305 protein-coding genes, 4 pseudogenes and 4 riboswitches are annotated in these 338,553 nt (G+C 42.1%); of the genes and pseudogenes, 74 read left to right on the top strand and 235 right to left on the bottom strand.

Annotated elements, in window-relative coordinates:
* The first annotated feature begins 299 nt into the window (after positions 1 to 299).
* Positions 300 to 1,403, top strand: a complete 1,104-nt coding sequence (locus tag EV146_RS13190; RefSeq protein WP_132006867.1) for a GerAB/ArcD/ProY family transporter — start codon at positions 300 to 302, stop codon at positions 1,401 to 1,403.
* Between the two features lie 430 nt (positions 1,404 to 1,833).
* Here the strand turns inward: EV146_RS13190 and EV146_RS13185 are convergent, their stop codons facing one another.
* The 4 genes and pseudogenes from EV146_RS13185 to EV146_RS13170 all read right to left on the bottom strand — a co-directional run.
* A complete protein-coding gene (locus tag EV146_RS13185; protein ID WP_132006864.1) occupies positions 1,834 to 2,844 on the bottom strand; it encodes a phosphotransferase in 1,011 nt (336 codons plus the stop codon).
* Positions 2,845 to 3,085: 241 nt separating this feature from the next.
* Complete coding sequence (locus EV146_RS13180) at positions 3,086 to 3,655, bottom strand: GNAT family N-acetyltransferase (RefSeq protein WP_132006861.1); 570 nt, start codon at positions 3,653 to 3,655, stop codon at positions 3,086 to 3,088.
* Positions 3,656 to 3,907: 252 nt separating this feature from the next.
* A pseudogene (locus EV146_RS27890) lies at positions 3,908 to 4,216 on the bottom strand (class I SAM-dependent methyltransferase); the annotation flags it as partial.
* A 494-nt stretch (positions 4,217 to 4,710) separates the two neighbouring features.
* A pseudogene (locus EV146_RS13170) lies at positions 4,711 to 5,127 on the bottom strand (DUF4275 family protein); the annotation flags it as partial.
* A 355-nt stretch (positions 5,128 to 5,482) separates the two neighbouring features.
* On the opposite strand from EV146_RS13170, the gene cyoE reads away from it, so the two are divergent.
* Positions 5,483 to 6,418: a heme o synthase gene (gene cyoE, locus EV146_RS13165; protein WP_132006858.1), complete on the top strand. Its 936-nt coding sequence runs from the start codon at positions 5,483 to 5,485 to the stop codon at positions 6,416 to 6,418.
* 92 nt (positions 6,419 to 6,510) lie between these two features.
* Here the strand turns inward: cyoE and EV146_RS13160 are convergent, their stop codons facing one another.
* The gene (locus EV146_RS13160; RefSeq protein WP_132006855.1) at positions 6,511 to 6,900 is read right to left on the bottom strand and encodes a tautomerase family protein; all 390 of its coding nucleotides are present in this window, start codon (positions 6,898 to 6,900) and stop codon (positions 6,511 to 6,513) included.
* A gap of 223 nt (positions 6,901 to 7,123) precedes the next feature.
* On the opposite strand from EV146_RS13160, the gene EV146_RS13155 reads away from it, so the two are divergent.
* The 3 genes from EV146_RS13155 (at position 7,124) to EV146_RS27045 (ending at position 8,534) form a co-directional block, all read left to right on the top strand.
* On the top strand, positions 7,124 to 7,690 hold the full coding sequence (locus EV146_RS13155; RefSeq protein ID WP_199232682.1) for a VanZ family protein: 567 nt from the start codon (positions 7,124 to 7,126) through the stop codon (positions 7,688 to 7,690).
* A gap of 182 nt (positions 7,691 to 7,872) precedes the next feature.
* Positions 7,873 to 8,157: an MDR/zinc-dependent alcohol dehydrogenase-like family protein gene (locus EV146_RS27050; protein ID WP_158287099.1), complete on the top strand. Its 285-nt coding sequence runs from the start codon at positions 7,873 to 7,875 to the stop codon at positions 8,155 to 8,157.
* Between the two features lie 26 nt (positions 8,158 to 8,183).
* Positions 8,184 to 8,534: a zinc-binding dehydrogenase gene (locus EV146_RS27045; protein WP_158287098.1), complete on the top strand. Its 351-nt coding sequence runs from the start codon at positions 8,184 to 8,186 to the stop codon at positions 8,532 to 8,534.
* Positions 8,535 to 8,802: 268 nt separating this feature from the next.
* On the opposite strand, the gene EV146_RS13145 is transcribed toward EV146_RS27045, so the two are convergent.
* From EV146_RS13145 to EV146_RS13060, 18 genes are all read right to left on the bottom strand, one after another.
* A complete protein-coding gene (locus tag EV146_RS13145; RefSeq protein ID WP_132006849.1) occupies positions 8,803 to 9,552 on the bottom strand; it encodes a ZinT family metal-binding protein in 750 nt (249 codons plus the stop codon).
* Positions 9,553 to 9,841: 289 nt separating this feature from the next.
* The gene (locus tag EV146_RS13140) at positions 9,842 to 10,933 is read right to left on the bottom strand and encodes an NAD(P)-dependent alcohol dehydrogenase (RefSeq protein WP_132006942.1); all 1,092 of its coding nucleotides are present in this window, start codon (positions 10,931 to 10,933) and stop codon (positions 9,842 to 9,844) included.
* Positions 10,934 to 11,587: 654 nt separating this feature from the next.
* On the bottom strand, positions 11,588 to 11,767 hold the full coding sequence (locus tag EV146_RS13135; RefSeq protein WP_132006846.1) for a cellulase family glycosylhydrolase: 180 nt from the start codon (positions 11,765 to 11,767) through the stop codon (positions 11,588 to 11,590).
* Between the two features lie 45 nt (positions 11,768 to 11,812).
* On the bottom strand, positions 11,813 to 13,417 hold the full coding sequence (locus EV146_RS13130) for a glycoside hydrolase family 43 protein (RefSeq protein ID WP_132006843.1): 1,605 nt from the start codon (positions 13,415 to 13,417) through the stop codon (positions 11,813 to 11,815).
* Between the two features lie 21 nt (positions 13,418 to 13,438).
* Positions 13,439 to 13,831 carry an MFS transporter gene (locus EV146_RS13125; protein WP_219916303.1) on the bottom strand — a complete coding sequence of 131 codons (393 nt, stop codon included), beginning with the start codon at positions 13,829 to 13,831 and terminating at the stop codon, positions 13,439 to 13,441.
* Positions 13,832 to 14,747: 916 nt separating this feature from the next.
* Positions 14,748 to 17,363 (bottom strand): phosphoenolpyruvate synthase, encoded by a 2,616-nt coding sequence (gene ppsA / locus EV146_RS13120; protein ID WP_132006840.1) that lies wholly within the window; start codon positions 17,361 to 17,363, stop codon positions 14,748 to 14,750.
* 321 nt (positions 17,364 to 17,684) lie between these two features.
* Positions 17,685 to 18,281, bottom strand: coding sequence for a class I SAM-dependent DNA methyltransferase (locus EV146_RS13115; protein WP_132006837.1), 597 nt, complete (start codon positions 18,279 to 18,281; stop codon positions 17,685 to 17,687).
* A gap of 185 nt (positions 18,282 to 18,466) precedes the next feature.
* Entirely contained in the window at positions 18,467 to 18,886 is a 420-nt protein-coding gene (locus tag EV146_RS13110; protein WP_132006834.1) for a VOC family protein, read from the bottom strand.
* Between the two features lie 226 nt (positions 18,887 to 19,112).
* Positions 19,113 to 19,694, bottom strand: coding sequence for a DUF4256 domain-containing protein (locus tag EV146_RS13105; protein ID WP_132006831.1), 582 nt, complete (start codon positions 19,692 to 19,694; stop codon positions 19,113 to 19,115).
* Positions 19,695 to 19,808: 114 nt separating this feature from the next.
* Positions 19,809 to 20,915, bottom strand: coding sequence for a glycosyl hydrolase family 18 protein (locus tag EV146_RS13100; protein WP_132006828.1), 1,107 nt, complete (start codon positions 20,913 to 20,915; stop codon positions 19,809 to 19,811).
* A 192-nt stretch (positions 20,916 to 21,107) separates the two neighbouring features.
* On the bottom strand, positions 21,108 to 21,602 hold the full coding sequence (locus EV146_RS13095; protein WP_132006825.1) for a GNAT family N-acetyltransferase: 495 nt from the start codon (positions 21,600 to 21,602) through the stop codon (positions 21,108 to 21,110).
* A 144-nt stretch (positions 21,603 to 21,746) separates the two neighbouring features.
* On the bottom strand, positions 21,747 to 22,541 hold the full coding sequence (locus EV146_RS13090; protein WP_132006822.1) for a phosphotransferase: 795 nt from the start codon (positions 22,539 to 22,541) through the stop codon (positions 21,747 to 21,749).
* A 430-nt stretch (positions 22,542 to 22,971) separates the two neighbouring features.
* Positions 22,972 to 23,583: an FMN-binding negative transcriptional regulator gene (locus tag EV146_RS13085; protein ID WP_132006819.1), complete on the bottom strand. Its 612-nt coding sequence runs from the start codon at positions 23,581 to 23,583 to the stop codon at positions 22,972 to 22,974.
* Positions 23,584 to 23,605: 22 nt separating this feature from the next.
* Complete coding sequence (gene paiA / locus EV146_RS13080) at positions 23,606 to 24,124, bottom strand: spermidine/spermine N(1)-acetyltransferase (RefSeq protein ID WP_132006816.1); 519 nt, start codon at positions 24,122 to 24,124, stop codon at positions 23,606 to 23,608.
* Between the two features lie 26 nt (positions 24,125 to 24,150).
* Entirely contained in the window at positions 24,151 to 24,603 is a 453-nt protein-coding gene (locus tag EV146_RS13075; protein ID WP_132006813.1) for a MarR family winged helix-turn-helix transcriptional regulator, read from the bottom strand.
* Positions 24,604 to 24,915: 312 nt separating this feature from the next.
* The gene (locus EV146_RS13070) at positions 24,916 to 25,197 is read right to left on the bottom strand and encodes a hypothetical protein (RefSeq protein WP_132006810.1); all 282 of its coding nucleotides are present in this window, start codon (positions 25,195 to 25,197) and stop codon (positions 24,916 to 24,918) included.
* A 448-nt stretch (positions 25,198 to 25,645) separates the two neighbouring features.
* Complete coding sequence (locus EV146_RS13065; RefSeq protein WP_132006807.1) at positions 25,646 to 26,626, bottom strand: aldo/keto reductase; 981 nt, start codon at positions 26,624 to 26,626, stop codon at positions 25,646 to 25,648.
* A gap of 27 nt (positions 26,627 to 26,653) precedes the next feature.
* Positions 26,654 to 26,929, bottom strand: a complete 276-nt coding sequence (locus tag EV146_RS13060; RefSeq protein ID WP_132006804.1) for an HPr family phosphocarrier protein — start codon at positions 26,927 to 26,929, stop codon at positions 26,654 to 26,656.
* A 654-nt stretch (positions 26,930 to 27,583) separates the two neighbouring features.
* On the opposite strand from EV146_RS13060, the gene EV146_RS13055 reads away from it, so the two are divergent.
* Positions 27,584 to 29,191: a glycoside hydrolase gene (locus tag EV146_RS13055; protein ID WP_132006801.1), complete on the top strand. Its 1,608-nt coding sequence runs from the start codon at positions 27,584 to 27,586 to the stop codon at positions 29,189 to 29,191.
* 215 nt (positions 29,192 to 29,406) lie between these two features.
* Here EV146_RS13055 and EV146_RS13050 read toward each other — a convergent pair whose 3' ends face one another.
* From EV146_RS13050 to EV146_RS13035, 4 genes are all read right to left on the bottom strand, one after another.
* Positions 29,407 to 29,940, bottom strand: coding sequence for a GNAT family N-acetyltransferase (locus EV146_RS13050; RefSeq protein ID WP_241993906.1), 534 nt, complete (start codon positions 29,938 to 29,940; stop codon positions 29,407 to 29,409).
* Between the two features lie 189 nt (positions 29,941 to 30,129).
* Positions 30,130 to 30,357, bottom strand: a complete 228-nt coding sequence (locus EV146_RS13045) for a hypothetical protein (RefSeq protein ID WP_132006798.1) — start codon at positions 30,355 to 30,357, stop codon at positions 30,130 to 30,132.
* A gap of 188 nt (positions 30,358 to 30,545) precedes the next feature.
* Positions 30,546 to 30,752, bottom strand: coding sequence for a DUF5316 family protein (locus EV146_RS13040; protein WP_132006795.1), 207 nt, complete (start codon positions 30,750 to 30,752; stop codon positions 30,546 to 30,548).
* A 1,103-nt stretch (positions 30,753 to 31,855) separates the two neighbouring features.
* Complete coding sequence (locus EV146_RS13035; RefSeq protein ID WP_132006792.1) at positions 31,856 to 32,272, bottom strand: VOC family protein; 417 nt, start codon at positions 32,270 to 32,272, stop codon at positions 31,856 to 31,858.
* Positions 32,273 to 32,896: 624 nt separating this feature from the next.
* Between EV146_RS13035 and EV146_RS13030 the strand changes: the two genes are divergently transcribed.
* Positions 32,897 to 34,288: a branched-chain amino acid transporter BcaP gene (locus tag EV146_RS13030; protein WP_132006789.1), complete on the top strand. Its 1,392-nt coding sequence runs from the start codon at positions 32,897 to 32,899 to the stop codon at positions 34,286 to 34,288.
* 222 nt (positions 34,289 to 34,510) lie between these two features.
* Here EV146_RS13030 and EV146_RS13025 read toward each other — a convergent pair whose 3' ends face one another.
* From EV146_RS13025 to EV146_RS13015, 3 genes are all read right to left on the bottom strand, one after another.
* Entirely contained in the window at positions 34,511 to 35,902 is a 1,392-nt protein-coding gene (locus EV146_RS13025; RefSeq protein ID WP_132006786.1) for a sucrose-6-phosphate hydrolase, read from the bottom strand.
* A 43-nt stretch (positions 35,903 to 35,945) separates the two neighbouring features.
* Positions 35,946 to 37,340, bottom strand: coding sequence for a sucrose-specific PTS transporter subunit IIBC (locus EV146_RS13020; protein WP_132006783.1), 1,395 nt, complete (start codon positions 37,338 to 37,340; stop codon positions 35,946 to 35,948).
* 224 nt (positions 37,341 to 37,564) lie between these two features.
* Entirely contained in the window at positions 37,565 to 38,554 is a 990-nt protein-coding gene (locus EV146_RS13015; RefSeq protein WP_132006780.1) for a LacI family DNA-binding transcriptional regulator, read from the bottom strand.
* A 369-nt stretch (positions 38,555 to 38,923) separates the two neighbouring features.
* On the opposite strand from EV146_RS13015, the gene EV146_RS28170 reads away from it, so the two are divergent.
* Entirely contained in the window at positions 38,924 to 39,049 is a 126-nt protein-coding gene (locus EV146_RS28170) for a hypothetical protein (RefSeq protein WP_258235934.1), read from the top strand.
* 98 nt (positions 39,050 to 39,147) lie between these two features.
* Here EV146_RS28170 and EV146_RS13010 read toward each other — a convergent pair whose 3' ends face one another.
* From EV146_RS13010 to EV146_RS12960, 11 genes are all read right to left on the bottom strand, one after another.
* The gene (locus EV146_RS13010; protein WP_158287097.1) at positions 39,148 to 41,340 is read right to left on the bottom strand and encodes a putative bifunctional diguanylate cyclase/phosphodiesterase; all 2,193 of its coding nucleotides are present in this window, start codon (positions 41,338 to 41,340) and stop codon (positions 39,148 to 39,150) included.
* A gap of 217 nt (positions 41,341 to 41,557) precedes the next feature.
* Positions 41,558 to 41,641: riboswitch (cyclic di-GMP riboswitch) on the bottom strand.
* 246 nt (positions 41,642 to 41,887) lie between these two features.
* On the bottom strand, positions 41,888 to 42,502 hold the full coding sequence (locus EV146_RS13005; protein ID WP_132006774.1) for a hypothetical protein: 615 nt from the start codon (positions 42,500 to 42,502) through the stop codon (positions 41,888 to 41,890).
* 64 nt (positions 42,503 to 42,566) lie between these two features.
* Positions 42,567 to 45,362, bottom strand: a complete 2,796-nt coding sequence (locus EV146_RS13000) for a hypothetical protein (protein WP_132006771.1) — start codon at positions 45,360 to 45,362, stop codon at positions 42,567 to 42,569.
* Positions 45,363 to 46,122: 760 nt separating this feature from the next.
* Positions 46,123 to 46,971, bottom strand: a complete 849-nt coding sequence (locus EV146_RS28165; RefSeq protein ID WP_132006768.1) for an STAS domain-containing protein — start codon at positions 46,969 to 46,971, stop codon at positions 46,123 to 46,125.
* A gap of 354 nt (positions 46,972 to 47,325) precedes the next feature.
* Positions 47,326 to 48,099 (bottom strand): alpha/beta fold hydrolase, encoded by a 774-nt coding sequence (locus EV146_RS12990; RefSeq protein WP_132006765.1) that lies wholly within the window; start codon positions 48,097 to 48,099, stop codon positions 47,326 to 47,328.
* Positions 48,100 to 48,227: 128 nt separating this feature from the next.
* The gene (locus EV146_RS12985; protein WP_132006762.1) at positions 48,228 to 48,932 is read right to left on the bottom strand and encodes a 4'-phosphopantetheinyl transferase family protein; all 705 of its coding nucleotides are present in this window, start codon (positions 48,930 to 48,932) and stop codon (positions 48,228 to 48,230) included.
* Positions 48,933 to 49,043: 111 nt separating this feature from the next.
* Entirely contained in the window at positions 49,044 to 57,266 is an 8,223-nt protein-coding gene (locus EV146_RS12980) for a non-ribosomal peptide synthetase (protein ID WP_158287096.1), read from the bottom strand.
* Positions 57,267 to 57,357: 91 nt separating this feature from the next.
* Complete coding sequence (locus tag EV146_RS12975) at positions 57,358 to 67,497, bottom strand: non-ribosomal peptide synthetase (RefSeq protein WP_132006756.1); 10,140 nt, start codon at positions 67,495 to 67,497, stop codon at positions 57,358 to 57,360.
* Between the two features lie 25 nt (positions 67,498 to 67,522).
* Positions 67,523 to 68,248, bottom strand: a complete 726-nt coding sequence (locus EV146_RS12970) for a thioesterase II family protein (RefSeq protein WP_132006753.1) — start codon at positions 68,246 to 68,248, stop codon at positions 67,523 to 67,525.
* A 67-nt stretch (positions 68,249 to 68,315) separates the two neighbouring features.
* Entirely contained in the window at positions 68,316 to 69,122 is an 807-nt protein-coding gene (locus EV146_RS12965; protein WP_132006750.1) for an ABC transporter permease subunit, read from the bottom strand.
* Positions 69,119 to 70,009 carry an ABC transporter ATP-binding protein gene (locus tag EV146_RS12960; protein WP_132006747.1) on the bottom strand — a complete coding sequence of 297 codons (891 nt, stop codon included), beginning with the start codon at positions 70,007 to 70,009 and terminating at the stop codon, positions 69,119 to 69,121. The genes EV146_RS12965 and EV146_RS12960 overlap by 4 nt, the downstream gene beginning before the upstream one ends.
* Before the next feature lie 663 nt (positions 70,010 to 70,672).
* Between EV146_RS12960 and EV146_RS12955 the strand changes: the two genes are divergently transcribed.
* Positions 70,673 to 70,927, top strand: a complete 255-nt coding sequence (locus EV146_RS12955; protein ID WP_132006744.1) for an HPr family phosphocarrier protein — start codon at positions 70,673 to 70,675, stop codon at positions 70,925 to 70,927.
* A gap of 128 nt (positions 70,928 to 71,055) precedes the next feature.
* On the opposite strand, the gene EV146_RS12950 is transcribed toward EV146_RS12955, so the two are convergent.
* The 6 genes from EV146_RS12950 to EV146_RS12930 all read right to left on the bottom strand — a co-directional run bounded on the left by EV146_RS12950 (position 71,056) and on the right by EV146_RS12930 (position 77,298).
* On the bottom strand, positions 71,056 to 72,159 hold the full coding sequence (locus EV146_RS12950; RefSeq protein WP_132006741.1) for an AbrB family transcriptional regulator: 1,104 nt from the start codon (positions 72,157 to 72,159) through the stop codon (positions 71,056 to 71,058).
* Positions 72,160 to 72,312: 153 nt separating this feature from the next.
* Positions 72,313 to 72,471 (bottom strand): hypothetical protein, encoded by a 159-nt coding sequence (locus EV146_RS27575; protein WP_181215871.1) that lies wholly within the window; start codon positions 72,469 to 72,471, stop codon positions 72,313 to 72,315.
* Between the two features lie 157 nt (positions 72,472 to 72,628).
* Entirely contained in the window at positions 72,629 to 73,597 is a 969-nt protein-coding gene (locus EV146_RS12945; RefSeq protein ID WP_241993905.1) for a tripartite tricarboxylate transporter substrate binding protein, read from the bottom strand.
* 9 nt (positions 73,598 to 73,606) lie between these two features.
* The gene (locus EV146_RS12940) at positions 73,607 to 74,284 is read right to left on the bottom strand and encodes a response regulator (protein WP_132006738.1); all 678 of its coding nucleotides are present in this window, start codon (positions 74,282 to 74,284) and stop codon (positions 73,607 to 73,609) included.
* A gap of 18 nt (positions 74,285 to 74,302) precedes the next feature.
* On the bottom strand, positions 74,303 to 75,892 hold the full coding sequence (locus EV146_RS12935; protein WP_132006735.1) for an ATP-binding protein: 1,590 nt from the start codon (positions 75,890 to 75,892) through the stop codon (positions 74,303 to 74,305).
* A 95-nt stretch (positions 75,893 to 75,987) separates the two neighbouring features.
* Entirely contained in the window at positions 75,988 to 77,298 is a 1,311-nt protein-coding gene (locus tag EV146_RS12930; RefSeq protein WP_132006732.1) for a CitMHS family transporter, read from the bottom strand.
* A 520-nt stretch (positions 77,299 to 77,818) separates the two neighbouring features.
* On the opposite strand from EV146_RS12930, the gene brnQ reads away from it, so the two are divergent.
* From brnQ to EV146_RS12915, 3 genes are all read left to right on the top strand, one after another.
* Positions 77,819 to 79,177, top strand: coding sequence for a branched-chain amino acid transport system II carrier protein (gene brnQ, locus EV146_RS12925; protein WP_132006729.1), 1,359 nt, complete (start codon positions 77,819 to 77,821; stop codon positions 79,175 to 79,177).
* A gap of 281 nt (positions 79,178 to 79,458) precedes the next feature.
* On the top strand, positions 79,459 to 79,707 hold the full coding sequence (locus tag EV146_RS12920) for a hypothetical protein (protein WP_132006726.1): 249 nt from the start codon (positions 79,459 to 79,461) through the stop codon (positions 79,705 to 79,707).
* Between the two features lie 59 nt (positions 79,708 to 79,766).
* Positions 79,767 to 80,036, top strand: a complete 270-nt coding sequence (locus EV146_RS12915) for a DUF3986 family protein (RefSeq protein ID WP_132006723.1) — start codon at positions 79,767 to 79,769, stop codon at positions 80,034 to 80,036.
* A gap of 352 nt (positions 80,037 to 80,388) precedes the next feature.
* Here the strand turns inward: EV146_RS12915 and EV146_RS12910 are convergent, their stop codons facing one another.
* From EV146_RS12910 to EV146_RS12900, 5 genes are all read right to left on the bottom strand, one after another.
* A complete protein-coding gene (locus tag EV146_RS12910) occupies positions 80,389 to 81,042 on the bottom strand; it encodes a CBO0543 family protein (RefSeq protein ID WP_241993904.1) in 654 nt (217 codons plus the stop codon).
* Positions 81,043 to 81,173: 131 nt separating this feature from the next.
* Positions 81,174 to 81,881, bottom strand: a complete 708-nt coding sequence (locus tag EV146_RS12905; RefSeq protein WP_132006720.1) for an SAM-dependent methyltransferase — start codon at positions 81,879 to 81,881, stop codon at positions 81,174 to 81,176.
* A 430-nt stretch (positions 81,882 to 82,311) separates the two neighbouring features.
* Complete coding sequence (locus EV146_RS27040; RefSeq protein WP_158287095.1) at positions 82,312 to 82,452, bottom strand: hypothetical protein; 141 nt, start codon at positions 82,450 to 82,452, stop codon at positions 82,312 to 82,314.
* A 49-nt stretch (positions 82,453 to 82,501) separates the two neighbouring features.
* Positions 82,502 to 82,672, bottom strand: coding sequence for a hypothetical protein (locus EV146_RS27035; RefSeq protein ID WP_158287094.1), 171 nt, complete (start codon positions 82,670 to 82,672; stop codon positions 82,502 to 82,504).
* 294 nt (positions 82,673 to 82,966) lie between these two features.
* Complete coding sequence (locus EV146_RS12900; protein ID WP_132006717.1) at positions 82,967 to 84,235, bottom strand: FtsW/RodA/SpoVE family cell cycle protein; 1,269 nt, start codon at positions 84,233 to 84,235, stop codon at positions 82,967 to 82,969.
* A gap of 879 nt (positions 84,236 to 85,114) precedes the next feature.
* Between EV146_RS12900 and EV146_RS12895 the strand changes: the two genes are divergently transcribed.
* The gene (locus tag EV146_RS12895; RefSeq protein ID WP_132006714.1) at positions 85,115 to 85,936 is read left to right on the top strand and encodes an STAS domain-containing protein; all 822 of its coding nucleotides are present in this window, start codon (positions 85,115 to 85,117) and stop codon (positions 85,934 to 85,936) included.
* A 92-nt stretch (positions 85,937 to 86,028) separates the two neighbouring features.
* Here the strand turns inward: EV146_RS12895 and EV146_RS12890 are convergent, their stop codons facing one another.
* The 5 genes from EV146_RS12890 to EV146_RS12870 form a co-directional block, all read right to left on the bottom strand.
* Positions 86,029 to 87,543, bottom strand: coding sequence for a YndJ family protein (locus EV146_RS12890; protein WP_219916302.1), 1,515 nt, complete (start codon positions 87,541 to 87,543; stop codon positions 86,029 to 86,031).
* A 19-nt stretch (positions 87,544 to 87,562) separates the two neighbouring features.
* Complete coding sequence (locus EV146_RS12885; protein ID WP_132006708.1) at positions 87,563 to 88,174, bottom strand: DUF4166 domain-containing protein; 612 nt, start codon at positions 88,172 to 88,174, stop codon at positions 87,563 to 87,565.
* Positions 88,174 to 89,088 carry a DoxX-like family protein gene (locus tag EV146_RS12880; RefSeq protein WP_132006705.1) on the bottom strand — a complete coding sequence of 305 codons (915 nt, stop codon included), beginning with the start codon at positions 89,086 to 89,088 and terminating at the stop codon, positions 88,174 to 88,176. Before EV146_RS12880 ends, EV146_RS12885 begins: the two co-directional genes overlap by 1 nt.
* A gap of 277 nt (positions 89,089 to 89,365) precedes the next feature.
* A complete protein-coding gene (locus tag EV146_RS12875; RefSeq protein ID WP_132006930.1) occupies positions 89,366 to 89,812 on the bottom strand; it encodes an SRPBCC family protein in 447 nt (148 codons plus the stop codon).
* A 641-nt stretch (positions 89,813 to 90,453) separates the two neighbouring features.
* A complete protein-coding gene (locus EV146_RS12870) occupies positions 90,454 to 90,657 on the bottom strand; it encodes a hypothetical protein (RefSeq protein ID WP_132006702.1) in 204 nt (67 codons plus the stop codon).
* Between the two features lie 533 nt (positions 90,658 to 91,190).
* Between EV146_RS12870 and EV146_RS12865 the strand changes: the two genes are divergently transcribed.
* Entirely contained in the window at positions 91,191 to 92,651 is a 1,461-nt protein-coding gene (locus EV146_RS12865; RefSeq protein WP_132006699.1) for an alpha-amylase, read from the top strand.
* A 244-nt stretch (positions 92,652 to 92,895) separates the two neighbouring features.
* Here EV146_RS12865 and EV146_RS12860 read toward each other — a convergent pair whose 3' ends face one another.
* Positions 92,896 to 93,768 carry a DMT family transporter gene (locus tag EV146_RS12860; protein WP_132006696.1) on the bottom strand — a complete coding sequence of 291 codons (873 nt, stop codon included), beginning with the start codon at positions 93,766 to 93,768 and terminating at the stop codon, positions 92,896 to 92,898.
* A 134-nt stretch (positions 93,769 to 93,902) separates the two neighbouring features.
* Here EV146_RS12860 and EV146_RS12855 point away from each other — a divergent pair, with 134 nt between their 5' ends.
* Complete coding sequence (locus EV146_RS12855) at positions 93,903 to 95,276, top strand: aminotransferase-like domain-containing protein (RefSeq protein WP_132006693.1); 1,374 nt, start codon at positions 93,903 to 93,905, stop codon at positions 95,274 to 95,276.
* A gap of 393 nt (positions 95,277 to 95,669) precedes the next feature.
* On the opposite strand, the gene EV146_RS12850 is transcribed toward EV146_RS12855, so the two are convergent.
* On the bottom strand, positions 95,670 to 96,767 hold the full coding sequence (locus EV146_RS12850) for an SDR family oxidoreductase (protein WP_241993914.1): 1,098 nt from the start codon (positions 96,765 to 96,767) through the stop codon (positions 95,670 to 95,672).
* A gap of 448 nt (positions 96,768 to 97,215) precedes the next feature.
* Between EV146_RS12850 and EV146_RS12845 the strand changes: the two genes are divergently transcribed.
* Both EV146_RS12845 and EV146_RS12840 read left to right on the top strand, forming a co-directional pair.
* The gene (locus tag EV146_RS12845; RefSeq protein ID WP_132006690.1) at positions 97,216 to 98,055 is read left to right on the top strand and encodes a helix-turn-helix domain-containing protein; all 840 of its coding nucleotides are present in this window, start codon (positions 97,216 to 97,218) and stop codon (positions 98,053 to 98,055) included.
* 269 nt (positions 98,056 to 98,324) lie between these two features.
* Positions 98,325 to 100,469, top strand: a complete 2,145-nt coding sequence (locus tag EV146_RS12840; RefSeq protein WP_158287093.1) for a glycosyl hydrolase 53 family protein — start codon at positions 98,325 to 98,327, stop codon at positions 100,467 to 100,469.
* A gap of 128 nt (positions 100,470 to 100,597) precedes the next feature.
* Here the strand turns inward: EV146_RS12840 and EV146_RS12835 are convergent, their stop codons facing one another.
* The 6 genes from EV146_RS12835 to EV146_RS12810 form a co-directional block, all read right to left on the bottom strand.
* The gene (locus tag EV146_RS12835) at positions 100,598 to 103,255 is read right to left on the bottom strand and encodes a YhgE/Pip domain-containing protein (RefSeq protein WP_241993913.1); all 2,658 of its coding nucleotides are present in this window, start codon (positions 103,253 to 103,255) and stop codon (positions 100,598 to 100,600) included.
* A 2-nt stretch (positions 103,256 to 103,257) separates the two neighbouring features.
* Positions 103,258 to 103,764, bottom strand: a complete 507-nt coding sequence (locus tag EV146_RS12830; protein WP_132006681.1) for an RrF2 family transcriptional regulator — start codon at positions 103,762 to 103,764, stop codon at positions 103,258 to 103,260.
* A gap of 711 nt (positions 103,765 to 104,475) precedes the next feature.
* Positions 104,476 to 104,799 (bottom strand): DUF3784 domain-containing protein, encoded by a 324-nt coding sequence (locus EV146_RS12825; RefSeq protein WP_132006678.1) that lies wholly within the window; start codon positions 104,797 to 104,799, stop codon positions 104,476 to 104,478.
* A gap of 151 nt (positions 104,800 to 104,950) precedes the next feature.
* Positions 104,951 to 105,730 (bottom strand): hypothetical protein, encoded by a 780-nt coding sequence (locus tag EV146_RS12820; protein ID WP_132006675.1) that lies wholly within the window; start codon positions 105,728 to 105,730, stop codon positions 104,951 to 104,953.
* Positions 105,717 to 107,492 carry a coiled-coil domain-containing protein gene (locus EV146_RS12815; RefSeq protein ID WP_132006672.1) on the bottom strand — a complete coding sequence of 592 codons (1,776 nt, stop codon included), beginning with the start codon at positions 107,490 to 107,492 and terminating at the stop codon, positions 105,717 to 105,719. The genes EV146_RS12820 and EV146_RS12815 overlap by 14 nt, the downstream gene beginning before the upstream one ends.
* A 434-nt stretch (positions 107,493 to 107,926) precedes the next feature.
* Complete coding sequence (locus EV146_RS12810; protein ID WP_132006669.1) at positions 107,927 to 109,117, bottom strand: cytochrome P450 family protein; 1,191 nt, start codon at positions 109,115 to 109,117, stop codon at positions 107,927 to 107,929.
* Between the two features lie 194 nt (positions 109,118 to 109,311).
* Here EV146_RS12810 and EV146_RS12805 point away from each other — a divergent pair, with 194 nt between their 5' ends.
* Positions 109,312 to 110,577: a glycoside hydrolase family 18 protein gene (locus EV146_RS12805; protein WP_132006666.1), complete on the top strand. Its 1,266-nt coding sequence runs from the start codon at positions 109,312 to 109,314 to the stop codon at positions 110,575 to 110,577.
* A 191-nt stretch (positions 110,578 to 110,768) separates the two neighbouring features.
* Positions 110,769 to 111,674, top strand: coding sequence for a nuclease-related domain-containing protein (locus tag EV146_RS12800; RefSeq protein ID WP_132006663.1), 906 nt, complete (start codon positions 110,769 to 110,771; stop codon positions 111,672 to 111,674).
* Between the two features lie 847 nt (positions 111,675 to 112,521).
* On the opposite strand, the gene EV146_RS12795 is transcribed toward EV146_RS12800, so the two are convergent.
* Together EV146_RS12795 and EV146_RS12790 are read right to left on the bottom strand one after the other, a co-directional pair.
* Positions 112,522 to 113,448, bottom strand: coding sequence for a D-2-hydroxyacid dehydrogenase (locus EV146_RS12795; protein WP_132006660.1), 927 nt, complete (start codon positions 113,446 to 113,448; stop codon positions 112,522 to 112,524).
* 93 nt (positions 113,449 to 113,541) lie between these two features.
* The gene (locus EV146_RS12790; RefSeq protein ID WP_132006657.1) at positions 113,542 to 114,297 is read right to left on the bottom strand and encodes a GTP cyclohydrolase II; all 756 of its coding nucleotides are present in this window, start codon (positions 114,295 to 114,297) and stop codon (positions 113,542 to 113,544) included.
* Positions 114,298 to 114,583: 286 nt separating this feature from the next.
* Between EV146_RS12790 and EV146_RS12785 the strand changes: the two genes are divergently transcribed.
* Positions 114,584 to 115,114 carry a CueP family metal-binding protein gene (locus tag EV146_RS12785; RefSeq protein ID WP_181215870.1) on the top strand — a complete coding sequence of 177 codons (531 nt, stop codon included), beginning with the start codon at positions 114,584 to 114,586 and terminating at the stop codon, positions 115,112 to 115,114.
* A gap of 191 nt (positions 115,115 to 115,305) precedes the next feature.
* On the opposite strand, the gene EV146_RS12780 is transcribed toward EV146_RS12785, so the two are convergent.
* The 7 genes from EV146_RS12780 to EV146_RS12750 form a co-directional block, all read right to left on the bottom strand.
* Positions 115,306 to 116,994, bottom strand: coding sequence for an alpha-L-rhamnosidase-related protein (locus EV146_RS12780; RefSeq protein WP_199232681.1), 1,689 nt, complete (start codon positions 116,992 to 116,994; stop codon positions 115,306 to 115,308).
* Positions 116,995 to 117,231: 237 nt separating this feature from the next.
* The gene (locus EV146_RS12775; RefSeq protein WP_121612419.1) at positions 117,232 to 117,411 is read right to left on the bottom strand and encodes a hypothetical protein; all 180 of its coding nucleotides are present in this window, start codon (positions 117,409 to 117,411) and stop codon (positions 117,232 to 117,234) included.
* Positions 117,412 to 117,519: 108 nt separating this feature from the next.
* Complete coding sequence (locus EV146_RS12770; protein ID WP_132006651.1) at positions 117,520 to 117,813, bottom strand: antibiotic biosynthesis monooxygenase family protein; 294 nt, start codon at positions 117,811 to 117,813, stop codon at positions 117,520 to 117,522.
* Positions 117,814 to 117,971: 158 nt separating this feature from the next.
* Positions 117,972 to 119,300: an alpha-glucosidase/alpha-galactosidase gene (gene melA, locus EV146_RS12765; RefSeq protein WP_132006648.1), complete on the bottom strand. Its 1,329-nt coding sequence runs from the start codon at positions 119,298 to 119,300 to the stop codon at positions 117,972 to 117,974.
* 90 nt (positions 119,301 to 119,390) lie between these two features.
* Positions 119,391 to 120,212: a carbohydrate ABC transporter permease gene (locus EV146_RS12760; RefSeq protein ID WP_373566063.1), complete on the bottom strand. Its 822-nt coding sequence runs from the start codon at positions 120,210 to 120,212 to the stop codon at positions 119,391 to 119,393.
* Between the two features lie 8 nt (positions 120,213 to 120,220).
* Positions 120,221 to 121,123, bottom strand: coding sequence for a carbohydrate ABC transporter permease (locus EV146_RS12755; protein WP_241993912.1), 903 nt, complete (start codon positions 121,121 to 121,123; stop codon positions 120,221 to 120,223).
* Positions 121,124 to 121,217: 94 nt separating this feature from the next.
* Positions 121,218 to 122,489 (bottom strand): ABC transporter substrate-binding protein, encoded by a 1,272-nt coding sequence (locus EV146_RS12750; protein ID WP_132006639.1) that lies wholly within the window; start codon positions 122,487 to 122,489, stop codon positions 121,218 to 121,220.
* Between the two features lie 74 nt (positions 122,490 to 122,563).
* Between EV146_RS12750 and EV146_RS27570 the strand changes: the two genes are divergently transcribed.
* The gene (locus tag EV146_RS27570) at positions 122,564 to 122,728 is read left to right on the top strand and encodes a hypothetical protein (RefSeq protein ID WP_199232680.1); all 165 of its coding nucleotides are present in this window, start codon (positions 122,564 to 122,566) and stop codon (positions 122,726 to 122,728) included.
* 53 nt (positions 122,729 to 122,781) lie between these two features.
* Here EV146_RS27570 and EV146_RS12745 read toward each other — a convergent pair whose 3' ends face one another.
* The 3 genes from EV146_RS12745 to EV146_RS12735 form a co-directional block, all read right to left on the bottom strand.
* The gene (locus EV146_RS12745) at positions 122,782 to 123,804 is read right to left on the bottom strand and encodes a LacI family DNA-binding transcriptional regulator (protein WP_132006636.1); all 1,023 of its coding nucleotides are present in this window, start codon (positions 123,802 to 123,804) and stop codon (positions 122,782 to 122,784) included.
* Between the two features lie 445 nt (positions 123,805 to 124,249).
* On the bottom strand, positions 124,250 to 124,789 hold the full coding sequence (locus EV146_RS12740; RefSeq protein ID WP_132006633.1) for a cell wall hydrolase: 540 nt from the start codon (positions 124,787 to 124,789) through the stop codon (positions 124,250 to 124,252).
* Between the two features lie 164 nt (positions 124,790 to 124,953).
* A complete protein-coding gene (locus EV146_RS12735) occupies positions 124,954 to 125,826 on the bottom strand; it encodes an endonuclease/exonuclease/phosphatase family protein (protein WP_132006630.1) in 873 nt (290 codons plus the stop codon).
* A gap of 182 nt (positions 125,827 to 126,008) precedes the next feature.
* Between EV146_RS12735 and EV146_RS12730 the strand changes: the two genes are divergently transcribed.
* A complete protein-coding gene (locus EV146_RS12730) occupies positions 126,009 to 127,076 on the top strand; it encodes a sulfite oxidase (RefSeq protein WP_132006627.1) in 1,068 nt (355 codons plus the stop codon).
* Positions 127,077 to 127,113: 37 nt separating this feature from the next.
* Here EV146_RS12730 and EV146_RS12725 read toward each other — a convergent pair whose 3' ends face one another.
* The 3 genes from EV146_RS12725 to EV146_RS12715 form a co-directional block, all read right to left on the bottom strand.
* Positions 127,114 to 127,971 (bottom strand): hypothetical protein, encoded by an 858-nt coding sequence (locus EV146_RS12725; RefSeq protein ID WP_132006624.1) that lies wholly within the window; start codon positions 127,969 to 127,971, stop codon positions 127,114 to 127,116.
* Between the two features lie 33 nt (positions 127,972 to 128,004).
* Positions 128,005 to 128,709: a DUF421 domain-containing protein gene (locus EV146_RS12720; protein WP_132006621.1), complete on the bottom strand. Its 705-nt coding sequence runs from the start codon at positions 128,707 to 128,709 to the stop codon at positions 128,005 to 128,007.
* A 584-nt stretch (positions 128,710 to 129,293) separates the two neighbouring features.
* Positions 129,294 to 132,800: a bifunctional 2',3'-cyclic-nucleotide 2'-phosphodiesterase/3'-nucleotidase gene (locus tag EV146_RS12715; RefSeq protein ID WP_132006924.1), complete on the bottom strand. Its 3,507-nt coding sequence runs from the start codon at positions 132,798 to 132,800 to the stop codon at positions 129,294 to 129,296.
* A 1,384-nt stretch (positions 132,801 to 134,184) separates the two neighbouring features.
* Between EV146_RS12715 and EV146_RS12710 the strand changes: the two genes are divergently transcribed.
* Entirely contained in the window at positions 134,185 to 134,865 is a 681-nt protein-coding gene (locus EV146_RS12710) for a LuxR C-terminal-related transcriptional regulator (RefSeq protein ID WP_132006618.1), read from the top strand.
* Between the two features lie 84 nt (positions 134,866 to 134,949).
* Here the strand turns inward: EV146_RS12710 and EV146_RS12705 are convergent, their stop codons facing one another.
* From EV146_RS12705 to EV146_RS12675, 7 genes are all read right to left on the bottom strand, one after another.
* Positions 134,950 to 136,179, bottom strand: coding sequence for an ATP-binding protein (locus EV146_RS12705; protein WP_132006615.1), 1,230 nt, complete (start codon positions 136,177 to 136,179; stop codon positions 134,950 to 134,952).
* Positions 136,180 to 136,465: 286 nt separating this feature from the next.
* Entirely contained in the window at positions 136,466 to 137,302 is an 837-nt protein-coding gene (locus EV146_RS12700) for an amidohydrolase family protein (protein WP_132006612.1), read from the bottom strand.
* Positions 137,303 to 137,531: 229 nt separating this feature from the next.
* Entirely contained in the window at positions 137,532 to 138,428 is an 897-nt protein-coding gene (locus EV146_RS12695; RefSeq protein WP_132006609.1) for a fumarylacetoacetate hydrolase family protein, read from the bottom strand.
* An 18-nt stretch (positions 138,429 to 138,446) separates the two neighbouring features.
* Positions 138,447 to 139,220 carry an SDR family NAD(P)-dependent oxidoreductase gene (locus tag EV146_RS12690; RefSeq protein WP_132006606.1) on the bottom strand — a complete coding sequence of 258 codons (774 nt, stop codon included), beginning with the start codon at positions 139,218 to 139,220 and terminating at the stop codon, positions 138,447 to 138,449.
* Between the two features lie 23 nt (positions 139,221 to 139,243).
* Complete coding sequence (locus EV146_RS12685) at positions 139,244 to 140,038, bottom strand: SDR family NAD(P)-dependent oxidoreductase (RefSeq protein ID WP_132006603.1); 795 nt, start codon at positions 140,036 to 140,038, stop codon at positions 139,244 to 139,246.
* 20 nt (positions 140,039 to 140,058) lie between these two features.
* A complete protein-coding gene (locus tag EV146_RS12680; protein WP_132006600.1) occupies positions 140,059 to 141,219 on the bottom strand; it encodes a UxaA family hydrolase in 1,161 nt (386 codons plus the stop codon).
* A 5-nt stretch (positions 141,220 to 141,224) separates the two neighbouring features.
* Positions 141,225 to 141,557 carry a UxaA family hydrolase gene (locus tag EV146_RS12675; protein WP_241993902.1) on the bottom strand — a complete coding sequence of 111 codons (333 nt, stop codon included), beginning with the start codon at positions 141,555 to 141,557 and terminating at the stop codon, positions 141,225 to 141,227.
* A gap of 162 nt (positions 141,558 to 141,719) precedes the next feature.
* Between EV146_RS12675 and EV146_RS12670 the strand changes: the two genes are divergently transcribed.
* A complete protein-coding gene (locus EV146_RS12670) occupies positions 141,720 to 142,601 on the top strand; it encodes an AraC family transcriptional regulator (protein WP_132006597.1) in 882 nt (293 codons plus the stop codon).
* Between the two features lie 551 nt (positions 142,602 to 143,152).
* On the opposite strand, the gene EV146_RS12665 is transcribed toward EV146_RS12670, so the two are convergent.
* The 4 genes from EV146_RS12665 to EV146_RS12650 all read right to left on the bottom strand — a co-directional run bounded on the left by EV146_RS12665 (position 143,153) and on the right by EV146_RS12650 (position 147,638).
* On the bottom strand, positions 143,153 to 143,944 hold the full coding sequence (locus EV146_RS12665; protein WP_132006594.1) for a hypothetical protein: 792 nt from the start codon (positions 143,942 to 143,944) through the stop codon (positions 143,153 to 143,155).
* Positions 143,945 to 144,346: 402 nt separating this feature from the next.
* Entirely contained in the window at positions 144,347 to 145,204 is an 858-nt protein-coding gene (locus EV146_RS12660) for a chemotaxis protein (protein ID WP_132006591.1), read from the bottom strand.
* A 72-nt stretch (positions 145,205 to 145,276) separates the two neighbouring features.
* Positions 145,277 to 146,704 (bottom strand): dipeptidase, encoded by a 1,428-nt coding sequence (locus EV146_RS12655; RefSeq protein WP_132006588.1) that lies wholly within the window; start codon positions 146,702 to 146,704, stop codon positions 145,277 to 145,279.
* A gap of 325 nt (positions 146,705 to 147,029) precedes the next feature.
* Positions 147,030 to 147,638, bottom strand: a complete 609-nt coding sequence (locus EV146_RS12650) for an MEDS domain-containing protein (protein ID WP_132006585.1) — start codon at positions 147,636 to 147,638, stop codon at positions 147,030 to 147,032.
* Between the two features lie 111 nt (positions 147,639 to 147,749).
* Here EV146_RS12650 and EV146_RS12645 point away from each other — a divergent pair.
* Both EV146_RS12645 and EV146_RS12640 read left to right on the top strand, forming a co-directional pair.
* Positions 147,750 to 148,010: pseudogene (locus tag EV146_RS12645) on the top strand (IS1595 family transposase); the annotation flags it as partial.
* A gap of 55 nt (positions 148,011 to 148,065) precedes the next feature.
* The gene (locus EV146_RS12640; protein WP_132006582.1) at positions 148,066 to 148,503 is read left to right on the top strand and encodes a GNAT family N-acetyltransferase; all 438 of its coding nucleotides are present in this window, start codon (positions 148,066 to 148,068) and stop codon (positions 148,501 to 148,503) included.
* 168 nt (positions 148,504 to 148,671) lie between these two features.
* Here the strand turns inward: EV146_RS12640 and EV146_RS12635 are convergent, their stop codons facing one another.
* Entirely contained in the window at positions 148,672 to 149,814 is a 1,143-nt protein-coding gene (locus EV146_RS12635; RefSeq protein ID WP_132006579.1) for a S1C family serine protease, read from the bottom strand.
* A gap of 519 nt (positions 149,815 to 150,333) precedes the next feature.
* Here EV146_RS12635 and EV146_RS12630 point away from each other — a divergent pair.
* Positions 150,334 to 150,663 carry a four-helix bundle copper-binding protein gene (locus EV146_RS12630; RefSeq protein WP_121612390.1) on the top strand — a complete coding sequence of 110 codons (330 nt, stop codon included), beginning with the start codon at positions 150,334 to 150,336 and terminating at the stop codon, positions 150,661 to 150,663.
* A 47-nt stretch (positions 150,664 to 150,710) separates the two neighbouring features.
* Here EV146_RS12630 and EV146_RS12625 read toward each other — a convergent pair whose 3' ends face one another.
* On the bottom strand, positions 150,711 to 151,736 hold the full coding sequence (locus tag EV146_RS12625; RefSeq protein WP_132006576.1) for a TRM11 family SAM-dependent methyltransferase: 1,026 nt from the start codon (positions 151,734 to 151,736) through the stop codon (positions 150,711 to 150,713).
* 293 nt (positions 151,737 to 152,029) lie between these two features.
* On the opposite strand from EV146_RS12625, the gene EV146_RS12620 reads away from it, so the two are divergent.
* The gene (locus EV146_RS12620; protein ID WP_132006573.1) at positions 152,030 to 153,226 is read left to right on the top strand and encodes an alanyl-tRNA editing protein; all 1,197 of its coding nucleotides are present in this window, start codon (positions 152,030 to 152,032) and stop codon (positions 153,224 to 153,226) included.
* Positions 153,227 to 153,402: 176 nt separating this feature from the next.
* Here the strand turns inward: EV146_RS12620 and EV146_RS12615 are convergent, their stop codons facing one another.
* From EV146_RS12615 to EV146_RS12580, 8 genes are all read right to left on the bottom strand, one after another.
* Positions 153,403 to 153,738, bottom strand: a complete 336-nt coding sequence (locus EV146_RS12615) for an IDEAL domain-containing protein (RefSeq protein ID WP_132006570.1) — start codon at positions 153,736 to 153,738, stop codon at positions 153,403 to 153,405.
* 128 nt (positions 153,739 to 153,866) lie between these two features.
* Complete coding sequence (locus tag EV146_RS12610) at positions 153,867 to 154,277, bottom strand: RrF2 family transcriptional regulator (protein ID WP_121612386.1); 411 nt, start codon at positions 154,275 to 154,277, stop codon at positions 153,867 to 153,869.
* 107 nt (positions 154,278 to 154,384) lie between these two features.
* The gene (locus tag EV146_RS12605) at positions 154,385 to 154,519 is read right to left on the bottom strand and encodes a BA3454 family stress response protein (RefSeq protein WP_132006567.1); all 135 of its coding nucleotides are present in this window, start codon (positions 154,517 to 154,519) and stop codon (positions 154,385 to 154,387) included.
* A 37-nt stretch (positions 154,520 to 154,556) separates the two neighbouring features.
* The gene (gene spxA / locus EV146_RS12600; protein ID WP_121612384.1) at positions 154,557 to 154,955 is read right to left on the bottom strand and encodes a transcriptional regulator SpxA; all 399 of its coding nucleotides are present in this window, start codon (positions 154,953 to 154,955) and stop codon (positions 154,557 to 154,559) included.
* A gap of 212 nt (positions 154,956 to 155,167) precedes the next feature.
* A complete protein-coding gene (gene tatC / locus EV146_RS12595) occupies positions 155,168 to 155,908 on the bottom strand; it encodes a twin-arginine translocase subunit TatC (protein WP_132006564.1) in 741 nt (246 codons plus the stop codon).
* Between the two features lie 71 nt (positions 155,909 to 155,979).
* Entirely contained in the window at positions 155,980 to 156,168 is a 189-nt protein-coding gene (locus EV146_RS12590; protein WP_132006561.1) for a twin-arginine translocase TatA/TatE family subunit, read from the bottom strand.
* Between the two features lie 18 nt (positions 156,169 to 156,186).
* The gene (locus EV146_RS12585; RefSeq protein WP_132006558.1) at positions 156,187 to 156,711 is read right to left on the bottom strand and encodes a RidA family protein; all 525 of its coding nucleotides are present in this window, start codon (positions 156,709 to 156,711) and stop codon (positions 156,187 to 156,189) included.
* 26 nt (positions 156,712 to 156,737) lie between these two features.
* Positions 156,738 to 158,372 (bottom strand): flavin monoamine oxidase family protein, encoded by a 1,635-nt coding sequence (locus EV146_RS12580; RefSeq protein WP_373566061.1) that lies wholly within the window; start codon positions 158,370 to 158,372, stop codon positions 156,738 to 156,740.
* Between the two features lie 445 nt (positions 158,373 to 158,817).
* Here EV146_RS12580 and EV146_RS12575 point away from each other — a divergent pair, with 445 nt between their 5' ends.
* Positions 158,818 to 159,303 (top strand): hypothetical protein, encoded by a 486-nt coding sequence (locus EV146_RS12575; protein WP_132006555.1) that lies wholly within the window; start codon positions 158,818 to 158,820, stop codon positions 159,301 to 159,303.
* On the opposite strand, the gene EV146_RS12570 is transcribed toward EV146_RS12575, so the two are convergent.
* The 11 genes from EV146_RS12570 to EV146_RS12520 form a co-directional block, all read right to left on the bottom strand.
* Positions 159,296 to 159,901, bottom strand: coding sequence for a TetR/AcrR family transcriptional regulator (locus EV146_RS12570; RefSeq protein WP_158287090.1), 606 nt, complete (start codon positions 159,899 to 159,901; stop codon positions 159,296 to 159,298). The genes EV146_RS12575 and EV146_RS12570 overlap by 8 nt on opposite strands.
* A gap of 66 nt (positions 159,902 to 159,967) precedes the next feature.
* Positions 159,968 to 160,474, bottom strand: coding sequence for a hypothetical protein (locus EV146_RS12565; protein ID WP_132006548.1), 507 nt, complete (start codon positions 160,472 to 160,474; stop codon positions 159,968 to 159,970).
* 77 nt (positions 160,475 to 160,551) lie between these two features.
* Positions 160,552 to 161,058: a hypothetical protein gene (locus EV146_RS12560; protein WP_132006545.1), complete on the bottom strand. Its 507-nt coding sequence runs from the start codon at positions 161,056 to 161,058 to the stop codon at positions 160,552 to 160,554.
* Positions 161,059 to 161,410: 352 nt separating this feature from the next.
* Positions 161,411 to 161,578 (bottom strand): DUF1272 domain-containing protein, encoded by a 168-nt coding sequence (locus EV146_RS12555; RefSeq protein WP_309136093.1) that lies wholly within the window; start codon positions 161,576 to 161,578, stop codon positions 161,411 to 161,413.
* 621 nt (positions 161,579 to 162,199) lie between these two features.
* A complete protein-coding gene (locus tag EV146_RS12550; RefSeq protein WP_132006542.1) occupies positions 162,200 to 162,451 on the bottom strand; it encodes a DUF4030 domain-containing protein in 252 nt (83 codons plus the stop codon).
* Positions 162,452 to 163,859: 1,408 nt separating this feature from the next.
* Positions 163,860 to 165,323: a protein adenylyltransferase SelO gene (locus EV146_RS12545; RefSeq protein ID WP_132006539.1), complete on the bottom strand. Its 1,464-nt coding sequence runs from the start codon at positions 165,321 to 165,323 to the stop codon at positions 163,860 to 163,862.
* Positions 165,324 to 165,561: 238 nt separating this feature from the next.
* Positions 165,562 to 166,539: an alpha/beta hydrolase gene (locus tag EV146_RS12540; RefSeq protein ID WP_199232679.1), complete on the bottom strand. Its 978-nt coding sequence runs from the start codon at positions 166,537 to 166,539 to the stop codon at positions 165,562 to 165,564.
* Positions 166,540 to 166,782: 243 nt separating this feature from the next.
* Positions 166,783 to 167,442, bottom strand: a complete 660-nt coding sequence (locus EV146_RS12535; RefSeq protein WP_132006536.1) for a hypothetical protein — start codon at positions 167,440 to 167,442, stop codon at positions 166,783 to 166,785.
* A gap of 194 nt (positions 167,443 to 167,636) precedes the next feature.
* On the bottom strand, positions 167,637 to 168,587 hold the full coding sequence (locus EV146_RS12530; RefSeq protein WP_132006533.1) for a YhcN/YlaJ family sporulation lipoprotein: 951 nt from the start codon (positions 168,585 to 168,587) through the stop codon (positions 167,637 to 167,639).
* Positions 168,588 to 168,767: 180 nt separating this feature from the next.
* A complete protein-coding gene (locus EV146_RS12525) occupies positions 168,768 to 169,730 on the bottom strand; it encodes an aldolase catalytic domain-containing protein (RefSeq protein ID WP_132006530.1) in 963 nt (320 codons plus the stop codon).
* A gap of 225 nt (positions 169,731 to 169,955) precedes the next feature.
* The gene (locus EV146_RS12520) at positions 169,956 to 170,861 is read right to left on the bottom strand and encodes an alpha/beta hydrolase (RefSeq protein WP_132006527.1); all 906 of its coding nucleotides are present in this window, start codon (positions 170,859 to 170,861) and stop codon (positions 169,956 to 169,958) included.
* Between the two features lie 394 nt (positions 170,862 to 171,255).
* Here EV146_RS12520 and EV146_RS12515 point away from each other — a divergent pair, with 394 nt between their 5' ends.
* A complete protein-coding gene (locus tag EV146_RS12515) occupies positions 171,256 to 172,677 on the top strand; it encodes a YheC/YheD family endospore coat-associated protein (RefSeq protein ID WP_132006524.1) in 1,422 nt (473 codons plus the stop codon).
* Between the two features lie 480 nt (positions 172,678 to 173,157).
* Here EV146_RS12515 and EV146_RS12510 read toward each other — a convergent pair whose 3' ends face one another.
* The gene (locus EV146_RS12510; protein WP_121612368.1) at positions 173,158 to 173,352 is read right to left on the bottom strand and encodes a hypothetical protein; all 195 of its coding nucleotides are present in this window, start codon (positions 173,350 to 173,352) and stop codon (positions 173,158 to 173,160) included.
* A 201-nt stretch (positions 173,353 to 173,553) separates the two neighbouring features.
* Positions 173,554 to 175,260, bottom strand: coding sequence for a sensor domain-containing diguanylate cyclase (locus EV146_RS12505; protein ID WP_132006522.1), 1,707 nt, complete (start codon positions 175,258 to 175,260; stop codon positions 173,554 to 173,556).
* A gap of 525 nt (positions 175,261 to 175,785) precedes the next feature.
* Here EV146_RS12505 and EV146_RS12500 point away from each other — a divergent pair.
* A complete protein-coding gene (locus EV146_RS12500; protein WP_132006520.1) occupies positions 175,786 to 176,703 on the top strand; it encodes an HD domain-containing phosphohydrolase in 918 nt (305 codons plus the stop codon).
* Positions 176,704 to 177,842: 1,139 nt separating this feature from the next.
* Here the strand turns inward: EV146_RS12500 and EV146_RS12495 are convergent.
* From EV146_RS12495 to EV146_RS12470, 7 genes are all read right to left on the bottom strand, one after another.
* Positions 177,843 to 178,055, bottom strand: coding sequence for a hypothetical protein (locus EV146_RS12495; RefSeq protein ID WP_121612365.1), 213 nt, complete (start codon positions 178,053 to 178,055; stop codon positions 177,843 to 177,845).
* Positions 178,056 to 178,277: 222 nt separating this feature from the next.
* Positions 178,278 to 178,667 (bottom strand): SET domain-containing protein, encoded by a 390-nt coding sequence (locus EV146_RS12490; RefSeq protein WP_121612364.1) that lies wholly within the window; start codon positions 178,665 to 178,667, stop codon positions 178,278 to 178,280.
* 293 nt (positions 178,668 to 178,960) lie between these two features.
* Complete coding sequence (locus tag EV146_RS28385) at positions 178,961 to 179,137, bottom strand: family 4 glycosyl hydrolase (protein WP_373566060.1); 177 nt, start codon at positions 179,135 to 179,137, stop codon at positions 178,961 to 178,963.
* A gap of 82 nt (positions 179,138 to 179,219) precedes the next feature.
* Entirely contained in the window at positions 179,220 to 179,534 is a 315-nt protein-coding gene (locus EV146_RS12485; RefSeq protein WP_132006517.1) for a PTS lactose/cellobiose transporter subunit IIA, read from the bottom strand.
* A gap of 11 nt (positions 179,535 to 179,545) precedes the next feature.
* The gene (gene chbG, locus EV146_RS12480) at positions 179,546 to 180,307 is read right to left on the bottom strand and encodes a chitin disaccharide deacetylase (RefSeq protein WP_132006514.1); all 762 of its coding nucleotides are present in this window, start codon (positions 180,305 to 180,307) and stop codon (positions 179,546 to 179,548) included.
* Positions 180,308 to 180,328: 21 nt separating this feature from the next.
* Positions 180,329 to 181,648, bottom strand: coding sequence for a PTS cellobiose transporter subunit IIC (celB, locus tag EV146_RS12475; protein WP_132006511.1), 1,320 nt, complete (start codon positions 181,646 to 181,648; stop codon positions 180,329 to 180,331).
* 14 nt (positions 181,649 to 181,662) lie between these two features.
* Positions 181,663 to 181,968 carry a PTS sugar transporter subunit IIB gene (locus tag EV146_RS12470; RefSeq protein ID WP_132006508.1) on the bottom strand — a complete coding sequence of 102 codons (306 nt, stop codon included), beginning with the start codon at positions 181,966 to 181,968 and terminating at the stop codon, positions 181,663 to 181,665.
* A 328-nt stretch (positions 181,969 to 182,296) separates the two neighbouring features.
* Here EV146_RS12470 and EV146_RS12465 point away from each other — a divergent pair, with 328 nt between their 5' ends.
* Positions 182,297 to 183,028, top strand: coding sequence for a ZIP family metal transporter (locus EV146_RS12465; RefSeq protein WP_132006912.1), 732 nt, complete (start codon positions 182,297 to 182,299; stop codon positions 183,026 to 183,028).
* 203 nt (positions 183,029 to 183,231) lie between these two features.
* Here the strand turns inward: EV146_RS12465 and EV146_RS12460 are convergent, their stop codons facing one another.
* From EV146_RS12460 to EV146_RS12435, 6 genes are all read right to left on the bottom strand, one after another.
* Complete coding sequence (locus EV146_RS12460; RefSeq protein ID WP_181215867.1) at positions 183,232 to 184,182, bottom strand: sugar ABC transporter substrate-binding protein; 951 nt, start codon at positions 184,180 to 184,182, stop codon at positions 183,232 to 183,234.
* Between the two features lie 31 nt (positions 184,183 to 184,213).
* A complete protein-coding gene (locus tag EV146_RS12455) occupies positions 184,214 to 186,280 on the bottom strand; it encodes a PAS domain S-box protein (RefSeq protein WP_241993901.1) in 2,067 nt (688 codons plus the stop codon).
* On the bottom strand, positions 186,222 to 187,031 hold the full coding sequence (locus tag EV146_RS12450; protein ID WP_132006499.1) for a CheR family methyltransferase: 810 nt from the start codon (positions 187,029 to 187,031) through the stop codon (positions 186,222 to 186,224). Before EV146_RS12450 ends, EV146_RS12455 begins: the two co-directional genes overlap by 59 nt.
* 36 nt (positions 187,032 to 187,067) lie before the next feature.
* On the bottom strand, positions 187,068 to 189,794 hold the full coding sequence (locus EV146_RS12445) for a hybrid sensor histidine kinase/response regulator (RefSeq protein ID WP_132006496.1): 2,727 nt from the start codon (positions 189,792 to 189,794) through the stop codon (positions 187,068 to 187,070).
* A 485-nt stretch (positions 189,795 to 190,279) separates the two neighbouring features.
* Positions 190,280 to 194,245, bottom strand: coding sequence for a S8 family serine peptidase (locus EV146_RS12440; RefSeq protein ID WP_132006493.1), 3,966 nt, complete (start codon positions 194,243 to 194,245; stop codon positions 190,280 to 190,282).
* Positions 194,246 to 194,426: 181 nt separating this feature from the next.
* On the bottom strand, positions 194,427 to 194,915 hold the full coding sequence (locus EV146_RS12435; RefSeq protein ID WP_132006490.1) for a GNAT family N-acetyltransferase: 489 nt from the start codon (positions 194,913 to 194,915) through the stop codon (positions 194,427 to 194,429).
* Positions 194,916 to 195,192: 277 nt separating this feature from the next.
* Here EV146_RS12435 and EV146_RS12430 point away from each other — a divergent pair, with 277 nt between their 5' ends.
* From EV146_RS12430 to EV146_RS12415, 4 genes are all read left to right on the top strand, one after another.
* Positions 195,193 to 195,939, top strand: coding sequence for a DUF2087 domain-containing protein (locus tag EV146_RS12430; RefSeq protein WP_132006487.1), 747 nt, complete (start codon positions 195,193 to 195,195; stop codon positions 195,937 to 195,939).
* A 25-nt stretch (positions 195,940 to 195,964) separates the two neighbouring features.
* Entirely contained in the window at positions 195,965 to 196,312 is a 348-nt protein-coding gene (locus EV146_RS12425; protein ID WP_132006484.1) for a GIY-YIG nuclease family protein, read from the top strand.
* Positions 196,313 to 196,792: 480 nt separating this feature from the next.
* Positions 196,793 to 196,937, top strand: a riboswitch (cyclic di-AMP (ydaO/yuaA leader).
* 639 nt (positions 196,938 to 197,576) lie between these two features.
* Positions 197,577 to 197,993: a MarR family winged helix-turn-helix transcriptional regulator gene (locus tag EV146_RS12420; RefSeq protein WP_132006481.1), complete on the top strand. Its 417-nt coding sequence runs from the start codon at positions 197,577 to 197,579 to the stop codon at positions 197,991 to 197,993.
* A 9-nt stretch (positions 197,994 to 198,002) separates the two neighbouring features.
* A complete protein-coding gene (locus EV146_RS12415; RefSeq protein ID WP_132006478.1) occupies positions 198,003 to 199,229 on the top strand; it encodes an MFS transporter in 1,227 nt (408 codons plus the stop codon).
* A 97-nt stretch (positions 199,230 to 199,326) separates the two neighbouring features.
* Here EV146_RS12415 and EV146_RS12410 read toward each other — a convergent pair whose 3' ends face one another.
* The 6 genes from EV146_RS12410 to EV146_RS12385 all read right to left on the bottom strand — a co-directional run bounded on the left by EV146_RS12410 (position 199,327) and on the right by EV146_RS12385 (position 206,754).
* Positions 199,327 to 199,755: a DUF1801 domain-containing protein gene (locus EV146_RS12410; protein WP_132006475.1), complete on the bottom strand. Its 429-nt coding sequence runs from the start codon at positions 199,753 to 199,755 to the stop codon at positions 199,327 to 199,329.
* Between the two features lie 933 nt (positions 199,756 to 200,688).
* Positions 200,689 to 202,296: a phosphodiester glycosidase family protein gene (locus tag EV146_RS12405; protein WP_158287088.1), complete on the bottom strand. Its 1,608-nt coding sequence runs from the start codon at positions 202,294 to 202,296 to the stop codon at positions 200,689 to 200,691.
* 152 nt (positions 202,297 to 202,448) lie between these two features.
* A complete protein-coding gene (locus EV146_RS12400; protein WP_132006469.1) occupies positions 202,449 to 202,781 on the bottom strand; it encodes a DUF6279 family lipoprotein in 333 nt (110 codons plus the stop codon).
* Between the two features lie 247 nt (positions 202,782 to 203,028).
* The gene (locus tag EV146_RS12395) at positions 203,029 to 203,580 is read right to left on the bottom strand and encodes a hypothetical protein (RefSeq protein WP_241993900.1); all 552 of its coding nucleotides are present in this window, start codon (positions 203,578 to 203,580) and stop codon (positions 203,029 to 203,031) included.
* Positions 203,581 to 203,952: 372 nt separating this feature from the next.
* Complete coding sequence (locus tag EV146_RS12390; protein WP_241993899.1) at positions 203,953 to 205,011, bottom strand: sugar ABC transporter substrate-binding protein; 1,059 nt, start codon at positions 205,009 to 205,011, stop codon at positions 203,953 to 203,955.
* Between the two features lie 18 nt (positions 205,012 to 205,029).
* Positions 205,030 to 206,754 (bottom strand): methyl-accepting chemotaxis protein, encoded by a 1,725-nt coding sequence (locus EV146_RS12385; protein ID WP_132006466.1) that lies wholly within the window; start codon positions 206,752 to 206,754, stop codon positions 205,030 to 205,032.
* Positions 206,755 to 207,150: 396 nt separating this feature from the next.
* Between EV146_RS12385 and EV146_RS12380 the strand changes: the two genes are divergently transcribed.
* A complete protein-coding gene (locus EV146_RS12380) occupies positions 207,151 to 207,540 on the top strand; it encodes a DoxX family membrane protein (RefSeq protein ID WP_132006463.1) in 390 nt (129 codons plus the stop codon).
* Between the two features lie 257 nt (positions 207,541 to 207,797).
* Here EV146_RS12380 and EV146_RS12375 read toward each other — a convergent pair whose 3' ends face one another.
* Together EV146_RS12375 and EV146_RS12370 are read right to left on the bottom strand one after the other, a co-directional pair.
* Positions 207,798 to 208,526, bottom strand: a complete 729-nt coding sequence (locus EV146_RS12375) for a ZIP family metal transporter (protein WP_132006460.1) — start codon at positions 208,524 to 208,526, stop codon at positions 207,798 to 207,800.
* A gap of 261 nt (positions 208,527 to 208,787) precedes the next feature.
* Positions 208,788 to 209,849: an LLM class flavin-dependent oxidoreductase gene (locus EV146_RS12370; protein ID WP_132006457.1), complete on the bottom strand. Its 1,062-nt coding sequence runs from the start codon at positions 209,847 to 209,849 to the stop codon at positions 208,788 to 208,790.
* Positions 209,850 to 210,058: 209 nt separating this feature from the next.
* On the opposite strand from EV146_RS12370, the gene EV146_RS12365 reads away from it, so the two are divergent.
* Together EV146_RS12365 and dapA are read left to right on the top strand one after the other, a co-directional pair.
* Complete coding sequence (locus EV146_RS12365) at positions 210,059 to 211,039, top strand: glycerophosphodiester phosphodiesterase family protein (protein WP_132006454.1); 981 nt, start codon at positions 210,059 to 210,061, stop codon at positions 211,037 to 211,039.
* A 371-nt stretch (positions 211,040 to 211,410) separates the two neighbouring features.
* A riboswitch (Lysine riboswitch) is annotated at positions 211,411 to 211,591 on the top strand.
* A gap of 116 nt (positions 211,592 to 211,707) precedes the next feature.
* A complete protein-coding gene (gene dapA, locus EV146_RS12360; protein ID WP_132006451.1) occupies positions 211,708 to 212,586 on the top strand; it encodes a 4-hydroxy-tetrahydrodipicolinate synthase in 879 nt (292 codons plus the stop codon).
* A 363-nt stretch (positions 212,587 to 212,949) separates the two neighbouring features.
* Here the strand turns inward: dapA and EV146_RS12355 are convergent, their stop codons facing one another.
* From EV146_RS12355 to EV146_RS12295, 14 genes are all read right to left on the bottom strand, one after another.
* Positions 212,950 to 213,333 carry a hypothetical protein gene (locus tag EV146_RS12355; RefSeq protein WP_132006448.1) on the bottom strand — a complete coding sequence of 128 codons (384 nt, stop codon included), beginning with the start codon at positions 213,331 to 213,333 and terminating at the stop codon, positions 212,950 to 212,952.
* Between the two features lie 68 nt (positions 213,334 to 213,401).
* The gene (locus EV146_RS12350; RefSeq protein ID WP_132006445.1) at positions 213,402 to 213,650 is read right to left on the bottom strand and encodes a hypothetical protein; all 249 of its coding nucleotides are present in this window, start codon (positions 213,648 to 213,650) and stop codon (positions 213,402 to 213,404) included.
* Between the two features lie 77 nt (positions 213,651 to 213,727).
* A complete protein-coding gene (locus tag EV146_RS12345; protein ID WP_132006443.1) occupies positions 213,728 to 214,258 on the bottom strand; it encodes a DinB family protein in 531 nt (176 codons plus the stop codon).
* Positions 214,259 to 214,671: 413 nt separating this feature from the next.
* The gene (locus EV146_RS12340; protein ID WP_132006439.1) at positions 214,672 to 215,100 is read right to left on the bottom strand and encodes a hypothetical protein; all 429 of its coding nucleotides are present in this window, start codon (positions 215,098 to 215,100) and stop codon (positions 214,672 to 214,674) included.
* A gap of 195 nt (positions 215,101 to 215,295) precedes the next feature.
* On the bottom strand, positions 215,296 to 215,562 hold the full coding sequence (locus EV146_RS12335) for a hypothetical protein (RefSeq protein WP_132006436.1): 267 nt from the start codon (positions 215,560 to 215,562) through the stop codon (positions 215,296 to 215,298).
* A gap of 14 nt (positions 215,563 to 215,576) precedes the next feature.
* Positions 215,577 to 215,834 carry a SunI/YnzG family protein gene (locus tag EV146_RS12330; protein WP_132006433.1) on the bottom strand — a complete coding sequence of 86 codons (258 nt, stop codon included), beginning with the start codon at positions 215,832 to 215,834 and terminating at the stop codon, positions 215,577 to 215,579.
* A gap of 57 nt (positions 215,835 to 215,891) precedes the next feature.
* A complete protein-coding gene (locus tag EV146_RS12325) occupies positions 215,892 to 216,401 on the bottom strand; it encodes a hypothetical protein (RefSeq protein WP_132006431.1) in 510 nt (169 codons plus the stop codon).
* Positions 216,402 to 216,593: 192 nt separating this feature from the next.
* Positions 216,594 to 216,764 carry a Fe3+ hydroxamate ABC transporter substrate-binding protein gene (locus tag EV146_RS12320; protein WP_132006428.1) on the bottom strand — a complete coding sequence of 57 codons (171 nt, stop codon included), beginning with the start codon at positions 216,762 to 216,764 and terminating at the stop codon, positions 216,594 to 216,596.
* Between the two features lie 116 nt (positions 216,765 to 216,880).
* Positions 216,881 to 217,639, bottom strand: coding sequence for an HAAS domain-containing protein (locus tag EV146_RS12315; RefSeq protein ID WP_132006425.1), 759 nt, complete (start codon positions 217,637 to 217,639; stop codon positions 216,881 to 216,883).
* The gene (locus tag EV146_RS12310) at positions 217,636 to 217,968 is read right to left on the bottom strand and encodes a PadR family transcriptional regulator (RefSeq protein WP_121612328.1); all 333 of its coding nucleotides are present in this window, start codon (positions 217,966 to 217,968) and stop codon (positions 217,636 to 217,638) included. Before EV146_RS12310 ends, EV146_RS12315 begins: the two co-directional genes overlap by 4 nt.
* A gap of 300 nt (positions 217,969 to 218,268) precedes the next feature.
* Positions 218,269 to 218,517, bottom strand: a complete 249-nt coding sequence (locus tag EV146_RS12305) for a hypothetical protein (RefSeq protein WP_132006422.1) — start codon at positions 218,515 to 218,517, stop codon at positions 218,269 to 218,271.
* Positions 218,518 to 218,542: 25 nt separating this feature from the next.
* Complete coding sequence (locus tag EV146_RS27565; RefSeq protein ID WP_199232678.1) at positions 218,543 to 218,698, bottom strand: hypothetical protein; 156 nt, start codon at positions 218,696 to 218,698, stop codon at positions 218,543 to 218,545.
* A gap of 64 nt (positions 218,699 to 218,762) precedes the next feature.
* Complete coding sequence (locus tag EV146_RS12300) at positions 218,763 to 219,215, bottom strand: GNAT family N-acetyltransferase (RefSeq protein WP_199232677.1); 453 nt, start codon at positions 219,213 to 219,215, stop codon at positions 218,763 to 218,765.
* Positions 219,216 to 219,299: 84 nt separating this feature from the next.
* Positions 219,300 to 219,701 carry a hypothetical protein gene (locus EV146_RS12295; protein WP_132006415.1) on the bottom strand — a complete coding sequence of 134 codons (402 nt, stop codon included), beginning with the start codon at positions 219,699 to 219,701 and terminating at the stop codon, positions 219,300 to 219,302.
* Positions 219,702 to 220,164: 463 nt separating this feature from the next.
* Here EV146_RS12295 and EV146_RS28160 point away from each other — a divergent pair, with 463 nt between their 5' ends.
* Positions 220,165 to 220,293 carry a hypothetical protein gene (locus tag EV146_RS28160; RefSeq protein WP_258235921.1) on the top strand — a complete coding sequence of 43 codons (129 nt, stop codon included), beginning with the start codon at positions 220,165 to 220,167 and terminating at the stop codon, positions 220,291 to 220,293.
* A 53-nt stretch (positions 220,294 to 220,346) separates the two neighbouring features.
* Here the strand turns inward: EV146_RS28160 and EV146_RS12290 are convergent, their stop codons facing one another.
* From EV146_RS12290 to EV146_RS27870, 4 genes are all read right to left on the bottom strand, one after another.
* The gene (locus EV146_RS12290; RefSeq protein ID WP_132006412.1) at positions 220,347 to 221,702 is read right to left on the bottom strand and encodes a TrkH family potassium uptake protein; all 1,356 of its coding nucleotides are present in this window, start codon (positions 221,700 to 221,702) and stop codon (positions 220,347 to 220,349) included.
* 562 nt (positions 221,703 to 222,264) lie between these two features.
* The gene (locus EV146_RS12285; protein ID WP_132006409.1) at positions 222,265 to 222,624 is read right to left on the bottom strand and encodes a hypothetical protein; all 360 of its coding nucleotides are present in this window, start codon (positions 222,622 to 222,624) and stop codon (positions 222,265 to 222,267) included.
* A gap of 102 nt (positions 222,625 to 222,726) precedes the next feature.
* On the bottom strand, positions 222,727 to 223,257 hold the full coding sequence (locus tag EV146_RS12280; RefSeq protein ID WP_132006406.1) for a hypothetical protein: 531 nt from the start codon (positions 223,255 to 223,257) through the stop codon (positions 222,727 to 222,729).
* 291 nt (positions 223,258 to 223,548) lie between these two features.
* On the bottom strand, positions 223,549 to 223,605 hold the full coding sequence (locus EV146_RS27870; protein ID WP_241993911.1) for a hypothetical protein: 57 nt from the start codon (positions 223,603 to 223,605) through the stop codon (positions 223,549 to 223,551).
* A 230-nt stretch (positions 223,606 to 223,835) separates the two neighbouring features.
* Here EV146_RS27870 and EV146_RS12275 point away from each other — a divergent pair, with 230 nt between their 5' ends.
* Positions 223,836 to 224,864 (top strand): acyltransferase, encoded by a 1,029-nt coding sequence (locus tag EV146_RS12275; protein WP_158287086.1) that lies wholly within the window; start codon positions 223,836 to 223,838, stop codon positions 224,862 to 224,864.
* 33 nt (positions 224,865 to 224,897) lie between these two features.
* On the opposite strand, the gene EV146_RS12270 is transcribed toward EV146_RS12275, so the two are convergent.
* The 6 genes from EV146_RS12270 to EV146_RS12245 all read right to left on the bottom strand — a co-directional run bounded on the left by EV146_RS12270 (position 224,898) and on the right by EV146_RS12245 (position 229,320).
* Positions 224,898 to 225,089 carry a hypothetical protein gene (locus tag EV146_RS12270; RefSeq protein ID WP_121612322.1) on the bottom strand — a complete coding sequence of 64 codons (192 nt, stop codon included), beginning with the start codon at positions 225,087 to 225,089 and terminating at the stop codon, positions 224,898 to 224,900.
* Positions 225,090 to 225,177: 88 nt separating this feature from the next.
* A complete protein-coding gene (locus tag EV146_RS12265) occupies positions 225,178 to 225,393 on the bottom strand; it encodes a DUF2187 family protein (protein WP_121612321.1) in 216 nt (71 codons plus the stop codon).
* Positions 225,394 to 225,536: 143 nt separating this feature from the next.
* Positions 225,537 to 226,544 carry a FecCD family ABC transporter permease gene (locus EV146_RS12260; protein ID WP_132006400.1) on the bottom strand — a complete coding sequence of 336 codons (1,008 nt, stop codon included), beginning with the start codon at positions 226,542 to 226,544 and terminating at the stop codon, positions 225,537 to 225,539.
* Positions 226,541 to 227,548, bottom strand: coding sequence for a FecCD family ABC transporter permease (locus EV146_RS12255; RefSeq protein ID WP_132006398.1), 1,008 nt, complete (start codon positions 227,546 to 227,548; stop codon positions 226,541 to 226,543). Before EV146_RS12255 ends, EV146_RS12260 begins: the two co-directional genes overlap by 4 nt.
* Positions 227,549 to 227,609: 61 nt before the next feature.
* Positions 227,610 to 228,524: an iron-hydroxamate ABC transporter substrate-binding protein gene (locus EV146_RS12250; RefSeq protein WP_132006397.1), complete on the bottom strand. Its 915-nt coding sequence runs from the start codon at positions 228,522 to 228,524 to the stop codon at positions 227,610 to 227,612.
* Complete coding sequence (locus EV146_RS12245) at positions 228,478 to 229,320, bottom strand: ABC transporter ATP-binding protein (protein WP_132006395.1); 843 nt, start codon at positions 229,318 to 229,320, stop codon at positions 228,478 to 228,480. Before EV146_RS12245 ends, EV146_RS12250 begins: the two co-directional genes overlap by 47 nt.
* Before the next feature lie 160 nt (positions 229,321 to 229,480).
* Here EV146_RS12245 and EV146_RS12240 point away from each other — a divergent pair, with 160 nt between their 5' ends.
* Positions 229,481 to 230,530: an NAD(P)/FAD-dependent oxidoreductase gene (locus EV146_RS12240; protein ID WP_132006393.1), complete on the top strand. Its 1,050-nt coding sequence runs from the start codon at positions 229,481 to 229,483 to the stop codon at positions 230,528 to 230,530.
* A gap of 201 nt (positions 230,531 to 230,731) precedes the next feature.
* Here the strand turns inward: EV146_RS12240 and EV146_RS12235 are convergent, their stop codons facing one another.
* The gene (locus EV146_RS12235; RefSeq protein WP_132006391.1) at positions 230,732 to 232,177 is read right to left on the bottom strand and encodes a DEAD/DEAH box helicase; all 1,446 of its coding nucleotides are present in this window, start codon (positions 232,175 to 232,177) and stop codon (positions 230,732 to 230,734) included.
* Between the two features lie 234 nt (positions 232,178 to 232,411).
* Between EV146_RS12235 and EV146_RS12230 the strand changes: the two genes are divergently transcribed.
* On the top strand, positions 232,412 to 232,861 hold the full coding sequence (locus EV146_RS12230) for a S1 domain-containing RNA-binding protein (RefSeq protein WP_121612314.1): 450 nt from the start codon (positions 232,412 to 232,414) through the stop codon (positions 232,859 to 232,861).
* 72 nt (positions 232,862 to 232,933) lie between these two features.
* On the opposite strand, the gene ilvA is transcribed toward EV146_RS12230, so the two are convergent.
* The 3 genes from ilvA to EV146_RS12215 form a co-directional block, all read right to left on the bottom strand.
* Complete coding sequence (gene ilvA, locus EV146_RS12225) at positions 232,934 to 234,142, bottom strand: threonine ammonia-lyase (RefSeq protein ID WP_132006389.1); 1,209 nt, start codon at positions 234,140 to 234,142, stop codon at positions 232,934 to 232,936.
* Between the two features lie 240 nt (positions 234,143 to 234,382).
* Positions 234,383 to 235,867: a zf-HC2 domain-containing protein gene (locus EV146_RS12220; RefSeq protein ID WP_132006386.1), complete on the bottom strand. Its 1,485-nt coding sequence runs from the start codon at positions 235,865 to 235,867 to the stop codon at positions 234,383 to 234,385.
* On the bottom strand, positions 235,864 to 236,364 hold the full coding sequence (locus EV146_RS12215; protein ID WP_132006383.1) for an RNA polymerase sigma factor: 501 nt from the start codon (positions 236,362 to 236,364) through the stop codon (positions 235,864 to 235,866). Before EV146_RS12215 ends, EV146_RS12220 begins: the two co-directional genes overlap by 4 nt.
* Positions 236,365 to 236,591: 227 nt before the next feature.
* On the opposite strand from EV146_RS12215, the gene trhA reads away from it, so the two are divergent.
* Complete coding sequence (trhA, locus tag EV146_RS12210; protein WP_132006380.1) at positions 236,592 to 237,230, top strand: PAQR family membrane homeostasis protein TrhA; 639 nt, start codon at positions 236,592 to 236,594, stop codon at positions 237,228 to 237,230.
* A gap of 136 nt (positions 237,231 to 237,366) precedes the next feature.
* Here trhA and EV146_RS12205 read toward each other — a convergent pair whose 3' ends face one another.
* The 11 genes from EV146_RS12205 to EV146_RS12155 all read right to left on the bottom strand — a co-directional run bounded on the left by EV146_RS12205 (position 237,367) and on the right by EV146_RS12155 (position 248,684).
* Positions 237,367 to 237,741 (bottom strand): helix-turn-helix domain-containing protein, encoded by a 375-nt coding sequence (locus tag EV146_RS12205; RefSeq protein ID WP_132006377.1) that lies wholly within the window; start codon positions 237,739 to 237,741, stop codon positions 237,367 to 237,369.
* A gap of 17 nt (positions 237,742 to 237,758) precedes the next feature.
* Entirely contained in the window at positions 237,759 to 238,412 is a 654-nt protein-coding gene (locus tag EV146_RS12200) for a GAF domain-containing protein (RefSeq protein WP_132006374.1), read from the bottom strand.
* A 536-nt stretch (positions 238,413 to 238,948) separates the two neighbouring features.
* On the bottom strand, positions 238,949 to 239,143 hold the full coding sequence (locus EV146_RS12195) for a hypothetical protein (protein WP_121612307.1): 195 nt from the start codon (positions 239,141 to 239,143) through the stop codon (positions 238,949 to 238,951).
* 158 nt (positions 239,144 to 239,301) lie between these two features.
* Positions 239,302 to 240,333 carry a LacI family DNA-binding transcriptional regulator gene (locus EV146_RS12190; protein ID WP_132006371.1) on the bottom strand — a complete coding sequence of 344 codons (1,032 nt, stop codon included), beginning with the start codon at positions 240,331 to 240,333 and terminating at the stop codon, positions 239,302 to 239,304.
* A 124-nt stretch (positions 240,334 to 240,457) separates the two neighbouring features.
* On the bottom strand, positions 240,458 to 243,664 hold the full coding sequence (locus EV146_RS12185) for a glycoside hydrolase (protein WP_132006368.1): 3,207 nt from the start codon (positions 243,662 to 243,664) through the stop codon (positions 240,458 to 240,460).
* A gap of 1,268 nt (positions 243,665 to 244,932) precedes the next feature.
* Positions 244,933 to 245,355, bottom strand: a complete 423-nt coding sequence (gene fosB / locus EV146_RS12180; protein WP_132006365.1) for a metallothiol transferase FosB — start codon at positions 245,353 to 245,355, stop codon at positions 244,933 to 244,935.
* Positions 245,356 to 245,395: 40 nt separating this feature from the next.
* Positions 245,396 to 246,061 (bottom strand): HAD family hydrolase, encoded by a 666-nt coding sequence (locus EV146_RS12175; RefSeq protein ID WP_132006363.1) that lies wholly within the window; start codon positions 246,059 to 246,061, stop codon positions 245,396 to 245,398.
* Positions 246,062 to 246,105: 44 nt separating this feature from the next.
* Complete coding sequence (locus tag EV146_RS12170) at positions 246,106 to 246,912, bottom strand: CPBP family intramembrane glutamic endopeptidase (RefSeq protein WP_219916301.1); 807 nt, start codon at positions 246,910 to 246,912, stop codon at positions 246,106 to 246,108.
* 162 nt (positions 246,913 to 247,074) lie between these two features.
* Entirely contained in the window at positions 247,075 to 247,281 is a 207-nt protein-coding gene (locus EV146_RS12165) for a hypothetical protein (protein ID WP_132006360.1), read from the bottom strand.
* A 508-nt stretch (positions 247,282 to 247,789) separates the two neighbouring features.
* Entirely contained in the window at positions 247,790 to 248,086 is a 297-nt protein-coding gene (locus EV146_RS12160) for a DUF3817 domain-containing protein (RefSeq protein WP_121612301.1), read from the bottom strand.
* A gap of 322 nt (positions 248,087 to 248,408) precedes the next feature.
* Complete coding sequence (locus EV146_RS12155; RefSeq protein WP_132006357.1) at positions 248,409 to 248,684, bottom strand: DUF1450 domain-containing protein; 276 nt, start codon at positions 248,682 to 248,684, stop codon at positions 248,409 to 248,411.
* Between the two features lie 191 nt (positions 248,685 to 248,875).
* On the opposite strand from EV146_RS12155, the gene EV146_RS12150 reads away from it, so the two are divergent.
* Positions 248,876 to 249,661, top strand: coding sequence for an arylamine N-acetyltransferase family protein (locus EV146_RS12150; protein WP_132006354.1), 786 nt, complete (start codon positions 248,876 to 248,878; stop codon positions 249,659 to 249,661).
* 187 nt (positions 249,662 to 249,848) lie between these two features.
* Here the strand turns inward: EV146_RS12150 and EV146_RS12145 are convergent, their stop codons facing one another.
* The 4 genes from EV146_RS12145 to EV146_RS12130 form a co-directional block, all read right to left on the bottom strand.
* Complete coding sequence (locus EV146_RS12145) at positions 249,849 to 250,187, bottom strand: hypothetical protein (RefSeq protein WP_121612298.1); 339 nt, start codon at positions 250,185 to 250,187, stop codon at positions 249,849 to 249,851.
* A 77-nt stretch (positions 250,188 to 250,264) separates the two neighbouring features.
* Complete coding sequence (locus EV146_RS12140; RefSeq protein WP_132006351.1) at positions 250,265 to 250,585, bottom strand: hypothetical protein; 321 nt, start codon at positions 250,583 to 250,585, stop codon at positions 250,265 to 250,267.
* Between the two features lie 282 nt (positions 250,586 to 250,867).
* On the bottom strand, positions 250,868 to 252,310 hold the full coding sequence (locus tag EV146_RS12135) for a DHA2 family efflux MFS transporter permease subunit (protein WP_241993910.1): 1,443 nt from the start codon (positions 252,308 to 252,310) through the stop codon (positions 250,868 to 250,870).
* Between the two features lie 51 nt (positions 252,311 to 252,361).
* Positions 252,362 to 252,925 (bottom strand): TetR/AcrR family transcriptional regulator, encoded by a 564-nt coding sequence (locus tag EV146_RS12130; RefSeq protein ID WP_132006345.1) that lies wholly within the window; start codon positions 252,923 to 252,925, stop codon positions 252,362 to 252,364.
* Between the two features lie 282 nt (positions 252,926 to 253,207).
* Here EV146_RS12130 and EV146_RS12125 point away from each other — a divergent pair, with 282 nt between their 5' ends.
* Positions 253,208 to 253,426 carry a hypothetical protein gene (locus EV146_RS12125; RefSeq protein ID WP_132006342.1) on the top strand — a complete coding sequence of 73 codons (219 nt, stop codon included), beginning with the start codon at positions 253,208 to 253,210 and terminating at the stop codon, positions 253,424 to 253,426.
* 429 nt (positions 253,427 to 253,855) lie between these two features.
* Here EV146_RS12125 and EV146_RS12120 read toward each other — a convergent pair whose 3' ends face one another.
* Positions 253,856 to 254,503, bottom strand: coding sequence for a pentapeptide repeat-containing protein (locus tag EV146_RS12120; RefSeq protein WP_132006339.1), 648 nt, complete (start codon positions 254,501 to 254,503; stop codon positions 253,856 to 253,858).
* A gap of 215 nt (positions 254,504 to 254,718) precedes the next feature.
* On the opposite strand from EV146_RS12120, the gene EV146_RS12115 reads away from it, so the two are divergent.
* Complete coding sequence (locus tag EV146_RS12115; RefSeq protein WP_132006336.1) at positions 254,719 to 255,117, top strand: GNAT family N-acetyltransferase; 399 nt, start codon at positions 254,719 to 254,721, stop codon at positions 255,115 to 255,117.
* Positions 255,118 to 255,310: 193 nt separating this feature from the next.
* Here EV146_RS12115 and EV146_RS12110 read toward each other — a convergent pair whose 3' ends face one another.
* A complete protein-coding gene (locus EV146_RS12110; RefSeq protein WP_132006333.1) occupies positions 255,311 to 257,848 on the bottom strand; it encodes an EAL domain-containing protein in 2,538 nt (845 codons plus the stop codon).
* 258 nt (positions 257,849 to 258,106) lie between these two features.
* On the opposite strand from EV146_RS12110, the gene EV146_RS12105 reads away from it, so the two are divergent.
* Positions 258,107 to 258,652 (top strand): DUF4865 family protein, encoded by a 546-nt coding sequence (locus EV146_RS12105; RefSeq protein ID WP_132006330.1) that lies wholly within the window; start codon positions 258,107 to 258,109, stop codon positions 258,650 to 258,652.
* Between the two features lie 117 nt (positions 258,653 to 258,769).
* Here EV146_RS12105 and EV146_RS12100 read toward each other — a convergent pair whose 3' ends face one another.
* The 5 genes from EV146_RS12100 to EV146_RS27025 form a co-directional block, all read right to left on the bottom strand.
* Complete coding sequence (locus EV146_RS12100) at positions 258,770 to 259,510, bottom strand: sulfite exporter TauE/SafE family protein (protein WP_132006327.1); 741 nt, start codon at positions 259,508 to 259,510, stop codon at positions 258,770 to 258,772.
* Positions 259,510 to 259,809: a hypothetical protein gene (locus tag EV146_RS12095; protein WP_132006324.1), complete on the bottom strand. Its 300-nt coding sequence runs from the start codon at positions 259,807 to 259,809 to the stop codon at positions 259,510 to 259,512. Before EV146_RS12095 ends, EV146_RS12100 begins: the two co-directional genes overlap by 1 nt.
* Before the next feature lie 275 nt (positions 259,810 to 260,084).
* Positions 260,085 to 261,305 (bottom strand): MFS transporter, encoded by a 1,221-nt coding sequence (locus EV146_RS12090; protein ID WP_241993909.1) that lies wholly within the window; start codon positions 261,303 to 261,305, stop codon positions 260,085 to 260,087.
* 524 nt (positions 261,306 to 261,829) lie between these two features.
* Positions 261,830 to 262,480, bottom strand: coding sequence for a YdeI/OmpD-associated family protein (locus EV146_RS12085; RefSeq protein WP_132006318.1), 651 nt, complete (start codon positions 262,478 to 262,480; stop codon positions 261,830 to 261,832).
* A 321-nt stretch (positions 262,481 to 262,801) separates the two neighbouring features.
* Positions 262,802 to 263,053, bottom strand: a complete 252-nt coding sequence (locus tag EV146_RS27025; protein WP_158287085.1) for an RNA-binding protein — start codon at positions 263,051 to 263,053, stop codon at positions 262,802 to 262,804.
* Between the two features lie 508 nt (positions 263,054 to 263,561).
* On the opposite strand from EV146_RS27025, the gene EV146_RS12080 reads away from it, so the two are divergent.
* Complete coding sequence (locus EV146_RS12080) at positions 263,562 to 264,131, top strand: hypothetical protein (protein WP_132006315.1); 570 nt, start codon at positions 263,562 to 263,564, stop codon at positions 264,129 to 264,131.
* 896 nt (positions 264,132 to 265,027) lie between these two features.
* Here the strand turns inward: EV146_RS12080 and EV146_RS12075 are convergent.
* Positions 265,028 to 265,864: an aldo/keto reductase gene (locus EV146_RS12075; RefSeq protein WP_121612282.1), complete on the bottom strand. Its 837-nt coding sequence runs from the start codon at positions 265,862 to 265,864 to the stop codon at positions 265,028 to 265,030.
* A gap of 421 nt (positions 265,865 to 266,285) precedes the next feature.
* On the opposite strand from EV146_RS12075, the gene EV146_RS12070 reads away from it, so the two are divergent.
* Positions 266,286 to 267,050, top strand: a complete 765-nt coding sequence (locus tag EV146_RS12070) for an IclR family transcriptional regulator (protein WP_132006312.1) — start codon at positions 266,286 to 266,288, stop codon at positions 267,048 to 267,050.
* Positions 267,051 to 267,390: 340 nt separating this feature from the next.
* Here EV146_RS12070 and EV146_RS12065 read toward each other — a convergent pair whose 3' ends face one another.
* From EV146_RS12065 to EV146_RS27020, 5 genes are all read right to left on the bottom strand, one after another.
* A complete protein-coding gene (locus tag EV146_RS12065; RefSeq protein ID WP_132006309.1) occupies positions 267,391 to 268,347 on the bottom strand; it encodes a sugar kinase in 957 nt (318 codons plus the stop codon).
* Positions 268,348 to 268,380: 33 nt separating this feature from the next.
* Positions 268,381 to 269,373: a 2-keto-3-deoxygluconate transporter gene (gene kdgT / locus EV146_RS12060; protein WP_132006306.1), complete on the bottom strand. Its 993-nt coding sequence runs from the start codon at positions 269,371 to 269,373 to the stop codon at positions 268,381 to 268,383.
* Between the two features lie 1,031 nt (positions 269,374 to 270,404).
* Positions 270,405 to 271,388, bottom strand: a complete 984-nt coding sequence (locus tag EV146_RS12055; RefSeq protein ID WP_132006303.1) for a ketoacyl-ACP synthase III — start codon at positions 271,386 to 271,388, stop codon at positions 270,405 to 270,407.
* Positions 271,389 to 271,603: 215 nt separating this feature from the next.
* Positions 271,604 to 272,632 carry a DUF3231 family protein gene (locus tag EV146_RS12050; protein WP_132006300.1) on the bottom strand — a complete coding sequence of 343 codons (1,029 nt, stop codon included), beginning with the start codon at positions 272,630 to 272,632 and terminating at the stop codon, positions 271,604 to 271,606.
* 201 nt (positions 272,633 to 272,833) lie between these two features.
* Entirely contained in the window at positions 272,834 to 273,019 is a 186-nt protein-coding gene (locus EV146_RS27020; RefSeq protein ID WP_158287084.1) for a hypothetical protein, read from the bottom strand.
* Positions 273,020 to 273,103: 84 nt separating this feature from the next.
* On the opposite strand from EV146_RS27020, the gene EV146_RS12040 reads away from it, so the two are divergent.
* The 3 genes from EV146_RS12040 (at position 273,104) to EV146_RS12030 (ending at position 275,968) form a co-directional block, all read left to right on the top strand.
* Positions 273,104 to 273,304 carry an aspartyl-phosphate phosphatase Spo0E family protein gene (locus EV146_RS12040; protein WP_199232676.1) on the top strand — a complete coding sequence of 67 codons (201 nt, stop codon included), beginning with the start codon at positions 273,104 to 273,106 and terminating at the stop codon, positions 273,302 to 273,304.
* Between the two features lie 698 nt (positions 273,305 to 274,002).
* Positions 274,003 to 275,004 carry a permease gene (locus EV146_RS12035; protein ID WP_132006297.1) on the top strand — a complete coding sequence of 334 codons (1,002 nt, stop codon included), beginning with the start codon at positions 274,003 to 274,005 and terminating at the stop codon, positions 275,002 to 275,004.
* A gap of 10 nt (positions 275,005 to 275,014) precedes the next feature.
* Entirely contained in the window at positions 275,015 to 275,968 is a 954-nt protein-coding gene (locus EV146_RS12030) for a TIGR03943 family putative permease subunit (protein WP_132006294.1), read from the top strand.
* A gap of 38 nt (positions 275,969 to 276,006) precedes the next feature.
* Here the strand turns inward: EV146_RS12030 and EV146_RS12025 are convergent, their stop codons facing one another.
* Positions 276,007 to 276,474 (bottom strand): hypothetical protein, encoded by a 468-nt coding sequence (locus EV146_RS12025; protein WP_132006291.1) that lies wholly within the window; start codon positions 276,472 to 276,474, stop codon positions 276,007 to 276,009.
* Positions 276,475 to 276,644: 170 nt separating this feature from the next.
* Between EV146_RS12025 and EV146_RS12020 the strand changes: the two genes are divergently transcribed.
* Entirely contained in the window at positions 276,645 to 277,241 is a 597-nt protein-coding gene (locus tag EV146_RS12020; protein ID WP_132006288.1) for a DUF421 domain-containing protein, read from the top strand.
* Positions 277,242 to 277,557: 316 nt separating this feature from the next.
* On the opposite strand, the gene EV146_RS12015 is transcribed toward EV146_RS12020, so the two are convergent.
* Both EV146_RS12015 and EV146_RS12010 read right to left on the bottom strand, forming a co-directional pair.
* Positions 277,558 to 278,010: a GNAT family N-acetyltransferase gene (locus tag EV146_RS12015; RefSeq protein WP_132006285.1), complete on the bottom strand. Its 453-nt coding sequence runs from the start codon at positions 278,008 to 278,010 to the stop codon at positions 277,558 to 277,560.
* Between the two features lie 92 nt (positions 278,011 to 278,102).
* A complete protein-coding gene (locus EV146_RS12010; protein WP_373566059.1) occupies positions 278,103 to 278,939 on the bottom strand; it encodes a pentapeptide repeat-containing protein in 837 nt (278 codons plus the stop codon).
* Positions 278,940 to 279,223: 284 nt separating this feature from the next.
* On the opposite strand from EV146_RS12010, the gene guaC reads away from it, so the two are divergent.
* Positions 279,224 to 280,207: a GMP reductase gene (gene guaC, locus EV146_RS12005; protein WP_121612270.1), complete on the top strand. Its 984-nt coding sequence runs from the start codon at positions 279,224 to 279,226 to the stop codon at positions 280,205 to 280,207.
* A gap of 228 nt (positions 280,208 to 280,435) precedes the next feature.
* Entirely contained in the window at positions 280,436 to 280,666 is a 231-nt protein-coding gene (locus EV146_RS12000) for a hypothetical protein (RefSeq protein WP_132006282.1), read from the top strand.
* Between the two features lie 16 nt (positions 280,667 to 280,682).
* Here EV146_RS12000 and EV146_RS11995 read toward each other — a convergent pair whose 3' ends face one another.
* Together EV146_RS11995 and EV146_RS11990 are read right to left on the bottom strand one after the other, a co-directional pair.
* Complete coding sequence (locus tag EV146_RS11995; protein ID WP_132006897.1) at positions 280,683 to 281,258, bottom strand: GNAT family N-acetyltransferase; 576 nt, start codon at positions 281,256 to 281,258, stop codon at positions 280,683 to 280,685.
* 22 nt (positions 281,259 to 281,280) lie between these two features.
* Positions 281,281 to 282,633 (bottom strand): aminotransferase-like domain-containing protein, encoded by a 1,353-nt coding sequence (locus EV146_RS11990; RefSeq protein WP_132006279.1) that lies wholly within the window; start codon positions 282,631 to 282,633, stop codon positions 281,281 to 281,283.
* 175 nt (positions 282,634 to 282,808) lie between these two features.
* On the opposite strand from EV146_RS11990, the gene blaOXA reads away from it, so the two are divergent.
* Positions 282,809 to 283,603 (top strand): class D beta-lactamase, encoded by a 795-nt coding sequence (gene blaOXA / locus EV146_RS11985; RefSeq protein ID WP_132006276.1) that lies wholly within the window; start codon positions 282,809 to 282,811, stop codon positions 283,601 to 283,603.
* Between the two features lie 69 nt (positions 283,604 to 283,672).
* Here the strand turns inward: blaOXA and EV146_RS11980 are convergent, their stop codons facing one another.
* The 8 genes from EV146_RS11980 to EV146_RS11950 form a co-directional block, all read right to left on the bottom strand.
* Positions 283,673 to 283,870 (bottom strand): hypothetical protein, encoded by a 198-nt coding sequence (locus tag EV146_RS11980; RefSeq protein ID WP_132006273.1) that lies wholly within the window; start codon positions 283,868 to 283,870, stop codon positions 283,673 to 283,675.
* Between the two features lie 129 nt (positions 283,871 to 283,999).
* Positions 284,000 to 285,226 carry an MFS transporter gene (locus tag EV146_RS11975; protein WP_181215866.1) on the bottom strand — a complete coding sequence of 409 codons (1,227 nt, stop codon included), beginning with the start codon at positions 285,224 to 285,226 and terminating at the stop codon, positions 284,000 to 284,002.
* 64 nt (positions 285,227 to 285,290) lie between these two features.
* A complete protein-coding gene (locus EV146_RS11970; protein ID WP_132006267.1) occupies positions 285,291 to 286,244 on the bottom strand; it encodes an L-lactate dehydrogenase in 954 nt (317 codons plus the stop codon).
* Between the two features lie 355 nt (positions 286,245 to 286,599).
* On the bottom strand, positions 286,600 to 286,749 hold the full coding sequence (locus EV146_RS27015) for a hypothetical protein (protein WP_199232675.1): 150 nt from the start codon (positions 286,747 to 286,749) through the stop codon (positions 286,600 to 286,602).
* 504 nt (positions 286,750 to 287,253) lie between these two features.
* Positions 287,254 to 288,210: a 5-oxoprolinase subunit C family protein gene (locus tag EV146_RS11965; protein WP_132006265.1), complete on the bottom strand. Its 957-nt coding sequence runs from the start codon at positions 288,208 to 288,210 to the stop codon at positions 287,254 to 287,256.
* Positions 288,203 to 288,976, bottom strand: coding sequence for a LamB/YcsF family protein (locus tag EV146_RS11960; protein ID WP_132006263.1), 774 nt, complete (start codon positions 288,974 to 288,976; stop codon positions 288,203 to 288,205). Before EV146_RS11960 ends, EV146_RS11965 begins: the two co-directional genes overlap by 8 nt.
* 13 nt (positions 288,977 to 288,989) lie before the next feature.
* Positions 288,990 to 289,712 carry a 5-oxoprolinase subunit PxpB gene (gene pxpB, locus EV146_RS11955; protein ID WP_132006260.1) on the bottom strand — a complete coding sequence of 241 codons (723 nt, stop codon included), beginning with the start codon at positions 289,710 to 289,712 and terminating at the stop codon, positions 288,990 to 288,992.
* 20 nt (positions 289,713 to 289,732) lie between these two features.
* Positions 289,733 to 290,962 (bottom strand): NRAMP family divalent metal transporter, encoded by a 1,230-nt coding sequence (locus EV146_RS11950; protein WP_132006257.1) that lies wholly within the window; start codon positions 290,960 to 290,962, stop codon positions 289,733 to 289,735.
* A gap of 283 nt (positions 290,963 to 291,245) precedes the next feature.
* Between EV146_RS11950 and EV146_RS11945 the strand changes: the two genes are divergently transcribed.
* Together EV146_RS11945 and EV146_RS11940 are read left to right on the top strand one after the other, a co-directional pair.
* Complete coding sequence (locus EV146_RS11945) at positions 291,246 to 291,683, top strand: MarR family winged helix-turn-helix transcriptional regulator (protein ID WP_132006254.1); 438 nt, start codon at positions 291,246 to 291,248, stop codon at positions 291,681 to 291,683.
* 85 nt (positions 291,684 to 291,768) lie between these two features.
* Positions 291,769 to 292,395 (top strand): FMN-dependent NADH-azoreductase, encoded by a 627-nt coding sequence (locus EV146_RS11940; RefSeq protein ID WP_132006251.1) that lies wholly within the window; start codon positions 291,769 to 291,771, stop codon positions 292,393 to 292,395.
* 115 nt (positions 292,396 to 292,510) lie between these two features.
* On the opposite strand, the gene EV146_RS11935 is transcribed toward EV146_RS11940, so the two are convergent.
* The 7 genes from EV146_RS11935 to EV146_RS11905 all read right to left on the bottom strand — a co-directional run bounded on the left by EV146_RS11935 (position 292,511) and on the right by EV146_RS11905 (position 302,092).
* The gene (locus EV146_RS11935) at positions 292,511 to 294,706 is read right to left on the bottom strand and encodes a dihydroxy-acid dehydratase domain-containing protein (protein ID WP_132006248.1); all 2,196 of its coding nucleotides are present in this window, start codon (positions 294,704 to 294,706) and stop codon (positions 292,511 to 292,513) included.
* Between the two features lie 245 nt (positions 294,707 to 294,951).
* Positions 294,952 to 296,457, bottom strand: a complete 1,506-nt coding sequence (gene arfA / locus EV146_RS11930; protein WP_132006245.1) for an arabinosylfuranosidase ArfA — start codon at positions 296,455 to 296,457, stop codon at positions 294,952 to 294,954.
* A gap of 110 nt (positions 296,458 to 296,567) precedes the next feature.
* Positions 296,568 to 297,908 carry an ABC transporter substrate-binding protein gene (locus EV146_RS11925; RefSeq protein WP_132006242.1) on the bottom strand — a complete coding sequence of 447 codons (1,341 nt, stop codon included), beginning with the start codon at positions 297,906 to 297,908 and terminating at the stop codon, positions 296,568 to 296,570.
* Positions 297,909 to 298,023: 115 nt separating this feature from the next.
* Positions 298,024 to 298,659 (bottom strand): YesL family protein, encoded by a 636-nt coding sequence (locus EV146_RS11920; protein ID WP_132006239.1) that lies wholly within the window; start codon positions 298,657 to 298,659, stop codon positions 298,024 to 298,026.
* Positions 298,660 to 298,693: 34 nt separating this feature from the next.
* A complete protein-coding gene (locus EV146_RS11915; protein ID WP_132006236.1) occupies positions 298,694 to 299,533 on the bottom strand; it encodes a carbohydrate ABC transporter permease in 840 nt (279 codons plus the stop codon).
* Positions 299,534 to 300,481 (bottom strand): carbohydrate ABC transporter permease, encoded by a 948-nt coding sequence (locus EV146_RS11910; protein WP_132006233.1) that lies wholly within the window; start codon positions 300,479 to 300,481, stop codon positions 299,534 to 299,536.
* A 474-nt stretch (positions 300,482 to 300,955) separates the two neighbouring features.
* Positions 300,956 to 302,092 (bottom strand): GntR family transcriptional regulator, encoded by a 1,137-nt coding sequence (locus tag EV146_RS11905; protein ID WP_132006230.1) that lies wholly within the window; start codon positions 302,090 to 302,092, stop codon positions 300,956 to 300,958.
* Positions 302,093 to 302,565: 473 nt separating this feature from the next.
* Between EV146_RS11905 and EV146_RS11900 the strand changes: the two genes are divergently transcribed.
* A complete protein-coding gene (locus EV146_RS11900; RefSeq protein WP_121612252.1) occupies positions 302,566 to 302,751 on the top strand; it encodes a hypothetical protein in 186 nt (61 codons plus the stop codon).
* 266 nt (positions 302,752 to 303,017) lie between these two features.
* Here EV146_RS11900 and EV146_RS11895 read toward each other — a convergent pair whose 3' ends face one another.
* On the bottom strand, positions 303,018 to 304,511 hold the full coding sequence (locus EV146_RS11895) for an FAD-binding domain-containing protein (protein ID WP_158287081.1): 1,494 nt from the start codon (positions 304,509 to 304,511) through the stop codon (positions 303,018 to 303,020).
* A 128-nt stretch (positions 304,512 to 304,639) separates the two neighbouring features.
* Positions 304,640 to 304,753: riboswitch (SAM riboswitch) on the top strand.
* Between the two features lie 102 nt (positions 304,754 to 304,855).
* On the opposite strand from EV146_RS11895, the gene EV146_RS11890 reads away from it, so the two are divergent.
* The 4 genes from EV146_RS11890 to metH are packed head-to-tail and all read left to right on the top strand — an operon-like array spanning position 304,856 to position 312,444.
* Entirely contained in the window at positions 304,856 to 305,968 is a 1,113-nt protein-coding gene (locus EV146_RS11890) for a methionine biosynthesis PLP-dependent protein (protein WP_132006224.1), read from the top strand.
* Positions 305,965 to 307,152 (top strand): cystathionine beta-lyase, encoded by a 1,188-nt coding sequence (gene metC, locus EV146_RS11885; RefSeq protein ID WP_132006221.1) that lies wholly within the window; start codon positions 305,965 to 305,967, stop codon positions 307,150 to 307,152. Before EV146_RS11890 ends, metC begins: the two co-directional genes overlap by 4 nt.
* Positions 307,149 to 309,017 carry a bifunctional homocysteine S-methyltransferase/methylenetetrahydrofolate reductase gene (locus tag EV146_RS11880; protein WP_132006218.1) on the top strand — a complete coding sequence of 623 codons (1,869 nt, stop codon included), beginning with the start codon at positions 307,149 to 307,151 and terminating at the stop codon, positions 309,015 to 309,017. The genes metC and EV146_RS11880 overlap by 4 nt, the downstream gene beginning before the upstream one ends.
* Complete coding sequence (gene metH, locus EV146_RS11875) at positions 308,995 to 312,444, top strand: methionine synthase (protein WP_132006215.1); 3,450 nt, start codon at positions 308,995 to 308,997, stop codon at positions 312,442 to 312,444. Before EV146_RS11880 ends, metH begins: the two co-directional genes overlap by 23 nt.
* Before the next feature lie 466 nt (positions 312,445 to 312,910).
* Here the strand turns inward: metH and EV146_RS11870 are convergent, their stop codons facing one another.
* From EV146_RS11870 to EV146_RS11825, 10 genes are all read right to left on the bottom strand, one after another.
* Positions 312,911 to 314,125 (bottom strand): NupC/NupG family nucleoside CNT transporter, encoded by a 1,215-nt coding sequence (locus tag EV146_RS11870; protein WP_121612246.1) that lies wholly within the window; start codon positions 314,123 to 314,125, stop codon positions 312,911 to 312,913.
* 234 nt (positions 314,126 to 314,359) lie between these two features.
* Positions 314,360 to 315,313 (bottom strand): sugar-binding transcriptional regulator, encoded by a 954-nt coding sequence (locus EV146_RS11865; protein WP_132006212.1) that lies wholly within the window; start codon positions 315,311 to 315,313, stop codon positions 314,360 to 314,362.
* Positions 315,314 to 316,501: 1,188 nt separating this feature from the next.
* Positions 316,502 to 317,275, bottom strand: coding sequence for an SDR family oxidoreductase (locus tag EV146_RS11860; protein WP_132006210.1), 774 nt, complete (start codon positions 317,273 to 317,275; stop codon positions 316,502 to 316,504).
* 16 nt (positions 317,276 to 317,291) lie between these two features.
* Positions 317,292 to 318,497 (bottom strand): acyl-CoA dehydrogenase, encoded by a 1,206-nt coding sequence (locus EV146_RS11855; protein ID WP_132006207.1) that lies wholly within the window; start codon positions 318,495 to 318,497, stop codon positions 317,292 to 317,294.
* Positions 318,498 to 318,726: 229 nt separating this feature from the next.
* Positions 318,727 to 319,149: a MaoC/PaaZ C-terminal domain-containing protein gene (locus EV146_RS11850; RefSeq protein ID WP_132006204.1), complete on the bottom strand. Its 423-nt coding sequence runs from the start codon at positions 319,147 to 319,149 to the stop codon at positions 318,727 to 318,729.
* Entirely contained in the window at positions 319,146 to 319,595 is a 450-nt protein-coding gene (locus EV146_RS11845) for a MaoC family dehydratase N-terminal domain-containing protein (protein WP_132006201.1), read from the bottom strand. The genes EV146_RS11850 and EV146_RS11845 overlap by 4 nt, the downstream gene beginning before the upstream one ends.
* 23 nt (positions 319,596 to 319,618) lie before the next feature.
* Positions 319,619 to 320,383 carry a 3-oxoacyl-ACP reductase FabG gene (fabG, locus tag EV146_RS11840; RefSeq protein ID WP_132006198.1) on the bottom strand — a complete coding sequence of 255 codons (765 nt, stop codon included), beginning with the start codon at positions 320,381 to 320,383 and terminating at the stop codon, positions 319,619 to 319,621.
* Positions 320,384 to 321,041: 658 nt separating this feature from the next.
* The gene (locus EV146_RS11835; protein ID WP_121612239.1) at positions 321,042 to 321,479 is read right to left on the bottom strand and encodes a peptidylprolyl isomerase; all 438 of its coding nucleotides are present in this window, start codon (positions 321,477 to 321,479) and stop codon (positions 321,042 to 321,044) included.
* A 350-nt stretch (positions 321,480 to 321,829) separates the two neighbouring features.
* Positions 321,830 to 322,333, bottom strand: a complete 504-nt coding sequence (gene mug, locus EV146_RS11830) for a G/U mismatch-specific DNA glycosylase (protein WP_132006195.1) — start codon at positions 322,331 to 322,333, stop codon at positions 321,830 to 321,832.
* A 54-nt stretch (positions 322,334 to 322,387) separates the two neighbouring features.
* Positions 322,388 to 322,636: a hypothetical protein gene (locus tag EV146_RS11825; RefSeq protein ID WP_132006192.1), complete on the bottom strand. Its 249-nt coding sequence runs from the start codon at positions 322,634 to 322,636 to the stop codon at positions 322,388 to 322,390.
* Positions 322,637 to 322,756: 120 nt separating this feature from the next.
* On the opposite strand from EV146_RS11825, the gene EV146_RS27010 reads away from it, so the two are divergent.
* Complete coding sequence (locus EV146_RS27010) at positions 322,757 to 322,909, top strand: hypothetical protein (protein ID WP_158287080.1); 153 nt, start codon at positions 322,757 to 322,759, stop codon at positions 322,907 to 322,909.
* A 285-nt stretch (positions 322,910 to 323,194) separates the two neighbouring features.
* Here the strand turns inward: EV146_RS27010 and EV146_RS11820 are convergent, their stop codons facing one another.
* The 3 genes from EV146_RS11820 to EV146_RS11810 all read right to left on the bottom strand — a co-directional run bounded on the left by EV146_RS11820 (position 323,195) and on the right by EV146_RS11810 (position 324,682).
* Positions 323,195 to 323,422 carry a hypothetical protein gene (locus tag EV146_RS11820; protein ID WP_121612236.1) on the bottom strand — a complete coding sequence of 76 codons (228 nt, stop codon included), beginning with the start codon at positions 323,420 to 323,422 and terminating at the stop codon, positions 323,195 to 323,197.
* 397 nt (positions 323,423 to 323,819) lie between these two features.
* Complete coding sequence (locus tag EV146_RS11815; RefSeq protein ID WP_121612235.1) at positions 323,820 to 324,014, bottom strand: hypothetical protein; 195 nt, start codon at positions 324,012 to 324,014, stop codon at positions 323,820 to 323,822.
* A gap of 221 nt (positions 324,015 to 324,235) precedes the next feature.
* On the bottom strand, positions 324,236 to 324,682 hold the full coding sequence (locus EV146_RS11810) for a ferritin-like domain-containing protein (RefSeq protein ID WP_132006189.1): 447 nt from the start codon (positions 324,680 to 324,682) through the stop codon (positions 324,236 to 324,238).
* Positions 324,683 to 324,794: 112 nt separating this feature from the next.
* On the opposite strand from EV146_RS11810, the gene EV146_RS11805 reads away from it, so the two are divergent.
* The 3 genes from EV146_RS11805 to EV146_RS11795 all read left to right on the top strand — a co-directional run bounded on the left by EV146_RS11805 (position 324,795) and on the right by EV146_RS11795 (position 327,564).
* Positions 324,795 to 325,004 carry a hypothetical protein gene (locus tag EV146_RS11805; protein ID WP_121612233.1) on the top strand — a complete coding sequence of 70 codons (210 nt, stop codon included), beginning with the start codon at positions 324,795 to 324,797 and terminating at the stop codon, positions 325,002 to 325,004.
* Positions 325,004 to 325,255 (top strand): sigma-G-dependent sporulation-specific acid-soluble spore protein CsgA, encoded by a 252-nt coding sequence (locus tag EV146_RS11800; protein ID WP_121612232.1) that lies wholly within the window; start codon positions 325,004 to 325,006, stop codon positions 325,253 to 325,255. Before EV146_RS11805 ends, EV146_RS11800 begins: the two co-directional genes overlap by 1 nt.
* 146 nt (positions 325,256 to 325,401) lie before the next feature.
* Complete coding sequence (locus tag EV146_RS11795) at positions 325,402 to 327,564, top strand: MMPL family transporter (protein WP_132006186.1); 2,163 nt, start codon at positions 325,402 to 325,404, stop codon at positions 327,562 to 327,564.
* 94 nt (positions 327,565 to 327,658) lie between these two features.
* Here the strand turns inward: EV146_RS11795 and EV146_RS11790 are convergent.
* From EV146_RS11790 to EV146_RS11775, 4 genes and pseudogenes are all read right to left on the bottom strand, one after another.
* Positions 327,659 to 327,894, bottom strand: a pseudogene (locus tag EV146_RS11790) (transposase); the annotation flags it as partial.
* 112 nt (positions 327,895 to 328,006) lie between these two features.
* Positions 328,007 to 328,213, bottom strand: a complete 207-nt coding sequence (locus EV146_RS27005; protein WP_181215864.1) for a hypothetical protein — start codon at positions 328,211 to 328,213, stop codon at positions 328,007 to 328,009.
* 96 nt (positions 328,214 to 328,309) lie between these two features.
* Positions 328,310 to 329,170 carry a YihY/virulence factor BrkB family protein gene (locus EV146_RS11780; RefSeq protein WP_132006183.1) on the bottom strand — a complete coding sequence of 287 codons (861 nt, stop codon included), beginning with the start codon at positions 329,168 to 329,170 and terminating at the stop codon, positions 328,310 to 328,312.
* A gap of 344 nt (positions 329,171 to 329,514) precedes the next feature.
* On the bottom strand, positions 329,515 to 330,279 hold the full coding sequence (locus EV146_RS11775) for a TraR/DksA C4-type zinc finger protein (RefSeq protein WP_132006180.1): 765 nt from the start codon (positions 330,277 to 330,279) through the stop codon (positions 329,515 to 329,517).
* Positions 330,280 to 330,437: 158 nt separating this feature from the next.
* Between EV146_RS11775 and EV146_RS11770 the strand changes: the two genes are divergently transcribed.
* Positions 330,438 to 331,124 (top strand): hypothetical protein, encoded by a 687-nt coding sequence (locus tag EV146_RS11770; protein ID WP_132006177.1) that lies wholly within the window; start codon positions 330,438 to 330,440, stop codon positions 331,122 to 331,124.
* Between the two features lie 120 nt (positions 331,125 to 331,244).
* On the opposite strand, the gene EV146_RS11765 is transcribed toward EV146_RS11770, so the two are convergent.
* Both EV146_RS11765 and EV146_RS11760 read right to left on the bottom strand, forming a co-directional pair.
* The gene (locus EV146_RS11765; protein WP_132006174.1) at positions 331,245 to 332,126 is read right to left on the bottom strand and encodes a LysM peptidoglycan-binding and 3D domain-containing protein; all 882 of its coding nucleotides are present in this window, start codon (positions 332,124 to 332,126) and stop codon (positions 331,245 to 331,247) included.
* 325 nt (positions 332,127 to 332,451) lie between these two features.
* Positions 332,452 to 334,614: a PAS domain S-box protein gene (locus tag EV146_RS11760; protein ID WP_132006171.1), complete on the bottom strand. Its 2,163-nt coding sequence runs from the start codon at positions 334,612 to 334,614 to the stop codon at positions 332,452 to 332,454.
* Positions 334,615 to 334,877: 263 nt separating this feature from the next.
* On the opposite strand from EV146_RS11760, the gene yhfH reads away from it, so the two are divergent.
* The 4 genes from yhfH to EV146_RS27000 all read left to right on the top strand — a co-directional run bounded on the left by yhfH (position 334,878) and on the right by EV146_RS27000 (position 335,952).
* Positions 334,878 to 335,012, top strand: coding sequence for a protein YhfH (yhfH, locus tag EV146_RS11755; RefSeq protein WP_132006168.1), 135 nt, complete (start codon positions 334,878 to 334,880; stop codon positions 335,010 to 335,012).
* Positions 335,013 to 335,262: 250 nt separating this feature from the next.
* On the top strand, positions 335,263 to 335,448 hold the full coding sequence (locus EV146_RS11750; protein WP_132006165.1) for a hypothetical protein: 186 nt from the start codon (positions 335,263 to 335,265) through the stop codon (positions 335,446 to 335,448).
* A 26-nt stretch (positions 335,449 to 335,474) separates the two neighbouring features.
* Positions 335,475 to 335,732: a transcriptional regulator SplA domain-containing protein gene (locus tag EV146_RS11745; protein WP_181215873.1), complete on the top strand. Its 258-nt coding sequence runs from the start codon at positions 335,475 to 335,477 to the stop codon at positions 335,730 to 335,732.
* Positions 335,733 to 335,814: 82 nt separating this feature from the next.
* Positions 335,815 to 335,952 carry a hypothetical protein gene (locus tag EV146_RS27000; RefSeq protein WP_158287078.1) on the top strand — a complete coding sequence of 46 codons (138 nt, stop codon included), beginning with the start codon at positions 335,815 to 335,817 and terminating at the stop codon, positions 335,950 to 335,952.
* Between the two features lie 52 nt (positions 335,953 to 336,004).
* Here EV146_RS27000 and EV146_RS27555 read toward each other — a convergent pair whose 3' ends face one another.
* From EV146_RS27555 to EV146_RS11735, 3 genes are all read right to left on the bottom strand, one after another.
* A complete protein-coding gene (locus EV146_RS27555) occupies positions 336,005 to 336,169 on the bottom strand; it encodes a hypothetical protein (protein WP_162990240.1) in 165 nt (54 codons plus the stop codon).
* Positions 336,170 to 336,184: 15 nt separating this feature from the next.
* A complete protein-coding gene (locus tag EV146_RS11740; protein WP_121612223.1) occupies positions 336,185 to 336,697 on the bottom strand; it encodes a DUF3231 family protein in 513 nt (170 codons plus the stop codon).
* Between the two features lie 142 nt (positions 336,698 to 336,839).
* Complete coding sequence (locus EV146_RS11735) at positions 336,840 to 337,049, bottom strand: YozQ family protein (RefSeq protein ID WP_132006160.1); 210 nt, start codon at positions 337,047 to 337,049, stop codon at positions 336,840 to 336,842.
* Positions 337,050 to 337,379: 330 nt separating this feature from the next.
* On the opposite strand from EV146_RS11735, the gene EV146_RS11730 reads away from it, so the two are divergent.
* A complete protein-coding gene (locus EV146_RS11730; RefSeq protein ID WP_121612221.1) occupies positions 337,380 to 337,550 on the top strand; it encodes a XapX domain-containing protein in 171 nt (56 codons plus the stop codon).
* A gap of 49 nt (positions 337,551 to 337,599) precedes the next feature.
* Here the strand turns inward: EV146_RS11730 and EV146_RS11725 are convergent, their stop codons facing one another.
* Positions 337,600 to 338,445 carry a formate/nitrite transporter family protein gene (locus tag EV146_RS11725; protein ID WP_132006157.1) on the bottom strand — a complete coding sequence of 282 codons (846 nt, stop codon included), beginning with the start codon at positions 338,443 to 338,445 and terminating at the stop codon, positions 337,600 to 337,602.
* Positions 338,446 to 338,553: the final 108 nt, after the last annotated feature.

Genomic DNA, 338,553 nt, shown 5'->3' with positions numbered 1-338,553 from the left:
TCATTTCGCCACACGATTTGACACCCCGCATCATACCAAGAGGGCTCTTTTTATTTCAAGTCCCCGAAAATCCTTCTAACAGGAATGCTCCTTTTACCCAACGTTACGGAAAAAAGTGGAATATCATGTGGGGATTAGTAAAAGATAGGAATGTGGATTAAGAAATGACAATCCTTCCTTAACTAAATTTATAACCGAGTACTACTGATTGTCACCCAAATTACGCTGGTTTACCGTAACTACCGGCCAATTCGTCATCCAGAAGAATTATAGTCCCAACACAAGGGAGCACAGATTTCATGGAAAAGGCAAAAATCAGCTCATACCAGCTGTTTGTATTGATGTTTATATTTTTGCATGGCACTGCAATGCTTGTCCCTCTTGCCATTGAAGCAAAAAAAGATGCCTGGCTTTCCATTCTGTTTGGGATGGGTGGAGGCTTTATTTTATTTTGGATCCAATATAGATTATTTGTTTATTATCCAGATATGACTCCGGTGGAATATATACAGAAAATAGTGGGGCGATTTTTCGGCAGCCTTCTCTGCTTTTTCTATATTTTATATTTTATCTATCTAGCCGCGAGGGTAATGCGCGATTTTGGATCCATGCTTCTAACAACTTTCTATTTAGAAACCCCATTATTCATTGTGAACGCCTTACTGTTTATTGTAGTTATTTATGCTCTCCAGAAAGGGATTGAGGTGATTGCAAGAACGGGTGAGATGCTCTTTATCTTTTTGTATATCCTCGCCATAGCTGGTTTTGTTTTGATCTTTGTATCAGGTTTAATCGATATCAATAATTTAAAGCCGGTGCTTGAGGAAGGAATTAAGCCAATAATAAAGGTGGCTGCAACCCAAACACTGTATGTTCCTTTTGGTGAAGCTGCTGTCGTATTTTCCTCGATATTTCCATACTTAAAAAATAATTACAAAACGAAATCAATTGGATGGTTTACCATGTGCTTAAGTGGTATCAATTTAGCCATCATTATGGCTGTAAATGTGAGCGTCCAGGGCGTTAAAATGACTACAAGGTCCCAATATCCGCTTCTCACAACGATACAAACAATTCAGGTTGCCGAATTCTTGGAACGCCTGGATGTATTCTTTATGTTTGCGGCAGTACTAGGGGTATTTTTTAAAGTCAGTTTGTACTTGTATGTTGCAGTCTCAAATACGGCAGTACTTTTCAAGATTAAGAAGCCATCTCAACTCGTCTACCCCTTAGGCTTAATCGTCCTGTTCCTTTCAGTAATAATTGCGGCCAGCTATCCAGAGCATATAGAGGAAGGATTAGCGTTTATCACCTCATATGTTCATCCTGTCTTTCAGCTAGTTATCCCTGTTTTACTTTTAAGCATAGCTTTCCTAAAAAATCGAAAACAACAGAACTATTAGGCCATATAATCGTCAAGAGAATATGGCCGCACTTACTTTAATGATTGTATAACCTATGAGTCTGAATAAGTCCCTTTGTTTTAATGCTGCAAGAAGAAAGTTTCTCTCAGGATTCAAGATTAATACGTAAGCCAAATTTTTTTATTTATAAAGAAGCCTCGAAATTGTAATTGTTGCTTGTTCAAACACCCTTTCGTTTAGTTTAAGTACATTACTTCACAAAATCAAAACGAATTAAGCTCTTTGATATAAAAGTAGGTATTACCCATGATGAAGTAATACCTTGTTTCTTTTAATATAATATTTATTTTTTTCTTTATAAAAAAATGTACTTAGAGATCAACAAGGATTTTCTAGTAGTATAGAAAAAGAAGACCAATCTGGTACACTTATCTTCCGAAGGGACCAATAAATTTTCGAGAAAACTGAACTATTTTTCACAAAATTTGTTGAACTTGTCTTGGTGTAATAAAATCCATGAAACTCTTTGTGCAGCCTTGCGAATATACTTCTTGACTGTATCAATAGAGTCAACCCCGTCATAATAACGGCCGAGAAAATGGATAAACACATCTAAACTTCGAAGCTGTATTAGAAGAGAAAGGGCTTGCATTTCTCCTTCAGTCAGCTTAATCCTGCTGCCATACCCCTTAAGGAAGGCAGTAATCTTCTTCAAAATAATGGTATCATCCTCTTCATCATCTATAAAATCGGAAATAGAGACCGCAACTTCCATCACTCGTAAGTCATGTGTAACAAATTCAAAATCAAGAATGGCGGAAATCTTTCCATCCTCATCCGAAAGTATGTTGGAAGCATTTAAATCACCATGAACGAGCTGGTGTGGAAGCTTTGTTAAAAATGGAACTTTGGATTGAAATGAAACTAGTTGTTTATAGATCATTAATAATTCTCGTGTTAACTCCACAAAGTCCTCGGGTGGATTTAAGGAAAAGTCCTTAATCTGATCCAAAGAACATCTCGGGTGTGTGCTATCCATATCATAATACGGCTTATAGACTGGAAGTTGATTCACACGGACCTCGGCAAGTTCTGCAGAAAGTTGACCAGCCGCCTTACCAAATGAATCTATTTGATCTAAGTCCTCAAGGGCTGGATTCATTCCATCGATAAATCTAAATAATCCTGCAAGAAATCCGGATTGAGTTTTGACAATGGTTTGCCCATCTTTCGTTCTCATTGGTACAGGTATGGAAAAGGAAATGGGCCGATCTTGTAATGCTAGTAACACAGCATGTTCAAAATTTACCTTGTCTTCATCTTGATGGGTTTCATAAATTCTCAATACGTAATGCTCATTGTTTGCCAGAATAAATAGGGTTGTATTGTTTTCCCCACTTGGCCCGGGAACAATCTCCCACTTCTCGCCAGGGAAATACAAAGGTACTATTTCTTCAATACTTGATAAATAATTTTTCATCTTATACAATAATCCTTTTTACCAAAAAGTCTATCATGTAAAGGTAAAAGTAGGAAGTATTTATGAATAGATAAATAGAAAGAACTTTAAAAATGAAGGTTAATTACACAAAATGGATCTTAAACAAAAAATGCCAGTTTTATTATCAATAGGGTTGTGGAAGTAAAGAAGACTTTCCAATTAGAGCCCTCTTTACTATAAGTAGTAATCTTCACATCTAACGTTAAATTGACTGTTGGATCTAGCCATTTTTAACTTCATCAAAGTCTTGCTTTAACAAAGAATACATATATAAATCATCAAATTTACCACATGTAAATTCATAATTCCTCAATAACCCTTCTCTGATAAAACCCAACTTTTCCACCAGTCTTTGAGAGGAGGAATTAGGCGGCTCTATCAATGCTTCAATCCGTTGAAGATCCAAATGTTCAAATCCATAACTTATGATTGCTTGAACGGCTTCAAAGGCAATCCCTTTTCCCCAATGATCTTTACTTAATTCAAAGCCAATTTCAGTTCGGAAATGCTGTAAAACACTGTTATGAAAACCGCAGCTGCCAATAACGGCTCCTTGATCTTTTAAAGTAATTCCCCATCTGATCCCTGTTTTATTCTTTTGGATTGACTGATACCATGAAATTTCATCAAGGGCATCGTTTATCGATTGAAATGGATTCAGTCCATAATATTTCATTACCTCTTCATCTGATAGATATTTCAAAAGGCTGTTTGAGTCCTCTGTAGTAACTTCTCTTAATACTAATCTTTTCGTCTCAAGTCGAGGAAATGGTTCAGTATCAAGTATCATTCTAACCTCTCCTCCGTTTCATATTCCCTTTGCCCTGTTTGTTTCAGACAGAATTTGTGCCCTGGATAGATTGGCTTTTGAATTCTAGTCACATACACAATACAATGTCACCCGTTCTTTTTGACTGGCCTTTTCATATGTCTTAATATTGTGGCACCCGGGGCAGAAAGTACCTGCCCAACGAAAACGTATCCGAACCACAAGCTAAACAAAAGGAACTTTTTATGTAACGCAAAAAAACAAGCATCCCACTTACTTAATACTAGTAGATATAAACATGGAGGCATCTTGGTTCATAAAAATACGATTTCCATGGCAGAATGTCCTCACTTCACTTGAGTTAAATCCAGCTTGTGCTAATCTTTTTTTCAGTTCTTCATGCGAAAAACCATTATGTTTCGGATGATTTATTTTATCGTTTTTTCGAAATCAATTATAATGAGCTGGCCGCCATCAGGTAAGATGTTGAATAATTCTTGTAAAATTTGTTCAGTATCCTGAATATGAAGAAGCAAGTGACAGCAGGACGATGTCTGCCTTAAGTTCAGAAGATTTTCTTGTGTGCTAAAAATCCGGTTCAAGTTTTAACAATCTTTTGGCCATCCTTGGTTCTCACTGGTACTGGTATGGAAAAGGATAGGGACCGTTCTTACAACGCAAGCAATACATCATGCTCATAGCTCACCTTGTCTTCATCTTAATGATTTTCGTATATTCTCAGTACGTATTTCTTATTGCCGAATAAATAGAGTGGTATTGTTTTCTCCGCTCGGCCCCCGGACCAGCTTCAAGTTCTCACTTTGAAAAAAGGTATGATTTCTTCCATATAGGATAAGTGTGTTTTATCTTAGTCAAAAGTCCTTATTTTAACAGAAGTTTATCATTTGGTGGAACAAGAAGAAAGTGTTTTTACGGGAAATGGTATGAACAATGGAGCTTAAGTTCGCCTAAGATCCAATAATAAAGCAGACCTTTAAGTTCTTAAAAAAAGCCCCATGGATCATTGGCAGCCTGTCTTTCATCGTTAGCTCAGAAAGCAACCTTTTATTATTAAAGCTGAAATAAGGACCGCACAACCACGTTTCGTGTGTTTGTACGTATGTCCAATTAAACCCTTTATCTACAATATAAATATCTTCATCTTAAAGGTCATTTGCATCGAGCGTAGAGGCATGTTCTAGAAAAAGAACATAATTGGAATGTTGATAAAACACTTAACACTCATTCTTCAGTTGATTGTTGAATAAAGCTTGAGCTTTTTCTCCCTGAAAACAATCTTTCTTCTCATAACTAAACAAGTGCCATAAATAGCCACAAAAACCACTCGTATCAAATAGGGAAATTGAGTTCTTATCTTCTTCACTTAAATGCTTGGCAAAATGAATCTCCCATTGCTTTCGTAAATAAGCTCCCCATTTTGGAATTTCAGTGATCTTTATCATTTTGGTTTTAAGTTGATCGTATAGCTCCATCATTTTTTACCTTCCTAAAAAAATAGTAAGCTGCACCCATAAGGGAAATACGGAACACAGCTCTGCTCTTTATCAGAAAAAAACTGGTAACTGAGTCACTAATGTATTGCTGGTGTAACAGATACTTCGCTCAATTCCTGGAAAAGGCCATGCGCCTTATAGTATCCCTTTAGATAATGGAACGAGATAAAAGCTATTCATACTTAAGAAATCCCTTTTCTTTGTTTTAAAAGATACAGGTAATTACTGGTGGAACGTCATTTTTAAACTTTATCCTTAAATTGAATCAACCTTTCATGGTATGATTAAAGAGATGTAAATTTGCACAAGAATACTTTAAAAATAGGGGATATACATGGAAAATGGACAATTACTACCTGAAACAGTTTTAGAGTCAGCGACAGGAAGTTCTTCTAAACTTCTTAGCTTATTAATCGATATCAAATATCTATTAAAAGGTAAAGTGTTAGTAGCCAATGTGCTGCCCGTTTTTACAGCCTATTGGTTAGCACTTTATTTTAATGGGGAACCATTTATAGATCATTTAGGCCTTTTTCTGTTAACAATGGCCGGAAGTACACTAGTTATTTCCGGAGCGCTTATACTGAATAATTGGTATGAAGTGGATTTGGATAAAAAAATGGTCCGCACCCAAAAAAGACCCACAGTTACCGGGAACTTCACCTTGAAAACCGTTTTATGGTCAGGAATCATTACATCCATCATGGGACTGGTCATGATGCTGTTTACAACACTTGAAGCAGCCGTTTATTCATTTTTAGGCTGGTTTGTTTATGTAGTACTCTATACATTTTGGACAAAACGCAGATATACATTGAATACAGTTGTTGGCAGTGTTTCAGGGGCTTTAACACCATTAATTGGCTGGGCAGCAATCGCACCAGTCTATCATATCGTGCCGATCATTATGTTCTGTATATTATTCATTTGGCAAGTTCCGCACACGCTTGCCATCTCGATTAACAGGTTAGAAGATTATACTCGGGCCGGGGTGCCTATGCTGCCAGTCGTTTCCGGTGTTGAGGTTGCGATTCGCCAAAACTTGATTTACATTATTGCCTTGCTGCCTTTCCCATTCTTTTTGATTAGTTCTTTTGGGTGGTTTTTCTTTCTTTTTGCCACTTCTCTAACGATTGGCTGGATTTTGCTGGCAATGAAAGGATCGCAGGCAAAAGATGTGAAAAAATGGGCACAGACTAATCTGCGTTACTCGCTAATCTATTTAATTTTAATCTTAATTGTAATGGTTATTTTAACTTCACTATCCTGAAATAAAACTGGAGGGGAATCTTTCGTTGAGGAAGATTCCTCTTTTTTTTAAACAGTACAGATAAAAAATTAACAACCTACAATGGAATTACTTCATACATCCACTTTATAATGTAATGCTAATTCATCACCAGGTACCCCTCTTATCCCCCAGTTATGCATTGGTGTTTCAAAGATGGTGATTTCAATATCCTCAGAAGTTATACTCAGCTTATCTTGAATACGTTCGAATAGCAGCCTAATCAACTGTTTTTTAGCTCCTGCCGACCGCCCTTCGAACATGCTGACCTCAATGATGGTATAGGCATCGGTTCTTCCGCTCGCATAATAAAAATCTTCCTTCTCCATGGAAATAAAACGGTGAAATCTCTTATCCTCAGGAAATTCAAGTGCTTCCACCATACAAGAATGTATGACATCCGATAGTATTTCCTTAACTGGATTTAACCTGTCTTTTACCCCGTAAATCTTAATCTGCCCCATTCTCCTCTCACCTTTCTCATCTAAACTATACTGAGCTATCAATCATCACTATTCCATAAAAAATTGGAAATTCCTTCTTAAAATACTAAAAGTAAGCGCGATATGATTTACTCTTGGCTTATCTTTGTATCATCTTGTCGGAGCCAGATGGAGTTATTGTATAATTAATATAAATTGAATTTTTTATTTTTAAATCATATGAATCTCAAGGGAGCGGCTTTGATTGCTACAGCTAAACAACTATAAAAAGGTATATCTATTTATTCTTTTGGGCGTTTATATAGCCATGTTGATCTATTTTATGTTTTTCGGATTTGGCCGTCCTCAGCTCACAGAGATCCGAGAATATCGGTACTGGCTGATACCTGATTCAATTCCTTTGTGGCTGCCCAAACAATTTTCTATCGATATTATAAAACTATGGACTTTTGCTCTTGGCAATCTTCTGGCATTTATTCCGTTTGGTATACTAGTGCCGATGTTGTTTAAGAAACATATTCATACATACTTTAAGTTTTTTATCTTGTTTGTGTTTTTTATTTTATGCATGGAAATTTTACAAATGGTCACTTATTTAGGAAGTTTTGATATCAATGATATTATGGTAAATACAATGGGTGCCACAATCGGTTTCTTTTCATATCGAGCAAGTGAACGTATGAATACTTCAAGAAAGGCACTTGTTTCGATGGGATTGTCCATTTTTATATTCATTTTGCTGATGTTTTCCATAGCGTGGGCATATAACCATACCATTACGCCATACCTTAAACATACTTTCGGTATATGATTCATTCGTTTTTGTCATCGTGTGTGACCTCACACTCTGGTCAACCTAACTTTTGTGTAGTTCATTAGCTTTAGGAAAATAATTTAATTCTTATAAAATGAGAAGAAAAAGAACGAAGTCCAACATCGGAAAATCGTTCTTTTTTTGGGTTATGATAACCCCAGCCACGGAACTGTTGCATCTTGTGCAGAGCAGGCAGTTATGCAGAGTATGCAGTAGCAGATGAATCTTTCATTTCGAGAATACCCCCAACTGTCTCTTTTAATGAAGCCGGCGGGCTGCCTGCTGTCGCCTTGACAGCTTGGCATTCGTTGTTCCATTACGGAAATCTGCAGCCAGGCGAACGAATCCTCATCCATGCCGGGGCTGGCGGCGTAGGTCATGTAGCCATCCAAATGGCCAAACTTGCAGGCGCCTATATTATCACAACAGCAAGTTCCGAAACCATGATTTCGTCAAACAATTAGGTGCAGATGAAATTATTGATTATACGGTGGTTGATTTTTCAGAAGCTGTGAAAAATGTGGATCTTTTTTTTGATGCAGTTGAGGGAATGAATCAGGAGAACAATTTTAAAGTTTTGAAAGATGGTGGCAGGCTGGTTTCGATTGTAACGCCAAACATCTCGGATATAGCTAAAGAATATAAGGTAGATGCGCAATTTGTTATTGTTCGGCCCAGTCGCAGTCAGCTCGAACAAATAGCGGACTGGGTGCAGGATAAAAAGGTAAAGCTTCATATAAATCGTCTATTCCCTTTGACTGAAACGAGTATGATTCACGCCCATCATCTGATTGAAACAAAGCATACGAATGGGAAATTGGTTGTCCAAATCCGAACCTGAATCTTGGATACCCCTTATTGAGATGTGTGGATACTCCCTGCTTGGGTTCCCTCATCCATAAAAAAAGCCGACTATTTGAAAAGGACTCTTACTAAATCCACTAGTGCGCTCTCAAACTTCGAAGAAAGAGGCAATCCAATGGCCAGCCTCTTTCTTCTTTCTGGAGCAAGGAGGAATGAACCTCGACTTCATAGTTGTCTCCGGTGCGCTAGAATTGACGGGAAACTACTTTTGTATAAGTACCCTTGATCAGGGCACATTTCCTCAATTAATGAGACATCATCTCATGGGCAATTTCATGTCCGTCCATTTCAGCTGGGTAGTACGTTGGCCAATTGGTAACTTCCTTCAACAAAGCTTTACGGTCATCGCCCCAATACAGGTGATAATGACTAGCCTCTGTCGGATCGATACTATGGTCGCTAAATTGAATATACTGAGGAAGTCCTTCAGCTTCTTCTGCAAGTTTGAATATGTATCTTACTCCTCTGTTTCCAGCATCGTATGTTAGTATTTCGTACCCGTCATAAATATATTGACCAGAAAGTTCTTCTCCTTTCTTGAAGAAGGTTACAGTATCCTTTTCAATCTGGATACGGTCAACATCTGTCTCATACCCCTTGTTGTAATACTCCTTATACTGTTGAGCTGTCTTGTCGCCATTATGTTTTTCTTTATAAGCAAATACCTCGTCAAGCGTACCGTCTTGTAGATATGGGTATACAGATTGCCAATCTCCTTGCCAATCAGAAAGTGAGCGATCCTTTACCTGGCTGTCTTCAAAATATCCCTCATAAATTTTTTGAAATTCTTCATCTTTTGCATGATCAAGATCGTGTTCATGTGTATGACTTTCTGATGTTTGCTTTTGAGCTTCAGAAGAGCTTCCTTTAGATGTACTGCTTACGGAAGATTCCTCAGCTATATTTATTTCCTCGGATGTACTTTCCCCCTGGCACCCGACCAGTAATGAACTCATTGCTAGTACACTTAATCCTCTTGCATATGAAAACTTCATTTTTAACACTCCTTCTCTTAAATCGAAATGATTACGATTTTCATTATATAAAAAACCTTACGAATCGTCCAGTAGCAATTTTTTAGGATAGACAAAAAAAATTCTCCTATCCGGAGGACCCTGGTATTTTATTTAGAAAATTCTCATATAGCCACCTGCTGAAAAATGCGCATAATGCCCCGTAACTCTTTTCTCCTCCCTCCTGAATGATGTACCGTGAGTTTGCAGCGATAAAAAAAAGCATCCACTTCAAAAGTGAATGCTCCCCTTTGGTAATCATCAACTGAAATTAGCTGCTAATTTTCACTATGGGTTTAATGGCCGTTCCATTTTTTGAATCTTGGAATGCCTTATTGATCTCGTTGAACTCATAAAATTTAACTAATCTATCAAATGGGAACAGCCCTTGCTTATAATAATCCACCAGCTCCGGGATAAAAACCTGAGGTACCGCATCCCCTTCAATGACTCCGACCATTGTTTTCCCTTCGGCCATTATTTCTTCATGAACATGGATGCTCATTTCCGGTGTCACTCCCACAATGGCAAGTTTTCCAAGCGGGCGAAGCGCCTGAAGGCCCTGGCGGACTACCGGCGGCACACCTGTGGTTTCAATACCGTAATGGGCTCCCCCATTCGTTATCTTCTTGATTTGTTCCACCACATTTCCATCCCTCCCATTAATAACATGGGTAGCACCGAGTTCCCTGGCTAATTGTAGCCGGCTGTCATGGAGATCAGTTGCTATGATATGTTTACAGCCCGTTATTTTTGCCGCCATGACTGCGCTCAAACCTACTGCCCCCGCACCATATATCACGATGGATGTTCCAAACTCCGGCTTTAGATGGTTGAGCACTGTCCCGCTGCCTGTCTGGATACCGCAGCCTAAAGGTCCTAATAAGGCAAGATCAACATCCTTATCCACTTTCACCACGTTTCTTTCATTAGCGACTGCGTATGTACCAAAGGATGACTGACCGAAAAAGGTGGAAAGGTTGTTGCCTTCCTTCTGTAAACGATGTGTCTGATCATCCATCTTTCCGCCAAAATTTAGTTCGTTAAAATCCGTACAAACGGTCGGATGCCCTGTTAGACAGTTTTCACAGCGGCCACAGTAAGCAAATGATAAAACCACGTGATCCCCCGGTCTCACTGTTTTTACTCCCGTACCTGTTTTCTCAACTATTCCAGCCCCTTCATGCCCTAGCACAACAGGATACGGAGTCAGCCCGGCATCGCGCGCTACCGCGTCGGTATGGCATACACCGGAAGCAACGATTTTAACCAATACTTCGTTTGCCTTCGGTTCGGAAAGCTCCACCTCCTCAATTTTGAACTCTTCTTCCTGACTGTAAGTAATGGCTGCTTTGATTTTCACTTTTGTTCCACTCCTTTCATGATTGGTCAACAAAGCTTGATGGTAGCCCATGAAACACCTTGCCTCCAACCCTTTTATTGTTTTCAGTGGAGGGTTATTTATGTATATCTAAGATCTAGACCCCTGCCCTTTGGATGGTAACGAAATTAGAGAATTAAAAGAAAAAGCTGATTTCAAATGGGCGTTATTCTCTCCCTTTTGAAATCAGCCATTAAACTGAGTCATTTTTCAATAAATTGAATTTTTTCGTTCGCATGTTTTTTCACTATATTCAGCAAGCCTTCGTTAACCTTGCAGTTTTTAAAAGCGAACGACTGCATGACAAGGTCTATTTCCCTCTTCAGACAAATCTGGGTCAAGTGTGACTAACCCCATAACCCCATAACCCCAACATCATTATAGGTCCAAGTCGTCCAGTGTGCGCCGAATTCTTCGAAAAATGCTTATCTTATCATCCACTGCACTTAATCGATCGGGCACCTCATTTCTAGCCCTTTATAAACGGCTCCAAACTCCCCAACCCAAAGAGGAACATTGTATTTCTGTACAAATTTAGTTCCTTCTTGACTATAAAATACTTCCTCCTGGTCAGATTTGTCCCGATCGATTTTTACCGCTTTCTACCCGCGCTGTTTTGGCATCGGCCACTCCCGGTTATGGCCCAGGTCCAAAACCAGCTGCCGTATAGTTATGACTGCTGTAAACCAGACTTTTTGCAAAAGGAGCTTCTAATCCATCAAACAGCTTTGAATAGTTATCCCCTACTAGGAAAATGATGTGAACAGGATTGATATTCCGGATTGCTTTAACTACCCTTCTGTAGATCGTATTCATTCTTTCCCGGTCCCTAAATCAATAATTTCTTCCTTTCCATACTTACTAAAGTTCTTTATACGTAAAATAGTCAAAATCAGCCTGCTTGCTTGTTCCGCTGGTATCCTGGCAATGCATGCCAACAAATGCACCGGTAAAACCGTTTAACCGAACATATTCATCCGATAGTTTATAAGATTCGAATGTTAGCGGAATATCAGTCCATGTTTTGTTATCAAAAGAATAAGCAAATTGATAAGTATGTTCCCTGACGCTCACTTTTAAATGAACGTATTCCGCCGATTCGGGAATTTCGATTTCCGACCCGTGCAGCGGCTGTGAAAAAGTAAGGTTATCGCAGCTCATAATATCGATCACTCGGCCCTTTTCTTCATTCCAGGTAATTTGAACAGATGTCCAATTCTCGGTATTGTAATAGCAAACCAAGCCTGCAGCTTGCTGGAAAGTATCAGGCTGGAAGGCAACGGCCGTCCCGGCATCAAAGTTGAGTGACTGCCAACGACGCGCAACCAATGCTTGAGTAAAGCAAGACGTTAATGACTCTTTGCCATAAAGGCGCAAATTTCCTGGCTTTTCGGTCAAAGACATCATATCTTTCGTTAATGGAATGCGTAATGACTGAAAATGATGGTTCAAGACTGCTCTGTCAAAATGGTCAACCTCATCATAATCCTGTTCCCATTTCACTTCTTCCGTTTTAGGGGCTTCTACTTCAACAGATCCCTGTTTCCCGCCAACGACATATGGCCAGCCGTCGTCTTTCCATTCAAGTTTTTGAATGGCCGTCTCTCTTCCCAGTGGACAAAAACCGCGATAATCAAGAACAGGTTTGTCATCGTGTGACAAAGGTCTGCCGGTCAAATGTGCCAAATACCATTCATCTGTATGAGTATGAACGAAGGAGGCATGTCCGCATTTTTGCAATGGATTTCTGGGATCATGCCAGGAAGTGAGTAAAGGATGATCCGGATGCAATTCATAGGGTCCTTCGATCTTTTTCGATCTGGCCAGAGTAGCAGCGTGAGCATATCTTGTTCCGCCTTCTGCTGTCAGCAGATAGTAATAGCCGTTGATAAGGTATAAATGCGGTCCCTCCGTCAGCCTGATATCTGTTCCTTCAAAAATCACTTTTGGCTTTCCAATTAAACGTCTTTCCTCATGGGAGTATTCTTGTAAGACGATTCCTCCAAAGGAGTGTTTATACGTTCTTTGGTCCCAAAGCATATTAATGATATATTTTCTTCCGTCCACATCATGGAATAGAGAAGGATCAAAGCCGGAACTATTTAAATAGATTGGGTCACTCCACTCCCCGTCAATGGTGTCACAGGTAGTTAAGTAATTATGTGTATCCTTCCATGCTCCTGTATGCATCTTGACATCTGAATAAATAAGCCAGAATTTTCCGTCCGAGTGAGTTAAGGCAGGTGCCCACACTCCGCCTGAGTTGGGATTTCCTTTCATATCTATCAGGGATACCCGATTTAATGGACGCGATACAAGATGCCAGTTTACAAGATCCTTTGAATGGTGGATTTGAACCCCGGGAAACCATTCAAATGTTGAAACCGCGATATAATAATCTTCCCCGACCCGGCAGATGCTTGGATCCGGATTAAAACCTCTTAATACTGGATTTTGAATTTTCATTTGGTCTGCATCCTCTCGTTTTTAGTACAGCAAGAATCGATCACTGAATATGTAATGGATAATAAAATATAAGTCGTATAGGCATATACTTTCATAGGATCCGAAAACCCTTGAGTTGTAAAACAGAGAATCGCTACACCCGTAACCAAAAAGGCGCCGTATAAAAGATATGGGCAAAAATCTGCAGGATGTTGTGTTCGTTTTATCAGTCACCGCCCCAATAAACGGATCGGCAACGGCATCAATCAGTCGAACAATCAGACACATAGGTCCAGCCGCTGCAGCCGAAATTCCAAAAACTTTGGTATAGCAAAATAAAAGATAACTACTGACAGTTTGATAAATGAAGTAAGTGGCAGGATAAATCTTCTGTCGCCATATAGATAAAATGAAGTGGCAGCCACCTGATATCATTTGATGGATTAAACTGGAGACTAATCGTCATACTTGAGCTAGAGAGATTAGACTTTACCAGAGGTCTGAAATGAGCATATTGTTAGTTTGTCTGTCATCCAAACAAAGTGACTTTTAAGAATCCTTTCGTCCCTCCTTTCTCGATCAGAAAAAAGTTCTACTCTGCAGTCCTCCACCAATCTATCAAGCATTGCCTAATCCTTCACTTTTCCTCAGGAATAAATTTCAGGATTATCGTAAGCGAAACACAATTGAGCATCAAAAAAGATGAATGTACAACCATAATAGTTCGGGATGTATGCGCTGTCAAACCCTTTATTAAAAGAATCAGAGTAGAGAATCTTGCTTTTGTTATACTAAAAGGGCAATTCAGATCAATTTCTTCAGACTAAGATAGTAAAATTTATAAAATCTCATAAAAAAATAGGTTTATGGGCAGAAGTAAATAATTTATATGATAACGTCATGGGCCATTTTCTTATTTTTTCCCGAAAATTTGTTGATCACTTTCTATCTTTTTTTTATGGGTCACTAGTCGCATAAAAGATATAGACATTATGTTTAATCGCAATAAACAGTCTATGAAAGTTGTCTATTGCTTCGAAAAATGAAATCGGCGTTTAACGAATGTTTATAATCTATCTTAAGAAGGACTAATACAAATAACTGCGGCACATTTTAGCCATTTGGATCATTCATTTAAGTATAATTTTTCAAACATCGAATTATAGCCGATCCCCACAATTGGAAAATCGGCTGTATTAAGCCTATTCACTAGCGTTGGACCAATCTATCTCCTTTGTAAGAATGTGCCACCGATACACTTATCCAAACATCTTGTGCGGATGGAAAGAACCTAGGACATGGCTAAGGTAATCGCTGAACGGTGATCGTAATTTCACCTATCCGTATTAGTTTACAAGATTTCAATATACCCTTCAGTTCCATTCACGCGAATTCGCTGCCCATCTTTTATTAACTGGGTAGCATTTTCCACTCCAACAACTGCCGGCAAGCCGTATTCCCGTGCGATTACTGCTCCATGTGTCATCAGTCCGCCAACCTCTGTGACTAAGCCTTTTATGGATACAAACAATGGTGTCCAGCTAGGGTCCGTATAGGAAGTGACTAATATATCTCCAGTTTCTAAATCCGCTTCTTCCATGTTAAAGATCACACGTGCTCTCCCCTCGATCGTACCCGCAGAGACTGGTAAACCTGCCATCGCTTCAGGTGGGAGATTTTCTCGTTTATACTTCCCTGCAATAATTTCACCATCCGATGTGATAACCCGTGGAGGAGTCAGTTTTTCATATAATTTATACTCGTCTTTTCGTTTGCCGATGATCTGGTAATCCAGACGATTTGTGCGTACGACTTCTCGAAGTTCTTCAAATGTGAGATAGTAGATATCCCCTTTTTCATGAATAACATTGGCTTGAACCAGTTTTTCGGCTTCTTTCAGTAAAGCCTGCTTATAAACAAAGTAGCGATTGATCATGCCGTATTTTGGATATTCCCTATAGCCGCTGAAATTCCGGATGATGCTGATTAATCGTTTTGTCTCTTTGGCTTTTTGTTTACCATCAGGCAACTGCTTTAATCGACTTAATAACTCTTGTTCTTTTTTCAAAGCTTCCTGACGCCCTTGCTCAAATTTCAGGATGCTGGCATTAGGCTCAAAGTTTTTAATGTTGCTGAGAATTAAGGGCACAAGTGCAGTTGGTTTTTCGCTCCAGCGAGTTCTAGTTATATCGATTTCTCCGGCACACCGCATTCCGTATTTGCCGAGATAATCATTGATAGCGTCCTGGGTTTCCTGGCCACCTTCAAACTTGGTTAGTTCATCCAAAAAGTGATCATCTCTTACATGTTGTAAATAATCAATTACTTCTGGATAAGGACGAATCACATCAGCGACATCCAAAAGCGCCAGACCCATTTCCGAAGTAATATTGTTTGGGACAGATTGAGAAAGCGTATCTGCTGCGTTTTTTTCACCAAGCCACTTGTTCATGTTTTCATTGATCCATGATGAAGCATCCATAGCCGCCATAATCACACCCAGACTTTGTGGGTCAAATAAAATCTTCTTTAACTGCTGGATATCTTCTAGAATAAACTCAATCAAATCCGATCCTGATTTCGTTTGGATGTTTTGTTTTAACACTTCTATTGAGGTTTCATTACGCTTAATCAATTCAGTAACGATGGGGAGATCGTTTTCAATTTGGGCTTGAAGACCCGAAGGCGATATCCCTTGATTGCTTTTACTTGGCTCCGGTATTTTTTTATCAGCTGGTGACGATTTTATAAAATCTTCGCGCTCTACGATAGTTATGAGTGCGTCTTTTATGAGCGGATCAGATTTCCCCAAGGCTTCTATTATCATTGTTCTGCTGACAGGGGAAGCCAGATTCTGTGTGATATCAACAAACAACCTTCCACCCGCTTTACGCATGGGTGCAGGAGTTGTTAACAGGTAAAAAGACAATCCCAATGGTTTCATGGGGTCAGTCATCATTTGTTGATGACCGACAGATACATAGACGTGATTGTCTTGATCATTTGCTTCAGGGATTGGGAAAAGAGTAGTGATTGGACGACTCTGGACAATATAAAAAGTGTCATCAACCAAACACCATTCGATATCCTGCGGGCAGCCAAAGTGGGCTTCGATCTGCCTTCCAATGACTGCAAGTTGTAAAATTTGATGTTCAGTAAGTGTTTGAGCCTTTTGCTCACGAGGATCAATCTGCTGTGTTTCCGTTCCGCCTTCTGTTCGTCCATAGATAGCCAATTTTTTGGCTGCTATCCTCATATCGATGATTTTCCCATCCTGTACTTTATAATAATCCGCAGATACCAGACCAGAAACCAGTGCTTCTCCAAGTCCAAAACTGGCATCGATTGACAGGACCTTTCGGTTGGAGGTAACAGGGTCGGCCGTAAATAAAATCCCTGAAGCCTGTGGAAAAACCATCCTTTGAACAATGATGGAAATATAAACATGCCTCTGGTCAAATCCATTTTGCATGCGATAGATTACCGCGCGATCCGTAAATAGTGAAGCCCAGCATTTGCTGATATGCTCCAGGATTGCTTCTGTGCCGATGATATTTAAATAGGTGTCTTGCTGACCAGCAAAGGAGGCATGTGGCAAATCTTCGGCAGTAGCGCTAGAACGCACTGCATAAGCATGTTCTTCTCCCATCTGGGAGAGATAGTGAGTAACTGCTTTCACCACATCAGAGGGAATTTCTGCTTCCAGAATGCTTTGCCTAATCTTCTTGCTGATTTCACCAATTTGATCCCGATCCTCTACTTTTAGCATTGTTAGTTGATTCAACAAAGCTTGATACGTTTCGTTTTGTTCGAGGGCTTTTTGATATCCACCTGTAGTCATACAAAATCCTTCTGGTACTTGTATTCCTTCGATCTTAGATAATTCCCCTAAATTTAACCCTTTTCCGCCAACGAGCGAAAGCTGTGTTTTATTCATCTCCTGAAAACCGAGAACCAAAGAACTCATTCTGCATCTCTCCCAACCAGTAAGGTTCTTTTGATTTTAGCAACAGAAGATGAGAATAAAAAGTCTATATTTTCCATTTTACAAATGTTATAATTAAACTAGGAAGAGAACAAAACACTCTCGAGACCTGCCTTAAAAATAAGCCAATATCCGCGCTAACATCCCCTCGAAAGCAGCTTATATGCCTTTTACCCCACAGTTTGCATATGTCCATTTAATCTGTTTTTATGTTAAGTACCAGTGATCATAATCCTGTGCTTCTTTAGGGTAAATTCCAAAACCCTTGATATGTTTGAGTGAACAAAGTAACAAACCAAGAAATCACTTTATACTGCTGGATATAAACATTGAGGCATCTTGATTCATGAAAATACGATTCCCATGATAGAACGTCTTAATTTCAATTGATTTAAATCCCGCTTCGGATAATCTTTTCTTCAGCTCTTCATGAGAAAAACCGTTATGAACTTTGGGATGATTTATTTTATCGTTCTTGTCAAAATCAATAATAATTAGCTTGCCGCCATTATTTAAAATGTTGAACAATCTTTGTAAAATGTTTTTAGTATCCGGAATATGAAGAAGGACGAGCGACAGTAAAACAATGTCTGCCTTTAGTTCTGGAGTTTCTTGAGTGAAATCTGAATAAAGGACTTTTGAGTTGGCAATTCCTTTGTGAGAAATTTTAGCTTTCGCAACCTCCAGCATTTGTTCTGATGAATCTACCAGCAAAATAGAATCAACCAAATCCGATAGTTCTAAACTAATTAGACCAGTACCACTCCCATAGTCCAATAAAGATTTTGACTTACTATTTGCAAGTTCTGGTCTTACTTCCTTGACGATAACTTTAGCTAATTCCATTCTTTCTTCTGTATCATATCTTTTTGCCATCTGTTCAAAAACGTTATTTTCCATAGTCTACTCCCCTATTTATTAAAATGATGTAAGCTGCAATAAGGGTCATTATAGGAAAAATTAAAACCTTCAGGACAAATCTCCCCTTCAGCAACCTCTTATTAAGTAACCACCCAATTAGCGAACAAGAAAAAACGATCCTCCAGTATTGAAGCATCGCACCCGTTGATCTTAAAATTCACTTTCTATTGGGAAGTTACATATTTTTCTTTGAAGACTGGACTTAATTCACTCCACACGTCAAATTTATTTCCATCTAAATCATAGAAAATAAAATTCCTTCCTGGATGCCCTCTATCCTCAATTTCTCCAACTCTTATCTGCTTTTCCGTAAAATCTTTATGTATAGCTTCTAGAGCATTTAATCCATCTACTTCAAATGTTATCGAAAAACGCTCTTCACCGTATATATCATAGAAATTTAAGCTTTGATTTTCTTTTGATCTAACAAGAAAAATACTTTGATTGGCAAAATTTAAAATTGCTTTATCTTCGTCTTTATAGCTTAATTCTGCCCCCAACAGGTTTACATACCATTCAGAAGAAAGTTTTACATTTGAAACTGGGATATACGTAGTGCCTACTCTTAATAATGTTTGTTTCACTCAATCCACTCCTTTCAAGATCTATAATAAATCCATTCTCCTTTTATGCTCTTTTATCCTTTAAATTCCCTAATATTGCCTCTTATTTAACGAACTCCATTATTTCAATAACAAAAAGGGATCGCAGTAACGATCCCTTTTAATCAAAAGCACATGTTGATTAAAGAAATCAAAGCCTTCCCCAGGTGTGCCGTTCCCATATTTTACTCTTAGCTGCTGTGAAAATTTAGACCCTTAGCGAGCCACGGAACCCTCTGGCAGCATAGTAAGAGTCCGCACCATTGTGATAGACAAAGACGTGATCGTAGCGACAATCGCAAAAAAGAGCACCGCCGAGTTTTCTAATATCAGAGGGCGTCTGCACCCAGCTCGACGTTTTAATATCAAAGTTTTCTAGTTTCTGCAAAGCCCGGTATTGTTCCTCCGTTAACAGTTCAATCCCCATTGCATTTGCCATATCAATAGCGCTATTTTCTGGTTTATGTTTTTTCCTGGACTCCAGCGCTTCCCGGTCGTAACAAACACTTCTGCGGCCTTTAGGACTTTCCGCTGAACAATCACTAAAAAAGTATTCGTCCTTCTTTTCATCATAACCAACAACATCGGGTTCACCGCCAGTTATCTCCATTTCGTTGAGCGACCACAGTTTTTCAGGATTAGCATCCAGCTTCGCTTGGACTTCAGCCCATTCAAGGCCTTTATGGCGGTGCATATTTTCCTCAAAACGGGCATTCAAAGTTTTGAATAATCCTTCACGTTGTTCTAGTGACAACTCGTTTTTATCGCTGACTTTATGATTATGTGTCATGTTAGATACTCTCCTCCTTTTGTTTATACTTATCATGGTTTAAGTATATATAAATGTTTGTTCTAAAATAAATCATTTTCTGAAACTATTTGGGAGAACCACCATATTAGTGCATTACTTTTTTACTTGTATTTTTTCGGGTATAGTCTTCCAGTACATTGGGTCTTCCAAACCAAGCCGCCAAATCCCGATTCCCCGCAAGTCATATTTCTCTACAAGGTTTAGCTTAACCCCGAGACTGCGGCTATTCTCAAACCAAACCTCATGGCTGTTATGTTTCTCATCTATGTAACCGAAATGGGGTGTTTGCGAACGGGAGTCCCATTGAACTTTAGCTTTATATTTTGTTTTCTGTTCCATTACCTCTTCATAGGAGCTGTACTTGGCTTTGCCTTCTGTTGTATCCCAGTCCCATCCATACCCAGCAATACCGAGTAAAATTTTTGATGGTGGCACTTCTTGTTTCAAAGCATAGCGAATGGTTGCTTCTGTCCAATCGACGGATGCTGTTGACCCGGGTTTTGTTCTTGGGTTGTGTTCATCATATGTCATAATCATTAATCCATCTGAATATTGCCCAAGCTTTTCGTAATCAAACCACGGTGACCAGGGATTAGCACGGGAATCACCTGTGTTTGCCGGAACTGACACCGTAACGATTTTTCCCTCACGATGCAGGGCATCAGACAATTCTTTTATCAGCAGACTAAAGGAATCCCGATCAGCCAAATACAAATTTTCCATATCAATATTAATACCGTCATATTTAAACTGATTCATTTCATTGCGTAAGTTCTGAATAAAAACATTGCGATTTTTATCATTATCGAGTACATGGTTTGCTACCTGCTTGCCCTTCTCGACGGTTTCATAAAAGAGATTATGTACAACCATATATACCTTCAGATTCTTTTCATGAGCACTCTGGATAACCTTTTTCTTATGATCTGCTGTGACGGAATCTATCAGACTGCCTGGACGTTTATCATCAAGTTTATACCAAAAAGGCGCAATGATGCTTATACTGTTGAAATGCGAGTTAACTGTAGGCTGAGAACCTGGATACGTCCCTTCCTTTTCTGTGTAGAAACCTAATACCTCACGAGGAGTTTTAGCCTTATTGGGCTCCTCTTTTCTTTGTATATGATTACATGATGACAATAGTAATAATGCCACGCTTAAAACAATGATGGTGATTGACCAATAACCTTTTTTCGCCATAATACACCTTCTTCTCATTTGTCTATTTCTTAAGATGATGAGAAAAATGGAAACTTATTCAACTAATTCACTTTCCCCAAGGGGTCAGGGAAATCTCCACAAGTAATTTATAAATGAGAATGGCTCGCTCCCTTCTGAATGTTCCTGCCCTAAAGCTGTATAATAAAAAAGCCGCCGAATGGCAGCATGCTCTTAAACTCTTGTATCTGTTTCTAGAAGACAGACTTTTTTATAATGAACAAGAGTTGCCTTTTCATTTAGTTTATGTTGCCATTTCACTAATTTGTATCCCATTTTTTCATATAAGTAACAGTTACGTTTTTCCTGTAAGATCGTCCTCAATTCCCAAGTTGTTGCTTGAGGGAATAACTCCTCCATTAATCGAATCGCTTTCTGAGCTATACCCTTCCCTTGATATTCAGGTAAAATAAACATTGGACTGATCCAAAATTCTGTTTCTTCTCTCCAATATACACATATAGCTCCTACTGGAACATCTCCAAATAGTATTTTATAAAATCCTCCATCGGGATTATTGATCCTTGTCCGCACCTTATCAAGTTTCTCATTAGCAGGATTTGTATCGTAATCTTTATATTTATCCAATAACGGAATAAATGCCCTTACCTGAATATCAAAGATAGCCTCCGCATCTCTGTCAACTGCTTTTTCCAATCTGATTTCCATAGCATCTCCCAGTAGAAAATAGATTCTGTGATCAGGAATTATTTTCTTTACTACTCCGTCTAGTTGGATAAGAAAAATACCGGCTGGACCAGCTGCCGCTTCTTTAGGCTCTTACACCATTTAGATGAATAAACATTTTCACCTCTAAGTCCACTCTTTCCCATGTTCACGAATGAACTTAATATCTTTTTGATAATGTTCTAGATGTCCCTGATCGATCATCTTTTGAAAAACGCTGTCACCTTCACTTGCTTTTCTTTTCATGTATTTACATAGCCCTTCTAGTCGCAGCAATACCATCTCCAAATAATCTTCTTCTATTCCCTTACCGTAGGATTTTAAAAACAATTTAACTCTTTGTTTTATACGGTCCGCATCTTGTAATGAACGATAATAAACTGCCTCGCCTTTTTCAGTGTAATAAAGCCTGCTTAAAGGAACGCAAGTGTAAAGAGTATAGGCTATGTCCCAAAGTCTTGGGCCAGGAGCAGCAACATCAAAATCAATAATACCTGCTGGTCTTTCGTGATTAAAAATGATATTGTATATCGCAAAATCATTGTGGCATACAACCTCTATATTGTTTGGTGTATGATCCATCGGTTCCCATTCATCTGAGAACGGAAAATCACTTACAGCATCATGGTAAAGACGGAGCATTCTTGCTATTTCCATTAAAACATCATCGGACCACATGTATTCTTTTAAAGGATAATTACCAGCCTCTCCTTCAATAAAGGATAATACCTCTCTTCCTTTTTCATCAATGCCCAAAAACTTTGGTGCATAATTGAATCCTTTGTTTTCCAAATGTTTTAACAGCTTGTGAATAGTGGGACTTTCCGGCTTTATATCTCGCCGAACAGTATCTCCAGAACGATATACGTTGGAGACATTCCCTCCTGTTAGGGTTTCTTCGTTTTCTTCCTTATTTTTCATAAAAATCCCCCCCCCAAGTTTGGGACGCTATTATCTTGTCATAGAGATGAATGATCACTCATAAATAAAAGCAGATATTCTAAGGTATCTGCTTGGCAATGGAAATAGAGTTATCACACCATGTGTCCCTTGATTAATTGGAAAATTGACAAATAATCATTCCTTAAGAATAAGGAATGCAGCTGTCCCTATCCAATTAAATAGTGATTTCAAGGTATTCTGCATATGAAGTATATATTCCTCTTACGTTTCTTTTCTTTTTTATAATGCGTGTTTGATTACAAAATAAACACTATAGTTTTCTGACTATTTCTTATAAAAGGATAGCAGTTTCATCAGCCTCATAGCTTTATAAGGAAAACTCAGGCTCATTGTAACAGGATCTTTAGCTCCTGCACCCCTTCGCTTAACTCCACAGATTGAAATAATATTATTTTAAAAGATTCTTCCTCATAAGGGAGGCAATTTGTATATTATCTTGATTAGAAGTTTTCTCTAAATGCTCAATAATTAACTTTTGCCGTTCTACTGAGTGATTTTGACTAAGTTTAGCTTTTGCTTCCATTTTGGTGATTTTTATTCTGAATGCCACAATTCCTTTACTCATTCCCTCGATAAAACCTGGTTCTACAACATCTAAATTGTATGGACTACCTGGAAGCTCATATTTATCTACCAAATCATTTAAAGAATCTACTATTCGTTTTTCATCTTCTATGATCTCCAACTGCCCATATACATGGACGGATACATAATTCCAAGTAGGCACTGCTTTCATTGATTCGTACCATGAGGGGGAAATATAACAGTGGGGACCCTGGAAGACGACAAGAATTTGCTGATTTTCAGCATCCTTCCACTGTTCATTCGGACGTGCAAAATGACCATATAAAGCATTTTCATATTTATTTAACATTAGCGGAAGATGAGTTGCGCAGGGTGCTCCTTTATGCTGAGAAAATAGGGTTGCAAATCCGTATTTTTCAATAAACTCATAAATTACTTCTTCAACATTAATATTAAAATGTTTAGGTATGTACATCCAAATCCACCTTTCTTAAAAGTTATAGGAGTGTTTTGGTCATAATAAAATCCGTTTGTGCTTCATCGCCCATATGAAAAGAGTGGGCTCCAGTTTGAACAAACCCCATTTTCTTATAAAAAGCTATAGCATTTTCATTTCTTTCCCATACACCCAGCCAGATTTTCTTTTTATTTTGCTCCACAGCAATTTCAACCGCCTTATTTAGGAGATATTTGCCAAGCCCGAGTTTTTGGAATTTGCTCTTTATATAAATCCTTTCGATTTCAAGTGATTCTATACCCATCTCTTCAGACTGAGCATCATTGGTATTGACCTTTAAATATCCGGCAACTTCATTATTAAAATATACAAAAAGGAATTGAGTAGAAATATTGGATAATTCTTTTTCTAATTGTTTTAGGTTAAATGCTTTTTTCAGGTAGGCATCCATATTTTCTGGTGAGTTCTGATCTTTGAAAGTGTCATTAAATGTTTCATAACTAATTTCTTGAAGTGTAAGCAAATCTTCAATGGTGCACCGTTTTAATTTTATAGTCATATTTATGAGTCGCTCCCTTTTTAAAATCAATAATTTCTCTTGTTTCCCTTTTTAACAAATTCCCAGTCTACTTCAATATTTTTTCTAACTCTTTGAAGCAGATTAAATAGGGTTTCTATTTCTTTTTCGGAACATCCAGCTAATGCGACCATATTGGAATAATCATTTTCTCTTCTTATGAATGGATAGACATTTTTCCCTTTCTCTGTTGGAAATAGTTTTTTAATTTTTTGGTTATGGGGATCGTCTCTCTTTTCAATAAAGCCATTCATTTCAAGTTTTTTTATAGCACGAGCTGCTGTTGTTCGATCTACTTTTATCATTTCAGCTACCTTTTCCTGAATGATCCCTGGGTTTTCACATATTCGGACAAGGTACAAATACTGCCCTTTTGTAAGCTCATATTCTTTAAATTCGATGTTGCTAATAGAATCTAACGCCCTCGCAATCATTCCAATTTCACGCAGAATTTCCTTCATAAATCCAACTCCATCATATTGTATTTACAAATACTCTATTCATTATTATACTGGCACTTTGTTGCATTTACAACAAAAAACAGGTGAGGAATTCTGTTTTCCTATTCAATTCCTTCGCCTTAGCTAAACATGGGTATCTGTCTATCCTCAGCCGGATCTTTGGCTCTTGCATCCGTTACTTTACTTACATTCTTCATTAATTTAGCTTGAATACAGCAACGCTTCCGTTTATCCATATTAAAAAGGGTTCGCAACAGCGACCCTCCTAAAACCAGATGCGATCATTAAATTGAGCATCATTTCTCAAATTAGTTAACTAATATTATTTAGCCAGGTCGTAATCCGAATAAATTGTAATGGTTGAAACCAAGTAGTTAAAAAGAGAATAATGAAGAAAGAAATAGGAGAAATGAATTTCAAGATTCCTTCTTCCTGTTTCGCAATTGCAATAAAACTAAGTACAATTCCTGCACATAGAGAAACAAAGCCTAATAAGACAATAAATTCAGTATAACCCTCCATTATCCAATTGACCCCAAATAAAAGTAATCCTAAAACTATAAAACCAAATGAAAGTAAACTGAATAGTTTCATAATGGCACCTCCAAATAAATATTACCAGTTTTTAGTGAAGAGGAATGTTTTATTCATCCCCTTTAGTTGAACAAAGATATCGCGGCCAGGCGGCCGGGCAGCAAATTCAAAATGACATCTACTGGCCATCCTATAAAATAAGTACGATGGTTTTCTTACTTTTTATGACTATCCGTATAGTGCAATATGTTTAATCCTTCTTTCCGGGTTCCCTCCCCCATTTACATGTTTATACAGATATACTCAAGCTCATATCCCTTCCTGCTCTTGCTATCCTGCCCCGTTACAAGTGATCTCTTTATTGCAGAATTGCACCCTTTCCTTATTGTGTAAACTTTGGATGAACAAAAATGGCGATCTTCAGTGGAAGAATCGCCATTCGCATGTACACTTTAGGTGGAAGTTTCACTCTAGTTTTCTTTAGTTTTAATACTGGTTTAATTTATCATTAATTATGACCAACTATTGGGTGTGGTATATACGGCTCTTCCAGATAGGCAACGTCCTCATTTGTTAACTTAATCGTAAGAGCACCTACGGCATCTTCAAGGTGAAATATTTTAGTAGCTCCGATAATAGGAGATGATACTGTTTCTTTCTGCAGCAGCCATGCGAGTGCGATGTGGGTACGTGGCACACCGTATTTTTCTGAGATGGCTGCAACTCGTTCTACCACCAATCGATCTGCATCAGCTGTCGAATCATATTTAGATTTTTGAATTTGATCTGTTTGTGAACGATGCGTTGTTTCCGACCAATCACGCGTCAATCTCCCCGATGCAAGCGGGCTGTACGGTGTTACACCAACTCCTTCTTCCTTGCAGAGCGGCAGCATTTCCCGCTCCTCTTCGCGGTAAATAAGGTTTAAATGATTCTGCATGGAGACAAACTTCGTCCATCCATTTTTTTCAGCTACATGTAATGCCTTTTGGAACTGCCAGGCATACATGGCAGAAGCACCGATGTACCTTGCCTTCCCAGCCTTCACAATATCATGCAAGGCTTCCATTGTTTCTTCAATAGGAGTATGGTAATCCCAGCGGTGGATGATATAAAGGTCAACATAATCAGTCTCCAGCCTTTTAAGGCTTTTATCGATTTCACTCATAATTGCTTTTCGGGAAAGTCCGGATCCGTTTGGTCCCTTATGCATTTGCCCGTGTACTTTAGTTGCAATTACAACTTCATCACGATTGGCATAGTCCTTAAGAGCCCGGCCAAGGTATTCCTCACTTGTCCCAAGAGAGTACACATTCGCTGTATCAAAAAAGTTAATACCCAACTCGAGTGCTTTTTTTATAACCGGACGGGACTCCTCTTCATTAAGCACCCATTGGTGAATCCATTTGCCGGCGTCCCCAAAACCCATACATCCTAGACATAACCGAGATACATCCAAGCCTGTGTTGCCAAGTTTTACGTATTCCATGTTGCGTATCCTCCCAACTTTATTCATTCAATTGATTAATTTCATTTTACTAAAATGGTCTTCTATCGATTGTAAAGCTTGATGCTCGTCAATTCCTTCAACTCTTAAAATAAATTGAGCACCAGGTCTAATTCCCAAAGACATAATATCCATTATAGAATCGGGTGAGGAATTTAATTCAACAGATTTCCCCTCATATTCGACAACTAGTTTTGATAAATATTTATGGGCAATACTTACTAACATACTTGCAGGACGAGCAAATCCCGTACTGGAAATAATGCTATATTGTTTTTCAATCATTGTTCACCTACTCCTGTAGCATTCCTTGAACATAAATTAAATTTCATACATTGGACTATGTATATTATGCAATAATTCATCGTGCAATCGTTAACTCATTCCTATCAAGTTTTTGCCTAATCCTATCAGAGGCATTTACCTCATGTGCAAATTTAAGATAAAATTTGACTATCATTAATGGAGGAGTCTTATATATTTCTACTATATTCTACAGTATATAATTGTATTAGAATTTGAAAATGCCTTCTACCTTATGGTATTATCTATTTTGATAGCGGTTTCATTTTAGCCAATACACCCTCCCTATTATGATGTATATCTGACAGTATAGATTAGTCTATTAACAGAAGGCCTGCCTCTCTAAATCAACTACCTATATATACGGTCCGGAATACCTATTACTTCACATTTTTTACTTCTTAGCTATTAACCTTCCTTTTAGTTTTAGAAACTTTAAAAATGAAACGGGTTTCATTTTAGATTCATTTCTTGAAAAGATTAAATTCAATACCCATTCCGTATTTTCTGTATCCATAAAACCAGGTTAATTTTATTCCCTTATTTCTGCCAGGAGGTGGTGTAAACAAAAATTGCTTAACATACTTTTGGTCGTCCAGTTTCCAAGTTAAATGAAGTAGTTGAAAGGAGAAAATAATGAAAAAAAATAAGAAATTAAATTTTTCATTGGCTCTAACACTAAGTTTATGTTTATTGGGGTCAACCGTCAGTAATGCAAAAGAAAACAATCTAGCCGTTCCAAATAGCCATAACGCTCAAGATATTGATATAAATGTAGAAAAAAAGTATCAGGAAATTGATGGATTCGGCGCTTCTGGCGCCTGGGCCTTAGACCCAATTGGTTCCGAATGGTCTGAAAAAAACAAAAACAAAGTAGCTGATTTGCTATTCTCACAGGATAAAGGAATTGGCTTGTCGCTCTGGCGTTTTAATATTGGCGCAGGCAGTGAATTGACAGATAAAGATATTATTACAGACCGCTTTAGAAGAACAGAAAGTTTCAAAGCAGCAGAAAATGAGCCTTATGATTGGGAAAAACAAGCTGGTCAGCAATGGTTTCTGCAAGCAGCAAAAAAACGAGGTGTTGAAGAATTTATTGCATTTGTGAATAGTCCGCCTGTATGGATGACAAAGAATGGACATGGGCAGCCTGATCCTAGTGTAGGCAGCACAAATCTAAAAGAAGAAAATATTAATGACTATGCACTATTTTTAGCGGATGTATTAGAACATTTCGAACAAGAAAAATTGCCGTTTAACTATATAAGTCCGATTAATGAGCCAACATGGGATTGGAACTACGCGGGACAGGAAGGAAATCGTTACAATATTGAAGATATGAAGAAAGTAATAAGAGCTTTAAATAATGAACTAAAAAAACGAGATCTTGAAACTGAAATTGACTCACCAGAAGCTGTCGAATATACATCCTTACTTGATGACGATATCTACTCTGAATTTACAGGAAAAGACAGCCAGTATAGTAGTGGAAATGCTGGCGGAGCATATCCAGGAAAGTACCGGGAATATATTAAGGAATTCTTAGGGGATCCTGAAATCAGTGAAATGATTGGAAACAAAATAAGTGCACATGCCTATTGGTCTGATTATTTTTCAGGAGAGGATCGACTAATTCCATTAAGAAAGTCCGTACGAGAAAATATAAATCGATATAATCCTGATGCAAAAATCTGGATGTCAGAATACTGCATTTTGGGTGGACATGGGCATGGTCGGGACCTATCGATACAAACTGCACTTGATGTTGCCCGCCTCATACATTACGATATGGTAGAAACACAAGCCTCCGCGTGGCAATGGTGGCTATCGGTGTCACCTTATGATTACAAGGATGGTTTAATCTATACGGATTATTCAAACCCAGGGGATGAAGAAACAATCATTGAATCTAAGTTGCTATGGGCGCTAGGTAATTACAGCCGGTTTGTTAGACCAGGGGCACAAAGAGTTGACTTACAGGGAGCTAACGATAAGGATGGCCTAATGGGTTCAGCTTATTATCATGAGCAAGATGCCCAACTCTCTATTGTCCTTGTAAATTACAGTGATGAAACAAAGCCAGTAACTATTAATGTAGATGATCTGCCAGGAAATAAAGGAGCGATACAATTTAAACCATATGTGACTTCTGAAAACTATGACCTAGAACAACTAAACTTGTTCCCTGCAAATAAAACATTTAAAGTACCACCTAGGTCTGTCGTCACATTAGTAGCTCAATAATATATAAATAGTCAGATCAATAAAATATATAAGGTTAACCACAATTTTGCTGGTTGGCCTTTTTGTTTATAGGCTTACTACTGCCCTGGTTTAGTCTAAGAAGCTGTTCTTCAGTTGGTATTATTAGGGTTCTATTCTTTTAATATAAAACTCAATAGAGAATAAATAAAAAGACTCACTTGAAATAATAAGGGCCTTGGGCAATAGAGAATTTATCAAGGAATTTCACCAGACATTCTTATGACTTTACCATCCATTTCAGGCTTTAATTTTTCCATCCCCTTTTTCATATAGAAAGCTAATGCAATCGGATTAGTTGGAGAAACTCGCAGATGATACTCGTCAAGGTTATGGGCCTTAAAGAAGTTAAGAGCATAATTGTGGAGTTCAGAGCCTAATCCCATACCCCGTTTTTCAGGAATAAGGTAATATAAATTAATATATCCAATATCTTTTCCTTGATATTGTTTCACTGTCAGCTCTAGCTGACCAATTGGAATATCGTTTTTGAACACTAATACAAAGCCCTTTGGGTATTTTGCCGATTGTTGCTTTAACCAATTTAAATATTCTTGTTCCTCGCCAAAATCCTTATCAGACCCAAAGCTAACAACAAAAGAGTCTCTACGAAAAGGAATTACATACTTTTGATGTTGGTGTATTTCAATCGGTATGAAATCCATATTCTGTCCACCTTTTAATCGTGATAAATCCGCATTTCGCTCTAAAGCAAACCTTTTCTTCTTCAACAAACCTGTCCTTTAGCTTTATAAAAAAAATCCGGTTATACACAGCCCGGATCTTAAGCTCTTGCACCCATTAGTTTAAGTTCATACAATAAGTAAATCTAAAACTAGTAGATGATTTAATGTTAAATTCCATATTGTTTTAACTCCCTAATGATAATTTACAACAGGCTAAATTCCTGCTTTTTTTAATTAAACAACATCAACTGTTAATGTTAAAAAAACAACCGCAAACGAAACACTCCAGAACACAACTTTATTGATTTTTTTCTTTCCAGCTTCTCCGGTGATCTTCTCAATCAACACATAAATGGGATTTACAGCAAAAATATAAGCAATGCCAATCAATCCCCTATACAATAAGTCGAGAGGCAAACGGAATATCATTTGAACTAAAACCATTGTGAGTATTAATGCCATAAGTGAACTTAAATTCTCCTGAATCTTTTTCTCTTTCAGAAAGTCACTCCTCCTTGCCGAAAACTAAATTACCTTTATTATTCATAACTGGATTTAACTGACCTGCTCGTTAATTCAATGAGAAAAAAGATCGCTTAGTGCCCCTTTCTAAACTCAAGCCCTGTATATTGAAGAAGAATCGCTTTCATTTATAAAAGATAAATTAGCCCAGAGATGCCTAATGATATTGCTCCTGCAAGACCAGAGTAAATTGCAATTTTGGTTCTGAAATTTCTATGTTCGACTGTTTCAGAAGGAAAATTTCCTCTTTCCTGTTTCCCATTCGTCCAAGCTCCAATAAAAATCCCCGATATAACAATACCTAGTAGTCCAACAATAAGAAACAGCTGAATCATCTATGACCATCTCCTTCCATCCTTTTTAAATTACGTTTTTATAATCAGTTTTGTTTCATTACTTGGATAAGTTTCGTTTGTATAAGTAGCCCCAAAAGAAAAAGTACATATTTTTTATATCTACAAATCAAACTAAGAAAAAAAAGTGGTGAATTCAAATGGCTAATTCAAGAAATAACCGGCTTCTTATTGGAAGTACAATTTTATCCAGTACTCTTAGTATCACAATTATTGCTTTGACAATTTACCACCATTTTACAATTAAAGAAAAAATTGATGAACTAAAGAAGGCTTAGAAAACTAAGCCTTCTTAAACTAAACACCCCTTTAGTTTAAGAAAAAATCCGGCTAATTACGCTGGATCTAAAGCATTACTTGTAGTTGAACAAGTAAAAATTCATTACAAAAAAATTATTCTTGGTACTCAATTACCGTCGCTATTGTTGCTCTTAATTAGATAACCAATTGATGTTAAAAATACATATGAAGGGTAAAATTTTTTCTCCGGAATAAATTTTAATCCCAACTTCCCCTTTTACTTGTCTAGGTAGATTACGGCTTGTTATCCCACCCGATGACAAAGGGAAATAGATACTTACTACACATATGAATCCAACAAAATTGATGATTCCGTAAAACTTAACTTCAAATTTATAATAAAGACTTTCTCCTTTTATACTTTTAAATCCTTTAAATTCCTAATCGCTGCCTTCTTCTTCCCCTCCCTGACCTTTATTTTAATTAAAAAGAGTGCACTCCTTCTTAAGGAAAGCACCCGTTAATGCAATAAAAATATAGCTTTTAGTAGCAGGTTTACTTAAAACACATAAAGTTACGGTATAATTGGAAAACGGGACACAGCTCTGTTTTGTTGAGTTTTCAGATCATCTTTCCGTATCATTTTTCAAACCTGCCCATAAGCCTGAAGATTTTCCTCGCAATCTTCCACATATTATAATGTGAAGATCAAATTTGTTTATTGAGAATTCTCTCCAGCTAACAGCCCCAAAAAGGCCATATAAAAAGAATGGATTGATCGATCTCATTTTTATCCCATACCTAAATGGAATGGGCTTTCTCTTCGGGGAGTTTTGTAAAAGCGTTTAAATTTCTGTATAGATTTGGAAGGTAACACCGAATTTGTCAGTTACATCACCAAAACCTGGGCTAAAAGGGGTTTCTTCAAAAGGCATGTTGACTTGACCGTCTTGACACAAAGCTTCAAAAATTTGTTTTGATTTTTCCACGTTGGTCGTTGTAATGCAAATGGTTACCTGTTTGCCTTTGGATATAGGCGAACCACTTGAAGCGTCCGAAAACATGAGTTCCGTTTCACCAACTTGAAGCTTAGCGTATGCAATAAGATTCTTTAGATCGTCTGTGAATGTATTAGGCATTTCCGGCATATCTCCATAAGTGCTGATTGCGATGACTTCGGCACCTAATGCTTTTTCATAAAACTGAATTGCTTCCCTAGCATTCCCCTCCATATTTAAGTAAGGGCTAAGTTTTACTTTCATCAACGGTCAACTCCACATATTTATTATTTTTCATGTGCAAACTTATCAAATAAAAAAAGTCAAAGTCTTGCTCTCCCAAACCTGATGGCTTCCAAGCTTTTTCAGTGGCGGTATCCAGTCGATATCATTATAAAATAACTATCACCCTCCCAGAAACCGCTCCTTTTTTTGGAAAGCATCCTTCTATCTCTTTGTTTGTACCTCCTTGTTATATGCCTTGGTAATCCTAAAATGGTCAATTTTCCCCATTAAGAATCTCTCCCTTAATATTCCATAAATCAAGACGGAATCCTTTTAGATTTTTGTTAAATAAAAATATATCCGTTCCAAAACAATTTGTCCTTTCAAACCACACACGCTCCAACTCTTTGAGAATAAGCTCCTATAAGACAGATAGGTACTTTTGAATGGATTAATCACAAATTTCGATAGGTATTGAATACAAAAATACTGTTGCCCCTACCGTAAAAAATATTATTAAAATAGCTCCAATTTTTACTAAATATCAAAAAATTCGACAAAATTATTGGAAATTCGACAAAAACGGTTGACCCTTAAGTAATAAACATATAGAATTTTTACATATTTTCAAAAAAATAAGGGCTAAAAAAATGAGGGTTTACTGTGAAAAATAGTGTATTATTTAGAAAAAAAGATCTCGGGGAGTTACTGAAAAAACAGGGAGATGTACAGCTTCAGCAATCGTTAGGAGCATTTGATTTAATGCTGTTGGGGGTAGGTGCCATTGTAGGAACAGGTATATTCATTCTGCCTGGGACAGTAGCTGCGGTGCACGCTGGACCAGCTATCATTTTTTCCTTCATTATTGCGGCTATTGTCTGTGCATTGGCAGCTATGTGTTATTCAGAATTTTCTTCATCTGTACCCGTAACGGGCAGTGCATATACGTATGTATACATTGTATTCGGTGAATTAGTCGCTTGGTTAGTTGGATGGGCTTTATTGTTAGAATATGGCTTAGCTGTTGCAGCGGTTGCAACGGGTTGGTCGGCTTATTTAAGTGCTTTGTTAGAAGGTTTTAATATTACCATTCCAAAGGCCATCTCTGGTTCTTTTAATCCGGCAAATGGAACATATGTAAATATACCAGCTATCGCCATTATATTTGCCACTGCTTTTTTATTAACGCTTGGAATAAGAGAATCTACGAAGTTCAATATGATCATGGTATTTATTAAAGTTGGTGTTATTCTCTTATTTATTGGAGTAGGTATTTTTTATGTTGAGCCTGGTAATTGGCAACCATTTATGCCCTTTGGCATGAATGGCGTTTTAAGCGGCGCAGCCCTTGTTTTCTTTGCTTATCTAGGGTTCGATGCTGTTTCGTCAGCTGCTGAAGAGGTAAAGAACCCGCAACGTAATATGCCAATTGGCATTATTGGATCATTATTTATTTGTACAATCCTGTATGTAGCTGTTTCGCTTGTTTTGACTGGGATGGTTTCCTATACAAGGTTAAATGTAAGTGATCCTGTCAGCTTTGTTATGCAAATCGTTCATCAGGATTGGGTGGCTGGCGTTATTTCATTTGGTGCCGTTATTGGGATGATGACCGTTATCCTTGTTATGTCATATGGCGGAACTAGACTTCTTTACGCGTTTGGCCGTGATGGATTGCTGCCGAAAAGTATGTATGAGCTTAGTAAAAAATATAAAACACCGGTTAAAAACACATGGGTATTTGCAACACTTGTAGCATTTTGTGCAGGCTTCATTCCCTTATCTAAACTGGCAGAACTAGTAAACATGGGGACATTGCTTGCATTTACAATCGTTTCAATTGGTGTCATTTATTTAAGAAAAAATAAGAATATACCATCGAGTGGGTTTAAAGTACCATTCTTCCCAATCATCCCGATTTGTTCATTCTTATTATGTTTATTTTTAATTACTCAGCTTTCTGTCTATACATGGATTGCATGCGGTATATGGTTTGTATTGGGATTACTTTTCTATTTTGCTTATGGTAAAAAGCATAGCGTAATGAATAAATAATAATAATAATTGCAAGAAGTGAGCTTACAATTCTTATAAAGAGACAATGTAAGCTCACTTTTTTTGTCCAGAAAGTGGGAGCACCACCGTATCCTGTCAGCGTCTCAATAGGGAAATGTCCCAGCGCTTCCTTTCTAACCTATCCTCGGAAATATCTTGGCCTCCAAGCTTGCCTTTCCACGCTCAAGCATTGGCTGGTGCACCAGCAGGCTAATTGTAAAATCATTCACCAAGATTCCACTTAGTCCAATTAAATTTCGCTTCGCCATGAATGCTAATTGTAACGTCATCTGGTTTTGGAAAATATCGTGCTGTAAATACCTCTTCACCATCATTGACGAAAATCTCTAAGGAGGAATGGTCCATAAAAATTCGCAGCTTAGAGACCGAAGCTATTTTGCAGGATCTTGTTTCTAACCGACCAGTCCTTAAATTTCTTCTTTTTAAAGTAAGTTTGTCAGAATCAAAGCTTAAGTGTGCTTCATTTCGGAATGTGATTTCAAAAGGAGCGGATTTTACAAAGTCCACGAGCAGTTCCACGGAAATTCCTTCACAAATATGCCCTTCTACGAATTCTCGTTCTTTTCGCAGCTGTTTCAATTCTCCCACTGGTTTTTGGGAAATTTTTCCGTTTCGGAGCTCCAATTCTCTTGGGAGTGTCAAAGCATGCACCCAGCCGTTGGCGATGGTCGGCTGATATTCCTCCAGTTCATCCGTAATCCCCATCCAGCCGTAAAGGATGGTTCTCCCCGACTCGTCCAAAAAGGTTTGTGGTGCATAAAAGTCAAAGCCGCGGTCAAGTTCGGTAAACGGACCATGCTGAAACTTCACCCTCTCATAATCTAATGCCCCAATAAAATAACCAGACTGGAACAAATTATGATAGAGGTCCCCTTCCGGCATGAGCCCTTGCGGCGAGACCAGCAAAACATCTTTGCCATTTAAATGAATCAGATCTGGGCATTCCCACATATATCCAAAATCCTCCAACCCATTCATACCGGAGCCGGCAATGGTTCCCCCTTCCTCCCAATGAAACAAGTCTTTTGAGTGGAACAATACCGCAGCACCCTTTTCATCCAACGTCTGAGCACCTACAACCATATACCAGAGGTTTCCTTTTTTCCAAACCTTCGGATCGCGAAAATGAGCTGTGAAATGTTCCGGAAGCCTAAGGACTGGTCCTTTCTTTTCAAAATGGATTCCATCTTCGGAAACCGCAAGGCATTGATAGGTTTCCCGAGTTCCATTCTCTTGCTTCACGTTCCCTGTATAAAAGAGATGCAGTTTGCCCCCTGCTTCCACCGCACTCCCAGAATAACAGCCATTTTTTTCATACCATTCGCTTGGAGCTAAGGCAATCGGCTCCTCCCGCCAATGAACCATATCCTTGGACGTATAGTGCCCCCAAAACTTAGCGCCATGGGCAGTGTCAAATGGATTCCACTGAAAAAAAACGTGATAAACCCCTTTAAATTGGATTAATCCATTTGGGTCATTTAGCAATCCAACAGGCGGCATAATATGGTAGGTTAACCGGTAAGGATCATTCATTACCTTATTCTTATTTTTTTTCACCTCATTGTAAGCCTTTTGAATAAGGGTTTCTGTCATGTTCAGGACCTCCTTGAAAGGAGAAAAGCAAAGCCGACCTTGCCTATTTCTCCACTTCTTTATCTGAATAGCCGAACATCCAAGTCAGGATGAATGCTACGGCAATTGCAACAACGTTGACTAAAATATATTGTAAAATCTGTCCATTTAGATAAAGCAGAGTTCCAGGAATGACTGTAACGGCCATACCTGTTCCCTTTAATCCAAGAATGGAAGCTAAAAATCCACCTGCAGCACCACCGATCAAGGCCATAATAAAAGGTTTTCCGTAACGAAGGTTTACACCGAAAATGGCTGGCTCAGTAATTCCTAGAAAAGCAGAAAAGGAGGATGGCAAAGCTAGTGCTTTTAATTTCGCTGATTTAGTCTTTAATCCTACCGCCAGTGCTGCCCCGCCCTGTGCTGCTACTGCACATGTGACAATCGCGTTGTAAGGATTGTTTTTGAATTCTGCCAACAATTGAATTTCTAACATATTGAAGACATGGTGAACGCCCGTGATGACAATCAGCTGGTTCAAACCGCCAATCAATAAACCGGCCAGTCCAAATGGCCATGAAAGGACATTCGTCGCTACATCCAGGATTCCTTGTTCCACCGTATGGAAGATCGGTCCAATGACTAAAAGTGCAAGTGCACTCATTACGAGCAGCGTAACAAAAGGTGTAACAATTAGATCTAAGGCTTCTGGTACCCGTCTTCTGATCGTTCTTTCAAGTTTCGCCCCAATTATACCGGCAATAAAGGCGGGAATCACAGAACCTTGATAACCAACTACCGGAATAAAGTCAAAGAATCGAAGCGCTTCTGCATCGCCGCCTGCAACAGCATACGCGTTTGGCAAGGCAGGTGAAACAAGCATGAGTCCCAGAATTAACCCAATAATCGGAGTTCCGCCAAACACTCTAAACGTTGACCAGGCAACAAGGGCCGGGAGAAAGATGAATGCTGTATCTGTTAAAATCTGTGTAAATAACAGGAAATTTTGTGATATATCATCAGGCTTCATTCCAAATAAAGCCAATATTTGTTCTTGCATGACTAGACCGCGGACACCCATAAAAAGTCCTGTTGCCACTAGGACCGGGATTATTGGCACAAACACGTCTCCAAAGGTACGGATCGCTCTCTGGAATTTTGTTCCGCTTTTTACTGCTTCCTTTTTTTGATCGGAAGCGGACTTCGTATCCAGTCCTAAATTGGATACTTCTTCGTAAATTTTATTGACTGTACCAGTGCCAAAAATAATCTGGTATTGACCCGAATTATAGAATGCCCCTTTTACTTTGTTTATTTTTTCTACCTGCTCCTGATTAATTTTTTCTTTATCATTGACCATGAGTCTTAGCCTTGTTGCACAATGAGCTACTGATTGGATATTATCTTTGCCCCCAACAGCTTCAATCACTTCCTGTGCAATTTTCTGATTATCTGTCATTTTATTCACCCCTATTTATAATTTGTGAAATCGAAAACCAATAGAAACAAAGCTGATATTTACTGTTTTAGACATGGATTTAATGCAATTCCATGTCAATGTGGAATCGATTTCATAAAACTGAAAATTATTATTATTATTTTTACCTATGTGGAATCGATTCCATACGCGGTAAAAATAAAGTGTAATCGGAAAACACTCTCGTGGAATCGATTACACAGTCATTATATACTGGAACGTTCAATAAGTCTATGCTTTATCGTCCGGATTACTTCGTGGGAAATTCCACCATTTACTTGTTCCAATACTAACCTGGCTGCTTCACGCCCGGCTTCCTCAATAAAAAAATCAATTGTCGTTAGTGCAGGGGATATAAATCTAGACAGCTCTGAGGCACCCATTCCTGCTACAGCGATATCATCAGGTATTGACAGCCCTGTTTCTTTGATATACTGCATAGCCCCGATTGCAAGCCGGTCCGTTACAGCAAATACAGCAACTGGCGTTTTTTCTGAAAAATCCATGATTTGCTTCATGCATTGATAACCAGAATCTACATCAAAAGTACCTTTTTGAACCCATCCTTTCTCAATTGGCAAATTATTTTCTTTCATAGCATCCAGATAACCATTTTTCCGTAAATATCCAACGGAACGGTCCTTTTCGTCTACGCCAATAAAAGCAATATGTTTATACCCTTTTTTTATCATAAAATACACGAGATCCTTCGATGACTGATAATCATCAAAAAGGACATTGGGAAGTCCAGGCATATATTGCCCCACTATTACAAAAGGAATATTCAATTGACGGATTGCTTCTAGTAAAGGTTCGTTAATGATGGTTGCTGATAAAATAATTCCATCCACATGTCTGCTTTTCAGCAGCTTTAAATACTCTATCTCTTTTTCAAGTTCGAGATTTGTATTTGTTAACAGAATCTGATACCCCTCTTTTGCAAACACTTCATCCAAACCTTTTACAAGCCGGCTCGATGTTTCCGTACTAATCTTGGGAAGAATAACACCAATAACCTTTGTTTTTTTCGTCCTTAATGATTTAGCATGTTCACTAGGGATATATCCCGTCTCTTCAATTACCTTTAATACTCTTTTTTTTGCTTCATCACTAACATAACCGGAATTATTAATGACTCTTGAAACGGTTGTACGGGACACATTGGCCCTTTCCGCTATTTCTTTAATTGTTATCATGAGGTCCTCCTGGGAAGCAGTTTATCCTAAAGCCATTTTACACAATTATTTTAATAGAAGATATCCTGGTGGTTCGTTCTCTGCATTTCTTTTCCTTTCTTCAGCCTAATTAAATATTGTCAAAAAACTGAAGGTGTCCCCCTAAATGATGCACGCTTATCAAGATGTCTGTTTTCCACAAGAATGTTATAAGTGTAATCTACTGAGTAAAACATTACCATTAACCCATATAACGGCCAGGTGCATATTGCTAGCTGATCCGACAGATATCGCTGATGTCGAGTTCGGGCAAGCTACGAAAGCCAATCACAATTAAGCCGGGAAAGATCCCGTATGTTTGGTTGTCCACCAAGAGAAGATTTAAATCGAATGAGAGAGAAATATTCACCAGGCACAGATGCAGATATGGCTGTAGATAAGCTGCGCCTGAATGCAATATTAACGGGAAGCACTGGCAAAATGAGCATGTCAATATTTATTGCAAGCTGGGAGTAATAAAAAAAGGAAATGAAGTATGCCAGTTCATACACATTTCCTATAACTGTTACTCAATAACCTCAAAATTAAAACGCCTTCTTTCTCCAATTCTGCTGCTACCCCAAAGTTGCAAGTTCACTTTTAGACCGCTTATTCAGACTGTCCTCACTTTGCAGATATTGTTCAAACTCCTTTGGATGAACAGCCATTGAAAAGTAGTAGCCCTGGCCTATATAGCAATGGTTTTTAATCAGTTCATCCATCTGATATTCGTGCTCGATGCCCTCGGCGACAATATTGAGATTTAAATTGATTCCCAGGTCGATGATGGTTTTGACCATGGACTTTTGATTGTTCTTTCCTATTTCGTCTATAAAGGATTTGTCGATTTTAATAGTATCAATCGGCAGGTTCTGCAGGACGTTTAGAGATGAATATCCTGTTCCAAAATCATCAAGGGAAGTTTTGACCCCCATTTCCCTTAAACTGTACAGGATCGCTTTGCTTTTACCTATATTCTGCATAATGCTTTCCGTGATTTCAAGTTCGAGCAATTGAGGATCCAGACCTGTCTCATTCAAGGTGTCGCTGACCATTTTGATGAAGTCGCTGTGCTGGAATTGCTGAACGGATACATTCACTGATACACATAAGGACGGAAAACCCTGTTCTTGCCATGCCCTATTTTGTTTACAGGCTCTTTGCAGCACCCATTGCCCAATTGGAATGATTTGCCCGATTTCTTCAGCTATCGGAATAAATTCAGCCGGAGAGACCCGGCCCAGCTTTGGATGCTCCCATCGCAGCAGGGCCTCCATCCCGATTATTTGTCTGGTCTGCAAATGAATCTTGGGCTGATAATAAAGTGTAAATTGATCTCTTTTAATTCCATTCCTTAACCCACGCTCAATTTCCATTTTCCGAACCAAAGCCTTGTTCAATTCGGTATTGTAAAATCGGAAACTATTCTTTCCGCTTTCCTTTGCAAGATACATGGCCGCATCAGCGTATCTGAATAACTCCTCGCTATTTGCGCCATTATCAGGATAGATGCTGATCCCGATGCTGGGAGTAACGATCATCTCATTTTTTTCGATAAAAAAAGGCTTCTGAAATCTGTCTAAAATATTTTTAGCCACTATGGACGCCTTTTCTTCTGTTGCATCAGCAAGAAGAATCAGAAATTCATCCCCGCCCAACCGATAAATCTTGGTATCCTGCACCAAGCTGTATTTTAGCCGCTCCGCGGTTTTAACTAATAATTGGTCCCCGATATGGTGCCCCAGAGTATCGTTCACCACTTTGAACCGGTCCAGATCGATTAATAGCAAAGCCACTCTGCCACTTGCCGGAGCCAGTGCGATCAGGTCTTCCAGGTCCTCTTTGAACCTTGCCCGGTTACACAATCCTGTAAGAGGGTCATGGTAGGCTAAATACCTGTATTCCGCCATGAGCTTGCTGTTTTTATTCATGATCAGGATTTGCCTGCCAAGGATGATAAAAAGTATAAAGAGCAGGCCCAGGCTTAGGGTATTGAAGTTCCAATCATAGCTGTATATGACAAACACAAGGAGAATCATTGTACTTATGTAAGGAAAAAGAGTTTCACGATTTTCAAAAAGATTCTTCACCTTCCAGTTCTTGTCCCCATTACGTTCTTTATCAAGCAATCCTCCCAAGCCGATCATTAATATCGCAAGCAGCCACAATAGATCAATGAAGTTTCCTGCCTGATAGCTTCCTGTCATCGATAAGTAGACAAAAATCGAATCTGCACCCACTTGAAAGCCAAATCCCAATAAAATGAACAGCAGGGAGTCCTTTTTATCGCTGTACTGAACAAGGTAATAAAGAAGTGTAAGGACAAACAAAATTGATAGGCTGATCACTGGGTAAGCAACACTTGTTATGGTGACCAATAAAGAATCTGAAAGAATGAGTGCTGGCTTAATTAAATAATGCGTGCTGATGGCAGTAGCCGTAATCATAAATACCACTATATTAAACACGTAGTTCTTTTTTGCTGCAGCCTGGCTGATTTCTTTTGTTTTATAGATTAATGCCGCTAAAAAGAAAGTATAGCTCAGCAGCCACAACGAGTAGGATGTATTGGTAAACCCCATAACCTTATTAGCTGCTAAAAAATACATCCAGATCACGTTTGCAGTCAGATAACAAAGCACGCCACTGCCCAGCAACAGCCAAAAACCTCTATATTTACTTTTTGAGCCCCAAAAAGCTCTCGTTAACCAAATAAAGCTGACTGTGCCTCCTATTAATTGGAGGCCAACGGATCCTGTCGCTTTCATCCACGCATTATCTAAAAAAATAAAATTCCACATACAAAATGAGCTAACGATTAATAGAAGGAATATTACGGGAAAGCGTAAGTTTTTTAGCATAAATGTCCCTCGCCAGAAAAAATATTGATATACCCAGGCCATAATAGCTTAATAGGTCTTTCCTACTATTTTTCAGGTAATAAAAAAAGATTATTCCGCAGCAGAAATAACCTTAAGATTATCCCTTGGTAACCCAGCCGCCATAGGATCTACCCTTAGGCCTGCAGCTTTGCGTCCCCACCTTTCACTGGGTTTGCCGTTTCATGGTATATACTTGAATTTTCTTTTTATAGTACCATTTTACTATTTTACCAAAAGGGTATCAATCGTATATTTTGTGAACAACATGCTTTTTATATTGAAGTGGTTATAAAAATAGAGAATTACTGTTAACAAGTGGGCATAGAGCCACTTTAGATGGAGAAGTTCCGGTGTTCTTAGATTTAATATAAAACCCGAATAAATCACTGTTTGCTGGTTTCCTCTATTCAGGGCCATTCCTTAAATAACGTTCTTATCTGACCGCTTGAGACAATTCCTTCCCAATCTCATACCAGTCCCACAATGAAACCTCGGCACCTGTATAATATGGAAGGCTTTTTTCTTTTTGGATTTCTGATATCAAATCATCCAGGGTTTCCTGGATTCTCTCCTGGTCACCCAGCAGAATCCCCTCTGAAAACCCAACGGAAACTGGATTCCATTCTTTTACCTTCTTACCGAAATGGATTGCCTTCTCATAGTTCTGAAGAAAAAAGTGACAATAGCTTAGATGGCTGAACAAACTGGCATCCCTAGTACCGTTGTTCAACCTATCCTCCAGCTCTCCGGCAAGCTGTTCATATTGCACCCTGCTCCGTTCTCGTTCTCCTGCCAGGCGGTAATAATTCGCTTGAACCAATTTTAACCGGCTATGTTCGTTTGGATTGTTCTTCTCAAAAACAGCCAAAGGCCTTTCAATCTTGTCTGCAGCCTCTAAAAAATAGGCTGAGGCTTTTTCTCTTTCACTAAAATAGACCAAACACCTGGCATAGGCCTCAAAATCAGACCAGGACTTCAAGCCCATGGAATCAAGGAATTCGGCCTTTTGGCGAAGCTTGGTCTCATCTACCTGGATTTTTCCAGTCATCTGCGCTCACCTCATAAACACAGGAAAAGAAGGAGCCTCTCCTTCCTTTCCCGCTGTAGTTTTTTTAAATGCTGTGTATTAAGATAAAATCTATGGTGTCGCTATCCTTGAGGATGTTTTCAAGATAGTCATCCATCTCTTTCCCAGCTTCAATGACGGACTTTGCGTCTCGAATGCCTCCATATACGACGGAGCTTTTGTAGGATGCACCGTTATCAATGACATCTTTTAGAAGATCATAAGCCTCTTTCTCTTCTTTGCTTATCGTATTGTTCCTGATGGCGTCTTCAAATTTATCCATGTATCGTTCGCTGTTGGTAGTCAGCCATTCCCTTGATAAATAAAGACGGTACTGGCCGCCCACCCTGGAGGCAAGCCGGGCGCCTCGTTTTTTCCCATCGTTCAGCTGCCCGTTTTTAGAGTAAGAGCCTTTTGCTTCAATGATGAACAGTTCGCCGTCTGGTGTTTTCATGATCACATCTGGACCTGTACGGGCTTTTACCCTTGGATCTTTATCCCGTTGTGCATATAAAAGCTTGTATCCCAGCAGCTCATAATACCAGATGGCTGCTTCTGTACCAAATGCTTCCGCTCTTTTTCTGCCGTTCAGGCCTGTTCCCCAATGATCGCGAATTCTCTTGTCAATGAGAGCTTTTTGCGCGGTTTCAAGGGTTTCATCCGCAAATTTGGCTTTTGTCAGCTTCGCAATCCGTTTGAGATCATTTCCATTCTTTCCTAATTGTGCAATCATTTTATCAGAGGCACCCATATCCCTCAAATTTTTAGAAGCCCCGCCGGTGATCGCATCCAGTACAGCTGAGAGCAGTTTTGGCTGATCGGCAAAGTTTTTAAGAATCATTTCATAGGTTGCAGTGATCAGGTTTTTAGGTGCACGCTTAACAAAATTGACCACTTTTTCAACAGTCTTCGCAATATCCCCAACAGCTGGAACAAACCCAAACAGTGCAAACAGACCAGCTCCGACATCTGCCTGTGTGAATTCCGCTGCAGCTTCCACAATATCCCCATAGGCAAGGTATCCAGCCACCAGCTGCCCAATCAGGAATCCAACGGAGTCATAGGTCTCCTGATCCATCCAGCCCCAGTCGACAAGTGTTGAGGCAAATTCATTGACTGTAGCCCCAGCGAGCACATCCTGGATATAATCGGTCCATTCCTTGTCATAGATATCCGGATCGGTGTCATTATTGTATTCTTCTTCATCATCAAAGGAATCCCCATCGGCATTCCGTTCGAATGGATCAAACCCCATATCCATTTCGATTCCATCATCAAGCCCGTCAAAATCGGTATCATGGTAGTAGACCATCGTCCCGTAAGAGCGCTCCTCTTCGTCTGTCAATCCATCTCCGTCGGTATCTGCTTCTTCCGGATCATTAAGGATAGTGTAGGCTAAACCCTCCGGAGTTGCCTTTACGCCGCTGCCATTTTGAGCCTCACCCCTCTCAGGTGTGTAAATCAGAGTAAAGACAGAAAACTTGTTAGTTTCAGCAATGAGATAACCGTTTTCTTCTTTCTGATTTTCAAGCGGGGTGAATGTGTGCTTCTCTTTATCGTAAATAAACAATTTTACGTTGGCAATGTCGCTATTCGGGACATCACTTTTTTCAAGCGGAATTTTAACCTTTGCTTCCTCGATTTCCCTGTCCACGGAAATATCAATGAAATCTGAAACGGCCCCTGGTATATCCTGAAAGATAACCTGTTCGGAAACGTTGGCCATTCTGACAGCAGTAGCCAGGTCCCCTTCCCCGGTGATTTCAAGCAATGCTCCGGATTCTTTTTCAGTGAATGTCTGGGTGAAGCTTTCAAGACCATCATATAGCTTGTCGCGGTCGGTATCTCGATTGTGCGGATCGGTCCCGGCATGGAATTCTCCACCATCATCCAAACCGTCATGATCGGTATCCTTCAGGATAGGAGAAGACCCGAACTCTGTTGTTTCAAAGTGATCATCAAGACCATCCCCATCACTATCCTTTAACACTGGATTGGTGCCTGCTTGTTGTTCCTGCAGACTAGTCAGTTTGTCCCCGTCGGTATCCTCTTGCCCATCCGGTTTTCCGTCATTGTTTGTATCTTTTTTTAGTGGGGAAGTATATTGCTGCAGGACTTCAAAGCCATCAAGCAAGCCGTCCTGATCGGAATCTTTTTTACTAGGATCAGTCCCCAGCTCCTTCTCGATTTCATCCAGGAGATTGTCCCCATCTGAATCAAGAATTCGCTTTGCTTTTTCTTTTAATTCCTGAGCGCTTGTCCATGCTCTTTTGTAAAAATGAATCGATTGTTCTCTGTTGTTTTTGGCTTCAAAATCTGCCCCCTTCTCATAATCCTTATGAGCATTCTCCAGGAGTTTTTGCTCTTTTTTATCGAACATTTCCATGTTGCTGTCAAGCAGTTTTAGCAGATTTTGTATTACGGTTCTGTTGGCTGAAATCACTAGGTTGATGACTGAGTCTTTTTGCTCTGAAGAGGTTTGAGGGTCTTTTTCAAGGATGTTGATGGAATTCAAGCTGTGGTCAAAAAACTCTGAGGACTTGATACTATTGTTGGTTTCAAAATTGCCGTCAACGGCAGCCTGCATTTCAAAAAGAGCATATTCCGTCCGTTTATGATTTTGTGGTGTATCCTGAGGTTCCGGCAATGCGTCAAACTGTTCCATAGCCTCCTGCATAAGCTGTTTCGCACTTTGGTCACTCAGTTCTGCAATTTCTGACAAGGTTACGTTCGCCGGGCTGCTTCTCTCCTTCCTATTTCCAGAGGCGATTCCGGGAGAAAGTGTTGACACAACCAACATCAGCCCAAGCAATACGCACAGGACTCTTTTAAATTTCATCATAAAAAGTACTCCTTTCTTTTTCTTTATTTTGGAAATTTCAGATTACAGATATCATACTACTTAAATTTTTTTGTTTTTCACATAGGAAATATTGATTCTTTTTTGTTTGTTCATTTCGTGCTTTTTGACTTATTCAAAATTGAAATTTCTAATATAATCAGGAAAATAGTTTTATGTATCACTAGTCATTTCCGCTTATTGGAAAATGGCATTTTCGGCTTCTTGCCAGGTGCTCCTATGTTTTGTGGCCGGCTCAATTTGGTTTGGTTAACCGTTTAGACACCAGCTTCTCAATAAAACCAAATAGTCGATTCATAAATCGCAATAATCAATGCATATCTGAAAATAATTGATCCATAACCTGCAGGAATCAATTTATAAATTAAATTTCTCGACTTCAAAATTAAAAATGAGTCCAATTTCTGGCCATTTTTCCTGTCAGTTTCCGAACTTTCTACCCCTTCCACTTAATCTAGTAGTATTATCAGTTCAAATTTTATAAAAAACCGCCGGTCGTGGGCATAGATCTGAGCGTTTTAAAAGGACCGCCTCTTTTTGACAAAATTGAAGCCTTCATGCTTGTTTGAATCAATTTTATAGTAAACCCAAATAATACACCCAATTCCTTCTTGGGTATTTATTCCGATTCATCTTGATTCTTAAAGACAATCTAAAAAGAAAAGCGACTTAGATTTTTCTAAGCCGCTTTTCTTTTAACTTTTGTTTCATTTTTATTCGGTAAAGGTAATATTCCTGTGCCTTAATCACGGAAAAGATGCACATCAACTAACGCTTGTTTAAGATTTGCTCTTGTTATTTGCTTGCTGAAATCTATACCGAGACTTACAACAGTTTGTGCAATTTCTGGTCGAATTCCTGTCACAATCGTTTGCACACCAAGCAGTTTTAAAGCATCCATTACTTTAAAAATTTGGTTTGCCACCATGGTATCAACCATTACGACACCAGACAAATCAAGGATCAGGCTGGATAAGTTTAATTTGGCAGCTTCTTTTAATGTTTCTTCCATCAACAGTTTTGCTCTTTCTGTATCAATGTTTCCTATCAAAGGTAAGACGGCTATGCCATCAGTTAATGGAACTACTGGAACGGATAATTCTAAGAAAGCAGTTTTCGCGTTATTAAGAGTTTCTTTGTAGAAATGCACATAAGTCAGACTAAAACAGTAAACTGCATGGTCAAGCAGAGGGTCGATAACCCTGGCAGCAGCAAAAACAGTTTTAACTGACATATTATGTTTTATTACCACTTCTTCTATGGCTTCGCTGATATAGTTTCTATAATAGGCTGTATCTTTCAATGCCTCGTCTAGAGGGATACCTAGATTATGTGCAAATCTCCCTGTTTCCTTCCCCCACTTTTCTATATCATTATAGGCCATTTCTTTTTGTACACCTTTTATAAGTGCTTCACCAAAAAGTGCCACAAAATCGGCGCGAATATTTATAATTTCTTCTTCTTTCAACCGAGAAAGGAGTTGCCTTTGTATTTCAGTACCCTCAGATAATCTAATTTCCTGTACTTTTTGAGCGATTTCAAACTTTATACCTAAAATTGTTTCCCCAATAATCCTTAATTCATTGTCCATTAAATACATATCCTCCGAGGCAGTTTTCAATTTCGAATAATACTTACATATAGATTACTTAATTTTGATAGTATTGTACAAGATGACTTTTACCCCATTTACAAACCATTAAACCGTTAAAAATTTTAATTGTTAAAAGAATAAAACAGCTGCCTTGATACTTCTAAATTGCTGTTCTTTAGTTTCAATTTAAACTAACCATGTGACCTTAACAATTTACATAGTGATTTTCATAGTACTCGGTAGCATTAAACAATTTAACAGATGGCCGTCATGCATAAAAAAGCTTGGAAGGCAGGGTCTGCCAATAACAAACCCAGCTTACAAGCTGCCCTTTGTATGTATAAAATATGGTCATTCATTGATGATTTTTAATTCTCCAGGCAAAGGTCGATCAAGAATCCATGCTTCGACTGTTTGATTAAATAATTGAGGAAAGGCAAAAGGAAAGCCATGGCCAATGTGAGGAATAATTACTCCCTTTGTACAGGGATTACTTTCTAAGATTCTATATAATGATTCCTTCATAATCTGTTTTTCTTTCTCTCCGACAGTTGCTAATATTTTTCCCTTCGAGTGGCAAAATTTACTTGGTAAACTGTAAGAAAGGTTTTCGTGCAGCATTTTGACAATGCTTTTAGATTTCATCTTTTTCGTTTCTTTATAGTATTGTTCAAAATATCCTTCACCGATGTATAGCTCTTTTGCCTGCAGTTTGGAGAACCTTTTATTTTTTGGGAGCCATGATGTTAACTTTATCGTCGGCCCAATTAACAGCTTTGTTATCGGCATTGGCTTAACCAATGCACTGTTTATGATCGCTTTCTTAATTAGGTTTGGGGCTAAACTCAAGATTTCAATTACAATTTGAGCTCCTAAAGAAAAACCAACTAACGTGATCTTCCTCTCATTCACTTTTCCCTTTAGGAAGCTGATCAAATCTTCTGCATATCCGGAGATAGAAAATGGTTTCCCGTTTCCGTTGATCTTGATATTCGGCACAATGCAATGATAGTTTGAAAAATAGGCTACCTGTTTATCCCACATCCATCCACTTACACCACCGCCATGCAGGAAAACAATGACTGGCGCGCTTTTATCTCCATACTCTTCACAATCTATACTCAAAACAGTCACACCTTTGTGTCTTTTTTTGAAGAATACCATATTTTATTATATTTTACATTGGTATAAATATGTGTTTATGTATATGTTCAAATAGCAGATTGGTCCATCCACTAGTAAAAAGGTACCTGTCAGGAATTGCTGCTTTCCAGGCACTGTACGCAACTACGAAAATCTACACTAGTTATGTCTGCTAATTTAAATGGAAGAGATGAACATACCGCTCCAATATAGGAATCACTTATCTTCATTACCTGAAATTGATAGTTTTGCGGTTTATAATTAAATAATTCGCAAATATAGTCACCACTATCATTCTTGCTCATGGTAAAAGAGGATAAAGAAATCCCCATCCCCTTTCCAACTGCCTTTATGTATGCTTCCTTCAATGTCCAAAGCTCAAAAAAACATTCCAGTCTGGCGGGCCCGGTTAATCCTTTTAAAAGGTCATTTTCTTTCATGGAAAAGAATTCCCTTGCAATTTCCATATATTCAATGGGCCTTATTTCTTCTATATCTATGCCAATCTCAGCATGACTAATGGCACATAATACCCATTCACCAGAATGAGAGATATTATAATGAAAATCTCTTCCTAAAGATATATAGGGTTTTCCATAAGCATTTCGGTGAATTAAGATCTGCTCATTGTTCACAGCGAATTTCTTAACAATGATGCTTCTGATTAACAGTTCACTCATCAATGCCCGGCTTTTATCCTCGTTTTTGAACAAACGAAGAATCTTTTCCACTCTTTCCGCCGATACATAAGACAATAATTTTACCGTATTAAGATCTTGAAAGTCTGGCAATTTCATTTTATAAATTTCAATCATTGGCTCTCCCCATTAAATCATATGAAAAAAGAGACATAATTAAATGACAATGTTCCTGCATCCTATGCAGGCTTTGGAAATTGTATTTAATTATGTCTTTTGGGTCTATTATTATATTTTTACTTTTTGAGGCATGAATCCACTAATGTGTTCTGCGAGTCTTTGAACATGAGGCGCCCTCATCATGGTCACATGATTGCCAGGAACCTCAATATACTTTACCTTCTCAAGTGAATATTTCTCCCATTCTGTAAATCTTTCTTCAATCTCTTCTGGATGATCTGTTGTCTTCATGACAATGATTGGAACAGGCTGTTTCGTTTCGTCCAATTCCAGTACTCTTGACATCATGACATTATGAAGCTGCAGCTGAAGATATTTATCTAAGTAATCACCTGTTAAAAAGTCATTCACTTTCTCATCTTTCTTTGCCGCTTCAATGATCACCTTTTTTGCAGATTCATAGCTCAAACCATTCAGTTGTTCCTGGGGAATTCCTACCATATTGCCCATCCCCAGGGCCAGTAACAACATTTTTAATTCTTCTTCACTGACATCTTCATTATCAGCCCCTTCAATTAACTGGAGGGAAGGAGTGGTGTCTAAAATGATTAAGCCCTTTGGGGGACGTCCTTGTTTTATCAGTTCCTGGCAAAGTCCGAACGCTATATGGCCCCCTAAGGAATGCCCGCCTAAAAAGTCGACTCCAGGTCTATACGTTCCTTCAATGGATTTCATAAAAAACGCGACCAACTCTTCATAACTTAAATATTGTGGTTCTTCGTCCTCATACAAACCAGGGGCTTGCAGTCCGTATACCGGGCAATCCAGCTCCTTGGCAAGATGGATGTACCCCATGATTGTTCCGCCTGCTGGAGGTGCAAGAATCAAACCTGCTTCCTGGTTTGTACTGGAATTTAGCGGGATTAAATAATCTCCATGTTCTCTTTCCCCAGCAACTGTGGATTCCTCAGTGTTTTCAATCATTTCAGCTAATGCCCATGGAGTCTGGAACATAAATACCATTTTTGGATCAACAACATATCCCTTTTCTCTTAGCTTGGAGACTAATTTAATACTAAGCAGTGAATCTCCGCCTAACTCAAAGAAAGAATCATATACACTGACTTTTGCTGCACCCAGGACATCTTGGTATACTTCAACAATTTTTCTTTCCATTTCATTTCTTGGTGCCTCAAAGCCTTCATTTGCATCCTCCAAATACTGCGGCTCTGGCAATGCCTTATAATCGATTTTGCCGCTGTTAAGCAGCGGGAATTTGCTCATGACCGTTATGGCGGCAGGAATCATATAATCTGGCAGCAGCTGTTTCAGATGTTTTTTTACTGCTGCATTCGTCACTTGATCCCCAACAACGTATGCAACAAGACTTTTATGGCCATTTGAATCCTTTCTGACAAAAACGGCAGATTCCTTTACACCTTCGCAGGCCAGGATTGTGTTCATAATCTCATCGCATTCAATCCTGTAACCCCGAATCTTAACTTGATGGTCAGCCCGGCCCACATACTCAATAGATCCTTCTTTATTCCATTTCACGATATCTCCCGTACGGTACAGGGTGCTGCCTGGAGCAAGAGGATGAGTGATGAATTTTTCGGCTGTCTGGGAAACATCATTCATATACCCCCTGGCTACACCGTCACCGCCAGCATACAGTTCGCCAGGCACACCTATTGGGCAGATATTTTGATCTTTGTCAAATATGAAAACAAGCGTATTATTTATTGGCGTTCCAATTGGAATCGATTGCCCGTATTCCTTATCAATTTTAAAAGTGGTCGTAAACGTTGTATTCTCTGTTGGACCATACCCGTTAATCAAGGTTAATTCTGGACATTCCTTCCTGACAGCATTAACATGCTTTACGGATAAGGCATCTCCGCCGACGACCAGGGATTTTAGACTGCGGAACATAGATGGATCCTCTTGAGACAATTGATTAAATAACGGCGAGCTGAGCCACATGGTGGTAATTTCATTGCTTGTAATGGCCTGCTCGAGTTGCTCTGCATCTAAAATAATATGGTCATCAACGATAAACAAGGTTAGGCCATTCAATAAGGAACCCCAGATTTCAAATGTAGAAGCATCAAATGTTAATGCACCTGTTTGCAGGATTTTGTCATCTTCATCAAAGGCAATAAAATTTGTATTCTTCACTAGCCTCACAATATTTTTATGCTCGACCATCACCCCTTTTGGCTGCCCTGTTGAACCGGATGTAAAAAGGACATAGGCTAGATCACTCGTTCCATTTGCCTTTGGGGGATTTTCCTCTACAAGATTCCGCAACTCTTCATCCAGATGTAATTGTAGAACCTCAACAGGCAGCAAAGAACCATCATACTCTGATTTTGTCAGTATGACCTCTGCGTTAGAAGATTCTATCATGTAATGGATTCGTTCCCTTGGATATTTTGGATCGATAGGGAGATAGGCAAACCCTGCTTTTAATATCCCTATAATGCCAGCAATTGCCTCAATCGAACGATCAATGAAAATCCCTGCCACTTTGCTCTTCCCTGTATGGGATTCTCTTAATTTTTTCGCAATGGCATTTGCCCTTTGATTTAAATCAGCATACGAAATCTCCTGTCCATTACAGTTAATGGCAGGTTTTTGTGGATGGAGTATCACTTGCTCTTCAAATAGTTCCTGGACCGTTTTATCACTTGGATATGGAACGGATGTTTGATTAAAGTTCCTGGCAAAGTACTCTAATTCTTCCTTGTCCTGCATGACGATCTCATTGATTTTAATGGCAGGGGACTCGGTTATAGCACCAAGGATATTTTTAAAATAACCCATCCAACGGTTCATTGTCTCCCTTGTAAATAAATCGGTATTGTATTCAAAATAAATCGATAACGCATGATCACGCTCAAATACATGAAGTGTCAAGTCAAATTTGGATACTTTCTGCTCTTTAATCAATTCTTGAATCTGCAAGTCTCCTAATTTTAAATCAAGCGGTACGTTTAATAATCCCATCATAACCTGGAAAATAGGTGTCCTGCTCATATCCCGTTCAGGATTTACATCTTCCACTAATTTATCAAAAGGATAATCCTGATGTTCATATCCCTCAAGTGTTGTTTGCTTAACCCTTTCCAGCAAGCTTGTGAATGTTTCTTCCGATTTAAGGAACGTGCGGAATGGAAGTGTATTGACAAACATTCCCACCAGCTTTTCAGCTGCTTTGTGATTTCTTCCGGCAATCGGAGAGCCAACAATGATGTCTTTAGTTCCTGTTAATTTATACAAAAATACTTTATAGGCCGCTAGTAAGGTCATAAACAGAGAGGTCCCTTGTTTTTTACAAATTTTATTCAATTCTTTTGTAAGGTCTGCGTTTATCTTTAGTTGTTTTGTATCGCCATTATAGGTTCTCATTGCTGGTCTTGGATGGTCCAATGGCAATTCGATGACCGGAAGTTCGCCTTTAAGCTGATTCATCCAGTATTGACGATTCCCGCTATTGTTGTCTGCTTCTTTATTATGCCAGGAAATATAATCGGTTATTTTACAGTCGACCGGCTGCAGCTCAGGTGTTTTCCCTTGTAAATAGGCTTCATAAATATTGCTTAGCTCCTGGATAAGGACTCCCAGAGACCAGCCATCCGAAATGATATGATGCTGGGCAATTAATAGCAGATGCTGATACTCCTCCAGCTTAACAACTGTAGCCACCATGAGCGGCCCTTCCTCCAGGCTATACTTCCTTTCAGCTTCGCTTAGAGTAAGCTCTTCTACTGCCCTTTCCTTTGCTATTTGATCCAGCTCGGATAAATCTGCATAATAGCAGGTAATCACACCATCCTTGTTGATTTTTTGTACTGGAGTTTCATTTACCATTGTGAAAGTGGTACGCAATGACTCATGCCGGTCCACAAGTATCTGTAAACTCTTCTCAAGCAAATCACTTTTTAGATTTCCTTTGAGCTTCCATGTTCCGATAATATTATAATTGTGGCTTTCGGAATCCATGGTTGTCAGGAAATAAACCCTCTTCTGCGCATGTGATAGTTCATAATACTCTTGTTCCGGCAGCTTTGGAATCTCAATCAATTGCGTCTCATTTTCCCTATTGGAATCTATCACTCCTGCAATTTTAGCAACCGTAGGATATTGGAAGATAACTTGAACAGGCAGCTTTACCTGAAACTCACTTTGTATTCTTGAAAGAACTTGCGTCGCTTTAAGAGAATGGCCTCCCAGCTCAAAAAAGCTGTCATTTTTTTTCACCATATGAACCTTCAGGATTTCTTTAAAGATTTTCGCTACTATTGTCTCTGTTTCCGATAACTCTTCATCCTTTTCCATTAGAGAAGCGCTGTTGCCTGCTGCGGAATTAAGCCTGGTGTAATCAACGGATCCTGTTCCATACAAAGGCATGTCTGCCAGCTTGACCAATCTGATATCCTCTGCTGCACCCAGTGAAGTTAATTTCTCTTTGATCATCTCTGAGTTAAACTCCGCCTCAGCACTTGTATAATAAACGGTTGGCATTAATTCAAGATTACGGTCAAATTCCGATATGCTTCGGATATGCGGGTTGTTGCCATCCAGCCCCACAAATAAAGCAGTCCTCTTAAGACTTAGCCCAAGCAATAAGGAATTCAGGCCTTGTTTGGCTGAAATGGTCATGAATCCTTTACTGGCAGCAGCCTGATTTGCTGTGTTATTCTGACTCATTCCGATGTCATCCCACATGCTCCAGGAGAAACAGAATGTATTCGGATATCCATTTTGCGAACGGTAGGCACTAAAATGGTCTACAAAACTATTTGCTGCTGAATAAGCACTAAATGTTGATGCCCCAAAGAAGCCATTAACAGAGGAAAAGAGGATAAATGCTGCTTCAGGATCGTCTTTGATTGCTTCATGGATGGCTAATGTACCATGAACTTTTGCTTTGAACATATTTTCATAGGCAGCCGTGGTTTCTGTTTTGATCCAATGATGATCGGAGTTCTTCCAATGATCTTCCAGATTTCCTTCCCCAGCTAAATGGAACACACCGGATAATGGGATTCCCCACTTCATTTCGCCTTTTTCTATGGACGCTTTAATAAATTCAGGATCTGTTATGTCACCATGCGTATAAATGAACTCTGCCTGATTGGCCGCTAATTCCCGGCAGGCTTTTAAACGATCCGCGACAACCCCCTCAGCATGGGAACTAGCTTCATAGTCCTCATATGGCAGGACGGTTCTCCCAACGATGATAAATTTCAATCCAAATTTATGAGACAGTTCCTTGATTACCTCAACACCGATTCCGCCCAGACCACCAGTGATCAGATATAGTCCTTCACTCTGTAAAGCAGTATCCGTTTGCGTCTCATCTTGAATAGTTAAAGGTGATAATAGTGGAATATATCTTTTATGATTCCGGTAGATTACCTCCGGAGCCATGGTCTGGCTAGTCAGCTCATCAATCAAAGGAATCGTCATGCTGTGGTGATCAAAATCGATATGGCAACAATTTAGCCAGGAGTTCTCGAGGGCGGCACTTTTAATAAAGCCTGGTATCACGGCATCTGCGAAATTTAAAGATGTGTCCTTTTCCCAATTCTGACTATTTTTTGTCAGAACATACAGATTCATATTTTTAGAATGTAAATGACTTGATGCCTGAATGAGGTATAATAGTGTATAGATCCCTTTTTGGTAAAAAGCGTTTATCTCAGTGTTTGACAGAATACCCCCATCATATCCTGAATTGGCACTAACAAGAAGATCTGTTGGAAGATCGCCTTTCCTTATCTCTCCCATCAGCCATAAATAGTCCGTTTTTTCACTGCGGTCAATGACGTAGGTCTGTTCATCTATCTTTTTCTTGCTTTCTCCAGAAAGAACAGTGATAACCGTACCTCCCTGCGCAGCAATCTCTTTGGCTATTCCTCTTGTGGCTTCTTCTTCAAAGAATAAAAATGTGCGTGATGTTAAATCTAAAGCATTCTTTTCAGGCTTCCTGCAGCTCCATTTCTTCTCAAAAAACCAATTCGGAATCGTTCGTTCGTTTTTCTCAAATAAATCCACTTGCTTTAACGGTTCAAGAAACTTTCCTTCCATGAATTGGTTCACAAGCTTTGACCGCTGGATTTTGCCAATATTGGTTTTGGGGATATCCTCTTTTGTCACCGGCAAAATATAGTCCACGCTCAACCCTAGAGAATCACTGATTTTTTTCCTCACCTGTTTTATTTGGGCAAAAATCTCTGTTTGATTGCTTAATTCTGATGCATAAAATATGGCGATTTTGTCGGTGTCACTTTCATTCTCCCTGATCGCACAAGCCGCAGCATAGGATAAGGCTACTCCTTCAACTTCTTCTACAAGGCTCTCAATTTCAACATTGCTGTAATTTACTCCATTAATAATTAAAAGATCTTTGATTCGTCCTGTAATCGTCAGCGAACCATTATAAATAAATCCCTGGTCCCCCGTCTGGAACCAGCCGTCTTCCGTAAATGCTTTTTCATTTTCCGCCTGATTTTGATAATACCCAAGAGTAATCGTTTTCCCTTTGATCTGGATGCTGCCAATGACTCCTTCTCGAACCAGCTCATTATTACTGTCTACAATTCTTATATCGACACCAGGTATCGTTCTGCCCAGTTCAGTAAAAGTGAGTCCCTCAATGGCTTCGCTTACTTGACTGACTTTCCCGGTTAAAAAAGCAGTATCAAGCACTCGTATGCCAGTATGGGGCTCTGCCGTAAAAGTATTGGAGTAAACGACACCTGAGCATGTTTCTGACATGCCCCAAGTTGGGAACATGGAGCTGCCTGCCAATCCAAATTTATGAAGCTTCGTCAAGAACTTTTTACAGCTTTTGGCATTGATGGCTTCCCCAGCGTTAAGGATGAATCTCATAGTAGATAAATCCCATGTTCTGCCGTGTGACTGCTCCACCCGATCCACCACTAAGGAATAGGCAAAGTTCGGTGCCCACGTTAAGGTCGCTTTATAAGAATCGATTAAGTCCAGCCAGCGCAGAGGTTCCGTTAAGATATAGTTCGTGTCCACCTGTATTTGCGTACACCCTAAATAAACTTCTTTAATGTGGAACATAACGATTCCGCCAACATGTTCTAAGGGCATCCAGTTGACCGATATATCCTCTGATGTAAACCTGTTTAAAGCAGTGGTTCCCCTTTCACGCGCAATGATGGTTTGATGGCTTTGCATAACTCCTTTTGGCATGCCGGTGCTGCCTGATGTATATAAAATAATCGCGAGATCATCCGGGGAAGACGGATAAATTTCTTCGCTAGGGGCATAGCTTTTTACATCGCTGATGGACATAATCCTGTTTCTTTCCAATGTTGCTTGAAATAAGGTCTCAACCTCTGAAAGTCTTGGATTATTTGTAAGTATGAAAGGATTTCCCAGTGATTTCAGGATGTTTTTCAGTGTGTTTGCATCATTGGATGAATCAGCAAACGACTTCGGTACAGTGACAGGGACGGGAACAAAGCCTCCCAGTATGCAGCCCCAGAAAGCACTGACAAAATCACGGTTATCTTCCAGCTGAAACACGACTTTATCCTTCGGTCTTACTCCATGATCAACCAAACCTGAAAGGACTGATTTAGCCTCAGTTAATAGCTCCGGGTACGCCAGAAAACTTTTTGTTCCTTCTGTATCTATGAAAAAGACCCCATGATTTCTATGGTTTTGCGCTGCTCTTTCAATTACTTCAACAAGTGTTGTTGGTTCATCCCCACCCGCTGCCTGCTCACCTCCGCGGATGATAGCTAGTGGAGCAGAAGACTCTTCTAATTGAAGTTCCCCTTGATCAGTTTGTTCGTTCTTTACAGGCAAGGACTGTTTCTTTCCAGTTTTTTCCAGGAGCCCCAAATCACTCGTATGAATGTATTCAAGATCCTTGACAGCTTCTTCGTTTACAATTGCTGCATGCTCGATTCCCGGAATGGACCGGATTTCTTTTTCCCATATGTCTATCTCTTTTAGATCACTGATTTGATATTGTTTAAGCAGTTCCTTATCTACCTGGCCATCCTCTGTTACCGGGAGTGCTGGAAGCTGGATAAAACCTGTCGGAAGCATGTGTTCTTCGATATTGAGCTCTGAACAAAGATGACGGAAATCAAGCTTTTGTTCTGCCGTAATAAAGGCCGTTAGCTGCAAACTGCCGTAATCTGGCTGCTTCGCAACAATCGCACACTGTTTCACGGCAGGATGCTGATTTATTCCTTTTTCGATTTGAGTCAGATCTACTCTTCGGCCATTGATTCGAACCAGATTCGATACTCTGCCTCTGCCTTTTAAATAACTCATTCGTAACCTCCAAATATAAGAAATGAATGGTGACCCACAAGCTGGGAGCCAGGCTAAGCCGGCCATCGCTTGTGAGTCTTCATCCTTTTTTTTAAGTCAATTCGATGATTCTAATTGAACCGTCCTTTTCCCATAAGCCAAGGTCTCCCGTTTTATATAACTTCTTCCCTTGTGATTGTGAGAAAGGATCTTCTATGCAGTTTTCTTCCATCCACTCGGCCCAGCTGCCGCAATCTCTATAAATATCATCGCTGTAAAGATATATTTCACCAATAATTCCAACAGGCACAGGGCGGCATTGTTCATCCAGTATATAAATCTCTGTCTCTCTCTCTGGAAGATTAATGCCATGGTAGATCTCTGCTTGATCCTCATATAGAACTTCCACCTTGGCTGTTTTTGAAAAATCGTCCAGAATCATCGTTCTTTCGGCATCTGTCAGTATCGAAATGTCATGTATCGTTTGCTCATACTTAGCGATTAATTCCAGAAGAGTACTTTGAAAATAAAGGAATAATCTTTCAATAAAGTCCTGACTCCAGAGGCCCTGGTTATAATAGACTTCAAAAAGGATCGATTTATCCCTAGGTGCCGCCTCTAAAATAAGATTATAGTTGATATCAACAGTCCCTTGGATTCCACTCAAGACCACATTCCGGTCCGGATTCCTCATTTCTGGATCAACCGGGTAATTTTGATAGATTAACAGCGATTTGAACAGAGGCTGCCCAAACGGAATTTCACTCACTTCCTGAATATCAGGCAAAAGAGTATATTCATATTCCTTAATATCCAAGGTCGTTTCCTGCAGTGATGACAATAAGTCCTTGACCATTCTTTCAGGCTGCAATTCCACTCTTAACGGGAGGGAGTTGATAAAAATGCCAACCATTCTTTCGACATCTTCAATTGAGTGTGGCCGGCCAGAGACTGTACATCCATACACAATATCTTCCATGCCCGTATATCGCCCAAGAAGAATCCCCCAGGCAGCTTGAAGCAATGTATTTAATGTATGTTGTTCCTTTTTCGTAAATTCCGTAATAACAGAAGTTACTTCTTCAGGTATCGTAAAGGTTGTCTTAATAATATCCCGTCCGTTGCCAGACTCTTCTTCAGTTACTCCAGGCAATGGGGTTGCATCTTTGAAACCTTTTAAATAAGAACTCCAAAAGTCCTGCGCTTTTTCCTTATCCTGAGCCAAATACCATTCAATATAGTCTTTATATGCTGGAACCGCTGGCAGATGGAATTCTTGCTTTTTTGTCAATTGATCGTATATATCTAATAACTCGCTCAATAAAATAAAGACACTCCAGCCATCCAAAGCAATATGGTGGAAATTCCAAATCAATTGGCTCTTCTCCGATTGATCGGATACAATCATAATCCTTAGAGGCGCCTCTTGATTTAAATGGAAAGGTTTCTTTAAGAAGTCTTGTATGAGTATTTCTTTTTCCGCGTGTGCTTTGTAACTGGCAAATTCAACCAGACCTTCTGCATTTTGCTGTACAATCTGGATTGGAGACTGCACGCCTTCCCATGCATACGTAGTCCGAAGAATAGGATGCCTCTCAATCACATGCTTCCAAGCCCTATTCATCAGCTTCTGATCGATTTTTCCTTCTAATGTGACGAAAATTCTGCCGTTGTACGAAGATGTTTCATCATCAGCCAGTGCATGGTAAAGCATGCCTTGTTGCATAGGAGATAATGGGTATACATCTTCGGTCGTTTTTGGCAGCTGATCCAATAGCTCCTGTCCTAACCCGACAAGCGGAAAATCTGACGCAGTAAATCCTTTATTCACTGGATCTAGACAGTGATCCACAATTTCGATCAGCTCTTGTTCAAAGGCAGCAATGAATGTTTTTATTTTCGGGTTGTTTGTTAACTCCCGGTTCAGTGAAATGTCAGCTTCCAGTCGACCATCTATCACCATACTGTTTATCTCGACAGCATAGGCTCTTTTTGCTGCAGGGCTATGAAAATCACCAGTGGACGGATGGGCTAACAAAACCTTACCTTCTGAACTGTTAGAATCCATTTGACCCAGATAATTGAATAAAATTTGTGGAGCTTTATATGCACCACCTTCTAACTCATTTCGCTTACGCAAATAGTTAAGGATGCCAAAGCCGATGCCTTTCGCAGGAATGCTTCGTATCGTTTCTTTAACAAGCTTGATTTGGTCGCCAATTGAAGCATCAGCCGCCCCCTTTATGACCAGTGGAAATGCACTTGTAAACCAGCCAACAGTCCTTGTTAAATCTAACCCTTCAACAATGTTTTCTCTCCCATGCCCTTCAAGCATGAGTGATAATGACTGATTGCCAGTACTTATCTTTGCAGCACGGTACAGAGCCGCAAGAAGCAAATCATTCATCTCCGTATTGTAGGCAGAATTTGCTGTCCTCATTATTTTGTTGGTATACGTTTCACTCAATACAATCTTTATTGATTCTGCTTCACCTTCAGTTCCTGATTCGCCAGGAATTTCAGATAGAAAAGGGCTTTGTTCCTCAATGATTGAATTCCAATAAGTCAATTCTTCTTTTATTTCGTCTGACTCAGCATACTGATACTGTGCTTCAGCCCACTCCTTGTAGGATGTCGTCTTACTAGGAAGAACCGGTGTGTTCCCCTGTGCTAAATGATTCAATGACAGTTCCAGATCCTCTCCAATGATCCTCCATGATACTCCATCCATAACTAAATGGTGGGCAGCAAGAAATAGCTTTTGCGAACCATCATTGCATTGGAACAGCAATGGTTTTAGCAACAAACCTTCCTCTAGTTTTAGTGACCTTTGTGCATTAGATGAGATCTCCAAAATCATTGATTCCTGTTCCGAATCACTTAAGCCCGAACAATCTATGACATTTAATTGTATATCTTCCACAATTCCTGCATTGGTCTGTGTCCAGTGATCTTCATCTTGAGAGAAGGTCAGCCTAAGCGCATCATGATGATTGACTATGGCAATGAGGGCCTGTTTAAACACTTCCAATGTATAGCTCTGTTTAAAACAAATTAACGCAGGTAAGTTCCAATGATTGGTTTCCGAAAAATTCTGTTCAAAGAACCATTTTTGAATTGGTGTCAGCCGCACCTCACCTTTAACGGCACTTTGAGAAACAACGGGAACCGATTTTGTTTTTACGATTTTCTTTGATAGTTGGGCAATCGTTTTATTCACGTATACAAGCTTGGGTTCAAGCTGATACCCTTGTTTGCGCAACCGGGAGATCATCTGAATGACAGCGATAGAGTCACCGCCCAGCTTAAAGAAATCATCCGTTCTTCCAATCTGTTTTACTCCTAATAAATCCTGCCAGATTGAGGCCATCTCCGATTCCATTTCACCGACAGGTTCACTATAATCGTTACTGTCATTGATGAGGCTTAAATTTGGAATCGGCAAGCTCTTCCGGTCAATTTTTCCGCTGTTATTCGTTGGTAAAACGTCCATGACCATAAAATAATTGGGAATCATATATTCTGGCAAAAGATCGTTCAAGTATGTGACCCAATCAATATTTTCCTTCGTTCTTAAAACGATATAGGCTGCAAGGCGTTTTAGGCCCTTGCTATCACTTATTGCAGATACTACACAATCCTTGACCAGCTCATTTTGCTTAATGGCCGATTCAATCTCACCCAGTTCAATCCTTATTCCTCTTATTTTCACCTGATGGTCAATCCGGCCTAAATACTCTATTGTGCCGTTTTGACTCCATCTTGCTAAATCTCCTGTACGGTACATTTTTTCTCCGGGAGAATATGGATTATCAACAAACTTTTCGTTTGTCAGTTCCGTATTATTCAAATATCCTCGGGCGATTCCAGCTCCGCCAATGCATAACTCACCGACCACCCCGATAGGCTGCAGCTGATTGCTGGGATTAACAATATACGTTTTAATATTTTTCATTGGAGTGCCGATAGGGATTGTCGTTTGGATTTCGCTTCTTTTCAGCGAATGATGGGTTGCATAAATAGTCGATTCCGTCGGCCCATAGATATTTTCTAACTGCACACGTTCTGTTAACTGGAAAAACTGTTTTACTAATTCAACAGGCAATGCTTCCCCTGCAACAAAGACATATTTCAATTTATTTAATACAGTAATCTCCTGATCCTGGAGCGTATTAATAAAAGCACTCAGCATGGATGGCACAAAATTTATATGCGTAATGTTGTCAATGGCATTCAATATGGCCAGTGGTTCTTTTTCTGCTCCTTGTTCAAGTATCACCAGCCTGCCGCCTGAGTGAAACCAGCCAAATAATTCAGCAACTGATACATCAAAAGTGATTGGAGTCTTTAACAGATAAGCATCATTTTCCTCTAACGGATATTTTTCCTGAAGATCAATAATGATATTAAGGACGCTTGAATGTTCAACCATAACTCCTTTAGGATTTCCCGTAGAGCCTGAAGTATAAATAACATAGGCTAATTGGTTTGGATTTATGTTTATGGCTGGACTTTCCCCATCACCTGTATATATTTTACTGTCGTCAAGGTCGATGATGGAAACATCCGAAGCAATCTGCTGGCTGAACTTCCTTTGGGCCATCACTCTTTTGGCCTGGCTGTTTTCAAGCATATAGCTGATTCTTTCTATTGGAAAATTGGGGTCAATTGGCATATAGGCTCCGCCAGCTTTAAGTACAGCCAAAATTCCAATCACCATCTCAAAAGATCGTTCAGACATAATTCCGATGATTTCTTCTTGTTCAATCCCCTGATTCTGTAATAAGCGAGCCAAATTATTTGACTGCTCATTTACTTCCCGATACGTCATCTCCTTGCCCTTATAGACTAAAGCGCACTTTTCTGGGTATGTTGCAGCACAATTCTCAAAATGGTGAATGATGGTTTCTCGTCTGAGAAAATCACTTTCATGCTCTTCCGACGACCAGTTTGCAAGGCTGCCTCTTTCCTTTTCCGTTACAATTGGATATTCATCTACTCTGTTTTCTGAAGATTCAACCGCTCCTGTAAGGATGTTTTTATAATGCTCTAACAACCTTATTATTGTGGCTTCCTCGAATAAGTCTGTATTAAATTCCAATATGACTTTCAGTTCATTTTGGATTTCAAAGATTTGCATCGACAAATCGAACTTAGATGTCTCGTTGTAATAAATACTTACGTCCATCTCAAGCTCATCCGTTGAAACTGGTTTGATAGGCGCATTTTGTACCACAAACATGGTCTGGAACAGTGGGTGCCTGCCTGGATCCCTTTCAATCCCGGCTTCATCCAGCAATTGTTCGAACTGGACATCCTGGTTTGCCTGAGCTTCTAATACAGTTGTCTTTACCTGGCTCAGGAATTTGCGGAATGTTCCTTCGCAGTTGAATTTTAATGGCAAGGTATTGGTAAAGAATCCAATCAAGGGTTCTACCTCTACTCGATTTCGGTTGGCAAAAAGGGACCCTACGATCATTTCTTCCTGATTCGAATATCGTTTTAGAAGTGCAGCAAAACCCGCGAGCAGTACCATGTAGATGGTTGATTCTTCTTTATTCGCCAACTGCCTAATTTTTTGGGTTAAATTCTTGTCAAGCATCATAGTCTCTATTTTCCCGCTATAGGTCTGGATTGCAGGCCTTGGTTTATCTGTTGGTAAATCCAGTATTGGCAGCGAGCCTGATAATTGTTCTCTCCAGTAGGATAATTGTTTAAGATAATCCTCACTCTTAACCCATTCCGCTTGCCACAGTGAGTAGTCTGCATACTGAATTTCAAGGACGCCCGTAGCTTGATATGCATGACCATGTGAATGATAGAGCTTGGAGAATTCGTCTACAAAGACTCCAATTGACCAGCCATCTGAAACAATATGATGAATTGTAACAATCAGCTTCCATTCATCCTCATCGATTTTTAACAAATTAAAACGGCAAACTGGTCCTTCAACAAGGTCAAAAGGCTTCATGGACTCTTCTCTTATGAAAGAATCAATAACCTCATCATTAGGTTCTTTCCTTTCAATGAGAAAATCTTTTACCTGGAGAGCGATGGACGCTTCCTTATGAATGATCTGGCTCGGCTGTTCGTTAATCACATCAAATGTTGTTCGTAGTGTTTCATGTCGGTATACTATACTAGTAAGGGATTTTTCTATTCTTTCTCCATTAACAGCACCTTTTAGATCAATAATGACAGTGTTATTGTAAAAGGGATTATTCGGTTCCAATTCATACAAAAACCATTGGCGTTTTTGCGAAGAAGACATTGGAACGATTTCCCCATATTCCCTGGAGGGTATTTTTGTGCGAATATTTGTTCGTTCAAGCTGAATGCATTCATCGATCAGGTCTGATAAATCCGATAATTTCGGTTTATAAAATAAGTCCTCTAGCTCCAGTTTAATTCCAACCTCATTTTGAATGGCTGAAAGAAGCTGTGTTGCTTGCAGCGAGTTCCCACCCAGATCAAAAAAGCTGTCATGTATGGATATCTTTTTTGAATCCAATATTCTTTTCCAGCATTCGACAAGGACAAGGTCAAGTTGATTTCTCGGTGCACAATCCCTTATGTCTTCAGACTTATGAAGCTCCAATAAGGCTTTTTTATCGACCTCTCCGTAAGAATTTAAAGGAAGTTCGTCCTTTCTCTCCAGCTCGATAGGGAAATCCAATAGATCAAGCGAGGCCGCAGCAGTTTCCCTACAGGCTTTTAAGGTTTGTTCTAGCTGATCTTGTTCAAGGTCCATTTGAAGGTATACTTTCCATTTATAGTTTGGCTCGATATTCGATTGGCTTAGTTCTTGAATCTCTTTTTTAGCCCCGTTCAGGCCAACATAAAGAGTAGGCTCACCGAGTTTAAGACCCGCTAAAAAGGAGTAAAGGCCCTTCCGTTCCTCAATCGGAGTATAGCCTCTATGTTGCAGCACTTCCTTGATCATTAATCCTTTTCCCATCCCTAAGTCATCCCATAGGCTCCAGGAGAAGCAATAAGCGTTTAAATAAGGGAACTGATTCTGATATATGGCAAAAGTCTCATTAAATTGATTTGCCGAGCAATAAGCACCCACTGTCATCCCCGATGTGATCGTTCTTGCTGATGAAGTTGAGATAAAAACAGCTTCTTTCTTCTCCTTAAGAATCTGGTGCAATACCCATGTTCCATATACTTTGGCTTCGTACATTTCTTCCAGCAGCTCATGTGTTTGATCCAGTAAAAGACATTCCTGGATAATCCCCGCCAAATGGATGACTCCATCCAATTCCTTATCCAATGACCCCTCATAATCGGTTATCAGTTTACTTAAATGGTCATTATCTGTCAGGTCGGCAGTTTCGTAAAAAACCTGTCCTCCAAAGCTCTCCTGCTTTTTTAAGTCTTCAAAGATTTTTGTTTTTTGTGACTGTTCCTTGCCGTTTCCTGTACACAATGGTGTTCTTCCAATGATTAGAATATTCGCCTGGTACCTCTTGAGAAGATGTTCACACACAATTTTCCCGATACCGCCCAGTCCTCCGGTAACCAGATAAAATCCATGGGTCTTCAAAGGAGTGGTACGATTCCTTCCAGAAAGGAGATCAACTTTTTTTATCGCCGGAATCATACGCTGTTTGTTTCGATAGGCTAAAACACTGTGTTGGTCGCGAATGCTGGCTTCTTGTTTTAAATAGTTGTAAACATACTCTTTATCCTCTTCGTTTAAATCAATTTGTTTACAAGTAATATGGGGCAACTCATGAGGAATCGTTTTGATAAATCCCGTGATCGTTGACGTTTCAAATGAAATCTGTTCATTTTCATATACCGGCACGGCATTTTTTGTAACTACATAGAGGTCCATCTTGTCATGAACATGCTTGTTCAGCGCCTGTATTAAAAACAGCAGACTGTAGCTGGAATTGAATTGGGATTCTTTCAGCTCGTGAAGATTGCCTATTTCCTTATGACCCGTTTCTATATTCCATAAATGTATAATCTGATCAATTTTCTCACGGTCTTCTAGGACAGAATCAAGCAGTTTTTGGTAATCCTCTTGATGATGGGAGTTGATTTCATAATGCTGGGCATCAATTCTTCTAAATTGGTTTCCCTTTTTCACATATACCGCTTTGTGTTCCCTATTTTCTTCATGTTCTTCTTGCCATTCTGTAAATACGATGGTATTCGCAGTTAAAACCATTTTCTCCTTTCCTATTGGTGGAGAATCACATATGGTCCAGTCAGTTTTATAGATCCAATCAGGGAATGTATAATCGTTTTCCAACAGGAGATCGATTTCCCTGGTAATTGCTTGATATTCCTTTGCTTTATACCTTTGAATAAGGTCATTTCTTTGGATCTTCCCACTATTTGTTTTTGGAAATATTTCTTTCGAAAGTGGGATAATAATTTTGGGATTCAAACCAAACTTTCTGCTCAATGCTTGTTTTATCGTTTGAATAAGGGGCATTATATTCTTTGCGTGGTGGCGATCGGGCACAAAGAATATAGCTAACTGATCAACTCCTTGTTCATCTGGAATCGCACAGGCTGCAGCAAATGTAACTTCAATGCCTTCAATTTCCTCTACCACAGCTTCAATATCATAATTGTAGTAGTTGTTTCCGTTCATGATGATGACATCTTTGGCACGGCCAGTGACGGTTAATCTTCCAGCCATTAAAAACCCTAGATCACCTGTATCAAACCAGCCATCCTCTGTAAAAACTTCTTTATTTGCTTCCTCATTCTTGTAGTAGCCATTCATGACACTCGGACTTTTTACTTGTAATCTGCCAATGATCCCTTCATTAAGGATCTGGTTATCACGATCTGTAATTCTTAAACGTACTCCAGGAAGCGGTTCGCCAGATTCTGTAAATACAACTTGATTCACATCATCACCGGATACGCGCCTGACAACTCCACTTAAAGAACGCTTATCGATCATATTTAGTCCAGAGATTGAATCCCTGGAGAGGTTCTTTGACTCAACGATTCCAGATGAAGTCTCTGACATTCCATAGGCTGGGACAATCGCATTGCCCGGGAGATGAAATGGCTCCAACAGAGTGAGAAACTGTTGAGCAACCTTTGCCACAACCGCCTCTCCGCCATTTAATAGATAGTTCATTGAAGACAGATCCCATGATTTCTCTCCGGCTTCTGCTATCGCATCATTCAGCATGGAGAAGGCAAAGTTAGGCGCCCAGGTAATCGTAGCTCGGTACCGATCAATCCAATCCAGCCAGGTAAGGGGCTTTTGAATAATATGGTCTATATGACCAAGTATCTGATTGCAGCCTAAATAAACGTCTCTTACATGGAACATAACGATTCCACCGACATGATCCAGAGGCATCCAGTTCAAAGAAATATCTTCATGATTGAACCTATTTTTAACAGAAGTAGCGATCGTTCTCCAAATAATTGACTTATTACGGTGTTGAACACATTTCGGTATCCCTGTACTGCCGGAAGTCAATAGATTTAACACGAAGCTCTCATCTGTTGCTTCAAACCAGTCATGATTTGCAGGACTCTCGCTAAGCCGTTGAAAGGTTTCGATCCTGAGAGATGGCTCATTCCAAAGCTCTTCAAGCATGCCAAGCTTTTCTTCAAGGTCAAGCTCTGTTAAAATCAACGGTTTAGAGAGAAGCTTCCATGAATTATAAAGCTTATTGATGACTGCATTCATTTCCGTATAAATCGGTGCGACAGCCACCGGAGTCGGTAAAAACCCGCCCAAAATACAGGCCCAAAACGATGTTACGAACTTTTTATTATCCTTAAATTGAAAAACGACAGGGTCACCAGGTTTCAGTCCCAGTTTCTGAAGGCCGGCAAGTACCTTTTCAGCCTCCTGCAGAAGATCTTTATAACTTTGAAATCCTTCCGAGCCATCTGTATAAACGTAGGTGATTCCATGATCACCGTATTGTTTTGCAGCATTCCTCAGAATTTCCTGCAATGTAGCAGGCTGGCCGGGTTGAATAACTAGATCTCCCCCGTAGGAGACAGCAGGTTTCCTTACCTGATGCTGACAGACATCATTTATTGATTCAGGAATTGGTTCTCCTCCTTTAACTGAGATCTCTTCGTATGTACTAAAATTTTCTTCTGGAAGAATATCATCAACATGTAAAGGTGCCATTGTGATTTCATCTTCAACAAGAATCACCCCCGCTTTTTCTACGAAAGGCAATGTCTTGATTGTATCTTCCAATTCTTTTATCATCTGTTGATAATTCTCATCATTGTACTTTTTCATTTCCACACCTCTTTTACTTTTCGGTCTATACGAGGGATTTAACCTCGGCTTTTTCTAAAGTGGATTGAATTTGTTCTAATACAACGTCTAGTTGATTTTCAATAAAAAAGTGGCCCCCATCAACATTCACAATTTCACATGGATGATTTGTATATGATTTCCACTCATTCACATTGGCCTCTGTTGTATAATCCTCGGTGCCATTCAATATTGTAATCGGGCAGTGGAGTTTGACATGGTTGTGCTTGTATACATAATTTTCTACAAGATGGAAATCAGATCGGATGATCGGCAAAAATAAATTGACCAGTTCCTGGTTTTCCAGAAACTCTGCTGTAACACCGTTATATTTCTTTAACTCCTCCAGAAATTGATTGGCTGGAAGGTTACTGATCTTTATTTTTTTTGTTTCAAACAGGTTAATATGCGGGGCTTCCCTGCCTGAAAAAAACATATGGACCGGCAGGGCATTTTTATTTAGAGCTAATTTGACATACAATTCATAGGCAAGCAATGCCCCCATGCTGTGGCCAAAAATCGCATATGGCTGGCCTTCATGCATGTTTTTAAGAATAAAGTCATAAAGATCATCCACTGCTGCCTGAAAATCTTTATATAAAGGTTCTCCAAATCTGTCTCCGCGGCCCGAAAGTTCCAATGGCACAATGTCAATATTGCCCCCTAACCTCCCTTTCCATTTGGAGTAGACCGTTGCGGAACCACCTGCAAATGGAATACAGAACAGTTTCATCCTTTTCCCTCCTTCTTTTCTCTTGTTCGGAAAGTCATCTGCTCATGCTGGGTTCAAAAAATCAGCCCTATAAAGTTAGATCTCTTCTTTTAAATAAAGAGGCACTTAGAATAAAGAGGACAATTGCTACAATGCTGAGGATCATACTAGTACTCAATACGTTATAATCCCCTTGTGAAATTTTCTGCGGCTGGTAAAGAGAGAAAATGGTAAAATATTTTAACCAGTCAATCTCTTCAGACAATTTACTGGCCAAATCCAGAGAGTAAAAAAGGATAGTGATTCCAAAGCTCGCCCCCATTGCCAGTTTCTCCTCATTAAAGAGACAGGAGAATAAAAAGGAATACGCGCTGATAACCAGGAAAATTAGCATCACGATCAAATTCATTTGGGTAAAAATCGACATATCAAAACCATTTTTATCTGTAAACGAGAGAACACCCAAGTACCCGCCAAAATACGTGAAGAGATTGACAACGAACAAACCTGTTATCAGCACCATTGCCTGGGTGTTAATCACTTGTACACGCGAAACCGGCGAGGAAAGAAGATAAGCCATTGATCCCCGATCGACAAACCGGCTGACCAGCTGGATAGCAGTTAAGATGGCATACGCCATAAGAATATAAAGATAGAGTGAATTATAGAAATTCATGGCCATATAGTCATTCACATTACTTAAATTCCCCTGTATGCCAAAAGCAACTTGAACACTCTCAGGCAATCCCTTCAACACATCATTCAACTGTTGAGACTCTGCAAACATTGGGAAAGTCATAACGAGCAAATATAAATATAAAAAAACGCTGCATGAATAGGTAATAAGAAGTTTGCTATGACTTTTCATCATGGCTTTATATAATGCAAGATTCATAGGTGCTCCTCCTTGTCGTTATAATATTTCATGAAAATATCCTCAAGACGCTGTTTTGGTACATCAAACTTTTTAATCTTATACCTTGATAAATATTTAAATATTTCATTTACATCCCGATCAACAGAAATAGTCGCTTTATTCCCCTCATGATTGCTGATGGCAAGATCCGAATTCATGAGACTATGAACATCTTCCTGATTTTGAAACTCAACCTCATAGATATTCTTGGCCATCTCTTCCCTTAAAGTATGTACATCCTGAGTTTTTATCAGCTTTCCGTGTCGAATAATCGCAATGATATCTGCCGTGTCTTCTAATTCACTGAAAATATGGGATGAAATTAGGATGGTTTTGCCTTTTTTCTTTTCTTCGTGAAGCAAATCAACGAATTCCCGCTGCATAAGCGGATCAAGTCCAGAACTAGGCTCATCAAGGATGATCACTTCAGGATCATGCATAAATGCACTTATAATAGCAAGCTTTTGCTTCATTCCTTTTGACATTTTCCTTACTGGGGTTTTAATGTCCAAATCAAATCTTGCTATTAACTCATTTCGTTTTTCATTTGATTTAGTACCTCGCATACCGGACATTAAATTCAAAAAATCTACTGCACTCATTCCTTCAACGAAAGCAATTTCACCAGGAATATATCCCAGTTGCCCGTGAATTTTTTCTGATTCGCTCCAGCAGTCAAACCCGTTAATTTTTGCCTGGCCCTTCTGGGGTTTAACATATCCCAGCAAATGCCTGATGGTTGTCGATTTTCCTGCTCCATTTGGCCCAAGATACCCAAATATCTGTCCTTTTTCCACTTTAAAATCCACATCGAACAAGCCTTTTTTGTTTGAAAATTCCTTCGTGAGATTATTTACCTCAATCAACTTGCTTCCTCCTTTACCAATAATTTCATATGAAAATTTTTCCTCTATTTCCACACAATTAACACCTTAACATAAACATCCGCACGTGTTCGCTATTAAGATTTCGACAAAGCACCACCAATATTTCCATTTAATAAGCATTTAGTCGCGGATTCTCACTTAGAAGGGGACTATTATCCCGCAAATAAACTGATAAGATTTTCCTCCTTTTAGACAGGTACATTATATGTATATAATTCCCACCCGATTGAACCTCTAAATTCGATTAAAAAAGCGTATATAATAGGAAATATTACTTTATAATAAATCCGGATCAGGATTCAAATCTATATTTTGCTATAATTTTCCTATACGAATTCTTAATGTTCCACTCAAGACTAATGACCCTATAACAAAAGACACCCTCAAAAACTAGTAAAAAAGAATCATTTTTTTGAATACGTTTACAAATCTCCGGGTAAAAAACCCTATCTTACTATCTCTCGGAATCAAAATACTTTTCTTGAAACTTTATTATCCAACAATGTTCCTTGTCTCCATCGTTTGTCAGCAGGACGAACACACAAAATCGTCCATTTTGAATGAAAGATGCATTTTATGTGAAATAGTTTCATACATAAGAACATGGTTCAAAACCAAAAAACCGATACAAGGAGGACAAGGATGATTGAACGAACAATAAGGATCAATCGAAAAGCGGGATTATATGCAAAGCCGGTAAATCAGCTGGTTCAGACAGCTTCAAAATTTAATGCAGATATTTTCCTCACCCATAACGGCCGGAAAGTGAATGTGAAATCTGTTCTAGGCGTTTTATCACTGGCCATCCCCAAACAGGCAACCATCACACTCGAGGTTTCCGGCGAGGATGAATATGAAGCACTGGAAGAAGTCGTTAACACATTGGAGAGAGAATAGCCAGCAAACACAGGTACCGACGTTCTGTTAGCACATTATTAGACAAAAGCTAGCGCCCGCTAACCCGCCTCTATCCCTAAAAACAAGAAGGCAGGCCTCTATAAAAGAGCCTGCCTTTTAGTATTTATTCATGATTTTGTTACTGACCTAACCTCACCGCTCATTTCTTTGTTCTTCCCAAAAATCCATCGCAAGAAAATAGGAATAATAAACAATATGAAGAATACCCGAAACAATTGATAGGCTGCCACCATTGAAACATCTGCATGGACGGTATGAGCCGTCACCCCCATTTCTGGAAGTCCTCCAGGCGCAATGCATAAAAATGCGGTCGCCATGGAAATCGGATAGATACGCTGCAATGCATAGGCCAAGGCCAATGCACATCCCACGATTAATAATCCTGATATGAGAGAAATAGGCAGGAGACGACGCCAGTTCCCCAGCAGGTTGACTTTTATCCCCATCCCCAGATAAACTCCCAGGCACAGCTGAGCAATGATGGTCAGCAAAGGTGGAAGCTGCGGGGCTGGCATTCCGCTTAGGGTGAAAATCGCGGATGTCATAAGCGGGCCAATAATATAGGGTGTAGGACAGTTAAATCGGACCGCCAGCCTCGTTGCCAGAAGAACAGCCCCAATGACAAACAGATAGAAAAGGATATTTCCGGGCTCCGGGCCGGCTCCCTGCTCGAACGCAGAAACATTCTTCACATCCTCCCCGCTTAACGCATGAAAAGATAAAGCCGGCACAATAAAAATAACGGTCAGCATCCTGATGGTCTGCATGAAGGTAACAATCGTAGGTTCTGCTCCCTTGATCTCTTCGCTTAACACCACCATTTGCGACAACCCGCCCGGCGTGGTTCCCATCACGGCACTCTGGATTGATATGCCCGTCCATCTTGCCGCCAGGAGAGCAACTCCCAGTCCGCACGCAACCATCAGAATCGTGATGATTGCCATTGAAGGCAGCTGTCTGGCAATCTGCCTGGCGCTTTCACTTGTGAACGACAGGCCCATGCTGTACCCTAATAACACCTGTCCGCCGTTACGGAAGCTGACCGGCCAAAAAAGAGTTCGTCTTGAAGCCAGCTTCCAGATTAGAACAGCGCTTAAAGGTCCCAGCATCCACACTAACGGCCAGTGAAGTAGTGTAAAAATCAGTCCCCCGGCCAGTCCGGCTCCGATTGTTTCAATGAATTGCAGCTGTAATTGTTTTTTCTTTGGCATTAATTTTGCAATCGCCGTGGCAGAGTCCCCCTTCCCTTCCCTTCTCTGACCTCATCAATAAAGAGGCTGGCTCAGCTGGCCCATTCCCTCCATGATCATCTGGACGATCACAAAGAGGTTGCCTTGTCTAAGCCAGCCTCCTATTCTAACATTCTATGATACAGCACCTTCAAGGATCTTATCATTATAGTAGACAACGTGGGAGAGAATCTTGCGTCCCTTCATGGCCCGAATGCACTCTCTGGCCTCACTCTCAGTTTCAAATTCATACATGGTAACATTTTGGTCTGCAAAAACAGTAATAACCCACATTTTTTCTTCCCCCAATTAAGAATTAATAGCCTTGTCGTAACAGTCTAAATCTCATTCCGCCTCTATATTGCCTTTATCTTAAATCGCTGGGTAATAGGCGTAAAGATTACAGCAAATAGTTCTTTTTTATTCATTAAAACACTTTTGTTCATTTAGTTCATTGTCCGCTTGCACCTAAAAGTTCTTCATACATCTTGCTTTGTTCTTCAAGATATTTCTTGGTTTCCTTGCTGTTTTTATAAAAATCCTTCCACATATATTTTTTTAGTGTCTGCTTCCACTCTTTTGTGCTCACCATCTGTGCAAACGTCTCATCCCAAAACTGGATTTCTTCCTCCGTCATGCCTGCCGGTCCCATGACCCCTCGCCAGTGCTGAAAGACCAGGTCGATCCCTTCCTCTTTCCACGTCGGCACCTCCGGAATTTCACTTACCCGCTGATGGGATGAGACGACGAGCAGTCTGACTTGTTTTGAATCGTAATATTTTTTGGCTTCTGACAAAGACATGGCAGCGACGTCAACTTGATGGCTTAACAAAGCCTCAACAACCTGGTCACTGTCTTCATACACATAATAGTCTAGCTGTTCAGCCTCTATGCCGGCCTGCCTGCCCGCCAGGACAAATGAAAGCTGATCGTCATTCCCCAATCTTGGAGACACCCCAAACCTGTAATTATGGGGTGCTTCTCTAAGGTGATCCATCAGTGCCCTCGCACTGCTGATGTCCGAGTCCTTCGAAACCAGGACAACCTCCCATTCTGTCGCCAAGGTGGCAAGCGGCGTAAAATCCTTAACCGTCAACTGGCTGCGGCCTAATAATTGATTCGTGATCAGCAGGCTTGAATTGACCGCCAATACCTGGCCTTCTCTCTCCTGATTGATCGACTTCCAGCCAAGCTCTCCGCCTGCTCCGATTTTATTTACAATAGAGATATTTCCATTTACCAGCTCTTGGCTTGTCAGGATATCCTTTATTGCTCTAGCCGTCCGGTCCCAGCCTCCTCCAGCCGGGCTGGGAGCCACAATCTGTACATCTTCGCTCGCCACGTTAGGTTTCTCTTTCACCGAGCAGCCCATGAAAACAGATATCATTAGAAATAATAAAAACAAAAGTTTCCGTTTCATGCCGGCCCTTCAGTTCTTTACCAGGTAATATTTCCGTTCAGGTCGGCCGATTATGCCGTAATCATGCCTGGCCATGCAGAAATTCGTTGACACCAGATACTCAAGATACCTTCTGGCCGTTGTCCGTGAAGCGCCCATTCTCTCCCCCATTTCCTCGATGGAGATCCCGCCTTCCAGCTCCTTCATGATCTCGGTTACCTTTTGGAGCGTCAGCCGGTCCACACCGGTTGGAAGATCTTTTAGGCTTGCATTGTTGCTGGCCGTTCCAAAATATTGATCGATGACATCCTGATTAACCTCATCTATGCTGCTGAGCAATTTTTTCTTCTTTTTATAATCTTCAATCGTTGCAACAAATTTTTCCATCGTCACTGGTTTCAGCAGATAATTGAACACCGAATGCCGGATTGCCGCCTCGAGCATTTCTTTTTCCGCAGCGGCACTCACCATGATGACATCCACTTGAGGATGCTTTTCTTTGATTTTTGGCAAAAGGTGAATTCCAAGCTCATCCGGCATATAAATGTCCAGCAGCAGCAAGTCGACCTCATGCTGATCCAGCAGCATCATTGTCTCCTTCGCATTCAGCGCCTTTCCGGCAAGCTTTACTCCGGACACCTTCTGTAAAAATTGCTCCTGAACCTGGGCAATCCGAAAATCATCCTCTGCAATAACAACCTTAATCATTTTGTTTCGCTCCTTACGTTATTCCAATGCGCTTTTAGGCAGATAAACGGTGAATATCGCTCCCCCATGTTGATCGTTGCTGACTTCAATGGTTCCTCCCAGCGATTCAACTATGCATTTCACATTAAAAAGACCATACCCCCTGTTTTTCCCTTTAGAGGAATATCCCAGCGTAAATAAGGTTTCCATCCGTTCTTCCGGAATTCCCTTGCCGCTGTCGGTTACTTCGATAATAATGTCGCTCCCAAGGCCCATGATGGAAAAAGTCACTTTCTTCTCCGTTTGCTCCATGACGGCTTCAAAGGCATTGTCAATCAGGTTCCCGATGATGGTGATCACATCGGTTACCTCAATGTGGGCCGGCAATGGATCAACATAGCTTTCTGAATCGATATCCAGCTGAATTTTCTTTTCAGAGGCTTTTCCCAGCTTCCCCAACAGAATCGCCTGGACATTGGCATCATGAATTTGATTAAAGATGATTCTGTTCTGGTGCTGATGGATGGCGAATTCCTTCTGAATGAACTGAAAGGCCTCCTGGTATTTTTCCAATTGGATCAGCCCCGACAATAAATAAAGCTTGTTCGAATACTCATGCGTCTGTGCCCGAAGGCCTTCCGAATACTCCCGGACTTCAGAGATGGTATCCATCAGCATCTTTAATTCGGTTTTGTCCCGGAAGCTTGACACCGCCCCTTTGACACTCCCTTGGTGAAAAATGGGAATGACATTAAAGAGAAACGTTTTGCCGTTCAATGAGACTTCCAGATGGTGTTTGGTTTTTCCCGTTTTTAACACGTCTGTCACGTTGGAATGAGGCAGGATCTCATCGACCTGTTTCCCTGTTTCCTCGACATTCAGCATCATTCTCGCAGATGGATTAATGAGAGTGATCATACCTTGATCATCAAACGCTATAATCCCTTCTTTTATGGAAGACAAGATGGCGTTTCTCTCCAGATACAGGGAGGAAATTTCGTGCGGCTCAAGTCCCAGGGTATCGTTTCGAATACTCCTGGCTAACAGTGTTCCCCCCAGGAGACCCAGGATAAGAACACCCATCGAGACCAGGACAATTTTTTGAATTCTATTGAAAATATTTTTATAAATCTCTTTCTCTAAAAACTCCACGGAAACTGTTCCAATGACCTTGCTGTACGTTCCATAATCAGCTGTGATGGGTACTTTGGCCACAATGGCAGGTCCCTCTTCGCCCTGTGTTTCAAACGTGCTCGATCCTCCGAAAATGAGCGCATGGTCCTTGTGGTCATGGCTGTTTTCCCCTATTTTATCAGGATGAGTATGGGAATATAGAATTTCATCCCGGTTTTCAATCAGAATATCCCCTGCCCTGATCTGATCCTTCACTTGCTCAGCAATGGGCCTGAACATGCCCTCCAGATTATTTTCATCGATTGCCTGCCTCAGCTCAGGCATGAGGGAAATTGACCTTGCCGCCTGCAAGCCCAGCTGTTCCACTTGATTCCTGGCATCCACTGCCTGGATATAGGCAAAGATGCCTGCCAAGAGTGAAATAATCAGGAGGATCAAGGCAGAAATGAGCACGAGAATTTTTGTTTGTAAGGTGACCCTTTTTAAGTTTCGCATCCTTTTAACCCTTATCAATTTCTATACTAAGATAAGATTACACCATTCTATTACACTTAAAAAGAGTTAGAGAAAAACTTCTCTAACTCTTTTTTTTACAGCGAGATGACTCCGATGGCCAGAGCTACAACCAGCATGGCCAGAGTCGTTCCAACCGTCCATTTGATCGTAAACTTCTGGAAATCCCCGAAATCCACCTTTGACATCCCGACAAGCAGGTATGTGGATGCAACCAGCGGGCTAAGCAAATGTACAGGCTGCCCCAGAAGCGAAGCACGGGCGATTTCCACCGGATTGATTCCATAATTCGTTGCAGCTTCCGCAATGATCGGCAGCATTCCGAAATAATACGCATCGTTTGACATGAAGAACGTGAACGGCATACTTGTAATGGCCGTGATGATTGGAAGGAATGGCCCCAATGCATCAGGAATCAAGGCTACCAAAGAGTTGGCCATAGCATCCACCATTTTGGTTCCCGAAAGAATTCCTGTAAAAGCACCGGCCGCGAACACTAAAGAAACAACGGCAAGCACATTCCCTGCATGTTCCTTGATTCGTTCCTTTTGATCATCCAGATTCGGGTAATTGATCAGGATGGCAATCGCGAATGCAATCATGAACAACGCTGGCAGCGGCATAATCCCCATAATCAATGCCGCCAAGAGCAGAACGGTCAGAGTAAAGTTCACCCACAGGAGCTTCGGACGTTTTTCCTCCGAAACCTCAACTGCTGCAGCCTGCTGTCTAAAAGCAAGGCGGTCCTTTTGAGGAAGCTTGGCAATATCCAAAACCCCCAGCCGCTTTCGCTCTTTCTTTCCAAACATATAGGCAGCAAAAATGACCCAGGCTGCTCCGCCAATCATGACAGGAACAAGCGGAACAAATACTTCAGACATGTCCAGGCTTAACGCACTGACCGCCCTCGCCGTCGGCCCGCCCCATGGCGTCAGGTTGGTAACTCCAACTCCCATGATGGCAACCGCCGGCAGGATCAAGGGATTCATTCCCAATCGCTGATACAGCGGAAGCATCGCCGAGATTGTGATCATATAGGTGGTTGTCCCATCTCCGTCAAGAGAAACCACCAGGGCAAGGATCGCAGTCCCGACCACAATTTTTAATGGATCCCCTTTAACTGCTTTTAATATGGCTCCAACCACTGGATCGAATAACCCCGCATCGATCATGATTCCAAAATACAGGATGGCGAACATCAGCATTACTCCAGTAGGAGCTAACTGATTGATTCCTTCTATTAACATGGGCCCCAGCTCAGACCCAAAGCCTCCAATCACTGCAAAGGCAACTGGCACGACAATTAACGCAATGAGGGCGGAAAGCCTGCCCGTCATAATCAAAAACATAAATACCGCAACCATTAAATATCCCAACAATGCTAGCATAAAAAACCTCCTCTTAGTTGAACACGCTTACAATTTCTACAAATTGATTAGTTAGACAATTTGAAATATTAGTTATAAATATAAGCGACATTCAAATGAGATTAAATATTATGGTTGATTAATGCTTAAAAAACTAAATGAATGAATAATTCATTATGAATCTTTTGATAATTTTGTTCATTTTGTTCACGGGGAGAATTCTTTTGAGCATCCTTCTCCACTCGAAATGGAGGAATCCTATATGCATGCCTGGCGGACTTCTTGTTACCGTCATGGCAACCGGCTGTTCTTGCCGGACCCCGATCCCCGTATTATTTGGTTATGGTTAATACAACTAAAATGCCTCAGAATTGCAAGCCTCAATCCGCAGGCCATGGGCCCAGCTTTATTGACGGAGCGGTGGGCCCATTTTCCTTTTTTTAATACAAAAAAGTTATTGTCCCCCGCCAGATTCCTTGTTATGATTATTTTTATTGTTCAGAACTAAGCACTCAATTTCACATCTCAGAAGGAGCATGATATGCAAAATAAAATACCTTTTTCAACGTATGCAGTGATTGGAACCATGCTGTTCGGGCTCTATTTCGGTGCCGGGAACCTTATTTTCCCTATTCAGCTGGGTCAGCTCGCCGGCACGAATTTCTGGCCTGCTTTATTAGGATTTTTAGTAACGGCAATCGGACTTCCTTTTATTGGAATCCTGGCCATCGGTCTATCCGGCAGCAATGGCCTCCGTGATTTGGCAAGCCGCGTCCACCCTCTGTTTGGAGTGACGTTCGCCATGGCCTTATACTTGACGATTGGTCCGTTCTTCGCGATTCCGCGTACGGCAACGGTCCCCTTTGTGGTTGGGTTTGAACCATTCATTTCCCCGGACCATGCCGGCTTGTGGCTAGGATTATTCAGCTTCCTGTTTTTTGGGATTGTCTATTATTTCTCGCTGAATCCTGCAAAAATCATTGATTACATTGGCAAATATTTAACTCCGGCCTTTTTAGTGTTTTTATTCATCTTAATTATCGTTGCCATTGTCAAGCCGATGGGCAGCTTCGGTGAACCATCTGGAGATTATTCCTCTTTGGCCTTTATGACCGGTTTTAAAGAGGGCTATAACACCATGGATGCCCTTGCATCCCTCGCATTCGGGATTGTTGTCATCCATGCGATTAAGGGGCAAGGCATCACGGAAACAAAAGCGATTGCCAAGGCAACCTGGAAATCGGGCATTTTCGCAATGGGGCTGATGATGCTCATCTACGGTCTAATCACGTACATGGGGGCTTCAAGCGTCTCAGCCGTTGGGACATTTGATAACGGCGGCCTGATTTTTGCAGCGGTTGCCCAGCATTATTTTGGTTCTTTTGGAGCTATCCTGCTTGCCATCATTATCGTGCTGGCCTGTCTAAAAACCAGCATCGGGCTCATTTCATCCTGCAGTGAATTCTTCCATGATGTGTTTCCCAAAGTCGGCTATAAAACATTCGTGCTGGTTCTTTGCCTTGTATCCTTTACCATTGCAAACTTCGGCCTTAATAATATCATCCAATTTGCTGTTCCGGTCTTAATGTTTCTGTACCCGCTGGCCATTGTGCTCATTTTACTGGGACTAAGCTCTTCCTTATTCGGCAATAAGCAAAGTGTGTATGCAGTGTCCATGCTCCTGACCTTCTTCGTCAGCATCATTGATGGCTACAGCGCACTGTCCGGAAGCTTGCCAAGAGTAGCCCTCTCTCTGCTTGAATCGGTAAAAGAGTTCTACTTTAATTATTTGCCGCTCTACAGCATTGGGCTTGGCTGGATTTTACCGGCCCTGGCTGGTGCCCTCATCGGCTATTTCTGGCCGGGCCGTAAACTGGACATTAGACCAAAGACAGATTAAAACTATAGCAATAAAAAGACCCAATCCGTGATAGAGTCCCGGACTGCAGTCCATCTCGATGTAGATCGAGGACGGCTGCAGTTTTTTTATTTTGTGTATGTAAAAACTGGACCGTTGATTTCTCTTGCATTCCCTTTCCACAGCCTGGCCGGAGAACGTCTGGCCGATAGATGCACCTACCCTGTTGAAGCTTCTGAATAAAAGGCAATTTTTAATAAAAAGGAAACCATGGTCTCATGCAGAACGTATAGATATCGACAATCCTATTCTGAGGTGATTTGATGTACTTGAAAGCCAGGATTCCTCTATTTTTATTAACTTTAGGCAGCATGTCCGGACTTGCCCAATGGTTTCCGGAACTCTTCCTTGCCCATGCTGGTTACTCTATTCACAGTGCATTCTTTCTTGGAGTGATAGGCGCCATTGTAATGATTCTGGAAAAGACAAAGATTAATGAAAAGAAAATTCATTTTTCCTTGGGAATCAGTTTAATTTTATTAGGCTTTGTTCTTGATTATACATGGGTGTAATTGGTCCCTTTTTAGGAGATTAATCCGCACGGCGAGTATTAGTGAGGGAGGCATTACGTATGAGGTATGATAATCGCTACCATTTACATTTGGGGTATTATGATAATGGGGCTGATATTGAATGTGTTGCATATAAAAGGCTGTCCGAGCCTGTCTGGGACATCTACTTTGATTTCGATTTTTATGGCGTGGCGCCTGTTCCACAGGAAAACGAAATGACCTTAAAATACAGTGGGACAAGAATCCTAAGCATCGATGGAGAGGAACTGGATGAACAAGTTGGTATACAGGAATTTAAGGAGTGGCTGGCTGCCAACAACATCATTTAATTATTACTCGGAAAATGCATAGAGGCTGCTGAGCAGGAATAAATCATCCTTTGCCCGAAGTTAATCTTCTTATTTGGGAGTAGTGCAGCCGTATCTGAGAGTAAGCAAACCCTAATCCGGAGGTAATCTTCATATACGGTAGTAGTGTTGTCCTATTCGGGAGTTAATGTTTTTATCCGAGAGTAAGTTAACCCTATCCAGGAGTAACCATGTTTTTCGAGAGGAAACCACCCTTATACTCGTGTAAATCTTATAATACAATAATAAGACTTAAACTTATCCGTGTTAAATACATTATTCGGCAGTAGTCCGCTCCCATTCGGTGGTAAATCACATATAATGGAATGCCCGCTTATTTTGACGCTTTTTCCCCACGGCGCAAACTGAGTATATTTGATTTTTGCAGGAATACAAAAAGATCGGTCAGCCACTTGGCAATCAGGCCGACTGTTACATACCCGAGGAACAACAGGAAAAAGTTCTCTTTTTCCCCGAAATGGAACAATCCAAGACCGACCATCAGCGGCTTAAGAATATAGGCAAATCCCAGGCTCAGGCCAATCATCCATAGATAATAATTTTTACGGTTATTCAGGATGTACTGATAAAGAAGCATATAGGAAACTGGAACTAATGATGCATCAAGTGTCACGTTGGAGGGAAAATACGGCATAATTTTATACGGATAGATCCAGAGTCCGTTGCTTGTTCCAATCACATCCGTATAGGCAAAAAACACATGTACACTATACCCATAAAATCCGATATGAAAAGCTTTTTTACGGTCTATGAACAGTATAGTGATGATGAGAGGAAGGACGAACATGGCGAGAACGACCCAAAATTGCCACGTGAAAAAATGAGAATAATCCTGCCAGTACTCTGTCCATCTGTGGCTCTCCTTGATTTCTGCCTTCCTGATCGTTTCAATCATTTCTAGTTGGGCCTTATTCACACCTGACTCCTCCATCCTTTTGTCGTGTCTACCCCGTTTAAGTTTATTCATGAACATAGAGTGCGCGCTTCATTCTTCCCCTATTATTTCCTCAATACATAAAATTAATTGCAGAAAACGATAATAAAAATAGAATCGGTTTTATCATTAAAAAAGAGGCAACACTGACGTCGCCTCTTTGTTTATTTGCTTTTGGTTATTTTCAGCATGGAATTGGCATGATCCATAAATTGATAACCCACTATCACTTCGTCCACTTTGCATCCATTATCTTCCAATCTCCTTATTATATCACCCAACATCGCATATCTCTTTCCTTCCAAATCGACCAGAGGAAAAATCCGGATTTCCTCTTTGGTCACTCTTAAATATTCATTTAGTGTTTGGATATGGAACTGCTCATCTAAACGGTCTCCATACATAAACAAAAAGTGTGCGGATAAGAGAAGGTCGAATTCATTATCCCTAAATGGCAAAAACGGCAGCGTCGCAGCAATGTACCTTTCTCTCGATTTTTTCCAATCCTTTGCACAATCATTTAAGGCACTTAATCGATGATTTCGAAGGTCTTCTATATCGTTAAAATAATCCCATATATAATTTTCCTTGACTTGCCTCAGCTGTTCCATCGTGTGCTGAATGTCCTTCAGACCTTTGTTTTCCAGGTCTTCAATAGCATGATCATATGCAATGTCACAGGCAGTGACATTTAGTCCCATCTGGCTGCCAACCGCCGTAAAGGAGCAGGCACCTGCCGGGCAATCCAGTATTTTTTTTCCTTCAAGGTCTTCTTCAGTAAGAGAAAACATATCAACATACTCATCAAAAGTTCTTCCAATAAACACAATGCGCTCTAGATCTAATTTTGTACTCCGCTCAGCTCTGCTCAACTTTTGCACCTCCATGAAATTGGTCAATACAATTCTGTAAAAAAATTCCTCTATTCAAAGATTTATTGTACAATAAATCTAAAACTGATTGAGGTACCCAGCCAATGATAAAAAATGATAACTATACTCTCGTTTTCTCTATAATTTTATTTTTCACCCTCCTTCTGACAACGGCATTACCGGTTATGGTCAGAGCCGTCCTGATCATTGCTGTGATTGGCTTTTTATTTCCTTTGATAAGAAGGATACTGGCTAAAAACCTGCTAAGAAAAATGAGGGTAGCCTGTTATTCAGCACTGGCTTACACGATAGGATTATTTCTGTTTTTCTTTTTAATTCCTTCTTTTCAAGAGAAACCCTTTGTTTTAAATGAAGAATTTTTCCTTTTTTTGGCGGTTATTCTTCTTTTTAGTGCGGTTGGAAATTTTGTTTATGGCCTGCCGGTCTCCCTGCTTGCCGAATCAATCTCAATCAAATACTCTGCCTGTCGGGTGTGGGTATCCGGATTCATCCATATTGGTTTTGGAGTTGCTGCCTTCTTTGTAGCGCCAGCTTTTTGGATTCCAGCCATTATTTGTTCCCTTCTCTTTTTTACATTTGACGAGATTACCCGAAAGAAATCAGTTCTCATTGGCAGTTAAGCAGGTGAGTCCTACCAGTCTAGCAGGCACTGTCAAAGATCCCATTTCTTTTTTACGGTATCCACCTTTCTGAACTGGCATTATTATATAGCCTAAAAAATCAATCAACTCCGGCTTCGGATTCCCATTTTCGCTTACGTTACCACTCACCCTCTTTTCCTTCTGCTTCGAGCACGCATCTTCTCTTTGTGTTACCGCTCTCCCCTTTTCCTCCGGCTTCGGGCACGCATCCTCTCATTGCGTTACCGCTCTCCCCTTTTTCCTCCGGCTCCGGGCACGCATCCTCTCATTGCGCTACCGCTCTCCCCTTTTTCCTCCGGCTTCGGGCACGCATCCCCACTTCGCCGTTGTCATTTTTCCGTTTTATGTTAATTTTAAACCGTCTATCCAAACCCATATAAAAATGGCGTTAATTCTGGTGAATTAACGCCATTTATTAAACTTTCATATTTTCCTTGCATTTACCAAATTTTTTCTGCGATAGACGTTTAAAGCAATTCCGATCAGAAAAGAATTTAAGATTGTTGGGGTCATTCCGTAACTGATGAATGGCAAAGATATTGTGATGATTGGCAAAAACCCGAGTACCATGCCAATATTATAGAGAAACTGGATTGAAAATAAGGCACATACCCCGACCATGAGCTGTTTCCCGTAACGGTCTTTTATCTGTCCGGAAACGACCAGCATTCTAGCCAGGAGAGAAGATAGGACAGCGATCAGCAATCCTGCCAGAATCCATCCGTTATAGTAGGTGATATTGGCTAAAGCCAGGTCTGTGGTCATTTCCGGTAAAAAGATAGGCTGGTCATTGCCATACCAACCGCCTCCAGTGATGAGCTCCTTGATCTTTAAGTACATATATCCGGCATTTTCGGCGTAATCCTCCGGATGCAAAAAAGCCAGGATCCTGATCCGCTGATACTCCTTTGTTCCAAACCAGAAGAGGAGCATAAAAGCAGTGATGAGACCAAAGCCTGTGCCAATGGCTGAATAAATGATTTTGCGGCTTAAAGAAGAGCTGCAAAACAGAGCGAACACAAATACACTGTAAATCACCAGATCAGTCAAGCTTGGCAAAAGCATAAACAGATATACAGTAAATACATACACGCCAATAATCACAAGTAATTTAGGTTTTTCCCTGGACAGGTAGGATGCCCAAAACATCATCAATATGGGCAGTACAGTTGTTCCATTAATCGTGAAGCCCGCTATTTGAATATAACTTTCTCCATTTATCCTGCCAGTTGGCATATAGCTTAGTGCTAATAAAATGATTAAGCTGAAACCAAGAAAATGCCACTGAAGCTTTTCCGTTTTCCGATAATTCACATGCATCACACCAAACGCAACAACAGCTCCCAAAACAATAAAGATACTTTGCTTCAAGAGGAAATTCTCTGTATATTGCTCCTGTACATTCACTAATGGCAGCAGCCCCATTAAAATCGTTGTCATAAAAAGACCCAGCAGCACCCAGTCCATTCTGGGACGATAAAGTTTATTAAAGTGCTGACCCAGGTCTGACGGGCTTCCCATGTTCCTGACTGCCTGCTCCTCTGCTTCCTCCTCCGCCTTCCCCTTTGACACCATTTCAGCCTTGGATTGTTTCAGATGATAACTTAATTCTCTATGTACGAACTCCTTTGCTTCTTTCGATCGAATGTTAAGCAATACCTCATGTAAAAAACGTTCCTTGCGACCTTTCATTCTAGTCTCCCTTCCCCGCTAATCCTCTATCATGCATACTCAGATTCTGTTTTTTTAATATGTCCATCTTTGTTCAGCTAAAGTCTTGAGATTCCTAGGTTTATTTTATTTTAATCTGAACGCACGTCAATACAGCCCTTCATGCAATTTGTGGCCGCCGCATAAAATGCATCACTCTCACAACTCCCTTCTGCCTATTAGACGAGCTGCAGGGCAAACAGGTTTTTTTTCTGCCGGAATTTTTCAAATTAATTAGGGCAGATTTCTGGGTCCGAGTTTCCTATTCTTGCAGCCGGGTAAAGCTGTGATTCTTCCAGAATTGGAATGAAGAGGTTCATGAAAGCGGTTGCTCAATTTGTGGAAAATTAGTTTTTTAATGTAAGGGGTTCTTACTGAGGCGGGTCTGTTTACCTAAAAATAAATCCATGATAAGGCAGTACTATTGAGCTGCACGACTTCAGAAAACTTTGCAGCAACCTGATGTGCCATCATACAAGGCGGCTCATTGGACAATAATCTCACATGGCGAAAATGTTAGTACGGTATGAAGCCCTGGCTTTATGAGGTTCCTTGTCACGGAGTTTTATCCACTAAGAAAGACAGCCTATTTCAGTTCTGCTTAATCGTTAGTAACAACAGTGTTACCATCTTTTCAATAAAACCTCACTACAGGATCCACTCCCCTGTTTTTTATCAGTTTAATTCTATCATTTATAATAGTCTAAAACGAGGTGATCACCATTCTCATTCTTCAGAAGTGCCTCAATCCAGATATACCCATAGCCGTCATAATTGTAATGTAGGATGGGGTTCTTTATAATGGTGTTACAAAAAGAAAATGAAAAGGAATAAACTTTGTTACAAAGAGGAGTATTTAAAATGCAGCGAACAAATATCTTGAGGGATGAAATAAAGAAATATATTAATGAAAACGGAGAACAATTTAATCAACAATTGCTATCCGAAGCGAAGAACGTCTCGACAAAAATTAAAGATATCTTAGACAGAGGAAACATTGATTTATTAAAAAATGCCCGGACCTTGATTTTCTATACAGTTGACCAACAGGAGGAAGAGTTGATTGCTTTTGCCAAACAGGAAGGCATTGCCTGGGCAGAGCACTTTTTAACACTTGAGTTAAAATTAGAATGGGTCCAGGCAATCCGCAGAACGTTGTGGCAGTGTATCGATGATATCGATGAGGTGAAGGGCATTACCAAGGAACGTGAGGACTTTTATAAACTGGAAAAAATCATCAATGACAAGATCGACCAGTTCCTTAACAGCTTTTTCCTAAGCTACTCAAAATATAAAGACGAGATGTTCCTGAAGCAAAGAGAAATCGTGGAGCATTTGTCCGTTCCGATTATTCCGGTAAGTGATTCTGTCTCGGTTCTGCCCCTGATTGGCACCATTGACTCCTACAGAATGCGAATTATTGAAGAAAAAGTATTAACCGATATATCCGACAGCAAAATCAGGACCCTGGTCTTGGACCTTTCCGGTATACCAATGGTTGAAAAGGATGTCATCGACCAGTTCGAAAAAGTGTTAGCCGGGATTGCCATGATGGGCTGCAAAGCCATCCTTACAGGCCTTAGACCGGACCTGGTCAGAAAAATGGTGCATTCAGGAATCCGCTTTGAAAGAGACGCGGAAACACGGGGCACTCTCCAGGAAACGTTGAAAAACTACCTTTAATTAAGAATTAAGACCGCACCCGCGGTCTTTTTATTTTTACTTGAATCTGGCCATGAAGGTTAAATGGGCCTTATCGCTCCGAAAGTAAACTATCACGATCCTGTAAGCTTCTTTTTAACAATCGAATAATCAATTTGCAAAAAAGGAAGTCCAAAGATCTGCATTTTATGGTGAGCAGCAAGCGACCCGTTACCTGTCTCTTTTATCAAAAAGAGCTCGGATAAAGGCAGCTTGAAAAGAGTTTTGCCCGCGGCCAGGTAAATACCGGGGTCTCCTTTTCCATCGCTTGACAAAATAAGTTTCCCATCGGCTGCGTCCAGCTGCAAAATGCCAATCATGGTTGAAAAAGGAAGCGGCAGGGCGATATTCATATATGTCCTGCCCTCTGTTTGATGCTGAGAGTAAATGGCCGTAAATACCGTATTTTCCTTTACACGGCGAATCCATGCCCGCGGAAGGAATCTTGTATCAAGGGCTGGATCCACCCTGCTCAGTGTAAAAGTCATTTCTGTACTTCTGCTAGAGAGCGGCAAGTTCAATTGCTGCACCTGTCTGCTGATGATTTTATAGACCAATGCGATCGGCAAAAACCACGCTGCCCATTTTACAGATCCAAATACCCGATATTGATGAGTCTGCTCATAAAAGTGGACAATTGTTTTCGGTAATTCTTTCACATCAACAAATGCACCTAAATCATCCACCAGCCCGGGATGCGGTTTGCCTGTTCCTTTCAGCTTGCCTCGCACTTGGCTGACAGGAAACTTCCAGCTATCCTGCTTCGTTTCTGGAGGCTCAAGCATCCATCCAAGAACTCCCACTAAGCCGAACAGGATGCAGTTAAACAAGCCATGGAAAAGGAGCATAAAGTCAATGGTCATCACCCAATAGCCAAACATGTTGGCAGCGTACAGAAATGAAAATAAAATCGTGAACCCCAGTGTACTGTACGAGAGCCGGATGAGGATGGCCTGAACCCTTGAGGGAAAACGAGTTCGAAAAGATAGTATGATTAATCCATAAATCGCAATCACGTACAACACCACTGAAATCACTTCGAGCAACGGCCAAAATGTAAGGCCTATAGCTACAAGCATGGGACCTGCCAATATGATTAGCACAACAAGGGCATACCAGTTCGAATTCTGGATACGGCCAAAAAATCCTAAAGAGATGGGCAATAAAAAAGCAGAGTAATGAAAATGAATGGCAGTTAACCAGGTGATCATCGGACTAAATCCTGTGTCCATTCCTGTAATCCAGGCAAAGAACCACAGCCCCCCTGCAACTAGATACATCAGGCCAAAATCAATTGAAACCTCTGCCCAGTTCGTAAAACCCCGTGCCAAAAATCGCTTTAGCCCTTTAGCACCTACATACAGAGTAAACAGCAGATAGATACTGGCGAGCACCGCCTGCAGCCAGCCTGTGGAAACAAACTGAACAATAAAAACCGAAAGCATTGCAATTATAGTAAAATAGTTCAGTCTCTTCGTCGTCTTAAATAACAGCTGAAGCACAAGCGGAACAAAAAGTACCTGTGCAGCTGTCAGCATTAATAAATATGGCTGTCCCGTCGCCAGGCTGCTTCCGATGAATAGAAACAAACCTGCGAATGTGATAGGACTAAAGAGTTTGCTCCGTAAATTCTCCTTGATAAGACATCAACCTTCCTGCCAGTCTGTTTCGTATATCCACATGAATTGTATAGACTTCCCGGGTATCGTCATACCCTTCTTCCACAGTCACAACCCCTTCAAGCAACCGTGGAACAGTCGATTCAAACTTCCCGATAATAACCCGCTGGGAGCCAGACCGGATACGCATGCGCCCGTCCGAAGTCACCTCAAATTTTAAATCAGAATAAAATAAGCTTGGTTCTCCGAGATAGTCCTTTACGACTCCCCGCTCTGCATCCATCGTCATGAACGCGTTAAAATGCCGGGCTCTCCTTTTAAAATAAAAAGTCCGTTCCCAATAGATTTCTGTTTCACCGCTAGGAAGCATCCGGCTCGTATTTTTAATCGTAAACGGTACATCCACTCCTACTTCGGGGAAAAGAAACTTCCAACGGGTTGCGAATGCCAAAAAGGGTTTCAGCCAGAAACCACCATTTTCAATCCTTGTCATTGTTCCTGACCCCAAAAAGGGTTTTCCTTCCGGAAAGGTATAGCGCTGCTGAAGCTTAGGGTGCAGCCTCTGAAAGTCTTCACCTAAAAGTTCCCGATAAATTGACACTAAGATTCCCCCGTTCTCTTACGCTTGCAGCTTGATGCCGTTGGCAGGTCCTTCGCCAGTATAAAGCCAATAATAGATATCACCCAAAGACTTGCATTAAAGGTAACAGGGGTAAAGGGATGGGATGAAACCGAAGGATCAGCGATAAGAGCGCACATCGTTACTATTGGAAAAAGAATCATCTGGAGAGCAAGCAAATGTCTTTTTTCACGATAAAGAAGCCAAACTGCAGCAAATATAATTTCAAGTAACCCAACTAGCACAACCCCCTGTTCAGCGGCAGGCTTATCCATAAAGGCTAAACTGGACAGCATGGACACTTCTTCAGATTGCCTTGTCATCAGCTTCGGCACAAGGCCGTGATATAGCCAAATAAAGAAAAAGAGCATCGTAATCATTGCATTGATTACCAGGCGATTATATTGCGTGCGAGGCAATTCCCCCTTTTCAATCCAGCGTTTCAGAACATCAAAGCTGAGCGCCGTTGCCCAGCCCATAAGGGGGCGAAAAATCTGATCCAGCAGCAATCCCATCACACCAAAGCGCACTTTATAGTCATATTGGGTCAGAAAAGTCGTTCCGTTAGCGGCCGGTATGTATTGCCAGTATCCTTTGCCCTCGGCGATAGGAGATATTCTTTGCTGGGTGCCGAAGTGAAGGGAAGAAGTTTTTGAACCATCCTTCTTGTTATGGGTGCCAATGCTTTTCCCCCAGCCGGCGACTTTGATGCCTGGGGCCACCTTCGTTTCGTACAGAAAGGATTGTGGTTCTTCAGCAGATGCTTTGGGCAGATAGGTAATGGCGGAAAAACGCAAATCCCATTGTTCATGCAGCTCAGGTTTTTGGGTTTTCTGCCAAACGTCATCTATATCTGCCCGAATGGGGATTTCTACATAAATTGGTTTCTTTTTCATAAAACTCACCTCCATTAATAAAGTAACATAAGTATTCATCATCGTGTTTTAGAATCTAAATAAGCTGTAAAAAAACTAATGAGTGTCGTTGGCATGCCATCCTGCTATGGAAGAACACTCCCCGTCCAAGCTGAAAAATGGTGACTCCGTACGAGAGGATGACCAATGTTCCTTCTCTTCAGATGTTTTTGGCATATAAAAAGGATCTTCACCATCGAAGATCCTTTTTGCGCGATATTTAGCTAGCCTTCGAGGAGGCAGATTTGTTTTAAAAGAATCAATGAATTAATGAACCTCTCATGTCAGTAATTCCGTTTTCCAAATACGCCTTTAAACAAGATAACATAAATACCCAGCCTTCTTTTTGCCCCAGCATTTTGGTGACGACATCTGGATCATCTTCTCTAAAACCGGATTCATTGATTTCAATGATGGTATACGTATGATTTTCCGACTCTTTTAGTGATATGGAAACAACGGTTTCCTCATCATTTTCTGAACCCCAGGAAAACACGATTTTCTTATTTTCTACAACTTCCGAGACCTGAATAACTCCTTCGGCTTCGTATTCCTTATATCTCAATGTAATGGCCTTTCCTTGTTCCCATCTCTCGGAACTGGACGAAAACCAAAAATTACCGATCTTTTCCGGATCTACAATTGCTTCAAACACCTCATGAACTGGCTTATGGATTTTAAATTTTGTGGTGATTTTTGTGTTCAGATCAATCAACTCTTTCCTATTCTTTTTTTGTAAGCAATAGCACTATGTAACTAAAGCCTATATAAATGTGCCCGTTTTTCTATAAGATTTTTATTTAAAAGACAAGTGTTCTTTCCATTTTTCAATAATGATCCATTTTTATGATATACATTTTTTGAAAAAAAACAAAGATTCAACTTTAAAAAGAATCCAATTGGAAGTGTTTTACAATTCGCTGCCTAGGCTGGTGCATATTTTACGATAAAACTGATCCTTTTTAACCGATTCCGCTGTAATCTGGTTAAAATTCGTTTAATCATCATGCATAATTGCAAGATTCAGGTAAAAATGCAGGAATCCTGAAGGGATGCGAGTCATTAGCGGTCTGCTTTTACCACTTATACATCGATTTTTAAGATTTATGCATGTATTCTTGACGTTTATACATTGATTAATTTTGTTTATGCAACGATTCTTCTCTTTTATTGAAAAACCTGTGTCCAGCTAGTGACAGCAACAACAAAGAGACCAGCTTATCAGCTGATCCGCTGTGTACCTTGTGCTCATCTTATATGTTCATCCTGGGAACAGGCTACTCCTTATTATAAATCGTGAATATGTGAACCAGTCGAATCTAATTTCCACTTTCATTACCGCTGCTTTTAATTTGAAATAGGGATTCGTTCCATAGCCTGAATGACTTTGTCTTTAAAAAGAGGATAATCCTCTATTAATTCCGCAATTGTAATATCCCCTGTTCGCAGTTGTTTTGAAACGAGATTGACGATTTCTTCTTTAATTCCAGGCAAACTGCCTTCTAAAAACATGCACTGCAATTCATCTGCTACTAAGTATTCTTTTTTCAAATCATTTCCTCCTTATAAGGGGTTATGAAAGGACAGATAACAAGCGATATTGACCTCCGCTAAATGTCTATTTATTTATACTGTAAAAGAAGGTGTTTGGTGTATGTCTGTGCCGTGCACTCTCCTTTTTAAAACAGCCAAAACCTTCCAGGGATAAAGCTTAAGGTTATTTCCATGTTAGCTTATTGATACTATAACCTTAAGGGACATGTGGCAAAATGTTTCAAGTGGCGGTGATAGTTTCCCTCAATTATGCAGGACTGATAAAAGCAGAATGCAAGTACAGGTAGGTTTAAGGAAAGTTTGACCTCATGCACGGTCCCCCATGTCCTTCTGAATGCCCCTTCGCACATTATCTTCGTTCCAATTCTTACGGAGTCCAGCGTGTAAGTCCTCCTTTGTCAATATAAAAGCTTTGATTTCCCCTATCGATGGAAAATTTCTACTTTCTTGATTGTTTCGGTCAATAACTGGGTAAGTAAACCTATATTCGATTCATTGAATAAATTTGGCTGACGTAGGGAGACAAGGACATGGAAAGAAACAACACGATCATGCAATTTTTCGAGTGGCATTTGGAGCCGGATGGCTCGCATTGGAGTCGCCTAAAGGAAAAAGCACCGGAGCTCAGGGAAAAAGGGATTACTTCTGTATGGATTCCGCCTGTGACAAAAGCAATCACCGCCGAAGATACTGGCTATGCACCCTATGATTTATATGATTTAGGTGAATTTAAGCAAAAGGATACGGTCCGAACAAAGTACGGGACAAGACAGGAGCTTGAAGAAGCGATTTCTGCCTGTCACAATGTCGGAATCAAAGTCTATATAGATGTGGTGATGAACCATAAAGCAGGTGCCGATAAAACAGAAGTCTTCAAGGTCATTGAAGTGGATCAGGAAAACCGGACAGAGGAAATCTCTGAACCTTTTGATATCGAAGGCTGGACAAGTTTTACCTTCCCGGGGAGGAAAGGTAAATACTCCTCCTTCCAATGGAACTTCAAACATTTTAACGGAACCGATTATGATGAAAAGACAGGAAATTTCGGAGTTTTCAAGATTCTGGGAGACCACAAGGACTGGAATGACCACGTGGACGAGGAATTTGGCAATTATGACTACCTGATGTTCGCCAATATTGATTATGACCATCCCGATGTCAAAAAGGAAATGATCTCATGGGGAAAATGGCTTGCCGATACCCTCAATTGCGACGGGTACCGCCTGGACGCCATCAAGCATATTAATCACCATTTCATCTCTGAATTTGTTGAAGAGATGCTGAAACACCGGGGAGACGATTTTTATTTTGTCGGTGAATTCTGGAAGCACGAACTCATTCCGAACCAGATTTACCTCGATCATGTCAACTATAATATCGATTTATTTGATGTCCCATTGCATTATAGGCTGCACCAGGCCTCCAATGAAGGCAGAGATTTTGATTTGACCAATATTTTTGAGGGTACCCTCGTCAACTCCCACCCCGACCATGCGGTAACCTTTGTGGATAATCATGATTCCCAGCCTCATGAAGCACTAGAATCCTGGATTCAGGACTGGTTTAAACCAAGTGCCTATGCCCTGATTTTACTCAGGAAGGAAGGAAATCCATGCGTCTTCTACGGCGATTATTTTGGAATCGGTGGCCCGGTGCCTGTAGACGGCAAGAAAGAGATTCTCGATATTCTGCTCTCTGTCCGATATGAGAAGGCCTACGGAGAACAGATCGATTATTTCGATCATCCCAATACTATCGGCTGGGTCCGCCTTGGCGATAACGATCTTGAAAACTCTGGCTGTGCGGTCGTCATCTCGAATGGGGACGAAGGCGAGAAAAGAATGTACGTTGGGGAATCCAAGGCAGGGGAAGTCTGGAAAGACGTGACGAACTCCAGGGAAGAAGAAATCGTCATTGATGAAAAAGGATTTGCTACTTTCCCTGTTCACGGCGGGAGCGTTTCTGTCTGGACCAGTTCCCCTGACCAATAAACGGTCCCGAGGGTCATATCCTCCCCTCTTTTGTTTTAGCAATTAAAGCAAGGATTAATATATAATGCTGAAACAATATTATTCAATGATGTAATAGCATTCCCACACCATAGTGAATATTGTTAAACAGCACATAAAACAGGTGTATCAACGATGTTGTTGATCCACCTGTTCTTTTTCTGCTTTCCCCCTTTTTATTCCTGCATTTTCCCTATTGGTCAAAACTTTATTATTACTTAACTTTTTATCGTACAACAGGTGCATTTTTTCCAATTATTACGCATATCACAACGACAATCGCTAAAACAATCGTAAGCCATGTAATCGATTCTCCTAAGAACAATACAGAAAATCCAATCATTAAAAAGGGCTGTAAATATTGTATCTGTCCAACTCTTGCAATCCCTCCCAAAGACATCCCACCGTACCAAGCGACATATGCTAAAAATTGGCTTACAACAGCTAAATAGAGCAAACTGATCCAAGCTTCGACTGGCGCTTTTAACATATCAACTGATATGCTTAAGCCAACAGGAACAATAAAAAACGGGGCTCCAATTAATATAGCCCAAGCGATCACTTGCCAACTACCAAGCTCTTTTGATAGTTTTCCACCTTCTGCATAACTTAATCCAAGCGTTAAGACAGCTGCTATTAGTGCAACATCTCCATTTTGTAATTGACCTAAACCTAAAAACACGGCATAAAGAAGCACTGCGACCGAACCAATAATACTCGCAATCCAATAGCGCTTAGAGGGTCGCTCGTCTCCACGCCACATAGCAAAACCAGCTGTCGCGAGTGGCAGTAAAGCCAGTTCAATTGCTCCATGTGATACAGGCAGTGATTTCATTGCAAATGTTGTTAATAACGGAAAGGCAAATACAGCACCGGCGGCAACAATACCTAAGCTTTTCAATTGTTTTTTATTAGGTAATAATTCTTTTTTACTGATAAAAATGATACTAACGATTATTGCTGCAATAACTGTCCTACCTAACCCGACAATTGTTTCACCGAAATAAGGGACAGCAATACTTGTAGCTGGTAATGTAAGACTAAAACAAACTATGCCAATAAAGCCGAAAAGCATTCCTCTTTTTATATTGTTTTCCATTCAAAATCCCCCTTCACAAACATACAAATATTAAAAAGAATTAACTAGTTAAACATGATTTTATTTGATATCAACTCTTTTTAATACAATAATATTCCACATCTGTCATGGTACAGACGCTAAGGAGAATCTATATGACAACAAAATATAAAGGTATTTTGGAATGGGTGAAACAGCAAATAGAGGATGAGCAGTTAAAAACAGGTGATAAATTACCTTCTATTCGGCTGCTCGCTGAACAGTTTCAATGTAGTAAAAATACGGTTGTAAAGGCATTACTTGAATTGGAACAACAACATATAGTCTATGCCAAACCCAAAAGTGGCTATTACGTTGTTGATTATTACCAAACACCTAGTCCACTTGAAAATCATATTGATTTTTTATCTGCTGGTCCGGATAAACGTATCATGCCTTATGAGGACTTTCAGCATTGTATAAACCAGGCGATTGACCATTATAAAGAACAATTATTTACTTATAGTGAGCAACAGGGACTTTTTTCTTTACGAAAGGAGCTTGCGAAGTATTTACAAAGTTTACAAGTATTCACGAAACCTGAACGACTTGTTATTACTTCCGGCGCACAACAAGCGCTTCACATTCTATCCATCCTGCCGTTTCCAAATCGGAAAAAGAATGTATTAGTTGAGCAACCTACATACTTTGGTATGATCGATACCTTACAGTTAAATCAGATTACAACATTAGGAATTGAATTAACAATGGAGGGTATTGATTTTGAAAGGCTTGAAAACTTATTTCGAACCAATGATATAAAATTCTTTTACATCATTCCAAGATGCCATAATCCACTTGGGCATCATTATACAAATGAAGAAAAGAAAAAAATCGTTGCTCTTGCAGAAAAATACGATGTATACATTGTAGAGGATGATTTCTTAGCAGAGTTAGATACGGATTTAAAAGCAGACCCATTGTTTGCGTATGAACCTAACGGAAGAGTCATTTATGTAAAAAGTTTTTCGAAAGTATTTTTGCCAGGGCTGCGTATTGCTACTGTTGTACTCCCTGAAAAAATGATTCCCACCTTCGTAAAGTATAAATTTAGCACTGATTTCACTTCATCACCACTTTCACAAGGAGCATTGGAAATCTATTTGAAAAATGGTATGTTTCAATATCATTTAGAAAGCGTAAAAAAATTGTACATAAAAAAAATGAAAACATTATTAGAAGCCTGTTCATTGTATTTGCCGAACTATATACAATTTACAAAGCCAAAAAGTGGTTTTTATCTGACCATCTTTTTGCCTTCAGATATAGATGTCAATAAATTGATTTACCTACTGCATGAAAAACATATTTATATAGACAACGCTTCTAGAATGTACTTAGCTGAAAAAAAACAGAAAGCAATTCGACTAAGCATTTCACAAGTAAATGAAGATAAGATAAATCTCGGTATTCAACAATTAGCAACTTATATAATCGATATGTGTGAAAAAAAGGAATACAATCGATTCTCGTTTAAATCCTATCATTAAAGTCAATTAGCCATCTTTGTATCAATGTATCTAAATCTAAATAGTTTTTTACTGGGGGAATCGGAAAAATATTGTGTTTAAAAAACTAAATATGTCGTGATAAAAGGAGTGTATCCCCACTCCTTCTTCTTTTCTGTGTTCATTGTTAAACAACATGTTTTGATTGTTAAATTAAGCCTAAAACTTCACTATTTAATCTTTCAATTATAATTTTTCCCCTGCCTTCAGGCCCTGGGCAAAAATAAACGTCTGCCACCTTACAACACTGCGGCAGACGTTTATTTTAAATATAAAGATTAGTCATCATTATAGCCCGCAAACCGACAGAAAGAAATTTACCAATGCGGTTAAAAAGCCTTCAGAGGTTATGAACATTTCGGTACAGGACCAAAACTAAAAATCCATCCGCGGTTCCCTCTCTGCCCCACGGGTTACTATTTTATTGGAAGCTTTTCGTTTAGTTGCATTCCAAACGGCTGCGCCAATCCCTGCCAGCGCGGCCGCCGTCAGGATCGGACGTTTTGTTGCCTTCACGTACCAGCTATTAGTTCGGACCCACCCTTTATTAGTCCCTCTTTCATGCATTCCATAGCCAGGCTGATACAAGGCACTTTCTTCCCGAGGGTTCGACGGCCTGTCATCATGCTGGGTGCGGAACAGCGTCAATTCCATATATTTGTCCATTAGACGCGGCGCGAGCCTTCCCAGAACCGCCATCATTTTGGCCTGGGATCCTACATACATATCCCTTTTTGGGTGGGCAGCACAATAAAGAATGGCTTCAGCCACCGCTTCCGGTGCATACATCATGCCGATATGCGCCGGCTGCTTCTCCATATAGCTCATGGCATGCTCATTATATGGAGTATCGATTCGACCCGGGTGAATCAGTGTGACGGAGACAGGCGCTTTTTCCTTTTCCAGTTCCATCCTCAAGCTTTCTGTCCAGCCATGCAGAGCGAATTTCGCGGCAGCATAGGTCGATTGGACCACTGCCCCTCTGTCTCCATAAAAACTTCCAACATTAATAATGGCACCGGGTACTCCTCTTTTTTTATAATGATTCACGGCCAGTTTGGAAGCACATACAACACTCCAGAAGTTCGTTTCAAACATTTGCCTCATATCTTCCATTTTTACATCCGTTGCTTTGCCAAAGATCGAGACCCCGGCATTATTGACCCAAGTATCAAATCCGCCGAATTCCAGCTTTGCCGTGTCCGCAATCTTCTCTATGTCTTTTTGTTTACTAACATCTGCCACAACCATAACCGCCTGGCAGCCCTGTCCTCTCAGTTCATCGACCAATTGGCTGAGTGCTTCTTCATTTCGAGCCGCCGCTACTACTTTCGCGCCCTTCGAAGCCGCCATCCTGGCTGTCGCCAGGCCAATCCCGCTTGACGCACCTGTAATGACTATCACCTGCTGATCCAGTTTTTTTAAGGATATCTTGCTGAATGATTTGTCCTCCACCTGGTCTCTTTTCTCCATGACCACTTTTTGAGACCCCATAGACTGACCAAGATTTTGGTCTGCATCTGTCAGATTTTGATTCATTGCAATCCCTCCTTAATAAAATTCAATCATGATTTGCTCTTACCCGATGGGAGGCAGCTAAAAACCTGATGTGGTTTTCCAGTAAAAGGGAAACTAGCAGTAGGAACCAGGACGTCTTCCCAGCAGGAGAAGCCTTTCGGGGCAGCCAGTAAAATTTTATTTAAAAACCTAGTGTCCCTAAATGCGGGATTTCCACCAGGCGGGTTGTTGGGGCTGAAAATTTACAAACTTGAAGACTTCTACTGGTTAAAAAGGAATTCGTTTACACTTATCGAAAAAAGATAAGGTTGCGTCTTTATGTAAATTCATAAATAGCTTTTTACAGAAAAACAGGTAAATCGTTTAAGATGCCAATTGATAAATCAGGAAAGCTGGTGACTTAATGAATGATAAAAAAGTGAGGTACGTGTACATTTCAGTGGATGAGTCCCTGCCTTTGTTCGTTGAAAGCATTGGCTATAACCCATTCGAGCAGGATTTTAACAGGCCAGACGGTTATCCGTATTACCATTGGCTTCAAACCATCGAGGGGGAAGGGAAATTTTCATTCAATGGAGAGGAATACATTTTATCAAAGGGAAAAGGCATATTTTTAACGCCATACACCCCGCATACTTACGTTAAGACTAGTAAATTATGGTCTACGACTTACATTACGTTTGGAGGTGCTTCAGTTGTTTCCATTATCGATTCATTAAAATTAAACTGTTCCGCCCTTTATACGGGACTGGAGCATGGCCCATTTGCTGAAATCATTAAGGATATGTTTTTAAAAGCCGAACTAGATTTGGAATTTTCAAAGCTGGATTTATCCAGTTATTTATATAGATTCCTGATTAATCTTCGCAAATACGGAAGTTTCAATAAACAGCCTTCTATCTCACATTTGTATGAAAAAGTCCGTCAGACTGTTGAATGGCTGGAAGACGTTTATGCGGAAGACATTTCCCTTGATCAAATGGCACAGTATCTAAATGTGAGCTCCCAATATTTAAATCGATTATTCCAGGCAACCTTTGGCCTCAGTCCCTATACCTTTTTAATACAGCTAAGGATCAGGAAGGCAAAAGATATTTTAATTCAGAACCCGGATATACCATTAAAGAATGTTGCTCATCTTGTGGGATTTAATGATGTCAGTCATTTTGTCCACACTTTTAGAAAGAAGGAAGGTTTAACCCCTAAAGTCTACCGGGAACTGCACAGCAAAAGCCTGTCATAGCCCCCCCCTGAATCTTAGTTAAAACAGCATAATATTCCCCTTTGTCCAGGCATAACATAGGTTTCATATATTTATATTATTCAAATAAGATATTCATACACGATGGATTTAAAATCATTTAGTATAAACATATTCTTATATGAGTTTTCTGACACACATTTTGAAAGCGTTTTAAAATATTTAGAAAGCAGGTGATTTTTAAAAACCCGAACATCTTCCCACTGTCGGTCCCAAGATTATTCATTTCATTTTAAGGAGGCTAAATGTACGTGAAAAAAATTCCATGGCTAAAAAAATCGATTGGTTTATTGGCTGCCACTGTGCTTTCTGTTCCCCTGATCACTACACCAGCATCCGCTTATTACGGCAAGGCAGAGATTTCACCAGCCGTAACGAACTTAACGACCAAAAGCTGGGTAACATTCCAGGCTGGTAACGGAGATGCCGGACTTGCTTTTGACCAGGATGAAAGCACCTATTGGGATGCTCATTCCCTATCTGGTTCAGAAGAAAATTGGCTTCAAGTCGATTTGGGAGGAACCTATAAGGGATTGCGCATGGTCGAGGTCGTATTCCCTTCAAAAAATGGAAAATATAAGTATACACTGGAAGGCTCCCAGGACGGCGAAAATTGGTTTACCCTGTCCGACCATGCATCAGATCCGGTCCTTGGAGGCGAAGACGTTCTTATTCAGGACAAGCCAGCCGTTCGATTCATCAAAGCTACCTTGCTTGGAGTTTCGGATGGTGCCATTCCAGGCATTACCGAAATCAGAGCCAATAACTATGCATTAAAAGACCATTTTTCGGTCGGGGCAGATATATCCTGGGATACAGGGTTCCTAGACAGAATTCATACGACTCAGAACAATACAGACGCCCCCTCTTCGGATGGCCGGATGATCAGTACTATGCAAGAAACGAGCATGTCTGAGGTACGATTTCGGATATGGAATGATCCGCGCAACGAAGGGGATGGGCAGCCTGTTGGATTTTCGGATGGGAGCATGAATCCGGAAGATACTCTTAACAAATCTTTATATTCCAAGAGTCTTGGCATGAAAGTTGGACTGGACTTCCATTACTCGGACAGCTGGGCCGATCCTGGCAAACAAATCAAACCGCTGGCCTGGAAAGACTTAGAGTTTGAGGAATTAGTCAAGGCAATCCATGATTTTACCTACAAAGTGACAGACGATCATGTAAAAGCAGGAGCTGCCCCTGAATTTATACAGGTCGGCAATGAAATCATCAATGGAACATTGTGGGGAAATGAAAAAACAGCAACAGGCAGCTATCCCAACTATGCCAAAAATGATTCCTCCTATTTTGGCAAACCGGGCGGCGAATTGCTCTGGGAATACTGGAATTCAGAAGATCCGTCCGAGCAGGCCAAATATGATGCCGCTTGGGACCGATTCACTGCGATCATTGATGCCGGGCTTCGTGCTGTAAAAGAAGCATCCCCAAATTCTAAAACGAAGATTCATGTGATTGTTGATGCAAACCGGCTTGCCAAGACACAGGAATTTTGGCGGCAGCTGACAACACGCTTGAAAAATGACTATGATAACAATTTCGACATCATGTCCATATCTTATTATCCACAATGGCATGGAACAATGTCCGACCTGGGCAATTATTTGCATGCTTTTGCAAGCGAATTCCCAGAATATGAATTAGCGGTTTCAGAAACCTCCCATTTTGCCACCCCTAATTCAGGACCGGCAACAGGCTACCCATTCACCATCCAGGGACAGGCAGATTTTATGAAAGATGTTATTCGGACATGTAATGACACGATCAATAATTCTTGCAAGACGATGCTCGTTTGGGAACCGGTCATATGGCAATCGATGTTTACAAGAATTGGGACATCCCAGTACTGGCAGGCTAACGACTCCACACGTGTGTTCACTGCAGCATTCAGCGAGTTTATCCAGAAAAACAATGAATACCTGGCAACCACACTCTACAGCGAGCCCCGCCTACCAGAAAAAATTGAAGTATTGGACGTCAAAAATAACCGCCTGAAAGAGGCAGCTGTAACCTGGGATTCCATCCCTGAAACAGCCTATTCTAAACTAGGATCATTCACTGTCAATGGAACAAGCGAGTATGGAAAGGTAACGGCACATGTGGCGGTTACGATCGATGTAAGCGTTCTTGAGGATCTAACAAAAGGATTTATAGAGACAAAGGATCTTTCAGGCCCTCTTGTGCCTCAGCTGACCAATGCACTAAAACAGGCTAATCATCATGATGAAAAAGGTTCTGCCAAAGTGGCCAGCCATTTTATTAAAAAATATATAGCGAGTCTCCAAAAAAACGCCAATGAAAAACATTTATCATCGGAAGCCCAAAACACCCTCATTGAGCATGCAGAATTACTATTGGAGACATGGAATAGATAACAAGAGAGTATGGCCGGCAGTAAGCCGGCTTTTTTTCTTGCTGAATAATCCCCGTCCCCCAACCACTGTGAATAAAAAAAATAGCTGCCAAACATGGCAGCTAGACTGATATTTTTATATGGAAGAAATTAAGCGACAGCTTCTTCGCTGTTAACTAAAATATCTTTTCCCTTATCATTTTTCTTTTTAAATACAAACAATAGGACAATGTTAAATACTAGAATCAAACCAGCAAGGATGGCAATGCTCTCCCAGAAGATTGGCATTCCTTCCGCTGAAGACATCGCTTCGCGGAACCCAAAGATGACATACGTCATTGGCACATATGGGTTGATAGCTTCAAAGAATGGAGCGGTCAATTCCCTTGGGAACATAGCGCCGCTGCTTGCAAGCTGCAGGACAAGTCCAATCATGGCCACGAAACGGCCCGGATTGCCCAATGCTACATTTAACATCATAATCATGGACATATAGGTTAATGAAGCCATGATGGAAATGAAAACAAACAATCCAATATGGTCAACCTGCAGCTCTAATCCTTTAATCATGATGGCATCCATGATCAGCGCACCCATTATGGCCTGCACGGAGGCGAGGCTGAATTTGCTGAACCACCACTCCCTGCCGGATTTAGGCGGGATTGCCGCTATGCCTAGCGGGATAATTATGTTAAACGCCAGGGCCCCAATATAGAGGGCGATGGACAAAAAGTTTGGTGCGAGCGCATGCGCATAGTTTGGCACGTCCGATGTTTTTACGAGATTCAAATTAGTTGGATCGGCCATCATGCTGTAGTTGGAGTCATCAGCCTCCACTTCCTGCACTTCATTAGCTCCGTCCGAGAGCTTGCTCCCAAGCTCCTCTGTACCATCCGCGACCTTGTTTAATCCATCGCCAAGATTGTTTGAGCCTTCCGCAAGCTTTTCAGACCCGTCCTTGATCTGGTCTGCACCTGATGCCAGCTTGCTGGAGCCTTCCGATAACGCCGGAGCATTTTCAGCCAGCTGAGAAATACCGGAGGCGAGCTGGCTGCTGCCGTCAATAAGAGGCTTGGAGTTTCCTGCCAGCGCACTTGCTCCTGAGGCCAATTCATTTGCTCCGCTTGTTAATTCACCTGATTTTTCCGCCAGCTGTCCTGTTCCAGAGACTAGATCACCTACACCGGAATGAATGCTGTCAACACCTTTTGTGTATTCCGATGCCCCTTTGTCAAGCGCTTCGGATCCCTGGACCAACGACTTGGAGCCGTCTGACAACTGTCCAAGAGCTCCATCAAGGCTTTGAGCTCCATTTGCGGCCGAGTTGATTCCTTCCACTAATTCAGGAATACTGCTGTTCAGTCTGTTCGTACCTGCAACGAGATTCCCGCTGCCCTGTACTGCATCCTGTATTCCAGCATTCAAATTCTCGGCGCCAGGAATCAATTGATTTGTCAGGCCATTGGAGATTGCACTGTAGCCATTCAAGGCTTGTGTGGCTCCCGGTGTTACGGTCTTTGTTAATTCCGCCAGCTGTTGGGACAAGGCTGTTGCCTTTTCGGTGTCCCCTGCTGCCAGAGCTTGCTGAATCCCTTCGGAAAGCTTTTGAATCCCGGCTAATCCCTCGTTTAACTGACTGATTGTTCCCGTTTGCGGAAGACTGTCCTGCATCGCCACTAATCCATTTTTCAACGATGCATTTCCAGAAGCAATTGACTTCAATCCGCTATTCAAACTGTTCTGGCCCTCTGCCAATGCAGGGACGCCCTGTTGTTCATCTGTCAGCTTGGCAGATTCTTTTTTTAGTGTTTGAAGTCCTTCACTCAGCGGGGCACTTCCCTCTTCCTGAGCTTTCACAAGATTTGAGCTCAAGCTTTTCGAACCATCCACCAGACTCTGGGTTCCCTGTGTAAGGCCCGAACTCTTTTCATTGAGTTTGCTTGCCCCATCAGCCAGCTGTGCTGCACCTTCATTGACTTTATTGACACCGTTGGCATATTCTTCGGTGCCTTTATTTAAAGCCTGTGCACCTGACTCCAACTGGGTCGCTCCATCTGTATATTGGGCGATTCCATCCTCGAGTTTCACTGCCCCGTCATTGAGTTTATCTACACCTTCAAAATATTGGCCAAGGCCTACTTCAAGCTGCTGCGCGCCATCCTTGAAGGTTAGCGTGCTGGAAGCCAGCTTTTCAAGGTTTTTGGTAATTTCCTCATTGGCTTCTTTGACCTGGCCGACACCATCTTCAAGCTTTCCTGTGCCGTCCGCAGCCTCGGCAAAGCCTTCACCAAGCTCGCTGATGTTGTCAAACATCACTTCCACATAGTTTTCAGTAATCTTTTTGGAAATACTTTCGTTAATATTGCTGGCCGCATTTTTACCGATACTTTCGATGAAGTAATTCCGGCCAGGATTGATTTTATAGGTCAAATCCATCTTTTTTGGATTCTTGTCCAGAGCCGTGCCAGCATTGGCGGAGAAGTCCTTGGGAATAGTCACAACCATATAATAGTCATTATCGCTGAAACCCTGTTCCGCCTGTTTCTCAGTGACAAAGTGCCAGTCAAAATCCTTATTGTCCTTCAATTCCTCCACGAGGTCATCCCCAATGGACATCTTCTTGCCTTCTATTTCCGCGGGAACGTCCTTGTTCACGACTGCAACCGCCAGATGGCTGGTCCTCCCAAATGGATCCCAAAAGGAACTGAGGAAAATCCCACTGTATAAAATCGGGATAAACATCATGACAATGATGGTCCCCATTAATTTTTTATTTTTTAAAAGAGACTTCCAGTCGTATTTAAACATATTCACTTTTTCTCACCTGATTTCTGATTTAAGTAATCTCCTAAAGATGTCTTATTCCAGTCCAGCAATGGCAGTTCATTTGTCCCCAAACTCTCTTTCAGAAGGTCAGCTGCCGTTATATTCGAAAAATAGTCAATCAAAAGCCCATCCGCCTGCCTGAAAACCTGGCGCAAAAGACTTTCCCCCTTTTGGACATGGGGGCCATTTTCAAATGCTTTCCGTATAAGACCGGAATCAGGAAAAATGGCGATCGGCCCTTCCATTGCTTCGATCACCTCAAGCATATGGATGTCTTCCAGATCCTTGGCCAGCGAGATGCCCCCATTTGTGCCGGGTACAGAAGTTACAAGTTTCTTCACAACAAGCTTCCGCATAATTTTTTTCATGTAGGAAGGCGATACCTCAAGCCTTCTGCTAATTTCATCAGAAGCCAGCGGTGCATTACTTTCCTGCGTTGCCAACAGCACAATAATGCAAATGGCCTGCTCAACACCCTTTGTCAGCATCATAAATTGCCTCACCTCTTCTTTACCGAAACTTTATGGATTTTAATTATCCATAATGGACATTTAATATCCACTATTCATCTATTAAAGACCATTTTCATTAAAAAATCAAGCCTTATTAGATTTCCAAAAAGAGACATTTCGTATACGAGAAAGGCTTTTCTCCATCCAAATGCACTTCAACTGGATTTTATATTAATGAAGTAGATAATAATTTGTTGCACTTTTAGACATAAATCTTTTTTAAAAAATTACTTAACCGGAACCTTTAAGAAAAGCACTTCGAAAAATAAAATAGGCAATTTAAAAAATAAAATTGCCCCTTTGAATAAGAAAACTAGTAATTTAAATCATAAATCTCTTTTTTGAAAAATAAGTTCCTTCCTTTGAAAAGTAACTGAACCAGAGCCCTTCAAGAAGGCCACTTTGAAAAATAAATAAGACCATAGAATAATAAAATTAGCAATTTGGATTAAAAATCCCTTTTTTGAAAAATAAACTCTTCCCTTTGAAATATAACTGAACCAGGCACCTTCAATAAAGCCGAAGTCGGTGGGGTAACCTTTATGGGGCCAGCAGCCTAAGGTGGCACTTTGAAATTACCGCATTCCCTAATGACCAAGCAAAAATTAAAAAAGCCGATTCAAACTGAATCAGCCTTTTGAACACATATAAAACTATAAGCTCTGGAAGATAGGATCATTTTTAAACTTTTTATACCTGCTTTTTAAATCGGTTTCCCGTATTTGTGTAGACCAGCGCCAAAACGATAAAACTTAAGAATAGGAATAGTCCAATGAATAGCAAAACTTGATGATCCATCATCTCGCTGATCGCCAATAGTAGAAGGCTTAAGCAAATACCGTACATAATCTTCCCAATAAACTTGCACAAGGCAGCTTCATCAATTTCCGACTTTTTACCGGCGGGCATGGAATTGTAACCTGACAGCAAAAATGCCCCTTTTCCTTTAGATAGAACACTTGCGAAAATGAAGAATGGGATTAACACGATCAAACAAACGATTGCTCCTCCCATATTGAGGCCTCCTTTGGTTTGCTATATACAATAGAGTTTTTATTTTCTTCCAATTTTACCTCATCCAAGGTTTCACCCTCCGAAACGTGAGCAGCACTGAATATGCGAGATTACATAAAAACCCGCCCCATTCTGGACGGGTCCTTCTAATTCACCTCAAAAACAAAAATGCAACCAATGTCCCCACAGTCACAAACTGGCCAACCACCAGCCCAACCAGCCACTTTTTCAGCTGTTTTTCTCTTTTTGCACTTGCCTCTTCGCTCCGCTTCCACTTTTCATCCCACTTAGCCTGGGCATCCCTCTGGGTATGCTGGAACTGCTGGAAATACTGATACCATTGCTCGGTCTCAGCCTTGTGGCTCTCTTCCAGTACATAAATTTCCTGAAGGATCGTGCTGAGCCGTTCTCCGATTGCGTCATATTTCACATTCATTTTTGCGGCCTGCTCCTTGAAGCCGTCGGCAAAGATTTCTTTGATCTGTTCCTGCAGGAGCCTGACCTCTGCCAGTACCTTGTCCGTTTGCCCAACAGTGAATTCCTGGTCCTCCCTCAGGAGCTCCTTCAGGCCGGATAATAGATTTTCCGTTTTCAACAGATACTCTTGGTACTTCTCCTGCCAGGAGGACTGCTTCTGTTCCATGGCCGCCAGATTATCGCCAAATCGCTCCATGCTGGCCTCAAACAGCCGGGTTTGCGGATCGATGATTTCTTCCTTCAGCTGGCCCCTTACCTGTACCGGAAAGCTCTCCATGGATTTTTTCATTTTTTCAATCGACTGGGATACTTCCCCGTTCAGCTCCGCAATCGCCTGTTCCCGCTCTTTGATCAGCTGCTTAAGGTCATCGTAAAAGAGCTCATTATTAATCCTTTTCAAGGATTGGATGGCTTCCTGATACTTTTTATCGACAGTTGTATTAGAAGTAGTCATTTTTCATCATCCTTTCCGCCTGCTTTAACATTCTTTGGCTGTAGTTATGGCAGGCCCACCGTTCGATATCCGACGCATTTTCAGCCAGCATCATTTCCTGCAGGCTGGCGGCAGCCTTTGCAAACTCTTCTTTTAAAAGGTCATCGAGATTGTGAATGCTCTCCAGGCAATGATGATAAACGGATCTTGCCTCAGCCAGCTGCTCTTCTGCCTCAAGAATTTTATGTTTATATTGCTCCTGCTGTTCCTGTGTTTCGCGGCCCCTCTTTACAGCCTCTTCATATTTTTCTTCCTTTACTTTCAGCTGCTCCTGGAGCCGCTTTTCGCCCTTTTCCTTATAATCGTCTAGCTGGCGGGTATAGTAGCTGAAGATGGTTTCATTATTCCGCTCCAGGGTCTCACGGACGATGGAGGCATCTTCTTCAAAATTCCCCTGATTCAAATACTGATCCAGGCCTTTCCCGTGTTTCAGCGCAAGACGGCCAATCGGCGGATTTGTATCAAAAGCCCTTAGAGAGAACTCATCCTGAAGGATTTCTTTTAATAAAATAGAAACCCGGGCTGCCTGTTCCTCATAAAAATCCAGCATGGAGGTTTCCTGCTGTTTAAAGCTCTCTTTCAGCCTCGAAATCTTCCGTTCCTTGAAGGGTGCCAGTCCTTTTGCTTCATTTGATGATGCTACAAATTTCTCAATCTCTATTTCCTTTAAACTGGTTAGTTCGGCTTCGCAGAGCTCAACTTGGCCAAACAGCTGCGCTGCATCATCTTCCGACTGACGGCAGCTCTGTTCGCAGGCAATGAGGTTTTCCTGTAATTCCTGCAGTTTTTTCTCCAGTGTTTCCAATTGAAGGTCCTTAGTCCTGACAAAGCCACGCATTCGACTTTTAACCTCAAGCATCCGTGTTTCAGGTGATTTGGTGCCTGTAACTTCCTCCAATAATTCTAAAAATAAGGCATCCATCCAAACTGGTGCATTCGGGGAAACTGTAACGACATTCCTTCCAAAATCAAGCGGGAATATAGGGTGAACACTTTCCACGCCATTTCGCAGATAAAATTCCCTTAATTCCTCCAATGACGTAATTTCGCCCGAACCGACCGCTTTCTGGACCGGATCCGTCTGCAGCGACTGAGTCAATACAATATAATAATCTCCGGTATCTGGCAGCCAGTGTCCAGCTTCTGACAGCTGGCCGTCCAGTTCCGGTGCGCTTTCAGCCACGAGACACGTGGAGCAGAGAGGCATATATTCTGAAAGCAGTCTGGCATCGGGCTCGCCAGGAAAATTCATGATGGAAAGCTTCTCCCTTTTATCGGTTAAAAGTCTGGAGGATAAATACTTCCGGGAAAGTTCAACAATAATCGGTTGATCATAGGTGACCAGCCAAAACTCAATCTGCTTGCGAAGTGCCTGTAATTCCGTTTCCAGCTCCTTTACATTCTTGCAGGCTGCCCTGGTTTGATCTGGATAGACCAAATGAAAGCAATCGTCGGCAGACCATTTATAAATAAAGCTGAAGTTGAATTCGTTAGCAGTGAGCACCTGTGCCAGACAGTCGCTTTCCCTGTCACCTGTCCCAAGCAATCTCAGGATGAAAGATGTTTTATCAAAACGTTCTGGACCAAATACACCGATCAGAATCTGGTCCACCGTGTTTGTTTTACCATTAGGAGGAAGCAGGCTCATAACATATTGGTTTAGAGCGAATTCAATCCATCGATCCTTCTCTGTCTCAAGCCTTGTGAGCAGATCGGCTATCATGCTGCACCCTCATTTATGGACACCAGGCGATGAGAGGAAGTCTTCCCTTTCGCTTGGTCATCATATAGTAAAGATGTATTCCTAACATTTAGCATCCAATACACTCCTATGAAACTAGTTATTTCCATTTTACTATATTCTGCGCCAACCATTAAACAATATCCTCGCTATGTAAAAAAGTGCCAGAATAATCAGAAGTTTTGTCGTAAATAGGCACTGTGATCTACATACAATTATCGAACATTTTGTCCTAAGTAGTCACCGTGATCTACATACAATAATCAAACATTTTGTCCTAAGTAGCCGCCGTGATTTACATACAATTACCAAACATTTTGTCGTAAATAATCGCGGTTATGTACATACGATTGAGAGACTGCTTTAGTTTCAAAAAAAAGAAGCCAGGCCCCAAAGACCTGACATGATTCATTCCATTATTTTAGATAAAGGGGAATTTCCTTCACTCCCCTGACGATCATCCCTGGGCGCCATTCCAGCTCATCTTTGCCAACAGCGAGCTTCATTTCCGGGAATCTCTGCATCAGGCTGGTAATGGCGATTTCGCCCTCCAATCGTGCAAGCGGGGCTCCAAGACAAAGGTGGATCCCTTTCCCGAACGCAAGATGAGGGCTTTTCTCCCTGGAGATGTCAAAGAGGTCAGGATTCTCAAATACCTTAGGATCATGGTTGGCCGAATTCAGGGAAATGATGATCAGTTCCCCTCTTTTGATCATTTGTCCTCTGAATTCCATGTCTTCGTTCGCCCATCGGGAGGTGCTGAACTCTACCGGTCCATTAAATCGAAGTGTTTCCTCAATCGCCTGGTGAATCCGATCCGGCTGCTCCTTAAGCAGGTCAAACTGGTCTGGATGCTCCAGCAGGGCAAGAATGCTGTTCCCAATAAGGTTCACTGTCGTTTCATGACCAGCGATAATCAATAAGGTGACCACTCCATACAATTCACGCTCTGTAAGCTGGTCTCCTTCATCCTCAGCCAGGATTAGCTGGCTGATAAGGTCCTCACCCGGATTTTTCCGCACTTTCTCAAACCACTCGCTTAGATATTGAATAAACTCGTTTACGTGCTGAAACATCTCAGCCGCATGCTCACCGTTTGAGCCCTCGATTAACGAATTTGACCAGATTCGAAATTTGTCTCGGTCTTCTGTGGGAATCCCAAGAATCTCGCTAATAACAATGATGGGAAGCGGGAACGCGAAGTCATCAATGAGATTCATTCTTGTCCCCTTTGCTGCCTCGTCCAGGAGCTCGTCCGTAATTTCCTGGATCCGCCCCCGCATGCCTGAAATCATTTGAGGTGTAAACGCCTTTTGCACCAGCCCGCGAAGGCGCTTATGATCAGGCGGATCGGAGAAAAGCATATTATGCATGAAAACACTCCCTGAATCCATGTTGCCTCCAAATAACTTGGAGACATCCTTGATCACCCTCGGATCTTTCATGATTTCAACAGCATCTTCATAGCGGGTGATCAGCCAGCCCAGCTGGCCATCTGGAAACCTCATTTTATGGACTGGCTCGTCCTTCCGCATTTTTGCATAAGCGGGATACGGGTTCTTTGTGAATTCTTTGGAAAACAACTGAAATTGGGGTTCCACTGTCATGCTCCTTCCACTTACATTTATTTACACTCATTATAACAATTCTCTATAGCCAATGCAGTTTTGAGCTAAACCTGTGATTTGGAAATGTGCCCATCCCATCGACATATATCCCAACTGAGGAAAATAGGCTATATGGATGCAAATGAATTTAACTGGAGGTTTTTTGTAATTTTACGTGATTGGGGGCATCAAACATGTTCATTCATATAGTTGCACCTGGGGAGTCGCTGTTTTCCATCAGCAGAAGGTATGGCACCTCGATTGACCAGGTCCGTGCGGTCAATGGGCTGAAGGAAGGCACAATTGTACCAGGTTTGGCACTGCTTATTCCCCTTTACTCTTATCGGATTCAGCCTGGTGATACGTTAAGCGGTATTGCAAGGCGCTCGATGGTACCTCTGGAACGATTAAGGGCTGCCAACCCTACCGTTAACCCATCTTCCCTTCAGCCCGGAACCAGGGTGACGATCCCAAACATCGCTTCTGATTATATCGCAGGCACATTGACCTTTTATGTTGTCCGCAGCCCCGAGCAGGACCGGGACCTGATCAGTGATTTTGCACCCTACGCTTCTTCCATCTCCCTTTTTCATTACCGTATCGGACCTGATGGGGATATTGTAAACGAGCTCAATGATCTAACGGCAATTCAAGCTACCTGGAGCCATCGGGTCACCCCTCTTGCTACGATCACAAATCTAACCTCAGGAGGATTTAGCACTCACCTCGCTTCTCAGGTCCTGAATAACCCGACCGCGAGGAATAATCTAGTTAACAATATTTATAACTTGGCCACAGCTAGGGGGTATGGTGGAGTAAATATCGATTTCGAGAGGGTGGCGGCGGCAGACCGGGACCTTTATACAGGTTTTTTACGCCAGCTGAGAGAACGGTTCGAACCTGCCGGACTGGCAGTGACGGTTTCGGTACCTGCCAAAACAAGCGAGGATATTCCCTGGCTCAAAGGCTATGACCTTGGCGGAATTGGCTCTGTGGTCAACTATGTGTTCATCATGGCCTATGATTGGCATCACGCCGGCAGTGAACCCGGCCCGACTGCGCCAATAACCGAGGTCAGAAGAACAATCGAGTATGCCATTTCAAGGATTCCAACCAGGAAAATTATACTAGGCGTGCCTTTATACGGGTATGACTGGGTGGTTCCGTACACGGCCGGTACCGTCGCAAGCGCCATCTCGAACCAAAATGCCATTGATACCGCCATCCGCCATCAGTCCCCCATCCAATATTCAGAAGTCTACCAATCTCCGTATTTCCAGTACCGGGATGAACAAGGACGGACACACGAGGTATGGTTTGAAGATGTCCGGAGCATGAGCACCAAAATGATCCTCGCCAGGGAATACAACCTGCAGGCTATCGGCGCCTGGCAGCTAACACTGGGATTTGCTCCGGGACCTTGGCTGTTAACCAAGTTTTTTACGGTTAGGAAGGTGTAATATCGAATTGGAGGAGCTGGCAAGGGGCTGGCTTCTTTTTTATTGGGAGCGGGCATGTTTTTTCCTGCCATTATTCAGTATAAGGAGGGCATGGAGGTTAGTCGCTTTTACTAAAATAGACAAAAGTTTTCAATCGATAAAAATTTTTATCACATATAATTAGACTGAAATTACAAGAAAGGTTGTGCATAATGCCCTATAAAGCTCGTTCCGAATCCGTGGAACTGCAAATCCTAAAAATCCTGAATACTCGAAGCAGTCTGTCTGACAAGGACAAGCAACATTACTTAAACCTGAAAAAGGGGTATGAAGGTGAGGTACGATTTGATTCATTGACAGAAAAACTAACATGTGAATGCATTATTTTAAATGACTTGCTTCTTAAACTAAATAACACAGTTTTCCAAATCGACTCCCTTATTATTGTGTCTGAAACGCTTTATTTCTGTGAGGTGAAAAATTTTAAAGGCGATTATTTTTACGAATCTAGTCGATTGTACAAAAAACCTAAAACGGAGATTATCAATCCACTCAACCAGCTAAGCAGAAATGAAACACTGCTGCGCCAATTACTCCAGAACTCGGGTTATAATATCCCGATTTCTCCATTCGTGATATTTATTAACCCCGAGTTTACCTTATACCAAGCACCTCTCTACCAATCTTTCCTCCTCCCCACTCAGTTGAACCATTTCGTTAAACTTCTAAATTCGAACGTATCAACATTAGGTCAAAAACATAAGGCGCTGGCAGACAAATTACTCTCTCTTCATTTAAATGATTCTCCTTATCGTCTTTTGCCAACCTATCACTACAGTCAGCTGCAAAAGGGCATCATCTGTACCAATTGTGCCTCGTTTATAATTTCAATAGAAAGGCAGAAATGCGTTTGCCGTGACTGCGGGCACGAGGAAGTTGCTGCAGCTGCTGTTTTACGAAGTGTTGAGGAACTGAAGCTGCTTTTTCCTGAACTAAAAATCACTACCAATCTTGTTTATGAATGGTGCAAAGGACTGTTGTCAAAAAAAAGGATACGTTCTATATTAGAAACTAAATTTACAAAAGCCGGGGTTCATCAGTGGTCCTACTATGTATGACAACACGATTTTTACTCTTCAGCCTGAAGACCTTTCCCCTGGCTTTCCTGCCTCGATTCGGTCTTCATTCCCTTTATGAAGACCCTTCCCCTGGCTTTCCTGCCTCGATTTGGTCTTCATCCCCTGCATGAAGAACTTTCCCCTGGGTTCCCTGCCTCGATTTGGTCTTCATCCCCTGCATGAAGACCTTTCCCTTGGCTTTCCTGCCTCGATTCGGTCTTCATTCCCTCCATGAAGACCTTTCCACTGGCTTTCCTGCCTCGATTTGGTCTTCATCCCCTCCATGAAGACCTTTCCACTGGCTTGCCCGCATCGATTTGGTCTTCATCCCCCTCATGAAGACCTTCCCGCTTGCTTTCCTGCCTCGATTTGGTCTTCATCCCCCTCATGAAAACCTTTCCCCTGGCTTTCCTGCTTCGATTTGGTCTTCATCCCCTGTATGAAGACCCTTCCCCTGGCTTTCCTGCCTCGAGTTGGACTTCATTCCCTGCATGAAGTCCTTTCAACTGGCTTTCTTGCCTCGATTTGGTCTTCATCCCCTGCATGAAGTTCTTTCCCCTGGCTTGCCCGCATCGATTTGGTCTTCATCCCCTGCATGAAGAACTTTCCCCTGGGTTCCCTGCCTCGATTTGGTCTTCATTCCCTGTATGAAGACCCTTCCCCCATCCAGGAGAAATAGGAATAATAATCAGACCAGGCATGCTGGCGAAATCCTCAACAAAATCAAATATAAAGAAATAAAAAAAATTGTCCCCACAAATATCAGGGACAACTGCCTATAGTTCAATTCTTCTTTAAATAGACTAAATCTGGTATGTAAAATCTTACGAACCCGCTTCGATACTAGTCAATACCCCTTCCCAACATCCACGAGATTGGGCAGCAATTCATCATTCTCCACTTTCCGCAGAGTCTCCAGGAAACACTGAATGGCTTCATCCAGCTCGGTTACGGCGGAAATATGCGGAGTGATGGTCACATCCTCCCTTGTCCAGAGAGAGGAGTTTACCGGCAATGGTTCCTCAGCGAGTACATCAAGGATAGCAGACTGCACGTTTCCTTTATCAAGGCCCTTTATTAATGCCTTTTCATCCACCGTTGCCCCTCTGCCAACATTGATAAAGGATCCATTCATTTGGTTAAAAAAGGAAGAGTTAAACATCTTGTCAGTCTCCGGCGTTAACGGCAAGGTGCTGATTACCCAGTCCGCTCTTGAAAGAATGGATGAAGGTGCAGTATCGAAAACCTTTTTAAAATAGGGCTTCTGGCTGCCGCTCCTGGAAATCCCGTAAACGGTTGCCCCGAAAAAATCAAACGTTTTGGCCACTTCTTGCCCAATATCCCCCGTGCCATAAATGACAACCGTCTGATCCCTTATCATCTTTGGAGTCCTCTTCTCCCACTTCTTAAGCCTTTGCTTCTCATGAAATTCCTGATGATACTGAATGTCTCGAAGGACATAGCTCAAACAGTACTCGCTGATTCGCTGGCCAAATGAACAAACAGTCCGGGTTAGCAGTACCTGGTTCTCACTCCACCCTGACAGCTCCAGATAATTATTCACTCCCGCATTAAAGGAATGAACCCAGTTGATTTTTGAAAGATCGAAGTCGGGCGCAGGCTGAAAGCCAACATACACATCTGCCCAATCCAAATCTTCCCCGGTAATTTTTTCAACCGGCAAGAAGCGAAATTCATGACGAAGCTGGTCGGGCATCTTCTTTTTAAATTCTTCTTTAAAGTTCCCCGCCACTAAAATATGGTTTACATTCATATGGACACCCCGAATCTCTATGTAGATAGGTTCATTTTACCATCAGGAATTCGGGAACGGAGAGATTTTTTGAGTTATTAAATCATCTTGCATTCAGTCATTCAAGCAAGCCGGATCCCCTTTTAGGTGCCCGGAGCGGGTTATTTTCGTTTGTAAATACTTTTCGTTAAATTCGGACACATCCCCCCACAGTGGAGTTCTGCCGGAAACTTGCATCCCTGAATCTTTGAGAGCCGCAAGTTTTCTGGGATTATTCGTAACCAGGGTCACAGGTTTCGAACGAATCGTTTTTAAAACCTGTATAGCATCCTCATAATTCCTGGAGTCATCCACAAATCCCAAATGTTCATTTGCTTCTACCGTGTCAAAGCCGTTTTCCTGAAGGAGATAGGCCATCGCCTTGCTGAAAAGTCCAATCCCCCTGCCTTCGTGGTTGGCCAGGTAAAAGAGGGCTCCCGTTCCGTGTTCGACAATCATCCTCATGGACTGCTTTAATTGGAAGCCGCAATCACACCTTTTGCTCCCGAATATATCTCCTGTATGGCATATCGAGTGCATTCGAACCAGCGCATCCTCTCCATCTCTAAAATCACCATACACTAAAACACTCGATTGCTGGTATTCAGCAAGGTTGGAAGACGACAGCGTTTCAATAATCTTCTCAAAATCCTCTGTCTCCTCGTCGCAGTTCAGCCAGCAGTACCAGTGAAATACAACGGTCTCTCCATAAAGATTGACAGGAAGCTGGATGGGACCCACAAGATATATGGCGCCTCTCTCTGTCCTTATCAATACAATTTTACCTTTAAGAATCTTCATTACGTTGTGATCAAGTCGAGGTTGTTTCATCGTTCTAAGCTCCTTACCTTTGTATAAGGGATTTTTTTCACAGCATGTTTTCTTTATATCTTTTCCAGAATGAAAGCAGGCTATTAAATTTGTAAAATGATTCCGCAGCCAATTGTACGTGATCATGTAAAAAAGGATTAATAGTCAAAAAAACTTGTCACCAAAACGTCATCTTAAAAGATTTTAACTTCATAGACTCAGCAAATATTTATGCTAAGATAATGGATGTGAAGTATTTATTCTAGTAAAAAAAGATATTTGGCAATTGGCAAGGTGGTGAATACGAATGAAAGTAAAGATTTTCGCAGTCACGGTTTTGGCGGCCGGAATATTAGCGGCATGTGGCAGCAATAATGATTCGAATACTTCCCAAGAGAAAGAAACCATCGATATAAAAGAATTAGTCCAGGGGTATAGTTCAGGCAGCTTAAAAGCGGAATCCGCCTCGATCACTTCTGAACAATTGATGGTGAAGGATGCTGAAGGAAAAGAACAGCTATATAACTTATCCGGGGATGAATTCTTTGTTTCCATTGCGCCTTATGTCAATCAGACCCACCCTTGAACGAACCATAGCTTGACAGGTTGTCAAGGTGAATTAGTAAATGAAGAATTTAAAGTTTACATTGAAGATATGGATGGGAATGTCATTCTAGATAAAACCCTTCAGTCTCAGGATAACGGGTTTATCGATTTATGGCTGCCGCGCGATAAAAAATACCGAACAACCATTGAGTTTGGCGGCAAAGTATCGGAGGCTGAAATTTCCACCTTCAAAAGGGACAATACCTGCATTACAAACATGAAGCTTCTGTAAAATAGTCATGCTGGCAGGCTCCCGCTATCCAGTGGTAAGAGGAGTGCATGTCCAAGAAACGCACTCCTCTTTTTACCTTTTATTTCACAGTGTGTATCAAGTATTTTTTCTATTCTATTTCATTTATCATCACTTCTGTATTTCCTGAACATTAGGCTTCACAAGGTTTCTCACCAAACCACAGGAAAACCTTAATGCCTTTCAATCATAATCTCTACCGGTGCATTAATGGTTGTATGTACGGAGCCGTTTCCCTGCTTAACATGCTTTACGGAAATATTACCGTAAGGCGTTGGATATTGACCCTCCACCCACTCAAGGTCACCCAGCTGGGGATTGATCTTTACCTTTTTACAGCCCGCTTCCACAATCTCGATTCCCAGAACGTATCTTGACAGCCACGCGGTAGGCCCGGAAGCCCATCCATGGCATAAACTGTGGCGGTATCCCTCGTAACAGTAGTCGCCATATGTTCCGTGAACATCTACCATACCTGGAGGAGTCAGTTCATCGATGCGGGAAGCGTTCTCAAGCCACTGAATATTAAAGTCTTCCCAGAAAGTAGTGGCCCCGAGCTTCAGCATGCCTCCCCAATATTCCCGGATACACTCCAGACTGCCTTGTATATCACCGGCTTCCGCTCTTGCCTGAAGCATATAAAAACCATAAAAGGTTGATACACCCCGGGAACCATCAACAGCAAGGACTTTTTTGTTGGCATCTTCTTTATCCATTATATTTGCCAGTGCCAGCAAGGCCGCCGCCTGCTTGCTGTTGGCATGCCAGGGCCGCTGCTGGCGCAATTTTGCTTCGTATTGATGGCACCGACTTACAGCCTCTTTCTCGCCTAAATATTGACAGAGGTTTCCCCCTTTTTCAATTGCTAAGGTAAAAAGAGCATGTATGCCTGCCATGACTCCCTCCTGATTGTCACTTGAAGGCCAGTCAAGAAAAGGATTGGGTGCCGTATTCGTACCATCTTCCTGGATATACTCACCCAACTGATCCAGTAGGGAAATGAGATAACCTTTCTGTTGCTTTAAATAATCCAAATCCCCATTTTGCATATACCAGTCATGCTGGATAATAATCCACCAGGCGGAATAACTTGGGAAGGTATTCATCCATTCAGGAAGCTCCGTTCTGTCACGAACATAGTCCAGGCTGGCAGGCACAATTTCATGCTCCCCAAACACAGCCTGTATCGTAGAGGTTTCGGGATGCATATCCCCTATCCAAATCATCCGGTCCCGTTTGATGCCGTCCCACAGGTAATCCTGCATATTCAGGTAAACCGTATAAGCTCCGGTTTCCCATATTCGATTCAGCAAGGGGTCGCTGCTTTTAAAGCTCCCTTTATACTCCAGACCACGATGTAAAAACACCGCCCGAATCGATTTGATTTGCATCATGCAATCTTCTTCTAGCAGATCAATCCGCACAAACCGAAATCCGGTGCAGCCGATTTCGTTGGCCCCCAAAAAACTGATGTCGAGGACCTGATCCCGCATTGCATGATCATTTGTAGCATTTGTCTCTCCGCCGATATCGCTCATTGCTTCCATGGCAGATTCCCCAAAGCGAACACGAACCTTTGCTGTTTTTAACAGTTCATTCTTCCTGACGCAATTCCATATGGAGATTTGAACACCGCCATGCAATTCGATTCCAAAATCCAGCAGGATGCTTGCCGGCCGCCCTTGATTGTAAAAACAAACCGCTTCTTCGGGATTAATTAAAACTTGTCCATCCCTATTTTCAAGCAATAAATGGTCGCTTTCAATTTTTGAATCGATATTATCAGATTTCCACACAATTCTGGAAGGCATAATATATTCCCGGATTCGCGGATCCTTCACCCTAGTTATGTTTGCTAGCATGCTGACTGTAATCCTCCCTCTCATCTCTTTATCCGATTAACTGGTAACGACGCTAAAATGCCGCTCACCTCTATATTTCTGGAAACTCCATTTGTTTCCTCCTTTTCACATGCAAAAAGGACTTGTCTGGAATTCCAACTGCAGAAGCTTTATTTTACGAGTCTGAATTTCCATTGGTCGATCTGCAGAATCCAGCTCTGCAGCAAAATAAAAAACAGCAGTTAAGCACTGCCGTTTTTACCCTTTGAGATAGAGCAAAGCAATGAGAAATATAATAAACCCAATCATAAAGATTGGTCCAATGCCCGAGCTGTAGACGATGTAAACCCTGACGTGGATAAGGACATTCACAATCAGCATGATCAACAGGCAAATAAGCAATAGAATGATCACATTTACATTTCGATTTCTTCTCAAAGACTCAGCCCTTTCTAGAGCATCTGTGGTTCTTCGATCCGACTCCCATGAAAGTTATCGTCCTTCTATCCTATTTGCCTGCGCCTTGAATCATTCATGAAATGCGTCCTAAAGTGTAACCTTCTCAAAATGCTCCACAGTTGGAAACGGATCATAAAAGTGATGGAGAAGTTCTTTCCACTCCTGATATTGTGGTGATTGACGAAACCCGACCGTATGGTCCTCCAATGTTTCCCACTGCACCAGTAGCAGATATTTCCCTTCCGCTTCCATGCAGCGCTGCAGTTCATGAAATATGTACCCCTTCATTGACGAAATGATGGCGGATGCCCGACGGAATGTTTCTTCAAACTCCGTTTCTGTTCCCGTTTTAACCTGCAAGATTGCCGCCTCTAATATCATATTGTTCCCCCTTGATCATCTGAAGTGATCTATTATTTTAAAAACACTCTTTATAACGTTCGACATTTTCTGCTTTTATCCTGTTTGGTTTGGCATTAAAGGACAAAATAAAAAAAGCAGTGCTGCCCATTTTACTCTGAACAGCACCGCCCATATTCTTAATTCGTTACTGGTACAGCCTTTTCTCCAGTGAATTCTGGAAGCATGTCCCCGTGCGCTTCAATTAGATCATCACAAAGGGAGATGATGTCATCCATGGAGAGCTCTGCTGCCGTATGCGGATCAAGCATGGCCGCCTGGTAAATATATTCTCTTTTCTTCGTTATTGCTGCTTCAATGGTGAGAAGCTGAGTGTTGATGTTGGTGCGGTTTAAAGCAGCCAGCTGCTCCGGCAGGTCTCCCACGTAGGTAGGAGTGATGCCGCTTCGATCAGCAACACAAGGTACTTCGACACATGCCTTTTCTGGCAGGTTTGAAATCAGTCTGCCAGTATTAAGCACATTGCCGCCGAACTTGAACGGAACGTCTGTCTCGATGGCTTCAATGATCCGGGAACCATACTCTCTCGAACGTACATGAGTCAGCGATGTATCGTTTACCAGCTCGGTCCTCATGCTTTCCCAGCCTTTAATTTGATTTTCACAGCGTCGCGGATATTCATCGAGAGGAATATTGTACCTTTCAATCAGCTCCGGATATTTTGATTTAATAAAATATGGATGATATTCTGCATTATGCTCGGAGGATTCAGTTACATAATAGCCAAACTTATCCATGAGCTCAAAGCGGACCATATCATGATGCTTTTCTTTTTGCTTTTCCCTTGCCCTTTTCTTGATTTCCGGGTAGAGATCAACACCATCCTTTGAAACCTCCAGGAGCCATGCCATATGGTTGATTCCCGCGATTTTTTCTTTTACGCCTTCCTTGTCCATGCCCAAATGTTCAAACAAATCCTTCGTGCAAATCTGGACACTGTGGCAAAGTCCAATGGTTTTGATTTTCGTATAGCGGTTCATGACCCCAGTAAGGACGGCCATTGGATTGGTGTAATTCAGGAACAGGGCATCCGGGCATACTTCCTCCATATCTTTCGCAAAATCCAGCATGACAGGGATGGTTCTCAAATTGCGGAAAATCCCGCCGATGCCCACTGTGTCCGCAATTGTCTGCCGCAATCCATATTTCTTTGGAATTTCAAAATCGATGACGGTGCTCGGCTTGTAGCCACCCACCTGAATTGCATTGATGACATACTTTGCTCCTCTTAAAGCATCTTTCCTGTCCAGATAAGCGCGAACTTCAATGTCCTTGCCGAGGCTTTGCTTCAGGTTGTTCAGCATTTGCTCGGAATCCCTTAAACGCTGCTCGTCAATATCGAATAATGCAAATTCAAAGCCTTGAAGAGCTGGAACCAGCATGCAATCTCCCAGGACATTCTTCGCAAATACCGTACTTCCTGCACCTAAAAAAGTAATCTTTGACATGATAGACCTCCTAATAATTATGAAAATAATTTAAATAAAACAGAGTCTTACAGTTTAGTTCATATTCTGGATGATGAAGCGGCACCTTTTTTACCCTTTAACAGAGCCGGATGCCAGCCCTTTAACAAAATGCTTCTGCAGAAGCAGGAACAAAATGACCATTGGCAATGTTGCCATGATGGCAGCAGCTGCAACGAGATTCATCCGGTTTGCATTTTCACCGAAGAACCCAGCAAGAGCTACCGTAATCGTCTTTACTTCCTCCGCCTGCAGGAAGAAGATCGCGAATTGATAATCATTCCAGATATAGACACAGGAAATGATCAAAATTGAGGCGGTCACTGGTTTTAACAGCGGGAAGACCACTTTAAAGAAAATGCCCAGTGTGCTTGCTCCATCGATTTTGGCCGCTTCCTCAAGCTCTTTCGGAATCGTCGAACGGATGAATCCTGCGTACAGGAAGATGGCAAGCGGCATATACGCAGCAACATTGTTAAAAATCGCAATTTCATGGGTATTCATCATTCCGATATCAACGACAAGCTGATACAGCGGAACCAAAGCCGTCAATGGCGGGATGACCATGATGGCAACAAACAGCATGAAGATGAACTTGTTCAATTTTGTCTGCCTTCTGGCGAGCGGATAAGCGGCCATGGAGCCAAAAATGATCAACAGCAGAGCCGAAAAAACCGTAATAATGGAAGTATTATAGAAAGCGCTGGATAAGTTGGCCGTTTCCCAAGCTTCCGAAAAATTTTCAATAGCGGGCTTATCCGGGAAGACCCATTTCGAACTAAAGTCTCCCTTCGCTTTTAATGCGGTTGTCACCAAAATATAGAACGGGACCATATGAATGAGTCCAATGATCAGCGCAGCAGCGGAGAGAACGATTTTCTTCCTCTTATTCATGTAGTTCATTACGCTTCTACCTCCTTGCGCTTAAAGAATACCAGTGCCGCAAGACTGATGATCAGGATGATAAAAGCCATTAATATCCCCTGCGTAGCCGCATAACCCGCGTCCTGCCTGTTAAAGTACAAGTCATACATAAAAGTGGACATGGACTGGGAAGCATAGCCTGGTCCACCGCCTGTAAGGGCAATGATGACGTCGAATAATTTTAATCCTCCAATGATGTTAATGACCATATTGATTGTGATCGAAGGCATTAATAAGGGCAATGTGATCGTCCTGAACTGCTGGAACGCAGAGGCACCATCAATTTCGGCAGCTTCATAGAAATCCTTCGAAATACTTTGAAGACCCGCCAGGTAAATAATCATCGCAATCCCTACGAACTGGAACGTGTTTACAAATACAATCAGCCAAGTATTAATGGAAGGATCGCCAAGGGCATTAATTTTATCAATTCCAAGAAGGATCAAGATATCATTAAGCGCACCGCCCTGGAAGGCAAAGAAGAAATACCAGATATACCCCATGATCAACGGACTGATGATGACTGGGAGATACACGATTGTTCTTGCGAAGGACCTCATCCTGATACTCTGGTTCAGCAGAAGAGCGTACATAAGGCCGATTACATTCTGGAAAAGGGTACTGCCCAGGCCGTAGAGCAGCGTGTTTTTCACCACAAGCCAGGTGTCGGGGTCCGAGAACATGCGTTTATACTGGTTAAAGCCAATATAATCATAGGTTTGGGAAAAGCCGTTCCAGTTAGTAAAAGAAATCTTTATCCCGCTGATAAACGGGTACAGGATAAAAAAGGACACAACGGCCAGGGCCGGAAGATACATCCACCAAAGGGAGGATTCCTTCTTGGGCTTCTTCTGTTTCTTTGAAGACGATGACCGAACCATTGTCTCTTTCCTTGTTTCTACTCCTATCATAGTCGTCCAACTCCTAGCATAGGTTTACAGGAATCTGAGGGGGATCCCCCTCTTTCCTGTCCTTTTATTTCTTTTGGTCCAATAAACGCTTGTATTCTTCTTCCATTCTCTTGGACACATCCTTAGGAGATGCTGTGCCTGAGAGCAGCTCCTGACCAGAAGCACCCATTGGATCCCACATTCCGCTTGGAAGATAGACGCGGTCGAAGTACGGTTCTACCACAATATCTTTATATTTTTTATAATAATCAGAGTAATAGTTTGTCGATTCTGTATTTGTCAGGCCTGCCGGCAGCGAGGTTCCTTCCGCAATTTCCTTTACCATTTCCGGCTGTGACAAGAATTCAATAAATTTCTTGGCTTCTTCCTTCACTTTTGAATCCTTCCAGACGGCAAAAGTATGACGCTCACCGCCAATCCAGCTTGGCTCGTCTCCCTCATGAATGGCTGGCATCGGGATCACGCCAAGCTTCACTTCCGGATTCAGTTCTTCAACAGATGGGCCAAGCATTCCGCCGCCAACGATGAAACCAATTTTATTTTGTGCCATCAATTCCGTCATTTGATGGTTTTGCGCTGTGAGCACATCCTCATTCAGATATCCTTTTTCCTGCATTTCTTTCAGCTTTTCAGGAAGGAATGTATAATTGGACCAGTCGAACGTGCCATCCAGCAGCTCTTTCTGGAAGTTATGCTTTTCATCGGTAACCAACAGCGGCGTCGCAAACTGGTCGAAATATTGGCCAAAAGCCCCTTTATCCGCACCGGCAAACCAGAGAGGTGTTACTTCCCCTTTGCCTTTTTTCTTGATGGTTTCAAGCGCAGCCATAAATTCATCAAACGTGGCCGGCGGCTCGATGCCGTACTCCTCTAGCAAACTAGCATTATATGTAAGACCGTCCTTCGCCTGGTTTAAAGGGTATGCATAAAGCTTTCCTGATTCATCCTTCAGAATCTGGTCAAGGGCGGGGTCAAGATCTTTAGCCCAGCTCATGTCACTCAAATCCTCTGTGTACTCCCCATATCGATTAATAGCCCAGCCGTGGGTGTCAAACAGATCCGGCATGTCGTTCGCTGCCATTTTGACACGAAGCATTCCTTCATATTCATTGCCAGGATAGTTATCCTTGATATCGATATCCGGATTTTCCTGTTCGAATTTCTTAACTGCGTTCTTCATGGTGATCTGGTCGGTTTCGTTTGTTACGGTTGAATACATGGTAACAACCGTCTTGCCGCCTTCCCCTTCACTTGAACTCGCCTCTTTATTATTGCACCCTGTGGCAACGGTGGTAATTGCAGCAGCAAGCATAACTGTTTTGAGCATTTTTTTCATGGAAGAACCCCCTGTTATTTTTGTTAGGAACAAAAACTAAAAAAACTCATCGTAAGTCAACTAGCTTATTCTTGATGAAGTCAAGGGGCGCCTATATAATATATAGAAGCTCCCATTTAGCAGGTGAGCAGTGGTTTTTCGCCCCTCCCAAAATGATGGCCGTCATTTTTGGGAACCTGATGGCTGGTGGCACAGCCTTCAGGCAGCGGGTGATCAACCCTTTATTGAATACAAACTAATAACGTCACTGGCAATTCCTGAACAGAATCACCTCCTTAAATGGCATTTTCGTTTACGCTTTCCTGCAGCTTTCTCTGATGACTAGCTCGGTTGGAAGTGTCACCTTCAGCGGCAGCTTCCTTCCATTGAGTCGCTCCAGTAAAAGTTTTACCCCAATCCTGCCCATTTCATTTGTATGGACTCGGATCGTTGACAGCGGTGTACTTGCGTATCGTGCCATTTCAATATCATCAAAAGAGATGACGGCGACATCTTCCGGAACCTGAAGGCTTGCTTCCTGCAGCGCCCTCAGTGCTCCTATAGCCATCGGATCGCTTGCAACGAAGAATGCCTCAGGCAAGTCACCTGACAGAATAGCTTTTTTCATCAGTTCATAGCCATGAGCCATCGTAAATTCATCAATATAGACCCATTCCTCTTTATACATGCCTTTTTCCTTCATCACTCTCTCGAAAGTCGTATGGCGCTTGTCCTCATAGGTAATCGATTCATTTTTTAAATGAAGCCTTTCTCTTCCTCCGATATACCCAATCGTTTTGTAGCCCGCATCCAAAAAGTGCTTCAGGACTTTTTCTGTTGCTTTCTCAAAGTCAATAGCAACAGAATCATAAAGATCATCATCGGGTGAATGGTTGATGTAAACAACATTTTCGAGGTCACGTGCCCCTTTCAGTGCGGACTCCTTCAGCCTGCCAATAACAATCAAGCCATCCAATCCTTCCACATGCTGATCCGCGTCCGTCTCGCGCAGCCTGAACATCGTGGTTTTGATCCCATGGCTTGAGAGTTCAGCCTCGACTCCCTGCCGGATGGATAAAAAGTAGGGATCACTCAGCTCTTCTTCAACGTTTTGGCAAAGGACAATTCCCACACTTACCATTTCTTTTTTGGAAGCTTTCTTTTTTTGAAGGATTCTTCTTTCCAAAATCGTTTTATAGCCTAATTCTCTTGCGGCCTGCAGGATTCGTTCACGCGTTTCGTCCAGCACCGAAATGGTTTCATCATTATTAAGGACTCTGGAAACCGTAGAAGCAGAAACATGGGTCCTGTCTGCAATATCTTTGATCGTAACCATTATTAATGCCTTCTTTCTTTTCCCATTAACAGCGATAGAATTTTTGTCTGTTATTTACTAAATAATTTACTTGCTGTACATGTATAGTAACAAAATATGAAAAGGCTTACAAGTAAAAATTTGATTTTTACAAAAATAATGAATCTTTTGGACCATTTAAGCTTATTTACAGAAAAAGAGTAGTATTTGGCACAAAAATTGCTAGAAGGCCCATTAAAAACCTAAAACTCTCCCTTAACCTGGGTCCCTCCGTTAGTTAAAAACTGCTTTTTGCAGAGCCGATTAGCATTTAGAGGTCCATCCCCGATCTTCCGTCATGTTAAAGGACACCATTTACCGGTAAATATTTTACTGGTTAAAACATGTATCACGCCATATTCATCTGAAGTCCTTTGGTTTCATAAAAACAAAAAAGCGTGCAGCTTTTTCGTGCTGGACACGCTTTTTAGATAGCAAATGAATGGTTCCCAATTGTCTTAACAACATCCCGGGAGAAAATCCAATCACTTGTTGCTGTATCTGGATTATAAAAGTAAAGCAGTTCCTCGTTCGCCCCACGCTCTCCCTGTTCTTCCAAAGCTTCCTCAACGGCTTCTACAGCTTCCTTGCTGGCAGGCTTATTAATCGAGCCATTTTGAACAGGTTCAAAAGCATTTCTTTGGTATATCACTTCTTTTACTGAGTCCGGAAATTGTTCATGATCCACACGATTCAGTACAACAGCTGCAACTGCCACTTTCCCATTAAAGGGTTCCCCCTTGGCTTCAGCGTGAACAAGGCGCGCCAGCAGTTTCTTTTCCTCTTCTTTTATAAATCGCGAGTCTGTGACTGCAGATTTTTTCGTGTCAATCTCGTTTTGCTTGTATGTTAAAGGATCACTCGTCTGTTTTTCCTCTTCTTTTTTAGACGTCAACGGCGCGGCGAACACTTTATATGAACCAATGACCAATGTCATAACAATGACCAAGGCAAAAATTTTCTTCATTTTGTATACCTCCTGTTTGTTTTTGTGTATTAAAAACAGGTCCTATTCAAGGCTAACAGGTTTACAGGCAGAACTCATTAGTGAATAATTGGAGGCATTTCCAATGGATGAGTTTACATGGCAATAAAAAACCCTGCCACAAGGACAGGATTCCGGTAAAAACATTACTTATGGCCATTTAAAAAAGGGCTTTCGCGTTCCAAAACGATTTCCGCCACAATTGGCAGATGGTCCGAAGCCAGGCTCCGGATTACATGACTGTTTGTTATTTCAATATCCCCAGATGTAAAAAGATAATCGATACGCTTTGACGGATTTTTTGCAGGGTATGTAAATGCATCAGGGCTTGACGCAAAAACATCCCTATAGTTTTCATACATTGGTATCATTTCTTTACTTTCGGGCGTTGCATTAAGGTCCCCTGCAAAGATCTTAGCACCTTTTGAACTGCTTGCCAACTCAATCATTTCTTGGATCTGGATTTCTCGTTCAGCAGAGGTTAACGCGAGATGCGTATTATAAAAATGAAGATGGTTTCCCTTCACATTAATAATTGCCTCTAATACTCCTCGCTGCTCTGTGTTCCCGATCTTAGTCAGGGAATGATTTTCTGAATGCAGGATTGGATATTTGCTCAGGATAGCTGTTCCGTACTGCCTGCGCTCCTCACCTTCCTTTAAAGGATCCCGGTCCAGATTAGGAGCATATGTATAAAACATTCCCAGACGCTCGGCCAAAAGCTTAGCCTGATCTTGAAATTCACTACGTTCAGACCAATGGTTGTCCACCTCTTGAAGCCCAATAATATCTGCCTTTTCCTGCTCAATAATCTCTGCAATTCGTTCCAGGTCTAAAACACCGTCGACGCCTTCAGCGTGATGAATGTTATAGGACATGACATTGACCGTTACACTTTGTCCATGGCCGAAACTCGCCTCCTGTGCCGACACAGATGTTTCGATTCCCAGGAAAAGCAGTAGCAGCACAATCATGGTTCGAAATGTCCTTCCAATCATATTGTCATTCACCAGTTCCATGTTCATTGCCTCCTCTAAAAGAATTAGTTCTAAGAGAGGATACCAAATGAATGAAAACTCAGTATGATTTAATTGTTAAAAATAGGTTAAGTGCAAAAATCCTTCTATATTCCCTTCCAGAGATATTTTGAGCAACAGCAGCATAATTTGTAACTAGTTGTCTTCATATAGGAGGAATGCCGATGAATTCCCACCGTTCCTGGGTACAGCCGTTTCTGACCACAAAGAGTTTACTACCGGAAAATCAGGAATCACCCATAGAGTTTATCGAAAGTGATACAGTTGATAGCCGTTTATTTTACAGGCGAAATCATTTTTTATACCCAGTTTTTCCTTTTAACAGCTATTGGCTTCCAATTGGTGGCGCCGTAACCCGCTCAAAACTGTTTTCAATGGACGACCTCTTCCGCTTCCCCTCCAAAACAATTAAAATTGTCCTGGAATGTGCCGGAAACAAACGCCGTCTTTTTAACCCAAAAGTCTATGGTGAGCAATGGGACAAAGGAGCAATCAGCCAGGCCGTCTGGAAAGGTGTCCCTCTCCGCATACTCCTTGAAAGTGCAGGAATAAAAGAAGGGGCCAAAGAGGTGGTCGTCGAGGGGTATGATTATGGACCAAGGAGCGACCTGAATCAAGTCTACCCATATGCGAGAAGCCTGCCTCTGGAGAAGGCAATGGATTCTGATACAATAATAGCCTATGAATTCAATGGCAGGCCCATTCCCTTTCAGCATGGCTACCCCTTAAGACTTATTGCCCCGCAATGGTACGCTATGGCTTCTGTTAAATGGATCAAGCACATTACTGTCATGGACTCAGAATTTTCTGGACCTTTTCAGTCCATCGACTATGTTTACTATCCACATAAAGATAACGAAAAAGATGCAAGACCTGTCACCGAGATGAATGTGAATTCCACCATCCAAAACCCTAAGGATATGGATATTTTAAATGCCGGAACCCATATCATTAACGGAATCGCCTGGACTGGCAAAGGCCGCATTACCATGGTTGAGGTCAGTCTGGACAAGGGGCACACATGGAAACAGGCCGAAATACAAAGGCATGGCAGCACAGAATATAGCTGGGTTCGGTGGTCCTATAAATGGACGGCCGCCGAACGTGGTGAATACAAGATCATGTCGCGTGCTAGTGATTCCTTTAAACGGAAACAGCCAAGCCAGCCTTTCTGGAACCGGAAAGGCTACGGATACAATGCTGTTGATCATATTAAGGTGAAAATCGAATAGATCATGAGTCTGCTCATTGGTGCTAGCCGGGAACCTTTCATGAGTCAAGGTTTTCACTCATCGTATAAAAAGTTCGGATGCATTTGTTATCAGGACTCATGAATAATTCCAGCTGGTACTTTACACCATTCAAAGTGAAATATTCGACGGCCTCCTCATTTAACATGGCCCGGACAGTTCCTAAAGCCAGAAGGCCTTCTGCACTCATTCCAACAAAGAATCCGCACCTCTTTTTTGAGATATCAATGAAACGCCTTTTTTCATAATCAAAGGCCTTTAAATGGTAGCCCATCGTTAAGACATACGGAGCTGTTCTCTTTTGTATCTCAAGGTTTAGGCAATCCAGTTCAATCTGGTCCTGATGAAGCTTGTTCAGATCGGGATTGTCCTCAAGATAGTATTTATACCAAAAATGGTGTCCAACCAGCCTTTTTCGATTCTGTTCTCCAATGAACACATGTTCAAAGCCGGATAAGTCTTTTCCGCTGTCCCAGTTAAATTGCCGAAACCAGCGGTCATGCAAATAGGTATACCACTCCTGATCACCAATTTGGACACCTGACGTTTTCTCCATATATTCCTTCGCGACCCGGAGAGGAGGAGTTTCCATTGCCGTGAGTAAAAACTCCTGCACTTCCCTTGATTCACTCCTGTTGCTTCTCTCTTTTCTGGTTTGATCTAAGGCATAGTTATCAAACAGCTTTTCAACCAATTGATAGCTGCCTCTTTTGTGGTCTGGTATATGGACTTCCTTGAAAAGTGAATGCTCTGGGCCACAGCTTTCCAGATCTACCACAACAAAGCCCTCTGACAGGTTTCTATTTTCCTTGGCTGTAATTGGCCGGATGCCGTTGCCCATCATATCTGCATCCCAAATCCTTTGATAAATATCCATATCTGCTCCTCCTGAAGCGTACGTACCATTTCGTTATTTATATAAAAACACCTTTAATTTCTCTTTCCGGTCAAGAGTGGCTAACAGTACATTTTTAATTTCAGTCTGGTAATTCCGTTTTAGGAATGAAACGACCCATTCTTCATCCTTATGGGTTTTTTCCAATTCCTCAATATTCAATCTTCCTTCTTTTATAATCGTCCGCGGGAAATCGAAAGAATCTGCTTCCATCTTTAAAAATGCGGGCGTCACCGGTTCATACTTAGGATGTAAAAAAAATGAAATTTTCCCGTTTGCTTCCCAATTGGCCAGTGCAACCTTTTTTATATCCTCTACCTTTGCCTCCCGCAACTCTTCTAATAAAACATCAATTGAGATTCTGGCTTTATTTAAACTTTTATATAAAATTTCTCCGTCCTCAATGATCGTAATCGGTGCGGAATTCAGCAGCCTTCGGAACCACGGCCACCGCAAGAGCAAATATATGCCTCCCAGATACAGAGCCACCAGGACAACCGTCGTAATGACGGATCCTTTCAGCCCCAGATCTTCATCTGATAAAGGATGGGCGATAATATTCCCAATCACGAGCGCCATGACGAAATCCAGCAGCCTTAGCTGGGCGATGGCACGCTGCCCCAGTACTCTCGCAACAATTACCAAGAAAATAAAAGCCACCACAGCCCGAAGAACCCATTCCATAGCGGTCAAAGATTCCTGGCTTTGAAAAAAGTCCATCCTAGACACTTCCTTTAAACCCAATAAACTTCTACTTAGTTTGACTCGGAATACGGTTTATTAACCGGCAAACTGTCTTTCTTAGGAAAAACTGAACTTTAAGGACAAAAAAATATCCTTAATTGATATTCACATGGACTGGAGTATCAGGAAAAGCCCCTTTCAGTAATGAAAGAAGGCTAATTTATTACTCCACATCTTTATATTTATTTTACAGTCACCTTTGTTGCTTTACTCTTGTTGCCTGCAGGATTCAACTGCATAATATGTTAAAGAAATACCTTTTTCTTGCTTGGAAATTCTAAAATTCCTTATAGAATAAACTATTTTTTTAATTTTTTCCTTTTTTTATACAAATAAACAGTAGACGCCTTTTCAGCTTTCCCGCTGACACTTTGTGATTTATAAGTAACTTTTGTTTATGCTGGGCTATTTTAAAGCAATTTAATCTATATTGGTTACTTTAATCTACCTAGCAACACTCTGTCTTCTGCCTGGTCAGATGCCATCGCAACAAATGTACCATTCTTACTAACCTAAAAAAAGACTGCAAAGATTCTAACAATCCCTGCAGTCCTTTTAAATTAGTTAACCCTTGTAATTCTTCCTTCTGCCTTGTAGTCAATTGGAGAAGTCAAGGACTTAACATAGTCGACGGTTGCATCCAGGTCGATTGGACCCACTTCCATGTCAGTGGAAAGCTTGCCGATGCTTGTCGAGATATTGCCATACATATAGTTGTTGACAACCACTGTGTATTCTTTTGCTGGATCGACTGGCGTTCCATCAGGCAATGTGATATCAACGACTTGGCCTGTTTTAGCAGCATCATCATACTTGTATGTGTACTTGAAGCCTGCAATATGGTAATCAAGTCCGCGAGTGGTAATCTGTTCATCCAGGATGACCCGGATGTCCGCACCGCTGAGCTTCACTTTGTTCAATACATTTCCGAATGGCTGGATTGCGAACAAGTCACCGTAGGAAACTTCACCTGCTTCAAGCGGCGAGCGCACGCCTCCCCCGTTCATCATCGCGAAGTCAGCATCCATAGCAGCCACCATGCCATCTGCAATCAGGTTTCCTAGGCCGAGGTCTCCAAATTCTTTTGCGACGGTTGGGTAGCCTTTTTCAAGAGTGGTCAGAGACTGGCCGACTACCTGTGCCTTGATTGGCTCCGCTTTTTCTTCATACTTGTCCATGATTGCAACTACCTCCGGATCTGGAGTATAGTCATTTTGAAATACAGTCTTGATTTCAGCTGACTTTTTATAGATGTCCCCCGTTGTCGGATCAATTTCAACTTCTACATCGGAGTAAGCTGAACCATAGGAATACGCCTGGACAATCAGCTTGTTGTCTACCACGCGGTTTACCTTTACGTGGTTATGAGCAGCAAAAATAACATCTACTTCGTCGTTGACCTGCTCAGCAATTCTACTTGCATCAAAAGCATCCGTATAGCCTGTCTGAATAGCAGGATTATGGGCAAGAACAGCGATGGCTTCAACGCCTTGATCTTTTAGCTCAGCAGTATATTTGTTGATGGCTGCAGCTTCGTCCGTGATTTCAAGGGTTTCGTTCCCTTTTCTGACGATCTGTGTTGGAGTTTCCTGGGTTACTACCCCTATGACACCAATTTTTTGGCCGCCTGTCTCCAGTACGGTATATGGTTCGGTGATCAGCTTGCCGTCTCTTGTATCATAGGCATTTGCTGCTACAAGCGGAAAATCAATGCCATCATAGCCTTGTGTACCATTCAGATGGTCGCCGCCGTTGATCATGCGCTTCAGCTCGTCAATTCCTTCATCAAACTCATGGTTTCCTAATGTCCCAGCATCGAAACCAATTTCCTCCAGGATTTCGATCGTTGGCTCATCCTGGAACAGGGCAGAAATCAGCGGGCTTCCGCCAACCATGTCACCAGCGTGCAGCATAAGTGTGTTTGGATTTGTTGCTTCTTCCTGCTTCAATGCCGCTGCCGTATATTCGATATGTCCTGCGTTTTGGCCGCTTACTTTTGTAACAGTGTCAAGCTGTCCATGAAGGTCATTTACGCCCAAAAGCTGGACTTTGACGCCGCGGTTGAGGTCAAATTTGAAAATCCCAAACCCATTGCTATCAGTCTTGCCAGTATAAGAGAACGGGCTGCCTTCACCAATGTATTTTTCAGCCTTAGGCGAAGTAGTGAACGTTACGTTTACGTCACCGGAGATTGGGGCGATGGACCAGTTGTTATCTGCCGTTGGAGTGATTTCTTTTACTTCAGAAATATAGTCCATCAGCACTTGACGGTTTTCATCCGCAGAATCAACCACAAGCTCGCTTCCCTTTAATCCTGGGAAGTTTCCGCCTCCGCCAGCACGGTAATTGTTCGTGACAACAATGAATTCCTGGTCAGGATCCACCGATTCGCCGTTATACTCAAGGTTTACGACACGGCTGGAGTCAGGATTAATGAGAACACCCTTCGAATCATATCTCGCTGGCTTTGTCACATCGATCTGGTATTCCACCCCGTCAATGACATCAAAGTTGTATACAGGGAACGCTGGATCCAATAATGCTTGTTCAGTTGTTTTTGAAGGATCAATGGTATTGAATTTCCCAGCAGTCATCTCGATCCATTCTTTTACAACGGAACCCTTGATTTTCACTGCTTTCAGCGTGTTGTCATAAAGGTAAAGGTCACCGGCACTGCGGATCGTCAAGTCCCCTTTATTGATTTCAGTGTATTCTTCCACACCGTTACGGCCAGCTTTGAAAGGCGCCCCTACAGATAAAATTGGCAAGTCCTTCAGTTCAGGCTTGTTCAACGCGATATACTTTTCGACATACCATTTTTGGGCATTGGTCACGACCTGGATTGATGGGTCATCCTGCACTAGTGCAAAGTAGCTGTAGATATCGTCTGTTGTTGTTCCGATTGGTGTGTTCACATACTGGATGGTTGCGTCGTGATCAGCTGTTACTGCCTTTACAATGGCTTGATCCGGTTTCACGTTATCCACCGATTTTGTAGATGACTTGGAGCCCGCAACCGACCATTTGCCCTTTACTTTCTGTAATTGCAAGTCAATGATTCCCAGTGAACCGCCGCCATAGCCGGCTTGGACCGCCGCTACGCCATTGATGGTCCCTTTTTCGTTATCAACGCCAGGAAGCGGTTTTCCATCCGCGCCCTTGAATAAGGCATCCAGGCTTGTCTCATCCTTTGCGGGGAATACTTTATGTGTGTGCGAGAAGGTGATCGCATCAATTCCCTCAACTTTGCTAAGTGCATATATCGTATCTTCTGTGTTGGCTTCACTTCCGCTAAAACCGGAGTGAGCCATAGCAATAACGACATCTGCTCCGGCTTCCTTCATTTGAGGAATATATTTTTTCGCAGATTCAATAATATTTTTAGTGATAACCTTGCCATCCAGATGGGCCTTATCCCACTCATTGATTTGAGGAGGAACGAAACCAATGTAACCGACTTGAATGACATTCGTCTTTCCGTTTTCATCTTTGACTTTTTTATCAACAATTTTAAATGGAGTGAATTTATTAACGTCATTGTCCGGATTGCTGTCTTTGTCGTCTACATAGACGTTGGCATTGATGACAGGGAACTCTGCATCGTCATAGACTTCGTCAAGGAATTCGAGGCCATAGTTGAACTCATGGTTTCCGAGCGTTGCTACATCATAGTCCAGCATATTCATCGCTTTAATGGCCGGATGCTCTTCTCCCTCTTCCAGTGGATCGATTTTGGCTTTATATGTGCCAAGGGGTGTACCTTGAATCAAATCTCCATTGTCCACCAGCACGGAGTTGTCTACTTCTGCCCGGGCTTGTTTGATCAGCGTGGCTGTTTGAGCCAGCCCAACCTTAGGTGCTTCAGCATTCTTGTAATAATCATAGTTTAATAGATTTGTGTGAATGTCAGTCGTCTCCATGATACGAAGTTCAACCTTAGATTGAATCTTGTCTGTGGAAGGTTTTGCAGCAAGTACATTCGTTGGCACTAAAGGTGCTGCCAGCACACCAAGTGCAAGTGTACTAGATAAAATCATTTTACCCCTATTTTTGCTCCCCGATTTCATTCGTTCCATCCATCCCTCTATTTAATTTGAGCTTGCTAACTCGGCTCTAAACTTAAATATAGCAGAATTCTTTTAAACTAGTGTAAATATTTTTAATAATGGTAATAATGAACTATGTAAAAATTCTTAGAGGAATTTTATCAGCTTAATAATCCAATTTAGTAGGTCTAAATACACGTGAATTTTTAGAACTTTCGCACTGTAAACGGTTAAACATTTGAAGTGTAATTTTAATGTAAAATTATCATAAAATTATGATATGGATAATAAAGGAATTGGTTTATCGATAGATGCACCATATTAATTTACATAATATTTTTATGGTTATCTACTCTCTTTTATTCTTTGCTTCACCTACTTCCTTAAAAGAAAGCTTGGCAATTCTTTTGGAGAGCTTATCTAAAAACTGTTCCCCAACCTTCTAATAACAGTTTGAATCTATTAAGGATTCATCCTTCACTTTTTTCGTCAATTACCCCTGCTCTTTAGTAGCTTACAGTCATCTAACCAACTAAAATAGCCACAACAATTCAGTTGTCAGGGGAGCTTACATGGAAGTGGGGGCAGAGTTCTTATTATAGGACAAGCTGTTATATTCATAGTTTTGTGAGCTCGCTAGTGGGGCTTTTATCGGTTCTTCTGGGGAATCAGGATCAGTATCTTTCTTTGTGACCTCGAGTTTTTCCGGTAATCTGGAACAGTTTCTTTCTACGTGACCTCAGGTTTTGGTTTTCCCGGCGAATAGGCAACTAGAGCCTCTCTATATAAATTTGGTTTTCGGGTTTCTTGGAGAACAGGCAACTAAGGCCTCTCTACGTGACCTCCGCCATGGGGTTTAACTGAAAAAAGGCACATTGAGCCTTTCTATGTAACTTCAGCCTTGGGGTTCCCTGGGGAAATGGGGATATAGAGCCTTCCTACGTGACCTTACCCTTCGGTTTTTCTGAGGAACGGGGACATAGAGCCTTTCTACGTGACCTTACCCCTCTGTTTTCCTGAGGAACGGGGATATAGAGCCTTTCTACGTGACCTTACCCCTCTGTTTTCCTGAGGAACGGGGACATAGAGCCTTCCTACGTGACCTTGGCATTTGACATTCATGGCGGACGGGCATGTAGATCCTTGCATTTGCTTTTGCGTTACCTCCCTCCCCTTTTCCCACCAAGTCCGGGCACGCATTTTCTCTTGGCATGACCCCACCATCCTCTTTTCCACCAACCACAGGCAAGCATCCATCGTCTTGCATTTCCGTTACAGTTCCGTCCGCTTCTATATCCCCCAACCACCAAGATTTCCTTTTAAAAAACTAGCAAATATAGTTTTTGGAATATATAGAAAATTCTTTGTATTTTATGTATACTATCTCTAGAAAGGAGATGGAAGGATGCTAGAAGAGAAGATTCGTAAACTGGAAAACATAACGAACCAGGATGACCTTTTATACCAATCCATGGAATTATATATGGAGACATTTCCTGTGAAAAATTGTTACTTATTCCGTTATTCTTCCATCGGGTACCTTGCGGAGGGCATTGTTCTGCTAACACCGACTGAACTTATCCACATACGGGAGATCAGGGATGACATCCGCTCCTTGCCGATTATTTTTTCCTCGATTCAGGAGCGGAAGGCTAAATACTGTACCGGGATTGAATACTTCAAACAAGCCAGCAGCAAGTACACCTTCGCATCCACCGTTACCTCCATGCTGATTGTCCCGATTTCCTTCCACAGTGTTGTCATTGGATATTACCTCACCAATGAATTCACCCAAAAGGCTGCTTTCGATGATAAAATGCTTTCTTCGTTTACTGCATTCGGAAAGGTAGTAGGAAGTGTTCTCGAAAAGAACACGAGCCATACCCCTTCGCAAGAATTGAGTAAACGAGAGCTTGAGGTTATGAAACGGATTTCGTGGGGAGAAAGCACAAAGGAAATGGCGGACTCAATGAATATCAGTGAATTGACGGTTAAGCAGTATGTGAAGTCTGCTATTTCAAAGCTTGGCGTTCAAAACCGCCCGCATGCAGTAAGCGAGCTGTTTCGAAAAGGAATCATCTCCTAGAAAATGTAAGCGTTTCCTTTCAATTTTTACTTAACCATAAAAAAAGTGGGAAAGTCTTCCTCCCGCTTTTTTTTATGAAAAGAATTAAGTAGATTTGATATATTCTTGAGTCAATGCTGGAAGAATGATTTCAATTGTAGTGCCCTCATTGACTTTACTGGAGATTACTAACTCTCCATTATGGCTTTCAATGATTTTATAGGAGGTCATCAGACCTAGGCCTGTCCCCTTTTCTTTTGTGGTATAGAAAGGCTCTCCAAGGGTCGGGATTCGGTCCTCCGGGATCCCCATGCCCTGGTCGGTAACCTGAATGGAGATTTTTCCGTCTTCCTTTGCCATTGCCCTGATTTCAACAATGCCTCCCATTGGCATTGCTTCGATTGCATTTTTTAAAAGATTGAGGAGCACCTGCTTCAGCTGATTCTGTTCACAGCTGATCATGGGCAAATCCCTGTCAAATTCCACAAAGATTTGGACGTTGTTTAAAAGTGACTGGTTGTTGAATAAAGTCACTACATCCCTGATCAATTCTTTTACATCCTGTTCGGAATAAACTGCTGCACTGGGTTTGGCCAGGACCAGGAATTCGCCGACAATGGCATTGATCCTGTCCAGCTCGGACAATACAATGTCATAATATTCTTTTTGCTGGTTCTGGTCCTTGAATAGCTGAACAAATCCTTTTATGGATGTGAGAGGATTGCGGATCTCATGGGCAATACCCGCAGCCATCTGGCCCAAAAGTGCCAGCTTTTCAGATTTTTGCAGAAGCCGTTCCGTCTGGGCTTTCCGTTCAGAGACATCCTTTCCAATCGACAGCACGGCCTCTTCGCCGAAAAAAACAATCCGCTGCGAAGATACTTCTAAGAAAAACGTTGTCTGGTCAAGGCGTTTTACCTTGTGTTCCATATTATGAAGGGGCTTCTGTTCTTTCATTGCAAGGCGGATGCGCTCCCTCAGCCTTTCTTCATATTCGGCTGGAATAAAGTCAAAAATCGACAACCCTATAACCTCTTCCTTGCTCTTTGCCCCAGCTGCACTGACAGCCGCCTGATTCGCGTAAAGGATGACAGAGTTGCTATGGATTACGACAATCTCCAGCAAGGAATCAATCAATTGCTTATAACTTACTTCACTGGAATGCGCCTTCTTCCCATAAAAACGAGCCAGGTCATATTGCCACCCTACAAGCCAGGCGATGAGGGAAAAAATAAGAAAATCCGCAGTGAAAAAAGGCTCTCCGTACACCAGCTTTTGATAGGAAGTAAACAATACAGAAATCAGTACCAGAGTCAGTTGTCCCCATTTATTCATCGCAAAATTCCTCTTCAAAAGATTGACTTGTTACTATCATAGCATATGGAAGGAAAAAACTAGTAAAATAAGAAGATAAAATAAGAATGCCGTCCCATGACTTAATTCCCCCTGAATGGATTCTTAGATAAATAGATTTCTCCACGGAGTAATTTTTCACGCTCCACTTCATCGTTCTGTAAGCCGAAGTCTTCTTTCAGCAATGCTTGTATTGGCGATTTCTAGACAGCGTTTCACTTCATAATACGCTTCCAGTCCTTAAATGTCTGATTTAAATCAAAGAAAGTTATTTGGAGGAAATATGATAAAATCTAGCACAATTTTCTCCTAATATTTGATCCTTATACTCAGGCGCAAAGTTGTCGACATAATCGAGGACTATTCCCATGACTGTTTCATACCGGTTACTAACAGTACAAACAGGCCAATCTGAACCAATCATGATCCTATTTGGACCAAATGCTTGAAACACAATGTCCAAATAATCTTTGAAGTCCTCTGCTCTCCAATTCTTCCAACTTGCCTCGGTGACCATTCCTGATAATTTTACATATACATGATCGTGTGCCGCCAGCCTTTGAAGGTCTTCTTTCCAAGGCGAAAATTTCTTATTTTTAATATCAGGCTTCCCAATATGGTCTAAAACAAAGGGTTGTTCAGGGAACTTTTTGACAAGATCAATTGCGCAGGGTAAATGCCGAGGATATATCAGCAGATCATATGTAAGTCCGAAGTCGTGGAGTGCGCTTATTCCTCTTTGAAAATCTTCTCTTAGCATAAACCGGTCATCTGGTTCATCATGTACCACATGACGGATCCCTTTTAAATAGGGATTATCACCAAAAAGTTTTAATTGTTCAATAACGTTTGGAGAATTTAAATCAACCCACCCAACAATGCCTTTTATAAAGTCATATTCCTTAGCTAATTCTAAAAGCCACTGGGTTTCATCTACATGTTGCCGTGCTTGAACAACAACAGCGCCGTCAAAGTCTATTGATTTTAATACTATATTAAGATCTTCAGGTAAATAATCGCGCCGCAGCTCAGACATTTCCTCGCTAATCCAGCCATACTCCGACTTGTTGTAAACCCAAAAATGTTGATGTGCGTCAAGTTTCATAACAAACTTAAAACCCCTCTCCTTCGATAAGAATATAAAACAATAGAATATTAGAAAGCATAATACCTGGAACTTTAAGTTAAATTGCGAAAATGGAATTTTTAGAGAGAGAGTATTATCTTTAGAATAAAAAAATACCCTTCTTGGAACAAGTTTATTAAAAACTAAAACAGAGTACGAAAACTAAGATTCAACTTTCGTACTCCTATCCTTATATAGCAATATATAACTACTTTTCTTCAACAAACCTATTGGTTAATTTCCCTAGTTTTTCAATTTCAACAGTTACCTCATCACCAGGTTTTATATAAACTTGTTTTTCGGATGGGTATCCCAGGACGACCCCCTCAGGTGTCCCAGTCAATATAACGTCTCCTGGTGTAAGAGTCATATGTTGAGAGATATAGCTGACAATTTTATCTACGTAAAAAATCATATCTGAAGTGTTGGAATTTTGACGGACTTCTCCATTTACATATGTTTTTAAGTTAAGATTATTCGGATCCCCAACTTCATCTGCTGTTACAAGGTATGGGCCCATTGGACTGAAGTCATCACAGGTTTTCCCTAATAACCATTGCGGTGTTTTCATTTGCAAATCTCTGGCAGATAAGTCATTTACTGTGCAATAGCCAAACACATGGTCCAAAGCGTTTTCCTTTTCCACGTACTTTGCTTCCTTACCGATTACAACTCCTAATTCTACTTCATAGTCCAGCTTCTCGGTTACTTTCGGCACAGCAATTTCACAATTATGTCCTGTTAATGTATTGTTGAATTTATTGAATAATATAGGTACTTCAGGATAGGCGGCATTGGTTTCATCCGCATGCTTTCGATAATTCAATCCTACACAAATAATTTTGTTTGGTTGGGTTACACATGGTGCCCATTTTATTTCTTCTTCATTTTTAAAAAACGAAGAATCTGCCTCAATTGAAAGATTCCTAATATAGTCGTCGATGGCATTAACAGCATCTTCGCCGCCTGCAATTACATCCATGATAGTTGTTGGAATTCGATCACTGGGTCTTACGGCCAATGCTGCTTCAAGATCGACAATCCTGTTATCCATTTTCACACCCAGAGTCTGTTTGCCTTCTTTATTAAACGTTAGAAATTTCATTTTTATCCTCCTGGTTTTTTAAGCATTTTTGCCAAATACTACGCCGCCGTCAATGTAAAGAGGAGAACCCATCATAAACCTTGATTCATCTGAGGCCAGGAAAAGAGCTGCATTTGCCACGTCCTCCGGTCTTCCTAATTCTCCACTTAGTTGGCGGGTTTTGATGGTGGCGATTGCTTCCTCAGGGTTCTCATAAGACTCACTTAAGTACTTTTCTACAAACGGAGTAAATATGGTTCCCGGCAATAGTGCATTTACGCGAATATTATAAGCTGCATAATCGACTTGCATTGATTTCGTTAATGCCAATATAGCTCCTTTAGTTGTGGAGTAAGAAGCGCGCTTGGCCAGTCCCATTTCAGCAATACAGGAAGACATATTGATGATGGAGCCATTCTTTTGCTTCATCATATGAGGAAGGACATATTTGCTTGGAAGCATCACGCCATTGATATTGACATTCAGTGTTTTATTCCATGCATCCAAGTCCACTTCGTGAATCATGCCGACACCGCTGACGCCCGCATTATTAAATAAGACATCAATTCTCCCATATTTGTTGATAGCTTTATCCACCATTGCTTTTACTGAGTTAGCTTCTGTTACATCACCTTGAATAAAGAATGCTTCGCCATTTGATTTTCGAATTTCAGAAACCGTTTCATTGCCGCTTCCTTCATTAAGATCATTGACAATAATGGAAGCTCCTTCTTTTGCAAACAGGATAGCCGTACTTTTTCCAATACCTGAGCCAGCTCCCGTGATAAGGACCACTTTTTCTCTCAACCTCATTTTTGTCCCCCTTTCTATTTCGATTAATGTTCAAGGTGGTCTTCCGGCTGAGCGGCTTTGACCGTCAAACCACCATCCACCATCATTAAATGCCCATTGATTTGTTCCGCTTCGTTTGAGGCCAGGAACACCACTGCATCCCCTATTTGTCTAGCTGTTCCCAAACGTTTCATTGGATTTGCTTCGATTTCCTTACTTCGAATCTCAGGATTAGACAGAAAATCTGTGCACATATCTGTATCAACAGTGCTGGGCCCTACCGCATTAACATTAATGTTGTATTTTCCAAGCTCAATCGCCATCCCTTTTGTCAGCATGTGCCCCGCTGCTTTAGAGGATTGATAATGTGGAATAACCGGACTTGTGACCATAAGGCTGGCAGTGGATAAGATATTAATGATTTTTCCATAACGCTTGGGAATCATCTTTTTTGCCGCCAGCTGGGAGGTAAGGAAAATTGATTTTACATTGGTATTAAAGGTACGGTCCCACGTCTCTTCGGTTACTTGCATAAAAGGCTCAAAGGGAGCTATTCCTGCATTATTGACCAGGATCTCGACTTCTCCGAGCTGGTCCTCTACTGCCGCCATCATGCGCTCTACTTCCCGCTTACTTCCGACATCAGCCTGGATGACCATTGCCCTCCTGCCAAATGCCTCTACTTTCCTCTTTACTGCTTCTGCTTGTTCCCTAGAACGATCAGAGTTAAAGTTAATTGCAACATCTGCTCCCTCTTCTGCTAATCGCAAAACGATTGCTTCGCCAATTCCACGGTTTCCCCCGGTCACTAAAGCAACCTTATTCAATAATCGGTTCATAAGACAGCTCCTTATCTCATTTAAAGGCTGATGCCGATACGGCTGATACTGAATTCTTGATGCCCAAGTATCTCAGCTTTGGTTTCTTGACCAGAGGCAACAGTGACAATTTCATTGAAGACTCGTTCACCGGCTTGCTGGAGACTCTCTGTTCCTTTCAAAACAGGACTCGTGTCCACATCGATATTGTCAGCCATCCGCCTTGCCATTACTTCATTCCCAGAAATTTTAATAACAGGTACGATGGGATTCCCGGTCGGAGTTCCCCGGCCAGTCGTAAAGCATACAAGCTGGACTCCTCCAGCAGCCATCCCTGAAACACATTCGATGTCATTCCCAGGTGAATCCATAAAATAAAAACCTGCCCCTGGTATTTCGTTTGCATAGTCTACAACTCCCTGCAAAGGAGCTGTTCCTGCCTTACTTATGCACCCTAAGGACTTCTCCTCAATACTTGATAATCCACCCTCAATATTCCCGGGACTCGGGTTACCGCCTCGCATATCAACACCCATCCTTTCGATTTCCCGCTCAAATCGGGCGATGGAGTCATATAATTTTTTCTTCACATCATCACTCACCGCTTTTTCAGCCAGCAAATGTTCTGCTCCGATAATCTCAGTGGTTTCACCCATGACAATGCTCCCACCCTCGGCAATTATCAGGTCAGAGGTTCTTCCCAATGCTGGATTACTGCATAACCCAGAGGTTGCATCAGACCCTCCGCATTTCACCCCGACAATTAGCTCCGATAGAGGGACGCTCTCATATGGTATATTTTCAATTTGCTGTAATAGCTCCTTGGCCAGTTCAGTTCCTTTTTTGATGGTATTGACTGAGCCTCCTTCATCCTGAATATCAATCCAGATAACGGGTTTACCTGTCTCGGCAATTTCATCGCGAATTTGTTCGGCATTCATGACCTCACACCCTAAACTAACGACTAACACTGCACCAACATTTGGGTTTTTACCCATGCCGACCAGCACTTTATGAGTCCGTTCTTTATCCTCACCCACTTGACTGCATCCATGCTGATGAGGAATTGCAACAGAACCGGGCACCTGCTGCTGAATTCGATTAACTACCTGATTGGCACACACAACCGTTGGCAAAAGCAGCAAATGATTTCGTATACCTACTTTGCCATTTGGTCGACGATATCCTTTGAATGTTTTCATTTTCTTCACCCTTTTAAAAGATTATTAGCGTCCCCTCTGCCACGAAGACCTATAAGATTATGAACGTGAACATGTTCTCCAGCTTCGATCAAAGTTGTTGCAACCCCGATCGACTCTCCGTATTTTAGGATTGTTTCTCCTGCTTCAATCTTTCGGAGGGCAAGCTTATGCCCAAAACCAACATCTTCTTTCGATGTTAAAGTGCAAGTTTCATCTTCAATGTCAAACGTGATCGCTTCATCTTTTTTAACTGATTGGAGCAGCGTGATAACGCTATCATTTCGGTTCATGACAATACCCGAAACTCCTTCACCAAATGATCTTTCCTTTAACTCCATAATGATGATCTTCCTTTCCGTTCTATCAATATGAAACAGGTTAGCCTGTAGCTATTTTTTATTTTATCACCCGCCTTTTGGTATAAAAATGACTCAAAATGACATCTTTGTAACTTATTTTGATATGATAAAAATAAGTCTGAACAGAAAGGGGAACAAGAAATGGCGCCGATCCGCAAACAACTTGAACCCAAGAGGGCATTTCCTTTTCAAATCATCTATAAACAGAAAAAAGGCCTTCAGCACGAGCTTCCAGAACATACTCATGAATGGCTGGAAGTTATCATTATACATAAAGGCTCCGGTACGTTTTTCATCGATCAGACGTTTTATGATTTATATGAAGGGGATATCATCCTGATTCCAAGTAATATTATTCACCGTACGATTCCAGACAAAGATAAACTTCTTACCTCTACCGCAATTTTCTTCAGCTCGGCTTTATTAAATCATACTGGTTTTGGAAACAGCTTTTTATATTGGAGGATATTTGAGGAGGCTAAGAGACGAAAGAATTACAAGTACTCCTTCCATTCAGACCACTATAAGCAATTAACGCAGTATTTGACCATTCTCAAAAAAGAAGCCGAGATGGCAAATCCAGATCAGGAGAATGCGTTGCTAGTTTGGTTGCATGTCATTTTATTGCACCTGAATAGACACTGCCTGCCAATTGCTTCTGTTCCAACTGAACAATCGACTTTTGGGCCTGCGTGGATCAGAGAGGCGTTAATCTATATTGACCAGCATTTAGAAATTGATTTGGATTTACAATATCTATCAAAACGCGTTGCTGTTTCCCCGGCGCATTTTAGCCGTGTTTTTAAAAACCTGGTAGGTGTAAATGTAACAGAGTATATCACAGTAAAACGAGTCCTTTTGGCAAAAGAATTGTTATTGAATTTTGATGAAAAAATTTCCACTATCGCATTTCAGTGCGGATTTAAGGCCATGCCACATTTCTATCGGACGTTTAAAAAACATACATCAATGACTCCCTCGGAGTACCGAAAAAAAAATAGCTTAAAAGATACAAACTACTAACTTAGTTATCTATGTAAATTCATTCACTAGTATCGCTTCATCTTGCAATAGGGGGATTTCTATTGATGTTTGATTAGAATGCGAAGGACGGGATCTTGTTGTGATTGTTATTAATCTCCCCTCCCATTCCTTTTGGAATTCCTCCGCAAAAATCCTGCCTTTCTTTTATATGCATATACTTATTTTTCAATATCTATAACATCGACATTATTCTAGCAGGTATCAAAGGGGAAAACCCTAGATACAGCCCTAATGTTAAAATGCTGAAAAACACCATCCTAAGAAATGGATGGTGTTTATAATTGGTGCTCAGTTATTGTACACATAAAGATGGTGTTCATCATTGCAGTCAGGTACCCCATAACAAAGCTTGCGAAAGGACCAATTTCGACAGGAAGGATTCTGCTTGGTTAACCTATTGCGATAGAGACTTTCACAAAATATTTCCATAGACAGCTTTGGATGACGGCGGTATCTATGCCCATAGAGTCGTTGCACTGGAGTTTTTCCCGATAAAAATTGGAAGTTAACCTGGCGAGCTCTGGAGATTTTCAAAAGTGAAAGTGTTCTACACCTAATTGTTCAACTTCTTTCTCAGCTTCATCGATCAAAGATTGAGCCTTTTCCTTTGTTTCTTCATCCAAGCCCTCAAGCAGGTCCGAGCGCTTCCCTTTCTCAGGGAGCTCTACTCCCAGTTCGGCCAATTGAGTTTTGGCTTCCTCGGCGGTTATGGTTCCTTCCTTATTTTGGTCCAGGATGGCCAGGGCTTTCTTCTTGGTCGCATCATCCAGGCCGGACAGGAAATTGGATCGATGTCCCTTTTCCGGCAACTCTACTCCCAGCTCGGCCAATTGAGTTTTGGCTACCTCGGAGGTAATACTTCCTTCCTTCTTTTGGTCCAGGATGGCCTGGGCTTTTTCCTTCGTGGCATCATCCAGGCCGGACAGGAAACCCGCTCGTTTCCCCTTTTCCGGCAGCTCTATTCCCAGCTCGGCCAATTGGGTTTTGGCTTCCTCGGAGGAAATACTTCCTTGCTTCTTTTGGTCCAGGATCGCCTGAGCTTTTTCCTTCGTGGCATCATCTAAATTGGCAAACTTGTCAGACTTATCCTTTTTCTCTGGAACATCGATCCCAAGCTTAGTGAGATTTGTTTTAAGTTCCTCCATGATGGACTCGACTTTCGCCTTTGTTTCATCATCCAAACTGACTTTTCCATTCAGCGCATTCGCTGAATTACCGGAAGAACTTTCACTTGCTGCAAAAGCATTTACGCTCGCTCCGCCAATAATACCTGCCGTTAAAGCACCTGTCATAACATACCCAAATAATTTCCTCTTTTTCATTTTAAACTTCCTCCTTCAAATTGGCTGTTCGCTTATGTTCATTCATGGTAGGCTGTACCTCTATAACTGTAGCCAAAAGTCATGAACAAATTATGAACAGATGAAGAAGAAAAAGGGAATTTATACTTTTCTGTCCAGAAGGACTTTTAAGTTCCTGACGACACTTGCACTATAGGCATCCATAACGACCTTATTCTTCTGCCCTCTTGAATTACGGGCGTTATGAACCTGTTTATAAAGACGGTTTTACTCCGCTATCACTGCCACCACTCGTCTATCAGGACCTTTATAAATACCGCGCCTAACCCACAGTATTATGAACCACAAAATCAACCATCTCAATCCAACTAAAAAAAGCGCCCTGACTGGAACGCTCTTCTCTGTTTCCGCTTACAATTCACTTTATAACCTGACATTGTTCACATGTGACCAAAGGCGCACAATTCCATCAGCGATGGGCTTCAAGACATCCCGGTCCGTGAAATAGGCTGCATGCGACAAGGGGTTCCAGCTGTCCAGCACTCCACCGGCATTGATTTCACGGTCTTCCGTAACCGCTCTCCGGTATTCCGGGCTGACTTCTTTTAAAGGGTATCCCAGCAAGTCATCGCGGTCATAAAAATTGATCCACTCGCCTTTTAATCCAGGGTAGCGCTCTTCCATTTTGGATGATGGAATGTTGATCGGCCTGTCAAATTGATCGTATCGAAGGCTCCAGAAAGGCAATGTGGAACCCATTGTATAAAACAAGGACAGTGAATCCCCTTTTTCCAGTGGAGTCAAGTTTTCCAGGGGAAAGTTGACATTCTCGGGCTTTATCTGCAGATCGTAAAAATAATTGCTGGCAATCACGGCTCCCAGGCTGTGGGCAATTACGCAAAGCGGAGCTTCATGACCCGCTTGCTCCGATAATAATCTCAAGGATTCAGCGACTCTCCGGTGAACCTGGTGGTAATTATGCTTGGCCGTCTCGACCGGCTGGTAGGCAATGGCGTCTGCCAGGTAATGAATGATAAATCGCCTCAGCTCCTTAAAGCGAAGATTTTTATCCTCCACAAGCACTTTATAAAGATCGGCCTCTCCTTGTTCAAATACATCGGCCCAGTAGATTGGCACAATGGATACCATTTCGTTTGCGCTTTTCCCGGTTGATCTGCCTTTTTCCTCGATAACCTCGTTGAGCAGGTCCTTCATCTCATGTGCAAAGTTTTCCCTTTGATTCCCCATTCCATGGACAATGGCCACAGCGATTTTATTCATGGTATCATCTCCCTTAAAAAACCCCCAAAGCAGTCTAACAGGATCTTGTCCGGCTACTTCAGGGGTATAGCTTTATTGATTAATATAAAAGATTCTGGTTTCTTTCTCTACTTTTCCAGCTTTGGTGGCACCTTCAAAGGTAACGACATGGAACTTTTCTTTCAGCTGTTCTTTTACCTGGAAGGAGACACTGGAAGTCTTGGCATCAAACACCGGTTTATGTTCAATTCCATCAACGAACACCTTGAGGCTGCCTTCATCAAGCGGGGCGCCCTTTCCGCTGTCAATTTTTGCGGTCAGCAGCGGCGTGTTGCCCGGAACCGTTTCGCCCATTTTTAGCGAAGGTGTGATAGTCAGGCTGGTCCCTTTAGCTTCGGCAGGATGGCTGGCTGCTTTTTGAACCTCTTTCAGCAGACGCAGAGTATTTTTCCCAAGCAGCTTTTCGATATCCTGGCTTGAATAGCCGCGGCGGACCAATTCCTGTGTTACTTTGTACAGCTCCGAGGAATCCTGGATATCGGCCGGCAGCGGGCCTCCGTCAAAGTCTGATCCAAGTGCGACATGGTCAATTCCAATCGTTTTGACAACATGGTCGATATGGTCGACATAGTCTTTGATATAATTCAGCTTGTCTGGATAGCCGTAGGTCAAAAAGTCGGGATAAAACACGATTCCCACGACCCCGCCGTTCCTGGCCAGCGCTTTTAGCTGGTCATCAGTAAGGTTTCGTTGGTGGTTCCTTAGGGAGTAGGCTCCGGAATGAGTAGCCATGATTGGTGCTTTGGATACCTTGATCACATCCCAGAATGTATTTTCAGAAAGATGGGAAACATCGATGATCATCCCAAGCTTGTTCATTTCTCGGGCAACTTTCTCACCAAGTTCGGTGAGTCCACCTTGGGAAGCGGTCCGGTCAGCATCCCCGTAGACCCTGTTGGCCCCTTCGCCCAAGGAATTCGAATAATTCCAGGTAAACCCGAGAGCCCTGATGCCAAGGTCATAGTATTGGTGAAGGAGGCCGATGGCATTATGCTCTTCGAGTGAATAGGCTCCTTCAACAGTCGGGACGGCCGCTATTTTCCCGGCTTTCACTGTTTTTTCTATCTCTTTATAGGAGGTTGTAATGTTGAAAACATCCGAATTTCTATCTTCTGTCCAATAAAGAGCGTTGATCAACGCCAACGTCCTGCTGATGCTTCGAGGATTATTGCCATAATAGCCAGAGGTATAGGCCGCGAAAAACGGAACATTCAGCCCGCCAGATTGAAGCTTGGGAATGTCAATGTGAAAAGGTGTATTTTCTCTGATATCGGTACTTGGAAGCCAGGTGTCCGGATCGACCACCTTCATCATCGTGTCATTATGGCTGTCCACTACGGTCGAATTAAAATGAAGCTTAAGGGCATCCAACTCTTTTGCGGATGCAGTTTTCCCTAGCGGAGCTGCAGTCAATGACAGAGTTAAAAGAGAGACCGCGGCATAAGATAGAATCTTCTTCATACAAGACCTCCTTGTCCATATATTCGTTTACTCAGTCACAACCATTTTCCTGTTAAAAATAGTTTTAGAATATGCACAGGCCTATGTATTTCAAGCTTTGTAAAGATCTTTACACTACAAATTTTAAGTTCCAATAAATAGGAAGTCAATTTTGGCGGAATATTCTGTAAAAATCAGTAAATAAGTCCTCTGCATGAATGGGCATTTTTATCACCAGACGGCCAAAAGGTTTGCACCCATTTACCTACAAAACTGACGCCATTTCTTTTTCAGCCTAAACAACAAAGAAATAAGCCAGGCCAAATAGGGCCTGACTTAAAATCTTTTACTGAATACGTGGGTGATCTAATGGGAGGATGCCATCATCCTTCATATGGCATTGATGCGATTTCAGTAATGAATCCCTTAGAGGCTCCGTTATCCTGTCCCCATCGTAGGCACAAACGGAAACCAGGTTCATCGATTGGACAGAATGATTAGCTTCCACTTCAAATTCACTTATCTTCTGTGTGATCTCCTGCTCATTTCCCCATTCCACATGTGCCCAGGTACGAATGGAGAATTCTTTTTCATCATAAGGGTGCAGCATCCTGGAAAAGTTAGCAATGATGGAGGATGTATGGAAATCCCCATAGGACCAGTAAAAATCAAAGTTATTTACATGAACCAGTTGATTAAGCTGACTCTCAGTTAATTGGGCCTTCACCTTCTGAACAATGGCAGGATAGATCCGTTCGTTTTCAATTAAAAACACATAGTCTCCCTGCCTTATACCCGAAAGGATATAGGAAGCAGCATTTTCGATATACCTTTCCAAATGATTAAAACAGTAGAAAATATGCCCCCCAGTTGCCTGCAAAAGATCCCTGGTGGGCTGACTAAAGGTTATATCCAAATTTCGACCCCCGCGTGTTTGTCTTTGATTTCTATTCATCAGTAATTCAACACTAGCAAATGAAAACCTTTTTTTCTATGAAAAGACTTATTTTATTAAAGGCTCTGTTAATGTACATTGTTGATATTTGAAAGCCAACCAATTTCTTGCTCCGATGATGGAAAGTACGTTATAAAGGACTTATATCACATTCAAAATGTCAACAGGTTTCATCTTGGATGAAGAAGTGGATTGACCGTTTTAAAGTGTGGCTACAAAATATCTTGATAATTGCCTTGCTTAGTTCTTATTTGTAAATAGTCGCAGTAACGAAAATACAATCAACATATAAAAGAGCTTCTGCTTACTACATTTGTATTTAAAATGACAGAGACTTATGAAAGTATCCGTCTATCTATGTTCAGTGCTTAAAAAGGTCATTAACAGGCAATTGGCTTATAGATATTGGGAGAGGAGAACTCAATTTATGGAAATTAGAAAACCAAACGATTCGGAATATAAAAAGGTTTTATCACTTACACCACAAGCATTATTCGATGGCACATTAGGCGAGGCAAAATTGTCAGATGAAAAAGTCAAACAACTTATTGAACCATTATTGCAGAAAGGATGCTATTATTTGATAGCAACTGAAGGCAATAATCTAATGGGTTGGATTCTTATAGGAACAAGTAAAGACCTATTTAATGAAAAGATATATGGATTTATTTATGAATTGTTTGTGTTAGAGGAATTTAGGGGAAATGGAATTTCGAAACACTTGATGGAGACTGGTATCAAACATCTTAAACAAGATGGATATTCAGAGGTTCGTTTAAGTGTATATGCAGGAAATCAAGCGATTAAACTGTATGAAAAATTAGGATTCAAAAATAGAACCATTTCAATGAGTATGAACATTTAAAAAACATCTTTATTGAATATCTAATAGACTGATTTATTGAGAATTGGGGAACCAAAAGACGGTTCCCTACCATTTTATCGAAAAAATCAACATTAAATATTAACCTAGACTTTTTAAACAAAGTCAGCCTAAACAGCCAGCTTTTCTAACTTTAAACATGGAATCCATTTAATAGTTTTCATCCGTTAACTTTACAGCTGCTGTTTGTTCCTTTCCATCCCGGTAAAACGTTACATCCATTGTATCTCCTACCTTTTTATTTGTAAAAAGATAGCTTCTCAGCGTGCCGACATCCTTGACAGTTTTACCATCAAGCTCGGTGATCACATCATAGCTCTGCAGTCCTGCCTGTGCCGCAGGTGAAGTCGGCTCCACTTCCCGGATGACCACTCCATTTTCAACTTTCTCCGGAAGTTTGAGTGTACTCTGATGGTACTGGGATGGAATATCTGTCAGGGAAACCGAGATAATGCCCAGATAAGGCCTTTGAACCTCTCCATTCTTCTCCAGGCTCTCCATAATCGGCATTGCGACATCGACCGGGATGGCAAAGCCAATTCCTTCAACTGAATCCTGGGCGATTTTTGAAGAATTAATCCCAATGAGTTCCCCTCTGATATTAATCAGTGCCCCGCCGCTGTTCCCGGGATTGATGGATGCATCTGTCTGCAGAACCTCGGACTGGAGATCCTCGCTTCCATCCTGATCAATATCGATTGGCATAATTCTGTCAGACGAGCTGATCACTCCTGCTGTAACCGTGCCATTTAAGAATCCAAGCGGATTTCCGATGGCAATCGCTCTCTGCCCCTCCTTAAGATTTTCTGAATCACCAATACTGATGACTTTATCAATCTCTGAACTGTCAACCTTTAAAACAGCAAGATCGATGATCGGATCGGATCCCAGCAGTTCAGCCTTTAGATTCTGTTCATTGGTTAAAGTGACTTCAATCTGGTTGGCGCCTTCCACGACATGATGATTCGTGACAATAAAGGCCTCTCCATCTTCTTTTTTATAAATAACACCAGAACCTGACCCGGCAGGCTGCGGTTCCGCTCCTTCCCACATGTCTCCTCCTTGATAATTGACGACACTGACCACTGCATCCTTGCTCACTTCGACAGCTTTTGCAATGCTGAAGTTATTTGGAACTTCATCCGCTTTCACATTTTCTTCAATCAAATCCGAACTTTTAATAGCATTTCCTTTTTCTGCAGATTCATTGAAACCAGCCGGTGACAGAAAAAGCATAAGGACGATTCCTAAAACAAGTCCGGCCAATCCACTCGCGATTAAATTTTTCTTCAAGCAGTTCTCCTCCTATGCAAATTAAACCTACAGGTGTTATACCCGTCAAATGGCCGTTCAACCCGCTTATTGGATTTGGGCTAGTTTTATCAATAGACGGACTTAACTTATGAAGAAGAAGAAGAGCCTCCAGCATTTCGCTTACCAGCGATATTCCAAGCCAACCTTCACTATTCGCTTCTTTGTTCAAGTGGATATTCTATTAGAGTGTTCTAATAGATAAAAACAATGGATGCAGCAAAAATTCTTATCGGACAAGTTCCGACCCGCAAGACAGGAATATTGTCCTGGTACGCACACCTATTCTTTTAAAGTTTCCGGCCTCCTGCTGATGGCGGCTCCGTTGACGAAAGAAATGCATAAAACGTCAAAAGTGGAATACATCCGGCCACCGGAAGGACCGGCATCCCGGAAACCCTCTAATTAGGATTGCGACACTTCCCCTTTATCCATGTTTAGATGCATTATCCAAAGGTTAACTAACTAATGACAACAAAAAAACGTAGGAGGTTAAACAATATGTCACACGAACAATATCAATCAGCTATAGAAGCACTTCATGAATGCATGGTCAGCTGCAATCATTGCTATGATGCTTGCCTGCAGGAAGACAATGTTGGAATGATGGCAGAGTGCATTCGACTGGACAGGGAATGTGCAGATATTTGTGCTTATCTTGAACAGGCGATTGTAAGGGGAACGCCGTTTATTTCTGAACTGGCACAAGTATGTGCTACTATTTGTGAAGCATGCGGAAACGAGTGCCAGAGCCACGAACATGAACACTGTAAAAAGTGTGCGGATGCTTGCTTTAAATGCGCGGATGCCTGCAAAAATTTAGCTGCCTGACAGTTTTATAAAAACAGGGATGATTGCCTTAAGCATCATCCCTGTTTCTACTTACACACTAGAATTTCCCGTTTAAATTTCCCTTTGAAAACCTCGCCTCTGTCAACAACCGTAAATCCCGCTGCTATAATGATTTCATCCATTGGCTCAACCGTTATAATCACTGCCTTTTTGGCAAAGCCCCGGGCACTCTGGAGCATCTCACGCTTTTCTTCTGCCGAAATAACCGAACATAGATTGTAAGGCATATCGATAATGGCAACGTCATATCTTCCGTTAATCTCGCGAATATCCCTTAACAGCACTTCCCCTTCATGCCCAAAGTGAGCGATATTTTCACGCGCCCCTTTCATGACAAGCGGGTTATTGTCACTGCCAATGATATGGATTCCCATCGACAATGCTTCTACTAAAACGGTCCCGATTCCGCAGCACGGATCAATCACCTTCTGTTCGCCAAGGTGAGGAACCGCGATGTTTACCGCCGCCCTTGCCACGCGTGTGCTTAATGCTGTGGAATACTGATGGGGCTTCTGCTGATGCAGGAACCAAATGCTCCTGCTCTCCACACAGGGCCCAAAAAACCATTTTCCGTTCACCTGGATGATGCCCAACAAAATTTCAGGATCGTGAAGGTCAGGCTGTCCTGGAACCAGCTGCCCGATTTTGCGTTCAATGCCTCTCCTTTCCTTAAAATCAACCCTGTCACTCTTGGGGTCCCCATTATGATTGATGACCAACACTTTAAAAGTACCATCCATTTCCGGCAGTTCTCTTATTTTATTGATCAACGCCTCCAGGGTATCACCCGTGCACAGAACCTCGATTCTTTCTTTTATAAAAGGACTTCGGCTCGGTTCTATTTTTAATGGAGCTTCAATTGCATTTAATTCCGTATCAATCCCAAACATACACCGTCGCTCCAGCCTGCACAGGGAGAGTTCTTCCTCCGCGCAAGAATATGTATAAATGTAAGTGGTCGATTCTAATTGATGTACTGCCAAGTAACCAGCTCCTTTTCCATTTTCATCATATCCTATAGATGATGAAGACTCTACCAATTTAGGACTCATTAACGGCCAATTAATCTTTCTGGGAGCCACTTCTTTTATTTCACGCCCAGCTTTACAGGCTGCTTGACCCGTGAGGCTCTCCAACAGTATGTACTAAGCGAGCTTGGAGAGTAAAACTGTTGCTTGAATAACCGTGACCTATCCCGCATTTCCCCTCTCCTGACCTGGGAGAACATTTAAAGGCAGATCGGCCTGAACTTTAATCTTTGAAATCAGACGGCCAATCTGGAGGACCAGCACTGTAATTATGCTATAGTAAGATTACAAGCCAGTATAAAGAGGTGTGCTCAGTTATGACAACAGAAAAACTATATTACCAGGGACAATACATACGGGATTTTAAAACTAGTATCCTGAAACAGGGTAAGGACGAGAAAGGTACATATGCTGTTTTGGAACAGACGGCTTTTTATCCGACAGGCGGGGGCCAGCCCCATGATACGGGAACGCTCAATGGAGTACGAGTTATGAATGTCGAGGAGACTGACGGCGAAATCCGGCATTATCTTGAGAGCCCTCTTCAGGAACAAGAGGAGTATCGAGGAGAAATTGACTGGGATCGCCGCTTTGATCATATGCAGCAGCACGCCGGGCAGCATATTTTATCTGCGGCTTTTGAAGAGGCCTTTGGGTATAAAACGGTCAGCTTTCATTTAGGAAACAAAATTTGTACGATTGATCTCGAGGTTCCAAGGCTTACAGACGAAGAAACCATTCAAGCCGAAAAGCTTGCGAATACCATCATCCTTGAAAATCGGCCAATTGAGGCAAAATGGGTATCAGAGAGCGAGCTCTCCAATTACAATCTCAGGAAGAAGCTGTCGGTAACCGATCATATCCGCCTGGTCATCATTCCTGATTTTGATTACAACGGCTGCGGAGGGACCCACCCTTCTTCAACCGGCCAGGTGAGCTCGATCAAAATATTGGATTGGGAAAAGCAGAAGAAGATTATCCGTGTCCAGTTTGTTTGCGGAAGCAGGGTCATCAAACAGCTGCATGAAAAGCAGAAAGTCCTTCAGGGCCTGACGGCTATTTTAAATGCACCGCAGGACAAAATGGAAGAAGCTGCTAGCCGGGTGCTGCAGCAGGCAAGAGTGCTGGAAAAAACTGTGGAGGAATTGAAGGGCAGACTGATTGAGCATGAAGCAGGCAGCCTCCTTAACCAGGCAGAAACGATTGATGGCCGCCGGACCATCCAGGCCCACTTTGAAGACAGGCCAATAACAGAACTGCAGCAAATGGCAAGGACCATTGCAGCGACAGCCAGTGATACCCTTGTCTTGTTTATCAATGAAACACCCGAAAAACTGCAAATTATCTGTGCTAAAGGCACTGGCCTCGCTTTCAATATGAACCAGCTATTGAAGAAGGTTCTGCCGGCCATCAACGGAAAAGGTGGAGGAAATGACTCATTCGCTCAGGGCGGAGGAGACAAACTCATGTCTCCGCAGCAAGTCATGGAAGAGCTTCTTAATTCTCTGGAATAGGATAATGAAGGCGGCATTTTGAAATCAAAATGCCCCTTCCCTCTTTGATAACAAATCCTGCCGCCAAGCCTTTGATCTTCCACGAATAAATCATTCTAGCCTTTTGTCTACCATTATTAACTCCTCAATTAGAGCTTAAAAAAGCACAAAAAAAAGGACCCTTTAAAGTCCTTGATTTAGTAAATGGCTTCTTTCATAAGTTTTTTCATTGACTTTAACTGGGACGAGAGCTCGAGGAACCATTCCTCATCACCGGTTGACAATGCCAGGTCGATTAAGAATGAAATTTGCTCTTTGTTGGGAATCCTCGAATCTGGCAATTTTTTTACGCGCTTGGCTAACAGTTGTACCGTCCTGCCAATGCTTTCTTCATTATCGCTTGTAACCACATGGACACTGACCACCCCGTCAGTTTTGTTGATTGACTCGGTATACCCAATGATTAATTCGCCATCGCGGGACCTTCCCTTTACCCAGTCACCTTTTTTTAATAAGGAATCATTGTTTGCCATGATACATTTCACCTTCTTTAGTTATATAGATTCCATTCACGGATTTGCTTCCCTCTAAACTTCCTTTAACTGTAAAAATATTTATTACATTTATGCTGCAAAGAAGTTCTGCCTCCTCAAACATGTTGCTATTTTCGTTTGACAAGATCAACAACTTCTTTAATGGTATAATCCCTCAAGTATTCACCCAGGTGTTCTTCAGCACCCAAAAAAATGCCAAATAAGACTTTTTGCATGTTGGCTCCAACAATGCAATGTTCGTTCGAGTCAGGGCATTTGGGCTGCAGTGCGCCTTCTGAGGTGATTTTATAAATATCCCAGAGGCTTATTTCACTAAGATCCAAGGCAAAGATAAAACCCCCGCCGGTCCCCTCCTTGGACTTAATAAAACCATGCTTCTTTAACAAACTGAGCACTTTGCGAATACGCACTGGGTGGACACCGGCACTCTCTGAGATAACCTCGCTGGTAGCCATCCGGTCCGGCTGGAGTGCGAGCAGCGTCAAGCTGTGTATGGCTAGAGTAAAATCACTGTTCATTGCCGGCCTCCCAATTTTAGTACGTGGATATTAATATGACTTTGTACTGTAATATTAAACGTTACAGATATGATTGTCAAATGGCCAGGTTTTTATCTGCCTGGCAATCAAGCACCCCATTGCTTTAATACCTGTTCTTCCGCCAGGCGCTGGATGTGCTCCCTGTTCATTTCTTTGGAAACAATTACATTCGTTATATAATTTTTATTTTTGTAGTTTACAGTCACAAATACTTCTTTCATGCTTGTATTTCTCCCTTCAGATTCAACCAAACGACTCTTAGCCATTGACCACTTTCTGAGATTCCATTCTCATGAAACTGCGAAGCTTACGGGGAAGGAAACTGCGAATTTCTTCTTCGTTGTATCCGACCTGCAGCCTTTTTTCATCCTGGATTATTGGCCTGCGCAGCATTTGAGGATTATTGCTGATTAAACGATATAGTTCCTGAAGCGGAAGCGAATCAATGTTTATATTCAGCTCCCGGAAGGTTTTAGATTTCGTTGAAATAATTTCTTCCGTCCCGTCTTCAGTCAGGCGAAGAATGGATTTAATTTCTTCTACCGTAAGGGGGTCCGCCAGTATGTTTCTTTCAATATAATCAATTTGATGCTCCTCAAGCCAGGCCTTTGCTTTCCGGCAAGAAGTACAGCTTGGTGTTGTATATAGATTTACCATGTTTACCACTCTCCTAAACATTTTTTAATTCTAGAGAACAGAAAAACCTTGGATTTAGGTAGTTTGAATTCGAGATAGTTAGTTGTACAGCAGGAGCTGCGATTTCTAAACCTGTATTTTTATGTTCAGGAATGATTCCTTACTGTAATTTTATTTGATACAGTTCATTTTGGCAACTGTAAAAACCTGGTTTCATGAACTTTTTTTTAAGATCACCCCTCCGCCCGCATACCTTCTCCACCCATAAACTTCAGCTTCTTTCGATATACGATTTTTGACAGCATCATCCCAAGTTCGTAAAGAAGAATCAGAGGAGCAAGCACAAGAATGGCTGAGACTAAATCCGGAGGCGTCACCAGGGTAGAAACAACGGTGAGGACAAAATAGGAAACCTTACGGGTCTTTGCCAGCAGCTCCGGATTGATGATTCCGATCCGTGTCAGGAACATGACAAGTATGGGAAGTTCAAATAAAAACGCAATCGGTAGTGTAAGATTGAGCAAGAACCGGAAATACTTTTCCGCCGTAAACATTGTGTTCAGCTCGTCGCCCGCAAGAGAAGTAAGAAAAGCCAGGACATTGGGGAACAAAACATAATAACCAAACCCGATGCCTGTAAAAAAGAACAATATGATGGCAGGCAGATATAAAAAGAAAGCTTTCTTTTCATCCTTGCTGAGGGCCGGAGAGATGAATCTCCATACATGAAACAACGCAATTGGAAACACAGCGGTGATGGCAAAGAAGCCGGCTAGGACAAAATATACCCACAGAATCTCTGTTGGCCCGAGCACCGTCAATTTTATTGTGGAAGCATCCACGATCCAGTTATAGATCTGGTCAACATATGAAAAGGCAGCCCCAAACAGGACGATAAACGATCCAAGAACAATGATCAGGCGTTTCCTGAATTCAGAGGCATGTTCCATGATATTCATATTTTTTTCTTCCATTGTATCCTCTCCCCCATTAAGGATAAGGAGATGGGGACGGTGTCGTCCGCATCTCCTTGCTTTTCCATCCATTAATTTTTAACTTCTTTTGCCTTTTGTTCCTCTGAATCCCCTGAAACCAGGTCTCTCGTAGAATTTTTAAATTCGGTTAGCGTCCGGCCAAAAGCACGGCCGATTTCCGGCAGCTTGGACGGTCCAAAGATGACCAAAGCAATCACAAGGATTAATATTAACCCCGGAACTCCGATATTTTGCAGCAAAGAAATCCTCCCCTTTTCTTATTTATAGGCGACAAAAGCTTCAATTTCAATCAGCCAGTCCGGATTGACCAGACTTTCCACCCCGACAGTAGAGCGGGCTGTTTTTACAGGGTTTTCTTTAGTATTGAAGAACTTGCCATAGGCATTAAAGAATCCTGTATAGTCCGGCTTCCCTCCCTTTGCAGGATCGGACGCCACATACACTCGAAGGTAAACGACATCCTTCAGGGAAAGCCCTTTTGCTTCAAGCTGAGCTTCCAGGTTTTTAAAAATGCCTTCCGCCTGTTTCTCGGTATCGCCGTATTTTTCATATATGGTTTTTCCATTGCTGTTCAGTGTAGGAGGTACGGTGCCGCTGATCCAAAGCTGGTTGTATTGCTTGGGAATCGACACAGAGCTAGAGATTGATGAGGAAGGTGTCCCAAAGAACGCCACCTTGTCTGTTTTCAAGTCGGCTTTTTCCGAGCCCGCAAACGCATATGCTCCCGCCAGTAAGCTTGTCCCAAACACAACAGATGCGACAACCGATTTTGTTTTCTTCATTGAACCATCTCCTTAAACTTATTTAATTATCCTACTGTTACAGGTTTCCTGGTTTCTTTTAATGTCCGTTCATGAATCCTGCTTACAGCTATTCTCGCCGATTCAAATGCTCCAGCCATCCAGCCGGTCAGGTAGCTCAAATGTTCTCCCGCAAGATAAATTCTTCCCTGCGGCTCGTTCAGTGTGGGGTAATAGTTTTTACGGTCGGAGGAGGAATACGAAGCCCAGCCCCCTTCGTTATATTTAATTTTGTGCCAGGCAACAGAGAAGGAATGTTCAAGCTCGCTGGTATATTGTTTATGTATTTTCGTTCCTTGTGCCAATGCTCTTCTTTCCCGCTCCTTAAGCGGTAAATTTCCGTAATCAACCGCACTCTGGCCGAAGTTATAGTAGCCAATTACGACTCCTTTTGGTGACAGGTAGCCGTACGATGGGTACCAGATTTGGTTGATGTCCATATTGGTGGTTGTCATGCCGCCCATGATTCTGTCTTCGGTTTCCCAGAAGCGGGTTTTGAATTGGAAGCCAATCTTTCCTGTTGTCGCATAACCAATGCTTTTGATGGCATTTTTCATTTCAGGACTAAAATCAGCAGGGATTTTGCTCAGGACAGGCAGCGGAATGGTACAAATACAGTAATCCCCTGTTACTTGCTTCACAGGTCCATTCCCTTTTTTATAGACAATCCGTACGCCATCAGCACTCTGGCGGATTTCCCGAATTTCGGCACCAAACGTAATCTTCCCTGGAAGCCTCTCAGCCAGTGCCTTTGGAATCTGGTCCATGCCGCCCACAGGCTGGAACACCATCATTTGCTGATCAAATGAGTATTCGGAACTAAATTGGTTCATCATTCCGGATTCCAGGATATCCTTGAACGCATGAGGAGTCCCAACCGTTCCAGGCTTCAGGCCGGCACCAGGCAGATCATCCTCCAGGTAGCCGCGGTACCCTGTCCCTGTATATTTTTTGCTGGCATTCAATGCCCCGTCACTGGATAAAAAGGCCTTTAATCTCTCGATGTCCTGCGATGTCAACTCCTGGTCCAATGCCGACTGGTTCGCTACTTTGGTCAGCAATTCTGCGACATAGCCGCGGGTATCCGCTTTGATTTCGCGCTTCCGGATCTTTTTATTCGATAATGGGCCTGCATTTTCGTGGAAATAGTAGCCCGCCTCATTGATATTAGTAAACACCTCCAGCTCTACGCCCAGCTCCCGGCAATAATCGATGGTGACATGGTGCTGCGGGATTCGCGCAGGGCCGGCATTCATGTATTGCCCTTTGTCGAACCTCGCCACCTGCTTCACGCCGCCGAGTTCCGTTTCTGTGGTCCCGCCCCTGACGGTCCAGTTCCTTCCGCCAACACGGTCCCTGGCCTCAAAAATCTGGCAGTCATATCCTGCCTTGCTGAGTTCATAGGCTGAGGCTAGTCCAGCAATGCCGCCCCCTAAAATAATGACCTTCTTCCCAGTTTTATTGACCATAGCCAATTCGCTTTTCTTTGGAGCCTTAAACTCCGCGGCACTGGCAAACATGGAATTCCCCAGCAAGCCCAGCGAATCCATTGCCCCGTAAACGGCAACAGCACCGCCAACCTTCCCTACCTGATTTAAAAAGGCCCTCCTGCTAATGTTCTTTTCTTGATTGTTCGCCAACACCCATCGACTCCCTTCGTTTGTTTCCTACAAAACAAAGGTTATAATAGATTTTTAGATTTAAATACAAAGTTGGCATGAAATCTGACATAACATTTTGAAAGATTTGATTATTTAGTTATTTTTACCCATTAAAGACTTTCATTACTAGTCCTAAAGATGCAGACACCTTCCTATTTGCATACTAGAAACCTGCAGCTTGATTTATGTTTGAACGCGAATGTATGAAAATTGTTATATGGAAATATTCTCCTATCAGGTAATTGTAAATTCCCTGATAATCCCGTAAACTACTACCTTAAGTAAAAAGATATAGCAGACTATCTGTACATAGAAGCAAGCTGATGTTGAAGGAATGGAACTCGTTAGGAAAATGGGAATGATGGTTATGGGGCGGCAAGAAAGACCTATAGTGAAGATTTAAATATCATAAGGGAGGATATGAGGAATGCAGCCAAAAAGCAATACTTCGATTTTTACTCAGTCTCTGCAGCTGGCTCTTTGCGGCAATAAATTGTTAGCAGAATATTTTACACGGAAGCATAACGTCAATATCAAAGAGGAATGGATATCCACGGCCAAAATGGTAGATACATTATGTCATATGGAGGAAAAAGTCGGGGCTGCTACCGTCCACAAGGTTGGGGCACATATTGCGAGTATTGCACAAGGGCCGCATCAGCTTGGCCGGAATTCATTCCAGAAGTTCCTGGTGGAAGATTTAAACGAAGTCTATCGGCATAACCATCAGCTCATGCACGAAGGTTTTAAAATCAGTACAGATGGAACCAATTTTTATCTGAACCTGATGGATAATCCTTATCCACTGAGTTTCAATAAGGGATTAATCAGCGGATTTTCATTCAGGCACAACACACTTAACAATATTTATCAAGTGGATAAAGAGATTCTTAAAATCGAAAAAGTTATTTAGTAATAAAGAGTCCATTGGAAACAACTAGAAGGATATCTTCTAAACTCCTGGAAATGCTTTTTTTATCGTGCTGGATTTCTTCGCTCATGCAGAGATACCTGACTTCATAGAACAATAAAGCCGCCATATATCGTGCCGAATCCTTGGATGGTCTATACTGCTGGTACTCTTCCCTGCTCTCGCCAATCTGAAGAATATTTAATAAAACAATGGAGATTTCGTTAATGAAGACATCTTCGAGAGCCGCCTTGCTATTCACGGACGGACTTAACAGGATTTTGAGGAACTTAAATTTGCCGACACAGAAAAGGCTAATTTGATGAAAGATAGACTCCAAAATGATCAGACTATCCTGTTCTCGCAGGTCTCGGACCTTAAAAAGCAGCTCCTCTGTCAGCTCCTGGATGATCGTATGGTAAAATTCGATGATGATTGCTTCCTTTGAGACAAAATGATGGTAAAAAGCTCCCTTGGTAAGCCCCAGACTCGCAACGATCTGTTCAATTGAAACATTTTCATACCCTTTTTCAATGAAAAGTGAAAGCGAGGCTTCAAATATCTTCTTTTTCGTCAGTTCCTTTTGTGCTCTTCTTTTCAACCAGCTCATCCTTTACTTCTGTCATCCATTAAAAAAAGTATAACATAAAAGGTAGAACCCGTTCATTCATAAGGAATTGGAACGAAGACCCGCTTGCTCCTTTAAGTACCTGATATAAAGGTCACCGTGACATTTTGAAATGACCGTATCTTCCTCTATAAGCCCATACTTTGAAAGCTCTGTTTCAATTTTGCATAATAATAGAGTTGAGAAAAAAAGGGTCCGGTTTGGTTCGACTCTTTCCACAATTTGCAGCATCCATGAATCCAGAAAAACGGTAATCCCCACTTTTTTCAAATATTCAGGCAGTTTTTTGCTGAAATTTTTGCCAATCCGCCTTACTTTCTGACATTTATACTCTTTCCCCCACGTTTTTTTTAGCTTTTCCGAGATGGTCTGTATCTCCTGTGGTGAAAAACAAAGATGATCCAGGGAGGCTGCTATGGGAATACTCTGCTTCTTTAGCATTTCTAAAAATAAATCACGAAAATATTGAGAGCGGTTCGCAGCAAGTGTATCGATTAAGTCCAATTGCCAGATGGCCAGTTTGATTTTTATTCTTGATTTCTTCATGTAACCTCCAATGAACTCTATGAATATAAAACAATGACCCCGATCCAACGGGGCCATCTCTCTAAAAAGTTGTAAAATTAATTTACTTCTTTGCTCAAGTCCGGTTTCAAAAGCTCAACACTTTCAAACACGGTCCCAAGCTTTTCCTGCCCAGTTAAAAAGGTCTGGTCTGCTTCCTCGAAAGAAGGCTCTCCTTTTTTCAGCTCTTCCGCTTTTAATTCATAAGAGGTGCTGAAATCCTTAAGAGCCGCTTCGATATCTTCCTTTTGTTCTTTAAGATCGGCCGGAATTTCAACCTTTTTAAGCCCTTCGGCTACTGTGCTTGCAGACTGTGCTGCTGCTGTTTTCAGTTCGTCAGTCTTTTCCTCTGTATTAACATATGTATTTAAATCAACATCCTGCTCATTGATTTGGTTTGTAAGATCCATGTAAAACCTTACCAAAGCTTTCTTCGGATTCGTTTGTTCCGCAGTGGATGCCGCGGTATCCTGTTCCTTTTCAGAAGATTGATCTCCGCCGCTAGCACATGCTCCTAAAGCAAGTGATAATGCCAAAGCCGAAGAAACTGCCCATACTTTTTTCATTTTATGTCCTCCCTTATAACAATCCATGTTATCTAAAGTTTCTAGTTCTGTCCGTAATGCTCTTTTTCGACATATTTTAAATTTGCATACTATAGTATGCAAATTTTACCTTCTTTATTATAGTAACTTGATGAGACATTATCAACCTATATTTTTACTTTTCTAGTGTAATTTTCTGACTAGTATGTAACATGTGCAATGGGAGACGATAAGAAAATATCTATCTGCAGGCGAAGGTTTATTCCTGGCCACCTGCCGACGGGCAAAGACGTTCTGCTTAACGAAAGCTTAATCCACCCAGCCTTAAAAGGCCTAAAACTTACAATAAACAGTGTTAAACTTTTAAACCGCTTTACGGCTTCTTCGGACGCGGCCGCCGTACCAGTTCCCCGCCGCAGTTGGGGCAAACATGGTTCATTTCCTCTGTGCATGAAGCATAGAACATACATTCATATACACATATAAAAGCTGGAAACTGTTCCTCCAGCGAAGAGCTGGAGCGTTCACATTCCTTTCTCATCTCCAATTCCATCATGGATCGTTTCTGATTATTTTATTCCCCTTGATTCTTAGTGAATGACTCCTTATCCATCCAAGCTTTATGCATTCTATCCATTTAATGCAGTCATCAAAAGGACTGAGATTTTTGCTAACCCTGGCATAATTACTATTCTCTTTAGAAAAAGAAATCCAGCAGATTAAAATTTGTTCGGTTCTACCCTTTTTACATACTATAGTATGTGAAAAGGGTGAAGAAATCTTGCTAAATTATAAAGCGGGCGAAAGTTAAGTGCTTTCCCGCATGGTTGCTGATCAATTGAGCATTATAAAAAAGCTTGCTTTTCCCCTAAAATGGGACAGATTATCTTTAATATGGTCTCTAAGGATTTCGGAGTAATCGTACTTTTGGGTTGTAATAAAGGATAATCTTCCCGTTTTGCTACAAAAACAAAAATAATGCTAACGCCATATTGATACCCAACAGAATAAAAATAGCCAAATTAAGGCCGCTCATAGACCTTACCTTCAAGATCATCACTCCCAAAAGATTCTACATACAATAGACATGCTTACACAGGAAATAGTTTCATAAAATTTTAAAGTTAAAGAAAAAACTGAGTCCCCTTTGAAACAAGGAGACTCACAAAAGTCCGTTCAGCCTTTTACTTTTCTTGTCTTTGCTGAAAATGACGATGCTGTATGAGTCACCTTGGACAGCTTTTGCCAATTCCCCGGTTTTACGATACTTGTCCACCAGGGCTTGCAGCTCATCCGCAAATTGTTCTGCCCCAAAGTCCGAACTTTTAACAGAGGTATTTAAGGTGATTTCTGGGGGTTCCGGATAAACGATGTAGCTCACTCCCGTCACTCTTAATTCCTTTTTCCCCATCATTGATCATAAAGAGGAGGATCAACCCCGCGCCCGCCCCTCTAGCTGGCAGACTCACCTAAGTGACCTATTCCCCTCTAAAATAGATCCAACAGTCTCGTAAAACCTTTCTACGCGCCCCTCCCTCAAATCCTGAATCCAAACAGTCACGTAGAGTTCCTCTAAGTGACCTTTTCCCTCTAAAAATTCAATCCAACATGCTCTCAGTACATCCCTACGTGCCCTTCCCTTAATACTGATTTCAAAAAGGCACATAATGTTTTTTTCACCTTCTGGACACAGGTTTTTCATTAAAAGCAAAGAATCGATGCATAAACATAAATAATCGATTCATAAATGAGAATCATCGATCCATAACCGGAGGGAATCAATCGATAAACGGCAAAATGACCGTTTCCATCCGTATCCACAACTAAAGTTAAAGTGTCAGCTAAGTACTTTTTACAAATCTGGTACCATTTTTAGAGGAACCCGACTTAAATTGCAATTCTTCTTTTAAAAAGATACTGCCCTAACGTTGTTTTCACCTTCTTGACACTGGTTTTTCATTAAAAGCAAAGAATCGATGCATAAACTTAAATAATCGATTCATAAATGAGAAGCATCGATCCATAACCGGAAGGAATCAATCGATAAACGGCAAAATTACCATTTCCATCCGTATCCACAATTAAAGTTAAAGTGTCAGCCGCATACTTTTTACAAATCTGATACCATTTTTAGAGGAACCCGAATTAAATTGCAATTCTTCTTTTAAAAAGATACTGCCCTAAGGTTGTTTTCACCTTCTGGACACAGGTTTTTCATTAAAAGCAAAGAATCGATGCATAAACATAAATAATCGATTCATAAATGAGAATCATCTATCCATAACCGGAGGGAATCAATCGATAAACGGCAAAATGACCGTTTCCAACCGTATCCACAACTAAAGTTAAAGTGTCAGCTACGTACTTTTTACAAATCTGGTACCATTTTTAGAGGAACCCGACTTAAATTGCAATTCTTCTTTTAAAAAGATATTGCCTTAACGTTGTTTTCACCTTCTTGACACTGGTTTTTCAATAATCAGTGCCTAACCTTAGACGTTTTCTATCTTTTTCTTTCATCACTTTCAATTTAATGGCTTTGATCCTAACGGTCATTTCTAACTCCTATCCCCTCGGAAACTAAGTTTAACGGCTTTCCGGACTTGCCTGCTCTCTTAAACGAATCCCAAGGCCCCAAGACTCTCTCTATGTGACCTATCGCTTTAAACGAAAATCGTTTCCATCTCCTAAAATCTTTGAACTCTCCCAAATTGATGAAAGTAAAACATCAGTGCAAATTGAAAATCCCAGCTCTAACCAGCGAAACAAATAAAAGCTGCCTTTTATTTCAAGGCAGCTTTTTTTCCTAAAAAAAGATCTCCTTACGTCCCGCAATAAGTCCGGTACGGAAGCCCTGTCGGTGCAGGTCTACAGTATTCTTCATTTTCATTTTCATAGTCATATGGTTTTGAAAGGACTTTTAGCAGTCTTTCCATGACACTGTACTCCCCATTTTTGACTGCGGCATCCAACGCCTCTTCCACCCGATGGTTCCGCGGGATAACGACAGGATTGCTTCTTCGCATCAATTCGCTGGAGTCCTCTTTAGATTGCTGCTGTCGGCTCCGTCTCTCCTCCCAGCGCTCGTTCCACTTAATAAACTCCTCGGTCCCGAACAGTGCCGTTCCCTCGAGTTTCCCCATTGTTAACGAACGGAAGGTATTGGTGAAATCGGCCCGGTGCTTCTCCATCATCTCAAGCAGATCCTGAATGAGGGCTTCGTCCTGTTCCTCTTCATTGAACAATCCAAGCTTGGATCTCATCCCTGCCAGCCAGTGGCTGCGATAAATCTCCGGGTATTCGGAAATGGCATCCTGGGCCATTTTCACTGCCTCATCCTCATCTTCATGCAGCAGGGCCAGCAAAGATTCCGCAAACCGGGCAAGGTTCCACCCGCCAATCGGCGGCTGATTGCCATAGGCATAGCGGCCCTGGGTATCGATTGAGCTAAAAACAGTTGCAGGATTATAGGTATCCATAAACGCACATGGACCATAATCAATGGTTTCTCCGCTGATGGTCATGTTGTCGGTATTCATTACGCCATGAATAAAACCAACCATCTGCCATTTGGCAATCAGTTTTGCCTGCCGATTAATCATTCCCTTCAGCAAAGACAGATATCGGCCATCATCTCCTTCAATCTTGGGATAATGCCGTTTTATTGCATAGTCTGCAAGACTCTTCAGTTCTTCGGCTGTGCCCCAATTGGCTCCATACTGGAAGGTGCCGACACGCAAATGGCTGGCGGCCACACGAGTCAGGACTGCACCAGGCAGACGGGTTTCACGAATAATAGTATCACCAGTTGTGACCACAGCCAGACTTCGCGTAGTAGGAATCCCAAGTCCATGCATTGCTTCACTGATAATATATTCACGCAGCATCGGCCCCAGCGCGGCACGTCCGTCTCCGCCCCGGGAATAGGGTGTCCTGCCTGAACCTTTCAGCTGAATATCAACCCGTTCGCCTTCAGGGGTGATCTGCTCGCCAAGCAGCATGGCCCGGCCGTCCCCCAGCATGTTAAAATGTCCAAACTGATGGCCGGCATAAGCCTGTGCAAGCGGAGAGAAGCCTTCCATTGCCGTGTTGCCGGCAAATATGTCCACGCTATCCTCACTCCGAAGCGCCTGGGCATCCAGGCCCATTGTTTGTGCAAGCGCCTCATTAAGAGTGACCAGCTTTGGTGAGCTTACCGGGTTTGGGTCAAGCTTAGTAAAAAAAGTTTTCGGGAGCCGGGCATAGCTGTTGTCCAATTTCCAGCCTGTCTCGTTTGTATTCGTCATCGTATCCCCTTTCCGTCTTTTGTCCTGTTTCTTATATCCTTTTTTTTTAAAATAGCAATAGCATCAAAAGCAGTCTTTTTAATTTCTGCTTCTCCTGTTTTATTATACCCGTTCCCTACAGGGTTGACGCTCTTTACGCACTTTCATGCGAACAGGATGCAAGTCCGGATGCAATCATGTGTAAAAACGGAATAAGGTCCCCAGCTGTTCGCCGGGAACCTTATTCAACACTATTCCCCTACTCCATAAACCCGGAGGCTTCCATCCATTCCTCAGCTAGTTCTGTCCATAAAGAAATCGGCCCTTCAGCAAGACGGATTCCAAAGCCATGACCGCCTTTTCGGAAGATATGCATTTCCGCCTCTACATTAGCCTCGTTTAATGCTTGGTAAAACAATACGCTATTCTTGCTGGGTACCCCTGTATCGTCATTGGCATGGACAATAAAGGCAGGAGGTGTATCCTGATCTACATTCAATTCACTTGAGAAAAGCTTGGCCATTTCATCGCTTGGCTGAGCTCCCAGTAGATTCTTTCTTGATCCTGCATGTGTAATCTCTTCATCCATGGAGATGACCGGATAGTTGAGGATCATGAAATCAGGCCTTGCACTTTGTTGATCTGTTTTGCTCGTTGCTTTATAAACCTCTTCATCATATTTCGTACCAAGGGTGGAAGCTAAATGTCCACCTGCAGATAACCCTAAAACACCTAACGAGTCAGCATTTATTCCCCATTCAGAGGCATTTTCCCTGATCAATCTCATAGCACGCTGGGCATCCTGGAGAGGAGCCAAATGCCCCTGGTCATGCCCTTCCGCCGGAAGACGGTATTTTAACACAAAAGCCGTCACTCCTTTGGAATTTAGCCATTGTGCAATATCATAGCCTTCCTTGTCAAAGACTACCCGTTCATAGCCACCGCCTGGCATAATCAGTACGGCCGTTCCATTGGCCTTCCCTTTGGCTGGAAAAAACGGAATGATGCTCGGTTTTGAAATTCCAACGATTGCCCGGTCCAATACCTTGGGATCCTTGCTTCTTTCAATGATCTGCTGAGTGAGTTCAACGTTCTCCGACCCTGGAGCAGCTCCATCCCACAGCAGTATTTCTTTATCAGCAAAAGAGCTTTTTGAATCCTTGACAGCAGAAGCTCCAGTCGAAAAAAGACATGTACACAATACGATTAACATCATTGCTTTCAATTTACGAAACACACAGGCCCCTCCTTTAACAACGTTGTTATTTCCTTTTAACTAACCCCTTCACAATATGTATCGACTCCCTCCTTTTATTTCCTCTCATTTAATAGTAGATAATACACTGAATTAAGTCAATATTTAAAATATTCAATTATACACAAATTTAAATTAGAATCACAGCCGTTCTCTTTTTGAATCGTGCACTCAATTGTATTTATAATGCCTCTCTTTCATTTCCCCTTGTTGCAAATCTTTAGATCAGCGAACCTCTGACATATACCGGTTATATAAAGATTTACCTGCTTCGAGGCATTCTAAATATAATTCTCGGACGTCTGGGTCAGGGCACAATTTCAAATAGCCTTCAACCTCTATGATTTGAATGATTGGTTTCATCTCCAAATAATAAGAAGCGTTTTTACCATCTTTCATTAAGGCCCTTTTATACGTTTGTAAAATCGGGACATATAGCTGTCCAAGCAGCCTGTATTCACATTTTAATTTTTCTTGCCTGTAGAACGTATGAATTTCTCTCGCAAAAAACTTTCCTTCCTTAAAGTGCGCTGAGTTTGCAGGAGAATAATAAAAATCCTCATTTCGAAGTTTGCGCTTTGTAATAGGTAATCGATGCCAGCTTTCAACTTCTTTGTACCTGCTTCCTAAAGCGTTATACTTGTTTGAAACCATTTTGACTGGATGGAATGCTAAATATTCAAAGATGGCAGAATTCGTTTCATACTCTTCAACCGTTGTTAAGGAGCACCAGTAAATATAGTTATTGTCCAGCTTCCCGACAATGCAGACCTCCTTGTTGTGACTGATAAATAGCTCAAAAAAATGTTCCTTATTGTCTAAATTGTAATTGGGCACAAGGCTATTATCGGGTGTGATCCTGTTCAGGTTCTGCAAGTTATCCATGTTCCCCCTCCCTTTCTTCCTAACGTATAGCTGCATAGCCCTATTTTAAACAAAACCTTCTGATTAGGAAATATTCTAGATTTTAGATCTGCCGGCAGCCTCATTGTACCACTAGCTACTCTGACTTCAATTCTTTACGTCAAAAAACCATTAAGGCAAGACCCTTAATGGTTTTTCGGCTTACAGCTATCATTTTATCGGTTATTGTTATTATTTCTGCCAAAGAAATCATTCATATCGGCATTGAAATTATCAAACAGGCCATCGCGGTCCCTGTTTGTTCTGATGTCCTCAGCATATGTGCCCATGCGGTTATAAAGGTCTGTATCCAATGACACAAATACCTTATGAATTCTCTTGTCGGCCTTGCGCACCTGGTCTGCTATCCTTTGCTCGAAAGCGTTGGAAACTTCACTGTACTCGGTGTCTCCGTCAACATTATCTCCGCCATTATTCCCGTTAGCTCCATTGTTATTTCCATTGCCGGCACCAAAAATATTTGTGCCTCCATCGTTGTTATTGTTGCCATTGCCATTCTTGCGGTTCCCTTTTCCTGCATCGCCTTTTCCGTCAATCATGCCGTCGCTGCCGTTGTCACTTTGATTGACAGTCCCATTTTCCATAACGTTTCCATTGTTGCCATCAAAAGTATCATTGACTCTTGCATTGCCGTTACGGTCAGCGTTGTTATTGCCGGCTGCCATTCCTGTTCCTCTGCCGGCACCGGCTGCTCCATTAGTTCCTGTCCCAGTCCCATAAGTTCCGGCTCCTGCCCCGGTTCCAGTTGTCCCTGTTCCGCCGCCTGCTCCGGTTCCGTTGTTTCCATTATTGGTTCCATTGCCGTTATTATTGTTATTTTCACCAAGTTTAACGGTAACATAGGCATTATTATTAGAGATGATGACACGGGCGTCGGACACTTCTTCCATTTTCTCCACCTGGCGCTCAGCCCGGTCAGAAATTCTTAAAGTCCGGTTGTTTCGGTCATCATTCAAAATCCGCGGGCGATTCTGATTTTGCACCTGCTGCCCGTTATTGTTTTCTCCTGCGTTATTGTTTCCTCCTGCGTTATCATTTCCTCCACAGCCTGCAAGACCCAGAGTCAAGACTGCTGAGCTAAGCATAATCCATCCTTTTTTCATCATCTTTCACTCCTTAAGGTTTATTCAATCCTTATGATGGCTAAAATAAACAGAACTATTCGGCAGGCTGGCGAAAATAAACCAAGACAACAAAAAAGGACCAGCCTTCATAGCTGGTCATAAGAATTATCCTAATTCCTATAAGTAAAAAAGCACCCCAGGAACTGAGGCACTTTTACTCTCTTATTTTGATGCTGGAGTCATACTCACTTCTGGTGATGTTACCTGATCATAGAAGTCGACAAAACGATCACGATTATCGCTTTCACGGTAAGCCATGGCCACCCTTGGGTGTTCGTTGAGCACACCGGAAATCATGTAAGGAATGATATAGCCCCACTCCCATTTTTGGCGCATTTCCAGCATATGCTTTTCGATGATGCCAAGGACAGGCTTCATTTCATAGCTTGCTTTTTGGATATAGCTGACAAGAAGCTCTGTGTTGCAGTTTCCTGCCGCACGGCCCATGCCGTATACGGAAGAATCTAGGAATGTGACTCCATTACGCAAGGCGGTCAATGTATTGGCAAATGCCAGCTGCATATTGTTATGGGTATGAATCCCAAGCTGTTTATCCGGGATCATCTTTTTGAATTTCTTAACTTGATGTTCAATTTCCGCAGGATCCAGGCTTCCGAAAGAATCTACGATATAGACAACATCCACAGGGCTTGCCTTCACCATTTCAAACGCCTCGATCAGCTGATTGTCAGGCACGCTGGATAAAGCCATGATATTCAGGGACGTTTCATATCCTAAGTCGTGGAACATCTGGACAAGCTCAAGGCCTTTGTCCACTTCCCGGATATAGCATGCTACCCGGATCATATCCAGTACACTTTCCTCGCGCGGGAGGATGTCATTGGGATCTACACGGCCAATATCAACCAATGCAGACAGCTTTGTAAACTTCTTTTCAGGGAAAATCTCTTTTAGAAAGTGATCATCCAGAAACCTCCATGGATTCGGCTCGGTCGCATTAAGAAGCTTTGGGGAATTTTTATAGCCGATTTCCATGTATTCAACACCTGCATCACTTAAGCCGTTATACAAGTCCTGAACAAATTCGACGCTGAAATCCCAATTATTCACCAAGCCCCCGTCACGAATTGTGCAATCCAAAATTTTGCTGCTGCCAATTTCCATGTTCGTATTTCCCCCTATTAATACCGCTTTAGCAATATTATTTTAATCTTTCTTCCTTTTATGTACTAAAATTTCCTATAGTGTTTTATAACACGGTTCGCCAAAAGAAGTCAATCAATTTCCAAAATTTCGCTATATCGACGGATGAGTATAACTCGAATCAAAACGATACTCTTATTGCAGTCAAGTTTCTATAAAAGAGTAGTCCTACGCACTTCGTATTTTTTATTTAAACCGTTTCTTCAGCCACTTCGAAGCCAGCTCAAACCAAACCTGGCATTCCTCATTTATATGACTGTCATTCCCTGCAGTTACCTCATCACTCAGGGACAATCCATGGACTCCGTTCTCGAAGACATGCAGTTCATAAGGAACCTTATTCCTGGCCAGCGCGGCTGCATAATTCAAGGCATTTTCGGCATATACAAGGCCATCATCGGCAGTGTGCCAGATAAATGTGGCAGGTGTCTTGTCAGAAATATGGTTGCCAGGGCTCACCTCCTGAAGCTGGTCCTCGGATGGGTGAGGGGTTCCAAGTAGTGCTTTATTGGAAATTTCCCAGAACCCCTTTGCGAATTCGTTCGGATCCTCCTCCACTTTCTCTTTCATCAGCTGATAGTCCAGCAAAGGATAACCAAGAATCACTGCGTTGGGCTTAAACCATTCATTTTCTACTTTTAATTTATCCCGCAGCATCCCGCTGTGCCAATGGACGCCGAGACTCGCCGCTAAATGACCGCCTGCCGAAAAACCGCAGACAGCAATCCTGTCGGTATCTATTAGCCAGTTGGCAGCATTTTCCCGAACAATCAGCATGGCCTTGGCCAAATCCGCCAGCGGCTGCGGATAAGCTGACTTTTCATTTGGAGCCGGAAGGTTTTGGAAATCGAGGTTCATAGTATTAAAGTAGGTGGTATACCTCAGTACAAACGTATGATAACCCAGTGCCGCAAATCTCATGGCTATAGGCTCAGCTTCACGGTCAGAGGTTCCAAGGTACCCTCCCCCGGGGCATATCAGGACAGCAGGACGTTTTTGATCCTTCTGATATTCCTTGGAATTTGTCAGTATGTACGTATGCAAGGCGACATTCTCATCATCGTCCCAGAGATTGATTTTTTCAATTAGCATTTGATATCCTCCCTTTTTACTTTCTGAAAACGCTTTTGTACCTTAATTCTATTATAAATTGGAGCTTCGCAGTGTAATAGTTTTTTCTGTCATTTTTATCTGTTGCTATTGGTAAAATCACTTACTATTAGTTTAAAGGCCGGTTTCAGGCTGTCTTCTGGTGTGTTAACTTTCCATTAACCAAGGCCATACCGATTACCGTTCCTCTCTTCCCCATGGCCCAAATACCTGTAAATTCGGGCACGCTCTCGCCTTCTATCCCCTTCCCTGTCCCATAATCTCCGGATTCGCCTTTCTTTCCGATGGCAAAAGATAATTCCTGATGCGCCCGCTCAGGAATAGGCCTAGTTGAATATAGATATTTTACCTTGACTTTAAAAGGAGAAGTGGGTAAATGGAGGTTCTAAGATGGATTAAGATTGTTTCGTTTACAAGCAATGATCCACTTATTCGTATAGACCAGAGCCTGAGTACCGTTTTGTCAGAAAGGGCGATTTTACATTTTGGACTTAAACAGACAAATTGCCAAATAGAGTTTGTCGATGACCCGGATTATACCGATTTAAATGACAAAGACAGCCCAATCAGTCTATTTTTATCGACAAAGATTTTTCAGGATCTTTTATTGCCGCCAGGAGTTCAGTTCCAGCTGAGAATCTCAGAAGGGGAATTGTTCCTTGGGCCAACAATCGGGCTGTTGTTTAAAAATAGCAAGAAGGGATACACTCCTGCTTTTATGAAAAAGCATTACTCCACCAGTATGGGAATCTATCCTTCGATTGGAGGTGTAATCGTCGCCTATTCCATTGAGGATATTGACTGGAAAAAAGGATTCGTCAGGGGAATGATCTATCAACCTGAAAAAGATACATGGTATCGCGGAAAGACGGCCATACCGGCTGTTACCTACCGACGGCATCTGAATCAGCCTGCCTTCCATGATTTCCGGCAAAAGCTATATGAAAGGAATGGCCAGCTTTTTAATTCACACAGGCTGTCAAAATGGAGAACACACGACCTTTTGCTGAAGAACCCCGATTTTCTGAAATATTTGCCAGAAACCTTTGTAGTTAAAACAAGTGATCAAATTCAGAAAGTCCTGCAATTTTACGAGAAAATTATTGTTAAACCAATATTAAGTGCACAAGGTAAAGGGATCGTCATTGTAGAAACGATTGTGAACGATGATTATGCTAAAAAGAAATATTATGTCACGTTCTATCCAAAAAGCTACGGGGAGCCTGTCCGGAAAATAATGAATCAGAAAGAACTGGATCAATACCTAAGTAAGCTGATCCATTCCAATAAAATGCAATTTATTTGCCAAAATTACATCCCTTTGGCAAAAGTCGACGAATTGCCATTTGATGTACGTGTCATCATGCATAAAAATCTGGCAAATGAGTGGGAATGCAACGGGATTCTCTGCAGAATTGCACGTGAGGGAAAAGAAATTACTAATTATTCTGCCGGCGGCGATGTACTGTCCCTTGAGGAAACCCTTCAAAGGCTAAACGGCCAATTTGACTATCCATCCATCAAAAACAAAATTTTAACGGTTTGCAGGGAGTTCTGTTTATGGATGGAACAGCAAAATCGCTATCACTTAGTAGAATTCGGCATTGACTTGGCCATTGATCAGGATGGCGAGGTGTTTTTTATTGAAGCCAACTTTCGGCCTGGCTGCAAGGGGTTCATAAAGACTGATTTTGACCAGCATCTGCAAATAGCCTACCAGCCCTACTGTTATGCTGCAAACCTGCAAAAGTTCCATGCACCAGATCTTTTAGGTAAATCATTGGAAATTCATCAATAGCGGGAAGAAGGAATGATTCCCATTCCAAGCTGATTCATCGAGGGGGCAGCCAAAGTCTGGGGATTGTAAAAAAATGGCCCCGATATACTAATACCGGGACCACCTTTCTTCTTTAAAACTGTTTAAGCTTGAATACAGCTGTTCCTTTCTCATTATGAAACTTGCATTCTTGATCGATCCTTTAGTAATGACCTTTTTCCCCTTCCGCCTTTCAGTTCGGGCATCATCAAGCTTTTATAACGACCTTTTTTTCTCTTCCCTCTCATTAGGGTCGTTATGAAAGTGTTCATGATTCCCCTTTCTCACTCACTCCCTCCCCCTCTTTTTGGTCACTATAAAACTTTCACGATCCTCTTGTTTAACGAACATTCCCTGATTGAGGAACTGCAAACCCGATTTAACTGACAACTACTTTTCTACAAAATAAATAGCCTGTCATCACAAAATAGACAACAGGCAGAATTATGGTCGTTTTATATTTTAAGCAAACCATCTGATATATACGCCTACGGCAATTAGCGATAAAGATATGGCTACAGCATAGATCAATGTCAGGTTAGTCGTGTTTCGCTTAGCTGCTTTTCTGTACCCTTCATCACTTTTTCCTGCTAATAAAAGCGTAAATATGCCCGAACACACAATAATAATAACTACCAATGTGATTCCTAATTTCATTTTGCGCCTCTTTCCCCTTCTATCCAGACTTATTCTCACCAGCTTATTCGTAATGCACACCGGCCAGCTAACTCTTACATTCTTATTTTAACATCGATTTTCAATCTCGGCGGACAAAAAAGCACCCTGGATTAGCCCGAGGATGCCGATTTTATTTATCAGCCGAAACGAATTTGGTGCTTTCAGGCAAAAGCCCTTCCATTAGTATTTGCTGTATACCGCAATCTGGTTTCTTCCATTCCTTTTTGCCTCATATAGGGCTTTATCGGCTTCATTAATAAGGTTAGTTGGCTTATCCACTGTCGTTGCAATCGTCGTTGAAATTCCAATTGAGACGGTGAGGAAATCATGGATTTTTGACCCTTTATGAGGAATGGCAGCGTATCCGATGCTATTTTTCACCACTTGAGCGATTTCTGCCGCTTTTTCTGCTGTAGAGCCCGGAAGAAGCACAGTGAATTCCTCTCCCCCGTAGCGGGCGATCAAATCATGATCTCCCCAGGAAATGGTTTTAAGAATGCTGCCTACCTTCTGGAGGCAGGCGTCCCCCGCAAGGTGTCCATATAAATCATTAAAGGCTTTGAAGAAATCGATATCAAATAGTAAAAGAGATACCGGCTCCGAAACCTCTGTCAGTCTCTTCCATTCATTCTCCAGAGCCTCGTCAAAGCAGCGCCGGTTCGCAATCCCCGTCAGCCCGTCGATCATGGAAAGACTCTTGAACAGCTGGTTTGCTTCCTGGAGCTTTTGTTCAGAGATCTTCTTTGCGGTTACGTCACGAAAAATCCACAGGTAACCATCGAACCGGCCATCTTCTTCAATAGGAATGGCATCACGTTCAATAGTGCGGCCATCCTTCAACTGAAATTCATCGCCCCTGCAGTTCAAACGATTCTGCGTGATCTGCTTTTTCTGCTTTTCATAGGCTTCATAGTTTTCTATAAACTGTTTAGTTTCCTCGAGCACCTGGAGCTGGCCTGCCTCATGCAGCTTTTTCGAATAACCGCCAGCAAAGAAGATATCAATATACGCATCGTTGTACAATGTCATTTGACTGTTTTCATCTTCTACCAAAATCCCATATGGGAGGGAGGATATCAGTGTTTTAAATTTATTGTTCGCTTGCCTGAGGTCGGCTTCTGCCCTTTTCCTCGCAGTTATGTCCCTGCTGACGGAAACGACCTGGATTTCACCATTGGGGCCCTTAATGGGCGTACACTTCATTTCGAGGTCAAGATATTTGCCGTTTTTATGGGCACAGCGGTATTCTATCCCGAGAGTAGTCCAGTTCAAAATCATTTCATGAAAGAAATTAAACATCCGCTCCCAGTCATCCTGATGGATGTGTTTCATGGGATAGCTGCCAACATATTCAGGGAGTTCATAGCCCAATATAGTTGTATGTGAAGGAGAAGCGTAAAGGACCAATCCATCTTCGGCCATTACCGCTACCATATCCGTCATATTTTCGGAGATTAACCGATAGTTGTCATCATTCTCCCGAAATGCGGAAACGTGCAGCCTGCGTGATGAAAGGCTGCTGATTGTTCCGGAAAAGGAAATGATGGTATGGTTTTCGTCGAGATCCGACCTTAAAAACAGATGAACATATTCAGATTGCCCTTGTTTGGATACTAGCTCTACTTCCAGGAAAAAGCCATCCTTTTGCCGGTCTGCCAGCATTCCAAACTGCTCCTTAATGGTTTGCTGGTCTTTTTCATTCACGTATCTAAGAAAATGGGTTCCCACTGTCTCATCCAATGAATAATCCGTAATGTTGCTCCATTCGAGATTCATTGAAAGGAAATGCCCACCCTGATCAAGCTTGAACAGGACCGCATTCGTAACATTGATCAGTTCCTCGTACTTTTTATATTCTGATTCAGATAAAATTTCCCTGTAGTCCATTTTTTCACTCCATTTTATGATAGACAAAGAGCTGACACAATAAAGCGGCAGCCTCGGTACATTGGCAGCGGGTGTTTGAAATATAAATGTAAATAACGCTTACATATGATAGCTTTATAAAATCTTTTATTAAACTTTAATCCTATTATAAAGTCAAATGATTTAAATTGCAGTGTATAAAATATGAATTTATAAACAACTATTAGATAATAGTATTTTACTAAAAACAGCAACACCTTTTACCGGTAATATATACCACTGTCCCTATAACTTCATCCGAGAAAGCTTAAAGATATTTATTGAAGGGAATACTTCCTCTTGCCTGCCGCTAAACCTATATGCGAATCTCCAGGCCGTCGCTGAATTTATTCTCTGGCGGTAAAGAATGCAGCGGTACTCTCTAAAATAAAGGAATGGAATACTCTGATAAAATTTAATGGATGAACTTCCATCTTTGCAGAATTTTTGTCATAATGTTGTGTAAGCCCAATAACTGCAGATCATAGAAGACTTTTGGAGGATAAGATGATTTCAAAGGAATTTGGATTTTCATTAAGAAAAAAAGGACAGACCATTGAAACCGTGCGGCAGAAAGGACTTGATGTTGGCCTGCTTGCCAGCTACGGCGGAACTGAAGTCATCCACCATAAGCTTTATGAGGATCATAAATGGGCCATGGGACCCACAGATGAATGGAACTCACTTGAATTCATATATGTCTTATCTGGAAAAATGAAGTTTATTTATGGAAATGAGGAAATTCTTTTATCAGCAGGCGACCATTTTCATTGTGAGCCTGTAAAAGAAGATATTTTTCTACAGGCCATTAACGACAGTGAATTTATTTATGTATGCGGCCAGCCAATTTTCCATTATTACAGCCATAATATCCAGAGCATGAAGGATCTTGCTATCTCGGTTGAAGAAAAAGATGGGTACACATCAGACCACTGCCAGCGCATCATGGAGCTTAGCATGATGCTGGGAAAGAAACTTGGCCTAGCCAGTAAGGATTTATATACCCTGAACCTTGGTAGTTTCCTTCATGACGTGGGGAAAATTAGGGTTCCCGATCATGTGCTGAACAAGCCGGACAAGCTTACCCCTGAGGAATGGGAGCTCATGAAAAAACACACCATTTACGGTGTCGAAATCCTTGAAGACACCAATATCGGCTATCTTAAAGACGCCGCCAAAATAGTTGGTCAGCACCATGAACGCTATGACGGCAGCGGTTATCCATTCGGTCTAAAAGGTGATGAAATTTACATTGGAGCAAAGATTGTCGCTGTTGTGGATTCCTATGATGCCATGACAACGGACCGTGTGTACAGAAAAGGGATGGCGAAAGAGGATGCGTTGGAGGAACTACAGAAAGGGATTGGCTCCCTGTATGATCCTGATGTAGCCAAAGCGTTCCTCGAATTAGCAGATCAGCTTTAAGCTTTAATCGTTTACGGCCCGATATTCATTGCGCTATGTACAAATATAACAGATAATGTTAAAGGAGGTGATAACATGAAAAAGGTAATCATAGCCCTGACTCTTGCTGTTGCGCTTGTCGGAGCGGCTGCCAGCACTGCTCCAGCTCAGACAGCTGCTGAAGCTGTTCAACTGGCACCAAAGCCAATGTTCTAATTTTGTTAACCCCTAAGCCATAATAATGAAATTAGAGCTTCCTCCCTAATGCTGAGACTTTTGATACAAAGTAAAAACTCGATTTAACAACGAGGGGCTCTAGGTTTCTGGATCATTATGATGCTCTTAAATTACTGGTCAGTGGCTCACGATTTCACTGCACGCATGAACCGATAACAGAATTACATTTCATGAAAAGCATCCTATATGAATAGAATGCTTTTTATTTTACTCAGAAGGTTATCATGTAGTATTACACTCGAAATTTTTTCTCTCCAGCTTTTGGTCTACCCCTGCGCGTCATTCTCAAGGATTTCCTTTTTGAAAATAACCGACCGGGGAAAAGTCTTGAGCCATCAAAGAAAAAGACCCTTGGTCATTTAGACATCAATTCTCCATAAAATAAACAGCCCAACCTGACTCGTTTGCCCTATACTGTAATTAATTCATGTCCCTGCAGTGTAAATAAATTGAGGCGGAGGAACATTGTATGCTAATAGACCATAAAAAACAGCTGGATCATGTTGAATGCCTCTTGTTCCTAAAGGAAATTGGAAGATTAATAAATGATTATAAACTTTGTAAAAACAAAGCCGTCCAGGATGTAATCCTTTCAGAAATTAAGTTTTTATGCTCGTTCATACAGCAGGATAATTCATAACAGACTCCAGCCCAAACGGGTAACCATAGCTACGGCACTGTAAAAGGTGTTTGCACTTTTACTGATGCCATTTTTGTGAATGTAGGTCATTGCCTGAGCTTCTAAGATGACCTGTTAATCTTTATCTATCGTCATTTCGCTACTATGCAAGGTTCTTAAGCCTCCTGATATCACGCTTTTCAGGCGCAAAAACTCCTTTTTCACCTTTCCTCCGATCGTTCGGCTCAATCACAATAAAAGACTAAAAGATCCAACAAAAAAAGCCGCTGATTTGGCGACTTCCTTAAGATATATTTAATAGCTTTGCCAAAACCTGTGAACAAGTCTGAATATCCGCATACTGTTGAATTTCGCCGCTGTTCATATTTTTTAGAACAAATGCCTTTACTTTATCACAATAGGATAGAGAAATATCATTGATATTGTGAATGATTTCAACGTCCCGGTAATAGATCAAGTTCTCAAGGGTCTTGATAACTTCAGCCATGGTTTTCATTGCATCCAGGTCCCCCAAAATAACGCTTTCTTTTTAACCATTGTATCATACATCTGTTCGGCGCGTTCTCTTTCTGTTAAAATTTAATATCTGTAATATTAGTGAAAGAAACTTTGCCCCTATAATGGTTTGTGACAAATGGTTATAGAAAAAAGGCATTCTTATTTCGAATGCCTCCAATCGGACTAAGAGAGCGGAAATGGCCCCTTTTGCCCTTCCTGCTTATTCCGTTTTATCGTCCTTATTAAACCAGAGGGGATCGTTGTCATCTACATCGCCATTATAGTTGATCAGGATCTCTTCCCCGGCTTTTATATCCCGATAGGCATAAAAATCAAACGTATGATTCGGAAAGTTAATTTCATATGTGGCATTAGGTTTGTACGAATGGTTAAACAGCATGCCATAGCCCAAGAGAATAGCGGTGTGGTTTATTCCATACTCAAACGCATAATCAGCAAGAAGAGTTTTCTCAATGTGAACATGCTCGCTGTTCGGATAAGAAATAACCGGGGCTTCATGGATCAATTCACCTTTTGCTATATCTTGTGTGGCGAACACTCCTCTATTGAACTCACCGTCACTTAGTTCCGAAGTTTTAATTTCAATCATTATAATCACCTGCGCATTCTTTTCTTTCTTATCACCTGATTCTGTCAGTTATTGAGGATGAATGCAACCATTTTTTCAGATAATCTGCTGGAAAAGAAAAAAATGCTGTTGAGAAACCCTTAATGTTCGCCCTTTTCGGCCTCTGGCTTTTAAAAAAACTTTGGCAAATCTCTTTGTGCGCTGAAAGAATAGGCGGATTGATGGTAGGCGCCAGGAGAGCATTGGCATGTTCCCCCATAACTGGTGCTTCTGCGGCAACTCTTTTAAAGAATTTGGTTTGATGAAATCCCCCTTTACTGGCAATGGCAGTTCACCAACCTTGTCTGACTTGTTCCTTCTTTCGTAATGATACAACTTAGTTCGACTGCTAGCCTATACGGTATGCTGGCAGAGGCTCCGCAATTCATAGTATTGACAGGCTGAATATCCCCCTTCATTGGCTCATTGTCAATCGAAGTGATTAGCCGCACAGCAACCAGTTCCGGGGTAAAGCTTGAGCCTCCCCCAATGACAGCAGCTTTGAGTTTCCCCCCACCCTGTCACCCTACCTGCTCAACGATTATTTAATGTTTCATATAAATCTACAAATTCCGCAGCCAGTTCCTTTATTGTCAGTGCATTCATTAAGTGGTCCTGAGCGTGAACCATTAACAGTGACACCGGGCTGCTATCCCCACGCACCTCAGCCTGGATCAGCGAGCTTTGAAGCTTATGGGCTTCGTTCAGTTCGTCTGCCGCTTTCTGAAGCTTTTCCCTGGCTATATTAAAATCCCCCTGTTTTGCTGCAGCAACCGCTTCAAGCGCTGCGCTTCTGCCATTTCCGCCAAAAAGTATCAGTTGAAAGACAATTTGTTCTTGATCGCCCATGGAGTCCTCCCTTAAAAAGCATCATTTTGATCAAACACTTCTCTATATGTAACGAGCTGAATTTCTTTTTCCTCGATGGCTCTTGCGACGTCCGGGTCGGTCAATACAGCCAGTTCCCTAACACGCGGGAGAGCATAGGAGCTTCCTGTCAGCAATGGTTCATCAATGAAAGCAGGATGGCACATCAATTCTGCGGTTTTAAAGGAAGAGGCTTGATCTAGTAAATCCAGCAGGAAGCCTGTTGTTAATTCATTCCCGTAAAACTCATGGATAAAGCCTTCAACTGTTTGAATATGGACAGACCTGGAACATTTGGATTCCCCAGTCACTTTCCGGATCGGCAGCTGATAAAATTGAGCGATCTTTTCAACAAGGGAATAAAACCGCTCATGCCCATGTAGGTGATGATGGCTGTCGATATGTGTTGGATCTAAGCCGAATGAATGAAACCTTTCAATCTGGCTTTGGATCTCTTTTTCGACGTCTGCCAAATCAGCGAGCTGAACAAGTTTCTCGGCTTTATGAAAGGCGCCTCTTTCATCGACAAGGGAGGGAACGTCCGAATTTACCGGAGAGCCGCAATCCAGGACAAGGTGGATGCCTATGCCAAGTCCCGGGTTCTCTAAAGCCAGAGCTGCGGCGTGCGCAGCTCCAGGCATATTGACCATCATCGTGGCAGAAGTAACTACACCATTTTTAAAAGCTTCAATGATTCCTAGATTAACCCCTTTTGAGTAGCCAAAATCATCTGCGTTGATTACTAGTTTTGTCATACGAATCCTCCTGCAAATCCTTTATTTTGCCGTACCTTGTTCCTCCGCATATTTTTGTTTATCCCATATTTTAAAGAAAGGATAATAGATTGCAAACGCTGCCAAAAAGTTGACCAGCTGAAGAACCGCCCCAGATATTTTCCCGCCTGTTGCCAGGTAGCCTCCGATAATTGGCGGCATCGTCCAGGGTACCGCAATCCCCGCAGGTCTTGCGACTAGTCCAGTGGACATTGCAATATAAGTAATGATGACCGTTGCCAGCGGCGCAAGAACAAAAGGGACGATCATGAGCGGATTCATGACAACCGGCATTCCGAACGTAATAGGTTCATTAATATTAAATAGTCCAGGTCCTATTGCCAATCGGCCCAGCTGTTTCATTTGCTGGCTACGTGCCCGTAAAATCATGGCGACAACAAGGGCCAGTGTGGCGCCGGATCCGCCGATATAAACAAAGATATCAAAGAATTGCTGGGTAAAGATATTCGGCAGGTCCGAAGCCCCATCCTGGAAGGCAATCCGGTTTACATCCATGGAGGCAAGCCAGATTGGACCCATTACTCCGCCGACAATTGAAGCACCGTGAAGTCCGCAGGACCAGAGCAATTGGACCAGGAAAACAGCGACAAGGCTTCCAATCAGGCTTCCGCCGAGAACCCCAAGCGGCTTTCCCAGAATGATGCCGACAATATTGTGAAGGCTTTCAAAGTCAGTCTGTTCCACCAGCAGCCGAAACAGCCATATTACGGTAATAACCACAAACCCTGGAATCAGTGCAATAAATGATTTGCTTACAGCTGGCGGCACTCCATCAGGCATTTTGAAGACAATGTTCTTCTGAATGAAAAACCGATAAATCTCTGTTGATATCATCGCAATTAACATGGCGACAAACAATCCCTTGCTGCCCATAAGAGCAACCGGAATAGCTCCGCCGACCATAACGGCTTCCGATGCGCCTTCCGCCAAAAAGGAAACCTGGTATGGGGTTGCCAGCAGGAAGGCTGCAACCGAAATCGCCCCGGCAGACAAGGCATCTACTTCATATTTTTCTGCAAGCCGGTAAGCAATGCCAAAACCGGCAATGAGGGCCATAATATCAAAGGTTGCTCCTACAGGATACAATAATTTGGTCAGCCAGGCATCCCCAAAGGTTCGGGCCATGAAATCCTCATAGCCGGGAATAGGAAGAAATCCGAGTATCAAGAACAGTGACCCGACAATGATTAGAGGCATGGTCAATATAAGTCCATCGCGCAGCGCCTGCAAGTGGCGCTGCCCTGCAATCCGTCCGGCTACCGGCATAACCCTGTTTTCCAAGATGTTATTTAATTTGCTCATCCTTCATCGCTCCCTTATTTGGTGACCAGCTGCCTGGCAAATTTTAAAACCTCGGCTCCATTGCAGGTTCCATAATGTACGGTGTTGATGACATCGACAGGAATGCCCCTGGTCTCGCCCAGCTTTTTTAACTGCGGCAGCATATAGCGGACCTGCGGACCAACCAGCAAAACATCCGCCTTATCGATATGATTCCTAACAGCCTCACCAGGGACCGCCCAAATACTCATTTCCAGCCCTTCCTCAGCCGCACTTTTTTCCATTTTTGTCACCAGTAGACTTGTAGACATCCCGGCAGCACAGCATAATAAAATATTCAACCCATTTCCCCCTTCATCCTCTTTATTTATCTTGAAGTAGTTCATATGTATGTTGGAAGCGCTTACATATGTACACAATCTTTTTCCGTTGCTCAAAGGAAAAAATTGCACAAAAAAAGCTGTCCTTTTGGCAAGGCTGGTCCTTTTGCTTCCGTCATCTGGAAGGATTTTTTCAATCTATCGGGCTGCCTTCGGAACTGCTTGCCGATTCATCAATAAAACCCTCAGTATGACAGCATGACAGGAAATTAGAAGTGTATCGAATGAGTTCTTGGGGAATAAGGAATCTATCTGTTTGACAGAAAAATCATATGAGGAAGGTAAAATGATGCAGGGAGCTTTTTGGGGAATCATTGTGTCTGCAATGGCAACAGGGATCGGAGCTATTCCCGTCCTCTTCTTAAAACAGGTTTCAACCAGGATGAAAGATGTTCTGCTTGGCTATGCCTCAGGAATCATGATCGCCGCTACTACTTTCAGCCTGATCCCGGAAGCACTGGATTCTTCCAATCTATTCATCTTGTCACTTGGCTTGTTGCTGGGGACCTTTGTTTTAAATGTAATCGAATCCAGGACATCCGGCCTGGACCTGGAAAGCAGAAAATTCAATACTAAGATTGATAAAAAAACATTGATTATTATCATTGCCATTACCTTGCATAACCTTCCGGAAGGATTGTCGGTTGGTGTGAGCTACGGGTCAGGCCAGGAAAACCTAGGGGGCATTATTGCTTTGGCGATTGGTCTTCAAAACGCTCCAGAGGGCTTCCTTGTAGGGCTTTATCTTCTTAATCAGAAGATCCCAAAATTAAAGGCATTGCTTATTGCAACCTTGACTGGTGCAGTAGAAATAATCACCGCAGCAATCGGTTATTTCCTTGCTTCCTATGTGCATGGTCTGGTCCCTTATGGACTTAGCTTTGCAGCCGGCGCCATGCTTTTTGTTATTTATAAGGAGCTGATTCCTGACAGCCAGGAAGGCGAAGAAGAACAATTTCCGACGTACTCATTTGTACTGGGTTTAATTTCAATGCTGTTTTTAATTCAGCATTTTGGTTAATCAAAATGTTCGTTTGCCGGGAGAAACTCAGGCGTTTTTTGTTGCCTATTGTCATTGAACTGCACATTCGGACCATACTTGCGCCCACGTTCAATGGATCTGAAGCACATATCCATGATCCTGGGGACCGGAGAAATCGCAGGAATGCAGGTTCAAACAAGCCAGGATCCTATATGGATTGCCATACCAACAGCATTTGTCTCTTACTTTAACCGCTTATTCAGGAAATCAAGTCTTTGCCGGACATTTTCTTTAATGATAATATCCACGCCAGTATCCACGAATTCCTCCACAGTCTCTCCTTTTATCGCTTTTGCAGCCATCTCAACGCTAAGATAGCCCATATCAAAAGGGTTTTGAGCAACGGTGCCGGATATCTTCCCTTCCTCTATCAACTCCAGCATGTCGGTTATCCCATCTGCGCCAATAACCGGTATGGAGACTCCATTCTCCTCCAACGCCTCGATTGCCTGGATGGCGACAAGATCATGCGTGGCGATGACCCCTTTAATATCCGGATGTTTGGTTACTACCTTGGTCATTTCTTTTTTTACTGTTTTTTCATCATCATAGATACCCAGGGATTCAGCTGCTATGATAATTCCTGCATCTTCAAGAGAACTTCGCGCCCCACTGATCCGCTCTTTGAATACAGGGGTTTCCATCCCTCCGCCGATAAAAGCCACCTTGTTCCCGGGCTGGAGCTCCGATGCTAATAGAGACCCCGCCTTTTGTCCCAATTCTCTATTATCTGTTCCAATAAAGGCTGCTTTGCTGTCCCAGGCAACATTCTGATCCACAAGCACGACTGGTATTTCATTTTTCTCATGCAGCTGCTCCAATACAGGGACAATGGTAGAATCATACGGGGCAAGAATTAAAGCATCAGGATTGGATTCATACTCTTCCTCCAGGGACCTGCCCTGTTCATAATAGGACTCAGCCTTCGTGGCAACAATCTTCCCCTGAATGCCAAAGTCCTTGAATCCTTTTTCCGCACCCGCCTTTAAAATCTGCCAATATTGAGTATCCAGGTCTTTTAACACCATCGTGACTTTCGGCTTTTCATCTGCCCGGGATTGTGAAATAGAACCAATTATCATAAAAGAGATCATTGCAAAGAGAAGAAAAATTATTTTCCGGTTTTTTAGCATGTATACCCCTTCCTTCTTTGGCCGCCGCAAACTAGGATTGATCAAAGCTGTGCTCGAGATCGAACCGAATGGTAAAGGCGGTTCCCTCATTCCCGGTGGTGATCTCAATTTCCGCGTGGTGCCGTTTGGCTACACTGTAGCAAATAGCCAGTCCCAAACCTGTTCCATCCTCTTTTGTTGTAAAGAAGGGAGTCCCTAATTTTTGCAGGACTTCAGGCCGGATTCCATGCCCCTGGTCGATAATTTGCAGGAAAACAAACTGTTTGTCACTATAGGTCTTAATCCTGAGAACCCCATTTGAAGTCATCGCATCCAGTCCGTTCAGAGCGATATTCAGAACCAGCTGGCGGATTTCCTTCTGATCCAGGAAGATAGAGGGACAAGTTTCAAGCTCAAGCTGCAGACGCTTGTTTGAGCGGAGCGCTTCCGCCTGGATCAAGGGAGCTAATGCCTCGAGAATTGCATTCAAGCTTTGCTTTTTCTTCATAGAAACTTTATTTTTAGCCAAATTGAGAAACTCCGTTATGATCGAGTTTGCCCTGTTCAATTCCTCCAGCATAACATCGGTAATTTCAGGTGACAAATGCGCACTGTCATTTCTGGATAATTGTAAAAACCCTTGTACAGTTGTCATCGGATTCCTGATTTCATGGGCAATGCCCGCTGCCATTTCTCCTATCAAATTTAACTGGTCCAACCTGGACATCCCTTTTTCCAGCTGGACGGTTTCAGTGATATCTGTCAAGACGACAAGTGTGCATGGTTCCGGCTGGAAATCAATGGATTCGGTCGATAACAGCCCATGGCGATGGTCCCCATCTTTTGTCCGGAAGCTGACTCTCTGATTCCGGATTGTCTCATTAAAATCAATCCCGCCCTCTGTTGCCTCATTAATAAAATTCTTCCCGTCCATTCCCAGCTGTTTTAATTCTTGGCAGCTGTAGCCAGTAACGTTCATCCAGCTTGTGTTCACTTCAAGGAAGGTTAAGTCCCTTTGCGAAAAAATTCCCATCAGGCAAGGACTGGACTCAAAGATTTTGTGGAATCTTTCCTGCGAATCGGTGAGATCATCGCTGATCCGCCTTCGTTCCTCCACCTCATTTTGCAATTTTTCATTCATTCTGATCAACTCAAGGGTCCGTTTTTCCACCATCGCTTCCATATCCGAGAATTTCTGCTTCTTCATCTCCTCCATCTGCTTCCGGTGTGTTACATCACGGACGGTGCAAACGAAAATGTCCTGATCATCGACAGCAGCTTTACCGCAAAGAACATCTGCGTAGAATAGGGTACGATCCTTCCTCATGGCAGTGGATTCTATGACCTGGCCTATGTACTCTTCTTGTAGAAATGAGAATGTTTCGGCAGACTCAGTCACTTTGATGCCCTGAACTTCCTGAAAAAGCATCACAGCATGATTTCCGATCAATTCCTCTGCTTCATAGCCAAACATCGTTTTTATTGCTGGATTGGCCGATAGAATCGTACCTTCCCCGTCAAAGGTAAGAATGGTATCCACGATTGTTTCACCGATTACTCTGGCCAGCGCCTCACTCCGGCGCAAATTAAGCGCAGCCTTATCCAGCTTTTTATTCATTTCTCTGATTTCAAGCTTCCGTTCCTGCTCAGACTGAAATAAATGCGCTTCATGCTTTTGATGAATCCGGACAAACTGGTCAATTTTCTGTTTCAGGGTCTCTGAATGAAAAGGCTTGAAGATATAATCAATTGCTCCCGCTTCGTATCCCTGCTGGACATGCTCCATCTCCTGGCTGATCGCGGTGATAAAAATAATGGGAATATGCCTTGTCTTTTCCCTTGCCTTGATCAGCCTGGCCGTTTCAAATCCATTGAGACCAGGCATTTGGACATCAAGCAAAATAACAGCAAAGTCGTGTTTCAACATACATTTTAAAGCCTCTTTCCCCGAGGCTGCGCTAACCAGATGATAGTCGGGCGAAGTAAGAACGGCTTCTAATGCCAGCAGATTTTCTGGATGGTCATCCACCAATAAGATCTTAATTTTATTCGCAGGAGAATTATTTAATTTTTCGATAGAGTCTCTCTGAGGCATCAATTTCTCCGTAACAGTCTTCATAACTATTAAATTTTATCCCCTCTCTTTTACCCAGACCTAGAAAGCCTGAATGGCTTAGGCTGTTATATAGCAGCTTATGGACTTCGTTTTGAAGATTCCTATTAAAATAAATCAGGACATTCCGGCACAGGATGATGTCAAAATTGTTAAAGCTCTCGCCTTTTGCCAGATCCTGCTGAGAAAATTGAACTTTTTCGCTCAGAAATGGATGAAAAAAAACTTGATCCTTCACGGCCTTGTAGTATTCAGAAAATGCCCTTTTTCCGCCAGCTTCAAGATAGTTCTTTGTATAGTGCTGCATTTCTTCCAGCGGGAAGGAGCCCCGCTTCGCTTTTTCAAGCATTGCTGGATTTATATCCGTAGCAAAAATTTCCGCTTTATCGAAAACCCCTTCCTCGTACAGGAGAATCGACATGGAATAAACCTCCTCGCCGGAGGAACAGCCAGCATGCCAGATTCGGATTTTTGGTGAATCCTTCACCAATGGAACCACCTTTGTACGAATGGATTTAAAAAAGCCTGGATCACGGAACATTTCTGTGACATTAATTGATAAGTCAGCAAGCAAACTGTCCATCACTGCTGTATCCCTCAGGATTTTTTCCTGGAGAGCGGAAATACTCCCGAGCTTCTCTTTATAGACACAATGCCTGACTCTCCTTTGAATGAAAGTATAAGAATAGTTTCTAAAATCATAGCCATACAAACGGGCAGCAGCCTCAAGAAGCAAATCGATTTCAATTCTTTCCACCTCGTCCGGACTGTGAACCTGATGAGCTTTAATGTTCTAGCCCTCCTTCCTGTAGAGCCATACCTGCAGCAATGAAAACAGCTGATCCAGTTTAACCGGCTTACTTATATAATCTGTTGCTCCCGAGGCCAGGCATTCCTCACGGCTGCTTTTCATAGCTTTTGCTGTCAGGGCGATGATTGGCAATGTTGTAAACTCCGGAATCCTTCGGATGTGCCTCATCGCCTCTAAACCATCCATCTCGGGCATCATAATATCCATCAAGATCAAATTGGTATCCGGGTTTTCCCTCAGGACCTCCAGACCTTCCCGTCCATTTTCTGCGACAATGATGTTCATGTCATACTTCTCAAGGGCGATGGTCAAGGCATAAACATTTCGGATATCATCATCTACTATCAGGATTTTCTTATTTTTCAGAATCCAATTATCATAGAGGCTGGTTTGTTCCTCTTCGAGAATGACGGACTCTGTTTCTTCAAGACTGACAGACACCTCAGCAATCGCTTTAGGTCCTGTGAATTCCTCTATTTTTTGGCGGTACGGCAAGAATAAAGTAAAGATGCTTCCTTTTCCTGCTTCGCTTGAGACCTCAATAAACCCTTCGAGCAGCTGGGCGATTTCCCTGCTGATGGACAGCCCGAGCCCTGTCCCTCCGTAATTGCGGCTTGTGGTCCCATCCGCCTGTTTAAAGGCTTCAAAGATCATGTCCTGTTTGTCGTCCTGAATGCCAATCCCCGTATCGGTGACTGAGAAAGCGAGCATAGGGTTCCCTTGAGCTCCTTCCCCTTTTTCCTTCCAGACCTTTTCCACCCTTAGGGAAACACTGCCGCTGGCGGTGAATTTAAAGGCATTGGAGAGCAGATTGTTAAGGATTTGATGTAAACGCTGCTGATCGGTTAAAAAGGCCACGGCGGACAAGTTTCCATCCATTTCGACAGTGAAGGAAATCTCTTTTTGGCTTGCTACAGGAGAAAATTGCCGATAGATCGAGTCCAGTACATCGCCCAAATCCATCTCGCCATGGTTGATATCCATTTTTCCGGACTCCACTTTCGCCAGGTCTAAAACATCATTAATTAAATAAAGTAAATCTTGGCCCGATGAATGGATTGTACGGATATACTCCTGCTGTTTGACGGTAAAGTTGCCTGCTCCATTTTCAGAAAGAGTTTCTGCTAAAATCAGCAAACTATTAAGCGGCGTCCTTAATTCGTGCGACATATTGGCAAGAAATTCGGATTTATACTGTGAACTCTGCTCAAGCTGCTGAGCTTTCTCCTCAAGTGCTCCCCGGACCTTTTCAATTTCACGGTTCTTTTGTTCGGAAGCTTTGTATTGTTCCTCAAGCTTCTCATTCGTCGTCCTGAGCTCTTCTTGCTGAAGCTGAAGCTCCTCCGATTTTGTCTGCAGCTCTTCTGTTAATGCCTGTGATTCCCGGAGCAATCTTTCCGCCTTCATATGGGATGCAATACTGTTGATTTTAATGCCGATATGGTGATTGACTGTTTCAAGGAGCTTTACCTGCAAAGGCGTATAGAGCCGAAAGGATGCTAATTCCATTACAGCGAGAACTTCTTGTTCAAACAGCACAGGTAAAATGATGATATTTCTAGGAGAACCATTCCCGGTTCCTGAAACGATCTTTATGTAATCTTCCGGTACATCCTCGAGTAAAATGGGACGCTTTTCGCTCGCGCATTGCCCTACGAGGCCTTCTCCAAACTGGAACCGTGCAAAATCCTTTTCATTATTGTGGGAAGCATAGGTGGAAACCCTCTGTAAATAATGCTTTCCGTGTTCCTCTTCCTTCATATAAAAAGCTCCGCTCGCTCCACCAACCATCGGAACCAGCTTTGTGATAAGAAGGTCAGCCAGCATTTGAACATTTTCAACCTTTGGATAGATAGTAGCAATTTCTGCAACTTGAGTATTCAGCCAGCTTTGTTCTTCTGCCTGGTTCACCAATTGTTTCTCCAGCATGCTCTGCTCTTCCAGCGACTGTGCCATTTTATTGAATGCCACAGCAATCTCGCCCAGTTCTCCCTTGGAGGAAATTTTGATTCTCGGCAAGGAATGGAATCCGCTGGCCGTGGCGCTTTTCATGACAGCGGTAACCTTGTTGAGGTTATTGGTCTGGCTTCTAATGACCCACATGGTAAAACCAATGCCGATGAACAAAGCAATCCCAAGATAAATATAGATGATGGTTACAGCCCAATTATAGGAATCTTTAGACCTTAGAAGCTCATTTTTCATTTCTTGTTCCTGAAGTCCATAGAGGAGATCAGCAATTTGGATCATCCTTTGCCTAACCAGTTCGGAATCGGACCAATAGGTGGCAGGAAGATTCATGCCACCATCCAGTTTATCAATTGCCATCGCCTGCTGGCCCATGCTTAGATAAGATTGATAAAGGACTTTATACTTCGCAATCAGTTCTTGGGTTTTCTCCTGTGCATCCTTTTTTTCAAGTGATTCTATGGCAATCTGCAGGCTGATCTGGGTTTCTTCCCAGTCGTTGGAGTACTTTGTACGATCCTCTTCGCCTTTGCTGTATACGATTGAGCTTAACTGTGTTCCTATTGCGGAAGTCTCATACTTGAGCTCTGACGCAATTTTTATCCTGGCATTCAGCTCATTCACAACGGCATTCATATTTACAGTTGTCTGCTCCAGCATATTCATCAGAATCACAGCAATAACAAAAAATAATAGCAACAAGGAGCCAATGCTAGCATACAGCTTTGTTTTAAATTTCATATTGCCTCCTGTTAAAGAATGTTTCTATATGCAAATATTTGAATATACGAAATACAATATTTTACAATTTTGTCAGATTGACTTATATTTCTTCTATCATACTGTAATCTAGTATGTGGGTCTATAAAATATTTTGTGAATATTGTCAATTATTTATAGAAGCATCATGAGTGAAGTTCCTCTAATTTCATTTAAATAAAAGCCTACCTATATCAAAACGAATGGCTCAGTTAAGTACCTTTAACACTTCAACCGGTGGGTGTCACTATATTTAAAATTGGCTGGATTATACATTTACTTTGTAAAGTGGAAGGCGCGCAGCCTCCTGCGGGATCAGCGGCCAGCCACGCGGAAAGCGAAGCTCCTGGAACGGAAATCGGCTGCCCCTTGTGTACGCCAACAAAAAAAAAGACTGCAGACAATTTCGATTTTCACCGAATTGTCTGCAGTCAGGGCAATGAACTCTTTGGGGAACAATTGCTGTCTTATTTAACAGGACTGAAATGAGTTGATTCAAAGGCATCCACTCTTACGTAGGTGCCATTTGATGCTTTTCTCTTTTTGCCGGTCACAACAATTTTAAGAGTGTGTGATTTATTTGACAAAGATTGTGTATGATAGACTTTCTGCTTATTCAGGCTTTTAGAAGAATACAGATCACCAGTCTTCACTTTTTTTCCGTCCAGATAAATATCGGCAGATCCCATATCTTTATACTTGGATGCGTACACCGAAATGCCGGTTCCGGTAAATTTGTAGGTTACGCTGCTTTTGGCTTTTTTGGATTGAAGGACAGATCCCCCGGAGGCTTTGCTGTCTTTTTTGGCCGCCCACGTTCCGGCCCGCTTGACGGAAGAACTGTTGCTCTCAACCTTTTTCTTTCCCTGTACATTCATGGTCATTGTGTAGCCGCCGTTCCCCTTGCTTGCTGAAGAAACGAAGTAATAGGTACCGGTTTTAGCTGGCTTGAAGATGATCTTCTCACTGGAGCTTTTTGCTGAAGCAGAGGCAGCTGCCTTAGCACCTGCAATCGTTTTGGTTCCAGGCTGATATACCTTCAAGTTGAAATTGGTATTTTTCGGACCGGTTAACAAGATTTCATACACCTTGCCTTTTTCCAGCTTCTTCTTCCAGACATCCTGAGCGTCTCGATCCTTGCCAGCTTCAAGGCTGCCTTTTGCTGTGGCGCCTGCCCAGGCCTGGCTTCCCTTCACGTCATCATCGAATATGAAGGCAGCCGAGGTGGAGCGCGGAGTTTCCTCTGAACCATTTGTCACAACTGTAACACCATAGCTGTAGGTTTTCCCCGGAACAGCTTTACTGTCAGTAAAACTCAGAGTCTTTTTATCTGCTTTTTTCAGCAATGTATACTCCGACTGGCTCTTTTCCTTTCGGTATACATTGTAGGAATCGGCCCAATCAACACTTGACCAGGTAATAACCGGACTCTTTTTAACAGAATGATAGGCTGCTTTGACGGATGCCGGGTTGCTTTTAACAACAAATCGGTCGATATTGATGGTGGTGGCACTTTTCCGGCCTCCATTTTCTGAATCATTGCGGCCCGTCCAGACAATCCTTACCGTATGCTTTCCGTAGGAAGAGAACTCTTTTTTGTAAATGGACTGTTTTGCTTTTAATGACGGTGAGTACAGCGAAACAGTCTTGTCTTTAACGCCGTCGATATAAACATCTGCAATTCCCTGTGCGGCATTCTTGAAGCCTTGCCACTCAAAGCTGTAGCCGACAAAGCTGAATGTTGCTTCTCCAGCCGAATTCAGCACACTTGCCATTTTCCCTGAATGCTTGGCATTCGAATCGATATCCCATTCCCCTTTGTAGCCAATTAGCCGGGTTTCGTTTTCATAGCTTCCTTGGTAATTTCCAGCTTGAAGCTTATAGCTGCCCTTTCCTTTATAGGAATAGGCATTGATAAAATAGAAACCGGTCTTCGGGGCAGTGAAGGTGATTTTTTCTGCCGAGGTCCCCGGCTTTTCGGATTTGGCAACAAGGCCAACGGAGCCTTTTACATCTGCCGCCTCTTCGTCATAGACATAAAGATCAAAGTCGGTTCCATTAATCCCGCTCAGCGAAAGGCTGACCCCTTCCCCTTCATTCAGGGAAATGGCAAAAACATCATCCTTATCGTTTGATGAGTCAAGGGTTCCTGTCTGAGTCAAGTTCTTCATTGGAGCTCCCGGAATACTGTTGTCATTGAAGGTTGAAAGTCCGGTAGCTTTAATCATTTTCCCGCTCCCCATTGCGCCTTTCAAACTTTCAAGCTTCTTGCCCTGATCGCTTAAATACAGCTTCGAGTACACAGGCGACAGGCTATCATGCAAGCCTGCGAACAAGGCGGCTGCTGCTGTCGCATGCGGGGCGGCCATGGATGTTCCATTATAGTAATCATAGGCCTGGTCATAAGTTGAGACCTGTTTCAGAGATATTTTTGCATTTTCTCCATTAGGCTTGAACAGGTCTGCGGCCGGAAATAGACCGTCAAATCGGTTAAGCTTATAATCTTTTTTACTGTAAATGCTTCCGTCTGTCCCTGCTACATTTAAATGCGGGGCTAAGTCGGAAAATACATTCAGGTTTAGTAAGTCCTTAACAAATGCTGTACCTTCCAGGAAGGATACCGCATCCTGGCCAGAAAGAAGAAGATTTCCACCTCCTTTTACATACTCCTCTAAAAGCTTAACATCTTTGGCCGTTAAGGCTGTCCACTCATCGGAAAGTATTCCGAATCCATTGCCCGTGAACCAGATGACACCATCATAGTCGGCCAGCTTTTTGTTCCCAAGCTTGTTTTCCAGGGATCCGTTGGCATCAATTGTGACTGTTTCATAAGTATTTTCATATTTTTTCAATAGTTTCTCATACATAGGAAGAAGGTTTTTAAAATAACCTTCGATTTCCGTTCCTTTGAATTGAGAATCTAGTTCATGTTCATCGTCCTGGACAAGCAAGATTCTAGGTTTACTAGTATCCTGAGGCAGAATATAATTCAAGGCATTTGTAAAAGCTTCTTGCTGCTCTGTTTCATCTGTAAATCGATCAAACCCAATACCATCGACGACCGCCTTAAAACCATAGGTCTTGTTATCGACCTGGGCGGCTGCCCCGATATTTCCTTTCAGTTCCTTTTCCCATTCTTCCACAGGGAATTTAGGCACTGTGCTCAAAATATTGACTCCCGGAGCAGCGATATCAACGGAGTGTTTCCCATAATTTGAAAAAGGTGCAAGCTGCCCTAGATTGTCAACCGCCGCTACCGACAGGATATTGGAGCTTTCGAAGCTTGCCGGGTAGGAAGAATACTCCTCATCGATGTCCATCCCTTCATTTCCTGCTGCAGCCACGAACAGGCTGTCAGAATTGGCAATTGCCTGCTCCAGCAGAGGGTCGTATTCGCCACCGCCCCAGCTGTTATTCGTAATTTTAACGCCCATTTTCTTGGCATATTCAATAGCAGCAATAGCTCCCGCAGTAGTCCCGCCATCTGGACCTAAAAACTTGATTGGCATGATTTTCACGTTTGGCGCGGCTCCAGCAACCCCCTTATTCTCGTTTGTGCTGCCGCCTTCCAGGACTGCAGCGATGGTCCCCGCAACATGCGTACCATGGTCATCACCCTGAATTGGATCAAATACGGTATTATCTCCATTGTAGAAATCCCATCCGTGAACATCGTCAATGAAGCCGTTGCCGTCATTGTCGATTCCATCATTGGCTTTAGCCTCTGATTCCCCCGGGTTTGTCCAGATTTTTTCATATACCTCTTTTTTTGACCCCTTTAAATCAGGATGCTCAATATCTATCCCTGTATCAATGACGCCTACAACCACTTCCTTCAGATTTTTATATGATGTCCAAGCTTCGGGTGCATTGATATCTATATCCATATCCGGATTACCCTTTATTCCTTTAATCGGCTCCGTAGTTAAATCATTATTCAAGCCCCAGAGCTGGTTATAGTAGTTCGGGGCATCGCTGGCATAATATTTGTAGTTAGGTTGGACGGATTCAATTGCCGGATCCTTTTCAAGTTCCTTGATATATTCAGCCACTTTCTTTCCTTTTGGAACGGTAACGACTTCTGAATGGATAGATTCCAGCACCTCTTCCTTTTTCAGGGAGAATTGTTTGCTGACTCCAGACTTTGTACTTGCTGATGTCCCCTTTTCATATGTGATGATGAGTTCGCCTGGGACCGCCTCGGGCCTGTTTTCTTTGCCCGACCTTTCCTTAAACTTTTCAACTGCCGGATTCACTTTTCTGACTAAATCTGGTGCAAGGCTCTTTTTCGTCTGGATACTCGGCCTGATCTCGCTCTTTCGAAGCTTCTCCGCAGAAGCGGACTCTCCGTTTGCTCCTGCAGTGGCAGGAAGGATGCTGGAAAAACCGAGCAAGGATACTAGAGTAATAGAAAGCAGTTTGGATTTTCTCATTTGGCTCCCCTTTTGATCGTTTTTGAAAATACCACTCTAGTATATTCTATTTTCTTCCAAATGTGGATGCATATGTATGATTTCGGCCGAGTTTTTATCGACATAATTTTCATTCCGGACTTTCACATTCTACAAATTCAGCAGAATAAAAAATTGGCCCTGTAGAGAGCATGATAAACAGTTATTTCAGCTTTTTCACCATATTAAACCAGGTAACTCCGCCATGCAGAGAATTTGATATCCCAGCTGATAGATAGCCCTGTTTTTCGTAAAAGCTGATCAGGTTTTCTTTGCAGGTAAGGGTAATCGTTTCCCTCATCTTCAACTTTGCCGCTTTCTCGAGATGTGCCAGCAGGGCGGAAGCAATTCCGCGCTTTTGAAAATCCGGTGACACGGCCAAGCCTAAGATGCTTTGATGTCCGCCCGTCGGAGGGTTTGCGTCTATCTCTTTAAATAAATCGTCTGAAATGAAGGCCTCCCCGATAACGGGTCCATTAACAAATCCCATCAGTAACCCATTCTCTTCAGCCACATAAAAACTATCCGGAATTGTATGAATGCGCTTGTCAAGGGCTTCCTTCGTCGCTGCTTCAGCTTTCGAAAAACATTGAGTTTCCACAGCCAATATTTCCGGAAGATCTTCCGGTTTTACGTTTCTAAACTTAACCATGTGGTTATCCTCCCCCTGGTTGATTTGGAATCATGCATGAATGAAAAATTTTCCTTTTTAAGGATACCACAAGAGAGATATTAAATTAACAAACTCTATCCCATCTCAAAAAATGAATAAACAAATATAACCTTTGTTTGTAAATAAACTAATTAATTTATCGATTGTTTACTATAATATTGACACGGTCGTACCCTTGGTTTAAAATTCCTATCATAGTAAACTTTTTTTAAATACGTTTATAATATAACCAACTTAAGTGGGATGTGTTTACGAAATGGAGCGAACGGATTCGTTTTGGAGTGCTGATTTAGGGGATCTGAAAAATGGATATGTGGAACAAAACGAAGCTTTTAATTGCCTGCTTTGTGGAGAAGTCGTCGAAAAGGGAGTCATCTATCCTTATGAAAACAGGTTATATGAAGCTGAAAAGTATATACGGATCCATATTGAGAGTGTTCACGGCTCCGTTTTTGATTACCTGATTTCCATGGATAAAAAACTTACCGGTCTGACGGAACATCAAAACAGTCTCCTCCGGCTTTTTTACCAGGGAAAGAGTGATGCAGAAATTCAGAAAGAGATGGGAATCGGAAGTCAGTCGACCATTCGGCATCACCGCTTTGCCTTGAAAGAAAAGGAACGTCAGGCAAAAACATTTTTAGCCTTAATGGAATTGCTAAAAGAAAAGGACCAGCACGAACCAGCTTTTATTCCGGTGCATAAGACTGCAAGAATGGTCGATGACAGGTATAACATCACCAAAGAAGAGCAAGAAAAGATCCTAAACAAGTATTTTCCTTTAAAAGTTCTGGTGAAGTTTCCGCCAAAGGAAAAACAAAGACTTGTCATTCTTCGACATATAGCTGGACAGCTAACCCCAGAACAAGTGTATACCGAGAAAGAATTAAACGAAGCACTCAAGACTTTTTATGAAGATTACGCCCTGATCAGAAGATATTTAATCGATTATGGATTTTTGGACCGAAAGCATGATGGGAGCCAGTACTGGTTAAAAAAATAAATTCACGCGGAACGGAGATGAGAAAATGGATCGAAAGAGAGAATTGAAACAGATGTACAAAGAAACAGCTATACAAGCTGGTGTTTACCAAATAACAAACACGATTAACAATAAATTCTTCGTCGGAAGCACCAGTAATTTGAAAACATTAAATGGCTTAAAATTCAGCCTGGAAACTGGAGTGAGCACGAATAAACAGCTTCAGGAAGAATGGAGACACTATGGAAAGGACGCGTTTCACATTGAAGTCCTGGAAATCCTAAAAAAGAAAGACACCCCGTACTTCAATGAGAAGGAAGCATTAGCTGAACTCGAGGAAAAATGGGTAGATCAGCTAAAGCCCTTTGGAGAGAAAGGGTATAACCGACAATGATTTTATGACTTTCATGCGATAAATATCCTCATGCTTATGCCAGGAAAAAAGGAACAGCAACAATTGCAACAGTTTGTTGGAGCAAAAACATTGTATTCTGTTAAATAGGTTTTATTTGGGTCACCTAATCTACACTCCAAAATCAGCCATTTATTCTCCGGATGAATGGCTGTTTCCCTGCCTTCACCTCTACACGGTCATAACTATACATTTCCAAAAAAAGTTCATACTGCCCCACTACAAAAAAACCTTTCCAACCCCTTATTCGAAAATTAGGCAACAGATTAAAGGTGTTTCCTGTCTCACCAGCCTGCGCACAAAACCCCCATTCACTACTTTCGCGCCTCGCCCCGTAAGACAATGGCTTATCTTCTATTCCGCCCTCCCCCTCCTCTTTGACAGAATGTGTTTCACCGGGATTTGTCACAAAAAATACATTTACTTTTTCAAAATCCAGGAGTAATATTAGCTCAGTTTCAATTTTCTAAATCGCTGAAACCGTTTGGTGCGGGGGAACCACGAAGATGGATTGATGTTGAATCCTAGGGGTGAATCCTTTTAAAGGCAGGGCTACTCAAGGCCCGAATCCGACAGCTAACTCCGTAAGCGTTATATGAGAAGGAATGTGGAGCTTGTGACGCAAAAAATTTAATGTGTCTGTAGGTCTGTTCAACTATGGTTTGCAGGCATTTTTTTATTCCTCAAATATGGAAAACTACTAAACTTATGGCTGTGGTGGTCTCCACAGTGCCATACCATTAAAAAAAATGATTCCATTAAGTACGATGAAAATCGGGTTTGTCACAGTCCCTTTTTTTTTCTTGTTGTAAGAATGGACTGTTGACTTCCGTTCGAGGTGTTTCACTTCCGCTGGGCGGGCAGCAAGCCTCTTCGTCGCTCCTGCTTCTGCGGGGTCTCACCTGTCCCGCTATCCCGCAGGAGTATTCACACGTTCCATTCCAATCAAAAAGGGGTTCCAATACCAATGTGGCAGTGACACAAGCTTAAAAATAGTTAAAACGCTTGAGGTCTCATCTAAACTTCATCCCTTTCTTCCCGACTCCTCCAACACTGTAACAGTCACCCTTGTATGCATTAGCTCATTTACGGCTGGCCTTAAGTCTTTTGCGATTGCCTGCTTTCTAAAACGTTCCCTCCAACCAGAGTCCAATAACCTCTATCCTTAAAAATCCTTAATGAGGTTGACAAATAGATAAATTTGATAAATAATTAGTTAGGCTAACTAATTAACGGAGGGGTTCCTTTGATTTATCGTGAATTGTTTAAGGAATATCATGCAATGCATCGCCCGTATATGAACATGCTCAATGAGCTCCTGTCCAAGCACCAGCTGTTCAGTTCTCAGTGGGGAATTATGAGGACTTTAAAATTGGAAGGTCCTAAAAATATTGTTGAAATTGCCTCAATCTTTTATATCGAGAAGCCGAGTGCTTCCAATTTGGTTCGCAAGCTTGCTGAATTGGGCTATGTAGAAGCCGTTCAAGGCAAGGATAAGCGTGAGAAAATTATCCGGCTTACTCAGCAGGGAGAAACTGTTTTCACCGAGGTTAGTGAAACAATCGATGCTTTCCTGTCTTCCATTGTGGAAGGAATCTCAGAAGAGGATCAAAGGACCGTGATTTCAGCACTGGAAACGATACGCAAAAATTTATTAAAGTAAGGAGAACATATGGATACATTAAAAAAAGAACCCTTATGGACAAAGAATTTCATCATAGTATCACTAATCAACTTTCTGGTTATTTTAATATTTTATCAATTGATGGTGACCATCGCCGAGTACGCAGTGGAAGAATACCACACTGCAACAAGTACAGCGGGGCTTGTATCAAGTATCTTTATTATTGGTTCCCTCATCGGCCGTTTGATAACAGGCCGGGGAATTGTTTCCCTGGGCAGCAAGAAGACGTTTAAAATTGGCCTGGTTCTCTTCACCCTCACAACCCTGGCCTATTTTATTGCCAACAATCTAGCTGTTTTAATCGGATTGAGGCTCTTACATGGAATATCGTCAGGGGTCATCAGTACGGCGACAGGTACAGTTATTGCCCAGATCATTCCTGCCTCACGCCGGGGAGAAGGAATCGGGTATTTTAGCATGAGCGCTGTTTTGGCAACAGCCATAGGACCGTTCATTGGAATCCTCCTGCTGCAATCCTTTGATCAATTCTCGGCCATCTTTGTTTTCAACACGATATTAGTTGTTATCTGTATCGCAACCTCCTTCTTCCTGAACATGGATGCAGTGAACAACAAGGTTTCAACTGGACAGGCCCCTGAAGAAACAAAGGGATTTTCCGTTGCCAATTACATTGAACCAAAAGCGGTTCCGATTTCACTCATTGCCCTGCTGGCGGGATTTGCTTATTCAGGTATTATGTCATTCTTATCGTTTTATATGGCTGAAATCGATTTAGTTGAAGCGGGAAGTTTATTCTTCCTGGTCTATTCAATTGCCATTTTGCTGACTCGTCCTATTACTGGCCCGTTAATGGACCGGAAAGGGGCAAATATTGTGGTCTACCCTGCTCTCATCCTGTTTGCTGCCGGCATGGTGCTCTTCAGTGAAGCGTCCACCGGGGTGATGTTGCTCGCATCTGCCTGCATCATCGGAATCGGCTATGGCAACTTTAACTCCATTGCCCAGGCTCTGGCCATTAAAGGTGTAGAACCAAGACGAATGGGTCTAGCAACTTCCACCTACTATATTCTATATGACATTGGTTTAGGGGCCGGTCCGTTTTTACTTGGGGCATTAGTTCCCCTCATGGGTTATCGTTCCCTATTCTTCTCCATGGTGCCAGTAATCATTATTTCCCTGGTTTTATACTGGGCTTTGGTAGGACGCAAAGAAAGAAAAGAAGCTCTCCAGGCTGGCAAGCTTATGCAGGGCTAAAAAAAACACCTCCCATTATGCAGCTGGCATGGATGGGAGGTGCTTTTTCTTTTTATTGAAGTTTACATAATAAAATTATGGTTTTCGTATGTATGTATCAATCCAGGCTGTCAGGATACGTTTCTTGCAGGAATTTTACAGATTGCAGGATCAGTTCCTTTAAGACATCGACATTAATATCTGCCACTTTATTAATGTACACACAGGCTTTGCCTGTAGTATGCTTGCCAAAGTCCTTCAATAGCTCCTCACGGGCGGCATCACCCGTTGCAAAATACAGGCTGATTTTGGCTTTCCTGGGAGAGAAGCCCACCAGAGGGGCATCGCCTTCATGGCCGGAAGCGTATTTATAATGGTAGGAACCAAATCCAATAATGCTGGGGCCCCACATTTTAGCATCATAGCCCGTTGTTTCTGTAAAAATATCAAGTAATTGATAGGCATCCTCCCGTTTTTTAGGATTGTCCACCCCTTCAATAAACTCAATTACACTGTTGTCCGTTTCCTTCGTTTTTAATTCGTACACTACCTTCAGCCCCTTCCTTTATATAAAATGAACATCATGCAGTTTCACCATGCAATTGACCTTTTTCACCTATAAACTTTGGGCTTACATAAAAGCTCCTCGATTTCTTCCTATTGTATCATAAATATTTTTCCGGATTTACCCACCAGCCCTTGATAGAGTTCTCGCAGGGATACTTTTTTAGAAGAGTCCTACCTTCTTATTTTCATCATAAGAAAAATCGGGTATAATAAGGTGGTGTAAACATATAGTAAAAAAGGACCGCTGGTGCTGGTAACACCAACCGGTCACTGCAATAGACAGTTCCCTTTCAAGGGGGCCAGCTTTAGAATAGGTATAATTCACCCGATGCCGGTCAGCTCAAGGGTGGATTATTTTTTTTGGTTAAATGACAGGATTGCTACGATTAAGCTTGCAAACGTACATGCAAACATTAATGCTTCAGATACCGTCACAGCACCGCCCCCTTTCTTCGGGGATGAGCTGACCACCCTTGAGTTTCCCTACTATTGCCTCTCCATTATATCATATAAAGGGAACATTTGTTCTATATTAAATAGAAATATGTATAAAATCCTACATAAGGCCGATAACAGGCTTACGCTCAAGGTGCTTATCTACCAAATATGAGAAGAGAGGGTGCCTTTAAGCTCCCTCTCTCCCTTTTTTAGTTATCCACGTGCACTGAATTGTATGAATGCGCCTCTTCCTTTATAGGCATTGATCAACGCAATGGCCAGCCCAGCTCTCAATAAAACAAAGACACGCCTTACTCCAAGCTATCAGATTGAAGCCCCATGATCGGGTATCTATATGTTGACTGTTCTTCTTAATTGAAAATTCTCATATAAAAAAGACCCTTCTCATTAAGAGAAAGGCCAGCCGAAAATTGTTTGCTCCAGCTTGTTCCTAAATCTTGAAGCTGGATGCAGTCTATTCATTCATCAGCAAGATTCCATCCGCAATGGGCCGCTCTCCGCTCTGGTCGGATGGCCTGGTGACAAGCGCCTGGCCGATGGTCATGGATGTCGACCCGCCTCCATCAAGATTGATGGCTTCCACGGCGCCAAGGGACTTCATAATTCTGGCACTCTCTTCGAAGCTCGCGCCGACACTCCAACCCGGTGCGCGCCCATCAATTGTAACGAATAATAGATTTCCATTTTCTTTTATGCCCGCCAGTGTCCTTGGATTTCGCCGTTCACCGAACCGATAATAAAAGTCTGGTTTTTCCTCCCAATGAAACCCTTCTTCCACTGCATTGATGGAAATTTTGCCATTCTTCAATAGCCGGGGGCCGCCATTGATCATACTCATGGCAGTCTTCATATTCATTGGCTTGCCATTAGCCATAATTTTATTTTGGATATGGAGTTTCATCCCTTGCTTTGCATGGCTGAGAAGCCATTGCCCGGCTTCTCCTGTTCCGGCAAGCACAGAACCTTTGCCAGGTATCTTCCCGCCTGGATGATTCCTAGTTTCCACTACCTCGCCCTTCTGATTTAGCACGACTTCAAATCCGTCAACAGTCTCAGTACTTTCCCCAAAAGCGGGAGTATAGTGGATAAGCTCGCTTTCATCCTGACAAGTAAAATCATGCTTAGGTGCTTCGGTAGTACTGTCCCCTCCTGTTCCGCCGCAATTGCGGATCAACCCTGGTTTCCGATTGACTCCATCGATTTCACGAACAGCTCCATCAGTTGATTGAACAAACATGGAGGTAGATACCGAAGCGATGTCCGCTTTTTTGCCAGCAGAGGAGAGAATAAGACTTGAACGGCTATTGATGGCTTCGCTGACCAACTGCCCGTTTATGACGGTGATTCCTGCCGGGTCCCCGGGAGTTCCGTCGCGCTCATTCACAACGAAGTAACCTCCGTTGAGGCCAGCAAACGCCTCGTGCCTGCTGGTCATTGAAGTTAAGGTCTCTTTCCCCTGCACTTGATCCTGCGCCAAGGAAGGGATCACTTTCCCACGAAATTGATTACGATGAACTTCCAGTATATTCACGACCCATGGACCTGTGGTCATCTGGCCATCTTCTCCGGTATAAACAACACGAAGACCGCTGTATCCTTTTTCGGACAGCCTTTCCTGCAGGGCTTTTGCCTCCTTTTCTGCCGGAAAGGAACCCGTACGGACAGAAAAGCCTAAAGATCCCTTCGTTTGATCGTCCATCGCCCGTTTTGCACCCACCACTTTTGAATCTTCAAAACCATCGTTCTTTAATTTTCGTACTACATTCCTTGCTTCTTGCTCTGTGTCAACAAAGGCGGCTTCCACAGTGTATACATCTTTGGCTGAAGGCTCTCCGCGAGTGATCTTTGTAAAGGTCACTCCCGGGGCAATCCCTTCCGTTACTCTCTTCTCCTCCAGATTGGACGGTCCAAGCGGAAGACTGGCTTTTTTACTATGTACCTGTGAAGGCAAGTCCTTTTGAGTATGTGCCTCTGCAGGAAAACTCTGTACGCTGTAAATGAACAGACCTGCAGCAAGACTGACTGCTGCCAATGGCATCGTCTTTTTGATCAACCTATTCAATTTTCCATCTCCTTTCATAAAAGAATGACGCTGGGCTTTATTTTATAAAAGAAGTTTAAATATATGACTATTTTGTTATTAAGCGTTTGTAAAATTTAAAAAAGCATTCCTGGAAAAGGAATGGTGTTGGGATTCTGCTGGAATGGACACGGTCACTCTTTAATTCCTTTAATCTGCTCCCGAATCTTTTCAAGGTCTTCCAGAGTAAGTTCGCCAAGGGATTGTTTAATTTCCTTTTCAATATGTTTGCGATTCCGTTCCCGGTACTGATCCCACCAATTTCGCAGGCCGGGAGTATTGTCCAGCAGAAATTCAATATCAATTTCTTCCACTTCATCATCCGAAAGATAATTCAGGACAGCAGCCAGCATGGTATTCAAATTCTCGATCTCCTGGTTATACCCGCCAGCAGTTTCTTTTTCTGCATGTTCCTTAGCACTTTCCTTAGTACTTTCCTCTGCGGCTCCTGCAGGTTTTCGCGGCATATTTTCCCTCCTGTCCAGCGTTGACTTTTAATAGGTGTTCTTAGTATAGCCAGGAAGAATCCTCCTGATGAACCCTTTTTTACTGCTCCTCTACATAACTTTCAGGTTTCGCTCCTGTTCAGCACTTCCGTCGCCGTAGGACTCCCGCAGGATTTTCCCTGACCACTGCCTGCCTCTCACCCACATCATTCTGATTTTTATATAAAAAAAGCCCGGTTCCCCTTTGGACCCAGACTCTGAGCTACCGCTATTTTCCAGACAGCTCCTTATAGGCAATGACTTTTAATGCCAAAATTTCTTCCTCACTCAGGTTCTTTTTTACTTCCTTTAAGATTTCTTCATTCGTAGCAGACCCTTCCTGAACTTGAGTATGCATTTCCTGCAGCTTGGTGATGCCCACCTTTTTTATTAAAACCTTCGTCGCTTCTTCTTTTGTCGTAAAGGGAAGCTCTTTTTTGGAAGCTTGTCCATCCTTTTGGCTTTTATCGTTTAGCTCCGTCCCTGCCGGCTTTTCAGGGGTTTCATCCTGCACAGAAGCAGGCGGATTTTCTTCAGCGGAAGCGGCGTTTATGTTCCCGTCATTTGCAGAGGCATCAGCCTCAGCAAGCATTTTTTGCAGTTCTGGATCTTCTTCAAGGTTTCTCTTGAATTCTTCCAGCTCCCCGCTCTTCTCTATTTCCTTGGCAACCGTGGTAACGAGCTTGTCAGACGCCAGTTTTGTCCCAAAAAAATAGGCTCCATAGGCAATTCCAGATAGAGTGACGATCATAAGCAAAAGAACCAATTTCCTGATATTCACTATTTCACTCTCCTCTATACAAATATATTACTATAAGGACACAGATGGTTGAACATACGAAAGTAGCATTTTATGTAAATTGCTGAAGTGACCAAAGATTATTATTCCGTTAAACTCTCCGGAAGGGATAGAGTCACTCGGGTCCTTTTTTTGCTGTATGATTCCACCAACAGTATGACTCTCCATCAGAGTCAAGCCGTTTCTTTTAATCAAGAGTATTGATTAAAACTGGCTTGCCTTGTTTTCCTTATCGTTCCTCCTGGAACCCGCACGGCCATCAAACAAAACGGGAAGATCAGTTCCCTGACCTTCCCGACGGATAGTTTACACTAAGTTCCTGGATTCATTAGAAATTTTGTTCCAGTGGAGCTTTTACTCCCCTGTTATGTCTTTTTTATCAAGATATCCGTCCTTTACAACTGTATCCTGTATATTGTCCTTGGTGACAGCTATAGGCTCCAGCAGGATCGAAGGCACATCGGCCTTGCCGTTATGTACGGAGGTTTCGGTGGCTATATTCTCGTTTCTTCCGGCTTTAACGGCCACTTCTGCTGCGTTTTTGGCAAGTGTAACGATTGGTTTATAAACCGTCATGCTCTGGATCTCTTTGTACACTCTCCTGACCCCTTCAAGCTCGGCATCCTGTCCGGAAACGGGAACCGTCCCGGCCAGCCCTGAAGCAGACAATGCTTTGATCACTCCGCCGGCTGTTCCATCATTGGCCGCAACGACAGCAGTGATTTTGTTTCCTTCCTTCTTCAAAGCCTTTTTCATATTCCTCTCTGCAACTGCAGGGTCCCATTTTTCCGTGTATTGATCATAGACCAGCTCAATATCGCCTTTATCAATGAGCGGCTGAAGAACCTTCATCGCTCCTTTCCGGAAAAGGACGGCATTATTGTCTGTCTCGGCCCCGCCTATATAAGCAAACTTGCCTTTACTTTTCTTTTTCACAATCTCGGAGGCCTGGAGCTCCCCCACCTTTTCATTATCAAAAGAAACATAGTAATCGACATCCGCGTTTTTGATTAAACGGTCATACGATACTACCTTAACATCTGCCTTGTGGGCAAGCTCAACAATTTCCGCTGCTGCTTCGGCATCATAGGGTACGACAGCAAGCACGTCAACACCCTCGGCAATCAATAGCTCTGCCTGGCTGATCTGCACCTCGGTGCTTCCGTTGGCTGCAAGTGTCTTTACTTCTGCACCCAGTTCTTTTACCTGTGTTTCAAACAGTTCCTTATCTCTATACCATCTTTCATCCTGAAGAGTATCAAGGATGAAGCCAACATATACCTTTTCATCCTCGGTGATCAGCCTGGCTTTTGCAGAAGCTTTATGTTCTTCATTTTGAGAACTGGAGCAGCCCGCTGCTGATGCTAAAAGGATGACAGCCAATATACTGAAAAGAATTCTTCTGTACTTCAATTTTTTCCTCCTATTGGTCTAAAGCCTGAATTTATTGATCATGTCATTCATTTGATTCATCATTTTGCGAAGCTCTTCAGCGCTGTGTGAAATGGAATCAATGGAATGGTTCTGCTGAATGGCGGCGGCGGATACCTCCTGTGCCCCTGCAGCGGACTCTTCTGTAATTGCTGCAATGCTTCCAACAGATTCGTTGATTTCCTCGCTGGCCTGATTAAAATACTGCAGAACTTGTGAGATGTTTTTCACATTAACGTTCATATCATCAATGGTTTGCTTGAGAACCGTAAAGTTTTCGTCTGTTTTCCTGATTTGTTCCGTACCTTTGTTCACTTCTGCAAAGCCTTTGTTCAGCTCGTCTTTCATCACAGCGGACTCATGAAGGATGTTTCCGACAATTTGAGTGATATTGGCCACAGAACTCCCGACCTCTTCCGAAAGCTTGCGAACCTCATCGGCCACTACGGCAAATCCTCTTCCAGCCTCTCCTGCCCTCGCTGCTTCAATCGAAGCGTTCAGCGAAAGCAGATTCGTTTGATTCGAGATCGATTTGATCACATCTACAAGCTCTGTAATGGTAGAAATTCTTGAGGTCAGGCTTTCTATTTTTACAACAGACCCCCTGACAACATCATTAATCACGTTCATCTGGTTCAGTGATTGCGTCATTTGCCTGCTGCCTTCCTCTAGGACTCCCTGGACATCATCAGAGTAGCCAGCCAGCCTGGTGCTGTTTTCCCTCGCATCAATCAGCTGCCGGTGGAAAGCCTCTGTGCTTTCCGAAATCGAAGCAGCCTCATTGGCTTGATTGCTAGCTCCGGAAGCAAGTTCTTCTATCGTCAGAGAGATTTGCTCACTGCCAATCTTCACTTCACTTGATGCTCCGGCAAGTGCACTGCTGTGCCTGTCCACTTCTCCTGCAAGACGGGACACCTCATAAATCATTTCCCGGAGCCTCGCACCCATATGATTAATCGAGTGTGACAGCCGGCCAATTTCGTCCTGACCTTCGTAGGTCAGTTGCGTAAAATTCAGGTTCCCATTGGCTATCTCGTCACTCGTCGAAACAACGAGATTTAACTCTCTGTTAATTTTTCTGCTCACCAGCATCAGAAGCACAAACGACACAATTATGGACACAGCACCTGCAAAAATCAAGATCATGGAAGTCGAATCGATATTCTCTTTTGCTTCTTTCATCCCTGAGATATTGGATTCAATGGCCTCAGATTTAAGCTTGTTCGCCACCTGACTTGTATCGGCCCTTAATTGCTCCACAGACTGCTGAAGCTCCTTGAAATCATCGGTGCTGAGCTGCTTTACCTTTGGGACAACTGTACTGAAGAAGTACTGGTCCAATTCATGGTTGTTCTCGATCATTTGATTGAATAAAGCAATTTGCTCCTCATTTTTCAGATCACTCTTTACCATCTTAGCGACCTCGACAAAGCGTTTGCTGTCCTCAAGATAATCACTGAGCAGCTTTTCATCGGATAAAATCAAGTATTGGGGGATTTGGATATACTTCTCCTTGTAAATTGAATCAAGCTCCGTCACATTAGAAGCAATTGCATTTCTACTTTCTGAACTTTCCATTGTACCCTGTGTTTTTGTTAACATTAAATAAGTGAATAGCAGCGACCCTACAAACGTTAAAGCCACTAGCGAAAATATGAACAAATATTTTCTGCCAATCGTTAAATTACTCCAAACAAACTTTTTCACCATTTCCTCCTGAATCATAAAAATTTAAAACTCCCCATCTCATATATCGTCTTTTTTGAAAGATTGTTAAGGAAATAACAATTCACCTGTTTTTATTGTTTTGACCCCGAATAGCTTTTTTTGAGTACGGCCCTTATTTATCGAATTTCTGATTTATCATCCAAATTGGCTGTTTTATTTTTCAAACTAGGTCTTTTATTTTTCTAAGCATCTTCTCTACTTTTCATAGCCTAGCCCTTATTTTTCAAATTCCTGATTTACGATACAAATCGGCTATTTTATCTTTCACAATATCCTTCTTATTTTTCAAACTGGGCGTTTTATTTTTCTACGTACCTTCCACAATTTGATGAAAATAAAGGGATGAAGACTTTTACACGAGGCATCCGAATAGGCTCTACTGGAGGTGGATAAATGGAAAAAATCATCCGTTTTACAGCACGGTCTTTATTAGGCCTCATATTTTTAGTTGCAGGGATCAATGGATATTTCGTTATTTTCGGACTGAAACCTTTTATTGCTACAAGTGAGGCGGCCATGAGAATGTTTCCTTTTTCTTATCTGTTAATTGCAGAAAAGTCACTCGAGGTTGTGTGCGGTTTGCTGCTTATCATGAACATATTTATCCCGCTGGCATTAGCTGTGCTGGCCCCTATTGTAGTGAACATCTTTCTGCTTCATTTATTGGTTGACCAATCGCTCCTATTGCTGGCCATATTTCTGGCGGTTTGTTATGGCTATATGGTGTTTGTACATCGAAACAGCTTTCGAAGCCTGTTCGTAAAGGAAGGCCCTAATTCCTGACCAATTTGAATTCATACTATGGACTGAACTCTTACTTTTGAACTTTATTCCTGATTTCGACTACTTTATTCCTGATTAAGATTCTTTTATTCCTGATTGCGCTAGTTTTATTCCTAATAGAATCCATATTTTTCAAGTTATTCAATATCAATCTCAATGTATACTGTTCAAACTGCTCTTTTGCCCTTTTACCTCCTGAAAGCCATATTTTTTGCTAAAAAAAAACAGCATCGCTTCTCGGCGATGCTGCTCTTATTTCATCCGGACAAGTGGTCAAGCAGCAGGGAGATCAGAAGTCCGATCGCTGCAAACATGCCGGTCACTGGACCGCTGTCTTCATAGGCTTCCGGCATCATGGTGGATGAAACCATTGCGATGATTCCCCCGCCTGCAAAAGATGCGATTCCAGCCATAACGAAATCTGGCGCCTTCGCAAGAAAGAAGTATCCAGCCCAGGCACTTAAAGAAGAAATAACCAGAACTGATAACCACAGAGTAAAAATCTTGGGTTTTGAGTACCCGCCGTTCATTAAGCCGGAGGTGCTGGACAGCCCCTCAGGAAGATTGCTGAGAAAGATAGCGACAACCAACAGCCAGCTCACGGACTGCCTGCCGATGAGACTGGCTCCAAGCATCATGGATTCGGGTATTGCATCGATGACGGTACCAATGAAAATCGCCATTCCGGCTGTTTGCGAGCTTTTTCCAGACCTTTTCCTATGCTTGGCTCCCCTTTTCGAAATGATGCAGTCGAATATAGTGAACAATAAAGCACCGGCTAAAAATCCTGTGGCTGTTGCTGTGATTCCTCCTTTATGGACGGATTCCCCGAGCAATTCAAAAGACGCAGCCCCGATTAGTACTCCCGTTCCGCAAGCCATAATATCGCCGATGACCTTTTTGGGGATGTGTAAAAAGATGGCACCCAGGGCTCCCAATAGCACCGCTGAACCGGAGATTGCTCCCCAAAGGGCCGCATTCCACATCCTGGTTCCCTCCTTTGTAATACAAACATTCCAACTATCGTTTTGGAGTTTTTCTTCTAATTAGGTTTATCAAGTCTTTGCTACTGTCAGTATGGCCTTAGGACCATGATTCTATGAGAAACCTGCATAAAAGCTGGTATCAAGTCCTCCGGGAGTGCTTTTACAGCCTGCCTAACATAAACAACCAGAAGAACGTCCAGAAAAAGGAGATTACACAAATCAAAAACCGGGAAAAGAAACCTCCCCGGCTGTTCATTCTTCTTACAGCATTCCTTTGTTGGACTCTTCCCATTTCGTGACTTCTTCCCTTACCATCGGCGCCACTTCTGTCCCCAACAGCTCGATGGCTTTCATTACGTCGCCGTGCGGCATTGTTCCAACGGGGACATGCAGCATAAAGCGAGTGATGCCGACATTTTTTCGAAGATGAATAATTTTGTCTGCGACAGTCTTTGGATCCCCTACGTACAAAGCTCCTTCAAAGCTGCGCGCAAAATCAAAGCTGGAACGGTCATATAATCCCCATCCCCGCTCTCTTCCCAGTTTATTCATGGCTTGCTGGGTGGATGGAAAAAATTTATCTGCTGCACTTTGTGAATCTTCTGCAATGAATCCATGCGAATGGGATCCAACTGAAAGTTTCGATACATCATGACCCGCTTTGGCGGCAGCTCGTTTATAAAGTCTTACCAGTGGTTCAAACTGGGTTGGACGGCCCCCGATAATCGCTAGCACCAGCGGCAAGCCAAGCAGTCCAGCCCGAACGACTGATTCAGAATTTCCGCCGCTGCCAATCCAAACTGGCAACGGATCCTGGACGGGACGAGGATAGACACCCAGATTCTGGATGGCTGGACGGTGGCCCCCTCTCCAGGTAACCTTCTCTGTTTCCCGGATTTTGAGAAGCAGCTCCAGCTTCTCTTCAAAGAGCTCATCATAATCATCCAGATTGTAGCCAAACAGTGGAAAGGATTCGATAAAGGATCCCCTGCCCGCCATGATCTCTGCCCTGCCATTCGAAAGGGCGTCAAGCGTAGCAAAATCCTGAAATACCCGAACAGGATCGGCAGATGAAAGAACCGTTACTGCACTCGTCAAACGAATCCTTGATGTTTGCGGCGCAACTGCTGCCAGGATAACACCCGGCGAAGATGCGGCATAATCCTCCCGATGATGCTCTCCGACTCCAAAGACATCCAGTCCCACCTTATCTGCCAGGACAATTTCTTCCACCACCTCCCTGATCCGCTGCGCATGACTGATTACCTCGCCGGTAACAGGATCCGGCGTTGTTTCTACAAACGTACTTACCCCTATCTCCACAATATGCCCTCCAGATCCATAATTGCTATTTCCTCTATTAGCATTTCTAAATCCTATTTATTTTACCAAAATGATCCTTGAAAAAGCTAAACACCTGCCCTATTCCACTAACCAGAACTGAACTGATATGTCCATTTAAAAAGCGACGTTCAACAGTATGCAGAATTTATGTTAAACTATCAAATGCAGCATATTTTACAGGAGGCAATATGAAAAAGATTACTAGAAGAATGAAAGGTTTTTTGATCTTTTTGTTGATTTTGGCCGCTTTTATTTATGTGAATAATAGCTCCCTTTTAACGGATTCCAGTGATGAAAAGGACCCTGAACTGCTGGCGCACAGAGGACTTGCACAGACGTTTCCAATGGAAGGAATTGAAAATGATACTTGTACCGCAGAAATCATTTATAACCCGCAGCACCCATACCTGGAGAACACCATACCTTCCATGGAAGCAGCCTTTAAAGCTGGGGCAGACATTGTCGAGCTGGATGTTCAACTGACGAAGGACGAAAAATTTGCTGTTTTTCATGATTGGACACTTGAATGCAGGACGGACGGCAAAGGCGTTACCCAGGAACACACGATGGATGAACTGAAACAATTGGATATAGGCTATGGATATACAGCTGATGATGGTAAAACATATCCTTTTCGCGGAAAAGGGATTGGTTTAATGCCTACCCTTGCTGAAGTGTTAACCTACTTTCCAGATAAGTCTTTCTTGATTCATGTAAAAAGCAATGATCCTGAAGAGGGGCTCCAGCTGGCCAAGCTCTTAAATACGCTTCCGGATAATATCTTAAGTCAATTGGCCGTTTACGGGGGCGATGAACCGATTGCTTCCCTAAAAAAGGAGTCCCCCTCTATAAGAGCAATGTCAAAAGCTTCAATGAAAAGCTGCCTGATTCCGTATATGGCTGCCGGCTGGACGGGATACGTTCCAGAAGCCTGCCACAACACCCAATTGCATATCCCTGAAAAAATCGCCCCATGGCTGTGGGGTTTTCCTGGAAAGTTCGTCCATCGCATGGAGGATTCCGGAACACGCGTTGTCCTTGTTGCAGGTGATGGTGGATGGTCGGAAGGCTTTGACCAGAAGAAGGATGCGGGGCGTCTGCCTCAGAATTATCATGGTGCCATCTGGACCAACCGGATTGATCTTCTGGCACCTGTTATAAAACCTTAATTCCTAAAGCACTGCTTTGAAAAGAGCAGTGCTTTTATAACCGTAAAATATAATCCTATAAAAATGGAGGAACAGTAAAAACTATTCTGCAAGAATGACCGCTATTATTATCCGCGGTACAGATAAAACAATTGAGTCAATCCAACAAAAAACGGTCGTCATTCAAAATGCAGATCATTTTTTAGATATCAAGACTATGATTCTACCCTTTTATCACTACTAGAAAGACTGCAGGAAATAGTTCGAGTGTTACTGTTAAATGTAAGGCAGCATTTCCGGTTTACTCTCCTAAAGGAAAAATTCCTTGCTATTGTGTCCATTTCTTGTTATATTACAGACAATTACATAATTTCTTATTTCAATCATTTTGAAGTGAGGATAGAGGTGCGAAAACCATTAGTACGCTTTAGGAGGATAATGAGGTCCGGTGACTGCTGCGGAAAGGGGAATTTGCCGAAACTTCAGAAAAGCTCATTATTTCTGAAGTTGGTTCTGTCATTGAAAAAATGCAGAATTGTCATATAGGAAACTATATGGAGGGCTATCTTACGCACAGAAGCAAATGTTTCTACTGCAGCAGCGACCCTTCGTTGCTGCTTTTTGCGTTGCGTTAATGGAAAATAGACCCTTCTCAACGAGATGAAAATTTAATTAAAAGGGTGAGAAGAATGACAAACTTTGGCCAATTATTGACTGCAATGGTAACTCCATTTGATGAGCTGGGCGAAATTGATTTTCATGCAACGAAACATTTAATCAATCACCTGATTCAAACCGGCACCGAAGGACTGGTTGTAGCTGGTACAACGGGGGAGTCCCCTACATTGACATCAGAAGAGAAGCTGGATTTATTTAAATTTGTTGTGGAGGTTGTAGATGGAAGGGTTCCTGTCATTGCGGGAACGGGCTCCAATAATACAAGGGCATCCATCGCCCTTACAAAGGCAGCTGAAGCGACAGGAGTTGATGGCATCATGCTTGTAGCTCCTTACTATAATAAACCATCACAAGAAGGCTTATATCAGCATTTTAAAGCCATTGCCGACTCCACTTCCCTGCCCGTCATGCTGTACAATATCCCCGGCCGAAGCTCCGTGGGTATTTCCGCAGAGACAACCATCCGCCTCTCGGAAATTAAAAATATTACATCCATAAAAGAAGCGAGCGGAAATCTGGATGCCATGTCAGAAATTATTAGCCGGACACCGGACGACTTCACTTTATACAGTGGAGATGACGGATTGACCCTTCCTGTCCTTTCAATTGGCGGCACGGGGGTCATCTCGGTTGCTTCCCACGTGCTTGGAAGCGAGATGCTGGATATGATTAAACTGTTCAAGGCCGGGAATGTCCAGGAAGCGGCGGCTGCCCACCATGCTCTTCTGCCAAGAATGAGAGCCTTGTTTACAGCTCCAAGCCCGTCTCCAGTAAAAGCTGCTTTAAATCTCACTGGAGTTCCCGTCGGCGGAGTGCGCTTGCCGATGATACCGCTGACAGATGACCAGACAAGGGAATTGCAGGAAGCCCTTCAGCTTGCTTCCCTTTAAACCTGTAAAACCGCCCAGACTTACGGTGCTCTGGGCGGCTTTTTCCCATAGAAGCATGGCAGCGGCACACCTATCCTGGGCCGCTGTTTATTAATTAAAATAGCTGATTTTTATTTCTCTAAGCCCACTTCTCTCATCAGGATGCAATTTATAGCATCGGTAAAACTAAGTAACTGTTTCACCTTGCCAGCCTCCACCAAGCCTGTCGTAACCTGCAGGTTTCCGTTCTAGTTTTATAAGCCTCTTTATCACAATCTCTTAAAATCTAACAAAAATAATACTCTTTTACCAGTGCTTGATCAACCTGCCATCAGGCCCTTCCGATTAAAGCAGGAATCAAAGTCCATACTCGTCTCCTTAGGATTACGGGATATAAAGTTTCATATCCTCGGGTAAAACCAAAATATCAAATGGGTGCCAAAAATAAGTATCACCGTCATATTGTAAATCAAATTTGTAGGCAACTGGCTCACCTGTGTAGAAAAGCATTTCGTAATAGATTGGTTCGCCGTTTGCAGCGTCAGGCTGAAAGGCTAGATTTTCTTCGCTATTTTTCAGCAGCTGGAGGAACCCCTGAATTTCCTTGGAATTTGTCCATTCAGAAATGCGTTTCCCAAATTTGTATAGTTGAATTTTCGTTACTTTATTCAGGGGCATATCTTTATAATGCCATTTGAATTCGGAACCTTCAGGGGCAAAATAATAGATTTGATACCCATTGATCGAATGGGAAGAACTTACAGCCAATAAGTCAGGATGACCCTTAATGGAGTAAAGCCTGGTTCCCTTTTCGTGGAAAGCGGCATCACCATTTTTTATTCGGTAACTCGTTCTTGTGACATTGCGGCGACCATGAACTTGACTGTGCCAATTTCTTGCCCAATATAACCTTCATCAGCCAGCTCTCCTGTGTAAATCCCGTGATATTCCTTTCCTTCCCACTTAATAAAATCCACCCAGTCAATCTCTGTCTGACCATTAAAAGGAGAGTTGCAGCCCGCTAGCAACAGCAATATTCCAATCAACAGCACGCATTTCTGCAATAAACGCTTCCCTGTCAACATTAAGTTTCTCTCCTTCTTAATAGCCTTTTATTCTTTAAAAAAAATACTGGATGGTTATTGGCGATAAAAATCCTGGTTCAATGACGTTTTTTCAACACCCCTAAATATTTCTCCCATGGCCCGACGTCCTCTCTGTACCTCTCCGCCATAACCCGGACAATCTGGGAGATGTGCGTCAGATCATGAACAACCCAGGCAGACAGCAATTCCCTTAGTTTGACTTCACCGAACTCGGGGTGTAATCCTTCCAGTTGAAAATGGAGATCAGGCTTCACCAATTCCCTTATCCTTGCTGTATTTTGCTCTCTCAGCGATTTAAATAGATGCAGCTGTTCCTCCATGGAAAATTCTTGTTTTCCTTTTAGGTGTGAAAAGCGGTCAAATGGAGGAAAAACCGCATTCTTCCCCTCCTGTAAAATCATCTCAAGCCTTGGGATCCAGTTGGTTTTCTCTCCCTCAATCAAGTGACCCACTACCTCATGGACATTCCAGGTTCCTTCCCCTTCATTGACATAAAGCCACCCATCTGATGCCCCCAGTAAAAAAGATTCTAGTGTACATGGTGTGCGTTCCAATAGTTCAATCGCTTCCGATAATTTTAATTCCATACAGCATCTCCTTTCTAAAGGTTCCCCTAATAAAAAATCTACGTTTTAAAATGATCACACTACTGGTTTTTACAGTTTCATCCTAATTTTGTGGCCGTTTTAAAAAGAACTCGCTTTATACATTGTTGTGCATCGAGGATGGTTTTGTAATTGTATGAGCTATACTGAAAGGAATTCACTCTAATTTTCCGTTTAATGTCATTTTCTTCCCAATATAGGAATCTGGCGCAACGACAATTATCATCGAAAACCTCCTATGCTGATTGGAATGAAAAGTGAAATAAACCCCATTCGGGGTTTATTTCATCCTTATCTTTTTTACTCAGACATTGTCCTTCTATCTATAATATTTCACGACCGTGAACCTCTTTGCTAGAAATTCATCATCTCTGGAGTAATAGTTATAAGCAGCTTTAGTCGCAGTGCTTTTTTTCGTAATGTTTACCATTACTAGGAACTTGAGTGTCAGGTGTCGCCCACCCGCTTTGACAAATATTCCTTGGATTCACAACAGAATAGGTGTAAATCCACTGTGCTTCATTTTTAAAACTTACATCTAAATGATAAGGATTATATTGCCTTCCTTGCCGCCGGTTCATATCCCACTCTTCCCCCGGATATGTTTCTTTTAGGTAATCATTTAATGCTTCCTTTTTTACCGCCACCTGGTAATCAATCCAAAAAGGGCGCAACGCAAAAAAGCCCAGTATCGTGACAGTTAACGACAGCGTAATCAGCAGCCCGCTTTTCCGATAGACGTGAGGAATAGTAAAAGAAACAAACAAGAACAAAATGATAATCCCGCAACTAACTATAATTTCTATTACGGTAATTGGATGCAAAACTATTCTCCCCCATTATCCTTTAATGGCGTTAACCGCTACTAGAACGCCGGGCAGGACATTCCTGCCCTCACCCTTTGATCCTGAATCCATTTACCTGAAGCCGGTTCTTATTGGGTTCCTTCCTTGCAGGAAAAAGGCAGCTGTTATCAATCCAGTTTTACAAGACAGGATCTTGCTGTTCGATACGAAATTTTATGCAATCATATGAGAGAGATAAAAGTAAAACACATATAGGCCAATTGAACCCATGCAGGCTGATAACACTGCGATCGACAAATAAGGATGATAGTCTTTTTGTTTTCTATTCATAATTAAATATATAATGCTGTAGACAATACCGATGACGAAAGAGCCCAGCCAGAACGGGTTGATCAATGAAAAGGAACTAAAGCTGAACAGAAAATTGATGATGTAAAAAAGATTGGCCAGCAGCAATAATATCAACATTGCTTTTTTCAAAATGGGGTTCTCCTTTAAGAATTGATTACTTTTACGATTTTAGATTTATTGGAGGTAAATAACAGGTAGCTTTGTGACCTAGTTTTAATCAGGATTCGGTCGGTAGATGCATATGGATGCCCAATCCGGATGGCGTTTGTCTCTTTCCCGCCATAAGTGTCATCTTCTGCAACATCCGTTATTTCGTGAAGTGGAATTTTAATTTCTGCAAATTGCCATCTAATGATTAGTTCATTTTCTAATTTTTCAACATTTATTCCCGCAGTAAACATAGGAATCAGGCCTTTCCCTTTTTGTAAAAAACCATTGAGGTCCCAAACTTTCGCATGCTAGATCTTTTTTACAATTATGTACATTTGTTTTTGAAACTGCTTGTTGAGTTCGCGTACTTTCGCTTCATTGGTTTCTGTCTCAAGACTGGTACAAAGGTCATCCGCGATCTGTTTCCAGGAATCAAACTCTTTCCTTAACCCTGCATCCTTGATTTCCTTTTTGAAGTGTTCGGCATAATAAAGAGTTGACTTGGCAAGGGCAGCACTTGAATTTGCACTCTCCTGATCCCTCTGTTCTTCCCAGCTCTTTACTGTTTCTTGAACAAACATTTTCAGCGACTCATATTCGGCATCTTCCACTTTGCCACCTTGAGCTTGCAGCCTGTTCTGGGCGTCCTCCGTCTTTCCAGCTGAAGTTTCGTTTGCTATGAGACTCACTTCTTCATAGGCCTCGTTTTCATCGATCACTGCATCAATCTCCACTTTCCCTTCTTTCGTTTCAAGAAGAGCTCCGGCAGCAAAGACAATCGTTGCCACGGCCAAACAAACAATCAGTTTCAACCCCATGAGATGTCCCCCCTGTATCTGTAACATAAATGTAACATATAGGAGTCGAAATTTTAAGATAATTCTTACCCACAGGGCAAAAATCCTTCCTTAACTGACGATTGTAAATTGTTCCATTGGTACCGTTATTTCTCTTTTGCCTTCCCGGAATCCTTCGTCCCGGTTTAAACACAGATTATTTAAACAATACTTTTATGTCTGTTCCCTGTCACAATCCAGGCATGTAATCTGTCCCATATGAGTTAAAAATGCCTTGATTTCAGTCATTCCTCTCTTTTCAGGAAAACGCAGCTTGATGATGACTTCTTCGTTGCCCTGAATTTCTTTTCCGCACATCGAACATTTAGTTTCTAATTTAAACATCCCTAGACCTCCCGTCTTCTGTTGATTACTACGAATAAAGTGCTGAAAAGGTTTCCTTATTTTTCTAAAAACAATCAAAAAAAGGGCTCCAACGCCCTTTTCTGATTAACACCTTATTAGCTGCTTTTTTCTTTTTTCTTTTCCATCCTTAACACGGAAAGCAGGTAAATTCCAATGCACAAAGGCACAATGGTCACTGACAGCATAAGTTTTGTATTTTCCTGATAATCGGTAAAGCCAATAAGTACCTCGGGTAAAAAAAATACAATCGGAAGAATAATAGACACCCAGCTTTTGCTCCAAATCGCAATGAAGATAAACATCAGGAGGGAAATAAAAATTGCAGCTCCTTTTGCTGCTGGTCCGAAATGGATCGCTGGAGCCCCCAGCCAGTCATCCAAATAGATTACCCCAATAAATAAAGAAATGGGTGTTGCAGCAATTATGCCAAAAACAATAAATTGTTTCAGTTTAGGAATCTTGTTACTTGCCAGGTACTTATAAAAAAGAGCTGTGAGGAACAACGTCATTAGAAAGACCGCAGGATAGCCAATTAAATCAATCAGGGAGTATTGCAGCTGCCCCCGGATAGCATCCCCCATCAATATGTAGGAAAATGCCCCAAGCATAAGTATGGGCAGAAATTTTAGCCCACCTTTAAGATCAAAAGGCATTTCCCCTGCCAGCTGACCCATATACTCTTTGGGTGTCTTTCCTATGATGTCCGTAACGTCTTTGCCGTCCTTTTCGGCGTTTTCTAGATGATCACCCAGTTCACTGACAATCTCCTCTATCTCTCCCTCATACTTTCCGCTTGCCAGCAAATACACCCTCAGGTTCTCTAAGAATTCCCTGCTTTCACTTGAAACCTTCACCTTAAATCATCCCCCTTTAATAAATGATTGACACTCGTTGAAATCGCCTTCCATCGATCCTTGAAATTCTCCAGCTCTTCCTCCCCTTTTTCTGTGAGAGAGTAGTATTTTCGCTTGGGGCCACCTGAGGGAAGCTCTTTTTGGACAGCGGTCACAAGCCCCTCTTTTTTCATGCGGAGCAATAAAGGGTAAATGCTTCCTTCACTCACCATCGTAAACCCATAGGCATTCAATTTTTCCGTCATTTCATAGCCATAAGTTTCTCCTTTGGAGATAATCGACAACAGGCAGCCCTCTAAAATTCCTTTTAGCATTTGACTTGAAGACAACAATTTTTCCTCCTTTACAAGGAATCGCCTCTATCTTGTTTTACAAGATAGTTAATTAAACAATAAAGAAGCAGGGCATTCTTTATCCCAGCGGTAAACCTTATCTTAACTATATTGCAATACAAGGTAGAGAATTAAAAAAAAATCATACACTGGTTTGCCATGCGGCCAAGTAGAAAAAGAATCTGCTACGTGGAAACTACCTTGTATTACAAGTTAGTTATAACTTAACATACATTTTTGACTGTTTCAACCCATTTTATGGATATTTTCTGAAATGCATATTAAGCTACAATCTGGTCAGTCCTTCCTGATATTCGCAGCATAAAAATAAGCCGCGCTTCCCATCATCATGCCTCCGCTGATTCCCATGATCGTACCTGCTATTTCCCACTGCATGCTTAACAAGATTCCTGCCATAAAAAGAATTAATCCACTTATAAATAATATGAACCCAGTTTTCATCATATCCCCCTTGACCATATTCGTAAAAGTCATTCCAACGTAAAAGGCGGGCAAGGACACACAGACTTGCCAGTTCGTTTTCATGTTCACCCTTAAGCTTTTTATATGTTTAATTTTGAGAATGATATTTTATTATAGCAAATAATATTTTTTCTATTGTTTCTTCGCTTCTTTTTAAGAACTGATAGATTCCGCTTTCACCAGCCACTTTACCTGCTGATCTTGACGCGCCAACCATTCCTCCTCTTCCTTTTAATGGTAACATTTATGGTCGCTTTAAGAAACTCTAAGCTTTGTGAACTATATTCCTATTGTCGCAGAAATACATTTCAGCATTGCCTTAGCTTGAGTGCCATGGGCGTAAATCTCATTCCATTCACTGTCTGCTCCTGGTCACGTTCCACAAAACCGAGACGGCGATAAACTTCTACGGCAAAAGGAGAGGAATTAACGGTAATTTCGCGAATCTGCAGATTTCCCATACAGCGTTCGATCACTTGCTGCAATAATTTTCTAGCGGCCCCGCGCCTGTGGTACTCTTTTTTTACGAACAAGAGGCATATATGAGTAACATTTTTTGTTGCAATAATCCCGATTAGTTTCCCTTCTTCAATACAGCCCCAGAAGAGCATTTCTCCTTTATCAAACCTCTCCAGGACCGAATGGATAGAAGTAAACTTTTTAAATTCCTCAATTCCCTTCGCGGTATAATCGGGGGCATCAAATTCCAGAAACACCGTCCATGCCAGTTCGAGGGCAGCCCTGATATCATTTCTATGCAATTTTATTATATCCAGAATGAATCACCTTTCTAAACCTGTTTCATCTATGCAAACAGATAACTTACACGGTCACCGTTCAGCCTGTTAATCTTTTTGTCTGGTAAAATCCTGATGGTACACTGTTATGTTCTTTCTTTGCTTGTTGTTCATTATGGGAGGAAGCAAGGGTTCAACCTCTGCAATAAGCAGGTTTTTAAGTATATTCTCTTTAACAGGCCCGATTCCCTGGATTTTATTTAGAATAATTTTGAGTTCTTTGCTTTTAATGAGTTTCCTTACAATTCCGCTTCCGTTGTATTGTTTTTTCCCCATGGTAAATGTAAAAATAAAATTCATCTCCACATAATTTGACAGCTCCGGAAGGCCCAGTCCCTCATAAATGGGAGGAAAGATATGAGTAATAGGCTCTTCGATAAAAGAAAAAGAGGAAAGGTTCAAAAAGATCACCACATTCAAGTACGTTATCGTTCTTATCAGTATAGCCATATTACAGCTACTTCGTCGGTGCATTGAACAAAAAAAGAATACGCACCATCAGTCGGTACATAGCCTTTGTAAAAACAACACTTAACCGTTTCGACTAACTGTCTGCCCTTTTCTAGATATCGTTTTTCAGAAACTCTTAATGAATGCCCCCATATTCCTCCAGGGACCTTCCTTTTGTCACCGGAACTAACTATTTAATTAATGATCGGTCAAGGAGGTTAGGGGACCTCCATAAACGGGAATCATACTGCAGCATATTTGAAAATAGCCATCTGTGGATATAATATCCATCCCCCCCCTCAGAGGGCGGACTAAACCTTCGGAACACACTGGGGAAATTATATAAAAAAAGAGCTTGAGGCCATCGGGTAAATTAATTTCTAGATTTTAACAAAAATAGGTTTAGTTACATTGAAACAGGGAATAGATAATAAATTCGATCCCCCGAAAAGGAGGAGGCTAAATGGAACTGGTAAATAACGAACAAAAGATCATGGAGCTTGTTAAGATGGCAATGAACTCATCTGTCAGCAAGAAGGATTTTGAGCAATACATAAAATATAAACGTTTGGTGTTACTATCCAAAAAATAGGACACCTGCTCATAAAAATGCAATGGACCTCAAAGGTTCATTGCATTTCATGTTTATCCCAGCAGAATTTTCTCTTCCGCATAGCGGATTTTCGCTTTCTTTTTCGAATGAATGGCTAACGCAAAGGCCATCGTCAGTGGACCCAGCCTGCCGATAAACATCATAACCGTAATTAAAATCTTTCCAATTGGGCTCAAGTCCATGGTTAAGCCGGCACTCATCCCTACTGTTCCGAAAGCCGACACGGTTTCAAAAGCGATTTCGGACATTTCCGCTCCCTTTTCCGTTATCGTTAGTAAAAAGAAAATCACAAAGATAAAAATGACACCGGAAACCGCAATTGATAATGCCCTGGATACAAGGGAAGCAGGGACTCTGCGCTGAAAAATATTAATGTCTTCCCGGTTGGTAATGACAGCAGCCAGTGCTAAAAGCAATAAAGCAAAGGTGGTGACTTTTATTCCGCCTGCTGTAGACCCGGAGGCTGCCCCAATAAACATTAAGCCCATCATATAGACCTGGGAGCTTAACGTCATCTGCCCAATATCGATTGAGTTAAAACCTGCTGTCCGGGGAACAACTCCCTGGAAGTAAGCAGCCCACCATTTATCGGACAAGCCTAATCCTCCCAGCGTAGCGGGATTGTTATATTCCAAACCGAAAATGATGACTGTGCTAAAAACGTTAAGCACTAAGGTAAAGAATAAAGTCACCTTTGTATGGAGGGACAGCTTCCTAAAGTTCCTTTTCTCAAAAACATCGGCAACAACATAAAACCCGATTCCTCCAAGGATTAACAAGGCAGTGATCACTATATTTACAGTGGGATCCCCGACCCATTTACTAAGACTGTCGGCTTCCAACCCGAATCCGGCATTATTAAAAGCAGAAATCGAGTGAAAAATCCCGTAATAAATGGCCCGTCCCCAGCCCATTTCCTGTGACCAGCGAATCGAAAGCACAATGGCTCCAATGGCTTCAACAATCAAGGTAATAATAATCACGCGCTGAACCAGTTTAATAATGCCCTGAAGGGAAAATGTGTTTAAAGACTCCTGCAGCAACAGCCTTTGTTTTAAGCCAATCTTTTTCCCCAGAATAATAAACATCAGTATGCCGCTGGTAATAAATCCCCAGCCGCCGAGCTGGATGAGGATCAGCAAAATTATTTGACCAAACAAAGTAAAAGTGGTTCCCGTATCAACCACAGCCAGCCCCGTGACACAAACTGCCGAAGTCGCTTCAAACAAAGCATCGATCAGGCTGAGATGGTGCCTGTCTCTTGTAGCAGCCGGAATCATAAATAAGCAGGTTCCAATGAAAATCAGCCCCATAAAACCAAGAACAAGGATATGGGCGGGCTGAAGGGTAACGGACTTAAATCCCTTTACATTTCTTAGAAAAGACATCTCTTTATCTCCTAAATATTTATAATGGGCTGTAATTCTTTTTAATAATATTTCATTGTTCCTAAATATACAACTGCCAGCTGCATTCAGTGCCCCACCAATCAATTCTATTTGCAGTATTTCTAAAAATCTTTATTTAGGAGGATAAGTTTTTAAATCTGATCGCGATCTATTTGAATAGGCTCCGCCGTTTTAAAATTAAATAAAAGGATCTTATACTTCAAAAATCCAATTTAATATCCAATTTCTCCTTTTATATTTCAAAGTGGCCGTTTTATTTTCCAAGCACCTCGCTGCAGCACCGGGCACCCTGTTTATTTTCAATCCAAGCATCTTATTTTTCAAATCCCATGATTTATTCGCCAATTTCGCTCTTTTATTTTCCAAAGTGACTCTTTTATATTTCAACCAGGCCTTTTATTTTTCAAACACACTACCGCCTCATCCTTGGCCCTTTTTATTTTTCAATCCAAGCCCCTTATTATTCAAATTCCATATTTTATTTGCCAATTCCGCTCTTTTATTTTCCAAAGTAACTCTTTTATTTTTCAGCCTGGACCTTTTATTTTCCAAGCACTCTGCGGCCGCACCGGGTACCCTGTTTATTTTCCAAACCAAGCCCCTTATTTTTCACATTCCACGTTTTATTAGCCAATTTCACTTTTTTATTTTTCAAAGTGACTCTTTTATTTTTCAACCTTGCCCTTTTATTTTTCAAGCACCTGCAGCCGCATCCGGCACCCTGTTTATTTTTCAATCCAAGCCCCTTATTTTTCAAATTCCACGATTTATTATCCAATTGGGCTCTTTTATTTTTCAAAGTGACTCTTTTATTTTTCAGCCTGGACCTTTTATTTTTCAAACACACTACCGCCGCACCCAGCACCCTGCCTTGCTTCCTCTCTTTTAATGAAATCAACATTTCAACCCCTCCATTCTTGATACACTATATGTACCTTCTGAATTTTGAAAGGAGGATGAACAAATCTCTTTCCATAAAAAAAGAGCCCGGACTGGACTCGCTTCATTTAAACGAATTGGCTATATCAGCCAGCACCTCTGGGGGCACTTGTCTGGAACCCCTCTTATCGATGCTTAAAATATACTGCCATCCATCTCGTTCAAAAATGAATAAGTTAAAACTCCTAATCAGTTCTGTCACGTATACTCCCTTCCCGTCATTGAGTTTAAATGTCTTGGCAACATGTTCTTTATCCACTTTTAACCCATGTTCCTTCGGCTTAATATGAATCATGTAGTGAAGTTCGGGCCGTTTTTCATTGAGATATTCCACTTCAAAACCATTACTGGAACCCAGGTTGTTTGTACATCTTCCTAAGTAATGCGTAAATGAAATTGGCGGCAATTTATAAGGCAATTCAATTTTCTGCTGAAAATGGTCTTCACAGAGATTCAACGCTTCCTCCGCCGGCTTGTATCCAATCTCGAAAAACCCTTTTTCTACCGGCGGCGAGTCGTAGTAATCCGCGCTTACGCCTACAGTTCCAAAACAGGCTATATTAAATAAGAGAAGGAGCAAGAATTTTACCTTCATACAATCCTATCCTTTTCATTGTAGTAATGTAGGTTCCCCCATATATCACCTATTCATAACATGAACCTTCACTTTCCCGAATGAACTACCCACCGTTTTCAATTGAATTCATTGAAAAAAATGTTTATAATTTAACTAGATAGTCCATATAATAAAAAAGAGCCCTGGGTGCAACCAGGACTCTAATGTACAGCAAACTGCATAAAGAGCAGCGGCGTCAGTGGCAAAGTGACAAAGCTACCAAAAAGTAACCTGATCCAATTTACTCACATGGCCGGTGGTAAAGGGGGGTTACTTTTTTTGTGTAACCGTGATAATGGCAACGATCAGTGATGCGAAAGAAATCATGATCACTAATGTATCCGCTACTGAAATCACCAGCGTCACCCCCTTTCGTCAAGGGAATGGCCGCTGCCCACTATACCGTATTGCTGTACACCTTCATTATACCAATTTAACCAAAAAATAGAATATTTATTTCACCGCTTACATTTTTCTTTTAGGCCAATGCTCATAACGCGGTTCAGTTAGGAAATAATAACAGAACTGGACTTATGCACAGAGACAGAGGGCTGAAAATGGATAGAAACTATGCAATCGATTTTATAAAATTTTTTGCAATCGTAGCGGTCGTCATCATTCACACATTCCCAAGCAACCACCTTCTTGGGTTCTTTTTTCTCGATAACTTCTCCCGATTTGCTGTGCCCTTCTTTTTCACAGCCTCAGGCTATTTGTTCGGTCTGAAGACCATCCAGACCCCCGTCTCTTATCGTTATTTTCGGAAATACCTTTTTAAAATCCTTAAAATATATGTTTGCTGGCTGATTTTCTATATTCTTTACGATGTTATACGAGCATACTGCGAAGGTTCAACAGTAGCACAAACCGATTACTTTAAAGATTTAACCCTGCTGAATGTCCTGTATTATGGTCAGGGCACGAGCGGCTACCAATTATGGTTCGTCATTTCCCTGGCGTGGAGCATTTCTGTTGTTTACTTATTTTTCAGGCTGAAGAAAATAAGGCTGCTTCTGATCGTGAGTCTTTGCTTAAACCTTGCAGGTCTGTTTGGCCAATCCTACTCGATTTTCTACGAACTTCCGGTACATACCAGCAGGGATGCCCTATTCATTGGGTTATTTTATACGACAGCTGGGTTCTGGATTGCTTTGGGCTCCCCTTTTACTCAGCTGAAGGCATTAAATAAAAGGACATCCTTTTATTTATTCTGCCTCTTCTCGGGTCTTCAGGCTGCCGAGGGGTACCTATTGGAAAAAGGATTATCAGCGAGGCACGGAGAATATTTTCTTAGCACCATATTTCTCACGGTGTTTTTGTTCTTATTCGCACTTCAATTTAAGCAACTGGGGAAAGAATTATGGATCACTAAAATTGGAGGCAATGCACTGGGAATTTATGCGATTCATGTCTTATTTATAGACATAGTCGATATGCTTTTGGAGGCTGCCGGCCTTGGGCATATATCCCACAATCTCTTCTGGAACATGCTGGATGCCCTGCTGGTCTTTACTTTATCTTATGCCGCCTATCAATTCCTTCAACATGCCAAGAAGCGCCTGGGAGTCGCCGGAAGAGCAAAATAGGAGTGTTTCCCAGGCTGCAAACAGAAAAATGACCTACCCTTTGGGCAGGTCCAGTGCCTGATAGGCGGACTGATACTTTCCTCCAGCGGCAACCCTGGAATGATATAACGCCTTTAAAGCAAATCCTTTTTCAAGGTTATGCTCTTTCATCAAGTCTTTCAATTCTTTCTGTAATTCTTTGTTCTCTTTCACAAGCTTGTTCATTTGAGTTTGAAGGTACTTCACGCGACCTCACCTGCACACGTAATTTTTTTTGCCGGATTGCTCCGGGGCTTCCGCAAATGCCTGCCCCCTGGTTCAGGTATAATGATGTTTACTTCGCCAATTTATAATTTTTATGATTCACAACCGTTTTAATCGGTTCGTTCTTCTTTGGATTCCTTCCGATTTCCACAATGACGGAGTTTTCCCTGATGGCTACAACCTTTCCCTTTTTCCCTTTTTCTTCCCCTTTTTTAATTTCAATCATATCCCCGATGTCTGCCTTTTTTATACTTTCCGCCTTAGTTTCAGCTTGTTCTGCTGCCATCTTGAATCCCCCTCTTTTTTAAAAGATATCCGTGTTCCATTAGTATGACCCTTATCTGTCCCCGCTAACAATGGCAATTGTTGCACTGTACAACAAAAGCCGCATAAAAAAATGCTGCCGGCTGTGTTTCCCGGCAGCATGGGTTACTTGCGCATCAGCAAATAGATGAAATATGGAGCTCCAATCAATGCCGTCATGATTCCTGCCGCGATTCCCTCCGGTTCAAGAAGGTTCCGTCCGATTGTATCAGCGAAAAGCAAAAGCCATCCGCCTACAAGGATCGCGATGGGGAGAAAAAGCTGATACCTTGGCCCGATCAGTGCTTTTGCCAGATGAGGGGCCATCAGTCCGATAAAGGCAATTCCTCCCGTTACCGACACCGCTGCCGCAGCCAGTGCTACTGCAGTCAAGAGCAGGACAAGCCGTTCTTTTTCAAGAGACAGACCAACCCCTATTGCAACTGGATCATTCAAACTGAGCAGATTTAATTTATTTGCTTTGAAAAGTGTATACGGTATTAGAACAATCAGCCAGGGAAGAATAGCCCATACAAACGGCCAGTCAGCACCCCATACATTTCCTGCCAGCCATTTGGCGATAAAATCCACTTTTTGCTGCTCCGCTGATGAAATGAGAACAATCATCGCCCCTGAGAGCGCCATGGAAAACCCGATTCCGACCAGGATTAATCGTACGGGCTGGAACCCTATTCCCTTTTTATAAGAAAATAGATAAATCAAAATCGCTGTAATCAATGCGCCTAAAAAGGCCACAGCTGGCAGCAAATAGGCGAAAGAAGTCGCATCTAGCGGGAAAAACAAAAAGAATACGGCCACACCCACTCCCGCTCCGGAATTGATGCCGATAATCCCAGGGTCAGCCAGATCATTTCGGGTAAGCCCCTGCAAGATAGCTCCAGAAACGGCCAACGCCATCCCGGCAAGAAGGGTAATGACGATTCGGGGCATCCGGATGGAAAACAGGACGAATTCTTCCTTAAATGTACCTTGTCCCATGAGTGTGGGCAGGATCCGGTTATAGGAAACAGACGAGTAGCCCAATCCAAGGCTTGCTACAATCGTCATGACAATGAATACGACTAATCCAATGATGATGAATCTGTGTTTTTTTATGATGGATGGATGAATCATAGAACGCCCTTCCCCCCTTTATGGACAATGAACAGGAAGAATGGCAGGCCCAGCATCGAAACAATGGCATAAACAGGTGTTTCATACGGGGCATTAATGGTGCGGGCAAGTGTGTCAGCCAGCAGCATAAAAGAGGCACCGATAATGGCCGACATTGGAAGGACAAACCGATAATCCGTCCCGACCATCCTCCTCACAATGTGTGGAACCATTAAACCAATGAAAGCCATGTTGCCGACGAGCGCCACGGAAGCTCCGGCAAGAAGGACGATGACGATGAATAAACTGATTTTAACAATATTGGTTTTTTGACCCAAGCCGACCGCAACCTCCTCATTTAAACTGAGGATTGTCAGCTGCCTGGCGAGATAAAGCGCTACGGCCATTCCTGCCACGATGAATGGGACGATTACTTTCAGCTGGCTCCAGGACGCGCCGAGCAAACCGCCAGCCGTCCACATGGAAACATCCTTGGAAATATTAAAATAAAGGCCGATCCCCTCGGCTATTGCATACAAAAAGGCGGATACGGCAGCACCAGCCAGGACAATTCGCAACGGTGAAAAGCCGCCCTTTTTCATGGCCCCAATCCCAAACACCAGAATGACTCCAATTGCGGCACCGATAAAACAGGCGATAGTAATTGCCAAATAGCCGGCTGAAGGACTAAGAGCCAAAATTAAAGCCAGAGCCGCATTTGCTCCTGACGTCAAACCCAGAAGTCCCGGGTCGGCAAGGGGATTTCTAGTCAGACCCTGCATGATGGCACCAGAAACCGAAAGCGCCGCACCGACAAAGGTAGCCGCCACTTCACGGGGCAGGCGGATTTCCCGTATCATGGTGATTGTGTCCGTTTTGACATTTGAGGCTATAGCCAGCCAAACTTCTTTTATACTAGTATCCGCTGCACCAAGGATCATGGCAATCATAAAAGAGCCGAAAAGCCCGCACATACCAATGATGAACCAAAGCGACAGGGGTATGAAGCTGTTCTCTTTCAACATAAGCATCTCATCTTTCTACTATGTAGAAGAGGAATTCCTTTTACAGAATCCCCCTGCTATCCTATTTGTTTAAGAATGATTTCTTAAAGAACTCAAGCTGGTACTCCAGGCTAATTGGATCATTAAAGTAAAATTCTTTTGCATTTACCTCAAAGACCTGATTATTTTTCACAGCTGGGATATTCTTATAGGTTTCTGTTTCCTGGAAAGAAGTGTCTCCCTCGGCATTTTTGCTGAAGATCATGTAATCCCCCGCATAATCTGTCAGAACCTCCGGGGAAATCGCATAGTACCCTGGTTTAAGCGCTGTTTCTTTTACCTTTTCCGGCATGTTCAATTTCATTTCCTGATAGAGGATTTCTGTACCCCTCGCCCAGTATTCGCCGAATACATAAAGCTGTTTATCAAAATTCTCGATAACCGAAACTGTTGCATCCTCGCCAATCTTGGCTTTGATTTCTTCCCCGGCGGCCTTGGATTCCGCTTTAAAATCTTCAATCCACTTCCTGGCTTCCTCTTCTTTATTTAAAAGCTTGCCGATTTCTAAATGCTGATTCAAATAATCCAGCTTTCCATATGTGAACGTAACCGTAGGAGCAATCTCCTTTAATTTATCTGCATTTTTAATATTGGACAAGCCAATAATCAAATCTGGATTCAATTCAATGATTTTCTCGAGGTTTTCATCCGTAACTTCTTCCACGTCTTTTAATTGTTCAAAGCGCGGATTCATCTTGGACCAGGAATCAACCCCGACGATATCAACATCAAGTGCCATTACATTGCCGGCAAATGACGAAAGGACAACCACTCTTTCAGGGTTGGCAGGTACTTCAACGGGACCGTTCTCAGATTCGTAAGTGATGGTTTCAGGTTTGTCCGCCTCTTTTTTCTCTTCGTTTTTTTCGGTAGTCTGTCCTCCGCAGGCACTAAGAATAAGTACCAGTATAAGCAGGAATGGCAGTAATTTTTTCATGTTTTTCTTCTCCTCTAAGTAAGTTATATGTGATGCACATAGGTTTTTTTGTGCGTGGATCCTTTCCAATTTCTGCATCGATCTGGAAAACTTTCCTGAGCACGTCCCGGCTGATGACTTCTTCGCCTGTCCCGGTCTTCACGATTTTTCCATCTTTCATTGCGATAAGATGGTCAGCAAAGCGTGCAGCCTGGTTCAGGTCATGAAGCACCATGACGATGGTCCGGCCCTGCTCCTTATTTAGCTTTTGAAGAAGCTCCAGGATTTCAAGCTGATGGGCCATATCCAGGTAGGTCGTCGGCTCATCGAGAAAAATCATTTCCGTCTCCTGGGCCAGCGCAAGCGCAATCCAGACACGCTGCCTCTGTCCGCCGGATAAAGAATCAACCGGGCTGTATTTATATTCTTCAATTCCGGTGACCTCCATTGCCCAGTTGATAACGTCCTGGTCCTTCTTAGTGAGCCTTCCAAAGCCCTTTTGATAAGGAAAGCGTCCGTATGAGACGAGTTCTCCGACTGTAAGGCCAGCAGCACTCTCTGGGGTTTGCGGCAGAATGGCCAGCTTTTTAGCCAGGCTTTTTGTATCCTCCCTGGTAATGCTGACACCATCAAGGATGATCGAGCCTGATTGATGGGAGATAATGCGAGACATTGCTTTAAGGAGAGTCGATTTCCCACAGCCATTCGGCCCAATGATAATGGTTATTTTCTGATCAGGAATATCGATGGACAAATCCTTAACAATTGTTTTTTCTCCATATCCGACTTGTAAATGTTCTGTATAAAGACGAACCATTATCATACCTCCAATCTGTTTATTTTTCTCATCGATCATATTTTCATTGATAATGATTATCAGTATCGTTTACAATAAAACTATAAATCGATTAACGGCAGGAGTCAATGCTCTTTTAATGGAAAACTGAAAATTTTTAATATATGGGAGTGAATTGGAAATGACCCGAATGGAACTTTTTGATCTTACGATTGTGGGCGGCGGACCAGCAGGCCTATATTCAGCTTTTTATAGCGGCCTTCGGCAAATGAAAACAAAAATAATCGAAGCTCAGCCTGAATTGGGCGGAAAAATCCATGTTTACCCTGAAAAACTGATATGGGATGTAGGCGGCCTTGGCCCCGTCACAGGAGCAAATCTGATACAGCAGCTTCAAAAACAAGCATTAACTTTTAATCCCGAGGTCGTACTAAATGAAAAAATCGTGTCAATCTCCCGTACGGCTGAAGGATGGTTTGTACTAAAAGCTGCATCAGGAGCTTCCCATTACTCAAAGTCCATCATTACTGCAATTGGCAGCGGAATCTTAAAACCACAAAAACTGAAGCTTGAAGGTGCTGACAAGTTTGAAGTGTCCAATCTCCATTACACGGTCAATTCGCTGCAAAAATTTAAAGATAAAACAGTCCTTATTTCCGGCGGCGGAAACTCCGCTGTGGACTGGGCAAACCTGCTGGAGCCGGTCGCACGAAAACTTTATCTCGTTCACAGAAGAGATTCATTTACCGGCCATGAGTCACAGGTCTCCCAGCTGATGAACAGTTCGGTGGAATGCGTCCTCAATTGCTCCATTACAAAATTAATTGCCGGTAAAAATAAACAATCCATAGAGAGGGTTGAACTTACTCACCTGATTGACGGGACTTCCATGTGCATAGCTGTCGATGATGTGCTGATTAATCACGGATTTGACCAGGATGCTTCCCTGCTTCAAAACAGCGACCTGGAAGTCCAGCTCATTGATGACTTTTTCATAAAAGGAAGCTCAACAAGCGAAACTTCAGTCCCAGGTCTGTTTGCAGCAGGTGATATTCTGAAGTACGACGGAAAGCTGAATTTAATTGCCGGAGCCTTCCAGGACGCTGCGAATGCCGTCAACAAGGCCAAACAGTTCGTCGAGCCAGCCGCTGCTTCTGCTGCGATGGTTTCCTCCCATAATGATGCATTTAAACAGAAAAACAAGGACTTGATTATGCAAATGGTTAAATAGCCTGAGATATTAAACAACTGAGGCAGCAGCATTCATTTTTGCAGCTGCCTTTCAGCTATGAACATTACCAGTGCTTTCAAAATGCGTAAGGATTATGTTCTGATGCCGTCGGAGCGGCGAGGAGAGCCGTGATATACCCCCTCCTCTTCAAATTAAAAGAATACGGTTATGCCTCAGCATAACCGCAATCGCTTTGATTATTTATTTCTTGGCCCTGTTGACTTTCAATTTTTTTCCTTTTATCGTGGTATCCTCCAGCACCTGCAAAACAATCGCGCCTTTTCCATTAAGAATATCGACGTAGGACAGTTGATCGTGAATTGTGATAATGCCGATATCTTCAGCTGAGACGCCAGGTATGTTTGAGATCGTCCCGACAAAGTCTGCCGGTCGAAGCTTCTTTTTCTTTCCTCCGTTAAAATGCAGTTTCATAATATCCTTATTGATTCGTGCACTTTTATTGTTTCCGACGATCCGGCGTCCATTCCGTTTTTCCTCGAAGGCTGCCCTGGCATTGGCCACTTCCATGGTTCCTGGAGCTTCCATACGGGAAATGGGAAACCCAATATATTTTTCAATCGCCATTATGAATCTACCCTCAAAAGGGGTCGCAAATGTAATGGCCTTCCCTTTGTTTCCCGCTCTGCCTGTCCTTCCCGTCCGGTGGACATAGCTTTCTTTCTCCACCGGAACATCGTAGTTGATCACAAGGTTCACATTGTCGATATCAATTCCCCTTGCTGCCACATCGGTAGCTACAAGATAACGGAAATTCCCGTTTTTAAACCCATCCATTACCGCAAACCGGTCCTCCTGGTCCAGCCCTCCATGAAGCCGTTCACAGGAATATCCAGTTGATTCCAACTGAGCGTATACGGCATCTACATTCTCTTTGGTCCTGCAAAAAATGATGCAGCTGTCCGGGTTTTCAACCATCATCACGTTTTTAAGAAGTGAATCTTTTTCACTCTCATCCACTTCAATCAATGCGTGTTCAATCGTATCCGCTGTAATCCCGGTTGACTCGATCTCAATATGCACAGGCTTTTTCATATACCGATGACAAAGAGCTTCAACATCCTTTGGCAAGGTAGCCGAGAACACCATTGTTGCCCTGTTTTTGGGAAGCTCTTGGATGATGGCTTCTACCTCCTCGATAAAACCCATATTCAGCATTTCATCGGCTTCGTCAATAATCAGATATTGAATGTGATTTAAATCTAGTGTGCCTCTTTCAATATGGTCCATTACCCGTCCAGGTGTTCCCACAACGATATGAGTTTTCTGTTTCAGTTCTTCCCTCTGCTTAGAAAACGGTTCTCTTCCATATAAAGCCAAAGCCTTCAGGCGTTTAAATCTTCCAATATTGGTCATGTCTTCCCGAACCTGGACAGCAAGTTCCCGGGTTGGCTCCAGAATCAGTGCCTGTGGTTTGTTTTCTTCCCATTCCACCTTTTCACACACTGGTATGCCAAAGGAAGCCGTTTTCCCGCTGCCTGTCTGTGATTTTACGACGAGGTCGTGCTTGTCCATCGCAAGCGGAACAACTTCCCTTTGTACCTCTGTCGGTTCTTCGTATTTTAATAAAGCTAGTGCCCGTTTAATTTCATCGCTCAAAGAAAATTTTACAAAACTGTTATTGCTCATGTATGAACCTCGTTTTTTTATTTATCATAATCATATATAGGATTCTTCCAATGGATGATGATATGCATCAACCTATTATCGCACGTAAAAAATGAAAAGCTAGTTAAAAATAAATTCACCGGTTTAAAATTTTTTTTAAATGGGAACAACAAACAGGTTGATTAATTTTGTTTTATTTAATACATTTGTTATAATAAAGTGTTTTTAACAATATTGAGGAGGAACCATATTTCTATGGCAGTTGAAATAGGCAGCAAAGTGCAAGGAAAAGTAACGGGTATTACCAATTTTGGAGCATTTGTAGAATTACCGGGTGGAGTAACAGGCCTGGTGCATATCAGTGAGGTTGCGGACAGTTATGTAAAAGATGTAAATGACCATCTTAAGGTAGGCGACCAAGTTGAAGTAAAAGTGCTCAGCGAAAAGGATGGAAAAATTGCACTTTCCATCAAAAAAGCAATTGATCGTCCAGAGGGCCAGTCCCCCTCTTATTCCCAGCGTCCATCCAGGCCGGGAGGTAGAGATAACCGTTCAAAAGATTTCCGTTCAAAAGGCAGCTTCAAGCCAAAGGAATCTTTTGAGGATAAAATGGCTAAATTTTTAAAGTCAAGTGAAGAGAACCTGTCTTCACTGAAAAGAAATACTGAAACAAAGCGGGGCGGCAGAGGCGGTAGACGCGGATAACCTGACATTTTACTATTCCATTATAAATTAGAGGCAAGCCCGTCATACGGGCTTGCCTATTTTGCATATGTGTTACTGGACAATATCTGCTGTATACCCTTTTTTCTTGAATGCTTCAAAGATTTCTTCAATATGCTTTCTGTCCCTCGTCTCTACGGAAAGCGTCAGCTGTGCATAGCCAGGATAGATTCTGTCCCCCATGTGACTTAAGGAGATGTCCATGATGTTCCCGTGATGCTCTGTTACAATCTCAAGAACCTTCTCCAGGTTGCCGGGCTTGTCTTTCAGAATCGTGCGATATTGGACAAAGCGCCCTGCCTCGACCATTCCTCTTTCAATAATTCGGGAAATAAAACTTACATCCACATTTCCTCCGCTGATGACGGTGACCACTTTTTTATTTTTTATCGGAAGTTTTTGATAAAGCAGGGCAGAAAGCGAGCTGGCACCTGACCCTTCGACCAGCAACTTGTTCCGTTCAAGCAGCATGAGCATCGTCTGAGCAATTTCCATTTCATCCACACAAAATAAATCATCTACATACCGTTGAACCAGCTCGAACGTCAGGTTGCCGGGCCTTTTGACCGCAATGCCATCGGCCATGGTCGGGCTGGCCTCGACGGTAAGGGGCTTTTTTCCCTTCACCGATTGCGCCATACTCGTGCAAGCCATGGCCTCTACCCCATACACCTGGACCGACGGATTCCTTTCTTTTACGGCTGCCGCCAAACCGGCGATCAGTCCCCCTCCGCCCACAGGACACACAATCGCATCAACGTCAGGCAGCTGCTCCATTATCTCCAGCCCTACTGTTCCTTGCCCGGCAATGATCGCTTCATCATCAAAGGCATGCACGAAAGCCGCTCCGCTCCGGTCCTTCAGTTCCATTGCATGGGCCAGCGCCTCGTCGAAAACAGCTCCCTGCAGCACAACCTTTGCGCCATACCCCTTTGTCGCCTCAATTTTACTAAGAGGGGCGCCTGTTGGCATAACAATCGTACAAGGGATGCCGAGCATCTCGCTTGAATACGCTACCCCCTGCGCATGGTTTCCGGCCGACGCCGCAACTACCCCTTTCCCCAATTCCTCTTTCCGCAGGGAAATCATCTTGTTATAGGAGCCGCGCACCTTGAAAGACCCTGTCTTTTGCAGGTTTTCAAGCTTTAAATACACCTCATTGTCAGAAAAGCCGCTAAACGTTTTCGAATAGTCCAAAGGTGTTTGATGGACAATCCCCTTCATGTTCTCGCGCGCTTTGACGATATCGTTGTAGGAAACCATTGTTCCTCCTCCCTTGATCCAGAAAGTAGTATCTTATTTTCTGCGGAAAGACTCTAAGTCATACGGAATGCGAAGCAGAAAACCTTTTAAATGGGAAACTTAAGGTTCTGTGATTCAAATTGATGCTTGGGGTGGGAAAAGAAGAAAAATTTGTGACAGCTGCAACCCTAATTGACCTGTTTGTTTTTCTAATAAGTGATCAAAAAAGGACTGCCTGTTGTAAAAGCAGTCCATTACCCTTTATCTGTCATGTACATAGATCCTGTCTTCTTTCCCATTCTTTGCCGAATAAAATTTCCCATCCTGAAAATCCTCAATCGAAGGCACCATATAAACCAGTTCAAAAGTTCCTGTCAGTGCTGAATAAATGATCACCGTGTCCTTTACGTCCAATCCTTTTTTATTAAGAGACTCTTTGGAAACCCTTATTAAAGAATTGGTTTGATCCAATTCCTCAAAAGAAGGAACATGACGGTTGTGGACAAAGCTATTCAGTTCTCCCGTCCTGGCATCAATATGCAGGAAGAATCCACTCTCAAAAGGAGTATAAAGTTTATAACCGTCCACAACAGGAACGAGGTTATAGCTATACACCTTGAATCGAGTGTCGTCCGAGTTGACATTATAATTGAATCCTAATGGGACGAGCTCAAATCCATTTGCACTGCGACCATAAATTTTTTCGAAATACCCTTTCGCTTTTTCTTCAGCTTTTTCTTTACTCATGAGTGGCGCATCAGACAAAGTGCTATATTGGCTCTGTATTTCCCTTATTTGACCGCTCATTCCATAGATTGTTCCTTCGAATTTTCCCGAGACACTGAATCGGAATGTATAGGCATCGTCGTTTAAAGGACTCTCTTTTTTAAGATCAATGCTTTTCAGCTTTGGAATATTTAATGCTAGGGCAATCCGTCTTTTCAACGCTCTTTCACTGAGCGGTTTTAATTGGTCCGGGAGTTTATGAAAAGTGTTATAGCTGCTGATTAGCTCATTCATATGTTCATAAAATTGTTCAAGTTCTTTGACATCCACCAGTTCAAGGTAAGAACTATATCCATGATGCATTTTTCGATATTCCTTCGTTGCAGCTTCACTTAGATCTTTAAAATTCTCCTGAATGGCCTTATAGGCTGCCTCATCGGTTTCAGACCACATCCCCTGGTCATAGCGAAATTGCATCATTTCAATCATTGTGAGGAAGGACGCCGTATCCATGCTTAAATAATAATCTGTGTCCTCCAGCCTCCCTTTTTCAATGAAATTAAAATGTTCCTCCATGGCAAACCGGTCTTCTGAAAGCTGCAAAATCCCTTCTTCAATATTCCGCAGGTCACTGTGATCTTTATCTTTTATAACTCCCAAATGGTTAGGCAAATATCTTTGTGTGCCAAAATAATCACTTACGGCCCTGAAAAGATTCTCGCGTTCATTTTTATAATCAGTCATAATCATGGTTAAAATAATTCCAGTCAAAATAAGGGCTACCCATTTTAATCGATTCAGCTTCAGCCGAAGCAGGAGTTTCTCATCCATGGATTCTGGTGCTTTTGGTTTTTCAATTTCCTTTAAGGAATCATAGAAACCCTCCCCGGTTTCATAGCTGTTCCGGCATCCTTCACATTCCTGCAGATGTTCATCCACCGCTTTGTTCACGGTGGGGCTTAATTCTTCTTCCATATATAACGGATATAAATCTTTCACTACCTCATGGTCTAAGTTCATTCTCCCTCTCCCCCTTCCTGCAGATATAGCTTACGAAATTTTTTCCGTGCCCTGTACAGACCCACCTTGACCTGACCGATCGTTTGATTCGTAATCAATGAAATTTCTTCATAAGTTAATCCATTCCCATCTCGCAAAATAATATAGGTACGATCCTTTTCAGGAAGCCTTACCAATGTGTATTGAATGAATAATTGATCATCAATTTGTTTATAGGGATCGGGCTGGACCGCCAGCTCTTCATCCATTTTTTCAGTATGTACCTCCAGCAGTGATTGTTTTTTCTTCACAAAATTAAGGTAAGTATTGCGTGCAATTTTGAAAAGCCACGTTTTCATTGATGCGTCCCCCCGGAAACCGGCAAGAGATCGGAAAGCACGGAGAAAGGTGTCTTGTGTCAAATCCTCGGCAAGGTGCTCGTTCATCGTTAACCGATATAAATATAGATAGATAGCATTTCTGTAGGTCATGTAAATCTCGATTCTCGGGTCAGACATCCTATTTCTCCTCTCTGTCAATTATAGACAGACACCTCCCTTAAAAGTTACACATGAAATAAACAAAATTTTTTTCTATTTTCGTGATGGTCATTTTGTTTTTTTGCCCGAACGTAACAAGTTCTTTTTACTCCGCATGACATTCATCACTAGTAAACCATCGATATAAAGCATATAATAATGAGCATTCTCGTACTTTAAAGTTCAATTGAAAGGAAGGATGCAACTTGGCCAATACTCATGTTTTTACCAAAGAAGAAGAATGGTCCAACTCTATTACACATGGCTTTGGAGTCCTGCTTAGCATAGCGGCACTCGTTTCATTAATTGTCTTTTCTTCTCTCGACGGAACAGCCTGGCATATTGTCAGTTTTACGATTTTTGGGGTGACAATGATCCTTTTATATACCTCTTCCACTTTTGTCCATGCGCTCCGGCCGGGACGGGCAAAAGACTTCTTTGAAATCATGGATCACTCTTCCATCTATTTTTTTATCGCCGGGACCTATACACCTTTTATGCTGATCGCAGTGAAGGGCTGGATCGGATGGACCTTATTCGGTATTGTCTGGGGACTTGCCATCGCCGGGACTGTATTTAAATCTTTCTTTGTTAAAAAGTTCCTTTTCACCTCAACTATCTTGTACATCATTATGGGGTGGCTGATTGTATTCGCGTGGAACGACTTAGTTTCCAACTTGCACCCAACAGGCCTTTTGCTCCTGGAAATTGGCGGAATCATGTATACGGTTGGGGCGATTTTCTATATGTGGAGATTATTTAAGCACCATCACGCCGTTTGGCATCTATTTGTTTTGGGAGGCACGATTTGCCACTTTTTCTCCGTGCTTTACCTGCTGCCATAAAGATGAATAAAGTTTGCAGAGAAAAAAGGGACCTGGGCGTCTCTTTTTTCTTTAGCCTCCAATAAAGGAAACGCCAATAAAAAAAGAGTACCTCGGTACCCTCATAGTAAACATGAATCCGTTTGGCAGTCTGCCGTTAACCCATATCCTTATCCAATTTCTTATTTGATTTTTTCGCTGTTATGGCTTCTAATAAATCTTTAATTTGACTCAGTTCGTCCTCTTCAAGCGGAACGCCTTCCCAATGGAGATGTTTCTTCGAAAACAATTCCTTTGCATCAAGAGAGTCGAGATCTCCTGTACGCTTTGTTTCCGTTAAAGATAACAGATAATCCACGGATACCCGATAGTGGTCGGCAAACAGACTTAATTTATCCAATGAAGGCTGTCGAAACTCCGACTCATAACCGGCATACGTTGACTTCGCAATCCCAACAATTTTTGCAGCATTTTCCATGGTCAGCCCGTTTTCCAACCGCAGTTCTCTTAATCTTTTTCCAAAGCCAATCATTCCATCACCTTTTTTTATCAAAGTGCTTTAGTATTTTTAATTGTAGTAATAAGCAAATTTTTTATCTCCATTAACTTCCCTTCTATGAGTTTATTATATTCCGCAAAAGCATTCATTTCCTCTGTGGTGTAAGTTCTGATTTCTTTCGAAAACATGGTTGTATGGCCAATCGTATGACCATTGTGTTCAAGCGGTATTAAACATATGGACTTGTACCCACTCTTCAGAAGGTCTTTTTTATGGTTAAGTGAGGTAAGATCCTCACCTTTCTCTAAATCAGGGATGGCGATTGAACCTTTTACATAAACAGGGATCTCATCGCCCTGCACAATATCATCCTTGACGACCAATCCATTGGTATATTCATTATAGGCGGAAGCCACGCTGGGAGAAGCACCATTCCAAAGGGTTTTTTCCTTCTCTTCGTAAAGATAGATTCCACACGTTAAATCAGTAAAATTCCTTTCCATAATTGCCGTAAACTTATTCAGCATGAACTTTGTTTGGATCGCTAAAAATTCCTGCTCTCCAATCAAGTCCTGCTGATACAATTTTGTAAAGATCACAGACAGGTCTTTTTCATCCTTCAATAATGGATTAATCTGTTGGAGCAGCTTTTTAATATCTTTTGTTAGTCTAAAGTTTTGCAATGAATGTGTGATTTTTTCCATAGCATGCTATTCTCCAATACATTCGTGGTTGACCCTGATGGTGGAACAGGTATTGAGATAAACAACAAATATCACTTTTTTATAGCTTCATTTTACCATTCATTTAGAAAAGAGAACATCATTTACTTATGTTCTTAATCATTTTGAAAATAAGCCAGAAACTGGTGCAGGCCGCAGGAACAGAATGATCCCTGGAGTTGCCACTTCTCCATAAGAATAGGGAATGTTTCAGACTCAATTATTAGGTGCACAGATGAACAGTCGAAAAACAGTCTTCTTTTGCGCTCCAGTCCCAAGGGATGACCCTCCAGTCGATTGATGAAATTTACACTGCTCTCACGGCTTACTGCTTCGTCTGCATATGAAGCCATTCTATGGAGACTTGTTGCTTTGTCTGTCCGTATGAATCCCTATTATGGAGACTTATTCTCTCGACCTTCAAATCCCTTCTGCTGAGTCACTTATACTTTTTTACTCCGCCTGCCCCTTTGAAATTGCAGGCAGCCTTTGACCCGCACCTTTCCTGCCTGGACTCTTCAGCCCTCCAACAGGCTGATCACAGTAGAAGACTGGTTGCTTTCAATGACGCCTACTCGGTCCATGAGAAGTGATTTGCTGCTGTACGTACTAAGCTCCCATTTTAAATCGGAGTTTGGTTGGATAAACATTTCAACTTCATGGATATGGCCATAGACATGATAGTTATATTGGTTGCTAGCCAAACAATACATGATTCGTTTACTCCCTCGTAGTTCTCAATTCGAGAACTTTTTTTACCATTATATAATTTCTTTCCGGGAATGGGTAGAATATTGATAAGAATCATACAATTTTTTAAAAACCACTCATAAACATAAAAAATCCCTGCCACTTGTGTAGGCAGGGATTTTTACCGGATATAGAGTTTTGTTGAGTTCCTTATGGTTAAAAAGGGATCGATGACAATCTCTGTCCTTTCCTCCTCCTCAACTGTCTCAATGAGCAGGTCCATAGCTGCCTGGCCCATTTTTTTATAATTATGATTGATCGAAGTGAGGCTGGGAGTCAGTATACTTGCGACAAATGTATCATCATAGCCGGCGAGCGCGAATTGACGGGGATCGATGTCTTGAAGACCGCATTCTTTTAACGCCCCTGATGCAACCATATCGTTGATACATATAATCGCTGTTGGGAGATCCTCGTTCCGCAGCAGCTTCTCCATAGCCTCTTGGCCGCTTTCCACAGAAAAACCGCTGTAAATATGCCAGTCCGGGTTATAGTGGAAACCATGTTCATTGAGAAACTGCATGAACCCCTGCACTTTTTGGTCAGTTGCAGTGATTCCTTGCGTACCTCCAAGCAGACCAAAATTCCTATGTCCAAGCTCAGCCAGATGATCAAGCATTATTTTCAAGCCTTTTTTCTCATCAGACCTTACCTTATAGCAGTCGACTCCCTCCATATACCCATTGATCATCAGAACAGGTATTTTATTCATTACCTCGAGAACTTCTTCAGCCTCTTCCCTGACAGTAGCCGTTTTGTTAATCCTTCCGCCCATCATGATAATTCCTTCTACCTGCCGCTCATAAAGGACTTTTAAATAGAGTGACTCCATTTCCGGATCATTCATAGAATTACACAGGAAAATGGTATATCCCTTTTTTTGGGCCTCTTTTTCTATTTCAATGAAGACGCTTGAGAAGAAAGGATTAGTGATGTCCGGAAGAATCATGCCAATCATCTTAGTTTCTTTTCTGCTCAGGCTTCTGGCGATGCTGTTTGGCTTAAAATTATATTCCTGTATTTTAGCCAGCACCTTCTCTTTCGTTTTTTTACTGACTGGATAATTGCCATTTAGTACCCGGGATACAGTAGCAGGAGACACATTGGTTGCTGCGGCAATATCATAGATTGTAAATGTCTTTTTTTGCACCATCGGTCTTCCCTTCGGTTTATAAATGTCGCTGTGATTATAAAATGGTTATCAATGAATATATGTATACATCATAGTTGAGGAAGGAGGCTTCCTCAACTATGATATCGGTTCTGACTGCAGGAATCTACTCCCTGCCTTTTTCCTCAAAAAGGATCGTATAGGTTTCTGTCTTGGTTCCATCCTCTGATTTTACGGTAATGGCGGCACTTTCTGGCTTTCCAGAGATGTGTTCCACCTGGTAGGATGCAAATAGATCAGTGGTTATTGCTGAGACAGACGGTGCATCGGATGGATTCCCCTTTGCTTTTACCTGGTAGGAAAATTGGTCAGATTTGAAACCCCTGATTGGCTTTCCATTGATCAGGATGCTCTCAAGGGAGGCATCAGCCCCGATAGAAGGCACAGCCTTGGTCACATCCCCTTTTCCCCAAACCTTGATTTCTGAAATGGCGATGCAGGCACCTTCCATAGCCTTCATCACAGCACGGATTTTTGATGTCTTAATAGGTTCGAAGCTTAACGTTACTTCCTTTTTCGCTTGAACATCCAGCTGAGTGCCTTCAATTTTCTTCCACTGCACACCGTCCCAATATTCTAGATGCAGTGATGCAGCCGGTCTGGTGCCGCCTCCATCATCGTAAAAATGGAAATCCAATTTAGAAATGGTATCTTCTTCTCCAAAATCCAGGGCAACCCAGTCTTCTGCACGCCAGCTGTTCGGATCCCAGTTTGTCCAGCGAATGGAGGATATATCTCCGTCGTTGACATTGGAGGCTTTGTCGTACATACCCGTAAAGGATGCACTAGCCTTTGGAAACTCCTGACCAGAGTTCGGCGGGTTTAACGCAATATTTTGAAGTGCAGGTTCTGTTACCTGTACTTGGGCAAAAACCTTCACAGGACTATAAGGTATAGACCCCTTTACTGTGAATTTTCCGAGGCTTTCATATAAAGCAGGCTCAATTGGGTCCCACTCCACGCGTACATTTCCCTGTGAGCCGGTTTCAAGCTGGGCAGGAACAAACTGCGGCATGGCTGGCGCTTTGCCAGGAACAGTTTTCACTTTCACACTTTCAACGCTTTCAACCTTGCTGACAGTAACGGTAGCTACTGCTTCAATGGCTGTTCCTTCTACAGTACCTGTTACTTTAAACGTAGTTTCTCTTTCATACTCTTCCGGGTCAATTGGATTCCATTTTACCGGTTTCTCCACTCTTTCCCCATCTCCGTAGATGGCAGTAACTTCTTCCGGCATTTCAGGCGCCCGCTTTTTCTTCGTGTCCACCACATGTGCGGGCTCTATTGCAGCAATTCCAGCTTTGGCAAATTTCCAGACCTGGTTTTTGCCGGCATTTGGATGCCAAACACCCACGGACGCATCTTCCTTGGTTGAACTGCCGCCAACTTCCAGCAGCTGTCCGTTTTGGACGTTGATAAGGGTATATTCCTGATTGCCATAGGTGGATACCATCCATTTTTGGCTTGCAGAGTTTTCATCCTTCTGAAGAACGGCTCCTCCATTTTCCACACCGATCACTTGGCCGCTTTCCTGATCGACAATCTTATAATGTTCCTTTGAGCTGTTTCCATCTGTAACCTTTTGAATGCTCCATTGCTGGCCGGCTTTGTCCCGGTCATATGTTTTTTGCACAATCGATTTTCCATTCTGCGCAACATCAAGGACCTTGCCACTATTAAGGTTTGTCATTTTATAGTTGTCACGTGAGTTTAAAAAGCTGCTGTCCTTGCTGACTCCGGAAATACCGTTTACAACAAAGGTTGTAATCGATTGCGGCTGCACTACCGCAGAAAGCTGTTGACCTGCAACCTTGATTTCTTCTTTTTTCTTCAGATTATCAGAAGAGGAAGTCACATAAGGTGTGGCTGCAGAAGTTTCTTTCACAGTCTCAAAACCGGACAAATCAAAATTCACTGTTTTTTCCTCTGAGGAGGAATTCGTATAGACCACTACAAGGGATTTCTCATCTTTATTGATCGCTGCCAAAGTATTCTGGTTATTCGAATTGATGATCTGGTCGCCAGGTCGGATAAATTTACTGTAATTCCCCATTGCATAGTATTTTTTATTTTTATAAATGGTAAAATCTTTCCCAGTAAAATCAACCTGAATTAAGCCCCAATTCCCATTTTCATGTTCAGGGCTCATATTGACTTCATCTTCAATTGCCTGCCATAAAACCCATGCTTCTGGTTCCAGCTGCTGGATGTCGGCCTGAATTCTTTCGGATAATGCAAGACCTGGCTTGATGTCTTCATGATTCTGGCCGCCCATGCTGAGGTCAACCTCGGACATCCACAGGCGTTTCCCTGAACCTTTTGCGATATCCCTGGCTCCAATCCTGTCCCCGGTTCCGTAGGTATGTACATTCAGCTGTCCAATGTTGTCACGGGTTGTCTGGTTATACTGATCCCAATTGGTCCTGAAACGGCCTGGGTTGGTTTCGTCCATAGCAGATACAACCGTACTCAGCCCTTTTTCATCAAGCTGCTTTTTCACCTCGTTGGTGATTTTCGCTTGTGAAGCCGGAGACCAGTTTGATCCTTCCTGCCTTCCTTTCGCTCTCCAATAGCCCGTATTCGGTTCATTCACCGGAGAAAGCGTTTTAAACTCAATGTCCATATCCTTCTGCAAACGGTCCACAACTGTCGTTAAATAGCTTGCAAAATTGCTGTATTGGTCAGGCTTGAGGTTGTCGTCCCAAGGGTTGAAGTTTCCTGAAACATATCCGCTCTGAGTCATAAAATAAGGGGCTGAGTTGGAGAAGGCTTCAAATGTATCTGCCCCTCTTTCCTTGGCTGCTGACAGCCACCAGCGTTGATTGGCATCAGCCTCCCAATTCCAGTGATCGGGGTTTTCCGGATTCCACCAATTTTCTGGTTCCTTCCAGTTTTCTGTATTCCCTCCCGGAGGTCCGTATTCTGCCGGCCGGTTCCAGTATCCCGGCACCGCTCCTCCCAGACGCATATACGGAGCCGTTTCCGGAGAATCCCCGCCGCCAATATTATACCGGGCAATATTAAAGTTGAGTCCTGCTTCCCCATAAAGGGCATCTGCCAGCTCGTTTTTCACTTTATCCGGCCAGCCGCCAGTTACATTGCCAAACCATACAAGCGCTGTACCCCATCCATCAAACGGCGCCTGTTGATAGCTCGGATCCAGCTCGATTTTTTCTGCTGCGGTATTCACTTCATCCCCTTCACTCGCATAGGTCTTCGTTGCTGCCGGTGCCAGCAGACTAAATGTAAGAGCCGTAACCGAACTGCAGGCCAGCAGCTTTTTGCCAATTTGTTTTATTTCCTTAGTTAACAATAAAGGTAGCCTCCTTAAAATAAATTTGGTTCAGAGTTCAATTCATATTCTTCGGCTGAAAAAATCCCTTCCATCACCCCCTTTAAGGCTTGTTGATAGAAACCGGTTTCTATTTACTGTTAAAAAAATGACAAACAAGGTAGAAACCGGTTTCTATTTTGTTCACAAAGATTTACCAAGCTGAATTAACTTCACTCGGCCGCCCTTTTAATAATTCAGAATATTGTTAACGCTTTCTTTAATATAAATTAGCTCTATGAATCTGTCAATATCTTAATTCATAGACCTTTTCTACTTCTTTTTGCCCGGTTTCCTCTGATGTTTCTGTTTGGTTTTAGTTTAAAAAAATCACGGTGTCCATACTGTGAAAACTAATAATATCCTCCCTCTTATGGCTCCTCGAACGACCCATATTCACCAAGGATATCCTTAAAAGAACCTAATTTACATCAAAATAGGAATTGAGCAAACAGGTTTTTGGTGCTATATAGGGTTCCTCCAGGTTATGCATAGATTCTTTTCATTTATAGATTGATTATTTTCGTTTATGCATCGATTCTTTTCGTTTATGAATCGATTATTCTAGTTTATTGAAAAACCTGTGTCCAGCCTGTGAAAACTAATAGAACTCTCCCTCATTGCCCCTCGAACGACCCAAGTTCACTCATTGTACCTTCGATAATAACCTGGATTTAAGAAAATAGGCCTTGGCAAACAGGTTTTCTGATCCTTTATCTATGGTCCCTCCAGGGTATGCATAGATTGTTTCCATTTATAAATTGATTATTTTCTTTTATGCATTGATTCTCTTCGTTTATGAATCGATTATTCTAGTTTATTGAAAAACCTGTGTCCAGCCTGTGAAAACAAATAGAACTCTCCCTCTTTTGGCCCTCAACCGACCCAAGTTCACGAAGGTTATCCTTAAAAGAACCTAATTTACATTAAAATAGCCATTGAGCAAACAGGTTTTTGGTCCCATATATAGGTTCCTCCAGGTTATGCATAGATTGTTTCCATTTATAAATTGATTATTTTCTTTTATGCATTGATTCTTTTCTTATGAATCGATTATTCTAGTTTATTGAAAAACCTGTGTCCAGCCTGTGAAAACAACTAAAAGTACAGTCCAGAAGATCGCTGTTACCTGCCACAATTCTCTCAATTTTATCGCATGGTAAAAGACTTACCGCTGCAAAACTGTCCTAGTCCTATGTAAATTAATGAAATAGCAAAAAAATCCCCCGCTGCTTCAACGAGGGCCCCTATTAATCATAAAACTCCATATGACTTTTTTCCTGCCGATAATATTCCAGCCGATCCTCCAGTGTACCTGTATGGAACTCAAACTTGTGCCCATCCGGGTCGGTAAAGTAAATGGATTGTTTATCTTTTTCGTCTCTTTTCCGCCCTGGAAGAAGGTTTACTTTTAGTCCATTTAGTTTCCCAAGAATGTCGTCAAATTGATCCACATCTATTGAAAAGGCAATATGCGTATAGGATTCTGCTATCTCACTCCGCGGGATGCCCTTTTCTTCATTAAGAGCCAGCCAGATTCCATTTAAATCAAAATAAGCAGTTGTCTTTCCTTTAAGGAATAATTTTGCATTAAACACTCTTTGATAAAATTCAATAGAGTTTTCTAAATCGGAAACAGAAAATAATAAGTGATTAAGCCCCTTCACAGACAACCTTTTCCACCTCTTTGTAGTACATTGGCAGCTATCATGCTTATTTTGCTTTGGTTCCCATTAAAACTTCTTTTAGTTCTGAGACAGAGCTGACAATATCATCAGGCTGATGAGCACTCAGTTCCTGTAGAGAACCAAAGCCATAACTGACACCAATCGAGGCAATTCCTGTATTTTTAGCTCCAATCATATCGTGCTCCCGGTCACCTATCATGATAAAGTCTTCCCGCGGGTGAGTGCTGTACTGATTCAGTATGTACTCGATAATTTCCGTTTTTGAGGACCTGGTTCCATCAAGGTTGCTCCCGACAACGAGTTCAAAGTACTGGTCAATTTTAAAATATCTAAGTATCTCCTCTGAAAACACTGTTGGCTTGGAAGTCGCAACAACTAAGGTGTATTTCTGCTCTTTTAACGATTTTAACAGTTCAGGAATTCCAGGATAAATTTCATTTTCAAACATTCCTTTTTCCTTAAACCGTTCCCGGTAATAACGGATGGCACTTGCAGTCTGCTCCGCATTGAAATGGTAAAACTCAGTAAATGAGACCTGGAGCGGCGGGCCAATAAAACATTCAAGCTGATCTAAATCAGGCTCTTCAATATTGAATTTCCTTAAGGCATATTGAACCGATTTAGTAATACCAGCTTTAGGGTCAGAGAGTGTTCCATCCAGATCAAAGAGGATAATCTTGTAATTTTTCATCGAATTTCCCTTCTATAACTTGATTTATCAAAGAATTATTATAGTTATTTTATAATCAGACCACTTAAAAACATGAGGATATTTAAGGTTATATGCCAAATGATCGAAGGAACAATGCTTTTGGACTTTATGGTAATTCCCCCATAAAACAGCCCTCCGATGGAAAAGGCAATACAAACAGCCCAGGGAAAACCAAGCGAATAATGCTGCAAGCCGAAACCCAGGCTCGTGACCACAACAGCCCATTTTTCGCCCAATTGCTCTGAAAAGCTGCTGAGCAGCGCTCCTCTCCATATCAGTTCTTCGAATATGGCATTCGTCAATGAAAAGATCATCGTTAAAAGCCATATCTCCTTGATAAAAGGCCACCCTTTCCCAATGACAAATGGGGTAAATATCAACACATTTACGGTTAAAGCAATTATAAGAAAGGTTTTAACCTTCGTTTGGTGAAAGCCTGACCAAATGAAAGGAAAAGAAATCATTTCGTCCCATACTGGCTTTTTCCAATATTTTAAAAAGGGAGAGCCAGAAAAGCGAGATAGGAGAGCCATCGGGATTAGAACCATCACAAGGGAAAATCTATTAAAAAAAACTGACAGTTCTTTTGTTTCAATATGAACAGTCCAATAGGTGGCTGCATACAAATAAAAAAAGAAACCTATGCCAAAACATAAATTGGTCATGACAAATGCTTTTATCGATTTATCAAAGAAAATCCACAGCAAAACAGACCCCAGGATCCATAGACCGGCAAGTGGGTAACTCTTGATTTGGATCGTGATAACCAGCAGGATAAATAAGCATAAGGATGCCGCGTTTCTGATCAGTTTTCGACCGATAATGACCACCTCTATTCATGTTCTTCCCGCAAACCTACCTGCGGATGTTTCTAACCTAGGAAAATACAGGGACCTCATATAGGCAGGTTCTATATCAGGAATCTCAATATGTATTGAAAAAAATCCATTAAATATGGATTTTTAATTTACTAGTATCTATTACCGTTGCATTTAAACAATCTGTCTCAGGCTTCGGAAACGGACTGGCTGGCAGGTAGGGCAGCACTGGCTGATCCTGTCTACATAAATGATTCCTCTTTGCCGTTCAATGTTTAACCCTTCAATTTCCTCCACCGTTAAGAGGCGCCTGATTTCCTGATCTCCACAGCCGCAAGGACAGCTGCAAGGATCCGGAGTGCAAGTACAATAAGAGCTCATCGACCTTTCTCCCTCCAATCATCTAATTCATTTTATGAAGGGAAAGACAAACAGGAACGGCTAATATCTATAAGTATCTGTAAAGTACGTTCATATTTAAGAATCCGGGAACCTCTATTTTTTCAGCCATACTAATAAACAACAAATTTCTGTTACTTAACTGTTATAATGATGGGCCCTGGGCTCCAGAACACTTCTATGCAATTGGTGGACAGACTGGAGACAGGAACACCCAAAAATCAAATGAGCTAAAACGAATAAACAAATTTTAACCCTATGAAAATCCGGTTCTCAATGCCTTTAACGAGTTTCATAGATATATCGAAGCTTCTCTGATCTGGAAATAAGCAAATTCTCTCTGTGGAGATCCTACCTTCAGGATAGCTTACAGGTTATCTTTACATAAAAGAAAGGATCCGGCGGCACTCAAAAAACTGCCCCCGAATCCCTTATAACAAGCATGAAAGAGATGAATGATCCATGTTAGGCAAGAAAGCCGAATGTTTCTTCAGGTATCAAACTGTGTTTTTAAGAACCTGTCCAGGACGATGTTGCCAAAAGGGATAAATGCTACAAGCACAGAACTTACCATCCACTTCAGCGACCATCTGATTTTAAAAGTCGTATAAGCAATCACGAAGAGATAAAGTATGAAACAAAATCCATGTACGCTTCCTACTACTTTAACTGCTTCGGGAAGGCCAGCCAGGTATTTTAAAGGCATAGCGATGAATAGAAGGACAAGCAGGGAGGTTCCTTCTATAAATCCCATAAGGCGGAATTGCCCAATGGTCGATTTCAGCATTCCATCACTCCTAACTAAGGTGTTATTTTTATTCCATGTAGTGGATCTGTTTCTCATATCTTTAAGAATTATACCAAATTTCTGTCATTATAGACATGTATGATGGAAAGTTAATGAAGTTTTAACATGCTCGTTACTCAGCAGGCAGCAAAAATGGATGGCATTTACCCCTTCCCGCTCCGATTACCGGGAGAATCCGCCTGCCCGGTAACAGGAACAATCTGTCCTCCACTTTACTAATAATGACCCATGTCCAAAAAAAGCACTTTCCAATCCCGGTATGGGTCAAGGAAAGTGCTGAAAACCTTGTCTTGAGACAGAGTTAGCTTTTCGTTTCTTGGTGCTCCTTTAGTTTTTCCAACAGCTCACGGGAACTTTCGGCTGCCATAAACTCTCCATTAACAATGGCGTAGGGAGACTGCTGGCATTCCTTGCATTTGCTTTGACAGCTGTATTCCTTGTAGTGAACATTTTTATTACTTAGAAATGAATGATAGTCTGTAGCATGTTCCTCGGAAAGGAATCTGTCCAGATTTTTTTCACAAAAGTCCACTTTTATCGTTTTCGGTTTTGAAAAAATTTTCGTAAACAACTTCATGAACAGTGCTCACTGCCCTTCTTGCTCTGTGTTGGTGTTTTCCCTCTTTTAAGAGGATTCCGATTTAAATATTCCACCGGTAGTCTTAAATGACAGGATTAATATTACTATTATCATATAAAATTTTATCAGTGTATAGTGCTGGTTTATTCTTGTTATAATGAATTAGATGTGAACTGGAGGTAAAATCGATGACCATATTGAATTCACTTTTCCGTAAACGGATTGGCTTTCCAGAGCATGAAGCGTTATCTTTTGACAAGCTTGATGATGTATTGGAAAAGACAGCAAAAGAAATTCCTTTTGAGAATATATGCGTTCTGAATAACACAGCAATTGAACCTAGCAAAGAAAATCTAACAAATAAAATTCTGGAAAAGTATGAGGGCGGGCTTTGCTATGAGCTCAACCCACTCCTTTATTACTTCTTAATTGAAAATAACTGGGATGCTTCCTTGATCAGAGGGATTATTTATGATGGCAGCCGCCAGCGCTGGAATCCTACAGGAAAAACACATGTAGCCATCCTGATCCAGAACAGCGGACAAACCTATTTGGTTGATACCGGATTTGGAGGGAACCTGCCATTAATACCGGTACCTTTAAACGAAGGTATTGTCACTTCTTCCAACGGCCAATTTCGCGTGAGGAGAGTATCTACTGAATATGGCGATTATGTTTTTGAAATGAAACTTAAGCATAAAGATAAGGACTGGCGGACTGGCTATGCTTTTGATTCCAGGCAAAGCGTTGCCGACCAAGGTGAATTAGCAAAGATTCAGCAAATCATTATGGAGCATGAAGCTTCAGCATTCAACAAGGGACCACTTTTGACCCGGCTCACAGACACCGGAAATATTACATTAACAGAATCATCCTTGACTGAATGGAAGGATGGGAAGGTTCAAAAACTGCCTGTTACCCATAGAGATTTCAATAAGCTGGTTCAGGAGCATTTTGGTATTAACATAAATTAGTAAATAGATTTCATCGTTGCAATAATATCACTGCTTTAACACACAGGCTGCCGTGCCTGTGTGCTCCCAATATTATGTATTCCTCACCTTAACTCATCCAACAGACAGTTGCAAAACTCCTTCTTAGGGTTTGTCCCTAAGCAGGCTATTGCTGAACCTATGAAATCATATGTAAAGAAGAAAAAGACTAAATAATCCAATTTCTTCTTTTAGTCTGTTTTGGCGCGCTATATAATTTCGGTTGGCTTTGCGAGGTTGTATATTCAATTTTTTTCTTGTTCTCCCTGTCTTTTTCTATTAATTTATCAAGCTTGCTAATTGCTTTTTCAAGCTGCTGCTCTGTTAAATCTCCTTTAGCATACAAGCTGCATAACATGCCATACGCAATCGCTTTTGTCTCAATCTCTATATTTACCTTAATATCGACATCAGAGTTTCCGCTGTGCCCAATCATCGTTTGGGCTTGCAGGCTATTTTCTGTCTGTTTTTCGATTTTCAGGTTATTTTCCGCCTGTTGTTTTTCCATGAATGCCCCTCCTGACTCCATAATAGACAGGGATACTAGCCCTTACTGAAGCCTAGTATCCCAAATATAAGAAATGATTAGTCTATTTCTTGATCCTGGTTCTGTTCCTGATCCTGATCCTGGTCAGATTCAGCCCTTGAGCGTACCCTTGCAAGTGATTCGCTGTCAACATTAATATCTAGGTTAACTCTTGAGTTACCACTGTTTGAAACGCGAGCTTTAGCGATGTTTGTATTTTTATCTTTTACATTTACATCTGTTTCATTGTCTGCTTCAGCTTCGTTATCCAGGCGTGCATCCAACTCAGCATCAACATTCACGTCATTGCGTGTATCATTGTTCGCTTCGTTGCGCCCATTGCCACCAAACAGATTTCGGTTTCTCCAAACTCTAGCCATTGATTGTTCCCCTCCTTTCACCTGATACTCTACTTTATTCGAAATCCCTCTTTTGGTGTGGACAAGAGCCCTTTTTCCTGTTGGACTGAGGCCCTTTTTAGCAATCAGTTCGTAGCGGGTGCCCTATTGTCAAAGGATTTCTTCCTCTTTCAAAAGATGTTTTTAACAAAAGATTGAGGGTCCCGGCGTTTTCTTTGGCTGCATTCGGAAGGGAACTGAAGTACAAAAAAACCTTACCTCGTTAGTTAGACGAAGTAAGGCTTTAATTGTCAGTTATGCTGCTTAAGCTTCTGGCTGATCCACGTTTACCCTCTTGATAAAGAAGGAGAAGACTAATCCAACAGCAGCGATGATGATGGCAAATACAAAGGCCTTCTGTACACCTGCCGTAAATGCCAGCAGCTGATTCATTGGATTCGTCAGATCATCTACACTGTTCATATAACTTTCTACTCCTGAAGACAGGATGGAGATGGCAACAGCCGTGCCGATCGCCCCTGCGACCTGCTGCAAGGTGTTCATAATGGCCGTTCCATCCGGATACAGTTCACGGGGCAGCTGATTCAGGCCATTAGTTTGTGCCGGCATCATAACCATCGATACCCCCACCATCGTGATAATATGCAGTCCAATTATGAAAGCCGAGCTAGTGTCTACAGTAATGGTAGAAAAACCGAACATGGCTGCAGTAACAACGATAATTCCAGGAATTACGAGCCATTTAGGGCCAAATCGATCAAAAAGGCTGCCCATCACAGGCGAAAGAAGTCCGTTGATAATCCCTCCTGGCAGAAGCAATAGCCCTGCAGCAAATGTGCTGAGTGCCAGGGATGTCTGTAAATACAATGGCAGCAAAATCATGGAGGACAGAATAATCATCATGCATAGAACGACCATTACCAGACCGAGCGTGAACATTGGGTATTGGAATGCCCGCAAGTTCAGTACAGGCTGTTTCATCTTCAGCTGACGAAGAGCGAATAAGATTAAAGAAATCAGCCCCACAGCCAAAGTAATAATAACAGTCGGGCTTCCCCAGCCTCCACCTTCTCCGGCAGAGCTGAATCCAAAAACGACTCCGCCAAAACCCAGGGTAGATAAAAGAATGGACACAAGATCAATTTTAGGTTTGGTTGGCTTCGTGACATCCTGCATAAAATAAATGCCAAAAACCAGTGCGAACACTAGAACTGGCAGGGAAATCCAAAAAATCCAGTGCCATGATAAATTTTTTAAAATCAGGCCGGACAATGTCGGTCCTACCGCCGGGGCAAACATGATGACGAGACCAATGATTCCCATCATTTTTCCGCGGTTCTGTGGCGGAACAATCATTAAAATCGTGTTAAACATTAACGGCAGCAGCAAACCTGTACCAACTGCCTGGACAACGCGGGCAACCATCAACACTGAGAATGATGGTGCAATGGCCGCTATAAAGGTCCCTATTATTGAAAAGATCAGTGCTGTTATAAATAAATGCCTGGTTGTAAACCACTGGAGGATCAGGCCGGATACTGGCACTAATATTCCCAGCGTCAGCAAATAGCCTGTTGTCAGCCACTGAGCTGTTGTTTCATGAATCCCAAAGCTTATGATCAAATTATTTAACGCCATATTCAAGGCCGTTTCACTAAACAAACCGATAAAACCTGCCACAACGAAAGATATAATCACGGGGGCAGTTTTTATCTCTTCACGGTCTGTATCCATTCCCACTTTCATATCTGCATCCATCTGCATTCTATTTTTCTCCTCCTGCAAAAACCTTCTTTTTTATTGGACAAGCAGCGATTCCATCTGCTTTGCAATACAACGCAGCGGCTGCCCGTTTTGATTGGTAATCGATAAAATACAGCCACCTTCAATCATTGCGTTGATTGTAATGCTTAATTCCGCTGCTTTCTCCTTTGTGTATCCAAAACCTTCAAGCCGGTCGGCATAAAGGGATTGCCAGCCTGTAAAAGCTGATTTACATGCTTCCAGCAGCTTCGGATTCGTCGTCGCAATTTCTGAAGCAATCAGGCCGATTGGCAGCCCAGTGTTCTCCTTTGAATCAAATAAAGCGGCAATATTGTTCATATGATGCTGAAACGCCTCCACAGCATTATCCTTCTCAGCTAAATCAGCTTCAGCCTTTTGCATCACGTTTTTTCTCATTAAATTAATGGCTTCAAGGGCCATTTCCTCTTTCCCATTAGGAAAATAATGGTATATAGACCCCTTTGGCGCACCGCTTTTTTCAATGATCTGGCTTAAACCTGTTCCATGGTAGCCCTGGCATTGAAACAAGCTTGTCGCTGTTTCCAAAATGATCTCCCTGGTCCTTCCTTTCTTCATACACTCTCTACCCTTCATAATTATAGCAATCGGTCTAAGTAATCTTACTAATTATCTAACCTCTGTGTCAATGTTGTTTACTTCATCAATACAAAAAGAAAATATTTTGACTTCTTCGTTTACAATGCGTGTTGTTCAGCCCCCATTACCTCAGGTTCAAAACCCACCGGTCCGTTTTTTTTTTTGCGGTTGGTCTAAACTCCTTCCGCAATCCCATATATTTAGTTGAAGAAGATCAATGACATTATGTGGACCTATACCTGATGAAAAAGGTGAGATCATATGTATATTGTGCATTTTATCGAGAATAAAAATGTATTATTAAATCAGCTTCGAAAAACTGTCCCTGCTGAAGGAGAAGCATTAACGATCAAAGGACGCAAAGGAAAAGTTACCAGTGTAACAAATATCGATGAAAAAACCATACATGTCCAAATGACAATGGATCCAGTTAGTAAAAGCAAGGCCGCTGCAGATAATACAAAAAAGAAAAAAAGATAGAGTCAGGGCGCAAAATTGTCATGCAGAACAGCTGCATGGCGATTTTTATGTGAATGTCTGTCCCTCCCTATAAAAATTGCGAGCTCTCAAATCCTTTGTTTCCTTTTCTAGTTTGAGGGAATAATCTTCATATCAGAAAGAGATGGAGGTAGCAGCTTAATGAAAATTATAATGATTTTGGTTTTAATTGCTGTGGGGTATATCCTATACAAAAGATTTGTCGGAAGAAGATAAAAGGGACGCGTATGCGTCCCTTAAAAACTTCAGACAACCTGAATTAATGCAAGCTTTTCTAAAGTCTGCCAAACACTGGCTCCTTTTGCCGACAAACTGAAAGAATGATTCTCCTAAAAAGAACTCCTTTTTATCTGGGCATGAATTTTACAATCTTGCAAACTCCTTTGTGGATTCAGGCAACCTGTTCATTCTTCACTCTTTAACCTTCAGTCCGAGCATCCTTGAAAAACCAATTGCCTGGCTTGGTGAAACCTCACAGCCCGCCAGGATTTCCGCTGATACGTGAATCTCCTCAAACGAACAGGTGCTTATATCAATGCCTTTTAGTGGAGTTTCGGTCAAAATAACATCGTTTAAATCACAAGAATTAAAAAGAACTTTGCTGAGTTTGCAATGATAAAGATTGGCGCTCCTCAACGAAGAATGATTAAAGCTGACTTGTTTTAGTCTTGCTTCCGCAAAGTCACTTAAATTCACATCACAGTCTTCAAACGTTACATTCCCCAGATTAGCTTCAGTAAAATCCAGCCCTAGTAATTTGCAATTTTTAAAAAGTGTTCTGTGGATATTGCCTCCAGACAGCACGCCGTTGGAAAAATTGCAATTCTCAAAGATAACATCCGTCATATCAATACTGTGAAAAGCGGCATTTATAAAGGTAACATTTTTAAAAATAACCTTGGAAAGAACTGCTCGATCGATGACTTCATTGTCCGCCTGCGAACCGGTCACCATGCAGTTGATGAGCTGGGGATCTTCTTCATAATAGATATCCTGAAAATGAACCGTTTTTAAATCTGAAGGTATTTTTGGAAGTTCTATTTTTACTTTTTGAGCCATGATACACCTCTTATTTCTTAAATTTCCTGATTACTTCATGAAGTACACTCTACCTAATAATCATTTTGTTTATAAGTCTTTATTTTCTAGTTTATTTGTGCCAAAAATATCCCTCTTGGCAAACATAAACCAAATGACACGTTTAACGTTCCTGTCAAAAGGGAAAAATAGAGTAATATTTTTTATTTTCACCATGAGAAGCGGGGGATACCTATATGCTCATTCGCTATAAGAATGCATATAAAAAAGTGGCCATGGGTTTGCTGTCATACATGCCCAGTGAAAGAAATCTAAGGCATTTGCAGGGAACCATTTGTTTTTATGAAACCGATCCATCCAGAAAACTCTATTTATGGAAAGAGGATCAGAGAATCATAGGGGTTATCGGGGTTTTGCTAGTAGACGAATATGTTCTTGAATTACAGCATATTTCCGTTTTACCATCTTTTCGGAAACAGGGGATTGCCAAATCGATGATTAAAGAGCTGATGGACCTTTATCCAAATAAACTTCTTACCACCAATGAACATACGGCGGAATGTGCAAGCCACTATGGCTTAATACGCTATTTGGATAAAACCAGCCAGAGGCATATCTCTACCCATATTCATTAAGAGGTTGATAAAAAGCCTATCTAGGAAGGATAGGCTTTTTTATGCACTGATAACCGGCTTTCTGTCTCTTCCTGGTGCCCAGGCGATCAATTATGCAGCTCCACCAATTCGCAACAGTGAAAAAAAGAGCACCGTCCATTCGGTGCCCTTCACATTGTTCGATCATAACATTCAATGTCATAACGAAGGCATCTCATCGTGTACGAATGTCTTTCCTATTATTCAGGTATCCTTCCAATTCAAGGAGTGGCAGAGGCGGGCTGAAATAAAAGCCTTGCACCTCATTACAGCCTTTCCTTACTAGAAATTCCAATTGATCCTGCGTTTCAACTCCCTCAGCAATGACCCTCATATTCAGCTCTTTTGCAAGTGCAATCACCGCTGAAACAATTGCAACATCATCCTGGCTGTGCGGCAACGAATGAATGAACGAGCGATCAATCTTTATCGTATTGGCATTAAACTTCTTAAGATAAGTGAATGAAGCATAACCAGTTCCAAAATCATCAATGGATACTTCAACCCCGATTCCCCTGAGCTTTTCAACTGAATCCTGGATAAGGTGCTCGTGCCTCATTAATACACTTTCTGTAATTTCAAGTTCCAGGCAATGAGGAGGAAGGTCCATTTCCTTCAATAATTCCTTAACAAGCAAAACAATATCCTGCTGAATGAATTGACGGACTGAAACGTTAACAGCCATCCGTAAATGCAGTTGATAACCCCTTTTACGCCAGTCCTTCATTTGGGAAAGAGCTTCCCGCAGCACCCATGCTCCCAGAACGGAAATAAAGCCGCTTTCTTCCGCGAGCTGCATGAACTCTCCTGGATGGATCAGCCCTCTCTCAGGATGCTGCCAGCGGACCAACGCTTCCACCCCCGTCACATCTCCAGATTGAATATTGATTTTTGGCTGGTAATGGAGCAGGAATTCCTTCCTTTTTATTGCTTTCTTAAAATCCGACTGCATGGAAAACTGGGTATATGCCTTTTCATTCATTGGATTTTCAATGATTTGGACGGAGTTTCCCCCAAGGCCTTTCGAACTGTACATGGCAATATCAGCCTTTTTCATTAATTCATCCAGAGTACACCCATGCTCAGGGTACAGACTTATGCCAATGCTGCCCGTTACGTTAAATTCGCTGTTCAAAATTAAAACTGGCTGGCTGATGGCATCCAGGAGGTTTTTCGCCAGATCAAGAACGGCATTTTTGTCACAATAATCCTTCACAAGAAAGATGAATTCATCACCGCCCATCCTCGCCACAACATGCTCTCCGATAGCTGAGGTAATTCGTTGCGATATTTCCTTCAGGAACGTATCTCCCATTGAATGACCAAAACTGTCATTGATTGACTTAAAGCCGTCCAGATCCAGGAACATGACAGCCAGTGTCTTTGTTTCCTTAATTGCATCCTCAAATACTTGTTTTAAGTAACGAAGATTGGGAAGTCCTGTGAGGACATCATGATTAACAAGGAATTGGACTTCCTTTTCCTGGTGAAACCGTTCAATGGCAAGACCAGTTATATAACTTATTACCCTCAGCATTTCAATTTCAAAAAGATCAGGTGTCCGGCATCTTGAATAATAGACCGCAAAAGTCCCTAATAAGGAGCGATCCATTGACAGGATGGGAATGGACCAGCAGGAGCGCAAACCATACCGCAGGGCTTCCTCTTTCCAGTCCGCCCAATTTGGATGAGTGCTGATATCCGGCACAATCGTTAATTCCTTTGTATAGGCAGAGTGGCCGCAAGAACCAGCAAATTGTGCTACAGGAAATTTATCTATTTTTTCACGATAGTCAATTTCCAGTTTGCTTCCATATCCAAATCTTAGATGATTATGTTCTTTCTCATAAAATAAAATCGAACAAATACCGTCCCGTGTAAGGTTTTCTACGGATTTAATCAGTTCTGGCAGGACTATATCTAACGAATCACCGGCAGCAATCCTTGAAAGGATTCTGGTCTGCATTTCCTGCAAAGCTTCATTGCGCCTTTTTTCAGTTACATCAACAGCAATTCCATCAATCCCGATGACTTCCCCATACAGGATAGCCGGTATGGTGGTCAGATTTATATTCCGGATCTCGCCATTTTTATGGTTTATTTTAAACTCAAGACGGACGGTCCTGCCTTGTTTAACTTTATTAAAGGAAGAGACCACCCGATCCATATCGTCCGGATGGATTAAAGGGTAAAAATCTTTTCCAAGCAGCTCCTCCCTGTTAAAACCGCTGATTCGTTCCCCTTCATTATTGATATTTAGAAATACACCATGTTCATCCAGGGAAAAGACAGCTTCTGGATTTGAGGAAAATAATGAGCGGTACCTTTGCTGGCTCTTTATTCGTTCCGTGATATCACGGCAGATCACTACTAAGCTTTCGGGCCGGCCATTTGAATCATACTTGGGAATTTGTTTCACTTCCATCGTATGGAATTCACCATCAACGAGGATGTTTTCCTCATGAACGATCGGTGCCCCCGCCTCCCAGGCTTTATGGTCAAAAGCAGGATAGAAAGAAAAATGATCAGCAAGATGAGGATAAATCTCCCCAAGGTCTGTATCTGATTTTCCTCTATATCGTTCCTCAAGGCCATAAACTTCAACTGCACGCTTCGTCGCTTCCATCCAGCGGCCATTCGCATCCTTAACGATTACGATATCCGGAATGACATCCATAATTATTTTTAGATTTTTCAATTGATTGCTTTCCATTATGTAAATCAACCTGCTTCATCATTTATTTACTTATTGCTTATATCGGCCAATAAGCAAAGATTATTACAGGGTTTTTAAGAACTGAATAATATTTTTGGACGAACCTGGGAATATGTAATAAAATCGTACCATTTTTACTAAATAAAAGTTTCATGAAACTTAGAGTCTACTGTTTGACTGTCACTCTTACAGATTTTAAGATTTAAGTAATCCCAACATCCCCTTTTCCAACTATTGATATGGAGGAAAAAACCAATGCTTGCAACCCAATATAAGATTACACTTCCTAGTGATTACGACATGAATATAATCAAAGAAAGAGTAAGGAAAAATGGGCATAAAACGGACGGTTTTCCCGGCTTGAAATTCAAGCTGTATTTGATAACAGAAAAAGGACTCCACAACAACTTACAAAATAGCTATTCGCCGCTTTATCTGTGGAAGGACAGCAACGGGCTGAACAAGTTTTTATTTGAAGGTTATTATGACAATATCCTAAACTCTTTTGGATGGCAGCAAGTAAACGTGGGAATTCCGCTGTTTGACACAACCTCTCCTAACATATTGGAAAACACATATCTATATCATCTTAGGGGAGCAATAATGCCCCAAGGAAGTCTAAATACCTTAAAAGAACATATACAAAAATCAATTCCGCCCATTCATGGTGCAGAATTCCTGGTCACTTATAATCCGGATCAATGGAAATACGATATTTTCTGCTTTTTGAAAGATATTAACAACTTAAAAGTAACAAGTGGGGCAATCTATCAGATCCTCTATATATCATCTCAATTTTAGGTAGAAGGATAACAGGGGGAAAGAAAAAAACGTGTTCTCACACGTTTTTTCACATTCCATCTAATCCCTTTGAAAATGAACCTTTTGCAATGTCCTGGGTTAAACTGCTCTTTGCTTTTAAAGCAAATTAATGAATAGCAAAATTGCGCTGGTGACCGGTGTCATGACCATTCCAAAGCGGAGTACAGCCCTCGGTAATATCCTGGTTAATTTTGCTCCAAGGTAGGTTCCAACGATGGTCCCTGCTGCCACTTTTAAAAACAGCTCCCCTTCAAGGTAACCATTTTGAACAAAACCAAAAGAGGCAGACAATGCAATGGGAAGAATCACCAGCATGGTGGTCCCTACTGCCATCCGCAGCGGAAAGTGAAGCCATTTAATCAAGGATAACTGGATAAAGGGTGCAGCCCCAATCCCGCACACTCCAGATATGAACCCGTTCCCTACCCCCACAGCCAGATAGGTCAGCGATTTTGGCTGTGCAGCCTCGTCCCCTGCTTCCAGATGGAGTCTAGTTCTGGCCCAAAGCAGAAGCCCCGATAACGTTAAGGCCCCTGCTGTAAAGAATAGTAAAAGATGAGGGTCCATAAACTTTGTCAGCTGCGTCCCAAAATAAGCACCAATTCCGCCTAAACAGCCAACAATCAATCCTTGCTTAACCTTGACATTCCCTTCGCGGAAATGGCTCCAGCTTCCCGACAGGACGCTAAGAGCCATAACAGCGACGGCTGTTCCGAGTGCTGTATGAATCGGCACATTAAATATCGTTACAAGGAGCGCAATGATGAAACCTGAGCCGCCTGCTCCAATAAAACCCAAAATCAGCCCCAGGAACAGCATGGTGATCATAATACTCATTACGCACCAAACCCTTCGGGGAAAGACAATCCTTTTTGGAAAAGACTGTGTCCATCATATAGGCATGGGGACTGGCTCCCTGCCAGTATTTCACTGCGGCATTTTATTGCACAGTTTGAAGCAAATTTGTAAGGTGTCAAGCTCCCTTTTCGTACTGATATGTAGGTTGTATTAATGATCAAGTCCCTTACTTTAAATCGGAAATCCTTAAATGGCGGTATCCATTCTTCACTGCCTGCCAGCCCTTTTTCCAACAGAACGACAGCACTGGAATGATTAATTGAATCATTTTTTCCCATCCGAAAAACCCTTCTTTTTGCTTAATATTTGTGTACACCCTAGTATAACAAAAGAATTCATTTCTTTTAATAAAGCTGCGTGCAATTCCGTCCGCTTATCTGCTCCAGGCAGGGATATTCATGAGCGGTCACGGAACCTATACGGTGTGTGATTTTTGATCTCTTTTACTTCACATTTGTCCTGCCCTCTAAAAAAAAACAAACAACAATCCCATTAGAGTCTCATAAAAAAAATGTGCCAGGCTGTCCGGCACATTCTCCACTTATATGATTCTTTAAGCCTGTTCCTCGGAGGCCACGAGTTCTGCTTTCGTATCACCTTTCAGGTTATACAAAGGCAAAATGCAAATCATTCCAATAATAAACAGGACAGCCGCCAACTCAAAAATTGCAACCAATGAAATTTGTTCTTTTAAAATACCTGCCGCACTCATGGTAACAACCATGGAGCCCGTAAACAGAGGGCTGAGGATTCCATTGACCCTGCCAATAAACGCCCCTTCTGTCCTTTGTAAAATCAGAGTGTTGATGCCTATCTGAATACAAGGCAGCATAAGGCCGTTTAAAAATTCAGCGGAAAGAGTCAGCCAAAGGTTTGAGGACCAGCCCATTATCGCCAGGCCAATCGCATTGGCAAGCATTCCAAACGCAAGCAGCCTTTGAGGCGCCACTGTTTTGGCAAAAATCATCACGGCCGCGCCGCCGATAATCATCCCAATTCCATTGGCCGTCAGCAGCCATTGAAGATTTTCCTTTGGAAGGCCCAACTGCTCGGTCACCAGAAAAATTGAAAGCGGCTGAATGAAGCCAAGCCCCAGCCCCGCTGCCAGGAAACATAAACCTAATAAACTTAATTCTTTCTTGCTGAGCACATACTTAATACCTGCCTTCATTTCCTGCAGCAATGAGGTAGCATGTGTTTCTTCATCCATTTTAAAATCCGGCGGTAGGAAGGCAAGTGCCCCTGCAGAAAGAAGGAAAGCCGTACCCGTTATGGCAATCGAAATGTGAATGCCGAAGGATTGGAAAGCAAACGTTCCAAGAATTGGCCCCAATACCATAAAGACAGCGAAAACCGTTTGATAGATGGACATACCCGCCTGGATTTGCTCCTCAGGCAAATGCATCTTAAAGAGCTTCATTCCCGAAGGCTGGGAAAACTGGGAAAGAATCGCTGAAATTAATGTGGCAAAGAAAACGACTTGCCAGGAGCCCAGCATGAGTGTAATCAAAACAGCGAACACGGATAGGGCACTTAAAATATCACACCAGACCATTGTGCGTTTTGGACGCCATCTGTCAGCGAATGTACCGCCAATAAAAGAAAAAATGAAAATTGGGGCGAATTCGGCAACAGATATCATGGAGACCGCAAACGGATCGCCATCCGTCTGCTCCATTACAAACAGCAATACCGCAAAGTTACGGACCCAAATCCCGACCTGCAAAAACAGTCCCGATATAATAATAGCCTGAAAGACCCTGCTGCTAAAGATATTGCCTGACCCATTGCCTGTTACATTTTCCTGCAAAATAAAAACCTCCTGCTATATTTCTGATCAGGAGGCAGTACGATACAAAAACAAAAACACATAACATCCCGTGCAAGGGATCCAATGATGATTGGTTTGTATAAAATGTACATACTAATCCTGTCAGAAAAATATAATCGTATTTTTGACGAATTTTTCTTAAAAAACAGGATTAGATAATCATTGGTCCTCGGTCACCCTTCCATTTTTTGCTAACATCATCTTAATGGATTTCAAAAGGAAAAACAAGGGACCTTATAAAACAATCGTTAGACAAAAAACAACAATTTATGAGATCAGGCAATGCCCCATTATCTGCCGGGCCAATATGGGGTACAGGTATGATGGCCAATACACATGAATAAGTCGGAACCCTGGCACTTTCCTTACTGGACTTTACTGCATAATTCCCAGTGCCATCGCTGTTCTCTTTTGCCAGCTGGCATATCTGGCACATCTACAATGTTCCCAAGGAGGTATAAGTTCCTTTACTTCTTTTTCTGGCGATAAAGATCCATGGTTTTGTATCCCTGGGAAAGGACATCTACCATTTGCTGCTGCCGTTTGTCACGCGTTACCTGTTGTTTAGCAGAGAAAATGTACCTTGCCCAGTCTCTTCGATATCCGGGTGTCAGGCTTTGGTAAAAGTCGAGCTCAGCTGGATGTTCTACCAATAGAGCCTCCACGTCTTTAATATTGTCTTCATAATCTGCCACACATTGACTTGAAGCCGGCGTTTTCTTTACTTTCTTTGTTTCCCGTTTTAAACCAACGACTGTAAAGACCTCATCCATGCTCACCATCCGTGCGAACTTGTAGGCGCTGTCCCTGATATACCCATCTTCTCCAACGTTCAGGGCAGGGAAAATTTCATCCCGGTGGACATATGTTTCGTACCGGGAATTCCCCTTTTTCGGATAGGCGAAATATAGATAGCCCTTTTCAAGCAGAAGATCTTTTATAATGATAGTTTGGGTATGCTCCACCATTTCTGTGATTGTTTCAACAAAAATAAAAATGGCATCATGATCTCTCGACAAGGCTGTACCTTGTTCGGTAAATGTATCATAGTCGTCCGGCTGGTTGACTACTGCCATATTCCTGTATTTTTTTAGGTTCAACTTTTCTGCAATTGTCATGGTAAAAGCTCCTTGTATGTAAACTCCAGCACTCCTAATACATCATCTCACAAGATGAGATGAAGCCTTTATTCATCTTTCATCATAGTTTAATCAAAATCAGGCGACAAGTCTATTTCTATCAACTAATAAAAAGCCATTTTTATTGCATTTTGCTGACGCGAAGTTGGCTAGCCTCATAATGATTCAGCTTTCCTGTAATCGGACTCTTTCCAAGTCTGGGGATTTTTAACCTTTTCATTTTTAATTTTTTGTGATTTCTCCTAGGTAACTCTCTTATCAGTTATTTGGTTATTTTACGGGCACATTGCCCTGTTTCTTTCAGTCCCAATAATTGAACACCAGGCTCCCAACATTCTCTGGTTTCCAGTACGCAATTTGACTCCTCTCGGCAGAATTCAAGTCATTCTCGTTCACCAGCACAATTTGACCTTTTATTTCCTTTAATTCTAATGGAATTAACAGGTGTCTAGTACTTAATACATCGTAAAAGGGACTAAACATTTGCTCCAGCCGTGGCTCATCTATGAATCTGATGTTTTCTTGGGAAAAATCCGAAACTGCAAATGCCATAAAAGGATAAAATTGATTAAGCAACAGATGCAGCTGTTTTGTCTCAAGCTTCCCTTTACATTATAAAAGTTCATTGGATAGCATGGTTCCTGGTATTCCAGCACTTCTCCTCCATAACCACGGATCAAAGAAAAACAAACCTTTTTAACCTGTTTCCTATTGAGTTCAGGCGGCTTGTTCCTTGGTGAATCTTACAAACCCGTTATTCCATAAAGAAGATTCAACCTTGTTCAACACCCTTTTCGCAAATTTAATACCTGATTTCATCTTAAAAGAATCATAAACAGGATTCCAGGTCCATTTCTCTTCACCTGGTCTATGAGACCTACGTTTGCAATTTTATCGGCCAATTCGGCATCATCCCGCGGATAAAAACATAGCTCCACATGTGAGTTCGGACCTCATTGAGCCAGAAAGGCCGCTTTAAAGTAGCATCAACATGATCACCCACCAACTTCCATATAATGTATAATAAAGAATATAATTTCGATTGAATGGGGAATCCGCGATGGTCTTCAAAGGGAAGAGAAAGAAACTTTACACCTTATTTGCTGCTGTTTTTGTACTAACTTTGCTTGGAGTCACCTTTTTATTTCCATATTCCTCTCTTAGTCTGAACCGTACAGTCACCTATGATCCTGATAATAGGATGGTTAAAGAGTATCTTCAGAGCTTAACAGACTTTAAAGATCAATATAAAACGAAAAAACCTGATGACGCAACAGCTCATAGAAACCCCTATTTTCTCCAATTGTTTGAACTAAAGTGGCTTACTAGCAAGGAACCAGTACAGATGGATCATCAGGATCTGGACATTCTTTTACTGGAGGTGAAAACTGCCAGACAGAGCCTGATGGAACTGGCATTTCAGGAGAGTTATCCAGTCCATGCAAAAATCTATTTGAAAAACACCATTGAAGGCTGTTTGGAGCTAGAAGAACGCATTGAAGATTTACAAGACTCCAAATTCCGCTCCAGAGCAACATTGGACCGTCAATACCGCAATCTCCATGTTAGTTTTATAAATAACTTAGGAAGGTATTCCTCCTTCTACAAGGAATCACGCAAAAAGGAGTAGTTCCCCAAAATATAGATCAGAGCATAGGCTTGCCATCAATGCTCTGTTTCCCTGCAATTCCGGCAACAAAAAAACTGCCGAAGCAGCCAATTCAATAAATACCTCTGATAAGCGATTATAAATAAGCAAAACTGGTTTTCCCAGCATAGGCATTACAGCGGAAAAGACAAGAGCATTAGACAATTCCTTCCGCACAGATGGGAAGGCTTTTTGATTCCCCCATTAAGCCTTCCAATTGCCCTTTATAGACATAACATTTTTATTATCAAGACTGGTTTCTAAGCTTTTAATGTCCTCTTTCTCTCTTGAGCCCGGTCCGATCCTTTAAATTTATAATCTCCTCTTTCCGGATTTTTGACTCTTTCCTCAGCTGCCGAAAGACTTTTTTCTTATTTTAAGGCGAAAGTCATGTTAAAACGTACCCGGTTCTGATGAAATCTTCCATCCTTCCGGCGTATGAGAAAGCAAAACGGCCGGAACGGAAGTCAACAGCCCAGTTTTACAACAGACAAACTAAAAAAAGACTGTGACAATTCCATTTTCATCGAGAGTTTGTCTAAGTCTGAAAGCTTCCCTTTATTATTTTCAGCAATCGTATTTAGGCTTTTCACCTTAAAATGTGGCCCGCTAGTGCAGGCGAAGATTTCTAGTACCTGAAAATTATTGCCTTCTTCATGAGCACATGCACTCACAAATCATAAAATAATTCCACACACTCCATTGTTTGCGTATTAACATTTAAACCACTTTGACTTGTTTTCACAGGACTCCCTGCTAGCGAACAGGCAGAATTTTTAAATGGAGGGAAGTGGGTACATGTCCCTTCAGTATTCCTAAAGAAAAACAGCTGAACTCCAGGCAGGAGTTCAGCCGTTTTTATAAGTGCAAACGAAGGTTTAGAATCCTACAGACATGGTATCAGGATGCGATCCAGCTCGGCTGTCCTGATTTAAGCCATCAATTCTATCCATCTCTTCCGCTGTTAATTCAAAATCAAAAATATCCGCGTTTTCGATAATCCGGTGTTCTTTAACAGACTTTGGAATCGTTACGACTCCCTGCTGAATATCCCAGCGAAGAATCACTTGGGCAACAGATTTATTATATTTTTCTGCAATTTCCTGAAGAACAGGTTCGTTCAGCAGCTGGCCTTGTTTCAAAGGTGACCATGCTTCAAGCTGAATTCCTTCTTTTTCACAGTAAGCCTTCAGCTCTTTCTGTGTCAAATGAGGGTGAAACTCAACCTGGTTGACCATTGGTTTAATTTCTGCCGAAGCGATAAGGTCCTCAAGATGGTGAATCTGAAAATTACTTACGCCAATGGCACGAATCCTGCCCTCTTTGTAGAGCTTTTCAAACGCTTTCCATGTCTCTTTATATTTATCTTTTCCAGGCCAGTGAATTAAATATAGATCAAGATAATCAAGGCCAAGTTTTTCCATGCTGGTCTCGAAAGCTTTAAGGGTGGATTCATAACCCTGTTCGCTGTTCCAGAGCTTTGAAGTGATGAACAATTCTTCACGAGGAACACCAGATTCTTTAATGGCCTGGCCCACGCCTTCTTCATTTTTATAAATAGCGGCTGTATCGATGGAGGTATAGCCATTTTTGATTGCAGCCTTTACGGACTGAATGACCTCATCCCCATCTGTTACTTTAAAGACTCCCAGTCCAACCCATGGCATTTTTACACCATTATGTAAAGTCGTTGTGTCTTTTAGACTTGTTGGCATCATGAATTCCTCCTATTCAAAGTTGAAGTTACTTCAAGTATACATGATACTCAATTTAGCTTCTTCAAATATGCTTATACACCTCTTGCTTTTTTTGATATACTGCACTGTAGTGTGTCAATTCCCTGAGATGCCAGTTTTTCGTGCATTCGGCTGGCCAATTTTTATATTATTAAAGTTTTAGTAAAATCATTTCAATGCATTCTTCAGGTAAACATGCGGGCTTTCTCAAACATGCTAAATCGACGGCTTCTTAAACCTAATGAAAGATATATGAACTAATCTGCAAAACAGCGGATTTATGCATAATTAATGAAAATAGCTTTTTACAAACGCTTTCATTTCCCGTATCATATAGTAAAAAGGTAATAACACCTTCAAAACTCCTGAGCATTTTATCCCGAAAAATGAGGTTGAATAAATGTCTAACGTCCAATCAATCGAAAGAGCTCTTACAATATTAAACAAGCTTTCTGAATATCCGGATGGCCTCCAGATTTCACGCCTGTCCGAGCAGGTCGGTTTAACGAAAAGTACCATACACAGGCTGCTCGCCACACTATCAAACATGAATTATGTGACAAAGGATGAAGAAACAGACAAATATAAACTCGGATTACAGATTCTCTTTCTATCGAGGAACTATTTAAACAATTCCAATATTGTTACAATTTCCAAACCATTTTTAGAAAAGCTGTGCCAGGAAGTAAATGAAACTATTCATCTTTGCATGGAGGACCTTGGAGAAGTCATTTATGTTGATAAAATTGAAAGCAATCAGACCGTACGCATGTATTCCCGCACCGGAAGCCGTGCGCCGATGTACTGTACAGCTGTAGGTAAAATATTGCTTTCAGGCAAACAAAAGGAAGAATTTGAAACACTGATCTCAAATATGGATTTTACTCCAAAGACTCCTACAACCATCACTTCCAAGGAAGTATTTAGGCAAGAAATTGACCAGGTAAAAAGGCAGGGCTATGCCATAGACAACTCGGAAAATGAAGCTGTTCTCAGGTGCATTGCTGCTCCTATATATGATCACAAAGGGAAAATCATTGCAAGCTTCAGCATTTCAGGGCCAAATAATCGTGTGACCATGGAAAGAATTAACGAAACACTGATAGATAAAATGAATCAATACAGTATCCTTATTTCAAGGAACCTGGGCTATTCAGGTTCCTGAGTGATCCTGGTTCTGAGTTATCCAAAAGTCTGCCTATTTCTATAAAGATGGGCGGCGTGAAAAAATACTCTATTATTTACCGGCGTAAATCCCTGTGTGACGGTTCACGCCTGTTTTTTATGAGATCGACTTATGTTTGCATATCCGAAATACTTCATAATGAAGTGCCAAGTTTTATGAAACTTTTTAATTCCCCAAAAAAGCCCTTTTGCCAAGATTATTTAGTATTTGATATTCAGAATCCCTTGATTTTATAAAATACTTTTACCAGCATTACTGATTCCTGCCAAAAAGAAAAGTAAAGAAAACCTGGAGGGTTCTCTTTACTCTCGTTCAACGCTTAATTATTCGAGCCTGCAAAGGATTTTTTTATGAAAGCTTCCAGGCTGTTTCGATCAGGCAAGCCATCGTTATCTCCGGGGGACATAACAGCAAGGGCACCGATAGCTGCCGCGCGCTTTACCGCCTCTTTTAAAGGCAGCCCTTCCAGGATTCCGCTCACCACGCCGACAGCAAATCCATCTCCAGCGCCAACCGTGTCTACAACACGTTCTACAGGAAAGCCATCAGTATAAAACCGCTCTCCCTCAGAGCTGGTGAACGCTCCTTCTGCTCCCAGTTTTATCACAACCGTTTTAACTCCAGCAGCATGATAGTGGTCCGCAATTTCCGTAACATCCTCCCTGCCCGTCAGCAGCTTCGCTTCTTCAATGCCCGGAAGAACAATGTCTGCCCGGCAGGCCAGATCATTAATTACTTGTGCCATTTCCTGTTTGTCTCCCCAGAGTCCCGGACGCAAATTCGGATCATAAGAAATTTGCACCCCTCTGTCCCTCGCCTGTTTCATAAGCTCATAAACCATTTCCCGGCAGCCGGAGGACAACGCCGGAGGGATGCCCGTTAAGTGGATATGGTCAAAGCCGTCCCAGTCCAAATTCGTAATGGTATTAAGACTCATGTACGAAGCAGCTGAATTTTTCCTTGCCGAGAACACTTCCGGGTCTCCGCTTGACACCTTTTGCTTCCACTGCATTCCTGTTGTATATTCCGGAACATACGATACAAATCTCGTATCAATGTCATTTTGATTAAGAAATTTGCCTATATACTTACCAAAAGGATCTTTTCCCAATTGGGTAATATACGTTACGGAGTGTCCGAGCCGGGACATCCCGATTGAAAAGTTGACCTCAGCACCCGCAACGAAACGATCAAACCGTGTAACCTCTTCGAGTGAACCTTCCTGCTCTGCTACAAAGAGAGCCATCGGTTCCCCCACCGTAATAATTCTGCTCATAGAGTAACCCCCTTAATAAGTTCCGCAATTGAATCAGGATACAGCTGCATTATTCTTGTCTTTCCCAATCGTACCTTGCTTCTTTTTCATATACTGAGAATAATAGGCTGTCAAGATTGGCACTAGAATGGATGTTACAATAACGGACGCGGCAACCAGAGCAGTAGCTGACTGGGCAACAGGCATAAACTCCGGCTGCATATTGGCGATGATCATTGGGTTGGCTACGGCAGCTCCTGCTGTACTGGATGCAGCAAGACCAGCTGTCCCATTTCCTCCACCAATATACTTGTCTGCAAAAATCAGCGGTACCCCTGTAACAATAATGCATAGAAGTCCAAGGATGATTCCCGCCACGCCGGTTTTAGCAATAACTGTAAGGTCAATGGAGTTGCCAAGTGCAAAGCCAAAGAAAGGGATCATGGTTTGTGTTGCTTTACTGAAGAAAACACGAAGCTCCTGGTCAAGGTTACCAAGGATGAATCCGATAAGGAAAGGCAAGACCGCACCTACAAAAGCTTGTGGGTGAAATGCTGCAAGTCCAGTGGATCCCAGGATCAGCATCGTAACCAATGGACCTGATTCTAGCGACATCAAAACAAATGCACCAGCTTCTTCTTTTGTTCCGTACTGCTGCATAATCGATGCGTAAAGGCCTCCGTTGGTCATATCCATTGCCGCTATCAGAGCGAGAACAGAGAATCCGGCAAACAAACCCGACTGTACTCCCCCTTCAGGAAGGAATAAGGAAGCTACTATAGCCACTACCCATGCAACCGCTATCTTTGTCAAAACAAGGGTTCCGGATTTTCTTAAAACAGTCCCAGTCGCTTTTATGTTGATCCCAGCACCCATACAGAAAAACCACACCGCCAGAATTGGCACCGTTCCAGTCATTAATCCGTTGGTAAAAGAACCGAAATACTCCCCTGACCCTGGAGCCAATGTGTGGATAATCGCTCCCAAAAACAGTGGGACCAGCATAAGGCCGCCTGGGACCTTCTCGATCGTTTTCATAATTTTCATGTGATTTACCTCATCTTTCCGTTTTAGTGGACAAATTGTAAAGAAGATTTATTCAGTTTTTCAATTCGGAACTGTTGGCTTCTCCTTTGGCTCGGAAACCTTCGGAAACATTAGCAGCCGAGACGCCTGATTTTTTCCTGCACTTATAAGTTCTTTCTACTAATCTAAAAATGCAAAAGCACTTCAAAATTAACCTCTCAACCTCTCAATAAAGCTAAAACATAATCGCTGGCAGCAGCATAGTTTTCCTTGAGAGATAATCTCGGATTTGAAACCGCTTAAATTACAGGAGCATATCGGCTGGTTTTTCACCGTTTCTTTTATAAATTGGCTAAGTTCCCTATACCGTTTTGAGCACCATATTTTTAAGCGCTTGCATTTTGACCAAAAACATGTAACCTTTTTGCTAATTCCAATACATAACTAGTAAACTGTTAGATTTTTGCATGTGACATTCCAGCTGGCTGTAGAGTAACTTTTTTAGGTTCATCACACTCCAAAATAATTACATAAATTTCAGTAACGTTCCACATCGTGGTACGTTGTTTCATAATTTTATTATAGCGTTTTCATTTTGAAATTTCCACCTCGAATCAATAATTCCTGTGAAAATTATGTCACAAAACAAAAAGCGCACTGGCAAATCGTTGACCGGCACACTAAAAAGGCTAACCAGGAGAATCTGATTAGCCAAACTGTTCTTGTATTTGTTGAGACATTCCTTCTACCTGATTCTTTTAATTTCTATTACTTCAACAAAACCAAAGAGTTAAAGATTTCCCTGTGCCGATTTTTTCCATCTTGTTTTTCACGAAGCCAGGAACCCGATTGGAAGATGCAGCACTGAATTCTAAATGAATGAATTGGACTTGGTCCATAAAAAAAGGGAGTCCTGGCTGACACCCTCTCTTTGATTCCTTTTTATTTTAGTTATAACTCTCTTTATGGTATGCCAGTAAATTAACATTTAAGAGATTGTCATTTCCGAAGGAGCAATTTCTTCGTGACATTACATTCTTTATCAAATTAGTCTAAAGAGTCCAATTAATGAGCAATCCCGCCTGAGTTAAACCGCCGCCAAATCCATATAGCAGCACTTTGTCTCCCGTTCTGAGTTTCCCTTCCTTTACTCCTATATCCAGAGATAGCGGAATCGTCGCAGCTGAAGTATTTCCATAATTCACCAGACTGTACAGGGTCTGATCAATCGGAAATCCGCTTCTTTCACAGATGGACTCAATCATCCTCAAGTTTGCACTATGAGGTACAAACCATTGAACTTCCTCCAAGGAGGTGCCTGCAAGCTCTGTCAGTCTTTCCATCCCTTTTGGCACAGTGGTGACTGCCCATTTATAAACATCCCGTCCGCTTTGAACCAGCTTGCCAGTATGAACTAAGTCTTCTCCATTCATAGAACTTGAAAGATGGGTCGCATATAATGTTTTGCCCCCTTCCCCTTCTGAAACCAAATGGGATGAAATAAAACTGGGCTGCACTTCATCATATTCCACAAGGACCGCTCCTCCACCATCCCCAAACAGGATACACGTTGTCCGATCCTCAAAATCAGTTATTCTGGACAGTGTTTCTGCTCCAATGACCAGAATTTTTTTATGCAGGCCGGCTGTTATTAATCCATTCGCAACATGCAGCCCATATGTAAATCCGGCACAGGCAGCGTTTATATCGATCGCCCCGGTATTTTTTATCCCCAGTTTTGCCTGTACTAACGAGGCAACACTCGGGGTTTTAAAATCAGGTGTCATAGAACAAACAAGAATCATATCCACATCTTCGACCGATTTATTGTATCGTTCCATCAAATTTACTACCGCTTGGTAGCTTATGTCGCTGGTGAACTCACCTTCTTGGGCGATTCTTCGTTCTTTAATCCCGGAACGTTTTACGATCCATTCATCGTTGGTCTCAACCATTTTTTCTAAATCGGCATTGGTTAACACTCTTTCCGGAACGTATGACCCTATTGCCGTTATTCGTGCTCTTGAGCTGAACATAAAAGAACCCCCTCGATTACAATCATACACCCTATTTTACCACCTAATTTTAATACCTGGTACTAATTTTTTTGTAAAATTTATATCTCGCGTCTACCCAAATAAAAAAACCGCTTGATGTATCAGCGGTCATTATCAATTTCTTCAAATTACTGCTCATTTGCCCAGCTGGTAGGATAGAAAAAATGAATTATTAGTAATCTTTCCCTTAACTTTCAAAGTAGGTTTTCGCGGTCAACGGCTTCTGGCGGCTGTTCAAACCAGCCGTTATCCAGCATGATTTTTGCTGCATCCTCTACAAAAATCGAGATGTTCATTAATGATTTTGTATACATCATAGCGATATCGTGTCTCCCGTTTACTGCTACCGAGTTTCCAAAGGCTCTTACCTTCATTGAAAACATATCCATTTTATGAAAAAGCATGAGCTTTTCAGAAAACGGAGATATTGTTGACGTTGTGACTAAATGGTCCAGAGGCGCCGGTGCCGGCAGGTTTGAGCTATGTAATTGATTGATATAGCGTTCTACAGATTTGTGGGTGAGATCCTTCCCTCTAATAAATAACTCCCGGATTTTATCTTTTTTTGCAACTTGACTAAATCCTAAAATGAGCGCTTTGCTGGTCGCATTATTTTCAATATTATCGTAAAGATGCGTGATTTCCATTGCATGCAAAGGACGCACCTGCCCAGTAAATCCATTTAGAAAATTTCCATGTAAGAAATTTACCTTCTCAGGAACCGGAATATAAGGCGGCTTTATAATGTATCCCTTACTCATTAGAATTTCCTTTAGTTGCTCCATGAAATCTACTGTCATTTTCATACAGTTATGAAAAAAATCCTTTACGTCTTTTCTGTACATTAATGGGATTGCCACATTGTAAATGCTCATCCCTGCTTTAGCCGTATATTTTAAATAATGAACATAGAACTCATCCTCAAATAATCTCGGAGCTTCGAGGTTAACATCTTCTTCTGAAAATCCAACGGGAATCGGGAAATTTTCCTTTTTAAATATCTCTGTAATGCTTGCTAAAAAATCTTCGCATAATGATAAGGCATTTTTTAGTAAATTCTTGATATCCTCATCTTCCACATTCTTAAGATAATAGGTCAGGATTTGCTTTGACATGCTATTCCCCATATATGTTGCCCAAAGCTTTCCCATTTCCGCAGATGTTAATTTTTCGTTTGAATTGGATTCTTTTGATCCTACTTTGATTGGTTTAATGGTAGTCAAATCAATTTCCCCTATTAATTTTTCCTTATCTTTTACTAATCAAAGACAAATTATTCCGTAAAACCTGAAAACAGCAAGCTAAAAAACAAGAAAGTGCAGTTGCAGTTCTTTCCTTTCCTGGGTGTGTTAATGATAAAATATTTTTTATGAAATTAGGAATATTCGTTTGTTGTCAAGTTACAGTTTGTTTCCCATTGACTATTAAACCCCTGTTGATTGGAGTGGAAGGCGCGTAGACTCCTGCGGAATCAGCTGGACAGCTGAGACCCCGCAGGAGCTTGCGACGAGGAGGCTCAGCGCCAGCCCCGCGGAAAGCGAAGCGCCTGGAATGGAAATCAACTGGCTTATGTGTACTCCAACCAGAAGGTAAATATTTAATAACTCCAATATCTGGTCTTTCGATCAATATCTATAGAAAATACCTTTTGAAAGTATCTAGGAGAAATTGGTAAAATAAGTTTTGTGATTTTATTGACTTCACCTGAAAGAGGTATTGAAATGGAAAAAGACACGTTAATTTTAGATCCCTTTGAACTTAAAGTATATATTGAATTTTTAAGATTGGAACTGATGGACATTGGCCAAAAACAAGGGCTGTGCCATGAACAAACGATTCAGGCGAGCATAGAACTAGACTACTTTATAAATGAATATCAAAAAATTGTAAGCTGAGCAGATTCTTATTTGCCATTTTTGGAGGTCATTCCCTTCTGTGCATACTGACTTACTTCAGCTGAGTTCGATGCAATCATTGCTTGCTTGCCAATTTCTTAAGGATCACACCCAAGAGTTCTGCTCCAGTTTAATTTCTACAGCTAAAGCTCCCTTCTCTTCTTAATGCTCCTCAACCATCTTCTATTATTAACATTGTCGAACCACCCGCAACATTTACACTTACTTAACTGCTAGCTCAGGTTACTAATCACTGGCCCTGCAATAGCAAAGAAAAGTTCACAGCCCATAGACTGACACCAACATTGAACACCTCCCTACCCTTTTCTTCTTTAAGAATGACTTCGCAAAAGGTATATGAAAAAAAATCATACACGTTTGCTATCTGTGATTCCCCTTTCTCCTCAAATTCCCGTGCATAAATCGTAATGATTCCTAATATTCTTTTAAAAAGCAGCCGTTTTGTTCCAGGTTATAAATCGTAATGATTCCATTTTAAAACCAGAGAATATAACTAAAAATGGAGTTCGGAAAAGGAATCTACTCTAAGACAAGCTAATTTACCTGCGGCAATTCGGCATCGGTAATAGCAAAGCCTGACACACAGGAAAACAGGCAGGATTTCTGTCATACATATTCGCATAAAGACGTACATTAAACTATCAATCAAAACTAGTAAAAACAAGTGGAGGAATACTATGTTCAGAATGATCCGGTCCAATCTTTTAGATCTCACAGGGATTGCTGCCATAAGTGCTGTGTTATTGCTTCTCAGCATTATTTCTAGTATTTCGGGTACTTTCCAGCTTCCTTCATCAATTTTAAACCTGAATACTATTTTCTTAAGCATTTTAATAGAATCCTTGCCCTTTGTTTTAATTGGAGTTCTAATAGCAGGTTTGATCCAAATCTTTGTAACCGAAGAACATATTCGTTTGTGGCTTCCTAAGAATAAATACTTGGCAGTGACAATGAGCTGCATTATAGGCGCCCTTTTCCCAGCATGTGAATGCGGAATTGTTCCCATTGTAAGAAGGCTTGTAGAAAAAGGGGTTCCTGTTGCCGCGGGAATTGGTTTTATGCTGACAGGTCCTCTTATTAATCCAATTGTTATTGCGTCAACCTATATGGCATTTGGCAACGATATAAAAATGGCTGCTTCAAGAATGGGAATGGGCTTCCTGATTGCCCTGATTGCAGCCTTCAGTGTCAGCTTGCTATTTAAGCAAAACCAGTTAAAACCGTCCCTCCTGTCTGCTTCCCACCATCACAGCTCACCTTTGAAATCATCATTTTTAGACAAGTTATGGTCAATGCTTCTGCATTCGATTGATGAGTTTTTTGATATGGGGAAGTATTTAATTGCCGGAGCCTTCTTGGCGGCTTTTGTACAAACGTATATGTCTGCTGGCTCGCTGCTGAATATCGGCGGAGGCATAGCGTCCTCTACTCTTGTCATGATGGGACTAGCGTTTGTGTTATCACTTTGTTCCGAAGCGGATGCTTTTATTGGCGCTTCTTTTAGCAGCATTTTTCCTGCAACGCCGATACTGGGCTTTTTAATCTTCGGTCCGATGATGGACCTAAAGAATACAATTATGATGGCCAGTGTTTTTAGTTTTAAATTTGTCATTTCTGTCCTGGCAATCGTGATTTGTACTGTTTTTACTATTCTCATGCTCACGTACAGCATATTGTAGGAGGGTCTCAATGAAATTTAATAGTCAACAAGCGACGCGAGCTCTCATACTGATTAGTTTTTCTATTTTTCTCTTCAACCTGCATTATACCGGGGAAATTAATAAATTCATCAATCCAAAATATGATCACCTTAGCCAGTCCGCAGCCATTATCTTTCTATTGTTGTTTTTAATTCAAATTACTCGTGTATGGAGTTCCGCACCAGTTCACACCTATTCAGACTGTAAAAAAAGTCAATGTTGCTCACTTGGACATACACATGAGCATGGGGATACCCCGTTCACGACAAAAAAACTCATATCCTGCGCTATGATTGTTTTTCCCTTACTAACAGGATTTTTGCTTCCAGCCAAGGTTTTAGATGCATCTATTGCCAATAAAAAAGGGGCCATGATTACTTTATCAGGATCCGGTAATCCAGATTCTGAAAATGGGGAAGATAGCCGCTTACATAACAAACATATAAACAAGGGTACAGCTACTGGGGAGCAAAATGTGGAAGAACCCGGGGACGATCTGACAACTGGAAGCGAAAATGAAATGAGAAGTGAAGAGTATGACAAATTGATGATGGCGCTGGAGAACTCAGAGGTAATTAAGCTGAATGATAGAATTTATTCAAGTTTTTTTGAGGAAATCTCAACGGATGTGAATAAATATAAAGGCCGGAAGATAGAGCTTACCGGTTTTGTATATAAAGAAGAAGGCTTTAATGGAAACCAGCTGGTCATCTCCCGTTTTCTGATCACCCATTGTGTGGCAGATGCCGGAATTATCGGATTTCTATCCGAATTCCGTGATGCCTCCAGGCTAAAAAAAGACTCCTGGATTAACGCCGAGGGAATCATCGGTGTCACAACTTATAAGGGAGCACTTCTCCCTTATATTAAAGTGACAAATTGGCAGGAAATAGCTGAGCCAAAAAAACCTTATCTCTACCCCATCACCATTAGGCATAGTTAAGAAACATATAAACTTTCTAAAGAGCGCAAAGATGCACCTTACTGAGTATTGGAGGCTGCATCTCTTTTCTCCTTTATGAATTGAAACGTATAAAGCAAAATAGCTTTAAAAAGGAAGATCATTAATAACTGGCCTTTTTGTAAACGAACGAGAGCAGCATATCCTCTTTGCTTAAACCAGTTAATGACGACATAAACAAAAAAGGAATCGACCAACAGGTTGGCTGTCATATACGTCAAAAACTTTCCATATGTAAATTTCAATATCCATAAGGATCCTATAAAAAATGGCCCGGCGATAAGTGGAGCTTCACCTATCAAATTTTTATTGAGTTTTTTATAAAACCACCACCACACCTTTTTTCGTGCCACAATGGTTTCTCCGACCACAACAAGACAGATAAACAGGGTAGCTGGAAAAAATCTCCTGAATGTTTTCATTCCCAGGAAAGGGAAGGAAAGCCACGGGGCAACTAACATAGCCAAGTAAATTTTATTGGGTTTCATTCGCCTACAATCCTTTTTTCTTTTAGAATGCTCCCAGTCAGCTAATAATATTCAGCGCCGACAAACCCCTGTTGCCTCCCAAGGGCTTCCATAAATTCACCTTTAAGAGGATAAAATGACTTAGAACCGTTTACTTTAAAAAAAGACTACGTTATTAAAAGGGTGATTTTATGGATACGAACATACTTTGGGAACCTTTAGTGTTAATTTTATCCGGCATTCTCCTGTTTAGAATTGCAGGCAGGAAATCTATTTCACAGATGACAATGGCCCAGACTGTTGTCATGATCTCCATCGGTACGATCATCGTTCAGCCAGTTGTCCAAAAAAGTGTTCTGAAAGCCATCATAGGTGCCGGAATTTTTATCCTGGCAATCGTCATCCTGGAATATGTGCAAATTAAGTCAAATACCTTCGAAAAATTCATTACAGGCAAGTCAAAGATTGTCATTCAAAATGGAATGTTAAATGTCCCTAATCTAAAAAAACTGAGATTAACAGTGGATCAGCTTGAAATGAGGCTGCGCAATTCAGGCATATCCCGCATAGAAGATGTTAAAACAGCAACAATCGAACCGAACGGTCAGCTTGGGTACGAATTAAAGGATGATGCTAAACCTTTAACCATGGGTGAATTTAAAAAATTAATGAACAGTTACTTTCCAGAGCTATCGTCAAACGAAGAAACACCCAGCTCTCAAAATAAGCCCAATCTTTTTGAAGAAATGAAGGGGAAACAACAAAAACACCCGAAGTATCTTCAATGAATGCTAAAAAAAGAACAAGCCGTTTTCCAGCTTGTTCCTTCTCCGGTTCATTAGTTGCTTCTCAATATTTAAGCTTTAAAGCTTCATTTTGATTACATTGCTGGACAAATCTCCATCCCCTCAGGAATCAGGACAGAGTGATATTGGCCATATCAATAATTTATTACCTCTCAGAAAATACTTCTTGATTGGGCTGATTTTACTATATATAAACAACGCCTAAATAAATATCCGCTGTTCATGACTAACGGCTCTTACAAGAAAAATCTCCCTGCAGTTTAATATCCTGACTGCACTTAAACAGAACATTATAAAACTATAATTTCATTTTTAACCCTTCGTGAGTGTTTTGAAAGCCTAAGCGTTCATAAAATCGTAAAGCGTCTGTTCGCTTTTTATCGGTTGTGAGCTGAACCAAATGACAGCCGCGTTCCTTTGCAAGGCTGATTCCCCATTCAATAAGCTTGGCACCTATTCCCCGGCCACGCACAGCAGAACATGTCCTTACACCTTCAATTGTAGCCCGCCATCCGCCTTGATGGGTTATATAAGGAGTGAAAGTTATCTGAAATACCCCGATTACCGCATTTCCCTCACAGGCAACAACTAATTCATTATTTGGATCCGCATCGATTGCCTCAAAAGCTTTCATATAACACGGAGGCAAAGGGTCCTCAAAACGCTCTCTCTGACTCCCCAGATCATCATCTGCAAGCATTTCAACAATTCGCTCCAGGTCCTGTGCCGCCGCTTGTCTAAAATGAATCATCCTGCTCCCTCCTCTGCAGATTAGTGGAATCTGCCCCAGTTTAATTGATTCAAAATTAACTCTAAACAAAAAATAAATGGATTTTTACACTTTTACTTCTTCCAGTGGTCGGGAATCCTTAGCCCTGCTGGCAGCTTGGTGTTCCGGTCTCCCTTTGCGGAATTAATCTGTGCCTGCGTAAGAAAAATGCTCCCTGTCAGCTTTGCACCGCTTAAGTCCGCATCCCGAAGATCCGCCCCAATAAAATCACACACTCTCATGTCTGCTCCTCTTAAATCAGCCGCAATCAAAAGTGCTCCTCTAAAGTTTGCCCCCCTTAAGTCAGCTCCCTTTAATTTAGCTCCAATCAGGTCACTGCCCCTTCCCATCCTGCTATTCTTGACTGGTGTTTCAGCTCTCGCCAGCTCACTTGTACGCAAAAGCAAATCATTCACAAGAACTCGATGGTCTGGAACATTCAGGCTTAAAATCCTGCTTGGGTTTAGTTCTGTAAGAGATTCCGTTTTATTGTAAGCAACCTGCAAATCTTTCAGGATCGGCTTTGCTGCCTCTAGGTGCATGGCTTCATGTAAATAGTACAGCATTTCATGCAGCTGCTGCATGACAGGAAACACGGCAAACATTTCCTGTGCTGTTTCGGGTCTGCTGCGCCAGTCACTTCCTCCATACGTTGATTGGGAAACCTTTTGTCCTGCACCAAAGCATTCATAAACGGCACACCCTCGAAATCCTGATTCCCTGAGTTTCGTATGAATGCTGCAGCGATAATCCGATTGCAGATTTCGGCAGGGTGAACCCCCTGTCTTATCAAATGCAAAATCAGCTCCTTTCACATAAGGTAAAGCCACACAGCACAGACCGAAGCAACTTTCACAATCCGCTTTAAGCTGTGTCATGGTACGTTCACTAGTCGTCAATGAATCTGACAATCTCTACACGTCCTTACTCTAAAATCTTGATCTTCAATAATTTTACAATATTTTTCTGACGATTAACATCTCTTATATGATGTTCCTTTTAAAATAGTGCTCATGTTTCTCCCAAAACTCCTGCCTGTCAACCAGAATTGAAAACCTTTACTAAAAAAGAGGCAGGAATTATTAAAAAGCATCCAAAAATGCTTTACAGAATCAAAAATATAAGGTATATTACCTAATGTCCGAACGATTTATTATGAAAACAAATACAATATTCGTATATAGAGGTGTATAACATGGAAAATGTTTTTGATTACGAAGATATTCAATTGATTCCAAATAAATGTGTAGTAAATAGCCGTTCTGAATGCGATACAAGTGTAACCCTAGGCGGACGCACCTTCAAGCTTCCAGTGGTTCCTGCAAATATGCAAACGATTATCGACGAAAAAATTGCCCTTTATCTGGCTGAAAATGGATACTTTTATATTATGCATCGCTTTGAACCAGAAAAGCGCCTTTCCTTCATTCAGGATATGAAACAACGGGGTCTGTATGCGTCCATTTCCGTTGGTGTGAAAGAAGAGGAGTATGGTTTCATCCAGCAATTAGCAGAAGAACAGCTTATACCTGAATACATTACCATTGATATTGCGCATGGCCATTCCAATGCCGTAATTGAAATGATCCAGCATATTAAGAGATATTTGCCTGACAGCTTTGTCATCGCAGGAAATGTTGGAACTCCTGAAGCAGTAAGAGAGCTGGAGAATGCCGGGGCAGATGCGACAAAGGTCGGCATTGGACCAGGAAAGGTTTGCATTACCAAGATTAAGACTGGATTTGGCACAGGCGGCTGGCAGCTGGCGGCACTGCGCTGGTGCGCTAAAGCGGCAAGCAAGCCTGTTATTGCTGACGGCGGGATCCGTACACATGGTGATATTGCAAAATCTGTCCGATTTGGTGCAACAATGGTCATGATTGGTTCTCTTTTTGCCGGACATGAAGAGTCTCCTGGAGTAACCATTGAAAAAGATGGGAAGCTGTTCAAGGAATATTTTGGGTCCGCATCAGAGTTCCAAAAAGGTGAAAAGAAAAACGTTGAAGGCAAAAAGATGTATGTTGAGTACAAGGGCCCATTACAAGAAACATTGACAGAAATGGAGCAGGATCTCCAGTCATCCATTTCCTATGCAGGGGGCACTAAGCTAAATGCTATTCGCAATGTGGATTATGTTGTTGTAAAAAACTCCATCTTTAATGGCGATAAAGTATACTAATCTTATAAAGAATAAAGGAATAAAAGCGCATTGGTAGAATTTACACAATGCGCTTTTCCTATTTGAGCCGAACAGTTCATTCTATAAACGCTGCAAAAAAACATAATTCTTTAAAAAGTTAGATTTCATCATCCTGCTGTGCTATAATATTGTTAAATTGTGTTACACAATAGGGACCTAATTGACTTTTCTTAGTCACCTTCCCTTTTAGAAGGGAGACAAAAAAGAATGTCTTTAGACTATACCAAGCTTATGCTTCAAACATTAAAACAATATCATAAGAGTGACATCACCCTGACCTTTACAAATGAAGAAGATGTTCCTGTTCTGTCCGTAAGCTATCTCAGCAACTATTTTCACGTAAAAAATTTGAATAGCTCAGTTGTTGAATCTTACAGTGAACTTTATCCGGCCGTTGATTATATAGAACATTCCATGTTATTGAAGACTCTGATCTAGAGTCTTTTTTTAGTTTTTATGAATTCATATTCGATTTATTAGGTAGGTTCTCCCCGGAGAGCCGTTTCTCTTTTAACAAAGAGTAGATATACGTGTCAAATGACTCCCCGTTTTGATGCATATAATTTTTTAAAATGCCCTCTTTTTCAAATCCCATTTTCATCAATAATTGATTTGAGGCATTATTTTCAATAAAAACAACTGCTCCGATCCTCTTAAGCAGAAGTTCTTCGAAACCGTACGAGACTACCCGATTCAAAGCTTCTGCCGCGTATCCGTTCCGCCAGAACAGAGGATGAAGCTCATAGCCGATTTCCGCCCGCTTATGCTTGGGCACCCAGGCGTTGAAGCCAATTGTTCCAATCAGGCCCCTTTCCCCTTTGATCTCAATCCCCCACCTGATCCCTCGTTTTTCTCTGAAGTTCCTTGCAAATACATCCACAAGCTGACTTGCCTGGCCCCCTGCAGTAAAAGGCTCCTGCCCATAATTCCTTGTGACCTCCGGGTGGGAGAAGAACCCATATATTGCCTCTGCGTCCTCCTCGTTAATTTCTCTTAAAATAAGCCTTTCGGTTTCAAGTTTTGGAAACATCTCTCCTGCTCCTTTCTTCTTATTACTTTTTTTCACAAGAAAGCCTCCTGATACCATCCGCAATTTTCTGTACGCCTGCCGGTATTTTCTCTTTTTCAACATGTGAAACACTTAAGCGGAGGATATGATCTTTTTTAAACTCTGGCAGAAACATATTTTCAGCATTGCCCACAAATACGTTTTCCCTGCTTAGATCATTAATCAGCTGGTTCGCCTTAAGACTGGCGGGCAAGAAAATGGTTATGTAAAAACCCGATAAGGACCTTGAATAAGTGACAGATGAAGGGAGATAATCCTCGCATGCCTGCTGTAAAATAGCACTCTTTTCCTTATAGATCTCTCTCATGTTTTTGATATGCGCGTCATACATTCCGCTTTTCAGGTAGATTTCAAGCGCACCCTGCGTCAGTACCGGGGTATGTAAATCAGATGCGTATTTTGCAAGAGAAAAGTGCTTTTTCATAGCTTCGGGAAGTACCGTTAAACCCAGCCTCAAGCCTGGAAGCAGTACTTTTGAAAAGCTTTTCGTGTAAATCACCCTGCCTGAAGGGTCATGGGCAAATATGGGATCCTGCTTCAGCCTGAATTCAAGATCTCCCATATAGTCATCTTCAACAATGTAAACATCATATTTTTGGGCTAGTTCCACGATCCTCTTCTTCTCTGAATTGGAATAGCTATAACCGGTTGGATTATGAAATCTGGAAGTGATGTAGAAGAACTTAATCTCATGTTGTTTGAATAGGTGCTCCAATCGATCAAAATCAATCCCGGAACTTGTTACCTCAATCCCATAGGCCGTTGCCTTCTCGAGTTTAAGAGATTCAATAAAACTATTGTGTGTGGGCTGTTCGACACAGATATTTGTTTTGCCATTCGGGAAAGGCAGTTTCACCAACAAATGAAGGGCTTGCTGCGATCCTGACACAACAAAAATCCTACCAGGTGGAACAAATACCTGCAAATCCCGTAAATGCCGGGCTAAAGTATCTCGAAGCGAATGCAGTCCCTGTACCTCAGAATACATAAACATGTCTTCCTTGTATAATTCTATCGCCTGGTTTAGACAGTGCTTGAAATCCTGATAAGGCATTCCGCTGCGATCCGGACCGGCTGAAAAAAAATCGATTTTTGCGCCTTTATTGAAATCATCATGCAGCAATGGATAATCCCCGACTAAATAATAACCGCTCTTTGGGACCGTATATATGAGATGCCTGCTCTCCAGCTCCTGATAAGCTTTAATAATCGTGTTTCTGCTGCAGTTAAATTCCTGTGATAAAGCCCGAATCGAAGGCAATTTGCTTCCCGCAGTCAGCTCGCCTTGTTTTGCCCGCCGCTCAATCACCTTGATAATCTCTTCATATCTTTTCATTTCTCTTCCCTTCTCTTACATCTGTATGGGTACAGTCCATAAAAATGGCTGTTTTGTTATTTGGCAAATGACAATATACTTGAAACTAACAAATCTAGTTAACTAGCTATGATATATAATCAGCGGAGGCCTACGCTGATACATGCCTACTTACACTATACGAAGGAGAATGAAAATGAAAAAACTATTCGTATACGCTCTAATAGCGCTACAATTTACAGCATACTTCCCGCATACTCCTAATGCCGCTGAAAAATATAAAGAAAAAGATTTAGAGATCAGTGAACTCTTTGACGGCCAGTCAGGAACAATCGTTTTAAAAAACCTGAAAACTGATAAAACCTATATCTACAATGAAAACAGAAGTATGGAGAGGTACACTCCTGAATCCACCTTTAAAATACCCAATGCGTTGATTGGCCTGCAAACCAAAGCGGTGGCAGATGAATATGAAGTTAAACGCTGGGATGGCATCCTTCGTGAAATTCCCGAATGGAACCGTGATCATACTCTTGGATCAGGAATGAGACACTCGGTCATCTGGTATTACCAGCAAATGGCCAGGGACATTGGGGCTCCAAACATGCAACATTATCTGCACCTCATCCAATACGGCAATATGGACATCAGTGGAGGGATTGATCAATACTGGCTGGATGGCAGTCTGAGAATATCGGCAAAGGAACAGGCCGTTTTTTTGGAAAAGCTTGTTGAGGAACGTCTCCCCTTAGATAAACAGACAATGAGAACCGTGAAAAGAATGATGATTAATGAAGAAGCAGATTCCTATCTGCTTCATGGCAAAACAGGTACAAGGCTGTCCGATTATGGACTCGGCTGGTATGTTGGCTATATTGAAACAGATAAGGCTGACTGGGTATTCGCCACCAACATTGACGGCAGCGGTTCCAGAGCTCGTTCCATCACAATGGAAGTTTTGGAAGATATGAACATCCTGGAGGAAAAATGAAATTGAAAATAAAATGACTGCCAGCGCTCAGAGCTGCTCTGAGCGTTTTTCCTTCCCATAAATATAGAATCAAGCATTATTCCGTTCCTGTTTCATTTGCTGAACAGCAACCATAAATCCAGGAAATCCGGCAGCAAAGGCAGAAGGTAGACTATAAATTAGGAAATTCCAGTTTCCGGTCAGAAACGAAACAAATAAAAAAATAAGTGGAAAACCCACTAATACAAATAAAGAAACCCTGAGAGCCAATCTATTTTTCTTATTCAATTTTGCCCCTACCTTTTCTTAAAATTCTGTCATATCTATATTAGCATATTAAGGATGACGGAAATCCAAACTTTTACAAACAAAAAAGTCCAAATCGATGAAATGGACTTTTTATCACATATATTCAGCTCATGCCGCTTTCCTGGCTTCCACGCCCTTCTGTCTTGTTTCAGGGAAGGTAGCCACCAGGAAGATATATAAGCAAGAGGCAGATATAAAGAAAATCATTGAGGGAATATATCCGGCTGAGCCTAAAATAAAACTCCAAACAATAGTCGCAATCGTTTGCCCTGCATAGGCCAATGCCCAGAATAAACCGAACATAATTGTCAATCTATGTGGAGTCATTCCTTTCAATTCATGGGGAAGATTCAAAAATATGGGATACTGGACATACATGGCAAACCCTGAAAGTGCAATCATCGAATAAGATACAATCGGCAGAGAATTGGCAAACACCAATGCGAGCGCAAATGTTCCTACCATGACAATTCCTGTCACAATCAAAGTGGGTTTCCGCATAACCCCTTTATTTCCTATTTTTATTCCGGCGAACGTCCCCAGAATTCCAAACCCGGATATCAACAGGTTAGTAACAGAACCGTTTAATAATGTATATTCGTCAAAAATCGCTTTAAAGCTTACCAACGATAATACATACAAAGTTAAAAAAGAGGCAAAGGCCAGACCGTATCGCCATACGAATCCATCCTTCAGCGCATCCTTATATCCATAGGCCTCGCCTTCCTTGCCAACGCCGGCATTTGTTTCAAAGTTTTCCGCCTTCCAAAGCCAGCCTGCAAAGAACAGGATGGTCAAGGATGCGAAAAACGTCAGTGTCATCCGCCAGTTCTCGATCATCTGGCTGGCGAACAGGGTAAATAAAATAGCCACAATAAATGCACCTGCGTTGTAGGCAACGGTATTAGCCGCATTGATTTGCAGTTTCACTTTTGAATTTGTGATATAGTGAGCAACTACAGGGTTCATATAGACAATCACCATTGATCCACCTACGGCCATCACCATTCTTGCCGCTGTATATGCCCAGTAATTTGGCAGATAGATAGCAACAAGGCCCATCATTAACAGTCCAATGGCCGTTCCTCCCGCTTTTCTTGGCCCTAACTTCATTAATACGACCGCTGCGAGAATGTTCGCAAATACACGTGCAGTTGTAATAGAGTAATTAACCAGCTGAGATATGACAGGCTTCACGGGGCCGCCAAAAAAGGTTTCAGTGATTTGCGGTGTCAGGGAAGACCCGGCAACCCAGTTCATTGCAAAGGTTACATACGCCAGCCACAGGACAGCCATCATAAAATAACCTTTTTTTGTCGTATTCATTGTTTCCATACCGCCACCTGCTATCATTCGAAATTTGATTTCAAGGCTTCAAGTTTCTGGAACTGCAAGATATCTAGACTTCAGCACCTGGTTTCAAGGTTTCTTTTAATACGGAAACAGAGCGGTCAAATTGGTCTTTTTCTTTTTCATTCAGCTCCAGCTCGATGACCTCGCGGATTCCATCTCGATTGATGACGGCAGGAACTCCGATATATACATCCTGATGTCCATACTCACCATTTAAATAAGCAGAAACAGTCAGAATGCTGTTTTCATTATTTAAAATGGCTTTTGTGATACGGACGAGCGACATTCCAATTCCATAGTAAGTTGCCCCTTTTCGCTCGATAATGTGATAAGCAGCATCACGAACATTCACGAAAATGTCCTCCAGAGATTCTTTGTTCAGATCATTTTTCGCTTCCAGGACGGTGTCAAGCTGCTTTACTCCAATAGAAGTATGGCTCCAGACTGGCAGCTCAGTATCTCCATGCTCCCCTATGATATAGGCATGGACATTTCTAGTATCCACATCGAAAAACTGCCCCAGTGCAAAACGCAGGCGAGCTGAGTCTAAAACTGTTCCTGAACCAATGACACGTTCTTTTGGCAGCCCTGATTCTTTCATTGTTACATGTGTTAAAATATCAACCGGGTTAGTAGCCACCAGGAAAATCCCGTCAAAGCCGCTGTTCATCACGTTTTTAACGATCGTTTTAAAGATCCTGGTATTCTTTTCTACCAATTCAAGACGTGTCTCACCTGGTTTTTGCGCGAGCCCAGCCGTAATGACCACCAGATCTGCACTGCCGCAATCCTCGTAAGAACCGCTCCACACCTTTGTTGGAGAGGGGGCAAACGGCATACCGTGGTTCAGGTCCATCGCTTCCCCTTCCGACTTCGCTTCATTCACATCTATAAGAACCAATTCCTCGGCAACTCCCTGATTGATCATAGAGTAGGCATAACTGCAACCTACGGCACCTGTGCCAATTAATACAACACGATTTACTAGACTGTTTTTCATTTGGAAAGTCCCTTTTCAAATCAAAAGCTGCATTTCTGCTGTTAACAAATCTGGCTGTTAGCGGAAAGCTTTTTACTATAGTTAAGTTAATAACGAAAGTATAGCACCAATTTGTGAAGTTTTTCACATGATTTGTGAAAAGTATATGAACTTTTGAACGTCTATCTTCCAGAATAAAAATATAAAAAGACAGCTACCCGTCTGTGTACGACAATCATTTCATTTTTGCAAGATAGGTCTTCACCTAGTGCATGAATGACGAAACCTTGAAATGGTCCGAGCCCAAAGTGGCCTTCATAAGCCTCATGAGGAACGTTACCCGAGAGGTCCGAGCCCAAAATGGTCTTCATAACCCTCATGAGGAACGATACTCGAGAGGTCCAAGCCCAAAATGGTCTTCATAAGCCTCATGAGGACCGATACTCGAGAGGTCCGAGCCAAATTGGTCTTCATATGGCTCATGAGGAACGATACTCGAGAGGTTCAGACCCAAAATGGTCTTCATATGGCTCATGAGGAACGATACTCGAGAGGTTACCCAAAGAGGCCTTCATAAGCCTCATGAGGAACGTTACCCGAGAGGTCCGAGCCCAAAATGGTCTTCATAACCCTCATGAGGAACGATACTCGAGAGGTCCAAGCCCAAAATGGTCTTCATAAGCCTCATGAGGAACGATACTCGAGAGGTTCAAACCCAAAGAGGCCTTCATAACCCTCATGAGGAACGTTACCCGAGAGGTTCAAGCCCAAAATGGTCTTCATATTACTCATGAGGACCGTTACTCGAGAGGTTCAAGCCCAAAATGGTCTTCATATGACTCATGAGGACCGATACCCGAGAGGTTCAAACCCAAAGTGGTCTTCATAAAGCTCATGACACTAAAACCTTCAGTGGAGGGATGGAAATAGGCCTTTTCATTTTTCCGAACTTTCTCGATAAAAATAAGAACAGGCCACTGGGAGCCTGTTCGCCTGCTTGGCAGCCTTAATCATATTGTTGACACAGGGATTAACGGTTGGACCTGGCCACCATTTCTAATACACGAAGGAGCTTTGCTCTCCTTCTGTAAAGTTGCTGTGCTTCTTCTACCGGAATGGCAACAAAGCGAAGCAGACATCCGGGCAATGCCTGCGCCAGCAATGGAATATCAGTCGAAATGACTGTTGCGATTCTGGTATATCCCCCGGTTGTTTGGCGATCTGCCATTAAAATGATTGGTTCCCCATTGGCAGGGACCTGAATTCCGCCCAGCGGGATTGCTTCTGAAATAATATCCGCAGATGTCTGATGTTTAATTCGAGGTCCCTTAAGCCTGTACCCCATCCGATCTGATTGCGGGGTTACTTCATAAATGGAAGATAAAAATGTTTGGATGGATGAATCTGAGAAAGCATGAAGATGAGGCCCTAAACAAACTCTTATCACCATTTCTTTCCGGTAACGAGGAATTTCAGCAGCATGAAGCGAGCGTCCGGCAGTCCCCCGGCCGGCTTCTGTTCCATGCAAAATAGCATCCCTTTCAATGGGACGCCCATTCAGTCCTCCCAGCTTTGCTTTTAAAAAGGTTGACTTGCTTCCCATGATCTCCGGAAGATCAAATCCCCCGCCCAAAGCAATGTAGGCACGGGCACCTTCAACAGGGCGGCCAAATTCAATTACATCCCCATTTTTTACTCTGAAACTTTTCCACATGGGAGCCTTTACTCCATTCACTGTTGGAGAAAGATCCCCCCCGCATATGGAAATGACTGCTTCCTCCAGTACCTTGAGCGTGGGCCCCATTAAAGTGACCTCCAGGGCAGCCTCGTTCCTGTCATTCCCTACAAGGAGATTCGCCATTTGCAGGGCATAATCATCCATAGCACCGGAAACCACCACTCCAAATTCCTGGTAGCCCGTTCGGCCCAAATCCTGGAACGAAGTCAGAAGCCCTGGTTTTACCACTTGAAACAGCGGGCTAGTCATGGCTACCAACTCCAAAGCTGCGTATTTCTATCTTTTCTGCCAATAGGGCAGTCCTTAATTTTTTCACAAACTCTAATGCTTTTTCTTCATCCCCATGGACGCAGATGGTGTCAGCCTGAATGAAGATATCCTGTCCATTTACTGCCGTTACTTTCCCTTCCTTGACCATTTTGAGCACACGCAGAACAGCTTCGTCGGCATCTTGGATGACTGCGTTTTGCTGTGAGCGCGGTGTAAGTGTTCCATCAGGCTGGTAGGTTCTGTCCGCAAAAACTTCCCGTGCCACCTTTAATCCCATTTCTTCACCCGCCTGAATCAGCTCGCTGCCAGCCAGGCCGAACAAAACCAGCTGAGGATCAACCGCCCGTACTGCTCTTGCAACAGCCCCGGCAATATCCCGATTGACGGAAGCCATATTATAAAGCGCCCCATGCGGCTTGACATGCCGAACTTTTGCATCGATTGCTTTAGCTGCCCCCTGTATGGCTCCGACCTGATAGACGACAAGATTGAAAATCTCTTCAGGAGACAATTGCATGTTCCTCCGTCCAAATCCGGCAAGATCAGGGAAACCTGGATGAGCTCCAATCCCTACGCCGAGAGAACAGGCCAAACGCACCGTCTTCATCATGACGTTAGGGTCACCTGCGTGAAAACCGCATGCAATATTGGCGGAAGATATGTACTTCAGGACTTCCTCATCGTTTCCGATTGTATAAGCCCCAAAGCTTTCACCTAGATCACTGTTTAAATCAATGGATATCACCCTGGATTCCCCCTTATTTTTTTTTCGCTTTAACGATGAAAGTCCCACTGTTTACTGCATTTTCAATTTCATCGTATTCACTTTTGCTTATTGGGATAAACCGAAGATAATGGCCGGAAGATAGGAGAATCGGATTCTTGCTGTCCGGATCATAAAGCTTCACAGGAGTCTTGCCGATAATTTGCCAGCCGCCTGGAGTCTCTATAGGGTAGATGCCGGTTTGTTCCCCCGCAATCCCCACAGACCCTGCAGAAATTTTAGCTCTTGGGTTATCACGCCGCGGCGCTGCTATTTTGGGTGACATCCCCCCTAAATAAGGGAAGCCGGGCATAAACCCCATCATATAGATCAGATAGTCCTGTCCGGTATGAACGGAAATCACTTCTTCCCTGGTAATTCCATTATAGTTTGCAACAAAATCTAGATCAGTCCCTGATTCTCCTCCATATAAGGTAGGTATTTCATAAATAAGAGAAGTAGGCTCAGCCACTCCTCCCTGCAAGTCCATATATTTGGATTCAAGCACCTTGCATATTTCATGGTAAGTGATGATGTCCGGACGGTAAAAAATCGTTAACGTCGTATAGGCAGGCACCCATTCAATAATGCCGTTAACTGGATACCTTCTTAAGCTGTCGGCAAATTGCCGGATTTCCTGATTGATCTTTTCAGAGATTTCATTTCCAAACAATAACTGTATTCCGGTGTCCCCCAGCGGAAAAGTCTCAGGTTTCATTCATTCCCCTCCCTCAAAGTTTATGAAAATAACTGAGATATTTGGTCTTTTAAGGTTACTGCCGCCAAATAAGCTGTTCCCAAAAAGACAATCCAGCCAAAAATCGTAAGCCATATTGGATGTTTATAATCACCAACAATGGATGTATTGTGCGCCGCCACCAATATCGCTCCCAGGGCAAGCGGAAGCACCAGTCCATTAAATGCACCTGCAAGAATCAGCAGGACGATCGGCTTCCCAATGATTATATAAATGATGGTGGAAACAATGATAAACCCAATCGTAACTTTTTGGTGATTCCGGTCAATTTTACCTGACAATGTCCGAAGGAATGAAACAGATGTGTAGGCTGCCCCAACCACTGATGTAATCCCTGCGGCCCATAAAATCAATCCAAACATCTTGTAACCTGCGGCTCCGGCAGCCTGCTCAAAAACAGATGCCGGCGGATTTGCCGGATCCAGGGCAAAGCCCGTCGATACTACACCCAATACGGCAAGGAACAGGAAGATGCGCATAACAGATGCTATAATTATACCGGAAACAGCGCTTTTTGTTACATTTTGGAGATTCTCCCTTCCAGCTATGCCTGCATCCAGCAAACGATGCCCGCCTGCAAATGTAATATATCCGCCTACAGTACCGCCAACCAGTGTAATGATCGCAAACAGATCAAGCTTTTCCGGTGCAAAAGTATAAATAATCGCGTCGCCGACCGGGGGATTGCTCCGAAAAGCAACATAGAGGGTCAACAGGACCATGATCAGCCCTAAAGCCCTGGCAATTTGGTCCATCGCTGCTCCCGCTTCTTTTGACAGAAAAATACCGACGGCAATAACTCCGGTAATAATGGCTCCCATGGCGGGGTCGACCCCAAATAAAACATTGAGTCCAAGCCCGGCCCCGCCGACATTCCCGATGTTAAATGCAAGGCCTCCCAATGCAACTGCAAATGCCAGGAAATATCCAAGGCCAGGCAGCACCATATTAGCAATATCCTGGCCTCTTTTTCTGGATACTGCTATGATTCTCCAAACATTGACCTGTACACCAATATCAAAAATAATCGACATTAAAATAACAAATCCAAAGCTGGCCAGTAATTGCTCTGTAAACACTGCCGTCTGTGTTAAAAATCCCGGCCCAATAGCGGATGAGCCCATCAGGAAAGCTGCACCAAGCAAGACTCCCCATTTACTTTTTATTGGTCTTTTTACCCCTGTACGTCCTTCCTGCTGCTGTCTACCCATGCATGAACCCCTTTAACTATAATAATCGTCTGCTTGTTTAGTATGGGCTTTTGATATTTGTGTTATGTCATAGCTTTGCCGCTTTGTGATACGGTTCATAGATGAGGATATTGATCCGGTCCATTCTCCAACAACCATTTTTATAAAACTGTGATTGATGGTCAATACTATATATCACTACTAAGTTTTTTTTATTGTAGGCTCTATTTATTGACATTTTATCCTGCTGTTCCTATAATTAATTTTGATTTAGTAGGTATAGCAACTAAAAAGAGGGATTCCTTTGAAATTAACATTTCAGGATTATATCAGTATTAAAATTCATAAAACGGACCTATTGCTTACCAGCTTTATTAAAGCAAGATTCGAGCCGTACAATCTTGCACCCGAACAAAATTTAATTTTAATGCTGTTATGGGAGCACGATGGCTTAACCCAGAATCAACTGGTCGAAAAGCTTGAAAAAGATAAAACGAATATTGCCAGAATGGCATCAAGCCTGGAGCGGAAAGGATTCATTAAAAGAATTCAATGCCCTGAAGACCGGCGATCCGTAAGGCTGTACCTTACTAAGCGTGGCCAGGAGCTTGGCTCAAGCATTATTCCAATTGCAGAGGAGTTTAATGAAATCGTCTGCAGGGGAATTTCAGAAGATGAACTTTTTGAGCTGGAGAGATTGCTGGCAAAAATCAGGGAAAATGTCCAGAACTCATTGAATTGATGCCATTTCCCTTTTGGTTGCTATAACAACTTAATAGCAGGGTATTACAACCCTGTCCAATCAGAATCAATTGGAGGTTTTTTTTATGTCAAATGTATTATTCATCAAGGCCAATTCACGCCCGATCGAGCAGGCAGTAAGTGTTAAGCTTTACTATTCTTTCCTTGAAAGCTATAAAGCTTCTCATCCGGAGGATACCATTACTGAACTCGACCTATTTGAAGAAAATCTGCCATATTACGATAACGATAAAATCAATGGCATGTTCAAACTCTCAAGAGGGATGGAATTAACTCCTTCCGAAAAGGAAGCAACCGATCTGGTCAACAAATATCTTGATCAATTCCTGGCTGCTGATAAAATCGTTTTAGCTTTCCCATTATGGAACTTCACTGTACCAGCAGTGTTACACACTTATCTGGACTATTTGGCACAGGCTGGCAAGACATTCCGTTATACAGCTGAAGGTCCTGTTGGTTTACTTACTGACAAGAAAGTTGCACTCTTAAATGCTCGCGGTGGAGTGTATTCCGAAGGCCCTGCACAGGCTTCCGAAATGGCCGTTAATTTCGTTAAGACAATGCTTGGATTCTGGGGAGTACAGGATGCTGCAACTGTAATTATTGAAGGCCACAACCAATTCCCTGACCAGTCAGAAAAAATTATCGCAGATGGATTAGAAAAAGCAGCAGCGATCGCAAAAGAATTCTAATAGACTAATTAATAAATAGAAAACCAGGGTCCTGTAAACTGTACCCTGGTTTTCTATTTATCATTTAAAAACAACAGGTGGAGTGTCGTGAAATAGCTGTATCTTCCCATACTTCCTATGCATTTTGAATTAGTGTAGATGCAGTTGGAATTTCTGCGTCCATTTTTACCGGCAATGGAACCACTCCTTCCGATGCATCGGTGCACCCTGTTAAACGATTAGAGGCTGCAACGGTTTTTTGCCGTTTTCTCAGCGTACTCTTCCTCTTCTTGCCGAGAACTTCCCGTTCGACTTTCAAGTCACCCTGGTAGAGGTGAATTTTACCGGCACTAAACTCCTGCGGATCGAGCAGTTCAATACGTCTGGAACGGAACCGTAAATGCAGCAAATCTCCCTTCCGCAGAAATAATAATCCTCCGTCATTAAATGCTTCAGGAGTCATATGACCAATTGCCGCCCCGTAGGATACCCCAGAATAACGGCCATCACTGATAAGAGTAGCCAATGTTTTAAGCTGACGGTTGGCATTGATATGCTGCATAGGCGTGAACATTTCCGGCATTCCAAATGCCTCGGGGCCTTGGCCGGCAATAATGATTGCCAGCTTCAAGATTTGATCTTTGACCATTTGATTAAATAAATGATCGTAGTTTAAAGACCCGGCTCCTAAAAAGCTTTCTGGCTGATTAAATTTCCACATTTGCAATAAATGCTCATGTGGAAATACTTTTGACTCCCTGAGCTCTTCAAGAAGCTTTTCATTGAGAAGCTGCTTGTTTGCCTCATCTTCATTCTCAAAGTAGAGAACGAACGAAACTTTCTCATCAAACTGATTTAATTGATAGGTAGACATCCCGCTGATCTTCACAACCGCACTCTCAAAGAAGTTCCCCCGCAGCACATCCACTCCACTGTATTTTCTCCGGGGTTTGCTTAAAATAATGGGATTATCTTTCACACCGTCGGCACTTAATCCCCTGGTATTGCTTAATCTTTCCTTCCATGTTTGACCCGTGACTGTAAGAGCATCCGAATCCATCGGAACTTCATTTTGAAGCAATTCATAGAATAGTGTTTCCATTCCCCTGATTGTGCCGGAACAACATTGCTGGGCCAAAGCAAATATGTCCCTTCCCTCTGTCAGACTGTAGTCAAATAAATCGGGAATCGGATGCGATTGATGAATTTTCTCCAGATCCCACAGCGAGAATTGATATCCGGCATAAATCATTGCCCCTACTATGTGCATCATCAAATTGGAAGAACCTCCGGCAGAACTATGAATACGAACCGCATTGGCAATATTGGCACCAATCAGTTCAGCAGCACTGCATTCCGGCCGGTTGGCGATGGAGAAGAGAGCCTCAATGGCTGGCCTCAGCTGTTCAGTTGTTGGAGGCTCAGTTAACAGCTCCAGTTCCGGGTGGACAAAACCCAATCCCGCCATGATATCTCTTGAACTGTTCCCTGTCCCGTGGAAGGCACAAATCCCCCCGGCAGCATCGCAAGTATTGACTGCCAGCCATTTTTCAAAGTATTTTTGCTCTTTAAACGTAATAATCCCCTGTTCAACTGCCCGGACCAACACACCTTGAAATTGAGTGTTTGATGAGCATTGAAGGATATAACTGAGAGCATCGAAGATATCGTCGGCAATATTTTGTTCTCCCATCTGAATAGCTCGTTCCGCGACATTGGTCAATTCCTTTTTCAAATCATCTGGAATTTCCCCTCCCTTTAACACATGGGAAGGAGCAAAGGAAGCAAAGACAGGGGCTTCCCCGCGCAGCCGCCGAACACGGTCTAATAATGCCAGTCCGCTTAAGACTGCAAGCGGCTGTTTGTCACAGCCCTGTATGACAAAAGCACCGTGATAAGAATGCGCTTCCATCTGGTTAACCACAATTTCTGCAATGGCATTCCGGCTTTGCAACGAATAGGACATCCCCATATTGCTTTGTGCCGTGCCGTCACAAAGAACCGGAGTGCTAAAATAAAACGGAAGTCCACCTTCCTCCCAGATGATTAATGCCGCGCGAGATACAGTTTCCATGTCCAGGATATGGGCAGGATGGTCTGCTGAACCGCCAATAATGGCAATTCGGGGTGCATTTTCTTCTAGCCGATTATAAATTTCTTCTAGAGTCCAGTCTGAAACCGGAACGCTTCCGCTGATGCCAACCAGTTTTTTTGCACGATCCAATAAACCAGCAACCGTAATTGGTTCATTTGCCTTTCCCTGAACATTATCCCGATAAGGATTATTATGATTATGAATTCTTGGCTTTTTCCTCGCATCTGTACCCGACATTCCTTAAGGCCTCCTCTAGATTAAAACTCGATATTTAGGATAGACTGAAACAGCTTGACCAGCCATTCAGCTCTGTGGAACTATCATATAAATCTAGCAAGATTGTTCTCAATTTATTGGTATAGCTTTCCTTCACATGTCCTTTCTCCGAAAAGCCGATTGCCTGCTTCTCATTGTTTGCCTGGGTAAAATCACAAGGGCCATATCTTTACAAAAATAGATAGTAAAGACATGGCCCTTCTTTCTTACTTCTTCGCGAGACGAATCACATTCCAGGAAAGCTTCGGGAGGTTAGCGATCAGGATCCCTGACTCAAGTTCTGCATTTCCATTGGAATGAGGGGCAACAGGTGTGCTTTGGGCAGAGTTGGTTTGCTTAAGATCGTCGTTCTCCAGTACAATATGCTCAATCACCTTATATCCATCAAAATTGCGAATGTCACACTCCAGGTGCAGCCCTTCCTGTAAATCACGGTTGACCGCAAAGATGGTCAATTGTTCATTTTCCTCATTGTAAACAGCCGTTGAATCCAGCACCGGCACATCGGTAAAATCCTTGCTGTCGTATTTTGGACACGAAATAATTGGATTCAATGCCACACCCCGGCCGTAAACAGAAGTATGCATATATGGATAGAAGATCGTTTGTTTCCATGCAGGACCGTTCTCTTCTGTCATAATTGGGGCAATCACATTCACAAGCTGGGCCAGGCATGCAATTTTTACACGGTCAGCATGCTTCAATAAAGTAATAAGCATAGAGCCGACCAGTAAAGCATCTTCAAAATTATAAATATCCTCAAGCTGAGGAGGTGCAACACTCCACGGCTCTATCAGCTTGTCCTGCTCCCTGCTGTGATACCAGACGTTCCATTCATCGAATGAAAGATTGATGTTCTTTTTGCCCCTCTTCTTTGCTTTAATATAGTCGGCAATGGAAATTACGGATTTGATAAAATCATCCATTTCCAGGGACAGGGCCAGATAATTGGAAATATCATTATCCCTATTACCGTAGTATTGGTGTAAAGAGATAAATTCAACATGGTCATATGTATGGTCAAGTACAGTAGCTTCCCAATCTGCGAATGTAGGCATGCTTCGATTAGAACTGCCGCAGGCAACCAATTCAATGGAAGGATCCACCCATTTCATTACTTTTGCGGCTTCCTGGGCAACCCGTCCATATTCGGCAGCCGTTTTATGCCCAATCTGCCATGGACCATCCATTTCGTTACCCAGACACCAGGTCTTGATTTTATGTGGTTCCCTCACTCCGTGGGAAATACGTAAATCACTGTAATAGGAACCGCCCGGATGGTTGCAGTATTCTACTAAATTTCTGGCCGCATCGATACCTCTTGTTCCAAGATTTACCGCCATGTTCACTTCTGCATTTACAAGCTTTGCCCATTTCATAAATTCATTTGTGCCAATTTCGTTTGTTTCCGTTGTCCGCCAGGCAAGTTCTAATCGGCGCGGCCGGTCCTCCACTGGACCTACTCCGTCTTCCCAGTTATATCCGGAAACAAAGTTGCCGCCTGGGTAACGGACGAGCGGTACCTGCAATTCTCTCACCATTTCAATCACATCCTGGCGGAAGCCGTATTCATCTGCCTGCGGGTGGCCTGGCTCATAAATTCCTCCATAAACAGCGCGCCCTAAATGCTCAACGAACGACCCATAAATACGATTATCAATTTCTGAAACTTTAAAGTCCTTTTCCAGTATCATTTTTGCTTTTTTACTCATTTTTTTCTCCTTTCAGCTTCAACTCTTTTTATCCATCATGAAAAGAAAAGGGCCGGACCCTTTCGAAAAAAGCGTTCAGGCCCTTTCAACCTATTTAGTTATGAGATCTATTATTTTATGTTGGCTTCTACTGTTTTTTGCGCCTGCTTTAAAGCTTCTTCAGGAGACTCTTTTTTCTGTCTCAGAACATTGTTTAACGTATTGGTATTCAACTCTGTCAGCACATCCGGGTAATGCTCTGTAACATTGATCCCTGGAATTTCTTCTTTAATGTCCAGCAACGTATCAAAGATGTCATTTCCAAAGAATTGATAGAATTTATTATCTTCACGGACAGCTGGTTCTTCCCAAACATCCCATCGTGGAGGGTCAAAACCTAAAACAGTCCATAATTTGATATTCGCTTCTTTGGAAAGCTTCGCAAATGCCAGGAACTCTCTTGCAAGATCAGCATGCTTCGTCTGGTTAGTAACGACAGTACCAGTTCCGCCAATACCGACAGAGCGGCCGCCGCCTTCTTCCCAGGCTGGCAATGGACGGATGACCATTTTACCTTTCAGGTCCTGCATATAATCAGTAAAACGGCCCATATACCATAAAGGCATTGAAATCGAAGCAGCTTTTCCATCATTCATATAAGAATAGTATTCTTCAGCATGCGGCTCTCCGCCTGGGGTAAGCTCGGCAATTTTATGCTTGTAAAGCATATCGTTTAATAATGAAAGAGTTTTAACATTCTTTTCACTGTCAACAGTCAGTTTTCCTGACTCATCAAATAAATCGGAGCCTTGCTGGCTGATCATTTGCTGAAACTGGGTGGCATCCCCAGTATGTACATTTGTCATGACAGCATCTGTCTTTTCAACTACTTTTTTACCTGCTTCTACATAGTCATCCCATGTTTTGATCGAATCAATATCTACACCGGCAGCATCCATAATTTCTTTATTGTAGTACATTACAGTAGCTCCAACGTGTGTTGGCATGCCATAGTAGTTTCCATCTTTGGCATATAGGTTCAATCGTGATTCAACGAAATTAGCCTTTTCAGGGTCTACATACTCGTTCATCGGCAATAATTGCGGTTCACCCTGAAGGAAGTTAGGGAAACGGCCTACCTCGATATCAGAAATGTCCGGAGCACCTTTGCCGGACTGTAAAGCCAGCAGCAAGTTATTGTGCATTTGATCGTACGGGAATGTCTCGGCAACCAATTTGATTTTTTTGTCAGGATGCAGTTCATTCCAGCGAGGGACTGCATCTTTAAAGAAATCCATGTGCAATTCTACGAAGGTCCAGTATTTTAATTCGGTAGCATCTTTTTCATCTGCCCCGATTACCTCCTTCTCGGTTGCTTCTCCCGATGTCGAGCTGCCGCCACCGCCGCTGCATGCCATTAACAGGGTTGATAGTAAGAAAAAAAGGACGGTTAACAAACTTTTCTTTTTCATTTTCTTTCCCCCTAATTCTAATTTTGAAAGCTGAAATCAAAAGAGTATCTAAGAGACGCTCACCTCCCTTAAGCTGGAAGAACAGCCAGCGGATAACGCTTACAAAATTTTCCTGTCAGTTGGCAGCCTGATGGGTTTGATCCTGGTCCAGCTGGCTGAAAATCTGAAGTGCCAGCCACATACATCCAACCCCTATCGTGCTGATCGTGAAGAAAGGCAACAGACCTGGAAAGCTGAGCGAAAAGTACAGGACTGCAAAAACAACAGCTCCACATACGATGGTGTAATGGATTTTTGTCAGACCAATGATAATGGCATTTTTAAAATGCTGATGCCAGTTCGCTTTATAATGCGCCAGCAACGGGAAGGACCAAATGACAAGCATGGTATAGAAAAAGACAATAAAGTAAAATGCAAACGGAACAACAAAGCTCATTTCCTGTATATGACTGGTCATTACCTGGTAGTTAAAATAAAGGATTGCTCCGATAACAGACAGGATCCAGCCCATGCTGTTAGCAGCCAAAAACTCCTGGCGGTAGACTTGCTTGAATGCGCTCCAGATTTTTATATCCTGTTCCCCCATTACCCATTTTCTTGCTACTGCCAATACGGCTGCTGTAGCTGGAAAAACACCGGCTGCAAATAATCCAAGGGCTGAAAAGAGAATCCACAGGATGTTAAGAAGGACAAGGCGCACAATCCATTGAAGCAAAGCATCTAGTTTTGACACGATTTGTTTTCCATTCATATTATTATCCACCTCTTTCATCTGCTGCCTGTTCTTACCCCTTTACTCCACCGACTGTCAGTCCGGCAACAAAGTAACGCTGGAAGAAAATGAAGAGAATAATAATCGGCACAATGGTCATGACAGATCCGGCAATTAATATATCGTAGTTATTTCCATAAGGCGTTAATAATGTGGCCAGGCCAATTGGCAAAGTGAACATATCATTTGACCTCAGCACGATTAACGGCCACAGGAAGTTGTTCCAGCTTCCCAGACCCTGAAGGATGGCCATTGCTGCCATCGACGGCGCCATCAGCGGCAGCATGATTTTAAAGAAAATGCCATACTCCGTAGCCCCGTCAATTCGGGCGGAATCCATCAGTTCCTTCGGCAGCCCCACTGCATATTGTCTAAAGAAAAAGACGGCAACTGGTGCAACGACGGCAGGAAGGATGACAGCTGTATAGGTGTTAATCAGGTTCATGCTGATCATTAATTGAAACAGCGGCAGCATCAGGATTTCAAACGGAACCATTAAGATAAAGAGAACGAATCCAAAGATCAGGTTCCTTCCTTTAAAATCATAGAGTGCCAATGCATACCCCACCATTGAAGAAAAGAACAGTGACAGGACAATGGTAACCGCCGAAATAACCAGACTATTGGTGAACCAGCTCCAATAGTTTCCGCCCTGGGTGAAGATGTACGTATAGTTGTCGAGGCTGATGCTGCTTGGATCGAAGGTGATGGAGATTCCGTTTCTCATCAGTTCCGACGATGGTCTTAATGAGGAAATCAATAAACTAATAATCGGAAAAAGAGCAATAAATGATAGGATGACAAAGGCCAGGTTCGTAATCCAGGCTGCTAACGAAGACTTTTTCTTTTTCATTTATGCATCCTCCTTTTTAAAGGCTCCAGTTAGAATAAGCTGAATAAAGCTGACGATGAAGATGATGAGCATCAGTATAACTCCTATGGCTGCACCAAATCCCATATCGTTCTGCTGAATTCCCTGCTGATAGAGATACCCAACAACCGTCAGGCCAATATTCCCGGGTGACCCGGCTTCCCAGAATACGAAACTTTCTTCAAACATTCTAAAACCAGCAATCACTGAGATAGTAGCTACAAATATTGTGACAGGCTTTAAAAATGGCAGAGTAACATACAGGAATTTTTTCATTGTTGTTGCTCCGTCAATTTCAGCTGCTTCATATAATTCTTTTGGAACATTTTGCAGGCCAGCCAGGAAATAAAGGATATTGACCCCCATCCACTTCCAGCAGCACAGCAGGACCATCAGGAACATGCCCGACCAGGCATTATATCTCCAGTCAACAGAATCCATTCCGAGCCAATTCAGTATCTGGTTCGCCGCAGCAGTGTCGGTTTCCCCAAACATCAGCCGGAAGACCATCCCCGAAACAATCGTAGATGCCAATGCAGGTACAAATAGTGAGGCACGAAAAATAGTCTTAAATTTAACTAGCTTAGAATCTAGAAGCACAGCAAGGATAATCGGGATAATTGTTAAAATCAGTACAGTAAATATGACGTATATTGTGGTATTTGACAGTGCTTTATAGAATGTTGGATTAAATACTCTTGAGTAGTTTGACAGACCAATAAACGTAATCTGACCCGGCAAAACACTTTGGAAGCTCATGATAATCGCTTTAATAGACGGATACAAAGAAAATACCAGAAATGAAAGGATAAATGGAGAAACAAAAATATAAGGCACCACTTTTTTCGAGTTTAAAAATTTAAACAGCTTATTGGGTTCCTTGACTGGTTCGGCAAGTTCTTGGGTTCTTACCCTCGACGCAGGTAACATCTTAAAACCTCCCTTTGTAATATTGAGAACTCACTGGAAATAATTTTCATCTTTCAAGACCGTCTGTAATCAATGCTGTAGGTGCTGTGGAGGTATTTCGCAGATTCGTTGTTGAATGGTCGACAAATGGACTTCATTGTTCTTTGAAAACTAACACATTGCTGCATTTCTTCTTCCTTGATTCAGGTCGCTCTTCTTCTTTGGCTGATGACATTTACGAACGTTTTAACAGGAGACGAAGGAAAGGGTACCACCACCTTAACTCATATATTTGATGATATGACCGGCCGTTTGTTATCGCTTACATTTTGGTATGTACGAATATTTTCAGTAATTTTGTTTCCTGGCCAGCGAGACGTACGTATATGTTTTATAAATTGATTATATGAAACTATTAGACTATTTTCAATACTAAATTTTGATTATTATAAATATTCTAAATCAATTAATTGTCGGTTTGTTATTCCCTGATGATTAAAGTGTCACATGTTTTTTTAGCTGTAATGAAGCAGTAGAGCTCCGTAAAATCAAATTAGGCTCAAATACTACCGATTCCACTTTTTCAGGGGACTTCCTTTGTTGACTGTTTTTCTCTTTGATCATGTCTACAATCATTTTTGCCGCTGTTTCACCCATCTTGCTCTGCGGATGCTGGATGGTGGTCAGTTTTACCTCCGTCAGCCTTCCCATATACGAATCGTCAAAGCCAACCAGTGAAAGATCTTCTGGCACGCTGATGCTTTTCTCCCTGAAAACATCAAGCATCAAGATCGCGAGCTCGTCATTATATCCTACAATCGCTGTCGGCCTTGCACTCTGCTCTACCGATAAAAGCCTGGCAAGGGCCTCCACTGGCTTGGCAGCTTTCCCGCTTGAATCATACGTGACGATTCCGTTTGGATTAATAGGGACCCCAAACTTTCGATGAGCTTTTATAAAACCCTTCATCCTTTTGACCCCCTGAAGATCATCGGTTTTAAAAAATCCCACGATATTCGTATGGCCCAGCTGAATCAGGTGCTCCGTCTGGACATAGCCGCCCTTTTCATCATTCATCGTAATGCTCACCGGCTCCAATTCATCATAATAGGCATTGATCATAATATAGGGAATCTGCTGCCGCTCCAAATTTAAGTAGTAGCTGATATTTGGATTGGACAATGCGCTTTTGGTAGGTTCAACGATTACCCCATCAAACTGCTCTGTCAGGATTTTTTCTAATATTCTTTTCTCCTCGCTATGGTCATTATTCGTACTGAATAAACTGACATTGTAGCCGTGTTTGCTTAAATAGGACTCCGCCCCCCTGATAATAGAAGGAAATATGTACTCGGAAATAAAGGTCGTAATAATGGCAATATTTTTCTGGTTTGACCCGCTCATTAACCTGCTGTCCATGGACCGGTCTGCACAAAAAGTCCCTGCTCCCTGTTCACGGTACAGCCAGCCCTTATTGACAAGTTCACCAATGGCAGCGCGAACCGTGTGGCGGCTGACTGCAAATTGTTTCATGAGTTCACTTTCTGAGGAGATTTTTTGATTCGGCTGAAAGGTGCCATCCAGAATCCGCGATTTTATCTCCTGTTTCACTTTGTCTAATTTAGTAGCCATCGTAACACCTCTTTTTTAGTAAACGCCTTTCTCCTGGGATAACAAGTCAGTGCATTTAGGGAATCGCTTACAAATTCTCATGCTTCAGGACTTATACGTATGTGTCTTCGTCTATTAATTATAATATTACAAATTGTACGTATATTCAAATATTTTAATTTAAAAAACACCACCGTATAAACGCAGTGGTGATGCTATAGTCAATTCTCAATTTTAAAAGCGCTTAGAAAGAAATACCTTTTGGCCCCACCAGGAGGCTGATCGAATACTTACTCCACCCCTCGCTGACTATTTAAGGACACGCATCAGTAACCCATGAATACGATTTTCCCGCTTGTAAAAATCCCTCCCAGAGCAGTTGATTCTATACCGCTCCAGGGAAAAAATGTAAGGTAAATTACTGGATAAGAATATCCAAATTATGTTCATCAGGCATTTTCAGAAATTTATTTTCGTATTCGAGCATATTAAGAATGATAAAAAAAGAAAGCGAGTTGAAGGCAATGTCCAGACAAGGCATGAACAATACAGACCAAACGAGGGAACAAACCGAGAAACACGATAAAAGAAATGATATCGAGCTAGGGGAAGACTTTCAGATTGGGAATACGAAGTCCCAAAGCCAAAAGAAAAGCGGACGCCAGGCAAATAAAAAATAACCAAATCCTCTTTAAACTGAAAACAGAAGGAGGTCGCAAGATACTTGGGGCCTCCTTGTTCTATGGTGAGAGACAGACTTTGGCGAAAAGTCTTTTCCTTCAGCGGTTTCTAATCTCCTAACAGATCACTAGGTTATGTGCAGGTCGATCCTGCTCATTGCCTATAAACAAACGGCCAATTGTCCAAGAGTAAAAAAAAGAAAGAGGCTTATTTTATAAAATTTGACTCAATGGATTCTCCGTTATTTACTATAGAAACTGCCTTTTTAAAGATCAAAATACAGCTGTTCCGCATCCTCCGTTTTCTTACCCGCAGGAGTTCCCTGCACCCTCTTTTCTTCCTGTCTATGAGACCGGTATAATTCATTTATTTTTTTATTAGCCTGAACGGCATCCACCGCTGGAACTGGATACCCCAAAGAGTAAAAGCCGGGATAAAGCCATGGTTCATGAATATATTTATCAGGAACGTTCTTCAGTTCCGGTACATACCTCCGGACAAATGCACCATCAGGATCTATTTCCTTTCCAAAGCGGATGGGATTGTGAACTTTTATGGGGCCATCTTTAAAAGTCCCTGAAATTTTCTGAACCTGTGTATAGTGTATCGCTGGCTGGTAATCAAGAAAAAGCCCAGCTAGCTCCCTGGCCGTCCTTTGCCAATCCTTCCGAAGAGTATGGCTTGCGAATGAGACCACCAAGGTTCTTAACGAGCTGTTGATCCATCCCGTCTGAATGAGGCACCTAAGCGCTGCATCAATGATTGGAATACCTGTCTTCCCCGACTCCCAGCGCCGGGAAAACTCAGCATCCCATTCGTCCTTCAGTGAATCAAAAGTGCTGTGGACGGATCTCTCAAATACCATTGGCATATTTTTGGCATTCAGAATCGTTTGGTGATGTAAATATAGCTTTGACAAGAAGGCTTCAAGCTGGTTGGTTTGATTCTCCTCTATTCCACCTGCAATGGCCTCCTTTGTCTTTTGATAGACGGTTTTCACCGAAATATTCCCCCAGGAGAGATAGGGAGACAGCCTGCTTGAAGACAAGGAAGATGGAATCGGCTTTTGATGGCGATCAATGTAATTTATGCACCGGTCCTTCAGGAAAGAGTCCAGCGTATCTGTCGCCTCATTTTCACCCCCATTTTGTCCAAAGCGAATCTCATCCCCTTTAACGGGAAAGCCTTTTATTCTTTCAATGCCAGAATAAAAGCGCTTAGGCACGACATCCGGGCTAAGAATCCTGCCGGGAGGCTGTGCACAAGGCTTTTGCATTTCCAGCTCCCACTTTTTCCTCGACAGCTTTCCTTCCCAGCCTTTTTGAAAGGCTGGAAGTTCAAAATAGGGACAGTAGGACAAACCCTTCTCCCCCATCCACCTTGCTGCGTTGGCGTCCCGTTCTTCTATGATGGGCGGGCCGATTTCTTCATATGTATAAAGCGAGAACGCTCCATAGGTGTGAAGGAGCTGTTCAAGGACTTCCTCAACTTCCCCAACGGCACAGGCAAGTTTTCCCCCGCGATCCTCCAGTTTATGTGCAAGCTCGGCCAGTCCGTTCAGGATGAAATCAAAATGACGCCTGGAAAGATCGCCCGTGTTCCAGAGTGAAGGCTCAGCGATATATAAAACAAGTGTCTCTCCAAATCGGCAGGCATCAGAAAGCGGCTGGTGATCAGCAAGTCTTATATCTCTTTTCAGCCAAACTACATTCATCAAGATCACCTCCGTTGCATCACTGTTATCTAGCTGGTTTTCCATGCTATTTAATATAAAATAAAACAATCCCTTCTATCATACTATCATTATATTTATACTCCTTCACAAAAACCATTGACATATACCATTTTACTGTAGTAAAGTTTAAGAAAATTGAAAATGAAATAGATTTCTTATCCAGAGAGGTCGAGGGTCTGGCCCTGTGACGCCTCAGCAACCATCAGCAGGCAAAAAGGCTGAAAAGGTGCTAAGTCCAGCAAGTTGTCAAACTTGGCAGATAAGAAGAAGATCCTTGATATCTAACAAAAAGTCTTCTTCTTAAGAGGACTTTTTTCTATTTTAGGATAACAATCTAGGAATTTGCAGAATTAGGGAGTGTCATAATCATGGTGAAAATTAACACAAAACTCGCACAAATTGGGAATCGCAGTGAAACAGCGACAGGAACGGTCAATCCTCCTATCTATCTTTCAACCGCCTACCGTCATGAGGGAATCGGGAAATCTACTGGATATGATTATATCAGGACCGGTAATCCAACGAGGGAAGTTTTGGAAAAGGCTATTGTCGACCTTGAGGAAGGTGACCGCGGTTTTGCATGCAGCTCAGGCATGGCAGCTATCCTGACCATTATTTCATTATTCCAGTCCGGTGATGAATGGCTTGTTTCAAAGGACTTGTACGGAGGAACTTACCGCTTGCTGGAACAGGGATTTAAAAAATGGGGATTGGGCTGTCAATACATAGATATGGCCAATTTGGATGAGGTTACTGCTTCTATCACGCCTAGTACCAAGGCTCTCTTTGTAGAAAGCCCGACTAATCCGCTGATGGAAACAGCCGACCTGGAAGCATTGGCAAAAATCACAAAGGAAAAAGGAATCCTGCTGATTGTCGATAATACCCTTTACACTCCATTGCTGCAAAAACCGCTTGCCATGGGTGCCGACATCGTCATTCACAGTGCCACTAAATATCTCGGCGGGCACAATGATGTTCTCGCCGGCCTGATCGTCGCAAAGGGGAAGGAATTATGTGATGATCTGTTCCTTTACCATAATGGAGCTGGAGCTGTACTCAGCCCATTTGATTCCTGGCTGTTAATGCGCGGCATGAAGACCCTTGCCTTAAGGATGAGACAGCATGAGCTCAATGCAGGACAGCTTGTTGAATATCTCGAAAATCATGATGCGGTAACCGATGTTCTTTACCCGGGAAGAGGCGGAATGCTTTCCTTTAGAATCAAGCACGAATCAATGGTGGATCCATTCTTGCAGAATCTTTCGGTTATTGCCTTTGCGGAAAGCCTGGGCGGCGCGGAAAGCTTCATCACCTACCCGGCTACACAGACACATGCCGATATCCCAAAAGAAGTCCGCGAAGCTACCGGCGTTTGCGGCAGGCTTCTGCGCTTCTCCGTTGGAATAGAAGATGCGGAAGATTTGATGGCTGATTTAGATGGAGCATTTGCTAAAGCAGGACAGGAGGTAGCACGATGAGCAACCATGACTATTCATTTGAAACTCAACTGCTTCACAATCAATATAAATTCGACCCTGCCACTGGAGGTGTCAGCGTTCCCGTTCAGTATGCCTCTACCTACCATCAGCCATCGGTTGACAAATTTGGCAAATACGATTACAGCCGGAGCCTGAACCCCACTCGCGAAGCAGTGGAAGAAATCATTGCAGGATTGGAAGGCGGAACCAGAGGGTTTGCCTTCTCTTCCGGGATGGCGGCTATTTCAACCGCATTCCTTCTGCTCTCCCAAGGTGACCACGTGGTTGTGACGGAAGATGTGTACGGCGGTACCTTCCGGATGGTCAGCCAAGTGCTGACACGCTTTGGCATTGAGCATACCTTTGTAGATATGACGGATCTTGCAGCTGTCAAAGAAGCTGTCCGTCCAAATACGAAGCTATTTTATGCAGAAACACCATCAAACCCTTTGATGAAGGTGACCGATATACAGGCAATCAGCGATATCGCCAAGGAGCATGGCGCCCTTACCTTTGTTGATAATACGTTCATGACCCCTTACCTCCAGAGACCTCTTGAGCTTGGAGCCGATATTGTCCTCCACAGTGCGACGAAATTTCTGGGAGGCCACAGTGATACCGTCTCTGGACTCGCTGTTGTGAAGGACGAAGAGCTTGGAAACCGGCTATATTCCCTGCAGAACGCGTTTGGTGCGGTGCTTGGCGTTCAGGATGCCTGGCTGGTGATGAGGGGAATCAAGACGCTTTCAGTAAGGATGCAGCAATCACAGGAAAATGCCATTAAGATTGCCAACTTTTTAAAGGATCATCCCCTTGTAAAAAAGGTTCATTATCCAGGCTTTGAGGACCACCCTCAATATGAAATTCATAAAAAACAATCCTACGGGCCCGGAGCAGTGCTTTCTTTCGAGCTGGAGTCTGAGCAGCTGCTGAAGGATTTTGTCAATAACGTTAAGCTCCCTGTTTTTGCGGTAAGTTTAGGAGCGGTAGAATCCATCCTCTCCTATCCTACGAAAATGTCACATGCGGCCATGCCTGCAGAGGAACGTGAGAAGCGGGGAATCTCCGGCAGCCTGCTCCGCCTTTCGGTAGGTCTTGAATCCGCTGATGACATGATCAAGGATTTTGCAGAGTCCTTGAGGGTTAGCTCAGCCCATGCAAGCCATCAAGGAGGAATAAGATGAAATTTCTAGACCGATTGAAGAATGAGATTCTAATCGCCGACGGAGCGATTGGAACTCTTCTTTATTCCTTTGGTACAGATACTTGCTTTGAGGAACTGAACCTTTCCCACCCGGATGAGATTGTTAAAATCCACACCGCCTATATCGAGGCAGGTGCCGATATCATCCAGACAAACACCTATGCAGCCAACTACCTGAAGCTTCAAAGATATGGGCTAGAAGATCATGTGAAAGAAATCAACAGCTCTGCTGCCAGGCTGGCACGCCAGGCAGCTGCCGGCCATAATGCGTACATTTTGGGGACAATAGGAGGAAACCGCGGAATCAGGCCCAACACCATTTCACTGGAAGAAATTAAGCGAAGTTTCCGCGAACAGCTTTATTGCCTTCTTCTGGAAGGTGTGGATGGGATCCTGCTTGAAACCTATTACGACCTGCAGGAAATCGAGACAGTGCTTGCTATTGCCCGGAAGGAAACCGACATCCCGCTGATTGCCCAGGTATCACTCCAGGAATCGGGCTTCATGCAGGATCAGACACCTGTAAATGAGGCTCTAAAACGTCTGGAAGGAATTGGAGCCGATGTCGTGGGGCTTAATTGCCGCCTCGGCCCGCACCACATGATAACCTCGCTTGAACAAGTCGAGCTTCCGAAAAAAGCGTTTCTATCCGCCTACCCAAATGCCGGCCTGCCAGCCTATACAGATGGTAAGTTTCATTTTGAAAGCAGTGCCGATTATTTCAGACAGTCAGCACGAAGATTTCGTGATCAGGGAATCAGGCTTCTCGGAGGCTGCTGCGGTACAACACCTGAGCATATCCGGGCCTTTGCAACAGAGTTAAATGATCTGGATCCTGTGACCGAAAAGAAAGTGACCTTTAAAAATACAAATATTGAAGTCAAGTCCTCCCCTGTCATAAGAAAGGAACGGCCGCTGCAGGAAATGGTGAAAGAACGCCCTTCGGTCATCGTGGAACTGGATCCGCCTCGCAAGCTGGATACAACCCGCTTTTTTGAAGGTGCAAAAGCTTTAAAGGAAGCAGGAATCGATGCTTTGACACTGGCAGACAATTCCCTGGCATCACCTAGGATATCCAATTCTGCTCTCGGCCACTTAGTTAAGGAACAAGTCGGTCTCCGTCCGCTTGTCCACCTGACCTGCCGTGACCGGAATGTAATTGGACTTCAATCCCATTTGATGGGGCTCCACACACTTGGACTTCATGATGTCCTTGCCATTACAGGAGATCCAGCAAGGGTTGGGGATTTTCCCGGTGCGTCCTCTGTTTTTGATGTCTCCTCCTTCGAGCTTATTGAAATGATCAAGCAATTTAATGAAGGGCTCGCTTTTTCCGGCAAGGATTTAGGCCAGAAGGGTGTTTTTTCAATAGCTGCCGCTTTTAATCCCAATGTCCGATCACTGGAAAAGGCTGTCGTCAGAATGGAGAAGAAAATAAAATGCGGGGCGGATTATTTCATTACACAACCAGTATATTCCGAAAAGCTGCTCCTCGACGTATATGAACAGACCAAGCACCTTGATACACCCGTTTACATCGGTCTCATGCCGCTGACAGGAAGCAAGAATGCTGAATTCCTTCATAATGAGGTTCCTGGCATCAAAATTTCCCAGAATATTCTTGACAAGATGGCAGAGTTCAAACATGATCCTGTCCAGTCAAAACGTGAAGGGATTGCCATTACCAAATCATTAATTGAAGCAGCTGCAGAGCTTTTTAACGGGATTTATTTGATTACACCGTTCATGAACTATGAAATGACCGTCGAGCTTGCCGCTTATGCCCGGGAATACAGCGATCGTCTATCAAGGAGGAAACAAAATGCCGAAAGTTTCACTAACTGAACAACTTAAGAAGAAAATCCTCATTATGGATGGAGCAATGGGTACGATGCTGCAGCAGGCAGATCTGTCTGCTGACGATTTTGGCGGCGAAGAATTTGAAGGCTGCAATGAAAACCTGAACCTGACTGCCCCACAAGTCATTGAACAGATACACCGGGAATATTTCGAGGCTGGAGCAGATATTGTTGAAACCAATACCTTCGGAGGTGCCAGCCTTGTCCTTGATGAGTACGGAATTGGCCATAAGGCCTATGAAATCAACAAAGTTGCTGCCGACATTGCCAGAAAAGTGGCGGATGAAATGTCCACTCCTGAATGGCCGCGTTTTGTAGCCGGCTCCATGGGTCCAACAACCAAAACCCTTAGCGTAACCGGCGGGGCAACCTTTGAAGAAATGACGGCAGCATATGAAGAGCAGGCCCTCGCGCTGCTGGACGGAAACGTGGACATCCTCCTGCTGGAAACGAGCCAGGACATGCTGAATGTTAAAGCGGCTTTTATTGGAATTCAATCGGCTTTTAAACAGCATGGGAAAGAGCTTCCGCTGATGATCTCGGCTACGATTGAACCAATGGGCACTACTCTGGCAGGCCAGTCCATAGAAGCATTTTATATTTCCGTTGAACATATGAAGCCCATTTCCGTTGGTTTGAACTGTGCCACCGGACCAGAATTCATGCAGGATCATTTGCGTTCCCTTTCCGGCCTCGCCACTTCGGCTGTCAGCTGTTATCCAAATGCCGGTCTGCCGGATGAAGAAGGGCTCTACCATGAGACCCCGGAAACACTTGCTCAAAAGCTGGAAGACTTTGCAAAAGAAGGATGGCTCAATATTGTGGGCGGCTGCTGTGGCACCACCCCTGACCATATAAAGGCAATGGCAGAAAAGATGAAGGCCTACGAGCCGCGGCAAACAGAAAATAACAACCACCATATGGTCTCCGGGATTGAGCCTTTCATTTATGATGACCCGACTCTAAGGCCTATCATGGTTGGCGAGCGGACCAATGTCATCGGCTCAAGAAAGTTTAAGCGGCTGATCACCGAAGGCAAGTTTGAAGAAGCGGCAGAAGTAGCCAGGGCCCAGGTCAAGAACGGTGCCCACGTGATTGATATCTGTCTCGCAGACCCCGACCGTGATGAACTGAATGACATGGAGCAATTCATAATCGAGGCAGTGAAAAAAGTCAAAGTCCCTCTCGTCATTGATTCAACGGACGAACAGGTCCTTGAACGGGCGCTGAAATACTCCCAGGGAAAAGCCATTATCAATTCGATCAACCTGGAAGATGGCGAGGAACGGTTTGAAGCCATTGTTCCCCTTATCCACAAATTTGGCGCTGCCGTTGTTGTCGGGACAATTGATGAAAAAGGTATGGGTGTTACGGCAGAAAGAAAGCTGGAAATTGCGAAACGCTCCTACGACCTGTTAGTAAATAAATATAAAATTGCCCCGCAGGACCTGATCTTTGATCCATTGGTCTTCCCGGTAGGAACGGGGGATGAACAATATATTGGGTCCGCAAAGGCAACCGTGGATGGAATCAGGAAGATTAAAGAGGCATTACCTGAAACTCAGGCAATTCTGGGGATCAGTAATGTAAGCTTCGGGCTCCCGCCTGTTGGCCGGGAAGTTTTAAACTCTGTATTCCTGTACCACTGTACACAGGCCGGACTGGATTACGCGATTGTCAATACGGAAAAGCTTGAGCGCTTTGCTTCCATCTCCAAAGAAGAAGTAGCGATGGCCGAAGATTTGCTGTTCCGCACAACAGATGAAACATTAGCGAAATTTACGGAATTTTACCGTGGAAAGAAAAAGGAATCCAAAAACAGCATACCTGATATGACATTGGAGGAACGCCTTGCTTATTACGTGGTGGAAGGAACCAAGGAAGGCTTGATTCCTGACCTGGATGCTGCGCTTGAAGCCTACCCTGCCCCTCTTGATATCATTAATGGTCCTTTGATGGATGGAATGAAGGAAGTAGGACGGCTTTTCAACGACAACCAATTGATCGTAGCCGAAGTTCTCCAAAGCGCCGAGGTCATGAAGGCCGCAGTTTCCCACCTGGAACCGCATATGGAAAAGAACGAAACTTCCTCGACAAAAGGGAAGGTCATCCTTGCAACCGTTAAAGGTGACGTCCATGATATCGGCAAAAACCTGGTTGATATCATCCTTAGCAATAACGGCTATAATGTAGTCGACCTTGGAATTAAGGTCAATCCGACAAGCCTGATTGAAGCGGTAAAAAAAGAGCAGCCTGATATTGTCGGCCTTTCTGGATTGCTTGTTAAGTCCGCCCAGCAGATGGTGCTGACGGCACATGATATGAAACAGGCAGGAATTGATGTTCCAATTTTAGTGGGAGGAGCTGCTCTGACCAGAAAATTCACGGATAATAAGATTTCCAGGGAATACGACGGTGTTGTTTTATATGCCAAGGATGCAATGAACGGGCTATCTCTTGCTAATTCACTGCAAGAGCCTGAGGAATACGAGAAGTACCTTTCGGAAAAGAAAGCAAAGCTGGAAGCCGTTCCGGCAATTCAGGAACCCGCTGCCAGCAGTCGAACGGCGACCGCAGTACTTACTCGTCCACGGACAACAACAAAAGCACCGATCTTCATCCCGCAGGACACGAAAAGACATTTGCTTGCATCCTATTCGCTCGATCATATTGAGCCATATATCAACCAGCAAATGCTGATTGGCCACCACCTTGGCGTGAAAGGGAAAGTTGACAGGCTCCTCGCTGAAGGAAATGAAAAAGCCGTGAAGGTTTATGAGGTCGTTCAGTCCCTCTTGCAGGAGGCCAAGGCTAACAATTGGATTCAGCCAAAAGCTGTCTATCAGTTCTTCCCTGCACAGGCAGACGGCAATAAAATTCACATTTATGACCCCGAGAAGCCAGGCAGGATTATTGAAACCTTTGATTTCCCACGCCAGGACAGCGACCCGGGACTATGTCTTGCTGACTACATTCGCCCTGTCGGCGACAATGAAATCGATTATGTCGGATTCTTCGCTGTCACCGCCGGGAACGGCATCCGCCAGGCTGCGGAAAAGCTAAAGTCGGAAGGACGCTTCCTGGAAAATCATACTCTCCAGGCTCTTGCTTTGGAAACGGCTGAAGGATTTGCCGAGCTCATCCACCGCCAAATGCGGGACCGTTGGGGATTCCCTGATCCGCTGACCATGTCGATGAAAGACAGGTTCTCCGCCAAGTACCAGGGGCAAAGATTCTCCTTTGGTTACCCCGCTTGCCCGGATTTGGAAGATCAGCAGAAGCTTTTCAAGCTGATCCAGCCAGAAGACATTGGGATTCAATTAACGGACGGCTGCATGATGGACCCGGAAGCGTCTGTTTCCGCCATTGTGTTTTCTCATCCAGAAGCACGGTATTTCAACGTCATGCGATAAAATATCAGGCAGCGCCTTTTTAGAAGGTGCTGCCTGTTTTTTTTCTACAGTCAAATGGAAATTGTCCTTTGTAGTACTGAAAAATCAGCGAACATGGATGATACATGATTACCCTGCCTTCTCTTTTTCACTCTATACCAACCAACACTATAACTTCTTCATAGCGATCCTTTTCTTTTTTTAAAAGTGGTTTGGGGCGCTTATGGAATCGTTCATGGTTACCCTACTTCCATTGAAATTTAGAAAACGGGCACTATGGACGCTTCATGGGCTGCCCTGACTTCTCATCAATGTGCTTATGAAAAATCTTACATAGTTATTCTTATCCCAACCATGGGAAAAATTATAAAAGGATCTACATACAATCAATCCACCAAAAACAAAAAAGCAAGGGCCTATTACTGCCCTTGCTTTCCGTTTTACAACTAACAGAAACCCCTCAATTAATTGCTGATTAAAACGTCACTTAAATGAGCATACCGGCAATTGCGGCACTTAACAAGGATGCAAGCATCCCTGCTGCTATAGCACGCATACCAAGGCGGGCAATGTCGCCTCTGCGGTTTGGAGCAAGATTGCCAAGTCCTCCGAGCAGAATTCCCAGTGAGGAAAGGTTTGCAAACCCACACAATGCAAAGCTCACGACTGCTACCGTTTTTGGAGTTAGCTCCCCTATTTGAGGCGCGAAGGAAGCATAGGCAACAAATTCATTCAGAACAAGCTTTTGACCTATAAATCCGCCCGCCTTGACTGCTTCTTCCCATGGCACACCCACTGCAAAAGCTAATGGCGCAAACACAAATCCCAGAATCCGCTCAAGGGTTATGCCCTCAACATTAAACAGATTGCCAATTCCACCTAATATCCCGTTAACTAAGGCAATAATGGCGATGAACGCCAACAGCATTGCTCCCACATTCAGTGCCAGCTGAAGACCGACACTTGCACCACTTGCTGCGGCCTGAATGACATTGGCGGACTCCTCATCACGCTCCATATCTAAGCTCTCGTTCGTTTGCGGTTTTTCCGTTTCCGGCATCATGATCTTTGCCAGTACAAGTCCTGCAGGGGCAGCCATGAAACTGGCTGCAAGCAGATACTCAAGAGGGACACCCAGCAACGAATAGCCAACCAGCACTGAGCCGGCTACGGAAGCAAGTCCGCCAACCATAACCGCAAAAAGCTCGGATTGAGTCAGCTTTGCAATGTATGGCTTAATGACAAGCGGAGCCTCTGTCTGGCCGACGAAAATATTGGCAGCCGCCGATAGAGATTCTGCATTGCTGGTGCCTAATAGTTTTGCCAGTCCCCCGCCAAGAATTTTAATAATCCACTGCATGATTCCTAAATAATAAAGCACCGAAATCAGCGACGAGAAGAAGATTATGATTGGCAAAACTTGAAAAGCAAAAATGGAACCAACATTCTCGGCCTGGAAAATCCCTCCGAACAGGAAATTAACACCCTCATTCGCATACCCTATAACCGATTGGACACCTAATGAAACTTGCTTCAGAGCTTCACGTCCAGTCTCCCATTTCAGGACTATAAAAGCAAAAATAAACTGGATAGCCAGTCCCCCAAGGACCGTTCGGAGCTTAATTGCCTTCCTGTTGGCCGAAAGCAGCAGAGCGATTGCCAAAACTGTAATAATTCCTAGTAAACCCCATAAATAATTCAAGTCGGTCACCTCAGTAGTATCTTGTTGTTTTTTTACGAGAAATATACGAAATGCAGTTTCGAAATTGTTCCCGAAGAACGGCGGGCAGGAAAAAACAAGGGTAATTAATGTTTAGTCCTGCTTAGCGACAGCCGCTATCACTACTAAACCGACTAAACAATTGCAAACGTCTTATGGCAGAATTTAAATGCGAAAAAACTTGGTTAACATTGAATAGGTGCAGACAAATTGGCATTAACTTTCCTCAGCCTTGTCCAATAAAAACTTAGCGGTAAATTGGTCAGTAATCAGGATATTTGCATATCCACCCTTCAGTGCTCCGTAAATTCCTTCAATTTTATTCGCTCCGCCAGCAACCAGAATAGAGCTCTCCTTAGTTTTTAGTTCCTCAAGATTTATTCCGAGAGTTCTTTCATTTAACTCCTGGCTGCAAATCCTCCCATCCCGGTCAAAAAACCTTGAACAAATGTCACCCACAGCACATCCATTTAAAAAGGCTAAATCCCTCTCAGTAAAATAGCCCAGCTTAAAGAGAAGAGATTCTGGATTCACTGTTCCAATCGTAAAAATAGCAATGTTGGCCTGCTTTCCTAAATCCATAATTTCGCGAATATGGCGGTCGGCTTCCATTGCTTGTTTAACGACAACCTGGTCGACAATGGCAGGCAAATATAAATGATGAGGAGTGCTGTTAAACGCTTTCCCAAACAAATAGAGTATTTCTGAAGCATACGTATTTGTTTCAGAATAGCTGATGCCGCCTTTTAACTGTACCACCTTTACATCACGGACAAACTTTTGCTTTAGCTCGATTGCGACATGATATAAAGTCGTCCCCCAGGTAACCCCAATAATATCTTCGTCCTTGACACTTTCATTTAGATAGTTTGCCGCTGCATGCCCCAGATAATTTTTTATCAGGTTTTCTTCGTATTGAGGAATCGGCACGACTCTTGCCTGTTTTAATCTAAAGGTTTCCCTTAGTTTCCGGGACAGATTCTCCGCCTCTGCGGTCGGGTCCATGATTTTAATCTGGACAATCCCTTCACTTTTTGCCTGCTGGAGAAAGCGGGAAACCGTTGGCCTGGATACCCCCAGTGTCTTGGCAATCTCGCTTTGAGTGTAGTCTAATAAATAGTAAAGCTTCGCCGCTTCGATTATTTTCTGGAACTTTTCATCTCTTTCCAATCCACATCACCCTGCATTTCGATTTGAAAGCACTAACCAGTTTACCTTTGAATTTTTCTTTTGTAAAATCAAAACTAAACATTTGTAATATCAAATGTATTAAGAAGATTTCAAACCAAAAAAATGGGGCAATCTACATCTGGAGAGAGCTTTTTTAATAGCAAACCAGTCTCAATAAAATAACTAAAAAATACCTCTCTCCTGCATATACAGGCAAAGAGGCACTTCTTCATCCATTTTTATTTCATTCAAGAAGATAAAAGAATAAGAACTTCTTGAGGCCCTTTTGCCACACATCTGACCAGAACACCCAAAATAGATACCTTTCTGCACGTCAATCGCTGTGCGGTAAAATAATTGAATTTGTCGCCGCTGTTCGTACTAACTCATCCTCATTTACTTTCCCCTTCAAATTAGAGGCAGAACGGGCTCTTATCACCGCTTTACGTTACCTTCCCTTGCGATTTCAAGGAGGACAGGACTCCTATCACCCTCTTACGTTACCTTTCCTTGCGATTTCAAGGAGGTCAGGGCTCGTATAATCCTCTTACGTTACCTTTTCTTGCGATTTCAAGGAGGTCAGGGCTCGTATAATCCTCTTACGTTACCTTTTCTTGCGATTTCAAGGAGGTCAGGGCTCGTATCACCCTCTTACGTTACCTTTCCTTGCAATTTCAAGGAGGAAAGGGCTCGTATCACCCTCTTACGTTACCTTTCCTTGCAATTTCAAGGAGGAAAGGGCTCATATCACCCTCATACGTTACCTTCCCTTGCGATTTCAAGGAGGTCAGGGCTTATATAATCCTCTTACGTTACCTTTCCTTGCGATTTCAGGAGGTCAGGGCTCATATAATCCTCTTACGTTACCTTTCCTTGCGATTTCAAGGAGGTCAGGGCTCATATAACCCTCTTACGTTACCTTTCCTTGCGATTTCAGGAGGTCAGGGCTCATATCACCCTCTTACGTTACCTTTCCTTGCGATTTCAAGGAGGACAGGGCTCATATAGACCAGTTACGTTACCTTCCTCGCGAGATCAAGGAGGTCAGAGCACGTTTAACCCTCTTACGTTACCTTCCCCCGCGAATTAAAGGGGAAGGGATTTTATCACCGATTTACAATAAATCCATGCCGTTTCATTCAGCCACTCATTACTCTTCCCACTCTATTCCCCTATGATTCTTTAAAACTACATAGCGTTCGTACCGCCATCGACGACAATAATTTCTCCTGTGATAAAATCTGATGCAGGTGCAGCAAGGAACAGAGCCACTCCCTTCAGATCATTTTCAGTTCCAAATTTCCTAAGCGGCGTTCCTTCAAGAATTGCTTCCCCTCTTTTGTCCAAAATTCCCTTTGACATTTTAGTAGGAAAGAACCCGGGTGCAATGGCATTTACATAAATGCCCCGGGGCCCCCATTTAACTGCAAGGTCTTTTGTAAAAGAAATCACCGCCCCTTTGCTCGCATTGTACCCAATCGCATTCATGACTTCGGGGCTGGATCCCTTTAGACCCGCAACGGATGCTATATTTATAATCTTGCCTGCCCCTTGTTCCAGCATTACCTTGCCAACAGCCTGGGACATTAGAAAGGTTCCGGTTACATTGACATCCATCACTTTTTTCCAGGCTTCCAGCGGCATATCCTCAACCGGCGCCCCCCAGGAAGCACCACTGTTGTTGACTAGGATATCGATGCGGCCAAATTTATCCACGGCCGCCTGCACCACCCTGTCTACCTCCTCCTGGTTTGAAACATCACATTTCAAGGCCAAAGTCCCTGTCCCTAATTTACCCAATTTCGCAGCCACCTCGGCGCAGGCCGCCTCCTTCCGAGAACAGAGAACAACATTCGCACCTGCTTCGGCGAATCCTTCAGCAATTTGTTCCCCTAATCCTCGGCCGCCCCCGGTTACAATCGCTGTCTTCCCTGTCAAATCGAATAATTCTCTTATATGCATGTATACCTGCCTCCTCTCACTTGTATTTTTCTAATTCGTAACGGGCAATTGCCCGGCGGTGGACTTCATCAGGTCCGTCGGCGAGGCGGAGCGTCCGGATATTTGCCCAGCTTGATGCTAATGGAAAATCCTCGCTGACACCCGCTGCCCCAAAAGCCTGGATGGCCCGGTCAATTACTTTAAGTGCCATATTGGGAGCCACCACTTTAATCATGGCTATCTCGGCCTTTGCTTCCTTATTTCCAACCTTGTCCATCATATAAGCAGCCTTTAAAGTAAGAAGCCTTGCCTGTTCAATTTCAATCCTGGAATCAGCTATCCACTCCTTTATGACCCCCTGGTCGGCCAGCTTCTTCCCAAAGGCAGTTCTGCTTTGGACCCGCTTGCATAATTCCTCAAGCGCCCGCTCGGCAGCACCGATTGTCCTCATGCAATGATGGATTCGCCCTGGACCAAGCCTTCCCTGGGCAATGGCAAAACCCTTTCCTTCTCCCCAAAGCATGTTGCCAGCAGGTACACGGACATTTTTATATTCAATCTCAGCGTGGCCATGGGGAGCATGGTCATAGCCAAAAACAGGTAAAAGTCTCTTTACGGTGACTCCGGTAGTATCAAGCGGCACGAGAATCATCGACTGCTGTTTATGCTTCTCGGCATCCGGGTTGCTCTTACCCATGACAATCGCGATTTTACAACGGGGATCCCCTGCCCCGGAGGACCACCATTTTATACCATTGATGACATACTCATCTCCATCCCTGACAATGCTTGCCTCGATATTGGTTGCATCTGAGGATGCCACATCTGGTTCAGTCATGGAGAAGCAGGAACGAATTTCTCCATTGAGAAGGGGCTTGAGCCATTTTTTCTTATGCTCTTCTGTTCCGTACCGAGCAAGGACTTCCATGTTTCCAGTGTCCGGCGCTGCACAATTGAAAACCTCGGGAGCTATGCTGGACCGCCCCATAATTTCACAGAGCGGTGCATATTCCAGGTTAGTCAGACCTGCTCCATATTCACTCTCAGGTAGAAACAGATTCCATAACCCTTGCTCCCGGGCCTTTTGTTTGAGCTCCTCTATAATCGGAGGAATTGATGCAAAACGCTCCCCAGGATTAAGCTGGTCATAGTATAGCCGTTCATTAGGATACACATAGTCATCCATGAACTGGCTTAATTTTTGCTGGAGCTCCTTCACTTTATCAGAATAGGTAAAGTTCATATTTGACACTCCCTCACTTTTCATTTCGACTAATTTCAATATGTAATTTACAGACATTGACTTTTATGAGGGCATATTTTAGAGGGGTGTTATGCTTTGTTGGATCAGTCAGTTTAAAAATGAACAGGATGGAAGCAGCAAGCTCTTCGCTTATTAGCTGCCTCACCGCTCCACAGGAAAGATCATATTAAATTCATTGTAATTGGCTTCCTTTCCTGAAATGCAAAGGCTAGGTCTGTTTGACAGCCGGTTTATAGAGTGGATAGACAACCTTGCCTTTTAGGACAGGGCCTCCCTCCTGATTAATCGCCTGTACCTCAAAGCTCATCCTGTTTTCCACCCTTTCCTTCAGCTCAGCCTTCAGAGTAATTACATCACCCAAAAAAACCATTCCTCGGAATCGAATACTGTAATCCTGTATGAATCCTTCTTCATAATACGGGGTAAACAGCTTGGCCAAATTGCCCATCGTCCACATTCCATGGGCAATGATGCCCGGCAATCCTGCCTTCTTAGCTTCCTCGTCAATGGTATGGATGGGATTAAAATCCCCAGAGGCCCCTGCATATTTAATCAAGTCAATGCGCGTGACCGGTCGAAGCTGTATGTCTTCCAAAGCATGTCCGACAATCATCTCTGCCATCTTTGTCATAGCTTCAGCAGCCTCCTGACGGCTTCTGTTATAATGACTACAGATTTTGAAGTGAAAATCGTTCTTCCATTTCTGTCCTCGCCATTGTTTTCCAGCACGAGAAAACCCATTTCGCCATGGGCGCCATTTTTTTCATAGTAATCCGTGATTTTTGTATAGCAGTAGACATCCTCACCTACTAAAAGCGGCCGTTCATAATGATAGGCCTCCTCCCCATGGATCAGTCCCTTGTTCGGCAGCTTCAAGCCATCTATATGACCGTAATCGAACACCCTGGGGTATGTCGGCGGAGCAATATTTACCTGGTATCTGGACCTTTTTCCTGTTTCCTCATCGATATAGATCGGATGCATGTCACCGATGGCTTCGGCGAACTTTTTTACCGCACCGCGTTCAACCGTATTTTTAACCTTGATTGAGGCTTTTCCAATCAAATCCTTCAACATGTTTTCCTCCCTCACTTTTATTTTCAGGTTTTTGGCCCCCCAGCGACATAAATGACCTGGCCATTGACGAAAGATGATTTCTCATCTGCAAAAAATGCAACAGCATTGGCAATATCCTCTGGTTTCCCGCTCCGGCCGACTGGTATTTGTGCAACGCTTGCCTTTACCAAATCATCAAAGGAAATGCCGATCCTTCTTGCCGTTTCCCTTGTCATATCCGTTTCAATAAAGCCAGGTGCCACTGAATTGGTTGTAATTCCGTATTTTCCAAGTTCAATCGCCAGGGTCTTGGTAAATCCCTGCAAGCCTGCCTTGGCCGTTGCATAGTTTGCCTGCCCTCTGTTTCCAAGGGCAGATGTAGACGAAATATTGATGATCCGTCCATATTTTTTGTCCACCATGTACTTTTGAACCGCCCGGGTCGCAAGGAAGGAACCTTTTAAATGGACATCCATTACCGTTTCCCAGTCACTGTCAGTCATTTTAAACAGAAGATTGTCCTTAATAACTCCCGCATTGTTCACCAAAATATCAATGGAACCTAATGTTTCATTAATTTCCTTTACAGCTGCCTCTACCTGCTCGGCATTGGTCACACTCGCAACCTTAGAAAATACTTCATACCCTCGTTCCCGCAATTCTGCTGTCGTTTCGCTGAGGGCTTCCTCGTTCAGATCAATGAAGGCAACCTTGGCCCCCTCCTGCGCAAACATTTCTACAATGCCTTTGCCAATTCCTCTGCTTCCCCCTGTTACAAAAGCTACTTTTCCAGAAAACCTTCCCTCCATGCCTTTTCCTCCTTCACTCTAGTAAACTACCTAAATTATATGAACGGTCTAAACTATAGATGACCCATGAACAGATTTAATATGGTGCTTTTTTTCATGATCCCGAGCGTCCCAAAGCTTTCCGGGTGGAGGTCCGCCATGTTTACTTTCAACGGAAAACCTGTTTTTCATAGGGTGTGGATCAGACCGAAATGATTTTCCCTTATAAGGATCAAGAGGTTGGTAAAGCACATCATAAGCAAATTTGTTAAATATTCAAATAAGAACCAAGAGCAAGTTAGCCTACATACTAACCAGTAGGTATGCTATCTTTATTCTATTTTGAACTTTCTGAAAACACAAGTGCTAACTTAAAGAAATATAACTATTTTCACTTAACAATCCCTTCCGCGCCTAAGCGCTTCTTTCATTTACCTCTACTCATCCTTTCTAAAAACTATTTCAGCCTTTCTTCATGTTTATCCTGTTTTATACTTATCCGCCTTGCACCTGTCCTCTTCAGTAAAAGCTTTCTCAATGAACATAAATTTTCACCTCGAATGCCCTCCACTTGGTCTCTGTCCTCCTTTTACACATGGAGAGCTCCCTTAAACCGTGACAGGAGGCACTTAAACAGAAAAAAAGAGCAGAGGATTTCTCCTCTACTCGTGATTGCCACTTAGGCATCCATTACTTCTACCTTTTCCATTGTATCTCCATTTTTCATAGCCTTAACTGTATCCATACCTGATGTAACCTTACCAAACACTGTATGTACTCCATTTAGATGAGGCTGAGGCTCGTGTACAATAAAGAACTGACTTCCTCCTGTATCCTTTCCTGCATGAGCCATGGAAAGGCTGCCCTCTACATGCTTATGTGGATTACCTTCTGTTTCGCATTTAATTGTATAGCCAGGCCCACCTGCTCCAGTACCTGTTGGGTCTCCACCCTGAGATACAAAACCTGGGATTACCCTGTGGAAAGTTACTCCATTATAGAATCCTTCATTCGCAAGTTTTTCAAAGTTTGCGACTGTGCCAGGCGCTTCATTTGGGTATAATTCAAATTCGATTTTGTCTCCGTTTTGCATTTGTATGTAACCTTTTTTAGCCATCCAAATCATCTCCTTGTTTTTAAATCACAGCTATCATACCATTATTTCTATTAAAAATAAAAGCACGATGCTTTTAAGTTATTAACCAGCGGGGCACAGTATCCATTGAAATTGCATCATAAAGACTTTTGTGGATAAATAGCACAACTGCCGAAATTAAGGCTGAACTTCGGCAAGGTCTATTACACCGAATTGGCTGTATTTCTCCATGCGATATGTGATATACTATAAATGCCCCTTCCGAACATTCGCTTGTTGCGGGACACTTAACCACTGTACGGACGGAAGGGGCCCTGCTTTTGCGGGATTTTATTACATAAGTTCACCCAGCAGGGATTACTGCTGGGTCTTTATTTTTTTAAAGGGACTAGCTGGCGGTAGATCTCTACAATTTCATCCAGCTTCATTCTGACAAGCCCGCTTGAAGACGGAGCAACAAAATCGGTGGTTCCATGCACTGTGGATTCCTCTTGCGGCCCCCACTCTACCGACTTTTTGCCGCTGTATTCCTGGTACACCCCTTTTCCCACAAAGCAGGCAATCCTGGGACGATAGAATTCGAGCTTTTTTCGCAGTTCAGCTCGGCCTTCCCGATACTCTTCTTTCGTAATTTCGTCTGCCGCCTTTGTCGGCCGGGCAACAATATTGGTTAATCCGTAGCCAATGTCCAGTAATGTATAATCTTCAACAGGATCATATTTACGGGAAGTCAGCCCTGCCTCAAAAAGGATTTTCCAAAAGCGGTTGTTTGGATTTGCATAATGGTGCCCCGTTTCCCCTGACCTGATGCTTGGATTAAATCCGATAAAAACAATGTCCAGTCCCTTTCTCAGGTGATCCCCGATTCCCTCCATTTTCATGCCTCCCAACACTTACCTTTAGACAACCATTGTAAAATAATTCGTTTGTCAGTTCCAAGAAAAGAGATTGAGGCTGTTTTTTTCGTATATGTTTTTAAATATTTTATAATGAAAAGCCAGCTCATCAAAACAAATCTTTTCCGAGTCCTCAGGTGAATAGGAATCAAGAAAAGCATGCATTAAATCCTCATCCTGGTGATCCATGATGCCTGTAATCCAAATTTTATAATGGTGTTTCTCGTATACTGCACTCCAGCCAGCCTGCTCAAACAAATCCTCTAATTTACAATTTCTCATCACGATCCTCCTTAGCATCTTTTTCCTTCCCAGTTTGGCCTAATTCACTTCGCAATAACGATTTATGCGTAACTTAGGCATTATAGGGAAAAGTACCTGTAAAAGAAAGGAGTGTTTGCATTGAACGAACATCGGGAGAAAATAGAAGGATCGGCTGCAGATACAACAAACTTGAATGAAGAAAACCACAGTCTTGTCTGCAGCGATGAGCTGTTTTACAAAGGCTTGCGTGCGGTTGCTGAAGATAGTGAAAGAGAGGATAACGAAGCCTAATCATTTTTATTTGACTGATTGACAGTTCCATTTATTGCTTATGGAGCTGTTTTTTTTTGAGTGCAGCCACCAATTTCAGTTCCCATTCTGGTAAGCTCTTTTAACTTGTGGAACTCTTTCGGGTCTCCAAAGCCTGCTTGGCCCCTTGCCCTTCGCGGACTTATTTCACAATCCCCCTATAAAAAACCCTTAATCAGTCGATCACTAATTTTACTATACTGCCTTCCGCTCCATAAAACGCAAAAAAGGTTCCCCATTACCGGGAAACCTTTCTAGATACTAAAGTTATCTTTCTCCATAGCTTTCTTCACGCGTCTCTTCTTTTTCAAGATACCAGTTCTTAACTTGAGTAAGGATGGAGAACAGCAGGAAGAAGTTCATTGCCCACACACTGATAAATGGAGAAATCCCGCCAAATTCAATGGTATGATAGCCTTTTAGCTGCATAACGATATACGATTCAATAAACACGAGAATAAATCCACCTATACCAGCAAAAGACATACGAACCATTTCATTCAGCCCCTAATTTCAATTATTTGTTAAGGCAATGATACCGCATTCATATATCCAACGCAATAAAAATTGTTCAAATTCCTGACAAAATCTTTAATCAATTCTGTGAAAAAACTAAAAAAAGGTGGAACTTTTTTAACTTTTATGTTAAATTTATAATTTTACTTAAACACGTTATAACTCCGTTCCCACTAAACTGCCCTTATCCAGTTAGTTAAAGAGAGCTGACGGACAAGATACTCACGGCAAGTTTATCCTTGCAGGTTATTTTTGAGCCGTATTGCATCCAGAAACCCTCCGGCATCCTGTTTTCTGCAAAGCAGCGTAATCTTTAATTTTAAATCAGCAAATAAAAATGGATGCCATTTAAGACATCCATAAATATACAGCCAGATTAAATTCTGATTCTCGATTTTTTTTGTTTTAGCATAACTTCATATGACTTTTCGATGATGTCGGTTAAGACATCGCCTTTATATATTCTGCCAATCTTTGTGTTATCCTGATAATATTCAACAATTTCATCTAATTTATCTGATGTTTCTTTTGTAACTCTGACATTCAGCTGGATTCTTCCATTATCAGCCATTTGATCTGTCACCTCTCTGCGCAGCACTTGCTAGCAAGTCACTATCTTAGTGATAGTCGTTCGATAGATTTCGCTATATTCCTACCCCTGTCAACATTCTTTTATTTTATCATACAAATTCTTTTTATGTGAATGAATGATGCAGGTTTATCTTAAAAAGAAAAAAACAGGTCAGCAAGTCTTAGGTGACCTATCAAATAGCTTCTTCTATGCAGTCCACTCTAGGACTGCCTCCCCTGCCCCGTAAGATAGTACAAAAACCAGACGGCATGTTGCTGCTCGTCTGCTGCTGCTCTGCGAAAAGCCCTCTGTATTGCCGGGTCCTGGCTCTCTTCAGCGATATCCAGGTAAAAATCAACCGTTTCCTGTTCATCTCTAAAGGCAAATTCAAGCCCTCTTCGATAGTTTTCCGGACATTCTTCACTCAGTTTCGGTGTCGGCTGTCTTCCAGTCAGCTGCCGATAAAATTGGGAAAATTCCCGTAAATGCCTTGCTTCATCCTGCCTGATCTCCTGGATCTGCTTTTTTTCCTGTGCAGACTTCGCTAAAATGGCCAGTCTCTCATAGCATTGTACGGCGCTGTATTCACCATTTATTGCCCTCTGCAGGTCTCTGACCAGCTTTTCGTTTTGCCTGTATTGCATACGGTAGTCATAATACGGATACACACCTCTAGCCTCCCTTTTATTAGTTTTTTTATCCTATGTTGAAACCGCATGTTCAGAGCCTATACATATTTTGAAGGGTTACACGGCAAATTAAGATCAGGAGGTGCTGGGAATGGAGCCAATAAGACCAGGCAGCAAGAAGATGCCGGACTTCGATGAATTGGAAGACCGCCTAATCGCAAATGCCACGCCAAAACCAACTCTTGTCATTAAAACCAATTTGGACCCTAAGGACTCAACAGTCGATAATCCCTACTATCGAAACACTGAGCTGACTGACACTGAAAGATTCCGGGATTACTTTGAGGAGCGGAAAGAATAATGGAAAAAACATTAGCTTATCTAAGGGAAACCCTGTCAAACTATACGGAAAAAGACCCGGTCAGCGTAACGCTCATGAATATGATTGAAAATGGTAATTACTCCTCCGAGGGAGCTTTGGTCCGTGATTTAACCTTCGAACAAAATGACTACCTAAACAAGATTCTCCAATGGGAAATCGAGTATGCCAAAAACGAGCAGGATGAACAAAGGGCCCGTCAGCTCAACGAAGTGTTCGAACTTTTATTCTAACAAAGCACAAGCTGGAATCTTTCCGGCTTGTGCTTTTTATTGGAAGCCTTTGTTAGTTTCATGAAAAAAATGGTTATTTGTTCATTCTTCCGTACATTTTATACTATAATTGGTGATACGGTTATAATGGGTCATGGAGGTTTTTTATGAACAGATTAGGTCTTTTTGTCTATCAGTACAGAAAAGCTGTCATCATTTTATGGACATTCATCATTTTGGGATTTGGATTTTTTGCCTTAAAGCTTCCGACAGTTCTCAGCGGAAATGGATTTGAATTTGACGGTGAGTATAATCAAACAAAAACCCTCCTCGAAAAAGACTTTCATCACCCTCGGTCCAGTATCATTGTTTTATTTGAAAAAGAGGAACATATTAGTGAAGAAAATTTCCACTCCTATATTGAGGATTCTCTCACTTCTGCCGGGAAACTTCCTGGAGTCGACGGTATAATAACCCCCTTTGACCAGGAAGGAATGCTCAGGGAGAAGTTGGCCTACGGCTTGTTAACGTTTGATAAAGATTCGGCGGACATGGGAGATGATGTGGCAAATCTTCGTTCTTTGCTAAAAGACAGTGAAGGCATCGATGTCTCAATCACTGGCGAACCTGTGATCGTTAAGGATTTAAACCAGGCCAGCCAGGAGGACCTCGCTAAAGCTGAAATGATTGGCTTGCCAATTGCTCTGATTGTACTAATATTTGCTTTTGGAGGATTAGCTGCCGCGGGAATTCCCCTGCTTGTAGGTGTTTTGTCCATTCTTACAACAATGGGAATTGTCTATTTTTACAGCTATTCCTTTGACTTGACCATTTTCATTCTGAATATTGTTCCCATGATCGGCCTTGCACTCAGCATTGATTTCGCCCTTCTGCTAATCAATCGATTTAAAGAAGAAATAAAGGAGAAATCGACCCAGGAAGCCGTCAAAGTGACGGTGATAACAGCAGGCAGGTCTGTCATTTTTTCAGGACTCTGCGTTTTTATCGGTCTCATGGGCCTTTTGTTTATTAAAATAGACATATTCCAGAATGTTGCCTTGGGGGGAATGACCGTTGTCCTCGTTTCCGCGCTTTCAGCCATTACGTTTCTTCCTGCCCTGTTAAGCGTCCTCGGCCCAAAGATCCATTCCCTTCCAATCCTTAAAGCGAACCGTAATAAAGACGGGATCTGGAGCAAATTTGCCCATTTTGTCATGAAGCGGCCTGCAGCCATGTCACTGCTCGCACTCGTTTTACTAATTACCGCACTCCTCCCTGTTAAGGATATGGAGCTTACTGTGCCAGGCATTGATGCTCTCCCGACCTCTTATGAATCAAGAAAAGCATATGACGTCTATCAACAAGAATTCTTTGCCGAGGAGGAAGCAGAGGAGAATAAGGTTGTTGTGGTGATTGAAACAAAGAAGGATGTACTTGAAAAAAGCTCCCTGGAGGATGCGGAATCCATCCTTAAAGAGATAGAGAATGATGATCAGGTGCATTCGGTCAAATCCTTATTTTCTGCATCGGGGATTGAGGAGACCGATTCCCTCCTGGCGGCTCTCTCCCAGCAGGAAAGTCCGCTGAGAAAGGCAACTGAAGCGTATGTTTCAGGCAACAAAATGCTTGCCAATGTCTATCTGAAAGATGATTTATCTTCTGGCGAGAAGCAGGCTTGGGTCCGGACATGGGCGGAAGAAGACTTTCCGGCAAAAGTCTATCTTGGGGGCACCGCAAAATTCGAACAGGAAATATTTGACGAAATCTACGAGAAAACACCCCAGGGGCTAGCCTTAATCCTGATTTCGACCTTTATGATCTTAATGGTTGCATTTCGGTCGGTCTTAATTCCTGTAAAAGCAATATTGATGAACGTACTAAGCCTTTGCGCTACTTTTGGAATTGTGGTGTGGATTTTCCAGGAAGGCCATCTGATTTCCGATCCTGTTTCCATCGCCCTGATCCTGCCTGTATTCGTATTCAGCCTTGTGTTCGGACTCTCAATGGATTATGAAGTGTTTTTGATTTCCCGCATCCATGAATACTATCAGGATACTCAAAATAACGATTACGCGACATTGACCGGGCTGATTTCCACAAGTAAGATCATTTCTTCAGCTGCAGCGATTATGATTGTGATTACAGGGGCATTTGCTTTTACAGGTGTCATGCCAGTAAAACAATTAGGAGTCGGGATTGCTTTAGCCATATTTATAGACGCCAGTATTGTCAGGATGATTTTAGTGCCGGCATTGATGAAGTTGCTGGGAGATTGGAATTGGTGGTTTTTTGGGTTAGAAAAGAAAATGAAGGCAAAAGAAAAAGGATGATGAAATCATCCTTTCAATTTGTCGACAAAAGGGGTTCGGAATGCTCTTATTCCGAACCCCTTTATTTATTGAGTTTTCACTTTAGGGCAGATCATTATCGGACCTTCCATGTCCAATTGGCCATCTTTTTCAGATTCAAGGCAGCGAAAGTAAGCATCGCCTGCATCGACAACTTTTTAAGTCCCCTAAGGATTGTCCATCGCATTCAATGCTTTTCTTTTGCATCTGCGAATATTCGCTCAATGGTTTCTTTCCGTTTCGAATAAATGTCTTTTACTTCTCGTTTATGCCTAGGTGGTCCACTTCATCCACATACCCTTGCCATCTATGGAGTGACACCTTTTGATATTTCGAACCAAATGGTCCTGCGGAACAAGTTGGTCTAAAGCGACCATCTCTAATTGATCTCGTTGGATATGATTGTTTTTCGAAAGCATCTATATCACTCAAATGTAGTTGTGTTTATTTTAAAATAGACTTCGTTATATTTCCACATAAAGGTTAGAAGCCCTGTTGATTGGAGTGGAAGGCGCGCAGACTCCTGCGGGATCAGCTGGACAGCTGAGACCCCGCAGGAGCTTGCGACGAGAAGGCTCAGCGCCAGCCCGGCGGAAAGCGAAGCGCCTGGAATGGAAATCAACAGCCCCATGTATACTCCAATGCAAAAAAGGACTATAGACAAGCCCAATTTTCATCGAGTTTGTCTACAGTCTGATAGGATAATGAAATCATCCTTTTCTTTGTTTTAGGAAGAAGCCAAACGTTCATCCTGTACACTGTTTCCTTCCCCCATTTTCTCCCGATGATAAACAGCATTGATTTCACCGCCGATTACGAGTGCCAAACCTGTCAGGAACAGCCAGAGCATCAAGACAATAACGCCTCCTAGGCTGCCGTATGTTGCCGAGTAGTTCCCGAAGTTGCTGACATAAAAGGAGAAACCAAGAGAAATCAGCTGCCAGATGACTGTTGCGAATATGGCTCCCGGGATCACATGCTTCCAGGGATAATGCTTGTTTGGTGCAATTCGATAGAGCAAGGACAGTACGCCAACCATGACGACGATCGCAACAACCCAGCGCATTACTCGAATAATAAGTTCAAATTTAGCCGGGACAGGAATAATGGACTGAACCAGATCAAGCAGTACCCTTCCAAATACCGGAAGCAGCAAGGCCACAACAAATGCCAGGATGAGTCCAAGGGTCAAGAGAATGGAAATCAATCGAGACTTGATGAAGGATCGTGTCTCTTTTACGTCAAAGGCATCATTCATCGCCTTCATAAAGGCGTTCATTCCGTTTGAAGCTGACCAGATGGTACCGATGATCCCAAATGTTAAAAGCCCGCCATTCCGCTGGCTGATAATATTTAAGATATTATCCTTAAAGATTTGGGCAGTTTCCGGCGGCATGACAGTATTGACAAAATTCACCGCTTTTTCCGGCTGGATATTCAGATACGGTACAATTGCAACCAATAGAATCATCATCGGAAAAAGCGCAAGCATATAATAATATGCTTGCTGGGCAGCAAGCCCTGTTGCCCTGTCTTTCTTTATCTCCTTAAAGATTTTTTTGCCGTACAGTAACATTTTTTCTTTCATCTTCTCCACCTCATTTTTTAACAAGCTTGTTTCCCCTCCTTTTCCCGTCTTTCCGATATACTAATCTCTTTGCTAAAAGTTTCCGCTATGGGATCGAGAAAAAAGCCGCGTTGCTTCAGATCCACGCGCTGTGATAGCACAACGAGTATGGGTTTGCTAAATTTTTATACAAGACCATACACCTCTGTCCTGGTTGTTCAGTTAATATCAACCTCTAAAATCTCTGTTCCAACTCGGCCCCCTGCTGTTCTGATAACGATTTATACTTCAGGTAAATCTGTAACAGCTGCTTCAAAATAAAAAAACAGCTGCAAGAATTTGCGGCTGTTCTAATCTGGTAATCCCTATTCTTTATCTTTATCTTCCTCAACATAAGGGTCATGCTCGAATGCCGGCAGATCGCCGAATGTAGTCATAATGCCCTCTTCATCAAGTTCATTTTCATACTTTTCATGCTGCAGATTCGGATACACGGTAATTTCTTTTCCTTCAATGTCGGTGCCAATGAAGTTTTCATAATCCTCAACATATCCTGTGTTTTCCTCCGACTCAGTGTACATATCATTGTAGTGGTCAGGAGGATAGTAAAAATCAGACGGGGTTTCCGAGGTCCCGTAGCTTGCTACATCCTGCCAGGAATCTTCAGCATCATAAGCCTCTGTTTCATCCTGAATATCCATATCAAACTTCCCAAACGGAGGCATTAAAACACCCTCTTCAATCGGCCGGTTTGTTGAGATGGTCTGGTCTGGTGTATGTTCGACGCAAAAAGTCGTTTCAGGAATCGCCTCGAGACGTTCATAAGGGATGTCTTTGCCACAAACTTCGCATTTTCCATAATTCCCCTTCTCAATGGCCTTAAGTGCCTTGCCAATGTTTTCAAGCTGATATTCATAATGCTGGTGCAGCGCAACATCTTTTTCACGTTCATATAGCTCTGTTCCTTCATCGGCAGGATGGTTGTCATAACTCGATAATTCCCCCATCGATTCATGGAAATGGCCCCTCTCCAGATCAAAATGGTCATTATTCTTCCCGTGTTCTTCCAGCTCCTGCCTTGACTTAAGCAATTGACTCTTTAAAGATTCCAGTTGCCCATTAGTTAGCATAATCACCTGCTCCTTTCTATAGGCGGTTTTTATTAGTATGAAGCAAAATTAATATTTCATGAATGGAAAAACTCCTTCCTCAATCGTATAAATGGGATACTGGTCCATTTTTACGAACCGTTCATACCATATAAGAAACAAATAAGGAGGAATCAGCAGTGGGCTTATATGTCAATCGCAAAACCCCGGGAATTTTCCAAAAGAAACATATTAAAAATTTTGAAAACAACCAGTACATTTTCCACGAAAATTACTTAAAAACCATTATGGACGAACAGCGGGAGCTAAACAGGCAACTTGCAGATTCTGCTTCAAAATCAGCTGCACATAACGAGGCTTATGTCCGGGAGCTTATCAATCAAAGAGATATACAGGAATCTATGGTATACAGCTTAAACACATTGGCTGACTCGGCCACGAAATCAGCTGAAAACAATGATGTTTGTATCAAAGGGCTGCTGAATCAAATCGCCTTTCAGGAAACACTTTTACAGAATATAAACAGAAAATTGCAGGAGTATGACCAAACCTCTGCGGCACTCTTCGACCAGCTGAAGAAGCAGGAAAAAATGAAAGATGCAATTGACAGGCAATTTGACTTACAGGATGTTTATCATACCACCTTAATGGATCGTTTTGACGATCTTGCCGCTGCCAATAGCAAAACGGACAGAAAACTTGAACATCTTACATCCGTCATGTTTGAAAGAGCCTCTCACCTCTCTGAAAAATTAGACGATCAATTTAAAAAGCTTGCCAGTTTTATCCTTAGTTTAATTATAAAACCAAAGAATAAACCGGACATGAACTTTGACAGTCTGGATAACAAGAAAAATATTATGTAATCCTTGATTCAGGTCATATTTTCCAGTTTATTCCCATCGTAAAGGGGAAGGAAGTAGGTAAACATAAAAAATAAGCTGCCTCCTGAAATGGAGACAGCCTTATGCCATCAATTTAATTAATTAGTCAATGATTGTAACTTTAACTTGCTTTCTTCCCCATTCAATTGCATCACTTTGATTAGGAATAAAGACATCAATTTTGTTTCCTTTGATTGCTCCGCCTGTATCGGAGGCCGTTGCGTATCCATAGCCCTGTACATGAACTTTGGTCCCTAATGGGATGACAGAAGGATCAACTGCAATAACCTTCTGATTCGGATTTGCTTTCAGGTCAACTCCTGTGGCAGTTGTTCCTGAACAGCCTTTACAATCGGCTGTGTACGCCGTAGCAGATACAGTGATTTCTTTCGAATCTGATGCAGTGTCAGCAGCAGGAGCTGGATTGCTAGCTTGAGGTTTCGCCTCTGCTTGAGGTTTGGCCACTACTTGTGGTTTCGCCTCTGCTTGAGGTTTGGCCACTACTTGTGGTTTCGCCTCTGCTTGAGGTTTGGCTGCAGGTTTTGCCTGCGCTTGAGAATCAGTACCCAATACCTTATTTTCTTCCTGTACGTTTGCACTTGCGGCTTGTACAGAATTATTGTCTGAACGATCAGTGTAGATGACCAAATCCAAACCAGGGTGGATGACATCTGATGAAAGCTTGTTCCATTTCATCAAATCTTCAACAGAAACCCCATAGACCTTGGCAATATTCCAGAGTGAATCTCCTTTACTTACAAGGAGATGCTTAACAGGTGATATTTCCAGAGAATCATTTGGATGAATCACATCACTTGATAAATTATTCCATTTTTTAATTGAATCTACTGAAACCCCGTACTCCTTAGAAAGCTTCCAAAGTGTGTCTCCCTTATGTACGACGATTTCTTCTGCCTGCGCATTGACGCCGGCAGCTCCGGAAATTGCCGCTGCAGCAATCAATGATAATAATGTTTTCCTCATTTGTTTGCCTCCCTCGGCTCGTTTTCTCAACGTAGATAATCGTAACATAGAATTTGCTGAGAAAAAGAACAGGGAGATATTAAATAGATTACGAGAATAACAGATATATAACGATAGGATTTCTTTTAGACTGAATATTCAGTTAATAATTAAGATTAAAACCAAAACACCCTTCAAGTTATTTTACTATGATTTTATATAACCTCTACTCAATGTTTGCTTCCCTAAAAAATGACTGATCCTTTTAAAAATAATCGTTCATTTTCCTCCTAAAGTAAATCTTTTCCTAATAACGGAAACAATAAAGACGAGCTTATGCCCGTCTTTAAGCTGTTTTTGCCGGAAGGAGAATTCTAAAGGTGGTTCCTTTATTTTGCTCGCTTTCGATGTATACTTTTCCGTTATGGCTTTCAATGATTTTAAAAGACACCATTAAGCCCAGTCCGGTCCCTTCCTTCTTCGTGGTATAGAAAGGTTCACCGATTTTTTGCAGCTTTTCCGGAGGTATGCCGACGCCCGTATCCTTAATTGAAATCTCGACATTGTTGTTTTCTACTTCTGCACTTACGTACAAGTCACCGCCATCTGGCATCGCTTCAATCCCATTCTTGATAAAATTCAGGAATACCTGTTTAAGACGGTTCTCATCGCACTCAATTTGGACAATGTCATTGTTTGCATTAAAATGAAGTTTGACACGCCGTTTGCGCGCTTCAAATTCAAGCAGGGAAACAATGTTCCGGAGGATTGGAACAATATTCTTTTCCTCAAGTTCAACGGTTTTGGGCTTAGCCAGTACCATGAATTCCTCCACAATATTATTAACGCGATTGATTTCATCTAAGATAATATCAAGGAATTCTCTGCGCTGAGGATCTTCCTCATCCAGCTGAAGAAACTCAGCATAGCCTTTCATGGAGGTTAAGGGATTGCGGATTTCATGCGCTACCCCAGCCGCCAGCTGCCCAACTGCAGCAAGCTTATCCTGGCGGTGCAACAGTTCCTCGGTCTGTTTCCGTTCTGTAATATCGCTTCTCATCGCGAGATATTGATACGGCTTGCCATTCTCATTGAGAAACGGAACGATTGTGGTAGAAACCCAGTAAAAAGATCCATCCTTTGCTTTGTTGCGGACTTCTCCTTTCCATACTTTCCCGCTTCCAATCGTCCTCCAGAGGTTTTTAAAAAATTCCTTTGAATGGAATCCCGAGTTTAACAGTCTGTGGTCACTGCCGATCAATTCCTCACGGGAATAGCCTGAAATTTCCACAAACTTGTCATTTACACTTTTAATGATCCCCTTCTCATCAGTAAAAGCAACAATTGCTGCCTGGTCGATCGCAAATTTATAGTCGCTGACTTCCCTCAGACTGTTTTTCAAACTCGCTTCCGCCGTTTTCCGGTTTGTAATATCTGTCCGGATAGATACATATTGATATGGCTTTCCTTTTTTATTGAGGAACGGAACAATCGTAGTATCGACCCAGTAAAAAGATCCATCCTTTGCTCGGTTTCGTATTTCGCCTTTCCATGTTCTCCCTGACCCGATTGTCCTCCACATTTCCTTGAAAAATTCCGTTGAGTGGTACCCGGAATTCAAAATCGAGTGGTTTTGTCCGAGTAATTCACCCTCTGCATACTGAGAGATCTCTACAAATTTTTCATTTACATATGTGATATTTCCTTTTGGATCGGTTATCGCAACAATTGAAGATATATTTAAAGCATCCGTAATATCGTTTAAGTTTGTATCAGTCTGTTCTAAACGTCTGCTCACCAGTGCACTGGAGGAAATCAAGCCGCCAAGGATAATGACTGCAACAAAGAGGATAAGATAACTAATCAAGGATTCAGGTACCGTAACCTGCTGAATGTCCGAATTTTCCAGTTGATACAAAGAAGCAGCCCTTGTAAGCAGCAAATGACCCTCGACTATAGCCCCGGTAACAACCAGTGAAGTTAAAGGTTTTAACCATACATGACTTGATTGAGAAAAATTTTTTGAATAGTAAAGAATCCAGAACGAAAAGAAAAATGAACAGTATATCAAAATCAGTGCAGCCGCTGTGACTAATGGCTGGTAACGGAAGCCCATGTTCATCGAGAACATGGCGATCATATGCACAGCCAAAACGGCGAGTGTCATGAAAAAACTGCTTATATATAGATGCTGTACTTGCAGCTTTTTATTTGCCAGTGTATAAAAGGCCATTCCAGTAAAGGTGATTCCTAACATAATAGAAAGAAGGTTCATTGGAATTTGATAAGAAATAGACCCGGTCATATTTAAAGCAAGCATTCCAAAAAAGTTCATCACCCAAATGCCAATTCCAAATGAGAAGATAACACCAATAAATAAAAACCTCCTACTTTTATCAGAGGATTTTACGATTGAGAATAAATCTAAGGCTGTATATGAAGACATAATTGTCAATATGATTGCTACTAGAAATATGACAGGGTTAAATGATAAATTGAAGTTTTCCATTATGCCGCATCATCCCCATTATCAGTATCAATATTGATTGTACGGTATTCGTACAAAGAAGGAAAGTACTATTTATTGGTTCTGTAATAAAATTGTCACATAAGGATATTGACAAATTCCCTTTCTCCCTTCAAGAAAAGTTAAATTTATGAGTTTTTTTATAATTCCAAAAAAGGGGGGGTACACAAAACAAGCCTTATAGCTTATACTGTACTATAACAGGTATTACTTATTAAAATTGTACTATAGAAGGGGTGGAGAAAATGTTGATGAGTCCATTGGAGTTTTTTAGAAGTTTGCCAAAGAAGGTATGTCCTGAATGTGGAGAAGGTGTTGAGGAGCAAGCTGAATCCTATTTAATGGAATGCGACAGGTGTTTATCAAAAAAAGAAGAGTAGCCGGCCAAAACCAAAAGTCTCCCTTCCTCGGGAGATTTTTTGGTAACATCCTGGAAAGCCGGCCGAACCATGACATTAACAAATGATTCGCCACCATGCATGTATGCTTCACCATTTACGTTTTGCTAAAAATCCACAATGCACCCGCCTATTGGAAATGGAACTTTAATTGATCAGGAACAATTTACCTTTCCACTTTCGTATAAGGTCCTGTCTCTCCGTAAAAGTTATAAGAAAAGGAGTTGTTATTGTGAAGGAACAAAAAAGCCAGGTTGATACCCCAATCAAGAAAAACGCCCCACCCAGCACTTACGGTGGAATGTCTCCAAATGCAGGGAAGATTCCGGGAGACTCAATCGACGAGCATCGCAATATTGAAACAGCGAACATTATCCTATCAGGCAATGAAATACACCAGCAGAATGAGAATCAATAGCAAATAAAGGGGGAAATCTAGTGGATATGCTGGACCCAGGCAAAATCAAACAAGGGGATGAAGTATTCGTCATTTACCGAAATCCCCACGTTCCAACAGTAGCGAATATCAAGGCGGCAGAGATTGTTGCACACCCAAAAGATCCGGGGGCTCTGGCATTATTTTTAAACGAAACGTTTCACGTAATAGAAGATGATGATGCCCTTTTTGCCAGTGAAGACGCAGCCAAACAAGCCTACGATAATGTCTACAGCCAGGATGAGCCCGAACAATATTTTTCATAATTGATTTAGAGGTTTCAAACATTGGCAGGGCGGTTAAAGATAGAATGCAGGCAATTATTAAACAGGAGGGACTGAAAAGCGAATGAAAGCTCTATCAGCATCTTCAAAATTAGTAATTGGCTATGCACTTGAAGGTGGATTCATCCTACTAAAAAAGAACGGAACTTTGGTCCCTGCACGTTCTGTTACGCGCGGAAAGCTTTACCCGTTATCCTTGTAGAACTTCAATTCAGCATTTAATAGGTAAAGGGCTGTCGCAGGACAGCCCCTTTTTATTGTTCCAGATCCGAGCGCTTTCCTGGCTCTGAATGTCCTCCGGTTTCATTGCCGGTGGTGGACGTGTAACCTACGCGATAAGCAGAATCCCTTTTTTGTTTAAGTGCTTTTGGCATATGGTATTGTTCCTCATGGCTTTGAAATTCGCCTTTATCTGACATTACGGTATCCCCCTTCTAACAATCCGATTTGTCAATGTGAAGCGGCGGAGGGATAAGCCATCCCTTCTCTTTTAACAGCTTAAGATTCTTCGCTGCAAACTGGGCTGTTCTCGTGTGAAATTGTGCGTACATCATGGCAATGTCCTCCCGAATACATTGGCCCATAACCGTACTGCAGCTAATTAGCGAAGCAGCAAGATCACCCCCAAGCTTGTTGGCAATCTCAGGGTCATTAAACCTCGCTCCAGGAGGTATATTTTCCAGGCAGGCATCTGGCCGCTCTGGTGGGGTCGGTGGCATAGCTACACCATTTTCTTTCAGGAGCCCCTCAATTTCTGCTATCTCCTGTTTCGTCCCGTCTTCAAGAATGTCTTTTATCAATTTCCTCAGGTCTTCATCACCCGTATGGTTAAGAAGGGTTTCGTACCCGGCGACAAAAGCTTTTGCAGCGGTCAAGTGCATCCAGGTTGAATAAACTTCTCCATAATGCATTGGTTCTTCTTTAGGATTTCCATTCAGAATACCCATTAACATCCTCCTTATTCGGTACATGGCATTGCCCCTCCATTGGATAGTGGCCCTTTTATTTTGCACGTTCCCTGCATTTTCATATCAGGGAATGAAAGACAATCGGCAAAAACACCTTCAAAAAATGAAGGTGTCAAAGGTTTTATTCATATCCTTTACGCGGGATCTCAATATCTTTCCCCTCATCGGTATTATCGATGGTTGCCAGTATTTCCCCTTCCATGTAGGCATCACTGACCTGTTCATGAGTCTTAGCAAGGCCCGAGGATAGTTCATCTTGCCTGTTATAATCGTCTGTATGATATTGTCTTCCCGCAAGCTTCAAATTGTCTTTATTTAAATTTTTATCCACATTACTCACTCCTTTCTGACTCTATGCTTAATTTCCTTCAAGAGCAGTTAAACCATACAAGGAATTTCTTTTGAATTTATATTGAAACAGTCAATAGAACCTTTACGAAACATCATGGCAACAATGCCTGAAGCCTCTTTGTACTTTAAAAAGGCCAGAGCGGCAATAATCCAGCTGCAGTGTGCACATAATAAAAAAGCTCTAAATGAGGCAAACTTTTATCAGCTTTTCAAAAAACAGTTTGCTTACCAGAGGGACATTTACGGGTCGTGATTACATTCAACTAATACTTTATTTACAGGCAAATTATGAATGGACAGGGGGGTTCTAATGCGAGAGGTGATTTTGGCTTTGCTTGCCGGATTGGTGGTAGGAGTCTTATTCAAATTTCTAAAGCTCCCCATCCCCGCTCCACCCGTATTATCCGGAGTCCTTGGGATTGTCGGCATTTATTTAGGCGGATTGGCTGCTGAATGGATATTGAATATGTTTAAAAGCTGAAAAAGAACCAGTTTGAGCAGCGTACTGCTGCACAAACTGGTTCCTTAATTTAGATGTGAGTGGTAGCCTTTTGTTTATACTTTTTGGTGGAGGAAACATTTGCTATTGCTAATGGATCCTTTACTGGCCGAGATGCCAGATAGGAATACAGACATCCAACAAAAAAGCCTCCGCCGATGATATTGCCAATAGTCACTGGAATCAGGTTATGCACCATTCCAATAAGATTCACGGTTTCCGGATGGGGAACCAGGAGTGCCATTAAAAACAATGCCATGTTGGCAATGCTGTGTTCAAAACCTGATGCAACAAAAGCAAAAACGAGCAGCATCATAACTCCGATTTTCGCCCCATCCCCCTTCACATGGAACGGAATCCAATATGCTGCCAGGCAGACCAGCCAATTACAAAGAATCGCTCTGAAAAAAAGCTGAAAGGAAGAAGTTGTCATTTTAATACTTGCAGCCTCCATGATGAATTGGGATTTCTCCGGAGATCCTAAAAGTCCTGTAAAGGAAATAAAGACTGCAAAAAACAGGGCGCCCAGCAGGTTACCTGAGTAGCAAGCTGCCCAATTTGACAGTGTGTCTTTAATGGTTGTTTTTTTACCAAGTGTACTCATGACAAAGATCATCGTATTTCCTGTAAACAGCTCAGCCCCGCCAAAAATAATTAAGATCAGTGCGAGACCGAAAAAGATGGAGCTAATAAGGTATGTGGCCGGCGAATGAACATCGTAAAAAGCTTCGCCCAGTCTGTACGAAACCATTATTCCAAATCCAATATACACTCCTGCAAGTCCTGCCTTTAGTATATATCTTGTGAATGAGGATTGAAGAACAGACCTTTTTTTCATTGCAGAATCAATCGCTAATTGATATGGCTCAGAACTCATTTTTTACCCCTGCCTTATTTGTGATATGTTTCACATACTTTTATAATCCAATAATATCTCTAAATCTTGCTCTTGGGCACAATCCTTAATGAACGAAATATGACGTTT

This window comes from Mesobacillus foraminis (assembly GCF_004340465.1).
Taxonomy (GTDB): Bacteria; Bacillota; Bacilli; order Bacillales; family Cytobacillaceae; genus Mesobacillus_B; species Mesobacillus_B foraminis.
Note: the sequence above shows the minus strand (reverse complement) of the source record. Positions and strands in the feature narration are given on the sequence as shown.

Coding starts and splice junctions, on each gene's coding strand:
- EV146_RS13190 (WP_132006867.1), top strand. CDS start 300: ATGGAAAAGGCAAAAATCAGCTCATACCAGCTGTTTGTATTGATGTTT.
- EV146_RS13185 (WP_132006864.1), bottom strand. CDS start 2,844: ATGAAAAATTATTTATCAAGTATTGAAGAAATAGTACCTTTGTATTTC.
- EV146_RS13180 (WP_132006861.1), bottom strand. CDS start 3,655: ATGATACTTGATACTGAACCATTTCCTCGACTTGAGACGAAAAGATTA.
- cyoE (WP_132006858.1), top strand. CDS start 5,483: ATGGAAAATGGACAATTACTACCTGAAACAGTTTTAGAGTCAGCGACA.
- EV146_RS13160 (WP_132006855.1), bottom strand. CDS start 6,900: ATGGGGCAGATTAAGATTTACGGGGTAAAAGACAGGTTAAATCCAGTT.
- EV146_RS13145 (WP_132006849.1), bottom strand. CDS start 9,552: ATGAAGTTTTCATATGCAAGAGGATTAAGTGTACTAGCAATGAGTTCA.
- EV146_RS13135 (WP_132006846.1), bottom strand. CDS start 11,767: ATGAATACGATCTACAGAAGGGTAGTTAAAGCAATCCGGAATATCAAT.
- EV146_RS13130 (WP_132006843.1), bottom strand. CDS start 13,417: ATGAAAATTCAAAATCCAGTATTAAGAGGTTTTAATCCGGATCCAAGC.
- EV146_RS13125 (WP_219916303.1), bottom strand. CDS start 13,831: ATGATATCAGGTGGCTGCCACTTCATTTTATCTATATGGCGACAGAAG.
- ppsA (WP_132006840.1), bottom strand. CDS start 17,363: ATGAGTTCTTTGGTTCTCGGTTTTCAGGAGATGAATAAAACACAGCTT.
- EV146_RS13115 (WP_132006837.1), bottom strand. CDS start 18,281: ATGGAAAATAACGTTTTTGAACAGATGGCAAAAAGATATGATACAGAA.
- EV146_RS13105 (WP_132006831.1), bottom strand. CDS start 19,694: ATGACACATAATCATAAAGTCAGCGATAAAAACGAGTTGTCACTAGAA.
- EV146_RS13100 (WP_132006828.1), bottom strand. CDS start 20,915: ATGGCGAAAAAAGGTTATTGGTCAATCACCATCATTGTTTTAAGCGTG.
- EV146_RS13095 (WP_132006825.1), bottom strand. CDS start 21,602: ATGGAAATCAGATTGGAAAAAGCAGTTGACAGAGATGCGGAGGCTATC.
- EV146_RS13090 (WP_132006822.1), bottom strand. CDS start 22,541: ATGAAAAATAAGGAAGAAAACGAAGAAACCCTAACAGGAGGGAATGTC.
- EV146_RS13085 (WP_132006819.1), bottom strand. CDS start 23,583: ATGTACATACCTAAACATTTTAATATTAATGTTGAAGAAGTAATTTAT.
- paiA (WP_132006816.1), bottom strand. CDS start 24,124: ATGACTATAAAATTAAAACGGTGCACCATTGAAGATTTGCTTACACTT.
- EV146_RS13075 (WP_132006813.1), bottom strand. CDS start 24,603: ATGAAGGAAATTCTGCGTGAAATTGGAATGATTGCGAGGGCGTTAGAT.
- EV146_RS13070 (WP_132006810.1), bottom strand. CDS start 25,197: ATGAAACTATTCAGTTTACTTTCATTTGGTTTTATAGTTTTAGGATTA.
- EV146_RS13065 (WP_132006807.1), bottom strand. CDS start 26,626: ATGGAATACGTAAAACTTGGCAACACAGGCTTGGATGTATCTCGGTTA.
- EV146_RS13060 (WP_132006804.1), bottom strand. CDS start 26,929: ATGATTGAAAAACAATATAGCATTATTTCCAGTACGGGATTTGCTCGT.
- EV146_RS13055 (WP_132006801.1), top strand. CDS start 27,584: ATGAAAAAAAATAAGAAATTAAATTTTTCATTGGCTCTAACACTAAGT.
- EV146_RS13045 (WP_132006798.1), bottom strand. CDS start 30,357: ATGGCATTAATACTCACAATGGTTTTAGTTCAAATGATATTCCGTTTG.
- EV146_RS13040 (WP_132006795.1), bottom strand. CDS start 30,752: ATGATTCAGCTGTTTCTTATTGTTGGACTACTAGGTATTGTTATATCG.
- EV146_RS13035 (WP_132006792.1), bottom strand. CDS start 32,272: ATGAAAGTAAAACTTAGCCCTTACTTAAATATGGAGGGGAATGCTAGG.
- EV146_RS13025 (WP_132006786.1), bottom strand. CDS start 35,902: ATGACAGAAACCCTTATTCAAAAGGCTTACAATGAGGTGAAAAAAAAT.
- EV146_RS13020 (WP_132006783.1), bottom strand. CDS start 37,340: ATGACAGATAATCAGAAAATTGCACAGGAAGTGATTGAAGCTGTTGGG.
- EV146_RS13015 (WP_132006780.1), bottom strand. CDS start 38,554: ATGATAACAATTAAAGAAATAGCGGAAAGGGCCAATGTGTCCCGTACA.
- EV146_RS28170 (WP_258235934.1), top strand. CDS start 38,924: ATGAGAGAGAAATATTCACCAGGCACAGATGCAGATATGGCTGTAGAT.
- EV146_RS13010 (WP_158287097.1), bottom strand. CDS start 41,340: ATGAAAGCGACAGGATCCGTTGGCCTCCAATTAATAGGAGGCACAGTC.
- EV146_RS13005 (WP_132006774.1), bottom strand. CDS start 42,502: ATGACTGGAAAAATCCAGGTAGATGAGACCAAGCTTCGCCAAAAGGCC.
- EV146_RS13000 (WP_132006771.1), bottom strand. CDS start 45,362: ATGATGAAATTTAAAAGAGTCCTGTGCGTATTGCTTGGGCTGATGTTG.
- EV146_RS28165 (WP_132006768.1), bottom strand. CDS start 46,971: ATGGACAATGAATTAAGGATTATTGGGGAAACAATTTTAGGTATAAAG.
- EV146_RS12985 (WP_132006762.1), bottom strand. CDS start 48,932: ATGATTGAAATTTATAAAATGAAATTGCCAGACTTTCAAGATCTTAAT.
- EV146_RS12980 (WP_158287096.1), bottom strand. CDS start 57,266: ATGAGTTATTTAAAAGGCAGAGGCAGAGTATCGAATCTGGTTCGAATC.
- EV146_RS12975 (WP_132006756.1), bottom strand. CDS start 67,497: ATGAAAAAGTACAATGATGAGAATTATCAACAGATGATAAAAGAATTG.
- EV146_RS12970 (WP_132006753.1), bottom strand. CDS start 68,248: ATGAAACTGTTCTGTATTCCATTTGCAGGTGGTTCCGCAACGGTCTAC.
- EV146_RS12965 (WP_132006750.1), bottom strand. CDS start 69,122: ATGAATCTTGCATTATATAAAGCCATGATGAAAAGTCATAGCAAACTT.
- EV146_RS12955 (WP_132006744.1), top strand. CDS start 70,673: ATGATTGAACGAACAATAAGGATCAATCGAAAAGCGGGATTATATGCA.
- EV146_RS12950 (WP_132006741.1), bottom strand. CDS start 72,159: ATGCCAAAGAAAAAACAATTACAGCTGCAATTCATTGAAACAATCGGA.
- EV146_RS27575 (WP_181215871.1), bottom strand. CDS start 72,471: ATGTGGGTTATTACTGTTTTTGCAGACCAAAATGTTACCATGTATGAA.
- EV146_RS12945 (WP_241993905.1), bottom strand. CDS start 73,597: ATGAAACGGAAACTTTTGTTTTTATTATTTCTAATGATATCTGTTTTC.
- EV146_RS12940 (WP_132006738.1), bottom strand. CDS start 74,284: ATGATTAAGGTTGTTATTGCAGAGGATGATTTTCGGATTGCCCAGGTT.
- EV146_RS12935 (WP_132006735.1), bottom strand. CDS start 75,892: ATGCGAAACTTAAAAAGGGTCACCTTACAAACAAAAATTCTCGTGCTC.
- EV146_RS12930 (WP_132006732.1), bottom strand. CDS start 77,298: ATGCTAGCATTGTTGGGATATTTAATGGTTGCGGTATTTATGTTTTTG.
- brnQ (WP_132006729.1), top strand. CDS start 77,819: ATGCAAAATAAAATACCTTTTTCAACGTATGCAGTGATTGGAACCATG.
- EV146_RS12920 (WP_132006726.1), top strand. CDS start 79,459: ATGTACTTGAAAGCCAGGATTCCTCTATTTTTATTAACTTTAGGCAGC.
- EV146_RS12915 (WP_132006723.1), top strand. CDS start 79,767: ATGAGGTATGATAATCGCTACCATTTACATTTGGGGTATTATGATAAT.
- EV146_RS12910 (WP_241993904.1), bottom strand. CDS start 81,042: ATGAATAAACTTAAACGGGGTAGACACGACAAAAGGATGGAGGAGTCA.
- EV146_RS27040 (WP_158287095.1), bottom strand. CDS start 82,452: ATGGCTGGAATCCAAAAAGCTGGCGCTACAAAGAAGGCAGCAACTCCA.
- EV146_RS12900 (WP_132006717.1), bottom strand. CDS start 84,235: ATGAAAGGTCGCAAGGAACGTTTTTTACATGAGGTATTGCTTAACATT.
- EV146_RS12895 (WP_132006714.1), top strand. CDS start 85,115: ATGCAGCGAACAAATATCTTGAGGGATGAAATAAAGAAATATATTAAT.
- EV146_RS12880 (WP_132006705.1), bottom strand. CDS start 89,088: ATGAAAAAGAAACCAATTTATGTAGAAATCCCCATTCGGGCAGATATA.
- EV146_RS12865 (WP_132006699.1), top strand. CDS start 91,191: ATGGAAAGAAACAACACGATCATGCAATTTTTCGAGTGGCATTTGGAG.
- EV146_RS12860 (WP_132006696.1), bottom strand. CDS start 93,768: ATGGAAAACAATATAAAAAGAGGAATGCTTTTCGGCTTTATTGGCATA.
- EV146_RS12855 (WP_132006693.1), top strand. CDS start 93,903: ATGACAACAAAATATAAAGGTATTTTGGAATGGGTGAAACAGCAAATA.
- EV146_RS12850 (WP_241993914.1), bottom strand. CDS start 96,767: ATGGAGAAAAGAGACCAGGTGGAGGACAAATCATTCAGCAAGATATCC.
- EV146_RS12845 (WP_132006690.1), top strand. CDS start 97,216: ATGAATGATAAAAAAGTGAGGTACGTGTACATTTCAGTGGATGAGTCC.
- EV146_RS12835 (WP_241993913.1), bottom strand. CDS start 103,255: ATGTTTAAATACGACTGGAAGTCTCTTTTAAAAAATAAAAAATTAATG.
- EV146_RS12830 (WP_132006681.1), bottom strand. CDS start 103,764: ATGATGCTGACAAAGGGTGTTGAGCAGGCCATTTGCATTATTGTGCTG.
- EV146_RS12825 (WP_132006678.1), bottom strand. CDS start 104,799: ATGGGAGGAGCAATCGTTTGTTTGATCGTGTTAATCCCATTCTTCATT.
- EV146_RS12820 (WP_132006675.1), bottom strand. CDS start 105,730: ATGACTACTTCTAATACAACTGTCGATAAAAAGTATCAGGAAGCCATC.
- EV146_RS12815 (WP_132006672.1), bottom strand. CDS start 107,492: ATGATAGCCGATCTGCTCACAAGGCTTGAGACAGAGAAGGATCGATGG.
- EV146_RS12810 (WP_132006669.1), bottom strand. CDS start 109,117: ATGACAGTGGAACCCCAATTTCAGTTGTTTTCCAAAGAATTCACAAAG.
- EV146_RS12805 (WP_132006666.1), top strand. CDS start 109,312: ATGTTCATTCATATAGTTGCACCTGGGGAGTCGCTGTTTTCCATCAGC.
- EV146_RS12800 (WP_132006663.1), top strand. CDS start 110,769: ATGCCCTATAAAGCTCGTTCCGAATCCGTGGAACTGCAAATCCTAAAA.
- EV146_RS12795 (WP_132006660.1), bottom strand. CDS start 113,448: ATGAATGTAAACCATATTTTAGTGGCGGGGAACTTTAAAGAAGAATTT.
- EV146_RS12790 (WP_132006657.1), bottom strand. CDS start 114,297: ATGAAACAACCTCGACTTGATCACAACGTAATGAAGATTCTTAAAGGT.
- EV146_RS12780 (WP_199232681.1), bottom strand. CDS start 116,994: ATGCTAGCAAACATAACTAGGGTGAAGGATCCGCGAATCCGGGAATAT.
- EV146_RS12770 (WP_132006651.1), bottom strand. CDS start 117,813: ATGATATTAGAGGCGGCAATCTTGCAGGTTAAAACGGGAACAGAAACG.
- melA (WP_132006648.1), bottom strand. CDS start 119,300: ATGTCAAAGATTACTTTTTTAGGTGCAGGAAGTACGGTATTTGCGAAG.
- EV146_RS12760 (WP_373566063.1), bottom strand. CDS start 120,212: ATGAATAAGAGGAAGAAAATCGTTCTCTCCGCTGCTGCGCTGATCATT.
- EV146_RS12755 (WP_241993912.1), bottom strand. CDS start 121,123: ATGGTTCGGTCATCGTCTTCAAAGAAACAGAAGAAGCCCAAGAAGGAA.
- EV146_RS12750 (WP_132006639.1), bottom strand. CDS start 122,489: ATGAAAAAAATGCTCAAAACAGTTATGCTTGCTGCTGCAATTACCACC.
- EV146_RS27570 (WP_199232680.1), top strand. CDS start 122,564: ATGAAGTCAAGGGGCGCCTATATAATATATAGAAGCTCCCATTTAGCA.
- EV146_RS12745 (WP_132006636.1), bottom strand. CDS start 123,804: ATGGTTACGATCAAAGATATTGCAGACAGGACCCATGTTTCTGCTTCT.
- EV146_RS12740 (WP_132006633.1), bottom strand. CDS start 124,789: ATGAAGAAAATTTTTGCCTTGGTCATTGTTATGACATTGGTCATTGGT.
- EV146_RS12735 (WP_132006630.1), bottom strand. CDS start 125,826: ATGGAACTGGTGAATGACAATATGATTGGAAGGACATTTCGAACCATG.
- EV146_RS12730 (WP_132006627.1), top strand. CDS start 126,009: ATGAATTCCCACCGTTCCTGGGTACAGCCGTTTCTGACCACAAAGAGT.
- EV146_RS12725 (WP_132006624.1), bottom strand. CDS start 127,971: ATGGATATTTATCAAAGGATTTGGGATGCAGATATGATGGGCAACGGC.
- EV146_RS12720 (WP_132006621.1), bottom strand. CDS start 128,709: ATGGACTTTTTTCAAAGCCAGGAATCTTTGACCGCTATGGAATGGGTT.
- EV146_RS12715 (WP_132006924.1), bottom strand. CDS start 132,800: ATGAAATCGGGGAGCAAAAATAGGGGTAAAATGATTTTATCTAGTACA.
- EV146_RS12710 (WP_132006618.1), top strand. CDS start 134,185: ATGCTAGAAGAGAAGATTCGTAAACTGGAAAACATAACGAACCAGGAT.
- EV146_RS12705 (WP_132006615.1), bottom strand. CDS start 136,179: ATGAATAAATGGGGACAACTGACTCTGGTACTGATTTCTGTATTGTTT.
- EV146_RS12700 (WP_132006612.1), bottom strand. CDS start 137,302: ATGAAACTTGACGCACATCAACATTTTTGGGTTTACAACAAGTCGGAG.
- EV146_RS12695 (WP_132006609.1), bottom strand. CDS start 138,428: ATGAAATTTCTAACGTTTAATAAAGAAGGCAAACAGACTCTGGGTGTG.
- EV146_RS12690 (WP_132006606.1), bottom strand. CDS start 139,220: ATGAGGTTGAGAGAAAAAGTGGTCCTTATCACGGGAGCTGGCTCAGGT.
- EV146_RS12685 (WP_132006603.1), bottom strand. CDS start 140,038: ATGAACCGATTATTGAATAAGGTTGCTTTAGTGACCGGGGGAAACCGT.
- EV146_RS12680 (WP_132006600.1), bottom strand. CDS start 141,219: ATGAAAACATTCAAAGGATATCGTCGACCAAATGGCAAAGTAGGTATA.
- EV146_RS12675 (WP_241993902.1), bottom strand. CDS start 141,557: ATGGAGTTAAAGGAAAGATCATTTGGTGAAGGAGTTTCGGGTATTGTC.
- EV146_RS12670 (WP_132006597.1), top strand. CDS start 141,720: ATGGCGCCGATCCGCAAACAACTTGAACCCAAGAGGGCATTTCCTTTT.
- EV146_RS12665 (WP_132006594.1), bottom strand. CDS start 143,944: ATGAAAAAGAGGAAATTATTTGGGTATGTTATGACAGGTGCTTTAACG.
- EV146_RS12660 (WP_132006591.1), bottom strand. CDS start 145,204: ATGAATAAAATCGCTGTGGCCATTGTCCATGGAATGGGGAATCAAAGG.
- EV146_RS12655 (WP_132006588.1), bottom strand. CDS start 146,704: ATGAAGAAGATTCTATCTTATGCCGCGGTCTCTCTTTTAACTCTGTCA.
- EV146_RS12650 (WP_132006585.1), bottom strand. CDS start 147,638: ATGAATAGAAATCAAAGACAAACACGCGGGGGTCGAAATTTGGATATA.
- EV146_RS12640 (WP_132006582.1), top strand. CDS start 148,066: ATGGAAATTAGAAAACCAAACGATTCGGAATATAAAAAGGTTTTATCA.
- EV146_RS12630 (WP_121612390.1), top strand. CDS start 150,334: ATGTCACACGAACAATATCAATCAGCTATAGAAGCACTTCATGAATGC.
- EV146_RS12625 (WP_132006576.1), bottom strand. CDS start 151,736: ATGAGTCCTAAATTGGTAGAGTCTTCATCATCTATAGGATATGATGAA.
- EV146_RS12620 (WP_132006573.1), top strand. CDS start 152,030: ATGACAACAGAAAAACTATATTACCAGGGACAATACATACGGGATTTT.
- EV146_RS12615 (WP_132006570.1), bottom strand. CDS start 153,738: ATGGCAAACAATGATTCCTTATTAAAAAAAGGTGACTGGGTAAAGGGA.
- EV146_RS12610 (WP_121612386.1), bottom strand. CDS start 154,277: ATGAACAGTGATTTTACTCTAGCCATACACAGCTTGACGCTGCTCGCA.
- EV146_RS12605 (WP_132006567.1), bottom strand. CDS start 154,519: ATGAAAGAAGTATTTGTGACTGTAAACTACAAAAATAAAAATTATATA.
- spxA (WP_121612384.1), bottom strand. CDS start 154,955: ATGGTAAATCTATATACAACACCAAGCTGTACTTCTTGCCGGAAAGCA.
- tatC (WP_132006564.1), bottom strand. CDS start 155,908: ATGGAAGAAAAAAATATGAATATCATGGAACATGCCTCTGAATTCAGG.
- EV146_RS12585 (WP_132006558.1), bottom strand. CDS start 156,711: ATGAAGAAAACAAAATCGGTTGTCGCATCTGTTGTGTTTGGGACAAGC.
- EV146_RS12575 (WP_132006555.1), top strand. CDS start 158,818: ATGCAGCCAAAAAGCAATACTTCGATTTTTACTCAGTCTCTGCAGCTG.
- EV146_RS12565 (WP_132006548.1), bottom strand. CDS start 160,474: ATGAAGAAATCAAGAATAAAAATCAAACTGGCCATCTGGCAATTGGAC.
- EV146_RS12560 (WP_132006545.1), bottom strand. CDS start 161,058: ATGAAAAAAGTATGGGCAGTTTCTTCGGCTTTGGCATTATCACTTGCT.
- EV146_RS12555 (WP_309136093.1), bottom strand. CDS start 161,578: ATGAGAAAGGAATGTGAACGCTCCAGCTCTTCGCTGGAGGAACAGTTT.
- EV146_RS12550 (WP_132006542.1), bottom strand. CDS start 162,451: ATGATGGGGAAAAAGGAATTAAGAGTGACGGGAGTGAGCTACATCGTT.
- EV146_RS12545 (WP_132006539.1), bottom strand. CDS start 165,323: ATGACGAATACAAACGAGACAGGCTGGAAATTGGACAACAGCTATGCC.
- EV146_RS12535 (WP_132006536.1), bottom strand. CDS start 167,442: ATGGATAACTTGCAGAACCTGAACAGGATCACACCCGATAATAGCCTT.
- EV146_RS12530 (WP_132006533.1), bottom strand. CDS start 168,587: ATGATGAAAAAAGGATGGATTATGCTTAGCTCAGCAGTCTTGACTCTG.
- EV146_RS12525 (WP_132006530.1), bottom strand. CDS start 169,730: ATGGAAATTGGCAGCAGCAAAATTTTGGATTGCACAATTCGTGACGGG.
- EV146_RS12520 (WP_132006527.1), bottom strand. CDS start 170,861: ATGCTAATTGAAAAAATCAATCTCTGGGACGATGATGAGAATGTCGCC.
- EV146_RS12515 (WP_132006524.1), top strand. CDS start 171,256: ATGGAGGTTCTAAGATGGATTAAGATTGTTTCGTTTACAAGCAATGAT.
- EV146_RS12510 (WP_121612368.1), bottom strand. CDS start 173,352: ATGAAATTAGGAATCACATTGGTAGTTATTATTATTGTGTGTTCGGGC.
- EV146_RS12505 (WP_132006522.1), bottom strand. CDS start 175,260: ATGGACTACAGGGAAATTTTATCTGAATCAGAATATAAAAAGTACGAG.
- EV146_RS12500 (WP_132006520.1), top strand. CDS start 175,786: ATGATTTCAAAGGAATTTGGATTTTCATTAAGAAAAAAAGGACAGACC.
- EV146_RS12495 (WP_121612365.1), bottom strand. CDS start 178,055: ATGAAAACCATGGCTGAAGTTATCAAGACCCTTGAGAACTTGATCTAT.
- EV146_RS12490 (WP_121612364.1), bottom strand. CDS start 178,667: ATGATTGAAATTAAAACTTCGGAACTAAGTGACGGTGAGTTCAATAGA.
- EV146_RS12485 (WP_132006517.1), bottom strand. CDS start 179,534: ATGGGCGATCAAGAACAAATTGTCTTTCAACTGATACTTTTTGGCGGA.
- chbG (WP_132006514.1), bottom strand. CDS start 180,307: ATGACAAAACTAGTAATCAACGCAGATGATTTTGGCTACTCAAAAGGG.
- celB (WP_132006511.1), bottom strand. CDS start 181,648: ATGAGCAAATTAAATAACATCTTGGAAAACAGGGTTATGCCGGTAGCC.
- EV146_RS12465 (WP_132006912.1), top strand. CDS start 182,297: ATGCAGGGAGCTTTTTGGGGAATCATTGTGTCTGCAATGGCAACAGGG.
- EV146_RS12460 (WP_181215867.1), bottom strand. CDS start 184,182: ATGCTAAAAAACCGGAAAATAATTTTTCTTCTCTTTGCAATGATCTCT.
- EV146_RS12455 (WP_241993901.1), bottom strand. CDS start 186,280: ATGAAGACTGTTACGGAGAAATTGATGCCTCAGAGAGACTCTATCGAA.
- EV146_RS12445 (WP_132006496.1), bottom strand. CDS start 189,794: ATGAAATTTAAAACAAAGCTGTATGCTAGCATTGGCTCCTTGTTGCTA.
- EV146_RS12440 (WP_132006493.1), bottom strand. CDS start 194,245: ATGAGAAAATCCAAACTGCTTTCTATTACTCTAGTATCCTTGCTCGGT.
- EV146_RS12435 (WP_132006490.1), bottom strand. CDS start 194,915: ATGGTTAAGTTTAGAAACGTAAAACCGGAAGATCTTCCGGAAATATTG.
- EV146_RS12430 (WP_132006487.1), top strand. CDS start 195,193: ATGGAGCGAACGGATTCGTTTTGGAGTGCTGATTTAGGGGATCTGAAA.
- EV146_RS12425 (WP_132006484.1), top strand. CDS start 195,965: ATGGATCGAAAGAGAGAATTGAAACAGATGTACAAAGAAACAGCTATA.
- EV146_RS12415 (WP_132006478.1), top strand. CDS start 198,003: ATGGATACATTAAAAAAAGAACCCTTATGGACAAAGAATTTCATCATA.
- EV146_RS12400 (WP_132006469.1), bottom strand. CDS start 202,781: ATGCCGCGAAAACCTGCAGGAGCCGCAGAGGAAAGTACTAAGGAAAGT.
- EV146_RS12385 (WP_132006466.1), bottom strand. CDS start 206,754: ATGATTCAGGAGGAAATGGTGAAAAAGTTTGTTTGGAGTAATTTAACG.
- EV146_RS12380 (WP_132006463.1), top strand. CDS start 207,151: ATGGAAAAAATCATCCGTTTTACAGCACGGTCTTTATTAGGCCTCATA.
- EV146_RS12375 (WP_132006460.1), bottom strand. CDS start 208,526: ATGTGGAATGCGGCCCTTTGGGGAGCAATCTCCGGTTCAGCGGTGCTA.
- EV146_RS12365 (WP_132006454.1), top strand. CDS start 210,059: ATGAAAAAGATTACTAGAAGAATGAAAGGTTTTTTGATCTTTTTGTTG.
- dapA (WP_132006451.1), top strand. CDS start 211,708: ATGACAAACTTTGGCCAATTATTGACTGCAATGGTAACTCCATTTGAT.
- EV146_RS12350 (WP_132006445.1), bottom strand. CDS start 213,650: ATGTTGACAGGGAAGCGTTTATTGCAGAAATGCGTGCTGTTGATTGGA.
- EV146_RS12345 (WP_132006443.1), bottom strand. CDS start 214,258: ATGGAATTAAAATTATCGGAAGCGATTGAACTATTGGAACGCACACCA.
- EV146_RS12330 (WP_132006433.1), bottom strand. CDS start 215,834: ATGTTTACTGCGGGAATAAATGTTGAAAAATTAGAAAATGAACTAATC.
- EV146_RS12325 (WP_132006431.1), bottom strand. CDS start 216,401: ATGGGGTTGAAACTGATTGTTTGTTTGGCCGTGGCAACGATTGTCTTT.
- EV146_RS12320 (WP_132006428.1), bottom strand. CDS start 216,764: ATGTTTAAATTAGAAACTAAATGTTCGATGTGCGGAAAAGAAATTCAG.
- EV146_RS12305 (WP_132006422.1), bottom strand. CDS start 218,517: ATGAAAACGAACTGGCAAGTCTGTGTGTCCTTGCCCGCCTTTTACGTT.
- EV146_RS27565 (WP_199232678.1), bottom strand. CDS start 218,698: ATGTTACCATTAAAAGGAAGAGGAGGAATGGTTGGCGCGTCAAGATCA.
- EV146_RS12295 (WP_132006415.1), bottom strand. CDS start 219,701: ATGGCTATACTGATAAGAACGATAACGTACTTGAATGTGGTGATCTTT.
- EV146_RS28160 (WP_258235921.1), top strand. CDS start 220,165: ATGGAACTGGTAAATAACGAACAAAAGATCATGGAGCTTGTTAAGATG.
- EV146_RS12290 (WP_132006412.1), bottom strand. CDS start 221,702: ATGTCTTTTCTAAGAAATGTAAAGGGATTTAAGTCCGTTACCCTTCAG.
- EV146_RS12285 (WP_132006409.1), bottom strand. CDS start 222,624: ATGTTGATTTCATTAAAAGAGAGGAAGCAAGGCAGGGTGCTGGGTGCG.
- EV146_RS12280 (WP_132006406.1), bottom strand. CDS start 223,257: ATGAAGGTAAAATTCTTGCTCCTTCTCTTATTTAATATAGCCTGTTTT.
- EV146_RS12275 (WP_158287086.1), top strand. CDS start 223,836: ATGGATAGAAACTATGCAATCGATTTTATAAAATTTTTTGCAATCGTA.
- EV146_RS12265 (WP_121612321.1), bottom strand. CDS start 225,393: ATGGCAGCAGAACAAGCTGAAACTAAGGCGGAAAGTATAAAAAAGGCA.
- EV146_RS12260 (WP_132006400.1), bottom strand. CDS start 226,544: ATGATTCATCCATCCATCATAAAAAAACACAGATTCATCATCATTGGA.
- EV146_RS12255 (WP_132006398.1), bottom strand. CDS start 227,548: ATGTTGAAAGAGAACAGCTTCATACCCCTGTCGCTTTGGTTCATCATT.
- EV146_RS12250 (WP_132006397.1), bottom strand. CDS start 228,524: ATGAAAAAATTACTGCCATTCCTGCTTATACTGGTACTTATTCTTAGT.
- EV146_RS12245 (WP_132006395.1), bottom strand. CDS start 229,320: ATGGTTCGTCTTTATACAGAACATTTACAAGTCGGATATGGAGAAAAA.
- EV146_RS12240 (WP_132006393.1), top strand. CDS start 229,481: ATGACCCGAATGGAACTTTTTGATCTTACGATTGTGGGCGGCGGACCA.
- EV146_RS12235 (WP_132006391.1), bottom strand. CDS start 232,177: ATGAGCAATAACAGTTTTGTAAAATTTTCTTTGAGCGATGAAATTAAA.
- EV146_RS12230 (WP_121612314.1), top strand. CDS start 232,412: ATGGCAGTTGAAATAGGCAGCAAAGTGCAAGGAAAAGTAACGGGTATT.
- ilvA (WP_132006389.1), bottom strand. CDS start 234,142: ATGGTTTCCTACAACGATATCGTCAAAGCGCGCGAGAACATGAAGGGG.
- EV146_RS12220 (WP_132006386.1), bottom strand. CDS start 235,867: ATGAACTTAGACCATGAGGTAGTGAAAGATTTATATCCGTTATATATG.
- EV146_RS12215 (WP_132006383.1), bottom strand. CDS start 236,364: ATGTCTGACCCGAGAATCGAGATTTACATGACCTACAGAAATGCTATC.
- EV146_RS12205 (WP_132006377.1), bottom strand. CDS start 237,741: ATGATTGGCTTTGGAAAAAGATTAAGAGAACTGCGGTTGGAAAACGGG.
- EV146_RS12200 (WP_132006374.1), bottom strand. CDS start 238,412: ATGGAAAAAATCACACATTCATTGCAAAACTTTAGACTAACAAAAGAT.
- EV146_RS12195 (WP_121612307.1), bottom strand. CDS start 239,143: ATGTATTGTTTGGCTAGCAACCAATATAACTATCATGTCTATGGCCAT.
- EV146_RS12190 (WP_132006371.1), bottom strand. CDS start 240,333: ATGGTGCAAAAAAAGACATTTACAATCTATGATATTGCCGCAGCAACC.
- EV146_RS12175 (WP_132006363.1), bottom strand. CDS start 246,061: ATGAAAAATTACAAGATTATCCTCTTTGATCTGGATGGAACACTCTCT.
- EV146_RS12165 (WP_132006360.1), bottom strand. CDS start 247,281: ATGAGCTCTTATTGTACTTGCACTCCGGATCCTTGCAGCTGTCCTTGC.
- EV146_RS12160 (WP_121612301.1), bottom strand. CDS start 248,086: ATGCTGAAATCGACCATTGGGCAATTCCGCCTTATGGGATTTATAGAA.
- EV146_RS12155 (WP_132006357.1), bottom strand. CDS start 248,684: ATGAAGTTGTTTACGAAAATTTTTTCAAAACCGAAAACGATAAAAGTG.
- EV146_RS12150 (WP_132006354.1), top strand. CDS start 248,876: ATGACCATATTGAATTCACTTTTCCGTAAACGGATTGGCTTTCCAGAG.
- EV146_RS12145 (WP_121612298.1), bottom strand. CDS start 250,187: ATGGAAAAACAACAGGCGGAAAATAACCTGAAAATCGAAAAACAGACA.
- EV146_RS12140 (WP_132006351.1), bottom strand. CDS start 250,585: ATGGCTAGAGTTTGGAGAAACCGAAATCTGTTTGGTGGCAATGGGCGC.
- EV146_RS12135 (WP_241993910.1), bottom strand. CDS start 252,310: ATGAAAGTGGGAATGGATACAGACCGTGAAGAGATAAAAACTGCCCCC.
- EV146_RS12130 (WP_132006345.1), bottom strand. CDS start 252,925: ATGAAGAAAGGAAGGACCAGGGAGATCATTTTGGAAACAGCGACAAGC.
- EV146_RS12125 (WP_132006342.1), top strand. CDS start 253,208: ATGTATATTGTGCATTTTATCGAGAATAAAAATGTATTATTAAATCAG.
- EV146_RS12120 (WP_132006339.1), bottom strand. CDS start 254,503: ATGGCTCAAAAAGTAAAAATAGAACTTCCAAAAATACCTTCAGATTTA.
- EV146_RS12115 (WP_132006336.1), top strand. CDS start 254,719: ATGCTCATTCGCTATAAGAATGCATATAAAAAAGTGGCCATGGGTTTG.
- EV146_RS12110 (WP_132006333.1), bottom strand. CDS start 257,848: ATGGAAAGCAATCAATTGAAAAATCTAAAAATAATTATGGATGTCATT.
- EV146_RS12105 (WP_132006330.1), top strand. CDS start 258,107: ATGCTTGCAACCCAATATAAGATTACACTTCCTAGTGATTACGACATG.
- EV146_RS12100 (WP_132006327.1), bottom strand. CDS start 259,510: ATGAGTATTATGATCACCATGCTGTTCCTGGGGCTGATTTTGGGTTTT.
- EV146_RS12095 (WP_132006324.1), bottom strand. CDS start 259,809: ATGGGAAAAAATGATTCAATTAATCATTCCAGTGCTGTCGTTCTGTTG.
- EV146_RS12085 (WP_132006318.1), bottom strand. CDS start 262,480: ATGACAATTGCAGAAAAGTTGAACCTAAAAAAATACAGGAATATGGCA.
- EV146_RS27025 (WP_158287085.1), bottom strand. CDS start 263,053: ATGGCATTTGCAGTTTCGGATTTTTCCCAAGAAAACATCAGATTCATA.
- EV146_RS12080 (WP_132006315.1), top strand. CDS start 263,562: ATGGTCTTCAAAGGGAAGAGAAAGAAACTTTACACCTTATTTGCTGCT.
- EV146_RS12075 (WP_121612282.1), bottom strand. CDS start 265,864: ATGCCAACAAGTCTAAAAGACACAACGACTTTACATAATGGTGTAAAA.
- EV146_RS12070 (WP_132006312.1), top strand. CDS start 266,286: ATGTCTAACGTCCAATCAATCGAAAGAGCTCTTACAATATTAAACAAG.
- EV146_RS12065 (WP_132006309.1), bottom strand. CDS start 268,347: ATGAGCAGAATTATTACGGTGGGGGAACCGATGGCTCTCTTTGTAGCA.
- kdgT (WP_132006306.1), bottom strand. CDS start 269,373: ATGAAAATTATGAAAACGATCGAGAAGGTCCCAGGCGGCCTTATGCTG.
- EV146_RS12055 (WP_132006303.1), bottom strand. CDS start 271,388: ATGTTCAGCTCAAGAGCACGAATAACGGCAATAGGGTCATACGTTCCG.
- EV146_RS12035 (WP_132006297.1), top strand. CDS start 274,003: ATGTTCAGAATGATCCGGTCCAATCTTTTAGATCTCACAGGGATTGCT.
- EV146_RS12030 (WP_132006294.1), top strand. CDS start 275,015: ATGAAATTTAATAGTCAACAAGCGACGCGAGCTCTCATACTGATTAGT.
- EV146_RS12025 (WP_132006291.1), bottom strand. CDS start 276,474: ATGAAACCCAATAAAATTTACTTGGCTATGTTAGTTGCCCCGTGGCTT.
- EV146_RS12020 (WP_132006288.1), top strand. CDS start 276,645: ATGGATACGAACATACTTTGGGAACCTTTAGTGTTAATTTTATCCGGC.
- EV146_RS12015 (WP_132006285.1), bottom strand. CDS start 278,010: ATGATTCATTTTAGACAAGCGGCGGCACAGGACCTGGAGCGAATTGTT.
- guaC (WP_121612270.1), top strand. CDS start 279,224: ATGGAAAATGTTTTTGATTACGAAGATATTCAATTGATTCCAAATAAA.
- EV146_RS12000 (WP_132006282.1), top strand. CDS start 280,436: ATGTCTTTAGACTATACCAAGCTTATGCTTCAAACATTAAAACAATAT.
- EV146_RS11995 (WP_132006897.1), bottom strand. CDS start 281,258: ATGTTTCCAAAACTTGAAACCGAAAGGCTTATTTTAAGAGAAATTAAC.
- EV146_RS11990 (WP_132006279.1), bottom strand. CDS start 282,633: ATGAAAAGATATGAAGAGATTATCAAGGTGATTGAGCGGCGGGCAAAA.
- blaOXA (WP_132006276.1), top strand. CDS start 282,809: ATGAAAAAACTATTCGTATACGCTCTAATAGCGCTACAATTTACAGCA.
- EV146_RS11975 (WP_181215866.1), bottom strand. CDS start 285,226: ATGGAAACAATGAATACGACAAAAAAAGGTTATTTTATGATGGCTGTC.
- EV146_RS11970 (WP_132006267.1), bottom strand. CDS start 286,244: ATGAAAAACAGTCTAGTAAATCGTGTTGTATTAATTGGCACAGGTGCC.
- EV146_RS27015 (WP_199232675.1), bottom strand. CDS start 286,749: ATGAAGACCATTTTGGGTCTGAACCTCTCGAGTATCGTTCCTCATGAG.
- EV146_RS11965 (WP_132006265.1), bottom strand. CDS start 288,210: ATGACTAGCCCGCTGTTTCAAGTGGTAAAACCAGGGCTTCTGACTTCG.
- pxpB (WP_132006260.1), bottom strand. CDS start 289,712: ATGAAACCTGAGACTTTTCCGCTGGGGGACACCGGAATACAGTTATTG.
- EV146_RS11950 (WP_132006257.1), bottom strand. CDS start 290,962: ATGGGTAGACAGCAGCAGGAAGGACGTACAGGGGTAAAAAGACCAATA.
- EV146_RS11940 (WP_132006251.1), top strand. CDS start 291,769: ATGTCAAATGTATTATTCATCAAGGCCAATTCACGCCCGATCGAGCAG.
- EV146_RS11935 (WP_132006248.1), bottom strand. CDS start 294,706: ATGTCGGGTACAGATGCGAGGAAAAAGCCAAGAATTCATAATCATAAT.
- arfA (WP_132006245.1), bottom strand. CDS start 296,457: ATGAGTAAAAAAGCAAAAATGATACTGGAAAAGGACTTTAAAGTTTCA.
- EV146_RS11925 (WP_132006242.1), bottom strand. CDS start 297,908: ATGAAAAAGAAAAGTTTGTTAACCGTCCTTTTTTTCTTACTATCAACC.
- EV146_RS11920 (WP_132006239.1), bottom strand. CDS start 298,659: ATGAATGGAAAACAAATCGTGTCAAAACTAGATGCTTTGCTTCAATGG.
- EV146_RS11915 (WP_132006236.1), bottom strand. CDS start 299,533: ATGAAAAAGAAAAAGTCTTCGTTAGCAGCCTGGATTACGAACCTGGCC.
- EV146_RS11910 (WP_132006233.1), bottom strand. CDS start 300,481: ATGTTACCTGCGTCGAGGGTAAGAACCCAAGAACTTGCCGAACCAGTC.
- EV146_RS11905 (WP_132006230.1), bottom strand. CDS start 302,092: ATGGCTACTAAATTAGACAAAGTGAAACAGGAGATAAAATCGCGGATT.
- EV146_RS11900 (WP_121612252.1), top strand. CDS start 302,566: ATGATAAAAAAAGAAAGCGAGTTGAAGGCAATGTCCAGACAAGGCATG.
- EV146_RS11895 (WP_158287081.1), bottom strand. CDS start 304,511: ATGGAAAACCAGCTAGATAACAGTGATGCAACGGAGGTGATCTTGATG.
- EV146_RS11890 (WP_132006224.1), top strand. CDS start 304,856: ATGGTGAAAATTAACACAAAACTCGCACAAATTGGGAATCGCAGTGAA.
- metC (WP_132006221.1), top strand. CDS start 305,965: ATGAGCAACCATGACTATTCATTTGAAACTCAACTGCTTCACAATCAA.
- EV146_RS11880 (WP_132006218.1), top strand. CDS start 307,149: ATGAAATTTCTAGACCGATTGAAGAATGAGATTCTAATCGCCGACGGA.
- metH (WP_132006215.1), top strand. CDS start 308,995: ATGCCGAAAGTTTCACTAACTGAACAACTTAAGAAGAAAATCCTCATT.
- EV146_RS11860 (WP_132006210.1), bottom strand. CDS start 317,275: ATGCATATAAGAGAATTATTCGATTTGACAGGGAAGACAGCGATTGTA.
- EV146_RS11855 (WP_132006207.1), bottom strand. CDS start 318,497: ATGAACTTTACCTATTCTGATAAAGTGAAGGAGCTCCAGCAAAAATTA.
- EV146_RS11850 (WP_132006204.1), bottom strand. CDS start 319,149: ATGACAAAGATGGCAGAGATGATTGTCGGACATGCTTTGGAAGACATA.
- EV146_RS11845 (WP_132006201.1), bottom strand. CDS start 319,595: ATGTTGAAGGATTTGATTGGAAAAGCCTCAATCAAGGTTAAAAATACG.
- fabG (WP_132006198.1), bottom strand. CDS start 320,383: ATGGAGGGAAGGTTTTCTGGAAAAGTAGCTTTTGTAACAGGGGGAAGC.
- EV146_RS11835 (WP_121612239.1), bottom strand. CDS start 321,479: ATGGCTAAAAAAGGTTACATACAAATGCAAAACGGAGACAAAATCGAA.
- mug (WP_132006195.1), bottom strand. CDS start 322,333: ATGGAGGGAATCGGGGATCACCTGAGAAAGGGACTGGACATTGTTTTT.
- EV146_RS11825 (WP_132006192.1), bottom strand. CDS start 322,636: ATGAGAAATTGTAAATTAGAGGATTTGTTTGAGCAGGCTGGCTGGAGT.
- EV146_RS11820 (WP_121612236.1), bottom strand. CDS start 323,422: ATGGTTCGTATGTCTTTTGCTGGTATAGGTGGATTTATTCTCGTGTTT.
- EV146_RS11815 (WP_121612235.1), bottom strand. CDS start 324,014: ATGGCTGATAATGGAAGAATCCAGCTGAATGTCAGAGTTACAAAAGAA.
- EV146_RS11805 (WP_121612233.1), top strand. CDS start 324,795: ATGGAGCCAATAAGACCAGGCAGCAAGAAGATGCCGGACTTCGATGAA.
- EV146_RS11800 (WP_121612232.1), top strand. CDS start 325,004: ATGGAAAAAACATTAGCTTATCTAAGGGAAACCCTGTCAAACTATACG.
- EV146_RS11795 (WP_132006186.1), top strand. CDS start 325,402: ATGAACAGATTAGGTCTTTTTGTCTATCAGTACAGAAAAGCTGTCATC.
- EV146_RS27005 (WP_181215864.1), bottom strand. CDS start 328,213: ATGGGGCTGTTGATTTCCATTCCAGGCGCTTCGCTTTCCGCCGGGCTG.
- EV146_RS11780 (WP_132006183.1), bottom strand. CDS start 329,170: ATGAAAGAAAAAATGTTACTGTACGGCAAAAAAATCTTTAAGGAGATA.
- EV146_RS11775 (WP_132006180.1), bottom strand. CDS start 330,279: ATGCTAACTAATGGGCAACTGGAATCTTTAAAGAGTCAATTGCTTAAG.
- EV146_RS11765 (WP_132006174.1), bottom strand. CDS start 332,126: ATGAGGAAAACATTATTATCATTGATTGCTGCAGCGGCAATTTCCGGA.
- EV146_RS11760 (WP_132006171.1), bottom strand. CDS start 334,614: ATGGAAAACTTCAATTTATCATTTAACCCTGTCATATTTCTAGTAGCA.
- yhfH (WP_132006168.1), top strand. CDS start 334,878: ATGTTGATGAGTCCATTGGAGTTTTTTAGAAGTTTGCCAAAGAAGGTA.
- EV146_RS11745 (WP_181215873.1), top strand. CDS start 335,475: ATGCTGGACCCAGGCAAAATCAAACAAGGGGATGAAGTATTCGTCATT.
- EV146_RS27000 (WP_158287078.1), top strand. CDS start 335,815: ATGAAAGCTCTATCAGCATCTTCAAAATTAGTAATTGGCTATGCACTT.
- EV146_RS27555 (WP_162990240.1), bottom strand. CDS start 336,169: ATGTCAGATAAAGGCGAATTTCAAAGCCATGAGGAACAATACCATATG.
- EV146_RS11740 (WP_121612223.1), bottom strand. CDS start 336,697: ATGGGTATTCTGAATGGAAATCCTAAAGAAGAACCAATGCATTATGGA.
- EV146_RS11730 (WP_121612221.1), top strand. CDS start 337,380: ATGCGAGAGGTGATTTTGGCTTTGCTTGCCGGATTGGTGGTAGGAGTC.
- EV146_RS11725 (WP_132006157.1), bottom strand. CDS start 338,445: ATGAGTTCTGAGCCATATCAATTAGCGATTGATTCTGCAATGAAAAAA.